The organism is Pseudoleptotrichia goodfellowii (assembly GCF_007990505.1).
GTDB classification, from domain to species: Bacteria; Fusobacteriota; Fusobacteriia; order Fusobacteriales; family Leptotrichiaceae; genus Pseudoleptotrichia; species Pseudoleptotrichia goodfellowii.
The window spans coordinates 1,268,771-1,730,143 of sequence record NZ_AP019822.1 but is presented as its reverse complement, the minus strand read 5'-3'; the positions used below and the strand labels follow the sequence as shown (position 1 = coordinate 1,730,143).

The following is a 461,373-nucleotide window of genomic DNA, read 5'->3' as shown; positions in this document are numbered from 1 at the left end:
TTTTTTGTAAAGTTCTTTCAGATTTTCCGACAATTTTTTTATCGAGTCGTCATTGTGAGCCGCATCCAGTATGATTGTGGGATTTTTTGAATAAAATTCAAATCTTGCAGGCCAATAAACGTTGTCAAGTCCTTTTTGAATAACTTTGTCGTGAATATTATAAATTTTCGCAATCTCATAAGCAATTAAGAAATTATATGCCTGAAATTTTCCGAATAAAGGAAGAATAAACCTTTTGTTTTCAAAGTACAAAACAGTTTTATAATTTTTCTTGTCCAGCTCAATTTCAATATTTTTATACTTTTCAATAACATTTATAGCTTTAGAAGTTTTTTTATCTATCTCTTTCTTCAATTCGGGAAGATTATCGGAATAAATACATAATTCTCCGTTTTTTATAATTCCCGCTTTTTCATAAGCAATCTGCTGTAAAGTATTTCCTAAAATATTTACATGATCGAATGTAATATTTGTAATAACGGAAATGTTTGAATCGACAATGTTTGTAGCATCAAGTCTACCTCCAAGTCCTGTTTCAAGAACTATAAAATCAGGATTTTGCTTTTGAAAATAAAGTAAAGCTATAAATGTTGTTATTTCAAAAAAATTAAGATTAATTTCATTAGAGCCGCTTTTGTTATAATTGCTTACAGTGCCTTTGATTATACTGTAGTTTTGCAAAATTTCTTCATTAGTAATCATCTTTTTATCGGAAACGATTCTTTCGTTATATTTCAAAATGTGAGGCGATGTAAATTTGCAGACACTGTAGCCTGCTGCAGTTAGAATATTTTCTATAAAAGAAGCAGTAGAGCCTTTTCCGTTTGTTCCTGCAATATGTATGATTTTATTATTTTTACAGGGTTTTCCTAATAGATCATATATTAATTTTAAATCATCAATATTCTCACGTCTTTTAGTTGCTCTGAAACTGAAAATTTCTTTCAGAATAGTGTCTATGTTCATTTATTTCTCACTTTCCCTTTTGCTTGGATATAATTTTCGATTAAAATTATATCACTTTTTCTATTTTAAAGAAATACAGAAATATGATAAAATATTTTAAAGAGAAGTAATTAAAATTAGGAGGGAACAATGACTAATTTGAATTTTAGAGAAGTTTCAATAAATGATGGATATAAGGAATTTTTGTTTTTAAAAAGTAGAAAAAAAGAAAATGAAAACGGTTTTCGTATAAAGGTGCCTAAGGATTTTAATGATTTCAGAACGATTATAGAGGAATTGATAAGAGATAAAAACAGAAAAATCAGTGAAGAAAGAGTGCCTCAAACAGTTTATTGGGTTGAAAAAGACAGGGAAATAATAGGACTTGTAAAGATTCGCTTGGTTTTATCGGAAAAACTTAAGAAAAAAGGAGGGAATATAGGTTATTTTATTTCTGATAAATATAGAAGAAAAGGATACGGAAAAGAACTTTTAAAAAACGCATTGAAATTTTTTAAAGATACTGAAAATGTTATAATAACTTGTAATAAAGATAACATAGCTTCAAAAAAGGTTATAGAATATAATAACGGTAAATTAATGGAAATTTTTGATAATAGTTGTATTTATAAAATTATAATTAAAAATTCGATCGACTTAAATGAAAAGGTTCAAGATAACTTTGAAAAATAAGCGAAAATATGATACAATAATTAGAAAAATTAAAAATAGGAGTTGAAATTATATATGTTTCAAAAATTGGATGATGTTGTTTTAAAGCACGAAGAATTGACAAGATTACTTATGGATCCTGAAGTTATATCAGACCCGAAAAAAATAATGGAGTATAATAAGGCTTTAAACAGTATTGATGAAGTAGTAAAAAAATATACATATTATAAATCGAGAAAAGAAGAAATGGAAAGCCTGAAAGAAGATTTGAAAGCCGAAAAAGATCCGGAAATGAAAGAAATGATGCTGGAAGAAATTCATACAATAGAAGAAGAAATTCCGGGATTGGAAGAAGAGCTAAAAATATTGCTGTTGCCTAAAGATCCTAATGATGATAAAAACGTCATAATGGAAATAAGAGCAGGTGCAGGAGGAGATGAAGCGGCTCTATTTGCTGCCGATGTTTTCAGAATGTTCACGAGATACGCTGAAAGAAACAGATGGAAAACGGAAATAATAGATAAAAGTGAAATAGGTGTCGGTGGACTTAAAGAAGTTACGTTTTTAATAAAAGGAAATGGAGCCTATTCAAGGTTGAAATTTGAGAGCGGAGTTCATAGAGTGCAAAGAGTTCCGGCTACAGAGGCTTCAGGGAGAATACATACATCTACAATAACTGTCGCAGTTCTGCCTGAAATAGAAGATGTAAATGAAGTGGAAATAAATCAAAGTGACTTGAAAATAGATACGTACAGATCGAGCGGAGCGGGAGGACAGCACGTAAATACTACAGATTCGGCAGTAAGAATAACACACTTGCCTACAGGACTTGTTGTAACTTCCCAAGACGGAAGATCCCAGATAAAAAACAGAGAAGCGGCAATGAAAGTCCTTGCTTCAAAATTGTACGAAATGGAATATGAAAAACAGAGAAAAGAAGTAGAAAGTGAAAGAAGATCCCAAGTAGGAAGCGGAGACCGTTCTGAAAAAATAAGAACGTACAACTTCCCTCAGGGAAGAGTAACCGATCACAGAATAAAACTTACATTACATAGATTGGAAGGAGTTCTTGACGGTGATCTTGACGAGATGATAGATGCACTTATTGCTTATGATCAGGCTGAATTGCTGAAAGCTGTTGGTGATAATGAATAATTTACTGGATATATTAAATAAATCAATTAATTATCTGGAAAAGAAAAATATAAAAAATGCGAGAATAGTAACAGAAACTGTTTTTTCTCAAATACTCGGTATTGAACGGATTATGCTTTATGCAAATTTTGAAAAAGTATTGTCTGACGGAGATATTGCAAGGATAAAAGAAAAACTTAATGAAATAACGACTCAAAATAATGAGATATCGGATAAAGAAATTTTTGAGGGAAATTCCGAGAATTTGAAGAGCTTAATTGACAAAAGTGTGTCATATTTAGAAAAAAATAATATAAATGAAGCAAAATTAATAGCAGAAATTATATTTTCTCATGTTTTGGAAATAGACAGAATGTTGCTCTTTACGAAGTATAAAGAGAACCTTGATAAAGAAAAAACAGATAAAATCCGTAATTTTATTCAAAAAGTCGGGAAAGAAAAATTTCCTGTTCAATATCTGCTCAATGAGCAAGAGTTTTACGGGAGAAAATTTTATGTAAATACAGGTGTTCTGATACCGAGACAGGATACGGAAGTACTCGTAGAAGAAGCAATAAAAACTTTGAGAAGCGAAAAAACGGAAACTCCGAAAATCCTTGATATAGGTACGGGCAGCGGAGCTATAGGGATAACCCTTGCATTGGAAATACCCGACTCTAAAATTATGGGAACGGACATTTCAGATAAGGCACTTGAAATATCCGAGAAAAATAAAAGCTTATTGAATGCTGAAAATATAAAATTTTTTAAGTCGGACTTATTTGAAAATATTGAGTATAAAAAATTTGATATGATAATATCCAATCCACCTTATATTGCAAGCGATGAAACGAAAGTTATGTCCGAAGACACTTTACTTCATGAGCCAGATGAGGCTTTATTTGCAGAAGATGAAGGGTTGTATTTTTACAGAGAAATATCTTTTCAAGGGAAAGAATATCTTCGTAATGGAGGATATATGCTTTTTGAAACCGGCTATAAACAGGCTGAAACTGTGAAAAAAATAATGGAAATAACAGGTTATAAAAATGTAAATATAATAAAAGACATGCAAAATATAGGACGTGTAGTAACAGGACAAAAATTGGAATCTTAGATGAAAATATTTAAAATAATAAAATCTGCCTTGCATTCTTGCAGCTGAAGATTGCGAGGCAGTCAGGATATAAAGGGTAACGAGATTTTACAAAATAAAGAATAGGAGGGAAAAGAGTGCAAAAAAATAAAATTAATATCGGAAAAAACAATATCGGTAAAATGCTTTTGTTTATTGCGATTTTAAGTTTATCAGGCTTGACATTCGGTGCATCAAATGAATTGGAAAATATTATAAAAGATTATTATAACAATAAAGAATATGATTTAATGAATATGAGAAAAACTGATAACAAAGGTGGAAAGTCGTTAAACGGTAAAATGAAAAGCAGACTTTCTTTGAATATAACCCAAGGGGAATTAATGACCATTGCAAATCAGATATTTAAAAATGAAACAGGAGGGACTGTAGAAAATCTTGTTGACTGGAATGCAGGAGAGAATTTTCCTTCGTTGGGGATAGGTCACTTTATATGGTATAAATCAAGCCTTGGAGGACCTTATGCAGAAAGTTTTCCTCAAATGGTTTCTTTTTACAGATCACAGGGGATAAAATTACCAAGAATACTTGAGGAGAATACAGGATCTCCCTGGAAGAGCAGAAGTGAACTGTTGAGAAAAAAAGAAAACGGAGACAGGGATATAATAGAGCTGATAGATTTCTTTGACAGAACGAGAGATACTCAAATATTATTTATATTTGAAAGACTTGAAGATTCCCTTGATAAAATGTTGAATGCTTCTGCCAACAGTGAAAATGTGAGAAAGCAGTTTTACAGAGTGGCAAATTCACCTAACGGAATGTATGCTTTGATAGATTACGTAAACTTTAAAGGAGAAGGAATATCCGACACTAATGGGTGGGGGCTCAGGCAGGTTCTGGAAAATATGAGAGGAAACGAAACAGGAAAAAGTGCTTTGATAGAGTTTAGTGATTCGGCTAAATATGTATTGGAAAAAAGAGTTAATAATTCAAGACAGCACGAAAGAAAATGGTTGCCGGGATGGTTTAAAAGAGTGGACACTTATAAAACTTTTCAGGTGAGATAATAAAAATTGTAAAAAGGAAAAGAAAATATGAATATTGCTGAATTTGATTTTGATTTGCCGGAGGAATTAATAGCACAACACGCTGTTAATCCGAGAGATCATTCAAAATTACTTGTATTGAATAAAGAAAAAAAAGAAATAGAACATAAAAGATTTTATAATATTATAGATTATTTGAAAAAAGACGATGTACTTGTAATAAATCGCACAAAAGTTATTCCGGCAAGGCTTTACGGAAGAAAAGATACAGGAACGGTACTGGAGTGTTTTTTGCTGAAAAGATATGATTTATATACTTGGGAGGTTTTACTGAAACCTGCTAAACGTCTTAAAATAGGGCAAAAAATCGTTTTTTCTGAAAATATGCTGGAAGCCGAGCTTATTGAGATAAAATCTGACGGGAACAGAGTTTTGAAATTTAATTACAAAGGAAATTTTGAAGAAATACTTGATAAACTCGGGGAGATGCCTTTACCTCCATATATTACCGAAAAACTTGAAGATAAAGATAGATATCAGACAGTTTACGCAAAAGAAGGAGAGTCTGTGGCAGCTCCCACTGCGGGACTTCATTTTACAGAAGAACTTCTTGAAAAGATAAAGGAAAAAGGAATAATAATCGCTGAAGTTTTTCTTGATGTGGGGCTCGGTACGTTCAGACCTGTTCAGACTGAAAACATACATGAACATATAATGCACAGTGAAAAATATTGGGTACCTAAAGAAACTGCAGAAATCGTCAATAATGCTAAAAGAAAAGGAAATCGTGTCATTGCTGTGGGAACTACATCAGTGAGAACACTGGAATCCTCCGTAAATGAAAAAGGCGAATTAATTGAAAATGAGTCGGAAACAAGTATATTTATTTACGGAGATTATAAATTTAAAATAGTTGATGCGATAATTACCAACTTTCATCTGCCAAAGTCAACACTTATAATGCTTATATCGGCATTCGGCGGAAAAGAGTTTGTTTTTAGTGCATACGAAGAAGCTGTCAGAGAAAAATACAGATTTTACAGTTTCGGAGATTCTATGTTTATATACTAAATAATCAGGAGTTTATATGTCAAAAAAGAATTTTAAAATAATTATTTCGATATTTGTATTTTTAATTTTCAGTGTATTGTCATTTTCGGAAAATATAGAGAAAACACGTTTTTTATCTGTAGGAAGTCTGAAAATAGTAAAACCTGAAACTCTTGTTATAAAAAGAGAAGATTTGAATATCACTATTGAAAAGGACAGAAAAATAAAAGTCGAGAGCCTGTATACTTTTCAAAATACAGGGGATGTAAATGTAAAGTCCACGTTTATGTTTTGGCTTGATCAAAGTACGGTAAATGATAAATCGCAAAAATATATTGAAAATATAAAATTTGTTTCGGATTTTAAAAAAAATAAAAATTCAAGAGCGGTTATAAATTTTTCGGAAAATATATATGATAATCAGAGTTCTGATAATATTCAGCGTGAATGGTTTGCTGTTACTCATACGATAGAGCCTCAAAAAACAGGAAGACTGACTGTAAATTATAATCTCGTAAATACTGAATTTCAAATTAATAAAAAAATTAATTTCAGTTTTGATTTGGTAAATAATTTTATAGATAAAAATAAAACGAAAATACTGTATATTAATGTATACAATAAGTCGGGAATAAAAATAGACAGTATTATTTATAAAAACTATGTTTTTAAAAATGTAAGCGAAAACTCACAAAAAGAACATTATGAGTTATTAGAGGGAAATGTCGCTTTGGACGGTAAAATGACAATAAATTTTAAATAAATCAGAGGTATTAAATGAGAATTACTGCCGGAATGTTAAAAAACAGGAAAATAAAGTCAAGGGAAGGTAGAGAAACAAGACCTACTCTCGAAAGGATAAAAGAAGCTATATTCAGTATAATAGGAGAGCAGGTCGTGGAAGCGAAGTTTCTTGATCTGTACTCGGGAACGGGAAATATGGCAATAGAGGCTTTGAGCAGAGGAGCGGGAAGAGCTGTTATGATTGAACAGGATAAAGAAGCTCTTAGAATTATTATAGAAAATATAAATAATCTTAGCCTTGAAAATAAATGCAGAGCATACAAAAATGATGTTTTTCGTGCTATTGAGATATTGGACAGAAAAAATGAGAAATTTGATATAATTTTCATGGATCCGCCTTATAAAGAAAATATAAGTGCTCAGACAATAGAAAAAATATCCGAAAGTAATATTTTAAGCGAAGAAGGAATAATAATTTCCGAGCACAGCACATATGAAAAACTTGAAAATACGATAGGAAACTTTGTAAAATACGATGAAAGAGATTATAATAAGAAAATTATATCTTTTTACAGATTAAAAGAAAATGATTAAAAAGGGAGGAAGTTATGGCAGCAAAAAAACAGAGTTATGAGGAAAATATAGAGGAAATCGACAAAATTCTTGAAAAGCTTGAAAATCAGGAATTATCTCTTGATGAATCCATAGCCGAATATGAAAAAGCAATAAAACTTATAAAAGAATCGGAAAAATTGCTCGAAATCGGAGAAGGGAAAGTGCTGAAAGTTCTTGAGAAGAACGGAAAGCTTGAAACGGAAGAGGTCGAATAAATGCTAAAGGAATATTTGATTGAAAAAAAAGAAATAGTCGAAAAAAATCTCGAAAATAAACTGGAAAAATATAAATATCCCGAAGAATTATCTGAAGCCATGAAGTATGCAGTTATGAACGGGGGAAAGAGAATAAGACCGATACTTATGTATATGATATGCGATTTGTTCGGAAAGAAATACGATAAAATAGAGGATATGGCAACTGCATTGGAGTTTATACATTGTTATTCTCTGGTACATGACGATCTACCTGCGATGGATAATGATATGTACAGACGTGGAAAGCTCACGACTCATGTAAAGTACGGAGAATCGACTGCTATACTTGTAGGAGATGTTCTTTTGACAGAAGCTTTTAATGTTATAGCCGAATCCGAAAAAACAGATGATATAGCCAAAGCTAAAATAATAGCCAAACTTTCAGAATATGCAGGATTTTACGGTATGATAGGCGGACAGTTTATGGACATAAAATCCGAGCATACAAGGGTTTCTTATGATACATTGAAATATATTCATGCCAATAAAACAGGAAAACTGATCACTGCAGCGATAGAGTTGCCTTTAATAGCATTGGATATTGAGGAAAGTAAAAGAGAGAAATTAGTAGGATATTCCGAACTTATAGGAACGGCTTTTCAAATAAAAGACGATATTCTTGATATTGAAGGAAAATTTGAAGAAACAGGAAAACAGGCAAGTGATGAAAAGCTTGAAAAAACAACATATCCAAGTTTGTTCGGACTGAAAAAATCTAAGGAATTACTGAATGAGTGCATATCAAAAGCAAAAAAAATACTGGAAGAAAATTTTGAAAATAACGGTTTATTAATAGAATTAACAGATTATTTCGGGAATCGGGGAGCATGATATGTTTAAAGAAAAAGAAAATTATTATTTTATAGAAGAATTTGAAAAATACGGGATTAAAGCAGTCTATTCCAAAAAGAATGCCGGAAATATGTCCGATTATTGTAAAATGGAAGGACAGGAAGAAAAAGAACAGAAAAAAAACAGAAACAAGCTGCTTAAGGAACTTGGCTTGGAAGACAGGAAAACGCTAATGTCTTATCAGACTCATACAAATAATGTCGAAATAATAGATGAAAATACTGAAAATTATGTATTTAAAGACATAGATGGATTTGTAACGGGAAGAAAAGATGTGGCACTTTTTACTTTTTATGCAGATTGTCTTCCGATTTTTGTATATGACAAAAAAAATGAAGTAATAGGAGTGTGGCATTCAGGTTGGCCCGGAACATATAAAGAAATAATGAAAAACGGCTTGGAAGTTATGAAAAATAAATTCGGAACAGAGCCTGAAAATGTACTTATGGCATTGGGAATAGGCATTCAACAGGAAAATTACGAAGTGGGACAGGAATTTTTTGAAAAATTTGTTGATAAATTCGGGAAAGAAAGTGAATTAATCGTAAAATCTTTTAAACTTAATGAAAATACACAAAAATACCATTTCAGTAATACAATATTCAATAAAATAACCGCACTGAATTTAGGAATAAAAAAAGAAAATCTGATTGTTTCAGAAGAAGATACTTGGGATGAGAAATTTTATTCTTACAGGAGAGAAGGAAAACAGGCGGGAAGAGCTACAGCGATGATTGCTTTTTAAGGGGACTTCTTTTTTTCAAAAAATGGAAACGAAAAAATATTTTAACCTGCTTTTTTAGAAAAAAAGCAGCAAAAAATTACTCAACTTTACATACTCAAAAATGCACATTCGCTATGAAAATAAAAAGGATATTTTCATAACGCTCACTAACACATTTTTTACGTTGTAAAATTTGAATGTTGAGGAATAGATTAAAAATAAAAACAAAATAAAAAATTTAAAGAATGTGATTGATTTATAATAAATTTATACTGTATTTTTGAAGCTGTAGAAGAGTAAAGGAATACAGATAAAAAACGAGGGCAAAATAAGCCCTCTTTTAAATTATCCTCCCAAATATGCTTTTTTAATTTCAGGATTGCTTAACAGTTCTTTTCCTGTACCTTCTAAAATGATTTTTCCTGTCTCCAGAACATATCCTCTATTCGCAATGGAAAGTGCCATGTTGGCATTTTGCTCTACAAGAAGTATAGTAACTCCATGATCTTTATTAATTTTTTCTATTATTTTAAAAATTTCCTGTACGAGTAAAGGAGCAAGTCCCATTGAAGGCTCATCAAGCAGCAGTAAAGCAGGTCTTGACATTAAAGCCCTTGCCATTGCAAGCATTTGCTGTTCTCCGCCACTCATAGTTCCTGCGAGCTGTTTTTTTCTTTCGGCAAGTCTAGGGAAAAGCTTAAACTGATTTTCCATGTCTTTTTTTACACTGTCTTTGTCATTTCTTGTATAAGCACCCATTTCAAGATTCTCGGTAACAGTAAGCTCCGTAAAAATTCTTCTTCCTTCAGGAACATGAGCCATTCCAAGTTTTACAAGTTTGTGTGCTTCTGTATTTGTAGTATTAATACCGTTTAGAGAAATTTCTCCCGATTTTATAGGGATTAAGCCTGAAACGGCGTGTAAAGTAGAAGTTTTTCCTGCACCGTTTGCACCTATAAGAGAAACTATTTCTCCTTTCTTTATATTAAAAGAAATATTTTTTATTGCATGTATTCCTCCGTAATATATATTCAAATCATTTACATTTAAAATATCCACAAATTTCCTCCTGTAATTTGCTGTTTATCATTTGTTATTCCCCCAAATAAGCAGTAATAACTTCTTTATTATTCTGAATTTCTTCAGGCAATCCTTCGGCAATAATTTTTCCGAAATTAAGAACGTAAAGTCTTTCACAGATTCCCATTACCAGATCCATATCGTGTTCTATAAGTAATATGGCAATTTTAAATTTTTCTCTTATAAAACTTATAGTATTCATAAGATCCTTAGTTTCATTAGGATTCATACCTGCAGCAGGCTCGTCAAGCAAGAGCAGTTTAGGCGATGTTGCCAAAGCTCTGGCAATCTCGAGTTTACGCTGTTGCCCATAAGATAAATTTCCGGCAGTTATATTTCCCATTTCAGCCATTTCAAATATATCAAGTAAATCAAGTGCTTTGTCAGTTACTTCTTTTTCTTCTTTCCAAAATTTAGGAAGTCTGAAAATGGCATCTAAAGTAGAGTAGCTCATACTGTTATTTAAAGCGATTTTTACATTATCCAGAACAGACAAATCCTTAAATAATCTTATGTTTTGAAATGTTCTTGCCACTCCTAAAGAAACTATCTGAGGAGTAGACTTTTTATTTATATTTGTTTCATTTACGGATATATCTCCGTCGGTAGGTTTGTAAACACCTGTAAGCAAGTTAAATATTGTAGTTTTTCCTGCACCGTTGGGACCTATAAGTCCCACAAGCTCCTGATCGTTTATTTCAATGTTTACATTATCAACAGCCCTAAGTCCTCCGAAAGATATTCCCAAATCAGTCGTTTTTAATAATGACATTTTTTATAGCTCCTATTAATTATTTTTTTTATTATTCCAGTTATTTTTTATTTTTTTGAATTTATTTATAAATCTCGGTATTGTAATTTCTTTTTTGCCGAAAACACCGTCAGGTCTGTAAATCATCAGTATTATAAGTATTACTGCATAAACCAGATATCTGTATTCCGAAGCCTGTCTTAGCTGTTCGTTTAAAAGTGTAAGAAGAACAGCGGATAAAATAGATCCCGTAATACTTCCCAAACCTCCGAATACAACCATTACAAGTATTTCTATAGAAAACATAAATCCGAATTTATCAGGGGTCAATACTCCTACATTGTGGGCATATAATGAGCCTCCCACACCTGCAAAAAATGCCGAAAGAGCAAATCCGTAAAGTTTCACTTTATTAATATGTATTCCTATATTTTCGGCTGCTATTTCATTTTCTCTTATTGACTGAATTTCCCGACCTTTTCTGGAAATCATTATCATACCCATAATCAGCATTGAAATTATTGATATAAGGTAGACGTTATCAAAAGTCACTATGTTAGGAATATTTTTAAGTCCTGTAGCTCCTCCTAAAAAGTCCATGTTCTGAATAACATATTTTATTATCTCTCCGAAAGCCAGTGTAATAATGGCAAGATAATCTCCTCTTAGTCTGAGTGTACTTCCTCCGACAAAAAATCCGAATAATCCTGCTATAATTCCTCCGGCAACTCCTGCAATTGTAAGTTGAAGAATTGGAGGTAAGTTGTAGGGAAGTAAAGCTTTTGAAAGAACAGCTCCGGTATATGCTCCTACAGCTATGAATCCGGCATGTCCTAAACTTAATTGTCCCATAATTCCCACAGCAATATTTAAACTGAAGGAAAAAAGTATCGCAATAAGAATATTTATGTATATTCCGCCTGTATAGTTAAAAGGATCCGAAGGATCAAAACTCAGTCTGAGTATAAAATATAAAACGATTATAAATAAAAACGACAAAGAATAATTTCTTATATTTATTTTATTAAAATTATTCAAATCTTTCCATCTGTCTTCAGTGATTTGTTTAGTGTCCTGCATTTTTCCTCCTATTAAACTTTTTCTTTCATGTTTTTACCGAATAATCCGTTTGGCTTAAATATCAATATCAAAATCAGCACACCGAAAACAATAGGATTAGCCCAAGTTGAAGAAATATAGCCTTTAGTGTAGGACTCTATAATTCCCAGTACATATCCTCCGACCATAGCTCCCGGAATACTTCCTATTCCGCCGAATACTGCAGCAATAAATGCTTTAAGTCCGGGCAACATTCCCATATAAGGTTCAATAGTAGGATACATGATAGCGTACATTACACCGCCTAAAGCTCCCAATCCCGAACCTATAGCAAAAGTAATAGCTATAGTAAGATTTACATTTATTCCCATCAATTTTGCAGCTCCCGTGTCCTGTGAAACGGCTCTTGTAGCTTTTCCCAATTTTGTATTTTTAATAAACAGATTTAATACAAGCATACATATTAAAGTAACAATAATAACGAAAATTGTCAGCATGCTCACACTTATAAATCCTAAATTTATTTTAACTTTCGGTGAAAGAAAAACAGGAAGCAGATTTGTATTTATAACTTTCGGAGTTGCTCCGAATATTACCAATGCCAAACTTTCAAGCATGAAACTCATTCCGATAGCTGTAATCAATGCAGATATTCTTGGAGAATTTCTCAAAGGTCTGTATGCAAAATAATCAATAACTACTCCCAAAATAGAGCAGAAAACAATTGATAAAATGAGAGCGAGCGAAAAAGGCATACCGTTGGAAACAGCAACCAAAGCTGCATAAGCTCCTACCATTAATATATCTCCGTGTGCAAAGTTAATAAGTTTAACGATTCCGTAAACCATAGTGTATCCTAATGCTATCAAAGCATATATACTTCCGGTTTGAAGACCGTTAATAGTCTGTTCGATAAAGTTTTTAAACATTTGAAACTCCTTGTAATTTTTAAAAAATAAAAAGAACTGTCTCAAAGCCGTTTTCAATAACGACGATACCGTGAATTATGGAAAACATGAAATTCCTCTATTTGAGACAGCCTAAGCGGTATTTAATTAGAATTTATCTTTAAGTGTTAATTTTCCGTTTTTTACTTCGATAAATGAAACTTTCTTTTCAGGATTTCTGTTTTCGTCAAATTTTAACGATCCTGTTACAAGATTATCGATATTTGATGCTTTGAAAGCTTCTTTGATTGATTCACGTGATAAATCTTTTGCAGAGTTTAATGCTGCTTCGACAACTGTTCCTGCGTCATATCCCAATGCAGAGAATATTATAGGTTCTGTATTATATTCAGCTTTATATGCTTTTATAAATTTTTGAACAATTTCCGAAGGATCATCCGGAGCAAACTGACTTGCAAAAATTCCGCCTTCTGCAACAGCACCGAAGTTTGTCTGAATTCCGTCCCAACCGTCTCCACCTAAGAATTGAGTTTTCAATCCTATTTCATTAGCTTGTGTAAGAATCAAGCCCACTGTATTATAATAATCAGGTATAAATACGGCTTCAGGATTTTGAGCTTTTACTTTTGTAAGAACCGACTTAAAGTCTTTATCATCTTTAGTATATTTTTCTTCGGAAATTTTTATTCCGTCTTTTTCAGCCTGTTCTTTAAATGCCTGAGCCAATGCTACATTGTAGTCATTTGATGTATTGATTAATATTGTTATATTTTTAATTCCTCTTTCTTTTACATATTTAGCCATTGCTACACCTTGATAAGGATCTGTAAAAGTAACTCTGAATACATAATCTTTTCCTTTTGTAATATCAAATAATGTACTTGTAGGTGTAAGCATAGGTACTTTAGCTTTTTGAGCAAAATCTGATATTGCAAGAGATGCAGTTGATGCAACTTCTCCTACTATAAAATCAACTTTGTCCTGCGAAACCATTTTTTTGAATATACTTATTGCTTCCTGCGGATCACCTTTACTGTCAGCAATAACAAGTTCTATTTTTTTACCTTTTATTCCTCCGGCAGCGTTGATCTCTTTGACTCTCAGTTTAAAACCGTCAATAGTACTTGTACCGTATTGGGCGATATCTCCCGTAAGAGGTCCGATAACTCCTATTTTTATTGAATCTTTATCCTGAGCAGCTTCTTTTTTACCTCCGCAACTAAGTATAAATACCATTAATAATGACATAAGTAACAATAATTTTTTCATTTTTTTCTTTCTCCTTTATATATTAAATTAAAATTTTTCTTTTAAAGTAAGTTTTCCACCTTTTATTTCAATGAATGTAACAGATTTTTCAGGGTTTCTGTCAGCATCGAATTTCAATTTTCCTGTAATTAAATCGATTTCGTTTACATTATTAAGAGCTTCTTTTATTGAAGGTCCTGTTAAATCTTTGGAAGATTTTAAAGCTGTTCCTAAAATTTCTACTGTGTCATAACCGAGTGCTGCAAACATTGTAGGTTCTTTTTTATATTCAGTTTTATAAGAGTTTATAAACTTCTGAACGATTTCCGATGTATCTTCGGAAGAAAACTGACTTGCAAAAATTGCTCCTTCAGCTACTTCTCCAAAGTCTGTCTGAATTCCATCCCAACCGTCTCCACCGAAATAACGGGTATTTATTCCTAAATCTCTTGCTTGAGAAATTATAAGCCCGATTGTATTATAATAATCAGGAATGAACATAGCTTCTGCATTTTGCCCTTTTAATTTTGTTAAAATTGCTTTGAAGTTTTTATCATCACCTGTATACTTTTCTTCAACTATATTTATTCCGTCTTTTGCCGCCTGTTCTTTAAACGCATTGGCAACTCCTACAGAATAGTCGTTTGATGAATTTGTTAAAACAGCAACCGATTTTATGCCTTTTGAGTGGATATATTTAGCAGTGGCAGTTCCCTGATAAGGGTCCGTAAATGTTGTTCTGAACACATAATCTTTTCCTTTTGTAACATCAATACTCGTAGCAGTTGCCGAAATTAAAGGCACTTTTGCAGTCTGAGCAAGATCTGAAATAGCCTGTGTAGTAGCAGATACAACTTCTCCGATAACGGCAGTTACTTTATCCTGTGAAACCATTTTTTTAAATGCATTTACAGATTCCTGTACATCGCCTTTACTGTCGGCGATAATAAGTTCAATTTTTTTTCCGTTAATTCCGCCTGCTTTATTGATTTCGTTTACTTTCAATTCAACTCCGTCTTTTACAGCAGTTCCGTACTGTGCATAATTACCTGTAAGCGGTGCAATGACCCCTATTTTTATAACATTGCTGTCAGCAGATTTTTTTTCGCCGCAACTGACAATAAAAATAATTAACAACAATGCAGTTAATAAAATTCTTTTCATATACTTTTTCCTTTCTTTCATAAAATTGAAACTTCGTAATTATATTATTACATAACATATATGAAGTACTTATTTACATTAAATTTGTGATACAGATTATAACATATCTAAAGATTAAAATAAAATATGTATTATTTATGATAAGATTAGTATAATAAATTTTTGAAAAATATGTAATTAAAAAAGCGAAAAAAGTTTGACAATCAAAGTAATTTGTGGTTAAATAAAATCAGGAAACGGAGTGATTTATATGAAAATTAAACTTGACGGAGTAATGGAAACATTACTTATAACATTATACGCAAGAGGAGAAGATGCTAAAAAAGAAAAATCGGTATTGGAAGATAAAAAATCCGAAGAAATAATGTCGATGATAGACTATGATTTTTCAAAATTTAAAAGTGGATGGCTTTCTTACTACGGTATTTTAGCGAGAGCGAAAACAATGGATGATCAGGTTAAAAAATTTATTTCAGAAAATCCTGAAAGTGTTATTGTTTCTGTGGGATGCGGACTGGATACAAGATTTAACAGAATCGATAACGGTAAAATCGAATGGTATAATTTGGATTTTCCTGAAGTAATAGAAAAAAGAAAACTATTTTTTCCTGAAAATGAGAGAGTAAAAAATATTTCAAAATCAGCTTTAGATCCTGCATGGACCCAAGATGTAAAAGTAAACGGGAAAAAGCTTCTCATTATTTCAGAAGGAGTTTTGATGTATTTTGATGAAAATGAAGTAAAAGATTTTCTGAAAATACTGACTGACAACTTTGATGAATTTGAAGCACAATTCGACCTTATTTCCAAAGGAGCATTAAAGATGCAGAAAGAACACGATACACTGAAAAAAATGAATGCAAAATTCAAATGGGCAGTAAAAGACGGAAGTGAGGTTGTAAAATTAAATCCTTTGATGAAACAGACAGGACTTATCAATTTTACTACAGAAATGAAAAAAATCCTGCCTTTTACGAAAAAATGGGTAATCCCTTTTATGTATTTGTATAACAATAGATTAGGGATATATGAGTATAAAAAGAAAAATGATTAAAAATTAAATATGGAAGATTTTATGGATTGTATTCCATAAAATTATAAAGAATCAGATTTTTGTGGATTAAAATCCATAAAGATTTGATTTTTTTGTTGGAGAGTGTCTTATATAAATGAAGATATGTGGGAAAAAGTGACATCGGTAAAAAAATACTGAAAAGAATGATTTTAGCAAGCTTTTAACAAACTTTATCTTCCATTCCAAAAAATCGTTTGACAAAGATATTTAATAATGTTATAATCAACAAGCTGTGGCGACATGGTCGAGTGATTTAGGCAGAGGTCTGCAAAACCTTGTACACCGGTTTGAATCCGGTTGTCGCCTCCAAAATATTATTAAACAGTAACCGCTGAATCAAAAAAGTATTTAGCGATTTTTTTTTGTAAAAAAAACTGACTAAGAAGAATTTTTATTCAAAAAACGGTAAAATATTTTTTCTCCTGCAAATCCTGAAAACAAACCTATTAAAATTCCCGCAAAAACATCACTCGGATAATGTACAGTCAAATAGAGTCTTGAAAATGCTATAAATAAGGCTATAATCAAAACAGGAAAGAAATACTTTTTCATATTTTTAAAGAAAATATAAACGGCTGTGAAAGAGGCGGCAGTATGTCCCGATGGAAATGAAAAATCTTTAGGGGCTTTGATTAACAATACAATATGAGCTATTTCGTTAAAAGGTCTGGGTCTGTGAACAAGAGGTTTTAAAATCAGATTTACAGTAACGGAGCATACGATTAGTGAGATTACTGATATAATTCCTGATTTTCTGTATTTTTTCGTGCAAAGTAAAATCAATGAAATCATAATCCAAATGATTCCGTTATCTCCCAAATTTGTAAAAAATATCATAGTTTTATTAATTATGTCGGATTTTAGGTTGTGCTGAATTTTGTAAAGAAACTCAATGCACGATATATCAATGTTTTGTATTAAATTTATCATTTCTTTCTCCTATTTATTTTTTTAGTATTATATATTAAAAAAAATGAAAAATAAAGAAAATATAGAAAAAAACAGAAAATTCTGATAAAATATAAAAAAACATAACAAAAGGGGTTTAAAATGAAAACTGATAAAAAGATAGAAAGATTGATCGAGAAAAATAATATAAGCAAAGAAGGATTGAAACTAGTTTTAATAACTAAAAAAAGTTTATTTCAGAAAATTTTTACATTTTATATAGGTTTTTTGGTAATAATGGGAATAACTGTATGTTTTTTCTCAGTTTTACAAGGGCAATGGCCGAAATTTCTTAATTTAGAAACAATATTATTATTCATTTTTCTTGCGGTGCTATTTGTTTTTAATCTTTCAAGAAGCCCGATAATTTATTTTTATAATGACGGATTTATAGTAGGTTAAAGATAAAGAAAAAATACTTTATAGAAATTTTGAATATTATTACACACCGGGGTTATCTGAAGGAAATATTCACAGAATTTGTTATAAAACAGAGAAAAATGAATGTAAAAGTTTAAGTTTACAAGGTTTGGGAAAAGGGACAAGGAAAATTCTTATTAAAGATTACTTGAATTATATTATTGCAGAGAAAATAAACAGAGTTGAAGAAGATTATGAAGAAAAATTCATTGTAAAAAGAGATATTAAATCAATATTTGAGTTTGTAATCGGAATTTTATCCTTTCTTGCTATTTTAGGTCCTGTTGTTGATAAAATTTTTTCCGATTGCCCAGGAAATATTTATGAAAACCCTTCAGGGACTTATGAAATATCACTGACAAAAGATTATATAAAAATAAAAGATGTGATTTATAATCGAAATGAAAACAAAATATTTTTCAATAAATGGAATAATTTTATAATTTTAGATTTAGAAGGAAAAATTTTGCAGCAAATTTATTTTAATAATATCACAAGACCTGATTTATTTTTAAATTTAATGAAGTATTTTTTTGCCGAGAAAGAAGATTTGTAACAATAAAAAAATTTAAAATCGAGAAAAGAGGAAAAAATGGGAAAACTTATAATCATTGAAGGAACTGACGGAAGCGGTAAACAGACCCAGACAGAACTTATATATAAGAGATTATGTGAACTGAAAGGAAAAGAAAAAATAAAAAAAATATCTTTTCCCAACTATGAGAGCAAAGCTTCAGAGCCTGTAAAAATGTATCTTGCAGGAGAGTTTGGGAAAAGAGTGGACAGTGTAAATGCTTATGCCGCTTCGTTATTTTATTCGGTAGACAGATACGCTTCTTTTAAAAAAGATTGGGAGGACTTTTATAATAACGGAGGAATAATTGTAAGTGACAGATATACTACGTCAAATATGGTTCATCAGGCTCCGAAAATAGGCAACGAAAAAGAAAGAGAAAAATATCTGGAATGGCTGGTAGATTTGGAATGGGAAAAAATGCCCATACCTGAGCCCGATTTGGTATTTTTTCTGGATGTTCCCTTTGAGTTCAGCCAGAAACTTATGAAAGAAAGAATTAATAAAATAACAGGCGAAGAAAAAAAAGATATTCACGAAAGTGATAAGGAATATTTGAAAAATGCTTATAACCTTGCAAAAGAACTGGCTGAAAAATACGGTTGGATAATGATATCCTGTGTAGAAAACAATAGATTGAGAACAATAGAAGAAATAAATAATGAAATAATAGAAAAAATATTATATAATATTTAAAATGAAACAAAAGAGAGGTAAGACAATGATAAATGTTTTAAAAGGAATGAAAGACAGATATTTTGATGATGTAAAAAAATATGATTTTATAGTAGATACAGCAAAAAAAGTTTTTACAAAGTACGGCTTTGAAAGAATAATAACACCGATTTTAGAGGAAACGGAGCTTTTCAGAAGAAGTGTAGGAGATGAAACCGATGTTGTTTCAAAAGAAATGTATGATTTCAAAGATAAAGGGGAGCGTAATGTTACATTGCGTCCTGAGGGAACGGCAGGAGTTGTAAGGGCTTATCTGGAAGCGGGACTTCACAAATCGGATCCTGTTGTAAAATGGTTTTATAACGGGCCGATGTACAGATATGAAGCTCCGCAGAAAGGAAGGTACAGAGAGTTTCATCAAGTCGGAGCCGAGATATTCGGGATTAGAAGTCCTTACCTTGATGCAGAAGTAATAAAAATGAGTTGTGAATTTTTGGAAAAACTCGGTATAACAGGATTGACAGTAGAGCTGAATAGCTTAGGAAATTTGGAATCGAGAAAAAAATATATAGACGATTTGAAAGAGTTTATGGCTCAAAGGCTTGATAAATTAAGCGAAGACTCTAAAAAAAGATATGAAAAAAATCCTTTGAGAGCATTAGATTCCAAAGATAAAGGAGATCAGGAACAGTTTAAAGATGCTCCGAAGCTATATGATTATTTAGATGAAGAAAGTAAAAAATATTTTGAGGATACGAAGAGATATCTTGAAATACTGGGAGTAAAGTATGTTGAAAATCCTAAACTTGTGAGAGGACTTGATTATTATTCGGATACGGTATTTGAAATAAAATCCGATAAGCTCGGAGCACAGGCGACGGTACTTGCAGGAGGAAGATATGACAGACTGCTTGAAATTCTCGATAATGTAAAGATACCGGCGATAGGATTTGCGGCGGGAATGGAAAGAGCTGCAATGCTTATGGATGAAAGTTTACTAGAGCAGAAAGAAGAAAAAATATATGTTGTATATTTTGATGAAACGAAGGAATATTTTATAAAAACAGTAGAAGAATTGAGGAAAAAGGGAATTAAAGTAAATTTTGACTATAATCCGAAAAGTTTTTCCGCCCAAATGAAAAAAGCCAATAAAATTAATGCTGAGTATGTGCTTATATTGGGAGAAGAAGAACAGAAGGAAAATGTTGTTACTTTAAAGAGATTCAGTACGGGAGAACAAGAGAAATATAATTTAAAAGAGGTTATTGAGATTTTAAATAAATAAAAATATGAATTTATATATTAAAAGGGGGGTATAAAATATGTGGATTCATCATTTGACACATATAGATAATTTAGAAAGTATATTGGAGAGAGGGTTAATTTCCAGAAATCAATTAAAGCAGTTTAATATAAAATTTAATGATACAGCAGATAAAAGAATTATAGGAGAGCGAAATGATTTGAATAATTATATTCCATTTCATATAAATTATTTACAGAAAAAATACAGTATACCTTATTAATTGGAAAGTTTTGAAAAATCAATTGAGTGAAAATATGATTTTTTTAAATTATAATATAGATGATTTTAGCAATAATGAATTAGATTTTTATTTATATCATCCAATCTCAAAATCACAAAATAATGCAATAAAAATAAATGATTTAATGGGATTTAAGGAAAAATTGTTGAAAGAAGAAAAGAAATTACAAAATGATATGGGATATTTAGATTTTTCTGATAATAAAACTCAGCAATTTTTAATGTCGGAAGTTTTAATAAAAGATAGAATATATTTGAGTGGAAAATGGAAAATAGGAGTTTTTTCATTTGCACAGAAACAAATAGTAGAAAAAAAGCTTGAAAAAAATAATTTGAAAATAGAAGTTTTTATTGATGATAAAAGATATTTCTAAAGATAAAATCTAAGGGAGAATTATTATGGAAATAAGACAGGGAAATATATTTGAAAGTGAGACACAGGCTTTAATAAATCCTGTAAATACTCAGGGGATAATGGGGAAAGGTCTGGCTTATCAATTTAAAATTAAATATCCGAATAATTTTCAGAATTATGAACAAAAATGTTTAATTAAAGAAGTAGATGTTGGAAAAGATTTAATTTATACTGAAGAAAAAGACAAGATAATAATAAATTTTCCTACGAAGAAAAATTGGAAAGAAAATTCAAAAATTGAATACATTGAAATCGGATTGAAAAAGTTAGAAGAGTTATTGGAAAAATTGAGAATAAAAAGTGTATCTATTCCTCCAATCGGAGCAGGAAATGGGAAATTGGACTGGAAATTAGTAAAAAACGAGATCGAAAAATTTGAAAAAAGAGTTTCCAAAAGTACAAATGTTATTATTTATGAACCTGCTATTAGTGAGTCAAAACTAAGTAAAGGACACTATTTAATTGCATATACTTTAGTGAAAGCTGAAGAAAAAGGAATAAAAAAGGAGATAACCGATTTAGTTTTGCAAAAATTAATTTATTTAGGAGATAGAAATAATTATTTTAAATTTAAAGAGGAATCTGAAGGTCCTTTTTCAAAATTAATAAGTATACAATATCAGAAGTTGAAAGAATATTCCAAATTAAATAATAAAAAACTTGTTGAAATTGAAAAAGAATTACTGAAAGAAGAAATAACAAAAAATTTACAAAAAGAAAAAGAAAATATAGAAAATGCTATACAGATTTATATTAATATGAAAAATTTCTATTCAATTTCAGTAAAAGAAGAAATAGAAAATAAAGTAGAGCTATTATCAACTGTTATTTATATTTTAAAAAACAAAAAAGACGATGAAATAAGTAATAATAATATTTATGAAGAAATGAAAAGTTGGAATAAAAGAAAAGATAAAAAGTATTCACTGGAAGATATCGGGCAAATGTTTGATTTTTTAGAAAAAGAAAAAATTTTAAAAAAAGATATTTTTAATAAATATATTATGAAATATTAGGAAAGGAAAGAAAAATGTATAGAAACTATAAGCTTAACGAATTAAGAATTGAAAATGTCGGAGAAGAAGTGACTCTGTCCGGTTGGATTTCCAAAATAAGAGATAAAGGACACTTTGTGTTTATTGATTTGAGGGATAGATACGGAGTTACTCAAATATTTATAAATGAAGAAGTTTCCGGTAAAGAACTTCAGGAAAAAGTGAAAAAGTTTAAAAATGAATGGGTAATAAAAGTAAAAGGTGTTGTTGTGGAAAGAAGCAGCAAAAATCCCAATATTCCTACAGGAGATATTGAAATACAGGCGAAAGAAATAGAGGTTTTAAGTCAGTCGAAACAACTGCCTTTTGAAATAGATGAAACGGGAAATCTTAACGAAAACATAAGACTCACTTACAGATATTTGGATATTAGAAGACCTAAAATGCTTAATAATATTATAAAAAGAAATGATATGCTGTTTTCAATAAGAAAATTTATGAATGAAAACGGTTTTCTTGATGTGGATACGCCGATACTCGCAAAAGCTACTCCTGAAGGAGCGAGAGATTTTGTAGTGCCGAGCAGAATAAATAAAGGAGATTTTTACGCATTGCCTCAATCGCCTCAGTTATTCAAGCAAATACTTATGGTTGCAGGAATAGATAAATATTATCAGCTTGCGAAATGTTTCAGAGATGAAGATTTGAGAGCAGACAGACAGCCTGAGTTTACACAGCTTGACGTGGAAATGTCTTTTGTTGAACAGGAAGACGTATTAAATGTTATGGAGAAGTTGGCAAAAAAAGTATTTGAAGATGTTACGGGAGAAAAAGTGACGGAAACTTTTGAAAGAATGACTTATGATGATGCAATGAATAATTACGGTTCTGATAAGCCTGATTTGAGATTCGATATGAAGTTGATAGATTTGTCAAAAGAAGTTGAAAATTGCGGCTTCGGAGTATTTGAAAATGCAGTTAAGGAAGGTGGAAATGTAAAGGCTTTAGTTGCACCTAAAGGAGAAATTTTTTCGAGAAAATATATAAAAGATTTGGAAGATTATGTTAAAACATATTTTAAAGCAAAAGGTCTGGCATATATTAAAATAGACGAAAACGGAGAAATCAACTCGCCTATTGCGAAATTTTTTACAGAAGAAACAATGCAGAAAATTATTCAAAAACTGAATATTAAAAATAACGAAACAGCATTGATTCTGGCGGATAAATATAAAACAGTGCATGACGGATTGGGAGCATTGAGATTGAAATTGGGAGAAGAGCTCGGATTGATTGATAAAGATGCTTATAAATTTTTATGGGTAGTTGATTTTCCTATGTTTGAATGGAGTGAAGAAGAAAACAGATACAAGGCTCAGCATCATCCGTTTACTTCGATAAAAGTTGAGGACAGAAAATATCTTGATACAAATGAATTAGATAAAATAAAAACAGACTCTTACGATATGGTGTTAAACGGCTATGAAATCGGAGGAGGAAGTATAAGAATACACGATGAAGAGTTACAGGAGAAAGTATTTGAAAAATTGGGACTTGGAAAAGAGGAACAGCAGGAGAAATTCGGATTTTTCCTTGAAGTGCTGAAATACGGAGTACCGCCTCACGGAGGACTTGCATTCGGTATAGACAGATGGCTTATGGCTATGCTTAAAGAAAACTCCATAAAAGAAGTGATTCCGTTCCCTAAAACAAACAAAGGACAGGATTTGATGACAGGAGCACCTGCAGGCGTGGAAGAAAAAGTATTGGAAGAAGATTTGAATTTGAAATTGCTGGAAATAAAAGAATAAATTTATACGAGGTGAAAGAATGTTTATAGTATTCGGAACAAAAACAATTACAAAGGATATGGGAGTTGTGGGAACGTACGAATGTTCAAGGTGTCATAATGTTTCAGAGTGGAGGTTTATGCAGTATAGACACTGGTTTACATTGTTTTTTATTCCTGTTATTCCTGTAAGCGGTAAACATGAATATCTGCAATGTCCTGTCTGCAGTCAGGCGTATAGTGTTCCTAAGGATGGGGAGTAAAATGAAAATATACTAAAAAGTTGAAAAATTTTGAAATTAAGCATTTGATAAGGTTAAATATAAATATATAAAATCCTAAATAAATATGATATAATAAATAATACTAAAAGAATTTTAAACTATGAAAGGGTGAAATTTATGAAAAAGATATTATTATGCTGTTCAGCAGGGATGTCTACAAGTTTACTTGTAAATAAAATGAAAGATGCAGCAAAAGATAAAAATATAGAAGCAGAAATATGGGCAGAACCTCTTGATAAAGCACACGATGAAGTGCCGAAAGCAGACGTAGTTTTGTTAGGGCCTCAAGTTAAGTATGCTTTGCCTGAATTGAAAAAAATAGCTGATGAACACGGAAAAAAAATAGATACTATTAATATGGCGGATTACGGAATGATGAACGGAGTGAAGGTATTGGAATCAGCTTTAAAATTACTTGAAGATTAACATATGTTATAACGGCTCAATTACTTTGTATCAAAGTGATTGAGTTTTTTTGAAACAAGAAATGAAAAAAAATTTTAAAAATAAAAAAATAAATAAAAAATTTTTTACTTTTCCTATTTACAAATTGAAAAAATGAGGTACAATATATTGTATAAGAAAATATAAAAAGTAAAAAATAGAAATATGGAGGTAATATAATGAACAAAAATTTTATGAAGAAAATTTTAATTGGAGTATTATTTGCTTTTGTTTTAACAGCATGCGGAGGAGGTAAAAAGGAAAGTGCCGATGAAAAAAAATTGGATCCGAATCAAAAAGTAACAATAAAATACTGGTCGTTTCCAAACTTTACTTCAGACGGTGAGTTTAAAACTCCTGAAGAGTATGATGCTGCTTTGATTAAAGCATTTGAAGAAAAAAATCCCAATATCAAAGTGGAATATCAAAAAATCGACTTTACAGATGGACCTGCAAAAATAGAAACAGCAATTCAGGCAAAATCAAATCCTGATGTAGTAATTGACGCTCCGGGAAGAATTATTGACTGGGCAAAAAAAGGATACTTGGCACCTTTTGAAAAAGCTGATGTTTCCAAATATTCCAAAGTTATAGCCGATGCGAGCAGTTTTGAAAATAAATTGTATTTGTATCCTTTAGGAACAGCTCCATTTGTAATGGCAGTAAATAAAAAGCTTACTGATAAATTGGGAGTTACTGATTTATTACCTTTAAATAAACCTGGAAGAAACTGGACTGTTGAAGAATTTGAAAAATTCTTAAAAGCTGTAAAAGCTAAAGATTCTTCTGTTGACCCTGTATTGTTCTATACAAAAAGCCAAGCGGGAGATCAGGGACCGAGAGCATTTGTATCAAACCTTTATAATAGCTGGATAACAGACGAAGGGGTAACAAAATATACAATAAATGATGAAAACGGTGTAAAATCATTGACATGGATAAAAAAAGCATATGATGAAGGATTATTGGGAAAAGGTGTTTCAGCTGAAGCAAAAGATGCATTGGAAGCATTCAGAAGCGGAAAAGCGGTAGCTACTATACTTTATTCACCGGGATTAAAAGGACAGGATAAGGAAGCAATAGCAAAAGGAGATCTTGAACCTATATTTCTTCCATTCCCTAATGAATCAGGACAGGCAAAATTTGAGTTTTTATTGGCAGGGGCTGCGGTATTTGATAATGGAGATCCTGCAAAAGTAGCAGCTGCTCAAAAATTTGTTGATTTCATCGTAAATGATCCTGTATGGGGAGAAAGAAGTTTGAAAGCTACAAATAACTTTTCGCCTTCAGGAAAAACAGGAATATACGGCGATGATTCTGAAATAAAATATTTGGAATCATTGGTAGGATTCTACGGACCTTATTACAATACAATAGACGGGTATGCTCAAATGAGACCGCTTTGGTTCAATATGGTTCAGGCAATATTAAACGGACAGACTGCTCCTAAAGCAGGATTGGATAAATTTGCAGAAGATGCAAATAAAACAATATCCGATGCAAAATAATATATAATAAAAATATCTTTCAAATTTAAAAATTCCCGCTGATTGTGGTCTTTACGATTTCGTTGGCTGCGAAATGCGGGATTTTTAAATAATTACTTAGATTATAGAAAGAACTGGGAGAAATAATGGATAACAGTATTGCGGGAAAATACAAATGGAATTGGAAAAAAGTCGATTACAGTGCATATTTATTTATATTGCCTGTACTTGTATTTTTTCTGAGTTTTGTTTTATATCCCATGATAAAGGGGATACATCTGTCTTTGTACAGATTTAGAGGGCGAAATACAACTTTTGTCGGATTGAAGCATTATGCAGATTTGCTGAAAAACGATATATTTTTAAAATCGGCAACAAATACAGTGTTTATAACCTTTGTGGCGTTGCCTGTAGTAGTTGTATTTTCTATATTTGTAGCTTATGTGATATATGAAAAAAATGCAACTGTGAGATCTTTTTTTAGGGGAGTTTTCTATATTCCTGCGATTTCATCGGTAGTTTCAATAACTGTTGTATGGAACTGGATATATCATCCAAAATACGGTATATTAAATTATGTTTTTCAAAAAGCACATTTAATATCAAAGCCTGTAGACTGGCTGGGAGATCCGAAAACAGCTATATTTGCAATTATAGCAATACTTATAACTACAAGTGTCGGACAACCGATAATATTATATGTAGCTGCCTTGGGTAATGTTCCGAAGGATTTGACAGAAGCCGCAAGAATAGACGGTGCAAATGAATGGCAGACATTCAGAAATATAACATGGCCATTGGTAATGCCGACAACTTTATATATAGTGGTTGTTACGACTATAAACAGTTTTCAGATATTTGCTCTGATACAGTTGCTGACACACGGAGGACCGAATTACAGTACTTCTACGGTAATGTATCTCGTGTATCAGACGGCAATAGTAGAAGGTCGTTTCGGAGTATCATCGGCAATGGGGATAATTCTGGCAGTCATAATAGGAATAATTTCGGTATTGCAATTTAAGTTTTTATCGAAAGATATAGATTAGGAGGAAAAATGAAAAATAAAGAAAAAAAATCGATATTCTCGATTATCTCAATGATAATATTAATAATACTTACAATATTTTTTATATTTCCTTTTTACTGGATAGCAACAGGGGCTTTTAAAGTACAGGAAGTGGCAATAAGTATACCGCCTGAATGGTTTCCGTTAAAACCGACATTGGAAAATTTTGATAAACTTCTGATACCGTTGACAACGAGATGGTTTTTCAATTCGGTATTTGTATCACTTTCAACAACTATACTTGTTTGTATAACAGCATCTCTTGCAGGATACGCTCTGGCTAAAAAACAGTTTCCCGGAGCAGGACTTATATTTATAGTTTTTGTAGCCGCAATGGCATTGCCTAAACAGGTAATACTCATACCTTTATTGAAATTTGTAACAGAGTTGGGCTGGATAGATTCTTATAAAGCATTGGTACTTCCTGCAGTGGGTTGGCCTTTCGGAGTATTTCTGATGAAACAGTTTTCTCATTCTGTTCCTAACGAATTGTTGGAGTCAGCAAGAATAGACGGTTGCGGAGAATTGAAAACGTTTATTAATATTGTATTACCGATTATAAAACCGGGAATAGGGGCATTGGCAATATTTACATTTATTGCGAGTTGGAATGACTACTTTTCCCAGTTGATATTTACAAACAGTGAAATGATGAAAACATTGCCTTTAGGAGTAGCAGCGATGGCTCAAAGTGCGGAATTTTCTTTGAATTACGGTCTTTTGATGGCAGGAGCATTACTGGCTTCGTTGCCTATGATTATAGTATTCTTGATGTTCCAAAATTACTTTACACAAGGAGTAACAATGGGAGCAGTAAAAGGATAAAAATATCGGAATTGTTATAAATTAGGGCTTGAAAGAGGATAAAAATGATTGAAAATTTTAGAATAATGATAATAGGATGGTTTTATTACGGTATACTTTTTATAATCGGATCAATCGTAGTAACTGCTTTATTAAACAGAGTTTTTAATAAATTATATATTCCTCCTCTTATAGTTAATGCAGTGAGTGTAATATTGCTTTTCATAGGGTTGAAGCTGAATATGAAAAATCCGGGCTATGCTTTGTATTTTAATTATATTCCTACAGTTGCAGCAAGTGTAACTTATAATTTTATAATTTTTATTGTGAGAAAGCTGCAAAAGAGAACGGATGTGAAATGCTGATGTATTACATATGTATAGATATAGGAGGAACGTCGATAAAATACGGAGTGTTGTCCGAAACAGGAGAACAGCTTGTAAACGGCATGATTAATACGAGAGTTACTTCAAAAGAAAACTATATACTTGCAGATATAAAAAAAGTAATAAAAGATATTCTTGAACAGTACAGCATGTATAAAATAGAAGGGATTTGTGTATCATCTGCAGGAGTAGTGGATACTGATAAAGGTGAAATCGCTTATGCGGGACCTACAATTCCCAAATATACAGGAACTAAAATAAAAGAAGAGTTGGAAAAAGAGTTTTCTTTGCCGTGCGAAGTGGAAAATGATGTAAACTGTGCGGGATTGGGAGAATACTGGAAAGGAGCGGGAAAAGGCTCCAAATCTATGGTGTGTCTTACGATAGGCACGGGAATAGGAGGTTCAATAATTCTTGATGGCAAACTTTTAAACGGCGTCGGCTATACTGCGGGAGAAATAGGGTATATGGATGTGAACGGTAAATATATTCAGGATATAGCGTCTTCAAAATATCTTGTGCAGAAAGTTTGTGAAGAGAAAAAAGAAAAAGAAGGAATAGAAGGTAAAATCAACGGTTTAAGTATATTTGAACTGGCAAAACAGGGAGATAAAATCTGTATTGATGCTATAGATGAAATGATAAGCAATCTTTCTGTGGGAATAAGAAATATAATTTATCTCTTAAATCCCGAAATAGTAGTAATAGGCGGGGGAATAACCGCTCAAAAAGAATATTTGGAAGAGAAAATAAACAAAAAAGTAAATGATAATATGATAAGCGATACATTCAGAAAAACTGAAATAAGATTGGCAAAACAGGGAAATCAGGCAGGGATGCTCGGTGCATTGTATCACTTTTTAAGTAAACGTAATAAAATTAAATAATATAATCAGAAAGGAAAAGAAATGAAAAGAGATTTGGAAAAATTTAAAGGGATTTTTATGGCGATGTACTCGGCATACGATGATAACGGAAATGTGGATAAAGAGAGAGTAAAAAAATTGGCAAGATATTACGCCGATAAAAAAGTCAAAGGACTTTACGTAGGAGGAAGTTCAGGAGAAGGAGTTCTTCAAAGTGAAGAAGAAAGAAAACAGGTAGTGGAAGCTGTAATGGAAGAAGTTAAAGGAGAACTTACTATTATTGTTCATGTAGGAGCGAATTCCACTGCTGAAAGTGTAAGGCTTGCACAACATGCAGAAAAAATGGGAGCAGATGCTGTATCTTCCATACCGGCAGTATATTACAGATTGTCGCCTGAATCGGTAAAAGTCCACTGGCAGGCAATGATAGACAGTACATCTTTACCGTTTATAATTTATCATATTCCTCAAACAACAGGATTTAACCTTCCGATGTGTCTGTTTGAAGAAATGGCAAAACAGGAAAAAGTAATAGGAATAAAATGTTCTTCGGAAAGTACATTTGAATTGCAGCAGTTTAAAGCTGTAGGAGGAAAAGATTTTCTTGTATTCAACGGTCCTGACGAACAGTTTGTGGCGGGAAGAGCTATAGGAGCTGATGCAGGAATAGGAGGAACATACGGAGTGATGCCTGAACTGTTTATGAAACTTGATGAATATATGAAAAAACAGGAAGTCGAAAAAGCAAGGGAATTACAAGATAAAGTAAACGAAATAATAAAAGGATTACTTTCTGTAGGCTCGCTTTACGGTGCATGTAAATATATTCTGGATTTGAGAGGAGTAAAAACAGGAGTTCCGAGATTGCCTTTGTTGCCTATAACTGATGATAAGAAAAAAGAGTTTTTAAAAGAATTAAATGAAAAAATATTGAAATTAGTTGAAGAAGTAAAATAGAGCGAAATCGTATTCAAATAATAAGATATGAAAGTTTCTGATACAGAATATATAAGGAAAAAATGACTTATAACAAAGGCTCTATTGACAAAAATAATTTTCGAAGTATACTAATAACAAATAAGATATTATATTGCAGAACTTAAAAGCAAAAATAAGGAGGACAAGAGATGTCGGGAGTAGTATTAAAAAAAGTGGAAAAACAATATCCTAACGGATTTAAAGCAGTTCATGGAATTGATTTGGAGATAAAAGACGGAGAATTTATGGTATTTGTCGGACCTTCAGGATGTGCTAAATCCACAACACTGAGAATGATAGCAGGACTTGAAGAAATAACAGGAGGAGAAATATATATAGGAGATAAACTTGTAAATGATGTTCCTCCGAAAGACAGAGGAATAGCAATGGTGTTCCAGAACTATGCTTTGTATCCTCATATGACAGTGTATCAGAATATGGCTTTCGGACTTAAATTAAAGAAAACGCCGAAAGATGAAATAGATAGAAGAGTAAGAGAAGCGGCAGAAAAACTTGAGATAACAGAATTACTGGATAGAAAACCTAAGGAAATGTCAGGAGGACAAAGACAAAGGGTAGCGTTAGGAAGAGCGATAGTAAGAAAACCTGAAGTATTTCTGTTTGATGAACCGTTATCAAACCTTGATGCGAAGTTGAGAGTATCGATGCGTGTAAGAATAACACAATTACATCAGGAGCTAAAAACAACGATGATATATGTAACCCATGATCAGGTAGAAGCAATGACAATGGGAGACAGAATAACAGTAATGAGAGCGGGAAGAATAATGCAGGTAGATACACCGTTAAACTTGTATCATTATCCTGCGAACAAGTTTGTGGCAGGATTTATAGGGTCACCTACGATGAACTTAGTAGACGGAGTATTAAAAGAAAAAGAGGGGAAAGTATATATAGATATAGACGGAGCGGAAATAGAGCTATCTCATGAAAAAGGAGAAAAAGTAAAAGGACATACAGGAAAGAAAGTAACATTCGGAATAAGACCTGAAAATATAAGTGTAGCCGAACATGAAGATTCGATATCAAAGACAGGGGAAATAAGCGTAGTAGAACAAATGGGAAATGAAGAGTATATATACTTTACATTAAACGGACATCAGATGACATGCAGAATAAACATAGAGCATGTAGGAGATTCAGTATCGAAGAAAGGAAAAAGAGTATTCAGATTTGATACGAATAAAGCTCATATATTTGATGCAGAAACAGAGGAAAATATAAGTTTATAAACAATGAAAGGGATACAGATGAAATATATTAATATTATAGAATCGTTTTATCCTTCTCTGAGTAAACAGGAGAAAAAGATAGCAGATTATATCTTTGAGAAAAAAGGACAAATCAGCTATCAGTCATTGCAGGAAATTGCCAAACAGATAAAAGTCGGAGAAGCTACAATAGTAAGATTTGTAAAAAAAATAGGTTTTAACGGCTTTCAGGATTTAAAGCTGCACATAGCCAAAGAAGATTTTCCTATAATAGAGACAGGATATGAAGATTATATAGACAATATTCAGGCTAATATAAACAGTGCAATAACAAATACAAAATCATTAATAGACAGAAAACATCTGGATAAATCCATTGCTGCTATCGGGAAAGCTGAAAGGCTTTTCCTTTACGGAGTGGGAGCTTCGGGAATTGTAGCGAGAGAGCTTCAGAATAAGTTTTTAAGATTCGGAAAAGCGGGAATAGCTTACACGGATAGCCATTTTCAGATAATGAACGCTGCAATAACGACTAATAAAGATGTAATAATAGCAGTGAGTTTATCAGGCTCGACAAACGACATTGTTGAATCACTTGAAATAGCAAAAAAGAACAAAGCTAAAATAATAGCAATTACCAATCATATTTTATCTCCTGTGGCACAACTGGCAGATTATGTTTTGCTGACTGCAGGGAGAGAAACATTGCTTGATGGAGGTTCGCTTATTGCAAAAATATCTCAGTTATATGTTGCAGATATACTTTGTACAGGTTATGCTTTGAAAAATAAGGAAGAGGCTTTGAAAATGAAACATAACACTGCACAGGCGGTGTTGTCCAAAAATAAATAAACTGAATCGAAATAAATATTACTGAAATGAAATACAAAAATAGGCATTTATCAATTGATAGAAGTATGTATAGTAGTTGTAGGAGATATTTATGATAGAGATTAGGCTCCTCAATTAATTATAGAGGAGCTTTTAAAATACAATAATGTTGAGATTTAACAGGATAATCGTGATTTATTGTGAAACAGTACAGGAATTAATAGATGATTTTTGAAAGGGGTGCGAAGAAACAGATGACAGATTACGGACTTATTATTTTAATTTTATCAGTTTCTTTCTTCTTATGGGAATGCTTTAAACTGGATAGACTTAGAAAAACTGAATTTAAAGGAAAAGTAATAATTACAATAGATAATATAATATCGATTCTCATAGGAATAATATTGATATTTTATTTTTTTGAGTTTTGGAATTTATATATCGGAGGCAGTATAAAAGAAAACGGAATATCTGATAAAGATTATCTTTTTTCAGCATTAGAATCAATAATAACGGCACTGTTTTATATAGTAAAAGTTGTATTTACCTCTTTCAGCAAGGATAAAAATGTAAGAAAATATTTCTTTATAATTTCGACAATTGTTGATATAATAGTATTCAGAATTTTACAATTATTATAAAAATAGGGGAGAAAAGTGAAAATAGAATATTCAAAATTTGATTTTAACAGAGCGGATATTTTCGGAATAGTTCCTGGAAATATAGTGTATTTGATATACAGATTTATTTTTACACTTTTTCTTAAAAACAGAACACAAATTAATTTTGGAAAAGTAAAAATAACTGTAAACGGATTATTTATGACTAAAGAAATTTATTATGATGATATAAAATTTATATCTGTAAGAAAAAATTTTTTAAACTCCTATGATTTAATAATAAATTTTGATGAAACTGTAACGATATTCAGATTTTTGTGTAATTATATCAGTGATACTTTTTCTTCGGGGATAAACAAGAAAAATACTTTTGTTATTTGCGAATTAAAAAATGTAGATGAAGTTTTGAAAGAATTATTGGCAAATACAGGTTTTGATTTGGAAAAGTTAAATAGTGCTGATAAAAAAGTTATCTATTCGGGTCAGTTTCATAGAAAATACGATTTTTCAAAATTGAAAAATTTTCAGAATAAAGAAATAATAAAAAATTCAAAAAATAGTGAAAGTATTTATGTGATTGATAAATTTCAGGAAGATGATAAAAGTATAATTTTAGATGAATACTCGAAAAATATACTTTATAAATTAGTGTATGGACCGATGCCGGGAAAGTATAATAAATTATAAATTAGAGTCAGAGAAAATAGGGGGATATATGAAAGAAAAATTATTAGTTCTATTTTTTATAAATGTTATATGGCAGTTTATAAAATGGAAATATAGAAAAATAAGAACAGTGTATTATTTAGATATAGTTATGTCAGCAATAATTATTTTGTTTTTACTCTATGTAATATATGTATGGATAATTTTTTATGACATTATTTCCAGAGGAGTGGATAAAAATGATCTACAAATGCTTTTATCTCTTTCCGGGCTTGTACTTTTTTACATAACAAAAATTATAAGTTATTTTGGAAAAAAGAAGTTTTTAGTTTTGAAAAAAATATGTCTTATCGTTTCTATAATTATAGAATTACTTTTTAACTTGTATCCGATTTTGTATTAATGTTTCACCTTAGTTTATAAAATTAATATATTTTTTAGATTTGAATTTTGATGATTATTAATAGATTCTCATACTCAAATTTCTCTTTCCCTTTGTTTTCTAAGCAAAGAGAAATTTAAGTCGGAAGTTTTTTCAAAAAAAGGAAATAGCCTTTTCATGCTATTTCCCTCTCACTCTTTCAAAAAAAGAAACAAAGTTTTTGTAAGCTATATTTTCAATTTCTTCTTTAGAATAGCCTCTTTTTTCAAGGGCTTTTTTTACATTGCCGATTTCAGTTACATCATGAACTCCTTGAAGTCCTTCGTCCTCATCTTCAGGTGTACTGTAATATTCAGCAAAATCAAAGCCGAATCCTACTTTGTCAAGCCCGATTTTTTCAGCAATATATTCCATATGATTTAAAAGCATATCAAGATTCTTTTCTTTTTCGTTTTTACTGACAAAACCGTGATAACTGTTCATTCCGATCATTCCGTTTCTTTCTCCGATACAGAGTATTTGCTCATCTGTCAGATTTCTCATTGAAGGGCATAAACTTCTGGCATTGGAATGAGAAGCGAAAAAAGGCTTTTTCGAGTATTTTGCTATATCCCAAAAAGTCTTGTCGTTGGCATGGGAAACATCAAGTAGTATTCCTAAATTTTCGATAATCTCTACAGCTTTTATTCCCAAATCGGTAAGTCCTCTGTTCACATCGCCTCTTTGTCCTGTAGCGAAAGCGTTTTCTTCGTTCCAGGTCATACCGATATGTCGAACTCCCGTTCTCTCTAAAAGATAGAGATAATCAAGGTTTGAACCTATTCCGGGAAGTCCCTCTATTCCTAAAATAACACCGAATTTATTTTGTTTTTCAGCTTTTTCAAAATCTTCATAATCCTTTATAACATGAACTAAATCCCTTGAATGATAAAGTTCTTCACTCATTGCTCTCAAACTTCTGAAAAACACTTCTTCAACATCGGGAGTATTGAAAGCATCCATATAAATTACGAAAATTCCTCCAAAAAGCCCTCCTTTTATAAATTTATCTTTGTATTTTCTTCTTATGACATCATTTTTACCTTTTTCATATTCCCAAAGGTTGTCAGTCCACACATCTGCGTGCATATCAAAAAACATAGTTTTACTCCTTTTCTATTTTGTAAAAGTTATTTCTTTCGTTTTAATATTTATTTTACATTCTGCTCCTAACGGCAATGTAGCCATATAAGGCTTTGCGTGTCCCGATTCCATTCCGTAAATGACGGGTTTGTCATAATTACCGAAAAAGTCTTTCAGCAACTCATCCAGTTCGTAAATCTGATTATTGATAGTTTCATAAGTGTTTTTACAATCTGCAAAATTGCCGAGAATAATTCCGTTACAGTCATCAAGCTTTCCTGAATATTTTAAATGAGTGAGCATTCTGTCGAGAGAGCCGATTTTTTCATCTACATCTTCCAAAAAGAGAATTTTATCTTTGGTATCTATCTCATAAGGAGTACCTAAAGAAGCCGCAATAATAGCCAAATTTCCCCCTGTGAGGATGCCTTTTATATGGGAAACGCTGTCGTTTATATTTTTGGCATTCAGCAGAGAAAGGCTTTTATTTTCCGGTTCTTTGTATTTCCATTCGCTGCATTCAATGGCTTCAAAAAAAGATTTTTCGGTATATTCGTTAAAGTCGTTAAACATATTCGATTTTACCATAGGACCGTGATAAGTTCCCAAATTACATTTTTGGTTAAAGACAATATGCAAGTTAGTAATATCACTGTAACCTGCAAATACTTTAGGATTGTTTGCGATAAGATTGTAGTCGAGTTTATCCAAAAGCTGTGAAGCAGAATAGCCGCCCTTTACACAAAATATGCCTTTAATATCTTCTCTTGAAAATGCTTCGTGTAAATCGTCTACACGAATTTTTGCACTTCCTGCCATATATCCGCCGTAATTTTCGTAAAGGCTTTTTCCGATTACAGCATTGTATCCCATATTTTCAATAATTTCAGAACATTTTTTTATATCTTCTTCTGCAATTACAGGTGAAGAAGGACAAAGTAAAAATACATTGTCTCCTTTTTTTAAGGGTTTCGGGAAATTCATTTTTATTTTTCTCCTTTTATTTCAGTATATAAATAATTGTACTATATAATCAATAGAAATATCAATCAATTTTTTTGCCGAAAATCCAGTTTTTTCCTTCGATCATTCTTGTAACGACCATGGAAGCGACAGTATCTCCTGTGGAATTTAACCATGTAGCAGGCGGATCCACTAAAAATCCTATAGTTGCAATGATAGGAAATGCTTCCATAGGAAAGCCGAATAAATTGATGATGAGCATTTCGCCTATAAGCCCTCCACCGGGAACACCTGACATTACTACGCCGCCTAAGACCGAAACGACGATAGCTATTAAATAAGTACCTATTCCTGAAAAATCTTTTCCAAAAATACCGAATAGGAAAGAAATTTTGAGTATGGAAGAAAGACATGTTCCGTCCATATGCATAGTAGCTCCGATTGGTAAGATGATTTCTCTTATATCTTTAGGTACACCCATATTTTTAGCAGCTTCCAAATTGACAGGAAGAGTGGCGATAGAACTTTGTGTAGCCAAAGATGTAATGGATGGATTTAAAATATTACCGAAAAAGACTTTGACTCCGTTTTTCCCTCCTGCATAAAAAGAATAAACTGAAAATGCTGCAAAGAAATAAAATATACATATAGGATAGTAGATAATCATAGCTTTTGCGTATGAGCCGAGAAGCTGAGGACCGAATTCTCCTATCAGTGCTGCGAAGTAAGCTCCGAGACCGATAGGGGCATAATACATAATTAATTCAATAAGTTTCATCATAACTTTGGAAAATTTTTCAAGTCCTGCAGCTATGGATTTTTTTTCATCATCTACAAGACTCACACAAGTTCCGAATAATACCGAAAAAATTATAAGAGGAAGCATGTTTGATTTTGAAAGTAATTGAGGGAAATCCGAAACGGTAACCGCTTTTACAAATTGTTCTCCCAGACTTACAGGCTTGACAGCTTCAGGAGTCGGAATGGAAATATTTACTCCTGCTGCAGGTGGGAATATTTTAACTGCAATAATAATTATTATAGAAGCTATAGCTCCTGTGACGACAAATGTTAAAAGCATATATCCCAGTATCATTCCAAGTCTTTTCATATTTATCATACTTCCGACTGCACTTGAGATAGTTATAAAAACCAGAGGAACAACAGCAGTAAACATAAGATTAATGAAAATATCTCCGAAAGGCTTTAAAACAGTAGCTTTCTCTCCGAGAATAATTCCGATAATACTTCCTATCGCAATCCCTGTCAATAATAAAATAGGGAAAGAGTAGTTTTTCCAAAATGATTTTTTGTTAATTTCAGATTTTTCCATATGAATATCTCCTTGTATAATATTTATTTACTAAAGTATAACATGATTTTGAAAAATAACAATATCGGAATAAATATAAAAAAAATTTTAAAAATAGTCAAAAAAATGAAATTTTTTTTCGTTTTACTATTTACAAATTAGAAAAATAGGGGTAAAATATATATGAGAACTTAATGAAAGGTGCAGTGTGATACAAAATGAATAAAAAAGAAATAATTGAAAAATTAAAAGGCAAACTGATAGTATCATGTCAGGCATTGCCGGGAGAACCGTTGTATATTGAAAATGATACAATGATGCCTCTTATGGCTGTCGCTGCAAAAAGGGCGGGAGCAGCCGGAATAAGGACAAACGGGGAAAGAGATGTGAAAGAAATAAAAAAAACGGTAGATTTACCTGTTATAGGATTGATAAAGAAAGAATATGAAGGATTTTCCCAATATATAACTGTTACAATGAAAGAAATCGATACTTTGGTAAAAGCGGGAGCGGATATAATTGCTCTTGACTGTACAATGAGAGAAAGAGGTGACGGGAAAACTGTAAACGGTTTTATAAAAGAAATAAAAGAGAAATATCCTGATATAATATTGATGGCAGATATTTCCACATTTGAAGAAGGAGTAAATGCCGAAAAAGCAGGAGTAGATATGGTAGGAACGACTCTCAGCGGATACACACCTTACAGCGAAAAAACTGACGGGCCTGATTTCAAACTCGTGGAAAAATTGTCAAAAAAGTTGGATATACCTGTAATCGCTGAAGGGAAAATACACGAACCGCAACAGGCGAAAAAAATGCTTGAATTGGGAGCTCATGCGGTAGTAGTGGGAGGAGCAATAACAAGACCTCTTGAAATAGCCCAAAGATTTGTTAAAGCAGTAGAAAACTAAAAAAACAAAATAAAAATACTAAAAAAGAAAGGAGTGAAAAAGACTGGTAAAATAGAAAAGTTACATTTTCTATTCCCGCATTTTCGGAGTCGACGCAGTCGCTTAGAACGCCGGTAGCGGGAGTATGAGGGTGGCAATGAGCCCTCGTGAATCAGTCTGATAGCACATGAAAAACAGTTTTTTTTCAACATTACAAAAAATAGGTAGAGCATTTATGCTTCCTATAGCAGTATTACCTATGGCAGGAATACTTTTAGGAGTAGGAGGTTCATTTACAAATCCTGTATTAATTAAAACGTATAATTTGACGTTTTTAAGTGAAGGAACACCTTTAAATTACTTAATGCAACTGTTTTCCAATACAGGATTGTTCGTGTTTGCAAATTTACCTTTGCTGTTTGCGGTAGGGGTGGCAATAGGACTTGCAAATAAAAATAAAGAAACTGCGGCTTTATCGGCAGTTTTAGGATTCCTGTTATTTCACACAGTGATAGGAACAGTGTTAAGCTTTCAGGGGATAACGCCTGATTCGGTAACTTATGATGCTTTGATCGGAAAAGGATTAAGCGAAGCAGCTGCGAGAGGAACTGCGGCATTGTATGCTAAAGAACTTGGAATATTCACATTACAGACAGGAGTATTCGGAGGGATAATATGCGGTATAGTGGCATCAGCGATAACAAATAAATTTTCTGATAAAGTGTTGCCTGATTATTTGGCATTTTTCAGTGGGAACAGATTTGTTCCTGTAATGACAATAATTTTATTTATACCGGTTGCAGTAATATTTCCGTTTATATGGCCTACAGTTTTCATGGGAATTGTAAAAGCCGGAGAAATATTCGCGAAAACAGGAGCAGTCGGAACATTCTTCTACGGATTTACAATGAGAATATTAAATGTATTCGGTTTACACCATGCAATTTATCCTTTGTTCTGGTATACTCAACTTGGAGGTTATCAGGAAGTTGCTGGAAAAATGGTTGCAGGAGGGCAAAATATATTCTTTGCACAATTGGCTGATCCGTCAGTAAAACATTTCAGTGCAGCAGCTACAAAAACAATGACAGGAGGATTCCTTCCTATGATGTTCGGATTACCTGCGGCAGCACTTGCAATGTACAGAACTGCAGACGACAAAAATAAAGCGGCAGTAAAAGGAATATTGATATCGGCAGCATTGACTTCATTCCTTACAGGAATAACAGAGCCTATTGAATTTACGTTCTTGTTCGTAGCACCTGCATTGTATGTAATTCATGCAATACTTGAAGGACTTGCATATATGTTAATGTATGTATTAAACGTAGCAGTAGGAATTACTTTCTCAAGAGGAATAATAGACTTTACATTCTTCGGATTGTTACAGGGACCTGCAAAAACTTCGTATTACTGGATACTTATATTAGGACCTGTGTATGCAGTAGCTTATTATTTCATATTCAAAACATTGATATTGAAATTTAACATTCCTACTCCGGGTAGAGGAGATTCGGAAAATAAACTTTATACAAGAAAAGATTATAACGAATCTAAAGGAAAAAAAGAATTTATTGATGAAATAGTAGAGTCCTTAGGAGGAATAGACAATATTGAAAATATTGATGCATGTATAACAAGATTAAGAGTAACTGTAAAAGATCCTTCAACAGTTTCTGATGATGTAAAATGGAAAGAATTACAGGCTAAAGGAGTTATAAGATCAGGAAAAGGTGTGCAGATAGTTTACGGAACTCAGGCAGAAACATATAAAAACAAAATAAGGGAGAAATATAAAATATGATTTTTACTAATCTGAATGATGAGTTGCAAAATAAAAGTCTTTCGGAAAAAATACAGAAATGTATAGAATTTACAAAAGAAAATAATTTTGAAGAATATGAATCCGGAAGTTATGATGTTCCCGGAACGGATATTAAAGTGAATGTCGGAAATTATAATACAAAACCCGAAAATGAATGTTCGTGGGAAAGTCATCTGAAATATATTGATGTTCAGATTATGATTAAAGGAAGAGAATACATAGCTTTCAATAATATACGTAATCTGAAAAAGACTAAAGTTGATGAAGAAAAAGATTTCATAGGACATGAAGGTCCTGAATTATTCAGAGTATTATTAGAAGACGGAGATGTTCTCATTCTTTATCCTGAAGACGGACATATGCCGGGAATAAAATCGGAAGAAAGTATTCCTGTAAAAAAGATAGTTTATAAAATAGATGTGAATACAGTTTAGTTTCAAAAATGTTATTTCAAAATAAAAAAATATATTTTTCAAGAGATTTAAAGCACTGATGCTTAATTTTTCATTTAAAAAAGAGTGTAATTTTTGCATTAAATCTCTTGACTTTTTCCGTTTTTAAGGTATAATTATATTGAATACAAATTTTCATTTTTTTGAAAATTTGTATAAAAAATATCTTAAAAAGGTGGGAAAATATGAATAATAGCGAAGAAAAAAAATTGAACAAAAAAAACCGTTCAGTATTGTTTGTGGCGAGAGAACTATTGTTCTTAAAAGTGGGAGAAAGAATTGCTCCTGTGACAGAATATTCTGAAAAATACGGAATTTCGGTAGGGTTAATTCAAAGGGCTTTTGTTCTTTTACAGAATGAAGGAGCAATTAAGCTTGATAAAAGAGGGGTATTAGGTTCATTTGTCAAAGAAATCAACAATGAAATACTTTTGGAAAAAAGTGATTTAGGATTTTTAGTGGGAGTAATGCCGTTACCTTATTCCAAAAGATACGAAGGTCTTGCAACAGGTATAAAAAATAATTTCCAGAATTATAATCTGAATTATTATTTTGCTTATATGAGCGGCTCGGGAGTGAGATTGAGTCTTTTAAGGAAAGGTATATATGACTTTGCAGTTGTTTCAAGACTTGCTTATGAAATAGAAAGAGAAAGAAACGGAGATATCGAATCGGTATTTGAATTCGGGGCAAATAGTTATGTTTCAAAACATGTACTTTTAAAAGCACCGGGAGTAAAAAAGATAGTTAAAATCGGAGTAGATAGAAATTCTGAAGATCAGGAGTTTTTAACTAAAGAATTTCTTGGAGATTCAAATTATGAATTTGTGGAAATTGATTATAATGAAACATTAAAATTGCTTGAAAATAAAATTGTAGACGGAATCATTTGGAATTATGATGAAATCGAAGAAAAAAGTATCAAAATGGAATACGAAGAACTGCCTGAAAGCAGAATTCTCAAAAAAGCTAATGAAGCTGTGCTGGTAATCAGCAGAAGAAATGATAATTTGAGAAAATTGTCAAGAAAAATTATAGATGTAGATTATATAAGAGAAATACAGCAAAAAGTTCTTACAAATCAGATATTGCCGACATATTAATAATCGGCTTCAAAAAATTATAATGTAAATTATAATTTTTTGTTTAAATTTTCAAAAAAATGAATATTGTAAAATGAAGAAAATCAGGAGTTCGATAGATGGAAAAATTAAAGTTCAGATTGGATATACTTAAAAATTCCGAGGTGATAGATGAGGAAATCTATAATAAAGTGATTTCTTTAATAGAGCATCTGGATAAAAAATGGAAAATTACTTTAACTGAAGAAAACGGAGCAATGTTTGTAACACATTTATCAATGGCTCTAAAAAGGATAAAGCAGAATGAAAATGTAAATAATATCGATAAAACAGTGTTTGAAGAAGTTCTGGTTTCGGATAAACTGGATAAAATAGAAAAAATATATGAAGATATTGAAAAAAATATTTTTATTGAAAAATTACCTGAAGAAGAGAAAAAATACATTTTGGTAAATTTATTGTTATTGGAAGAGAATAAATAAACAGAAAGGAGTATTATGAAAATAGTTGTAGGCGGACAGATAGATAAAGAAAATGTAAACAATTTGCTGAAAAAATATATACCCGAGTCGGAAATAACTGTAAAAAGTGATATTGATGCCGCAATGGATGTAAAAGTCGGAAATGCTGATTATTATTTCGGTGCATGTAATACCGGAGGCGGAGGTGCTTTGGCAATGGCAATCGCAATAATAGGAGCGGATAAATGTGCAACTTTGGCTATGCCCGGAAATATTTTAGATGAGGAAAAAATAAAAGAAGAAGTAAATTCGGGAAAAATCGCTTTCGGATTTACACCGCAGGCTGCAGAACAGGTTATAAGAATAGTTGCAGAATATATAAAATAACAGAATATTTTAAGATAAAGGAGGAACAGCAATGGAGAAATTTTTGATTAGTGCGTTATTAAGCGGATTTGCGTCGATATTGGCAAATTTGGGAGTAGCAGTATTTAATGACGGATTAAGACCTATGGTGCCTGAATTTTTAGAAGGAAGAATGGACAGAAAAGCTCTGGCGGCAACAAGTTTCGCATTGTCATTCGGACTTGTAATAGGATTCGGTATACCTTTTTCTATAGGATCGACTATTATACTGATACATAGTATATTACTCGGAACGGACATAATAGGAACTTCAACTCCTAGAAACAATGTAGGATTGGCACTCTCAGGAATAATAGGAGCTTTATACGGAGTAGGACTGGTATACGGACTTGAAATAGTCATAAATATATTCCAAAAGATGCCGATTGATTTTTTGCCGAGTCTTGCTAAGGTAGGAGCACCTATAATTGTGGGATTTGCAGTGTTTCCTGCACTTGTTGTGGGATACCAGTACGGAACGAAAAAAGGTGCATTTACATTGATAGCTACTTTACTTGTAAGACAGATCATAGCTGTGTTCGGTAAAATACCCGTTGCGGAAAAAATAAGCATTACTTTGAATCCGGACGGAATGGCTTTACTTGTGAGTGTTGTTATAATGCTTATTTTTGCTATATTTGATAAAGAAACAGAAAAAACCAATTCCAATGAAATGCTTGTAGGAATATTTTCTGCAAGGGTTGCAAGAGTAAAGAAAAATATAATTCCCCTTTCAATAATGGGAGGATTGATAGCTGCTGCATGCAGTTTGAGAGTTGTTGCAGGGGATCCTATATCTTTAAAACTGTTGGCATCAACTTTGAAAGATACCGCAGGCGGAGATGCCAAAAACTTTGAAGCAGGACTGGTTGCCCTTGCAAGAAGTATAGGATTTGTTCCTTTGGTAGCTACTACTGCAATTACGACAGGAGTATACGGACCTGCAGGAATGACTCTGGTATTTGTAGTGGGAATTTTTGTTAAAAATCCGATTATCTCTTTTGTTTTAGGAGCGGCTATTCTGGCTGTGGAAATATTATTACTGGAATTAATAGCAAAAAGTCTTGACAGATTTCCAGGAGTTAAGGCGTGTGGAGATCAGATAAGAACAGCTATGACAAAGGTCCTTGAAGTTTCGCTGCTTGTAGGAGGAATGATTGCAGCAAATGAAATGGCGGGATCAAACGGATTAGGATTTTTATTTGTGAGCGGATTTTATCTTTTAAATAAAACTTCTAAAAAACCTTTGGTAGATATGGCAGTAGGACCTGTGGCTACTATTCTGTTCGGAATAATACTGAATATATTGTATCTGCTTCATTTATATGTAATACCTGTTGCAGCAAAATAAAAGAAACGGAGAGAAAAAATGTCATTAAAAAATGGATATACTTTGATGCACGAACATATTTTTATAGATTTATCGGGAATAAAAAAGTTGGATGATTGCAGACTAGACTGTAAGAATGAAACAATAGAGGAATTTAAGGAACTTTACAAAAACGGTGTTCGGAATGTAGTCGAAGTAACAAATATAGGAATAGGAAGAGATATAAGTTACATACAGGAAGTTTCCGAAAAGTCGGGTATAAATGTCATCTGTGCAACGGGATTTTATAAAGAGCCTTTTTACCCCGAGTTTGTTTACGAAAAAAATGAAAAAGAACTTTCAGAAATAATGAAAAAAGATATTCTCGAAGGTATAAACAGTACGGGGAAAAAAGCGGGAATAATAGGAGAGATCGGGTCAAGCAAAGAAATAATAACGGAAACTGAATTGAAAGTTTTTAAAGCTGCGATAATTGCTCATTTGGAAACAGGAGTTCCTATTACCACTCATACATCCTTAGGAACAATGGGTCACGAACAGGTAAAGCTCTTTAAAGAATATAAAGTCGATTTGAATAAAATTGTAATAGGACATGTGGATTTGACAGGAAATGTAGAATATATTCTGGAAATGCTGTATAACGGAGTGTATGTGGAATTTGACACAATAGGAAAGAATAACTATTTAGCTGATGATATACGTGTAGAAATGCTGAAAGAAATAGAAAAAAGGGATTTGATTGACAGAGTGTTTTTATCCCTTGATATTACGAGAAAATCCAATATGAAATACAACGGAGGAATAGGATATAATTATATTTTTGATGTTTTTATTCCGAAGTTGAAAGAAGCAGGAATAAAAGACGATTCGATTGAAAAAATGCTGAAAAGTAATCCTGAAAGATTTTTTAAATAAGGCGGGTAAGTGTTATGAGAAAAATATTATTAATCATTTTGTTTATGTTGAGTTTTAATGTTTTTTCTGAAAACATTGAAAATTTAAATAAAATAGATGAAGTTACAAAAAAATATATGGAAAATGAAACTATACCGGGATCGGTAGTATTAGTTTCCAAAAATGGAAAAATCGTTTATTTGAAAGCTTTTGGTTATGCACAATTATTTGATAGAGATAAGAAAATGGAAAAACCTTTATTAATGAATGAAAATACAATCTTTGATTTAGCTTCACTAACAAAAGTAATGGGAACAACACAGGCCATTATGAAATTATGTTCTGAAAAGAAAATAAATGTAGAAGATAAGGTAAGCAAGTATGTTAAAGGTTTTGAAAAAAACGGAAAAGAAAATATAAAAATAAAAGATTTGTTAACTCATACATCAGGATTGACACCTTGGCAGCCTATTTACTATCATTCGAAAAATCCTAAAGAAACATTGGAATATATAAAAAATATGAAACTTGAATATAAAACAGGAACTGAAAGAAAATACAGTGATTTTTCGTTTATAATACTGGGGTTTATAGTTGAAAAAGTAACAGGACAAAAGTTAGATGATTACCTTGAAAAAAATATTTATTTGCCTTTAGGAATGAAAAATACAAAATTTAATCCTAAGAAAAAAGGAATAACAAAAAATATAGCTGCAACATCAAACGGAAATCCTTTTGAAGAAAGAATGATAAAAGATGATAATTTCGGTTATAAAGTAAATGAAAGATTTGAAGAATTCAAAAATTGGAGAATGTATACTTTAGTAGGCGAAGTAAATGATGGAAATTCCTTTTATGCCAATAAAGGGGTTGCAGGACACGCAGGTTTATTTTCTAATGTGAAAGATTTATATATTTTGGGAGAAGTATTGCTAAATGGTGGTATTTATAAAGGTAAAAGAATTTATTCGAAGGAAGTTATAGATATGTTTACAAGTGTTCAAAGTTCTTTTGGACATGGATATGGTTGGGAAATAAACAGAGGAGGAGGAGAAAGCGGTTATATGGGAAGGTTTTCCGATGAATATTTTGTAGGACATACGGGCTTTACAGGAACTCATATTGTTTATGATATGAAAAATAAAATGCAGATAATAATACTGACAAATAAACAAAATTATGGTGTAGATAAGGACACAAAATATAAATCTACATGGTCTTATGCAAGAGAAATAATGAATATAGTAGGCGAAACCTTTAAAGAAAATTAGAAATAAACGGAGAAATAAAATGAAAACATACCCTTTAAAATCAATTTCGATTAGTGAAGCACAGGAAAAGCAATTCAGACTTGTGGATATTATCACGCGAAATATGTCAGGAGAAGAGTTTCTGGAATTAGGAGATTTGGGAGTAAAAAAAGGAACAAACAGACCGCTGAAAACTGAAAAAGTCGAAAAAATTATAGCCGAGTTCTTCAATGCTGAAGATTGTATGTTCACAAGAGGAGCAGGAACTCAGGCAATAAGATGGGGAATTTTGGCAGGAATCGTGCCAAATGAGAAAATTTTGGTACATGATGCCCCTGTTTACCCGACTACTGAAGTAAATCTGAAAAGTATGAATCTGAAAATTATAAAATATGATTTTAACGATTTGAGTAAAATTTCCGAAGTTTTGAAAGATGAAGAACTGAAATTCTGTCTTTTGCAACATACAAGACAAAAGCCTGACGACAGTTATGATTTGGCAGAAGTAATAAAAAAAATTAAGGAAATAAGAAAAGATATAGTAATATTGACAGATGATAATTATGCCGCTATGAAAGTGGATAAAATAGGGTGTGAAGTTGGAGCAGAAATGTCCGCATTTTCGGTATTTAAATTGCTCGGTCCTGTAGGAATAGGCTGCTTAGTCGGTAAAAAAGAATTTGTTGAAAAAGTGAAAAAACTTAATTATTCCGGCGGAGGACAAGTTCAGGGATACGAAGCAATGGAAGTATTAAGAGGACTTGTCTATGCCCCTGTGAGTTTGGCAATACAGGCACAGGAGAATGAAAAATCGGTAGAAAGACTGAACAACAAGAAAAAATATCCGTACATAAAAGAAGCATTTTTGGCAAATGCCCAATCGAAAGTATTGTTGGTAGAATTTGAGGAAAATGTAGCTGAAAAAATAATAGAAGCAGCTCAAACATTAGGGGCTTTACCGAATCCTGTAGGGGCTGAATCAAAATATGAAATTCCTCCTTTATTTTACAAAGTTTCGGGAACATTTTTAAAAACAGATCCGACTTTGAAAGAAAGAATGATAAGAATAAATCCCAACAGAAGCGGAGCCGAAACGATAATAAGAATATTGGAAAAAGCATACGAAAAGGTAACAAAGGAGTGATACAACTTGTTTTTGGATACATTAAAAAGAAGAAATGAAAAGCTTATAAATACAGCATTTCAGTTTCATCAAAAGGGATATGTTATGCCTGACAGTTATATAATCGATGTAGATACATTTTCGGATAATGCAAAAAAGATACTTAAAGAAGCTGAGAAGCATAATATAAAACTGTATTATATGACAAAGCAGATAGGGAGAAATCCCTATTTAGCAAAAAAACTTGAAGAAATAGGCTACTCGGGAGCAGTAGTAGTTGATTTTAAAGAAGCCGAACTGTTTATAAATCATAATTTGAAAATAGGAAATGTCGGACATTTGGTACAAATACCGAAAAATATGATTGAAAAAGTTGTTAAAAGTAGTCCCGAGATTATAACGGTGTATTCTTATGACAAAGCGAAAGAAATATCCGAAGTAGCTTTAAAGTCGGGAAAGATTCAAGATATTATGCTGAAAGTTACTGACAGCAATTCTAAAATATATCCCGGGCAGGAAGCAGGATTTGAAAGTAAGGATATAGAAAAAAAAATTGAGAAAATAATGAATTTAAAAGGTGCAAATATAAACGGATTGACTTCTTTTCCGTGTTTTTTATACGATAAAGAAACTTTAAGTATAAAACCTACTGAAAATGCAAAAACAATAATGGAAGTAAAGAAAATTTTTAATGAAAAATTCGGTAAAGAAATTGCTCAAATTAATATGCCTTCGGTAACTTCTATAGAAAACATTAAATTAATATCCCAATTAGGAGGTACTCACGGAGAGCCGGGACATTCATTGACGGGAACGATACCAATAGCAGGAGATAAAGACATAGAAGAAATACCGGCATATGTATACGTTTCCGAAATTTCTCATAATTTTAGAGAAAAAGGGTATTTTTACGGTGGCGGGCATTATCGTCGTTCAAATATAAGAAAGGCTTTGGTAGGAACTGATTGTAACGCATGTTATGAAACCAAAGTAAATAAAATGGAACCTGAAAATATTGATTACTATATGGAAATGAAAAAAGAAGGAAATATAGGCGATACTGTTTTGAGTTGTTTCAGAGCTCAAATGTTTGTAACAAGATCGACGGTTGTTTTAGTTGAAGGAATTCAGAAAGGAAAGCCTGAAATAGTAGGGAAATACACGTCATTGGGAGAACAGATAAAAGATTAAAATAGAACAGAGGTAGAAAAAATGGAGCAGGGAAGATTTATAGTTATTGTACTGGACAGTTACGGAGTAGGCTATATGGACGATGTTTTGGAAGTGAGACCGAGAGATTACGGAGCAAATACTTGTAAACATATAATAGACAAGGTTTCCGATTTGAAACTTGAAAATCTTGAAAGATTAGGCTTGATGAATGCTTTGGGCGAAGATTATGGCAAAATGAAAATGAATCCCAAGGCAGTGTTCGGAAGAGCAAAACTTATGCATCACGGAGGAGATACATTTTTGGGACATCAGGAAATAATGGGAACACGGCCTGTAAAACCGCTCATAGCCCCCTTCAGTTATTATATTGACAGGGTTTTTGACGAGTTGACAAAAGAAGGATACAAAGTCGAAAAGGTGGGTAAAGAAGTTAAGTATTTATGGGTAAATGATTGTGTAGCTGTAGGAGATAATCTGGAAACCGATCTTGGACAGGTGTACAATGTAACAACTACTTTTCAGAAGATTTCTTTTGAAGAAGAACTGAAAATAGCTCAAATCGTAAGAAAAATAGTAGAAGTCGAAAGAGTAATAGTGTTCGGAGGAACAGAGGCTACAATAGAAAGTATAAAGGCTGCTGCCGAAGAAAAAGAAGGGAAATATATAGGAATAAATGCTCCTAAATCTAAAGTTTATGAAAAAGGATATATGGTAAGACATTTAGGATATGGAATAGATCCTGAAACTCAGGTTCCGACAATACTGGGAAAAGCAGGAATACCTGTAGTACTGGTAGGAAAAGTAGCGGATATTGTTTTTAACGAACAGGGAAAAAGTTTCATAAATCTTGTAGACACTTCAAAAATATTTGATATTACTCTTTCTGAAATAGATAAGATGAAAAAAGGCTTTATAGCTGTGAATATTCAGGAAACGGACCTTGCAGGACATGCTGAAAATGCTGAAAGATATGCACAGATACTACAAATAAGTGATAAATATATCGGTAAAATCATCGAAAAACTGAATGAAAAGGACATACTTGTAATTACTGCCGATCATGGAAATGACCCGACAATAGGGCATTCGCAACATACAAGAGAAAATGTACCGATACTGATTTATAAAAAAAGATTGGAAGGAATAAATATAGGTCATAGAGAGACAATGTCCGATATCGGAGCAACGGTCGCGGATTACTTTAAAGTCGAAATGCCTGAAAACGGGAAGAGCTTTTTGGGTATTCTTGAATAAATACAAGTCTATCGGGAAAATAACATCATAATAAAATATAGAGCTTATATGTCAATAGATTAAATGAAAATATAGTAAATAATGGAAAGAAATGTATTATGAAAATTCAGAAATTCAATAAGTTCTGTTCTGCTAAATTAAAACTGAATAATAGAAACAAAGGAACTTTCTTTAAAAATAGAAATAATATCTGTTTTGAAAGTTCCTTTTAGTTTGTAATTTACGTTTAGATTCCTAAAATAGAAATCTTTTGTCTGTTATGCTCTCTTTTTTCAGCTTCATCAATCAGAGCGACTGCAAAATCCGCATAACTTATATAACTTTCTCCTTTATCATTTAAAGTAAATTCGTCTCCCCTCAATAAATATTTTCCTGTTCTTTTCCCTTTTTCGTCAAAATTTTTGGGAGGACAGACATAAGTCCATAAAATATCATTTCTTTTAAGAAGTTCGTTAAAACTTTCTGATTTAGCAGCTGCTAGAGGTCTATATTTTTCAGGATAATCAGAAGTTTGATATAACTGAACTTTATGTTCTTTATCAACAAATAAACTTCCTGTTCCTCCAACAATCAGTAAGTAGATGTTCTTTCCTGATAATATGTCGCTTAAATATTTCAATGACTTTGTATAATCGGATAATGTTTCAGGTGTCCAAAATGCGGCAGCATTGATTACAGCATCAAAATTTGATAAATCGGACATTTTCAGGTCGAATAAATCTTTTTGAATTATTTTGTTTGCCTCGCTTTGATTTTCATTCCGAACTATCACTGTTACATCGTGCTTTTTGTTAAGAGCCTCTTTTACGATTTGTTTTCCTACTTTTCCGTTTGCTCCTATAATTGCTATTTTCATAATAATCTCTTTTTCTTTAGTTATATAGATAAATTATATATTATGGAACTTTAGATGTAAAGTAAGCACTTTTTTGTTCTATAGTTACCAAATTGATACTGATAAATATAATTGTTTATAATCTGAAAAATATAGTATAATAAAAAAGAAAGGAAGGATAGTAATGAAATTGAATAAAAATAAATTACCGAATTGTTATGTGGAAACCACTTTAACGTTAATTTCAAATAAATGGAAAGTGCTGATTATAAAGGAATTATTTGAAGGAATAAAAAGATTTGGGGAACTGAAAAAATCTTTGAATAATATTTCCCATAAAGTTTTAACATATAATCTGAGAGAAATGGAAGAGGACAGATTAATAATGAGAAAAGTTTATCCCGAAATTCCTCCAAAAGTAGAATATATGTTAACGGATACAGGAAAAAGTCTATATATTATTTTGGGAGAAATGAGAAAATGGGGAAAAGAATACACTGAAAAAATTATAATAAAAAAGGGCGATGAAAAATAATTTTCATAAGCCCTTAAAATTTCCAAAAAGTTTAAAAAAATTACAGAGACTAATTAATAACTACAAATTTTTTAAGCAAAAATAAGAATTAGTATCAAGAACCTAAATGTTTTTAATATACTTAACATATTTTTCAGCACTTTGAGCAACTTTTTCATCACTCATATCATGAACTGTTCCGAATAAAGAAAAATAAGGTAAAAATTCAGCTCCGACATGTATTGTACTTGCTTTGAAAGGTGATAAAATCTCATTTACAGGCAAAGTATAAGACTCTTCCAAGCTGCCTGCAGAAATTGCAAGTCCGATTTTCCTATTTTTCAGTTTATCTCCTTCAGGTCCGTAAGCCCAGTTAAAAGTCCAAACATCATCAAACCATTTTTTCAGTAACGGTGGACAACTGCACCAGTACACAGGAAACTGTAAAATAATATTGTCATACTCTTCTATTAATTTATGTTCTTTTTCAACATCAATATTCCAATCAGGATATTCTTTGTAAAGTTCGTGGACTTTGATTTCATCAGGATATTTTTCCAATTCTTCTTTCCATTTTTTGTTAATTCTTGAATTTTCAATATCCGGATGAGCTAAAATAACTAATGTTTTCATTTCTATCATTCCTTTCAAACTTTTATTTTCCTAAAACGGAAATTCTCTGTTTATTATGATTTCCTTTTTCTATTTCATCAATCATAGCAACGGCATAATCTGCATAACTTATATAGCTTTCACCTTTGTCATTTACAGCAAATACTTCTCCTGCCAAAATATAATCTCCTGTTTTTGCACCTTCGGCATCAAATTCTCCTGCAGGACTGATATAAGTCCAGTTTACGTCATTTCTTTTTCTGAGTGCATCCAATGCGATTTTCATACTTGTTGCCACAGGAATGTATTCTTTCGGGAAATCAGGAGTTTCAGCTATTGTAGTAGTTAAAGTGTTGTCAGTGTATAAACTTCCCGCTCCTCCTACGATTAATAAACGTGTTTTTGCTCCTGAAAGCAAATCAGCTAAAAATTCAGTCGCTTTTTTGTGTTCATCGGTAATTTCGTCAGACCATATTGCGATCGCTGAAATAACAGCATCAAAATCTTTTATATCTTCTTTAGTCAAATCATACAAATTTTTCTGAATAAAATTTTCAGACCCTGATTTATTTTCCCCTCTCGCTATTGCCGTAACATCAAATCCTCTTTCTCTTCCTTCTTTTACAATTAATTTTCCTGCTTGTCCGTTTGCCCCTATAACTGCTATTTTCATAATTACCTCCAATAATTTTTATTTTTGATTGTATATGGAGTATATATCATAAAGTTTCAAATGTAAAGTAAGCACTTTTCAGTATTATAGTTACCGATAGGGAACTAATGCCGAAAATACTCATACATAAAAGATATAAAAATTTTTATTTACAAATTTTCCAAATGTAGTATAATAAAAAGGTGCAATAAGAAAGTTAGTATAAAAAAGAAACTGTAAAATTTTAAATCTGAGGAAAGGAAAAGTATGAAAATAAATAAAAAAGAATTGCCCGCCTGTCCTGTGGAAACTACACTATTACTTATTTCAAATAAGTGGAAAATCTTAATTATAAGAGATTTATCCGACGGGACGAAAAGGTTCGGGGAATTGAAAAAATCTATAAACAACATATCACAAAAAGTTCTGACGTCCAATTTGAGAGAAATGGAAGAAAATGGTTTATTGACAAGAAAAATATATCCCGAAGTACCGCCGAGAGTAGAATATACACTTACGGAAATAGGAGAAAGTTTAAATCCTATATTGGAAGAAATGGATAAATGGGGAACAGGTTATAAAGAAAAAATACAATCCGGTATTTAATAAAACTGTATCAAAAGTTACACTTTTTCATTACAATATATGGTAAAATCATAATAAATAAAAACTTTCACAATCAAATAATTTTATTATAAAGTTATTTGGATAAAAACAAAAAAGGCGGTGTATTAAATGGGAAAAGATATGAAAGATCACTTGGATATAGATCTTGCAATGATTGAGAAAATGACTGAGATAAAAAGAGATTACATTGAGGGAAAAACAGATTACGAAACAACAAAAGCACTTATAAAACAGAATTTTACAAGGATAACTCCTGCGGAATTTGCTTATTCCGAGCAGAAAATAAAAGACTTGGGATTTGACGATAATACTGTTCACGATAAAATGAACGATGTTTTAGGGCTTTTTGATGATATAATTGTAAGAGAAACGGCTGATTTACCTGAAGGACATCCTATAAATACCTATCTTATGGAAAATTTTGTCGTAAAAGGTCTTATCGCCGAAATGAAAGAAGAAGCTGAAAAGAAATTTATAAAAAACAGATGGCTTGAATTATACGATGAACTTTATAAATTCAATATTCATCTTTCGAGAAAGCAGCATCAGCTATTTTCCATGCTTGAAAGAAAAGGATTTGACAGACCTTCGAGAATAATGTGGAGCTTTGATAATGCAGTCAGAGACAGCATCAGCAAAGCGAGAAAACTCTTAAATGAAGATAAAATAGACGAGTTTATGGAACATCAGAAACTGGTATGGGAACTGACTCTCGATATAATGAACAAAGAAGAAGAAGTTCTTTATCCGACGTCTCTTAAAATGATTACCGAAGAGGAATTTAGAGGAATGAGACCGGGAGACGATGAGATAGGTTATTGTCTGATAGATAAGCCTGAAGGATTCTATCCCGAAATAAAAGAAGAGCCCCGAATTCCTGAAAATACAGAGATTCCTTCGGGGAATCAAAGTCAGGCAGGATTTATGAATGACTTGGCAAGTCTGCTTTCAAAATATAATATGGGAAATGAAGCAAAAAAAGAAAATGAAGTTTTTGACGTAAAGCAGGGAAAACTCACATTGGAGCAGATAAATCTGATTTACAAACATATGCCTGTAGATTTGTCTTTTGTTGATGAAAATGAAATTGTAAAATTTTATACAGATACGAAACACAGGGTATTTCCGAGAAGTGCCGGAGTTATAGGAAGAGATGTGAAAAACTGCCATCCGAGAGAAAGTGTTTCAACAGTTATGCAGATAATAGACGCTTTCAGAAAAGGAGAGCAGGAAGAAGCTGAGTTTTGGCTTGAAACAAACGGGAAATTCATATATATCACTTATACAGCGGTAAGGGATGAAAACGGTAAATTTAAAGGAGTTCTCGAGATGATGCAGGATGTTACAAGAATAAGAAGCCTGACAGGAGAAAGAAGACTTCTTATGTGGGAAAATTCTGCTAAAAACAGTGAAGGAAAAGAAGAAGAAAGCAAAAGTGAATATGGTCTTAATGAAAATTCGGTAATCGGAGATATAATAGATAAATACCCGTATATAAAAGAATTTATGCCTACACTTGCTCCTGAATATACTAAACTTCTTGATCCTGTTCAGTATATGATTATGTCTAAAGTAGCGACTCTTGATATGATTGCTGAAAGAGGAGGATTTACAGTACCTGAATTAATCGGCAAAATAGAAGAAAGAATAAAAAGAGAAGAAAATAAAACCGAAGATATTTCAGGTGAAAGTGCTTACGGGCTTACAAGTGATTCGATAATAGGAAATATTATAGACAAGTATCCGTATATAAAGGAATTTATGCCGACATTATCACCTGTGTACAACAGACTTCTTAATCCTGTTCAGTATATGATCATGTCCAAAGTGGCTACACTTGATATGATTGCTGCAAGAGGGGGATTTGAAGTTGCCGATTTGATTAAGAAAATAGAGGATAAAATAAAAGAAGAAGAAAATAAATAAATTTGATAGGGACTGATTGACAGGAACTGACTAGTCTTTGCCTGAATTTTGGAACGGAGGTAAAATGAAAATATATACAAAATACGGAGATAAAGGATTTACAAGATTATATGGCGGTGATCGTGTGAGTAAAACTCATGTTCGTGTGGAAGCATATGGAACATTGGACGAATTATCGGCTTTGTTGGGATCGACTATTGCAAAACTCGAAAATTATAAAGAAATGTCGGATATAAGGGAAGAGTGCGAAAATATTCAACAGCAATTGTTTGATTGCGGAAGTGATTTGGCTACACCGAGAGAATTAAGACCTTACAAGCAGACAGAAGAAGACGTAAAATGGCTTGAAGAGAGAATGGATCAGTATATTCCCCTATTACCTAAATTACAGTGCTTTGTTATACCCGGAGGAAGTAAAATAGCGGCAGAATTTCACATATTAAGAACTGTAGCGAGAAGACTTGAGCGACGTATAATAGCAGTAATCGAGGCTGATGAAGCCGTGAATGAAGCAGGACTCAGATATATAAACAGACTTTCGGATTATTTCTTTGTAATTTCATGCCTTATAAATCTTCGTTTAGGAAAACCCGAAACGATTTATAAAAGAAGTGCGAAAGTTTTCAGAGATACTAAATAAAAGTTTTTTAAAAATATATTCCCGTTAATTGCAGTGGAGATAAACCTTTTTGCGATAACGGGAATTTTTGAAATTGTTTAAGATTACTTAATTGTTTCAGGATAAAATTATAGATACTTTAATTATAAAAAAATGTGATTAAAATATAATTGACAGAAACGCTTTTTATAGTATATATTTTAAATGAAGTGAAATTCGGGAATGAAGAAAAGAGGATTTAAAATGATAGAGTTTTTGAATGTCGAAAAGACATATCCTAACGGAAATAAAGGTATTAAAAATATGAATCTGAATATAGAAGAAGGCAAAATTACAGTATTTATAGGACCGAGCGGAAGCGGAAAAACAACGGCTCTCAAAATGATAAACAGACTGGAAGATGCTACTTCGGGGGAAATAAGAATATCGGGGAAAAATATTATGGAATATAATATTCATGAGTTGCGTTGGGATATGGGATATGTTCTTCAACAGGTTGCATTGTTTCCTCATATGAATGTAGAGCAAAATATCTCTATTGTTCCCGAATTAAAAGGTTGGAAAAAAGATCAGACTGATAAAAGAATTGACGAGTTATTAAATACAGTCGGACTGGAAGCTGAAAAGTACAGGAAAAGAATGCCGGCGGAACTGTCCGGGGGAGAAGCACAAAGGATAGGAATAGCAAGAGCATTGGCGGCAAATCCCCGTATTATTCTAATGGACGAGCCTTTCAGTGCTTTGGATCCCGTAACGAGAACAGGTCTTCAGGCGGATATAAAAAAATTACAGGAAAAAATAAACAAAACGGTAGTGTTTGTAACCCATGACATAGAAGAAGCTCTGTTGTTGGGGAATAAAATCTGTATTATTAAAGACGGAGAATTAATCCAATGCGGTACAAAAAAAGATTTAACCGAACATCCTGTAAACAATTTCGTCAGAGAATTTCTTGCTTCGGGAAGAAATCATACAATATGTGACGATATAGTAAAAGATATACTTAAAAACGGATTTTATAAGAAGATTGATGATTTTGAAAAAGAAAATAACGAAATAACAATGAAAATAAATGATTCTTCAGATAAACTTTTCAAAATACTTGAAAAAAATGAGTATGTAATAATTATTAATGAAAAATTAATGGTAAAAAGAAAAAATGTGTTTTCGTGTTTGAGTCAGGAGAGTGATAAAAATGAATAATTTTTTTGTTACTTTGCTTGAGAGAAAAGAAGATATTATAAAATCTATAACGGAACATATTGAAATTTCTTTTCTGGCTCTTGTTATTGCTCTTTTAATAGCAGTACCTTTAGGAATATATTTAAGTTATCATAAAAAGATAGCCGAAATTGTAATAGGAGTAACAGCCGTTTTACAAACAGTGCCGTCTTTGGCATTGCTTGGTCTGTTAATACCTTTTGTAGGAATAGGTACAGTACCGGCAGTTATTGCCCTTGTAATTTATGCTCTTTTACCGATTTTAAGAAATACTTACACGGGAATCTCCGAAGTCGATCCTGTCTACCTTCTTGCCTCAAGAGCATTAGGAATGAATAAAGTCCAACAGTTGTTAAAAATACAGATTCCTCTTGCAATGCCTGTAATTATGGCAGGAATACGTACAGCTACTGTACTGATTATCGGAACGGCTACACTTGCTTCTCTGATAGGTGCCGGGGGATTGGGAAGCCTTATATTGCTCGGATTGGACAGAAACAATAATAATCTTATATTACTTGGAGCCGTGCCTGCTGCATTACTTGCAGTTTTCTTTGATCAGGTACTGAAAAGACTGGAAAAGAAAGATTGGAAAAAAACTCTAATTTACATGTTTGCTGCAATGACGTTGTTTTTTGCAGGGAATTTCGGTGCAGATAAAATGATGTATAAAGATAAACTTGTAATAGCAGGTAAATTGGGAACTGAACCTGAAATACTCATAAATATGTATAAAATTCTGGTTGAAGAAAATATGAAAAATATTCATGTAGAATTAAAACCCGGATTCGGAAAGACTTCTTTCGTTTTCAATGCTCTGAAATCGAGAGAAGTGGACATTTATCCTGAATTTACAGGAACAGCCGTATTTACTTTTCTCAAGGAAAAGCCTGTAAGCAATAATGAAATCGAAGTTTACAATCAGGCAAAAAAAGGACTGGCAGAGAAATACAATATGATACTGCTCGAACCTATGAAATACAATAATACTTATGCTTTAGCTGTTCCAAGAAAATTTGCCGAAGATAATAATTTGATGAAAATTTCCGATCTGGAAAAAGTGAAAGATAAAATAAAAGCAGGATTTACAAGGGAGTTTAATGACAGGGAAGACGGATATAAAGGTTTGAAAAAACTTTATAATTTTGAAATTCCCGATGTGAAAGAACTGGAGCCTAAACTCAGATATACTGCGATTCAAAACGGTGAGATTAATCTGATAGATGCTTATTCTACAGACAGTGAACTTGAAAAATATGATTTAGCTGTGTTGGAAGATGACAGAAAATTGTTTCCTCCTTATCAGGGAGCACCTCTTTTAAGAAAAGAAATATTGGAGAAATATCCAGAATTGGAAAAGATTTTGGGAATGCTTAAAGACAGAATAACCGACGCTGATATGAGAGAAATGAACTATGAAGTAGGTGTAAACGGAAAAAGAGCTGAAGATGTAGCAAAAGAATACTTGAAAAAGAACGGAATTATTAAGTAAATTTTTTTGAGTAATATGTGTATGTTGAGTTTATAAATATGATTTTTTTGATTTTTATTTAAAAATAGTTAAATAATTTTAATGAATATGATATAATAAAACACCTTCTAAAGAAAGGAGGTGTTCTTGTGGCTAAAAAATGGATAAAATTCTTCATTATTTTAATTTTACAACTTTTGATTCTACTTGTTGAAGAATTTTTGAAATAATGAAAAAGGAGTGTTAGCACCACTCCTTTTTTAGTTTGTTCTTGTGGATTTATGAAATTATTATAGCATATTTTCTGATTAAATGGAACAGTAATTTTTTTCAAAAATATAAACATTTAAATGGAAAATAATTTAGCTGAATTGTATGCCGAAAAAATATAATTTTCTTGTAAATATCCCGTAAAAATGCTATAATTATTAAAAATTTAAGAAGGTATCAGAGTAAGTAATTGTAAAGATTTTTATTAATAGTAAAAGTTTTTACTATTATTTGCTCCCTTCTTAATATATAAAAAAATTAGGAGGAAACAAATGTTTGATGAAAGAACTTACGGGTTCAATTTAGGGACACAACAGGTAAAAATAAGTACAGGAAAAATAGCAAGACAGGCAGGAGGCTCTGTAATGGTTCAATGCGGAGGAACGGTATTGCTTGTAACTGCTACAAGAAGTAAGGATGTAAAAGAAGGACAGGATTTTTTCCCTTTAACAGTGGATTATATTGAAAAATTTTATGCTTCGGGAAAATTTCCGGGAGGATTTGTAAAGAGAGAATCAAGACCGTCTACAGATGAGATTTTAATATCAAGACTCGTGGACAGACCGATAAGACCTTTATTTCCTGAAGGATTTTTAAATGCAGTACATATCGTTATTACGGTAGTTTCTTATGATGAGATAAATCAGCCTGAAAATCTTGCTACAATAGGAGTTTCTGCATCATTGGGATTGTCGGATATTCCTTTTGCCGGAACTGTTGCAGGAGTAACTGTAGGATATGTTGACGGAGAATATGTATTAAATCCTACTGCTGAACAGCTTGAAAAAAGTGAAATTCATCTGTCTGTTGCGGGAACAAAAGATGCGGTAACAATGGTAGAAGCCGGAGCCAAAGAAGTATCTGAAGAAGTAATGCTCGAAGCTATAATGTTCGGGCATGAAAGAATAAAAGAAATCTGTAGTGAACAGGATAAATTTTTATCCCAATTTGATGTAAAAAAATACGAATTTGAGAAAAAAGAAGTAGTTCCTGAAATAAAAGAATTTATAGACAGCTTTGAAAAAAATGTCGAAGAAGCGGTAATGACGCCGGGAAAACTTGAAAAGTACGAAGCTATTGATAATCTTGAAATAGAATTATTTGAAAAATATGTTGCCAAACTTGAAAGTGAAGCAAAAGAAATAGATGAAAATCTTGAAAAAGAATTTAAAAATTACTATCGTGAAATAGAAAAGAAAGTAGTAAGAGATGCGATTTTATACAAAAAATACAGAGCTGACGGAAGAACTACTACAGAAATAAGACCTTTGGATGTGGAAGTGGATACTCTTCCTGTGCCGCACGGATCGGCTCTTTTCACAAGAGGAGAAACACAGGCATTGGTAACTGTAACTTTGGGAAGTAAAGCCGATGAGCAGATTGTAGACGGAATAGAAGACGAATCAAGAAAAAAATTCTTCCTTCATTATAATTTCCCACCTTATTCTGTGGGAGAAGCGGGCTTTTTAAGAGCACCAGGAAGAAGAGAGTTAGGACACGGAAATCTTGCTGAAAGAGCATTGAAATATGTAATGCCTGATCAGGAAACATTCCCTTATACTGTAAGACTTGTTTCGGAAATTACCGAATCAAACGGATCATCTTCTCAGGCAAGTATATGTGGAGGTTCGTTGGCATTGATGGCTGCAGGAGTTCCTATAAAATCTACAGTTGCAGGAATTGCAATGGGACTTATAAAAGAAGGAGATACATTTACTGTATTGACTGATATTCAAGGGCTTGAAGATCACTTGGGAGATATGGACTTTAAAGTTGCAGGGACTAAAAAAGGTATAACTGCTATCCAAATGGATATTAAGATAGAAGGAATTACAAGAGAAATAATGGATATAGCTCTAAAACAGGCATTAGAAGGAAGATACTTCATCATTGACAAAATGGAAGAAGTTATAAGTGAGCCTCGTCCTGAAATTGCCGAAAATGCACCGAAAATCGAACTTATGAAAATAGATCCTTCTAAAATAGCAGGATTAATAGGGCCTGCCGGAAAAGTTATAAAAGCTATAATTGAAGAAACAGGAGTGTCTATAGATATAGAAGATGACGGAAGTGTTTCAATATTCGGAAAAGATCCGGAAATGATGAAAAAGGCTATAGAGCTTGTAAAAAGACAGACGCAGTCGGTAGAATTGAACGGTATTTACGACGGGAAAGTTACAAAATTGATGAAATTCGGGGCTTTTGTGGAAGTTCTTCCGGGAAAAGAAGGATTATTACATATTTCGGAAATCAGTCATAAAAGAGTAGCGAAAGTAGAAGATGTATTAAAAGAAGGACAGGAAATAAAAGTAAAAGTAATAACAATGGAAGACGAAAATAAATTTAACCTTAGTATGAAAGCATTAATTTCTAAAGAAGAAGGTGTTAGGGATGAATCTGCCCAATAAACTTGCGACATTAAGAATGATACTTATAATTCCTTTTGTAATAGTAATGGGAGTGGCTTTGTCTACGGATAATGAGGTTTTGTCTATATTTATGAGGATTTTAGCCTGCATTATATTTGTCGGTGCATCGATAACCGATTATTATGACGGACAGATTGCGAGAAAGTATAATCTCGTAACAAATTTGGGAAAACTGATAGATCCTTTAGCAGATAAACTGCTTGTTATATCGGCACTGACTGTATTGACTAAATATGATAAAATAAGTTTGTGGATAGTACTGATAATAATATTCAGAGAGCTTATGATAACAGGACTTAGAGCCATAGTAGCTGCTGACGGTACCGTTATTGCTGCGGAAACTTTGGGGAAATGGAAAACTGCCTCACAAATGGTTGCATTGACGATAATTATTCTTTTTCCTTTAAGTTATACAGTGAATAATATTTTAATGATAATTCCGTTAATACTTACGATTTTGTCGGGAGCTGAATATGTGTTAAAATCTAAAGATGTACTTAATAAATAATAATTATTCGGAAAGTAAAGGAGAAAAATGGAAACGGTTTTATTTTTATGCTATAAAGTTATAGATTTGTATTCTATCATTATATTAATATCGGTTTTAGGTTCGTGGGTTGACGGAAGAAATCAAAGTCCGTTTTTCAGATTTATAAATAAACTGACGGATCCTTATTTGAGATTATTCAGAATAATAATTCCTGCAGGGAATATGAATATTGATATATCGCCGATAATAGGAATAACTGTATTGAATTTATTAAAATCAATAATAGGAAGACTTTATTATTTTTCAGTTGTTTAAAATAAAGGTTGTCTCAATAAAAGTATATTATTGCTTTTGGGACAACCTGTTTTTGTAACGGGAAAGGAAAATTTTATGAAAAAATATAAAATGAACTGGAAAAATTTACTGTCGGTAAATAGCCAAAGACCGAGAAGTAACAAGAGAGGAAACAGACAGGAAGAACCGGAAGAGGCATTTAACAGGAGTAAAGAAAAGCCTTACAGCGATTTGAGAAGTGATTTTGAAAGAGATTATCACAGAATACTCAGCAGTGCTTCTTTCAGAAGACTTCAAGATAAAACTCAGGTTTTTCCCCTTGAAAAAAATGATTTTATAAGAACGAGACTTACTCACTCTATAGAGGTTTCATCTTTTGCTAGATCTCTTGCCCAGTCGGTCGCAGATGAGATAATAAGAAGAAATCTGGATAATAATTTCGGGCATGAAGAAGCCAATGGGATAACAAATATTCTCGCAAGTTCGGGCTTACTTCATGATATAGGAAATCCTCCTTTTGGGCATTTCGGAGAAGATACTGTAAGAGCCTGGTTTATAAAAAATCTTGAAGAAATAAAAATAAAAGACAGTCAGGGCGAATACAAAAAATTAAACGAAATACTTAATACACAGATGTGTCATGATTTCATAAATTTTGAAGGAAATGCACAGGCGATAAGAGTAGTTTCTAAACTGCATTTTTTAGTAGATGAAAACGGTATGAATCTTACTTTTGCACTGTTGAATACACTTATAAAATATCCTGTGGATTCGCTGCATATCGATAAAAAAAGCGGCGATATAAAAACGAAAAAAATGGGATATTATTATTCGGAAAAAGAGTTGTTTGAAAATATAGTGAAAAGTACCGGAACTTATAATGAAGAAACAGGAGAAATTTACAGACATCCTTTGACTTTTCTTCTCGAAGCTGCAGATGATATAGCTTATTGTACTGCGGATATTGAAGACGGTATGAAAAAAGGTTTTATTTCTTTTGAAAATTTAATCGAGAGCCTGAAAGTAAATGTTCCTGAGGACGAACGGCTTTATAAAAATCTTATAACTTATAAAAAATATGCAAAAGAAAAATCCTATGACAGCCCTGAATTGTATGCAGTTCAAAGATGGATAGTGTCCATACAGGGAATATTTATAAGTTCTGTTGTAAATTCTTTTATCGAAAATTATGAGCAGATAATGAATGGTGAATTTAAAACCGATTTATTTAAAGGAACAGAAGCTGAAAAACTGTTGAAAGTCTTAAAAAACTTGGCGTTTGAAGAAGTTTTCGAGTCTAAAGCCATTTTAAAAATGGAAATTGCGGCAAATAATATAATTAACTATTTTCTGACAAATTTTGTAAATTCGGTCTTGTACTGGGATACTCCTTATGAAGATGAAATGGCAGGGATAGATTCCAAATATATAGCTATTTTATCGGAAAATCAAAGACATATTTACAAATATTACAGTGAATTATTTGAAAAAAATATAAAATCACAGGATTTAAAAGCCGATAAAAAGGAAGAAATTTTTGCCTATAAACTTTATTTGAGGTTGCTCCTTGTAACAGACTATATTTCGGGAATGACTGACAGCTTTATAAAAACTCTTTATCAGGAGCTGACTGGAATAGATTAAGAGCAGTTTGAAATTTTTATGAAAATCTAAAGATTAATGAAAGGAATTTTATGGATATAATTTCCGAGTTGCAAAAATTCGGCTTTTCCAAAGTTGAAGCCGAAGTATATATGGAAGTTTTAAATGTTCCTATGTCCAACGGAACACAAATTTCAAAGAAAACAGATATTTCCAGAAGTGCTATTTATAATGCTCTTGAGAGGCTTTGTGAAAAAGGTTATATTTATACGGTTCCTACTGAAGAGGACAAGAAAAACTATATGGCAACAGAGCCGATGGAAATAATTTCAAAATTGAAAGAAGAATGGCAGAATAAAGCCGAGTTTTTGGAAAAGGAATTTTTGAAAATAAGAAATAAAACAGGTGAAACAAGATTCTATGAACTTTATAGTGAAGAAAGTCTGATTTTAAAAATAAAAGAGATGATACTAAATGCTTCAGATGAGGTGTATATAAGCACAAACATAGATATTTATCTGTTTAGAGAAGAAATTTTGAAAATGGTAAAAGCAGGAATAAAAATATTTATTTTTAATTACGGGGAAATGATAGTTGATTTTAATAAGGAAGTAAGCGAATCAGGAAATATTTTTGAGAATTATAATGTATATAATCTTAAAATATACAATGCCTATAATAAATTTTTCAAAAAAGAGGAAAAAGAAATTATAATGGTTTCGGACATTGTAAAAGGATTTTCCTGTGAAGAGGCAGGAGAAGGATTTGTAGGTATGTCGACAGAAAACAAAATACTTGTAAAAGTGTTGGCGGAAAATATTCATAACAATATATATGTCAATAAAATTGAGAGAGTGTACGGAGAAGAAGTGTTTGAAGAAACATTTATAGAATCGGTTTTTGAGAAGAAAAAGTAAAATCTTCTACTTTTTAAATTAAAGTAGGTAAAAATTTTTATTTTCCTTTTTTGTAAAAAAGGAAACGAAAAAACCGTCTGACTAAAATTTTACTAACTCGAAATAACTCGCTCCACTATAAAAACAACAAACTCGTTTCGGATTAAAAATCCTCGCTCAGACAGTTGTTTTTATAACGTTCCGGATTGTATTTCTCGAAGTAAAATTTTAATGTTGAGAAATGAGATAGATTATTAAAGTTCGATTTTAATAAATATTTTTAAAAAGTTTTAATTCTTATAAACTATAAATTATTAAATTATATTAAAATAGTAATATTCAGATTTTACAACGTACATTTTTGAATATGTAAAATTTGAATTGCCCGTTTTTTCCTTTCCTTTTTTGTAAAAAAGGAAGATAAATAAATTGAAATATTTATAAAAAATGTGTATAATAACATGATAATACAAAAATAATATACGGGGAATAACAAAAATTGTAGGAGGAAAGATGAAGATTGATAAATCTCAGTTAAAAGACAGTATTCTCAGAAAGTTGAGAAGACAGTACGGTAAAACTATAGAAGAAGCTCATGAATATGAAATATATTATGCAGCATCAAGAGCAACTCTTGACTATATAGTGGAAAACTGGTACAACACAAAAAAAACTTATGCGAAAAAACAGGTAAAACAAATGTATTATTTTTCTGCAGAGTTTTTAATGGGGCGATATTTGGGGAATAATCTGATTAATTTGCAGATAAATGATGCTGTGAAAGAAACTCTTGAGGAATTGGGAGTTGATATTAATAAAGTAGAAGATCAGGAAATGGACGCAGGACTTGGAAACGGAGGTTTAGGAAGACTTGCTGCATGTTTTCTTGATTCACTTGCTACCCTTGAACTTCCGGGGCACGGTTACGGCTTAAGATATAAATACGGAATGTTTGATCAGAGAATAGAAAACGGATTCCAGGTAGAATATCCCGATGATTGGACAAAATTCGGAGATCCTTGGTCAATAAAAAGAATGGACAGAGTTTTTGAAATAAAATTCGGCGGACAGATAGAAGTACATAGAGATGAAGTAGGAAAAGAATATTTTAAAAGAGTGAATACTGAAAATGTAAATGCTGTAGCGTATGATATTCCTATTATAGGATACGGAAATGACACTGTAAATACTTTGAGACTTTGGGAAGCAAGATCGCCTGAAGGATTTGACTTGAAATTATTTAATGACCAGAAATATCTGCTTGCCTCGGAAAATGCAGTACAGGCTGAAGATATATCGAGAGTTCTTTATCCTAATGATACTGAAAAAGACGGAAAACTGTTAAGACTTAAACAGCAGTTTTTCTTTACTTCGGCATCATTACAGGATATAGTAAGAAGATATAAATCATTATACGGAAATGATTTTTCAAAATTCCATGAAAAAGTTGCAATACAGCTGAACGATACACATCCTGTAGTATCAATACCGGAATTAATGAGAATCCTTTTGGATTATGAAAAATTGAATTGGGGAGAAGCATGGAATATTTGTAAAAATGTATTCTCTTATACAAACCATACGATTTTATCCGAAGCATTGGAAAAATGGGAAATTTCGTTATTTCAGCCGTTATTGCCGAGAATATATCAGATTGTTGAAGAAATTAACAGAAGATTTATGGAAGAACTTAACGAAAAATATCCTGATGACTGGCAGAAAAAGCAGGAAATGGCAATTATCGGAAACGGACAAATCAGAATGGCGTGGCTTGCAATAGTAGGGTCTCACACTGTAAACGGAGTTGCAGCTTTACATACTGAAATTTTAAAAAATTCTGAATTGAAAGAATGGTATGAATTATACCCTGAAAAATTCCAAAACAAAACAAACGGAATTACTCAAAGAAGATGGCTGTTAAAATCAAATCCTGAATTGGCAGGATTGATTACAGAGCTGATAGGTGACAAATGGATTACTGATTTGTATGAGTTGAAAAAACTTGAACAGTTTATTGATGATGATAATGTGTTGAACAGACTGACTGAGATAAAATTCAGTAACAAACAGAAATTGGCAGAATATATAAAAGAAACTACAGGAATTGATGTAAATCCTCATTCCATATTTGACGTTCAGGTAAAAAGACTTCACGAGTATAAAAGACAGTTATTGAATGTGCTGCATATAATGGATTTATATAATAAACTTAAAGAAAATCCTTTGCTTGATGTAGAGCCGAGAACATTTATATTCGGAGCTAAAGCGGCAGCCGGATACAGAAGAGCTAAAGGAATAATAAAATTAATAAATGCCGTTGCAGAAAGAGTAAATAACGATCCTGATATTAACGGTAAAATAAAAGTAGTGTTTTTGGAAAATTACAGAGTTTCTCTTGCAGAAAAAATATTCCCTGCTGCAGATGTTTCCGAGCAAATTTCTACAGCGAGTAAAGAGGCTTCGGGAACGGGAAATATGAAGTTTATGTTAAACGGAGCAATAACAATGGGTACTTTAGACGGTGCAAATGTTGAAATAGTGGAAGAAGCAGGAGCTGAAAATGAATTTATATTCGGACTTAAAGCAGATGAAGTTGTAAGGCTTGAAGGATACGGTAAATATAATCCAATGGAAGAATATAATGTAGTTGAAGGTTTGACAAAAGTTATAGATCAGTTGTCTGACGGAACTTACGATGATAATCATACAGGAATATTCAGAGAACTGCAGGCATCACTTTTATACGGAGTGGACGGAGGAAGACCTGATGTTTACTTTGTATTGAGAGATTTTTCTTCATACAGAAATGCACAGACGGAACTTCAAAAAGCATACAAAGATAAAAGAAACTGGGCAAAAAAAATGTTGAAAAATATAGCAAATGCAGGAAAATTCAGTTCAGACAGAACAATAGCCGAATATGCGAAAGATATTTGGAATATTCATCCTGTAAAAGTTGAGGATTATATAGATTAGTAAAGTAAAATTTTTAAACTGAGAAAAAAGGAGTGTAGCAGCACTCCTTTTTAATCATCTTCCGTATATTTTAGTTATTCTTCCAATTCTTTGAGCAAGCTCATCAGTTAATAAACCGTCTTTCAATCTCCATTGCCAGTTGCCTGAAGCAACTCCCGGAGTATTTATTCTTGCTTCACTGCCCAGTCCTAAAAAATCCTGAACAGGTGCTATTGCAATACTTGCCACGGAACGCCATGCTCCTTTTAAAATTGCCCAGTTTATTTCCGAATGATCGGCTATATTCAAATATTCTCTCGTAAAGTTTCTGTCACTTTCATTTGCTTTTTCAAACCATCCGATTAATGTATCGTTGTCATGAGTACCTGTATAAACAACACAGTTTTTAATATAAGTGTGCGGAAGATAGTCGTTTTCTTCGTTGGAATCAAAGGCAAAACCTAAAATTTTCATTCCCGGAAAGCCTGTATCTTCTCTTAAAGTGATAACTTCTTCGGTTAAATGTCCTAAATCTTCAGCAATAATAGGCAAATCTCCCAATTCTTTTTTTATTGCATTGAATAAGTCGATTCCCGGACCTTTCTGCCATGTTCCGTTTTGAGCAGTTTCATCGCCGAAAGGCACTGCCCAGTATGCTTCAAAACCTCTGAAATGATCAATTCTGATAATATCGTAAAGGGATAAATTGGTTTTAATTCTTTCTATCCACCACTTATAATCAGTTTCTTTTAATTTTTCCCAGTTATATAAAGGATTTCCCCATAGTTGCCCTGTTTCGCTGAAATAATCAGGCGGAACACCTGCAACTTTTACCGGATTAAGTTCATCGTCAAATAAAAATATTTCAGGATTTGCCCATGTGTCGGCACTATCTGCTGCGACAAATATAGGAATATCGCCGATAATTTTAACATTATTCTCTTCAGCATATTTTTTAATTTCATACCATTGTTTAAAAAATAAAAACTGAATAAATTTTTGAAATTCTGTTTCATCACTAAGTTCTTTTTTATAACTTTCCAATGCTGAAGATTTTCTTAATTTTATATCTTCAGGCCATTGAATCCAGGGAAGTCCGTTAAAATGATTTTTCAAAGAAATAAAAAGTGAATAATCCTCAAGCCATGAATTGTTTTTTTCTTTAAATCCTGTAAACTCTTCTTCCAGATGATTGAAATTTCCGCTTTTGAAACTGTCATATGCTTTTTTTAATAACGGAAATTTTTGATTATATATTACTCCGTAGTCAATGTATTCAGGATTTTCTCCCCAGAATATATTTTCAAAATCTTCATTTTGAAGTAAACCGTCCGAAATTAATATATCGAAATCAATCAGATAAGGATTTCCCGCAAAAGACGAAAAGGACTGATAAGGAGAATCTCCGTATCCTGTAGGGCCTAAAGGAAATATTTGCCATAATTTCTGATTAGATTTTTTCAGAAAGTCTATAAATTTACGAGCTTCATATCCTAAAGTACCTATACCGTATTTTCCCGGTAAAGATGTAGGATGAAGCAAAATTCCCGAACTTCTTTCAAACATATTTTTCCTCCTAAATTTAAAATTATTTTATATCTATAATATACATTATATTGAATAAAAAGTCTATTTAAATTTTTGAAAGTAATATAAGTTGTATATAAAAACATTGACTTGATATATATTATTTGCTATACTTAACACAGATAACTCAGGAGGTGTATAATGGAAAAAGTAGATAAAGATATGAATATAATGGAAGCTGTAGAAAGATTTCCGATAATAGCACAAGTTCTTATGAGATACGGATTGGGATGCGTAGGTTGTATAATTTCCAGTGCTGAAACTTTGGGAGAGGGAATTGCGGCACACGGATTAAATCCGGATATTATCATTGAAGAAGTAAATATGATATTGGAAAAACAGCAGGAACAAGGATAGAAAAGTGAAAGTCAGTATTAAAGTAAATCTTAAAATCGGTAAATTCTGTATATTGAAAGAACTTTCCGATTTTATTTTGAAAAAATAAAAAAATTTTCCAAAATAAATTTGACAAATGAAAAAACTAGTGTTATATTATTATTGAATTTCAAATTTTATAATATACAATATTAAGAAAAGGAAAAGGAGAAATATGAAATTAAAAATAGCCATCTTGTCATTACTGGCAAGTACAATTTTAAGTGCAGCAAGTATTGATTATTTATCAAATAACTCTGCTTCATTCTTTCAAAATCCTTCACAAACAGGAAAAATATCAGTAGAAGGAATATTTTATAATCCTGCAGGGACAGCGTTTCTGGAAGATGGAACATATTTGAATTTAAATATGCAGAACTCTTTAATAGAAGAATCAATGACATTGAACGGTAAAAAATATAAATCAAATAACTATGCAGGAGCCCCTTCATTCAATCTTTTGTATAAAAAAAATAATTTCTCGTTATTCGGAAATGCAAGTGTTATAGCAGGAGGAGCTACATTAAAATATAAAGACGGTGTAGTGGGAGTTCAACTTGCGGGAGATGCTTTTAATGAGTTGACAAGAGGACGTTTAGGAGCAAAACTTACTGAAAACAGTTTTAAAGGACAAAACAGATATTATCAGTTAATGGTAGGCGGAGCTTACAAAGTGAATGATCAATTCTCGGTATCGGGAGGATTGAAATATGTTTTGGGAGTGAGAAAACTTAAAGGAAATGCCACTTACAGCTACAATCCTCTTGTAGGAAGAGCTATAGGACTGACAGGAAATGAATTACATCTTGATTCTGAAAGAACTGCAAGCGGTGTAGGAGGAACAATAGGATTTGATTATAAACCTACAGACACATTGAATTTTGCAGTAAAATACGATACACCTGTAAAATTGAAATTTAAAGCAAAAGCAACTGAATATAAAGGAATGTCAGTAGCAGGAAGACCTGTAGGAATTTCTCTTTTCTATCCTGAGTACGCTGACGGAGCCGAATACAGAAGAGATTTGCCGGGAGTATTGTCATTGGGAGTTTCTAAAGATTTCGGCAAGTTCACATATTCTGCAGGATACGTACATTATTTCAATAAAGCTGCTAAATTAGACAGATTCAAATATAAAGACGGACATGAATATAATTTCGGAGTAGATTACAGACTGAATGAAAAATTCACATTGCATGCAGGATTTAACTATGCAGATACAGGAGCTCCGAGAAATACATTCACGGATGTTGAATATGCAGTAAATTCACAAATATATGCAGCAGGATTGACTTATAAACCGACTGAAAGTTCTGAATGGAAATTCGGGATAGCACATGTTTCATATAATTCTTCAAACGGAGAAAAGGAAAAAACTGCACTACCGGGAGTCAGTCTTGATAAATCAAAAGTGAAATATGATAAATCAATAAATGTATTCACATTGGGATACACACATAAATTTTAATAAAAATTGTTCAAGGTAAGAATTTGTTATGGATTTAATACTCCCGCTGAAAGCAGTTTTCGTGATTTTCGACTGCTGTAAATGCGGGAGTTTTTAAAAATATAACGAAAATCGGATAGGAGCAAAAATTGGGAAAAAATAATAAAAAACAAATAAAAAACGGAATAATTTTCGGGAAATTTTATCCGCTTCACACGGGACACGTTGATTTTATCCAGAGAGCAAGCGGACTTTCAGAAAATCTTTATGTAATAGTGTGTACGGATAAAAAACGGGATATTGAGCTGTTTGAAAAATCTCAAATGAAAAAAATGCCTACTGAAAAAGACAGAATAAGATTTGCCGAGCAGACATTCAAATATCAGGATAATATAAAAATACTGCATTTATCCGAAGATAATATACCACCTTATCCTAACGGTTGGAAAGAATGGACAAAAAGAGTAAAAGAACTTCTTTCGGAAAATCATTTGAAAATAGATACGATTTTTACTAATGAAACGCAGGATGTAGAAAATTATAAAAAAAATTTTGTTGATTCGGACAATTCTTATGAAGTTTTCGATAGAGAACTGAAAGTCGAAACAATAGATACTTTAAGAAACAATTTTCATATAAGTGCTACTGAAGTAAGAAAAAATCCTTATCATAACTGGCAATATATCCCTAAATATGTAAGGGAGTTTTTTGTATTGAAAGTTGCGATAATAGGCTCTGAAAATTCGGGAAAAACAAATTTGACAAATAAACTGGCAAATTATTACAATACATCATGTGTCCGTGAGTACAGAAAAAAATATATAGAAGAAGTGTTGGCGGGAAAATCCGATAATATGCAATACGAAGATTACAGTCGTATAGCTTATGAACATAATCGTGAAATAACCGATTCCGGAGCAAATGCAGATAAACTGACTTTTATAGATACTGAATATACTTCGTTGCAGGTATTTTCAATTATAAATACAGGAGAAGAACATCCTGTAATAAAAGATTTTATAAAAAATTCAAAATTTAATATAATAATTTATATAGAAAAAGATAGAAACAAAGAGTACGATAAAATTTTAAAAAAATTGCTTGAGAAATATAATATAAAATATTTTACGATTAAAAACGAAGAATGTAATTTTACTGAAATTTATAATAAAAGCATAGAAATAATAGATGATTTTATTTCAATATAAACAGATAATTAAAAAACCAAAAAAAGCACTTGACAATAATATATACTTATGATAGAATTAGCAAGCTAGTTTATTCTGGTAATACCAATATTTTATTGGGAGGGATAGAAGACATGAGAGTACAAGTTATTTTAGAATGCACAGAAACTAAGTTGAGACATTATGTTACAACTAAAAACAAAAAAACTCATCCTGAAAGACTGGAAATGAGAAAATACAATCCTGTGCTTAAAAGACATTCTCTATATAGAGAAGTTAAGTAATAGTAGTAGAAATACGTTATATGAAATAGGTCAGTAGCTCAATTGGTAGAGCATCGGTCTCCAAAACCGAGGGTTACGGGTTCAATTCCTGTCTGACCTGCCATTTTAATTTTATGGAGATATTTATGAGCAAATTTAATGTATCGGATGCTATTAAGAATATGATTGATGAGTATAAAAAAATATACTGGCCGAACAGATCGGAAGTTTTTCATGTAACAATAATAGTATTATTAATAACTTTGTTTATAGCTTTATACATATTGGTGTTTGACAATGTGTTTGATCTTTTGTTAAACAGACTGACTCAAATTTTAAAAAGCTTTTTAGGAGGCAGATAAAGTGAGTGAAAAAATGGAAGAAGTTGTGAATGATGAAGTTAAATATGAAAAAAAATGGTATATAATTCATACTTATTCGGGTTATGAAAAGAAAGTAGCAACCGACTTGGAAAAAAGAATCGAATCATTGAATTTGACCGACAGAGTTTTCAGAATATTAGTTCCTGAAGAAGAAGTTTTGGAAGAAAAAAGAGGTAAAATGGTAAAAGTTCCGAGAAAACTCTTTCCGAGCTATGTTATGGTGGAAATGCTTTCGGTTAAAGAAGAAAATGATTTAGGACTGGGATACCGTGTAGACAGTGAAGCGTGGTATGTAATAAGAAATACCAACGGTGTTACAGGATTTGTAGGGGTAGGAAGCGATCCTATACCTTTATCCGATGAAGAGGCATCTAATTTACTGTCTAAAATAGGAATTAACGGTTTTGAAAATGAAAACAAATTCAACATCGATGTAGAAATCGGTGAAAAAGTAATTGTAAAAAAAGACTCGTTTTTGGATCAGGAAGGCGAAGTAGCTGAAATTGATTATGAGCACGGAAGAGTTAAAGTGTTGCTTGAAGTTTTCGGAAGACTTACTCCTGTAGAGTTTGAATATAATGAAATCCAAAAAAGATAAAGCCGAGAGTATTTAAAGAATAATGTTAGCAAAATTTTAATTAAAGAAAAGTGGGAGATTTAAAAAATTCAATTACCACAGAGGAGGAAAAATGGCTAAAGAAGTAATCGGAAAAATTAAATTACAGTTAGAAGCAGGAAAAGCAAATCCGGCTCCACCGGTAGGACCTGCATTAGGACAACACGGAGTAAACATTCCGGAGTTCTGTAAAGCGTTTAATGCACAAACACAAGATAAAATGGGATTTGTAATTCCGGTTGAAATATCGGTTTACGCAGACAGAAGTTTTACATTTATACTTAAAACACCGCCTGCATCAGACTTGTTGAAGAAAGCTGCAAAAACTCAAAAAGGCGCTGCTAATTCCAAAAAAGATGTAGCAGGAAAAATTACAAAAGCTCAGTTAAAAGAAATTGCCGAAACTAAAATGCCCGATTTAAATGCGGGAAGCGTTGAAGCTGCTATGAATATAATAGCAGGAACTGCAAGAAGTATGGGAATAAAAATAGAAGAATAATAACTTACAAAGTGAATAATTATTATATTAAGTGGAAGGTTTGTAAAGCCGATTACCACAGAGGAGGAAATAATAAATGGCAAAAAGAGGAAAAAGATATAGTGATATCTCTCAAAAAGTAGATAAAATGAAAGTATACACTCCAGAGGAAGCGTTGGATTTAGTTTTTGACACTAAAAGTGCTAAATTCGTTGAAACTGTAGAGTTGGCAATAAGATTGGGAGTAGATCCGAGACATGCCGATCAACAAGTTAGAGGAACTGTAGTTTTACCTCATGGAACAGGAAAAACAATTAAAATATTAGCAATCACTTCAGGAGAAAATATCCAAAAAGCATTGAATGCAGGGGCTGACTATGCAGGTGATGATGAATATATATCAAAAATTCAAGGCGGATGGATGGACTTTGATTTAGTAATAGCAACTCCTGACATGATGCCTAAATTAGGAAAATTAGGAAAAACTTTAGGAACTAAAGGATTAATGCCTAACCCTAAATCGGGAACTGTTACAACAGACGTTGAAAAAACAGTTGAAGAATTTAAAAAAGGTAAAGTAGCATTTAAAGTAGATAAATTAGGTTCGATTCATTTACCTATAGGTAAAGTTAATTTTGATAAACAGGCTATTGTAGATAACTTTAAAGTTGCCTTGGATCAAATTATAAAATTGAAACCTTCTGCATCAAAAGGTCAATATTTGAGAACAGTTGCAATTTCATTGACTATGGGACCTGGAATTAAAATAGATCCTTTATTGGCAGGAACTTTTGCAACAAAATAAAAATTACTTGATTTTTTTAGAAAAATAGTATATAATAATTCGTTGAAAGGTAGTAAATTGTTTCAAAATATTTTTGAATAAATAACCAAAGACAGTAGGTAGACTTGTTCTATAAACCCTACCGAGGTAATAATCATCAATGATAAATGATAGTAAATTAGACATTTGTTAGATATGTACCTCTGGGCTTATTGTTTTTGTTTCAGAGGTTTTTAATATGAGGAGGTGAATAAATTGCCGGCACAATCAAAATTGGAAGCGGTTGAAAAATTGACTGCTAAATTAAAAGATGCTAAAGCAATGGTTTTTGTTGATTATAGAGGAATCAGCGTAAATGAAGATACTGAATTGAGAAAACAGGCTAGGGAATCAGGAGTTGAATACTTTGTTGCTAAAAACAGATTGATGAAAATAGCTTTAAAATCAGTAGGTATCGATACAAACTTTGATGATTTATTGGAAGGAACTACATCTTTCGCAGTAGGTTATGAAGATGGAGTAGCACCGTCAAAATTAGTTTTTGACTTCGGTAAAAAGTTAAAAGACAAACTAATCATTAAAGGTGGAATGTTAAGCGGAGACAGAGTTGACACAAAAACTGTTGAAGCATTGGCTAAGTTGCCTTCAAGAGAAGAATTGCTTAGTCAAATCGCATACGGATTGTTATCTCCAGTAAGAATGTTAGCTGTGGGATTATCAAATTTGGCTGAAAAAGTTGAATCAGGACAACCGTTGGAAGCAAAAGCTGAAGAAACAGCAGAAACTGCTGAATAAATTTTAATAATAAAATTTAACAATAAAAAATAATTAAATATAATTAGGAGGATAGAAATAATGGCATTTAATAAAGATCAATTTATAGAAGATTTGAAAAATATGACAGTATTGGAATTAAAAGAAGTAGTAGAAGCTATTGAAGAAACATTCGGAGTTTCTGCACAACCGGTAGCAGTAGCAGGAGGAGCTGCAGGAGCAGGAGCAGGAGCTGCTGAAGAAAAATCAGAATTTGATGTAATTCTTGTATCTGCAGGAGCTGCAAAATTAGGAGTAATTAAAGAAGTAAGAGCAATCACAGGATTAGGATTGAAAGAAGCTAAAGAATTAGTTGAAGCAGGAGGAAAAGCAGTTAAAGAAGGAGTTTCCAAAGAAGAAGCAGAAGCTTTAAAAGCACAATTGGAAGGTGCAGGAGCAACTGTAGAATTGAAATAGTAATAAAAACAATTTATAGTAAAGACACTCTTTTTGAGAGAGTGTCTTTTTCCACTATAAAATCCAATGTTATAATAGGAAAAGCTGAAAACCTTTATTTTAAAGGTTTTGAAGATGACAGAATTTATTCTTGATTGTATTAATTTTTAAATTTTAATTAATTTTAGGAATATGTTCTTTGAATGTAGGGAGGAATTTTTTAAATGAACAAACTTATTGAAAGATATAGTTTCGGAAAAATAGTAGATAGAGGAGAAATGCCTCATTTTTTGGAATTTCAAATAAATTCTTATGAAGATTTTTTGCAGGCTAAAGTACCGCCTCAAAAAAGAGAAAATAAAGGATTGGAAGGAATTTTCAATGAAATTTTTCCGATTGAATCAAGTAACGGTTTATTAAAACTGGAGTATTTGTGGTATGAAATACATGATAACGACGAACCTCTTAATGACGAATTGGAATGTAAAAAAAGAGGAAAAACTTATTCGGGACAATTAAAAGTAAGACTGAAATTGACTAATAAAAGAACACAGGAAATACAGGAAACATTGGTTCATTTCGGAGATATACCTTTAATGACTGAACAGGCTACGTTTGTAATTAACGGAGCTGAAAGAGTTGTCGTTTCACAACTGCATAGATCACCGGGTGTTACATTCAATAAAGAATTGAATATTCAAACAGGTAAAGATATGTTTATTGGGAAAATAATTCCTTATAAAGGAACATGGTTGGAATTTGAAACCGATAAAAATGATATTTTAAATGTAAAAATTGATAGAAGAAAGAAAGTATTATCTACAGTGTTTTTAAAAGCTGTGGATTTCTTCGCGAATAATGCCGAAATAATGGATGAATTTTTTGAAGAAAAAGAAGTAGATTTAAAACCTTTATATAAAAAATATAAAGATGAAGAACTTGAAGATGTATTGAAAAACAGACTTGAAGGAAGTTTCAATAAAGAGGATATTCTTGACGAAGAAACAGGAGAGTTTATAGTAGAATCCGAAGAGCTTATAGATAATATAGTTATTGAAAAACTGATAGAAAATAAAATTGATAAAATAACAATATGGGAAGTAAAGCCTGAGGATAGAATAATTGCCAATTCGCTTATACATGATAATACAAAAACCAATGATGAAGCTGTTATAGAAGTATTTAAAAAATTGAGACCGGGAGATTTGGTTACTGTAGAAAGTGCGAGATCACTGGTAAAACAGATGTTCTTTAATCCTCAAAGATACGATTTGGCTAATGTAGGAAGATATAAAATAAATAAAAGACTTAAACTTGATTTGCCTGAAGATGAAATTGTTCTGACTAAGGAAGATGTTCTTCAAACGATCAATTATGTGAGAAATCTTGTAAACGGTGAAGGATTTACAGATGATATAGACAATCTTTCAAACAGAAGGGTAAGAGGAGTCGGAGAGTTGCTTTCGATTCAGGTAAAAGGCGGAATGTTGAAAATGGCTAAAATGGTCAAAGAAAAAATGACTATTCAGGACATCACTACATTGACACCTCAAAGTTTATTGAATACAAAACCTTTGAATGCTTTGATTCTGGAATTTTTCGGAAGCGGACAGTTGTCGCAGTTTATGGATCAGTCGAATCCTTTGGCAGAATTAACTCATAAAAGAAGAATATCTGCATTGGGACCCGGAGGGCTTTCGAGAGAAAGAGCCGGATTTGAAGTGCGGGACGTTCATAATTCACATTATGGAAGAATTTGTCCGATAGAAACTCCGGAAGGACCGAATATAGGATTGATAGGGTCATTATCAACTTACGGAAAAGTAAATAAATACGGATTTATAGAAACACCTTTTGTAAAAATAGAAAACGGAAAAGCAAATTTTGACGAAATAGAATACTTAGGTGCAGATGAAGAAGAAGGATTGTTTATCGCTCAGGCTGATACGCTTATAGATGAAGATGGAAACTTCCTGACTGATGAAGTTGTATGCAGATACGGTGAAGAAATCGTACATATTGATAAATCGAAAGTTGACTTGCTTGATGTGTCGCCTAAGCAGCTTGTGTCAGTGTCTGCCGGATTGATACCTTTCCTTGAACACGATGATGCCAACAGAGCGTTGATGGGATCGAACATGCAACGTCAAGCGGTACCTTTATTGAAAACAGAGGCTCCTTATGTGGGAACAGGACTTGAAAGAAAAGTGGCTATAGATTCGGGAGCAGTTATAACGTCTAAAGCAACAGGGAAAGTAACATATGTAGATGCAAACAGAATAATAGTAACTGATAAATCAGGAAAAGAGTTTGTTCACAGACTGCTGAATTTTGAAAAATCCAACCAGTCAATGTGTCTACATCAAAAACCTATTATTGATTTAGGAGATAAAGTTAAAAAAGGAGATATAATTGCTGACGGACCGTCAACTGCAGGTGGAGATTTGGCATTAGGAAAAAATATACTCTTGGCATTTATGCCTTGGGAAGGATATAATTTCGAGGATGCGATTCTGATATCTGAAAGACTTAGAAAAGACGACGTATTTACTTCGCTGCATATAGAAGAATTTGATATTGAAGCGAGAACTACAAAACTTGGAGACGAGGAAATAACGAGAGAAATACCTAATGTTTCCGAAGAAGCATTGAGAAACCTTGATGAAAACGGAATTATAAGAATAGGAGCTCACGTAAATCCTGACGATATACTTGTCGGAAAGGTAACTCCTAAGGGAGAGAGTGAACCGCCTGCTGAAGAAAAATTATTAAGAGCGATTTTCGGAGAAAAAGCTAAAGATGTAAGAGATACATCATTAAGACTGCCTCACGGAGTAAAGGGAACAGTTGTAGATGTATTGGTACTTTCCAAAGAAAACGGAGACGATCTGAAAGCGGGAGTAAATAAACTGGTTAGAGTGTATATCGCTGAAAAAAGAAAAATAATGGTTGGAGATAAAATGTCGGGAAGACATGGAAATAAAGGAGTTGTTTCGAGAGTATTACCTGTCGAAGATATGCCTCACCTTGAAAACGGAACTCCGATAGATGTATGTATAAATCCATTAGGAGTGCCTTCGCGTATGAATATAGGACAAGTATTGGAAGTACATTTGGGACTTGCTATAGGTGATATAGATAAATATATAGCAACACCGGTATTTGACGGAGCGAAAGAAAATGACGTGAAAGACTACCTTGAAGAAGCGGGATACAGCAGAACGGGAAAAGTAAAACTGATAGACGGAAGAACAGGAGAGCCTTTTGATAATCCTGTAACGGTAGGAAGAATGTATATGCTTAAACTTCACCATCTGGTTGAAGACAAAATGCATGCAAGAGCAATAGGACCTTATTCCCTTGTGACGCAGCAGCCTTTAGGAGGGAAAGCACAATTCGGTGGACAAAGACTTGGAGAAATGGAAGTTTGGGCTCTTGAAGCATATGGAGCATCAAATATTCTACAGGAAATGCTTACGGTTAAATCGGATGATATAAGTGGAAGAACGAAAACGTATGAAGCTATAGTTAAAGGTCAGTCAATGCCTGAAGCTGACGCACCTGAATCATTCAGAGTATTAATAAAAGAATTCCAGTCTTTAGGACTTGATGTAACTCTTTATGACAGAGAAGGCGAAGCAATAGAATTGGATAAAAATGTAGATATGTAGCTTGGATTTAGTACTTGAAGCACGTTCAGAGTATAAAATAAGTGATTATTAGTAAATGTAAATAAAGTTTTCCCGCTTTTTCTCTAAAAAGCGGAAAAAATGTATCGAGGAGGCTCTTATTAATGAGTATAAGAGATTTTGACAGTATTCAAATTAAATTGGCATCGCCCGAGAAAATTCTTGAGTGGTCACATGGTGAAATAACAAAAGCCGAAACAATAAACTACAGAACATTGAAACCTGAAATGGACGGATTATTCTGTGAAAGAATATTCGGACCGTCTAAAGATTATGAATGTTCATGCGGAAAATACAAAAGAATGAGATACAAAGGTATGACTTGTGAAAAATGCGGAGTGGAAGTAACTACTTCTAAAGTAAGAAGAGAAAGAATGGGTCATATTCAACTTGCAACACCTATTGCACATATTTGGTATTCTAAAGGAACACCTAATAAAATGAGTCTTTTATTAGGGATAAGTACGAAAGAACTTGAATCAGTTCTGTATTTTTCAAGATATATAGTTACAGATAAGGGAGATACTGAACTTGAAAAAGGACAGATACTAACAGACAGAGAATATAAAATGTATGAAAGCCAGTATAAAAACGGCTTTACTGCAAAAATGGGTGCCGAAGGAGTGTTAAAACTTCTTCAGGAGATAGATTTACAGGAATTGGAAAAAGAACTTGAAAAAGAAATGGAAAGTGTAAATTCTTCTCAAAAAAGAAAAAAAATAATAAAAAGACTTAAAATTGTAAGAGATTTGATATTGGCAGGAAACAGACCGGAATGGATGATTTTAACTATTCTGCCCGTTATACCGGCAGATTTAAGACCAATGGTGCAGTTGGACGGAGGAAGATTTGCAACGTCCGACTTGAATGATTTGTACAGAAGAGTTATAAACAGAAATATAAGATTGAACAAACTTATGTCTATAAAAGCTCCCGAAATAGTAATAAAAAATGAAAAAAGAATGTTGCAGGAAGCTGTAGACGCATTGATAGATAACGGTAGAAGAGGAAAACCGGTAGTAACTCAAAATAACAGAGAACTGAAATCTCTGTCGGATATGCTTAAAGGAAAACAGGGAAGATTCAGACAGAACCTTTTGGGAAAAAGGGTTGACTATTCGGGAAGATCGGTTATCGTAGTAGGACCGAATCTTAAAATGAATCAGTGCGGACTTCCTAAAAAAATGGCACTTGAGCTTTATAAGCCGTTTTTAATGAGAGAACTTGTTAAAAGAGAATTAGCTACAAATATAAAAACTGCAAAGAAAATGGTTGAGGAAGAAGACGAGAATGTATGGGAATTGATAGAAGAAATTATAAAAAATCACCCTGTACTTTTAAACCGTGCTCCCACATTACACAGACTTTCTATACAGGCGTTTGAGCCTACACTTATAGAAGGAAAAGCCATAAGACTTCATCCGTTGGTATGTTCGGCATTTAACGCCGATTTTGACGGTGACCAGATGGCGGTTCACCTTGTATTGTCAAATGAAGCACAAATGGAAGCAAAACTTTTGATGCTTGCGACAAATAATATATTAGCCCCTTCAAGTGGAAAACCGATAGCCGTTCCTTCACAGGATATGGTCATGGGATGCTATTATATGACTAAAGAAAGAAAAGGCGAAAAAGGAGAAGGAAAATATTTCTCCAATAAGAATCAGTTAATTACAGCGTACCAAAGTAAACAGGTGGATACTCATGCCCTTGTAAAAGTCAGAATTGACGGAGAGCTTATAGAAACTACTCCGGGAAGACTTATGTTTAATACGATGCTTCCTAAAGAAGTGAGAAATTATTCAAAAACTTTCGGAAAAGGTGAATTGGCAAAGTTGATAGCGGAATTATATAAAAAATTCGGATTTGAAAAAACTTCCGAATTAATAGATAAAATTAAAAATTTCGGATTCCATTACGGAACAACTGCAGGGATTACAGTAGGTATAGAAGACTTGGAAATACCTGTTACTAAAAAAGCTATTCTGGAGAAAGCCGAAAGTGATGTTGCCGAAGTTGAAGAACAGTATAAATCAGGAGAAATAATAGATGCCGAAAGATACAGAAGAACTGTGGCAATATGGTCTGAAGCTGTGGACAGAGTAACTCATGAAATGATGGACAACCTTGATGAATTTAACCCGGTTTACATGATGGCGAACTCGGGAGCCAGAGGATCCGTAGCTCAGATGAGACAGCTCGGAGGAATGAGAGGTCTTATGGCGGATACCCAGGGACGTATCATAGAAATACCTATAAAAGCCAACTTTAGAGAAGGTCTTAACATACTGGAATTTTTCATGTCATCTCACGGAGCCAGAAAAGGATTGGCGGATACGGCATTAAGAACTGCCGATTCGGGATATTTGACAAGAAGACTTGTAGATATTTCCCATGAAGTTATAGTTAATCATGATGACTGCGGATGTGAAGAAGGAATAGTAGTTTCTGATCTTGTAGATGCAGGAAATGTTATTGAGAAATTAAGTGAAAGAATATACGGTAGATACCTTGCCGAAGATTTAGTTCATGAAGGTGAAGTTATCGCTGAAAGAAATACAATGATAATGGACGATTTAATTAAAAAAATCGAAGAATTGGATATAAAAGAAGTAAAAATAAGAACTCCTCTTACATGTAAACTTGAAAAAGGGGTATGTAAAAAATGTTACGGTCTTGATTTATCCAACCATAAAGAAATACTTAAAGGAGAAGCTGTAGGAGTTATTGCAGCACAATCGATAGGAGAGCCGGGAACACAGCTTACAATGCGTACGTTCCATACAGGAGGAGTTGCTACTGCAGCTGCAGTTCAGTCCGACTATAAAGCCGACGTATCGGGAAAAGTAAAATTGAAAGATATTACTACTCTTGAAAATGAAAAAGGAATAGAAGTAGTCGTTTCACAAACAGGAAGAATAATTGTAGGAAAACACAGATATGAAGTTCCTTCAGGTTCCGTACTTAAAGTAAAAGACGGAGAAAGCGTGAAAAAAGGTCAAGTACTGGTTGAATTTGATCCTTATCAAGTGCCGATAATTACTTCAGAATCAGGAAAAGTGGAATTTAGAGATATTTACGTGAGAGAAAATATAGATGTAAAATACGGAGTTACAGAAAGAATCGCCATAAAACCTGTGGAAAGCAGTGATGTAAACCCTAGAATTATAATTTACAATAAAAATAAAAAAGTCGCTGAATATAATGTGCCTTACGGAGCATATCTGATGGTAAAAGAAGGAGAAACTGTAAAAAAAGGTCAGATAATAACAAAAATCCTTAAAACAGGAGAAGGAAACAAAGATATTACGGGAGGTCTTCCTAGAGTGCAGGAATTGTTTGAAGCACGTAATCCTAAAGGAAAAGCTACGTTATCTGAGGTATCGGGACGTGTAATTTTCTCTGATAAAAAGAAAAAAGGTATGAGACTAATTACTATTGAAGATCCTGAAACAGGAAAACCTATAAAAGAATACACTGTTCCTGTGGGAGAACATTTGGTTGTAACTAATGAAATGCTTATTGAAAAAGGAGCAAAAATTACCGACGGACCTGTATCACCGCACGATATACTTAAAATAAAAGGACTTGTTGCAGCTCAGCAGTTTATATTGGAATCGGTACAACAGGTATATAGAGAACAGGGAGTTCCTATAAACGATAAACATATTGAAATAATAGTAAAACAGATGTTCCAGAAAGTGAAGATAAAAGAAGCAGGAGATACATTATTCCTTGAAGATGAATTAATCGATAAGAAATTAGTGGAAAGAGAAAATGAAAAATTGATTGCCAAAGGTAAAAGACCTGCAATATACGAACCGATTATACAAGGAATAACTAAAGCTGCAGTAAATACAGAAAGCTTTATTTCGGCATCTTCATTCCAGGAAACAACAAAAGTTCTTGCAAATGCGGCTATTGAAGGAAAAATAGACAGACTTGAAGGCTTGAAGGAAAATGTAATTATCGGTAAGAAAATACCGGGAGGAACAGGATTTAAAGATTATAAACATATAAAAGTTGAAATCAAAAATCAGGGAAATAAAGTTCCTGTTATAAATAAAGAAGCAAAGCCCGAAGTTGAGGTTATAGAAGAAGCTGAAATTGTAGAGGAATAGTATGAAAACCTTAAATATAGGATTTAATAATTTTGTTATTGATGAACATGTGATAAGTATAATAGTGCCGGACACTGCTCCGGCAAGAAGACTGAGAGAGGATGCCAAAAATCGGGATTCGTTAATAGATGCTACTGCCGGAAGAAAAACGAGAGCAATAATAATAATGGATAACGGTTTTGTCATTCTGTCTGCAGTCAATGTGGAAACATTGATTCAAAGAATAGAGCAGAATAATGATTAGGAAATAAAAAGTATTTGCTGAAAGGCGGTCGAATTATGAAAGGTAAGCTTATTATAGTATCGGGTCCAAGCGGATCGGGGAAATCTACAGTGACTAAAATAGTAAAAGACAGGTTGAATATCCCTCTTTCAATTTCGGCAACTACAAGAAAACCGAGAGAGGGAGAAGTCGAAGGAATAGATTATTATTTTCTTTCAGAAGACGAGTTTAAAAGAAAAATTTCAAATGACGAATTTTACGAATATGCCAATGTTCACGGCAATTATTACGGAACACTCAAAAAGACTGTAGAAGAAAACCTTGAAAAAGGTCTTAATGTCATTTTGGAAATAGATGTACAGGGAGCATTAATAGCCAAAGATAAGAAAAAAGATGCAGTTCTTGTGTTTTTCAAAACTAAGGATACTAAAATACTGGAAGAAAGATTGAGAGGAAGAAAAACCGATTCCGAAGAAGTCATAAAGAAAAGACTTGAAAATGCATTAAAAGAATTGGAATTTGAAAATAAGTATGATTATACTGTCATAAACGAAGATATAGAAGATTCCTGTCAAAAGCTTATTGAAATAATTAATGAGTAAAAAGGAGGATAAAATGAAAAAAGATAAAATAACTATTGATGATTTATTGACAAAAATACCTAATAAATATGAACTGGCAATAGTTGCCGGAAAAGTTGCCAAAGAAGAATTTATAAAAGGACATGATAAATTTAGAATAATGGACAATGTTTTCAGAGATATTATGGACGATGAAATCGAAGTAAAAAAATAAATAATTTTGAATTAAGGTCATTGACTATTTAAAAATATAAAATATACTTATAATGGAAGTTAATATTTGGAGATCTTAAATGTATAAAGATACCGAAATACAAAAACTTATTGATAATCTTGATATTGTTCAGGTTATCGGAGAATATGTAACATTGAAAAAAGCGGGTGTAAATTACAAGGGTTTTTCTCCTTTTAAAGATGAGAAAACACCTTCCTTTGTGGTGAGTCCCGTAAAAAATATTTTTAAAGATTTCAGTACAGGTATAGGCGGAAATGCAATTTCTTTCTATATGAAAATAAATAATATAAGTTTCTATGAAGCTGTTGAGGAATTATCGAGAAAATATAATGTATCGATAAAAAAACTGAATATAAATAAAAATATTGATAATCCCAATACAAAATATTATGAAATAATGAGAGAAGCACAAACTTTCTTTAAAAACAATATAATAAACTCGGAAGAAGCTTTGAAATATATGGAAAATAGGGGTTATTCCCGAGAAGAAATACAAAAATTTGATATAGGTTTTTCTTTTAATTCATGGGATTCATTGCTTAAACATCTAAAAGAAAAAGGTTATAACGAAAGCGACCTTTTGGAATTGGGACTTATAAGGAAAAATGATGAAGGAAATGTATTTGATTATTTCAGAAACAGAATAATGTTTCCGATTTATAACGATACAATGAAGTTGATCGGTTTCGGAGGAAGAACTGTAGAAAATAATTCCGACATACCGAAATATCTAAATTCTCCTGATTCAAAAATCTTTAAAAAAGGAAAAGAACTTTACGGATTATCCAATAGGGGAGAAAATATAAAGAAAAAAGGGCTTGCAATATTGATGGAAGGTTATCTGGATGTATTGACGGCTCAGAAAAACGGTTTTATTAATTCGGTAGCAAGTTTGGGAACAGCTTTCACCGAAGAACAGGCACAACTGCTGAAAAAATATACGAATAACGTAATAATAGCATACGATAATGATGAGGCAGGGAAAAATGCAATAATAAAAGCCGGGAATATTTTAAAAAAGCAGGATTTTAATGTAAGATGTCTTTCTATTGAAGGAAAAGAAAAAGATCCTGATGAATATTTAAGAAAACATGGCAGAAAAGATTTTCTTGAAATTCTGAAAACTTCAAAAAATTATTTTGATTTTTTATACGATTATTATTCGGAAGATCTGAACTTAAATGAAATATCGGGAAAAAAAGAGTTTATACAAAAATTTAAAGGATTCTTTTCAAATGTAATTAACAAAACAGAAAGAAATCTCTATATTAATAAACTGTCTGTAGAATTGGGGATAGATAAAGACATTTTATCGGAAGAATTTGTTATGAAAAAGAAAGATTTTTCCGATAGAAATCCGATAAGGAAAAAAAGACATGAAACTGTAGCAACAAAAAAAACAAAAGAAGAATTAAACGATCTTCTTGAAAAAGAAACATTGGAATTTATATTAAGATACAGAGAAAACGGAAATTCTGAATATAGAAAATATTGTGAGAAACTCGAAAGTAAAAATTTTACTAATATCATATATGGAGAAATATTGGAAAAACTTAAAAAAATAGAATTTGATATGAAAAATTTGAATAACTCAATATTTGAAGAAGAAGAAACAGAAATGATAACGACAATGATATTAAATGCCAATACGCAGCCCGTTAATGCGGAAAAAGAATATAAAGATCATTTTAAAGGCTGGTTTGACAGAGAATTAAATAATGCACTTGACTTGACGGATAAAAAAGATGTATTATATAAAACAAAATTACAGAGAATAAAGACCGATTTAAAAAGCCGATATGATATTAATGAAATTGAAAAAGAATACGAAGAATTTAAATTGATAAGGAGATCAGATTATGTCTGAGAAAAAAGAAGATTTAAAAAAACGTCTCGCAAATTTAATGAAACAGGCAAAAGAAGAAAAGATAGTCAGCTATGAGGAGATAAATTCGATTTTATCGGTCGGATTTTCTACACAAAAAATAGATCAGTTAATAAAAAAACTTCAGGATGACGGGGTAAATATTGTAGATACTTTAAAAGATAAACAGGAATTGCTTAAAGTGAACAAGATTTTGTCTGAGGATTTGGAAAAAGTTGAAGTTGTTGATTTCGATGATTCGGAAGATGAATTTGTTGAAAATGAAATAGATGATTCGGAAGTCGACAAACTGCTTCAGACAGATTTACTTAAAATGGCTGAAAGCATGGATGTGGATGAGCCTATAAAAATGTATCTGAGAGAAATAGGTCAAATTCCTCTGCTTAGTTATGAAGAGGAGATTGACTATGCTCAGAGAGTTTTAAAAGGCGATGAAGAAGCAAAACAGAAACTTATAGAATCTAACTTAAGACTTGTTGTAAGTATAGCCAAAAAGCATACAAACAGGGGACTTAAAATGCTCGATTTGATACAGGAAGGAAATATGGGGCTTATGAAAGCTGTAGAAAAATTTGAGTATGAAAAAGGATTCAAATTTTCCACATACGCAACATGGTGGATCAGACAGGCAATTACCCGTGCCATAGCCGATCAGGGAAGAACCATAAGAATACCTGTTCATATGATAGAAACTATAAATAAAATAAAAAAAGAGAGTAGAATTATTTTACAGGAAACAGGTAAAGAACCTACTGCGGAAGAACTTTCCAAAAAGCTTGAAATTCCTGTGGATAAAGTAAAAAATATACTTGAAATGAATCAGGATCCTATATCCCTTGAAACTCCTGTAGGAAGTGAAGAGGACAGTGAATTGGGAGATTTTGTCGAAGACGATAAATTTTTAAATCCTTATGATGCGACTACAAGAGTATTGTTAAAAGAACAGTTGGATGAAATATTGAAAACTCTGAACGAAAGAGAAGAAATGGTTCTCAGATACAGATACGGTTTGGATGACGGCTCTCAAAAGACACTGGAAGAAGTAGGAAAAATATTCAATGTTACGAGAGAACGTATCAGACAGATAGAAGTAAAAGCATTGAGAAAATTAAGACACCCTAGTAGAAGAAAAAAATTGGAAGATTACAGGAGCTAAGTGATTACACAAGCTCCTGTAATTAATAATAAATAAAAAAATGAGGGGAAAAGATGTTAAAAAGAATAATAGAAGATATAAAGAAAAAAGAAAATTACAGTTTTGAAAAAATAATAGAAGATAATAATATGTCCGATGATGACTTTTTTGAACTTTTAAAGTTTATTTATTCGGAGAAGATTTCAGAAATAAGAACATCTACAGAAAACAATGATTTTATCGTTTTGGAAGATGAAAATTACTATGTAGAAGAAAAAGATATAATAAAAGCTTATTTGGAAGATATAAAAGAAAAATATGAAGAGTTTGATAAAAAAATGAAAAATGAAAGCAGAGAATTAATAGACGAATATCTAAAAGTGGCAGTAAGAGAAAGTCTTCTTTACTCGAAATTCGGTTTTTCATTTTTGGATACAGTACAGGAAGCAACTTTGGGAGTATTGTCGGGAATTAATTACTATGACAGAATAAAAGAAATATCCAAAGATCCGGAATTTTTTATTAAAAGTTTTGCTGTAAAATACATTCTGGAATTTCAGAAAAATCTTTTAAAAGATATAAAAGCATCCGAGCTTTCTTATGTTTTATACTTGAAAGTAAAAGTTGACAAAGAAATGGGACACAGTATAGACGAAATAAGCAAACAGATGAATGTAACACCTGAATATATAGAGGATTTGGAAAAGCTTTTTGACGGAGTGGAGCCTGAAGAATTGATTCAGAATGAGCAGATTCTCGAAAAAGCCGATAAAATAACACAACTTTATATTTTGGAAAATATTCCTAAAAAGTTAAGCTATCTGGATGAAAAAATTCTTGTTATGGCTTACGGACTGGATGATAAAGTTTATACAGAAAAAGAAATAGCAAAAACTTTAAATATTTCTTTACATAATGTAAATATTTTAAAAGAAAAAGCTATAAATAAACTGTCTATTGATTTATTGAAAAATGAGTTTACGAAAAACAGTGAAAAAATGGAGTATATGATTAATTAAGGAGAAATAAATGAAACTGAGAGATATAGCAGGAGAACTTTACTCGATATATAATCCTAAAATTGCTGAAAATTGGGATAATGTAGGATTGCTATTAGGAGATGAAAATTACGAAATAAAAAAAATACTTGTCTGTCTTGATATAACAAAAGAAACTGTGGAAAAAGCCGTAAAAGAAAATGTCAATTTAATAATTTCTCATCATCCTTTTATATTTTCAGATTTGAAAAGAATAACGAGTGAAACTGTTTTGGGGAGAAAAATATTAAAGCTGATTGAAAATAAAATCGCAGTATATTCCATACATACAAATGCAGACTTTGCAATAAACGGATTAAACGATTTTATTATGGATAAACTGAATTTAAACGGCAAAACCGAAATACTTGCTGAAGCCGATTTTTATGATTATAATTATATAAAAAATGAAAATGAAAAAGTTAAAGGGGGAACTGCAAGAATAAAAATACTTGATGAAGAAATGGAATTGGAAGATTTGATCAGCAGGATAAAAAAAGGGTTAGGAATTGAATATGTAAGATATGTAGGAGAGAATAGAAAAATCCGAAAAATAGGACTGGTAACAGGAGGAGGAAGTTCTTTTATACAAAATGTAAAAGAACATATAGATGTTTTTCTTACAGGAGACTTAAGGTATCATGAAGCTCTCGATACGAGAGAAGAAGGCGGAATTCTTATAGATGTAGGACATTATGAAAGTGAATATTTATTTGCAGATTTAATGGAAATACAGTTATCCCGATTTTTTGACGGTGAAATTATAAAATATTTTGATAGCCCTGTTTTTAAATTAGGGTAGTAGATAGACAGAATAAGATAAAATAAAGGCATAACTAATATTAATAAAAAATCTCGAAGGTATAATTTTTTTAATTAAAAAAATAAAGATTCGAGGTAGAGATATGACAAAAAAAAGATTTTTAATATTAGTATTCGGAATGATTTTAAGTTTAAATTCATGTTTAGCAGTAGCAGCAGGAGCAGCGGCAGGTGCGGCTACAGGTTATTATGTCAAAAACAAATAATAAATTCCGAATTATTTATCTTCATAGTTGACAAATTATGCAGGATACAAATGATGTGAATGTTGTGAATGAAAGAGATGTAAAGATTTTCTTATAAAAAAGGTTTCGGAGCCAGTCGCTTGGATTAATTCAAGAGGAAAGTCCGGACTTCACAGGGCAAGGGAGACAGCTAACGACTGTTGGGAGAAATCCTAAGGAAAGTGCCACAGAAAATAAACCGCCTGTAAAGGTAAGGGTGAAAAGGTAGTGTAAGAGACTACCGGTGGGCTAAGAGATTAGTTCAGCCGGGTAAACCCCTCCCGAAGCAAGAATAAGTAGAAAGCGATTAAAGGCTGCCCGTCTTCGCTTAATGGTAATTCGCTAAAGTTGACAGATGATTATCAACTTAGATAAATGATTGGCAAATACAGAATCCGGCTTATACCGGGACCTTTTAAAATAACTGTTTTAAATAAATAGTAATATTTATTGAAGAACAGTTTTTTGTATTTAGAAAAAGAAAAATAAATATTTAGTAGAAAAAATTTATTAAAAATGATACAATGAGCATAAATAAATTATAGTTAAGAGGCAAAGATGAAGGCGATTTTGAAAGATTCTGAGAACAGCATTCAAAAAGACAAAAAAACAGTAAATATCGTAAGAAAAATAAAAATAGTGAAAAACAGATATGTAAAAGAAGAATTACTGACAGGTTTTTATGAATATATAAAAAGAAATAATATAATAGAAGTAGTGAATGTAAAAAATGCGGATTTGATAGTATCTTTCGGAGGAGACGGAACTATTCTCGTAGCTGCAAAAGAAACTGTGAAAAAAGATATACCTGTATTAGCGGTAAATATGGGTACAGTAGGCTATATGGCGGAAATAAAGCCTGAAAATGCTGTAGAAATGCTTGAAAATTATCAGGAAAACAAGTGTATAATAGATGAAAGAGCATTTCTGGAAGTAGAATATAACGGTGAAATTTTTTATGCACTGAATGAGCTTCTGATTATAAAAGGAGGGCTTGTTTCTCATCTTATAAATGTGGAAGTTTATGCCAATGATATTATTGTGAATAAATATAGGGCAGACGGAGTAATTGTTGCGACACCTACAGGATCTACAGCTTATTCGCTTTCGGCAGGAGGGTCTATAGTTCATCCTAAACTGAATGCTTTGTCAATAACACCGTTATTGCCTCAAAGTCTTACAGCAAGACCGATTATAGTAAACGGAAATGATAAACTGAGTTTCAAAGTATACACGAGAGATAATGATGCTCATTTGAATATTGACGGGAGTGAATGTTTCAGAGTTACAGATACAGATGAAATAAAAGCAACATTATCCGAAAAAAAAGTAAAAATAATAAGAAGTGAAAATAGCGATTATTATAATATATTAAGAGAAAAACTTAAATGGGGAGATACATTTTAAAAATAAGGGGAATTTAAAAAATAAGGTGAGAGGATTTGAAATGCTGAGAGAGTTAAGATTAAATAATTTGGCAATAATAAAAAATATGGATTTGGAATTTAACAGTAATATGATTACTCTGACAGGAGAAACAGGAGCCGGGAAGTCAATAATACTGGACGGAATCTCTCTTCTTATAGGAGAAAGAAATCAAGCCGAGATGATAAGAACAGGAGAAGAAAGCCTTTTTGCAGAAGGTGTTTTTGATTTGAATGAAAATCAGATTAAAAGGCTTAATAAATTAGGATTTGAAATAGAAGATAATGAACTTATAATTTCAAGATATTTTGACAGAAACTCAAAGTCCAAAGTAACAGTGAACGGAATGAGAATAACTGTTACCAAATTAAAGGAACTTATGGGAAATGTGCTGGATTTGGTAGGACAGCATGAACATCAGTATTTATTGAATAAAAGTTACCATTTGAATCTGCTTGATAAATTTTTGGATAAAGACGGAATAGAATTATATAAAAAAATAAGAAAAAACGTAATGGGGTTAAAAAGTTTAAATGAAAAAATATCCGAAATGGAAGCAGAAAAATCAAAAATAATCGAAAAAAAGGATATATTTGAATTTCAAGTCAATGAAATAAATAATCTTGACTTAAAAGAAAATGAAGATAATGAACTGGAAGAAGAATATAAAATATTGTTTAATTCAGGAAAAATAGGTGAAAAACTGGGGAATTCTCTTCAAAGCCTGAAAGACGGGGAATATTCAGTTTTAAACTCTTTAGGCAGAGTGAGAAAAAATCTTGAACAATTATCGGGTATATCAGAAACATATTCGGAATTAAAAGAAAAAATAGAGAGTATAGTATATGATGTGGAAGATATATCTTATTCTATCGAGGCTTTTTCCCAGGAAACAAAGACGGATGATATGAGATTGGAAGCCGTTGTTCACAGAATAGACGAGATAAATAAATTGAAATTAAAATACGGTTCTACGATTGAAGAAATTCTTTCTTATAGAGATGAGATTCAGAAAAAACTTGCTTTTATAAGTTTTGAAAATAATGAATTGGAAGAACTTAAAAAACAAAAAAGAGAAAAAATCGAAGAATATTATAAAGATTGTGAAAAGTTAAGTAAATTGAGAAAAAATATTGCGAAAAAAATGGAAAGCACTATAGATACTCAGTTAAAAGATCTTAATATGGGAAATGCACAGTTTAAAGTGGAATTTAGTGAGAAATCCGCTATAAGTCCTAAAGGAAAAGATGATGCGGAATTTATGATGACAACCAATCCGGGAGAAAGTTTCAAGCCATTATCCAAAATAGCTTCAGGAGGAGAAGTTTCCCGTATAATGCTTGCATTAAAAACAGTATTTTCAAAAGTCGACAATATATCGGTATTGATATTTGACGAGATTGATACGGGAATTTCAGGGGAAACAGTGAGAAAAGTAGCAGAAAAACTGAAAGAACTGTCGGCAAATGTTCAGGTAATCTGTGTTACTCATTCGCCGCAAATTGCAGCCAAAGCAGAGCAGCAATTTTTCATAAAAAAAGAAATCGAAAATAATCTGACTGAAACGAAAGTCAGAGAACTGAATACCGAAGAACGTATAAGAGAAATAGCGAGAATAATATCCGGAGATAATATAACCGAAGCATCTATTGTTCACGCTAAAGAAATTATGGGGTTGTAATGGAAAATAACAATAAAATAATCGTTGAAGAAATTGAAAAAAAAAATAAGAAAGAAAATGAGAAAGAAAGTAAAATTGAAAGAGAAAATAATCTGTTTATAAAAGAGTTTTCTGATTATCTTTCTTTTGAAAAAGGAAGCTCGAAAAATACTGTTGCAGGATACGAAAGAGATCTGAAAATATTTTTTGATTATATTCAAAAATCGGCAACAGACATAAAGGAAGAAGATATTTATGAGTATATTGAAGAAATAAGCAGAGAACTGAAAAGGAATTCGGTACTTAGAAAAATAGCTTCGATAAGGACTTTTTACAAATTCTGTTATTTAAATAAAATGGTGAAAGAAGATCCGACAGGAATGATAAAAAGTCTGAAAAGAGAGAAAAGACTTCCTGAAGTTCTGAATCTGAAAGAAGTGAAAACTATTATAGATAATATTGGACATACTCCTGAAGGAATGAGGGACAGACTTATTATAAAATTTCTGATTGCGACAGGGGCAAGGGTTTCGGAAATACTCAATTTGAACATAAAAGATGTAGAAAATCAGGGATATGAGTTTATAAAAGTTTTGGGAAAAGGTTCTAAATATAGGATAGTACCTATTTATGAGAGTCTGGAAAATGAAATAAAAGACTATATATCCAATTACAGACCTAAACTTAAAGGAAGTGAAAATTCTTTTAAACTTTTTTCCGATACGAGAAGGGAAAATTTCTGGAAAAGATTAAAAAAAACTGCAAAAGATGCAGGAATAGAGAAAAATGTATATCCCCATATATTCAGACATTCGGTTGCGACAGTTCTTTTGAGTAACGGAGCCGATATAAGAATTGTTCAGGAAATATTAGGACATGCAAATATAAGCACTACAGAAATATATACACATGTAGAAAAGTCCGATTTGAAAAGGATTTACAATAAAATTAAAATCGGAGATGAATAAAAAATCATTGATATAAACGGTCAGGAGGAAAAATGGCTGCACAAAAAAAAGAAGAAAATAAAAAAAATATAATGCTGACGATATTGATCGTTCTGTGGGGAAGTATATTTCTTCTCATGAAGATGCATATAATAGGTGTCTATTCGGGAATGTTAATATTGATTCTACTTTATTTATACTTAAATTTTAACCTCATAAATCTCTATTTTGTAAGTAAAAGAACAACTTTTAAAATATATATTTTTATGTTGCTTGATTTGATTTATCTGCTGAGAGAGTCATTCAGTCTTTTTTCCATATTAATATATTTTGTGGCAATGGCAATTTTAATCTACCTTATAATGAAAGACGAAGGAAGAAATGAATTGCCTAAAATACTCGGATTTTCAGGGTTTTACACGATACTTAAAATAATATTTATTTCTATGTTTGTATTGTTGTAATATTAAAAAATTTTATCAAAAATAAAAAATTCGGATAATAAAAATTTTTATTTAAAAAATTCGGATTTTATGGTAAAATGCCTAGTGTGAATGGAGAAAAAAATGAAAAGTAATGGTAATGAGTCAAAAGCAGAGTTGATGAAAAATATTGAGAATTTCAAAGACAGAGTAAGAGAAATAAAACTCGAAAAAAATATATTTTTGGGAGAGTTTAAAGAAAGAGTATTGGCTGCTTTGACAAGAGAACAGGTGAAGGAAAAAGGAATTTATCCTGAAATAGAAAAAGCTTTGGAAAGTAAAGAAGCTAAAAAAATGATTATTTCAAGGGAAATGGATTTTAATGATATAAAAAAATATATAAATCTTGCTAAAAGTAAAAATATACCTTATAAAATGATAGACAGTCTGTTATATACAGGAGAAATAGGTCTTGTAGTAGCTTCTGACGATGCTTTGAGTGAGCCGCTTGAAAATCCGGTTGTAAAGACTAAAGAGGAAAAATTTAAAGAAAAAAATTTGCCGCCGATTTATTATAAATCCATAGGCAGTAAAATATGCGAATTTCACAGAGAAATAATAAAAAACGAGTTACCTGAATATGAACACAGTTATAAAGAAATAGGATTTATGGACTCTCTTCTCGGAACGAGATGTCCGATTTGCGAAAAATTAGGAGGAAAGAAACGTGGTTGACGGATTTAAAATCAAAGGAAAAACACCTTTAAACGGAACGATAAAAGTCAGTGGAGCTAAAAATGCAGCTCTTCCGATAATAATAGCTACATTGGTAGCAAGAGGAGAATATACTTTAAAAAATGTTCCTAATCTTAGAGATATCAGAATATTAATGAAACTTTTGGAAGATTTGGGAATGAAAACTGAAAAAGTTGATGAAACAACTTATAAAATAATAAATAACGGATTTAAGAGAAATGAAGCAAGTTATGAAATAGTAAAACAGATGAGAGCTTCTTTTTTAGTGATGGGACCTATGATTGCAAATCTTGAAGAGTCTGTAGTTTCACTTCCGGGAGGATGTGCGATAGGTTCAAGACCTGTAGATCTTCATTTGAAAGGATTTGAAGCTTTAGGAGCTGAAATAACAAGAGTTCACGGATATATTCATGCAAAATCCGATAAATTAAAAGGTGCGGAAATACCTTTGACTTTTCCGAGCGTAGGAGCAACACAAAACTTAATGATGGCAGCAGTTAAAATTCCGGGAAAAACTGTGATTTCAAATGCTGCAAGAGAGCCTGAGATTATTGATTTAGGGAACTTTTTAATCAAGATGGGAGCGAAAATAAACGGGCTTGGAACACCGAATATTGAAATAGAAGGAGTAGATGATCTTCACGGAGTGGAATATTCCATAATGCCTGATAGAATTGAAGCGGGAACATATGTTATAGCTTCACTTATTACCGAAGGAGATTTGAAAATTGAAAATATAAATCTTGAAGATTTGGGAGTATTCAGATCCGAATTGGAAGCTATGGGTGTAAAATTCGAGTATAACGGAAATGTTTTGACTGTAACGGGTAATTTAAAAGAATTGAAACCTTCAAAAATAAGAACAATGCCTCATCCGGGATTTCCTACGGATATGCAGCCTCAAATGATGTTGTTGCAGACATTGGTAAACGGAGTAAGCTCAATGGAAGAAACTGTGTTTGAAAACAGATTTATGCATGTGCCTGAGTTTAATAGAATGGGAGCCGATATAAGTATAAGACACGGAGTAGCTGTAATCAACGGAGGCTTACCTTTAACAGGAGCGGAAGTTATGTCTTCTGATTTGAGAGCGGGAGCGGCACTTGTACTTGCGGGACTTGCAGCAGACGGAGAAACTACTGTAAACAGAGTATATCATATAGACAGAGGATATGACAAACTTGAAGAAAAACTTAATGCAGTAGGTGCAAAAATTGAGAGAGTTAAGTTGGATATATAGGAAAGAAATTAGAAATTTTATCGAATAGATAAAGCTTATGAAAATCGGCTATTTATTTAGTCAATTTTTAAAAATTCGGATAAAAAAATGAGGGCAACTAAAACATTGTTTCAGTAAGCCCTCTTTTATAATATTTATTGAATTTTAAATTGTATAAATACAGGATCGTGATCGCTGAATGAACCCTGATCTATCGTAAATTCCGAGTTTATTCTTATAACATCTACATTGACCTGACCTTTGTATTTTTTGTTAATCATAATATTGTCAAGTGTTTGGGAAGCTCCCTGATAAACGTAAGAATATCTTTCATTCACGGGCAATTCGGATATAGTGTCTATCAATTCATCGCCGTTTATGTTTTTTATTGTTTGAGAAAATTCAAAATCATTCATATCTCCGAGAACTATTACAGTAGCTTTCGGATCGTTATTCAAGATACTTTTTACAAAATTGTTAATCTGTTTTCCCTGAGGATTTCTCACTTCTTCGGATTTTCTAATTACAGGATGGGAAGTTCCGTAAATTTTCTCGTCAAATCTTTTTGATTTTAAATGGTTTGCCAATACAAACAGATTTTGTCCTTTAAACTCAAATTGTGCAATTACAGGTTTTCTGACATCAGTCCATATTTCATCATTGTTTCCTATTCTTCCAGGATTGTATGTGAGTTGGACTTTATTTCCTTTTTTTACAACTTCCGTATCTTTTTGAGAATTTCCCTGATTGAATTTAACAGGTTTTACTCTGTCTTTTCTGTATAATATTACATTACGGATGTGCATTTCAGGCCATCCTCCGTCTTTTCCGTCAGTAGGATTTACAGTCATATATCCGTAATCTATGCCCGTTTTTTCTTTTATTGCATTTACAATAGCTTCTACATTATTTTTGGCAGTTACGACTTCGCTTTTTTTCTGACCGTCGTCATCTCCGACTTCTATTAAACCTAGTATATCAGGAGTTTGAAGCACTGTTGCAACCTGATTTGCCAGTTCTTTTACTCTTTCGGGACCGTCAACATGAGAAAAATTTTCGATATTATAAGAAACAACATTCAGCATTTCTTTGTCATATTTGTATTTATTTGTTTCTCTTGCAGTTTTTCCATCTGTTATTCCCGGAAAAGCCGATACAGGATACAGTCTGTATTCACTGTTTTCAAAATAAATAACACCTTCTATATCTCCGTTAAATTTATCTCCGGGATTAGGAGTCAGATTATTTTTAAATTTTCCGTTTTCAACTAAGTTCCATGAGGTTGTATTTATTGTTATTCTTTGAGTCTGTTCTTTTTCATAATTATTATATACAACTCCTCCGTTAATACTTCTTGTTTCAGCATACATTCCGTTACTCGGAACAACTGTTATATCTCCGTATTTTTCTTTAAATCCTGTTATTACAGGATCTTTAATTTTTACTAAAGTTCCTTCCAGTGATTCATAATAATCCATAGCATTATTTTTTATGTCAAGTACAGGATTATTGCCGTTTCTTACAGTTTTGGGAATTTCTTTTCCTGTAAGAATAACAGGAGTAACTTTGACATTTTCTTTTAAAACTTTGATTTTATCAGCTTGTATGGAAGTCGTAGCAGGTTGGGATTTGTCGATTTTACCGAAATATATTTCTTTTACCTCTCCTTCCAGTCTCACTAAATCACCTCTTTTTACTTCAACATCGGTTTTGTTTTCAATATAAATTCCTTCAGAAGTTCTGTCATCTTTATCAGGTTTTCGGGACTGTATAAAAAATCCGTTGTTGTCTTTACTTTTTTTCACGGCAGTTACTACACCTTCCACTTTTGTAACTCTCTTATTTTCCATAGTCGAATACATATTATCTCCCTGTATTTCGGAAATCGTTTCTCCAAGAGAAACTCCGGCTAAAATAGTAAACAAAGTTAAGAATATAATTTTTCTTTTCATTTGATTCATCATCTCCTTGATTTTTTATCTTATATATTATATCCCGAAAATATAATTTTTTATAATAATTAATAATTAAATTTTGATTTATAAACATAAAAATTAACACTTTAAATTGTTCTGTAAACCTTATTATTAGGATTATAAATAACAAAAATCAGAACATAAAACCGAGAAAATTAAAATAATAAACAAAAAAATATAAAAATAACTAAGTTAATAAAATAACTATTATTAATAATAAAGTGATTAAAGTAATTTATAAAAATTAAACATTTTGACTTGCTTTATTAAAAAAATGAGGTATACTTCAAATAAGAAAACAAAAATGTTCATACATTCAAATAATTTATTAGGAGGATTGACTATGGCAGAGAAGATGAAAGCGTTCGTAATGAAAAAAATAGGAGAAGTAGGGTGGATTGAAAAAGACAGACCTGCGTGCGGTCCGTTGGATGCAATTATAAAACCTTTGGCATTGGCTCCTTGTACATCCGATATTCACACAGTATATGAAGGCGGAGTCGGAGAACGTTTTGATATGGTATTGGGACATGAAGGTTGCGGAGAAGTAGTTGAAGTGGGAGAGTTGGTTAAAGACTTTAAACCTGGAGACAGAGTTTTGGTTACGGCTATAACTCCCGACTGGAATTCTGTTGAAGCTCAGGCAGGATATTCAATGCATTCGGGAGGAATGTTGGCAGGATGGAAATTCTCAAATGTTAAAGACGGAATGTTCGGAGAATATTTTCATGTAAATGATGCTGACGGAAACTTGGCATTGATACCTAAAGGAATGGATTACGGTGTAGCCTGCATGCTTAGTGATATGGTGCCTACAGGATTTCATGCTGCGGAATTGGCTGATGTTCAGTTCGGAGATGTTGTTGCAGTATTCGGATTAGGTCCTGTCGGACTTATGGGAGTTGCAGGAGCGGCATTGAAAGGTGCAGGAAGAATATTTGCGGTAGATTCAAGAGAACAGGTAATTCCTATTGCAAAAGCCTACGGAGCAACTGATATTATAGACTTTAAAAAAGCACCTACAGAAGATCAGATTATGGAATTGACAGATGGAAAAGGTGTAGATAAAGTTATTATTGCCGGAGGAGATCAAAGATTATTTGAAACAGCAATGAAAATCCTAAAACCGGGGGGAAGATTAGGAAATGTGAACTATTTGGGAAGCGGAGAATACATTCAGGTTCCGAGAGTGGAATGGGGAGCAGGAATGGGACATAAATTTATTCACGGAGGATTAATGCCGGGCGGAAGATTAAGACTTGAAAAACTTGCAAGATTAATCGAATTCGGTAAATTGGATCCGGGATTAATGATTACTCACAGATTCGACGGATTTGAAAATGTAGAAAAAGCATTGGAATTAATGAGAACTAAAGCGGACGGAGTAATCAAACCTGTTGTTTATATGACATCACAAAGAGTAAATGAATAATAGTTTTTAAATAAGGGATTGTATTTCGACAGATTATAATTTTATAATTATTATGGCGGGAAATAATATTAATCCCGAACTCCCGTTTTATCGTAGTAGTCGTAGAAGCCAAAACTGCAGTAACGGGAGTTTTTTAAAATATTATTTTATTAAAAAAATACCACTTATATTAACGGAGAAAAATATGAAAGTACTTGTAATTTCAGGTTTTCTGGGAGCCGGAAAAACGACATTTATAAAACAGATGATAAAAGCTACAAACAGAGAATATGTCATTTTTGAAAATGAGTTCGGAGATGTGAACATAGACGGAGAAATATTGAAAAAGTCGGTAAATCAGGACAAAACTGAAAATGAAGAGATAAATGTTTGGGAATTATCCAGTGGATGTGCCTGTTGCAGTACAAAAGCCGATTTTATGTCATCGCTTTTAGTAATTGATAATACTTTAAATCCTGACTTTCTTATTGTCGAGCCTTCAGGAATAGCATTGTTGAGCAATATACTGAATAATGTGAAAAAAATCGGATACGAAAGAATAGAATTACTTGCTCCGATTACTGTAATTGATGCTCAGACATATTTTAAATATAAAAGTAAATATGCTGAAGTATTTTTGGATCAGATAAGTGTATCTACCCATATTCAGCTGTCAAAAATAGAAAATTTGTCCGATGATGAACTGAAATTAATAGCTGATGATATAAAAACGATAAATAATACTGCAAATATTTACATAGGGGATTATCATAAAGCTGATACTGATTATTGGAACGGATTGTTCAGCGGAGAGCTTATAAAACCTGATTCTGATGAGATAAAAATTGTAAAAAGTAAAATGAAAAATGTTACTTTTAGAGATGCACATATAAGAGATATGAGAGCGGCATTGTTTTTTCTTGATAAAATAATATTTAATTATTACGGTGAAATAAACAGGGGAAAAGGTGTTTTTAAAACTCCTGATTATAATATACATTTTGATTTGGTCGATAAAAACTACAGTATGTATTTTTCTCAGGAAGAAGCTGAAAACAGTGTTGTTTTCATAGGTCCGGAGATTGATAAAGAGTTGCTGATAAAAGAATTGGAGAAAATGGGGGAAATAATTATATAAACAAAGTAAGGGTGGTGAAATATATGCCCTTTTTAAGTATTTAAAAATATAGTAGAAAAAAAGTAGGAAATGAATTATAATAAAGAAAAAGCAGGGAGAAATATGATGGAAAAAATAATAGGAATAAATCCGGTAATGGAAGTTTTGAAATCGGATAAAAATATTGAAAAAATAGAAGTGTATAAAGGAATTAAAAAAGATACGATAAAAGAAATACTGAATCTTGCGAGTAAAAGAAATATAAAAATATTTTATACAGACAGAAGAACGGAAAATTCTCAAGGTGTAGTTGCATTGGTTTCTGAATTTGACTATTATTTGGAATTAACTGAATTTTTTGAAAAAGTATTGGCAAAAGATAAGTCCATAGTAGTAATTTTGGATCAAATACAGGATCCGAGAAATTTCGGAGCGATAATAAGAAGTGCCGAGTGTTTCGGAGTAGACGGAATTGTAATACAGGACAGAAACAATGTAAAAGTAACAGAAACCGTAGTAAAATCATCTACAGGAGCAATAGAACATGTAGATATTATAAAAGTTACAAATATTTCCGATACAATAGACAAATTTAAAAAGTACGGATATAAAGTCTATGGAGCGGAAGCAGACGGAGAAAATCTTTATTATGAGGAAAGTTATCCTAAGAAAGTGTGTCTTGTTTTGGGAAGTGAAGGAAACGGAATGAGAAAAAAAGTAAGAGAACATTGTGATAAAACACTAAAAATACATTTAAAAGGGCAAATAAACTCGCTGAATGTATCTGTTGCAGGAGGAATAATACTGGCTGAAATGAGTAAATAGATGGGTAAAAATGAATGTTTTTAGGCTATTTTAGATAATGAATTATCTGGATATTTTTGTTTAACAAGAAATGGGGAAATAATAGAAATCGGGTTAGGATTAAAACCGGATTTGTGCGGTAAAAATAGAGGATTAGGTAAAGGATTTGTAACGCAATTAGTAAATTTTGTTTATAAAAATTTTGAATTTGATAAATTGATTTTAAATGGAGCTATAAAAGTGTATCATTCATGTGGCTTTAGAGATGTTGAAATATTTAATCAGAAAAGTAACGGAGGAATTTATCCGTTTTTAAGAATGGAAAAAAGTAAATAAATTTGAAGTTGAGAATTTAAATTAACTGAAATAAAAAGGGGGAGGGAGATTAAATTATCAAAAGTTAAAAAAGAAAATATTGGAGTAAAAGGAATTTTAATTCAAGTTTATACCGAAGATTTCAGAAATGATCATATAAGTCTTACGGATATTACGAAATATAAAAGTGATGAACCCAATGATGTGATTAGAAATTGGATGAGAAACAGAAATACGCTAGAATACATAGCTTATAGAAGATTTTAAATAACCCGATTTTTAACTGCGTGCAATTTGATACATTTAAAATAGTAATTGCTATGTAATTTGCTTTGTAGATTTCGCTATAATTTAAGCTGTATATTATTCAGAATTATAAAAGACTGAAATCTGATAAAAATTATAGACTTTCTATTGATTGGAATTTATAAAAAAATATCGAAAATCAATTATAAAATTCATATAGAAGATATAAAAGATATATTCAAAATATAATATTCTAAGACTAAATAGGCTTAAAAAATAATAACAGTAGAGGAATTAAATTTTCTTTTACTGTTATTTTTAATATGAAAGCAAAATTGAAACTTATTGTATGTAGACTAATTGTATAAATAAAATTATAATATGAATACTTTTGGAGGTTAATTATTATGGAAATTTTGGAAACATTTGCTTCTAATGTAAAAAAATATAGGATAAAATCAGGATTTTCTCAAGAAAAATTAGCAGAAAAAACAGGATTACATCGTACTTATATCAGTGATATTGAATGTTGTCGACGAAGTATATCTCTAAAGAACATTCAACTTATTTCTAATGCTTTAGGAGTAGAGACTTATCAACTTTTTTTAAAGGAGGAAAAAAAATAATGGAAACATCAGACTTAGAAAAAATAAGAGATATTTTATTACAACATAGTGGGAAAAGTAATGTAATTTCAGCAAAAAAAATCAGCAAATCATTAGGTTTTCCTATGGAAGATACTCAATCCTTATGTAGGGATAAAATACATGAGACAGCTGAAAGGTTTGAATTATCTGTATGTTCTTGTAGTAAAGGTTATTTTATTACAAGTAGCGACGAAGAATTAAAAGAATATGAGGATAATATTCAAAAAAGAATTAATGGAATGAAGAAAAACCTAAATATTGCAAAGCAAAATTTTAAAGGAGCTTGAATGAAATTTACTATAAAAAATGAAAAAATTCAAAAAATTAATGAAAATATAAAAACAGAGTTTCCTAAATATGTAACTCAACTAATTAATTGTGCAAATCAAAATGCTCAAGGTACTCGTCCTAAAGTAGTTGGGCAATTGTCTGAACTTTTTCCTGAATATAGGGAAGATAATGACAATATCTCAATTGAAAGTTGGGAAAATTGGTATTGCAGTCACTATCCAAATGCAATAGAAGAAGCAACGGATAAAATTTTTGCTCAGATTAATAAATTAAAAGAAGTGATAACTCTCATAGATAGAAATATGATAAAAAAATGGGTTAAAGATTTAGTTATAAATAAAACTTATAATGGTATGTATATTCAAAAAGCTATACTTGCAACTATTGCAGAAAAAAACAATGTTAAATATAGATTAGCTGACTCACATGAAGAATCAAAAAATATAGATGGTTATGTGGGAAATACTCCATATTCTATAAAACCAACTTCTTATAAAAATATGGAACAATTATCTGAAACTATAAATGTAAAAATAATCTATTACGAAAAGAAAAAGGATGGTTTATATATTGAAGTTGAAGATTGAGAAAATAAAACAAAGGGTTATCTCAAAATACAAAAAAATAGAAGAAATTCGGATTATAAGATAACCCCTTGTCAATATTATACTTTTAAAGATTTTAGGAATTTGGTTTTATGTATATAATCATAGCTTAAATCTATATTTACAAATCCACTTCTAATTAAATGATTATTTATAAATGTTTTATTATCAAGATAAACATAACAAAGAAGATTATTTTTTGTATCATATTTAATTTCATCATATTGTAAATATATTTTTCTTTTATTAAATTTATTTTTTAAAAAATTTACTGCATCTTCAATAAAAGCCTTATTTTCTTTTATTCCTATTAATTTGATAATTTGACCATTATTTAGCATTAATTTTTCAGGTGATATTATTTTTTTTACATTAAAATATTGTTTCTTTATTTTAAGTTGATTATCAATTTTTGAGCCAAATTGAATCTTTTTGATATCTATTTTTTTATCTAAATTATGTGGGTCAAAAAATAGATATGGAAGTTCTTTAAATGAAACATCGTTATTTATTTCATCTTCAAAAAAGATAATTTCATCTTGATCATAAATTTTCATTTTGTTATTTTCTAATTTTTCTTTTATAATTGAAGCAAATTCAGTATTAATTTCGTAGCCTATTGAATTTCTATTTAGGTTTTTTGCAGCTAAAGAAGTAGTTCCACTCCCAAGAAAAGGATCTAAAACAGTTTCGCCTTCAAATGAAAACATTTTGATTAATCTTTTTGGAAGTTCTTCAGGAAACATTGCTATATGTTCTTTTTGTTTAACGCCTTTAAAATACCAATGTGAAGAAAAATATTCTTTCCATTCTTCTTTCGTTAATAATGAATTTTCCTTTTGCTTAGGCATAGGTTTAGGAGCATTCCCTAATTTTTTGAATATTAAGATAAATTCATAATCCATTTTTAAAATACCATTTCTTGGATAAGGGAAACTTCCCATAATTGCTCCACCGCCAGTTGTATTCATAGTTGTAGTTTTTTGCCAAATTATAGCACCCATATAATCCATTCCTAATGTTTCACAAAATCGTATAATTTCAGTTCGAATGGGAATTACTTTATATCTTCCGTAATAAACCGAACGTGCGAATTGATCTCCTATATTTATACACATTCTACAACCATCAGATAAAACTCTGTAACATTCTTTCCAAACTAAATTAAGATTATTTATATATTCTTCGTAACTATCATTAAATCCTATTTGCTCCAAAGTTCCGTAATCTTTCAGTTGCCAATAAGGAGGTGAAGTAATGATTAATTGGACAGACTTATCAGAAACTTGATTTAGAGTTCTACTATCACCAAATATTATTTTATGTTGTGTCATAATTATTCCCTTTCTAATTTATATAATATTATTTTACTTTGCAATATATAATATGTCAATAATTATTTTATAGTCTTTAAAAAAGTCTGGAAAAATCCAGTCTTTTTTAGTATAATGTTATTATAAATGAAAATAACGGAGGAAAACAATGATAAAGGAGTATAAACCTGAGGAAATTGAAAAAAAGTGGCAGGAAAAATGGCAAGAAAAAAATTTGTTTAAAAGTGAAAATAAAGTTGACGGAAAAGAAAATTATTACGTACTGGAAATGTTTGCATATCCGTCAGGGAAACTGCATGTGGGGCATTTGAGAAATTATGCCATAGGAGATGCAGTTGCGAGATATAAGAAAATGAGAGGATTTAATATTTTGCATCCTTTCGGCTGGGACAGTTTCGGACTTCCTGCTGAAAATGCGGCTATTGATAATGGAGCTCATCCGGGAAAATGGACAAAAGCCAATATTGACAATATGAGAAGACAAATGAAATTAATGGGACTTTCTTATGACTGGGATAGAGAAATAAGTACGTATACCCCTGAATATTATAAATGGAATCAGTTATTTTTTATAGAAATGTATAAAAAAGGACTTGTGTATAAGAAAAAATCTTATGTAAACTGGTGTCCTGATTGTAATACAGTATTGGCAAATGAACAGGTGGAAAACGGAAAATGTTGGAGACACTCGAAAACAGACGTAATTCAGAAAGAATTATCCCAATGGTATTTAAAAATTACCGATTATGCGGAAGAGTTACTGACAGGGCATGAGGAATTAAGAGGACATTGGCCTGAACAGGTTCTTGCAATGCAGAAAAACTGGATAGGAAAGTCTACAGGAAGTGAAGTGGATTTTGTTCTTGATTATAAATTCGATGTGGAAAAACAGGATAAAGAAAGCAACCTTAATATAGGGGAAAACGGAGAAATACTGTTGCCTGTATTTACAACGAGAGCAGATACCTTATATGGAGTAACTTATGCTGTTGTAGCACCTGAACATCCTGTTGTAGAGGAAATTATACTGAAAAAAAATCCGTCTTTAAAAGAACAGATTGATAAAATGATAAACGAGGATAAAATAAACCGTACAGCCGAAGACAAAGAAAAAGAGGGAATGTTTACAGGGCTTTATGTTATAAATCCTGTTAACAATGAAAAAATACCTTTGTGGATAGGAAACTACGTTTTAATGGATTACGGAACAGGAGCAGTTATGGCAGTTCCTGCTCATGACGAGAGAGATTTTCTTTTCGCGAAAAAGTATGATCTTCCGATAAGAATCGTTATAAATCCTGTAGATAAAGACGGAAATGTTGAAAAATTAAGTGTTGAAGGCATGGAAAAGGCATTTACATTTGAGGGAATAATGGTTAATTCAGGAGAATTTGACGGAGTAAAAAATAAAGAAGCGAAAGTAAAAATTACGGAAAAACTTGAAAAAGAGGGAAAAGGTAAAAAGACTGTAAATTATAGACTGCACGATTGGTTAATAAGCAGACAGAGATACTGGGGAACACCTATTCCTGTAATTTATGATGAAGACGGAAATATTTATTTAGAAGAAAAAGAAAATCTTCCTGTAAAATTACCGACAGACATTGAGTTTAGCGGAAAAGGAAATCCTCTTGAAACTTCCGAAGAATTTAAAAATGTAATTTTGCCTAACGGGAAAAAAGGAAGAAGAGAAACCGATACAATGGATACTTTTGTGGATTCTTCGTGGTATTATTTGAGATATTTGGATTCACACAATGCCGAAAAACCTTTTACAAAGGAAAATGCTGACAGCTGGACTCCTGTAAATCAATATATAGGGGGAATAGAGCATGCCGTAATGCACCTGCTTTATGCGAGATTTTTCCATAAAGCATTGAGAGATATGGGCTATGTAAGTACAAATGAGCCGTTCAAAAGACTGCTCACTCAGGGAATGGTGTTGGGACCTTCTTATTATTCTCAAAATGAAAGAAAATATTATTTCCCTAAAGATGTGGAAGTGAAAGACGGAAAAGCATTCTCCAAAGAAACAGGAGAAGAACTTGCAACAAAAGTCGAAAAAATGAGTAAATCCAAAAATAACGGGGTAGATCCTGAAGAAATAGTTAAAGATTATGGGGCCGACCCTGCGAGAGTGTTTACACTGTTTGCGGCACCGCCTGAAAAAGAACTGGAATGGAATATGAACGGACTTGCGGGAGCATACAGATTTATAAACAGATTGTATTTATTGATATCGGACAGTTTTGAGTTTGCCGATAAAAGTGCAGAAAAAGAAAATAATTACGGTATTGATTTGAGTAAAAGAAACGAAAAAGACGAAGAAATACAGAAAAAATTACATCAGACAATTAAAAAAGTTACCGAAAGTATAGAAGATGATTTCCATTTTAATACAGCGATAGCAGCTGTTATGGAATTGCTGAACGATATGACTGCATATAAACAGGAAGTGATCGATAAAAATAATATATCTTCCGAATCTAAAAAAATATGGAAAGAAGTTCTTGATAAAGTCATACTGTTAATTTCACCTTTTGCTCCTCATATAGCTGATGAGTTGTGGGAAATAACAGGAAAAAAAACTTTCACTTTTGAAGAAGAATGGCCTGAATTTAATGAAGAACTGACAAAAGAAAATAAAATAAATCTTGTAATTCAGATAAATGGAAAAGTACGGGATATGGTGCCTGTAACGATAGGGCTTTCTAAAGAGGAAAGTGAGAAACTGGCTTTTGCTTCGGAAAAAACGAAAAAATTTACTGAAGGAAAAGAAATTGTGAAAGTAATAGTTGTGCCGAATAAACTTGTAAATATTGTAGTGAAATAAAAATATAATAAAGAGGCGAATTGACATGAAAAAAATGTTTTTGTTGTTTTTAGTGTTTTCTTTGGTATCTTTTGGAGGATATAAGGAAAATTTGGAAAAAAGAATGAAAATGATAGAAAAAGGTATTAATAAAGATACAGGAAGTACTGCCGAAGCTGTTGATGAACAAGTAAAACTATATGAAGCATGGGATAAAGAACTGAATATTGTTTATAAAAAACTTATAAATAAAATTGAAGAAATAGAGAAAAAATACGGTGAGGAATACAAAGGATTTAAGGCTTCCCTTATCAAAACTCAGAAATCATGGATAGAGTTCAGAGATAATGAAGCGGACTTCAGTCAAAGACCATTCGGCAGAGGAAGTATGGGAAGAGTAGTCCGTGCAGGAACAAGATCTGAAATGACAAAAGACAGAACTTTGGAACTTGCAGAATATTATGATGAAGTTTCGGAATTTTAGAAAAAAGAATGGAAAGAGTTTCAGAATCTAAAAATTATATTTTGAGACTCTTTTTGGGGAATGTCAAAGATTATTAAAAGATTGGACTATTATGAAAACAGTTAAAATATATGAACAAAATAAAAAATCAGGACTAAAACTTGAAGATGAATTAAAAAAAATAAAAGATAATAAAATCAGTATAAAAAAGTTGTTTGAAAAATACAATGGAAATTATGAAAAAATTGATTTAGATTGGGACAGCGTAATAGGAAAAGAAACATTACAATAAAAATCAAAAGCAGAAAAACCTGAAAGAGAGAAAAATGATCAACAATAAAGATAATAAAAAAGTAATAGTAGGAATGAGCGGCGGCATAGACAGTTCTGTTGCCGCTCTTTTGCTAAAAAATGAGGGATATGAAGTGATAGGTGTAACGCTTAAACATTTGCCTGACGAACTGTCTGAAAATCCTGGAAAAACATGCTGCTCGCTGGACGATATATCCGATGCAAAAATGACCTGCTATACTTTAGGTATTCCTCATTATACGATAAATGTAGTGGAAGAATTTCAAAGAGAAGTAATGGACTATTTTATAAAAATGTATAATGAAGGGAAAACGCCTTCTCCCTGTATAATTTGCGATGAAAAAGTGAAAATAAAAAAACTTGTGGATTTTGCGAATAAAACAGGAGTAAAGTATATAGCGACAGGACATTATTCCAAAAAGAGTATAAATAATCTGCTTTTATGGGATGAAGACAATACCAAAGATCAGTCTTATATGCTATATCGCTTGGATAAATCGGTAATTGAAAGATTTCTGTTTCCTTTGTCGGAATATGAAAAACCTAGAGTCAGACAAATTGCCAAAGAGAACGGCATTCATACACATGCAAAGCCTGACAGTCAGGGAATATGCTTTGCTCCTGACGGCTATATATCCTTTCTGAAAAAAATGCTTGGAGATTCAGTAAAAAAAGGAAATTTTATAGATAAAAACGGCAAAATAATCGGAGAACACATAGGCTATCAGTTTTATACTGTGGGACAAAGACGGGGATTGGGACTGAATCTAGGAAGACCTTTTTTCATTTCGGAAATTCGACCCGAAACAAATGAAATAGTAATAGGCGATTTTGAAGAACTGCTTATTGATGAAATAGAAATAATAAATTACAAATTTCATTATGAAATAGCCGATTTGATTGGAAAAGATCTTACAGCCCGACCGAGATTTTCTTCAAAAGGACTGAAAGGAAAACTTTTGCTGAAAATCGAAAAAAATGACGAGTTGCAAAAACAAAGACTGTATTTTAAATTTGAAAAGAAAACACACGAAAATTCCGAGGGACAGCATATAGTTTTTTATTTGGATAATGAGCTTATAGGCGGAGGAGAAATAAAGAAAATTTAAGACTAATCATTTATATAAAAAATAGTTTCTATATTTATAATTAATTTTACTAATGATTGATAAAGTGATAAAATAAACAAGAATTTTAAAGATTTGTGGAGGAAATAATGAAAAACGAATTTATGAAATATGCCTATTTTAAAGGAGAAATAGTAGAATTTGAAAAGGCGACAGTGAGTATAGCCGCACACAGTTTACAATACGGAACAACATGTTTCGGGGGAATAAGAGGATATTACAGAGACGGTAAGATAAGCGTATTCAGACTGAAAGATCATTATATACGTTTGATGAATGCATCAAAAATGCTCGGATTCGAGTTTTTTGTTTCGTGGGAAGAATTTCGGAAAACAGTAGCGGAGTTAATTAAGAAAAACGATATAAAAGAGGATTTTTATATGAGACCTTTTGTATTCTGCAGTCAGCCGAGAATATCGCCGAAAAAAGCAGGGCTTGACTTTGAATTGGCAATATATTTGTTGCCTCTTGCAGATTATGTAAGTACAGAAAAAGGCGGAATCAGATTTATGAGTTCCACATACAGAAAATACAGCGATGCTGCGATACCTACCAAAGCAAAAGCGGGAGGATCGTATATTAATTCATTCCTTGCCACAAGTGATGCTCAGAGAAACGGTTACGACGAAGCACTGATGTTTGATAATAACGGAAATGTTGTAGAAGCCTCTGTAGCAAATATAATTTTAATATACAGAGATAAAGTAGTCGTTCCTGATGTGGGGTCTGATGCTCTTGAAGGAATTACGGTAAGATCGATGCTTGAATTACTTGAATATAACGGTTATGAAGTACACAGAGAAAAACTTGACAGATCTATGATATTGACAGCAGACGAGTTACTTGTAACAGGAACTGCAATGAAAATCGTATATGCAGAATCTCTTGACGGAAGACCGATAGGAACGGAAGATTATTCTGCAAGAGGGCAGGCAGGAAAATATTATAAGCTTTTAAAATCTGAATTTGAAAAAGTAATTTCAGGAGAACACGAACTTTCTAAAAAATGGCTGGAAATATTTTAAATAAATATGAATAAATGAGCAAACATAATAAAATAAAGGGTTTAAATCAATGAAATAAAAATTAAAATAACAATAAATTTTAAAAAAGAGAAAAAAATGAAGCCCCGTATTTTCTGAAAGTGAAGTAATTTTGAAATTTGAAAAATAGAAAAAGAAAAAAAATTTTAAAATTTTAGTTGACAATCGTTAACAAAAGTGGTATAACTATGTTGTCTAAGAGAGACGCCCCATCTCTACATTTAGACTTCTTTCATACAAGAAACGAGCACACGGCTCGTTTTTTAAGTTATATAAGTGTTATTTAAGAAATTCTTATTATCACTTATATTTTTTTTCTCTTTTATCGGAATATGTGATACAATAACAGTAATAAAAAGTAAATAACGATAAAGGAGTCTGAATGACAACTGAAATAGCAATAATCGGAGGCGGAGCGGCAGGATTTGTTGCAGCAATTACTGCAGCAAAGTCAGGCAAAAAAGTAGTAATTTTGGAGAGAAAAGAAAGAGTATTGAAAAAAGTTCTTGTAACTGGAAACGGAAGATGCAATATGACTAATGTGAAAGCCGATATAACACATTATTTTGGAAAAAACATTGACTTGATAGAAAATATACTTAACAGTTTTACTCCGAAAGATACAATGGAATTTTTTAATGAATTGGGAATTATATGTAACGAAGAAGAAAGAGGTAAGGTCTATCCTTTGAGCGGACAGGCGGCTTCAATAGTGGATGCTTTGAGATTTGAAGCGGAAAAACTGGGAATCGTTACAGAAACGGAATTTTATGTAAGAAAAGTCGAAAAAGACGGCTTTAAGTTTAAAATATATTCTGAAGATAAAAGAAAAATAGAAGCAAACAGAGTTATATTAGCCACAGGAGGACAGTCTTATCCCGAACTCGGATCAAACGGATCAGGTTATGAAATAGCAAAAGAATTAGGTCATAGTATAACGAAATTAAGTCCTTCCATTGTACAGCTCAAAGCTGAAAAATATCAGGTAAAGGGACTTCAGGGCATAAAGCTTGATACAGCAGTTACAGCCTATGGAGATAATAAGAAAATATGTACTTATAACGGAGAATTGCTGTTTACCGATTACGGTATCTCGGGGAATGTAGTATTTAATATTTCTTTTGTAATGCCTTTGTATAAAAACGTGGAATTTGAAATTGATTTTATGAAAAAATTTGATTATAATGAATTATATGATATACTGAAAAGAAGAAAAGAAATATTGGGACATTTGTCAATGGAGCAGTACTTTAATGGAATGATAAATAAAAAACTGGGACAGTTTCTTGCGAAAATATCGGGAATTGAAAAACTTTCCAAGCCGATAAATACATTGAGTGATGGCGAAATAAGAAGCCTTTGCAATGTGCTTAAAAAATATCGGGTAAATGTTCTTGAAACGACAGGCTTTAAGAATGCTCAAGTAACAGCAGGAGGAGTTCCTTTAGATGAGATAAATACCGAAACTTTAGAATCAAAAAAAGTAAAAGGACTTTATTTTGCGGGAGAAGTGCTTGATGTGTACGGAGAATGCGGCGGATACAATCTTCAATGGGCTTGGGCTTCGGGGCACAGAGCAGGAGAAAGTGCAGGAAATTAAATCGTAAATATTTAGAGGGAAATATGCTTAGAATAAATAATATAAAAATGCCGATTAAACATAATACAGAGGATTTAAAAAAAATAACGGCAAAGTTATTGAAAACAAAAGAAGAAGAATTTAAAACCTTTGAAATAACAGGGCAGGCAATAGATGCAAGAAATAAAAATAATATAATATACGTATATTCTGTGGATATTACGGTAAATGACGAAGAAAAATATATAAATCTTCTTAATGTAAGAAAGATTGAAAAGCAGAAGTATATTACCGAAAAAATTGAATTAAAAGACAGGAATAGACCTGTAGTAGTTGGAAGCGGACCGTCAGGACTTTTTACAGCTCTTATTTTAGCTGAGGCGGGATTAAAACCGATTATACTGGAGCAAGGGAAAAAAGTTGAGGAAAGACAGAAAGATGTATATAATTTTTTTAAAGGCGGAAAGTTTGATAAATATTCCAATGTTCAGTTCGGAGAAGGCGGAGCGGGAACATTTTCCGACGGGAAACTGACTACAAATACAAATAATTTCAGGATGCAGAAAGTTTACGAAGAATTTATTCTTGCAGGGGCTGAAAAGAAAATAGCTTACATGTCAAAACCCCATGTGGGAACTGACAAACTCATAGGAATAATGAAAAATATAAGAAAAAAAATCGAAAATCTCGGAGGAGAGTATAGATTTCAGAATAAGCTTATTTCCATAAAATATGAAAATGAGAGAATTTCTCAGGCTGTTGTGGAAGATGTTTCGGAAAATAGCGATAAAGAAAATAAGATTTATGAAATAAATACGGATATTATTGTACTTGCAATAGGACATAGTTCAAGAGATACGTTTTATATGTTAAACGAAAAAAATGTGAAAATGGAAAGGAAAATATTTTCTGTGGGAGTGAGAATAGAGCATAAACAATCTATGATTAATCATTCGCAATACGGGAAATTTTCAGACAGACTACCTGCAGCCGAATATAAATTAAGTGTGAAATCCGGTAACGGAAGAGGAGTATACACGTTCTGTATGTGCCCGGGGGGAGTTGTAGTACCTGCAGCCAGTGAAGAAAACAGGCTTGTAGTAAACGGCATGAGCTATTCGGGAAGAAATATGGAAAATGCCAATTCGGCGATTTTGGTAAATGTCTATCCTGAAGATTTTGGAGAAGGAGGAGTTCTCGCAGGAGTGGAGTTTCAGAGAAAACTTGAAGAAAAGGCATTTGAGTTGGGAGGAAGCAACTATAAAGCTCCTGTTCAGCTGTTCGGTGATTTTGTGAAAAAAATTGTATCGACAAAGCTTGGAGATGTGAAGCCGAGTTATGCCAAAGGTTATAAATTTGCCGATTTGAACGAATGTTTTCCCGATTATATAAATGAGTCTTTAAAAGAGGGAATAAAGGCAATGGATAAAAAAATAAAAGGTTTCGGAAATTACGATGCGGTTTTGTCGGCTGTAGAAAGCAGAAGTTCTTCCCCTGTGAAAATACCGAGAAACGAAAAGTTTTTCTCAAATATTGAGGGACTTATGCCTTGCGGAGAAGGAGCCGGTTATGCGGGGGGGATAATGTCCGCTGCAGTAGACGGTATAAAATGTGCTGAATTTGTTATAGAATATTATAAAAATAAATTACTATAGAAAAGAGGAAAAATTATGGAAAAAAGATCTGAAAAATTATTGAAATTGTTGAATGAGTTGAATGTAGACGGGATATTTCTTACGGATTTGTATAACTTAAGATATTTCGCAGGATTTACAGGAACTACAGGAGTTGCTCTTGCTACAAAAAAAGGAAATTTCTTTTATTCGGATTTCAGATACAGAAGTCAGGCTGAAGCACAGGTTTCAAAAATGGGATTTGAATTTAAGGAAGTTTCAAGAGGTTCTTTGAAGTATGTAGGAGAACATGCCGAAGAATTGGGATTGAAAAAAATAGGATTTGAAGATAATAATGTAACATTTGCAACATATCAAAAATTGAAAGAAATATTTAAGGCTGAATTAGTACCTGTCGGAGAAAAAATAATGTACGAAAGAATGGTAAAATCCGATGAAGAAATTTTAATGATAAAAAAAGCCATAGAAATAAGCGATATAGCATTCAGTGAAGCATTAAAAGTCATAAAAGAAGGAGTTTCCGAAAGAGAGCTGTCCGCTTATATGGAATACGTTCAAAAGAAAAACGGAGCAGAAGATAAGTCCTTCAATACAATACTTGCGAGCGGAGTAAGATCGGCAATGCCTCACGGAGTTGCTTCGGATAAGAAAATACAGAAAGAAGAATTTATTACAATGGACTTCGGAGCATATTATAACGGATATGTTTCGGATATGACAAGAACGGTATACTACGGAAACAACATTACAGAAAGACATAAAGAAATATATAATCTTGTATTGGAAGCTCAAATACTCGGAATCAATACAATAAAAGAAGGAATAATGTCAGATGATGTGGACAAAGTTGTAAGAAATTTCCTTACTGAAAAAGGTTACGGAGAATATTTTGGGCACGGATTGGGTCACGGAATAGGAGTAGAAATTCATGAATTGCCTTATTTATCAAGTGTTTCTCATATAGAACTTAAGGAAAATATGGTAGTAACGTCTGAGCCCGGTCTTTACTTTGACGGTTGGGGCGGAGTAAGAATAGAAGATGATGTAGTTGTTAAAAAAGACGGACGTGAAGTTCTGAATAAAAGTAATAAGGAATTGATTATAATAGAGGCATAAAAGTTGTTCTGAGGACTTGCTGCCCTCAGACTCCTGCCGCAACCTCAAATTTTACATACTCAAAAATGTCCGTTCGCTACAAAAACAAAAAAGATGTTTTTGTTACGCTCACTGCTACATTTTTCACGTTGTAAAATTTGAAGGTTGGTAATAAATACAGTAGGATATTTTTTTAAATTTGTTCAAATTGATGCTCGAAAAAGTAAAATAGATTATCTTAAATGAGGGTTAAGCGGATCATTTTCTGTTAATACCCTTATATTTTTACTTAAAAAGAAAAAGATTCGGGCAAATTGGAAATATTATATTTTTTCCAAATTCTGTTATTTATATTCACAGTTTTAAAGAAAGGCTTTTAATGAAAAAGTTTAAAGTGAAAACAAGACCGTCTGAAGATACAGGAATGGCAATAGGCGGCGAAATTGATGAGAAATTCGTAAATGAAAAGCTCAGAAAACTTGTAGAAGAAGCATACGGGCTTTTTGTTTATGATCTGAACGGGAAACTGTCGGTTTGTATCTCTTATTGTGTAAGCGAAGAGAATGTAAAAAAGCTCATAGAGACTCCTGTCAGAAAGTTGTCGAGAGAATTGATACGGGAGTATCTTGATGCGGTAAATTATGATGAAACAGGATTGGAGATAAAGCACTTTTTACCCAAAATACTGGAGTTCATTACTAAACGTGCAGAAATAAGGCTTGATACATCTCTTATTCTGGATAAATGTCATTTTGAAAAAGATGTATGGAATGAAAAAGAACTTGATTTTATGCATCGATTTTCAAAAGAATTTATAATTGATGCACTCGATACTGATCCAGGAAAGATGAGAATTGAAAATTTTTCTGTTTATATTACGATGTTTAATATTGGAGGGTTGAAAACAGAGCATTTATTGGATATTGATATGTGGAAAAGTGAAAGTACGAAAATAAGTGTATTAAAGCATTTTGAGAAAATGATGTATTATTACACTCGCGATTATACTTATTATAATAATTCATTTTCGGAAAATGCCGAGTTTAATAATCAGATAAATTTGTGGATAAGCAGCAAAGAAATGGCGGAGATTTTTATGCCGATTATTGAAAAATACTATTTTGAAAATTCTGATATGGAATATGAAGAAAAATGGCGTTTAGACCAGTTATATTCAGTACTTGAAAAAAATTTAAAAAAATAATCGAAAAAGACTTGCAAAAAATAAAAAAATATATTATTATATAGTTAGCAATCGAACGAGATGAGTGCTAAAAACTAAAAAGCCTTAATTTAAAGGCTTTAATAAAATATATAAATAAACAGGAGGATGAAATAATGAAAATAAAACCTTTAGGAAAAAGAGTTTTAGTAAAACAGGTTGAACAGGAAGAAGTTACAAAAAGCGGGATAGTATTGCCGGGAACGGCTTCTAAAGAAAAACCTATTACAGGAGAAGTTTTGGCAGTAGGTAAAGATGTAGAAGATGTTAAAGCAGGAGATAAAGTAATTTACGAAAAATATTCCGGAACGGAAGTAAAAGACGGAGAAGATACTTATTTAATATTGGATATAGATAACGTATTGGGAACAGTTGAATAGGAAAAATAAGAGCTTAAAAATATATAGGAGGAAAAAATGGCAAAAGTAATTAAATTTAACGAAGATGCAAGAAAATCACTTGAAGTGGGAGTAGATACATTGGCCGATGCGGTAAAAGTAACATTAGGGCCTAAAGGAAGAAACGTAATTCTTGATAAAGGATACGGGATTCCTACAATTACCAATGACGGAGTTACGATAGCAAAAGAAATCGAATTGAAAGATCCTTTTGAAAATCTTGGAGCTCAAATTGTAAAAGAAGTTGCGACAAAATCCAACGATGTAGCAGGAGACGGGACAACTACAGCAACAGTATTGGCACAGGCATTAATAAAAGAAGGACTTAAAATGGTTGCTTCAGGAGCAAATCCTGTATTTATAAGAAAAGGAATGGAAAAAGCTTCTAAAAAAGTAATAGAAGAATTGGTAAAAAGAGCTAAAAAAATCGAATCAAACGATGAAATAGCACAAGTAGGAGCAATATCGGCTTCAGATGAAGAAATAGGAAAATTAATAGCTCAGGCTATGGAAAAAGTAGGAGAATCAGGAGTAATTACAGTTGAAGAAGCTAAATCTCTTGATACTACATTGGAAGTTGTAGAAGGAATGCAATTTGACAACGGGTATTTGTCGCCTTACATGGTTTCCGACTCTGAAAGAATGGTTGTAGAACTTGACAATCCGTTCATATTGATTACGGATAAAAAAATATCGAGCATGAAAGAATTATTGCCGATATTGGAAAAAACTGTAGAAACAGGAAGACCTATGTTAATAGTTGCAGAAGATGTTGAAGGAGAAGCACTTGCAACATTGGTAGTAAACAAATTAAGAGGAACATTGAATATTGCAGCAGTAAAAGCACCTGCTTTTGGAGACAGAAGAAAAGCTATGCTTGAAGATATTGCAATATTAACAGGTGGAGAAGTAATTTCTGAAGAAAAAGGAGTTAAATTGGAAAATGCCGATACAAACTTCCTTGGACAGGCTAAAAAAGTAAGAGTTACAAAAGACAATACAGTAATCGTAGACGGTATGGGTCAGTCTAAAGATATTCAGGCGAGAGTAGCTCAAATAAAAAATACTATTGAAACTACAACTTCGGACTATGACAGAGAAAAATTACAGGAAAGACTTGCAAAATTATCAGGTGGAGTGGCAGTTATAAAAGTAGGGGCTGCTACTGAAACTGAAATGAAAGAAAGAAAATTGAGAATAGAAGATGCATTGAATGCTACAAAAGCTGCTGTTGAAGAAGGAATAGTTCCCGGAGGAGGAACAATACTTGTTCAAATAGCAAAAGCTATAGAAGACTATAAATTGGAAGGTGAAGAAGGTTTAGGAGTGGAAATCGTTAAAAGAGCTTTATATTCACCTATGAAACAGATAGTTATAAATGCCGGACTTGATGCAGGAGTAGTTGTGGAAAAAGTTAAAAATTCCGAAGCAGGAATAGGATTTGATGCGGCAAAAGAAGAATATGTGGATATGGTTAAAGCGGGAATTATAGATCCTGCAAAAGTAACAAGATCTGCTATTCAAAATGCAATATCGGTGTCATCTGTATTGTTGACAACTGAAGTTGCCGTTGCGAACGAAAAAGAAGACACACCGATGGGTGGAGGAATGCCGGGCGGAATGGGAATGCCTGGGATGATGTAAAATCTAAAGATTGGTTTTTGAAAAATTATTTGACTTTAAATTAAAAAAAGGGTAAAATACATTAGAAAATACCTTTCTCAATGTAGGAAATAACATTGAATTGATACAAATACCTTTTTCGGTGTAGGGAAAAACACCGAATTGATACAAATACCTTTCTCAATGTAGGAAATAACATTGAATTATGGCTTCGAGTTTAGTACTTGAAGCCATATTTGATAGGGGGGAATATGAAAATTTATGGGGTGTATTTTGCTAAAAAGGAGTTTTATCAAAAAATAAAAGAAGTCGGAGGGGAATGGAATGATACTAAAGAAAGACCTTTAGTATGCCTTTTTAAAATAGATAATTCAGATATTTATTGGGCAATTCCTATGGGGAATTTTAATCATAGAGACGAAAAAGCAAAAAGAAGATTGAAAAATTTTTTGGAGTGTGATAAAAAAGATATAAGATCCTGTTTTTATCATATTGGAAAAACGACAGTAGAATCAATATTTTTTATAAGTGATGTAATTCCGATTATTGACAAATATATTGAAAAAAAATATTTAATCTATAATAGTGAACATTATATTATAAAAAATAGAAAATTAATTGAAGAATTGGAAAGAAAATTAAGACGTATATTATTTTATGAAAGTATAAATCCTAATTTTTTTAGACAACATATAACAGATATAAAAAATAAATTAATAGAAGAAATAGACAAGATATAATAAAATGAGGGTATAACAGCCCTCATTAAGTTTTATTTATAAAAGAAACAATAAAAATTCAATAAAATCAAAGTTTTAAGCAGTATTTTAAACGAGAGTTCAGTTTATCGATAATTAATTTTTTCAGAGATAAAGGTTTTATAGCCAGGATATTTTCTCCAAAATTTATAAAATAATTTGAAATAAAACCCGTTTCATCGGGATTATAAAATCCTCGAATATATTGTTTGTTATTTTCCGAATGAAGTTTCATAGAGGGATAATGTTCTTTGAAAAATAAATCGACACCTTTTTCGGTTATTTCAATTTCAAAATCAACGGCATTTTCATTTTTATACAATAAATCAGAAGATTTTAAAAACTCCGACAAAGATTTTGACTGATATTTATTGCTTTCCTTGATTTCAGAGATCTTATCACAACGAAATACCTGTATTTTGTTTTTTTCAAAATTATATCCTGTTCCGTACCATTGACCGTAGGCAGAAGAAATATTGAAAAACTGAACATAATATTTATACTCTTTATATATTATTTCAGAAACTTTTTCTTCCGAAGCATATTGTAAAATTTCTTTTAAAAACGGACATTGATTATTATGCTGAATTGAAGCAAGACTAAATACTTTTTCTGCTTTATGAAGCATTTCGATTTTTTTTGAAGGCAAACAATTTTCAAATTTCTTTTTCAGCTTTTCCACACTTAAATGAAAGGGAGTAGTTTCGTATGCCCCTAATGTGAGCATAGAAAAATACAAAGCAAATACTTCCTCAATATTAAATACAATAGGAGAAAGAAGCCTGTTGTTAAGTATTTTGTAACACCCGTTTCTGCCTTTTACGGAATATAAAGGCATACCTATTCTTTCCAAAGTCTCTATATCTCTGAGGGCCGTACTTTTTGATATGCTGTATTTATTTATAAGATCTGTTAAATTAAATGAATTTTTATCATTCAAAAATATCATCATGTCATTTATTCTTTCGGATTTATTCATAGTTTGTCTCCTTTTTTAATAAATAGTTTCATAAATTGACACTTTTTTGTATTATACTACAGATATAAAAAAATAGCAAAGGAGAGAATAATATGAAAAAAATGTTTTTAGTATCGTCTTTTAAAGATGTAGCAGCTATTTTACCGAATTTTGAAAAAAATCTTAAAGGAAAAACGGTAACCTTCATACCGACTGCAAGTATTCCCGAAAAGGTAAAATTTTATGTAAATGCAGGGAAAAAAGCACTTGAAAAATTGGGAATGACAGTAGATACACTTGAAATATCTGCGTTAGAAATAACCGAGATAAGTAAAAGAATAAAAGAAAATGATTTTATTTATGTAACAGGAGGAAATACTTTTTTTCTCTTATCCGAGTTAAAAAGAACAGGAGCGGATAAGGTTATTATTGAAGAAATAAATAACGGAAAGCTATATATAGGAGAATCGGCAGGAGCTATGATTACGTCAAAGAATATAGAATATGTAAAATTAATGGATAATGCTGAGAAAGCACCGAATTTAAAAAATTTTGATGCGTTAGGATTAATAGAATTTTACATAGTACCTCATTATAAAAATTTTCCTTTTCAAAAAATATCCCAGAAAATAATAGATACTTATTCCGATGATTTGGAGTTACAGCCTATCAGCAATAATGAAGCTGTACTGGTCGAAGACGATAAAATAAATATTGAAAAAGCAGATCAAAAAAAGATTTGATTTTAAATCAGTAAAGAGTCAAAATAAATTAAATAAAAATCTTAAAATAAATTGTACATTAAAATGAAAAAGACTGTAAAAATAGAAAATCACTATTTTAATACAGTCTTAATTTTTTAAAATGTTACTATCAGTTAGGTAAAATTTTTAGGTTTTAAATAAAATAAATAAAGTTTATTTTATGTATTCAAGAAATTCTTTGACCTGTTTTTTTAAAGCGTTTTTCTGTTCATCACTAAGAGTCAAAACTCCTGTTTGCCATGCTTCAGTAGGTACGCTTAATCCCACTCCTGTTCCCGGCATAGGATTCATACGGATATAACCTAATAATGTTGAAAGATTTTCTCTGACAAATTTAGCTCCTGTAGATCCTGCAATTCCGCTGATAGTTGCAGGTTTTCCTGCAATAACAGTAGGTGTCGTGTAATCAAGAAGTTTTTCCGGACGGGATAACCAATCAAGTAAATTTTTTACGACTGCCGGATAAGATCCGTTATATTCGGGAGAAACAACCCATAAAGCATCTGCTTTTCTCATTTGATCTTTTACCGAGATTACTTCTTTCGGAGTAGGAAATTCTGTATCCTGTTCCAATAAAGGAACATTTCTGTAATCCAGAAATTCGACATTTGCTCCTTCTTCTTTTAATACTTCTGCAATATAGTCGGAAACTACCTGATTAAAGGAGTTTTTTCTGAAAGAGCCGACTGCTAATAATACTGTTTTTTTAGACATCTTATTTCCTCCGTTCTATTCTATATTTTTAAACTTTCTCAATATGTCGATTAACTACTTTTTTTCTTCAGAGGTAATAATACTGTATGTTTTTTCAATTTCAGCTCTATGTTCGGGTAAAACACTTTCAAACAGTTTTTTCCTTTTTCAGTAAGACCTACTATAAATGCCCGTTTATCAGTTTCTGAAATATTTCTGTAAAGCCAACCCCTCTGTTCCATATTTTTTATAACAACAGTCATATTTCCTGAAGTTGAAAGAACTTTCTTTATCAACTCGCAAATACGCATTTCTCCTTTAGTATAAAGAACATCCAGTACACTGAACTGTGAAACAGTCAGTCCTTTATCTCTAAAATCTTTACCAACTTTGCTACTACTCTCTGTAAGATTATCTGTAAGTGTATAGACGAGTTTTTTTCCCATTCCGTATTCATAAATTCCTCCGAAGAAAAAGTACTAATTAGTAACAAAAATTTTTTTAACACTAATTAGTGATTTTGTCAAATGATTTTTGTATGGGCAAATAAAAAGATAAATAAAATAATTGTTTTATTTATCTCTGATAATGTGAACTCACTAAAATATATTATTCTGTTTCAATTAGTTCATGCTCTTTTAAAGCTGATTTTCCTGACTCAACATTCTCAATAGATTTTTCCAGTCTGTTTATGTTTGCTTCGCTGTAAAAAGGCTCTTTCAATACTTTGATAATTTCTTTTGCCTTTTCCAAGCTCATATGCCTTGCTTCGAGGAGTTTTTCCACAACAGTGTCAATTTGTTCGGGATCAGCACCTGCAAGGAGTGCCAATGATTTTGCCTGTAGTTTCATATGCCCTTTCTGTATTCCCGTAGTAACAAGGGCCTTTAAAGCGGCAAAATTTTGAGCAAGACCCACTGAAACAATAATTTGTGACAGAGTTTTCGCATCAGGATTTCCCAAGATATTAAAAGCGGCTTTTACTGTGGGATTAAGCCCGATAGAGCCGCCCACACTTGCGATAGGCATAGGCAGTGTGAGTTTTCCCTTGATTTTATTAGTTTCGGGATTGAAAGTCCAGTCAGTAAGCCCTTCATATCTGCCGTTTTTTACTGCATAAGCATGTCCTCCTGCTTCTATAGCACGCCAATCATTACCAGTAGCGATTAGGACGGCATCTATTCCGTTAAATATACCTTTATTATGTGTAGATGCACGGTACATGTCGATTTTTGCATATTTGCCTGCAAGTCCGGTTTTCTTTGCAACATTCGCAGCATAAGAAATATCGTTACTTAAATACTTTATATCTATCTCACAACTTGCAGTTACAAGGGATTCTGTAGCATAGTTGGACAAAATACCCATCAGAGCAGTACCTTTTGTAATGTCTTCCAGTAAAGGCTTTATCCCTTCAAGCATATTGTTTATAATATTCGCTCCCATAGCCTCTTTAACATCGGCAATAAGATAAACTGTAAGAAAATCGTCGACATTATCGGAGTTGGCATCTGTATTGTTCATATTCTCGCTGTTTTTCTCCGAAAACATTTCAACTCTGACATCTTCCGCTCCGCCGCCACGGGCAACAATAGACGGATGAGCTTCATTAGCGATTTTCAGTATTAAATCTTTATTTTTTTCAATATTTTCAATAGCTGTATTTATATCATTAACATCATATAAAACAACCTGTCCAGTCATTTTTCTGTTAATAACCTCGGCAGTAAATCCTCCCGATCTTGAAATGATTTTTGCTGCATAGCTGCACGCTGCAACAACCGACGGCTCTTCAGTGACCATAGGAACGGCAAATTCTTTTCCGTTAATAAGAAAATTCGGAGCAATACCGAAAGGCAATGCAAAAGTACCGAGATTATTTTCAGACATTTGCCCTGCAATTTCACAAGGCAAAGTAACATTGCTTTTAAGTATTTCCGAATATTCTTCATTTAAAAAATCGTTCTCTTTAAGTATGTTTATACGATCGTTTCTATCTTTGTTATGAAAACCGAGCCAAATATTTTTGTTATTTTTCATAAAACAGTTTCCTTTATTTTGGATTATATTTATAAATTCTTTTGTGTTCTTCTATTTTCTCAAGAGAAAACAGGCTGTCATCATTTTTAAATTCAACATTGCCGTTTTCATCGGGAGAAATTTCTTCAAAGAACATTTTTTCATATTGTTCTACAGATAATCTTTCCCTTTTTTCAAAATCTTCGTTTCTGTCGTTACGTAAATGATTTTTAAAGTTTTCGGCTAAAGTTCCGCTGAATATCTCACATACGGCACCGCTCCCGTAACTGAACAGAGCAACATTGTCTCCTGCTTTGAGATTGTTACTGTTTTCAAGGAGTGAAAGCAGTCCGAGATAAAGGGAGCCTGTGTAAATATTTCCGATTCTTCGACTGTAAATAATGGAAGTATGGAGATTTTCAAGTAACTTTTCTTTCAGATCTTTATCAACATCCTTAGGCAGTATGGACTGTAAGCCTTTAAGTCCGAGTTTGGGAAACGGAAGATGAAAACAGAAAGCCTCAAAATCTTTCAAATCCTTATTATTTCTTTTACGATATTCTTCCCACGTAGTTTCAAGACATTCCAAATACTGTTTTGTGGAAAAATGTCCGTCAACATAAGGATAAGGCGAATAATTCGGTCGCCAGAAATCCATAATATCTCGAGTTTGACAAACATTGTCATCATTTAAAATGAGTATATTCGGGTCTTTTTTAATAAGCATGGCACAACTTCCCGCTCCCTGAGTGGACTCACCCGAAGTGCCGATACCGTATTTTGCAATATCTGAAGCAATGAGTAAAACATATGAATCGGGATTTCTCAAAATATGATTTTTAGCAAAATCAAGTCCTGCAGTTGCTCCGTAACATGCTTCTTTTATTTCTACAGAACGGGCAAAAGGCTGTATTCCCAAGAGGTTATGAATAAAAACAGAGGCGGATTTACTTTGATCCACGCCTGTTTCCGTACCTATAATAATCATATCTATTTTCTTTTTATCTTCTTCGGTCAAAAATTCATGAGCCGCAGTTGCTCCCAAAGTTACAATATCTTGAGTAACCGGTGCAACACTCATTTCAAGCTGCAGAAGTCCTTTGGAAAATTTATTGGCATTTTCGTTTCTGGCAACAGCCAAGTCCTCAATATCCAAAAAATATTCAGGGATTGCCAAACCGAATTTATCTATACCGATATTCATTTATCTATTCCGCCTTCCTCAATTAAAAAAATTTATTAAATAGTATTTATTTACAAGTTAAGTGATTTATTTTACATTATTTTACTACAAAAGAGGCAAAATATCAAATCAATTTTAAATTATTTGACAAATTCGCAAAAAGGCGTATAATACAGGAAATAACTGAAAGGAAGGACTGTAATTATGAAAAAATTATCGGCAGTTTCATTGTTTTTACTGTGTTTAGGAGTAAATTACGGTGTTGAAAAGCAGAAAAATATTAAAAATATCAAATCAAATGTTTCGGAAATTCAAAATAAAAATTCTGCAGTTCCCGAAGGAGATGCAGAATTGACAAAAGATTTAAGTAAAAATATAAAGCCGCAGGAGGATTTTTATAAATTTGTAAATGAGAATTGGGAAAAAAGAACAAAAATTCCTTCTACAAAGCCTGCCTGGGGATCATTTACAGAATTGGCGGAAAAGAATCAGGATTTTTTAAAAAATCTGGTTTCCGAGCTGAAAAATAAAAAATTGGCTGAAAATTCCGATGAAAAAAAGATAATAACTCTCTATAATTCTTATATTAATATGAACAGAAGAAACAAAGAGGGTATAGCTCCTTTGAAAAATGATTTGGAAAGAATAAATGCTGTAAAAAATATTAAAGATTTTGAAAAATATACAATAGAAGTTACAAAAGAAGGAGGAGGAACTTTATACGAGTGGGGAGTAGGAACAGATCTTAATTCATCTAAAGATAATGCCGTTTATTTGGGATCTGCAGGATTGGGATTATCAAGAGATTATTACCAGAAAGAAACTGAGGAAAATAAAGAGATTTTAAAAGAATATACTAAATATGTGAGTGATATGCTGTCCAATTTGGGAGAGAAAAATACTGAGGAAAAGGCCCGAAAAATAGTGGAATTTGAAAAACGGATAGCAAAAGTTCTGCTCACAAATGAAGAAGAAAACGATATAAGCAAAAAAAACAATCCGAGAAAAGTTGACGAATTGTCGAAAATAGTAAAAAATGTGAACTTGAAAAACTATTTGAAAGAGTCGGGAGTAAATACCGATAAAGTTATTATTTCCCAGATAAAATACTATGAAAATCTGGATAAATTTTTAAACGACTCGAATATCGAAGTAATAAAGGATTATTTGAAGTTTCATTTGATTTCATCGGCTTCAGGGCTTTTAAGCGATAAACTTGCTCAAAGAAGATTTGAATTTTACGGAAAATATATGAACGGTCAGAAAGAAAGAGAAAAACTCGAAAAAAGAGCATTATACTTTATAGACGGAACATTGGGAGAAATGATAGGAAAAGTCTATGTGGAGAAAAACTTCCCGCCTGAAGCCAAGCAAAATGCCAAGGAAATGGTAGATTATATTTTCAAGGCTTTCCGTAACAGAATGGAAAATCTGACATGGATGAGCGAGGCTACTAAGAAAAAAGCCCTTGAAAAGTTGGCAAAAGTTACGGTTAAAATAGGTTATCCCGATAAATGGCGTAATTTTGATGAAATAGTTTTAAATGAAAAAGATTCTTTATATAAACAAATGGAAGATATTAGTAAATGGGAATATAAAGAAGAACTGAAAAAAGTCGGAAAACCTGTGGACAAAACTGAATGGTTTATGAGTGCAAATACTGTAAATGCTTATTATTCTCCTTCGGGAAATGAAATAGTATTTCCTGCGGGAATATTGCAGTTTCCTTTTTACGATTATAAAAAATCCGGAACGGGAAGTAATTTCGGAGGAATCGGAGCTGTTATAGGGCATGAGATTACCCACGGATTTGATGTATCGGGAGCTTCTTTTGACGGGGACGGCAATGTGAAAGACTGGTGGACAAAAGAAGATAAAAAGAAATTTGACAGTGTAACAGAAAAACTGGCAAATCAGTTTTCCGAATATGCTGTTGCACCTAATGTCTATGTAAACGGTAAATTTACATTAACTGAAAATATAGCGGATTTAGGAGGAGTAAATATAGCTTATGACGCTTTACAGTTATATTTGAAAGATCATCCCGAAAAAAATGTTAAAGTAGACGGATACACACAGGACGAACTATTTTTTATGAACTTTGCAAGAATATGGCGTCAAAAGGCGACTGAAGAATATTTGAAAAATCTTGTAAAATCGGATCCTCATTCACCGAATTATTTCCGTGTGAACGGACTTTTAATAAATATTGACGCTTTCCACAATACATTTAAAACAAAAAAAGGAGAAAAACTCTATAAAGAACCTAAAGACAGAATAAAAATATGGTAATATAAAACGGAAGGAGTAATACTATGAAAAAAGCTTTGATTTTGTTGCTTTTGGCAACTGCAGTAACATTCGGTAAAAGTGCTGTTCAGGAAAAATATAGTGATAAGTCCTTAATTAATGATTTGAGCAAAACTGAAAGACCTCAGGATAATTTTTTCAAATTTGTGAATGGAAATTGGGATAAACAGACAAAAATACCTTCCACGAGATCAGGCTGGGGAGTTACTGATGAATTAATTGAGAAAAATCAGGGATTTCTAAAGGATCTAATATCCGAAATAAAAAACAAAAAACTTTCGGAAAATTCCGATGAGAAGAAAATACTGACTTTGTATAATTCCTATTACAATGTAGCAGAAAGAAATAAAGCAGGACTGAAGCCTTTAAAAAATGATTTGGACACAATAAATTCAATTAAAAATCTGAATGATTTTCAAAAGTATGCCATAAAAAAAAGTAAAGACGGAACAAGACTGCTTTATGACTGGTCAGTAAGTACGGATTTGAATGAAGCACGAAATTACGGAATATTTTTGGATACACCAAAATTAGGATTATCAAGATCGTATTTTAAAGGCGATACAGAAGAAGATAAAGAAGTGTTGGACGAATACACTGAATATGTAAGCGATATGTTAAGCTATTTAGGCGAAAAAGATACTGAAGAAAAAGCAAAAAAGATAGTCGAATTTGAAAAAAAAATAGGAAAAATACTGCTCACTGATGAAGAACTGGATGATATAACTAAATATAACAATCCTGTAAAAGTCAGTGAATTGGCTAAGAAAATAAAAAATATAAATATTTCCGATTTTTTAAAGCAGGTCGGAGTGAATACAGGCGATGTCAACACACCGGAAATTAAATACTATGAAAATCTGGATAAGTTTATAAATAATTCCAATCTTGAAGTGATTAAGGATTATTTGAAATTTCACTTAATATCGGATTCTGCAGAACTGCTCGATGAAAAAACTTCAAACAGAAGATTTGAATTTTACGGAAAATATTTAAGCGGTCAAAAAGAAAGAGATAATCTTGAAAAAAGGGCATTGGATTTTGTAGACAGTGAGCTTGGAGAAATTGTGGGAAAAGTTTATGTTGAAAAAAACTTTTCCGAAGAAGCTAAAAAAAGTACTGAAGAAATGGTTAAATACATAAAAGAGGCATTTAGAAACAGAATAGAGAAGCTTACGTGGATGAGCAGTCAGACTAAAAAAGCGACCCTTGAAAAATTGGGTAAAATAAACTCTAAAATAGGTTATCCGAATAAATGGAGAAACTTTGAAACTCTTAAGATAAGTGAAAATACTTCTTTATATGATAAAATTTCCGAAATAAAAAAATGGAATTATAATAATGATTTGAAAAAGGTCGGAAAGCCTGTAGACAAAGACGAATGGGGAATGAATGCCCATGAAGTAAATGCTTATTATTCACCTACCGAAAATGAAATAGTGTTTCCTGCAGGAATATTACAGTTACCTTTTTACAGCTATACTTCCCAACCGGGAATCAACTTCGGAGGAATAGGAGCGGTTATAGGACATGAATCTACACACGGATTTGATGTGGCAGGAGCATCCTTTGACGGCGACGGTAATGCTAAAGAATGGTGGACTGAACAGGACAGAAAGAAATTTGATACAGAAACGAAAAGATTAGTCGATCAGTTTTCAAAATACACTGTTGCAAAGGGAGTTCATTTGAACGGAGTATTTACATTGACTGAAAATATAGCCGACTTGGGAGGAACAAATATAGCTTATGATGCTTTGAAGCTATATTTGAAAGATCATCCCGAAAAAAATGTTAAATTTGAAGGTTACACACAGGAAGAGCTCTTCTTTATAAGTTATGCGAGATCATGGAGAGAGAAAGAAACTGAAGAAAGATTGAAAAATATGATAAAATCCGACCCGCACGCACCGGCTTATTATCGTGTAAACGGAGTGTTGGAAAATATGGACAGTTTCCATGAGATTTTTAAAACAAAGAAAGGCGACAAACTTTATAAAGAACCTAAGGACAGAATAAAAATATGGTAAAATTTTTATAAATAAAATTGTTGTAACAGTATATATTCCCGATATTCAAGGTTTAACAACATTAATCATGAAATCGGGAATTTTTTTGTAAAGAAGAAGCTGTCGACAAAATTCAAAAAAAATACCGAATTTTTTGAATATAAAAAAATTAAAAATTTTCAGTTTATTTTAAGTTTTAAATGATATGATAATTCAGGAAAGAGGAGAGAAAGGAGAAAAATGAGAGAGAAAATATTTCGGATTGTATTTATCGGAATTTTAACGATTGGAAGTGGTATCCTCAGTTTTTCCGAAGAAGAAACGGGAGTAAAAATTTCTAATATTAATGTATCTATTTCTACTCAAAAAGCAAAAGAGATTGTATTTTCACATTCGAAAATTAATAAAAGTGCAGCCAGAATAACTAAATTAATGTTGTACAAAGAAAACAGGAAATATTTTTACGACATAGAATTTTTTACAGCTGCAAAAAAATATATTTATCGTGTAGATGCAAATACAGGAAATATAATGGAGCATAAACAACAGGAAAGAACAAAAAAACAGAATGAAGGCTTTAAAATAAGCGTATTCGGATTATAACAACGGAGGTGAATTATGAAAAAAGGAATATTGAAGAAAATACTGTTCTTATTTTCAATGTTGAGCGTTATTTCAATGTCAGATATAACAACAATCAGAAATGCTGAAATAAATCAAAAATCGGAAGAAAATCGTTCAGATAAAGAAAAGTTATCGAAGATAAAAAATCTAATCGGAAATAAAAAATATGATGAAGGCTTTGAAATGTTTTATAAATATTATTCGGATATAACGGATTTTTACGATGATCAAAGTATAGATTTATTTGTAAATTATATAAAAAATGAAAATGAAAAAATAAAAAATACAAATCCGAAATTGTATCAGGAAAATATTAAAAAGTTCAAAGAATTAGAAATTTCTCCTGTTATAATGACAGATGCAGAGCTTAAAAAAAATAATAAAGAAATAGAAATTGCATATTTGACAAGTATTTCAAAAGAGAAATTTTTAAAAGGAAACATTGATATTCAGGAAGAATATTTTTTAAATGATTTAAGTACTCCTGACTTTATAATTACTGTAGGATTTGATCTGGGAAGAGCAATGGCGGAATTTGATACGGCAAAAAGAAAAATAGTAAGAGTAAATTATGAAACAAAAGATAAAGCTTATGTAACAATAGAGGCGAGAAAACTTTCGACCGGAATGTATCTGAAAAATGAAAAAGAAGAAGAAAAAGTGAAAAATGAAATAGCCGAAAGATTTAAAAAGAAAACGGGAAAAACGGTAGAAGAAGCAAAAATGAATATGAAAACAAAAGAGGATATGAGAAAAACAATAAATGAGTATTCAAAAGTAACAGAAGAAGTTTTCAAAGAATATTTTTCCAAATTGACAAAAAAAGATTATGAAAATGAAGATAATTATTACAGTGATACGAGTTATGCAAGAGAAATAAGAAAACAAAACGGAAAATGGAAATGGAACGTTTCGGCATTTGATTAAAAAATAAAATTAAAAATTTTCAGTTTATTTTCAGTTTCAAATGATAAAATAAGTTAGTAAATAAATCAAGCAAAGAAAAAGAGGAGATAAAAATGAGAAAATTATTGTTAGTAGGAATGGTGATGTTAGGAGCATTAGTTTTCGGAGAAAAAATTACGACCGGAAATATGACATGGGCTAAACTTCAGGCACCCGATATGAACGGAGAATATTCAGGAACGTGGATGAGTAAAGAAGAAATAGAAAAGGTAAGATTTTTGTTTACAGTTGATGAAAATAACAATCATATATGGGTTTTAAATCAGTTTTACAGTGACAGAAGAAGTGCAGGAGGAGATGATGTAAGTGAGGATCAGTCGGATGACGGCACTGTAATGGGATATACAGGTTCATACATTATACATCCGTCAGGGAAAAAAGGAATTTACTATGTGAATAATTTTATAGATTTAAAAGGGAAAAAATATAAAAGATTGTATTTCGGATTTGATGAAAAATTGAAAAAAGTAGTAATTACGGATAAAGACGGAAATATATCAGAAAAATTGGAATTATATATAGCAGGATAAAAAATTAAAAATTTTCAGTTTACTTTAAGCTTAGTGTGATAAAATAGATTCACAAACAAACCGAAATTTAAAAAATAAAATAAAAAAGAAAGGTAAGGAATTAAAATGAAAAAAGTATTATTAATGGGAGTATTAGCAGTAATCTCGGTAGGAGTAATAAACGTAAATGCAAGTGCGGCAACGACTAAAAAAAGTGTAAAAGTTGCGAGTTCGGAATCGGAAAAAAAAGCGGCTGTAGCACAGGCAGAAAAATTTATTAACGGGTATCTTAAAAGCCAAGATTATTCCTCTGATAAATGGATGGAAAAAGCAGGAACAACAAAAAAATTCAGAGAAGAGTACAAAAAATATGCTCAATATATTGAAATAAGCAGTAAAATACTTGAAACTCAGGACAGTAAAGAGTTGGCAAAACTTAAACAGGCTCAGAAATATTTGGAAAATTACAGCGGTACGGAATATGATCCTATATTTTCTGCAGCTATTATGAATGTAGGGGAAAAACCTGTTTTTAAAGTAATTTCCTATAATGAAAAAACAGGAATTGCGGTTCTTACAAATACTAACGTACTTTCAACAGATCCGAAAGTTATAGTAGATGGAAAAAGTGAAGATCTTAATGTAGAAATCCCTGTAAAAGTAGTAAAACAAAACGGGAAATGGCTTGTAGACGGTGCAGGAAATGTTAATTTGAAATAAAATATAGAAATAGAGGAGATAAGAGAAATGAGAAAATTAATCTTAACAGGAATGTTAGTATTAGGAATGATAACTTTCGCAGCAAAAATTACTACAAATAATACAACGTGGAAGAAATTATGGGATGCGGAAACGGACAGATATTCTTCATTATGGATGGATGAAAACGAAACATATAAGTTTTTGATTTATGATAATGATAAACATATATGGAAATTATATCAGGTATATGAAAATAAGGAAAATACAGGAGGAGAAATTGTAGAAACCGATAAAGTAAATCTTTACGGAAGTTATGTAATACATCCTTCAGGAAAAAAAGGAATTTATTATATAAATAATTATGTGGATTCCAAAGGAAAGAAATATAAAAGATTATATTTCGGATTTGATGAAAAACTGAAAACAGTGGTAATCACAGATAAAGACGGAAATATAATAAAAAAATTGGACAGAGTAATGGGAAATTAACATGAAATTAAAATAACAGGAAGCGGAGGAAAAATGAAAAAATTAATACTATCTTTAATGTTGATATTTTCGTTATTTATTTTCGGAGATGAATATGAAAAAAGTTACGGAGAAAAAATTACAGATACGATAAAATTCGGGATGACAAAACAGGAATTTGGGAAGGTTATTAATAAACAGCCTTTAAGTAATTCTCACGATGAAGGAGATTATGCAGTTTATTATTTTTCAGATGTGAAAGACCCTATGGGAGTTGAAAGACAGTTTAATAGCTTTAATTTTGTGAACGGGAGATTGGTTTCAGTTATTTTTGACTCGCAGACGAGTGACGAAGAGCATGAGAAGATTATAAAAATGTATAAAAATAACCAAAGTAAACTTTCCAAAAGTAAAATGACAAAAATTGAGAAAAAAGGAAGAATTTTGTTTTATAATGATAAAAAGACAATAGAGATTGAAAGAGTGCTGGATCATACTTTTATTATTGTGCAAACAGCACGAGCAGAAGCAGTTAAGAATAAAATTGAAAGAATGAATGCAGAATAAAAATTAAACCATCTGATTGGAAACAGGCTTTTCGGACGGTTTTTTATTGCAAAAAAATGTTGTTGACATAATTTTCAAACTGTTGTAGGATGAATTAAAGGAATAAAAGGCGTTTTATAAAGTTTCTGAATTATTCAAAAAATTTAAAGGGAGTGATAGATTATGAAAATTCATGTTGATAAGAGTATGAAAGAACTCGGCATTACTGATGTCGTTATCGGAATTGCGAAAAAGCTCAATCCCGATGCTGAATTAACTGAAAAATTTAAGCAGAAGTTCCATGAAAAAGAGCAATGGACTCTAAATGCTGATTTGAGTGAAATAGAGAAAAATCCGGTGGTTGAAGGATACAAAGATATTATTGTAAAAGTTTCAAGAAGTGTGAAAAAGAATCCTCCCACTATATCCGCACTTATTAATAATATTAAACGTAGAGGAAACGTCCCTCATGTAAACAGCATCGTTGATATTTATAATGCCGAATCGTTAAATTCTTTACTTGCAATAGGTGCTCATGATTTTAACAAAATAGACTTTCCGATAACATTTACAATTTGCGGGAAAGAAGATACTTTTTATCCTATATCGTCAAACCCGAAACATGTTGCCGAAACGGATTTTGTATATCGAGACAGTATAGGGATCATGGCGTGGCTTGATGTTCGTGATTCGGAGCTTTATAAACTTGATGAAAACACTAAAAATGTTCTTTTTGTCATTCAGGGAAATGCAAATACATCTGTAGATATGAGAATCGCAGCACTGGAAAGAATAAAAGATGATTTGAAAGAATGTATACCTGAATCAGAATTTGAGATAAAGGTTATTCATGTGGAAGAATAAAGTTGAAATAATCAGTGGAGCAAGGGTAAGAATTTTATGATTTTTAAAAATTGTTCACACATGACAAAGTAAAAAATCGAATCACTATTGACAAAAATCAGTATTTGTTGTACAATAAATTGTCGAAAAGGAGAGTGATTTTATGATAGCTGTAAATTATTCAAGTGCAAGAAATAACTTTAAAGATTATTGCGACAAAGCGACTGACGACTTTGAAACAATCATTATAACAAGAAAAGAAAATAAAAATGTCGTTTTAATGAGTGAAGACGAGTATAATAATCTTATGGAAAATCTTTATATTATGTCGAATAAGAAATATTATAACGAATTACTTAAAAGAAAAGCGGAAGTGGAAGCGGGGTTAGTGGAAGAACACGATATAATTGAGGTGGAGTAGCATGAAAATAAGTTGGAATAATAAAGCATGGGAAGAATATGTAAAATGGCAGTCTGAAGATAAAAAGGTTGTTAAGAAAATAAATGAGCTGATAAAAGATATAGAAAGAAACGGAAACGAGGGGATAGGGAAGCCGGAGCCTTTAAAACATGAATTTAGCGGATTTTGGAGCAGAAGAATAACCGATAAGCATAGATTTATATACAGAATTACCGAAGAGGAAATTATAATAATAGCTTGTGCAAATCATTATTAAAAATTATATTATTAAATAACTCCCGTCACATAATCTTAACGGATTTGATGACGGGAGTTTTTATATTTTATTTGGAAAAAGTACAGAATTTAAAGGAAAATTCAAAGTCTTTACAGTAGAGTCTGTATTTTTCAAGAGTTTCTTCTCCACAGCTTGCACTTCCCAATCCGTATTGTTCCATATCGATTTTTAATTGCAGAAAATTCTCTTTTTTCAAGTCATAAGTATGTTTAGCTTTTTCAATATTTTCAATAGTGTATTCGCTAACACTGAAATCAAATTTATTATCAAGGCTTTCAAAATAAATTCCGATATTTTTTTCACTGTCCAGTGAAAAACTTTTTACATTATGACGGTTTCCATTTTCTTGTGGGAAAATATAAGGAGTGTGCATTTCTTCGATTTTCTTATGCCATAAGTCGAATTTAACGCTACTGCACGAATCGATGTAAGATTCCTGAGGGCCTAAACCGAGCCAGTGAACGTCTGTAAACAGTTTGTCGAGATTCATAACAACGCCTATTCTTGGGAGTGTTTCGGGCACATTTCCGTATGTTTTTCCTGTTATATTTAGTGTAACTGTACCTTTTCTGTCTATTTTATATTTATAATGTACATTATATCCCCAATCTAATACTGCAGGAGCAACTTCAGCTTGAACATCAATCACAATGTAATCATCAGTTTTTTCTGAGATTTTAAAGTTTCTTAGACTGTGTTGCACTAAATTGACACATTTTTCTTTCCAATGATTAAGTGCTTTTTTTGCTCCAAATTCTTCAATTTCCAATATATCGTTATCAATAGGAGCACGCCATAAATTTAAACTTATACCGTCTTTGAAAATATTTATTCCGTTATGATAGTAAGCACTGATTTTTCCGGTATTTTTGTCAAATACAATTTTTTTATTGAAAAGACTTATTTCCAGTTCATTTTTGTTTTCAACAATATTAAATATATCAGGAGCATTTTTCAAATATATTTCATCATTACAGGAAGTTTTTTCAGTATTTTTGTTAATTGAAAGTTTTTCCTGATGAAAAGCAAGTTCTGTTCCTGCGGGTAAAAGACCGATATTTTTTTTAATTTTCCATGAAAAAGTAATGTAATAATCTCCGTCTTTATTTAAAATGGAATTGCCAATATTTATTTTAAATTGAGCTTTCTTGGATGGATTGATATTTATATTTTCCAAATAGCCCGTTTGGACAGTTTTTCCGTTTGTTTTAATTTCATAATTGCAAATGAAGTCATTGAGATTTATAAAATCGTATCTGTTTTCAACTTCATATTTGGTTTTTTCAGAATTTAAAGCAAACATTTTTATCGGCTCAATAGCTTTTTTGTATTCGGCTAAAGCAGGAGAAGGTGTTCTATCAGGATTTACCAGTCCATCTATGACAAAATTACTGTCACTGGGAGTATCTCCGAAATCTCCTCCGTAAGCATAGTATTTTTCACCGTTTTCAAGAGTTCTCAAAATGCCGTGATCACACCATTCCCATACAAAACCTCCCTGTAATCTTTTTTCTCTGTAAAGAAGTTCCCACAAATCTTTTATTCCGCCTGGACCGTTTCCCATGGCATGGAGGTTTTCACACATAATATGAGGTTTTTTCAGAAAATTCAGTTTTGCAACTTTTTCCAATATTTCTATAGGCGTGTACATTGTAGAATGAACATCGGAACTTTCGGGATCTCTGTCGGGCAGACCGTTATCGGTACTTTCAAATATTTCCCTTGTTTCTCCTTCGTAATGAACTAAACGGCTATCATCTCTGTCTTTTATATAGTCAGTCATTGCAGCGTGATTTTTACCGTATCCCGACTCATTTCCTAATGACCACATAATAATCGAAGGATGATTTTTATCTCTTTCGACCATTCGCTCTGCACGGTCCTTAAAAGCAGCTTTCCACTCCTCAAGATTGTTCAGATAATTTCTTTTGTTGACGAACTCGAACCCGTGAGTTTCCAGATCGGCTTCATCTATTACATAAAAGCCGTATTCGTCACATAAATCGTAAAATTTAGGGTCATCAGGATAGTGAGAAGTACGGATGGCATTGATATTATGCTCTTTCATCAGCTTCAAGTCCTGAATCATATGCTCGATTCGTACACTTCTCCCGTAAACAGGGTGGGATTCATGGCGATTTACCCCTTTGAGCATTATATATTTACCGTTAAACAGCATTATTCCATCTTTTATCTCGATTTTTTTAAATCCTGTTTTTAAAGGAACAATCTGTAATACATTATCCTTTTCTTTCAAAGTTATATACAACTCATATAAATCAGGAGTTTCAGACGACCATTTTAAAATATTTTTTATTTCATAATGGAAATTATATTTCTTGATACCACTTTCGTTGGATTTCACCGAACTGTCCAAATCAGAGTTTTCTTTAATAAGAAAATAGTCTGTAGATTTATCTTTCAGAAGTATTTCGATTGATAAATCTTTTGAGTTTTTATTATTTATAATGTCCACTTCCAAATCTAAAATCCCGTTTTTATAGGTTTCGTCAAGGGAAGTTTTAGCAAATATATCATATATATGGCTTTCAGGCTCCGAAGTGATATATACATCTCTGAAAATACCACTTAGCCACCACATATCCTGATCTTCAAGGTAAGAGTAAACATTCCACTTGTGGACAAGCACACAAATCAGATTTTCTCCCTGAATAATATAATCATTAATTTTAAACTCGGACGGAATACGGCTTCCCTGACTGTAACCGATATATTTTCCGTTTATCCATACATGAAAAGCACTGTCTACTCCTTCGAATTTTAAATACTGAACATTTTTTAAATCCAAAGCCGACATGTAAAATTTTCTTCTGTAAACCATACTTGGATTAAGACTCGGCACATGGGGAGGATTTACGGGAAAAGGGTACTGAACATTTGTATACCAGGGTTTGTCATATCCTTCCATTTGCCAGTTTGACGGAACGTATATAGTGTCCCAATCAGTATCGTCAAATTCCGGAGTAAAAAAATTGTCTGGGAAATTATCAGGATATTCACTGTACAGACATTTCCAGTTTCCGTTTAACAACTTAAAACCTTTGGAAAAAATTCTGTTATAAGATTCGGCTTTTTCCAAAGAGTCATATCCGAAAAAAGTTGAACGGGGCTTAATCCGATTAACTCCCAAAATGTTTAAATTTTCTAAATTATTTATATTCATAGTCTATCCTTTCACTGAGCCGCTGTATATTCCGGCAATAAAATATTTCTGTAGCAGTAAGAAAATAACCAAAACAGGTAAAATACTGAACATAGTACCTACAAGCACCTCTCCGTAATGAACTACCTGTCCTCTTTGTACCATCATTGATAATAAAACAGGAAGAGTGGTACTTTCTTTATCCTGCAAAATTATAAGAGGCCATAGAAAGTTTCCCCATTGCTGTATAAAGCTCAATATTCCCAAGGCGGCTAAAGGAGGTAACGAAGTAGGCAATATAATTTTATGAAAAATTGAAAATTCACTTGCTCCGTCTATTCTTGCCGATTCCAAAAGCTCGGTAGGAATGCTTGCCATATTCTGCTTCATGAAAAATACTCCGAAAGCATTTGCCAAAGCGGGAATAACAATCGCAGCAGCTTTGTTCTGCCAACCTAAAGCTATGGAAATCTTAAATAAAGGAATAAGCGTAACCTGAACGGGAAGCATCATTGTCATAAGGACTATTCCCAAAAGAATATTTTTAAATTTAAAATCGAATTTAGCAAAAGTATATCCTGCCAAAGAAGAAAGATATAATGTCAGTATTGTATAAGTAACCGATATAAACATACTGTTTTTAAATGCTTTCCAAATAGGCTGATTAATATTCAGATTCTCAAAATTTTTAAAAAAATTGTTTCCGAAGAAAAGTTTCGGAGGAAGTTTAAAAATATCCGTATCTGACAAAGTAGAACTTATTATCAGCCATATAAAAGGATAAACTGAAAATAGACAAATTATTCCCAATACAATGTACATAAGTGTAATCTTAAGTTTTTTATCTTTTCTCATATGCTATTTTCCTCCATTCGTTAATTTTATTTGTATAAGACTTATAATAAACACAATAGTAGTTATAACATATGAAACTGCCGAAGCATATCCGAATTTAAAACTTTGGAAACCGTACTGGTAAATATACATAATAGGTGTAAGAGTAGCGTTATCAGGTCCTCCTACTGTCAGTAACTGAGGTTCGGTAAATAACTGTATAGTCCCTATTGTGGATATTATTCCGCAAAATAAAAGTATCGGAGTAAGTAACGGTAAAGTTATATGCAACAGTTTTGTAACGGCATTTGCACCGTCTATATCGGCAGATTCGTAAAGAGAATTGTCAATAGACTGAAGTCCTGCCAGTAAAATAACAGTGTTGTAGCCTGTCCAACGCCATGTAAGAGCTATTATTATAAGGATTCTCGCCCAAAAAGGACTGGAAAACCATGGAATAGGACTCAAATGGAGTATTGTATTAAGAGCATAGTTTATTAATCCGAAGTTCTCATTAAATAATATGGAAAATACTATAGAATAAGTGACCAGATCTACAAGTACCGGAAGAAAAATAAACAGTCTGAAAAGACCTTTAAATTTGAGAAAATTACTGTTGAGAATATTTGCAAGAACAGTCCCTAAAAACAACATCATAGGGACTTGTACTGCCAATATAAGAAATACATTCATTATAGATTTCCAAAAAATTTTATCCGCCAGTACACGTTTAAAATTATTCAATCCTATAAAATTATAAGTATTACCCTGTGCAGAAGTAAAGGATAAAAACAGAGAGTTTAAAATAGGATAAAGCATAAATATAGAAAAAATTATGAAAAACGGTGCTAAAAATAAATAAGGTGTCAATGATTTTGAATGAAGTACGTTTTTTATTTTCATTTTTTCTCCTTTTCAGATTTTACCATTATTTCGCTTCTTCCAGTTGAGTGCTTTGAGAAATAGCGGCTGAAGTTTCTTTTAAAGCTGTGTTAATGTTTTTTCCTCCCAATACGGAAGTAGTCAGACCAGTCAAAGGAGCTTGAGCGTCAAGCATTATAGCTCCGTAATTTGTTTCAGGGATAGTATTTGTAAGTTTTGCAAAGAAACTGTTTATATCCATTCCGAAGTATTCATTATTAACTTTGAAACTCGGAGCCGAATAATAAGGAGTATAAGCAGGGAATAAACCGAATTCCATCATAATATCTTCACCTTCATTGGTTGCCAAAGCAAATTTCAAAAATTCATAAGCAATTTCTTTATTTTTTGACTGTTCGGATATTATAAGTACAGAACCGCCTAAGTTGGCCTGTCTGTTTCCGCCTTTTTCAAATGCCGGAAGTTCTACAATTCCCCATTTACCTTTCTGGTCAGCTACAGCATTTACCATAGTTCCCGAATACCATACAGGAAAAATAATAGTAGCAATTTTATTATTATTTAAAGCGATAATACGTCCGTTCCAGTCTTTTATATTTATGAGGATATTTGCATCCTGCATTTTTTTCAAAAGCTCTAAAGCTTTTACGGCTTCGGGAGAATTTATAGCAATTTTATTATCTTTTACAAAAGTTCCGCCTAATTGATTGAAAAGCATATGAAAAAAATCGTTGTCTTCAGAATAACCTGTCATAGTAACGCCCGGATTTGCAGCTTGAACTTTTTTACCTGCTTCTATAAAGTCATCCCAAGTTTCTATTGCTTTCGGATCAACATTTGCTTTTTCAAACATATCTTTACGATAGTAAACTGCTGCAGGTCCTATATCCCAAGGCATAGCATAAATTTTTCCGTTTTCTTTTACATTTTCGATAGAAGCAGGAAGAAATTTATCAACTAAACCGTCTTTTTGCATTTTTTCGGTTAAATCATAAAACTGTTTCGGAAATTTTACTAAAAAACTTTGAAAATCTCTTGCCTGTGCCTGAAAAATGTCAGGAGCTCCCTGATTTGATACAAGTGCCGGTGTAAGTTTTGTATAGTCGGAGTCTGATTCGACTATTTCAATTTTTACATTAGGATGTGTTTTCTCAAATGCTGCAGCAACTTTTTTCAAAGCATCTCCCGCATCATTCCATGATCCTATTTTAAGAGTAACTTTTTCGTCTTTTCCGTTTGCAGCGGCTTCTTTTTTCTCTCCGCCACATGAAATAAGTAAAATCAATCCTAAAATTAACAATAAAAAATTCCTTTTCATTTCTGATTCCTCCTATAATTTATTTTATTTCCTGTACTTTAATTATATCCTGAAAATAGGTAAAGTCAATAATGGGAATATAATCACATAAATAAAAATATGTTAAAAATAAAATTTAAAAGAAGCTGTGAAAGTAGAAAATATTCTATTTAAACAGCCTCTTTTTATTTATGAGAGGATAAATTCCCGAGATTTTATAATTAAATATTGAAATTCCCTCTAATTTTCTTTTTCAGCATTAGTTTCGTCAATTATTTTTTTAGCTAAATCGTAAGGTACTTCTTCATATCTTAAAAGTTTCATTTCAAAGTATCCTCTTCCCTGCGTCATGGCTTTCAAATCGTTGGCATATTTAAAAGTTTCAGCCATAGGAGCTTCGGCAGTTATTTTCTGCTTTGTTCCTTTGTGAGATTCCATTCCTGAAACTCTACCACGTTTTTTATTAATATCTCCCATAATATCTCCGATATATTCTTCGGGCACGATAATGGAAAGCTCCATAATAGGTTCGAGCAGCACAGGTTTTGCTTCAAGCATACCTTTTTTGAAAGCAAGATTTGCGGCAATTTTGAAAGACATTTCCGAAGAATCTACATCGTGATACGAACCGTCATACAGTACAGCCTTTATATTCGTAACGGGATATCCTGCCAATACGCCGTGAGCGATAGATTCTTTAAGTCCTTTTTCCACAGCAGGAATGTAAGATTTCGGAACACTTCCTCCTACAACTGTTTCTTCAAATACAAAATGTTCTTCTGAAGGCATAAATTTGATTTTAACGTCTCCGTATTGTCCGTGTCCTCCTGATTGTTTTTTATATTTTCCCTGAACGTCGGACTGTCCTTTTATTGTTTCTCTGTAAGGAACTTTCAGTTCTTCAGTTTTAACTTCCACTCCGAATTTATTTTTCAGTTTTTCCATTAGTACACTTGTATGTAAATCCCCCTGAACACCGAGTACAGTCTGTCCTGTTTCCATATTTCTGTCCCACATGAACGAAGCATCTTCTTCAATAAGTTTTTGAAGTCCTGTAGATATTTTTTCATCATCTGCTTTGTTGAGAGGCTCGATAGCTACGAGCATTTGTGCTTTAGGGAATGAAATATTAGGCACTGAAGGCTCTTTTTCATTGTTTGATAGCGTATCCGATGTTTGAGTGCCTGAAAGTTTTGTAAATATTATAATGTCTCCGTAAACGGCTTTAGGAACATCTGTTAATTTATCCATAACCATAGTTGAGATTTTTCCGACTCTTTCTTTAGTTCTTTTATTTATATTATATATTTCGCTTTCAGGCTTTAATTCTCCTGAAAGAACTTTGGCATATGAAACTCTTCCGAGGAAAGAATCTATGACAGTTTTAAATACTTGGCATACAAACTCTTTTTTTTCTGATTTTACTTTTTTATTATCACGGGGTGCAGGCAAATAATCTCTTACCATATCGAAAGCAGTGTGAAGTCCTATATTTTTAAATGTCGAGCCGCATATAACGGGAATAACATTTCCGTTAAGAACTCCTTCTCTCAATCCTTTGTGAATTTCCGCAGTAGTAAATTCTTCTCCGTTAAAATATTTATCCATTAATTCTTCACTTGTTTCGGCAACCGCTTCGAGAAGCATTTCTCTGACAGGCTGTATTCTTTCATTCATATCATCGGGAACAGAAGCATTATGACATTCTTTTCCGTCATATTCTCTGGCATACATATCTACTACATTTATATGACCTTTAAAAGATTCGGCTTTTCCCCAAGGTACATGGAAAGGAGCTATTCCTTTTCCGTATTTTTCTCTTAGTTGGGAAAGAATTTTTTCATAATCGGCTTTTTCACTGTCAATTTTATTTACGAAAATAAATCTTGGAATATTTCTGCTGTCTGTCAGTTCAAGAGAAGTTTCAGTTCCTACTGATAAATCGGTAGTTCCGTCTACTATTATAATTGCACCGTCAGCTGCGGCAAGACCTGATTCTAATTCTCCGAAAAAATCCGTATAGCCGGGGATATCAAGGAAATTGAATTTTAATGACTGATATTCAATGGCATGTAAAGTCGTTGAACTGCTTATTTTTACATTATCATTGGGATTGGATATTCTTGTTGTAAGTCCTGCGGTAAATTCCAATGCTTCTGTCATATTACTTTTTCCTGCACCGCTATGTCCTAAAATAGCTACATTCCTGATACTATCACTTTCATAGATTCTCATAAATCTCTCCTCCCGGGGATATTTCACAAAGGAAAAAATATTTATTTTCGGAAAATTTCAATATACGTTATAAGTCGAATATTAAAGCCCGAAGTGGATTTTTATTTGAAATAACCCCTTAAAATAATATATTAAATAATTTAATTTCTTACTATAATATTATAACTGGAAAAATTCAAAAAGCAACAGTTGACGAATAAAAAATATTTAATATTTTCAAACGTTTACAAAGTAGTAAAAATATAGTATAATTGCATAACAAAAACCATTATGAAAAGGAGCTCATAGATGGCAGCAAAAAAAGGAAAAAATTCGGACAATAAAAGAAAAACAGGAAGAAATATAATCATTATAGTAATTATGTGTATAGCGTTATTTATATTTAAAGATAAAGTTGCGGGTGTATTCGGATTTCTTGACGGAATGGCTCAGACGGTAAACTTTAAAATGGTTAAAGTTAAAAGTATTATTTACAAACAGACATTGAAATTCAAGTCAAGAATACACGATCTTAATTATATAGATTCTTATGTCGATAATAATAAAGAAAGAGATTTTGAATTACAGAAAAATAAAGTTCAAAATATGGAAATGGCGAATATTAAGTCTGAAAATGAAAAATTAAGAGAGTTACTCAATATGAGAAGTAAAAATCCTGCAGAATATATTGCGGCTGATGTGGCGTTAGTCGAAGATCTCAATTTTTCCGAAAGAATATTTATCGACAAAGGAAAAAGTCAGGGAGTTGCTCTTAATTTGCCTGTAATGTATAACGGCTATCTCATAGGGAAAATCTCCAAAGTAGGAAACAATTATTCGGAAGTGACCCTTCTTACGAGCAAAAATTCGAGAATAAGTGTAGTCATAAACGGTACCGATTTACAAATATTGAGAGGAAACGGAAACGGTACATTTTCCATATTCAATTACAACGAAAATGTAACAGATAAGTCATTATTCAATATTGAAACTTCGGGAACGAGTGATATATTCCCGAAAGGGCTTTCCATAGGTTCCTTTTATATTAAAGATTTGAATTCGTTTAAGCAGACTAAAGAAGTAAAGTTCAGACCTTCCTATAAAGTGTATGATATTCAAAGTGTTCTGGTTTATAAATGGAGTACGAATGATCAGGTTAATAAAGAAATTCAGGACCAGATTGATGAGGAAATAGAACAGGAATTCAAAAAAAATAAAGGTACAACACAGACAAACTAAAGAAACTTGAATTAAAATAGCTTATAAAATCGGCAATAATTATGCTGTTTTTACTGTATCGGAGAATATACAGAAAAATAATAAACTTAAATTACGAGGTGAAAAAATGAAAAATAAAATAACAGGAAAGATAATATTATTTTTTATGATGATAGCAGCTTTTTCTTTCTCTAAAGATTTTTGGGAGAAAGGAAGATTTACAGTAAATGTTACAGAAGAACTGAAAATGAATAAATCGACAAAAACAAAAAGATACATTATGACATACAGTGGAGGGACATTGAAAATTCAGATAACGTATCCTTCTGTAAATAAAGGTGAAATTTATACTTTCTCGGGAAATACTAAAACTATATATTATCCTTCTTTAAATCAGACGGTTACTCAAAATCTTCAAAAAGACGAGTCCAATATACTCAGTGTGTTTAATAAACTTAATAAACTTACATCGAAAAAGACTCAGACAAAAAACGGAGATACCTTTACTTTTGAAAATTCATGGCTTACTTCAATATCGAGTAAAGGATACAGAGCCAATTTCAGTGATTATGTAAAAGCCGGAGAGTATACTTACCCTACAAAAATATGGGTAACTGACGGTAATTCTCAAATTATTTACAGATTGTCAAACTTTAAATAATGAAAGAAAAAGATGAATATTTTAAAAACAAAGTGTCTTGTATTAAAAAATAAAAAAATAAACGAATCGGATTTAACAGCAACGATTTTTACAAGAGAATACGGGAAAATAAACGTTACAGCCTACGGGATAAGAAAATCCAAAAGCAGAAATCCGATAACTTTGAATCCTTTGAGTATGGCAGATATGACGATTCATAAGAAAAACGGCTTTTACACTGTAAATGAATCGGAATTAATAAAAAAATTTGAAAATATTACAAAAAATATTGAAAAATTGGAAATTTCGTTGTATATTTTAGATAGTGTAAATAAAATTTATGATATAAATTACGAGGACAGAATTTTTTTTGACAGATTGATTGAGATACTTGAATTTATTAACACACGAGAGAAAATATTGAAAGGCTACAAGTATTATCTTATTTTGGCTTTTTTAAGAAGAATAATGTTGGAACAGGGAATTTATCATGCTGATGAACTTGAGAAAATACTTGATTTTGAGTTATTGCTGAAATATAAAGAGGTTTCCCTTATAAGTAAAAAAAGCTCAAATGAAGAAAATATTCAGAAAAAATTTGAAAAATATTCCGATTATTTGAAAAAAATAGCAGTAGCCTTTGAAAAGTACATTAACGAAAGTTTACAAGTGAAAATGGAAATGAAAAAAATTTTAACGGAGGAGTAACAAAAATGTTGTCAGGGAAGAAAGTTGCAGAGTATATTAAAGCGGAAACTGTGGAGTTGGATTTAAAATCCAAAAATAAAAATGCCGTTATTAAAGAACTTTTTGAAAATATTAAGAAAAGCGGACAGGTTAGAAATGAAGAATTGGCTTTGGAAGACTTGTATGCGAGGGAAAATATGGGTTCTACAGGAATCGGGAAAAACGTTGCAGTACCCCATGCGAAAACTGATGCAGTTGACGAGCTTACAGTAACAATAGGTATTTCGAGAAACGGTATAGAATACGAAGCTATAGATGACGAAAATGTAAATATATTTTTTATGTTTTTATGCCCTAAAGATCAGGCACAGGAATATTTGAGAATTTTAGCAAGAATATCAAGACTTGTAAAAGAAGATAAATTCAGAGAAAGTCTTATGAAAGCCAAAACGCAGGAAGAAATAGTGGAAATAATAAGAAAAGAGGAAAACTAAAAATAAGTCAAATTAAGGGGAAAATATGAAATGTCCATTTTGCGGCAATGAAAATACAAGAGTAATAGACAGTAGAGCATACTCAGACGGAAACTCTATTAAAAGGCGTAGAATATGTGAAAATTGCGGAAAAAGATTTACAACTCATGAAAAAGTTGTAGATTTGGCACTGTACGTAATAAAGAAGAACGGAGAAAAACAGCCTTATTCAAGAAAAAAAGTGTCTAACGGAATTACAAGAGCAGTAGAAAAAAGAAATGTAGATCCTGAAAAAATCGAAGAAGTTGTTGATAAAATTGAAAGAGTTATTTTGACTGAATATTCGGGAGAAATAAAATCAAGTGATTTGGGAAATATAATAATTTCATATTTACTTGATTTGGATGAAATAGCTTATGTAAGATTTGCTTCGGTTTATAAGCAGTTCGACAGTTTGGACAGTTTTATAAGAGAAATAGAAAAAATCAGAAATGAAAAGATAAATTTATAAGAATTTAGGAGAAGAGAAAATGGGAAGAGGAAAAATTTTCTTTCTTTTCAATATATTTTTCATTCTTGCTTTATTCGGTATCGGTTATCAGACTTTTGAAACTTATTTAGTAAAAAAAGAAGTGAGTAAAGAAATAAAAAATACTGAAAAAGAAGTTGAAGAATATGCTGAAAAAAAGAAAAAACTTGAAAGTAATATAAAAAATTTCAGTGAAGAAGAAAAAATAGAAAGAGTTGCCCGTGATAAACTGAATTTGAAAAAAGAGGGCGAAGTAACATATAAAATTGTGGAATAATGAGGGCTCATTGTCGCCCTCATACTCTCGCTACCCCGCTTTTACGCGACTGCGTCGACTCCGAAAATGCGGGGAGAAAATATATAAAGAAAGGAAATGAGCTGTTTGGATATATATAAATTGGAAAATTTAAAAAAAAGACTGGAAGAATACAAAATAGAAGATGAAAAAGATACATATGTTTTCAGGGTAAATAAGAAATATGCAACTTCATCATCTATTTTTTTTATAATGATTTCGTTTATAGCAATATACTCACTTTATAAGGAGCTGGCAGGAATAGAAAAATTTTCTGTATTCAGAATGATCATGAGTATCGCACTGATTGGTTACTCGATATTTGCAGCGTGGCTGCTTTTCGGATATAAAATTGTCATAAAAAAGAATGTTATTATTGCCGGAAAAGTCAGTATAGATATGCAAGAAATAGAGTCAGCTACAGTAAAGATAGACAGAATAAGTGCTTTTAAATATGACAGATTTCTTGATATTGTAACAAAAGATAAAAAACGGGTAAAATTAAGGCTGAATATAGGAAATGATATGTTATTTTTGAAACTCATACAGAATTATATAGGGGATAAATTGGAGATAGCTTATTGAGAAAAGTGAATTAAAAAGGTTATGTGTAACCGTTAAAACACAAATAATTACATAAGGAGGAAGGTAATAATTACAGTAAAATAATTATTACCGGAAAAATGAAAAAACTATTATTAACATTATATTTATTATTAGGAATGGCAATATTTGCGAATGATGCTGCGATAAAAAAGGCTTTAGTTAAAGTATATGCCTCTCATCAGCTGTTTAATTATGAGGCTCCTTGGCAATACGGACAAAGTTTTAATTCTACGGCAACAGGATTTATTGTAGAAGGAAACAAAATTATAACTAATGCCCATGCGGTGCTTAATGCAAAATTTCTGCAAGTTAGAAAAGAAGGAGATTCAAAAAAATACAAGGCTACAGTAAAATTTATATCTGAAGATTATGATTTGGCTTTTGTGGAAGTGGAAGACAAAACATTTTTCAACAGAACATCTTCTTTGAAATTAGGGACATTACCTCAAATACAGGATAATGTAACTGTATACGGCTACCCTTTGGGAGGAGATAAATTAAGCACAACTCAGGGAATAGTTTCAAGAATGGAGCACAACGCTTACACATTGACAAATAAAAGATTTCTTATAGGACAGACAGATGCTGCAATAAACAGCGGAAACAGCGGAGGTCCTGTTATAAGTAAAAATAAAGTAGCAGGAGTGGCATTTGCGGGATTATCATCTGCCGACAACATAGGATACTTCATTCCGGTAACAATACTTGAGCATTTTCTGGATGATGTAAAGGATGGAAATTACGACGGAGCACCTGTATTAGGAGTAGAATGGTCCAAACTTGAAAGTCCTTCTCACAGAAAAATGTTAGGACTGGAAAATAATTCTCAGGGAGTATTAATAAAAAAAATATTTAAAAATTCTCCTTTTGAAGGAGTATTAAAACCTAATGATGTATTGCTGAAATTGGATAACAGTCCTATAGAATATGACGGAACGGTAGAATTCAGAAAAAATGAAAAAACCGACTTCGGGTATGTAAATCAGCAAAAAAAATACGGAGACAGTCTGTCATATGAAATAGTAAGAGATAAAAAGAAACAGAACGGACAGGTAAAACTGAACAGTAAAAATGTCAAGTACAGCGTAGTTAAAAATGTAACTCTTGAAACTGCTCCTTCATATTTAGTTTACGGAGGACTGTTATTCGAGCCTTTGACAAATAACTATATGGGAGTAACACAGGGAGCATTGAACTCTGTTTATGAAAAAGAAGAATCTTTCAAAGATTATTCGGAACTTGCAGTGTTGGTAAGAGTGTTGCCTTTTGATGTGAATCTGGGATATTCCGATATGGGAAATCTGATTATAACAAAAGTGAACGGACAAAAATATAAAGACTTTAAAAATTTTGTGAAAAAAGTACAAGCTGTAAATAGTGAGTTTATAGTATTTGAAACAGATCGTGGAGAAGAAATAGTGCTTGATGTGAAACAGGTTCAGGCGGAAAAAGCAGAATTGATGAGAAATTATAATATAACATCGGATATGTCCGATGATGTTAAATAGGGGGAAAAATGGTAGAGTTATTTATAGCTGTAAGACACATACTCGAAAGAAAATTTCAAAGTATATTTTCCGTGTTGGGAGTGGCTATCGCAGTAACGGTATTTGTAGTGTCTCTTACTGTATCAAATGGTCTTAATAAAAATATGGTAAATTCTTTGCTGACATTAAGTCCTCACATTTTAATAAAAAATGCCAAAGATTCGTATTTTGAAAGTTATCAGGATATACTTGAAAAGACTAAAGGAATGAAAGATGTAAAAGCCGTTATTCCTGAGATAAGAAGTCAGTCAATTATAAAATATAACGAACTTGCAAAGGGAGTTTTGGCTGACGGAATCAGTGCCGAAAATGTAAAAAATGATTTGAAATTAAAAATAATAGACGGAAAAAATGATATTTCTGAAGGTAATTCCGTATTGGTAGGAAAAGTATTGGCTGAAGAAATGGGGATAAAAGTAGGTGAGGAACTTAGTCTTGTTTCTGCAGAAAATAAAGAAATAAAACTTATTGTCAGAGGTATTTTTAAGACGGGAGGATTGCCTTATGATTCAAATCTGGTAATAGTACCTCTTAAAACGATGCAGATAATGTTTGAAAGAGGAGAAGCTGCAACAGAAGTAGGAATACTTGTAGAAAATCCTCAAAAAGTTGAAAATACAGTCGGCACAGTTATGTCAAAATTTCCTGAAAGCGATTATAAAGTACAGAGCTGGAAAGTAGTAAATGAAGGTCTGCTTAGTGCAGTACGATTTGAAAAATTCGTTCTGATAGCTATTTTAAGTTTACTTTTAATGATAGCATGTTTTGCAGTGTCTGTAATATTAAATATGATAGTAAGAGAAAAGATAAAAGATATAGGAATATTGAAGTCTATCGGATATACAAACAAGAATATAAGAAAGATTTTTACAATAGAGGGTCTTATAATCGGAGTATCGGGAATGGTTTTGGCAAGCATTTTATCGCCTTTTATATTGATCTCACTCCAAAAACTATTTAAAATATATATGAAAGATTCCTATTATTACCTTGACGAATTGCCTTTATATATATCTGTAGCTGAACTTTCTGCAGTATATATTATTACTTTTATTGTAGTATTTATTTCCACAATTTATCCTGCAGTAAGAGCATCACGAATGAATCCTGTGGAGGCGTTAAAACATGAATAATAAAATAATAGAACTTAAAAATGTAAATAAAATATACAAGACTAAAGTTGAAGAAATTCATATATTGAAAGATGTAAATCTCTCTTTCGGTAAAGGAGATTTTGCTTCTATACAGGGAAAATCCGGAAGCGGAAAAACTACTCTTTTGAATATACTGGGACTTCTTGATGTGCCTACAAACGGAGAACTTAAAATAGACGGAAACAGTGTGGATTATAAAAATGAGAAAATAAAAAATACTATAAGAAATGAAAAAATCGGATTTGTGTTTCAGTTTCACTATTTGCTTAATGAATTTACAGCCCTTGAAAATGTTATGATATCGGCACTTATTAATAAAAAAAGAGATAAGAAGGAAATAAGAGAAAAAGCCGAAGAATTATTGGAGCTTGTAGGTTTGAAGGACAGAATAACTCATAAGCCGCTAGAACTGTCCGGAGGAGAAAAACAGAGAGTTGCCATAGCAAGATCAATGATTAACAATCCTGAAATCATTTTAGCGGACGAACCTACAGGAAATCTTGACAGTGAGACAAGTGATGTTATAAATTCTCTTTTTAAAAAAATAAATAAAGAGAAAGATCAGTCAATAATTATCGTAACTCACAGTGCCGAACTTGCAAATTTGGCAACATACAAGTATAAAATCGAAAAAGGTAAATTTACCTCTGTTTAAGAGGAGTAAGCGAAAATGGAAAAGATTTATCTGCATTATGATATGGATGCCTTTTTTGCTTCGATTGAGCAGAGAGATAATCCCCGATTAAAAGGGATTCCCATTGCTGTGGGACACGGAGTAGTAACTACGGCGAGTTACGAGGCAAGAAAATTCGGAGTAAAATCGGCAATGCCTACAGTTACTGCAAAAAAGCTTTGTCCTTACTTGAAACTTATTCCTGTGAGAAAAAATTATTATTCTGCTGTAGGAAAGGAAATTCAGAATTTAATAAAAAAATTTACCGATAAATATGAATTTACTTCAATAGATGAAGGTTATATAGATATAACGGAATTTATAAAGAATAATAATATTGAAAAGTTTATTATCAGATTTAAAGAATATATTTTCAAAAATACCGGATTAACATGTTCTGTGGGAATAGGATTCAGCAAAATCAGTGCAAAAATTGCAAGCGATATTAATAAACCCGATAATTACTTTATTTTTGAGAGTAAAGAGCAGTTTGTCGAGTATATACGGGATAAAAATTTATCGATTATTCCGGGAATAGGGAAAAAGACAAGGGAATTATTAAGTCTGTTTAATATATCCGTAGTTTCGGAGCTTTACAAGATAGAAAAAAGAGAACTTACAGCAAAATTCGGTATAAACAGGGGAGAATATCTGTATAATGTAATCAGAGGAATGCAGTATTCGGAAATAGACACTAACAGAAAAAGGCAGTCTTACGGACACGAAGTTACTTTCGGACAGTCCATGAACGACATACTTGAATTATCTGATGAACTGAAAGTACAGTCAAAAAAATTGAGCAAAAGGCTGAAAGAAAATAAAGAATTTGCAAAAACAGTAACATTAAAGATAAGATACTCGAATTTTATAACTTATACTAAAGCTAAAACGCTGAAAATCGCAACAGACGAGTATAAAAGCATATTTGAAGCGGCAATGGAAAGTTTTAAACATTTAAAGAAAAAAGACGAAGTAAGACTGATAGGAATACATCTGAGTTCAATTACAAAAAGTAATGTTATTCAGTTGTCTTTTAATGATTTGCAAAACAGTAAATAATAAAATATAAAAAAGGAGCGGGAAATATGGAGTTTTATAAAAGACTTGTAATAAAAGTTCTTGAAAGAAGCAGTCTTGCTGAGGACAATCCTCTTTTGAAAAAACTGAAATCCGGTCATGATCTGACTCAGAAAGAAATGGTTTTACTGGAAGAACTTTTTGATTCAATTATTTAAAAATAAAATACAATAAAATTTAAAAAGGCAGGTGCAAATAATATGGATGTTGAAAAATTATATCCTGAAAAGGTTTTTCATTATTTTAGAGAAATTTCAAAAATACCGAGAGGTTCAAAAAAGGAAAAGGAAATCAGTGACTGGCTTGTAAAATTTGCTAAAGGCAGAGGACTTCAGGTAATGCAGGATCAAAATTATAATGTAGTTATTAAAAAGAAAGCTTCTGAAGGATACGAAGATTTTTCTCCGTTAATTCTTCAAGGACATATGGATATGGTTTGGGAGAAAAATAAAGATACTAAATTCAATTTTGAAACACAGGGAATAGAGCTCGTTGAAAGAGAGGGATTTTTAAAAGCAAACGGGACAACACTCGGAGCAGATAACGGAATTGCAGTGGCTTATGCTCTTGCGATACTCGACAGTGACGATATAAAACATCCCGCTTTGGAAATACTCATAACTACCGATGAAGAAGAAGGAATGTCCGGAGCTGAAAATCTCGACTATTCTGTTTTTGACGGGAAAACCCTAATTAATCTTGACACTGAAGAATATGGAGAAATTTACGTAAGCAGTGCCGGAGGAGGAAGAACTACTACACAATTTATATTGTCTCCGAAAAAGATAAAAACTGAAGATTCGACATTGATTTCTATAGAAATCAAAGGACTTTCAGGAGGACATTCAGGAGCGGAAATACATAAAAATTTCGGAAATTCCAATAAAATAATGGGAGAAGTGCTTTATCATCTGAGTAAACGTTATTCTATGAGATTGATTCATATAGACGGCGGAGAAAAAGTAAATGCTATCCCGAGAGAAGCTATGGTACATTTGAATGTAAAACTGGATGGAGATACTGTAAAAGAGTTTGAAAAAGCTGCTAAACTTGCTTTCGGAAATATACTGAAAGACTTTAAAGCGGTGGATAAATCGCCGATTATTGAAGTGAGTGAAATTTCAATAGAAAAATTAGGGAAAAAGCCTGCAGAAATTTCTCAATCGGACACTGCAAACATTATATCTTATTTGCATGAATTTCCTAATGGGATACAGGCGATGAGCAAACAGGTCGAAGGACTTGTGGAAACTTCCATTAATTTAGGGGTTGCAAAAACTGCATCGGTAGGCGGAAATATTCAGATGACTTTCAAGGCTTTATCCAGAAGTTCGGTAAGTGCTTCTTTACAAAATCTTATTTCTGAAATTACAGATTTAGCAAGAAAACACGGAGCAAATATAAAAGTCGATTCGGCTCATTTACCTTGGGAATACAAAGAACATTCAGAAATTAGAGATTTGATAGTAAAATCCTTTAAAAAACTCACAGGAAAAGATGCTGAAATAAAAGCTATTCACGCAGGACTTGAATGCGGAATTTTCACGAATAAAATGGAAAATCTTGATGTAGTTTCTATAGGACCCAATATATATGGAGCCCACACACCTGAGGAAAGAATGGATATAAAATCTGTAGGCGATACGTGGAAACTCTTGTTAAAAATACTTGAAGATTATAATATTAAATAATTGAAAGCGGTTTTAATGGAAAATAAAAAGATAAAAATAAATGAAATTATTGTGGTAGAAGGAAGAGATGATATAACTGCTGTAAAAAGAGTTGTAGATGCTCATGTTGTGGCTTTAAACGGATTTTCGGGACTTACGAAAAAATCTCTCGGTAAACTTTCGGAATTGGCAAAAAATAATGATTTGATATTGTTGACCGATCCTGATTTTGCAGGGAAAAAAATAAGAAGTGTTGTAGAAAAAAGGATACCCGATATAAAACATGCTTTTATAAGCAGAAAAAATGCCACGAAAAAAGATAATATCGGTGTGGAAAATGCTTCCGACGAATCAATAAAAGAAGCATTATTGCATATAGTAACTCATAAAAATAGATCAGATGAAAAATATATTTTTACTGTAAAAGATCTTATTGAAAACGGGTTATGCTCGGGAGAAGGAGCCAAAGAAAAAAGAGCACTTTTAGGAGATACCCTGAAAATAGGATACTATAATTCAAAACAGTTGTTAAATGCTTTAAATTCATTTGATATTTCCAAAGAAAATTTTGATGAGGCGATAAGGGAAATAGAGGTAGAATACCAATTATGCAAAGGATAAAAATTATTATAAAAATAGTTTCAGTATTATTAATGATTTTACTGTGCTTTATGATAGCAGATCATTTGAACATAAAAAAGTTTAGCATAGAAAATATAAAAATATCCGATAAAAAATTTAATGAAAAAGAGTGGAAAAATCATATAAAAAGAAATATGATGTTAAAAGATTTATTTAAAAATTATAAATCTGCACTCGAAAATGAAGAAAGCAGAAAGAAAATATTAGGAAATGAAGAAAATTTAGGAAACGGAAATATCATTTCACTGTTAGAAGAATATGAATATCGAACCCAAGGATATAAGATATTTGAAAAAGGAAATTTATTAAAAAAGAAAGTATTTTTGGTATTCTATAGAAAAAAATGTGTAATTGTTGAGGAAGAATATATTTTCAGTATGATGTTTCCTCTGCCTAATAATACCGTTGATTGTGAATCTGTAATAAAATAAGTACAAACAAAATTTCCAATATTCAGAAAAATACACAGCATGGATTAAAAATGAAAGAAATAACCTTTGGGATATATAAAAAGTGCAGTTCAGTATAGATACCGTTCTGCACTTTTTAGGAAATATTAGCAAATCATACGATTAAAGTTAAAGTAACTTTTATATTAGAAAATTTATTATTAATGGCTACCTTTTTTATTATGGTCTTTTTGTTTTTCTTTATATTTTCTTACTTGTCTTTCCAATCTTTCTGATAATTCGTCAATGGCTGCATATAAATCATCGTTTCTGGCTTCAACTTTTATTTTTGTACCGCTTGCATAAACCAAGCCGTCAGCTTTATGGACATCCCCCTCGGTTTTCTTTTTTTCAACTGCAAGGACAATATCGACTTCAGTTATAGCATCTGTATACTTTGAAAGTTTATTAATCTTTTCTTCAGTATAACTTTTGATTGCATCCGTAATTTTCAATTGTTTTCCGCTAATAATGATTTTCATAGAACCACATCCTCTCATAATTCTCATTAATATTATAACTCATTATATAAAAATGTCAATATATCTTCATTATTTAGAGCTTAGTTTTGGCTTTTAATTCATTTTAATTATCGGTTTTAAGAAATTTAAAAAAGATTAAATAAAAAAACTGTTGTTATATATTGAAAATATGATAAAATATATTAAGATAAAAAATATTATATATTTCAGGAGGTAATCACATGAAAAAGATACCCGAAGCGGTAGGACCTTATTCCGCATTCAGAATTGCAGGAGATTTTCTATATATATCCGGGCAGTTGGGAATAAATCCCGAAACTCAGAATATAGATTCGGATACAGTTGAAGGTCAGGCAAAACAGGCATTGGAAAATATGAAGGCTATATTGGAAAATAACGGATATTCAATGAAAAATGTAGTGAAAACAACGGTTTTTCTTGATAAAATATCGGACTTTGTAGCAGTAAATAATATTTACGCAGGATATTTTGAAGAACCTTATCCTACAAGATCGGCTTTTGAAGTAGCTAAATTACCTAAAGGAGCTCTTGTAGAAATAGAAGCTATAGCTTATCTGAAATAAAATTAACTCGCAAATAAGGATTTTTGAGCCGTTTGAAAGATTGAAACAAATGCTTTTAAGCGGTTTTTATTTGAAAATACTTTCTAAAAATGATAATATATAATAACAGGTGAAATTTATAAATGAAAAGGGAGGTCTTTATGTTTAATCATTTGGGGAATTTATTAATATGGATTATATCCATAGAGCATATTCATTTAGCATTGTATATAGGCTTTGTAATCGCTATACTTGTATCGGAAAAAACGCCTGAAAGTATGGTAGCATGGATATTTACAATAACAGTATTTCCTATATTCGGCTTTGTTCTGTACGTTGTTTTAGGGGTAAACTGGAGAAAAAGTCGGATAACAGTTGATAAAAAAGGAAAAAGAAGAACTACCCTTTTGAACAGTTTTTCAGGGGAGTTTATGAAATATGATCCGACACAGCTTTTTGAATCCAAAGAGTTGCGAGTAAAAAATCTTGAAAAATCAATGGGGAACGCTAATATAAATGAGGAAGAAAAAGAGATTGTAAAACTTCTGTATGAATCTGAAAGAACGTATTTGACAAATAACGGCTCATACGAACTTTTTTATGACGGAAAAGAAGCATTTGATTCGATTATTAAAGATTTGGAAGAAGCAAAAGAAGTAATATATATGGAGTACTTTATATGGCGTTCGGATGAACTGGGAGAAAAAATAAAGAATCTTCTTATAAAAAAAGCAAAAGAAGGCTTGAAAATAAAACTTCTGTTTGACGGAATGGGCTCAATGGGAACTATTTCCAAAAAGTACAGAAAAGAACTCGCTGAAGTAGGTGTGGAATTCAGATATTTTCTGGATATAAAGTATAAAATTTCCAAACTCAATTACAGAAATCACAGAAAGATGACGATAATTGATAATAAAATCCTTCATACGGGAGGAATGAATCTCGGAGAAGAGTATATAACCGGGGGGAAAAGGTTTGAAACTTGGCGTGATACAAATATGAGAATAACAGGAGAGCTTGTAATTCACTATTTGGCCATATTTGCCACAGACTGGCTGAACAGCGGAGGTAAAGAAGATTTTGAAAGAGAAAAAATCGATAAAATAATAAAAGGAAATAAAGTCAGTCATCCTGATGCTTATTTAATGCAAGTTTCTTCAAGCGGTCCAGACACTGTGTGGGCATCGTTGAAATATATGTACTCAAAAATGATAGCCGTTGCAAAAGAAGAGGTTCTTATTCAAAGCCCTTATTTTATACCTGATACGTCCCTTATATCACAGTTGCAGATAGCTTCTCTTTCGGGCGTTAAAATAAAAATTATGATAACGGGAGTTCCTGATAAGAAAATCCCTTACTGGATTGCAGAAACGTATTTCGGAGAGCTGTTAGCTGCAGGAGTGGAGATATACAGATATAAAGCGGGATTTCTTCACTGCAAGGACATTGTAACGGACGGCAAAATTTCCACAATGGGAACATGTAACTTTGATATGAGAAGTTTTGAAATAAACTACGAAGTAAATTCAGTTTTTTACAATGAGGAAATCAGTCAAAATATAAGAAATCAGTTTTATAAAGATTTGGAACAATGTGAACAGATTAAAGAAGAAAATCTTAAAAAAATCGTATTCTGGAGAAAAATAAGAAATTCTTTATTTAGAGTTGTGTCGCCTATAATGTAGAAATTATTGAAGAAAATGAGGGATTATGACGGAAAAGAATAAATTTATCGAAGACGGAATGATTTTGTTGAATAAAAGAAAAGGGATAAGTTCCTTTAAAGCCATAAATGAGTTGAAAAGAGCGATCTATGCAGAAAAAATAGGTCATGCGGGAACTCTCGATCCCATGGCTGAAGGGCTTTTGATTGTAATGGTAAACGGAGCCACAAAATTTTCCGACGATTTAATGAAAAAAGATAAAGAATATTATGTAGAACTTGAGTTAGGCTATGAAACCGACAGTTATGATACAGAAGGAGCTGTAACTTTGAAATATGAAGGAGAAATTGAAATTTCAAAAGAAAAAATTTCTGAAATAATTTTCGGGTTTGTAGGAGATATAGAGCAGATTCCGCCGATGTATTCGGCTATAAAAGTAAACGGACAAAAATTATACGAACTTGCAAGAAAAGGCATAGAAACCGAAAGAAAAGCAAGAAAAGTAAAAATAAACTCAATCAGAGAAATCAAAATAAACAGTGAAAATCCGAAAAAAATCTCTTTTTATGCTGATGTAAGCAGCGGCACATATATAAGAACTCTTGTTAAAGATATAGGAGATAAAACGGGATTTTATGCGACGATGACTAAACTCGTAAGAACAAAAATAGATAAATTCAGTTTGGAAGATGCAGTGGATATAGGAAAAATAAATGAATATTTTAATATTTCTAAAATTAAAGATAAAATAAATTTGAAAGAAGTTGAATATATTTTTGATTATGAAAAAGTAATTACTAATTATGAGAAATATAAAAAATTGAAAAACGGAATGACAGTATTGTTTAAAAAAAATAAATTTAAAGATATAGAAAAAATAAATGAAAATAAAAAATATAAACTTTATTTGCATAACAAAACTTCTAAAGATAAAGAGTTTAAAGGAATAGTAAAAATTATAAAAAAAGGAACGGATATGATTTATATAAAAAGAGATAAATATTTTTTATAATTAAAGCATTTATTTTAAAAAACATAAAAATAATATATCTGTATCATTAATAAAATATTGGATTGATGAATGTTTTAAAAACAGTTTCGTAATTGAAAAAAGGATGTTTGTATGTTATAATGATAATCATTTTAAAAAATTAGGAGAAAAATGAGAATTTTAGGTATCGATCCGGGAACAGCAATAGTAGGCTATTCGGTTATAGATTTTGAAAAAGGAAAATACAAAGTTTTGGATTACGGATGTATTTACACCGATAAAGATGAAGATATGCCTGTCCGACTTGAGGAAATCTATGACGGACTGGATAATATAATAAAATTATGGAAACCTTCAGATATGGCAATAGAAGAACTGTATTTTTTTAAAAATCAGAAAACAATAGTAAAAGTAGGTCAGGCAAGAGGTGTTATAACTCTGGTCGGTCAAAAAAATAATATGAATATTTACAGTTACACTCCGTTACAGGTTAAAATGGGTATAGCCAGTTACGGTAGAGCCGAAAAAAAACAAATACAGGAAATGGTAAAAATTATACTCGGTTTGGAAGAAATACCGAAACCCGATGATGCTGCAGATGCTTTGGCAATTGCAATAACACATATTAATTCAAAAAATGGATTCGGAGGTTTTTCAAGAGGGGACAACATTACCAAAAAACTGGAAAAACTCAATTCAAATAAAATAAAATTATCCGATTATAAAAAACTTATGGGTTAAATAATCTGATTTTGAAAGGTGATTTATGAATATTGTTCTGTTAAATCCTGAAATTCCTTATAATACAGGGAATATAGGAAGAACATGTGTCCTGACAAAAACGAAACTCCATTTGATAAAACCTTTAGGTTTTTCATTGGATGAAAAAGCTGTCAAAAGGTCGGGACTGGATTATTGGAAAGATGTTCAACTTTACGTTTGGGAAGATTTTGAACATTTTTTTAAAGAAAATGTAGAAAATAAAAATGTAAATTTATATTTTGCAACAACTAAAACAAAAAGAAGATATTCAGATGTCAATTACGGGAAAAACGACTATGTAATGTTCGGTCCCGAATCGAGAGGGATTCCTGAAGAAATACTGAACAGGTATAAAGAAAACAATATAACAATACCTATGCTGCCTTTGGGACGTTCTTTGAATTTGTCAAATTCCGCTGCGATTATACTGTATGAAGCGTTAAGACAGAATGACTTTGAATATGAAAAAATATAGGAATTTAAAAAAGTTAAAATAACATTGTTGAATTTTAAGTATTATTTATAGTGAAGGAGGAATGATTTATTTGCCGTATTTTTACAGTAAAGCTGATTGAATTACGGGAATGGCGATAAGCCTTTATAAATCTTATTAATAAATGAAGGAATATTTGGAACTGGTAAAACACGTACTGGATAACGGCGTGAGAAAAGAAAACAGAACAGGAGTGGATACGATTTCTACTTTTGCTTATACCTATAAAGTGGATTTAAGTAAAGGATTTCCTTTACTTACTACAAAAAAAATGTATTTTAATTCTATGTTACATGAACTTTTCTGGTATTTAACAGGAGAAGAACACATTAAAAATTTACGGACAAAAACGAAAATATGGGATGCCTGGGCTGATGAAGAAGGCAGACTTGAAACAGCATACGGAAGATTCTGGAGAAGATATCCTGTCCCCGAAATTTCTTTGGATGGGGAAGTTTTTGCCGATGAAAATAATAAATGGACCAAAAGAGAAAAAAACGGGCAGCTTGTTTTCGATCAGATACAGTATATAATAGACACATTAAAAGAAATAAAAACAAATCCCAACCATAAAAACGGAAGAAGGCTTATAGTTCTTGCGTGGAATCCGGGAAATGCTTCAATAAGTAAATTACCACCTTGCCATTATACTTTTGCGTTCAATGTTTTGGGAAACAGGCTTAACTGTCATCTGACCCAAAGAAGCGGAGATATTGCCTTGGGGATACCGTTCAATCTAGCGTGTTATTCTTTGCTGACAATGATGATAGCTAAAGAATGCGGATATGAGCTGGGAGAGTTTTCACATACAATAATAGATGCTCATATTTATGAAAATCACATTGAAGGTTTGAAAGAGCAACTGACAAGAGAACCTTTAAAACTTCCGAAAATTACTATTGCGGATAAGCCTTTTGACGAACTTACTTTTGAGGATATTAAACTCGAAGATTACGAAAGTCATCCTGTAATAAAATTTGAAGTTGCAGTATAAAATATATCGAAGAAATAGGGATTAATATGTTTAGTATAATAGTAGCAATGGGGGAAAATAGAGAAATAGGGAAAAAAAATAAGCTGTTATGGCACATCCCCGAAGATTTAAAAAACTTTAAGAAAATAACAACAGGAAAAACAGTAATAATGGGCAGAAAAACTTTTGAAAGTATAGGAAAAGCTCTTCCTGACAGAAGAAATATAGTTCTGTCCCGTACTTTCGGGCAGGAAGAAGCCCGAAAATATGAGATAGAAGTATACGATAATTTCGATGATGTAATAAAGAATTTTTATAATGTTGATGAAGAAGTTTTTATAATAGGCGGAGAAGATGTATACATAACGGCTTTAAAATATGTTAAGAAACTATATATCAGTTACATAAAATTTTCAGATAAGGAGGCTGATGCGTATTTTCCAAAGATAGACTACAGAGAATGGGGAATGAGAGAAGAAAAACAATTTGAAAATTGGAATTTTAGTGTATATGAAAGATTATAAAAAAATTATTAGGAGAGAACAATTATGCCGAAAATAAAATTTACAAAAAAAGATATAGTTAAAGCTACTTACGAAATAATGAAAAATGAGGGAATAAAAAATATAAGTGCAAGAAAAATAGCAAGTAAATTTAAAGGATCTACCGCACCGATTTACGCAAATTTTTCTACAATAGATGAACTTAAAGAGGAAATTATAAAACTTGCAGAAGAAAAACTGGATGAGTATTTAAACGGACACTATTCGGATAAATGGGAAGAAGACAGAAAGATACTCAATACAGCAATAGGATTTGTTGTATTTGCAAGAGAAGAAAAAGAATTGTACAGAGCCATCTTTTTGGACGGTTCAAAAGGATTTAAAACATTATTTGATGAAACAATCGAAAAACTTTTAACAAAAGAGGAACTTCTTAAAAGTTTTCCTCAATTACCTGAAGAAGAAGCTAAATTGTCAGTTTTAAGACTGTGGTATTTCCTTTACGGATATGCAACTCTGGTTTGCACAAATGCTATTTTGGATCAGACAAATGAAGCGATAGAAAGAAGAATACTGGATATAGCCGAGCATTTTAAACAACTTCACGGATTAGAATAATCTTTCGGATTTTAAAATCTGAAATTTGGAGAAAGTATGAATAAGTATAAGTTTACAGGAATCGTTCTTCACATAATATACAGGATATTGAGCTTTATGACGAAAAAGGAATATCACTATGCCGATAATGTCGATATAGAAGTACAGAAAATAATGGTTTTTTGGCATAGAAAAATATTTACTGTGTGTAATGCTACAAGAACGATAAAAAAGAAGGCTTCTATGGTAAGTTCTTCCAAAGACGGAGAAATTCTTTCGGAATTACTCAGAAGGGAAGGAAATGAAATTATCAGAGGCTCTTCAAATAAAGATAATATAAAAAGTTTAAAAGAATCGATAAAATTTGTTAAGAAAGGATATTCCCTGGGAATCGCCATAGACGGACCGAAAGGTCCTATATTTGAGCCTAAAGCAGGAGCAATTTATATTGCACAAAAGACAGGACTGCCTATAATTCCTGTCAGTTCTTTCTGCAATAAAAGATGGATTTTCAGGAATGTCTGGGACAGACTTGAAATACCGAAACCTTTTTCAAGGAATGTTCACTATGTCGGAGAACCTTTTTATATATCAAAAGATATTTCTATAGAAGAAGCAACAGAAATTGTCAAAGAAAATATTCATAAAGCAGGAAGAAGAGCTTATGAAATATACAGAAATAAATATATTTTAAAAAAATAATCATCGTAAAACAGTAGGAGGAAGAAAAAATGTCCAATTCATTTTATATAACATCGCCGATATACTATCCTAACGCAGCCCCTCATGTGGGAACTGCTTATACAACAATTATCTGTGATGTAGTTTCGAGATATAAGAGGATTAAAGGATACGATGTGTCATTTATGACAGGAGTAGACGAACATGGTCAGAAAATACAGGAAGCAGCCGAAAAAAACGGCTATACCCCTCAACAATGGGTAGATAAAATGTCATTGAATTTTACTACATTATGGGAAAAACTTAATATATCCAATACAGACTATTTGAGAACGACTCAGGAAAGACATATAGAAAGTGTCAGAGAAATAGTAAAAAGAGTAAATGAAAAAGGCGATATATACAGGGGAGAATATGTAGGAAAATACAGTGTTTCCGAAGAAACTTTTGTTCCCGAAAATCAGCTTGTAGACGGTAAATATATGGGGAAAGAAGTAATAGACGTAAAAGAAGTTTCTTATTTTTTCAGATTGTCTAAATATGAAGATGCTCTTTTAAAACATATAGAAGAAAATCCCGATTTTATAAAGCCTGAAAGTAAAAAAAATGAAGTAGTGGCTTTTATAAAACAGGGATTACAGGATTTATCCATATCGAGAACTACTTTTGACTGGGGAATACCTCTTGAGCTTGAAAAAGGACATGTTATTTATGTGTGGTTTGACGCACTTACTGTTTATCTTACAGGGGCAGGATTTAAAAAAGACGAAAAAGAATTCGGAGAAATATGGTCGAACGGCAAAGTAACACATGTTATAGGGAAAGATATACTAAGGTTTCATGCTATCATATGGCCTGCTATGCTTATGTCTGCAGGAATAAAATTGCCGGATACGGTAGCAGCTCACGGTTGGTGGACTGTAGAAGGAGAAAAAATGTCCAAATCTTTGGGAAATGTTGTAAATCCTGAAGAAGAAGTAAAAAAATATGGATTGGATGCTTTCAGATATTATTTGATGAGAGAAGCGACTTTCGGACAGGATGCCGATTACTCAAAAAAGGCTATGATTCAGAGAATAAACTCGGATTTAGCCAATGATTTGGGAAATCTCTTAAACAGAACGATTGGAATGCAGAAAAAATACTTTAATTCTGAAGTTGTTTTGAATAAGATTGAAGATAAATATGACATCGAAATAAAGGATTTATGGGAAAAGACAGTGGAAGATCTGGATATTCACATGAATGAATTTCAGTTTTCAGAAGCATTGAAAGACATTTGGAAATTCATAGGAAGAATGAATAAATACATTGACGAATGTGAGCCTTGGAATCTGGCAAAAGACGAAAGTAAAAAAGACAGGCTTTCTACAGTAATGTATAATCTTGTAGATTCTCTTTATAAAATTTCAATGCTGATTTATCCTTTTATGCCTGATACAGCTGAAAAAATAGTAAGACAGTTAGGTTTGAATATTGACTTCAATACTTTAAAACTTGAAGATATAAGAAAATGGGGAAGCTATCCTGCAGGAAATAAATTAGGTGAAGCGGTACCTCTATTTCCGAGAATTGAAATTGAGCCTGAAAATAAAAAAGATTATAATGAAAATCTGCACATAGAAAATCCTATAACAATAAATGACTTCAATAAAGTCGAGATTAAAGTTGTAGAAATAATAAAAGCTGAAAAGATAAAAGATGCTGATAAACTTCTGAAATTTATTGTAGATACGGGAACTGAAAAAAGGCAGATTGTTTCGGGAATTGCCAAATGGTATCCTGACGAAAAAGAACTTATAGGTAAAAAAGTAACGGCAGTATTGAATTTGGAGCCTGTAACTTTAAAAGGGGAATTGTCCCAGGGAATGTTACTGACAACAACAGAAAAGAAAAAAATCCGTTTAATTGAAATAAGTAAAGAAGTAAAAACGGGATCTATTGTAAAATAAAATATTTTTAACTATGAAGGATGATGACGAAAAACTATGAGAAAATCAATAGCAGGTTTTATATTATTCCTTTTAATTCTTGTGTCCTGCGGAAAAACAGAAAAAGGATATGATTCTCTCGAAAAAGGATTATTGGGGATATTGGAGAAAAAAGAAGAGGGGTATGTAAGAAAGTATTTGGAGCAGTCAGCAAAAGAAGAAAATTCCGATGCTTTCGGATTGGCTTATTTATATTGGCAAAATTCAGGGGAAGACTTTTTTAACAAGTTCTTGAATAAAAGTAACGGAAATGCGGAATTTTACAAAGCTCTTATACTGAAAGGGAAAAGTGATTCCGAAAAAGAAGTGATTAATTTACTGGAAAGTGCTGCAAATCAGGGGAATTACAAGGCTTACTATATGTTAGGGAATATTTTTCAGGATAAGCTTGAGTTCACAAAAGCACAGGAATACTTTAAAAAAGGTAAAGAACGGGGAGAAATTTATTCTGTGTATTCTTATGATTATAATAAAAATTTGACAGGGATATACAAAAGAATAGAAGAACTTAATAAAAAACTTCAGGGAGGTACAATAAATCCCAATGAAAAAAAAGAATTGGGAACACTTATTCTGGAAAAATTTTCCAACTATAATGCGGCTTATGATATATTAAAGGAATTTATAGCCGAAGAATATCCGCCTGCACTTTATTCCAAAGCAAAAAAACTCGAAACAGAAGATAAAGATCAGGAAGCTGTGGAAATATATAATCAGCTTTTTGCCAAAAACAGATATTATCTGGCTTCATTCGAGTTGGCATATAAGCTTGTAAACTCAAGCAAAAACTATGAACTTGCTATCAGAGTCTTGGAAGACACAAATTCCGATGATTCACTGATTACAGGATATAAAGGGTATATATATGAAAATATGAAAAATTATACTAAAGCAGAAGAAAATTATTTGAAGGCGATCCATAAGAATGATGTGGATATGATGACTTATCTGGGGAAACTTTACGAAGAGAAAAAAGAAGTAAAGAAAGCCAAAGAAATATATAATAAAGCTTATTCTGCAGGTTCAATATCTTCAGGATACAGATTGGCGAATCTTATAGAAAAAACCGACAAAGAAAAACCTGAAAAAGATAAAAAAAGTTCACAGAAAAAAACCGAAAGAAACAATAAAAGTGCAAAAAAAATATTGGAAAGACTGGCAGAAAGCGGAGACGACTACTCAATGGTGGATTTGAGTCTTTATTATCCTGAAAAAGATAAAAATGTCAGAATATTGAACCTGAAAGCTGCAGCAAGATTAAATGATACGGCTTTTCATAATTTGGGTGTTTATTATTATAATAATAAAAATAAAGATAAAGCAAAACAATATTTTAAAATAGCAAAAGATTACGGTTATCATCTTGAACCTGAATATGAAGCTTTTATAAGTATATAAAAGTAATATTCAAAAAGAAATAAAAGATTTGTATAGTAAAATATAAAGGTATAAATACAGTAAGAGGAGAAAACAATGAAAAAAATAATATTTTTATTAGTAATAGTCTTATTTGCAATAGGATGCGGTAAAAAATCTGATGTTAAAGCTGAGTCTGACGGAAAAATTTCTAATTTCAGTTTGGAAGATTTGAACGGGAATAAATATGAAAGTTCAAAAATTATAAACAACGGTAAAAAAACTTTGTTTGTAGTTGCTGCTGAATGGTGTCCTCATTGTAGAGCCGAAGCACCTGATATTCAAAAGTTTTACGATGAATATAAGGATAAAGTAAATGTTATAGTTGTATATTCAGAAGCAAATTCAAGCTTGGATAAAGTAAAAGAATATGTTAAAAATAATGAATACACATTTCCTATATACTATGATTCCGGCAGTGAAATATTAACAGGATTTAAAGTTCAGGCATTTCCTTTTAATTTGATAATGGACGGAAATAAAATCATTAAGGAACATAAAGGGGAACTTACCTATGATTTACTTGTAGAGGAATTCGGCAAATAATTTTAGCACTTTACAAAAGGTTATAAATATGATAAGATAATTGTGAATTTTTTCTATGAACATAAGTTGCCGTTATGTTCTTGGATTAAATAATAAAAATTAGGAGGAAATAAAATGGCAATGAGATCAAAACAGGAAATTATTACACAATATGGTAAAAATGCACAGGACACAGGTTCTGCAGATGTACAGGTAGCTTTACTTACTGAAAGAATAAATCACTTAACTGAACATTTGAGAACACATCCTAAAGATGTTCACTCAAGAGTAGGATTATTGAAAATGGTCGGTAAAAGAAGAAGACTATTAAACTACGTTAAAAACAGAAACGTGGATAATTACAGAGAATTAATCGAAAAATTGGGAATAAGAAAATAATAAATATATTTTCAAAAAGAAGAGAGCGTAGACGATATGCTCTCTTTTAACTAAAGAAATGTTAGGAATAGTCAAGGGAGAATAAATATATGAAATATAAGCCAGGAGAAATTGTTGCAGGCTGGAATGCCATTGTTTTCAGGAAAGTTTTATCGGTTTTTCCGTTGAAATTCAGATACAAGTTTTTTGAAAGTGTGGGAATGGCAGCTTATTATCTTATAAAAAAAAGAAGAGAATTGACAATAGATAATATAAAACATGCATTTCCTGAAAAAAGCAAAGAAGAGATAATAAATATAGCAAAAGAATCATATAAAACCATGGGGAAAATGATAATGACTTCAATTTATCTGAAAGAAGTAACTTCCGGTGGGAATACAGTGCTTGAAAATGAAGAACTTATGCTGAAAGCCTGTGAAAATGATAAAGCGGTTATAATCGTATCACTTCATTCGGGCGGATTTGAAGCCGGCAGCATTATGAGAAATATAAGAAAATTTTATGCTGTATTCAGAAAGCAGAAAAACAAAAAGCTGAATGATTTGATGGCTAAATGGCGGGAAGAAGGAGGACTTCATTCGATAGCTTTGAGAGATTCGGAGACTTTGAATGACGCACTCAGAAATAAAACAATAATAGCTCTGGCATCGGATCATTATGCAGAAGATATACCTGTAAAATATTTCGGCAGAGAAACAACAGCTGTATCGGGTCCCGTTTTACTCGGACTAAAATATAAAGTACCTTTAGTACTTGCTTATTCTGTTTTTGAAAACGGAAAAATCAAAATCATAAATAAAGAAATTATAGAAATTGAAAAGAAAGAGAATCTTAAAGAAACAGTAAAATTCAATATGCAAAAAATATTTTATAAATTTGAAGAGATAGTAAAAGAAAATCCCGGGCAATATATGTGGCAACATAAGAGATGGAGAAGTTGAAAATAAAATTTTTTAAAAAAGAATAATTTAATTTTTATATACTCTTGAATAAGAAAAAAAAGTATGGTAAAATTAGAATAGCGAAATTTTTGGAGGGAAAATGAAAAAATATTTGTTTCTGCCAATTTTGTTGATTTTTATAAATTGCACTACTGTTAATTTAACTCTTGTTGAGTCTGATAAAGTCAATAAAGAAGTTACAGATACAATTGTAGAATTAAAAGAAGCTGCAAATTTTAATAAATACGAAAAATTAAAAGAATTTTTTTTACCTACATTTAAGAATAATATTATCTTAGATAATATTAAAAAGTACGATCTTTCGAAATTGACATTTATATTTTCAGAGGTAAAAGCTGTTTCAAAAAATAAAGCATCCGGCTTGATGATAATAAACTATGGGTCGGAAAGTAATTATTATATAGTAAATTGGAAAATGACAAATGAAAATGGACAATGGAAAATTTCAGATGTAGCGGAGAAAAAATAGGAAAGGAGAAATATGCATATATCAATAGTTATATTATTGATTGTTATTTTTTCTTTTTTAGCTTTTTTTATAGCCTATTTTTTTGGAAGTTCCGTTTTTAAAAAGAAATACGGGGAACTCAGTGAATTGGAATTGAGAATAGTTGATGCAAAAAGAAGACTGGAATCATCTAAAAAAGAAGTTGAAAGAGAAATAGAATCATTTAAAAAAGAAGAAACACTGAAAGTAAAAGAAACACTGCTGAATGAGAAAAAGATAGCAGATGAAGAAATAAAAAAAATGAAGTCTGAAATAGTTTCCAAAGAAGAAAGACTTGCAAAAAAAGAAGAAACTCTTGAAACTAAAATGGAAAGACTTGAAGAGAGAGAAAGCAAAATTGAAAGACAACGTGAAAAAATTTCAAGAAAAGAAATAGAATTAAACGAATTAATTCAAAAAGAAGAAAAAGAACTGGAAAGAATTTCCGAATTGACAAGAGAGGATGCTTCTAAAATAATTCTTACAAGGCTTGAAAATGAGTTGGATCATGATAAAGCAGTCTTGATAAGAGATTTTGAATATAACCTTGATAGAGAAAAAGATAAGATTTCCAAAAGAATTATATCTACTGCAATAGGAAAAGCATCTGCAGATTATGTAGTGGATTCGACAATATCGGTTATTCAGCTTCCGAGTGAAGAAATGAAAGGTAGAATAATCGGACGTGAAGGAAGAAATATAAGAGCAATAGAATCGGCAACAGGAGTGGATCTTATAATAGACGATACACCTGAAGCAGTAGTTCTTTCATCTTTTGACGGAGTAAGAAGAGAAGTAGCGAGAATTGCCCTTGAAAAATTAATATCCGACGGAAGAATACATCCTACAAAAATAGAAGAAGTAGTTCAGAAAGCACAGGAAGAAGTCGAAGAAAGTGTACTGGATGCGGCTGAACAGGCGATACTTGAAGTAGGAATACCGACACTTCCGAGAGAAGTTTTAAGAGTATTCGGAAGACTTAAATTCAGAACATCTTTCGGACAGAATATATTGCAGCACTCAATAGAAGTGGCACATATTGCAGCAGCATTGGCAGCGGAAATAGGAGCGAATGTTGATATAGCCAAAAGAGCAGGATTACTCCATGATATAGGGAAAGCTTTTTCCCATGAACAGGAAGGTTCGCATGCAATAAACGGAGGAGAGTTCTTAAGAAAATTCTCCAAAGAAAATGAATTAGTTATAAATGCTGTAGAAGCTCACCATGATGAAGTGGAACAGTTAAGTATAGAAGCGGTACTTGTTCAAGCAGCCGATTCCATATCGGCATCAAGACCGGGAGCAAGAAGAGAAACTTTATCCAATTATTTGAAAAGATTGGAACAGCTCGAAGAAATTGCAAACAGTCACGAAGGAATCGAAAGTTCCTATGCAATTCAGGCAGGAAGAGAGTTAAGACTTATTGTTCATCCTGACAGAATAAATGACGATAAAGCAGTTATTTTATCAAGAGAAGTAGCAAAAGAAATCGAGGAAAAAATGCAATATCCGGGACAAATAAAAGTAACAGTCATAAGAGAAACAAGGGCTGTAGAGTATGCAAAATAAAATTTTAAAAGTATCAAAGAATAGTATTAAAATATTATTTTTGATACTTTTCTTTATATCATAAAGTGTTGAAAGAAAGAGGAGAAAATGAAATTTTTAATAATAGGAGATATAGTCGGCGAGCCGGGGAGAAATATTTTGTTTAAATATTTAAAGAAAAGAAAGCAGAATTATGATTTTATAATAGTAAACGGAGAAAATTCTGCAGGAGGATTCGGAATAACAGGAAAAATAGCCGATCAGATTTTTGCTCATGGAGCCGATGTAATAACACTGGGAAATCATAGTTGGGACAGAAAAGAGATTTACAGTTACATAAATGAAGAAAAAAGAATGATAAGACCTATAAACTTTGTAAAAGAAGCACCGGGAAGAGGATACACAATAATAGAAAAAAAAGGGAAAAAAGTCGCAGTTATTAACGCACAGGCAAAAGTATTTATGCCGCCTATTGCCTGTCCTTTTTTGGCAATAGACGAAATAATACCTGAAATTTCCAAAACAGCAGATATTATTATTTTGGATTTTCACGGAGAAGCTACATCGGAGAAGTTGGCAATGGGATGGAACTTAAATGGGAAAGCATCTCTGGTTTACGGAACACACACTCATGTTCAGACAGCTGATGAAAGAGTTTTACCGGGAGGAACTGCCTATATAACTGATGTAGGAATGACAGGAGGACATGACGGTGTACTGGGAATGAATAAAAGAGAAAGCCTGCAAAAATTTAAGGACGGAATGCCTTCAAAATATTCTGTTTGCGAAGATAATATAAAAATAAACGGAATTGAAGTGGATATTAATGAGAATAACGGGAAAGCCCTATCTATAAGAAGAATTAATATGCACTATGACGAGGTTTAAAATGGAATGGATAAAAGTTAAAGTGGAGTATTTTTCCGATAATTCGGAAATATCAAAAGCAAAAATAATAAATATTTTTGAAGAAATCGGAATAAAACAGATAGAAGCTGTCGACTATTTTTCCGATAATTCTTTAGATTATAACGAAAACTTTAAAAGTAAAAATGATATATGGAGCATTATCGGTTACGTTATAAATAACAGATTTGCAAAATCAAAGCTGAAAATAATAAAACATGCTCTTGAAGAATATTCGGAAGAAAACGAGGACTTCGGATATGAAATTTATACTTCGGAATGTTCTGACGATGACTGGAAAGATGAATGGAAAAAATATTTTCATACTGCAAAAATAACAGAAAATATAGTCATAAAACCGAGTTGGGATGAGTATGAGCCTGCAGGGAATGAAAAAGTAATAGAAATAGATCCCGGAATGGCTTTCGGTACAGGAACTCACGAGACGACAAGTTTATGTGTAGAATTTCTGGAAAAATATTCGGAAAATAAAGATAAACTTCTGGACATAGGATGCGGTTCCGGAATTTTAATGCTCATAGGAAAAAAACTCGAGATAAATAAAGTTACCGGAATAGATATTGATGAAAAAGTAGAAGAAGTTGTAAAAGAAAATTTTGCAAAAAACAATATTCATGAAAACTTTGAAGTTATAATAGGAAATCTTGTAAATAATATAAATGAGAAATATGACATTGTTGTGTCAAATATTCTTGTGGATGTTTTGACAGAATTACTTGAAGATATTGAAAAAGTGTTGCTGAAAGATTCTGTCATAATATTTTCGGGAATTTTAAAAGAAAAAGAAGAAATGTTTCTTGAAAAAACGAAATTATATAAATTGGAGCAAATTGACAGAAATGAAAAAAATAATTGGGTATCTCTGGTATTCAGATATAAAGGAGAATTATTATGATAATCGCTGTTGACGGACCGGCAGGAAGCGGAAAAAGCACTATTTCAAAATTGGTTGCAAAAGAACTGGGAATGATACATCTCGATACAGGTGCGATGTATCGTCTGTTTACTCTGAAATTATTGAAAGAAAAAGTTTCTTTTGAAGATAAGGGTAAAATTAACGAGTTACTTGAAAATCTTGATATTAATATTGAAAATGACAGATTTTTTCTGGATGGAAAAGATGTAAGTGAAGAAATAAGAAAATCGGAAGTTTCCGAAAATGTATCGGAAGTTTCTGCGATTAAAGAAGTAAGAGAGGAAATGATAAATCTGCAAAGAAAGTTTTCTTCTTCAAAAGACGTTATTCTTGACGGTCGAGATATAGGAACTGTTGTCTTTCCCAATGCCGATATAAAGATATTTTTGGTGGCGGATCCTAAGGAAAGAGCCGAAAGAAGATATAAGGAAGTAATCGGAAAGGGCGGGAAAGCATCTTTTCAGGAAATTTATGAAAGTATAGTAAACAGGGACAGGCTTGATACTGTTCGGGAAATTTCTCCGCTGAAAAAAGCTGAAGATGGAATCGAAGTGGATACCACAGGAAAAACTATAGAAGAAGTAAAAAATATGATTTTAAGTATATATAAAACAAAAAGTAACATCTGTTAGCTATATAAATAATCAAACTTAGATTTTGCATAAAAGGCTGAAAGCCTTATTTATAGCCACAAAACATCTTCAAACAGCTATCTAAGACAAAAAAAAGCTGGACAAATGGCTAAAATAGTGTATAATATGCTTAAATTAAAATATATAAATAACGGAGGTTAATATTATGTCAAAAAAAGAATTTGTTGAGGCTTATGCAAAAGCTACAGGAGAAACTAAAAAAAGAGCAGAAGAATTAGTAAATGAGTTTTTAGGAACTGTTGAAAAATCATTAGCTAAAGGAGAAACTGTTCAATTCGTTGGATGGGGAACATTCGGAGTACAAAAAAGAGCTGCAAGAACAGGAAGAAACCCTCAAACAGGAAAAGAAATTAAAATAGCTGCTAAAAAAGTAGTTAAATTTAAAGTCGGTAAAAAATTAGCTGATAAAGTAGCTAAATAAGAAAAGAGAAATCAAAAATAAACAGGACTGTTTTGATGTAGATTTATTTATCTGTATGACAGTCCTTTTTAACTTTATTAAGAAGAAAAATAATTAACATTGGGAGATGGGGTATGAAAAAAATATGGATTAATAAAAATTTTGCTTTTTTATGTGTGTCTGCTCTTTTTGACGGAGCTGCAACACAATTTTCGATATTTTTATTTCCTTTAATAGCGATTTACCTGTATAATACTAACGTAATGCAAACTTCATTAATTACATTTGTAACATTTATACCGAATTTATTTTTGGCAAATCATGCGGGAATTTTTGTAGATAGACACAGAAAAAAGAAAATTTTATTAATTTGTAATATTATTTCGATGGTATTGATATTCTTATTAATATTACTGATAATGCTTAATGTAAAAAATATAATATTATTCTATCTTGCAATATTATTATCAAATACTGTCAGAGTTTTTTATACTCTAACATACGGAGCATATATTCCTGTTTTGGTGGGAAAAAAAGATTTGAAGTCTGCAAATGTTGTACTGGAAATAGTTAATTCATTTGTACAGGTAATATTCCCTTCTCTGTTGGGTATATTAACAAAATATATAGCTCTTCCGTTAATGACTGTAGGATACGGAATATCCCATGTGATCTCTTTAATAGGGCAGTTATTTATAAAAGATAAAGAAGAAAAAATAATCAAAACAGATTCAGATTCAGAGGAAAGCTGTATTGAAGAAATAAGAAAAAGTTATATTTTTGTTTTTAGTAATGAACTTTTGCGTCCTATTATAATTTGTTACATAGTTCTTGTTTTTTGTATCGGAATTTTTACATCGGTTCAGTCTTTTTATATTTTAAAAGAATTAGGGCTTGATAAAAGTAAATTAGGATTAATAATGGGAATAGGAAATACCGGATTTTTTATAGGAAGTTTTTTAACTCCGATATTATCTAAAAAAATAAAACCGGCAAAGCTGATCTTATTTTCCATAAGTTTGTACTTCGGAGGATATGTCTGTTATTTTATATTTAACAGTATAACGGGTCTGATAATAGGACAGATATTGATAAGTACTGCAATTCCTGTTTATAATATAAATGTCGTTACTCTGCATCAAAGTATTACACCGATAGAAAGGTTGGGAAGTACAACTTCAATATTCAGAGTGTGCGGAAGAGGATTAGTTCCTGTAGGAGCCTTAGTCGGCGGTATATTGGGAGGACTTTTTACATCAAGATATACTGTCTTGATTTCGGCATTTATTATGTTATTTTCGGGAATATCAATAATCTGTTCAAAAAAATTAATGAAATGGGGATAAAACAGAAATACTGAAAAAAGGAGAAATATATTAAGCGAAATGCTTTTATATTGTTATAGAAATGATAATTTATAATATATTAAGGTTTATTTTATACATTCCGATTTTTATAATTTCTTTATTTAATAAGAAGACGAGAGAATTTTTTAAGAAAAGACTGTTTCAGGACTTGAAAAATCGGGATTTTCTAAAAAAAGAAGAAAAAGCGGTATTTATACATATGTCGTCTGTAGGTGAGTTTAATTTATCCAAAGAGCTTATTGAAAAACTGCTCGAAAGAAAAGAAAAAATAATAATATCTGTTATGACCGATACAGGAAAAGAAGCTGTAACGAAAGCATACGGAAATAATAAAAATATTAAAATAATATTTTTTCCTTTGGATGATTATTTTATGTTGAGAAAAGTATATAAAAATTTTTCCGTAAAAAAGACGGTTATAATAGAAACGGAAATTTGGCCTAATTTATATCAGACAGCAGAAAAATACTCGGAACTTTATATTATAAACGGCAGACTGACCGAAAAAAATATGAAAACATACAGAAAAATAAAGCCTCTAATAAAAAAAACACTGAATAAAGTAAAAAAAATAATGATTCAAAGCGAGGAAGACAAAGAGAGATATTTAGATTTGGGAGTAAAAAAAGAAAAAATATATGTATTTAAAAATTTAAAATACTCCATAAAATATGAAATTTTGTCTGAAAAAGAGAAAAAGGAGCTTTTAGATAATTATACTATAAACGGAAGAAAAATAATCGTTTGCGGGAGTACTCGTCCGGGTGAAGAAAAAATATGGATTGAAGTGTTTAAGGAAATAAACATAAATAGCGTGTATCAGCTGATAATTGTGCCGAGGCATTTGGACAAAATCAGTGAAATTGCTGATGAAATAAAACAAACTTTCGGAGAGGAAAACTTTTCTCTATTGTCTGAAAATAAAAAAAATGATATTATATTAGTCGATAAAATGGGAATGTTAAGAGATTTTTATCAATTAGCCGACTTTGTATTTGTAGGGGGGACTCTTGTAAATATAGGAGGGCATTCGATACTGGAACCTCTTTATTACGGTAAAATGCCTATAATCGGGGAATATTATCAAAATATAGAGGAAATAGTAAAAGAAGCGAAAAAAATGAAGTTTATAAAAATTGTCAAAAATAAGAATGAAATAACAGAATACCTGAAAAAATCTGAAATAATAAACACATCGGACTTTTTTAAAAAAAATGATGAAATAGATAAAATTTTAAAAGAACTGTATGGTGATTAGAGAAAGGAAAGTAAAATTGAAAACTGAAAAAATTGAGAATGAAAAGCAGGCAAAAGAAGTATGGGAATATTTTTTTGAGAAACCGAAAAAAAATTATAACAAATATATTTACGAAATGGTTGAATATCCTGAACATCTTATGTATGATAATGAAAAAGTCGACAGTTATAAAGGCAAATGGGCAGACTTTTTCGGGAATAATAATGATATATTTTTGGAAATAGGCTGCGGAAGCGGGAATTTTGCCGTGGGAAATGCCGAGAAATATAAAGATAGAAATTATATTGCATTGGAACTCAGATTTAAAAGGCTTGTACTCGGAGCGAGAAAGTCAAAAAAAAGAAATATTAAAAATATTCTGTTTATAAGAAAAAGAGGAGAAACAATCCTTGATTTTATAGGAGAAAATGAAATAAGTGGAATTTATATTAATTTTCCTGACCCTTGGGAAGGTGAAGAACATAAAAGAGTCATAAGTAAAGAACTGTTTGAGAAGCTGAATGTTATTCTAAAAAAAGACGGAAAATTATATTTTAAAACCGATCATCAGAAATATTATGAAGATGTAATTGAATTGGTCGATAAGCTTGACGGATATGAGATCGTTTATCATACTGATGATCTGCATAATACGGAAAAAGCAGTAGAAAATATAAAAACCGAGTTTGAACAGATGTTTTTAAGTAAGCACAATATGAATATAAAGTATGTGGAAATTGTTAAGAAAATATAAGAATTTGAAAATAGATGACACTGATTTGTCAATTTTAAAAAGAAATTTGATTTGACAAACGACAGAAAATATGGTATATTATCTCAATAACGCATAAATTGGGTGGCTAATACCCATGATTTAGCGATTTTGATATTTGGAGGTGTGCAGATGTTTGCAGTAATTAAAACAGGTGGAAAACAGTATAAAGTTGAAGTAGGATCTGTATTGAAAGTTGAAAAATTAGCCGCTGAAGTAAATTCAGATGTAGAAATTAAAGAAGTATTACTTGTAGGAGAAGGAGATAACGTAACAGTAGGAACTCCGTTAGTAAATTCGGCTTCTGTTGTAGCTACAGTTAAAGAACACGGAAAAGGTGAGAAAAAAATCAACTTTAAATATAACAAAAAAACTTACTACAGAAAAAAAGGTCATAGACAACAATATACAACTATCGAAGTTAAATCTATAAATGCTTAATGATTTGATAGGAAAGTTGAGATTTCAATGATAAAAATAGAAATTGAAAAAAGAAATGAAAGAATTATATATTTTGAAATTAGCGGACATGCAAACTTTAAAGAATACGGACAGGATATAATCTGTTCTGCAGTTTCATCAGTATCTCAAATGACATTAAACGGATTGATCGAAATATTGAAGTTGAAAAAACTGAAGTATACCGAAAAAGAAGGATATATTGTCTGTGATTTGGAAAAATCGGGATTGACTGATGAAGAATACGAAAGAGCAGATATATTGACTCAATCAATGTTTTCTTATTTGAAAGAAATTGCACGTCAATATGGAAAATATGTAAATTTAAAAATCAGGGAGGTATAAAAATGATATTAAAATTAAACTTACAGTTATTTGCCTCGAAAAAAGGACAAGGATCTACAAGAAACGGAAGAGATTCCAATCCTAAATATTTGGGAGTAAAAAAATACGACGGTGAAGCTGTAAAAGCCGGAAATATAATAGTAAGACAAAGAGGAACTAAATTCCATGCAGGAACAAATATGGGATTAGGAAAAGATTATACATTATTCGCTTTAACTGACGGATATGTAAAATTTGAAAATTTTGGAAAAGGTAAAAAAAGAGTAAGTATTTACGCTGAAAGAAAAGAAGCTTAGTAAATAGATCGAAATAAACGAAAAAGGCAAGATCTTTATTAGATGAAGAGATTGCTTTTTTTGTTTATAAAATAAAAAATTGAAATAAATAAAAAATAATGTTAAAATACATTAATAAAATTTCGGGGAGTGAGTAATTTATGAAAAAGATCTTTTATATGTTGATGTTGATTTTATTATGTATGATGACGAACTATAATTCTTTGGGGAAAAGTAACAAAAAAAATTTCAAAAACAGCATATCAATTAGAGGTATGCTTAGAGCTTACTGGGAAGAAAACTGAAACTTCATATTATAAAGTCAGTTCAAAAGACGGATATGCAAATGTAAGAAAAGGACCTTCAACAAATGCTCCCGTATTAAGAAAAGCCGAAAATGGAGAAATTATACGAATTGACGGGAAAACAGGAGATTGGAAAATAGAAGATTATTATGAAAATGAGACGTGGAAAAAAGGCTATATACACAGTAGTCAGCTTATAGAAGAAAAATAAATAATATAATTTTTACAATAAATAACGATTTTTCTTAAAATTAGTCCGATAATATGCTATAATTGACTGAAAGAAATTAGAGAAAGGAGTTATGCGATGTATTTCGCATAAAGAAAAATGTTGTTAGAATTAAGGGAATTACAATTAAACACTGAAAAATATCTGGATAAAGAAATAGAGTTAAACGGTTGGATAAAAAAAATAAGAAGTCAGAAAAACTTCGGATTTATAGAATTAAATGACGGAACTTTTTTTAACGGAATACAAATTGTTATAGACGATACTTTGCCTAATTTTGAGGAAATATCAAAATTAACAATTTCTTCATCAATAAAAGTATACGGGACACTTGTAAAATCTGAAGGAAAAGGACAGGATTATGAAATAAAAGCCGATAAAGTCGAAGTCTATGATAAATCCGACTCCGATTATCCTTTGCAAAATAAAAGACATACATTCGAGTTTTTAAGAACAATAGCTCATTTAAGACCGAGAACAAATACATTTTTTGCAGTATTCAGAGTAAGATCAATACTTGCTTATGCTATACATAAATTTTTTCAGGAAAAAAACTTTGTATATGTTCAGACACCTATAATTACAGGAAGTGATGCTGAAGGTGCAGGAGAAATGTTCAGATTGACAACACTGGATCTGGAAAAACTGCCGAGAACTGAAAAAGGAGATATAGACTTTAAGCAGGATTTCTTCGGGAAAGAGTCCAATCTTACAGTAAGCGGACAATTAAATGTGGAAACTTTCTGTACGGCATTTAAAAATACTTATACGTTCGGACCTACATTCAGAGCGGAAAATTCCAATACACCGAAACATGCTGCAGAATTTTGGATGATGGAGCCTGAAATTGCATTTGCCGATTTGGATGTAAATATGGATATAATTGAAGAAATGATTAAATACATTGTAAAATATGTTATGGAACATGCAAAAGAGGAAATGGAATTTTTCAATAAATTTATAGACAAAGAGTTGTTTGAAAGACTTGACGTACTTATGAATTCAGGATTTGAAAGAATTACTTATACAGAAGCGATAGAAATACTTAAAAATGCAAAACAGGACTTTGAATATAAAGTCGAATGGGGAATCGATTTGCAGACAGAACATGAAAGATATCTGGCTGAAAAACACTTCAAAAAACCTGTATTTGTAACAGACTATCCTAAAGATATAAAAGCCTTTTATATGAAACTGAACGAAGACGGAAAAACAGTAAGAGCCGTTGATTTGTTGGCTCCAGGAATCGGAGAAATAGTAGGTGGAAGCCAAAGAGAAGATAACTACAATGTTCTTTTGGATAAAATAAATCAAATGGGACTCAATGAACAGGATTACTGGTGGTATCTGGATCTTAGAAAATACGGAAGTGTACCTCATTCAGGTTTCGGTTTGGGATTTGACAGAATACTTATGTACATAACAGGAATGACCAACATAAGAGATGTAATACCTTTCCCTAGAACAACAAAAAATCTTGAATTTTAATTATATAGATATTTTAATGAGATTCTAAGAGAAGTGATTTAAAATATAATGATAAAGGTTATTAAATAAATTCCCGTATTTTCGGAGTTGACGTAGTCACGTAGAACGCGGGTAGCGGGAGTATGAGGGCGGCAATGAGCCCTCATGAAACGGAGGGAAAAATGAAAAAAATAATATCACTCATAACACTTATACTTACTGTTGCCATAATCGTAAAGGGAGATTTATTAGGGAAAATTCAGACAATAGATACGCTTATTCAGCAAGGGAAATATGACAGAGCTGAACAAAGTGCAAGAAAACTTTTGAATGATCCTAATATAACTCCTCAGGAAAAAGCATCGGTACAAAATTTACTGAATGAAATAGCACAAAAGAAAAATGGTCAAAAACAGCAGCAGACTAATCAGCAAGCACAACAGCAGCAACAGGCTACTCAGTCTGAAATTGACAAAATAATAACAGAAGCTACTCAAAACGGAGATGCTGCAAATACGCCTCAAACTGCTGATACAGGAACAGTTCCTGTTACTCAGACTGACGATGTGTCGGACGGTTCAAAATTCGGTACATATAATAACTATGAAAAAGCAGCCCTTGCTAAGAGAAATGCCTCTACTATTTATCAATTATGTCAGTTGTATTTTAAAGACGGATTATTTGAAAGAGCAGCTAATTTAGCAAAAAAAGACACTTCGGGAGATATAAGAAATCTTTATGTAGTTGCTATAAGTTCAAGACTGATGGGTAATTACGATCAGTCTATAGATTATTACAACAGAATATTGGCTTCGTCGCCGGGAGAAGCACAGGCAAGACTGGGGATAGGAATAGCATATAAAGGAAAAGGTGATTACGGAAAAGCCCTTGAGTATTTGAGATCTTACGCATCATCAAATCCTGATAGAGAAGTTACGAGGGAAATTGCGATATTAAACGAAGTAATAGCAAATAACAAATAATAAAAATTAATTGGGGGATTAATTTATGGGGTGGTTGAAGCTCAAAGAAATCGGAATGAAAGACAGTCACATAAGAAAACTTATGGAATATTACAGGACTTATGAAGAGCTGTTCTTAGAAGAAAATTTCAGGCTTTTTAACGGTGAGTTGAAAAGAATGCTGGAAAAGGCTGAAAATATTGATTTAAGTGAGAAATATGAATTATACAGCAAAAAAGGAATAAGGATAATTAACGCAAATGATAAGGAATATCCGAAAAAACTGAAGGAAATCGTTGATTATCCTCTGTTTTTGTATGTTAAGGGAAATGCAAATCTAAATAGCAACGAAAGAAAAAATATAGCCGTAGTAGGCACAAGAAGAGCTACAAAATACGGTAAAAGTTCATGTGAAAAAATAGTGAGAGAATTATTTTCTTATAATATAAATCTTATAAGCGGACTTGCCGAAGGGATAGATACAATAGCATTAACGGCATTTTCTGAAAAAAATGGTAATACTGTAGCCGTTGTCGGAACAGGTCTTGATGTAGTTTATCCTTATGAAAATAAGATGTTATGGGAGAAAATAAGCGATACAGGAATGATAATCAGTGAGTACCCTTTAGGAACGGCACCTCTGAAATGGAATTTTCCGAGAAGAAACAGGATAATAGCAGGACTTTCAGACGGTATTATAATAGCAGAAAGCTTTAAATCGGGAGGTTCTCTTATAACTGCAGAATTGGGATTTTCTGTGGATAGAGAAATATTTGCAATACCGGGATTTATAAATTATCCTTCTTTTGAAGGGTGCAATAATCTTATAAAAGAAAATAAAGCTAAACTTGTAACATGTGCCGAAGATATTGCAAAAGAATTTTTATGGGATATAAATAAAGAAAAAAGTAAAAAAACAAAATTAAATGAAGAAGAAAAAAAGGTGTTCGATTATCTTGAAGAAGAAACAGGACTTGAAGAGCTTATGAAAAAAATCGGAAATGAAATACCTGTAAACAGGATTTTATCATTGCTGATGAGCCTGAAAGTCAAAGGACTTATAACAGAAACAGGAACTGCAAGATATATGCGAATAGTATAAATGAAAAACTTCGTGTTGAAGGACAAAAGAAATACAAGGCGGTAAAAGCCTTGAGAGAAAATAAATATAAGAAATTTGAGGTGAGAGTTTTGGCAAAAAAGCTTGTAATAGTGGAGTCTCCGTCCAAAGCAAAAACAATTGAGAAAATATTGGGAAAAGGTTATGAAGTAACCGCTTCTTACGGACATGTTATTGACTTGCCCAAAACAAAAATAGGAATAGATGTGGAAAATAATTTTGAGCCTAAATATCAGGTCATAAAAGGAAAAGGCGAAGTACTGAAAAAATTAAAAGAAAAATCAAAAAAGGCTAGTACGGTTTATCTGGCATCGGATCAGGATCGTGAAGGAGAGGCTATTGCATGGCATATTTCCAATTATATAAAACAGCCTGAAAAAACCAAAAGAATAGAATTTAATGAAATCACAAAAACTGCAGTGAATAATGCAATAAAAAATCCCAGAGATATAAATAAAAACCTTGTAAATGCACAACAGGCAAGAAGGCTTTTGGACAGAATAGTGGGTTATAAAATCAGTCCTTTGCTATGGAAAACAATAAATAAAAATGCCAGTGCAGGTCGTGTGCAGTCTGTGGCGTTAAAACTGATTTGCGATCTGGAAGGTGAAATTAAAAGTTTTGTTCCACAAAAATACTGGGAAGTAGGAGCATTACTTGAAAACGGAATAAATCTTAATCTTGTAGAAATTCTTAAAGAAAAAGTAGATAAAATCTTTGATGAAGAAGTTGTAAAAAAACTTAAAAAAGAACTGAAAGGTAAATCTTTGACATTGGACAGCATAGAAATCAAGAAAAAAACTCAAAGACCGCCTCTTGTTTTTAAGACAAGCACATTGCAGCAACTGGCTTCATCTTATTTAGGTTACGGGGCTACAAAAACGATGAGAATAGCTCAGCAGCTATATGAAGGGCTTTCCATCAGTGGAGAAAATCGTGGGCTTATAACATACATGAGAACTGATTCCACAAGAATTTCCATGGATGCAATAAACATGGCAAAAGACTACATTACAAATCATTATGGGAAAGAATATGTCGGATACTATGTTACTAAAAATTCCAAGTCCAATGTTCAGGATGCTCACGAAGGTATAAGACCTTCGGATATAAATCTTGATCCTGAAAAAATAAAGGACTCTCTGACGAACGATCAGTATAAATTATATAAACTTATATGGAACAGATTTCTCGTTTCACAGTTTGCTGCAATGAAATATGAACAGATGCAGATAAATGCAGTGAATGGAGATTACAAATTTAGAGGAACTATAAATAAAGTAATATTTGATGGATATTATAAAATATTCAAAGAAGAAGATGAAATAAAAACAGCCGACTTTCCTGAATTAAAAGAGGGAGACAGTTATCTGATAAAAAAACTTAATGTTGAAGAAGGTATTACAAAGCCTCCTACAAGATATTCGGAAGCGACACTTGTGAAAAAACTCGAATCCGAAGGGATAGGAAGACCGTCGACTTATGCTTCAATAGTGGAAACTCTTAAAACAAGGGAATATGTGGAAATTATAGAAAAAAGGTTTCATCCTACCTTTTTAGGATATGAAGTGAAAAATGAGCTCGAAAAAAACTTTGAAGATATAATGAATGTAAAATTTACTGCAATTATGGAAGAGGACCTTGATAAAATAGAAGAGGGAAATGTTCAGTGGGTGGAATTATTAAAAAAATTCTATGATTCTCTGGAAATTCATTTGGAACAGTATGAGAAAGAAATAGAAAAACTAAAAGACAGAAGAATAGAATCGGATGTTCTTTCTTCAGACGGAAGTCCTATGCTTTTAAAAACGGGAAGATTCGGAAAATACCTTGTTTCCGAGACAAATCCTGAAGAAAAAATAACAATAAAAGGAATAGCCGTCGAGCCTGAACAAATTGAAGCGGGAAAAATCTTTATAAAAGAAGAAGTGGAAAAACTTCAGGCAAATAAAAAAGGAATACCGACAGACTTTTTTACAGAAAATGACAAAAGATACATGTTGAAAAAAGGACGGTTTGGAGAATATCTGGAAAGTGAAGATTATGAAAATGATGAAAAAAGAATGTCTTTGCCTTTACCTATAAAGCAGAAATACAAAAAAGGAACACTTAACGAAGTAAACGGGATTTTACAGATAAATGAAGAAATAACGGCAATTATAAATGAAGATAAAAAAATAATAGAAGAAGCGGGAGTATGCGAAAAATGCGGACGTCCTTTTGAAATAAAAATGGGAAGGTTCGGAAAGTTTTTAGCATGTACAGGCTATCCTGAATGTAAAAATATAAAAGCGATTCCTAAAGCAAAATCGGCTTCTGCGAAGAAAAAAACTGCTTCCAAAAAGACGAAGCCAAAGAAAGGAACTGCAGGGAAAACGGCTGCTAAAAAAGTAGCGGGTGAAAATACAACAGTTAAAAAAGCTGCAAGTAAAAAAGAAACAGTTGAAAAAACTTCAACTAAAAAAGCTGTAGCAAAAACAAAAAAAGCAAGCAGCACTAAAACAACGGCTAAAAAAAGTTCAACTGCTAAGAAAACAACTTCAAAAAAATCATCTTCCAAAGATAAATAATGGAGTGTATGTATGGAAAATTCAGAGAAAAATAATAATTTAAAAACATATGTTGATAAATTTTTATATTATGAAGAAGTAATAACAGGAAAAAGTTATAATACAATAAAGAGCTACAAAAAAGATATTATGCAGTTCATAGATTATCTTAATGAATATGAAGAAATTGATGAATTTGAGAATGTTGAAACGATAACTTTCCGTTCGTTTATAGCATACCTTAATTCTACGAGTAAAGAAAATAATGATGAGCGAAAAGTTGTGTCAAAAAGAAGTATTAACAGAAAAATTTCGGCATTAAGAACTTTTTTTAAATATTTACAGGAGAAAAAAATAGTAAAAACCAATAAAGTAAATTATATTACAATGCCCAAATTTGAAAAGGAGTTGCCTAACATTCTCGGCAGAGAAGATATAAATAAATTAAGAGATGCAGTAAACACCTCAAAAATAACGGGAATAAGGGACAGACTTATAATAGAACTGCTTTATTCCAGCGGAATCAGAGCGAGCGAGCTTATAGACTTAAATGAATATATGATAAATATTGAGGAAAGAGAACTGAGAGTAATAGGGAAAGGGAATAAAGAACGAATTACTTTTTTCAGCGAGAACAGTAAAAAATGGCTGGAAAAATATATAGAGGAAAAAAAGAAAAAATATTCCAATTACACTAAAGATGTAGTGTTTGCTAACAGCAAGGGGGAAAAACTTACAACGAGATCACTTAGAAGACTTATAGCCGATTACGCAAAAAAAGCGGGATTACAAAAGGAAGTTACTCCTCACGTGTTCAGACATACTTTTGCAACGGAACTTTTAAATAACGGAGTAGATATAAGGTATTTGCAGGAATTGCTCGGGCATAGCAGTATTTCAACGACACAGGTTTATACTCATGTAAGTAAAGCATTATTGAAAGATGTGTATATGAATACTCATCCGTTGGCGAGAGAATAGGAATTTTTCTTTTTTGAAAAAAAGGAAACAAAAAAAGACCAAAATTTTTAAGTACTTTTTTACAAAAAAGTAGCAAAAACTCCCAACTAAAACTTTTACCTACTTTTTTACAAAAAAAGTAGCAAAAAACCACTCGACTAAAATTTTACTAACTCGAAATAACTCACTACACTATAAAAACAACAAACTCGCTTCGGATTAAAAATCCTTGCTAAAACAGTTGTTTTTATAACGTTCCGTATCGTATTTCTCGAAGTAAAATTTTAATGTCGAGAAAAATATAATGATAAAATGTACATCGTATTACCGTGTAGATGTAGGAGCAAAGGTTGAGAGTAGCGGGAGTATGAGAGTGGCAATAAATTATTATAGGAATTTTAAGTAAGTAAAATTTGAATGTTGAAGAAAAGAAATAGAAAATAAAGTTGTTTTATTTTTGAAATTAGATAAAAATTTCTATAAGATAAGATATAATAATTGGAGGAAGAATTGATTTCAAAGAAATGTACAGGTTGTGGAATAGAACTGCAATTTGAAGATAAAAACAGGGAAGGATATGTTCCCGAGGAAAAATTTATAACAGAAGAAGATTTACTTTGTCAGAGATGTTATAAAATAAAAAATTACGGTCAAAATATAGGAAATAATTTAAAAAAGGAAGATTATTCCAAAGAAGTTGCAAACAGTGTGAAAAAATCCGATATAATACTTCCGATATTTGATATTATTGATTTTGAAGGGTCGTTTACAGAAGAAATACTGGATTATTTGAGAGATTACAGATCGATAATATTAATAAATAAAATAGATTTACTGCCTGATTTTGTGCATCCTACGGAAATAGCAAACTGGGTAAAAGAAAGGCTTATGGAAGAAGATATTATCCCTGATGATATAGGTTTCTTAAGTGCTAAAAGTAAATACGGAGTAAACGGTATTATAAGAAAAATAAACAATCTTTTTCCTGACAAAAAAGTGAGAGCAGTTATTTTAGGAGCTTCTAACGTAGGAAAATCTTCTGTTATAAATCTTTTACTTGGAAAAAATAAAATAACCACATCAAAATATTCGGGAACTACTTTAAAATCTATTAATAACAAAATACCGAAAACGGATATTACGATAATAGATACTCCGGGACTGATTCCTGAGGGCAGAATATCAGATTTGATAAGTGTTGAATCAGGATTAAAGCTCGTGCCTTCAGGGGAGATTTCGAGAAAAACTTTCAAACCTGAAGAAAACAGAGTATTTATGTTTGATGCTTTTTGCAGATTCAAAATTTTGGAGACAGAAAATTCCGATGGAGAAAAATATAAACCGATATTTTCTGTGTATTCTTCAAAAAATGTAAAATTTCATCTGACAAAAGAAGACAGAGTCGAGGAACTTCTTAAGGGAGATTTCTTTGAACTTATGAAAAAAGAGGAAAAGGAAAATTATTTGGAAAATAAATTTGTAACTTATAATACCGAAATTCAGGAAAACGAAGATCTTGTAATAGCAGGTTTAGGTTGGATAAATGTCAAAAGAGGACCTCTTAATATAGAACTTACAGTGCCTGAATATGCCAAAGTAATCGTAAGACCGTCTCTTTTTAGAGGGAGAAAATATAAATAGTATTGGAGTATTGAAATGGCTATAAATGATGAATATGTAACAGGACTGAATAGAAAAAAAATAAGAAAAATAATAGTTAAAACGATAGTTTTTATAACAGTATTTATAACGGTATTTTTTATTGGAGTTTATCTTTTTTCCAAAAGAGTTGAGAAACTTATAAAAGCGGATATACAAATAGAAACTGTAAGACTGGAAAATGCTGTCAAAGAGTTTAAGTCAAAAACAGGCGTGTATCCTGATATAAGCGGAAAAGAAAATAATCTGAAAGAGGTGAAAAGTCCTGACGGCAGATATACGTTCGATCTGTTTTACGGAACAGAAAAAATTTATGAAATACCTGATAATTTAAAAAAAGGGATTATGAAATCCAACAGTGTGAATCTACGAAAAGATAATAAAGGCGGTTGGTTTTATAATACAATGACGGGAGAAATTAAGCCCAACATTGATTGATAAAAATAAAAAGGGGAAAATATGAGGGATAAAATTTGCAGAAAACGGAGAAAAAAGTACAAATGGAATTTTCAGTATTGGGAAGCGGAAGCAGCGGAAATTCAAGCTATATAGAAATGGGGAAAAGAAAATTTCTTATAGATGCAGGATTCAGCGGTAAAAAGACTATTGAAAAATTGAATAATATTGAACGAAGAATAGAAGATATAGACGGGATTTTTGTGACACATGAACATTCGGATCATATACAGGGATTAGGCGTTTTATCGAGAAAATTTGACATTCCGGTATATTTGCATGAGATAACATATGGAATGATAAAAGAAAAAGTAGGAAAAATCGAGAAAAAAAATATCAACTTTATTAATGAAGAAAAAATAACCATAGATGATTGTGTGATAAACAGCTTTGAAGTAATGCATGATGCCGAAAAATGTCTGGGATTTACTTTTGAACACGAGGACAAAAAATTGGCTTATGCAAGTGATGTAGGCTGCACAAATAATATAATAAAAGAAAATTTTAAAAACAGCGATGTTATTGTTGTAGAAAGCAATTACGATTACAATATGCTTATGACAGGACCTTACCACTGGGAGTTGAAAAACAGAGTTAAAGGCAGAAACGGGCATTTATCTAATGCCGAAGCTTCAAAATTAATATCTCAGGTTATGTCCGATAAATTGAAAAAGATTTATCTTATGCATATAAGTAAGGATAATAATACACCTGAATTGGCATATAATTCTCTTTATGAAATATTGGAAAGAGAAAATAAGAGCCATTTGGAAATAGAAATAGTTACTGAAAATGAAACTGTAATTTATAAAATATGAATATAGGAAAAAACGGGGTTGAAATAAATGTGGGATGACTTGGAAACGGAAATAGGAATTTGTACAAAATGTCATTTGGAGAGAATAAGAACGAATCCCGTTACGGGAAAAGGAAGCAGAAAAGCTAAAATATTGTTTGTATTGGAAAGTGTCAGTAAAAAAGAAGATTTAAAAAATGATTTGCTGACAGATAAAAAAGGGGAGTATTTTAAAAAATTTCTTGAATATTCCAAAATAAATCTATCCGAATGCTATTTTACTACATTGACCAAATGCAGCTCTCACGGTGAGCTGATAGAAAACGAATGTATAGTAAAATGCAGAGATTATTTGACAACTCAAATAGCATTGTTAAATCCCGAATACATAATAACTGTGGGAGAAATACCTACGAAAAATTTTATAAAATCTAAAGAGGAAATAAGAGATATGGTTGGGAAAATATACGGATATACAGGTGGCATAAAAATAATTCCTGTTTACGATCTGTCTTATTTGCTTAAAGCGGGAGATAAAGAAAAATGGCAGGTTGTAAAAATACTCGAAGAAATTAACAGAAGAATAAGTGAATAAAGATAAAAAATAATTAATGAAAACAGGAAAGGGAGAAAAATGATAGGAATAGGAATAGTAGGATTGCCTAATGTAGGAAAGTCGACATTATTTAATGCGATTACAAAAACACAGAATGCGGAGGCTGCAAATTATCCTTTTGCAACGATTGAGCCTAATATAGGACTTGTAAGTGTGCCTGACACAAGGCTGAAAGAACTGGAAGAAATTATAAATCCCCAAAGAACAGTAGGAGCAACAGTAGAGTTTGTAGATATAGCGGGACTTGTAAAAGGAGCCTCCAAAGGAGAAGGACTGGGAAATCAGTTTTTATCCAACATAAGAAATACTGCAGCTATATGTCAGGTCGTAAGATGTTTTGACGATGATAATATTATTCATGTAGAAGGAAGTGTAGATCCTGTTAGAGATATAGAAACAATAAACGGAGAACTTATATTTGCCGATTTGGATACAGTAGAAAGAGCGTTGCAGAAAAATACCAAGTTAGCCAGAGGGGGAAATGCCGAAGGGAAAGAGCTTGTAGCGGTACTTGAAAAATGTAAAACTCATTTGGAAGATTTTAAACTTTTAAAAACGTTGACTTTCACTCAAAGAGAAGCTGAACTTATAAGAGTATATCAGTTTTTAACATTGAAACCGATGATGTTTGCGGCAAATATTTCTGAAGACGATTTGTCCAAAGGAATAGAAAATGACTATGTTAAAAAAGTGAGAGAGTATGCTGCAACTCATGAAAGTGAAGTAGTAACATTTTCGGCAAAAGTCGAAGCGGAACTGATAGAAATAGAAGATGAAGAAGAAAGACAGATGTTCATAGAAGAATTAGGGATAAGTGAGCCGAGTTTAAACAGACTGATAAGAGGAGGATTTAAACTCTTAGGACTTATAACTTATTTCACTGCAGGAGAAAAAGAAGTCAGAGCATGGACTATAAGCAAAGGGACTAACGCTCAAAAAGGAGCGGGAGAAATACATACCGATATAGAAAAAGGGTTTATAAGAGCGGAAGTAGTGGCTTACGATAAATTTATAGAATATAAAGGTTGGCAAGGGTCCAAAGAAAAAGGTGCTATGCGGCTTGAAGGAAAAGAATATATTATAAATGACGGGGATGTAATGTTTTTCAGATTTAATGTATAAGTTTGATATATAAAAATTTTTAATTATCTGATAGGAGAAAAATGGGAAATTTTGAGAAGCTTTTTGACTGGAAAACGATTTACCGTTTTCTTGAAACGAATGTATTAAAAATAATCTTTGCATTTGCGGTGTTTAAAATAGCCGGGATATTGAAAAAATATGTGGACAATACTATTAAAATTGTACTTGAAAAATCAAAGATGGATAAAAGTGTGGCTTCATTTTTAAGATCTTCTTTTTCGGTTCTGTACTATATAATTTTAGGCTATCTTCTAATCGGCTTTTTAGGAATAAATCTAACTTCCATAACAACGTTTTTAGGAGCTGCAGGGATAGTTCTCGGATTTGCTTTTAAAGAGACTTTGGGAAATTTTTGCGGCGGATTGATTATTCTGACTTTTAAGCCGTTTAAAGTAGGGCATCTCATAGAATACGGAAAATATATGGGAGAAGTAAAATCCATAGAATTAATTTATACAAAAATAAAAACACCTCAAAATGAACTCGTTATAATTCCGAACGGAATGATAACCAACAGCGAAATAAGAAATGTCACAAAAGAAAAAGTTCGTAGGCTGGATATAAAAATCGGAGTGTCTTATGACAGTGATATTTTAAAAGTAAAAGAAGTGTTAAATGAGATTGTAAATGAAGAAATCAAAAGTGAAGAAAAATTAGTGCTGAAATCTCCTGCACCTACTATCGGAGTATTGGAATTGGCAGAATCATCAGTAGTTTTCTGCGTGTATGTTTATACAAAAAGTGATAATTATTTCAACTTAATGCTCAAAATGAATGAAAAAATAAAAATAAAATTTGATGAAAATAATATTGAAATACCTTATCCTCAAATGGATGTTCATATTTCAAAGAAGGGAGAAGAATAAAATGGAAGTAGAATTATTCAGAAATTGGGATACTCAAGGAAACAGCTATGTTATAACAAAAGGAACAGACTGTTATGTGGTAGATCCGGGAGGTAAAAATATGGCTCCGGTGATTGATTATATTAAAGAAAAAGGCTTGAATCTTGTGGCGGTTTTGCTTACTCATGGGCATTTCGATCATATAATAGGTATTCCTCAAATTATAGAATATAAAGATGTCCCTGTTTATATAAGCGAAAAAGATTATGACTTTTTATATGATCCGAATTTATCACTTTCAACTTGGATAAGAATGGATTTTAAGCTGTCCGATGATGTAAAAGTCATAAAAATGAAAGAAAATGATGAAGTATTCGGATTTAAAATAATAGAAACTCCGGGACATACACACGGAGGAGTGTGCTTTTATGATGAAAATGAAAAATTGATGATATCGGGAGATACTATTTTTAAAGGAACTTACGGAAGAACAGATGTTCCTACGGGAAGTTCCGAGGACATGAAAAATTCCATATCAAGGCTTATGAAAATGGACGGAGATATTATAGTTTATCCGGGACATGGAGATTACACTTATATAAAAGATGAGCGAAAATATTATAATTATTAATAATAAAGAAACGGAGGAAAATTTATATGAGTAAATTGAAATTTCCGAAAAATTTCTGGTGGGGAGCTGCAACTTCAGGACCCCAATCTGAAGGGCGATTTAACAAAAAAAATCGAAATATATTTGATTACTGGTATGATATTGATAAAAAAGCTTTTTTTGATGAAGTCGGACCTGATACAGCTTCAAATTTTTACAACAGTTATAAAGAAGACATAGAACTTTATAAAAAAATAGGATTAAACTCTTTCAGAACTTCTATCCAGTGGTCAAGACTTGTTAAAAATTTTGAAACTACCGAACTTGATGAAGATGGAGTGAGATTTTATAATGATGTAATAAATGAATTTGAAAAAAAAGGAATTACATTAGTTTTAAATCTCTTTCATTTTGATATGCCTATAGAATTACAGGAAAAATACGGAGGCTGGGAATCAAAACATGTAGTTGAGCTTTTTGTAAAGTATGCAGAGAAAGCTTTTGAACTTTTCGGAAATAGAGTGAAATACTGGATGACCTTCAATGAACCTATAGTTCCTGTGGAAGCCCAATATATGTATAAATTTCATTATCCGCTTATAGTTGACGGGAAAAAAGCAATGCAGGTTTTATACAATACTGCTCTTGCTTCGGCAAAAGTCATAAAAAAATTCAGAGATATGAAAACCGAAGGGGAAATAGGAATTATACTGAATCTTACACCTTCGTATCCGAGAAGTGAAAGTGAAGAAGATAAAAGAGCGGCAGAAATATCCGATGTCTTTTTCAATAATTCTTTTTTGGATCCTGCAGTTTACGGTGAATTTCCGAAATTATTGACGGATACTCTTAAAAAAGATAACGTTCTTTGGGAAAGTACTGAAGAAGAATTGAAAATTATAAAGGAAAATACAGTAGATTTTTTAGGAGTAAATTATTATCAGCCTAAAAGAGTAAAAGCAAGAGAAATGGAATTTGATATGTCAAACGGTTGGCTTCCTGACAAATATTTCGAAAATTATGAAATGCCGGGAAGAAGAATGAATATTTACAGAGGTTGGGAAATATACCCTCAGGCAATTTATGATATAGCAAAAAATATTCGCGAAAATTATAAAAACATAAAATGGTTTATATCCGAAAACGGTATGGGTGTAGAAGGAGAAGATAGATTTAAAAATACTGAAGGTATTATAGAAGACGATTACAGAATAGATTTTTACAGAGAACATCTGACTCATCTGCATAAAGCTTTGGAAGAAGGAGCGAACTGTTTCGGATACCATACGTGGACAGGAATAGACTGTTGGTCATGGGCGAATGCTTATAAAAACAGATACGGATTTATTTCGGTAGATTTGGCAACACAGAAAAAGACTGTCAAAAAATCGGGAAACTGGATAAAAAATGTTGCTGAAAGTAATGAAATAGAGGAGTATAATATTTCTTTAGAAAAAAAATAGCAAAAATGTTTTCTTTACCTGCTTTTTTTATAAAAAGCAGCAAAAAACAGTTGACTAAAAATTTTACTAACTCGAAATTACTCACTCTACTATAAAAACAACAAACTCGCTTCGGATTAAAAATCCTCGCTCAAACAGTTGTTTTTATAACGTTCCGTTTCGTATTTCTCGAAGTAAAATTTTAATGTCGGGGAAATAAAAAAAGAATATTTATCTATTGACAAAAGGTATAAATAACATATATTATATAACTATAAATTTTGAAGTGAGAAGGATTTTATGAAAATAATTATTCAAAGAGTTAATAAAGCGGAAATGAATGTAAACGGTACTTTTAAATGTAAAATAGGTAAAGGAATCGTTGCCTATATAGGAATTACTCATGAGGACGAGATTAAGGATATAAATTACTGCATTGATAAACTGATTAATCTCAGAATTTTTGATGACAGTGAAGGAAGACTCAATTTATCTGTTCAGGACATAAAAGGAGAACTTTTGATAGTGAGTAATTTTACTGTTTACGGAAATACAAAAAAAGGTCGACGTCCTGACTATCTTCATTCGGCTCCTGCATCGAAAGCGAAGGAAATATACAATCTGTTTTTGGAAAAATTGTCAGAAACGGAAGTACCTTTTGAAACAGGAGAATTTCAGGCGGATATGAAGATTTATTCTGAAAATGACGGGCCTGTAAATTTGATAATAGAATCTTAAAATTATTTTTATAAAATCGGAAAGGATTCGGAATGAACAGGAAAAAAATAATTATAACGGTAGGTTGTATACTGCTTACTTTAAGTTGTTCAAGTATTGAGAATAATAAGCATTCGGGAAAAGGTACACATTCAGGTAAAACAGTAACAAATGACGAACAGATAGTAAGCGACCGTTTTAAAGAATTGAGAAGAGAACAGGACAGAATTATGTTAAGCGGAACTGCCGAAGAAATAGACAGAGTTATTTTGGAAAATGCTCTTTTAAAATCTTATAACAACTGGAAAGGAACAAGATACGCATGGGGAGGAGATTCTTCAAGAGGAATAGACTGCTCTGCATTGACAAGAAGAGTATACAGAGAAGTTTTCGGTTATGAATTGCCCAGAGTTACTGAAGATCAGGTAAAAGTCGGAAGAAAAGTGTCTGTTAATGATTTGAAACCGGGAGACATATTGTTCTTCAGACCTGAAAACAGAGTAAATCATACTGCAGTTTATCTGGGAAAATCGCTGTTCATAAATGCTTCCTCTTCTAAAGGAGTTGTTCTATCATCTTTGGAAAGTTCTTATTGGGGGAAATACTTTAAATACGCTGTAAGAGTGGATGATGCAAGAAGATCATAAATAGTGAAAATCAATAAAGACTAATTATAAAAGGAGTATTCGATGCCTATAAAAATACCTCATAATTTACCGGCGGTAAATATTCTGGCAAAAGAAAATATATTTGTAATGGATGAAAAAAGGGCATTATCACAGGATATTCGACCTTTAAAATTTATCATTATAAATCTGATGCCTACAAAAATAGAAACTGAAACTCAATTATTAAGACTCTTAAGTAATACTCCTTTACAAATCGAGATTACTTTTTTGAAGATGGACAGTTATATTTCAAAAAATATATCTGCCGAACATATGAAAAATTTTTATAAAACTTTTGAAGATATAAAAAATGAGAAGTTTGATGCTCTCATAATTACAGGTGCTCCTGTGGAAACACTGGAATTTGAAGAAGTGGATTACTGGAAAGAATTAACCGAAGTTATGGAATGGAGCAGTAAAAATGTTTTTTCTACGCTTCATATATGTTGGGGAGCACAGGCAGGACTTTATTATCATTACAACATACCGAAATACAGTTTGGATAAAAAACTTTTCGGGGTATTCCCTTTGGAAATAGAAGATTCAAAAACTATGCTGTTGAGAGGATTTGACGAAATATTTAATATGCCTCAATCCCGCCATACAGGAATTAAAGAAGAGGAAATTAAAAAAAATCCCGAATTGGAAATATTGGCAAAATCGGATTTAGTCGGAGCAAGTATCATAAGAACCAAAGATAAAAGAAAAATATTTGTTACGGGACATATGGAATATGACAGACTTACATTGGCGAATGAATATAACAGAGATATAAATTTAGGGGAAAAAATAGACATTCCTTATAATTATTATCCTGAAAATAATCCTGAAAAAACTCCTCTGTATACTTGGAGAAGTCATGCAAATCTGTTTTTTACAAACTGGATAAATTATTATGTTTATCAGGAAACACCTTATGATTTGAATGAGTTGAAATAGCATGGTTGCTACTTTTTTAAAAAAAGTAGTAAAAATTTTAATGTCGGAGAAATAGAATTATAAATATCATATTAGGTAAAAAGTGAAGTGTAATATGATATTTTAATGTATATTGTCAATCATAAAAACATAAAATAAATATAAAAATAAATTTGTTTAGAAAAATTCCAATATAATAAACATAAATCAAAAGAGGCTGTCTCAAAATAAAATCTTTATTTTTTCAGCCTCTTTAATATTAAAATACTATACCGTCTTTAAATTTAGTTTCACTTTCAATAGGTTCTGTTCCTGCTTTGAAAAGAGCAGTTCTTTTATCCACTCCGTCAGTATCAAGAAGTCCTATTTTCAAGTCGATTTCACGTAATGACAAATCACGTCTTTTTATATAATCGTCGATAAATTCAAAAGTTCCTACATTATAATTTTGAATGTTTACAACCGACTGCATATAAGTTTTCCATATAGGTGCAGCGGCAGCTCCTCCTGTCATTCCTCCACCCATGGATTTATTATCATCATAACCTACATAAACTACAGTTGCAAGAGTAGGTGTATATCCTGTAAACCATGCCGAAATATAATCACTGGTAGTTCCTGTTTTTCCCGCCATCGGAATTAAGTTACCGTTTTTAAATACTTTTGCACTTTGTCCTGTTCCGTAATTTACGGCACTTTCCAGCATATATGTTAATAATGCTACATCTTCCGACTTAAATATCTGCTTTTTCTTAGGTTTTGCTTCGTAAATAACCTCTCCGTATTTATTTTCAATTTTATAAATATACTGAGGAGTTACCTGATAACCCCCGTTGGCAAGGGCTGCATAAAATAAAGCCATATCTATAGGTTTAGTTGAAATAGACCCTAAAGCCAAAGTCAAATCTTTAGGGAAATCCCCTCCGACAACTCCTGCATCACGCCATACTTTCTCTACCGAATCGACTCCTACATACTGAAGAAGTTTAACCGGAATAATGTTATTAGAAATTTCAATAGCTTTTAATAAAGTCATGCTGTCTCTGAATTTTCCGTCATAGTTTTTTGGAGACCATCCCGGAGTAGTAAGCGGAGAATCCTCCATAACACTGCTCATTTCCATACCTTTTTGTAAAGCAGCGAGATAAACCAACGGCTTAAATGATGAACCGGGCTGTCTTAATGCACTTAATGCTCTGTTAAATTCACCCTTTTTGTAGTTCTTTCCTCCAACCATAGCTTTAACATATCCGTTACTAGGATCTATGGAAAATAAAGCACCGTTTAATTTTTCTCTTCTTTTCAAATTATAATTACTTGAAAAAGCTTTATAAGCGGCTCTTTGCATATCCAAATCAACAGTTGCATATATTTTGTAACCGTCAAAAAGGAAATTGTGATCGTCTTCGTCAACTTTCAAAATTTTCTTTACTTCGCTTAAAACAATAGTTGTAAATTCAGGAGCAATATTTGAAGTAGAAATCTGTTCTTCTTCATTTTTATTTTTACTATCTGTGTTTACAAATGCTATTTCTTCAGATTTTGCCTGTTCATATTGCTGTTCGTTTATAAATCCGAAATTTCTCATTTGAGTAAGCACTATTTCCTGTCTTTTTTTAGCATTTTCTATTTTTGAGTATTTAGAAGGAGATTTAGGCAAACTTGCTAATACTGCTGCCTGAGCGATAGTCAAATCCTTAGGTTCTTTATTGAAATATTTCAATGCGGCATTTTTAATGCCGTAAGCCCCTCTTCCAAAATAAATAGTATTCAAATAATTTTCAAGTATCTCGTCTTTAGTATATTTCCTTTCTATCTCGAGAGCAAGTATAGCTTCTTTCATCTTTCTGACAACAGTTCTTTCAGGTGTCAAAAAAGCATTTTTAGCCAACTGCTGAGTAATTGTACTTCCTCCTTCACGTCTTTTACCTGTAAGAGTCAGAAACATTGCCCGTCCTGTTCTCACAAGGTCAAATCCGTAATGTGTCCGGAATTTTCTGTCTTCTATTGCTAAAAAAGCATTCTGAACATTGAGCGGAACGTCTTTTATGCTTATCGGATCTCTGTTTTCAACTGTTATAGTATCAAGCTGATTTCCGTTCATATCGTAAATTATTGACGGAGAAATAGGACTGTAACTTTCAATCAGTTCTGTAGGTGTTTCTCCCCTCAATGTAAATATCATATATGCAAAAAATCCTATTCCTGCTAATACCAATACCCCAAAAAGTTTTAAAAAAAATGAAAGTAAAGTTCTTTTTTTCTTCTTTTTTGGAGATTTTGTATCAGGTATATTAGTTTCCTTATTGTTTTCCATTATCCATCTCCTTTTTGGCCTTAAGCTGACCGCATGCGGCAGCTATATCCTGACCCTTTGTTTCACGTAAAGTAACATTAACATTTTTATCTTTAAGTAGAGTATAAAATTCTCTTTGCTTCTTCTTAGAAGGAGTGCTGTAAGGCTTTCCTGCAACAGGATTGTAAGGTATAAGATTAACCAGACAGGAAAACGAATGTAAAAAATTCATAAGCTCGAAAGCATCTTTTGTTTCACAGTTCAAATCATCTATGAGAATATACTCGAATGTTATTCTGTTTTTAGTTTTTTTCTGATAATTTATAAGAGCTTCTTTCAACTCTTTCACTTTATACGTTTTATTAATAGGCATAAGTTCCGATCTTATATCGTCTTTTACCGAATGCAGAGAAATCGCCAGATTAATTTGATTTTCGTCTTCTGTAAATTTATTTATGACAGGAACAATACCGCTTGTAGATATTGTAAAATTTCTCTTGGAAAAATTTTGCCCTTTATCTGAATTAAGTATATTAATAGATTCAATAACATTGTCATAATTTAAAAAAGGTTCGCCCATTCCCATGAAAACAACATTTCCGAGTTTCTCGTTTTTTTCTTTCAAATAGTTCTGTATGTGATAAAACTGCATTAAAATCTCCGAAGCATCGAGATTTCTTTCATATTTCATAGTAGCGGTGGCACAGAAATCACATCCTATAAGACACCCTATCTGCGAAGACACACATAAAGTGTGACGGTTTTTGTGAGATATAAGTACACTCTCGATTAACCTTCTGTCTTTCAGTTCAAAGAGAAACTTTTCCGTGTCCCTGTCTTCTGAAATCTGATGACTTCTATGAACCAATTTGGGTAAAGTAAATTTCTCTTTTAAAATTTCTCTGTCATGCTTGGAAATATTTGTAAATTTGTCAAAATCAAAGACAAGTTTATTGTGAAGCCAGTCATAAACCTGATTTGCATTGAACTTTTTAAGTCCCGTATCTGCAAATACATTTTGTAATTTTTGTAAATTCAATCCAAGTATATCTATTTTATCTTTTGTATTTGTTACTGTCATTAAATTAACTTAAAACTGTCTATAAAATTTTATTGTTTAAGACAGATTTTTCCTCCTTTTTTATTATTTTTCTATATTGTTAAGTATAACTTTATATTCGTATTTATCTCCTCTTGCATAAGAAATAGTGTATTCTATGACACGATTTTTTTCGTAAGTCAATCTTTTTATAAGCATACACGAAGATTTTTCTTTATATCCCAAGTTGTCGAGAATTTCTTTGTCTTTAATAATAAGTGAAGAAAAAGACTCTGTTGCTTTGTCAAATGACACATTATACTGCTCTTTAAAAATAGAATACATGGGCTTTTCATTTAACAGTTCCGGATCAAAATTTTCAAATCTGTTTAAAGGAATATATGTATCCTCATACATTATCGGTTCGTCATTAATTAATCTTAATCTGGTAATATGCAAAATATTCACTGTCAACGGAATTTTAAAAATTTCGGAAAATTCTTTATCCGACGGAATAACTTCATGTTTTAATACTTTTGAAGACGGAATTTTTCCCGCTTTTACAGTTTCTTCATAGAAACTGTAAAAAGAAGTCAGTTCCTGTTTTACTGTCTTGTGAGATACAAATGTTCCGTTCCCGTGCAACCTGTATACAAGATTATCTTCCTGAAGTTTTTGAAGAGCCTGTCTTATCGTGGCACGACTGACTTTGAATGTATCCGCCAAATCTCTTTCAGGCGGTAAAGCCTCTCCTTCTGAAAGTTTTTCATTTGTTATTAAAGTTTTAAAATGCTCATAAATCCTATAATATAAAGGAACAGTAGGAAATTTATCAGTTGATTTCACTTATACAAATCCTTTCTAAAATTTCTTTCCTATATAATATCATATTTTGATAAAATAAAACAGAGAATAAATTCGGTTTAATTTTAAAAATTTTTTTGAAAAGGTATTGACAAAATGAAAAATCATATTATAATTATGCTAAATAAATGATATAAACCAATTTGTAAAAATGACAGATTTAATTATAAATCTGACTGCAGAAATGGATAATTAATGATTCAGAAAAACAAAAGTACAATAAAAGATGTTGCAAAAAAGACGGGATATTCTATTCAGACTGTTTCAAGAGTAATAAATAAAAGTCCTGATGTAAAAGAAAGTACAAGAAGAGTTATCGAATCGGCAATAAAAGAGCTTGAATATAAGCCTAATTTCTATGCGAGAAATTTGAATAGTAAAAAAAATGTGAACGTTCTTATAAGTATAAGAAGAGAAAAAGGACATGATACTACAATTTGGTTAAATAATCTTGTAAATGAAATAATAGTGGCAAATAATACACCTAAAATTTCTATTTTCGTCGAGCAGTTTTATGAAGAAAAAGAATTGAAAAAATCTTTACTGTATACAACAAGTAATTTTATAGACGGAGCTGTAATTTTTAATAAATTGGAAGATGATTCGAGAGTTTCTTATTTGAAAAATAATAATGTGCCTTATGTAATTTTCGGAAAGTCATCAAAAGAAGAAGAAATATTTGTAGCGAGTGATGATTATAATTCATTTATTAACGGAACGAAATATCTTTTTAAAAAGGGTGTTAAAAAAATAGATTTTATAACAGGAAATGATACTTTTAAGGAAGATGACAGGGAAAAAGGAATTGCAGATGTCTATAGAGGGAAAAATATAAATTTGAAATATTTTAACGTAATGAGAAAAATGAAAAATCAGGAAAAAATTTACAGAGAAGTTATGAAAAAGATAGAAAATAATCAGTTACCGGAAGCATTTTTTATATCGGGAGATGAAAAAGCGGCAGGAGTTCTCAGAGCATTAAATGAAAAATCTATAAAAATTCCTGATGAAATAATGATTTTAGGATATGATAACATACCTATTTCAAAATATTATTTTCCGTCGTTATCGACAATAGATCTGAATTATAAAAAAACAGCCGACAAGCTTTTCAGAAAAATTATAAATTTAATAAACGGTAAAGAAGAAAAATCAGAATTTGTAGCAGGAGAACTGATAATAAGAAACAGTACGAAATAAACTGAAAAAAATTTAATTGAACAAAATCAATTTTTATTTAAAATAAATTGTGAACGTTCACAATTTTAAAAGAAACAAAAAATATAAAAATATCTATGCTTAGAAAGGAATAAAATGAAAGAAAATATAACAGAAAATTTTGAAATGAAAAAATACTGATACTTAGTAGACATGGTTTGAGAAGCCCGCTTTTGAGTATGAGTGATATAGTAAAAAAGAAAATTTATAAACTGGAAGAACATGAAAATAATACAGGAAAATTGACAGCTAAAGGTGCTGTGTTGGAGCTTTATTTCGGACAATATATAAAAGAATATTTGACAGAAAATAAATTTATAAACGGAAAAAATATAGATAAAATAGGAAAAAAAATATATGCAAATGCTTATCAAAGAACGGTTGCTGCTGCTCAGGCATTAAGCTTGGGAATGTTTCCCGGTTTGAATGTAGTTCCTCATGTTGAAGTAGAGTACGGGAAAATGGATCCGGTTTTTCAGCATAATATTGTGAGTAATCACGACAGATTTAGAGAGATATTTAAAAAATCTGAAAAGGCTTTGAAAAAAATGGATGAAATGATAACAAAAAATTATGAATTACTGAAAGATTTGATAGATTATGAAGAAGGGAGTGATGAAGGAGAACGTTATTACGGAAGAGTAACTTTAAATTCCGAGTATTTTAATCCTGCAGGACTGTTTAACTTATATGTGGAATTGGCAGGAAATCTGATGTTACAGTATTACGAGGGGATAGAAATTGAAAAATTATTAGACGGGAGAGTGAGAACGTTTGAAGAATTAAAGGGAATTTTCGATTTAAGAGAAGAATACATGAAAATTAAACATGAAAATGAAGAAGCCGCACAACATATGATGCTTCCTTTGTTAAAATATATACATAAATACTTTTTTGGCAACAATACGGAAATTTCCCTCATGGTCGGACATGACTGTAATATATTTGCACTATTGTCGGCAATGGGAGTGAAAGAATACAGATTGAATAATCAGTTTGAGTATTCTCCTGTCGGCGGAAAAATGTTTTTGGAATTGTGGGAAGACAGAACCGATAAAAAGAAAAAAATAAATATGCCGAACTGGAAGGCAGGGTAAAAAAAGGAACTCAAATAGTTGATACACTATTATTGCAGTTATATGAAGGAGAAAAACCGAAAAATATTGTAAACGGAAATATAGATACGGAAGAAAAATGGAAAAGATTGAATGAAATAAAAGACACGTATATTCAGACTTTATTCGGAAACAAAATTATTGGTCCGTACATCTCGAAAGAATTGATTAAATTTATGTACAAAGATATTTTCAATTCGGAACATAAAATAACAGTAATAGTAGGTCATGATTCTAATATTGCTGCATTGTTTTCGGCTTTGAATATCAAAAAATATACATTGGAAAAACAGTATGAAATGTTCCCTGTAAGGGGAAAAATATTTTTTCAAATATGGAAAGACAGGGAATCGAAAAAAAAGAAGGTAAAAATCGAGTATATATATCAATCAACAGAACAGCTCAAAAATGGGGAACAGTTAGGTTTGAAAAATCCGCCGATGAGAAAAGTACTGGAAATGGAAGAATGTCCTGTTGATAAAAACGGTTTCTGTTCATACGAAAAGTTTGAAGAAGTATTGAAAAATGCAAGAAATAAAAAATATTGAAATATTATACAGTACTGATTTATGTGATTTTTCTCTATAAAATATATTAAGCAGAAGGGATTAAAAGTGTTTTTACTTTTATAACTTCTGCTTTTAAATTTGGTATTGATTTTACTGGATTTATGTGTATAGAGAATAAAAAACAAAAAAAATTTCAAAAAGGTATTGACAAAATGAAAAATCGTATTATAATTATATTGAAAAAATTGGTATATACCAATTCTAAAAATAATAATAATAAACGATTAGAAAGAGGATAATTTATGAGTTTACTTTTAGGGATAGACGAAAATTTGTTAAAAGAAAAAAAATCGTATATTACAGCAAAAGAAATTTTACAACAACCTGAATTATGGAAAGAAACATTGGAAATATTTAAAAATTCCGGAAAACAGTTGAAAGAATTTCTGAAAAAAATAGATTTCAATGAAACTTTTGATGTTATATTTACAGGAGCGGGAACTTCCGAATATGTAGGAAATATCTTGGAGCCGTTATTGAGAAAAGAATCAAAAGTAGAGTTTAAATCTTTTGCAACAACCGATATTTTAAATAATCCGATGAATTATTTCAAAAAAGATAAAAAAACACTACTTGTGTCTTTTGCAAGATCGGGAGATTCGCCTGAGAGCATGGCAGTTGTAGATATTGCAAATGATAATATTGATAATATCTATCATTTATTTATCACTTGTAATAAAGAAGGAGCATTGGCTAAAAGTTCCGTAAATAACGAGAAAACCTTTTTACTTCTAATGCCTGAAAAATCCAATGATAAAGGTTTTGCAATGATAAACAGTTTCAGCTGTATGCTTTTGACAGGAATTTTAGTATTCGGTAAAAATAGTAAAAATGTAATAGAAGACATGGAAAAGATTATCGTTCTTGCAGAGAGCGAATTAAAAGAAAAGTATGAAAAAATAAAAAAATTGGCTGATTATGACAATAAAAGAATAGTCATACTTGGAAGCGGAATATTAAAAGGTTTGGCTCAGGAACTGTCTTTAAAAGTTATGGAACTGAGTGCAGGAAAAATAGTTTCCGTAAACAACACAACTTTAGGATTCAGACACGGTCCTAAAGCTATAATAGATAAAGAAACAATAGTATTTGATTTGGTAAATCAGGATGATTATGCAAGAAAATATGACGAAGGTCTTTTGGAGGAAATGTTCGGTGATGAAACAGCTGATAAAATAATAGCTTATGATATCAAAGAAAATGAAAAAATATCTGAAAATACCGATGAAACAGTTATTCCTGAAAGTAAAAAGATACAGGAAATTAAAGACAAAGAATTATGCAGTTTGTTTATATATTTAATATATGGACAAATGTATGCATTCTTTAAATCTCAGTATTTAGGAAATACGACAGATAATCCGTTTCCTACGGGAGAGGTAAACAGAGTAGTTAAAAAATTTGAAGTACATAAATTTAATAAATAAAAAATAATAATTTAGGATAGAGGTGAAAAAATGATAGGAATTATTTTGACAGGGCATGGCAAAATAGCTGAAGGAATAGAAAGCTCAATAAAATTAGTATTTGGGAAACCTGAAAAGTTTTATTCAATTAATTTTACTGAAGATATAACACCTGAATTATTGGAAAAGGAAATTGAAGAAAAAATAGACGAGTTGAACGGAGAAGAGGGAGTATTGATATTTACTGATATTGCAGGAGGAACTCCCTTCAAAACTGCTTCCGTTTTAAGTCTGAAAAAGGAAAAAGTAAAAGTAATCAGCGGTATGAATTTACCTATGGTTTTAGAAACTGTTTGTGAAAGGGAAGGTTATGACAGTATCAACGAACTGTATTTGAATGCGGTGGAAACAGGTAAAAGTCAAATAACAGGATTTGAATTAAAAGATACTAAGTCAAAAAATGAAGGAGAATTTGAAGAAGGAATTTAATAAAAAAAATAAAATAGTGAGGAGGAATCAGGAAATTAGAATGTATGTAATTAAACATTCTTATCCTGTATATTAGACATGATAGTAAGTACAAGAGAAATGCTATTAAAAGCACAAAAAGAAAAATTTGCAGTACCTGCATTTAATTTTCATAATTTGGAAACAATACAGACAATAGTAGAAGGTGCAGCAGAAATGAGATCGCCTGTTATATTGGCAGGGACACCGGGAACATTTGATTATGGAGGAAGAGACTATTTACAGGCAATAATAGAAGTTGCTTCAAATAAATACAGCATTCCTGTAGCGATTCATCTGGATCATCATGAAACATTTGAAAGTATAAAAAAATCAGTAGATTTAGGAACAAAATCTGTGATGATAGATGCATCGCATCATCCTTTTGAAGAAAATATAAAACTGGTAAAAGAAGTAGTGGAATATGCACACAGATATGATGCGACAGTAGAAGCTGAATTGGGAAGACTGGGAGGACAGGAAGACGATCTTGTAGTAGATGAAAAAGATTCGTTTTATACAAATCCCGATGCGGCAGTAGAATATGCAGAAAGAACAAATATAGATTCATTGGCAGTAGCAATAGGAACAGCACACGGACTATATAAAAGTGAGCCTAAACTTGATTTTGACAGATTGGCGGAAATAAGAGAGAAAGTGTCGATACCGTTAGTATTGCATGGAGCGTCAGGAGTAAGTCATGATGATGTGAGAAGATGTATAAGTTTGGGAATAACAAAAGTAAATATAGCAACAGAGTTAAAGATACCGTTTTCAAATGAATTGAGAAAATATTTGATAGAGCATCCTGAAGCAAATGACCCGAGAAAATATATGGCGAAAGCAAAAGAAGAAATGAAAAAAGTAGTAATAGAGAAAATAAAAATGTGTATGAGTGACGGGAAATATTAATAAAATCATAAAAATTACAGAATAATAATACAGCATTTGAAATATTCACATTTATAAAAATATAATATAAAAGAAGGTGAAGAGAGTGTTGAATTTTAACTGGTTTTTAGACGGAAGTATAGTAGGAGTGTATATATTATTAAGCCTTATTGTAGGATTAATAATTAAAAAATATGTTAAAAATGTTGATGATTTCTTGGTTGCAGGAAGGAGCGTAGATCTTTATGTAGGAATGGCTTCCCTTGCGGCAACTGAATTTGGGATTATAACCTGTATGGCTGCGAGCCAATTGGGATATAAATACGGATTTTCAGGAGCAACAGTAGGACTACTTATGTCTATTATAATGTTTACTGTAGGAAAAACCGGCTTTTGCATAGAACCTCTGAGAAGAGCAGGAGTAGTAACTATTCCTGAGTTTTTTGAAAAAAAGTTCGGGAGAAAAATAAGATGGGCTTCAGGAGTAGTTATAGTTTTAGGAGGATTACTGAATATGGGAGTTTTCCTAAGAACAGGTGGAGAATTTTTAGTATATGTTGCAGGATTAAATCCCAAATATTTGGAAATTACGATGACAATACTTTTGTTAATAGTTGCGGTTTATACTATATTCGGAGGAATGTTGTCGGTTTTGGTCACTGATTATATGCAGTTTTTGTTAATGAGTATAGGACTTGTTTTGACGACTTTTACAATATTCTATAAATTAGGATGGAATAAATTATTTGATACAGTTATAGAAAAGTACGGAGAAGGAGGATTAAATCCTTTTGTTCATCCTCAGTTAGGTTGGCAGTATGTGCTATATACAGCATTAGTATTAAGTGCTACGGTTTTAACATGGCAGACAATGATATCAAGGGTTTTATCGGCAAAAGACGAAAAAGTAGCTAAAAAAATATATACAAGAACAAGTATGTTTTATATTGTGAGATCATTAATTCCTGTATTATGGGGAGTGGCTGCTCTCAGCTTAATCAGCTTGGATTCTGTAGGAGGTGCTCCTATAAAAGCTATGCCTAAAATGCTTTCAACTTTACTTCCAAGCGGAATAATCGGTATTTTGGTGGCAGCTATGCTTGCAGCCGATATGTCGACAGATTCTTCGTATTTATTGGGATGGGCAAGTGTAATATATAATGATATACTTGTAATATTTCATAAAAATTCATGGGAAGAGAAAAAAGCGATTTTTGTAAATAGATTATTGGTAGCTTTGATTGGTATATTCTTATTATTATATGGTTTATGGTATCCGCTAAAATCGGATTTGTGGGTATATATGACTCTTACAGCAACAATTTATTCAGTAAGTGTATCAACTTTATTAATAGCAGCATGTTATTGGAAAAAAGCTAACGATTGGGGAGCGTATGCATCAATAATTGTAGGAGCAATAATTCCGGTAAGTTTTTTAATAGCTCAACAGGTAGATCCATTAAAACCTATAGCAAAAGCAATAGGACCGTATTATTCAGGAATATCGGCATTTGTATTTGCATGGATTGCTATGATAGCAGGGTCTTACATGAAAAATATATTTGTAAAGGATGTGAGATAATATGAGTATATTAATCTTATTTTGGAAATTTTTAATAGTTTTCGGCTTGATCTGGTATGTGGCAACTATAGTTATAGTGGGAATAAAAGGTTTCAGAAATATAAAAGATATGCTGGAGGCTGTCAGTCATGAAAAAAAGTAATGTTTTATTAATAGTTGCTGATGATTTGGGTGCATGGGCTTTGGGTTGTTACGGTAATAAAGATGCTATAACTCCGAATATTGATAAATTGGCAAAAGAAGGAAAAATATTTGAAAACTTTTTTTGTGTGTCACCTGTCTGTTCTCCTGCAAGAGCTTCGATTTTTACGGGAAGAATACCCTCACAACACGGAATACATGACTGGCTTGACGAATGGGAAAATGGAACTACGACTGAAGATTATTTGAAAGGGCAGTCTACTTTTGTAGATATTTTATCAAAAAATGATTATATATGCTGTATGAGTGGAAAATGGCATATGGGACTTGCAGAAACTCCTCAAAAAGGATTCGGATATTGGTATTCTCATCAGAAAGGCGGAGGACCGTATTATAAAGCTCCTATGTATAAGAACGGTAATTTGATCCATGAAGAAGAATATATAACTGATAAAATAACCGATTATGCAATAGAATTTTTAGACAAAATTTACGAGAATGAAAAACCTTTCTTTTTAAGCCTTAATTATACAGCTCCTCATTCTCCTTGGGACAGAAAAAATCATCAGGAAGAAATTTTGAAATTATATGAAAACTGTAAATTTGAATCATGTCCGAGAGATCCGTATCATCCTTGGAAAATTGCAGAAACTTTTGAAGGAAATGAAGAAGAAAGAAGAGAAATTTTAAGAGGATATTTTGCAGCACTGACTTCAATGGATTTTAATATAGGAAGAGTGTTGGATGAGTTGGAAAAGAAAAATATTCTTGAAGATACACTGGTAATATTTACAAGTGATAATGGAATGAATATGGGACATCACGGAATTTTTGGTAAAGGTAACGGAACCAGTCCTTTAAATATGTATGATACATCAGTTAAAGTACCTTTTATTATTTATAAAAAAGGTGAAACTGATGCCGATAAAGTAGGGAATGTATTAAGTCATTATGATGTGAGAGCTACATTGCTGGAATATTTGAAACTTGAGGATATTAAAGATGAAACGGTTAATTATCCCGGAAAAAGTTTTGCAGAAATATTGAATAATGAGCAGAAAATTGATGATGAAAATGTTGTTATTTATGATGAATACGGTCCTACAAGAATGATAAGAAATAAAAAATATAAATATGTTCACAGATATCCTGACGGACCATATGAATTTTATGATCTTGAAAAAGATCCTGAAGAGCGGACAAATGAAATTCATAATAAAATATATTATAATATTATAGATGAAATGAGAAAAGAGCTTGAAATATGGTTTTTAAATCATGTAAATAAAGAGATTGACGGAGCTGTGTTGCCTATTTACGGTGCAGGACAGAAAAAACTTGCGGGTAAATGGGGGAATTACGCAAGAGACAGTTTCGGAAGATACCATTCTAGATTCATTTTTTCAAGTGATGAAGAGCTTAAAGAAAAAAAAGAAGAAATTGAAATTGAAAATAAAATACAATAATTATTCCGATAAAAGTTACTTTTATTCATTTCATTAAACATAAATTACGAATACAAAATAAGTGGTGAAATATATGAGGGCATTAAACTTACTGATAAAACCTTATTCGAGCGGATGTAATTTGAGATGTAAATATTGTTTTTATTATGACGTGGCAGATAACAGAATTATAAAAAATTACGGACCTATGAAGTTTGATGTGCTGGAAAAGCTTGTAAAAGAAGCTTTTGCATATGCAGATACGATTGTTAATTTTATGTTTCAGGGGGGGGAGCCTACACTTGTAGGAATAGAATATTACAGGAAATTCCATGAGTATGTTGAAATATATAATAAAAATAATATTCGTACGGCATTTTTTATGCAAACTAACGGAACTTTGCTGAATAGAGAATGGATAGAGCTGTATAAAAAATATGATTATCTCATAGGAATATCTATAGACGGATATAAAGAAATACATGATGTTTTCAGATTAAGTGCAAAGAACAAAGGAACTTTCGAGCAAGTTATTAAAGGAGCAGAATTACTGAAGAATAATAATATTGAATTTAATGTTTTATGCGTCATAAACAAACTTGTAGCTAAGAATGGAAAAAAAGTTTATAATTTTTTTAAAGAAAAAAATTTCAGATATATGCAGTTTATTCCATGTATTGATAATTTTAATAAAAAAAATGAAGAAAACTATACATTGACAGCAAAAGATTACGGAATATTTTTAAATGATACTTTTTCTTTATGGTACGAAGATTTTATAAAGGGTAACTTTATAAGTATAAGATATTTTGATAATTTAATAAGAATACTTCTGGGAGAACCGCCCGAAGCCTGTGATATGATGGGGTTTTGCAGTGTAAACGGAGTTGTTGAATCAAACGGAGATATATACCCCTGTGATTTTTATGTGTTGGATGAATACAAAATAGGAAATATAGTAAATGATAAATTTGAAAATATACTTTTCAGTGAAAATGCAGTAAAATTTTATACATCTTCTTTAAAAATGAGTGAAAAGTGTAAAAAATGCAAGTATCTTAAAATTTGCAGAAGCGGCTGCAGAAGATATAAAAACTTTGACGGTACTGAAAATCTATACGAAAATAAGTTTTGTGATGCATATATGAATTTTTTCGGAAAGAATTTAGAAAAATTGATTGAAGTTGCAAAAATAACAAGAAAAATAAGATATGAAAATGTTAAGAATCTTCAAAAATGAAATAATTTATAATCTATCTTGAATAAGTTAAATCTTATTTGAGATAGTTTTTTTATGTAAAATAATTTTTATAATGATATGAGAAAAAAATCAATAAAATAGCAGATAGAAAAATGAATATCTTTTATTTTTTGTAATAAAAAACACTTGGAAATAAAGGGGAAAAAGCAGAAATAGAAAAATGTATATATAAAATTACAGATTTACAAATTGATTTGTCGGGATATACTTGTATTGGATATTGGAAATTAAAAAATTATATAGGAGGAATATTGAATGAAAAAGATTATAGGATTAACAGCTTTAATGACTGTAATTTCAGGTGTGGTGTACGGAAATCAGGATGTACTTAAAAATATCAGAGTAACTACTGAGTATAGACAGGCATGGACAGATAAAGACGGAAATGAAGCAAATAATATAGGAAATGCAGGCTTTAAATCCAATAATAAAACTTTTGCAAGATGGAGAAATATTGTTTCAGGAGAATTGAAATTATCCGATGAGTGGGGAATCGATTCTAAATTTAATATTATACATGATAATGACAGTACTTTCCAAAAAGGAAAAAGAAACAATATAAAAAAAGAATCGTGGGAAAATAATTTGGAATTCAGCAAAAAAATCAATATAGGAAATTTGGAAACAACGACAACTTTAGGATGGTTACATAAATCTTCTATGAAATATAAAAAGAATGAATCGAAAAAAACAGCAGGGATTTCCAATGAAATATATTTCGGGCCTACATTCGGAATGAAACTTTTCGGACAAAATATTACTACTACTTTAGAGGCAGTATACTTTAAAAGTAACGGAGAAAAAAACGGAGAATATTATTTAAGCGGTTCAGGATTTGAAGGAGGAAAGACTGACGGTTGGGGATTAAATGCAAGATTCAGAACAAACGGAAATATTTATCAGGGAAAAGTAGGAAAAGTAAATTACTGGATAGATTTAAAAAATAAATTCAGAGATCCCCACGGTAAAATTGCCGCTACAGGAAAAGAAGCAAAATCAAGTGTTAAATTAGTATATGTAGCAGGAATAAAATATACTACTCCGACATTTGCAGGATTTACAGGAAGTATTTCTGCAGATAATGAATGGGAAAAACATACTGCTAAAACAGGATATAAAAATACAATTTCTGTATGGACAGAGTTGGGATATTCAAAAAGCTTTGAAACAGGAGTAGGAAAAGTATCAATAAGTCCTTTTGTAAAATACAGAGTTTTACAAAGAGCAACACTGAAAGATAAAAATAATAGAGGATTAAAAAATTACGGATATAAAAGAACAACAGAAACTAATGAAGTAAGAGCAGGACTGAATATAGGTTTGACAGTAAAATAATAATTGAGTTTAAAAAAATGATAAAAAATTTTCAGGAGGAAAAAAATGAGGGCAAAACTCAAAAAAACAAAATTTAATAAAGAACAGCTTTCGTTGTATTTGTTATTGTTGCCTTTTATTTTATGGTATGCAGTATTTGTGTATAAACCGATGTACGGTTTGATAATAGCTTTTAAAGATTATAGCTTATTTAAGGGGATTTCCGGAAGTGACTGGGTAGGCTTTAAAAATTTTACTGAATTTTTAACGAGTCCGTATTTTTATGTGACTTTAAAAAATACACTTATGATAAATCTCTACAGTTTATTTCTTGAATTTCCTTTCGCAATTATGCTGGCATTGATGTTAAATGAAGTTAAAAATAAACTGTTTAAATCTTTTGTTCAGACAGCTTCATTTATACCTTATTTTATAGCAATAGTTGTTGCAGCGGGAATTGCAATAAATATATTATCGCCAAGTACAGGAGTAATTAATCTTTTGCTGGAAAAATTGGGAATGGGAAAGATATACTTTTTATCCAAACCTGAATATTTCAGAGGAATTTTTACAGGCTTGAACATATGGAAAAATACAGGATTTAATGCAGTTATATATTTGGCAGCACTTACGACAATTGATGAACAGTTATATGAAGCTGCTAAAATCGACGGTGCGGATAAATTTAAACAATTAAGATATATAACAATTCCCGGTATAATACCTACTATTGTAATTATGCTTGTTTTAAAAGTAGGAAGTATGCTAAATGTAGCATTTGAAACTGTATTACTTCTTTATCAACCGGCAACTTACTCTACATCAGATGTTATAAGCACATATGTATACAGAACAGGAATGTTGCAACAGGATTTCGGACTTGCAACAGCAGTAGGATTATTTAATGCTTTAGTAGGATTTATACTTGTATACAGTGCAAATAAATGGAGTAAAAAAGTATCAAGTTCAAGTTTATGGTAGATTTTCGGAAATTATATTAAACTTAATAAAGGAGAAGAACGAAATGAAAATAAAAACGGGAATTGATGAAAAAATATTTTATACGATAAATTATATTCTGTTAGCCGTTTTTGCTTTGATGTTTTTGTATCCAATAGTGTATGTATTTTCAGCTTCGGTGAGCAAACCGTACTTTATAGAGACAGGAGCTGTTACATTACTACCTAAAGGATTTAATTTTGAAGCATTTAAAAGTGCAGCAGCAATTCCAGGCATATGGAGAGCATATGCAAATTCAATATTTATAACTGTTGTGGGAACTACAATAAGTATGATGTTTACAATAAGCGGAGCATATGTTTTATCTAAACCCGAGCTGAAATTCAGAAAAATTATAGTTATACTGGTAGTCGTAACAATGTGGTTCGACCCGGGAATGATACCTAAATATTTGAATTTCAGAGATTTAGGATTGATAAACAGTTATACAGGAATAATACTGGGATTTGCAATAAATACTTTTAATGTAATAATATTAAAAACTTTTTTTGAAGCTGTGCCGAAATCATTGGAAGAATCAGCAAGAATCGACGGTGCATCACATTTTAAAATAATGACTCATATATATTTGCCGTTGTCTACATCAGCTATAACAACAGTTTCGTTATTTTATGCGATATCCCGTTGGAACGGATATTTCTGGTCAATGGTGCTGTTAACCGATGATGCAAAAGCACCGTTACAAGTATTTTTGAAAAAGTTAATAGTTGAAAAAAATATGGCAGGAGAAGCGACTCAGTTAATAACGCCTGAAAGTCTGACTTCCCCACAAACAATAATATATGCGGTAATTGTACTATCTCTTATACCGATATTGTTAATTTATCCTTTTATACAGAAATTCTTTAAAAAAGGTGTAGCAATAGGGGCAGTAAAAGGATAAAAAAGTAAATGTAAAAAAATAATATAAAAAATCAGGAGGAATTAAAAAATGAAAGTAAAAAAGATTTTGATTATGACTTTAATTTGTTTAACAGCTATATTAGCGTGCAAAAATGAAAAATCTGCTTCGGACGGAGGAAACGGAAAAAAATTATCAGGAAATCTGATAACGGAAAAACCGAGAGAAGTAACGATATTTGCTATTTTCCAAGGGAAAGCCATAGACGGAGAATTGCCGGTGTTTAAAAAAGCTTTTGAAGAAACAAATATAAAACTTGTAAGTGTAGCTTCAAAAAATCAAAGTGATGAAGTACAGGGATTTAATTTAATGCTTTCTTCAGGGAAATTGCCGGACATTGTAGCATATGAACTTGTTTCGGATTTTGAAAATTTGGGAATGGAAGGCGGACTTATTCCTTTGGAGGATTTGATAGATAAACATGCTCCGAATATAAAAAAGTTTTTTGAAGAAAATCCGAGATACAAAAAAGATGCAATAGCAGCTGACGGGCATATATATATGATACCTAATTATAATGATTACTTTAATTTGAAAACTACTCAAGGATATTACATAAGAAAAGACTGGTTGAAAAAATTAAATCTTCAGGAGCCTAAAACAGTAGATGAATTATACAATGTACTTGTGGCTTTCAGAGATAAAGACCCTAACGGGAACGGTAAAAAAGATGAAGTACCGTTGTTCTTAAGAGGAAATATAATAAGAAAAATAATGATGGGATTAACTGATATATTTAAAGCGAGAGCAGTTTGGTATGATGATAAAGGAACTCCACAGTTCGGTCCTGCACAGGAAAATTATAAAGAAGCAATGATACAGTTAGCAAAATGGTATAAAGAAGGACTTATAGATAAAGAAGTATTTACAAGAGGAATGAATTCGAGAGATTACATGCTTTCCAATAATTTGGGAGGATTTACAAATGACTGGTTTTCAAGTACAGGAACTTATAATGACAAATTAGCATCAAAAATACCGGGATTTGATCTTTCAATTATGTTACCGCCTGAATATAAAGGAAATAATAAAACATTTTTTGTAAGACCTACATATATTGGAGGTTGGGGAATAACATCGGCAGCAAAAAATCCTGTTGAATTGATAAAATATTTTGATTTCTGGTATTCTGAAGCGGGAAGAAGACTTTGGAACTTCGGAATAGAAGGCGAAGACTACAAAATGGTAGATGGAAAACCTGTATTTACAGATAAAATATTAAAAGATCCTCAAGGAAAAAATCCTTTAGCAGTAATAAGATCAACAGGAGCACAATACAGATTGGGTATGTTCCAGGATGCAGAAGCTGAAAAACAATTATCGGGACAAACTGAGGCAGTAGATTTATATATAAAATCCAATGTAATAGAAGATGATTTACCTGTATTGAAATATACAAAAGAAGAAGCAAAAGAATTTTTGAAAATAGACACTCAATTAAGAGCGTATACTGAAGAAATGACTCAAAAATGGATACTTGGTGTTTCAGATGTACAAAAAGACTGGGATAACTATGTAAAAAGATTAAACGAGATAGGCTTAAAAAGAGCTGAAGAAATACAAAAAACAGCTTATGCAAGATTTATGAAAAAATAAAAATCGAAAAGGTAATTATAATAAGGTAATTATAATGAAGAAAAATAAATTGTCACTTTTCATACTTTTAGCAATATTAATGTGTAATCAGGGACATGCGACATTATATCCTGATCAGAACAACAATACTGATCCCCGAAGAAATCATTTGATAACCAATAAAATTATAACTCCGAATGATTTGAACGGGGATACGGTAATAAGTATTCAACCTGGAAAATATGCTATATTGTTGGGAAAAGAGGATACAGACAGTCCTGTTAATATAGATATTGAGTATTCTCAAAACAAAAATAAGAAAATTATAAATATAAATTCCGGAATTACAAATAATAATTTTGTTATAAATCGTGGAATTATTAAAGGAAAGAATAAAAGTAATTTTAATTTTGAGCTGATTTCCATTCAAAAAGGAAAATTCAGAAATGAAGGAATACTTGAAATTTCAGGAGCTAAAGGAGTAGGAATAAACGTTACAAATACTGCCGAATTGGAAAATAAAGGAGAAATTTCTGTAGGAAATAAAGCAAAAGGAATATTTTTAAATTATAATAATTCAAAGTTTGAGAATTACGCGAAAATAAATGTTACAGGGCAAGAAAGTATCGGAATAACAGGAAATAAAAATAAAAAAGCCAATATAACTTCTTATCATAACGGTGTAATAGAAGTAAGAGATAAAGCAACGGGAGTTTCTTTGGAAAATAAAGTATTTTTCAAAAATGAAGGTCAAATAAATGTATTTTCTAATAATAGATTGACATCAGGATCCGAGGCAATCGGAGTAAATATAAATTCCGAAGATAAAAATTCTTTTGAAAACTATGGAATAATAAATGTTAAAGGAACAGGTAAAAATCCTTACAGCGGATATAATGCCAAAGGTATATTTATAAACAACCAAAATGGAAATGCTTTGAATTTTGGGATTATAAATGCTGATAATAACGGGATAGGAGTTATATCTAAAGGTTATTTTACAAATAGCGGTACTATAAATGCAGACGGAAAATCTGTCGGAATCAATATACTGAAAACAAATACGGTTCCGATAGAAAAAACTGTAAATACCGGTGTGATAAAAGCGTCAGGAGAAAGTTACGGAATACAGGCTGCAGGAAATGCAAATTTTGAAAATAGTGAAAACGGGAAAATTTATGTTTCAGAAGGTGCGACAGGAATTGTTGCTGTTAAAGAAAGTAGTGAAACTGAAAATGGAAATGTAATAAATAAAGGAAATATTTTTGTTTCGGGAGATAAAAGTACGGGAATACAGGCGAATGACAATAGAAAAATTACAACAACAGGGCTTGTAGAAGTTGATGCAGGAAAATATACAACAGGAATAAAAGCTTCAGGTGAAAATTCTCAGCTTACAAATGCAGGAAAAATAGTTCATAAGGGAGATGAAAAAAATACTTCAAATGCTGCTGTATCTCAAATGAAAGGGACGATAGAAAATAAAGGAGAAATAGAAGTATTAAGCGGAAAACTTTCTTCGGGAATAGCTGTAGGAGAAAATTCCTTCGGAATAAATTCTGAAGCCGGAAAAATAAAGATAAATGAAGGTACCGGAATAAAAATAGAAAAAAACGGAATAGGTATAAATAAAGGAGAAATTCTTTTAAAAAATAGAACTACAACAGGAATAAGTCTTTCAAATTCGATTTTTATAAATGACACAGGGAAAATTATCGGAGATGAAAAGGGAAATGCTGTAATATCAAAGCCTTTAACAAATAATACTGTTGTATTGAAAAATAGAAATTCTGTAAACGGTAATATTATCGGAAATACAGGAATAGATACTTTGTTTCTTGAAAATGCTAATATTGACAGGATAAATGTTAAAAAATACAATTCATTGAATTTAATCGGAAATTCTTATATTAAAAATTCCGAAATATCACTGGAAAGTCATGAAAATGCCCAAAAATATTCAGAAGACATAAAAAAATCTTTGGAAAGAGAAAGTTACATAAGTAACCGAACGGGAACTTTGACATTGGAAGATTCAACATTGACTTTAAATAAAGCGGATAGTACTCCTATATATGTAAACGGTAATCAGATAATATTAAAAGGGAAAATAAGTTTATTGTTCAAAGGAGAAGGTAAAGAATTTTCTACTTCTGAATATCTTGGAGGAATAAAAGTAGACGGAAGTCAGGCAAAATTTGAGGATACATTAGTATGGGCATACAGAAAAAAAGGAAATACCGATGTAGTGCTTAGTAAAAATAGATATTCCGATGTGAACAGAAATAAAAATTTGAACGACTTTGCAGAATATTTGGAAGCTGAGCGAAATGCAAACAAAACGAACGGAGATTTGGATAAAGTTATAGGAAAAATGGAAATGTTAAAAAATAAAGAAGATTTTAATAATGCTTTAGCTCAAATTTCAGGTGTTGTACATTCTTATGTTATTGACTCGGTTTTACAAGAATCGGAATTATTCAAAGATTTAAGTTTAAAAAAAGTATTTTCGAGAGACATTACAAGAAACAGTCCTTTAAATTCGGTAACACATAACATTTTTTATATAAACGATACAGGAAATTTATCGGGCACAATAGAAGCAGAACGTAAAGAAAAAGGAGTAGCAGGAATATGGGAAAAGCAGATTATCAATGATAATAAGTTAGGATTTATTTACGGAGCTTCCAAAGGAGATTTGAATTTTAAGAAGAATAATGCAGGAAATGCACATTTGGAAACAGTTTATTTCGGAGGTTACTATAATTATAACTTAAATAATAAAATTTCATTTTTGACAACGGTAGGAACAACGTATTCTCATGCTTCGATTAAAAGAGAAATTAATATCGGTAATCAAAATTATAAATTTAATTCGAGTTATCCTGTAATTACATTGGGAGCCGATTCAAAAATAATTTATACTCCGATAGAAAAAAATATATTTAAAGTATCGATTTACGGAGGAATAGGTTTTAAAAGGGTATTTCAGGGAAACATAAATGAAAATCGTGAGGAATTACCTTCACGGGCAAGTAATTTGACAATAAAAAATAGCCCTGTAAATGAAAAATACTATAATTCAGTGGTACCGTCCATAGGGATAAACTTTGAAAAGGCAGGACTTCTGTTTAACAAAGTTTACAGATTCGGAATAGGTGCAGGATATGAAACTGAAACAGGAAATATAAATAAATTCAAATATTATAAATTGCAGGGATTAAATAATGAACATAAAGTAAAATCTGCAAACATGAAAAATGTATTTTTTTATAATATAGATACTGTTTTAGGATTAACTGAAAATCTGGCAATAACTGCAAATTATAAACATGTCAAAGGAAAAGAATATAAATCCGATAAAATCACACTCGGTTTTGAATATAAAGGAAACATTTTCAAAAATAATATATTTAACAGTATTGTTGCAAAATTGAGTAACAGCAGAAAAAATTCAAGATGGAAAAAGACATTAGGATTTACCCTTGAAGCTGAAGATCCTTCGGACAGAGCGTATTATTACGGAAATATATTATCTTCAGGAGATTATTCAAAATCTGCAGATTATAAACCGCTGGTATGGTTGACTTTGTCAGATACAAAATCAAAGATTTCTTATTATTTTGAAGGATATTATAAAAATAACAGTATGTTTCAAGGGAAAAGTTCAAGGGAAGACATTATATCTTCAAGTCGTCTGATGGCAGAAATGAGATACAGAAATACTTTTTCCAAAGGAAACTACGGATTCAGTATAGGATATAAAATTGAAAATCTGAAAAAACCGAAAAATTATCCTAAAAAAGATTATTATGTGTCAAAGTCGGGATTTCATGAACTGAAATTGGATGGAAATATTTCTTATAATTTAGGTAACGGACTCTATTTTACAGGAAAAACTACAGGAATGATTGATTTTTATTATAAAGGAGAAAGAAAGAATCAAGTTGACTATAAGGTAGAAAATCAGTACGGATTTGTGTATAACGGGTTCTCGCCTAAGTGGAAGCTTCAACTGATGTATTTTAGAGATGACAGAAGATTTGACAGTAAAAATAATGTAAGAAAATACGTTTCTGAGCAGCTGAGATCGTCAGTAATTTATAATTTCGGTAATGGAGACAGCGTAACCTTTGACTTGAGATTGCCATTAGGAAAAGGAGCATGGTATGAAACTGCAGAAACAAAAGAAAGAAAATCCGAAGTATATGAGTACCGATACGGCATAAAATATAATAAAGGAATAGTACCGGGACTTAACATATTTGCTTCTTTGGCAATATCCGAGATAAAAGTAAAAAACACAGATGAAAAAAGCAGTAAATACGGAGAAAAAACGAGAAATCATGTGTTTAAACCCAGTATAGGTATAAATTACAGTTTTTAGAAAGGAGATTAAAATTGAAAAATACAGTACTTTTAATGATGATGATTATAGCTTCAATTTCTTCGGGTATAACTCAAAAAAATGAATTTGACAAAATAAGAAAAAAATGGTTTGAAATAATTGTCGGACTGCCTGAAGAAAATAACGGTCGAACTGATAAAAATATGGGCAAATACGTATCACAGATAGAAAAAGATGCGGAAAAAGCAATAGAAAAACTTAATAAAGAAGAAGATAAAAAAAGTTTATTTAATGATTTGAAAGATATGAAAAACGGTGCACATATATTAAGTTCATTTCAGAATGTAAAAGCTATGGCAAAAGCTTATATGATGCCGGGAACAAAATATTATAAAAATAAGGATTTGAAAAAAACAATAACCGAATCATTGGAATGGCTTAATAAAAATGCTTATCATGAAGGATTGGACGAGCTCGGAAACTGGTGGCAGTGGGAAATAGGTATTCCTAAAAGTGTAAATGAAATAGGAATAATAATGTACGGAGAAATTCCTCAAAGTCTGTTAATTAATTTGATGAATGCTTCAAAATATTTTCAGCCTTATGCTACCCATTCGGGATCAAGCCCTGCAGCAAAATATTCGACTTCTCCCAATAAGAGAGTTTCCAAAGGCGGAAACAGAATGGATACGGCAATTATCTCATTCGGAAGAGGAGTGTTGACAAAAGATAAAGTTGAAACAATGAACGGAGTAAATGCGGTCGGAGAAATCGGAGAAATCGTTACAAATGAAGACGGATTTTATTCAGACGGTTCTTTTATACAGCATGAAAATGTAGCATACAGCGGAACTTATGCAAGTGTATTGTTTAACGGATTGGGTACTTTACTTTATGTTTCTGAGGGAACAGTTTTTTTTCCTAAGGATCCGAGACTGGAAAATCTTTATAAATCAATTACAAAAGGATACAGTTATTTAATGATAAACGGCGGAATAAATGACTCGGTCAGCGGAAGATCCATATCGAGAGATAATTCCAATGATCTGGAAAGAGGAAAATCGTTAATAGCAGCTTTTGCAATAATTTCCGAAGGTGTTGAATCGCCTTATAAAGAAGAAATAAAAAAACTGGTAAAGAAAAGCGTACTGGAAAATAATTTTTTCAATGTTGTAGAAAAAATTAATAATCCTGTAATAAAAAGAATTATAAAAAATATTGTTGAAAACAGTAATATAAAAATAGAAGAAATGTCAGGAACAAAAATATTTTCTTCAATGGACAGAGCTGTTCAGGTAAATAAAAAAAATGGAAAATTTCTCGTTTCAATGCATTCTTCAAGAATAGCCAACTATGAAACAATGAACGGGGAAAATCTGAAAGGATGGCATACCGGAGATGGAATGACTTATATTTACGGAATTTCTTCGTCGGATTATGTTGATTTTTGGGAAACAGTTGATAATCTTCATTTATCCGGAACAACTGAAAGTACAAATGATAGAGGTTTAGGTTCGGGAGAAAGAAGACTTCCTTCAGCGGTATCGCCTAATTCATGGGCAGGAGGAGCTACGGACGGTAAGTCGGCAATGATAGGAATGGATTTTATATCATGGAATAATAAAACTGTTGCCAAAAAGTCGTGGTTTATGCTCGGAGAGGAAATAGTAGCTTTAGGTTCGGGTATTTCCAGTAGTGATGGAGAAATTCATACAACATTGGATAATAAAATAATAAACGATATAAATGATAAAAAAATAACTGTAAACGGTGGAACAGTAACAGGAATAAAAAAAGTACCGGGAACAAAAGGAACTTACATAAATTTTACAGATAAAAAAACAAATGAAAATATCGGATATAAAATTTTGAATACTCCTATTTTAACAATCAATATTGAAAAAAGAAAAGGAAGCTGGAAAGAAATAGGAGGGAAATCTCAGGATATAAAAGAAAAGACATATTTTAAAGTATATGCAGAGCATGGAAAAAATCCTAAAGATTCTAAATATGCATATATAGTTTTACCGATGTTCAGTGAAGAAGAAGTAAAAAATTATAACGAGGATAATATTAAAATCATACGTATGGATAATGATGTACATGCGATAGAAGATAAACAGAGAAAAATTACAGGAATAAATTTTTGGGGAAGTAAAGAAATAACAATTGCAGGTATTAAAGCAGTTTCTCCTATTTCAATAGTAAAAACAGAAAAAGGAAATGAAATTATTCTTGCAGTAAGTGATCCTACACAACTTTCCAAATATGAGACAATAATAGAACTGGATGGAGAATACAGTCTTTTATCTCAAAATAACAGTGTAAAATTAAATGTTAAAAATGGAAAAACAGAAATAAAAGTAAATCTTGTAAATCAAGGGAAATCAGTTGTTATAAATTTAAAAAAAATTTGAAAATAAAGGTGGAATAAATGATGAAAAAGAAAATTACTTATTTATTGTTAATTATAGCAATATTATTGGTTGCCTGTGGAAAATCACAGTCAAAAGGAGATAACAAAGATAGCGGTAAAAAATTGGAAGGTCATTTAATTTCAGAAAATCCTAAAGAACTGACAGTTTTTGCTATTCATTTGGGAAAAGCTTTAAATCCTGATGCACCTGTGTATAAAAAAGCAGCCGAAATGACAAATATAAAATTGAAAAATGTAGCATCACAAAATCAGACAGATCAGAAAGAAGCATATAATTTACTTGTATCTTCAGGAGAATTACCTGATATAGTTGCTTATGAATTTACTGAAGATTTGGAAGGATTGGGAATAGACGGAGGGCTTGTTCCATTAGAAGATTTAATAGATAAATATGCTCCGAATATTAAAAAATTCTGGGAAGAAAATCCGAGATACAAACAGGATGCAATAGCAGCTGACGGACATATTTATATGATACCTAACTATTATGATTATTTTAATTTTATGCCGTCTACAGGTTATTATATAAGAAAAGACTGGATAAAAAAATTGAATTTGAAAGATCCTGTAACAACAGATGATTTATATAATGTGCTTGTAGCTTTCAGAGATAAAGATCCTAACGGAAACGGAAAAAAAGACGAAGTACCTTTATTTAGTAGAGGAGATACTGTAGCAAAAGTTTTACAACCTTTAGCTGATATATTTAAGGCGAGAGCTTTCTGGTATGATGATAAAGATGCAGTAAAATTCGGACCTGCACAGGCTGAATACAAAGAAGCTATGAAACAGTTGGCAAAATGGTATAAAGAAGGATTAATTGATAAAGAAATTTTTACAAGAGGAATTAACGCAAGAGATTACATGCTTTCCAATAACTTGGGAGGTTTTACAATAGACTGGTTCGGAAGTACAAGCTCTTATAACAATAAACTTGGTAAAACAATACAGGGATTTGATTTCGGAATAATAGCACCTGCAACATTTAACGGAGATAATAAAACATATCAGGCAAGAACTACATACTTAGGAGGCTGGGGAATAAGCTCAAAATCCAAAAATGTCGTAGAAGCCATAAAATATTTTGATTTCTGGTACTCTCCTGAAGGAAGAAGACTATGGAATTTCGGTATTGAAGGTGATGATTATAAATTGGTAGACGGAAAACCTGTATTTACAGATAAAATATTGAAAAATTCTCAAGGGAAAACTCCTTTAGCTGTAATCAGAGAATCGGGAGCACAATTCAGATTGGGAATGCCTCAGGATTCCGAATATGAAAAACAATGGTATGTAAAAGAAGCTGTTGATGCAATAGATTTTTATTTGAAAAATAATTATGTTCATGAACTAATGCCTATATTAAAATACACAAAAGATGAATCTAAAGAATTTATAAAAATAAATACACAATTAAATTCTTATGTGGAAGAAATGTCTCAAAAATGGATAATGGGAGTTTCTGATGTAGATAAAGACTGGGACAGTTATATAAAAAGATTAAATGATATAGGACTGGCAAAGGCTGAAAAAATACAACTGGAAGCGTATAAAAGATTTACGAAAAAATAGTAAATACAGGAGGATAGAGGACATATGAATAAAAATATGAATAGACCGAATTTGTTATTTTTATTTGCAGATCAATGGAGAAGAAATTCTGTAGGATTTATGGAAAAAGAAGATGTTATTACTCCAAATATAGATTTGTTTTCAAAAGAAGCACTTGCTTTTGAAAATGCGGTGAGCGGATGTCCTCTCTGCTCTCCGAGTAGAGCAAGTATACTGACAGGAACATATCCGATAACTCACGGAGTATGGACTAACTGTAAAACAGGTCTTGATGATGTGGCATTGAAAGAAGATGCTGTCACAATAACGGATATTTTAAAGAAAAACGGCTATAATACAGGGTATATAGGAAAATGGCATTTGGACAGTCCCGAAATGAATAAAAGTGAAAATCCCGTATCAGGAGCAAGAGATTGGGATGCCTATACTCCGCCCGGGAAAAAACGCCATGGAGTTGACTACTGGTATTCATACGGTGCATATGATAATCATTTGAAACCTCATTATTGGAGTAATGATGAAAAGATGATAGAAGTGGACAAGTGGTCTGTAGAGCATGAAACTGATAAAGCTATAGAATTTCTTGAAAAAAATAAAGATAAAAATGTTCCATTCTCTTTGTTTGTTTCATGGAATCCACCACATACACCTCTTGATCTGGTACCTGAAAAGTATATAAAAATGTATGATAACAAAAAATTAAAAGTAAATCCTAATGTGATATTGGAAAATGTAATTGATCATACTGAAAGCATGAAAGAAAAACTTAATTTTACCGAAGAGGAATACCAAACAGTAATGAAAAAGTATTTTGCTGCAATAACAGGAATTGATGAAAATTTCGGTAGAATTATAAATTATTTAAAAGAAAACGATTTATATGAAAATACAGTAATTATTTTAACTGCTGATCACGGAGAAATGCTTTGCGGACACGGACTATGGAGTAAACATGTCTGGTATGAGGAATCTATAGGAATACCGTTTTTGATAAAATACGGAAGTAAATGTTTGTCAGGGAGAACGGATACTGTAATGAGCAGTGTTGATATAATGCCGACTATATTATCATTAATGGATTTGGATGTTCCTGATACTGTAGAGGGTACAGATCTTAAAAATACACTACTGGAAAAGGAAAAAAACGAAAATAAAGCTTTTATTTCATCATACCCAGGTCAAATACCCGCAATAAAAGAATTTGAGAAAATAAATGAGGACAATAAAGAGTATGGTTGGCGTGCAGTAAAAACAAAAACTCATACTTATGTTATAAATAAAGGTTATAAACCGGGTCGTAAAACTGAAAGACTTTTATATGATAATATTAATGATGAATATCAGTTGAATCCTTTAAAATTAAATGACAGTTCTGAAAATAAATTATCGGAAGAATTGGAAAAGTTATTAAAAAATTGGGCTGAGAAATATAAAGATAAATTTAAGTTTTAAATATAGGAGAAAATATGGAACTAAATGAAAAAACAATAAAAAGATATTCTGAAGATATCGAACTTTCAAAAGAAATCTTATATGGAGCTTTGCATAATGCACTGAGTAAAATAGATAAAAATATTGAATACTTTATAAATTTATTTCCTAGACCGGCAAGTGTAAATAACATTTATCCAGGAATACTTAACGGAGGCGAATGGGACGACTGGACAAGCGGTTTCTGGACAGGAATACTATGGCTTGCTTATGAGATAACAAAAGAAGAAAAATATAAAAAAGTAGCTGAATTTCAGTTGAAGAGTTACAAAGAAAGAATAAAAAATAAAAATGCCGTTGATCATCATGATTTGGGATTTTTGTACATACCGTCTGCTGTGGCTCAGTATAAAACAACAAAAAGTGAAGAAGCCAAGACAACAGGAATAATGGCTGCTGAACATTTGATAACAAGATTCAGAGAAAAAGGAGAATTTATTCAGGCTTGGGGGGTATTGGGAAATCCCGATAATCATAGATTGATAATAGACTGTAATCTCAATATACCGTTGCTCTTCTGGGCAAGTGAAGTTACAGGAGAAAAAAAATATAGAGAAATAGCCGAAAAGCATGTAAATACAGCAGCAGGAACTGTAGTTAGAGAAGACGGATCAACTTTTCATACTTATTATTTTGATGTTGAAACGGGAAAACCGTTAAGAGGAAGTACGGCACAGGGAAGTTCTGACGATTCTGCATGGGCAAGAGGTCAGGCATGGGGAGTTTACGGATTCCCATTAGCTTATAAATACTTAAAAAATGAAAAGTTTGTAAGTTTGTATAAAAAAGTAACAAATTATTTCCTGAACAAATTGCCTGAAGATGATATTTGTTACTGGGATCTTGCTTTTGATGATACTTCGGGAGAAGAAAAAGATACATCGGCAGCGGCAATAGCCATTTGCGGAATACTGGAAATGGATAAAAATTTATCAGATACTGATAAAAACAAAAAAGTATATATGAATGCTGCGAAGCATATGATGAAATCTCTCATAGAAAAATACACTACAAAAGATTTGAGGGAATCTAACGGACTACTAAAAGAAGCTGTGTATAGTAAACCTCATGGAATAGGAGTAAATGAATGTTGTATATGGGGGGATTACTTTTATATGGAGGCTTTAGTCAGATTTTTGAAACAGGATTTAAAAATTTATTGGTAAAAATAAATTCTAAAACATCTAATTTTTTATAATATGTGGTATACTGTAATATAAGGAATAAATTTATATTACGGAGAGGAAAATGGAACTAAAAAATATACAGGAATTATGCGTGATACATTCGAAAAAAATGAATAATATAATAATATCAATATTGAGTTGTTCATTATTTATATTTATGTTATTCAATATAGTAAACAAAATTAGCAGAATAAATGAAGAAGAAAAAAAGAATGCCTCAAATATATTTTTAAATATAAACAGAAAAACTCAGTTTATAATGTCTACATTAAATGATTTAAAATTTGACGATAAATTTAACGAATATATTTCCAAAAATGAAAATGATCAAGAGTACCAGTATTTAAAATCGGCTTTACACAGAAAGATAATAAGCGGGAATAATATATACGGAAGTATAGGTTATCTTATTAATTTTTCTACAAATAATCTGAATTATTATATGACATCCACAGGAATTGTGGATAAGAAAACTTTTTATAAAAACAATAAATTTCCTTATGAAAGTATCGAAAAAAAAATAAAAAGTGTAAGTGATGACGGAAATTATATTAATATTTTTATTAATGACAAAGGATATTTAGGATTGAATAAAAGTTTTTGGGTAATAAAATTAGATAAAAACAGTTTTTTTTACGAAATAGAAGATAAAAAAGACTGGTATTTGAGAATAGATAATACTATAAGTTTATCGGAGTCTGAAAATAAAAATTCTGAGATCATAAAAAATATAAATCATACAGAGAAAAAAAATTCAGCTTTTAAAGAGAATCTGAAATTAAAAGGTCGGAATTTACATGTGTTCTATTTATCTGAAATTGATGCCGAGCTTTATTATTATCAACCCCGAATAAATCTAATAATGATAATCGCTATAGAAATAATAAAAAGCTTATTATTTTTCGGACTGTTATATTTTACAGTAGCTGCAGTTATAAATCTTATTATTAAACCTATAAAAGAACTAGCAGAAAAAATAGGATACGGAAATGAAAAAGGGACTGCCGAGATAGACTATATTGAAACAAAAATAGAAGAGTTAAGCACTACTAATGTGGAATTGACAGGCAAAATAAAAGAATTAAGTGAAATTCAGAAAAGAAAAAAGTTAAAAGACTCTCTTTTAGGTATTCCAAATGAACAGAATGTTGAAAAAATCCTATGGGAAAAAGAATACAGAGTAATTTTAATGGAAATTGATGATGTAGATTCTGTTAAAAATATATATGACAATTTTAGATTATCAAAAGAATTTGTTATGAAATATTTTTTGAATGAAGTGGCATTTGAAGTTATAGATATTGATTTTAAAAGTATTGTAATTGTAATTGAAAATTTTCCTAAAGAAGAAATGGAACCCATATTAGATAACCTTATTTTTCATATTGAAAGAAATTTTTCTCTTTATTTTGTTGCGGCAGTTACTGATAAATATAATGATTTAAAAGACTTGCCATTGGCATACAGAACTGCTAAAAGAATAATGGATTATAAGTATATTTATAAACAATATAAAGTTATCTTTCAGAATATTATGAATGAAAATCAGCTGAATAAATATTATTATCCTATTCAGCTCGAAGCAAAGCTCATAACAAAGACTTTGAGTTCAAATACGAGTGAAGTCAAAAAAATAATACAGGAGATTTTCGGTAATGATATAGAGCAAAAATTGATTAATAAAAAGGCAGTAAAAGAATTTAACGGACTTTTATATAATACTTTGAATCAGATTTCAATACAACTGGATGAAATGAACATAGGAGAAATAAACAGAAGCGAGAATTTTGAAAAGTTTCTGAAAATAACTGAAATAAAAGAGTTAAAAGAAGTTTTTTCTGAAAGATTAATCGAAATTTGTAAATTTATAAAGGAAAATTCAGAAATAGATATTAGAACTATAAAAAATTCGATTGAGAAATATATGACAGAAAATTATATGAAAGATATATCTCTTGAGAATTTATCCGAATATTTGGGATATTCATTCAAATATACGAGCATTTTATTTAAAAAAATAATGGGAGATAACTTTAAAAATTATTTATCTCTTTACAGAATAAAAAAAGCAAAAGAATTAATGGAAGAAAAAGAATATAAAATAAAAGAATTGGCAGAGCTTGTAGGTTATAACAGTTCGAATACATTTATTCGTATGTTCAGAAAATATGAAGGAGTATCGCCGGGAAAATACTTTTTTGATACAGAAAATGAAGTGTAAATAACATAATTCAGGATAATGAAGGAGAGAAGTATGAGATGTTTTGCAGGGATTGATGTAGGAGGAACAAACAGTAAAATAGGTCTGTTAGATGAAAATGGAAATATTTTAATAACAGAAAGTATTAAAACCGAATCGAATAAAGGGCCTCAGGATACAATTGAAAGAATATGGAAAACTGTTGAAAAACTGGCAAAAGAAATATCTGTAAATATTGAAGATATTGAAGGAGTAGGTGTAGGTATTCCCGGACCTGTTGTGGATGAATCTATTGTGAAAATAGCTGCAAATTTTTCGTGGGGAAATGATTTTCCTGCTAAAAAAATGTTTGAAAAAATAACAAAAAAACGTGTGAAAATAGGAAATGATGTGAAAGTTATAGCTTTAGGAGAACAGCTTTACGGAGCAGGAAAAGGCTATAAAAACAGTATAACTATTCCTATAGGAACAGGAATTGCAGCAGGTATAATAATAGACGGAAGAATACTCGCCGGAACGACAGGAGCCGGAGGAGAATTCGGACATATTGTTGTAAATAAAAAAGGACATAAATGCGGTTGCGGGTTGACAGGTTGCCTTGAAACATATTGCTCAGCTACAGGAATAGTAAGAGAAGCTAAAATCATTCTTAAAGATAACAAAGAAAGCACATTGTTTCAAGTTGTCGATAATGATTTGGATAAACTCGAAGCTTATCATATTTTTGAAGAGGCAAAGAAAAAAGATAAAATTGCAATGAAAATAGTAGACGATTTTTGTGATAATCTAGCACACGGTATAGGAACTCTGCTTAATATAGTAAATCCTGAAATAATAATTTTTGCAGGGGGAGTTTCCAAAGCGGGAAGTATAATTACTGACGGAGTAAAAAAACATCTGGATAAATATGCTTTGAAGATGACAACAGAAGACTTGAAATTTGCTTTCAGTGAACTGGGAAATGATGCCGGAATAAAGGGTGCAGCAGCATTGATTATAAATGATTTAAAATAAAAAGGATGATAACAATGAGTTTTGACAGAAAAACTTTTCATTTTAATACACGTAAGGAAATAGAAGATAGTCTATGGAAAACAATAGGTCCGTTAGAAGATTTTTATAAAAATAGAAAAGGACGTTTAAATATCGGAAGTCATGGAACAGTTTATAAAAAAGATACACGTAATATTGAAGCTTTTTTAAGAATTTTATGGGGATTGGGTTCATTTTGGGCTCAAAATCCTTCAGAAAAATGGTTAGATATTTATATAAAAGGAATTGTTGCAGGGACTGATCCTACCAATGAAGATTATTTTGGAGATGTTACGGATTATGATCAATTATTGGTTGAAATGACTTCGATAGTAGTAACATTTATGTTAAATAAAGAAAAAATATGGGATCGTTTAACTGCCAAAGAACAGACAAAAATTGCAAATTGGTTAAGACAAATTAATGAACATAATATGCCTGCAAATAATTGGCATTTTTTCAGAATACTTGTCAATGTTTGTTTAAAAAAAATGGGTGTCAGATTTTCTCAAGAAAAGTTAGATGAAGATTTGGAATTGATAAATTCTTTTTATGTGGATAACGGCTGGTATTATGACGGGATAAAAACACAAAGAGATTACTATATACCTTGGGCATTTCATTATTACGGGTTGATTTATTCTGTATTCATGTCGGAAGATGATCCTGTGAGATCAAAATTATTTAAAGAAAGAGCGGCAGAGTTTGCCAAAAGTTTTGCTTATATGTTTGATAAAAATGGAAATGCAATACCTTTTGGAAGAAGTCTGACATACAGGTTTGCTCAATGTGCATTTTGGTCAGCACTTGTATTTGCAGATGTAGAAGCTTTACCTTGGGATCAAATAAAAGGGCTTTATGTCCGTAATATGGAAAGCTGGTATAATAAAGAAATTTTTACAACAGATGGTATATTAAGTGTAGGATATTATTATCAAAATTTAATAATGGCAGAAGGATATAATGCTCCGGGTTCTCCATATTGGGCTTTAAAATCATATTTATTATTGGCAGTTCCGGATGATCATCCTTTTTGGAAAGCCGTTGTGAAGGAAACAAAGCTGTCCGAAGAAAAATATTTGAATGTTTCCGGAAGATCCATGTATGTACATACCGGTAATAGTAATCATGCTCAAATGTTTCCTTTCGGACAAAGTATAAATTATCAGCCTCATTGTGCCGCAAAATATTCAAAATTTGTTTATTCATCTGTATTTGGATTTAGTGTGCCTAAATCAACATATTATTATTATGAAGGTGCTTTTGATAATGTATTGGCTGTTTCAGAAGACGGATTGTATTTTCGTCCTAAAGAAAAAGATGAAATGTTTGAAGTAAATGAAGATTACTTGATATGTAAATGGAAACCTTACTCTGATGTTTTAATTTATTCAACAATTATACCTTGTGGAGATTATCATGTCCGTATTCATGAAATAAATTCTGAACGGAATTTGATTGCTTGTGAAGGCGGTTTCAGTAATTTATATGATAAAGAAGAACGAATTGAAGACAGTAAAAGTGCAAAATATATTTCTAAAATTGGAACAAGCGAAATTTTTTCAGTAAAAGGCTTTGATAAAGGAGATGTCATAAGACCCGAACCTAATACAAATCTTTTATATGAAAGAACTTTATTGCCGATACTTACAGCTAATTTATCCAAAGGAAAACATATTTTGATTTCTATTGTAGGAGGTATTCCGAAAGGCAATACTGCACAAAAGCCCGATGTGAAACGTGAAGATAATCAGGTTGTTATAATAACTGAAAATAAAAGGATCTCAGTAAATATAAATAATAAATTTTAATATAATAAATAATTTTTAGGAGATAAACAGGATTATGAATATCAGTATAGAAATTTTAGACAGAAATAATGAAATTAAACTCGGAAAAAATGATTACGAAAAAGAATTAAGACCTATGCAGGTAAAAGGAGAAGATCTGGTTTATTTAGCTACACAAGTGATGTCTATACAATCAGGAGATAAAATATGTGTAAAAGTAGAAAAAGAAGGGCAATATCTATTTGTGAAATTAGACGAAACATTAAATGAAAGTCTTATTTATTTGTCAGGAACAGAATGGATATATGAGCCTTTATTTGTGCTGAACGGATTGGAAGCAGCTCCTGAAGAAGCTTTCAAGGCAAAAAGACATTATATTCAGGTAAGGCTCGCAAAAGATTATGAAATAAATGCATACAGAAACTTGGCATTAAATACTCACGATCAGAAAGAAGACAGTGGAGCCTATCCCCATGCCTATGCTAATGTTGAAACAAGAAACGACAGCACTTTTTTTGCCAAAAATGCTATTGACGGTATTTTTGCCAACAATAATCACGGTTCTTATCCTTATCAGTCCTGGGGGATAAACAGACAAAAAGATGCTGCATTGACTATCGATTTCGGAAGAAATGTGAAACTGAATCAGATAGGTTTGACTTTAAGAGCTGATTTTCCTCATGACAGTTATTGGAAACAAGTTACGGTTTCTTTTGATTCAGGAGAAAAAATGATATTTGATTTAAAAAAAGAAAGTAAACCGCAATATTTTTCATTTTCGGATATTATAACAAAAAAAATAGTATTAGAAAATTTAATTAAAAGTGAAGAAGACGATTCACCGTTTCCGGCATTAACACAAATCGAATGTTTCGGGATAAATGCGTGATTTATTAAAAAACTAAAATATAATAAGGAGAGATAAAAATGGATATAAGATATTCTGTAAATCAAAAAGATTTTAAAAGATACACAACGGAAGAATTAAGAAATGAATTTTTAATAGAAAAACTGTATGTAGAAAATGAAATTAAAGCTGTTTATTCACATATAGACAGAATGGTGACTTTAGGATGTATGCCTACTACTGAAAAAGTTTCTATAGATAAAGGTATAAACAGTTGGGAAAATTTCGGGACTGATTATTTTTTAGAAAGAAGAGAAATCGGTATATTTAACTTAGGCGGAAAAGGTAAAATAGAAGTTGATGAAAAAGTATATGAGTTGGATTATAAAGATTGTCTTTATATTACTAAGGGAGCAAAAAAAGTATATTTTACAAGTGATAATAAAGATAAACCTGCAAAATTCTATATGATAAGTGCTCCTGCTCACTGTTCTTATGAAACAACATTTATTTCTATAAAAGATGCAGCCAAAAGAGAATTGGGAGCAATAGAAACTGCAAATAAAAGAACAATATATCAGTTTATTCACCCTGATGTAATAAAAACATGTCAACTATCCATGGGAATGACAATATTGGAAAAAGGAAGTGTATGGAATACAATGCCTTGTCATACACATGAAAGAAGAATGGAGATATATACATATTTTGAAGTGCCTGAAGATAATATAGTAATGCATTTTATGGGAGAGCCTACAGAAACAAGAAATGTAGTAATAAAAAATGAAGAAGCTGTAATTTGTCCTTCGTGGAGTATACATGCAGGAGCCGGAACTTCCAACTATTCATTTATTTGGGCAATGGGCGGCGAAAATATAGCTTTTGATGATATGGATCATTTAAAACCGACTGAATTAAAATAATATTGGGAAAGGATAATAAAAATGGATAAATTATTTGATTTGACAGGAAAAATAGCATTAGTAACAGGAGCTTCATATGGTATAGGATTTTCAATGGCAGCAGGGCTTGCAAAAGCAGGAGCGAGAATAGTTTTTAATGATATTAACGGGGAATTAGTGGAAAAAGGAATAAAAGCTTATAAAGAATCAGGGATAGACGCAAAAGGTTATGTGTGCGATGTAACTGATGAAAAAGCTGTAAATAGTATGATAGTTCAGATAGAAAAAGAAGTAGGAATAATAGATATACTTGTAAATAATGCAGGAATTATAAAGAGAATACCGATGACTGAAATGTCGGTAGAAGACTTCAGAAAAGTAATAGATGTGGACTTAAATGCACCGTTTATAATGTCAAAAGCTGTAATACCCGGCATGATAAAAAAAGGGCACGGTAAAATAATAAATATTTGCTCTATGATGTCCGAACTTGGAAGAGAGACAGTAAGTGCATATGCAGCAGCTAAGGGAGGTCTGAAAATGCTTACCCGAAATATATGCAGCGAGTTTGGAGAAAAAAATATTCAATGTAACGGAATAGGCCCTGGATATATTGCAACACCGCAAACAGCTCCTTTGAGAGAAAAGCAGCCTGACGGATCAAGACATCCTTTTGACAGCTTTATAATAGCAAAGACTCCGGCAGGAAGATGGGGAACCCCTGAAGATTTAACAGGACCTGCAGTTTTTCTTGCAAGTGATGCGAGTAACTTTGTAAACGGACATATATTATATGTAGATGGCGGAATATTGGCATATATAGGAAAACAGCCTTAAAAATTTATATGAAGTAAAAAACGGTCTTATAATGAAAATATAAAATAAAATTAAACCCGTATTTGAGTTAAATAAATTATATCAAGGAGGAATTTTAAATGTCGGGAGTAGTATTAAAAAAAGTGGAAAAACAATATCCTAACGGATTTAAAGCGGTTCATGGAATTGATTTGGAGATAAAAGACGGAGAATTTATGGTATTTGTCGGACCTTCAGGATGTGCTAAATCCACAACACTGAGAATGATAGCAGGACTTGAAGAAATAACAGGAGGAGAAATATATATAGGAGATAAACTTGTAAATGATGTTCCTCCGAAAGACAGAGGAATAGCAATGGTGTTCCAGAACTATGCTTTGTATCCTCATATGACAGTGTATCAGAATATGGCTTTCGGACTTAAATTAAAGAAAACGCCGAAAGATGAAATAGATAGAAGAGTAAGAGAAGCGGCAGAAAAACTTGAGATAACAGAATTACTGGATAGAAAACCTAAGGAAATGTCAGGAGGACAAAGACAAAGGGTAGCGTTAGGAAGAGCGATAGTAAGAAAACCTGAAGTATTTCTGTTTGATGAACCGTTATCAAACCTTGATGCGAAGTTGAGAGTATCGATGCGTGTAAGAATAACACAATTACATCAGGAGCTAAAACAACGATGATATATGTAACCCATGATCAGGTAGAAGCAATGACAATGGGAGACAGAATAACAGTAATGAGAGCGGGAAGAATAATGCAGGTAGATACACCGTTAAACTTGTATCATTATCCTGCGAACAAGTTTGTGGCAGGATTTATAGGGTCACCTACGATGAACTTAGTAGACGGAGTATTAAAAGAAAAGAGGGAAAGTATATATAGATATAGACGGAGCGGAAATAGAGCTATCTCATGAAAAAAGGAGAAAAGTAAAAGGACATACAGGAAAGAAAGTAACATTCGGAATAAGACCTGAAAATATAAGTGTAGCCGAACATGAAGATTCGATATCAAAGACAGGGGAAATAAGCGTAGTAGAACAAATGGGAAATGAAGAGTATATATACTTTACATTAAACGGACATCAGATGACATGCAGAATAAACATAGAGCATGTAGGAGATTCAGTATCGAAGAAAGGAAAAAGAGTATTCAGATTTGATACGAATAAAGCTCATATATTTGATGCAGAAACAGAGGAAAATATAAGTTTGTAATAGAAACAGAAATTAAATTTTATTATAGCAATACACAAAAAATATTGATAAAATAGAAATAAGATAAATATTACATTGTAAAGCGAAAGGAAAGAAATGATAATTCTGATATATACTGTTATAATTATACTTGCAACAACATTAGGAGCAATATCAGGACTTGGAGGCGGAGTAATTATCAAACCTCTGTTTGATGCTGTGGGATTTCACAATATGAGCACAATAGGATTTTATTCATCAGTTGCAGTGTTTACGATGAGCATTGTTTCCATAATAAAACAGTTGAGAAAAGGATTCAGCTTTGAAATAAAAACTGTATTTTGGATATCTTTCGGCTCACTTGTCGGAGGTATTATCGGTGAAAACGTTTTTAATGAAGTAACTCGGGCATATGAAAACAGCACAGTTAAAATTATTCAGGCGGTATGTTTGGGAATAACTCTAATAGGAATATTAATTTATACATTAAATAAAAATAAGATGAAGTCATATTGCTTAAAAAATATTTTATACATCTTTGCTTCAGGATTTTTTTTGGGTTCAATATCAGTATTTTTAGGGATTGGCGGAGGGCCTTTAAATATTGCTGTCTTAATGTTGCTGTTTTCTTATGAAATGAAAGAAGCTACAGTTTACTCCATAGCTACAATATTTTTTGCCCAAATTTCTAAATTAGGCAGTGTATTAGTAGGAGGAAAACTGATGAATTATGATTTATCTTTACTTCCTTTTATATGTTTTGCAGCTGTAATAGGAGGATTTATGGGAACATTGATCAACCAAAAATTGAACAGCAGTAAAATTGAAAAAATTTATTTGGGAATAATTATCGGATTAATATTTGTATCAATATACAATACTTACAGTGCAATAGTATAGTTACAAGGAGAAAAAATAATGAGTAAAATGAAAAGTGTTTTATTGTTGGGAGAAATGCTGCTAAGGTTATCTCCTGAAAATCATAAAATGATAATACAGTCGGGTACAAATTTATTGGAAATGTTTTATGGAGGAGCGGAACTTAATGTTTCCATAGCATTGGCAAATTTCGGAGTGAAAAGTGGATATATAACGAAAGTACCCGATAATTCGTTAGGAGATAAAGGGATAAAGTATTTAAAACAGTACGGAGTAAATACTGAAAATATACAAATCGGCGGAGAAAGAATAGGAATATATTTTTTGGAAAACGGTTATTCGGTAAGACCGTCCTGTGTAACATATGACAGAAAATATTCTTCTTTTTCGGAAATGGAAATGACAGACGAAGAAATAAGAAAAGCACTGTCGGATTATGATGTTTTATTTATAAGTGGGATAACCCTTTCTATAAGCGAGAAAACTTTTAAGTTATCCAAACAATTTATAAAAATAGCAAAAGAACTGGAAAAAGAAATAATATTTGACTGCAATTACAGATCAAAACTGATAAGTTTGGAAGAAGCATCAAAACGTTACAGAGAAATAATAGACTATGCGGATGTTTTATTTGCAGGATATTTAGATTTTATAAATATATTTAAAATTGAAAATCCTGAATATGACGGAAAAGAAGATTATACTGAATACTATAAAAAACTTTACATAAAAGTATATGAGAAATATAACTTTAAGTATATAATATCGTCCATAAGAAAATCCGTAAGCTCGAACAGAAATGAATACTCGGGAATAATTACGGACGGGAAAGAAACGATAAAAGGAAGAGAGTATCATATAGAAATACAAGACAGAGTAGGAACGGGAGATGCGTTTACATCGGGAGCCATATACGGTTATCTTTCAGGCAAAGATAAGGAAGGAATAATAAATTTTGCGATAGGTTCCGGAGCATTAAAACATACGATACACGGAGATGTATCGGAGTTCGGAGTGGAAGATATTTTGCAAATTATAAACAGTAAGTGTTTTGACATAGCAAGATAAAAAATAAAAATAAAACAGGCAACGGGAAATGTGAGAATTAAAGATAAAAGTTGTATAGTACAAGTTTAAAAAATTGTCATTATGAAATTGACAATTTTTTTTTTAAAGTTATACTTTAGTGAAAATAATCAGTAACTAACAAAATCAAGGGGAAAATATGGAATTAAATATAAATTATAAAAGTAAAAAGCCGATATATCTGCAAATAGTTCACAGTATAAAAAAAGAAATAAAGGAAGGCAAAATAAAAGAAGGAGAAAAACTTGTTTCCGAAAATACTTTATGTAAGGATTATTATATAAGTAGAAATACAGTAAGACAGGCACTCGATATACTTGAAAAAGAAGGACTTATAAAGAAAATAAAAGGAAAAGGCAGTTTTGTTTTATCTCCAAAAATTTATCAAAACAGAACAAAATTAAGCAGATTTTATGATGATATAAAAATGTCGGGACTTGTACCTTATTCAAAGATATTACATTCAGGAAAAGAAATTCCGGATAAAAATGTAAAAGATAAAATGAAATTGAATGATGACGATTTTATATATATTATAAACTGGGTAAGATACGGCAATGATGAACCTTTAATATATGAAACTATTCATTTAAACTACAGCCTTGTATCAGGCATAGAAAAAATTGATTTGAATGATGATATTAAGTTATATAAAATTTTGGAAGAAGAATTCGGCATAAAACCTCAAAATGGACAGGAACAAATTTATCCTTGTAAATTAAACGCTAAGGAAGCAAAATTTTTGAAAATGAGGCAGGAAGATTTGGGAATGAGGATCGAGCGGGTATTATATAAAGATAAAAAAATATTTGAATACACAAAATCAGTTATAAGAGGGGACAGATTTATTTATACTATAGATTTTTAAAAAATAAAATATAAATTTCAGGAGGGAAAAATCATGTTTACAGTTTTATTGTCTTTTCTATTTTTTACAGGTTTGGTAGCACTCATTTCATGGTGGAAAACCAAAAATGATGATTTATCTACGTCTAAAGGATATTTTCTTGCAGGAAGAGGATTGACAGGTTTGGTAATCGGTTGTTCTATGGTCTTGACTTCATTATCGACAGAACAGCTTATAGGTATTAATGCCGAATCCTACAAAGGAAATTTTTCAATTATGGCATGGACAGTTCAATCGGTAATACCTTTATGCATTTTGGCAAAATTTTTATTACCTAAGTATATTCGTGAAGGGTATACTACAATTCCGGAATTTTTCGAAAAACGTTATGACAAATCTACAAGACTTATAATGTCTACATTATTCTTATTTTTCTATCTGTTTATTGCAATTCCTGTGGCATTGTATACAGGAGCGATTGCCTTTAATCAGGTATTTAATATCGAAACACTTACAGGTCTTTCTTATGCACAGTCAATGTGGATAACAATATGGGCTATAGGAATCGTAGGAGGAATATATGCAATATTCGGAGGATTAAAAGCGGTAGCGGTTTCTGATACTTTAAATGCAATAATTCTTGTAATAGGAGGATTTTTAGTACCTTTATTCGGATTAAGATTTTTAGGTAACGGAAGTATAGCAAAAGGTTTGACAATAATAACAACTCAACATGTAGAAAAACTCAATGCTATCGGGGGAGCAGGAGATGCGGTACCTTGGACAGCAATATTTACAGGAATACTTGTAGTAAACTTCTTTTACTGGACAACCAATCAAGCTATAGTTCAACGTACATTGGGAGCAAAAGATTTGAAATCGGGACAGAAAGGTGTACTTATAGCAGCATTATTCCTTTTATTATTGCCTATCTTGTTGAATTTGCCGGGACTTCTAACTTATCACATTAAAGGAGAAGGACTTAAACCTATTGATTTGGCATATCCGACACTTGTAAACACAGTGTTGCCTAAACCGTTAATGGGATTCTTCGTAGCTGCAATGTTCGGAGCGGTTTTAAGTACATTCAACTCGTTTTTAAACTCCGCAGCAACTATTTTCTGTAATGATTTGTTGCCGGTAATTTCTAAAAAACAGAGAAGCGATACAGAAGTTATTAAACTTGCGAAAGTGATTTCAACAGTTATGGCAATATTGACTATGTTTATTGCACCTATGCTAATAGATGCCTCGAGCGGAATATTTCTATTCACAAAAAGATTTGCAGGATTTTTCAATATACCGATTGTAGCTTTATTCGTTGTAGGAATATTCAATAAAACAGTGTCAGGAAAAGCCGCACGTTTGGCTGTTATGCTTCATGTTATCCTTTATTATTCATTAGTTTGGGTATTTAAAGTAAAAGTAAATTTTGTTCATGTAATGGGAGCATTGTTTGTATTTGATGTAATAGTTATGCTTTTAATAGGAAGTTTCATGAAAAGAGACACTCCTTACAAAGAAAGCAAAGAAAATAAGGCGAATGTTGATTTGACCGACTGGAAATATGTCGATATGGTTATAGCTACATTGTTTTTCAGTTTGTTGTATTTGCACGGATTACTATCTCCATTGGGACTTGCATCAAAAACGGGAAATCCGCTTCTTGTTACAGCTGCTTATATAGTAGTGGAAATAATTGTAATTGCTTATTATTCAATTAAAAATAAAAAAATGGAAAAATGAAAGGTGAAATAAATGAATAATATAATATATATACTGCTTGATCAAGTCAGAAAAGATATGTTGGGAACATATGGACATAAAATAGTGAAAACGCCCAATATAGACAGACTTTCCCAAGAGGGAGTTACTTTTAACAATGCTTTTACACCGGCTTCTGTGTGTGGACCTGCAAGAACATCTTTATTTACAGGGCTTATGCCTACTTCTCATGGAATTGTTAAAAATGGAGAAAAAGGCGGCGTCGGAGAAATAAGTAAAGAAAATCCAAATATTATGGCTAATTTGAAAGATTATAATTCTTATGTTGTGGGAAAATGGCATGTCGGGACAAGTTCCATACCGAAAGACTACGATATAAAAGGACATAACTTTGACGGATACGGATATCCCGGAAGCGGAGTATATAAAAATCTTGTATTCAATCAACCGCCAACAAGATTAAGTAACAGATATAGAGAATGGCTTGAAGAAAAAGGATATGAAATTCCTACAGTAAGCCGAGCTTATTTCGGAGATAACCCTCATTTAAGAGTACAGGAATTATGCGGTTTGCTATCAGGAACAAAAGAAGAAACAATCCCTTATTTTATAATTGATGAAGCAAAAAAATATATTTCCGAATATAAAGACAGCGGAAAACCGTTTTTTACATGGATAAACTTCTGGGGACCGCACACACCGTGTATAGTTCCCGAACCTTATTATTCTATGTATAATCCTGATGATGTGGAACTCGATAAAAGTTTCTTTAAACCGTTGGAAGGAAAACCGGGACATTATAAAACAATTTCCAAAATGTGGGGAATGTGGGAAGCCAGTGAAGAAAGATGGAAAGAAGTTATCTCAAAATTCTGGGGATATATTACACTTATAGATGATGCAATAGGAGAGTTGTTTGAATTTTTAAAAGAAAATAATCTTTATGATAACTCATTTATAGTTGTAACAGCAGATCACGGAGATGCTATGGGAGCACACAGAATGATAGAAAAAGGGGAATTTATGTTTGATACTACATATAATATTCCGATGATAATAAAAGATCCCCAATCAAACAGAGTAAATGAAAGAGATGATAATTTTGTTTATTTGCATGATTTGACTTCTACTGTATATGATGTAGCTTCTCAGGAAATTCCGGAGGCATTTGAAGGAGAATCTGTGCTTAATATTGTAAGAAACGGAAGTAAAAATGACAGAAAAGGACTGCTTTGTCAGCTTGCAGGACATTTTGTCTATTTTGAGCAAAGAATGTGGCACAGAGACGACTATAAACTCGTATTCAATGCGTCGGATATTTGTGAGTTATACGATGTAAAAAATGACAGCGAAGAAATGAATAATCTGTTTTATAATAAAGACTATAAAAAAATAAAAGATGAGATGCTAAAAGAACTTTACGATGAAATGATAAAAATAAACGATCCTATGGCAAACTGGTTATACAGAATAATTTATGAAATATAAAAATTGGTATGTACCTATTGCTTTTTTATGAAAAAAGGTTATAATTAAAATGAAAAATTTTAATTAATCGGGAGGAAAAATGATAACAACGATAACTTTAAACCCTGCTATAGATACAAGATATTTTATAGATGATTTTCAGGAAGGAAAGCTGTTCAGAGCCGATAAAATTGTAAAAAGTCCAGGAGGAAAAGGACTGAATGTAACAAAAGTTCTGCATCAGTTAGGAGCAGATGTTACAGCAACAGGAATAGTCGGAGGAAAAAACGGAGAGTGGATAAGAGAAAAGTTAAAAGAAAGAAATATAAAAGAAAAATTTTATATCTGTTCTAAAGAAACGAGAGTTTGTATAGCGGTATTGGCTAAAAATTCTGAAACTGAAATTCTTGAAGCAAGCGAGGAAGTAGAAGAAAAAGATATAAAAGGTTTTGAAAAAGTATTTGCAGAATTGCTTGAAAAAAGCGATATTATAACAATTTCGGGAAGTCTGCTCAAAGGTGTGGAAAAAGATTATTATAAAAAGTTAATAGAGATGATTAACAGCAAAAATAGAAAAGTGATTTTGGACACAAGCGGAGCAACACTTCTCGAAGGAATTAAAGCAAAGCCTTATTTAATAAAACCTAATTTTGATGAATTGGAATATATAACAGGAGAGAAAATCAGCGATGAACATAAATTAAAGGGAGCGATGTTAAAACTGAAAGAATCAGGAGCTCAAAATATACTTGTATCTATGGGAAAAGACGGAGCGATGTATTTTGGCGAAAGAAATTTAAAGGTTACGATTCCCGAAATAGAGGTTTGCAATACTGTAGGCTCGGGAGATTCCACAGTAGCAGGTTTTGCAAAGGGACTGCAAGATAATATGGACTTGGAAGAAACATTAAAACTTGCAATGGCTTGCGGTATGTCCAATGCTCAGAAAACAGAAACAGGATTGGTAGATATTAAAGATGTAGAATCTTTTATGAAACAAATAAAAATAGAAGAAATTAAATTATAAAAAATTTTTTAACTTATCAATTGTATATTAAAATACTGAAAAAACGGAAATATAGGCATTTTGAGAAATTATAAAATGTTTAATTTTTCGTTTTTTTTGGTACGGATCTATTGCATTTTTAAAAAAGTAGGATATAATTAAAATGGAAAATGAAAAATTAAAATAATACAGGAGGAGTAAAATGAAAGTTAAATTATGTCTATTGTCGCTGTTAAGTATTTTGTTGTTAATGGCCTGCGGTGAAAAAAAAGAAAATGAAAATAAGGAAAATTCGGGGTCGAAAGAAACTGTATTGAAAATAGCAACTCTCGAATCAGGTTATGGGGATAAAATGTGGCCTGAAATAATAGAAGAATATAAAAAAGTAAATCCTAATGTTAAAATAGAATTGACTCAGTCGAAAGATATAGAGTCAAGTTTGCCGGGGCAATTTCAAGCTGAAAATTATCCTGATGTGATTATGTTGGGAATAGGAAGAAAAGCCGGAATTACTGAAAATTTTGTAAAAGAAAAAGAGTTGGCAGATTTAACTCCTATTTTGGAAATGAAAGTGCCGGGAGAGGAAAAAGCCGTTAAAGATAAACTGGTAGAAGGATTTACAGGAAATACAATCACAAATCCTTATTCTGACGGAAAAGTATATTTGATGCCTATGTTTTACAGTCCTACAGGACTATTTTATAATAAAACTTTATTTGAAAAAAACGGTTGGCAAGTACCTAAAACTTGGGATGAAATGTTTGCTTTAGGAGATAAAGCAAAAGAAAAGAAAATAGCTTTATTGACTTATCCTACAACAGGATATTTGGATTCTTTCTTGCCTCCGATTTTAGCAGGAAGAGGCGGAGAACAGTTTTTCAACGATGTGATGAATTACAAACAGGGAATATGGACTTCTCCTGAAATGAACGATATATTTAAAACATTGGGAAAACTTGCTAAATATGTGGAACCTACAACAGTTGCCAATGCTACCGATGAAGGATTTAAGAAAAATCAGCAGTTGGTATTGGATGATAAAGCAGTATTTATGCCTAACGGTTCGTGGATAGTAGGAGAAATGGCAGCAACTACTCCGAAAGACTTTAAATGGGGAATGACTGCGTATCCTTCATTTACAAAAGACGGAGCACAATATGCATGGAGTTTCTTTGAACAGATATGGGTGCCTAAAGCCGCAAAAAATATAGAAGAAGCACAAAAATTTATTGCATTCCTTTATTCCGACAAAGCAGCTGAAATTTTTGTGAAATATAATGCAGTACAGCCTATAAATTCGTATCCTTATGATAAATTAAGCGAAGAAAACAAAGTATTCTATGATGTTTATAAAAACGGAGCAAAAGCACTTGTAGGCGGATATGCTACTACAAAACCTGTAGAAGGTATAGATTTCAGAGGAACTTTATATGATTCTTTCAATTCAGTTGTAAACGGAACTAAAACACCTGAAGAATGGCAGAAAGAAGTAAATGAAATGATGGAAAAATTGAGAAATAACCTTATAAATTAGTTCGGTAATTATAAATTTAAAAATTATTTATTAGAGATTATCCTGAATAATTGTTTTAAGTTTTGTCTTGAATACTATTAGCAGCTTTATTCAACAGTATATAAAATAGTTTTTTTAAAGATATTATTATTTAACAATTCTGTTTTGAGGTAATCTCTAATTTTAAATATTTAATAATATTGATTTAGGAGATATTATGAAAACAAACAGATATTCCAAAAATTTATTCATATTTTTTTCTTTGGCACCGGCTATGATACTGTATATAATCTTCAGGATTATCCCTACTTTTCAGGTGTTCAGAATGTCGTTTTTTAAAACGAGTGCCTTGTCAAAAAAAGAAAAATTTGTAGGATTTAATAATTTTATAAGTCTTTTGCAGGATAAAGCTTTTATAAGATCCTTTCAAAATACGATTTTATTAATAGTGGTAGTTACAATAGTAACTCTTGTAGTAGCTGTATTTTTTGCAGCAATTTTAACTACGGAAAAAATAAAAGGAAGTAATTTTTTCAGAATAATTTTCTATATTCCAAATATACTTTCAATAGTGGTAGTTTCAGGAATTTTTTCAGCAATTTATGATCCAGGTCAAGGACTTATAGACAGTATTCTTCAGATGATAGGGCTGAAAGGACCTAAAGCCGGTTGGTTGGGGGATCAGAAAATAGTAATTTACAGTATTACGATGGCATTGATATGGCAGGCTGTAGGATATTATATGGTAATGTATATGGCAGGGATGGCAAATATTCCCGAAAGTCTTTATGAAGCTGCGGAACTGGACGGAGCGGGGAAAATAAGCAGATTTTTCAATGTAACTCTTCCTTTGGTATGGCTAAATATAAGAGCTACATTGTCATTCTTTATAATAAGTACGATAAATTTGAGCTTTCTTCTTGTAATACCCTTGACAGGAGGAGGTCCTGACGGAGCAACAGAAGTATTTTTAAGTTATATGTATAAACAGGCATATACAAATCAAAGCTACGGATATGGAATGGCTATCGGAGTTGCAGTCTTTATTTTTTCTTTCGCATTGTCGGGTATTATAAGTGCTGTAACCAATCGTGAAATTTTGGAATATTAGGGGGCTCTAATGAAAAAAGAAAATAAAAGTATTGGCAGATTATATAAAATATTTATTTATACTGCATTGGTAAGTTTTGCAATATCGATCATAGTACCTGTCTCATGGGTTTTTATTGCTTCTTTCAAACAGGATTCGGAGTTTACGGGAAGTCCGTGGACATTGCCTAAAGGGATTTATATTCAAAACTTTATAGATGCTTTTCAGAAAGCTAAAATGGGAGAAAGTTTGTGGAACTCGGTTTTTGTAACGGCTGTAGCATTAATATTGCTTATTGTAATAGCATTGCCGGCATCATATGTATTGGCAAGATTTGAATTTAAAGGAAGAAAATTTTGGAATACGTTTATGAAAGCGGGATTATTTATAAATGTAAATTATATAGTAATACCGATTTTTCTGATGTTGTTAAAGGGAGATAAAATTTTGCGTCAGACAGAAATTGTAAAAGGAAGTTTTTTCCTTGACAATCTGTTTGTTTTGGCAGTTATTTATATGACTACGGCTTTGCCTTTCACGATTTATCTGCTGTCCAATTTTTTTCAATCTCTTCCTACAACTTTTGAGGAAGCGGCAGCAATAGACGGAGCAGGATATTTTACAACAATGATAAAAGTAATGGTGCCTATGGCAAGACCCAGTATAATAACGGTTATTCTGTTTAATTTTTTGGCATTTTGGAATGAATATATTATAGCTCTGACTTTGTTGCCGGGGCCTAAAAAAACTTTGCCTGTAGGGCTTATGAGCCTTATGGCTGCGAGTAAGGGAGCTGCCCATTATGGAATACTTTATTCGGGAATGGTAATTGTTATGCTACCTACGCTGATTTTATATATTCTTGTTCAGCAGAAACTGACACAGGGAATGACTTTAGGCGGATCAAAAGAATAGGAAAAATTTGGGAGGAAAAAATGAAAAAAAAGGGAAGATTTACGTTACCTGCAGAAAGTAATTTTTTAAAAGAAACTAAAGAACTAATGGAACGATGGGGAGCTGATGCCGTTCGTGACAGTGACGGAACCAAACTGGATGAAGAAATAAAAAAACTGGATACTAAAATATATACAACTTATTTTGTTGCAAGGGCACATAATGAATTTGCTGAAAAACATATCGAAGAATGTCAGCAGCTTTATCTGATGTCGAAATTTAATATGGCATTATCTGAAGAGCTTTCAATAGACTTTATTAACGGATATTTTACCGAACAGATAAAACCCGATTATATCCATGATGAAAAAATATATTGGGAAGTAATTGACAGAACATCTGATGAAATTGTGTCTGTTTCAGACTGGAGTCTGGATAAAGAAAATAATTGTGTAAATATAAAAAAAGCAAAGCCTTTTCATGAATATACTGTATCTTTCCTCGCTTATATGATTTGGGATCCTACACAGATGTACAATCATATTACAAATAACTGGGGAGATAAGCCTCACGATATACCTTTTGATGTAAGACAGCCTGCATCAAATACTTATATGAGCGAATACCTGAAAGAATGGCTAAAAAACAATCCTGATACGGATGTAGTAAGATTTACAACGTTCTTTTACCATTTTACTCTAGTATTTAATAACTTGGGAAAGGAAAAGTTTGTAGAATGGTTCGGTTACGGAGCAAGTGTTTCAGTAGCTGCACTTGAAGCTTTTGCCGAAGCTAAAGGTTACAGGCTGAGAGCCGAAGATATTGTAGACAAAGGTTATTACAATACAACGTTCAGAGTTCCTACAAAACAGTATTTGGACTATATTGATTTTATTCAGGAATTTGTAGCTTCGGAAGTGAAGAAATTAGTCGACATAGTGCATGATTCGGGAAAAGAAGCGATGATGTTTTTGGGAGACAACTGGATAGGAACAGAGCCTTACGGAAAATATTTTGAGAAAACGGGACTTGATGCGGTAGTAGGATCTGTGGGCGGAGGAGCTACTCTTAGAATGATAGCGGATATTCCTCATGTAAAATATACCGAAGGAAGATTTTTACCTTATTTTTTCCCTGATACTTTTTATGAAGGAAATGATCCCGTACCTGAAACGATTCAGAACTGGATAAATGCAAGAAGAGCTGTTATGAGAAATCCTGTAGACCGTATAGGTTACGGAGGATATTTGAGTTTAGCTTATAAATTTCCGAAATTTGTCGACTGTGTAGAAAAAATAGCCGAAGAATTTAGAAATATATACGATATAGCAAAAAACGGAAAGCCTTATTGTGCAATAAAAGTCGCAATACTCAATTCATGGGGTAAACTTCGTACATGGCAGACACATATGGTCGCTCATGCTCTGCATTATAAACAGATATATTCGTATTTGGGAGTGTTGGAAGCATTGTCAGGAATGGCTGTAGATGTATCTTTTATCAGTTTTGACGATGTTTTAAATACGGATATTCTCAATGAAATAGATGTCGTTATAAATGCCGGAGATGCAGAAACTGCATTTTCAGGAGGAGAAGTATGGAAAAATGACAAACTTGTTTCAAAAATTCGTGAATGGGTTTATAACGGAGGAGGATTTATAGGGATAGGCGAACCTTCGGCATACGAATACGGAGGAAGATTTTTCCAGCTTGGACAAATATTGGGGGTGGATAAGGAATTAGGATTCAGCCTTTCTACCGATAAATATTTTACTGAAATGCAAGAAAATCATTTTATAAAAGAAGATTTAAAATCGGGAGAGTCTTTTGATTTCGGAGAAAGCATGAAAAATATATATTCTTTATACGAAGATACGGAAATACTTGAATATTCTGACGGAGAAATACACCTTTCTTCCCATGATTTCGGGAAAGGAAGAGGAATATATATAGCGGGATTGCCTTACAATGCCCAAAATGCAAGATTGTTAATGAGAGCATTGTATTATGCGGCTCACAAAGAAAATGAGTTTAAAAAATGGAACTGCTCAAATATTCACTGTGAAGTTCATGTATATCCTTCAAAAAATAAAATAGCTTATGTTAATAATTCAATGTCGGAGCAGACTACGATTGTTTACAATGAAAAAGGAGAAGCAAAAACGATTGTTTTGAAAGCTGACGAGATAATATGGGAGGAATTAAATTGAATACGACAATAAAAATTTGTATTTATTTACTTTTATTTTTTGTTTTTAACGGATTGATTATAACAGGAGCAAAACAGGCGGATACAGAGCATTTGTTAAGAATGATAATAGGATTATCAGGATTGATAGGATTATTATGGGTATATAACAGAAGTCATAAGTAAATATTTTAACTGAAAAATTCGGGAATGGGATAAAAATATCATCAAAATAAATGATGAATATTAATATCCTAACATTCCCGATATTCTGTTTGCACATATTAAGACTTTATTTATATATTTTTCTTTGTCGGGATTTTCGGCGGAAGTCGAAAGGCTTACAGCTCCTACAGGTTTTCTCAGATAATTATAAAAAGCTGCCCCGATGCAGAAAGTTCCGTATTCATTTTCTTCATTATCGAAAGCATACCCGTTTTTTCTGACTTTTTCAATTTCCTTAATAAATTCGTCCAAGTCTGTAATAGTATTATCCGTAAATTTTTTTAAATCAAAATTATTCCACATATTGACAATATCCTGATTGCTATATGAAGCAACAAGTGCTTTGCCGACCGCTGTAGAATAGATAGGAGCTGTTTTTCCTATTTTTGAAGCAGTTTTAAATAAAATATTTTCGGACTCAAATTTATCAATATATAATATTTCATTATTATCAGGTATTACAAGGTGAACAGTTTCATTTGTTTCAGATGAAAGCTGTCCAGCAAAATTTTTCGCAATATTGATAAAATCAATTTTTTGAATACGTTGATTTCCTAATTTAAAAAGTTTTAATGTGATCCTGTATTCTCCGGTATTTATTTTTTCTACATATCCGTTTTGAATCAGAGCTGAAAGCAGTCGATGAACAGTGGATTTTGTTAAACCTATCTGTAAGGTAATTTCAGATAAAGTTAAAATTTCGCTTTCGGAAAGAATTTCCAAAATAGCTAGTGCCCTGTCTAATGACTGAACATTGTTTGTTTGAGGGTTCATAGATATATTATCTCCTTTATATATAAATTTATTATATACACTAATTATAATATAAAAATCAAAATTGTCAAAATATAAAATTTGCATTTTTTTGAAAAAGGGGTATAATAATGATAGAAAAATGAAATTAGATTCCATATTATGAAATTTTCAGAAAATAATGTGGAATTAATTAAAAAAATTATAATCAATAAGATAAGGAGAAAATATGAGCAGTTTTGAAAAATATGAAGTTTTAAAAACATTGACAGACACTAAAATAGTAGCTGTAATAAGAGGAAATTCCTCAAAAGAAGCGATAGAAACAGTAGAAGCGTGTGTTGAAGGAGGAATAAAAGCAATAGAAGTGACTTATACAATAAGAACGGCTTCGGAAATAATTTCACATTTTGCCGAAAATAAAAATACAATAGTCGGAGCAGGAACTGTTTTAGATGCTGAAACTGCAAGAATGGCGATACTTTCAGGAGCAAAATTTATTGTAGCACCTACGTTCAGTAAAGAAGTGGCAACATTATGTAACAGATATCAGATCCCTTATGTTCCGGGATGTCAGACTGTAACGGAAATATTGACAGCATTAGAAGCCGGATGTGATTTGATAAAATTGTTTCCGGGAAGTAATTTTGACTACAGTTATATGAAAGCAGTGAAGGCTCCTGTACCGAAAGTAAAATTTATGGTGACAGGAGGAGTAAATGTTGATAATATTGCTGAGTGGCTGCAAGCGGGAGCTGATGCTGTCGGTGTAGGAGGAAATATTGTAAAAGGATCAAAAGAGGATATAATAAAAGCTGCAAAAGAATATTTGGCAAAAATAAAGGAATAAAAAATATAAATTGGATTTTGCATTGAATTTAAAGTGAAAGTTTGATATAATGAAATAATTAAAAAGAGGAAGTTTCAAAAGAAAATTTGAAATAACCTCTTTTGTTTCTTTTGTAATTTGTGAAAGAGGAGAATAAAGATGTATAAATTAATATTTATAGACGCGGACAATACACTTTTTGATTTTCGGGAAGCTCAGGAAAATGCCATGAAAAAGACATTTGAAGATTTTGATTATTTTGAAAAAGAAGGTAATGAAGAAGAGTTTGGCAAAATAAAAGAAGATTATAAAATTATAAACAGCAAATTATGGCGAGAATTGGAAAAAGGAGAAATCAAAGAAGAGGAACTTAAAATTTTGAGGTTTGAAAGGCTGTTTGAAAAGAACTCTTTAAAATATAATACCAAAATTTTTAGTGAAAAATATTTGGAAAGATTGAGTGAAGGAAGCTTTTTACTTGAAGGAGCGGAAGAATTGTGTAAATACTTGAGTGAAAAATATAGAATAATAATTATTACAAACGGAATAAAAAAGGTACAGATTCCGAGAATTGAAAACTCCAAAATAAATAAATACATAGAAGAAACAGTAGTTTCAGAAGATGTTGGAATAAGTAAGCCCAATATCGGGATTTTTCAATATGCTTTGGATTTAGCAAATAAAAAAAATAAAGTAACAAAACAAGAAATAATAATGATAGGGGATTCTCAAATTGCAGATATACAGGGTGGGATAAACTTCGGTATTGATACATGCTGGGTAAATTTAAAAAATCAACAGGAAAATGAAGATATAAAAGCAAAGTACACAGTAAAAAGTTATAAGGAACTTTATAACTTTCTATAAGCTGAATATAAAAAGGAGTGATGAAATAACAAAGTAATCTGCTCCTTTTTTCGGAAATTCTTTTTATTTTATTTTTCTCCACAATGTAGTATAATAAAAAAATAAATTATTATTAAACTAAGGAGAGAGCGTGAAACTGTTTGATAACAAAATAAAGTCTGAAACTGTTGATTTTGAAGAATATAAAAGATTAAGAAAAGATATAGAAAAATATAATCACTATTACTATAATGAGGACAAACCTTTAATTTCCGATAAGGAATATGATGATTTAATTAAGAAATTACAAAAAATAGAAGAAGAAAACTCTAAATTTAAAAATGACTATACACTTCTTTCAAAGGATAATTCAGATATTTCTGATATAGAAGAAAATCCTGAAATAACACCTACAGAAAAAATCGGAGGAACAGCAAGTGAAAAGTTTTCCAAAGTGATTCACAGTGTGCCTATGTTAAGTTTGTCAAACACTTATAATATTTCCGAGATAGAAGATTTTGATCAGAGAGCGAGAAAAATAACAGGTCTTGATAAAAAATTGGAATATATACTGGAACTGAAACTGGACGGTCTAAGTATAAGTCTGATATATGAAAAGGGGATGTTTAAGCAGGCGATAACAAGAGGCGACGGACAAATAGGTGAAGATGTTACTGAAAATGTAAGAGAAATATCGTCAGTTCCTAAAAAACTGAAAGAGCCGATAGATGTAGAAGTGAGAGGAGAAATAGTTCTTCCTGTTTCCAATTTTAATAAAGTAAACGAAATAAGGGAAGAAGCAGGAGAAGATGTATTTGCCAACCCGAGAAATGCAGCTGCAGGAACTATAAGACAGCTCGACAGCAGTATAGTCAAAGACAGAGGACTTGACTGCTATTTATATTATTTGGTAAATCCCGAAAGATACGAAATAAAAACTCATCTTGAAAGCATAGAATTTATTAAAAAGCTTGGATTTAAAACTACAGACATATTTGAAAAATATACTGATTTTAAAGAGTTGGAAAAATCTATAGAAAAATGGCATGACGAACGGGAAAAACTGGATTATGAAACTGACGGTCTTGTAATAAAAGTAAACGATTTTTCTTATTATAACGAACTGGGCTATACTACAAAAAGTCCGAGATGGGCTATTGCTTATAAATTTCCGGCAGAACAGGTAAAAACAAAGTTGCTCGATGTTACTTTTCAGGTAGGAAGAACAGGTGTAATTACTCCCGTTGCTGAGCTTGAGCCTGTAACTTTATCGGGATCGGTAGTAAAAAGAGCGAGCCTTCATAACTTTGATGAAATAGAAAGAAAAGAAATAAAAATAGGAGATAATGTAATAATCGAAAAAGCTGCTGAAATAATTCCTCAAGTTGTAAATGTAGTTTTTGAAGACAGAACAGGAAAAGAACGGGAAATAGAAAAACCGACAAACTGCCCTGTGTGCGGAAGTGAACTTGTAAAAGAAGAAGGACAGGTAGCATTAAAGTGCCTGAATCCTGTTTGTCCTGAAAAAGTAAAAAGAGAAATCGAATATTTTGTATCAAGAGATGCTATGAATATTTCAGGTCTAGGAGAAAAAATAGTCGAAAAGTTTATTGAGTTGGGAAAAATAAAAACGGTAGTGGATATTTATTCTTTGAAAGATTATCGTGAAGAACTTGAAAATCTTGAAAAAATGGGCAAAAAAAGTGTCGACAATCTTATAAATAACATCGAAGAAAGTAAAAACAGAGGATTTAACAAAGTTCTTTATTCTTTAGGAATTCCTTTTGTAGGAAAATTTACTGCGAATTTATTAGTTAAAAATTTTGTAAACATAGAAAAATTAAAAAACTCCGAAATTGAAGAACTGCTCCAAATAAAGGGGATAGGAGAAAAAGTAGCAATTTCGGTACATAATTATTTGAATAATGAAGATAACTGGAAAAAAATAAATGATTTAAAAGAGACGGGATTGAATTTTTCTTCAGAAGATGTTGAAGAAATTGAAATAGAAGATAATCCTGTCAAGGGGAAAAACTTTTTGGCTACGGGAAAACTTGAAAAGTATAAAAGAGAAGAAATTAAAGAAATTATTTTATCCAAAGGAGGAAATTATTTATCGGGAGTTTCTAAAAATCTTGATTTTCTTATTGTCGGAGAAAAAGCAGGAAGTAAGCTTGAAAAGGCAGAAAAATTAGGGGTAAGAGTGTTGGATGAAGAAGAGTTTGAAAGAGAGTTTCTAAACTGAATTTCCCCCTTTAAAAACATTTTAATCAGGAATAAGAAATTCTTCAAATGTAATTATACGAAAATATTAAGAGAAAAAGAATATTAATTTGGTATTATTTTATAAAATCCGAGGGGCGGTCGTGTTGTATGAAATATCATCGAACTTTGGATTTTTTATATTAAAATTGAAAAAACAAAAAAGATTTTTATGTTATTGTTCATTGGTTAAAATAAATTGTAAAAAAAGACTTGTATTTTAATCGGTTATGTGATTTAATTTTAATATAACGATATACAGGAGGAAAATACAGAATGCACGGTAACCCCAATATGGACGAAAGAAAGAAAAAAATTAACGAAAGATTGTCAGGGATAAAAAACAAAATTGTCGTGATGAGTGGGAAAGGAGGAGTAGGAAAATCTACCGTATCTGTAAATTTAGCTTACGGTTTATATTTAAGAGATTATAAAGTGGGAATCCTTGATGCGGATTTACACGGTCCCAATGTCCCGTTAATGCTCGGAAAAGAAGGAGTAAAGTTGCCTGCTCTTTCAACTCCTTTGAAAATAGCTGAAAATTTATCAATTTCTTCTTTGAGTTTTTTCGTGCCGGATAATGACCCTATTATTTGGCGGGGACCTCAAAAAATGGGAGCGATAATGGAAATGCTGGAAGGAATTGAATGGGGAGAAATGGACTTTCTGATTGTTGATTTGCCGCCGGGAACAGGAGATGAAACACTGAGTATTGCACAAAATATAGGACCTGATGCGAGATCGATAGTTGTAACTACTCCTCAGGATGTTTCGCTTCTTGATTCTAAAAGGACAGTTAAATTCTCAAGGCTTATAAATCTTAAATTGTTGGGAATTATAGAAAATATGAGCGGTTTTATATGTCCTGACTGCGGTAAGGAAGTAAATATATTTAAAAAAGGCGGTGCCGAAAAAATGGCAGCTGAAACAAAGCAGACTTTTTTAGGTTCGATACCTATGGAAGCAAATATTGTTGAATCGGGAGATAACGGACTTCCTTATATATCAAATGATTCAACAGCTTCAAGGAAAATGAATGATATAATAAATAAAGTACTTGAACAGTTAAATATGTAGGTTAGTAATAAACAGCAAATAAAATAATTTGGAGGAACAAAATGAAAATATTAGTGTGTAACAAAAATGAAAAATCAAGATTGGTAGTAGGACAGTTGCTTAAGGAAATGAGCTTCAGCGTTTTATTGGTAGACTCTGAAGAAAAAGTAGTGGAGGAAATGAAGTCGGATTCATTGGACATAGTATTTCTTGATATAGCTTCATTCTCAAATTTTCCTAAAATATTGGAAAAAATTATAAAAAACAAAAAAGACAGTTATATTCTTCTTTCCATTGACAGTGATGACAGATATTCAAAAACAGAAGCATTGCTGAACGGTGCGGATGATTATATTTATAATGATTTCAGACTGGAAGAACTTTCGGCTAAACTTAAATCAATTGTAAGAATATTGACTAAAAAAATAAATAATGACGATTCTGAAGTATTGTCAATATATGATTTAACTTTAAATCCTATTAACAGAGAAGTTATAAGAGACGGAAAAGAAATTGTGCTTACAAACAAAGAATTTCTTCTTCTGGAATATTTCTTGAGAAATAAAAACAGAGTATTGACAAGAACTATGATTTCGGAAAAAATTTGGGATATAGACTTTATAACAGAAAGTAACATAGTCGATGTTTATATTAATTTCTTAAGAGCAAAAGTGGACAAAGGCTTTGATAAAAAAATAATTAAGACTGTAAGAAGTGTAGGATATATTGTAAAGGAATAAACTTTTAAAATAAATTCTCTGTAATGTATTGATTTTATGAAATTTGTATGTTAAAATAAATAAACAAAGAATATATTATGAGGAGTGATTAAAATGTTTGAACAAGTAAAATTACCATATGCTTATGATGCATTGGAGCCTAATATAGATGCAAAAACAATGGAAATTCATTATACAAAACATCATGCAGCTTATACAAATAACTTAAATGATGCTTTGAAAAATAATGCACCCGAGTTTTTAAATAAATCAATCGAGGAAATTTTGGGTAATTTGGATGCTTTACCTGAAGAAATAAGAGCCGGAGTAAGAAATAACGGTGGAGGATTCTATAATCACAATTTATACTTTACTGTAATAGGGCCTAACGGCGGAGGAGAGCCTACAGGAGAATTAGCTCAAAAAATAAATGAAGCTTTCGGAAGTTTCCAAGGATTTAAAGATGAATTTTCTAAAGCAGCCGCAACAAGATTCGGTTCAGGGTGGGCATGGCTTATAGTAAACAAAAAAGGTGAATTAAAAGTAAGATCTACTGCAAATCAGGATAATCCTTTAATACCGGGAGCTACTTGCGAATGTTCTCACGGAACTCCTATTTTAGGAATAGATGTTTGGGAACACGCATATTACTTGAATTACCAAAACAGAAGACCTGATTATATCAATGCATTCTTTAATGTAATAGACTGGAATGCAGTAGCAAAAAGATACGAAGAAGCAAAATAGTTTTAAAATCGAATATAATCAAAAAAAGTTGCTTTAAACGGAAAATTTCTGTTTTCTGCAACTTTTTTATTCGTGAAAGAGTTTTTAGAATAAATATAAAGGTTGTAAGTTATAATATTTTTTAATAACTAAAATTATATATGAAAAATACTCGGGGAAAATAGATTTTTAAAAAATTAAATCCCTAAATTGTGAAAAAAAATTGATTATCATCTGTTTTTTTGTTATAATCAAATGAAAATAAAAGTGTAGGAGGAAGTTGAAATGAAAATAGTAGTGTTCGACACAAAACCTTATGATATCGAGTTTTTTGAGAAATGGAACGAAAAGTACGGGGCAAAGATTACTTATTTTGAGGAAAAATTGAGTCTGAAAAATGTGATGTTGACAAAATATCAGGATGTTGTCTGCACATTTGTAAATGACGATCTCAATGAAAAAGTAATAAATATTCTCTCCAAGAACGGAATAAGAGCAATAGCAATAAGAGCTGCAGGATATAATAATGTCGATATGAAAGCGGCAAATGATAACAGAGTAACTGTTTTCAGAGTACCGGCATATTCACCTTACGCTGTGGCGGAACATGCTTTGGCATTATTAATGACTGTAAACAGAAAAATACATAAAGCATATAACAGAACAAGAGACGGAAATTTTAGTCTGGTAGGACTCACAGGAATGGATTTGAACGGAAAAACTGCAGGAATAATAGGTACAGGAAAAATAGCCAGAATATTTATAAAAATATTGAACGGTTTGGGTATGAATGTTATTGCTTATGATAAATTTCCTAATGAACAGGCTTCAAAAGATGAAAATTTTAAATATGTCGAGTTGGATGAATTGTTTGCAAAATCCGATGTTATTTCGTTGCACTGCCCTTTAACGCCTGAAACAAGACACATTATAAACGGTGAAAATATAGATAAGATGAAAAAAGGAGTTATAATCATAAACACTGCAAGAGGAGCCTTAGTTGATACAAGTATACTGGTTGAAGCATTAAAAGACAAAAAGATAGGTGGAGCGGGACTTGACGTGTATGAAGGAGAAAGAGATTATTTCTTTGATGATAAGTCAGCGAATGTATTGGAAGACGATATTTTGGCGAGATTGCTTACATTCAATAATGTTATTGTAACATCGCATCAGGCATTTTTAACGGACGAGGCATTAAATAATATCGTGGAAACTACATTTGACAATATATTAAAATTCGCAAAAAAAGAAGTTCTTCAAAATGAAGTATGGTATGATGAGGAAAATGATAAAATCGTTGAAGGACCAAGAAAAAAATAAATAAAGATATACTCTTGTTATAAAAATACGGGAGATTTTTAAAGCAGAGGTAATAAAAAATGGAATTATTTGAAGCAAAAAAAGTAAACGAGCAGAATAGTACAGAAATTGAGGAAATCAGGAGGCATCTTTGACCTCGATAGTCTGAATCTGAAAATAGAAAGAATCGAGAAAAAAACTGCCGAGCCTGATTTCTGGAATCGTGAAAACAGCCAGGAAACATTGAAAGAATTGAATATTTTAAAAAAACTGATAGAAGAATATGAAAAAATAAGCGGAATGAATGAAGATGTTTCGGTAATGATAGAGTTTATCGAAGCGGGAGACGATTCATTTGAAAAAGAACTTGATGACAAAATAGATACAGTTACAGAAGAAATTCAAAATTTTAAAACAAAACTGTTACTGGATGAAAAATATGATTCCAATAACGCTATTTTAACAATAAATGCCGGAGCGGGAGGAACGGAAGCCTGTGACTGGACGGAAATGCTTTACAGAATGTACGACAGATGGTCAAATCGGAAAGATTTTAAAGTTGAAGTTCTTGATTCACTTTCAGGCGAAGAAGCGGGAATAAAAAGTATAACTTTGAATATAAAAGGAAGCTATGCCTACGGGTATCTGAAAGGAGAAAAAGGAGTTCACAGACTTGTAAGAATTTCGCCCTTTGACTCCAATGGGAAAAGACATACTTCTTTTACCGCTGTAAATGTAGTCCCTGAAATAGATGACGATGTGGAAGTAAATATTAGACCGGAAGATTTGAAAGTCGATACTTACAGAGCGAGCGGAGCAGGAGGACAGCACGTAAATACAACCGATTCAGCAGTAAGGATAACACATATTCCTACAAATACGGTTGTAACCTGTCAAAAAGAGAGATCTCAGCTGAAAAACAAAGAAACTGCCATGAAAATTCTTAAATCAAGGCTTTTTGAAATAGAGCTTGAAAAAAGAGAAAAAGAAATGGAAAATATAAAAGGTACTGAATCCAAAATAGAATGGGGAAGTCAAATCCGTTCTTATGTATTTCAGCCTTATAAAATGGTTAAGGATCATAGAACTAAAGCCGAAGAAGGAAACGTGGATAAAGTCATGGATGGAGATATAGACAGTTTTATTAATGAATATCTTAAGTTTTACAAAAATTAGGGAAGATTTTGAATAATGATTATCTGTAAATGTTTAGTAGTCGGAGTTTAGTCGGCTGTAAATTAAAAAATGAAATAAGTTTGTCCGCCATACAGTTGCGGGAATGAAAAAAGTATTATATAATGTATAAAGGAAAAAGTAATAAATGAATGGAGAAAAAAATGTCGGAAAAAAGAGTTAGAGTCAGAATAGCCCCTTCTCCTACAGGAGATCCTCATGTAGGTACTGCATATATAGGGTTATTTAATTATGTTTTTGCAAAACACAATGGAGGAGATTTTCTGTTAAGAATAGAAGATACTGACAGAACAAGATTCTCTGAAACGTCGGAGCAGCAAATATTTAATATGATGAAATGGTTGGGATTGAACTATGACGAAGGTCCCGATATAGGAGGAAACAGCGGACCTTACAGACAGTCTGAAAGATTTTCCATATACAAGGAATATGCTGAAAAGCTTGTGGAAAAAGGAGAAGCTTATTACTGTTTCTGTACACCTGAAAGACTTCAGAAGTTGAGAGAAAGACAAATAGCGATGAAACAGGCACCGGGATATGACGGACATTGCAGAAACCTTTCCAAAGAAGAAGTGGAAGCAAAACTTGCAGCGGGAGAGCCTTATGTAATAAGACTTAAAATGCCTTATGAAGGAGAAACGATAGTTCGTGACGGATTAAGAGGAGATATAGTATTTGAAAACAGTAAAATAGACGATCAGGTATTATTAAAATCGGACGGATTTCCTACGTACCATTTGGCAAATATCGTAGATGACCATTTGATGGGAATAACTCATGTAATAAGAGCAGAAGAATGGATAGCATCTACTCCTAAGCATATTCAACTTTATAAAGCATTCGGTTGGGATGAGCCGAAATGGTATCATATGCCGTTACTTAGAAATGCCGATAAAACAAAAATATCCAAAAGAAAAAATCCTGTATCAATGAATTACTACATGGAAGAAGGTTATTTAAAAGAAGGACTGCTTAATTTCCTTGCGTTAATGGGATGGAGTTTCGGAGGAGATAAGGAAATATTTACTATTGATGAAATGATAGAAAACTTCTCATTTGATAAAATCTCGTTGGGAGGACCTGTATTTGACTTGGTAAAATTAGGATGGGTCAATAATCAGCATATGAGATTAAAAGATCTGGATGAATTGACAAAATTTGCGATTCCTTATTTCGTAAAAGCGGGATATTATAAAGATGAGGACCTGTCGGAAGAAGAATATGGAAAACTGAGAAGAATAGTGGAAATTTCAAGAGAAGGAGCTCATACATTAAAAGAGTTGCCGGAAATAGCTTCTATTTACTTTGAAGATAAGTTTGAACTGCCTGTAGTTGAAGAAGGAATGAATAAAAAAGAAAGAAAATCAGTTGAAAAACTTCGTTCTTCGTTGGAAACTGAAACAGGTAAAAAGTCTGTTGAATTATTCCAGGAAAAATTGAGTAAATTGAATGAAAATATTTCAGAAGAAGAAGCAAAACAGCTTCTTCATGAACTTCAGGAAGAATTGGGAGAAGGTCCTGCAGCTGTAATAATGCCTTTAAGAGCAGTGATTACAGGAAAAGCCAGAGGTGCAGATTTATATACTGTTATTGCGATAATAGGTAAAGAGCGAACACTTAACAGAATAAAAAATATATTGAAATAAAATAACAGGTTGTTTTGAAATCGGTTTCTCGGTTTTGAAATGACCTGTTTTTAGCAGTAAAAGATTTTTTGATTAATAATATAAGAAAATTCAAAATAGATATTTTTTAAAATCGTCAGTAAAATAGTTTCTGAAATTTTAAAAATGTATATTTTAATATTTTTTAAATTATATAAATAAAGTAAGATAAGAAAATAAAAGGAATACAAAAAATTAAAATATAAAAAAGCAGGTAACTGAAAATGACGCCTTATAACTGTTATTATTTAATTGAAAATAAGACAGATTTATGAGGTGAATTTTTTTGTATAGTATCGGATATAAAGAAGTTGATATATTGTGGGAAATTGCGAATTTTAAAATTGCTGATAAAAATATGATAATGAAAAATTATAATATCAGTAAAACAGAATTGTCCGATACATTAAAAAAGATAAATAATTTACTTAATTGGGAGAAAATGAATTATCTGCTTGATAAAAGGGGTTATATACTGTTCAATAATGAGTTAAGTGAAAGAAGATTTAAACTTGAAAGCATTATAAAATTTACAAATAAAATAAGAAGAGAAATAATATATTTATTTTTGATATTGAGTGAGAAGCATTTTAATCTGACAAAATTTACTTTAAGATTCGGATTGGGAGAAAGTTCCAAAAAATATGTGAGAACAGATTTAAAGGCAGTTCTAAAAGAACTTGATATAGATTATGCTGAATACAGAGAAAGTAAAAATTCCTTGGAAATTATAAAAAGAAAAATTCCGAATTTTGAAAAAACAAGAAAAGAATATTTGATAAATCTGTTTATAAAAAGATTTGAAAAAAGTTATGTTTACTATAAAGAAGAAAAAGACAAAGACGGAAAAGAATTGAATTATCCTTCAAAATTGATATTTGAAATTATAAAAGAAGAATTGAAAATAAAGGACTTGAAATTTATTTTTCATGCTTTTCGGGAATTTTATGTCAAGTATAATAAACTATTTTCAGTAAAAGAAAAATATGAGATTTTTATTTATTTTATTTCGAATTTGTATAATGAAAAAGAAAATACAAGAAAAAGAATAACTTCAAAAAATGTTAAAATGAAAGAGGATAATGATTACAAACTGTTGGAAGAAATATTGGATAAAATTTCTGAAAATGAAAACAGGAGGATATATTCTTACTTTAAATTAAAACTGTACAGACTTTTGCTGAAAAAAGAAAAAATGAATTTTGATATAACGCCGAAAAAATCCAAAGAAATATTTTATAATAATACAGAATCTTTAAATATAAAGATTGCTGAAGAATATGTCTATCAGATTGCAGAAGAAAATTCGAAAATTGAATATTATGAAAATTTTGAAAGACTGAAAACGCTTTTTGTACTTGATTTAGAATATAATGAAATAATAAAAAATCAAAAATATTTAAAAGATTTGATGCAACTTTCAAATATAATCGAAGTAACTGATTTGGGAGAATTATCGGAAAAATTGAACGGAAAGAATGAAAAAAATTTTGAACAGGTATTTCTGATATCAAAAAGTGAAATTCAGAATATGATAAAAAATTATTCTGATATTCCGATTTATTTTTTCAAAATTAATGATAAAGACAGATTCGGCAGAAAAACAGGAAAATTAAAAAGAAGAACAGACTCTGAAAAACAATTAACTGAAATTCGTGAAACTATAACGGAATATAATAGAATAAAATAGACATTAAGAGGCTTGTAAACTATAGTAATATATAGTAAGTGAGAGAAGGGAGAGATCAACTACGAAAAAAATAAAATAGGAGGGGGAAATGACAATAAAAACAGGAAATTTGAAAATAGATGAAAAGGTCTATTTTCTAAAGAATATTGAAACTCCTGTAGAAGTACAGGAAGAAATAAAAAAGTTTTCTTGTGAGAACGAAAATCACAATACTGAAAACGGGGATTCCGAAATTGAGGGAAAGGAGATAAGTGTTGATCTGGGACAATTAAAATTTGTAGTTTGTCCTGTAAAAATTAAAAATAGTGATATAAAAGCCAAAGTCATAAAAAGCGATAAAAAAGTGGAATACGGTGAAATTAAAATAAATGACAAGGCAAAGAAGTTTAAATCAGATTTATTTTTCGCTATTTATTATTCATCAGAGAAAAAATTTAATTTTATATTTGAAGAACTGATGGAACATATCATTGAAAAAATAGATATGTATAGAGAATTATAAATCAAAAAGAGAGCCCGATAAATAGAAATGGGGCTCTCTTTTTTAGAGATTTGAAAAAGCAGATATGTAAAGAATCAGCCTCTTAAAATTATTTATTTAAGTCTTTTACCTTTATTCTGTTGGGAAATCAGAATATATAGAAAATAAGACTATTTTGTGGTATAATACAAAATAACATTTGGTGTGAAAAATAATTCTGAAAGATAGTAAATAGGAGTGATTGAAGTGAAAGTTTCTTTAATAATGCCGACGATAAATGTTACTGAGGAGCTTGATTTGTTTTTAAAAAGTTTGTCGGAACAGACTTATAAAGATTTTGAATTAATAGCGATTGACCAGAATACGGGGAATGAAGCTTTTGAAATTATAAGAAAATATGAAGATGACTTTGAAATAAAGTATATGAAAAGTAATCAGTCGGGACTAAGTTTAAACAGAAACAAGGGACTTATAATGATGGATGGAGATATTGTCGGATTTCCCGATGATGACTGTGAATATGAAAAAGATACTCTCGAAAAAGTTGTAGCATTCTTTAAAGAAAATAAGGATAAAAGAATTTATTCGTGCAGAACTCTCGAAAGGGGAAAAGACTATGGAACGGGAATAATGCTTGAAAATAATGATGAACTCAAAGTTGACAATATTGATATGACTGTGAAATCTATTACTTTTTTTGTAAATTATTCTCTCGAAGATATTACTTTATTTGATGAAAATTTAGGTGTAGGAGCATATTTCGGGAGCGGAGAAGAAACTGACTATGTACTGACGCTTTTACATAAAGGATTTAAAGGAAACTATTTTGCTGACGATATTATTTATCATCCTGCCAAAAAAGGAAATTATGACGATTTGGAAAGAGCCTATAAATACGCTTTGGGATACGGAGCATTAGTAAAAAAAGAAGTTAAATGCAGAAAAAATCTTTTCTATATTTTCAAATATTGGAAAAAACTGTTTAGAAATATAGGCGGAATGATAGTTACAAAAAATCGGAAATATCATTGGTTCGTATTAAAAGGAAGGTTGAGAGGATATTTCAGATATAAATGTCAGGGATAAAAATATCAGAATGTGTATTGAATAGATTTGAATAAATAAAATTCAAGGAGGGAAAGAAGATATCTTAAAATAAGGGCTTTGCGGAAAAATTGAGATTAGCAGAAATAAAGATCTTATTTGATAGATTTCTTTAAAAAACAATGGATAAAATAAAATGTCTTGTAAATATGATTTTTGCTTGTATATTGTACCCTTTTACAAAAAGTAAATTTAAAAATAAAAGAATATGGCTTATAGGCGGAAATGCAGGAGAACTGTATGTGGACAACGGCAGAGCAATGTACGAATATTTAAGAACAAAAAAAGAAGTTGAAACATATTGGGTAATAAATAAAGATTCTCCCGTTTTTGAGCAGATTCCGGGAAATAAGCTGATCAGAGGAAGTGTAAAAGATTATCTGTATTTTATGAATTCGGAAGTTGTATTGTTTTCTCATTCAATTTCGGCGGATATAGTGCCTTATCTTTTTGCCGTGCCGTTTATAAAGGGGTTTCATTATAAGCCGATAAAAGTATTTTTGAATCACGGAACGGTAGGATTTAAAGTGAGAATGGCAATGAACAAAAAAACTGAGAAAATAGCCGAAGAGCTTGTACGTTCTTATGATATAAATATATGTGACTCGGAATATGAAAGTGTTATAAAAAGAGATGCATGGTGGAATATTGAAGGAGAGAAAATATTTGTAACAGGTTATCCGAGATATGATAAACTTTATAATGCCGAAATTAAAGAAAATGAAATACTTTTTATGCCGACATGGAGAAACTGGATAAAATCCGAAAATTTGAAAATAGAAGATACCAAATATTTTAAAAATATAACAGGACTTGTAACAGACGGGAAATTAAATGAGTACCTTGAAAGAAAAGGAATTCTTCTTAATTTATATATTCATCAGCTGATGCACGACTATTTGGGAAATTTCGGAAGTATAAAGTTGGGGAAAAATATAAGACTTTTGCCTAAAGAAGCGGAAATAACTAAAGAACTGATGAAAGCAAGGATTTTAATAACTGATTATTCAAGTGTTGCTTATGATTTTTATTATCTTGATAAGCCGATTATATTTTTTCAGTTTGATAAAAAAGAATATACTGAAAAAGTCGGTTCTTATGTGGATCTTGATAACGAACTTTTCGGAAAGGAAGCTTACACGATAGAGGAGTGCGTAAAGGATATAATTGAGATTTCCGAAAATAACTTTAAATATGATGGAGTAATCGAAGAAAAATCAGAAAAATTAAAAGATAAGTTTCTAAAATACAATGATAAAGATAACTGTAAAAGAGTGTATGAGTTAATTTTATCAAAAATCGGAGAAAAAAATGATAAAAGATAAAGTTTCCGTGATAATACCTATGTATAACGCCGAAAAGTTTATAAGTCGGACAGTGGAATCGGTAATAAATCAGACTTATAAAAATTGGGAATTACTTATAATAAACGATAATTCCGGAGATAAAAGTTATGAAATTGTAAAAAAATATTCTGAAAAAGACGACAGGATAAAAGTCATAACTGTCGAAAAAAATATAGGTGTGGTAAAAGGAAGAAATAAACTTATTGATATGGCTGAAGGGCAGTATATTGCTTTTTTGGATGCCGATGATTATTGGGCTGAAAATAAGCTTGAAAGACAAATAGCCTTTATGAAAGAAAAAAATGCGGCTATAAGCTGTACAGAGTATACAAGAGTTACCGAAGAAGGAAAACCCATAAACAGAATAATAATAAAAGAAAAAATTACTTATACGGATTTGCTGAAAAATAATTATTTAGGCTGTTTGACAGTAATGCTTGATAACGAAAAACTGGGAAAAAGGTACTTTAAGGAAAGAAATAAAAACGAAGACTATGTTTTGTGGCTTGAAGTTATAAAAGAAACCGGAGAAATATACGGATTAAAAGAAGATTTGGCTTTTTACCGTGTTTTGAATAATTCCCGATCGAGCAACAAAGCAGGAGCAGCAAAAGTAAGATGGGAAATATACAGAAAAGAAGAAAAACTATCGTTTTTGAAGTCGTTATATTATTTTATAAATTATGCAATTATTGCTTTAAAGAAAACAAAATAAACTAAACAAAGAAAAAATTTTAAAAATAAATAATTAAATGAAAGAGGAAGAAAAAATGGCAGCAAGCGGCGTTAGAAGAAATTTTTCTTATTTATTCGGATTTTTAACTGTAGCAATGTATTTTTTAGGACTATTTATTATAAACAGAGGATTGAGTTTTAAAAATGCTCTTATAATAGTTATGGCTCTGATAGCCTATTATATAGCAAATGTCTATAATGTAGCCGTAGGGAAATACAGATTGAGAGATATGGCTACAGTAATAGTAATAAACTTTATACTCATGTGTATCACTACTTTTGTTAAAATATTCAGCTTAAATGAAGGAATTATACTGTTCGGGATTATCAGTATATTTCAGATTGTGTTTAGATATGTAGTAATAATGGGAGTAGTAGAAAAACAGAAAATAATATTTGTCGGAGAAAATGACTATACGAAAGATTTGTCGGACAGTATAAAAAATGACGGTCAGTATAGATTTTTAGGACTTCTTAAAGAAGACGATCCTAAATTAAGAGAAACTATATTGAAAATTTACAAAGTCAATAAACCGGATATAATAGTTGATTTTACTGAAAATCTGCTTATAGAACCTAAATTTGTGGATAAACTTCTTCAATATAAACTGAACGGGCTGCAATATTACAATTATCGCGAATTTTATGAAACTTATGAAAATAAATTGCCGATTTCTCATTTAAGTCCTAAATGGTTTTTGGAAAACAGCGGTTTTGAAATATACCACAATAACTTTAATTTGAAGGCTAAAAGACTGCTTGATTTATTTTTTGCTTTTTTAATAGGAGTATGTGTAGCACCGATAATGTTAATAGCTGCAATTATAGTAAAACTTGAGTCAAAAGGTCCCGTATTTTTTATTCAGGAGAGAATCGGTGAAGGAAATAAAAAATTTAATATTGTGAAGTTTCGTTCGATGACTACCGATGCGGAAAAAGATGGTCCCAAATGGGCGACAAAAAATGACAACAGAGTTACAAAATTCGGGAAAATAATGCGACTTACTAGGATAGACGAACTTCCTCAACTGTGGAATGTATTTAGAGGGGAAATGAGCTTTGTCGGTCCGAGGCCTGAAAGAGAATATTTTATACAACAATTGGAAAAAGAAATACCTTATTATAATTTACGACATACTGTAAAACCGGGACTTACAGGTTGGGCTCAGGTAATGTATCCTTACGGAGCCAGTGTGGAAGATGCTTACAGAAAATTGCAATATGATTTATACTATATAAAACATCATGATATACTGTTTGACATGAAAGTATTGCTAAAAACAGTAACGATAGTTATTTTCGGAAAGGGAAGATAGTCATGGCAAAAAAAATACTTATAACAGGGGGAGCAGGATTTATAGGCTCTCATATAGCTGAAAGATTTGACAAAGAAAATTATGAAATAATAATAGTTGATAATCTTGTCGGCGGAAAAAAGGAAAATATTTCTCATTTGAAAAATATAAGATTTTATGAAGTTGATGTTAGGGATAGAGAAAGTTTGGAAAAAGTTTTCGAGAAAAATAAAGAAATAAATTATGTATTTCATGAGGCAGCACAGGTAAGTGTATCGGTGTCTGTGGAAAATCCTCATTATGATGCCGATGAGAACGTGTTAGGACTTATAAATGTCCTTGATATGTGCAGAAAGTACAGTGTCGAAAAAGTTCTTTTTGCAAGTACGGCTGCTGCATACGGTATTCCTGAAACAAGTGTATCTGCTGAGGACTCTAAAATAGCACCTCTCGCTCCTTATGGATTGACAAAGGTTTTCGGCGAACATTATATTAGAATGTATCACGATTTATTCGGGCTTAATTATGTTATATTCAGATATGCCAATGTTTACGGACCGAGACAAAGTGCTCACGGAGAAGCAGGAGTAGTTTCCATATTTAACGACAGAATGAAGGTCGAACAGGAAATATTTATAGACGGTGACGGAGAACAGACAAGAGATTTTATATATGTGAGAGATATTGCTGAAGCTAATTATGTTTGTGCTGTGGAAAGTGTAATAAATAAAACTTTGAATGTTTCAACAAATGCGAAAACATCTATAAATGAACTGTTTAATTATATGAAAAAATATTCGGGATATAAAAAAGAAGCAAATTACAGAGAGCCGAGAAAAGGAGACATAAGAGATTCCAGACTTGACAATACAAAACTTAAATCGAATACTTCATGGAATTACAAATATTCTTTGGAAAAAGGCTTGAAAGAATATGCCGAATATGAAAAGAAATAAAAAGTAACAAAGAAAAATGGAGGAAAAATGCATTTAAAAGCATTAGAACTTGCAGGATTTAAGTCGTTTGCAGATAAAACGGTAGTTGAATTTAACAGAGGGATAACTTCGATTGTGGGACCTAACGGAAGCGGAAAGAGTAATATTTTGGACGCTATTTTGTGGGTTTTGGGAGAACAGAGCTATAAAAACATAAGAGCAAAAGAAAGTTCCGACGTTATATTTTCCGGAGGGAAAAATAAAAAGGCAAAATCAATGGCTGAAGTCAGTCTTATTATTGAAAATGAGGACGGTTATCTGGACATAGATTTTTCGGAAATAAAAATTACGAGAAGGATATATAAAAGTGGCGAAAACGAGTATTTTATAAATAACAGAAAAGCAAGGCTGAAAGACATAAATAATCTTTTTATGGATACCGGTATAGGAAAACAGGCTTATTCCATAATCGGACAGGGTAGAGTGGAAAGAATTATAGGCTCCAATCCGAGAGAATTGAAAGAAATTATAGAAGAAGCTGCCGGAGTAAAAAGAGCCAAAGTTGAAAAAGAAGAATCCGAAAAGAAATTAAAAGAAGTGAAAAGTGAAATAGAAAAAATAACTTATGTGGAAAAAGATTTGGAAACAAGAGTTAAATATTTAAAAGATGAGGGAATGAAAGCAAGACTTTATAAGACTTATACTGAAAAAATCGATGTTCATAGACTCATGATTTTGGAATACAATATAAATGAAAAAGAAATTGCAAGGAAAAAATATACTTCGGAAAAAGAAGAACTGAAAAGTATAATTGACGGAATACAGGAAAATCTTGAAGTGAAAAAAGAAAATCTGGGAAAACTCAACGAAAAAAGAGAAAAGGCATATGAAAAAGTTGAAATAGAAAAAAATAAAAATTTTGATATGTTCAAAGAGATAGAAACTCTTAAAAATGAATATTCAGAATTAAAAAACGGATATTCCAATCTGGAAACCGAAGCTAACGAAAAACAGAAAAGAAAAGCTGTTTTGGAAAAAGATATAGATGAAAAAAAAGAGATGCTGGACAGTTCAAAAATAGAGTTGGAAAGTATAACAAAGGAATTAACCGAAAAAGAAAAGGAAAAAAACGAAGTCGATAAAAAAGTACAGGATCTGAAAGATAAGAAAGATAGAATAACAGCCGATTTAAAAGAGAAAAATCAGGAAAATCAGGATTTTGAAATAGAGAAATTTAGAGCGACTGCAGATAATGAAGATCTGGAAAAAAGAATAAGCACTGCAGAACATACAAATAAAAGGCTTATCGGCGATAAAGAAAGTGCAGAAAAAGAATTTAACAGCATTAATGTTAAAAAGCAGGAATTTGAACTCAAAAGAAATGAAAAAGAAAAAGAAAAAAATGAACTGGAAAAAGAAATCGATAATATAAACAACGGAATTGAAATTTTACAGAAAAGATATGAAGGATTAAATAAAGAAAAAAATGAACTGAATTATAAATATGAAACTTTAAATGCAAAAAAAAGAGCGAATGAGAATGTTATAGAAAGTAATGAAACTTTTGCGAAAAGTATAAAATATATATTGAATGAAAATTATGAAGGAGTAATCGGGGTTTTTGTAAATCTGATAAATATTCCCGACGGTTACGAAGAAGCTGTACAAACTTTGTCGGGAGGCTCTTTTCAGGATATAGTAGTAAAAAATACGGATATTGGGAAAAAATGTATTGATATACTGAAAGAAAAGAAAATAGGAAGAGCGTCATTTTTACCGATTGACGGAGTGAAAGTGTTCAGGATAACGGATGAGCTTCCTAAAAATGAAGGCGTAATAGATTTTGCGAGAAATATCGTGAAATATGATAAAAGTATTGAGAAAATAGTACATTTTGTTTATGGAAATTCTTTAGTTGTAAAAAATATCGAAACAGGAACGAAACTTTTAAAAGAAGGCTATAATGACAGGATTGTTACTCTTGAAGGAGATATAATAACTGCAAGAGGAAGAATGACAGGGGGATACTCAAACAAAGGTAAAAATGAGTTTCTGGAAAGAAAAAAAGAACTTAATACAATTATCGGTAGCATGGCCGTAATAGAAAAAGAATTAAAGGAAAAGGATGAAGAAGCACTTAAAATAAGTGAAAGATTGAAACAGGGAGAGCTGAAAAAAGAAGAAAAAAGCTCTGAATATAAAGTAATATCAGATGAATATAAAGCGTTTTTGGAAGAATACAACAGTTTTACTGCTGATTTTAATAAGAAACAGAGAGAAATAGAGACTTTGAATTATGAAATAGCCGAAAATGAAAAAACCGTAAAAGAAAGAAAAGAAAAAATAGTTGAGAATAAAGAGATTGTAAAAAATGCTGAAGAAAATATTATAAAAAACAGCATAATAATCAAAGAATTACAAAATGAACTGGAAAAATTTGAAGATTTAACAGAGTATTTGAATGAACTGAATAAAATTGACACGGAATATAAAATACTCAAAGTTAAAACCGAAAATAATCAGCTCAGATATAAAGAAATCGAAAAAGATTATCAGAAACTTATTAATGAGCAAAATGAGTTGACAGAATTTGAGAAAAAAAGAGATAGTTTAAGTGAAGAATTTCAAAGAAAAATTTCCGAAAAAAAAGAAGAGATTCAGAAAAAGAATGTTGAAAATGAGAATCTGAATCAAATGATAAAAGTTCTCGAAAAAGATATAAAAAAATATGAAAATGAAGAAAGAGAACTTATTAAGGAAGTAAATGATATAGAGATGAAAATATTCGGAGAAAAGAATAAGCATGAAAAAGTTTCGGAAAACCTTATAAAAGCTGAAAAAGATTTGGAATATTTTACAGGGGAACTTGAAAATATTGAAAATCTTTCGGTTAAAGAAAATCCCGAATATAAAATGATTGAAAATGAAACGGAACTTCAAAATATAAAAAGAAAACTTTCTATGAATGAAAAAAGCAGAATGGAAATGGGAAGTGTGAATCTTGCAGCGATAGAAGAATACGAAAGAGAAAATACAAGATATAATGAGCTGGTCGATCAGAAAAGGGATTTATCTGAAAGCAGAGAATCACTGCTGACACTTATAAGAGATATTGAAAATGAAATAATCGAAAAATTTTCCGTAGCATTTGAAGAAATTAACAAAAATTTTGAATACATGTGTAGAACTATATTAAACGGAGCCAGAGGAGTAATAAGATTACTTAACTCGGAAAATATACTGGAAACGGGATTGGAACTAAGTGTAAAATACAAAAATAAACCTGAACAGACTTTGCTTTTACTGTCAGGAGGAGAAAAATCCATGTTGGCAGTTTCGTTTATCATGGCAATATTTATGTTTAAGCCGAGTCCTTTCACATTTTTTGATGAGATAGAGGCAGCACTGGACGAGGAAAATACGAAAAAAATAGTAAAACTGTTGAACAGATTTATTGAGAAATCACAATTTATATTAATAACTCATAACAAAGAAACAATGAAAGGTTCTCATAGACTTTACGGAGTAACGATGAACAAAGAAATCGGGGAATCGAGATTGATTTCTGTAGACGTTTAAAAAACGAAAGGAGAAAATATGTTAAGAAAAGTATTATTAATTATGGCTTTTGCCTTATTGACGATTATAGGGAAAGGTGAAGTAACAGATATTTCAAAAATAGCCGAAGATTATCCTTACAAGGAAAATGCTATATTATCGACGGTTTTGGGGACGCCGAGCGATCAATGGTATAAATTTAAAAAGGCTAAAGGACCTACTGTGAAAAGATTTAAAGCTAATAAGGCTATTCCTGCAATATTAAGACAATGGAGCGATTATGAATATGGTGTATGGAAACAGAAAAAAGAGGCTCCTTTGATGATACTTATTTCAGGAACGGGATCATTGTATAACAGCGGATTGTCAATGTTTCTTGCCAATGTTTTTTATGAAAGAGGATATAATGTAATAGCTTTCAGCTCTACAAGTACAATGCCTTATATAGTAAGTCAGAGTAAAAACAATTATGCGGGATATGTAAAAGATGAAGTGCCTCATTTATATGAATTAATGGCAAAAGCAATTTCCACAGAGAAAAGTTTCGGAATGAAAATAGGAAAAATTTATGTGGGAGGATACAGTTTAGGAGGATTTCAGTCTCTACTGATTCATGAACTGGACAGTAAAAGTAAAAAAATAGGAATAGACAAATCTTTGTTGCTTAATACTCCGGTGAGTATTCTTACAGCGACAAAACAGCTTGATAAATATTTAATAAAAAACGGTATTTACAATGCTGCAGGATTGGAAAAATTTTTGGACAGAATATTTTCAAGAATAATTAATGACAAAACTTTGGAACTGAGCGACATAGATTTTACAAGTCTGAATACAACTTTAGGGAAATTACAGCTTACAGACAGTGATTTTGAAGCGTTGACAGGACTTCTATTCAGATTTTATTCGGCTAATATGACCTTTGCGGGAGAAGTATTCAGTGGAAGAAATGCTATAGGAAGACTGTCTAATAAGAAATCTTATCAAAGATTTGATTCTGTAACTAAAGAGTTTCACGAAGGGCTGTCGGTATCATTTGACGAATATTCTAAAGAAATACTTTATCCTTATCTTAAAAAGTATAAATACCCTGACTTGACGATGGAGCAGTTTATAAAAGATTTCAGCTTGGATAACAGCCGTGAATTTATAGAAAGAAACAGTGATAAAATAGTATTTATAACTTCAGAAAACGATATATTAATTAACGAAGATGAACTGGCATATATAAATAAATACTTTACAAACAGAGTAATTATACCTTTCGGAGGACATACAGGAGTGTTGTGGCACAGAGATGTAGCTAAATTAATGGTAGATAAAATGGAGGAAAATTAATATGAAAAATAAAAAGAATAAGTTATTGACAGTGGCGGCATTATTAATTTTGGCGACAAGTGCCGAAGCTGCAAAATCTGAAGTTTTAAAGCCTTACACAGAAGAAAATAATACTTTGACTCAAATGGTTGAAGAAGAAGTAAATGACGATACTTTTGTTCAGTTTGTAGACGGAGAAGTTATAGAAGAACCGGGAAAAAGCGTAGATAAAGTTGAAAAAAATAATTTAAGTACAAATAAAAAATTCAAAAATAAAGAATATGCTGTAAATTATTTTTTGTCGGATAAAGATGAGTACGGAATAATAGCAAGTAATATAGATGTTTTGGATGAACAGTATATTATTTCCGACAAAGTGTTCGATTTAATGAATATTGATGATTCATGGGAGCCTTTTAATAGAAGAATGTATGCTTTCAATACTCAATTTGATAAAAAAGTGGCTTATCCTGTATCGAAAGTGTACAGTGCAGTTGTTCCTCAGCCTATAAGAAAAGGAATAGCAAATTTTTATAATAACTTTAAAGAAATACCTACTGCAATAAATTCGTTGTTGCAGTTAAACCCGAAAAAAGCGGTTAATGCATTGGGAAGATTTGCAATAAACTCAACTGTAGGTATATTGGGAACAAATGATGTGGCTACAAAAATCGGATTGAAAAAGAATATCGAAACAATGGGAGATACACTGGGTCACTACGGAGTGCCGACAGGATCGTATCTTGTGCTGCCTGTATTGGGACCGAGCACTATAAGAGATGCCATCGGGAGTCTGCCTGACGCAGCAATGGAGGGAGTTGTAAGAAGAGTGGCTGAAAAGGAACTGTTTTTCGACACGAAAATCTTTGATAAAAATATTTACGGATTTACAAGACCTGTAGTAACAGGACTTAATGCAAGATCTCTAGTAGATTTCAGATACGGTGATTTGAACTCCCCTTTTGAATATGATTTGGTAAAAGCTATATATTATAATTATAGAAAATTGCAGGTTATTAAGTAGATTTATAAAGGTGATGGAAATGTCAAGGCAAAATATATATGATAATGATATATTTTTTCAGGGATATAAGAAAATAAGGGAAAAAGAAAATAATATGAACGATACTGTAGAAAAACCTATGTTATTTTCATTGCTTCCCGATTTGAAAAATAAAAAAGTTCTGGATTTAGGTTGCGGATACGGAGAAAACTGTGTAAAATTTATTAAAATGGGAGCAGAAAAAGTTGTCGGAATTGATATTTCGGAAAAAATGCTTGATATTGCACAAAAAGAAAATTCTGATGAAAAAGTTGTATATTTGAATTTGGCAATGGAAGATATATCCCAAATTAATGAAAAATTTGATATTATTGTAAGTTCATTGGCATTTCATTATGTTGAAAATTATGAAAAATTAGTTAGTGATATTTACAATTTGATGAATAATGGCGGTTATCTTGTTTTTACACAGGAACATCCGTTAGTGACTTGCCATAGTACAGGTGAACGTTGGACAAAAGATGAAGAGGATAATAAAATGTATGCAAATATATCAAATTACACAATTTCAGGAAAAAGGGAAAGTGTATGGTTTATAGATAATGTTACAATATACCATAGAAATTTTTCGGATTTGATTAATGTTTTGATTGAAACAGGATTTAAAATGGAAAAAATCGTTGAATCTATTGGAGTTGATAATGTTCATAGACCTGATTTTATAGCTTTTAAAGCACTGAAAGATTAAGGAGAAAATTTAATGGATAAAATAAAAAATATAGAAAATATGGAAAAAATTCTGAATAATACAGAGAATATATTCAAGGAATTTCAAGCAGTATTGGATAAACTTGAAAAAAATCAAAAGGATTATAAAAAATTAATTACATATTACGGCAGCGAAGAATGGTTTTCCGATGTAGAAGATTCTAATAATAATCTTTTACCGAAAGACTTGAAATGCGGAGTTTTAAGTGAAGATGCCGTTTATAATATGATTAGTGATAATCATGAGTTGGCTGTGAAAATGTTGGAGATAGCGACTGAAATGATAAAAAGGGATTAGATATAAAAAGGAGAATAAATGTCGAAAATATTACCGAAAAAAGTTTCAATGGCGGAACTGTTTTATGATTTGATATATGTATTGGAAGTGCAGAAAGTAACAGGAGTAATTCATCATTTACATCATGGACAGATTTCGATCGATACTTATTTGAAATTTGCTTTTGCTTGCCTGGTAATACTGCTATTATGGTTTAATCAGACAATTTACATTAATAAATACGGAACAAACTCTTATTACGATATTATAGGTATGTTTCTCCATATGTTCGGAGCAGTGTACATTTCAAACAATATTTCTTTAGACTGGAAAGAAGTATTTGTTCCCTTTAATGTGACGGCTATTTTAATGTCTTTAGTTATAATAGCGGAATATTATTTAAAGAGTAGAGAATATGAAAAAATACCTTATGAAATAAAAAGCCAGATCTTAATTTTATCACTGGAAATAGCGGCATTATTATTAGCTTTTGTTACAGGACCTAAATATAGAATGATATTGGCAGCTACAGCTTATTTAGCAGCGATGTTTTTTCCGATGTATGTTATGCCGAGAAATGATGAAGAAGTAACGCTTAATTTTCCTCATCTTGTAGAAAGAGTAAGCCTTATTACGATTATTATTTTCGGAGAAATGGTAGTGGGATTGGCGGGAGTATTTGCTCTGGGAAAACCGTCAGATATATTGCCTTTAGTTTCATTTGTCGCAGCAGTTCTGTTATTCGGAACTTATGTGCTGCAAATAGAAAAAATGATTGAACATCATCAGAAAAAAAGAGGATTTGTACTTGTATATTCTCATATAGGAATTTTTATGGGGTTAAGCACAATTACAACATCGTTCGGATTTGCACTGAATCCTGAAGTTGACTGGAAATTTCTTATAATTTTCAGATTATTCGGATTACTGGTATATTTTGTATCAATGTTCAGTATATCCGTTTATAACAAAGAAAATTATAGATTAAAAATAAAAGATGTTGTTGCTTATTTAATATTCTTCATCATAGGAAGTCTAATAACAGGATTCTCAAATAAAGAAAATATATTTTTGTTTAACTTCGGTATGTTTGTTATGACATTTATGATATTCGGATATATGTTCAATGTTGTGAGAAAGAGGAGATAAATATGTGTCGGATATATGGTAATAGCAACAAACCGAATGAAAAAAACGAAAAAATTGAAAGAAAAATTATTGAAAGAGTTAAATAAAGCAGTATAATTATTAAATAAAGTAAAGGAAAATAAAATGAATGATAAAATTAAAATAACAGGGGCAAGGGAACATAATCTGAAAAATGTGGATATAGAAATTCCGAAAAATGAATTTGTAGTAATAACAGGAGTTTCAGGAAGCGGAAAGTCTTCTCTTGCTTTTGATACGATATATTCCGAAGGGCAGAGAAGGTACGTAGAGAGTTTATCTGCTTATGCCAGACAGTTTATCGGACAAATGCAGAAGCCTGAACTCGACAGCATAGAAGGGCTTTCTCCTGCAATTTCTATCGAGCAGAAAAGTGTTTCTAAAAATCCGAGATCGACAGTCGGAACAATGACTGAAATATATGATTATATGAGACTTTTATGGGCACATATAGGAGAGGCTCACTGTCCTATATGCGGACAGAAAGTAGAAAAGCAGTCGCTACAGGAAATAGTCGATAATGTAATCACCACTACTCAGGAAAAAGATAAATTGATAGTATTGGCCCCTGTGATAATTGACAAAAAAGGAACACATAAAAATCTCTTTTTGAATTTGCAGAAAAGAGGATTTCAAAGGGTAAGAGTAAACGGAGATATACTTGATTTGAATGATACTATAGATTTGGATAAAAATAAAAGACATCATATAGAAGTCGTAGTGGATAGACTTGTTATAAAAAAAGACGATAAAGATTTTTTAAGCAGATTGACTGAAGCTGTGGAAACGGCCGGAGGGCTTTCAGACGGAAAAATTATTACGAATATAAACGGAAAAGACAGTAAATACAGTGAAAATTTTGCATGTTCGGATCATCCGGAAGTAGTATTTCCCGATGTAGTTCCGAGACTGTTTTCTTTCAATGCCCCTTACGGAGCGTGTGAAGCATGTAACGGATTGGGATCGACATTGGAAGTTGATGAAAATAAGCTGATAGTTGATGAAAATCTTTCTTTGAGAGAAGGAGGGATATTGTTTCCCGGTTCGACAAATCAGAAAGGCTGGAATTGGGAGCTTTTTGAGGCAATGGCAAAAGCTCATAAAATTGACTTGGATAAAAAAGTTTCCGAACTGACAGAAGAAGAAAGAAAAATCATATTTTACGGAAGTGATAAACAGTTTAAGTTTTCATGGTCAGGGGACAGCTTCAGTTATAACGGGAAAAAAGAGTTTGACGGTATTGTCAGAAACATTGAAAGACGTTACAGAGAAACGGCATCAGAGTCTACAAAAGAAGAAATCGAAGCAAAATATATGACTGAAAAAACATGTAAAACATGTCACGGAAAGAGACTGAAAGATGTAGTTCTTGCAATTACTGTAAACGGTAAAAACATAATCGATTTAACTGAAGTGAGTGTGACGGAAGCACTTAAATTTTATGAAAATATAGAACTTACTGAAAAGCAGAAGCAGATAGCCAATGAAATCCTGAAAGAAATAAAGGAAAGATTGTCTTTTATGATAAATGTAGGATTGGATTATCTGACTTTGGCGAGAATGACGAAAACACTTTCAGGAGGGGAGTCCCAAAGGATAAGGCTTGCAACACAGATAGGAAGTAGGCTGACAGGAGTTATTTATGTACTTGACGAGCCGAGTATAGGACTTCATCAGAGGGACAATGAAAAACTCCTTGCCGCTTTAAAGGACTTGAAAGATATAGGAAATACGCTTATTGTTGTAGAGCATGATGAAGATACGATGAGAGAAGCAGATTATCTTATAGACATGGGTCCCGGAGCCGGAATATACGGCGGAGAGGTCGTTGCCGAGGGGACACCGAAGCAAGTGCTGAAAAATAAGAAATCTTTGACGGCAAAATATCTGAATGGGGAAATAGGGATAGAAGTGCCCAAAAAGAGAAGAAAATTTACAAAAGAAATAATTTTGAAAAATGCCAAAGGGAATAACTTGAAAAATGTAACTGTGAATATCCCTCTTGAAGTATTTACAGTAGTAACGGGAGTATCGGGAAGCGGAAAGTCGACTCTCATTAATCAGACATTATTTCCGGAACTTCATAACAGACTGAACAAAGGTAAACTCTATCCTCTTGAAAACGGTGGAATAGAAGGTCTGGAACATTTGGAAAAGGTAATAGATATAGATCAGTCGCCGATAGGAAGAACACCGAGATCAAATACTGCGACTTACACTAAAATATTCGATGATATAAGGGATTTATTTGCACAGACGAAAGATGCCCAAGTGAGAGGATACAATAAAGGGCGATTTTCCTTCAATGTAAAAGGCGGAAGATGTGAAGCGTGCGGCGGAGCCGGAATTAATAAAATTGAGATGAATTTTTTGCCTGACGTATATGTAGAATGTGAGGTCTGCAAAGGAAAAAGATATAATAGGGAAACTCTTGAAGTACATTATAAAGGAAAAAGTATATCTGATATCCTTGATATGTCTGTAGAAGAAGCTTATGAGTTTTTTAAAGCTGTTCCGAGTTTGGAAAGAAAACTTCAGACACTTATAGATGTGGGAATGAATTATATTAAACTGGGACAGCCTGCGACAACTCTTTCAGGAGGGGAAGCTCAAAGGATAAAACTTGCGACTGAACTCTCTAAAATATCAAGAGGAGACACAATTTATATTCTTGATGAGCCTACAACAGGATTGCATTTTGAAGATATAAGAAAACTTCTTATCGTACTTGACAGACTTGTAGAAAAGGGAAATACAGTGCTCGTAATTGAGCATAATCTTGATGTAATCAAATTTGCCGATTATATAATAGATGTAGGGCCTGAAGGTGGGCATAGAGGCGGACAGATTATAGCAAAGGGAACTCCTGAACAAATAGTAAAATCAAAGAAATCTCATACAGGGAAATTTTTGAAAAAATATTTGTAATCTACTTTTTTAGAAAAAAAGCAAAAAACTTCTTCTTCCTTTTTAAAAAAGGAAGCGAAAAAACATCAACAAAATTTTTACCTACTTTTTTAGAAAAAAGTAGCAAAAAATTACTCAACTCAAATTTTACATACTCAAAAATGCCCGTTCGCTATGAAAACAAAAAGGATGTTTTCATAACGCTCACTAGCACATTTTTAGCGTTGTAAAATTTGAATGTTGAGATAATGTTAAGCCAATAATGAGTCAAATAAAAAAATAAACAAAGAAAAGAAATATAAAATATGAGCACCTTAAATTGAGGGTATAGAATTTTTGAAAGATTTGATTTATTCAGGAGGGAAAATGAAAAAGAATGTAATAATAAAAAGAATACTCATTATAATGGCAGTTCTTTTCGGAATAATATCGTGTGATTTTCTTGAAAACAAAACGATACATGTTCCGAAGAAAACAATACAGGAAAAAACTGATAAAAAATTTCCTGTAACAAAAAACTTTTTGGTATCAAAAGTAACATTGAAAAATCCTAAAGTGGATTTTAAAGATGAGAAGATTCTCATAGAAACTGATTATGATATATCTTTACTGGATGACAGAAGCAAAGGGAAAATGTATTTGAGTAGCGGAATACGCTATGATAAAGATAAGGAAGAACTGTATCTGGTAGATTTGTCGGTGGATAAGATTACCGATGAAAACGGAAAAGTGAGAGCAAACTCCAAAGCTGAAAATACACTGATTTCTCTAATAACAAATTATGTAGAAATGTCGCCTGTATACAAATACGGCGAAGAAAGAGAAAAGAAAGAAAAAGAAGGAAAGAAAAAGCAAATCAAAATAAAAAATATGTATATAAAAAACGGTAAATTTTATGTACAGACATAATAATTAATTATAAAATAATCCTGCTGTTGGAATTTGGTCAATAGGCAGGATTTTTTAGTGAAAACACTTGTATTTTCAATGTTATTTGTACGTAAAAGAAAAAAATAACTTGACCTTTTCAAAAAATAGGAGTAAAATGATTGTGTGAAAAGATATTCAAATAATAATTTATAGGAGGAATAAATATGAAAGCTGTAGTTGTAAATGAAAAAGGAACAGGAGAAGTTCAAATCGTTGAAAAAGAAGTACCGAAAGTAGGACCGGGAGAAGCATTGGTAGAAGTGGAATATTGTGGAGTATGCCATACTGATTTGCACGTAGCAAACGGTGATTTCGGAAAAGTTCCGGGAAGAATTTTAGGGCATGAAGGTATAGGGATAGTAAAAGAAGTGGCTCCTGATGTAAAAACATTGAAAGTAGGAGACAGAGTAAGTATCGCTTGGTTTTTTGAAGGATGCGGAGTTTGTGAATACTGTACTACAGGAAGAGAAACTCTTTGCAGAAACGTAAAAAATGCAGGATATTCAGTTGACGGAGGAATGGCTGAATACTGTCTTGTAACTGCCGATTACGCAGTGAAAGTGCCTGAAGGATTGGATCCTGCTCAGGCGAGCAGCATTACATGTGCAGGTGTTACTTGTTATAAAGCTATTAAAGTATCCAAAATCGAGCCTGGACAATGGATCGCAATATACGGATGCGGAGGATTGGGAAATTTGGCTATTCAATATGCAAAACACGTATTCAATGCTCACGTAATAGCAGTAGATATTAATCAGGATAAATTGGAATTGGCAAAAGAAGTAGGGGCAGATTATATAATTAACGGTAAAAATGTAGCAGATCCTGCTGCAGAAATCAAAAAAATAACAAATGGAGGAGCACATGCGGCAGTTGTAACGGCAGTATCTAAAGTAGCATTCAATCAGGCTATTGATTCTGTACGTGCTGCCGGGAAAGTAGTTGCAGTAGGACTTCCTTCTGAAACAATGGATTTACCTATTGTTAAAACTGTTCTTGACGGAATAGAAGTTATAGGATCACTTGTAGGAACGAGAAAAGACTTGGAAGAAGCATTCCAATTTGGTGCCGAAGGAAAAGTAGTTCCTGTAGTTCAAAAAAGAGCATTGACAGATGCGCCTGAAATATTCAAAGAAATGGAAGAAGGAAAAATTCAGGGACGTATGGTACTTGATATGAAAGGTTCAGGATGTGGATGCGGTCATAAACATTAATAATATTTAGAAATTTTTAAAAGAGCTGTGAAAATGGCTCTTTTTTTGTAGAATAATACTCCCAAAAATGCTATAATATTTTAAAAAGTATTGAAAATTATAAGAAAATAACAGGAGATTAATTATGGATAAAGTTGTACTGATAATGGCAGGAGGAAGCGGAACGAGATTTTGGCCCTTGTCGACAAACGAAAGACCGAAACAGTTTCTGGATTTGGTGTCGGATAAGACAATGATAAGGGAAACCGTTAACAGAGTGACTAAACTCATTCCTGCGGAAAAGATTTTCATTTCTACAAATATTGATTATTTGGATATTGTGAAAAAGGAATTGCCTGAAATACCCGAAAGAAATATAATTTTTGAGCCTATGGCGAGAGATACTGCGGCATGTATAGGTTATGCAGCATTGATAATAAAAAAATTATATGAAAACAGTATAATGGCAGTGTTGCCATCGGATCATCTTATAAAAAAAGAAAAAGAATTTTTGGAAAGTCTTGAGTTTGCTTTTGAAAAAGCCAAAAATGATGTGATTGTAACTTTGGGAATAAAGCCTTCTTACCCTGAAACAGGCTATGGATATATTGAGTACATTAAAAATAAAAACTTGGCAAAAGAACAGTCGAAAGAAAAATTTGAAATATATAAAGTGAAAAGTTTCAGAGAAAAACCTAACAAAGAAATAGCTGAAAAATATATTGAAAAAGGAAATTATCTCTGGAATAGCGGAATGTTCGTTTGGAAAACAGACTTTATCTTAAATGAAATAAGAAAATATATGGATTCACATAAACCTGTTACGGATAAGATAGAAGAAATGCTTAGTAATATTGATCTAAATGAATTTTACGGGAAAAAACTGAGTAGTTATGTAAGTGAAGAATTTGAAAAATTTGAGAAAATATCCATAGATTTCGGAGTGATGGAGCATACAAGAGCTGTACTTGTAATTCCGGTAGATATAGAATGGAATGATGTGGGAAGTTTTAAATCCCTCGAAGATGTTTTCCCTAAGGACAAGGATAATAATATTGTTAAGGCAGAAAAATACGAGGAAATAGAGTCAGAAGGAAACATCATTATAAATAAGGAAAATGATAAAATTATAGCAACCATAGGCTTGGAAGACATTGTAATCGTAAATACGAAAGATGCTCTGCTTGTGTGCCATAAGGAAAAAAGTCAGGAAATAAAAAAAATATTGACAAAAATAAAAAAATATAAAAAATAAAATTTATATCACGACTTTGAAAAGGAGGAAATAAAATTGGAATTTGATATTATAAAAGAGGTCCAAAAAACTTTTAATATTGAAATTTCCGAACTGGAAAGGGTGAAAAACAGAATAAATGAAAACTTTGAAAAACTTGTCTATATGATAAATGGATTGGAACATAGAAAAGTAGTCGTTACAGGCATAGGAAAATCGGGGATTATAGGAAAGAAAATAGCAGCTACACTTGCTTCTACAGGGACAAGTGCTATATTTATAAATGCAGCCGAAGCTCTTCACGGAGATTTAGGAATGATAAGTGAGGGAGATATAGTTATTGCTATTTCCAATAGCGGAAATTCCGATGAAATATTGAGTATAATGACACCGATAAAAAAAATCGGAGCTGAAATAGTCGCTTTTACAGGAAATGAAACTTCTCCTTTGGCAAAACATGCGAAAGTTGTTATAAATATAGGAGTCGAAAAAGAAGCAAGTAATTTGGGAACGGCTCCTATGAGCTCCACTACTGCAACTCTTGTAATGGGAGATGCTTTGGCATCGGTACTTATGAAGATGAGAAACTTTACTGAAAATGATTTTGCAAAATATCATCCGGGAGGCAGTTTGGGGAAAAGACTTCTTTTAACAGTGTCGGATTTAATGCATTCAGGGGAAGAACTTCCTGTATTGGCTGCTGATGAAAATATAGAAAATGTTCTTCTTGTTCTGACCAAGAAAAAAATGGGAGCAGTTTGTATTTCCGAAACGGGAAAAGAGAATGGCAAACTTATCGGAATTATTACCGAGGGAGATATAAGACGGGCATTAGTTCATAAAGAAGAATTTTTTTCTTATAAAGCTAAGGATATTATGATTTCTACACCTGTGTCTATAGGTAGAAATGCTATGGCAATGGAAGCTTTGAAACTTATGGAAAACAGAAAAAGCCAGATAAATGTGCTTCCTGTTGTGGAAAACAGAAATGTAGTCGGAATAATAAGAGTGCATGACTTGATAGGATTGAAATAAAAATGAAAGAAAAGGAACAATATTTGAATGGATAATAAAAATTTATTAAAAGGGACAATGGTTTATTCCCTTATGCAAATAGCCATTAAAATGGGGTCATTTATATTTTTGCCTATAATAACAAGATTATTGACACCTGCCGAATATGGAGTTGCAGGAACTTTGGGATCAATGATTACAATGTTTACAGTTGTTTTAGGCTTGGGAATGTATAATGCACAGATGAAAAAATATGTTGATTTGAAAGATGACGAAAATGAAATGGGAAGCTATATGTTTTCGACATTTCTCGTTTTATTTATCTTTAATTTGACAGTATTCGGTTTTTTGTTTACTCCTTTGTCGAAAAAATTATTTTCTTATATAATAAATTTGAATGAAATTTCATATCATCCTTTAATAACTACTGCAGTAGTTATTGCTTTTGTAAATGCTCTGAATACTTTGGGGGTAACTCTTTCACGAATGAAGAGAATGTATATGAAAGTCGCTGTGGGAAGCCTTATAAGTATGACGACTAACTATATTCTGGCGATATTTCTTATAGGTAATCTTCGCAAAGGAATAATCGGATTTCAGGGAGCAAATTTAGCATCATCGGTAGCTTTATTGCTGTATTATTTTAAAGATTATTTCGGAAAATTCAGATTCAAGGCAAAAAAGGAGTATGTAAAATTTTCTTTGAAAAACGGGATACCGTTAATATTTATAGAATTGACAGACCAGATAGTAAATCTGAGCGATAAACTGGTACTTCTTAAATTTATAGCTCCCGGAATAGTTGGAGGTTATAACCTTGCAGCAGACGGAGGAAGAGCTTTTTCAGTATTGAAAGGATCTTTTGTCGACAGTTGGACTCCTGAATTTTACGAAGCTATGAAAAAAGACAAAAATAATCCGAGAATAACAGGAAGTATTGAAAATTTTATTGCAATAATATCTTTTTTTTGCGTATTGTGTCAGCTGTTTGCTCCTGAAGGGATAAGTCTGATATTTTCCAAAGGATATTTAAAAGCCATAAATTACATGCCTCTTATTCTTGCGGGAATCGTAATACAGGCACTGTATTGTCTTGATTATTTTTTCCATTTTCACGAAAACAGTATTTATATATTTTATTTTTCGGTGTTTGCAATGGTATTCAACCTTGCAGGAAATCTTATATTTATACCTGTATTTCCTCAATACGGACCGTATATAGCTGCATGGACCACTATACTCGCTTTTTTAATAAGAGCAATACTTGAAATGGTTGTAATTAAAAAGAAATACGGAATATCTTTCAATTATAAAAAATTTCTGTTTTATATGATAATAGTTTTAAATCCTGTAATCCTGTATTTATCTAATGATAATATTTCATGGACAAAATTCGGATTGAAGATAGTGTATCTGGCAGTGGTTACAAAATTAATAGTAAACAAAGAAGTTTATGCTAAAATAGCGAATATTGTTATTAAATTAAAAAATAAGATTGTTAAATAAATTTGTTTGAAATCAGTTTTGGATAAATAAAAAGGAGCGAAAATGAAGTTCACAGTATTTACACCTACTTATAACAGAAAAGAATTGTTAAGGAAGTTGTATGAATCACTGAAAAATCAGACTTATAAAGATTTTGAATGGCTTATTGTAGATGACGGCTCTGACGACAATACTGAAAAAATCGTAAAAGAGTTTATAAGTGAAAATAAACTGGATATAAAATATTATTACAAGAAAAACGGCGGAAAACAGAGAGCCTATAATTTTGCTGTGGAAAAAGCACGAGGAGAGCTATTTATATGCCTTGATTCCGATGATGAATATATTTCCGACGGACTGGAAACTATATTTAAATATTGGAAAAAATATGAAAAAAATGATAAAATAATTGGTATGGGTTATTTGTCGATTTATCCTGATGGAAAAGTCATCGGAACTGAATTTCCCCAAAATGAAATGATTGAAAGTCAATTTGATATTTATAATAAATATGGGATAAAAGGTGATAAAGGTTTGATGTTCAGAACAGAAATTATAAAAAAATATCCTTTTCCTGTATTTGAGGGAGAAAAATTTACAACAGAAGCACTTGTTTATAATAGAATATCCGAAAAATATAAAATGCTGTATATAAATAAAAAAATAGAAATAAAACAGTATCATGATGACGGACTTACTGCCGAGTATAATAATTTATTGCTTAGAAATCCTAAAGGACAGGCACTTTATCATAATGAAAGAAACAGACATAAAATGTCCTTTAAACAGAAAATTTTAAATAATGCAGTTTATTATAAATTTTGCAAAATAGCGGGGTATCCTTTCAGGAAAATTTGGAATGAAAGTGAATCAAAGGGAATGCTGCTTTTAGGATTGCCGTTAGGAATGTATATGGTGAGTAAGGAGAAAAGTAAGTTAAAATCTGAATTAAGATAAAAAATAAAAAAGAAAGGAAAACGATTATGAGAAAAAACGGAATATTAATGACAGTTATACATATATTTATTATAGTATTCGTTTTCTTTTTGAAATCGGCTATTGTGTTTCCTAATGATGCCGGAGAAATGAAGTTCCTTGAATATCTGCTGATGGGAGTGTATATTTATACTTTTTTCACTGCAAAAATTTATTCGGACTGGCTTAATTCTTATATGATTTTTCTTTATACACTGTTTTTATTTAATTTTACAAGAGTATTTTTAGACATAGCAGACTATAAAGAGTTCGGCTGGGCTACAAAATTTGCAAATTATTACTTTTTTTATGATGTAAGAATTGAGATAATAAACGTATTTCTTTTGGTTCTGCTATTTACACATTTAGGATTTTTCATAGGAATAATAAACGAAACCGAAAGTGAAATGAAAAGTCTTGTAACTCTTAAAAACAGAAAGATTTATACCGATTTCGGAATGTTTTTATTTATAATCGCATTACCGGCGTTGGCTTACAAAATGTTTATTCAGTTGCGAATCATACTTCAGGCGGGATACGAAGCTTATTATACGGGTATATTGAAAGGTGTGGATTATCCTTTTTTTACAAAAGGATCGGGAACAATAATGACAATAGGATTTTTAATATTTTTAATATCTGTTCCTTCAAAAAAGAAATTTTTGACGGTATCTTCTTTGTATCTTATGGTAAAATTACTTGATTCATTTAAAGGGGCAAGGGCCATATTTTTAACTCAACTGTTATTTATAATGTGGTATTACGCAAAAGTTTACGGAATAAAAATAAAAATGAAAACAATGGGAAAACTTGTCGGATTTACTGTCATATTTTCACAATTACTTGTTTCTGTGAGGAGTAAAAAAGTATTTTCCCTTGATTTGATAAATACAGTTTATAATTTTCTGTTTTCTCAGGGAGTAAGCTATCTTGTATTGGGCTATACGATAGACTTTAAATCAAGAATAGTAGGACAGGGTCCTTATCCGTATATATTTCAGGGGATATTTGGTTTTAAACCGCAATCTTTGGAAACTCTGACTACGACAAATTCTCTTGCGGACAAACTGACTTATCTGCTCAATCCGACGGCTTATTTAAAAGGAGAGGGGATAGGCTCGAATTATATTGCGGAAATGTATGATCTGGGATACTTGTGGATTATAATTATATCGGTACTGTTAGGGATATTTATAGTAAAATACGAGAAATACGTAGTAAAAAACAGATTTTTATTGCTGACAAGTTATTATTTTATACCCAATTTATTTTACATTCCGAGAGGTTCTTTTTTCGGAGAAGCACTGATAAAAAATATGATAATGTTAATAAGTGTTTATGTTTTAATATTCGGATTTGATTATATGTACCGAAAAATAGAGGAGAAATACAATGATAGAAAAAAAAATTTATTATGTGTGGATAGGGAATGCAAAGAAACCTGATATTTTCTATAAATGTCTGAAATCATGGCAGGAAAATCTTCCGGATTTTCAAATAACGGAGATAAATGAAAAAAACTTTGATATGGAAACTCATCTGAAGAAAAACAAATTTTTCAGAGAATGTTACGAAAGAAAACTTTGGGCTTATGTTTCAGACTATATAAGAGTTCATTATATGTATGAACATTCAGGAATATATGTAGATACTGATATGGAAATTATAAAGGACATAACTCCGCTAATAACAAAAGAAAATATGAAGTTTTTTATAGGTTATGAAGACGAAAAACATATAAGTGTAGGAATATTCGGAACAGACAGACATAATGAAGTTTTAAAAGATTTGACAGAATTTTACGAAAAGGAAATATGGGAAAAGCCTTTATGGACAATTCCTAAAATATTTACTTATATATTTGAAAAAAAATACGGCTTAACAGATAAAAGAGAAAATACATTGAAGAAAGGAGAAATAACAATATATCCTAAAGAATATTTTTATCCTTACGGATTTAAGGAAAAGTATACTCCCCAATGTATAACTGAAAATACTTACGGTATACATTGGTGGAACGACAGCTGGACAAGTTTAAAAGCAAGACTGTTTCTGGAAACAAAACATCTGACGGGATTTTCAAAAATAGTAAAAAAAATGAGAATAGTCGCAAGATATTATATTAAAGAAAGAAGGATAGGATCTTAACGGATAATTATGAGGTAGAGATAATGATAAAAACAGGAAATATAATAAGGATATTGTTATTTACAGTTATAGCATTGACAGTAAACGCAAAAGAATTTAGAATGATGACTTACAATATATATGGAGGAAGACTTGCAAACGGGACTAAAATAGGGCAAAGTATAAAAAGATACAAACCTGATTTTATAGCACTGCAGGAAGTGGACAAATTTACAAAGAGAAGTAATATAAGGGATATTACAAAAGATATAGCTGACGAAATGGGTTATAATTTTTATTATTTTCAAAAATCGAGGGATTATGATTCGGGGGAATTCGGAATAGCTTTTGTATCAAAATATCCGATAGAAAAAATACTGACTTACGAACTCCCTTCTATAGGAATAGAGAAAAGACAGGTTATTGCTGCAAAAATCGAAAAGTCAGTATTCGGAAAGACAGTGTTATTTATAAATACACATTTGGATTACAAACAGGAAGCCAAAAATGATGAGCTTAATTCGCTTCTTATAATGTCCGAAATAGCTGAAGGAGATATAAAATTTTTGGGTGGGGATTTGAATATGCTTCCTACGACGGAATACTATAATCAGATTACTCAAAACTGGAAAGATACCTATTTAGGCGGAGATAGAGCAGGAGTAAGAAAAAATGAAGATCCGAGAATAGATTATATTTTGGGAGATTTTTCAACGAACTGGAAATTGAAAGAAAGTTTTTTCATAAATGACAATACACAGGAATGGACTAAATTAAGTGATCATTTGCCTTATATGACGATAGTGGATATAAAATAATATTTGAATTTTTAAGAAAAAAATATAATCTTTTAAAAGTAGGAAATAACAGACTGGCAGTAACAGGGAAAAGCAAGAGAATGTACGTAGTTGATGACTTTGATATTCAGAAAGATAAAATGATAGTCAAATATAAATATCAAAAAGGAAACATGTGGCTTTACAATGCCGATGTATTGCCTTCAGAGTATTATTTTGAAAAGGAAAAAGATACTGTAAATACAAAAAAATGAACCGAAAAAACTGCAAAAGAAAATATGTACCGAAAGTTTTAAAAATCTAAAGGTACATATTTTTTGTATTATTTCAAATAAGAAAATTTTCCTTCTGAAGTTTTCCATCCTAAAATTTTTTCCAAGTTTACGTTTTGTGCCGACTGGATAATCCGTTTTTTAATATCGGGATTATTTTTTACAAGGTCGGCAATAAGTTCTTTCGTTTCACGTCTTTTGCTGGAAGTTTTTCCCGCAGCAACGGTACATCCGCAGTTCATTGCAAGAATACCGTTATTTCTGATCCATTTTATAATTGACTTTTCTTCTACATAAAATAGCGGTCTTATCAGTTCAATATCAAAATTATCGGCTTTCAATTTGGGAAGCATTGTTTCAAATTTTCCCATATAAAATATGCTCATAAGAGTCGTTTCGATAACATCATCCAGATGGTGTCCCAAAGCAAGTTTATTGCAACCGTAAGAAGCAGCTTTGGTATAAAGACTTCCTCTTCGCATTTTGGCACACATATAACATGGATAGTCTTTTGCGATTTTCTCTGCAACTTCAAAAATATTATCGTTGTATATTTCGCAAGGAATTTCAAGATGTTCGAGATTCTTTCTCAAATTAGTCAGATTTACTTCATTGAATCCGGGATTCATTGATATAAAAACAAGTTCAAAGTTAGTTTTACTTGCTCTTTTAAGTTCCTGAAAAAGTTTGGATAATAACAGACTGTCTTTACCGCCTGAAATTGCAACTGCAATTCTGTCGCCGTCTTTTACCATTTCAAATTCTTTTAATCCTCGTATAAAAGGCGACCAAAGTTCCGAACGGTATTTTTTCTGAATACTCTTTTCAATTTCTGATAGAGACTTTAAAGAGACAGTAGGTAATATTGCCTCGCATGATGTATTTCCTATACTTGACGTTTTTGTGTCATCTATATTGTTGTTTGTTAAATTATTCATTGATTTTAATTCTCTCCTTTAATTTGTCAAAGTTATTATATAATTGTTTCGGATATATTTCAAGAGGCAGAAAAAATAAGTCGATAAATTTTTAAAAATAGTATATAATAATAAAAATGGGAGGTAATATGAACAAAATAATAATATTTGTAGTGGCTTTTCTGGTTTTAAGATTTTTTTTCAAATCTGCAAAACTATTGATTAAAGTTGCGATAATGGCAGCTTTAGTTATATTGTTTATAAAATTTAGGAATATTTTATGGATGTAATAAAAAAAATCGGAGAAAAAACAACCACAGTAATTAAAAGAATGAAAATTATTCAAAGAAATGATTTTCAGAATTTTACCTTGGATACTGTTTTACTTGCGGATTTTACAAAAATAAACAGAAAAACAAAAAAAATACTCGATATAGGAACAGGTTGCGGAATTATACCGATTCTTCTGGCTGAAAAATCCAAAGCCGAAATTGTAGGAATAGAGTTGCAAAAGGAAATGGCGGATATTGCCGAGAGAAACATAAAAAATAATAATTATGAAGATCGGATAAACATAATAAATGATGATATTAAAAATTATCAGAAAATATTTAAAAAAGATGAGTTTGATTGTATAGTTACAAATCCTCCTTATTTTGAATTTAAAGGAGATATAAATCAGATAAACAATTCTCCGAAAATGAGTTTGGCAAGACATAATATAGATTTGACTTTGGAACAGATTATAAAAATATCAGCATGGCTATTGAAAAATTCGGGACATTTTTCGATAGTCTTTAGAAGCGACAGGCTTGTAGAAATAATAAAATTATTGACTGAAAATAAATTAGAGCCGAAAAGAATGAGAAATTGTTATACCAAAAGAAATCAGGATGCAAAAATCTGCATGCTCGAAGCTGTAAAGGATGCCGATAAAGGTCTGAAAATAGAAATGCCGATATATGTGTATAAAGAAAATGGCGAAAAAACTGAATATATAAAAAAGTTATATGAATAAATTAAGAGAACAAAAACATTTATGAAATTAAGAAAACATAATAATATTTTGGAATACAATAGAAATTATATATTTTACAGCGGAATAAGCTGGTTTTTACTTACAAACTTTAAAAAAAATCAAAAAAAATAAAAATTGTTCTTGACAAAAAATAATTAAATATGATAAACTAAGCAAGTAATATGCGGGTGGATGTCCGAACGGCTAAGGGACCGGTCTTGAAAACCGGCAAGGCGAAAGCTCTCAGGGTTCGAATCCCTGTTCACCCGCCATTTGAATTTAATATTGTGGAGAAGTGGCAGAGAGGCCGAATGCGCTCCCCTGCTAAGGGAGTATCCGAGCTAAAACTTGGATCGAGGGTTCAAATCCCTCCTTCTCCGCCATTTTTTTATAAGTGCATCCATAGCTCAATTGGATAGAGCGTCTGACTACGGATCAGAAGGTTGTGGGTTCAACTCCTGCTGGGTGCGCCATTTTTTTGAAAGGTATTTAGTAGGTGAATATATGGCAAAAGTTATAGTTCCTAAAAATTATGATGCAAAATACGGAATAATGGAAACTGAAATAGCTATAAAGTTAATAAAAGATTTTTTTGAATCGGAACTTTCCAAAGAATTAAATCTTACAAGAATTTCAGCACCGTTATTCGTAAGAAAAACAACAGGTATAAACGATAACCTGAACGGAGTGGAAAGACCTGTAAGTTTTGAGATGAAAGATTACGAAGGGGAAATTATTGAAATTATTCATTCGTTGGCGAAATGGAAAAGATTGGCATTAAAAAGATACGGAATAGATACGGGGAAAGGTATTTATACCGATATGAATGCCATAAGACGTGATGAAGAACTGGATAACGTACATTCGATTTATGTAGATCAGTGGGATTGGGAAAAAGTTATAACAAAAGAAGAGAGAAATTTGGATTTTTTGAAGGAAACTGTAAAAAAAATATATAAAGTATTTTTGAAAACTCAGGACATGTTGGTAAACAAATATCCGAAATATAAAAAATTTCTTCCTGAAGAAGTTACATTTATTACTTCACAGGAGTTGGAAAATATGTATCCGGATTTGACTCCTGATGAAAGAGAAAACAGATTTGCAAAAGAAAAAGGGGCAATATTTATAATGCAAATTGGAAAAATTCTTGAATCGGGAGAAAAACACGACGGAAGAGCTCCGGATTATGATGATTGGGAATTAAACGGAGATCTTATTATGTGGGATCCTGTTCTTGACAGAGCACTTGAACTGTCATCTATGGGTATAAGAGTAGATGAAAAATCTCTTTTGAAACAACTTGAGATTTTAAATCTTGAAGAAAGAAAAGGACTGGAATATCATAAAATGCTTCTAAACAGCGAATTACCTCTTACAATAGGTGGAGGAATAGGACAGTCGAGAATATGTATGTTTTTATTACAAAAAGCACATATAGGAGAAGTTCAGGCTTCTATATGGGATGAAGAAACTATAAAAATTTGTGAACAAAACGGAATAAATTTATTATAAAAAATAGGGATGTTTAAAACTTTCGTATCATAAAATCTGAGAGATTAAGGATAATGGGAGTGTGAGATTAACTGCAGATCTCACTTACAAACATCCCCGTTTTATTATTTGAAAAATTATGATATAATTAATTAAAAAACAGAAAGCGAATATTTCCGGAATCCCCTCAAATGAATAATATTTAAAAGAATAAAATCAGATTTGAAAGAGTATTTGCTTGAAAAAGGAGAAATTATGTTTTTACAAAAAACTGACAGATTGGCATTAGTCGATTTTGAAAATAATCATATTAATTATACTGAGGTGGTAAATAAAATAAAATATTTTTCCGAAAATGTAATTGAACTTGATAAAAATAAATTCGGATTAATCATAATGGAAAACAGAGTTGAGTGGATTTACAGCTTTTTTGCAGTATGGGATAAAAAATCTGCACCGATTACAATAGATTCGGCAAGTAATCCGAAAGAAATATTATATGTTCTTGAAGATTCTCATCCCGAAGTAATCATATGTTCAAACGAAACTGAAAAAAATATAAAAGAGGCTTTATTATCTTATGGATTAAAAGATAAGGTTAAAATTGTCAATGTTGATAATTATCCTATTGATAAAGAAAAATTGGAAATCATAAAAAATAAAGAATTTGAATTGTATAATCCTGAAGATGAAGATACGGCAGTAATGCTTTATACTTCGGGAACTACAGGACTTCCCAAAGGGGTAATGCTTACATATAAAAATTTGAATACGGAAATGGACGGAATATTTGCTAAAAATATTTTTACTCACGAGGATCAGATATTGGCACTGCTTCCGTTTCATCATATATTGCCGTTGACTGCAACTGTTTTATTAATGTTGAGACATCAAACATCAATAGTATTTGTAGAAAAAATAGCAAGTAAAGAAATATTGGAAGCATTAAGCAGAAACAGAGTAACTGCTCTTATAGGAGTGCCGAGAGTCTTTAAACTTTTTTATGACGGTATAAAACAGCAGATAGATGCTAAATTTATAACGAGATTTATCTATAAAACGATGAGCAAAATAAAATCAATGAAATTGAGAAGAAAAGTATTTAAGAAAGTTCATGACAAGTTTGGAGGACATCTTGATTTTATTGTTTCGGGAGGAGCAAAACTGGATGCTGAAATAGCTGAATTTTATGAAATTTTAGGGATATACTCACTTGAAGGTTACGGACTGACTGAAACTTCGCCTGTAATAGCAGTAAATTCTCAAAAAGAAAGAAAAATCGGAACAGTAGGAAAAAAACTTGAAAATATAGAAGTAAAAGTAGTAGATGAAGAACTGTGGGTAAAAGGTCCTATTGTTATGAAAGGTTATTATAACAAACCTGAGAAAACAGCAGAAGTAATGACTGAAGACGGATGGTTCAAAACAGGGGATTTGGCAACGATTGATGATGAAGGATACATTACAATACGTGGAAGAAAAAACAGTATGATTGTATTATCAAACGGTAAGAATATTGATCCTGAAACTATTGAAAATAAAGTTATAGCAAAAAGTAATTATTTAATAAAAGAAATAGGAGTATTCGGACATAATGACAAAATTGCCGCTATTATAGTTCCGGAATTGGTAGAATTTAGAAAAAAAGGAATTACCAATATAAATGCGTATATTAAAAATGTAATAGAAGATTATAATTTAACTGTTCATAATCATGAAAAAATATTGGATTATAAACTTTATGAAGAAGAACTACCTAAAACAAGGGTAGGAAAAGTAAGAAGATTTATGCTTCCTAATTTGTATGAAAAAAATACAACTGAAAAGAAAAAAGTTGAAGAACCTGATAGCGAAGTTTATAAAATATTGAAAGAATACATAAAAAAACTTAAAGGGATAGAGCCTCTACCTGAAGAAAATCTTGAATTGGAAATCGGAATGGATTCCCTTGATATAGTAGAGCTTTTTGCTTACATTGAAAACAGTTTCGGAATAAAACTTAATGAAGAACAATTTTCCGAAATGTCAAACTTAAAAGCATTATCCGAATATATAAACGAAAAGGCAACTAAAATAGAAGATTCTGAAGTGGATTGGAAAAAAATAATAGAAGAAGCTCCTGCAGTTGAAGAAAAAAATCGTTGGGTAACTAAAGTTCTCAGACCTTTGCTGGATGTAACATTAAAAGTTTATTTTCGATTGAAAAGAGTTAATAGAGATAAAATAAGTGCCGAACAGCAGATATTTGTTTCAAATCACCAAAGTTTTATCGATTCGTTAGTTTTAGGAAGTCTTTTGCCGCATAAAATACTTTATAACACAATGTTTTTAGCAATAGACTGGTATTTTAAAAAAGGAATTATGAAATTGCTCGTATCCAATGGAAATGTTGTTCTGATTGATATAAATAAAAATATAAAGAAAAGTGTCGAAGAAATAGCGGCTCATGTAAAAGCAGGAAAAAATGTACTTATTTTCCCTGAAGGAGCAAGAACTAAAGACGGAAAAGTAGGTAAATTTAAAAAAGTATTTGCGATAATAGCGAAAGAATTGAATGTGGATATACAATGTTTAGGTATAAAAGGAGGGTTTGAAGCATATTCAAGATTTATGAAATTCCCTAAACCTAAAAAGATTGAAGTAGCTGCATTGGAAAGATTTAAGCCTGAAGGAACATATGATGAAATAGTCCGAAAAGCTGAAAATATTATAAGAGAATATGTAGAAGGAAATAATACACAAGTTTAAAGTTCATCATACAAACAAAAATTAATTAAAAATTAACTTGAAATTTTTCGAGAAATTTTATAAAATGATTAGGTGCTTAAGAGAAAAGAAAATAATAAAAAGCACCTAATCAAAAAAAAGTTAAAAAAATGAAAAAAAGTCCTTGACAAATTTGTAGAAAAAATATATAATCTACCTTGTCAGTGTGATTGAGGATTATGCCTTGGTGGCGAAATCGGTAGACGCACAGGACTTAAAATCCTGTGGTAATTATTACCGTGCCGGTTCAAGTCCGGCCCGAGGCACCACTAGATTTTAAAACTTTCATAATTATGCGGGAGTAACTCAGTTGGTAGAGTGTCAGCCTTCCAAGCTGAATGTCGCGAGTTCGACCCTCGTCTCCCGCTCCATTATGAGCCATTAGCTCAGTCGGTAGAGCACATGACTTTTAATCATGGTGTCACTGGTTCGATTCCAGTATGGCTCACCATTAAAACATACATAATGTGTGCCTGTAGCTCAGTTGGATAGAGCAACGGCCTTCTAAGCCGTGGGCCAGGAGTTCGAATCTCTTCAGGCACGCCATTACGGATCCATAGCTCAGCTGGTTAGAGCACTCGGCTCATAACCGAGTGGTCGCTGGTTCAAGTCCAGCTGGATCCACCACTTATGCGCCCTTCGTCTAGAGGTCAGGACCTCGGGTTTTCATCCCGGTAACAGGAGTTCGATTCTCCTAGGGCGTACCATTAATTTTGTTACCATAATCTAAAATTGTGGTATTTTTTTTAGAAAAATCTTTTGGAAGAAACACCTTATGGGTGAATGTCCGAACGGCTAAGGGGTCGGTCTCGAAAACCGATAAAGCTATTATACAGCTCTCAGGGTTCGAATCCCTGTTCACCCGCCATTAATAAAAATATGCCCAGATAGCTCAGTCGGTAGAGCAAGGGACTGAAAATCCCTGTGTCCGTGGTTCGATTCCGCGTCTGGGCACCATCAAACTAATAGAAAATTGACATATAAGTGCAAGACGATATTATATCGAATTGGGCTTTTTTTGTAAAACTTTTGAGATAATTGTGAAAAATTTAAAAAAAACTTGATTTTTTTACATGTGTACTTTATTATGTACATAGAGGGTAGTGATGTTATGACTAATACAAATGCTACTAATTTAAGAAAAAATTTGTTTTCTTTTTTGGATGCAGCAATAGACTACAATGATATTATCAATGTAAATACAAAAAAGGGAATGCAATTATTATAAGTGAAACTGAATATAACGGATTATTAGAAACCCTTTATTTAACTTCTGTGATAGGAATGAAAGAAAGATTAGCAGAAGGGTTATTTGGAACTGAAAAAGATTATGAGAATTTTGAATGGTAGAAAAATATAGGATAAAAATTATGAAACAAGCTATAAAAGATAAAGAGAAAATAAAACAACATTCTCCATTAAAAAAAATGTGAATAATTTATTTGATATTCTCAAAAGGAATCCATTTGAAGTTCCTCCGACGTATGAGAGTTTAGTCGGGAATTTTAAAGGACTTTATTCAAGAAGGATTAATAGGCAACACAGACTTGTATATCGTATATTAGAAGAAGAAAAAATAATTATTATAGTCGGCATGTGGATACATTATGAATTTTAAAGATTTGAATCACAGTTATAATTTAGCTGTGATTTATTATTAACAACTATTAAAGAATAAAAAAATTATAATAGAGTATATTAGAAAAATTAATAATAAACACTTTGAAATTAAGAAAACAGGAGAAATAAAATGATTAAAATAAGTGCATGTATTTTAGCCAAGAATGAAGAAGAAAATATTGCTGAATGTATACGGTCTGTCAAGCCTTATGTGGATGAAGTAATCGTTGTGGATAACGGCAGCACGGATAATACCGGAGAAATAGCCGAATCATTGGGAAGTATTGTGTTGGACGGTAGCAATCTGTTATTGGATTCTGCGAGAAAACTTTACATGGAAAAAGCAAAATATGACTGGATTCTCATTTTGGATGCAGATGAGAGATTCGGGAAATTAGGAGAGGTTTCGCTGAAAGAATTTCTATCCCGAATAAAAGATAATATTTGGGGATACGGTATTTTGTCGTACCAACATTCAGGGCTTGGAAAATGGGCTGAAGTACATATTTTAAGACTGATAAGAAATAATAAAATGATTCATTATAACGAATCACCTATCCATTCGTCTGTCGCACCGTCTATATTTGAAAACGGTGCTGAAATAAATGACACTTCTCTTTTTGCAATTCACCATCTGGATATTTTGATTAAAGGAAGACCCGTTCCAAAAAGAAAAAGGTACAGAACTATGTTGGAAGAAATTTTAAGTAATAAAAACAGAAATTTGGATAAAGATACAGAAAATATGTATAAATGCTTCTTAGGATTGGAATATGTTGCTGTCGGAGAATATGATAAGGCTGAAAAGATTTATGAACATGCAGTGGAAGAAGATTTTAAATATAGAAATTTTGCATTGGAATGCTTATGTCAATTATACATGTACCGAAAAAAATACGAAAAAGTTAAAAAATATATTACAGATAAAAACATTTTACTTTTTAGAAATAATGCTGTTTTAGGAAATTATTACAATTATTTTGATAAAGAAAAAGCTGCAGATTTTTATGAAAACATTATAAAAAATAGTAATGCGACTGCATCGGATTATCTGAATCTGGCTTATCTGTTGAAAGATAAAGACAGGATTAAAGCACGAGAATTATTGGAAAAAGCAGTCGAAAAAAATTCTTATTTATTGAAAAGAGTATCTTATGACTTGGGAGAAAAACAGAATCTGTTTATAATTCAGTCGAATATTTTATTTGAAATTGAAAATGTCTATAATTTATTTGAAGATCTGAAAATGAGCGAATTGATTAACGGATAGGAGATTTGCAGTGGAAAAATTTTATTTGAAATATTGAGGAGCAGTTAAGTAGAGAAGCCTGTTCCGAAAAAAGCATTTGAAAAATTAATGTAAATATAGTAAAATTATTAGTAAAACAAATTATTCATTTCAAAATTATAATCTCTGAAAGGAGCATTTATGTTCAATTACAGTATTGACACATTGATTTCAAAAGAAGAAATAGCACTTAAAGTAAAAGAGCTTGCAAGGCTTATAGATGAGGATTTTAAAGGAGAAAAGGTACTGCTTATAGGACTGCTCAGAGGATCGGTTATATTTTTAAGCGATTTGGCAAGGGAACTTGAAACTGAAGCAACACTTGATTTTATGGTAGTATCCAGTTACGGAAACGAAATGGAAAGCTCAAGGGATGTGAAAATAAAAAAAGATCTTGAGGAAGATGTCAGAGGAAGAAATGTCGTTATTGTAGAGGATATCATCGATACAGGAAATACTTTGAAAAAAGTTATGGAAATATTGATGACAAGAGATCCGAAAACAATAAAAATATGTACATTGCTTGATAAACCTGAAAGACGGGAAACTGAAATAAGTATAGATTATACAGGATTTAAGATACCTGATGAATTTGTAGTAGGATACGGAATAGATTTTGCACAGAAACATAGAACATTGCCGTATATAGGCATTGTAAAAAAAGAGGAGGAGCAAAAAGATGAAAAATAACACTTTTGTAATCGTAGGGACACAATGGGGAGATGAAGGAAAAGGAAAAATAATAGATGTACTGTCTCCCAAAGCAGACTATATTGTGAGATTTCAGGGAGGAAACAACGCAGGACATACAGTTGTAGTAAATGATGAAAAGTTTATTTTACATTTACTGCCTTCGGGAATTATAAATTCAGACGGCAAATGTATAATAGGTGCAGGAGTAGTTGTAGATATTGAAGTTTTACTGGATGAAATGGAAAAACTTGAAAAAAGAGGAAAAAATATGGATAATCTTTTTATTGATGAGAGAGCCCATATTATAATGCCGTATCATATTGAAATAGATAAGGCGAAAGAAGAGGCAATGGGAGAAAATAAAATAGGGACAACACAAAGAGGTATAGGTCCGTGTTATATTGACAAAATCGCAAGAAACGGAATAAGAATAGGGGATCTGCTTGATTCGGAAAGATTCAGAGATAAACTCGAATGGAATGTAAAAGAAAAAAATGATATGCTTACAAGATACGGTGAACCCGTGTTTGATTTTGATGAATTGTATGACAGATTTATAAAACTCGGAGAAAAAATAAAACATAGAATAATAGACGGTGTTGTTGAGATAAATGAAGCTATAGAAGATGAAAAAACGGTTCTTTTTGAAGGAGCACAGGCATTAATGCTTGATATTGATTACGGAACATATCCTTATGTAACGTCATCTTCGCCTACGGCAGGAGGAGTAACGGTAGGTACAGGCGTTTCTCCGAAAAAAATAAACAGAATATTGGGAGTGATGAAAGCATACACTACAAGAGTGGGAGAAGGACCTTTTCCGACAGAACTGAATGATGAAACAGGAGAAAAATTAAGAACTGTAGGACATGAATACGGAGCGACAACAGGCAGACCGAGAAGATGCGGTTGGCTCGATTTGGTAATAGGAAGATATGCAGCATTGATTGACGGACTGACTGATATTGTACTGACAAAACTGGACGTGCTTACAGGATTTGAAAAAATCAAGGTTGCTGTAGGATATGAAATAAACGGAAAAATCTATAATTCCTATCCAGGAAACTTGAGAAAGTCCGAAAATCTTAAAATAATTTATGAAGAACTGGACGGCTGGAAAGAAGATATAACTCAAATAAAAAATTATGACGATTTACCTGAAAATTGCAAAAAATATGTTGAATATATAGAAAAAAAATTAAAATGTAATGTTTCTATGATTTCTGTGGGACCTGAAAGAAGTCAGAATATTTATAGGTATGATTTAATAGATAAAGTTAAAATTAAATAATAAAGGAGTGAGTTAATTGGACAAATATTCAAATCCGTTAGAGGAAAGATATGCAAGTGAAGAAATGCTTTACAATTTTTCTCCTGAAAATAAATTCAGAACATGGAGAAAACTTTGGATTATACTGGCTGAAGCGGAAAAAGAATTAGGACTTGATTTTATTTCTAATGAGCAAATTGAAGAACTTAAAAAATTTAAAGACGATATTAATTTTGAAAAGGCAGCAGAGTTTGAGAAAAAACTCAGACACGATGTAATGGCTCATGTTCATACATATGGGGAGCAAGCAATAAATGCACGGAAAATAATTCATCTGGGAGCCACAAGTGCTTATGTAGGAGATAATACGGACTTAATACAGATTAAAGACGGACTTATCATAATAAGAAAAAAATTGTTGGCTTTAATAAAAAGAATGAAAGAATTTGCACTTGAATATAAATCTCTTCCAACTCTCGGATTTACTCACTTTCAGGCGGCACAGCTCACAACAGTAGGGAAAAGAGGAACTTTATGGCTTCATTCATTGCTCATGGACTTTGAGGAACTGGAATTCAGGCTTGAAAAACTGAGATATAGAGGAGTGAAGGGAACAACCGGAACACAGGCAAGTTTTAAAGAGCTTTTTGACGGGGATTTTGAAAAAGTCAAAAAACTTGATAAACTGGTTACTGAAAAAGCGGGATTTAAAATAAAGCAGGGAGTGTCGGGACAGACTTACGATAGAAAAACTGATGCTCAAATATTGAATTTGTTGTCAAATATAGCTCAATCTGCACATAAATTTACTAATGATTTCAGATTGTTGCAGCATTTGAAAGAACTGGAAGAACCTTTTGAAAAAAATCAGATAGGATCCAGTGCCATGGCATACAAAAGAAATCCGATGAGAAGTGAAAGAATCTCATCTCTTGCAAAATTTGTAATGTCTTCGGCAATGAACGGGGCATTGGTTTACTCAACACAATGGTTTGAAAGAACTCTGGATGACTCGGCAAACAAAAGGTTGTCAGTGCCGCAAGCGTTTCTTGCAGTAGATGCCATACTCATAATATGGCTTAATATAATGGACGGAGTAGTAGTTTATCCTAAAGTTATAGAAGCGAATATTCAAAAAGAGCTTCCTTTTATGGCTACGGAAAATATCATAATGGAGTCCGTAAAAAAAGGAATGGACAGACAGGAAGTACATGAAATAATAAGAGAACTTTCTATGGAAGAAACTAAAGAAATAAAAATAAATGGAAAGCCGAATAACCTGATTGATAGAATTATAAAAGACGGAAGACTCGGGCTTAAGTCAGAAGATATGGAAGGAATACTTGTTTCAAAAAATTATACAGGATTTGCAGAGCAGCAAACAGAAGACTTTATAAATAAGGAGATAAATCCTGTACTTGAAAAATATAAAGATGAAATAGATGAAAAAAGAGTGGAATTGAGGGTGTAGGAAAGATGTCCGAAACAACTGAAAAAAAGGATGAGGATATAGATGAAAAGTAAATTATTAAAAATTATGGTACTACTTATTTTGACAGGAAATATAATAAAAGCTGAATACTTTGCAATAAAAGATGATTTTACGAAAGACAGTAAGAATGTTTATTATTTCGGAGAAAAAGTGGAAGGATTAAGTCCCGAAGGTTTTATAATATTAAATAATTATGTGGTTAAAGATAAAAAAAACGTATTTAATATTTATACAAGAAGGAAAATAAAAAATGTCGATGTAAACAGTTTTGAATTAGTTGATAATAATTATTTTAAAGATAAAAACAATGTTTATTTCCAATATGAAGAAAATTTTGAAAAAATAGAAAATGCGGATAATAAAACGTTTGAAGTTATAAAAGATTATTTTGCAAAAGATAGAAATAATGTCTATTATTTTGGGAAGAAATTAGATAATATGAAATCGAACAGTTTTAAGATAATAAAAGTATTTTTCGATAATTATATTATTCAAAACAGTAAGGATGATTATTATTTAGCTATAGATATTTTCAAAAGAGAAAGTTTCCGAGACGATAAGTTAGAGTTAAAAAATATAAATAATTTGAAGATTGATTTCGCTACTTTGGATGATTTTATCGGAGGAAAATTTTTAAAGGATAAAAACAATTTTTATTATTTGAATGATAATAATATAATAAAAGTAAAAACAGGAATTAATACTGAAGATTTTAAAATATTAGAAAATAAAGACGAAAATACTTCCAACTTTGTAAAAGATAAAAATAATGTTTATTATTTTGATAAAGAAACAGGAAATATAAAAAAATTAAAAATAAAAACAGATATTGAAACTTTGATGCCAGCTGAAAAAAAGTTGAATACAAATACGAAGATATTTATTATGTAAAAGATAAAAATAGTGTTTATTATTTAGATAATGAAAATAAAAACATCAGAAAATTGAAAAGTGCTGATAATAAAACCTTCGGCTCTATGAAAAACTCTTTCGCAAAAGACAAAAACAATGTTTATTATCGAGGAAGAAAAATAGATTTTATAAGTTCTGATAAGTTTCAGATTTTAGATGAATATTTTGCAAAAGATGACAAAAACTCGTATCAATATTTTGATTTTAATCCAAATATAGAGATTATAAAGAATTCCGATATTGATATAGATACTTTCGATATATATAAAAATAAAATGGTAACTTTTTATGCAGATAAAAATAATGTTTATTATCATTCAGATGAAGGGCTCAAAAAATGGGAAGGAGCAGATCCTGAAACTTTGGTGATTGATTTATTTTCAAGAGACAAAAACAGTGTTTATTATTTAACAAAAAAACTTGATGGCGTAAGTCCTGAAGGCTTTGAAATAATAGCATATAATTTAATAAAAGATAATAAAAATCTTTATTATATACAGGAAAACAATGAAAACGATGATGTAAAAGTGATCGTATTGGAATTAAAAGGAATAGATTTAAAAACTTTTGAGGGAGTTATTAAAGATTACTTAGTCGAAAATCTTTATTATAAAGATAAAAATAATGTCTATTACTCTTATATTGATTCCGATGAGAGTATGATATATTTAAAAAAAATAGACAATGCCGACCCTGAAACTTTTACACTCATTGGAAATGAGATTACAGGAGATAAAAATAATATATATTATAAAGATCAAAAAATAAAAGGAATAGACAGAAAAAGTTTCAAGAAATTTGATTATGATTTTATAAAAGATAAAAACGGGATATATAATTTTGAAAATGAAAATGATAATATAGTAATTAAACCTCTGAAAATTGAGGATTTGGATCTGGATAGTTTTGATATGATTATTTACGGTCCACGTAGAACTGTTAATGATGATATAAACTTCTATAGAGATAAAAAAAGTATATATTATAGAGAATACGGGGTTATAAAAAGAATTAACGGAGCAAATACCGAATTATTTGAAGCCTTAGACGAAAAATTTTCGACAGATGAAAGTAATGTTTACTATAAAGAGAAAAAATTAAGCGGTATAGATGCCGACAGTTTTAAAACATTTGAAGGCAATAAGGGGATTTTCGCAGATAAAAACGGTTTATATATTATAAATGACAAAAATAAAAAAACAGATATAATCAAGATTGAGATTAAAAATGTAGATTTAAAAAGTTTTGAAAGATTTGAAAATTATTTCAGAGATAAAAACAACGTATATTATGTTGATGATAATGGAATGAGAGTGTTAAATGATGCAGATGTTAAAACTTTCGAAAGATTTCAACAGGAATATACATTTTATAAAGATAAAAATAATATTTATTATGAGGATAAAAAACTGGAAGGAGTTGATAGAAAAACTTTTGAATCGACATCTCTTTTCGGTAAAGATAAAAGTAATATCTATTATAAAAATAAAAAATTGGGATTAACTTCTAAAAATTTTCAAATTATTTCAGACATCGAAAATATATTTAAAAATGCTGAAGGAATTCATCTCATTAATGATGAAGATGTTAAAGAAACAGGAGCGGAAAATATAAAAATAGTACCTATGGAGAGCAAAAATGTTGATTTGAAAACTTTTGAAAATCTTTCAACACCTATATTCAGTACAAATTATTATAAAGATAAAAATAATATATATTATAGAGATGGAAATAAGTTCATTAAAGTCGAAAATGTTGACACAGAAAGCTTTAAAGTGATTGATAATGACAATGCTGAAGATAAAAACAGAAAATATTTTAAAGGGAAATAATATTCGGTAAATATTAATTCTAAGGTATCAGGAGGAAAAATGGAGAAAAATAAAACAAGTAAAAAAGTAATTATGGTAGGGATGTTAGGAGCAGTAGCAGGACTAATAGGAGCTATACTCATATATCTATTAATCACAGCGATAATGAATGCATATCATCCTATAATGACGGTAATGATTTATTTCGGAGGATATGTAGGATATGTTGCAGTTGCCTGCAGAGTCAAGAATAAAGAAAAAAATATCAATGAAAATTATAATACAGTAAGAGAAAAAAGTAAATTTTATTATGAAACAGCAAATGATGTATTATCTCAAACTGAAATGATAATAGGTTATGTCGTTTCTTTTATAATGGGATTTTTCGGAATATATATTGCTGAAATGCTTAATTTGGTTTATCTTATTTGGAAAGATAATAAAGAAATACCGTTGTCCGAAATATTCCGTTATTCTTTAACAGGGGTTTTTGAAGAAGAAGTAAGTAAAGGTTATATTTATTGGGGTTGGATAGGAGCAGTAGTCATAACAATCATAGTAGTAATATATAGCGGGATTCAAAAAAGAAAAAATCAAAAAAACAGTTGACATTATCAATAAAATAATGTAATATTTCTTTATGAGCAAAAATTGCGGGAATAGCTCAGTTGGTAGAGCGCAACCTTGCCAAGGTTGAGGTCGCGAGTTCGAGACTCGTTTTCCGCTCCAAAATAAATTTCAATTAAACGGATAAATAGAAAAATCGTCTTGAAATAAAGAGGCGATTTTTTATTATAATTTTTCTGTTGTAATGCATGAAATCAGTTAGTTCCGATAAAATTTTCTATAAAAAAATCCCGCGTTGTCATAAATTCAGTATAAAAACTGAAATAACCAAGCGGGTATAAAATTATAATATAAAGCAGTTTTAATTATAACTCTCCTGCGTAATTATGATGAACTTTTTGCACATCATCATCATTTTCAAGAATATCTATAAGTTTTCTGAGTTTTTCCGAATCTCCTTCAGAAAGAGTTTCTACTTCTATTGAAGGAACAAATTCTATATCGGATTCCAACAACTCATATCCTGCGTTTCTTAAGGCTGAAGAAACCGAATCAAAACTGTCTGTAGCAGTAGTGATATAAAAACTGTCGTCATAAGTCTGCATATCTTCCATTCCTGCTTCAAGGGCTATGTCCATTATCTCGTCTTCGGATGTTTTATCTGTTTTTTCTATTTCTATTACACCTTTTCTTTCAAACATGTATGAAACACAACCTGAAACTCCAAGATTTCCTCCGTTTCTGTCAAATGCCGTTTTTACTGAAGAAGCAGTTCTGTTTTTATTGTCTGTCAGTCCTTCTACAATAATCGCAACTCCTCCCGGTCCATATCCTTCGTAGCTTAATGCTTCGTAGTTTGTAGAACCGTCAGCTCCCGAACCTTTTTTTACGGCTCTCATAATGTTATCGTTAGGCATATTTATAGCCTTGGCTTTTTCTATAGCATGTTTTAATGCTACGTTATATTCAGGGTCCGCACCGTTTCTTGCGGCAACAGTTATAAGTCTTACAAATTTAGTGAAAGAAGCAGCTCTTTTTCTGTCCTGTGCCTCTTTACGTCCTGCTATTGTACCATGTCTTCCCATAAAATCCTCCATTCAAAATATATAAAAGATTATAGCATATTTTTTGAAAAAGAAAAAATAATTTTGAAAAATTGATATCTAAATTTAATAATAGACTCAATCATTAACAATTATTTGTAAAGTCGGTATAAGTTTCTTTTTTCTTTATAAAATTATTCTTTATATAATTTCCGGAATATTGTATAATATAAAAAATAAAGTTGTTTTTAAAAAAGGAGAAAAAATGACTTCGGAACAGTTGAAAAATCTGCCTTTGATAGACAGATTCAGAGAAGAAAGAGAAAGCGGACTCAGAAATTCGATTTATGATTATACTCAAACTCAAATGTCGTATCATACAAACGCTATTGAAGGCAGTAAACTTAGTTTGAAACAGACTGCAGATATATACGATACCGGCAAACTGCATATTACTGAAGGCGAAATAATAGAGATAGACGATATTATAGAAACAAAAAATCATTTTAAAACATTTGACTATATTATTGACAATGTGAATAAAGAGTTAAGCGAAGATATGATTAAAGAACTTCATAAAATAATGTGGACAGGGACATCAAAAGAAAAACTGAAATATTTTAAAATAGGAGATTATAAGGATTTAAAGAATACAATAGGAAATATAGTCGAAACAACGGAAGTTGAAAATGTTCAAAAAGAAATGGAAGAATTGTTGAGAGAATACAATCATATTGAGAAGAAAACATTGGAAAATATTCTTGATTTTCATGTGAAGTTTGAAAGGATACATCCTTTTCAGGACGGAAACGGTAGAGTAGGTAGACTTATTATGTTTAAAGAATGTTTAGCTAATAATATAATTCCTTTTATTGTTCTAAAAGAAGAAAAAGAATACTATATAAGAGGACTTTCCGAATATTCTGCAGAAAAAGAATATTTGACAGATACATGCCTTCATTTTCAGGACATTTATAAAGATAAATTGAAATATTTCGGATTGAACTTATAAAAATTGATAAAGGATAGAAGAATGACAGCCAGATATTTAAAATTAAAACCGGATAATAAATTTACGGTAAAATATGATATGAAAAATTTTGAAATAGAATATATAAATCTGTATTCCCAAAAAAAAGAAATGGAAATACATGTAATAATAAATCATTATGATGCAAATAAAGAGCTGAAAGAATTAAGACAGCTTATACATAAAAATTTCGGAAATGATTTGACCTTGAAAATAAAAATAGGTGTAAAGCCTGAAATTATTGAAAAAGATGTTACGGAGTTTATAAGATTTATAATAGAAAATTATAAATCCGAAAGTGTAAGACATCAGTACATTTTTGCCAATTATGAAGTGGAAAGCTTTGAAAATGAAGTATTTATAAAACTTCCGTCTGAATATATGATAGAAGAAGGCAGAAAAATCGAGATTTTAAAAGAGTTGTCCGACAGAATTTTTGATATAACAAATAAGAAATTTAATATAGAATTTACAAACGGTGATTTTGAAGAAATTCAGGAAAAAATAAAAGAAAAGAAAAAACATCTGGAAAGAGATGTAAAAGCTGAAGAAGTGCCTAAAATCGAGATTAAAAAAGATGAAACAAAAGATCAGCAGAACGGAAATAAAGTAACGACAGCATATAACGGCTTCAGAAGAAAAGTCGAAAACAGAGAAGCAAGTGAGTTCAGTATACTTGAAAACTTAAATTCGGGCGAAGGAATAGCACTCGAAGGGCAAATATTTGATATAAACATTTCCGAAACGAAAAACGGTAATCTTAAATACGAATTTTTAATTACTGATTATACGGATTCTATCAGATGTGTGATTTTCCCGAAAAATAATGAAACTTTGAAAATTAGCTTGAATGACTGGGTAAAAGTAAACGGGATATTTGAACCTGATAAATTTACGGGAGAGTTTTATATAAGAACTCAAAAAGTCGATAAAATTGAACCTAAAATATCCAAAAGATTTGATAATGCCGAGAAAAAGAGAGTGGAACTTCACGCCCATACAAATATGAGTGAGATGAGCGGTGTAGTGTCTGCCAAAGATTTGGCGAAAAGGGCAAAAGAATTCGGACACAGTGCAGTTGCTGTTACGGATTTCGGAGTAGTTCATTCGTTTCCTTTTGCGTACAAAGAATCGGACGAGAATTTTAAAATAATATTCGGAGTGGAAGCCTATGTCGTAGATGACGAGCAGGAAATGATAACGAAACCTGCAGATCGGTTAATTGAAGATGAGATTTATGTAGTATTCGATATAGAAACGACAGGACTTGACCCTTATAAAGATAAAATAATCGAAATCGGAGCTATAAAACTTAAAGGAAAAGAAATAATAGACGAATTTTCGGTATTTATAAATCCTGAAATTGATATTCCTGAGGAAATTACAGCACTTACGAATATAACAAACGATATGGTAAAAGATGCTGAAAAAGTTGAAACTGTATTACCGAAATTTTTGGAATTTTGTAAAGATACGACTGTCGTAGCACATAATGCTAAATTTGACGTGGGATTTATTAATCAAAAGGCTAAAAATCTCGGATTGGAATATTCTCCGAGCGTAATAGATACACTTCACTGGGCAAGAATACTGCTGCCCGAACAGAAAAGATTCGGCTTGAAATATATAGCAAATTATTTTAATGTCGTACTGGACAATCACCATAGAGCTGTGGATGATGCCAAAGCTACAGCGGAAATTTTTCAGAAATTTTTGAATATGGTCCTTAGCCGTGGGGTTTTAAAGTTGAGCGAGATAAATCAGGAGTTACAGACAAATATTCAAAATGCCGATACGCTTAATACGATGATACTTGTTAAAAATCAGGACGGATTAAGAGATTTGTATGAACTGATTTCACGAAGTCATATAGAGTTTTTCGGAAACAAAAAACCGAGAATACCCAAAACTCTGTTAAACAATATGAGAAAAAATCTCCTTCTTGCAAGTTCGGCATCGGCAGTATTTGGAAATAGCGGAGAACTTGTAAATCTATATTTACGTGGAACTGAAAGAGAAGAGATAGAAGAAAAAGCAAAATTTTATGACTATATTGAAATACAGCCTCTTTCCAATTATGCGGATTTGGAAGGAGACAGCCTTATAGAAAATGAAAATGCGAAAATAGTTTTGGAAATGAATAAGTATTTTTACGATTTAGGGAAAAAACTCGATAAAATTGTAGTCGCTACGGGAGATGTGCATTATCTTGAGGAAAGAGAAGCAATAAACCGAAGTGTACTTGTTTTGGGAAGCGGAATGGGAAGACGTGTATTTTCTTATGATAAAAAGTTATTCTTTAAAACTACCGAAGAAATGCTGGAAGAGTTTTCCTATCTCGGAAATGACGAGGCTTATGAAGTTGTCGTAGAAAACACAAATAAAATAAATGATATGATAGAAAGTGTAAGACCTATTCCTAAAGGATTCTATCCGCCGAAAATCGAAGGAGCGGAAGACGAAGTCAGAAAAATGACCTATGAAAAATTACATGAATTATACGGAGAAAATGTTCCCGAACATTTGAACGAAAGAATAGAAAAAGAACTTAATTCAATTATCGGGAACGGTTTTGCAGTGCTTTACCTTATAGCTCAAAAGCTTGTGAAAAAATCTCTTGATAACGGTTATCTCGTAGGGTCGAGGGGATCAGTAGGATCTTCAATTGTGGCATATATGATGGGAATAACCGAAGTAAACGGACTTTATCCTCATTACCGATGTCCTAACTGTAAGCACAGTGAATTTACGGAGTTGGAAGGTAGCGGAGTGGATTTGGAAGATAAAATCTGTCCTAATTGCGGAACTAAATATATAAAAGACGGACATGCAATACCTTTTGAAGTATTTATGGGATTTAACGGAGATAAAGTTCCTGATATAGATTTGAACTTTTCGGGAGAATATCAGGGAGAAATACATAAATATACAGAAGAACTTTTTGGCTCGGATAATGTGTTCCGAGCGGGAACTATTTCCACATTGGCAGAAAAAAATGCTTTCGGCTATGTAAAAAAATATTTTGAGGAAGTAGAAGGAACAACTGAAATAAGCAAAAGAAAATCTGAAATAATGAGAATAGCCAAAGGCTGCGAAGGGGCGAGAAAAACTACAGGACAACATCCCGGAGGAATGATAGTCGTGCCGAAAGATAAATCAATATATGACTTCTGTCCTATTCAAAGACCGGCAAACGATGTAAATGCAGACTCGAAAACGACCCATTTTGATTATCACGTAATGGACGAGCAGCTTGTAAAACTGGATATACTCGGACATGACGATCCGACTACTTTGAGAATATTGCAGGATTTGACGGGAATAGATATTTATACTATTCCACTTGATGATAAAAAAGTAATGAGTCTGTTCAGCGGAACAGAAGCACTGGGAGTAACTCCTGAACAAATCGGATCTCCTGTGGGCTCATCAGGAATACCTGAATTTGGGACTTCATTTGTAAAACAAATGCTTGTGGATACAAAGCCGACTACATTTGCGGAACTTGTCAGAATATCGGGACTGTCTCACGGAACGGATGTATGGCTTAATAATGCACAGGAGTATGTAAGAAACGGAACAGCAACTCTTAGTGAAATAATAACAGTGCGTGATGATATTATGAACTATTTGATTGATAACGGTCTTGATAAATCCGTTGCATTTACTATAATGGAATTTGTCAGAAAAGGGCAGCCTACAAAAAATCCTGAAAAATGGAAAGAATACTCAAAAATAATGAAAGAACACAAAGTAAAACAGTGGTATATAGATTCGTGCGAAAAAATAAAATATATGTTCCCGAAAGGACATGCGGTAGCATACGTAATGATGGCTGTGAGAATAGCTTACTTTAAAGTTCATTATCCTTTGGAATTTTATACTGCGTTCTTGAACAGAAAAGTCGAAGATTTTAAAATGACTGCTATGTTTAAGCCAATCGACGAATTGAAAAAATCGAGAACCGAACTTGACAGAAAAGGTAACCTTAATGCAAAGGAAAAACAAGAGCTGTTTTTATACGAAATTCTGATAGAAATGCATTACAGAGGAATAGAATTGATGCAGATAGATATTTATAAATCCGATGCAAGGCAGTTCAGGATAGAAAACGGAAAGATAAGAATGCCTTTGATTGCAATGGACGGTCTTGGAGAAGCGGTAGCGATTAATGTAATAAACGAAAGAAAAAACGGTGAATTTTTATCAATAGAAGATTTGGTAAAAAGAACAAAACTTAATAAAACTGTCGTTGATTTGTTGAAAACATATAACTGTGTGCCTGAATTATCAGCAACTAATCAACAGACGTTGTTTTGATTTTGTTAGATAAAGAAAGGGTATTACAATGTATGAGATAGAAGACTGTAATGACGAAGAAAAAGAATATCTGATTAGTAAACTGGTTGAATATAATTTATCTAAAGTTCCTGCAACACAGGAAGTTAATTTTGTTAATTTTGATAAGAAAATCAAAAATGAAAAGGGAGAAATAATAGCAGGTATTATTTCAAGAATGTATTGTTGGAATTGTATTTATGTAGATACTTTGTGGGTTTCAGAAAAATATAGAGGAAAAGGCATAGGAGAAAAACTGCTAAAAGAAGTGGAAAAGGAAGCATCTATAAATAAGCTTTATTTGGTACATCTAGATACATTTGATTTTCAGGCAAAAGATTTCTATGAAAGATACGGATATGAAGTATTCGGAGTTTTAAATGACTGTCCTGAAAATCATATCAGATATTTTATGAAAAAATTTTTGAAAGGATAGTAAAATGAGAGAAAGAAACTTAAAATTACTTGCGGGAATTTGCCTTACATTACTTGGAGTAATAGGTATAGTGTTTCAAATAGTATTTATAGTAGGAATTTTAGTATCACCTGCAAAAGATAATCCTATTTTGATAGCTTTTATAGTGACAATAATGATAGAACTGATATTTACAACAATAGGAATTGTATTTTTAAGGTCTGTATTTAAAAAAGACAAAAAATCGAAACAGTTAAAAATTTCGGGAATAGAGAAAAAAGGAAAAGTTGTTGATATTGTAAAAACAAAGTACACAGTTAATAAAAGACATTTAATGAAAATTGTTGTAAAAACCGATGACGGAAAAGTCTATCATTCTGAAGGAGATTCCGAAAAGAAAATAAGAAATTATTATAAAATCGGAGATAAAGCTACAGTTTTAGTTTCTTCAGAAAATGAAAAAGATTATGAAGTGCAGTTATATTTGTGAATCTGCAATACAAATTAATAGAAATCAGGTGAAATTATATGAAAAAAACGGCTGTTTTACTTTATGAATCATTTTGTAATTTTGAATTTAGTGTCTTGCTGGAAATATTGGCGATAAATAAAAAGCCTGTTGTATTTTTTGCTAAGGAAATTTTACCGATAATAAGTGAAGAGGGTTTGAAAGTGATTCCTGACATAAAAATAGAGGATTTGGATATTTCGGAATTTGATTCATTGATTTTAACAGGAGCAGCAGATATACGTAAAGCTATAGAAGACGAAGAAATCCTTTCTTTTATTAAAAAATTCGATGAGAGAGATTACATTATAGGTGCTATTTCCATTGCTCCTATTCTATTGTTAAAAGCAGGAATTTTGAGCGAAAAGTCTTTCATGGCAGGAGTAAATAAAGAAGAATTATATGAAGAAGGATTTTCGGAAAAAGATTTGACTTTAATGATTGATTGGAACGAATCCATTAAAAATCCTGTGCCTAACGGATATATTAAGGACGGAAATATTATAACTTCAGTTTCGTATGAGTTTGTCAGATGGGGTATAGAAGTAGCAAAAAAATTGGGACTTAATGTTAATCCGCTATCATTCGGGATAAAAGAATAATTTTAAGTCTTGAATTTATTAAAAAAATATGAAAAAGTGTATTGCAAAAAATCGAAAAATGAGGTATAATAATTTCAAGAGGGAGTGGCTACAGCTCCATTGATTAAATTCAATGTGTTAAAAAGTGTGCAGTAAAAGACACGAGGTGATAGCGATATCACCTTTTATAATACAAAATAAATGAAAGGGTTAATTTGAGGAGGAAAAATGAAATTTAATGAAAAATATACAGAGGAACTATTTTTCGTTATGGTAAATGAAAAATATTCAGATTATTTAAGGAAATATGATAAAAAAATAAGAGAAAAAGAAAAAAGACCTTATATAGGAATAGTATTACAAATAAAAGAAAAACAATATTTTGCACCTTTATCATCTCCTAAAGAAAAATATAGATTAATGAAAGAACAGATGGATTTAATAAAATTAAAAAATGGGAAATTAGGAGTAATAAATTTAAATAATATGATACCTGTAATTTCAAATAATTTATATATAGAAAAAATAAAGTTAAGTGATTTGAGAAAAAGTAAAATAGAAAAAGAAAGAAGATATTATTTTTCATTAAAAGAACAACATGAATTCTGCATACAGAATAAGGAAAAAATTTTGAAAAAAGCAGAAAAAGTTTATGAAACTTTTACAAAAGAAAAATTTGAATTAACAAAAAGAGAAAAATTTATATCAAAAAGAGTGATAGATTTTAAATTAATGGAAAAATTATGTGAGAAATATACAGAAAAATTGTAATTTAAAATAAAAAAATTTTTATTTTTTAATGCTTGAAAGCCAGTAAAAATAATAAATGCTACTTAGAGTAGCAAAAATTTTTAAAATGTAATTTCTATTTTCTCGTTTTTTTGAAGAAGATAATTTATACTTGAGCATCAAAACTAAGGAGGAACCATTATGACTTTTGCAGAAAAATTAAAATCATTCAGAAAACAGGCGAAAATGTCTCAGGAAAAACTTTCGGAGAAATTGGGGGTATCAAGACAGGCAGTAACCAAATGGGAAACAGGATTGGGAATACCTGAAATTGAAAATATAAGAGCAATATCGGAACTTTTTGAAATTTCTATTGATGAGCTTTTATCTGATGAATTGGAAGTGAAAAAAGAAAAAGATTATCTTTTTGAAAGCATAACAGAATATGATATTGATTCGATAAAACATTATGACATAAAGCTTATAGGAGCATATAAAATCATTTTAACAGGATATAGCGGAGAAAAAATTTATGTTCGTTTTGCTTCAAATACACTGGCTGATATTGAAAAAGATTTAAAATTGAAAATAGATGACGGAAAATATAATATTGATTTGGATGTGAATTATTTTAATCAGACAACAAAAGCCTTAACAAAAGAGGATTTGGTTATTTTTATGAAATTGCCGGAAAAATACATTGAAGGGATTGAATTGGCTGCTGCAGCAAATACTGTAGAATTTCATTCATTAAGCTGTGAACAGATAGAATTTGACGGAAAAGCTGAAAATGTTATGTTGGATAATGTAAATGCGAAAGTAAAATTGAACTGTAATCTTGATATGAATATTGTATGCAAAACTTTAAACGGAAATCTCAAAATAAATCAGCTATTTGCAACATCGAAACTTTCAGTGGTAGAAGGAATGTCATTTTTTGCTAAAAAAAGAGGTATAGGAAACTCTTTATTATATGAAAAAGACGGGAAATATGTGGAGTCTTTCGGAGATGAAGATTCAGAAAATATTATAGAGCTTAACGGAATGAAAAGTGAACTTATTATTAGTAGAAGTTTGAAATAGATTACTGACAGAATAATTTTAAAAGGAGCAGTAGGAAAATGTCTGATAAAAGAAAAGATTCAACGGAAAAGTCGATAAGAATACTTAAAATTCTGAAGAGACTGTCTAAAGGAGAAATAATAAATATTGAAAAAGTTTCAAATGAATACAATGTTCACAGAAAAACTGTGCAAAGAGATATTGAAAGTTTGAGAGCCTATTTTTTAGAGGAAAATTCTTCGGAAATCAAGTATTCAAAGACAAAAAAAGGATATTATCTGATAAATAATGATCAAAACAATTTTACAAATGAAGAAACATTGGCGATAAGTAAAATAATCCTCGAAAGTAGAGCGTTTAATAAGACTGAACTGGAGAAACTCCTAAAAAAGTTGATAAAGCAGGCTACAAATGAAGACAGGAAAATAATAGAAGATATAATAAAAAATGAAGAATTTAATTATAGCCCTTTACAACATGGTAAAAATCTTTTGTCGATAATTTGGGATTTATCTCAATATATTGTAAATAAAGAACTGATTAATATAAAATACACAACAAAAGACGGTGTACAGAAGAATTATGAAGCAAAATCTTTATCAATAATGTTTTCCGAATATTATTTTTATCTTATTACTTATGTTAATGGAAAAGAAGAATATCCTGCAATTTTAAGAATAGACAGAATTAGTGAAATAAAAAGAAAAAATCAAAAATTTTTACTTCCTTACAACGAAAGATTTGAAGACGGGAAATCCAGAAAATATGTATCTTTTATGCATTCAGGACCTGTAAATATAGAAGTTGAGAAGGAGAGCGATGAAGAAAAATTAAAAAATTTGGCTATAAAATTTATTGAAGAAATGTCGGGAGAAAAGTTAAATGAGAGAAAAGTTAAGATTGAACGTCAATATGTTATGAGTGGAGAAGATGAGAAAGGAAAAAGTAGAAAATATATTATAGATATTTTATTAGGAATTAAAAATAAAGAAAATGATGGAATAGTTGATAAGTACATTATTATTGAAGACAAAACTTTTACAGGAGTTCATGGAGATCAAATAAATAAATATAGAGAATACTTGGCAAAAGAAAAAAAATAAGTAAAAATAGTATTAGATGTATTTATTATAAAATAGGAGATCAACCTAATCCTCAAGATGAAGCTGATTTTGAATACAATAGAAAAAAAATAATTGAGTTATTCAAAAATAGGAATATAGAAAATTCTATTTTTAAAAGCTATCTTACATATTTAGAAAGAATGGAAAATGAAATAAATTTATATGTGAATATGAATATAAAGAAATGGGAAAAAAACCAGTACATAGGCTTTTTTAAATTTTTAAAAGAGAAAGAAAAAGAATTATTGAAATGTGATGAATGTAGTTGGGGCTATGTTCCGAATGCTTCAGGAGGATTTATGGGATTTTGGTGGTTTCCGTTAAATGATGAAGAATTTAAAAAAATACAAATGGAAAACGAATTTCTATATTTTCAGATCGAACAATATCCTGTAAAAGAAAAGAAAGAAAAAGAAGAAAAATATATAACAAAAGATATTATAGCTGTAAAATATACGGTAGATAAACCTGATAGTGATGAGAAAAAAGAAACTGAAGGAATAAAAATAGGAGCAGAAAAGAGAAGAATAATATATGAATATTTTCAAAAGAAAGCTAAAGAAAAAGGAGAAGAGTTTAAAAAGAAAGCTTTCAGAAGTGGGAAATATATGACAGTTGGATATTTGGAATATGATTATGAAAATTATAAGAAAAAAATAAAATGCTTGCAGGAGATTCTAGAAAGTTTAAGAAATGATGAGAAGCTTTTGGAGGAATTACAAAATACTGAAAATAACACAAGATAAAAGTAAATTACTTTAATTTGAGGGCTGTTAAGCCCTCATTTACTTTCAATTATTTTAAGATTCTTTTTTCATTCTCACCCCTCTAAGATAAAGCCCAATACACAAATAAATTACAGTAGGTATAATTCCTGAAGATAGTGAAAAAGCAAAAGCCCATTTAGGAATAACATAAACAATGTTAAAAAGTAAAAGAGGATTTATAACGGCATCTTCTGTTGCGTGCATAATTACTAAAGGCCAGATTGAATTTGTGGCACGATATATTTCGACATACATTACATTCCAGCAAAGAATACAAATTGTTGCGACAATGACAAAACAAAGTCTTCCGCCGGGAATAGTCGCTTCAATTTCTTCTTTGGACAAAAAAACAAGGTAGTAAGGCAAATGCCAAAAATTCCAGATTAGAGCAGATACAACATACAATTTCCAATCACTCCATGAAAACTTCATCAATTTACTTGTCAAATATCCCCGCCAAAGAGATTCTTCAAAAAAGTTTTTTATAATCTGTATAACGAGTTGCCCGATTAACATTGTTAAATATACGGAAATACTTATGGGATTAAATACCATTGTTTTTGTCAAATAACCGAGTATAAGCATAAAAACTGTAACCGTAGGATAAATGAGACAGGAAAGTAAATACCATTTTCTATTTTTACGAAAATTCGGCTTATAGCCCGTATCTTTCCAGCCGTCTCCGCAGAAAGTTCTGAGGATAAAGACAAGTATAAGCGGAGAAGATATAAAAATACCCATGCCGAGTGTGCCGTCGTTACTTAGTGTTCCCATATTTTCATAATGTGCCTGATTTGTAATTTTATCTATAAATACTCCTACCCAGCCGCAAATTAAAACAAAAACAGTGAATATAGTTACATTTCTTTTGGTTACTTTTAAATTGTCCATAATATCGCCTCTTTCTAAAGATTTTATTTTTTAATTTTTTTTCATTCTCATTTCTCTAAGATAAAGTCCTATACACAAATAAATTACAGTGGGAATGATTCCCACAGATAGTGAGAAAATAAAAGCCCACTTAGGAATAACATAAATGATATTAAAAAGCAAAAGGGGATTTATAACGGCATCTTTTATTGCGTGCATAATTACTAAAGGCCAGATTGAATTTGCGGCACGATATATTTCGACATACATTACATTCCAGCAAAGAATACAAATTGTTGCTACAATGACAAAACAAAGTCTTCCTACCGGGATAGTGGCTTCAATTTCTTCTTTGGATAAAAAAACGAGATAATAAGGTAAATGCCAAAAGTTACAAATTAGAGCAGATACAATATACAATTTCCAATCACTCCATGAAAATTTCATCAATTTACTCGTCAAATATCCTCGCCAAACGGATTCTTCAAAAAAGTTTTTTATAATTTGTATAAATAGTTGCCCGATTAACATTGTTAAATATACAGAAATACTTATGGGATTAAATACCATTGTTTTTGTCAAATAGCCGAGTATAAGCATAAAAATAGTAACTGTAGGATAAATAAGACAGGAAAATAAATACCATTTTCGATTTTTCCGAAAATTCGGCTTATAACCTGCATCTTTCCAACCGTCTCCGCAAAAAGTTCTGAGGATAAAAACAAGTATAAGCGGAGAGGCTAAAAAAATACCCACACCGATTAGTGTACCGTTGTTGCTTAAAGTTCCTATATTTTCATAATGTGTCTGATCTGTGATTTTGTCTATAAATACTCCTACCCAGCCGTAAATTAAAACGAAAACAGTAAATATAGTTACATTTCTTTTTGTTATTTTTAAACTGTCCATAATATCGCCTCTTTTTAAAGATTTCCTTTTTTAATTTCTTTCTTTACATTTTCAAACCATTTAATATTGAACTTTGTATTGTCAATCCCATATTGGAGTGTAAGCAATTCGTAATTGTTAATATCATGACCGAGATTTTCTATATCCGACTGTTCAGATATTTTTAAAAGACCCTGTTTATAATCTTCGTTATTATTGTGAAATTCAATTATATTGTTAAATTCTTCATTGGAACGGAGCTTTTTTATATTTTCCAGAAGTCTCAGCTCTTCTTTCTGACTCTCAATAATTTCGGAAATTAAAGAAAGACGATTTTTTACAGGAACCATACCCATAAAAAGTAATTTTCCTATTTCCATATTCTTAGTTTTACTCATATCAATAGGTGTTTTCAGCCATTTTATAAATTCATCACGACCTGTATCGGTAATAGAATAGAGTTTTTTTGTTACATTTTTTTCTCTAATCTCGTTGAAAACTATTAAGTTTTCAGCCAAAAGTTTTTTTATTGCAATTTGTATACTGCCCATACTGTCACTGCACATAGACTGAAAATTTTCATGAATAATATTTCTTATTTCATAAACTGTAAATTCTTTTATTACTAAAATACCGAGTATTAAAAATTTCATATTTCGTTCTCCTTTTTTAAAAATGTTACTATTAGATATATCTAATAGTAACACTAAAAAATATTTTTGTCAATTAAATTTTTAAAAGTCATTAAACATGAAAAAATTAAATACAAAAAGTTATTATAAAATGCTATAATACAAATATAAATTTATAAAAACAGGAGGATAAAATGACGGATTTGGAAATTTCTCAGAAAGCAAAGTTGGAAAAAATTAATGTTATTGCTGAAAAGATAGGACTTACAGAAGATGATTACGAACAATACGGAAAATATAAAGCAAAAGTTAATTTGGATGTATTGGAAAGAAATGCCGATAAAAAAGACGGTAAACTGATACTTGTAACGGCTATAACTCCTACACCGCCGGGAGAAGGGAAATCTACGGTAACTGTAGGGTTGACACAGGCATTGAATAAATTCGGATATAAATCCATTGCGGCATTGAGAGAACCGTCATTGGGGCCTGTATTCGGAATGAAAGGCGGAGCTACAGGGGGTGGAATGTCTCAAGTAGTGCCGATGGAAGAGATAAATCTGCATTTTACGGGGGATCTGCATGCTATTTCAGCTGCTCATAATCTTATTTCCACGTGCATTGACAATCATATAAATCACGGAAACGAACTTGATATAGATGTAAACAATATCACTTGGAAACGTGTGTTGGACATGAATGACAGAGCATTGAGAAACATTGTTATCGGATTGGGTGGAAAAATAAACGGTATTCCGAGAGAAAGCTCTTTTCAGATAACGGTTGCATCGGAAATAATGGCGATATTCTGCCTTGCAGAATCGATTACTGACTTGAAAAACAGAATAGGCGAAATAGTATTCGGATATAACAGAAAAGGAGAAATACTGAAAGTAAAACAGCTGAATGTACAGGGAGCAGCAGCATCGCTTTTAAAAGAGGCTATAAAACCTAATCTTGTTCAAACTTTGGAAAATACACCGGTATTTATCCATGGAGGACCTTTTGCCAATATTGCTCATGGATGTAACTCGGTTCTAGCTACAAAAACGGCACTTAAACTGTCTGATTATGTCGTAACCGAAGCAGGATTCGGTGCGGACTTGGGAGCAGAAAAATTTCTTGATATAAAAGCGAGAAAAGCGAATCTTGAGCCTAATGTTATTGTTCTTGTGGCTACTGTCAGAGCGTTGAAACATCACGGAAGTAATATGGATGGAAATAAAGACAGCATTGAAACATTGAAAAAAGGTATGACAAACTTGGAAAAACATATAGAAAATATGCAAAAATACAACGTTCCTTTAGTTGTAGCAATAAATAAATTTGTAACGGATACTGATGAGGAAATAGAAGAAATAACAAAATTCTGTAATAAAAAAGGTGTCGAAGCGGCTCTTTGCGAGATTTGGGAAAAAGGCGGCGAAGGTGGAAAAGAGCTTGTCGAAAAAGTAATGGATGCTATTGAAAAAAATGAAAAGTCGAAAGTCAAGTTTTCTCCTTTGTATGATGAAAAATTGCCGATTAAAGAAAAGATAGAAATAATATGTCGTGAGATATACGGAGCAGACGGAGTGAAATTTATGCCGAAAGCGTTGAATAATATAAAAAAATATACTGAAAACGGATACGATAAACTGCCGATATGTATTTCAAAAACCCAGAAATCTTTGTCGGATAATTCGAATTTACTTGGAAGACCTGAAGGATTTGAAGTTACAATAAATGAAGTGAGATTGTCGGCAGGTGCGGGGTTTTTAGTGGCAATGGCAGGAGAAATTATTGATATGCCGGGACTTCCTAAAAAACCGTCGGCTGAGTTGATTGATATAGATGATAACGGAGTAATAACAGGGTTATTTTAAAATAGGAGGAAAATTAAAATGAGTAAAAAATATGACTTTGAAACAGTAATCAGCAGAAAAGGGCAGGGAGCTTATAAATGGGATCAGATGTATGAAAAATATCCTGACCTTGAAGACAGTATAGTTCCTTTTTCGGTAGCGGATATGGAGTTAAAACCTGCAACTGAAATAACAGAAGGATTGCAAAAATATATAGGGGAACAGATACTCGGATATACAGGACCGAATAAAGATTATTTTGATGCAGTAATAAAATGGATGAAGAAAAAACATGATTTTAATATTGAAAAAGACTGGATTTCCTGTTCGCCGGGAGTAGTTTCGGCAATATATGACTGCGTTAAGGCGTATACCGAAGAAAATGACGGGGTAATTATATTTACTCCTGTATACTATCCTTTTTACAATGCAATAAAATTCAATAACAGAAAAATTATAGATTGCGGACTTATTGAAAAAGAGGGATATTATACGATTGATTTTGAAAAATTTGAAGAATTTGCCAAAGATCCGAATAATAAATTGCTTATTTTATGCAGCCCTCATAATCCTGTAGGAAGAGTCTGGACAAAAGAAGAATTGGAGAAAATAGGAAAAATAGCTTTAAAAAATAATTTGATAGTAGTTTCCGATGAAATTCACTTTGATATAATAATTCCGGGACATAAACATACTGTTTTTCAAACTTTATCCGAAGAACTTGCAGAAATTACAATAACTTGTACAGCACCTACGAAAACATTTAATTTGGCAGGTGTCGGAGTATCAAATATTATAATAAAAAATAAAAAATTAAGAGAAAAATTCAGAAATTCACAGGAAAAGTCTGCAACACATGTATTTTCTCCGTTACCATACAGAGCGTGTGAAATTGCATACAGTCAATGTGAAGAATGGTTGACTTTGTTTTTGGAACTTGTGGACAGAAATCAGAAAACAGTAAATAAGTTTTTTGAAGAAAAATTCATAGAATTGAAAGCTCCTTTAATAGAGGGGACTTATTTACAATGGATTGATTTCAGAGCTTTAGAACTTAAAAACGAAGAGCTGAAAAAATTTATGAATGAAAAAGCAAAATTATTTTTCAGCGAAGGATATACTTTCGGAGAAAAAGGAAGCGGATTTGAGAGAATAAATCTGGCTGTTCCTTCAGCTGTTTTGGAAAAAGCACTGGACAGATTATATAATGCGATAAAAGAAGATTTTTCTAAATTATGCAAATAAAATAAGTGAAAATAAAGATATTGATTGTATAATAAGTAAAACTTATAAGAATAGTTGAAAAATAAAATGTAGAGGTGAAAGAATGAAAATATTGAAAATAATGACATGTTTATTGATTTTAGGAACGGTAATTTCATGTACGGAAGTATCAAAAAATACAGGACCTGAAAAAACAATATCGGATGTACATTTAGAAAAGACAGGACATCACAAAGGTGGGCATAAGAAAAAAGGACATCATCCAAAGAAAGACGGAGATCGTATGATAGGAATGCCTAATCCGGCTTCTGTTTACTGCACGGAACAAGGCGGAGAGTCTGTTACGAAAAAAGATGAGCAAGGAAATGAATACGGAATTTGCAAGTTTAAGGATGGAAAAGAAGTCGATGAATGGCAATTTTACAGAGAAAATCATGAATAGGAAATAGTTGTTTTAAGAGTGTGGAATTTATATGCTTCAAATACACACTCTTTTTCTTTTGTTGACTTTTGTTTATTAAAATGTTATTATTCTTTATATTTTTATATACAAATGTTTTGAAAGCTAAAAAATGCAAAGAAAGGAAAATTATAGAAATGAAAAAATACGGACTTAATTTTGATTTTATAACTTTAAGAGTGAAAAATATAGAAAAAATGAAAGATTTTTACTTGAAATTATTGAAAATGAAAGTTTTAAGCGAAAAAAATGAAGGAGAGAAAAAAGAAATAGTTTTGGGAACAGATACAAAAGAAATCATAAGGCTGATTTCCTATGGAAATGAAAGTATAGAATCACAGGAAGAAACCAATGTATATCATATAGCTTATCTATTGCCGACAAGAGAAGATTTAGGGAATTTTTTGAGAAATTGTATAAAAGAGCAGATAAGACTTGATGGAGTGGGGGACCACGATGTCAGTGAAGCTATATATTTAACAGATCCCGAAGGGAACGGAATAGAAGCTTATGCCGACAGAGATTATAATACTTGGAAGTGGAACGGTAATTATGTTATAATGGGAACGGTAGAAGTCGATACGGAAGATTTGTTAAGAATTTCTGATAATATGCCTGATTTTGTAATTCCCGAAGGAACAAAAATAGGACATGTTCATATGGAAACGTTTAATATTGAAAATGATAAAGAATTTTATATTGAAAAGTTGGGACTTGATGTAGTATCGGAATTGCCGAGAGCTTATTTTATGTCTGTGGACAGATATCATCATCACTTCGGAATGAATCAATGGAATGGAAACAGAAAAATACCTAAAAAGGAAAATTCTACAGGAGTTGAGGAAATCTACATTACAATGGATAAGGAAAAGTTCAGTAGAAAATTTTCGGGGGATAAAACAGTAATTGAAACTCCGAACGGCATAAAATTGGTTATCAAGTCTGAGTAAATTTAATGAAAAGAGGCTGATATGAGAAAAACCGGAGAAATATTGGAAGAATATTTGAGAAAAAAAATGTCTCAGGTGGATTTGGCAAAGATAATAGAGGTATCTCCTCAGTATATTAACAATATAATAAAAAATCTAAAAAGTCCGTCTGAAAATTTTTTGGAAAAATTTTATAAAATATTTGATGTGAGTGAAGAAGATAGAGCTGAAATAAAAGAATATGAAGAATTCAGAAAATTACCGAAAAAATTTCAGGAAGAAATATCGGCTTTGAAAAAATCAAATGAAAATGACGGAAATGTCAGTAAAAACGAGAGAACTCAAAAGATTTCTCTGTTAGGAAAGTTTGATAACAGCGGATTTTTCAGATATTCAGAAAATAATGAATCAGTATTTTTACCTAAAATTGAAACAAATAATGAGCTTTTTGCTGTAAAAACAGAATATATTGACTATATTCCCGATTTTTATATAAATGATACTTTGATTTTCGAGAAAAAAAATATTACAAGAAACAGCGATTTACATGGGAAAATATGTTTGACAGAGTGTAACGGAAAAATTGAAATAAAAAAAGTCGAATATATTGATGAAGTTATTGTATTAAAATCTCCGGGAGAAAGAGAAAATATGATTTTATTGACAAAAGAAAAATATTCTCAATTAAAAATAATCGGGATTTTAAAAGTACATATGAGAATATATTGATAAAATATAAATTGTTATATAGAAAAGTTCAACTGAGAATATAATTATATTTTTACTTAAGTCTTAAAAAACAAAAGAAAATTCTAAGAAAATCATTGACAACACTTGTTTTGTCTGATAAAATCTTATAGAAAAAAATTTATGGAGGTGAGTGTTTTGAACGAAGAAACCGGTCGGAGTAAATTTAAGATGGGAAAGAATATTTTTATAAATGTATACAGGATGATCGGAATATCTTCGCCATTGTTATTCTTTTCATCCAAAAATTTGTATGAAGAGTAGAGAAAGGAAAAATAATGGAAAATTCAATTCAAAACCTTATAAAAGAAAAAAAATATTTTGAAATAAGAAAATATTTGAATGATTTGAATACGGTGGAAGTTTCGGAATTGTTGAATCAATTTGAATCTTCCGAACTTATAATGATTTTCAGATTATTGTCTAAAGACAGAGCCGCAGATGTATTTTCTTATTTGGATACGGAACATCAGGAAATGATAATTAATACCATGACCGATGTGGAAACAAAAAATATATTTGATGAACTGTATTTTGACGATATAGTAGATATTATAGAAGAAATGCCGTCAAATGTAGTAAAAAAAATATTGAAAAATACCGATACCAAAGACAGACATATGATAAATCAGCTGTTGAAATATCCCGATAATTCGGCAGGAAGTATAATGACCACAGAATATGTGGATTTGAAAAAGGATATGAAAGTATCCGATGCAATCAGAGAAATAAGAAATACTGTTGAAGATAAAGAAAATATATATACCTGTTATGTAATAAGTGCTGACAGAAAACTGGAAGGGGTAGTTTCGCTTAAAGAAATTATTACAAGTGATAATGATGTTATTATAGAAGATATTATGAACCGTAATTTTGTGAGTGTTCATACTAATGATGATCAGGAAGAAGTAGCAGAAATAATTAAAAAATACGATTTAATAGTGTTACCTGTTGTAGATATTGAAAATAGGCTTTTAGGTATAATAACAATAGATGATGTAATGGACGTAATTGATAAAGAAGCTACAGAAGATTTTCATAAAATGGCAGGGATTTCTCCTGTGGAAGAGTCGTATCTTAAAACAAGTGCCTTTACAATGGCAAGACAGAGAATAATGTGGCTTATAGTCCTCATGATTTCTGCTACATTCACGGGAAGAATAATCGGAAAGTATGAAAATGTACTGCAATCTGTAGTTATACTGGCTTCGTTTATTCCGATGCTGATGGATACCGGCGGAAATGCCGGTGCACAGTCTTCAACTATAGTAGTTCGTGCGTTGGCATTGGGAGAAGTAGACGTAAAAGATACTTTCAGAGTATTGATAAAGGAGTTTTCTATTTCATTTATAGTGGCGATAGTTTTGGCAGCAATAAATTATTTGAGGCTGATAGCTTTGACAAAGGTACCTTTAAATGTTGCTTTGACTGTTTCCGTAACTCTTATATTCGTAGTTATAATTTCCAAAATAATAGGGGCTTTGCTTCCTATAGGAGCAAAAGTTTTGAAAATGGATCCGGCTATTATGGCAGGACCGTTAATAACTACAATATTGGATGCTTTAACTCTTACAATTTATTTTAAATTTGCAACTGTTTTTTTGAAGATTTAGCCTACTTTGCTTTAAGAAAAAAGTAGCAAAAAACAGACTGAAATTTTAATGTCGGAAAAATTGAAAATAAATATTGAGAAAAAATTAGTGAATGTAAGATAATAAAAAATCCTTAATTAAATCAAAAAGGAGAATAAGAATGAAAGAAATAATAGAAACTCTTATAAAAGAAAAAAAATACTTTGAAATAAGAAAACAGTTAAACGAATTAAATACAGTAGAAATTTCCGAAGTAATAAATGAATTTGAAATTTCAGAGCTTGTAATAATGATTTTCAGACTTTTGAAAAAAGATAAAGCTTCTGATGTATTTCCTTATCTGGATTCCGAACATCAGGAAATGATTATTCATGCAGCAACAGACATTGAAACAAAAAATATATTTGATGAACTTTATTTTGATGACATAGTAGATATTATAGAAGAAATGCCTTCAGATGTAGTAAAAAAAATATTGAAAAATACTGATGCGAAAGATAGACATTTGATAAATCAGCTTTTGAAATATCCCGACAATTCTGCAGGAAGTATAATGACTACAGAGTATGTGGATTTGGAAAAAAATATGAAAGTATTCGAAGCCATTGAGCAAATAAGAAATACAGGGAAAGATAAAGAAAATATTTACACATGTTATATAACCGATGAACAGGGAAAACTCGAAGGTGTGCTTTCTCTTAAAGAGCTGATAGCTAAAAAAGACGATACGATAATAGAAGATATTATGAACCGTAACTTTATAAGTGTTCAGACTAACGATGATCAGGAAGCTGTAGCGGATATGTTTAAAAAATATGACTTGATAGTTATGCCTGTTACAGATCATGAAAACAGACTTTTGGGAATAATAACAATAGATGATGTAATGGACGTAGTTGAACAGGAAGTTACCGAAGACTTTCATAAGATGGCAGGGATTACTGCTCCGGCAGAAGAAACATATTTGAAAACAAATGTATTTACTATGGCAAAACAGAGAATAGGCTGGCTTGCCGTACTTATGATTTCCGATACAATATCAGGAAATATAATTCAGGGATATGAAAAAGTATTGGCACAGTCGATTATACTGACGGCATTCATTCCGATGCTGATGTCCACAGGAGGAAATGTCGGTTCTCAATCTTCCACAGTTGTAATACGTGCATTGGCTTTAGGGGAAATTTCTCCCAAAGATGCCTTTAAAGTGCTGAAAAAAGAATTTTCGATTTCCATAATGGTTTCGATTGTTCTGGCAATTTTGAATTTTATAAGATTAATTACGTTGGAAAAAATAGATTTGATGATAGCTCTTACAGTTTCTGTAACACTTGTGTTTACAGTTATAGTTTCAAAAATAGTGGGTGCGTTGCTTCCGCTCGGAGCAAAACTCATTAAAGCGGATCCGGCAGTAATGGCAACACCTTTAATAACTACAATATCCGATGCAGTTACGCTTATTATTTATTTTAAATTTGCTACATTGTTTTTGAAAATTTAATTTAAAATAAAATTTGACAAAAAATAAAAAATATAGTAAAATAACTGAGTAATTAAATTAGAAGTAGAAACGTTGTTTCTCACCTTTCCATCATATACAGTATTTTAGCTGTTATTGAGTCTATTTAATAGACGGTTTATAAGAGATGAGTCAGGTATATAGTTTTATTTATCCTTATATTTTGATATATAAGTGATTTTATATGACTGGTGAACAAGGTTTCTTATATCTTGTTTTTTTATTTCAAAAATCTTTAGGAGGTGTTCTTTATAAAAGGAACTAATAAATCTGACGAACCAAGAATGAATGAGAGAATCAGAGCGAGAGAAATAAGAGTAATAGGAGAAGACGGTGAACAGTTCGGAATTTTATCGGTTAATGAAGCTATAGCTCTTGCCAATGAAAAAGGATTGGAACTTGTTGAAATCTCTCCCAATGCAACACCGCCTGTATGCAAAATTATGGACTATGGAAAATTCAAGTATGAGAAAACTAAAAAGGAAAAAGAAAACAAAAAGAAACAAAAAAATGTTGTAATCAAAGAGTTAAGAATAAAACCTCATATTGATGAACATGATAAAGAAACAAAAATATCTCAAATTGAAAAATTCATAGCAAAAGAGTATAAGGTGAAAGTAAGCTTGAGATTAAGCGGAAGAGAAAAAATGCATGCTGAATCTGCTATTAAAGTCTTGGATGAGTTTGCAAGTCATTTTGAAGAAACTGCAACTGTAGAAAAAAAATACGGGAAAGAGCAGTTACAAAAATTCATTATGTTATCACCTAAAAAGTAAAATAAGGAGGAAAGAAAATGCCAAAAATGAAAACACACAGAGGAACAAAAAAAAGAGTTAAAGTAACAGGAAGCGGAAAACTTGTTATTAAACATTCGGGAAAAAGTCACATATTGACTAAGAAAACACATAAAAGAAAGAAAAGATTGGGACAGGATGCAATTGTTCCTAAAGGTGCAGAAAGAAGAATCAAGAAATTATTAGCAGGACAAGAAGGAAGATAATCGACCTAAAAAGTATAAGGAGGAAAGAAAATGCCAAGAGTAAAAACAGGAATAGTAAGAAGAAAAAGACATAAAAAAGTATTAAAAGAAGCAAAAGGATATAGAGGATCCGTAAAAACAAACTTTAAAAAAGCGAATGAAGCTGTTAAAAAAGCAATGGCTTACGCAACAGAGCATAGAAAACAGAAGAAAAGAAAAATGAGAGAATTGTGGATAATAAGAATAAATGCTGCAGCAAGATTAAATGGAATTTCTTATTCTAAATTTATGAACGGATTGAAAAAAGCGGGAATCGAATTAGACAGAAAAGTATTGGCTGATTTGGCTTTAAATAATCCTGCAGATTTTGCAAAATTAGTAGAAAAAGTAAAATAGTTATTTATATAAAAGATGCTCTTCAACAACTGAGGAGCCTTTTTATTATAAAAAAAGCCGAATTGAAATTCGGCTGATTTTTTTGTATACTGTATTTATGACTAGTAAACACTTTATACAAAATAAACTGAAAGATATCTTCAGTAATAAAAATATTGTACTAAATTCTTTAAACTTTTGCAAGAAAAATTATCTTAATCCTATACATCTACAATATATTAAATCTTCTATCTCTAAATTTCTTGCTTGTAGAGATTTATCCAAAGGCTTCGTTTCTTTCAAATGCCCTAAATGCCCTATTACTCACAATTTTCCTCTTTCCTGTAAATCCAGACTCTGTCCTTCTTGCGGTTACAAATATTCTCAACTTTGGACTGATAATATTCATAAACATATTCTAAACATTCCTCACAGACATGTTCTTTTTACTATTCCAAAAATATGCAGAATGTTCTTCTTCTATGATAGAAATCTCCTTTCTAAGCTTTCTGTCGCTGTTAATGATATCTTTAAATTTCACTTCCATAATACTTCTAAAAAGAATAAAAGAATTAATAAAATTTCCAAATCTTCTAAATTTTACTTCACTGATTCTGATATTCTTCATTATGGTCTTATTTCTGTTATTCATACTTTCGGGCGTGATTTAAAATGGAATCCTCATATTCACGCTATCGTTTCTCTCGGAGGATTTAATAAAAATTTTGATTTTAAAAAACTTGAATACTTTAATGTTGATACTATTGCAGCTCAATGGAAATATCACGTCCTTGATATTATTTCTAAGGGAACTATCCTAATCAAAAAATTAAAAGATTAGCTAAAATTACTGTCAATAAGCTATATAGTCAAAATGCAAGATTCTTTTTAATGTCAGAAGCGGTGATGTCAATAACACCAAAGGTATTATCAAATACTTAGGTCGATATCTTGCACGTTCTCCTATTGCTGAGTATAAAATTACTGATATTACTGACAATGAAGTTACTTTCTTTTACAATGATTTAGCTAATGATAAACAAAAACATTTATTACTATGCCTATTCAAAAATTTATTTCCCAAATTTTAATCCATGTACCTCCTAAAAATTTTAAAATGGTTAATAGATATGGACTATATGCAAGACATATTTCCAATAAGCTAAAAAGAGCTGTTATTCCTTTTAAGAAGAATATTGTCCCTAATAAATTTTCTTTTATCAAAGACAAACATTTAAAACTTTCGGTATAAATCCTTTCTATTGTCCTATATGTAACATTAGAATGATTGTATGGGAATTTTATCATTATTTATATCCCAAACCTAAAAGATATTATTAAATCTTTTTAATCCAACTATGTTGGATATTTTGTCATACATTTTTTTTGATAAAAAGATAATAAAGAGGCTTACGCCTCTTATATAATTTGCAAAACATATCATTGAATTTGATTTCTAATCATTTATTTAATCATTAAATTTAAATTTACTTTCCTTAGGAATAAAAAATGTGAGGACAGTAAATCCTCACAATATTTTTTATCTCATAATTTTTAAAATCAATTTTTCCTGTGCATTTTTCAAATACTCATTTATATCATTTCTTGAAATATCATCAGCAATTATAATATAAAAGCTGTCTATTTCATTATATATTTCAAATGGAGATTTCTCAATATCAAAATCCGATGAAACTCTTATATAATAAGAATTTTTTATAGTATTAATATCAACAACATCAAATATCTTAGTAGAGTTAAAGAAATAATCCGATTCTATATGTATTCTTGCGGCAATTTTTACTATATCAGAAACAACAGCGGAAGCTGTAGGATCCATTCCGGCCCCTTTTCCGTAGAATAATGTTCTTCCTGTATAAGAACCTATTGTTTCGATAGCATTGTACACATCATCAACTTTTGCTAAAATTTCAGAATTTTGTACAAGTGTCGGCTCTACTGAAATCTGTACGGAATTTTCCGAAAGAAGTTTTGATTGAGCAATGAGTTTTATAGTATGATTCATTTGATTTGCAGCAAAAATATCAATAGAATTAATATCTCTGATTCCTGAAAGCTGCATATCCTTAAATTTAATCGAACCTCCATAAGCAAGTGAAGCCAAAATATTGATTTTATGTCCTGCATCAATTCCGTCAACATCATAAGTCGGATCAGCTTCGGCATATCCTTTGGCAGAAGCCAGAGATAATGCTTCGGCAAAAGATAATTTTTCCTCTTTCATTTTAGTAAGTATGTAATTTGAAGTACCGTTCATTATACCTCTTATCTCAGTCACTGTATTGGCTACAAGGCTTTCCATGAGAGGAGTTACAATAGGAATTCCTCCTCCTACAGCAGCTTCAAATAAGAAAGAAACTTTATTTTCTTTAGCTATCTGGAATAATTCCACACCATGCTTGGCAACGAGAGCTTTATTTGCAGTAACTACACTCTTTTTAGCCCTGAATGCTTCAATAATAATATTTTTAGCAATTGTTTCTCCTCCGATAAGCTCCACAACAATCTCAATTTCATCATCATTTATAATTTTCTTGTAATCATCAATGAGAATTGATTTATCGAAATCAAAAGAAAATTCTCTGTTAATATTCAAATCGCATGCGTATTTTACTTCGATGTCCATAGTCGACTTTTCAAAAATACTTTTTCCTTCAGTCGTAAGAACTTTCAAAACTCCCTCTCCGACTGTTCCAAGACCTATAATTCCTATTTTCATATAAACCTCCTTTTATACTTCAATAAATTTTTGATGCAAAGCTTTTACAGCTTTTTCAATGTCATCTTCTTTTATAATACATGATACGTTGATTTCAGAACATGAAATCATATCTATATTTATACCGTTTTCAGCAAGAGTATCGAATATTTCTGCAGTAGTTTCATAGTGAGTTTTGAGCCCTATTCCTATAACAGAAACTTTTGCGATTTTTTCTTCATGAATAACACCTTGAGCTCCAAGTTCATCTTTAAGTTTTTCGGATACATTAAGAGCTTCTTTAAAGTCTTCAGTTTTAACGGTAAACGAAATATTGTTGAACTCTTTGTTTATGCTTGAGCTTTGAAGTATTATATCTGTATTTATTTTGGATTTTGCCAGTGTTGAAAATACTTTTGCAGCTATTCCCGGTTTATCGGGTACTCCCATTAATGTTATTTTTCCTTCGTTTTTCGATGATGTAACTCCTACTATTTTTACTTCTTCCATTGAATTTTCTCCTTTTTTTTCATCAGTTACTATTGTCCCCGTAGAATCATCAAAAGATGATCTTAAATGTATATTTATACCGTATCTCGCAGCAATTTCCACAGATCTCGGATGAAGTACCTTGGCACCTGAAACTGCCAATTCGAGCATTTCCTGATAAGAAATAAATTCCAGTTTTTTAGGGCTTTTTACTACTCTCGGATCGGCAGTATAAACTCCGTCAACATCTGTATAAATCTCTACTTCATCGGCATTTAAAGCTGCCCCCAAAGCAACAGCAGTGGTGTCCGAACCGCCCCGTCCTAAAGTAGTAATATCGTTGTTTTCCGTGATTCCCTGGAAGCCTGCAAAAACAACAACATTTCCTTCGGAAAGTTTTTCTTCTATAAGTTCCGTGTCAATATCAAGTATTTCAGCTTTTGTGTGATCTTCGGTTGTTTTGAATTTTACCTGAAAAGCATTTAATGAAACGGCTTTTCCTCCTAAAGCTTCGACGGCTATAGCAAGAGAAGCTATAGAAATCTGTTCTCCCGAAGTTAAAAGCATATCAAGTTCTCTTTTATTCGGAGTGTCCGAAATTTCATATGCCCTTTTTATAAGCGAATCGGTAGTTCCTGCAGGTGCAGATACTACAACTATTACGTCATGCCCCTCTTTCTTGTATCTTAAAACTCTTTTAGCAACTTCTTTTACTCTTTCGGCATCAGCAACGGAAGTTCCCCCATATTTTTGAATAATTAACGCCATATTTCACATCGTATAACACTTAAAATAAGTTATTATCTCTCTCCTTTTTTAAAATTTAGGTTATTTTAGGAACCTATTACCTTTAAAAATTTATTCTATACTATAATATACTATTTTAATACTTAATTCAATATTAAAACGAATATTATTTCATTAATGATTATATAAATTTTTCAATCTATTATATATACTATTAATGATAAGATGAAAACACTTGTTTTTTAAGGGATTAAAAAGAATAAACAAAAAGCATAATATTGATATAAAATAAATATAAATCAAAAAAAGACTTCCAATTCTGAAAAAATGTGGTATAATAACTATAGAAACCAAAAGCAAGTGTAACAAAATATATAAATGTAGTTTGTAACAAGGTTGTTTGAGGTGTAAATTTTTAGGAGGTAGTACTTTGTTAGGTAAAGTAAAATGGTTTAACGACAAAAAAGGATTCGGATTTATTTCAGGAGAAGACGGAAATGATTATTTCTTGCATTTCTCTAAAATCAATAAAGAAGGATTCAAATCAGTTAATGAAGGTGAAGAAGTAAGTTTTGATGTAGAAGAAGGGCCAAAAGGACCTCAAGCAACAAACGTAGTTTCTCAATAGTAATTAATTAAATGTCAGAATTAAGAGTAGGAGTGATCTTTAAGATTGCTCCTTTTTTTTGAATAAATAATTCAGAAATTTTTGAAGAGTTAAAATTCTTATTGCTTTTTGACAATATATTTTGTATACTTTTTATGTAAAACTTCTTTTTTGTTGAACAAATCGGAAGTTTTCTTTTCTATATAAATAAGCAAAATTTACTAAGATATTGAACAGTATATAAATCTATTAAAAGGTATAGGAAATGAGGTAGTAAAAGTAATGAATATAATTTTAGAAGACAGTATATATCATAGAAGCGGAATAAAAGATTTCGGAGTAGATCCTGTAAATGAACGGATAATCATGACAGGAGAAAAACTTGTATTTTTCAAAAATGGTAAAATAGAAAAAGAAATAAGCGGAAAAGTTAAGAATTGTGAAATAATAAAATATATTAAAGAGAAGAATCAGTTATTTGTTTCAAGTACATTTTTTGTTTCTACCGGAACGGGAAAAGTTTATAAATGCGACAGTTCAAAGAAAAAAATAGTTGAACCTGTTTTTGATTCGGAAAAATTAATAGAGTTTATAAATTTTACAACAGGCGGAAAAATAATTTATATTGAAAATGATATATTGTATTCTTATGATTCGAACAGCTTGGAACTTAATCAAGCTGAAATTTCTGAGAAAGAAAGCAGACAAAGGGGAAATTATAAATTATTTACGAGCGGTGAAAATGTTATTTTAAAATACAGAGAGCTTCACAGCCAGACAAATATAATCAACATTTTTGACAGTAAACTTGAAAAAATATTTGAAATAAAAACCGAAAATAATCATATATATGCAAAAATTTCCGACTTGGAGTATATTGCGGGAACTGCAACAGGAGAAATAGAAATATGGAATATACTCGAAAAAGAGCTGTATAATTCCATAAAAATAGCTGATTCGAGAATAACATATATTGAGAAGAATAACGGAAATTATTTTATCGGTACGGGAAACGGTGATTTGATTATAACCGATTGGGAATTTAAAATATTGAAAACACAAAGTGTTTTTAAAAATGAAATTATAAAAATATGTTATATTGAAGATCAGATTTTTATTTTAAGTGCAGATAATAAAATAGTAACTTTAAAAATTATCGATGAAGAAAATGACAGTAAAAATACACCGTTAAGAGAAAAGTTTTTGGAAGAATATAATATTCATAGTGATTATTATGATTTTTTTACGTTGGACAGAGTTATAAAAATAGATAATTTTATAAAAGAAATGGATATAAAAAAGATAAACTATACTCCATCAAGAGAAAACATATTTAAAGTATTTTCCGATTCGATTTCTTCGAGAAAAGTGTGTCTGATAGGAAAAGATCCTTATTTTCAGGAAGGAGTAGCAACAGGACTTTCTTTTGAAGTAAATAAATCTTCGTGGGATGATCCTGAAATAAATACATCACTGAAAAATATAGTTAAGTTAATTTACAAAACTTACACGGGAAAATCTGAAGATATAAGTAAAATCAGAGAAGAAATCGAAAATAAAAAGTTTTTGATATTGCCGCCCAACAAACTTATAAAATCATGGAAAGAGCAAGGAGTTCTTCTTGTCAGTGCCGCTCTTACAACGATTGTCGGGAAAGCGGGAGAGCATCATAAATTCTGGGACCCTTTCACAAGGGATTTGCTCGAATATATTTCCGCAAAAAATCCCAATATAGTGTATTTCTTATGGGGAAAAGACGCCGAAATATTTGAAAAAAATATATTGTCGGGGGAAATTATAAAGCACAATCATCCTGCTATATCGGGAAATCTATCCAATGAAAAAGATTTTATGAACGGAAAATCTTTTGAAAAAACAAAAAATATTATAAACTGGACAGGATTTGAAATAAAACCTGAAAAAGTCGTAGAAGATACTGAAAATACAGGAAGACTTTTTTAAAAAGGAGATTTTATGTCTACAGTACTCATTACAGGAGCCGGATCGGGAATAGGAAAAGAACTTGCAAATTTATTTGCAGAAAGAAAGTATGATTTACTTTTATGTGGAAGAACATTGGAAAAACTGGAGGATGTTCAAAAAGAGATTTTAAGTAAATATGAGATTAACTCCACTGTAATTCAATATGACTTAAATAATACCGAGAATATTGAAAAAATAATAGGAAATTATGATGCGGATGTACTTATAAATTGTGCAGGAACAGGAAAAATGGGAGATTATGAAAGTCTATCTTTGGAAGATGAAAAAAGAATGATTAATGTAAACTTTGTTGCTCCGATGATTTTAAGTAAAATTTTTATAAAAAAGTTTATGGTTAAAAAATACGGAACAATAATAAACGTATGTTCTACAGCCTCGTTATATCCAAATCCTTATCTTAACGTGTACAGTGTGTCCAAAGTTTCGCTTCTTTATTATTCTTTGGCTTTGGATAAGGAAATAAGCATGAAAAATAATAATATAAGAGTATTAAGTGTATGTCCTGGACCTGTAAATACTGATTTTTTTGAAAAAGATACAAGAGAAAAATTTTCTTCGTGGAAAAAATACGAAATGAAAGTTTCAAAGGTTGCAAAAGCTATAATGCAGGCTTTTGACATGAAAAAAAGATTTACTGTTATAGGTTTCGGAAATAAAATTTTTTCATATATAATGAGAGTGCTTCCGATTTCTTTTCAACTGAAAATAGTTGAAAAATTTTTAAGAAAAGGAGTTTGAAATGTTTATTTATTATTTCTTTCTTTTTACATCAATATTTTTATTGGTTTTGAAATTATTTTTTGCATATAAATATTTCAAAAATATAGAAAATCAACCCAAAAGTTATATTAATGAAGAAAACTACACTGTTATTCAGCCTATTCTTTCGGGAGATTTGAGACTTGAAGAAGATTTGACGGAAAATTTGAAAAACACTGAAAAAATGAGGTTTATATGGCTTATTGATAAAAGTGACAGAGTCGCTCTGGAAACAGCGGAAAAAATTTTGGGAAATAAAGATTTTTTCCAAAGAACAGAAATTTTTCAAATGGACGATGTACCTCAGGAAATAAATCCGAAAATCTTTAAAATAAGTCAGATTATTGAAAAAGTCAAGACAAAATATACGATTATTTTAGACGACGACACTGTTATGGACATTAAAAGAATAAATGAATTTGCTCTTTATGAAAAAAGAAAAGAAGAATGGATAGCAACGGGAATACCTTATAATTACGGTATTAAAGGATTATTTTCAAAATTAATTGCAGCATTTGTAAACGGAAATTCTTTTTTGACTTATTTTCCTATGGCATATTTAAAAGAAAGCAGAACATTGAACGGAATGTTTTACATGGCAAAAACAGAGCTTTTTAGAAAATATAATACTTTTGACGAAATAAAATATGAATTATGCGACGATTTGGCATTGGCAACTTTTTTATCGGAGAAAAAAGTAAAAATTATTCAAACTACTGTTTTTTGTAATGTACGGACTACCGTAAAAAACAGTTTAAACTATATACTTCTTATGAAAAGATGGTTTTTATTTACAAAAATCTATATAAAAAAAGCTTTTTCAATGAAATTTTTTGTATTTATACTTTTGCCGTCTTTATTACCGGGCATAGTGCTTATAATGAGCTTATTTTTAGGGATAAAGTTTATATTTGTTATTTTCGGATATTTTGTATTAAAAGCCTTTATTTTGTACCTTTTCAGATACAGTCTTTTGAAAAAGAAAGAAAATATGAATGTAATTTTATATGAAATAATAAGTGATTTAATCCTGATACCTGTTTTTATATACACTTTAATCACTCCTCCGGTAATAAAATGGAGAAATAAGAAAATCCGTGTTTCCGACGGGAGAATACACTATGAATAATTTTAATGAATATCTTAAAAAGCTGCAATGTCTGGAAAGTGAAAAAACACTTATAAAAAAAGAAAGATCCGTAATATTGTTAAGTGGGAGCAGTAATTATAAAAATGCCGCTTTATCTCAGATTCAGAAAGAGTTTTTAAATATTTTTGAGAAATTCGGATATAATGTTGTAAATTCAAACTTTCCTTATAATGAAGATTTTAAACATAATGATTTTGATGATGTCCATATATTAAAAGCTTCAATATCCAATATAGTTTATTATTGGCATACCTTATATAATATAAATTTTCAAAAAGAAATAAAAAGGCACTTAAGTCCTTTATTTGAATTGGAAAATGCGATTATTGTAACTCAAAGTTCAGGTTTAAATTTATTAAATTGTGTTTTAAAAGATCGAAATATAAAAGAAAAGAATTTTAGAATATTTTGCTTGGGACCTGTCGCACAGGGAAGTGAAAAAATTGAAAAAGCGATAATTTTCAAAGGTAAAAAAGATATGTATACTAAAATTCTCGATAATCATAAATGTGATGTGAGAGTTGACTGCAAACATTTTGATTATTTGAAAAACAAAGAAATAAAGGAGTTTATTTATGACACCCTCCAAAAAGATAAAAGTTGATGTTGTTGCACCGCCTTTCAGCGGACATTTATATCCTTTACTGGAAATGATAATTCCTCTTTTAAATAACAAAAAGTATGACATTCGTGTCTATACAGGAATACAGAAAAAGGAAGTTGCAGAATCACTGGGAATAAGCTGTAAAGTTGTACTGGAAGATTATCCCGATGCTTTTGAAAATATTGCAAATACTCCTGAAAAAACCGATGCGACTATTTTGTATAAACAGTTCAAAAAAAATATGAAAATTATTCCGATAATTATAAAAGAACTGGAAGAGGAATTTAAAAAGAGAGGAACTGATATTGTAATAGCAGACTTTGTAGCAATTCCTGCGGGAATAGCCTGTAATAATCTGAAAATACCGTGGATAACTTCCATGCCTACACCTTTTGCTCTGGAAAGTAAAAGTACCACTCCTTCATATTTAGGGGGCTGGTATCCTAAAAATAATATATTTTATAAAATAAGAGACAGTATAGGCAGATTTGTAATAAGAAGTTTTAAAAGAATAGTTTGTCTTGCAGTGTCAAAAGAATTAAAAACTTTGAATTTTAAACTTTATAATGAAAACGGAGAAGAAAACATATATTCTCCCTACTCGATTCTAGGAGTAGGAATGAAAGAGCTTGAATTTAGAGATGATTTTCCTGAAAGATTTATATGGATAGGTCCCTGTTCGCCCTCTTTTGATAAAAAAGAGTATACTTTTACAGATACATCAAAATTTAAAAAGACTGTATTTTTGTCAAACGGAACTCATGTTTTATGGGCAAAAGAAAGAATGATTAAAATAGCGAAAAATTTGGGGAAATCTTATCCTGATATTTGTTTTATAGTATCTTCGGGAGATTATTCAAAAAAGGATGAAGAAGTAAAAAAAATATCTGAAAATGTATATGTCTATAAATATATAGATTATGAAACGGCATTGCCCCGTGCAGATTATGTTATACATCACGGAGGTGCGGGAATTATGTATAAAGTGATTAAGCATAATAAGCCTTCAGTTATAATTCCCCATGATTATGATCAGTTTGATTATGCAGTTCGGGCAAGAATAGCGGATATAGCTTTTGTTGCAGATTTGAAATCGGAAGATTCCATAAATAAAGCTTTTCAAGATATGCTGAACAGGAAAGAATGGAAAAATCTTGAAAAAATTCATAACAGTTTTAATAATTATCCGTCAGCTGATATTTTGGAAAAGGAAATAGAAAGATTGCTGAAAGGCAGGGAAAATAATAAATGAAAGTTTTAGTAACAGGAGCTACAGGATTTCTGGGGAAATATATTATTGACGAATTAGTCGAAAATAACTATAAAGTCGTAGCTTTCGGAAGAAATGAGAAAATCGGAAAAAGTCTTGAAAATGAGAATGTACGGTTTTTTAAAGGAGATTTTACAGAAAAAGAAGATATAATAAAAGTAATAAATAGTCAGAAAAGTCCGGAATCGAAGATTAATGCAGACTTAAATCACGAAAATCAAACAAAATCAGACTTGAAAGTTTCCCGAAAATACCATACGGAGGAAATTTCAGCAGTTATTCACGCGGGAGGGCTGTCGACTGTATGGGGAAAATGGCAGGATTTTTATAATTCCAATGTCAAAGGAACAGAAAATATCCTTGAAATATGCAGAATATATAAAATAAAAAAACTTATTTTTATATCTTCGCCGAGTATTTATGCGGAACCTAAGGATCAGGTGAATGTCCGTGAAGAAGAAGCACCTGAAGAAAACAATCTGAATTTTTATATAAAAAGTAAAATAATGGCTGAGAAAAAAATAAAAGAATATGCTGACATACCTTCTGTCATAATTCGTCCGAGAGGGCTTTTCGGAGTAGGAGATACGAGTGTTATTCCGAGACTTTTAAAATTGAATAGGGCAAAGGGTATTCCTTTATTTAATGACGGAAAACAGATGGTAGACGTAACATGTGTTGAAAATGCGGCGTTTGCAATAAGATTGGCTTTGGAAAGTGAAAATTCTTCAGGGCAGATCTATAATATAACAAATAACGAACCGATGGCATTTAAAAATATTTTGGAACTTTTTTTCAAAGAATTCGGTGAAAAACCTCATTTTATTAGGAAAAACTATAATACAGTCAAGTTTTTTGTAAATGTTATAGAAAAAATATATCATTTATTCGGTATAACAAAAGAACCTCCTATTACAATGTATACTCTTTATCTTATGAGATACAGTCAGACACTGAATATTCAAAAAGCTGAAAAAGAACTGAATTACAAGCCGAAGCTGACCATAGCCGAAGGAGTAAAAAAATATGTCGAAAACAATCGAAAAAATTGATTATTTTTCATGCGGATATTGTACTAATGATATGCAAAAAATATTTAAAGGGGTATGCAGCGGAAAACGTAATTTTCATGCGGGAGTATTTTTGATAAAACATAAAACAAGAGGATATATATTATACGATACAGGTTACAGCATGAAAATCTTTGAAAATAAGCTGGAATACAAGATATATACAGGATTAAATCCTGTTACTTTAAAAAAAGAGGATATAATAAATGAACAGTTGAAAAAAGAGGGGATCGGAACAGAAAAAATAAATTATATTATTTTATCCCATTTACATCCTGATCATATAGGAGGAGCGGAATTTTTTCCTGATGCTCAAATTATAATTACAGACGAATATTTTCAGGAATATAAAAAGAGTTCTTTCAAATCTCTGATTTTTAAAGAAATACTGCCTGAAAATTTTGAAGAAAGATTGAAAATAATAGAAATTAACTCTCATAATTCGGCTTTTCCTTATATCAAAAGTCATGATTTATTTAATGACGGAAGTTTGTTTTTAAGTCGGATAGATGGTCATGCAAAAGGACAGGGATGTCTTTTTATACCCGAAAAAAACCTGTTTTTAGCTGCCGATGTATGTTGGGGTATAGATTTGTTGGAATTGACTGACAAAATAAAGTTTATACCGAGATTAATTCAAAATAATTTTTCCGAATATAAAAAAGGTGTCGAAATATTGAAAAAACTTATGAAAAATAACATTGACGTAATTGTCAGCCATGATATGCCCGAAAGGATAAGAGGTATTTTAAATGAAAAAGATAGTTAAGACGTTATTGACTTTTATTCAGGTCCGTTGGATAAAAAAGTTTCATTCAAGAAAAGAACTTGAAAAATATCAGAATAAAGAAATAAAAAAACATTTAAATTATTTAAAAAATAAATCTCCTTATTTCAGAAAAAACAATATTAAAGGCGATTTTATAACCGACAAAAAATTTGTGATGGAAAATTTTGATGAGTTAAACACTTTGGGAATAAAAAAAGAAGAGGCAATGAATATCGCATTGGAGAGTGAAAGAACAAGAGATTTCGGGAAAAAATATGAAAAATTTTCTGTAGGTCTGTCTTCAGGAACTTCGGGACATAGAGGGATTTTTGTAACTACTGATAGTGAACAGGCTGTTTGGGCGGGAACAATTCTTGCTAAAATGCTGCCCCGAGGAAAATTATTCGGTCACAGAATTGCATTTTTTCTAAGAGCTGACAATGAACTGTATAAAACAGTAAACTCTTTTATTATCCGTTTGGAATATTTTGACACATTTAAAAGCGTTAATGAGCATATTGATAGATTGAATAAACTGAATCCGACTATTTTAATAGCTCCCGCTTCAATGCTGATTTTATTGGGAGAAAGAAAAAAACACGGAATGTTGAAAATCTGTCCGAAAAAAATAATTTCTGTTGCGGAAATATTGGAGAAAAAAGATGAAGAATTTATTTCGGAATGTTTCGGGAATAAAATAATACACCAGATTTATCAGGCAACAGAAGGATTTCTTGCCTGTACCTGTCCATGCGGATCGCTTCATCTGAATGAAGATATAATAAAATTTGAAAAAGAATATATTGACGAAAAAAGATTTTATCCTATAATAACCGACTTTAAAAGGACCAGTCAGCCTTTTGTAAAATACAGATTAAATGATATTTTAGTTGAAAATAACAAGCCTTGTAAATGCGGATCTGTATTTCAAAGGATAGAAAAAATTGAAGGACGTTCTGATGATATTTTTGAATTTTACAATAAAAAAAATCAAATTGTAACTGCTTTTCCCGATTTTATAAGAAGATGTATGTTATTTTCAGAAGGAATAAGGGAATATCAGGTATTTCAGACTGAATATGACCGCCTTGAAATAGCAGTTCCTGAGATTAATGAAAATCAAAAAGAGCAGATATTAAGAGAATTTGAAAAGCTGTTTGATTCTTTAAATGTAGAAAATATAAGAATAAAATTCGTTGAATACAATACGGATAATAAAATAAAATTGAAAAGAATATGTCAAAAAATGAAAAAAGAAGGTAGAAAATGAGAAAAATAAGAATAAGGGGTTATGGAGTAAGTTTACCTAAAAAAACTGTGAAATTCGGAGAACAGATTCGTTATAGACTGACCGGAGAAGAAAGTCAGTTTAATTTAGCTGTAGATGCCTGTAAAAAGGCATTGGAAAATGCGGACTTATCCATAAATGATGTAGATTGTATTGTTTCGGCAAGTGCCGTAGGAGTACAACCTATACCCTGTACAGCTGCACTTATTCATGAAAGTATTGCTAAAGGAACTGATATTCCTGCATTGGATATTAATACAACTTGTACAAGTTTTATAAGTTCATTGGATATAATGTCTTATATGATAGAAGCGGGAAGATATAAAAGAGTTTTAATTGTTTCGAGCGACTCGGCTTCTATGGGATTGAATCCGAATCAGAAAGAAAGCTACGAATTATTCAGTGACGGTGCGGCAGCAATTATTATAGAAAAAACTGAAGAAAATAAAGGTATCATTTCTGCTGTCCAGAAAACATGGTCAGAGGGAGCTCATTCTACTGAAATTCGTGGAGGACTTGCAAATCTTCATCCTGAAAATTATTCTGAAGAAACAAAAGAAGAATTTATGTTTGATATGAAAGGAAAAATTATTTTATCTCTATCAAAAAAGAAGATACCTGAAATGCTGACAGAGTTTCTAAAAGAAAATAATATAGATATTGCGGATATTGATATGACAGTACCTCATCAGGCAAGCTCTGCAATGCCTTCAGTTATGAAAAAACTGGGTATTTCCGAAGGAAAATATATAAATATCGTTGCCGAATACGGAAATATGGTATCGGCTTCGGTACCGTTTACGTTGTGTTACGGATTGGAAAATGGAATGCTGAAAACGGGAGATACTGTATTGCTTATAGGTACTGCGGCGGGACTGACAACAAATATATTACTTATAAAATTATAAAAAATAATAAATGAGGGTTTTTAACCCTCAAATTTTATAATATAGTCAAAACAGTCAAAAATTCCACAGTTTGTTATATTATCAGAATATATTTTAACTTTTTAAAAGCAGTTTTTTGTAAGTCATATCAATAGCAAAGGCCCCTAAAGGAGCAGTTATCAAAATAGACAACACTGCAACAGTAAGTATGGTATTTCCTGAAGAAAGTCCCATTGCTAAAGGAATAGAACCTATTGCAGCTTGAACAGTGGCTTTCGGACAATAAGCAATCATGCAAAAAATCCGTTCTTTAAATGATAAAGAAGTTCCAAGTAAGCATATAAATACACCGATCATTCTAAAAATCAAAACAAGAAAAATCAGAATAATAGACGGAATTGCTGAAAATAAAGCATATTTTATATTTACAGCAGCACCTACAAGAACGAATAGTATAATCTCTGCTCCGATCCACAGTTTAGAATATTTTACCGAAAGTCTTTTTGAAAGACCGGGTTTCTTCTTTTGAATCGCTATTCCGATACTCATTATTGCGAGTAAGCCTGAAAAACCGATAATTCCTTTTAAAGAATGCTCAAAAGTAACGAGCATAAAAGAAATACATAAAATAATAATAACTTTGACACTGTCACGAATATGCAGTTTTTTAAAAAGATAAACTGCTAAAATGCCGCAAATAAATCCTCCCGATATACCGAATAAAATGGAAGTAGGTATTTTAACAAAATCAAGGAAAGAAAAAGTTCCTTTGGAAGCAAGTCCCGTGAAAGAAGTAAAAAGAACTATGACATAGACATCGTCCACAGAAGCTCCCGCCATAATAAGCTGGGGAATACTTTTGTCAGTACCGTAGTTTTCTTCCATAAGTTTTAACATTTTCGGAACAACAACAGCAGGAGAAACTGCAGCAATGACAGTTCCTAAAATAATCGAATCGAGTAAATTCAATCCTAAAAATTTAGGAGCAAAAAGTATCATTCCCAAAATTTCCAGAGTGGCAGGAACAAAACACATCAAAATTGCAGGACGACCGACTTTCTTCAAATCGTTTATATCGAGATTTAATCCTGCACGTGTAAGTATTATAATTAAAGATATTTGTCTTAAATCGGCAGAAATTGTCAGAATTTTCGGATCAAGCAAGTTCAAAACATAAGGTCCTAAAATTATCCCTGTAAGTAACATTCCTAATAGTTGAGGAAGTTTCAATCTGTTAAAAATACTTCCCAATATGAGTCCCGAAAGAAAAATAAGAGTAAGACTGAATAACATAAAATCTATCCTTTCATAAATAAAAAAAGTGATGTTTTCCGCATTACAAAAATATGCAGAAGTCATCAGCTCAAATAAAGCGGTTTAGGCACTTGCCTCGGGAGACATCATTCCCGTGAAATAATGTTAACATATATAAACGTATTTTTCAAGAGGAAATTTTTTTGAAAAAATGATATACTGTAATAGAAAATCTAAAAAGGAATAAGAGAGAAATGCTTATAAAGTTAGAGATAAACAGAAAAAATATAGAAAAAAACCTTGAAAAAATAAAAAGTATAAATAAAAATATAATCTGTGTGTTAAAAGATAATGCCTATGGACTGGAAATAAAAAATATATTACCGATACTTATAGAAAATGACTGCTTTTATTTTGCAGTTGCATATATCGGAGAAGCACTGGAAATAAAAAAGATTATTCAAAAAAAATATCCTGATAAAGCTGATAAAATAAAAATTATGACATTGAATTATATAGAGGAAAAAGAAATAAAAAAAACTGTAAAAAATGATATTGAATTGACTATTTTCAATTTTGAGCAGTTGGAAAGCTATATTAATGCTTCGGCAAAAGGTAAAAAACTTAAGATTCATATAAAACTTAATACAGGAATGAACAGACTCGGATTTAATGAAAACGAAATTGATAAATTAACGGAAATTTTAAGGGGAAATCCGAATTTAGAAATAATATCCGTTTTTTCTCATATATCTCATGCCGAAAATAAAAAAGAAACAGAAGAACAAATAATAAAATATGATAAAATGATGTCGGTTTTTGATAAAAATTCTATAAAATATAAGTTCAAACATATTCAGGCAAGTCCTTTGCTTTTTAAATATAAGGAAAAGTATAATTATGATTTTGTAAGGACAGGAATGGCAATATACGGAATGGAACCTTTAAAAGAGAAAGTCGGACTTTATAATACGGTAAAATTAAGTTCGAAAATTATAAATATTCGGAAAGTAAAAAAAGGAGAAAGCGTATCTTACGGAAATGGCGAACCTCTTGAAAAAGACGGAAAAATAGCGATAATTCCTGTAGGATATGCACACGGGCTGCAAAAACAAATAGAAAATAAAAATGCCTATGTCCTTATAAAAGGAAAAAGGTCATATATTTTAGGGGAAATCTGTATGGATATGATTATAACCGATATTACAGATATTGAAGATGCTGTAATAGGTAGTGAAGCTGTTATTATAGGAAAACAGGGGAGTGAAGAAATTTCATTATCCAAAATGGCTGAATGGACGGGAACAATTCAGGATGATGTGCTGACGAAATGGGAAAGAAAAATCAAAAGAAGTGTTGCAAATTTGCCTAAAAATTGATACAATACAGTTGTCATTTAAAAAATGGTATTACATATTTTAAAATTTAATTGCAGGAAAACAGTACCAGTAATTAAAGAAAACATTAATAAGAAGGTAATAAACATCATGTTTATAAATATTTATCAAGGAGGAAATTTTTAATGGAAAAAAAATTGTTCAAGTCAAAATCTGACAAAAAATTAATGGGAGTATGCGGAGGATTAGGAAAATATTTTGATAAAGATTCTAATCTTGTAAGAATAATAGCTGTAGTTTTAGGTCTTTTTACAGGGGGAGCTGCTTTAGTTGCTTACTTAATAGCAGGATTTGTATTGCCTGAAGGTGAATAAAACTTTAAAATATACCTTGAAGTGAGAAAATGCGATAGGATAAAACCTGTCGTTTTTTAATATCTATGAAATATTTCTCATTTATGATAAAATAAATTATAAAAATTGAAATTTAAAGAGGCAGGATAAAATGAATAAAAGAGAGAAAAAATTTTATGAAAGATTTAAGTCGGAAAATATCGATTCGGAACAAATTAATAAAGCTAAAAATATGGCTTCACATTTAGGAAAAGTATCATCAAAGTTTTTATTACTTATAAAAATGCTGAATTCGGATTTAAAAGGGGAATTTAAAATTCCTGTAATTGATAAACTGAAAATAATAGGAGCGATAGTTTATGTAATAACTCCTACAGATGCGATTCCGGATATTTTGCCGATATTGGGCTTCGGAGATGATATAGCAGTCGTAACTTATGTGCTGACAAAGCTGAATAAAATTATTTCCGAATATGAAGAATTTGAAAATAAAAAAACTCAGGATAAGAAAAAATCCGATGGACCGGATTTTGAAAATATGAGAGTAGTAAATGAAGATGATTAGAAAATTATTTTAGAGATTGAAAATTTACCGGTAAATACTTGGAAAACAGGGATTGGGGAAAAATAGAAAGTCTTTAGATTATAAGAAAGGAAAAATCAAGTGAAAAAAGAAATGTTTCTGAAACAGTTTCCTAAAGATTTGGAGTATGAAGTGAGTAAGCTGTATAATTCTTTTGAAATTGCGAAAGAATACAGTGTGCCGGCTTATACGGAAGAATTTTATACGCCGAATATTTGGAAGAAACTTACAGAAAAAATCGAAAATATAAAAATAGAAGCAAACGGAATATTTGAAAACAGCGACAGAAGACAAATAGCTTTTATTCCTGAAGGATTTTATGGGAAAAACAGTTCAGGCATTGAAGAGATATATTCGGATGCCGATGGGGATAACAAAAATTCTGCTGAATTTCCGTCTAAACTTTTAAAAATAAAAATAAATTCAAGATTCAGAGAATACGGGCATAAAAACTTTTTGGGAAGCTTAACGGGACTTAATATAAAAAGAGAACTTATGGGAGATTTGATATTTGATAAAGGAACAGCTTATGTTCCTGTTTCCGATAAAATTTCCGATTATATTTTGACCGAATTGAAACAGATAGGGCGTGATAAGTGCAGTGTGGAAGAAGTGGACATAAAAAATCGTGAGATTATACCTGAATATAAATATGATGACAAGTTTATAACTGTTCCTTCCAAAAGGCTCGACAGTATTGTGGCGGCAATTACGTTGTTGCCCAGAAATAAAGTAATAGAGCCTATTGAAAAGGGAAAAGTTTTAGTGGATTATTATGAGGAAAAGGATAAGTCCAAAATTATTGAAACTGGAAGTCTTATAACAATAAGAGGTTACGGGAAATATAAACTTTTTTCGGAACACGGCGAAACAAAAAAAGGAAAAGAAAGACTGCTCATAAAAAAATATATATAGGAAAGGAAAAGAAAATGGCGGAAAAAGAGATAAAAAAAGAATACAAATGGAATTTAAGAGATATTTATAAAAGTTACAAGGAGTGGGAAAAAGATTTCGGAAAAGTTCAGAAATTAAAAGATGAACTTCTTATGTACAAAGGAAAATTTTCAGATGAGAAAAAGTTATCGGAATTTCTCAAAAAACAGGAAGAACTGGATAAAATAGCGTACAAATTATACGCATATCCCCAATTGGCAAGGGATTTGAATTCGTCTGACAAAGAAGCAACGGAAAACTTGCAGAAAATACAGTTTCTTTTTTCTGAAATAACTACGGAATTGTCTTGGGTTAATCCTGAACTTATAGAAAACAGAAAAAAGATAGAAAAATATATAAAAAAAGAAGAATTTTCCGACTATAAATTCGGACTGGAAAACTTGTTCAGATTGCAAAAACATGTTTTAAATGAAAGAGAGAGTAAACTTTTATCTTATTTCGGCTCGTTTTTCTCAACTCCGAGAACGGTGTATACCGAAGTTACAGTAACAGATGTAGAATGGCCTGTAGTTAAATTGAGTACAGGAGAAAAAGCCGAAGCGACACCTGCAAATTATACCAAAGTTTTAACTAAAAACAGAAATCAGAAAGACAGAAAACTGATATTTGACAGTTATTACGGAGTATATAAGAGAAAAGAAAATACAATAGCCGCAATATACAACTCGATTTTACAGAAAGATATAGCTAAAATGAAAGCATATGAATATGATTCGTTTTTGTTAAGTTTTCTTGAAGGGAACAACATTCCCGAAGAAGTTTATATGAACCTTATAAATACCGCTAAAGAAAATACAAAACCTCTAAAAAGATATTTGAAACTCAGAAAGAAAATATTGGGCTTAAAAAAATATCATAATTATGACGGTTTGGTAAATCTTATAGAATTTAATAAAGAATATGAATATGACGATGCAAAAGATATAGTTTTGAAATCTGTGGCTCCTTTGGGAAAAGACTATGTTAAAAAAATGAAAAAAGCTGTAAGTGAAGGTTGGCTTGACGTATTTGAAGCAAAAGGCAAACGTTCGGGAGCTTATTCAGCGGGAATATACGGTGTTCACCCTTATATGCTTTTGAACTATAACAATACTTTGGATAGCGTATTCACCTTGGCACACGAATTGGGACATACTTTACATACATTGTATTCTGACGAAAATCAGCCTTTTTCAATGTCCGATTATACAATATTTGTAGCTGAAGTGGCTTCTACTTTCAATGAAAGACTTTTACTTGATTATATGCTTGAAAATACTGATGATCCTAAAGAGAGAATAGCATTACTGGAACAGGAAATAAGAAATATAACAGGAACTTTCTATTTTCAGGCACTGTTAGCCGAATATGAATATCAGGCTCATTCCCTTGTTGAAAAAGGAGAACCTGTTACAGCCGATATTTTAAGTAAAATTATAGAAAAACTTTTTGACGAATATTACGGAAAAGAAATGGAAAAAGATGAATTAATCTATGCATTATGGGCAAGAGTGCCTCATTTCTTTAATTCTCCTTTTTATGTTTATCAATATGCTACATGTTTTGCATCATCGGCAATATTATATGATAAAATAATAAATGAGAAAGATAAAAAGAAAAAAGAAGAAGCACTTAAAAAATATATAGAGTTACTGTCTTCAGGCGGAAATGATTTTCCTATGGAACAGCTTAAAAAAGCGGGAGCCGATTTATCAAAAAAAGAAACAGTAAAAGCTGTGTCCGAACAGTTTGATTTGCTTTTGGATAAATTGGAAAAAGAAATAGAAAAGATGGATTTAAAATAAAATTTTCAGTTTATTTTAAGTTTTGTATGGTAGTATACAAAAAATCATACAGACATAAAAAAGTTACAGTTATAAAATCGGTATGATTATATAAAAAATCGTACGAAAGGAAATGATTTTTATGACTTTGAAAGAAAGAATAAAAAAATTTTTACCGAATATGAAAAAAGGAATTGAGAGATTTCCTATAACTATACTTTTCAGTGTGGTTATTTTCGGTATATTAGTATACATGATTCATCAGGAAGGAGACATTGCAAGCAGTTTAGAAGAAAGACTCAATAAAATTTTGACTTTACTCGGGATAGGACTTCCGATGACTGCAACTTTGGAATTAATAAGGGAAAAATATTTTCCGGATAAAAATAAGTTGTTTTCAAGAGTTGTTGAAGGAACGGTAACTTTAATCTTCCTATATATTATAAAACTACAGTATTTAGGACATGCTTTTATAGAAAGTGACTTTATAAGACTATTCTTTATAGGAGTTATTTTTACTATTCTATTTTTCTTCATTCCTGTAATAGGCAGAAAAAAAGATGCTGAAAAATATATTGAAACTGTTGTAGTAAATATATTTGTAACGAAAGTTTTTTCAGTTGTACTGTATTTAGGGCTGATTGCTATAATAGGAGCAGTAGATGTATTGTTAATAAATATTGATAATAAAGTATACCTTTATACATATATGTTTTCTGTCTTTATATTTGCAATGACTTTCTTTTTGTCAAGACTGAAAGAAGTAAATGAAAATCTTGAAGAATATCAGACGAATATAGTTTTCAAAACTTTACTGAAATTTATAATAATCCCTTTAATATTAGGATATACTTTAGTTCTTTATCTTTATTTGGGAAGAATATTAATACAGATGAAAATGCCTAAAGGGATAGTTTCCCATCTTGTATTGTGGTATACGACTTTCAGTCTGTTCGTTATGATAATGATTACTCCTATGGCAGAAACTGATAAAATTGTAAGTGAATTTAAAAAGAATTTTCCGAAAATATCAATACCCCTTATTTTACTTTCTTTTGTAGCGATATTTCAAAGAATAGGACAGTACGGAATAACCGAAAGCAGATATTATATAGTTGCCGTAGCCGTATGGCTTCTCTTCTGTATGATTTTCTATATTTTCAGGACAAAAGTCACTGTCATTATGATTTCCGCAATAGCAGTTATCTTTGTTACTTTTTATGTTCCGTTTATTGATGCGGAAAGTGTCTCTCTAAGAAGTCAGAATAACAGGCTTGAAAAAATACTGATTAAGAATAGTATTTTAAAAGACGGAAAACTTGTTAAAAAAACAGATTTAGATGAGAAAACAAAAGCCGAAATAGCTGATATCGTATCCTATATCAATAATGTCGATAAAAAAGAAAGCCTGAAAGTTTTCGGGAAAGAATCATACAAAACGGTAGATGAATTTAAAAATATTATAGGAATGGACGATACATGGTATAATTCATATTTGTTGGTTGAAGATCATGAAACAAGAATTTCATATAAACTTCAAAATAGTGAATATATGATAACAAAAACATACGGTTACGAATACCTGATTTCGTCAAATTTTTACGATGGGGATAATTATGAATCTGAAAAATATAAAATAGAACATAAGAACAGAAGCATAAAACTTTCAGATAAAAATAATAAGGAATTATTGAAAATAGATGTTGATAAAATATTTGATGAAATAATGACAAAAAAAGAAGCAGAAGTTAAAAATAATAAAGAGTACTATGTAACAGCTTCACTTCCTGAAAATATAATGGATTACACAGGAGAAAACGAAAATATAAAATATAAGCTGTTAATAAGAAATTTCCTGGTAATAAAAACAAAAGACGGAAAACTCAAATTTGAAGATTATGATATAGACTTTTATTTTTCGGGAAAATAAGTAATGATTGACTAATTCCTTTATATATGATACATTTAGGATATAAATATATTTTTATGGAGGTTTAGAGTATGGGTTTATTTGATTTTTTAAAAGGTAATAATAAAGAAGTTGAAAAAAAAGAATTTGAAGGGAAAATTTACGCACCTATTTCAGGAAAAATCTTACCTTTGGAACAGGTACCCGATGAAGTATTTGCTCAAAAAATGGTTGGGGACGGAGTAGCTATAGAGCCTGATGCTTCGGGAGTAATGTTGGCACCTGTAGACGGAAAAGTTGAGAAAATTTTTGATACAAACCATGCTTTCAGTGTAACTACAACATCGGGAATGGAAGTATTCGTTCATTTCGGTATGGACACTGTAAAGTTGGACGGAAAAGGATTTGAAAGAATAGCTAATGAAGGAGATATTGTAAAAAAAGGAGATCCTTTAATAAAATATGACTATGAATTTTTAAAAGAAAATGCAAAATCTGTTATTACTCCTGTAATAATCTCAAATTATGATGAATTTTCTTCTTTAGAAAAAAAAGACGGAAATGCTGTAGCCGGAGAAACACTGGTTTTGAATGTAATAAAATAAAAATCCTGAATAATTGATAAAATGCTGCCTTGAAAGAAGAAATTTTGAGGCGGCTTTTTTCTGATTTTTAACAGTTATTTATTGAAAAAAAGTTATATATATAGTACAATCTTCTAATAGGAGGAAAGATGAGAATTGCCGATTTTATCAGTAACGAAACAGCAGTAATAATGAAAAAGGAAATAGAAGAATCGGGAGGAAATGAAGTTTTTTTCAGAGGAATACCCGATGAAAACGGATTTGTAGTCGATGTCAAAGTGATAGCAAGAGGAAACGAAAATTCCGTTGCTGCGTTATTGAATATGATGAGAAAAAATGAAGTAATAATACATAATCATCCGTCGGGAGTGCTTATACCTTCCAATGAAGATGTAACGGTCTCAAGCGTGTATGGAGAAAGCGGCGGGGCCTCTTATATAGTAAATAATGATGTAGATGATATATATGTGATTGTTCCTTTAAAAAAGCATAATAAAATAAATATAGACGAATTTTTCGGAGAAAAGGGGAAAATTCATCAAAAAATAAAAAAATTTGAACCTCGTAAAGAACAGTATAAAATGTCCAAATATATTGAACATTGTGTAAATGAAAATAAAAAACTTATTATAGAAGCAGGAACAGGAACAGGAAAGACGATAGCTTATCTGCTACCTACACTTTTATATGCTCTGGAAAATAATCTGAAACTGATTATTTCCACGAATACTATAAATTTACAGGAGCAGCTTATAAATAAAGATATTCCGCTGATAAAAAAGATAATAGAAAAAGATTTTACTTATGAAATAGTTAAAGGACGGGGAAATTATCTTTGTAAAAGAAAACTTAAAAATCTTAACGTAATTGAAAGTGATAAAGATACAGAAGAAGAAAGAAAAGAAAAAAAAATATTGAAAAATATTCTCGAATGGGATGAAATAACGGAAACAGGGGACAGAAGCGAGTTGAAAAATGAAATACCCAACTATATTTGGGAACAGGTAAACTGTGAATCGGATTTATGCACTCAAAGCCATTCGCCTGACTGTTATTTTTATAAAGCAAGAAAAAAAATAGGAAATGCTGATATGCTCATAGTAAATCATCATCTGTTTTTTGCAGATCTGGCAATAAGAAACGAGATAGGATTTTATACCGAGTATTCCATATTGCCCAATTATGATATTGTTGTTTTTGATGAAGCACACAATATAGAAGATACCGCAAGAAACTATTTTACTTATGAAGTATCAAGGCATACCCTCGGAAGACTTGCAGGAAATATACATAACAGAAGGGCTACAGGAGCAAATAATGCGGGAGCTTTGGCAAGGGTTATGGTTTTTCTTAATGAAAGTCTGAAACAGGAAGAGTATGTCAAAGCCGACGAGATGAAAGATGAAGTTATAAAAGCTTTGAATGAGTATTATGATATGGGAAATGTGATTCTGGACAAGATAATATTTCCTTTTGCTCAGGAGCTGACAAGCGGAGAAATAAAAAGAAGAATAGATAAAAATGAAATAAAAAACAGTCAGTTCTGGAGAGAAATAATGGAACTTAAAAAAGAGATGAAAGTAAAATACGGGGATTTTTTAAGAAAAACAGCGAGATTTCTTACTTTTATCGATAATTTCGAGTTGGAAGACGAGAACGGAATAGTATTTGATTTTATGAGATATTTTGAAAGGATGAAACAGTATAACGCAAATTTTGAGTTTATATTACAGGGAGATGACGAAAATTATGTTTACTGGCTTAATATAAACGCTTCGAGAGCAAATATAAAGCTTTATGCGACACCTTTTGACGTAGCGGAATCTCTTGAAGAAAATCTGTTCAACAAAATGAATAGAATGATTTTTACGTCGGCAACATTGGCAGTAGACAATAAATTCAATTATTATAAAAAAAGTATAGGACTCCAAAAAGAGGAGAAAAAAAATATAGAAGAAAAAATTATAAGTTCTCCTTTTGATTATGAAAAACAGATGAAAGTATATATTCCCAATGATACTTTAGATCCTAACGATATTAATTTTTTAGATGATTTGGAATATTTTACGGAAAAAATTATAAAAAAAACAGAGGGACATTGTTTTTTACTGTTTACTTCATACAGTTCCATGAACTATATGTACAACAGACTCAAAAATTATTTTAATAAAAATGAGTACACTTTTATAAAGCAGAATGATTATCCGAGACATGAAATGATAGAAATATTTAAAAACTCTAAAAATCCGGTGCTATTCGGAACAGACAGTTTCTGGGAAGGAGTAGACGTTCAGGGAGAACAGCTGAAATCGGTAATTATAGTAAAACTTCCTTTTAAAGTGCCTAATGATCCTGTGACGGAAGCTATTATAGAAGATATAAGAAAAAAAGGAAAGAATCCCTTTAATGATTATCAGGTACCTCAGGCGGTTATTAAATTTAAACAGGGAGTGGGCAGACTGATAAGAAGTAAAAAAGATACAGGAATTATAACAATTTTAGATAACAGAGTAATAAAGAAATCTTATGGCAAAAAATTTTTAAAATCATTGCCTAAAAATATAATAGAAAAAAGCAAAGATGAAATTCTTGATTTATCGGAATCTGAGTAATTGGAGGTTAAAAATGACGATTAATATATTCGGGCGGGAAATAGTATTTGAAGTAAAAGAAAAAAATCAGAAAGAGGAACAGAAAAAAACATCCGATAAAAAATTTATAAACAGATTTATATGGTCTATGATAGTATTTTTTTGTTTCGGAACGGCTATAGAGCTTTCCAAAATAAAAGCCAATTATATAGTGGGAACGGTGGCTCCTACTGATATTATAGCGTATAAAGACGTTGTTTATAATGTGGATATTATGGATAAGGGCGTAAAAGATAAAATTATGAAAAATACTACACCCGAATACGATAAAATCCCTTCTGTTCCTGAAGAATCTGTAGTCAGAATAAATAATTTTTTCAGAGATATAAAAAACATAGATTTGTCAAATGAACAGAGTATAAGTAATTTTATAAAAGAAAATAAATATAACCTGACGGTAAAAGACATAAAAGCCATCACTGAAAGGGAAAGTGTCGGTTACGTGGTAAATCTGATTACTATAGTCAAAGAAATATATGAAATAGGTGTAGTAAAAGCAAGTGATTTTGAAAAAATAATAGCTGCAAACAATATAAAAATAGATGAATTGGACAAGAAATTTTTGAAAAACTTTATTAAGCCCAATTTAAAGATAAACGAGAAAAAAACTGCCGAAAAAATAGAAGATAATATAGATTCTTTGAGAAATAACGAGATAAAAATTTATAAAGGAGATATAATCGTTAAAAAAGGTGAAATCATTGACAGTGATGATTTTGAAAAGCTTGAGCGTCTTAACCTTGTAAGAGGACAGGATAAAGCTAAAAAGATAGCGGGATTATTTATAACTTTTGTCGTTGTGGGAGCAGTGTTTTATTATATAACTAAAAAATATTGTGAAAAAGTCGTAGAATCAAAAGCTTTTTATCCGTCGTTACTGACAGTGATAATGATAAATCTTTCTTATGTATTATTTGCAAATGATGAGTTTTTCATATATTTGCTGCCGTTTGCTACGATTCCCATAATACTGACGGTACTCGGAGATAAAGTTTTTGCACTGACGTTTACGTTTTTCAATATGATAATTCTTTCAAGAGATGAAACGTGGTTCCTTGTAATTATAGCTGTTACTCTTGTTGCAGTATATCGAGCCGACAAACTTACAAACAGAAGCGATATAGTAAAACTGGGAATATTTACGGGGATATTTCAGGGAATAATGTCTCTAAGTTACGGGCTTGTAAATCAGCTTGAATTTCCTATGCAGATAGTAATGATTATATTTTCAGTATTATCGGGGATTTTGACAGGAATGATTTCTTTGGGAATATTGCCTTATCTGGAAAATTCCTTTGATATACTGACTGATATAAAACTTCTGGAATTAAGTGATTTTTCACATACTTTGTTAAAACAGCTTTTAGTTACGGCACCGGGAACTTTTCATCACAGTATAATGGTAGGAGCCTTAGCCGAAGCGGGAGCTGAAGCTATAGGAGCCAATGCCACGTTTACAAGGGTAGCTTCCTATTACCATGACATAGGTAAAATGAAAAGACCGATGTTCTTTGTGGAAAATCAAAGAGGAGGGAAAAATCCTCATAATACTATAAGACCGTCATTAAGTGCGTTGATAATAACATCACATACAAAAGACGGATATATAATAGGAAAGCAGAATAAACTGCCGAAAGAAATTCTTGATATAATATTGGAGCATCACGGAACTACGCTGGTTCAGTTTTTCTACTACAAAGCACTTGAAAACGGCGAAGAAGTACTGGAATCTGACTTCAGATACAGCGGACCTAAACCGAGAACAAAAGAATCAAGCATAATATTACTTGCAGACACTATTGAAGCGGCAGTAAGGGCATCAGAGGATAAAAGTAGAGAAGGTATAGAAAATCTGATAAGATACCTTATAAGATACAAAATCGATGATAATCAGCTGAATAATTCGGATCTGACTTTGGGAGAAATCGAAAAAGTAATACAGGCATTTTTAAATGTATTGCAGGGTGCTTATCATGAAAGAATCAAATATCCGAAACTGGATGAAAAATCCGAAAGGAGAGAAAAATAATGTTGGAATGTGATATAACTTATGAAATAAATGAGATTGAAGAATTTCTGGACGAAAAGAAAATCGAAAATTTTATAAAATTTATTCTTGAAAATGAATTTAAAGAAGAATACAGTGAAAATGACTATTATTTATCATTACTTATAGCTGATAATAAAATAATAAGAAAAATCAATAAAGAGTATAGAGATAAAGACTCTGAAACTGATGTTATCTCTTTTGCTTACAACGAAACCGAAAATATCGGAGGAATGAATGTTTTAGGAGATATTATAATATCCCTGGAGAGAGTAAAAAGTCAGGCTCAAGATTACGGGCATTCTGAAGAAAGGGAGTTTTACTATGTTCTGTGTCACGGTATGCTCCATTTGCTAGGGTATGACCATATAGAAGAAGAAGATAAAAAAGTTATGAGAGAAAAGGAAGAAAAAATATTGAAAGAATTTAATTATACGAGAGATTAAATTTTGAATTCGTAAAAATAATCCGAAAAAATGAGGTGTTTTATGGATAAAAACAATGCGGAAAAAAAAGAGAAAAAGAAAAGAAAATCTTTCTTTTTCAGAAAATATGAAAATTATAATTGGGATATAAAAAGCGAAAGAGAAAGAGACAGAAGAATTGTAGACAGTTTTAATTTTGCGATAGAAGGGCTGACTGAAGCTATAAGAAATGAAAAACATATGAAAGTCCATATATTATTAGCTATAATTGTAGTTATTCTGGCTATATTGACAAATGCTGCAAAAACTGAAATACTTATAATTTCGGTATCTGTTTCTTTTGTTATGATTACAGAGCTCATAAATACATCGGTAGAAGCACTTGTGGATTTGATATCGCCGAAAAGACATCCTCTGGCAAAACTTGCCAAAGACGTAGCAGCAGGAGCGGTCCTGATTGCAGCGATAAATGCACTTTGTGTCGGTTATCTCATATTTTACGACAAACTTTTAAATATACTGGATACTAAAAATCAGCTTCATGTTATTGCAGGAAGAAAAGGAAATATAGCAATATTGATACTTGTGTTAATTGCTATTATTGTAATTATTATAAAATCTTTCTATAAAAAAGGGACACCTCTTGAAGGTGGAATGCCGAGCGGGCACAGTGCCATAGCATTTGCGACATTCGGGATACTGCTTTTTATGACTAGTGATGTAAGAGTGTTGGCACTGGTGTTTTTAATGGCACTTTTAGTAGCACAGAGCAGAGTAAAAGCAGGGATTCACAGTTTCAGAGAAGTTTTTGCAGGAGGAGCCTTGGGATTTGCAGTGGCATTTATTATAATGTTTGTAATGATACATTTCGGGATATTGTATAATTGATAAAAAGTAGTGTTATTAATATCAAAGAGGTGAGAAAGTGAAAAAAATATTACAAAAATTAGAGAAAAATTTATTGTTGGAATATTGGAGAACATCAGAGGGAAAATTTTCTGTCGGAAATTTTATCGGAATAAATGATAAATTTGCTGTTTTTATTTCAGTCAGTCCTCACGGAAAAGAAGAAGGATACAATTTTATAGAATTGACTGAATTAAAAAGAATAGCGAAAAATTCGGAATATCTGAAAATAATAGAAGAAAAAATAAAGTCAAGAAACTCAGGGGATAGAAAGACTATTATTTTGAAAAAGGAAAATTTTTTTAAAGATTTATTCAAATATTTCATAAAAAATAAAATTTCGATCAGAGTAATTTCTAAAGAGGATTATATAAATAACGGATATTTGAAACAAATTTCGGAAAACTTTTTTCATTTTCAGTGGATTAGCGAATATGATGACAATTTTGAAGAAATTGTGAAAAAAGAACAGATAGAAAATATAGAAATAGGTAAAAATGTTATTAATGATATTATTGTTGAAGATACGGAAATTCAAAAAAATAAAATTATTGTATCTGGTGAAAATCAGGAAGCGAACATAGTTTTTCAGGATAAAAATTATATTTTGATTTGTGAGAATGATTTATTTTGGGGTAAAGATGAAAATTTTAAAATTTTGAAAGCCGGAGATGTTTGGGAAATTAATGAAAAGTTATATCCGATAGAAACAGAAGATATCTGCCTGAGAGATATTTTTTCCGATATTGCGAATATAAAAATAAGTGAAATTTTAAAAAAATGTTTTGAAAAGAAAATATTTATACATCTCGAATACGAGCAATCCTATTATGAAAAATACGGAATAATAGAAAACTTTTTTGAAGATAGAATAATATTTAAAGAAATAGATAAAAGTATGGGAATTTTTGCTACAAAATCGGAAGTTATGATAAAAGATATTACTTTTCTGTATTTGAGAAATTTTATTTGGAAGGATTGATTTTAGGAAAGCGAGAAAAAGACTTCCTGGAAAATCATATAAAAATTATTTAATATATTTAAAAAATATAAATAAATTAAAAAGCAAAGATTTTAAAAATAATCTTTGACTACAAGAGGAGGAGATACAATGTCAATATTAGTTTTTGGACACAAAAATCCGGATACGGATACAATCTGCTCAGCGATAGCTTATGCAGAGCTGAAAGGAAAAACGGGAAAAGAAGTAAAACCTGCAAGATTGGGGGAAGTAAACGAGGAAACGAAGTTTGTATTGGATTATTTTAAAATTCAAAAACCTGAGTTAATAGAAACTGTTGCAGGAAAAGAAATTATGCTTGTGGATCACAACGAAAGAACTCAAACAGCTGACGGATTTGAAGAAGCGAAAGTACTGGAGCTTGTAGATCATCACAGAATATCCAACTTTAACGTGGATGAACCTTTATACGTAAGAATGGAGCCTGTGGGATGTACTGCTACAATCATACTGAAATTATTTAAAGAGAAAAATCTGCTTCCATCAAAAGAAACAGCGGGATTAATGCTGAGTGCTATTATTTCAGATACATTGCTGTTTAAATCGCCTACATGCACTGAATGTGATGTAAAAGCAGGAAAAGAACTTGCCGAAATAGCAGGGGTAAATTTGGAAGAATACGGGCTTGAAATGCTTAAAGCGGGAACTGCTTTGGGAGGAAAATCTGAGTCCGAATTGCTTAATATGGATATGAAAATATTTGAAATTGACGGGAAAAGAATAGGTGTAGGACAGGTAAACACTGTAAACGAAGAAGAAATACTTGAAAGAAAAGAAAAACTGATTTCTGAAATGAATGCTCTTAATTCAAAAGAAAATCTGGATTTCTTCTTATTCGTAATCACTAATATACTGTCCAACGATTCTGTAGGAATAGTTGCAGGAAACGGCAATGAAATTATAGAAAAAGCTTTTAACGGAAAAGTGGAGAATAATACTGTTCTATTAAAAGGTGTAGTTTCAAGAAAAAAACAGGTTATACCGCCTTTGACAAAAGCAATACAGGGAAATTAAGAGTCATTCGATATTTTTAAATTATATTGAGCTTCTTTACTATAAAAAAGGAGTGAGATTTTAATGAATGAAAATACTGAAAATGAAATAATAAAATGTGAAAAGCTGAATTATTGGTATCAGACATATGAAAAAAGTTCCGGAATAAAAGGAACGTTGCAGGATCTGTGGAAAAGAAAACACAAAAAAGCCCCTGCTGTAATTGATGTGGATATATCAATAAATAAAGGAGAAATAGTCGGATTACTGGGTCCTAACGGAGCCGGTAAAACGACTTTAATAAAATTGTTGACGGGAATTTTGGAATTGAAATCGGGAGAAATAAAATGTCTGAATAAAAATCCTTATAAAAAAGAAAAAGAGTATCTTAAAAACATAGGTGTCGTTATGGGGCAGAAAAGTCAGCTTATTTGGGATTTGCCTTCTATGGAAACTTTGAAAATGCTCAAGGAAATTTACGAAATAGAAAAAAGAGAATTTGAAGAAAGACTGGAAAAATTACTGAAATTACTTAATTTGAAAGAGAAAATCAATATTCCGGTGAGAAAGCTTTCTCTCGGTGAAAGAATAAAGTTTGAACTTATCTGTTCTTTGATTCATAAGCCGGAAATTCTGTTTCTGGATGAGCCGACTATAGGTCTTGACATAACAAGCCAATACGCAGTTTATGATTTTCTGAAAGAAGTCAATAAAACTGAAAATACAACGATAATTCTTACAAGCCACTATATGAAAGATATAGAAAAATTATGTGAAAGAGTGATTATCATATTAAAGGGAGAAAAACATTTTGACTTGACAATCGATGAGTTAAAGCAGAAATTTATAACTAAAAAAACATATATTGTAGAAAGTAAAAATGAAAAACTTCCTTTTGAAGAAAAAGATATTGTTGTAAAAAAATTTGATAACAATACATTTGAAATTTATCGTGAAGACGGCGATATTAAAATCGACGAATTGAATTTAAAGGATATAGTTTCTATAAAGGAAAATACTCCGGAACTGGAAGATATTATTTTTGAACTGTTTACCGACTCTGCTCTTGATGAGAGTAATAAGTCCTAATGAAAGGGAGGAATTATGGCAATAAAAAAATATGTAATAATCGCTTTAAATGAAATTACGATAAAGTTACAATATAAATTCAACAGTTTTGTAGGAATATTTTTAAGGTTTGCACAGTTATCTATGCTCTATTATATATGGAACGGAATATATAATTCGACAAAAACAGGCAAAATAGGAAATTATACAAAAAAAGAAATGCTTATATACATTGTTCTCATAAATCTTACAGTGGCTCTATTTTCATCGTCATATATGATGGAATTGGGCAAAATGATACATAACGGGAAATTGACGACTTTACTTTTAAGACCGATTAATTTGTTGGGGGAAAGTTTTGCAAAATATACAGGAAGAAAGCTATTTCTTATAATTATTTATTTGTCGGCCCTTATTTTCAGCAGATTTACAGGTTTTTTCAAAAGTCCTGTTTATTTTCTCGGCATGCTCATATTTATAATTTTAAGTTATATAATGTTCTTTTATATGATTTCTTTTATGTCCACAGTAGGTTTCTGGCTTATTGAGGTTTGGCCTTTGAGTGCCGTTGTTAACGGAATTTATCTGCTTTTATCGGGGATTTATTTTCCTTTGGATTTGTTGTCGGAAAATTTTTATAATATAATAAAATACAACCCTTTTGCAATAGTCGGATATGCTTCTATTCACGGATTGCAGGAAATGTTTACCGAAAAGGAAGTATTTTTCTATATAATTGTGATAATCATATGGATTTTTGTATTCAGAGCGGCATACCGTTATGCTTTCACAAAAGGTCTCAGAAAATACGAAGGAATGGGGGCGTAAAAGAATGAATATGAAAGTTTATAAAATAATGATAAGTAACAGTATTCAGCAAATGCTTATTTACAGAACAACTTCTTTGCTTATAGTTGTATTCGGGTTGATATTTTATCTGTTTGAGCTTTTTTCAGGATTTGTATATTTTAAATATACAGATAATATAATGGGTTGGACGAAATGGGATTATTTTAGCCTGATTACGACAGCAACAATCATAATGTACGGTTATAATTTTTTCTTTGTATGGGGAGATTCTACATTAGATGAAGAAATTTTGGAAGGTAAACTGGATTATATATTTTTACGTCCGATAAATTCATTCTGGTATTATTCTCTTTACAGGATAGATTTTCCAAGCCTTATAAATATTCTTGCAGGGATAGGAGTACAAAGTTATATAATATACAAAGAAAAAGTTGGCGGACTGCAGATACTTATGTATATTGTATCTGTAATAATGGGAGTATGGTTCATATTTTTGTTTAATCATCTTACTGTAACAGTAGCTTTTTGGAAAGAAAGAGCAAATGAACTGACATGGGTGCCGGAAATATTAACTGATTTTTCTTCAAGGCCTGCTTCTATTTATCCCAAAATAATAAGATTTCTAATGATATGGATAATCCCGATATTGACTTCGATAAATCTGCCTGTGGATATATTAAGAGGAAAAGTAAATATAATGAGTATGCTTTGGTATATACTTTTTCTGATTGTTTTTACAACAGCTGTTTATAAAATGTGGTATGCAGGGATAAAAAAATATCAGTCAAGTAATTAAATTAAAATTTTATAAAATTGAAAAAATTATTTATATATGATATAATTTTTAAAATAAGTGTTTAAAGGAAAAGGTATGGCAATAATAAAGTTTAAGAAACGGGAAGAACCTGAAATTTTATTCGGTATAAAGTTACCTTCAATAGCTGTTGATTTATCCAAAGAAATCAAAAATAAAAAGAAGGTCTATGAAATAATAAGAAATACACTTAATATAGCTGACGGAAGACTTATTAACATTGTGGATGTCCGTGATGCTTATGATAATCCTGCATCGGTGCTTGTAATTTATGATAATTTCGTAACCGAAAGAGAAATACTGAAAATGGATTTGGAAATAGAAATTTTTGATTTTAATATTTTTGAGTTTGATTATAATAATAAAATAAATATTGAAGACGTAATTAAAAGAATTAAAAACTAAATTTTTAAAGAAAGGTTTGATAAAATGAAAAGAATATTACTACTCGGAATTTTAATGATGATGTTTTTTAATTTAGGTAATGCCAAAACAGTAAAGATAAAAAAGACAAGAGAAGAAAGAAAACTCGAAAGACAGGAAAAGAAAGAAGACAGTAAATTTAAAAAACAGATGAAAAAATTTGAATTGGAAGCAGTTATTAAAACTAATAAAGGAAATATTTCGTTGTTTCTTTATCCTGAAGCTGCTCCTCAAAATGTAGCAAATTTTGTATTTTTAGCTAAAAACAATTTTTATAATGGGCTTTCCTTTCACAGAATTATAGGAAATGTTTTAGTTCAGTCGGGAGATCCTAAAGGTGACGGGACAGGGAATACAGGTTACCTTGTCAATGATGAAATAGTCGACTGGTTGACATTTGACAGTGCAGGAAAAGTAGGAATGGCAAATACAGGACCGAATACAAACAGCAGCCAGTTCTTTATTACGGTATCTCCTGTGAGTCAGCTGAACGGTAAATACACAATAATCGGTGAAATAAAATCAAGAGAAGATATGAGTGTATTAAGACTTATAAGACCTGAAGATAAAATAGTGGATATAGAAATAAAAGGAAGAAAAGTAGATGACTTTTTAACTTACTTTTCAACAGAAGTTGCACAATGGGAAGAGATATTGAAACAGAGTAGGTAATAAAAATATGAGGTAATTCAAAAGCCTCATATTTTTTCTTTTTCATAAAGATCGATATATTTATTAAAAGAATCTTCTATAGTTAAAATTTCCTGCCAATTTTTCGGGAAATTCATCATATTAAGAATTTTTATAAATCTTTTTTCTCCTATATTTGAATATAAAAGAGCTAACGGAGAAACAATTAAATCTTTGAATAAAAGAGAATATTCAAAATTTGTCATAAAACTGACTAATATTAGAATTAAGTCAAATAAACTGTATTTGAATTCTAAATTATGCAAATTGTGAAGAATTGTACTTTTAATTTTAATTCCTCTTGTATGGCGATGTTCGTAAAGCCTTTCATTATGGGCACATACATTTCTGAAACTGTTAATAAAAAATTGACCCGATATCGTCCTGCAATATCGGGTTAGCATGAAGCCCTCAGGCAATCAATCATGCATTCCACTATGAAATAATTATATCAAAGATTATAAATAATATCAAGAAAATATTTTAAAATCAGCTTATAAAACTGAAATTTAATTATTATATTTCTCCAAAACTATATTTACATTTTTTTCTTTTCCGTCGGAATAAACTTTTAAATTAACTGTATCGCCTATCTTTTTAGCAGCCAATTCTCCTATAAAAGAACTTGCAGATGAGATTCTTCTGTTATTAAGTTCCAGAATTACATCTTTATCACGAATACCGTATTTTGCCGCAGGCGAATTAGGAAATACTTTATTTACGTAAACACCGTAAGAATATGGCGGTTTTTGCTGATTAGCCGGGATAGACGATAAGTCGGCTATGGATATTCCCAAATAAGGACGTTCAAATTTTCCTGTTTTTATAATAGAGTCTTTAACATTTTGAGCCAAATTTGACGGGATAGCAAAACTGATCCCTATACTTCCACCCGTTGTAGAGAAAATAGCAGTATTAACTCCGATAACATTTCCGTTAATGTCCAAAAGAGGACCTCCGCTGTTCCCTTGATTTATAGCAGCATCAGTTTGAATAAAGTTTTCCACCTGTTCAATTCCGAGAGAACTTCTTCCTAAAGCCCCGATTACACCCACGGTCATTGAACTGTTAAGTCCGAGAGGATTTCCGAAAGCTATTGCCCAATGTCCTATTTTAATATTGTCGGAATTTTCAAATTTTAGCGGAACAAATTTTTTGTTTGAATTGATTTTCAATATTGCAATATCTATTTCAGGTGAGCCGCCTATAAATTTTGCCGAATACTCATTTCCGTCAGAAAGTTTTACAAATATCTCGTTTGCTCCGTCAATAACGTGATTATTGGTCATTACATATCCGTCATTTGAAACTATAAATCCCGAACCCAAACTTCCTGATTCTTTCTTGATTTGTCTACGTCCTGACGTACCGAATAAAAGCTCTTCCAAAGGATTATAAGTATTTACTATAATAGTTTTTTTCGTTCTTATATTTACTACAGAGTCTTTTGTTCTCTCATAAACATTTGAAAAGGCATCCTGTATTCTGTACACATCTCCTGATGTTGTACTTTTTGTTGTAACTTCGACATTCGGTTTAGGATTTGCGGTTTCAGCATGAATGCCGAGAGCAGTCAACAAAAATGTCAAAGCCAAAGTTTTTCTCAATTTCATAAGTATTATCTCCTTGTCATAATTAATTTAAAATGAATTATATTCCTTCTTAATTAGAAAATATATAGAATTTTAACAAATTATTCCTTTGTGTTGTGAAAAAAAATAAAAAAAAATGACAAAAAATGAAAAAAATGATTGACTTTGAAAAAAATAAAGTATATTATATGGGTACAAAAATAAAAATGACAGGAAGAGAAAATATGCTGGAAATAGATAGATTTGAGAAGATAATGCAGGAATTGAATAAAAAAGGCAGACTTTCTTATAGGGAACTGGACGATATTATGGAAGTTTCCTCATCAACTGTGAGAAGAGATATAGAAAAAATGTATTCAAAGGGACTTCTTTTAAAAATAAAAGGAGGTATCTGCCAACAAAAAAAGTTGAGTTTTGATGTTGAAGTGAAAGACAGATTCAGAGAAAATGTCGAGGCTAAAAAAGAAATTGCCGAAAGAATCTCGAAAACTTTAAAAGATAAAGATTTTATTTTTCTTGATGCAGGAACGACAGCTTTTTATCTCATTGAAAAATTAAGAGGTAAAAATATTACGGTTGTAACAAACGGAACTATGCACATAGAAGAATTGCTTAAATACAAAATAAAAACAATCATACTTGGCGGAGAAATAAAAGAATCAACAAAAGCCGTAATAGGATTGGAAGCTATTCTGTCGCTTGAAAAATACAGATTTGATAAATGTTTTTTAGGCGTGAACGGTATAAATCTTGAAAACGGATTTACCACTCCTGAAATAAATGAGGCAATGATAAAAAAGAAAGTGTTGGAATTATCCGAAGAAAAATATATTTTAGCGGATAAAGAAAAGTTTGACAAAATGTCCAATGTGAAATTTGCCGAACTGGAAGAATGTAAAATAGTGACAACTAAACAGGCTATTAAAGAAAATAATAGATATAAAAAATATTTTTATTAATATTCAGATTTTGAAGAGAAAATCGATTGATAATTTCTGAAAATATTAGAAATATTAATAAATGAAGAGGAGGTCAAAATGATTTATACATTAACTTTGAATCCGGCTCTAGATTACGACATGTATATCAAGGAAGATTTGAAAACGGAACATCTTAATCTTGCTGATAAAGTTAATTACAGAGCAGGAGGAAAAGGAATAAATGTATCTAAAGTTCTTAAAAATCTTGATGTGGAATCTGTTGCAATCGGTTATACAGCCGGATTTACAGGAAATTTTATAATCGAAGATTTGAAAAAAGACGGGATAAAATCCGAATTTGTAGAACTGGACGGGAATACAAGAATTAATGTCAAAGTAAACGGTAATGACAAAGAAACCGAGATAACAGGAGTTTCTCCGGTTATTTCCGAAGAAAAGTTAAAATTGCTGATGGAAAAAGTTTCTCATTTAAAAGACGGAGATATACTTGTTTTATCAGGAAGTATACCCGAAAGTGTAAGTAAAACAGTATATAAGGAACTTTCTGAAAAAATAAAGACAGATGTGGAAATTGTACTTGATACAAGAGGTAATTTATTACAGAATAATATACATAATAACTTTTTCATTAAACCTAATATTCATGAATTAAGAGATATGTTTGATGAAAAATTGGAAACAAAACAGGAAATTGTAAAAAAATGTTCGTTTTTCTTGGAAAGAGGAGTAAAAAATGTAATTATTTCACGTGGCGGTGATGGGGCATTGCTAGTAAATAAGGACTTTGTATTGGAGGCATCAGTTCCGAAAGGAGAACTGATAAATTCCATAGGGGCAGGAGATTCAATGGTGGCAGGATTTATAGCAGGATATGTAAAAGGAATGTCGACAGAAGATTCTTTCAGACTTGCAGTTGCGGCAGGAAGTGCTACTGCATATTCGTATGGACTCGCTGAAAAAGATTTTGTCAATAAATTATATGAAGAAATAAATATTGTTAAGGAAGGTGTATAAACTTATGAAAATATCGGATTTACTGATAAAGGAAAGAATCAATCTGGATTTGAAATCTGAGGATAAAGAAAGTGTTATAAGAGAAATAGCAAAATTACATGACAATACAGGAGTTTTGACTGATTATGAAGGATATGTGGGAGCGTTGAATGCAAGAGAAGCACAAAGTTCTACTGCACTGGAAGAAGGAATCGCAATACCTCACGCAAAAACGGAGTATGTAAAAGAACCTGCTCTTGCCATGGGAAGAAGCAGCAAAGGAATAGATTATGATTCAATAGATGGAGAAAAATCCACATTGTTTTTTATGATAGCGGCACCTGCAGGGGCAAATAATACTCATATTGAAACATTGGCAAGATTGACACAGTTGTTACTTGATGACGAGTTTAAAACAAGTCTTGATAATGCCAAAACACCTGAAGAAGTTCTGGATATTATAAATGCAAAAGAAGCTGAAAAATTGGCAGCGGAAAATGCTGAAAAAGAAGCAGCAAATGCTCCAATCGGAAATGACGAAACTTATATAATAGCTGCAACAGCTTGTCCTACAGGAATTGCACATACTTATATGGCTGAAGAGGCTTTGAAAAAAGCGGCAACTGAAATGGGAATTAAAATAAAAGTCGAAACAAACGGAACAGACGGAAGAAAAAATGAATTGACGGCTGAAGATATTAAAGCAGCTAAAGGGGTAATTCTGGCAATAGATAGAAATATCGAAATGGCAAGATTTGACGGAAAACAGTTAATAAAAGTAGGGGCAAAAGAAGGTATCAATAATGCAAAAGGATTAATCCAAAAAGTATTGGACGGGAATTTGCCTAAATATGCAGCTTCGGCTTCGGAAGAAGGAAGTGCTTCAAAATCAAATGAAAAATCAGGATTGTATAAACATTTGATGAGCGGAGTTTCATATATGTTGCCTCTTGTAATAAGCGGAGGAATACTGATAGCATTGGCATTCTTAGTGGATACATTAATGGGGAATACCGATGCGGGGAAAGACTTCGGATCGAAAGCGGCATTGGCTAAAATGCTTATGACTATAGGAGGTCAGGCATTCGGATTATTCGTGCCTATTTTGGGAGGATATATAGCGTACAGTATGGGAGATAGGGCAGCACTAACCGCAGGACTTGTTGCAGGTGCGTTGGCTACATCTTTAGGATCAGGATTTTTAGGTGCAATAGTTGGTGGATTATTTGCCGGTGCAGTTGTTAAATTCTTGATAAAATCACTAAGCGGATTGCCTAAATCATTGAACGGTTTGAAAATGATTCTGTTTTATCCTGTGTTATCAGTATTAATTGTAGGATTAGCAATGATAATAGTAATAAATCCTATTGTTTCAATAGTCAATACAGCGTTGACAAACTATTTGAACTCAATGAACGGCTCAAGTGCCGTGCTGTTAGGACTAATACTTGGAGGAATGATGGCTGTAGATATGGGAGGTCCTGTAAATAAAGCTGCTTATGTATTCGGTACAGGAACATTAGCTGCTACTATGACAACAGGCGGAAGCGGAGTAATGGCTGCGGTTATGGCAGGAGGAATGGTGCCTCCGTTAGCGATAGCGTTAGCATCGACATTATTCAAAAATAAATTTACAGAAGAAGAAAGAGAAGCGGGACTTACAAACTATGTAATGGGATTATCGTTTATTACAGAAGGAGCTATTCCATACGCAGCTGCAGATCCTACAAGAGTTATTCCTGCAAATCTAGTAGGTGCTGCAATATCAGGAGCATTGACAATGTTGTTCGGTATAAAAATAAGAGCTCCTCATGGGGGAGTGCTTGTAATGGCATTAAGTAATAATTTTATTATGTATTTTGTAGCAATAGCTGTAGGAAGTATTATATCGGCAGTGTTATTAGGTCTATTAAAAAAAGACATAAAAAAAGCATAGATAATATATTATTTAGAAAAAGTTGTTAATATAGAAATCCTTGTAATATAAGGTTTGGAAGCGTTCGGAGCAACAAAACGAATGATTATCAGAGAAAAAGAATTAATAAATAATATATAAAAATATATAAAATATATAAAATTGAGAAAACACCTTTAAAATATTTAACATTTGCGAAAAAGTTAGTATTTAGAGGTGTTTTTTTGAAAAATAAAGTATTGAAAAATAATAAAATATGTTATAATATGCATATAGAAAATTAATTTTAATGATTGAATATTAAATAAGAGGAGAAGAATAGTGGAAGAAACTAAAACATTGCTGAAAATTAACAACTTATACACGAGTTTTCGTATTAAGGATGAGTATTATCCGGCAGTTGATAATGTTACTCTCGATTTGCAGAAAAATGAGATATTGGCAATAGTCGGAGAGTCAGGCTGCGGAAAAAGTACACTGGCAACGTCGATTATAGGACTTCACAATCCGATAAATACAAAATCGGAAGGGGAAATTCTTTATAAAGGAAGAAATCTCCTGAAATTGACTGAAAACGAATATAACGATGTAAGGGGAAATGAGATAGGAATGATATTTCAGGATCCTTTGTCGGCTTTAAATCCTTTGATGAGAGTGGAAGAACAGATAGAAGAAGGCTTAATTTATCATACTAAACTGAATAAAGACGAAAGAAAGAAAAGAGTACAGGAATTACTTGTGCAGGTAGGTATTCCAAAGCCTGAAAGAGTTGCAAGACAGTTTCCTCATGAATTGTCGGGAGGAATGCGACAACGTGTTATGACTGCCATTGCACTTTCATGTAAACCTGAAATTATAATAGCTGATGAGCCTACAACGGCACTTGATGTTACTATACAGGCACAAATACTTGATTTGTTGAAATCGTTGCAGGAAGAAATACAGGCAGGAATAATACTTATAACTCATGATTTGGGAGTTGTTGCCGAAATGGCGGACAGAGTTGCGGTTATGTATGCAGGACAGATTGTGGAGATAGCTACTGTAGACGAATTGTTTAATAATCCGAAACACCCGTATACAAGATCGCTGCTTAATTCAATACCTCAATTAGACAGTGAAACTGACAAACTGCACGTAATACAGGGAACAGTTCCTTCTTTGAAAAATTTGGAAAGAAAAGGATGCAGATTTGCTCCGAGAATACCTTGGATAAAAGAGGAAGAACATGAAGAAAATCCTGAATTGCATGAAATTTCACCGGGACATTTTGTAAGATGTACTTGCTGGAAAAACTTTTATTTTAAAGAAGATGAAAGTAATGAGAAAAATATAAACAATTTGAAATCGGAGGAAGTATAAAATGATTGAAATAAAGAATTTGAAAGTCCATTATCCGATTCGTGGAGGGTTTTTCAATAGAGTAGTTGATCATGTCTATGCAGTAGACGGAATAGATCTGAATATTGAAAAAGGAAAAACATACGGTCTTGTAGGAGAATCGGGATCGGGTAAATCCACTATCGGAAAAGCTATTATAGGGCTTGAAAAAATAAAAGACGGAACAATAAAATATGAGGGCGAACTTATTTCAAAAAAAATAGGAAGAAAATCCGATTACAGTCAGAATGTTCAGATGATATTTCAGGATTCGCTGTCAAGTTTAAATCCTAAGAAAAGAATAATCGATATTATTGCAGAGCCGTTGAGAAATTTTGAAAAATTAACGGAGCGTGAAGAAAAAGCGAGAGTAATGGAACTACTTGAAATAGTAGGAATGACAGAAGATGCGTTATATAAATATCCTCATGAATTTTCAGGAGGACAGAGACAGAGAATAGGAGTTGCCAGAGCGGTAGCAATAAAACCGAAACTTATTATCGCCGATGAGCCTGTTTCGGCACTGGATTTGTCGGTTCAGGCACAAGTATTGAACTATATGAAAGAGATTCAGAATCAGTTCGGACTGAGTTATCTTTTTATATCTCATGATCTTGGAGTGGTAAAACACATGTGCGACCATATTTCCATAATGTACAGAGGACGTTTTGTGGAAACGGGAGAAAAGAAAGATATATATGAAAATCCGCAACATATTTATACAAAAAGGCTGATTGCGGCTATTCCCGAAGTAAATCCTAATCATCGGGAAGCCAATAAGCAGAAAAGACTGGCAGTAGAAAAAGAATATAAGACAAATGAATTGGAATATTATGATGAAAAAGGAAAAGTATACGATTTGAAAAAATTATCCGATACGCATTATGCGGCATTGGCACATGAAGTAAAAGGAGGAGAACAGTAAAATGTGGAAAACGGTATTAAGAAGAATATTGGTAATGATACCTCAATTATTTATATTAAGTATATTAATATTTATACTGGCTAAAAAAATGCCGGGAGATCCTTTTACAGGGTTAATCACACCTCAAACAAGTCCCGCAGTATTGGAAGAATTAAGAAGAAAAGCAGGATTTTATGATCCGTGGCATGTTCAATATATAAGATGGATGACAAGAGCTTTTAAAGGTGATTTCGGATTAAGTTATGCTTATAAGTTGCCTGTCAGTACGTTAGTAGGACAAAGGGTAAACAATACTTTTATATTATCACTTTTAAGTATGATACTTACATATTCAATAGCGATACCTTTGGGAATGATAGCAGGGAGACATCAAAACTCGTTAATCGATAAAGGAGTTACTTTTTACAATTATGTGAGTTATGCAATACCTACATTCGTTTTATCACTTATTATGGTGTGGCTTTTCGGGTATACTTTAGGATGGTTTCCGACAACAGGGTCTGTTACTATAGGGCTGACACCGGGTTCATTCAAGTACTTTATAGACAGGTTACACCATATTATGCTTCCGGCTATAACTTATGCACTGTTGAATACAACCGGAACAATACAATACTTGAGAAATGAAGTTATTGATGCGAAATCTCTTGATTATGTAAAAACTGCAAGAAGTAAGGGTGTACCTGAAAATGTAGTTTATTCAAGACATATATTCAGAAATTCGATTTTGCCGATAGCTGCATTTTTCGGATATTCAATAACAGGATTATTAAGCGGTTCGATATTTATTGAAATGATATTCAGCTATCCGGGAATGGGTAACTTATTTATATCATCTATTTCTACAAGAGATTACAGTGTAGTTACGACATTGATATTATTGTTCGGATTTTTAACATTATTGGGAAGTTTATTGTCGGATATTATCTTAAGTATAGTAGATCCGCGAATAAGAATAGAGTAGGCGGTGTAAAATGAGTAAGAAGAAAAAAAATGATAATCAAAATATAGGTGAAAAACCTACAGGAATAAGTATTATATTAAGAGAGTTAAAAAAAGACAAACTGGCAATGGGCTCGGTAATATTGCTTGTAACATTGTTTGTAATTATATTTGTGAGTGCAGCTCTTATAAATCAGGAAGACGTTATGAAGATAAGTTTGCTTGATAAATATGCCAGACCGGGAGAAGGATTCTGGCTTGGAGCCGATTATGGAGGACGTGATATTTTAGGACAGCTTATAATAGGAGCAAGAAACTCTATAATTATAGGATTTACGGTAACAGTATTGACTTCAGGATTAGGTATTATAGTAGGGCTTATAGCCGGATATTACGGCGGAGTTGTAGATGATCTTATAATGAGATTGATAGATTTTATTATGATTTTGCCTACACTGATGCTTGTAATAGTATTTATAACAATAGTTCCGAGATATAATATTTTTACATTTATTATGATAATGAGTGCATTTTACTGGGTAGGAACTGCAAGACTTATAAGAAGTAAGGCTTTGTCCGAAGGAAGAAGAGATTATGTTCACGCTTCAAAAACTATGGGAACGAGTGATTTTAAAATAATATTCAGAGAAATGCTGCCGAATATAAGCTCCATTATTATAGTGGATTCAACATTGGCTTTTGCAGGAAATATAGGAATAGAAACAGGATTAAGTTTCTTAGGATTCGGATTACCGCCTTCAATTCCAAGTTTGGGAACGCTGGTCGGTTATGCTACAAACCCTGAAGTGTTGTCTTCAAAGCCTTGGATTTGGATGCCGGCATCAATATTAATACTAGTAATGATGTTATGTATAAACTATGTAGGACAGGCACTTAAAAGAGCCGCAGATGCAAGACAAAGATTGGGATAAATATAGAATAAATAATTTTTATAAATTTATAAAATAAAAATTGGAGGTAAAATGATGAAAAGAACAGGAACTATTTTAGTTCTATTTGTTTTAATGTTATTGACAGCTTGCAGTCCAGGCGAAAGAAAAAGCCAAGGAGGAGGCGAAAAAGCCGATACTTCAAAGTTTCCTGTAGAAACTTCCAATAATGCTCCTGCAGTAAAAGATGCGGTACTGAAAGTGGCAGTTGTAAAAGATTCTCCTATTGTAGGGTTATTTAATCCGGTATTATATGAAGATGGTCCGGATGGATATATATTGGAAACATTCTTTAATAGTCAAATCTTTGATGTAGATGAGAATTTTGAGGTTACAGATACAGGAATGGCTACATTAACAGTAGACGCTTCGAATAAAAAGGCAACAATAAAAATAAAAGACGGAATAAAATGGTCTGACGGTCAGCCTTTGACTGCAGATGACGTAATATACGCTTATGAAGTGGTAGGAAATAAAGATTACACAGGAATAAGATATAATGATGAAGACTTAAAAATAGTAGGTATGAAAGAGTATCACGAAGGAAAAGCACCTAATATTTCAGGATTGAAAAAAATAGATGATAAAACAGTAGAAGTATCATTTACAGAATTAGGACAGGGTATTTATACTGTAGGAAACGGACTTCAGGGATCGGCATTGCCTAAACATTATTTAAAAGATGTACCTATAAAAGATCTGCCAAAATCTGAAAAATCAAGAAGTAAAATAGTAACTTTGGGTGCATACACTATTTCCAACTCTGTTCAGGGAGAAAGTCTGGAATTAAAAGCTAACGAGTATTATTTTAAAGGAAAACCGAAAATAGAAAAAGTAGTAGTTCAGGTTGTAGGTTCTAATACAATATCAACAGCTCTAAAATCCGGAGAATACGATATGGTTATTCAAATGCCTAATGAGCAGTACAAAGTGTATAAAGACTACGATAACTTGGAAATATTAGGAAGACAGGATTTATACTATTCATATATGGGATTCAAAGTAGGGCATTATGATAAAGTAAAAGGAGAAAACATAACAGATCCTAATGCAAAAATGTCAGATGTAAGATTAAGACAGGCTCTTGCTTACGGACTTGACAAAGATCAAATGGTAAACGCTTTTTATGACGGTTTAAGAGAAAGTGCAACATCATCAGTACCGCCTGTTTATAAAAAATATTTCTCAAAAGACATAAAAGGTTATCCTTATGATAAAGAAAAAGCTAAAAAATTACTTGATGAAGCCGGATATAAAGATAAAGACGGTGACGGATTTAGAGAAGATAAAGACGGAAAACCTTTTGAAGTCAGAATAGCTGCAATGGCACAAGGGGATATAGCTGAACCATTGGTACAATTTTATATCCAACAATGGAAAGAAATAGGAATAAAAGCTGTATTAACTACAGGAAGACTTATAGAATTTAACAGTTTTTATGATAAAGTTCAGGCTGATGATCCTGAAATAGATGTGTTCTTTGCTGCATGGACAGTAGGAACGAACTTAAATCCTATAGAAGGTGCAGGAAGAAAATCCCAATTTAACCTTACAAGATTTGTTTCTGATGAAAATGATAAATTAATGGCTGAAGTTGCGAGTCCTAAAACATTGGAAGATCCTAACTATAAAGCCGAAGCATATAAAAAATGGCAGGAATACTATATAGATCAAGCAGTTGAAGTGCCTCTAACTTATAGATACAGAGTAGTACCTGTAAATAAAAGAGTAAAAAATTATTATATAGGACTTGATGAAGCTACAAAAGGTGAAGGAATACATAAATGGGAATTGACGGCTAAAGAGCCTATAAAAGCAAGTAAATAAATTTAAAAGAAAATTTATAATTAAAAATTTTGGAGGTAAAGCAATGAGAAAAATCGGAACAGTAATGACTTTGTTTATTTTAATGCTGCTAATATCATGCGGACCGGGGAAAAAGAGGAGTAATGCAGGGGACGAAGCAGTAGATGCTTCAAAATTTCCTATAGAAACATCCAATAAAGACGCAGCAGTAAAAGATGCGGTCTTAAAAGTAGCTATAGTTAAAGACTCGCCTCTTGTAGGAGTATTTTATGAGGAACTTTACTCAGACGGATTTGACGGAAAAATAGCGGAAACATTTTTCAATAATCAAATATTTGAAGTAGATGAAAATTTTGAAGTTACAGATACAGGAATGGCTACATTATCAGTAGATGCTGCAAATAAAAAAGCAACGATAAAAATAAAAGACGGAATAAAATGGTCTGACGGGCAGCCTTTGACTGCAGATGACGTAATATATTCTTATGAAGTAGTGGGAAATAAAGATTATACAGGAATAAGATATAATGATGATTCTACAAAAATAGTAGGAATGAAAGAATATCATGAGGGAAAAGCACCTAATATTTCAGGATTGAAAAAAATAGATGATAAAACTGTAGAAGTTTCGTTTACAGAATTAGGACAGGGAGTCTACACTTTAGGAAACGGACTTCGTGGAACAGCATTACCTAAACATCATTTGAAAGATGTACCGATAAAAGATTTGGAAAAATCGGAACTTATAAGAAGTAAAGTAGTAACTTTGGGAGCATACAGTATATCCAATTCGGTTCAGGGAGAAAGTTTGGAATTGAAAGCAAACGAAAATTACTTTAAAGGAAAACCGAAAATAGAAAAAGCAGTAGTTCAGGTTGTAAACTCCAATACAATATCTCAGGCTTTGAAGTCGGGAGAATATGACATGGCTTTAAGAATACCTACAGATCAGTATAAAGTATATAAAGACTATGATAACTTGGAAGTATTGGGAAGACAGGAATTATACTATTCTTACATGGGATTCAAAGTAGGTCATTATGATAAAGAAAAAGGAGAAAATATACCTGATCCCAATGCAAAAATGGCAGACGTAAGATTGAGACAGGCTCTTGCTTACGGACTTGATGTGGATCAGATGGTTAAAGCATTTTATAACGGATTAAGAGAAAGAGCAACATCATCAGTACCTCCGATATTTAAAAAATATTTCTCAAAAGATATAAAAGGATTCCCTTATGATCCTGAAAAAGCTAAAAAATTACTTGACGAAGCGGGATATAAAGATGTAAACGGTGACGGATACAGAGAAGATAAAGACGGAAAACCTTTTGAAGTGAGAATTGCTTCAATGGCAGGCGGAGATATAGCTGAACCGTTAGTACAGTTCTATATCCAACAATGGAAAGAAATAGGGATAAAAGGAGTGTTATCTACAGGAAGACTTATAGAATTTAACAGTTTCTATGAAAAAGTAAAAGCTGATGATCCTGAAATAGACGTATTCTTCGCTGCATGGACAGTAGGAACAAACTTAAACCCTATAGAAGGTTCAGGAAGAAAATCAATGTTTAACTATCCGAGATTTGCTTCTGATGAAAATGACAAATTAATGGCGGAAACTGCAAGTTCTAAAACATTGGAAGATCCTAATTATAAAGCCGAAGCATATAAAAAATGGCAGGAATATTTTATACCTCAGGCAGTTGAAGTACCTTTAACTTACAGATATGAAATGGTACCTGTAAATAAAAGATTGAAAAACTTCTATATAGGATTTGATGAAGCTACAAAAGGTGAAGGAATACATAAATGGGAATTGACAGCTAAAGAACCTATAAAAGCAAGTAAATAATTTTGTATAAAGACCTATATATAATATATATAAAATTTATATAAAAAATATAAAATATACAAAAAACGGAATAATTAAAAGAAATGTCGATAAAATAAGGCTTATCGGCATTTTTTTATGAAATAAAAAAAGATTGATATAATGTATGGAAAGTGATAAAATTAATTAACAAAATCAATAAATAAAACCGGAGGTAGGACAGTATGAAGATGAAGAATGCAGGGTCGACATTAATTATGGTTATTATGTGTATATTAATGGTAGCTTGTGGACCGGGAAATAAAAAGAGTAATGCGGAAAAGGATGCGGTAGATGCTTCAAAATTTCCGATTGAAACATCGAACAATGATCCCGCAGTGAAAGATGCGGTATTGAAAGTGGCTATAGTTAAAGATTCGCCACTTGTAGGAATTTTTTATTCAGAGTTGAATAAAGACGGATATGATCAGGATTTAGTCAGTTCCTTTTTCAGTAACTCAATATTTGATGTAGATGAAAATTTTGAAGTTACAGATACAGGACCGGCTACACTGACAGTGAATGCACCGAATAAAAAAGCGACAATAAAAATAAAAGACGGAATAAAGTGGTCTGACGGTCAACCTTTGACAGCAGATGATGTAATATACTCTTATGAAGTGATAGGAAATAAAGATTATACAGGACCGAGATATGACGATGATTCTGTAAAAATAGTAGGAATGAAGGAATATCACGAGGGAAAAGCAAATACTATATCGGGATTGAAAAAAATAGATGATAAAACGGTAGAAGTATCTTTTAATGAATTGGGACAGGGAGTCTACACTATAGGAAACGGACTTCAAGGGTCGGCATTGCCTAAACACTATTTGAAAGATATACCGATAAAAGATTTGGAAAAATCGGAAAAAGTAAGAAGTAAAATTATAAGTTTGGGAGCATACAATATAGTTAATGCAGTTCAGGGAGAAAGCCTTGAATTGAAAGCCAACGAATATTACTTTAAGGGAAAACCGAAAATAGAAAAAGTAATAGTTCAGGTTGTAAACTCCAATACAATAACAGCGGCATTAAAAGCCGGAGAATATGATATGGTTATACAAATGCCGTCGGATCAGTACAACATTTACAAAGATTACGATAATTTACAAATATTGGGAAGACAGGAATTGTATTATTCTTATGTAGGATTTAAAATGGGACATTTTGATAAAGCAAAAAATGAAAATATAACAGATCCTAATGCAAAAATGGCAGATATAAGATTGAGACAGGCACTTATTTACGGACTTGACGTCAATCAAATGGTAAAAGCTTTCTACGGAGGATTAAGAGAAAGAGCAACGTCGTCAGTACCGCCTGCATTTAAAAAATATTTTTCAAAAGATATAGAAGGATTCCCTTATAATACCGAAAAAGCTAAAAAACTCCTTGATGAAGCGGGATATAAGGATGTAAACGGTGACGGATACAGAGAAGATAAGAACGGAAAACCTTTTGAAGTAAAAATCGCAGCAATGGCAGGTGGAGATATAGCTGAGCCGTTAGTACAGTTTTATATCCAACAATGGAAAGAAATAGGAATAAAAGGAGTATTAAGTACAGGAAGACTTATGGAGTTCAACAGTTTTTATGAAAAATTAGAAGCTGATGACCCTGAAATAGATGTGTTCTTTGCCGCATGGGCAGTAGGAACAAATCTGAATCCTGTAGAAAGTGCAGGAAGAAGATCACAGTTTAATCTCACAAGATTCGGCTCTGATGAAAATGATAAATTAATGGCTGAAACTTCAAGTCCGAAAACTCTTGAAGATCCTAATTATAAAGCCGAAGCATATAAAAAATGGCAGGAATATTATATAAATCAGGCAGTAGAAGTACCTTTGACTTACAGATATGCGATAATCCCTGTAAACAAAAGGGTAAAAAACTATTATATAGGACGTGACAGTGCTAAAAAAGGTGAAGGAATACATAAATGGGAATTAACGACTAAAGATCCGATAAAATCAAGCAAATAAATATATTAAAATCAATAAATAAACTGGAGGTAGGATGGTATGAAATTGAAAAATGCAGGTTCAGTGCTGATTATGATTATTATGTGTGTGTTGATGACGGCTTGCGGGCCGGGAGAAAAGAAAAGTAACGGAGGAAACGGAGATAAAAAAGAATTTAAGTTTCCGACAGAAACATCTAATGACGGTAAAGCCGTTTCGGGAGGAACACTTAAAGTTGCCATGGTTAAAGATTCACCTATTGTAGGAATATTTAACTATGCAATGTATAAAGACGGATATGACGGAGATATTCTGGACTGGTTTGTAGGCGGTTATATTTTAGACATCGATGAAAATTTTGAAGTTACAGATACAGGTATTGCGACATTGGCTGTGGATGTTCCGAATAAAAAAGTAACGATAAAAATTAAAGACAATATGAAGTGGTCTGACGGACAGCCTGTAGTTGCAGATGATGTTATATATGCTTATGAAGTTCTTGGAAATAAAGATTATACGGGAATAAGATATAATGATGAAAGTACAAAAATAGTAGGAATGGAAGAATATCATGCAGGAAAAACTCCAAATATTTCAGGAATAAAAAAGGTTGATGACAAAACTGTAGAAATTACCTTTAAGCAATTAGGACAGGGAATATACACTGCTACAACAAACGGACTGTTAAGATACGCTTTACCGAAACACTATTTACAGGATGTACCGATAAAAGATTTGGAAAAATCCGATAAAATAAGAAAAAATATAGTAACAGTAGGACCTTATACTATATCAAATTCTGTACAGGGAGAAAGTTTGGAACTGAAAGCCAATGAGCATTATTTCAGAGGAAAACCGAAAATAGAAAAAGTAATTATACAGGTAGTAAACTCTCAAACAATAGGAGCCGCTATGAAAGCCGGAGAATACGACATTGCTTTAAATATACCGACAGATCTGTATAAAACATATAAAGATTTTGATAACTTGGAAGTGCTCGGAAGACAAGAATTGTATTATTCTTATATGGGATTTAAAATGGGACATTTTGATAAAGCTAAAGGAGAAAATGTTGTAGATCCTGACAAAAAAATGAGTGATTTAAGATTAAGACAGGCGTTAGCATATGGAATAAGTACTGAAGAAATGGTAAATGCTTTTTATGAAGGGTTGAGAGAAAAAGCTACTTCTTCTGTGCCGCCTGTATTTAAGAAATATTATCCTAAAGATTTCAAAGGATTTGAATACAATCTGGAAAAAGCTAAAAAGCTTTTGGATGAAGCAGGATACAAAGATGTGGACGGTGACGGATACAGAGAAGATAAGAATGGAAAACCTCTTGAAATAAAAATAGCTGCAATGTCGGGAGGAGATATAGCAGAACCATTAGCTCAATATTATATCCAACAATGGAAACAGATAGGGATAAAAGGGGTACTTGCAACAGGAAGACTTATAGAGTTTAACAGTTTTTATGATAAAGTGGAAGCTGACGATCCTGAAATAGATGTATATTTCGCTGCATGGGGAGTAGATACGGATCCTGATCCATATGGAACGGCAGGACGTAAAGCAATGTTTAACTATACAAGATTTGCTTCTGACGAAAACGATAAACTTATGGCTGAAATTGCAAGTCCGAAAACTTTGGAAGATCCTAATTATAAAGCCGAAGCATTGATAAAATGGCAGGAATATTACATAAATCAAGCAGTAGAGGTGCCTTTGACTTATAGATATCAGTTGTATCCGGTAAATAAAAGAGTAAAAAACTTTTATGTGGGATATGATGCTGAAAAATTAGGAAAAATGGTACATTTGGTAGAATTGACAGCTGATGCACCTATAAAAGCGAAAAACTAAATAATGAATAGTTATGTTGTCTTGCGAAGAATAATATTTTGAATTTTATATTCTTTGCAGTGTCATACTTCTTACCCGTATTTTTGTATTAAGTTATGAAAATACGGGTTTTTTAAAAATAGGAAGGCTTTTCAGTTTACACTACAGTAAACATTTAAAAATTGAAAAAATAAGAAAAAAGTTGTAAAATAAGGAAAATAAAACTAGGGGAGAAAAAGTATGGGAGAACTGAGAAAAACACTTGAAAGTCGCCTTCTTACAATGAATGAATATTTTGGAGAAGCGATTAAGTTATTAAAAAAAGTTTGGGAAAAGAAAAGGTATTATTAACAGCCGTGTTTGTATTGGAATTTTACTTTTTTTAATCATTCAGACGGTTATAATAATTTTTCAAATAATGCTGCAGGCAATTATTTATCTGAATGTGGAATATATGGACAGAAAAAAACGATAATAAAGAATTAATAACAGAAACAGAAGATACAGGAGATAATAAAAAGAATTTAATAGAATAATTCTGCTTCGACTATTGACAAATATCGTATTTTATATTAAAATTAAAAATATTGTAATCATTACAAAATTAAAAAAATTATATATAAATTAGGAGGAAAAATGGACTTTAATTTGAACTTGGGAGCATTGGAAGAAGGAAAATTAAAAAAAATAGATGAAAATGAATTATATGATGTAATTGTAGTTGGAACAGGACCTGCAGCGATGTCGGCTTCTATTTATGCTGTAAGAAAAGGACTTTCTGTAGCACAGATAGGACTGAAAGTAGGAGGACAGATATTAGATACAAACGAAATTGAGAATATAATAGGAACTCCGAAAACTACAGGTTCCGAATTTGCAGCGGCAATGGAAAAACACATGAAAGAATACGAAATAGCCTTTAAAGAAGGACATCTTGTAAAAGAAATAAAAGAAGACGGAAAAGATAAAGTATTGGTAACTGATGACGGAAAAAGTTACAAAACAAAAACTGTAATAATAGCTACAGGTGCAGAATGGAAACAGTTGAATATTCCGGGAGAAAATGAATACGTCGGAAAAGGAGTACACTACTGTTCTACATGCGACGGACCTTTCTATAAAAATCTTGATGTAGCAGTTATCGGAGGAGGAAATTCGGGAGTGGAAGCTGCTCTTGATTTAGCAGGGATAGCAAAACATGTTACATTATTGGAGTTTATGCCCGAATTGAAAGCGGATATGGTTTTGCAAAACAAATTATCCGAAAGAGACAACATAAAAGTTATTACAAATGCTCAAACTACATCAGTTGAAGGAACTCAATTTGCAGAACACTTGAAATATCTCGACAGAGCAACTAATACTGAAAAAGATTTGAAAATAGACGGCGTTTTCATAGAAATAGGATTGTCGCCAAAAAGCGGATTGGTTAAAGGTTTGGCAGAATTAAATAAAATGGGAGAAATTATAATAGACGAATATAATATGACAAGCAATAAAGGGATTTTTGCTGCGGGAGATGTTACTGCCGTTAAGCAGAAACAAATAGTTGTGGCAATAGGAGAAGGAGCGAAAGCGGCACTTGGAGCTTTTGAATATATAATTAAGAAATATTAGTTTAAAATATTCCTTTAAATCATGCATAGAATTTTTATTAAAATAACTTGTTTATTATGAGTTAATGTAGTAGAATATAGAAAAGATTTGAAGGGAGAAATAAAATGGAAGAATTGAAAAAATCATTATCAGGTAAATATCTGGAAATGGGAGAGTATTTTAATAAAGCTTTTGAACTGTTTCCTAAAGTAATGCAAAAAGAAGTTATATTAGTAGGAATTATGGTATTATTGAGTATTACTACATTTTTTACCATAAAAACTCCTCTACGTTATATAATTCCTGTGCTTTCAGGATTTGTTACATCATTATTGTTGCAAAAGGTAATACATTCTATTGATAAAGTCGATGATTTAAGTTTTGAGGAAGAAAAATCAAATAATAATACGATGAAGTGTATTGTTATTGCTTTACTTCAGGGGATTCAGGGATTAAATCTTATATTTATAATTTACAGTCTAATATACCCTTATTTTGTTGCTTCATATGTTAGTGAAAATATGACTTTCAGTGAAACTCATAAATATGCAGGAATAATATCTTCAGGAAATAGACTTAGAATAATTTTACCCGGATTTATAATAGCTATATGTAGTGGGTTAATAATAACACCTGTAGTTTATATTTCGGTAATAGGTCCTATAATCTCAGGAATAGTTTCAACGGTAGTCTCGATATTATTTGTATCAATCCATAGTATCATATATCTAAACGTAAAATATATGAACGAAAAGAATAATAACAATAATCAAAATATAATAGAAATTAAATAGTAGAAACATAATATTAGAACTGCTCTCTTTTTGAGAGCATTTTAAAATTTGAAAGATAAAAAGTATCGGAGAAAAGAAAATGAATTTATTTGAAAATTTATATGATGAAAAAAAACCGCTGGCATTCAGATACAGACCTAAAACTCTGGAAGATTTTTACGGGCAGGAAAAAATTGTAGGAGAAAAGGGAGTTTTAAGAAAAATTATTGAAAAAGGAACTTTTATGAATTCAATATTTTGGGGTTCTCCCGGAACAGGAAAAACAACTCTTGCCGAAATTATCGCAAATAGAATGAATTATAATTATGAATATTTGAATGCTATAAAGTCTTCGGTTTCGGATATTAAGGAGTTGTCCGAAAGAGCAAAAAGAATATTCGGGATTGAAGGAAGACAGACTCTACTATTTTTCGATGAAATTCACAGATTCAATAAATTACAGCAGGATTCTCTGCTTCAGGATTTGGAAAACGGAAATATTATTCTGATAGGAGCTACTACCGAAAATCCTTATTACAGTTTAAATAATGCTCTTTTATCAAGATGTATGGCTTTTGAATTTAAAAAACTGAGCAAAGAAGATTTATTTAAAATTTTGAAAAATATAAATGAAAAAGAAAAATTCAATTTTTCCGAAGAAATTCTCGAATATATTTCGGAGATAATAGAAGGGGATGCAAGACAGGCTATAAATGTTCTGGAATTACTTTCAAATACAGGAGTAAACTTCACTTTGGAAGAAGTGAAAGAATTTTTGAATACAAAAAAATCTTATCATAAAACCGAAGATAAGTACGATACGATTTCGGCAATGATAAAAAGTATAAGAGGAAGCGACCCTGATGCTGCAGTTTACTGGATTGCGAAAATGCTGTCGGGAGGGGAAGATCCGATGTATCTTGCCCGACGGCTTGTAATACTTTCATCGGAAGATATAGGACTTGCAAATCCTCAGGCTTTGGCGATAGCCACTGCAGGGATGCAAGCGACGAAAGAAATCGGAATGCCCGAAGCCAGAATAATTTTGTCGGAAGTGGCTATTTATTTGGCATTATCTCCTAAGAGCAATTCGGCTTATTTAGCTATTGACAATGCAATTAGTCACATTGAAAACGATAAGATTCAGGAAGTTCCCAAACATTTGACAAAACTTGGAGCTAAGGATTATAAATATCCTCATTCTTATCCTGAACATTTTGTAAAACAGGACTATATGACAAAAAAAATAAAGTTTTACGAGCATGGAGATAATAAATTTGAGAATGCGGCAAACGAGAGATTGGAGAAGTTGTGGGGTAAGAAGTAGGAAAAATTATAAAAAGTGTTACTTAGATATAAAAAAACACGTTTTGAGAGAAAATTGACAACGGTGGTAAAATAAAGTATACTCTTAATGTAAACTTTAAAGTGTTAAAAATTAAATAAGTTTACAATGAATATATATTATTAAATAGGAGGTATCAGGAATGGGATTTAGTAAGGAATATAAGAATGAAATAAAAAACTATATTATTGAAATTATAGACAAAGGAGAAAATCCTTATCAAAAAGTCCCTGATAAGTACCAAGTAAGCCGTCAAACACTATCTAAGTATATAAAAGAATTTTTGAAAGCAGATATAATTGAAAAAAAATCTAAAAATATTTTTGAATTAAAAAATTATGTAAGTTTTTCTGAATTATTGAAAAATAATAAATTAGAAGAAGATATTATTTATGAGAAGCTGATATCCAAGTATGAAAAGGAAAAAAAAGAAAATGTAATACGTATTTTAAACTACGCTTTTACTGAAATGTTGAATAATGCTATAGAACATTCTAGCGGAAAAGAAATAAGTATTCTGTATGCTGAAAATTATAAAAGAATTTTCATATGTATAGAAGATAACGGGATAGGGATATTTAAAAAAATAAAAGAAAGTCATAATTTAGAAAATGAAAATCAGGCAATTTTTGAATTGCAAAAAGGAAAATTAACTTCAGACATTAAAAGACATAGTGGAGAAGGTATATTTTTTGTATCAAAAGTAGTAAATTTTTTTAGAATAAAGTCATTTGATAAAGAATTTCATACAGGAGATAAACACAACATTTATAGTTTCGAAAAAATTCAAAAAGACAAGCAAGTGAAAGGAACAGAAGTTCTTTTTATCATAGAAAAAGATACAGATAGAGAAATATCCGAAGTATTTAAAGAATATACAAATGATTACATATTTGATAAAACAACTATAACAGTGCATCTGGCTAAGGAATATCTGGGGCAAAAATTTATATCACGATCGGAAGCAAGGAGAGTATTGTTGAATGTTGATAAATTTAAAACTATAGTTTTAGATTTTTCAATGGTAGAAAATATAGGGCAGGGATTTGCAGATGAAATATTCAGAGTTTATGCTGATAAAAATCCGAATATAACAATATTACCGATAAATCAAAATGAGAATGTGGATTTTATGATAAAAAGAGCATTAAATTCAAAAAATACGAAATAAATGTAAAGGCTGCTTTAAAATAGAATATTTTTCTATTTCTTACAGCCTTTTCTTATTTTATAACAACAACCTTGTTATTTTCGATTTTAATATCCTTTATCATTTGAAATTTCTCAACCTGTTTTAAATTTAACAGTTCCTTTTTCTCCAGTTGACCGAAAGCGAAGTTTAAAACAGTTCTTATAATAGGCTTTTTATCCATATCTATTTCTTTGCCTTCTTTTGTAACTTTTATCAACTTAAAATCATTCAGATAAAGTTTGGCATCCATTAAATCATATTTCAAATCAGTTTCAAAAGTCATAGTTCCGCTGATTTTATCATTTAAGGCATCATTCATATAATCGGCTTCTATAATTAACTTATCATTTTCAAAATGAGATTTAGGATTGTATAACTTTATTTTTCCTAACGGATAGGATTTTTCCATAGGAAATTTTGAGTTTACTGCTGCCTGAATCATTGAATTAGGGACTTTTACCTGATTCTGAAAATATAAATAAGTTCCTCCTCCTATTAGTAAAACAAGCAGAAATACTATTAATTTAAAAAAATTTTTCATAATTCACCTCACTGATTGTATGTTATGGCTAATAGTATCATTAAAAACTTTTAGTGTTCTTAGAAAATGTATAAAAATAGGATATTAAAAAAATGAAATTTTTTTGTAAGATTATCAAAAATTGTGATATAATAAACAAATGAAGAGAGTCTCGAAAGGGGAAAAAAATTATGGAAAAAAATGTCAAAAAACAGCTTGTTATAATAACAGGAATGAGCGGTGCAGGAAAGTCTCAGGCTATGGATTTTTTTGAAGACAGAGGATATTTCTGTATTGATAATTTTCCTTTAAATTTGTTTCAATATCTGAACGAAATATTCATAAGCAGTGAAAAAAGAGATAAAGTTGCAGTAGCTATTGACATAAGAAATCAGGAGTTTATAACTCAGTTTCATAAACAGATGAAACTTTTGGACGATTTGAAAATAGATTATACGATAATTTATCTGGATGCCAGAACTGATGTACTACTTAGCAGATACGAGCTTTCCAGAAGAAAACATCCGCTTAATGAGCATGACACGCTTTTGGAAAACATAGAAGAAGAAAGAAATATTATAAAAAATTTTATGCTTAAAGCGGACATAATAATTGATACAAGTTCTACTACAGTAAAAGAATTTCAGGAAATTTTACAAAAAGAATTTTCGGGAAAAATGACTAAATTAAGTATAAATTTGACTTCTTTCGGTTTCAAATACGGTATTCCTTTGGATATGCACTTAATGTTTGATTTAAGATTTTTGCCGAATCCTTATTATATAGAAGATTTGAAGAAAAAAACGGGAAATCATCCCGATGTCAGCAATTATGTAATGGGATTGGAGGAAAGTCGGGAATTTTATAAAATTCTTTATGATATGCTCGTTTATTTGATACCGAAATATGAAAAGGACGGGAAATCCCATTTGAGAATAGGTATCGGATGTTCCGGAGGACAACACCGTTCGGCAACATTTGTAAACAGACTGTATGAAGATTTATCAAAGAGATTTGATTATAAAATTACGAAATTTCATAGGGAAGTCGGAGATGAACTTGAAATAAGCTAAAATTTCAAAAAAGAGGAAAAAATGGGAAAAATAAAACCGCCGGTAGAGTACAAAAATATGCCGAACAGTCCCGGTGTTTATTTAATGAAAAATATAAACGGGAAAATTATTTATGTAGGAAAAGCGAAAAATCTGAAAAACAGAGTTTCTTCGTATTTTAAAAATATAAATTCTCATAATGTGAAAACACTTGAACTCGTTAAAAATATTGATGATATAGAGTTTTTTATATGTAAAACCGAAGTTGAAGCACTTATTTTGGAAAATAATCTTATAAAAAAATATAGACCTAAGTATAACATTTTATTAAAAGATGAAAAAACGTATCCTTATATTAAGTTTACGAGGGAGAAATTTCCAAAAATAGAAATAGTGAGAAGTACAAAAAAATTGAATGAAAAAGCCGATTATTTCGGACCATATCCTTCGGGAATATTTTTTGCGGTAAAAACTTTGCTGAGAATATTTCCGGTAAGAGATTGTAAAAGAAGTATGGAAAAGGTTACAATACCGTGTCTGAAATACTTTATGAATACGTGCACGGCTCCTTGTAAATACAAAGATATAGAAGAAGAATATAACGAAAATGTGGACAATTTCAAAAACTTTTTGAAAGGACAGAGAACGGAAATATTTGACGTACTTGAAAAAAGAATGAAAAAATTCAGTGATAATATGGAGTTTGAAAGAGCCTTAGCCGAGAGAAACAAAATAGAAGCACTGAAGAAACTGCTGCAAACTCAAATTATTGAATACAGCAAGGAAATAGACGAAGATGTATTTGTTTTTGAAGAAACGAGTGAAATGGTGTTTTTATGTGTGCTGAACATAAGGGAAGGAAAAGTAATAAATAAAAATCATATAAAAATTTCTCTTGAAAGAGGACATGAGGACAACCTGTTTGAAAGGCTTGTAACATCTTATTATGAAAAGCGGAACATTCCCAAAAATATAATCAGTGATGTGAAATACAATGAAAATGAAGAACTTATAAAAGAATGGGCTAAGATTGAAAAGGAAAAAGACATTAAATTACATTTTCCGAAAATTAATAGTAGACGTCAGCAGCTATTGGAAATGGGGTATTTGAACCTGAAAGAAGAAGTTGGAAAACACTTCAGACAGAAAAAAATTGTTCAGGAAGGGTTGCAAAAATTAAAAATCGAGTTACAATTAAAGGAGCAGCCTCAAAGAATAGAATGTTTTGATATTTCAAATATTCAGGGGAAAGATGCCGTGGCGGCAATGACTGTGGCGATAAACGGTGAAGTTGAACCGAGAGAATACAGACATTTTAAGATAACTGTGAAAGACACCCCTGATGATTTTCTTATGATGAGAGAAGCATTGACAAGGAGATATTCAAAGCTGTCCGAAGAAGAATTTCCCAATCTCATTCTTATAGACGGAGGAAAAGGACAGCTGGGAATTGCGGTGGATGTTCTTGAAAAGTTAGGCAAGATAGAGTTTACAGATATTATAAGTATCGCTAAAAGAGAAGAGGAAATTTTTAAAAGTTACGAAAGCGAGCCTTATATATTTGAAAAAACCGATGAAACTTTGAAAATACTTCAAAGATTGAGGGATGAAGCTCACAGATTCGGTATAACTCATCATAGAAAATTAAGAAGTAAAAGAAATATAAAAAGTGCATTGGATGATATTGAAGGAATAGGTCCGAAAAGAAAGAAAGAACTTATAAATAAATTCGGCACAATAGGAACTATAAGAAATGCGACAATAGAAGAACTTACAGAAATAGTGCCTGAGAAAGTGGCGATATCTATAAAGGAAATGTTATAATTATGAAAGAAAAAATGATTTTCAGAGAGGGAGGAAAATCTTGAAAAAATTAATATTGATTTCAATGATAATGATGAATATGCTCGGTTTCGGAATATTTGATAAAATAAGATCCGAAATAAAACTTAAAGAAGAAGAAGAGCCCAAATTCAAAGAAGTGAAAGTGATTATAAACGGGAAAGAAAAAACACGAAAGGTAATTCCCGGTAGATATGAAATAAAGTTATTTGAATTGAATTACCCGACAGATATTTTTGGGAAAAATGATTTTTACAATGAATTTAACAGAGTATTGGAAAAATCCGATAAGAACAAAAAATATTCAGTATTGCTGGAAAAACGTTTTTATGATGATATACAAAAAATAAAAATTGATGAAATGTCCGAAGAAGAAAAAGTTCTGGAGTTGCCGTCTTCTTCTCTTGAGGAATACGACAGACAGGAATTGACAGGACTTTCAAAAGGATTGAATGTAAATCAGTATGCGGGAACGGATCAGGAATATTTAAACAGACAGATTTATGTGTTGTATAAACTGCTAGGGAAAAAGGATTTCAATCCGGATAATGTTTATTCGGAACTGGATAAGGAATTTTTAATTTCAGAATTGAAACAGAAAAGAAAAAGAACAGTTCAAAATTTTGAAAACTCGAAATTTGAATATTTTGTAAAAGAAAGTTATAATAATGTCGATTTTAATAAATTTGAAGACGATTCTGTATATAAATTTGATAAAGATATTGTAATTTCCGAAAAAATAGAAGATCAGGCACTGTTGCCTGAAATAAAAAATAATTTGTATTTAACGGATTTTCCTGAAAAAATAATAGAAGATTTATCAAAAAGCAAATTAAAATTAAAAAGAGAAATTTTACTACTTGAAAATAATCAATTTCACGGGTATACTTATAATGAAAATAATACCGTTATTTTTATAGGAGGAAAAACGGGAAAATATTATTTTAATGATTATAAAATAGATGTAGTTCTTAGAAAAGTTAATGTTTTGGAATTATTAAAAACAAATTCCGATTATTATGTTTCAGATTTTTTTTATTAAAAACAATATATATTGAACATATAGTTTTAAATTTTAAGTAGGAGGAAATATGAGTGACTATATTTTGGAAATGAAGAACATAAGAAAAGAATTTTTAGGCGGGAAAATAGTCGCTAATGATGATATTACCCTGAAAATAAAAAAGGGTGAGATTCATGCAATTGTAGGAGAAAACGGAGCCGGAAAGTCTACACTTATGAAAATTTTAAACGGTCTTTATGCACCTACTTCGGGAGAGATTTTTTATAAAGGTAAAAAAATTGATATAACAAGTCCCTCGGTAGCTGCAAATTTAGGAATAGGGATGGTTTATCAGCATTTTATGCTTGTAGAACCATTGACAGTTGCGGAAAATATGGTTTTAGGTTTTGAGCCGAGAAAAGGCGGAGCATTTTTTGACTTGGCAACTGCAAGAAAACAGGTAATCGAAGTTTCGGAGAAATATAATCTGAACATTAATCCCAATGCAAAAGTTTCAGATTTATCGGTAGGGATTCAACAAAGAATAGAAATACTGAAAATACTTTTCAAAGGTGCAGAACTTCTTATATTCGATGAGCCGAGTGCTGTGTTGACACCTCAGGAAGTTATAGAACTTTATGCAATAATGAGAAACCTTGTAAAAGAAGGAAAGACAATCATATTTATAACGCATAAACTTCACGAAGTTCTTGAATTGTCCGATAATATAACTGTTATAAGAAAAGGTAAGGATGTAGGAAATCTTAAAACTTCCGAGGCTACAAAAGAAAAAATAGCAAATATGATGGTAGGAAGAGTAGTTCTGTTTGAAGTAAAAAAACCTGATGTGAAATTGGGAGAAACAACAGTAAAAGTCGATAATATAACTGTTCGTGGAGAAAACGGAATAGAAAAAGTTAAAGGAGTTTCTTTTGATATAAAAGAAGGAGAAGTTCTCGGAATTGCAGGAGTCGAAGGAAATGGACAGACTGAATTGATCGAGGCTTTAGCCGGACTGGCAAAAATAGAAAGCGGAACTTATTCTGTTGCAGGAGAAAGTCTTGAAAATAAAACTCCGAAGTTTATAAAAGAAAAAGGATTATCGCATATTCCTGAAAACAGACATAAAAGAGCAACAATAGATGATTTTACTATTGAAGAAAATATGGCTCTGGGATTACAGGATAAATATTCTAAAGGTGCTTTAATGGATTATTCGGTAATTGAAAAAAATACAAAAGATAATATGGAAAAATACGATATAAGACCTTTAGACGGAAAAATCAAATTTGGAGGACTTTCAGGAGGAAATCAGCAGAAAGTTGTTGTAGCGAGAGAGCTTGAAAGAGAAAATAAATTTATAATAGCGGCACAACCTACAAGGGGTGTGGATATAGGAGCTATTGAAATGATACATAACACTATTTTAAATGAAAAAACAAAGAAAAAAGCTATATTGCTTGTTTCTGCGGAATTGTCGGAAATAATGGCATTAAGCGACAGAATAGCGGTTATGTATTCGGGAAAAATAGTCGGAGTGCTTGACAGAAAAGACGCAACAATGGAGAAATTAGGTATATTAATGGCAGGAGGAAAATTAGATGACTAAGAAGTTAAAAGAATTTTTACCGTCAATAATAGCAGTTTTTATTGCTTTAGTTATCGGTGGAATAGTAATGATGACTAAGGGGGTAAATCCTTTACTCGCATATACGGATATGGCAAAAGCCGCTTTTTACAGAAGCTCGGCAAGAGCTCCTTTTATGGGAGGGCTTGCAAAAACATTATTTACAGCAACTCCTCTTATATTTTCTGCACTTGCAGCGATGGTCGCTTTTAAAGCAGGATTGTTCAATATAGGAGCTCAGGGACAGATGATAGCAGGAGGGCTTGCAGCAACATTTTGGGCTGTTACATTCAGAAATTATTTTTTAGGAAATACGATTGTAATTTTAATTGTTGCAATGGCAGCAGGATTTTTATGGGCAGGTATAGCAGGATATTTAAAATCCAAATTCGGAGTAAACGAAGTAATCAGTACGATAATGCTGAACTATATAATGGTTGATTTTCAGAATTATTTGCTGAACGGAATATTAAAGGATCCTACTTCTCAAAATACACAATCGGAGAAAGTTTTTGAAGGTGCAAGATTGCCTCTTTTGTTTGCCAAAATAACAAAACAGAATCTGAATTTCGGATTTATAATAGCAATTTTAGTAGTAGTAGGAATTTATTTCTTTTTCAAATATATGAAAAAAGGTTATGAAATTAAAGCTGTAGGATTAAGTGAAACTGTTGCTGAAAATGCAGGAATTAACCCTAAAAATATGATGTTTCTTGCAATGGGACTTGCAGGAATCTGTGCAGGACTTGGAGGAGCTGAAAGAGTTTTAGGAGGTTCGGCACAATACGCATATACTGAACTGATAATGGGAGATGCAGGATTTACAGGACTTGCGGTGGCATTATTAGGTAAAAACAATCCTTTCGGGATATTGATAGCTGCGATATTCTATGCGGCACTTGATGTAGGAGGACAGACATTACAGTTGAGATATCAGGTGGATAAAGAAATAGTTTTAATTATACAAGCCTTGATAATAATATTTGTAGCTTCGGAAAATCTGTTCAAATTTTTTATCTCGAAGAGAAAGGAGAAATAAATGAATATACTAGCTATTTTAATATTTTTAATAAAACAGACATTGATTATAGCACCGCCGATACTTATAACTGCAGTTGGAGCTTGTATATCCGAACGTAGCGGAGTTGTAAATATAGGGCTTGAAGGGATAATGCTGAGCGGAGCATTCGCAACAACAGTTGTAAATCTTTCTACAGGAAATCCTTATTTGGGAATAATTGTCGGAGTAATAACAGGAGGACTTATTTCGTTGATTCATGCGGTAATAAGTATTAATCTTAAAGGCGATCAGATAATAAGTGGGGTTGCATTAAATCTTTTTGCTGTGGCAATGACTTCATTCCTCATAAAAACCATATACGGAGTTGCAGGAAGTACACCATCGGCTCAAAAATTGGCAGATAAATATGTTGTACTTGCTATAATATATATACTTGCAATATTAACTCACTTTTTAGTATTTAAAACTGTTTTGGGACTTAGAATAAGAGCAGTCGGAGAACATCCGCTTGCAGCTGATACTGTGGGAATAAATGTTTATAAAATAAGATATATAAGTGTCATTTTGTCCGGAATGTTTGCAGGACTTGGAGGAGCATATCTGACAGCAGTAATGTTGCCTGCATTTTCAAATAATATGTCTGCCGGAAGGGGATTTATGGCTATGGCTGCGATGATATTCGGTAAATGGAATCCGATAGGAGCAATACTTGCAAGTTTACTGTTTGCGTTCGGACAGGCATTTGCAGATTATGCAAAAACTATAAATCTGCCTATACCTCAACAGTTTTTATCAATGATACCTTATGTATTGACACTACTTGCGTTGGTAGGATTTGTCGGAAAAGCTAAAGCACCGAAAGCTTCGGGACAGCCTTATGAGAAATAATAAAATTCATGAGGGCTCATTGCCGCCCTCATACTCCCACTACCCGCGTTCTACGCGACTGTGTCGACTCCGAAAATGCGGGAGTTTGTAAAGGATGAATTTTAATGTCGGTGGAATTTAAGGAATTTTCTATTGAATGGGGGAATGAAAGTGAGAACGGAAAAGCAGATTATGACACCGGAATGGCTCAAAAGATATCAAGAAATTAAGGATTTACTTGTATCCGATACAAATTACGGAGAGTTGTTTGAGAAAGAGGAAATTTTCGGTAAAAAGTTATTTCATATTGATATGGGAGAAGTAAATTTTCCTACAGGTAAAATATTAGTGAGAGATCCTCTTGTTTATCTTAATAAAAGAGAGTTACCTTACTTTCAGGAAGTTCCTACAGGAAAATATAAACTTGTTACTTTAGTTGCCGAAATAGAAGAAGATCATTATAGATATACTTTGTCGAGAGTAAAATTTAATGATGAAAAAGCTGTTGTATACAGAGAAGCAATGATAGGCAATGAAGCTGTAGAAGATGATCTTGAAAAAGGGAGCTTCTTTGGATTTGCTGTAGATGCAGGACTTGCAACAATAGTAGATGTTAAAACAAGAGATGCTTATGCCGATTTCGAGAAAGAGTGGTATGAGAAAAATCCTGACGGAAATATATACGATGACTTTTTTGCTGAAGAATTTAAAAAAAGTTATAATGAAAATCCTGAATTTCAAAGAGAAGACGGTGATTGGATTAATTTTAAAATTCCGGGAACGGATTTGACAGTCCCTATGATTCAGACAGGATTCGGAGACGGAGTATATCCGGTGTATTTCGGATATGATAAAAATAATGAAGTTTGTGAAGTGATTATAGAGTATATTTTTCTTGGCGAAGAGGAAGAATAGCCTTAAATAACAGTTGAAATTTATGAAAAAAATTTTCAAAATTCAAAAATATCATTTGAAAAAATAAAAAAATAGGGTATAATTAATTATAAATATATACACAAAAAAACAGGAGGATTTTAAGATGAAAAAAATTGTTACAATTTTCAGCATTATGGCTACATTGCTTTTGTTTGTGGCTTGTGGAGGATCAAAGCCTGCTGAAGGAGAACAGAAAAAAGACGGTGGAGAAACTGCTCAAAAAACCGATGCCGCTAAAAAAGTGGCTATTGTTTATTCGACAGGAGGAAAAGGAGATAAATCATTTAATGATGCTGCGTTCAGAGGATTGGAAAGAGCTAAAAAAGAATTGGGAATTACTTTTGATGAGTATGAACCTAAAGATCCTGCAACTGAAGCAAAAGATGCTTTAACAAAATTTGCTGAAACAGGAGAATATCAATTAATAATCGGTGTAGGGTTCACAATGAAAGATTCGGTTATGGCAGTTGCACAACAATTCCCTGATCAAAAATTTGCTATTATCGATGAAAAAATCGAAAATGTTCCTAATATAGCTTCATTAAGTTTTAAAGAACATGAAGGTTCGTTCCTTGTAGGAGCATTGGCTGCAATGATGAGTAAATCAGGAACTATAGGATTTGTCGGTGGAATGGAATCTCCGTTAATTCAAAAATTCCAGGCAGGATTTGAACAAGGTGCAAAATATGTAAATCCTAATATAAAAACATTATCAGTTTATATAGGTGGAAACAGTGCATTTAATGATCCTGCATCAGCTAAAACAAAAACTGAAACTTTAATTCAACAAAAAGCCGATGTGGTATATCACGCTGCAGGAGCAAGCGGACAAGGTGTATTCCAGGCTGCTAAAGAAAAAAATGTATATGCAATAGGAGTTGACTCAAATCAGGACGGAATAGCTCCGGGAACAATATTGACATCAATGATGAAATATGTAGACAATGCAGTATTTAATGAAGTTAAAGATACTCTTGAAGGAAAATATCAACCTACAATTCAGGAATTCGGAATAAAAGAAGACGGTGTAGGAACTACTGAATTTGAATTTACAAAAGATAAAATCGGTGAAGAAAATATCAAAAAATTAGAACAAATAAAACAAGATATAAAAGATGGAAAAATTGTAGTTAAACCTACTTTATAATAAAATATCTTAAAAGTCTTGAACAGAAATGAAAGCAGGATTTAACGTCCTGCTTTTATTGACTAAAAGAAAGGAGAAATTAACATGAGAGTAGTAGATTTAATAGAAAAGAAAAGAGAAAAACAGGAACTAACAAAAGAAGAAATTTCATTTTTATTAAGTGAATATTTAAAAGGAAATGTTCCTGATTATCAAATGTCATCATTTTTAATGGCGACTTACTTTAATGACATGACCGTAGATGAATTACTTGAATTTACCACAATAATGAGAGATTCGGGAGATATAATAAAATTTGATGAAATTGATAAATTTTTAGTAGATAAGCACAGTACCGGCGGAGTAGGAGATAAAGTAACGGTAGTTTTAGCACCTGTATTGGCTGCACTCGGTATGGGAACTGCAAAACTTTCAGGAAAAGGTCTTGGGCACACAGGCGGAACTATTGACAAATTTGAATCAATAGACGGTTTTAAATTTTCAAATACAAGAGATGAACTGGTTTCTGTAGCAAACAAAACAGGAATAGGACTTATGGGATACAGTGATAAAATTGTTCCGTTAGATAAAAAACTTTATTCTTTGAGAGATGTAACAGGAACTGTACCTAGTATTCCTTTAATTGCGAGCAGTATTATGAGTAAAAAACTGGCTATTCAGTCGGATGTTATAATATTGGACGTAAAAGTAGGCGACGGAGCTTTTATGAAAGATATTGAGCATGCAAAAGAACTGGCTAAAAGAATGATAGAAATAGGAAAAGGTGCAGGAAGAAAAGTAAAAGTGGTATTAAGTAATATGGACGAGCCTTTAGGATATTCTATAGGAAATGCCAATGAAATAACAGAAGCTATTGAAACGTTGAAGGGAAACGGACCTGAAGATCTGAAAGAAGTTGTTTATGCTATTGCTTCCCTTGCATTAAAAGCTAAAGGAGAAATTAAGGAATTGTCCGAAGGAAAATCTAAAATAGAAGAAGTCATAAATAACGGTTCGGCTCTTAAAAAACTGTCCGAATTTATAAGTGAAAGCGGCGGAAACGGCAACCTTGTAAATGATTATAATTTACTTCCGCAACCGAAGTCAATGACAGAAGTATTTTCTGAAAAAGACGGTTATGTTTCAAAAATAAAAGCCGAAGAAATAGGAAAAGCTGCAATGATTATAGGTGCCGGAAGAGCAACTAAGGAAGATATAATTGATCATGCGGTAGGTATAAAAATATTGAAAAAAGTCGGAGATAAAGTCAATAAAGGTGAAAAAATAGCCGAAATTTATTATAACGATGATAAAAATGTCAATAATTCAAGAAGTATGATTTTAGATGCTTACGTAATACAATCCGATAAAGTCGACAAGCAGAAAGCTATTTTGGAGATTATAGAATAGTCAATAATAATTGAATGTGAAGAAAGGAAAATAAAAATGGAAATAAATAAATATATTGATCACACGATTTTAAAGGCGACAGCTCAAAAAAAGGATATAAAAAAATTATGTGACGAAGCAAAAGAATACAAATTTTTTTCTGTATGTGTAAACGGAGCTAATGTAAAATATGCCTATGAACAGGTAAAAGACAGTGATGTCAAAGTGGCAGCAGTTGTAGGATTTCCTTTGGGAGCAATGTCCAAAGATGTGAAAGTTTTTGAAGCTAAAAAAGCTATAGAAGACGGTGCTTCTGAAATAGATATGGTTATAAATGTGGCTGCTTTGAAAGACGGAGAATACGCTTATGTAGAGCAGGAAATAAGAGAAATAAAAGAAGCAATCGGAAATAATGTGTTGAAAGTGATAATAGAAACTTGCTATTTGACAGACGAAGAAAAGAAAAAAGCATGTGAACTTTCTCTAAATGCTAAAGCCGATTTCGTAAAAACTTCCACAGGATTCGGAACAGGAGGAGCAACTTTTGATGATGTAAAATTAATGAAATCGATAGTAGGTGATAAAGCTCAAGTGAAAGCAAGCGGTGGAGTAAAAGATTTGATAACTGCTCAAAAATATATAGAGTTGGGAGCAACAAGACTCGGAACAAGCTCGGGAATCGAAATAATAAAAGGATTAGAAGTAGAAGAAGGAAAATATTAATTGTTAATGCCGTAAATTTGCTTTGTTATTTGCTGAAGGGATAAATTATGAAAAATAAAAATGATAATGAAAAAATAAGAGAAAAAGTCGATGAATTTTATCAAAAAATTTTCGACAAAGAATATAAAACACATATTTCTCCCGAAAAAATATCCGAATCTTTGGGTTATAATCAGGAAATGTTAAAGCAACTCCCTGAAGAAGCGGACACAGGGCTTTCTTGTGGGAATCCTCTTGAGAATCTAATTTTAAATGACGGAGAAACTCTTATAGATTTAGGTTGTGGAACAGGAAAAGATATCTTTTTGACAAGAATGAAATATCCTAATTCAGGTGTTCTCTACGGTATGGACAGGTTAGAGGACATAATAAAAAAAGCTGAAAAAATTAGGGATATGAAAAAATTTAAAAATATAGAATTTAGAAGAGGAACTCTTACGAATATGCCTTTTGATTCAAACAGTATAGATAAAGCAATAAGCAACTGCGTTATTAACCTTGAGCCGGATAAACAGAAAACATATGATGAATTGTACAGAATTTTAAAATCAGGAGGAAAATTCTATATTTCCGATATAATATTGAAAAAAGATTTGCCGAAAGAATGGAGAAAATCTGAAAAAATGCATTGTACATGAGTAGGAGGAGCGATTCCGGAGGAAGAATTATATAAAATAATAGAGAAATCAGGCTTTAAAAATATAATCATCTTAAAAGATGAAGTAACCGATGCTTACGCTGAAAAATGGGGTTACGGTATGAAAATAAAAGAATATATTCAAAAAGGAATGATTGTTGGAGAAAAATAGAAATTTAAAATAAAATCATTGTAATTTCAAAATCAAAATGAATAAATAACCAGAGTTTGGACATTGTAAGAGAAACAGATTTTCAAATATATCGGAAAATATGAAAAAATTATAGATGAAAATATAATAATAAAATTAAAACAGGGTGAAAAAAGATTGACTTTTTTTGTAGATGTGGTATAATAAGTTTGTAAATGATGTATTCAGTCAATGTTTACCTAAAAATCCCTGCTGCTACAGGGGTTTTTTCTTTACCTCTCATGATGTTTTTCAATGAATCTGATTATAAAATACACAATCAATTCTGAAATGACATTAATGAGAGAATACCGATGACGATGTGTTCAGTCATGATTTACCTCCTTTCTGCTCGTAACAGAGCGAAGGCTAATCTTATTATACTATATTTTTAATAATAATTCTATAAAAAATTAAAATATAATAAAACGAAAGGAATGAAAAAATGAAAGATATAAACAGAATAACATTAATAGTCCTGGACAGTGTCGGAGCGGGAGAATTACCTGATGCTGCGGATTTTGATGATGTAGGCTCAAACACATTAGGAAATATGGCAAAAGCTGCAGGCGGAATGAGTTTACCTAATATGGGAAAATTGGGATTAGGAAATATAACTAAAATTGAAGGAACTCCTGCTGTAAAAGAAGCAGAAGGAGCTTACGGTAAGGCGGTAGAAGTATCTATCGGAAAAGATTCGACTACAGGACACTGGGAAATTGCAGGTGTACCTTTAGAAAGACCGTTCCCTAACTATTCAAATGGATTTTCCGACGAAGTCATAAAAGAATTTGAAGAAAAAACAGGAAGAAAAGTATTGTGGAACAGACCTGCTTCGGGAACGGTGATTATTGATAAATTCGGAGAGGAACAAATAAAAACAGGAGATTGGATAGTTTACGGATCTGCAGACCCTGTGTTTCAGATTGCAGCAAATGAAGATGTAATACCTCTTGAAGAGTTATACAAAGGTTGTGAAATCGCTCTGGAAATATGTAACAGAATTTCTCCTGTTGCAAGGGTAATCGCAAGACCTTATGTAGGAAAAAAAGTCGGAGAATTTAAAAGAACTGCCAACAGACATGATTTTTCCATTGATCCACCTAAAGAGTCCATGCTTGAAAGACTTGAAAAAGCAGGACTTGATGTAGTAGGAATAGGAAAAACAAGTGATCTGTTCAACGGAAAAGGAATTACAGATAACAGAAAAGCCAATCAGGATAACCTTGACGGAATTAAAAAAACTGTTGCGGCATTAAAAGAAAATACGAAAGGACTTATATTTACAAATCTGGTAGATTTTGATGCGGTTTACGGTCATAGAAGAAATGTTCAGGGATATGTAAATGCTTTAATCGAGTTTGATAATTGGCTGCCTGAAATTGAGAAAAATTTGAGAGATGACGAAATCCTTATAATTACTGCCGATCACGGAAATGACCCTACTTATAAAGGGACAGATCACACAAGAGAGTATATCCCTATACTTGTAACAGGAAAAAAAGTTAAAAAGAATGTAAATATAGGGGTAAGAAAAACTTTTGCAGATATAGCGGCAACAATAGAAGAAATACTTTTAGGAACTGAAAAAGAAGGAAGTTTTGCTAAGGAGATATTATAAAATCTGATTTGAAAGGCTTAATATGGAAGACAGAGAACAATGGCTGAAATGGGCAATGGAATTACAAAGTTTGGCACAGGCAGGATTGAATTATGCAAAAGATGTATTTGATGTGGAAAGGTATACAAGAATAAGAGAAATATCGGCAGAAATTCTTGCAAAAAAAGGAGATGTTTCTTTGGAGAAGGTAAATATGATGTTTTGCAATGAAGTCGGCTATCAGACACCGAAAATGGATACCCGTGCCGCAGTATTTAAAAACGATAAAATACTTATGGTAAAAGAAAGAGATAAAAAATGGGCATTACCGGGAGGCTGGGTTGACGTATACTTATCCATAAAAGAAAATACTGAAAAGGAAGTAAAAGAAGAAGCAGGAGTGAAAGTAACTGCCAAAAAAATCATTGCTGTTCAGGACGGCTTTAAAAATAATTTCGGATGCGGACTGGGTCAGGTGCCTTACGGAATAAGTAAAATTTTTGTTCTCTGCTCTTTAGATGAAGAAAATGAAGGAGAATTTGTAAAAAATATAGAAACTTCCGAAAGAAAATATTTCAGTTTAGATGAGTTACCTGAATTGTCAGAAATCAGAAATACTGAAAAGCAAATAAAAATGTGTTTTAAAGCATATAAATCCGACACGTGGGAAGCAGTATTTGATTAATTGGGTTCAATCTAAGGAGGGAAAATTGAGAAGAAAAGACAGAGAAATAACAGATAATGAAAAAATAAAAGAAATTATTTCTGAATGTGACTGTTGCAGACTGGGATTAAATGATAACGGAAAAGTCTATATAGTTCCTCTGAATTTCGGATTTACAGAAGAAAACGGGAAGTATACATTTTATTTTCACGGTGCAAAAACAGGAAGAAAATATGATATATTGAAAGTAAATAATTACGTGGGATTTGAGCTTGACACAAATCATAAAATATATTTTAAAAATGAAGATGTTGCATGTACTTATACTTCGGCATTTCAGAGTGTTATAGGAAACGGCAGAGTAACTTTTATAGAAGATTACGAAGAGAAATTAAAAGGACTTTTGGAACTTATGAAGCATAATACTGAAAAATCCGAATGGAAATTTGATGAAAGGATGATAAACTCTGTATGTGTTTTTAAACTTGAAGTTGAAGAACTTTCCTGTAAGGAGCATGAATAATAGGAGGTTTTGTCTTGATTTTAAATGTTTATGAATATAAATTGGAAAATAACATAGTTTGTAAAGTAAGAAGCCCAAAAGAAGATATGGTAATTAAAAGATACTGGAATCAATGAATCGGGAAATTAAAGATTCTGTAAAAATGGGATTGATTATTAAAAAAGGAGAAAAATATGCCTTCAAGTAAAGAATATCTCGAATTTATTTTGGAGCAATTATCTGATTTGGAAGAAATAACTTACAGATATATGATGGGAGAATATGTTATTTATTATCGTAAAAAGGTTATCGGAGGAATATACGATGACAGATTTTTGATAAAAGTAACAAATGCTTCAAAAAATCTTTTATCTGATGCAAAACTTGAATTGCCTTATGAGAGAGGATCAAAGATGATTTTGATTGAAGATCCTGAAAATAAAGAGCAATACAGGGAGTTATTTGAAAAAATGTATGAGGAACTTCCTGCACCGAAAGTAAAAAAGAAAAAAGCAGTAAAAAATAAAATAAATAATAAAAAATTTTAGGAGGTAAAAACATGGCAACACCACACATAGGAGCAAAAAAAGGAGACATAGCAGAAACAATATTATTACCGGGAGATCCGTTAAGAGCGAAATACATTGCGGAAACATTTTTACAGGATATAGTACAATATAACAATGTCAGAGGAATGTTAGGATTTACAGGAACTTATAAAGGAAAAAAAGTTTCCGTTCAGGGAACAGGAATGGGAGTGCCTTCGATAGGGATTTATTCTCATGAATTGATAAATGAATACGGATGTAAAAATTTAATAAGAGTAGGAACTGCAGGTTCTTTTCAGGAAAGTGTAAAAATAAGAGATGTAGTTATAGCAATGGCGGCATCAACAGATTCAGCTATAAACAAGTTGAGATTTAACGGTGCAGATTATGCTCCTACTGCAAGTGCAGATTTGTTATTTAAAGCATATGAAGTGGGAAAAGCTAAAGGACTCAGCATGAAAGCGGGAAATGTTCTTACGAGTGATACTTTTTACGGAGACGAGCCTGAAGCATGGAAAAAATGGGCAAAATTCGGAGTGTTGTGCGTAGAAATGGAAACTGCTCAACTATATACAACTGCAGCAAAATTTGGAGTAAATGCTTTGACATTACTTACAATAAGTGATTCTTTAGTTACCGGAGAGGCAACTTCTGCAGAAGAAAGACAACTTACATTTAACGATATGATAGAAGTAGCATTGGAAAGTGCTTTAAACTTGTAATAAACGGGGGATAAAAATGAAAGAATTGACAGGAAAAATAAAATTGACTGAAAAAGAAATATCCGACTATATTGATGAAGCAAACGAAACATTGGATAGGGCTTATGTGCCTTATTCCAAGTTTCCTGTAGCTGCTTTGCTGATAGATCAGAACGGAAAAAAATTTAAAGGCGTGAATGTGGAAAATGCTTCTTATGGAGTGGGAATATGTGCCGAAAGAAATGTAATACCCACAGCCGTAACCGAAGGTATGAAAAAAATCAAGCTGCTTATAGTAACAGGAGGAACTCCTGAGCCGATAAGTCCTTGCGGTGCATGCAGACAGTTTATATCGGAATTTTCCGATAAAGACACAGTTATTATTCTAACAAATAGAGATAAAAAGTATAAAATCTGGTCTATAGACGAGTTGTTGCCTTATTCGTTCGGACCGGAAGATTTGTAAATTGTTCAGGAGGAAAGAAAAATGGGAACACCCCATATAGAAGCGAAAAGAGGAGAAATAGCAGAAACAATATTATTACCGGGAGATCCTTTGAGAGCAAAACACATAGCGGAAACTTTTTTTGAAAATGTAATGCAGTATAATGGTGTCAGAGGAATGTCAGGCTTTACAGGAACATATAAAGGAAAAAAAGTATCAGTACAAGGGACAGGTATGGGAACTCCTTCAACAGGAATTTATTCTCATGAACTTATAACTGAATACAGAGTTAAGAATTTGATAAGAGTAGGAACTGCAGGTTCATTCCAAAAAGATTTAAAAGTAAGAGATATAGTTATGGCAATTTCTTCGTCAACAGAGTCGAATATAAACAAGCTAAGATTTAACGGTGCAGATTACGCACCTACAGCAAGCCCTGATTTATTATTCAGAACATATAAAACAGCAAAATTAAAAAAAATCAATATAAGGGCGGGAAATATACTTTCTACTGATACTTTTTATGACGATGAACCTGAACACTGGAAAAAATGGGCAAAATTCGGAGTACTGTGTGTGGAAATGGAAACGGCACAATTATATACTACTGCTGCCAAATTTGGAGTGAATGCTTTAACTTTACTGACAATATGTGATTCTCTTGTTACAGGAGAAGCTACTTCTTCAAAAGAAAGACAATCAGACTTCAACGAAATGGTAGAATTGGCATTAGAAAGTATACTCGAACAATAAACTTTTAAAAAATAGTATAGAAAATATTATTTTCATATGATATAATAACTCATTCTAAAATAATAAAGGAGTGAGTTTTTTTATGCTTAAGAAGATGAAAGTATTATTAACATTGTTTTTTGTAATAATTTCAGTAGTGAGTTTCGGAGAAATGAAAATAAATGATGACGGTATTTTAGTTGGTGAGAGTTCTGAAGATTGGGAGGAATTTTTCGGAGATGATTATTACAAAACGGGAAATATTTGTACGGTAATAGGTACTACGATTATGCAGATGTCTTATAATAAAGACGGAAAAGGAGATAAACTGTCAAACCCGGATAATGATGTAAAAGCTATGTTGAATGATATAAATGAAGCATTAGATGAAATGGGAGAAAAAAATCCTAAAAAAGGAAAAAACTATCTTTATGAGTCGTATTATGTAAAAAATTGTAAAAAGCTTACAGAAGCAGACTATAAGTTGGCAAACTCGAAAACATTCAGAGATACTTTTAAAAAGATGTTTTCTACATACGGAAAATAATTTTAAATTTTAAAGAAATTGATATGAAAAATTTGTTTATGAAGATTTTTGTATCAATTTTTTTGTAGAATCGGTTTTTTTCAAAAATTGAATATTTTATAGTTGCTAAAAGATTATAAATCGGATATAATAATAAGACAATGATTAAGAAAGAGGTGGACGAAATATGTGGTTTACGAAATCACAGGAAGAAGTATTAAGAGAACTGAATGTTAATCCGAAAACAGGACTGACAAATGATGAAGTTAATAAAAGACTTGAAAAATACGGACAGAATAAATTAAAAGGGAAGCCTAAAAAGAGCATATTTCAACTGTTTTTAGGTCAGTTACAGGATGTTCTTATTTATGTACTTATAGGGGCAGCTGTGATTAATATAGTTGCTCACGGTTTGGAAGGGGTAACCGATGCGATAATTATTTTAGCAGTAGTATTGATAAATGCGGTAGTAGGAGTAGTCCAGGAATCTAAAGCGGAAAAAGCATTGGAAGCTCTGCAGCAAATGACGACTCCCAAAAGTGCAGTAAGACGTAACGGGGAAATTATAGAAATAAATTCTGAAGATTTGGTTCCCGGAGATATACTTATAATTGATGCGGGAAGATTTATACCGGCAGATATAAGACTTATTGAAAGTGCCAATTTGCAAATAGAAGAATCGGCTTTAACAGGAGAATCTGTTCCTACCGAAAAAAATGCCGATTTTATTGCAGAAGATGAAAAAATTCCTCTCGGAGATAAAGAAAATATGGCATTTATGTCTACAATGGCTACTTACGGAAGAGGAGAAGGAGTAGTCGTAGCTACTGCCATGGATACTGAAATCGGTAAAATAGCAAAAATACTTGATGAAGATGAAAATACATTGACACCTTTACAGATAAAGCTCGATGAGTTGGGAAAAACGTTGGGATACATGGCGATAGGAATATGTCTTTTTATATTTGTAATAGGACTTTTTCAAGGAAGAAACTGGATTGATATGCTTATGACTTCTATAAGTCTTGCAGTTGCAGCGATACCTGAAGGTCTTGTGGCTATTGTTGCCATAGTTCTTTCAATGGGTGTAACGAGAATGTCCAAAAAACACGCTATCGTGAGAAAACTTCCTGCTGTGGAAACTTTGGGGGCAGTAAACATAATCTGTTCCGACAAAACGGGAACATTAACACAAAACAAGATGACAGTAGTGAAAATATACACTCTTGATAATCATAGGGATGTGCCTTCCGAAGGAAGAGATTTTGAAGCGAATAAAGATGAAAAAGAATTAATCAGATCTTTTGTACTTTGTTCCGATGCATCAATTGACGTGGGACAGGATGTAGGAGATCCTACAGAAGTGGCACTGGTAGTATTGGGAGATAGATTCAATCTTGAGAAAAATACACTTAATACAGAGTATAAAAGAGTAGGAGAAAATCCTTTCGATTCGGACAGAAAACTGATGTCTACGTTAAATGAAGAAGAAAACGGGTACAGAGTTCACACAAAGGGAGCTATTGACAATATTCTTACAAAATCGGACAGAATATTTGTAAACGGTGAGATTATTCCTTTAACTGAAGAAATGAAAAATAAAATATTGAAAGCGGCGGAAGAAATGTCTGATACAGCATTAAGAGTTTTAGGTGTGGCATTTAAAGATACAGACAGTATTATTTCAGCCCAAGAAATGGAAAAAGATCTTGTTGTGGTGGGAATCGTAGGAATGATAGACCCTCCTAGAACAGAAGTAAAAGCTTCTATTGTTGAAGCCAAAAAAGCGGGAATAACCCCTGTTATGATTACAGGAGATCATAAAAATACAGCAGTTGCCATTGCAAAAGAGTTGGGAATAGCAACAGATATAAGCCAAAGTTTAACCGGAGCGGAAATAGATGAAATTCCTGAGGACAAGTTTGCTGAAGATATAAATAAATACAGAGTATTTGCAAGAGTTTCTCCGGAACATAAAGTTAAAATAGTAAAAGCGTTCAAAGATCACGGAAATATTGTTTCAATGACAGGAGACGGAGTAAATGACGCACCTTCATTAAAATTCGCCGACATAGGTGTAGCAATGGGAATAACGGGTACCGATGTATCCAAAGGTGCAAGTGATATGATTTTGACTGACGATAATTTTACAACAATAGTCACTGCTATAGAAGAAGGAAGAAATATATACAATAATATTAAAAAAACTATAATGTTCCTGCTTTCATGTAATCTGGGAGAAGTTATGTGTGTATTTGCAGCTACATTATTTAACTGGCCGTTACCTTTACTGCCGATACAGTTGTTATGGATAAACCTTGTAACTGATACTTTGCCTGCTATTTCACTTGGAGTGGATCCCGGAGATAAAGAAGTAATGACAAGAAAACCGAGAAATCCTAAAGAAAGTTTTTTTGCCGAAGGTGCAGGAATGAGAGCCGTTATCGCAGGAATACTTATAGGAAGTTTGACACTTTTTGCATTTTATATAGGGATAAATGAACACGGATTCGGAATATCGGAGTTGTTCAATAATAATACCCCTGAAGCTGAAACGGCTCTTACATACGGTAGAACAATGGCATTTATAGTATTGACAGTATCTCAATTGTTTTATTCATTGACAATGAGAAACAGTAAAAAAACTATATTTGAAGTAGGATTCTTTAAAAATAAATTTTTAATTCTTTCTATTATTACAGGAATAGTATTACAGGTAGGATTGACTTCTATCCCTTCAATATCGAATATATTTAAAGTTACACAAATAAAATTGGTAGATTGGGATATAGTGATCTTATTTGCATTAATTCCTTTTGCAGTAAATGAAATTATAAAAATAATTTCAAGAAAAAGAAATATAATTCAAAAATAGTTGTAAATCAAAAGGCAAAAAATTTTATTATTAACTTAAAAAAATTTTATAAAATTAAAGTTTATTGTTATTTTTTAATAAGTAAAAATTTAATTTTCAATTAAAAATAGTAAAAAACAATAATTTTACTTGACAAATTTCAAAAAAAGGTTAAAATACAAGTGTAGATTGATTATTTGCAAAATGTGTAAATAACAACTTAAAATTTTTAGGAGGCAAAAATGTCAAAAAAAGAATTTGTTGAAGCTTATGCTAAAGCTACAGGAGAAACTAAAAAAAGATCTGAGGAATTGGTAAATGAATTTTTAGGAACTGTTGAAAAATCATTAGCTAAAGGAGAAACTGTTCAATTCGTTGGATGGGGAACATTCGGAGTACAAAAAAGAGCTGCAAGAAAAGGAAGAAACCCTCAAACAGGAAAAGAAATAAAAATAGCTGCTAAAAAAGTAGTTAAATTTAAAGTCGGTAAAAAATTGGCTGACAAAGTAGCAAAAGGGAAATAATCGAATCAAAACATAGGAAACTGTTTTTAATAGCGGATTTGTTCTGTATTTTAAAGACAGTTTCTTTTTTATTCCTAAGGAAAGTAAATTTAAATTTAATGATTAAATAAATGATTAGAAATCAAATTCAATGATATGTTTTGCAAATTATATAAGAGGCGTAAGCCTCTTTATTATCTTTTTATCAAAAAAAATGTATGACAAAATATCCAACATAGTTGGATTAAAAAGATTTAATAATATCTTTTAGGTTTGGGATATAAATAATGATAAAATTCCCATACAATCATTCTAATGTTACATATAGGACAATAGAAAGGATTTATACCGAAAGTTTTAAATGTTTGTCTTTGATAAAAAGAAAATTTATTAGGGACAATATTCTTCTTAAAAGGAATAACAGCTCTTTTTAGCTTATTGGAAATATGTCTTGCATATAGTCCATATCTATTAACCATTTTAAAATTTTTAGGAGGTACATGGATTAAAATTTGGGAAATAAATTTTTGAATAGGCATAGTAATAAATGTTTTTTGTTTATCATTAGCTAAATCATTGTAAAAGAAAGTAACTTCATTGTCAGTAATATCAGTAATTTTATACTCAGCAATAGGAGAACGTGCAAGATATCGACCTAAGTATTTGATAATACCTTTGGTGTTATTGACATCACCGCTTCTGACATTAAAAAAGAATCTTGCATTTTGACTATATAGCTTATTGACAGTAATTTTAGCTAATCTTTTGATTTTTTGATTAGGATAATTACCTTTAGAAATAATATCAAGGACGTGATATTTCCATTGACCTGCAATAGTATTGACATTAAAGTATTCAAGTTTTTTAAAATCAAAATTTTTATTAAATCCTCCGAGAGAAACGATAGCGTGAATATGAGGATTCCATTTTAAATCACGCCCGAAAGTATGAATAACAGAAATAAGACCATAATGAAGAATATCAGAATCAGTGAAGTAATATTTAGAAGATTTGGAAATTTTATTAATTCTTTTATTCTTTTTAGAAATATTATGGAAGTGAAATTTAAAGATATCATTAACAGCGACAGAAAGCTTAGAAAGTAGATTTCTATCATAGAAGAAAAACATTCTGCATGCTTTAGGAATAGTAAAAAGAACATGTCTGTGAGGAATGTTTAGAATATGTTTATGAATATTATCAGTCCAAAGTTGCGAATATTTGTAACCGCAAGAAGGACAGAGTCTGGATTTACAGGAAAGAGGGAATTTGTGAGTAATAGGACAGTTAGGGCATTTGAAAGAAACAAAGCCTTTGGATAAATCTCTACAAGCAAGAAATTTAGAGATAGAAAATTTAATATATTGAAGGTGTTTAGGGTTAAGATAATTTTTCTTGCAAAAGTTTAAAGAATTTAGTACAATGTTTTTATTACTGAAGATAGTTTTCAGTTTATTTTGTATAAAGTGTTTACTAGTCATAAATACAGTATACAAAAAAATCAGCCGAATTTCAAATTCGGCTTTTTTTATAAAAAAAATGGAATGTATGATTGATATTTTCGGAGTTTTATAATAAAATAGCATTATATTTGAAATTAAGGAGGAAGATATGGAATTTTATAGTCAGGGCTATCTTCAAAATAGCAAGTTAATCACAGATAAACTGATCATTGGAGCCATATTCGTGATAATAATATTTTTGCTTTTTATTTTGACACGTTGGTTCAAAGGAAGTATCACTTTGAAAGAAAAACAGATAAGTTTACTTGCACTTATACTGGTACTGTTATTTGGCCTGTCTAAAATGAGTGAAGTTCAGGCTCAAAATAATCAGGAAAAAATATATAAAAATACAGCAAGTGTAATAAGGGGATTATCGGAAAAATTTAATGTTTCCGAAGACGAAATATATGTTAATACAAAAGAAATAACAGAACATACGGTTTATAAGATAAGAGATAAATTTTATCAGATACATTGGGTTGATAATAATATCCTTGTAGAAGAGATGACAGTACCTTATGTAGATGAAATAAAAATATTTGATAAGTAAATGAAAGGAGTAAAAAATGTCTTTTATAATATCTATGGCAATAAAATTGACAATAGGATTTATTGCATTGGTTTTATTTATGAATCTTAACGGAAAAGGTCAGCTGGCTCCACTGTCTACGGGAGATCAGATAGGAAACTATGTTTTAGGAGGAATAATCGGAGGGGTTATTTATAATCCTGCAATAACGGTAGTTCAGTTTTTAATGGTTTTACTCATATGGGGATTACTTATGACTTCCATAAACTTTTTGAAAAATACAAGTACCGGAGTAAAAAATATAATCGACGGGCAAATAATAGTGTTGGCAAAGGACGGAAAACTTATAACCGAAAATTTTGCGAAAGCTAGTATGTCGGTTGCCGATTTTTATACGAAATTAAGAATGAAAGGTGTATATAAAGTTTCGGATATTGAAGATGCTTTTATGGAATCGAACGGTCAACTTACTATAATTAAGAAAGAAGATAAATTCGGTATGGTATTGATTGCTGAAGGAAAAATACAGGAAAATAATCTTATGCATTCGGGAAAAGACAATGAATGGCTTATGGAAAAGCTTAACAGAAAAGGTATAGAAAATGTAGAAGATGTATTTTTAGCAGAAATTTCAGACGATGATTTGTTTATTATAAATAAAGAATAAATAAAATATATATAAATATATTTAAAAATTAATTTTGTATATTTGAAAAATGTGGTATAATGAAAAACAAAAATAAATTATTTTAGGAGGAGATTCAGATGAAAAAAATTATGAGAGGTGTGCTGTTATTCGGTATGTTAGGAGGCATGTCGGTGTCATGCGGAAATAATGAAAATGGAAAGGTCAAAGAAACTCAGCAACAGGAAAAGGTTTATAAAATCGGAATGTCGCAAATAGTAGATCATCCGGCTTTAAACTCGGCAAAACAGGGATTTAAAGATGCAATTGAGAAAGCGGGAATCAAAGTGGAGTACGATGATAAAGTTGCTAACGGAGAGATACCTACACAGGCACTGATAATGCAACAATTTCAGGCAGATAAAAAAGATTTGGTTTATGCAATAACAACCCCTACATCACAGGCGGCAAAAAATAAGATTAAAGATATTCCTGTTGTCATAGCAGCAGTTACGGATCCTAAAGGTGCGGGATTGGAAGGTGTTCCGAATATAACAGGAACAAGCGGAGCTGCTCCGATTAATGAAAATCTTGAGTTGATGAGACAATTATTTCCGAAAGCAAAAAAAATCGGTATAATCTATAATTCATCTGAACAAAATTCAATTTCCGAATTGAATAATTTAAAAAAACTGGCTCCCGAAAAGGGATTTGAAGTGGTAGACAAGTCAATAACAAATGGAACGGAACTCGTTGCAGCAGCGAATATACTTTCAAAACAGGTCGATATTTTTTATGCAATACAGGATAATACAATTTCTTCCTATTTTCCTACATTGCTTGATATATTAAATAAGGCGAAAGTACCTGTATTTGCTACAAATGATGTTTATTCGGACAGAGGAGGACTTATTTCTCAAGGAACTACCGATTATGATATAGGATACAGAGCCGGAGAAATAGCAGTTGAAATATTGAAAAACGGTAAAAAACCTTCGGATATTCCTATAGAAACTATGAAAAAATTACGAATAGAAATAAATAAAGGAAATATGGAACTGTTAGGGATAAAAATTCCTGAAGAAGTATTGAAACAGGCTGTATTTACTGAAGATAAAAAGAAATAAAATTATAGTCTGATTTTTCAGAAAAGATATTAAAAAATTTTGATCTCGGATTTTACATATTTAAAAATCTTTGCATTTAATAAAGCATTTTTTGTTGTAAAATTTTAAGGTCGAATTTTTTATTTCAAAAAAATTGACATCACAGAAATTAAAATGTATAATTTTAAATATGAAAATTTACGGGGGATTTTTATTTATTATACGAGGGAGGAAGTAAAATGTTAGTTGAGAAATTATCAGAAGGAGAATCAAAAACTGTAGAATATAAAGAGTCAGTTCCCGAAAACAGTCAAAAATATATGAAAACAGTGGTTGCATTCGCAAACGGCAATGGAGGGAAAATAGTTTTCGGTGTTAAAGATAAAAATTATGAAATAACAGGAATAGAGAGTGAAAATATATTTGAACTAATGGACAGTATCACAAATGCTGTGTCAGACAGTTGCGAGCCGTTAATAATTCCTGATATTACTTTACAGACAATAAATGGTAAAACTGTTATTGTAGTGGAAATAGCTGCGGGAAAACAAACACCTTATTATATAAAATCATCAGGAATAAAAAAAGGAACTTATGTTCGTGTAGCAGGAACTACAAGATTGGCAGATGATTACACAATAAAAGATCTTCTTTTTGAAGGAGCAAACAGATCTTATGATCAGGCACCGGCCGACATAGAAATAACCGAAGAAGAAATAAACAATTTTTGCTCCAAATTAAAAGAAATTGCTTCAAAAAATTCTAATAGTAAAAGTGAAATAAAAGATATAACTAAAAATGTATTATTGTCATGGGGAATTTTAACAGAAAAAAACAATAAAATAATTCCTTCAAATGCTTATATTCTTCTGGCAGAAAATATTGAAAATCATATCAAAGTTCAATGCGGAGTTTTTAAAGGCAAAACAAGGGCAATATTTGTAGACAGAAGAGAATTTTCAGGTTCTATTATAAATCAACTGGAAGAAGCTTATAAATATGTATTGAGCAAAATAAATTTAGGAGCTGAAATAAACGGATTGTACAGAAAAGATGTTTACGAATTTCCTGTAGAAAGCATTCGGGAAATCATTGCTAATGCCGTAGTGCACAGAAATTATCTGGAGCCTAACGATATTCAGATAGCACTTTATGACGACAGACTCGAAGTTACATCACCGGGAGGATTGCCTAAAGGCGTAACCATAGATAAGATAAAAAGCGGGTATTCCAAAGTACGTAACCGTGCTATTGCCAATGTGTTCGCTTATCTGGAAATTATTGAAAAATGGGGAAGCGGTATTCCGCGTATATTTGAAGAGTTTAAAAAATACGGACTAAGAGAGCCTGAATTAATAGACTTTGAAGGAGATTTCAGAATAAATCTCTATAGAAATACAGGAAAAGAACAGGATAGCAAAGAAACAGACATAATTAACTTAACTAACAAAGAAACTAACAAAGCTAACATAACTAACAAAGCAATGGAATTAAGTGATACAGACAAAAATATAATTGAAAGCATTATGAAAAATCCTTTTATAACTCAAAATGAGATTGCTTCGGATTTGAATCTTCCGATGAGTAAAGTAAAATATTATATAATGAAATTAAGAGAAAAAAATGTTATCAAACGTAACGGAGGAAGACAAAAAGGAGAATGGGAAATAAATGAAGAAAATATTGAATACAATGAAAAAAATTAGTTCAAAATAAAAATAATAAAAAATAAATCGGCTGTATTCTCTTTTTTCATTTGAGCCCGGGAAAATAAATTTTATATTTAAGTGAAAAAACCTTGACAAATAATAACTTATTTATTATAATAATTTGTATTATAATTATTGCCGAAATTACTTATAGAAGAAAAAATTAAATATTCCCTCATTTTTTGGAGAATACGGATAGAGCTGCTACAGCTCTTATAGGTAATTTATTAATATTCAAATTATTGGAAAGGAGTCGATAATAATGGCAGTACCTAAGAAAAGAACTTCTAAAGCAAAAAGAAACATGAGAAGAGCACATGATTCAATCAAAGCACCTAATATAATAGTTGAAGCTGATGGAACAGTGAGAAGACCTCATAGATTAAATTTGGAAACCGGAGTATACAGAGGTAGACAAGTGTTAAGCACTGAAAGCCCTGCAGCTGATTCCGAATAATATTTAAGCAAGATTAAAAACAGTCTTGCTTTTTTTGTAAAAATGTATTTTATAAATTGTAATTTTTACTATTTTATGGTAAACTTCATAATCATAAGATTATTTTAAAGAGATATTGAACGGGCAGTAATAAACTTTTATTATAGCCCCTCTTGGAGTAAATTCTTAAACAAATAACCGAGGTGAATAAATGAGAGTAGGAATATTGGGAACAGGTTCTTATTTGCCTGAAAAAGTGATGACAAATGATGATTTATCCAAGTTTGTCGACACGAATGATGAATGGATAAGAACAAGAACGGGAATTCGGGAAAGAAGAATTGCCGCAGAAAACGAAGCAACTTCCGATTTGGCTTATAAAGCAGCGGAAAAGGCAATAGAAAATGCAAAAATAGATAAAAATGAGATAGATTTGGTGATAGTGGCGACTATGTCTCCGGATCATATTACTCCCGCAACTGCTGCGATCGTACAGGATAAATTGGGTATAAATGCTGCAGCATTTGATTTGTCGGCTGCATGTACAGGATTTGTCTATGCTTTTACAACAGGATACAGTTTTGTAAAATCGGGTATATATAAAAAAGTGCTTGTAATAGGTGCAGAAACTATGTCGAGAATACTGGATTGGGAAGACAGAACGACGTGTGTGCTGTTCGGAGACGGAGCAGGAGCAGTAGTTCTGGGACAGATCGAAAATGGAGGATATATAGCGAGTCATCTGGTGTCTGACGGTTCAGGAGCGGAAGATGTTATAATTCTTGCAGGGGGCTCAAGAAATCCTGTAAGTAAGGAAGAAATCGATAAAAGAGAGATTTACTTTAAAATGAAAGGAAGCGATGTATTCAAATTTGCAGTGAGAGCTTTCCCTGAAACAGTTGAAAATGTATTAGCTCAGGGGAATATAACTGCAGACGATGTGGATATGTTTATTCCTCATCAGGCGAATATAAGAATTATTGAATCAATAGCTAAAAGATTTAAACAGCCTTTGGATAAATTTTATGTAAATCTTCAAAGATACGGTAATACTTCCGGGGCTTCCATACCGTTGGCTCTGGATGAAGCAAATAAAGAAGGGAAGCTTAAAAAAGGGGATAAAGTAGTAATGGTAGGTTTCGGAGGAGGATTGACTTACGGTTCGATACTTCTTGAATGGTCGATATAATAAAAAATCAAATGATGAAAGGGTGAATAAAAATGAACAAAAAACTTTTATGGGGAATAATTATAATTCTTTTAAGTATATTTTACGGTATACAGGCATTATTTCCCGAATTTTTATCCGAAAGTGTAATGAAATATATCTTTAACTATCAGGTAATATTGATGTTAATAGGACTGTTTTTCATTCTTAAAAAGAGTAAATTCGGATGGTTTATGTTTGCAATGGGATTATATCTTTATTTACAGGCGTTTTTGGGAGATTATTTCCAAAAAGGATTGCCTTTATTGACTTTGATAGGAGGAATAGTTCTTGTAACTTTGGGAGCTAAGGAAATAAAAGGAGACAAACCTAAAAAAGAAAGAAAATATTCAAAACCTGCAGAAAAAGTTGAAAAAGAGCAGAAAGAAGAAATAATCGATGCCGAAGAAATAAAATAAGGAGGAATAATGTCCAAAACAGCTTTTGTATTTCCGGGACAGGGAACTCAGTATCCGGGAATGATAAAAAAATTATATGATGAATCTGATGATAATACTAAAAAACTGATAGATGAAATATTTGAAAATATCAAAGACGAAAATGTAAAAAAAGTTTTGTTTGAAGGAAGTGAGGAAGAACTGAAAGATACTAAATATGCTCAACCTGCAATAGCCTTGCTTTCGGTGATTTTCACAAAACTTTTAAAAGAAAAAGGAATAAATCCCGACTATGTGGCAGGACACAGCTTGGGAGAGTACAGTTCTTTATATGCTGCAGGAGTTCTTAATGAAAAAGAAACTTTAAAATTAATTGCGGCAAGAGGAAATATAATGAGTAATGCTCATGTAGACGGTACTATGGCTGCAATTTTAGGACTTCCTGCAAGTGAAGTTGAAAAAATATGTAGCGAAATAAACGGAGTAATTGAAGCAGTGAATTACAACGAACCTAAACAGACTGTAATCGCAGGAGAAAAAGAAGTTATAGAAAAAAATTCGGAAATTTTTAAAGAAAAAGGTGCTAAAAGAGTGATACCTTTGGCAGTGTCGGGACCTTTTCATTCTTCTCTTATGAAACCTGTTGCAGAGCAGTTAAAAGAAGAATTTGAAAAATATTCATGGAAAGATTTAAAAGTGCCTGTTGTTGCAAACACGACGGCAAATATACTGAACAGTTCCGATGAAATAAAGGAAGAACTTTACAGACAAACATTCGGTCCTGTAAAATGGGTGGACACAATAAATAAATTGTCTGAAAACGGAGTTACAAAAATTTATGAAGTAGGTCCGGGAAAAGTTTTGGCAGGACTTATAAAAAAAATAAATAAAGAAATTGAAGTAATTAATATTGAGAATATAGAAAATATTTAATTATAAAACGCTCAAAAAAGCTTTTAAAATAACTGTAAAAAATATATAACATAGGTTATTTAAAAAGTGTTGCATTTTTTCAATTCTTTTGATATAATTACTTGAAATAAAAAAATGGAGGTGGCATATAATGCTGGATAAAATAAAATCAATAGTAGCAGAACAATTAGGAGTGGATGAAGATCAAGTTACTGAAGATGCATCATTTATTGATGATTTAGGGGCTGACTCTTTAGATACAGTTGAATTGATCATGGCATTTGAAGAAGAATTCGATATTGAAATACCTGATGAAGATGCACAAAAAATTAAAACTGTCAGAGATGTAATGGACTATATTGAATCAAAACAATAAATATTTTGATAATATCGGGGGAACTTCCCCCTATTTTTATTGAAAATTATTTGAAAAAAAATAAAAAAATTAGTATAATAGTATATAAAAGATAAAAATGTGAGGTGTATAAATGAAAAGAGTAGTTATTACGGGGATAGGTCTTATTACTCCGTTAGGTACGGGAAAAGATAAAACATGGAAAAGACTGCTTGACGGAGAATGCGGTATAGAGAAAATTACAGCTTTTGACACTACAGAATATCCTGTTCATATTGCAGGAGAAGTCAGAGATTTTAATCCTGAAGATTATATTGAGAAGAAGGAATTGAAAAAAATAGGAAGATTTTCTCAGTTTGCAATAGCGGCTTCAAAAGAAGCATTGGAAGATGCAAAATTGGAAATTACTCCTGAAAATGCAGACAGAGTAGGAATGATTATAGGTTCGGGAATAGGAGGATTGGAAGTAATTGAGCAGGAAATAGGAAAACTTGTGGAAAAAGGTCCGAAAAAAGTTTCTCCTTTCTATATTCCGGCTGCAATAGCGAATATGGCGGCAGGTAACGCATCTATATATTTAGGAGCGAAAGGTCCTAATAAATCAGTGGTTACTGCATGTGCTTCGGGAACTAACTCTATCGGAGATGCTTTTCAGACAATATTACTTGGGAAAGCCGATGTTATAATAGCCGGAGGAACAGAAGGAACAGTTACTCCGAGCGGAATCGCCGGTTTCGGTAATTTGAAAGCATTGTCGACAAATCCTGATCCGAAAAAAGCTTCAAGACCTTTTACAGTGGACAGGGACGGTTTTGTACTTGGAGAAGGTGCAGGAATACTTGTGTTGGAAGAATTGGAACACGCTAAAAAAAGAGGAGCAAAAATATATGCGGAAGTTGTAGGATACGGAGAAACAGGAGATGCTTTCCATATGACTGCACCGTCTGACGGAGGAGAAGGAGCTGCAAGAGCTATAAAAATGGCTTTGGAACAGGGAAATGTAAAACCTGAAGAAGTAGGCTATATAAATGCTCACGGGACATCGACTCCTGCCAATGATAAAAATGAAACTAAAGCTATAAAAGCAGCTTTCGGAGATCATGCTTATAAATTGGCAGTAAGCTCTACAAAAGGAGCAACAGGACACTTATTGGGAGGTGCAGGAGGAGTAGAGGCGGCATTTCTTGCAATGGCAATAGATGAAGGTGTTTTACCGCCTACAATAAATCAGGATAATCCTGATCCCGAATGTGATTTATACTATGTTCCGAATAAAGCTGAAAAAAGAGAAATAGAAGTAGGACTTTCAAATTCTTTGGGCTTCGGAGGACATAACGCAGTAATTGCTTTCAGAAAATATAAAGGATAAATCGGAAAATTAAATATAACAGAGAAAATCCGGAGTATTTTAACTGTTCCGGATTTTCTGAAATGTTACTGTAAAAGATAGAGGAGTTTAGTTATGAAGATTAAAAATGTTGAAGAATTAATGGAAAAGATAGATTATAAATTCAGAAATGAAAGTTATTTGAAAGAAGCTCTCACACATCGCTCTTTTTCCAATGAACATGAAAAGTCCAAAAATTTTGACAATGAAAAACTGGAATTTTTAGGAGATGCGGTTTTAAATCTGATAACGACTGAATATATATATAATTTGGGAAAAGGTAAAAATGAAGGAGAACTGGCTAAACTTAAAAGTCAGATAATAAGTGAGCCTGTATTTTCTGCAATCGCAGCAGAAATAGGATTGGGAGACTATCTGTATTTAAGTAACGGAGAAGAAAGTTCGGGAGGAAGGAAAAGAAAATCTATTTTGGGAGATGCTTTTGAAGCATTAATCGGAGCGGTTTTTTTGGATTCCGATTATTATACTGCGAAGAATACGGCTTTGAAATTTTTACCTGATAAAATAAATAATCTGGAAGATATTGAAGGTATAATAGACTATAAAACTGTTTTGCAGGAAGTATTTCAAAGCAAATATAAAAAAATGCCGGAATATGAAATACTGGATACAAAAGGTCCCGATCATAATAAAGTTTTTGAAATTTCCGTAAAACTTAATAATAAAATAATCGGTATCGGAAGAGGAAAGAGTAAAAAAGAAGCTGAAAAAAGAGCAGCGAAAGAAGCAATAGAATTTATCGAAAACAAAAAAAGAATACAAAAAATATGAAATGAGGGAAAATGATTAAGACAGCACTTTATCCCGGAAGTTTTGATCCTATAACAAGCGGGCATGTGGATATAATAAAAAGATCGGCTAATTTATTTGACAAACTGATAATAGGGATTTTTAAAAATTCTTCAAAGACGAAAGCGTGGTTTTCAGATGAAGAAAAAGTGGAAATGATAAAAGAAGTTTTGAAAAATGAAAATATTAATGCCGAAGTAAAGATATTTAACGGATTACTTGTGGATTTTATATCCAAAGAGAAAGTGGATATTCTCATCAGAGGATTGAGAGCCCTTTCCGATTACGAGTATGAATTGCAGTTTACACTTACAAATAAAACTTTGGCAAAAAGTGAATTTGAAACTATATTTTTAAGTGCTTCAAGAAAATATTTATATTTAAGTTCCAGTCTTGTAAAAGAAATTGCACAAAATTACGGAGATTTGAGAACTTTTGTTCCTGAAAATGTAGAGAAAAAATTAATCGAGAAAGTAAAACAAATGGAGTTATAAATTCTATCAAATAGAATATAAAAAGTTATAAAATATAATTGGAAACTGAGGGGGATAATTTTAATTATGGCAGCAGCAAAATCAAGTTCAAAGGTTAAATATATATGCTCGGAATGCGGGTATACTTCACAAAAATGGCTCGGAAAATGTCCGAATTGTGATTCGTGGGGAACTTTTGAAGAGGAAATTGATATAAAAAAAGCATTTAAAAATATAGAGTCGAAAGAAGTGTCTATAAGTAAAATTTCGGAAATAGAAGTGGAAAAAGAGTTCAGAATGGTTACTCAGTACGAAGAATTTGACAGGGTACTGGGAGGAGGTCTTATTAAAGGCGAAGTAGTTCTTATAACAGGGAGTCCGGGAATAGGGAAATCGACGTTTTTACTCCAATTATCCGAAGAATACTCAAAAATAGGAAATGTTTTTTATGTTTCGGGAGAGGAATCTCCAAGACAGATAAAACAGAGGGCTGAAAGAATAAACGTAAACAGCGGTAATTTGTATATTTTGAATGATACGAATATTGAAAAAATAGAAAGTGTAATATTAAATGACAAGCCGAAAGTAGTAGTTATCGACTCTATTCAGACACTGTATTCGGAAAATGTAAATTCTGTTCCGGGAAGTGTAACTCAGATTAGAGAAACTACATTGAAATTAATAGAGATTGCCAAAAAAAATGAAATTTCTTTTTATATCGTAGGGCATGTAACAAAGGATGGAAAACTTGCAGGACCGAAACTCCTTGAACATATGGTGGATGCAGTGTTGCAGATAGAAGGAGAAGAAAGCAATTATTACAGAATAATCAGATCAATAAAAAACAGATACGGTTCCACAAATGAAATTTCGATTTTTGATATGAAAGAAAACGGAATAAGTGAAGTTAAAAATCCTTCGGAATTTTTTATAAGCGACAGAGAAGAAAAAAATATAGGTAGTATAATAGCACCGATATTTGAAGGGAGCAGAGTATTTCTTTTTGAAATTCAGTCTCTTTTAAGTACACCGAATTTCGGTATTCCGAGAAGAACAGTGGAAGGCTATGATAAAAACAGAGTGGAAATCTTAAGTGCCGTGCTGTCGAGATCTTTAAATATTGATGTAAATTCCAAAGATATTTATATTAATATTCCCGGAGGGATAGAGCTGAAAGACAGAAGTTCAGACTTGGCGGTAGTATTTTCACTTTTGTCCTCAGTAAATAAAACTCCTGTAAGCCAGAAAATAGCTGCTATAGGAGAATTGGGATTAAGAGGAGAAGTAAGAAAAGTGTCGTTTATAAAAAATAGAATAAATGAATTGGAAAAGCTGGGATTTACGGGAGTTTATCTGCCTAAAAGCAATAAAGCCGATTTGGCTAAAGAAAAAACAAAAATAAAATTGAATTATATAAGTAATATCAGTGAGTTAGTTGAAAGGATGAGAATATGAAAAAGAAGGAAACTAAAAAGAAAATACTCGAATATGTATTTTCCATACTGGCACCGGGAACGCCTCTGAGAGCCGCAATAGACAGAATACAGGAAGCATCTTTAGGAGCAATAGTTGTCTTGGGAAATCCTGCGGATCTTGAAAGCATAATGAGAGGAGGATTTAAACTTAATACACCTTATACTCCTCAAAAATTATACGAACTGTCTAAAATGGACGGCGGAATTATACTGTCCGAAGATATAGAAACGATATACGGAGCAAATATTCAACTTCAGCCTAACTCAAATATAAAAACTGACGAAAGCGGTACAAGACATCAGGCTGCACATAGAGTAGCAAAGCAGACAGGAAAACTTGTTATTACCGTTTCTGAAAGAAGAAACAAAATTACTATATATAAAGGAGAGTTCAGATATACTTTGCATGATATAGGAGATTTACTTGTGAAATCTTCCCAGGCAATAATGGCTCTGGAAAAATATGCAGTAGCGATAAACAGAAATCTTATAAATCTTACTGTTTCGGAATTTGACAATATGGTAACTCTTTATGATATTGTAGAAGTTATAAGAATGTACGGACTGCTTTTCAGAATGTCCGAAGAACTTATAGAATATATATCGGAACTTGGAACAGAGGGAAGACTTGTAAAAATACAGTATCAGGAAATTATGCTTAATCAGAATGAAGAATTTACCGATTTAATAAGAGATTATAAGAAAAATGAAGAAAAAGTCGAAAAAGTTATAGAAAATATAAGAATGCTCAATAAAGAAGAACTTCTTGAAGATGAAAATATTGCAAATATTTTAGGATTTAATCTGAAAAATATAAGTCTGGATGAAATTATAAATTCGAGAGGATACAGAATATTAGGTACTGTAAATAAAGTAACTAAAAAAGATATAGAAATGCTTGTATCTGAATTTAAAGAAATTCAGTCGATTTTAATAGCGACAGTGGAAGAAATGACACAAATAAAAGGAATAAGCAAACTGAAAGCGGAACATATAAATAAAGCATTAATAAGACTGAAAAACAGAGTAATGCTGGACAGATATTAAAAAAAGAAAGGAATGAATAATGGAAGAAAAAGTAGTTGTCGGAGGACAAGCCGTAGTTGAAGGAGTAATGATGAGAGGTCCTAAGGCAATAGCAACGGCTGTAAGAAAACATGACGGAAGTATAGTTTATAAAAAAACGGAAATAACGGAAAAAGCAAACAAATGGTTTAAAGTGCCTTTTATAAGAGGTGTTTTGGCATTATACGATGCAATGGTAGTAGGAACTAAAGAACTGATATTTGCATCAAATCAGGCAGGACTTGAAGAAGAGCAAATGACAGACAAACAGGTTACTTTTACTGTTGCTACATCGATATTACTGGGAATAGGAATATTTATGGTGTTGCCTTCTTATGTGGGAGGTCTTATATTTAAAGAGAAAACTGTAATGGCTAATTTGTTGGAAGCCCTTGTAAAACTTGTGCTGTTTTTAGGATATATTTGGGGGATCTCATTTTTTAAAGATATAAAGAGAGTTTTTGAATATCATGGAGCCGAGCATAAAAGTATTATAAATTATGAAGAAGGAACAGAGCTTACTCCTGCAAATGCAAAAAAATGCACGAGATTTCATCCGAGATGCGGAACAAGTTTTCTGCTATTGGTAATGTTTATAAGTATTTTAGTATTTTCAGTGGTAGATCTGATATTCGGAGTAACTAAAGATAACAGCGGAATGATTGTGTTTTTATTGTATAAACTTGTAACAAGGGTATTGTTCGTGCCTGTAGTAGCGGGAATATCCTATGAACTCCAGAGATGGACAAGTTATCATTTGAATAACGGAATTGCAAAAATGATCGCAACACCGGGAATGTGGCTACAAAAAATCACAACGAGCGAGCCTGATGAAAGTCAGTTGGAAGTAGCTATTGTAGCTTTGAATGTAGCGTTAGGAAGAGAAGTAACAAATGCTGTAGAAGTATTTGAAAAATAAATATTATAAAGTAAATAATTTGGAGGCAAATATACATGTTACCTGATTTTTACGGGGTTATTGAGGTGAAACATTATCAAAAAGGACGCTTAAGGCTTCAGACACAAGTTTTAAAAGAAAATTTTGAATTGAAAAAAGAATTTCTGGAAAATATTAACCGAATAGAGGGAATCGTATCGGCAGATGTAAATTCAGTAATAGGAAGTATTCTGATTCTTTTTGATGAAAATAAAATTGAATCGTCTTTCTTGTATTTAGTTATTTTAAAGATTTTACATCTAGAAGAAGAAGCTTTTAAAAGTAAACCGACTAAAATCAAAATATTTTTGAAAAATGTTTTTGAGGTACTCGATTTGTCAGTCTATAATAAAAGTAAAGGATTACTTGATATTAAAACAATTGTCGCAGGGCTGTTTACTTATTACGGAATTGAAAGTTTAAGAGGAGTAAAGTCTGTGCCTTCGGGTATATCTTTATTATGGTGGGCTTATATACTTGTTACGGAAGGAAAAAATGAAAATGTTTAACAATCTTATAAAATCCGCATATTTGACTTTCAATAAAGTAAAAATAGTACACAGTATCCCGGGAAGATTGAGACTGTTAATTCCCGGTCTATCGGATGTTCCTGAAGATTTTAAAAAATACGAGCATTATATAACTGATTTTATTTTAAGCAAAAAAGGAATAAAATCAGTGGAGTATTGTTTCAAAACAAGTAAAGCACTTATTTACTATAATTCGGAAATTCTTTCTGCAGAGCAGATTACCGATTGGCTTAATAAAATTTGGAAAACCGTAATGAATCACTCAGAATTGTATGAAGGCAAATCTTTAGAAGAAATTGAAGAAAATATTGATGTTATCTATGATATATTAAAGAAGGGAAAAAATGATGTCAAATAATAATTATTTACTTGACTGTGAAGTTATACATAAAATTCCGGGAAGAATAAGAATTAAATCAAATGCACTGAAATATCTCGGAAGTTTAAAAAATGAAATTGAAGATCAGATAAAAGTATTGAAATCTGTCAAAGAAGCTGTTATATCCGACATAACAGGAACTATAGTCGTGAAATTTAAAAATGATGATTTAAGTGAAGAAAATCTGCTTTCTTTATTACAAAATATATTAAACGGCTATTTAGTGGAAATACATAAAAATGAGAAAAAAATGAAACCTGATAAATATGTTATTGAAAGAAAACTGCAGGAAGAATCGCCTAAAGAAATTATGAGAAAAATTATCGCATCGGCAGTTTTACTTTTAATGCCCGGACCTAAAGGGGAACTGACAGGGATGCGTCGTTTGTTTAATTATAAGACTTTATCAACTATTTCTCTCGCTTTGCCGGTTTTGAAAAACGGAATAAATTCCATTGTGAAAAATAAAAGACCGAATGCCGATACTTTAAGTTCGACTGCTATTGTCAGCAGCATTATACTCGGAAATGAAAAAACGGCACTGACTATAATGATACTGGAAAGATTTGCAGAACTTCTTACTGTTTATACTATGAAAAAAACACGGGGAGTAATTAAAGATATGCTCAGTGTGGGAGAAAGCTATGTATGGAAGCAGAATGAAGACGGCACTGTAAAAAAAGTTCCTATAGAAGAGATCAGTAAAGGAGATTCTATAGTCGTTCAGACAGGAGAAAAAATAAGTGTCGATGGGAAAATCATAAAAGGAAATGCTTTAATTGACCAGTCTTCGATAACAGGAGAATATATGCCCGTTTCAAAAAAAACAGGAGAAGAAGTATTTGCAGGAACTCTTATAAAAAGTGGCAATATTACTGTAGAAGCTCAAAAAGTCGGAGATGACAGGACGGTATCGAGAATTATAAAATTAGTGGAAGATGCCTCTTTTAATAAAGCTGACATTCAGTCATATGCAGATACTTTTTCGGCTCAACTTATACCGCTGAATTTTCTGCTTGCAGCAATAGTTTACGCTTCAACAAGAAATATGCAGAAAGCATTGAGCATGTTGGTAATTGATTATTCATGCGGAATAAGACTGTCTACGGCTACAGCTTTTTCGGCATCAATTAATACCGCTGCAAAAAACGGTATACTTGTAAAGGGAAGTAACTATATAGAAGAATTATCAAAATCCGATACGGTAATTTTTGACAAAACGGGAACAATTACAGAAGGAAAACCTAAAGTTCAGACATTGCAGATATTCGGGAAAAATATAAAAGAGGAAAGAATGCTTTCCCTTGCTGCAGCTGCAGAAGAAACATCGTCTCATCCTCTGGCAGTAGCTATTTTGAACGAGATGAAAGAAAGAGGACTTAATATTCCGAAACACAAAGAAACGGTCATTAAAGTTTCAAGAGGAATGGAAACAACAGTAGGAAAAGATGTTATTCGTGTAGGAAGCAGAAGATACATGGAAGAAAGTGATGTCGAGCTTCTGGATTCTGTTGATGCTGCAAAAAGAATGCTTAATCGTGGAGAGATTATAATTTATGTAGCGAGAAATAAAAATCTGATCGGGATAATAGGTGTTTCCGATCCTCCGAGAGAAAATATAAAAAAAGCAATGAACAGATTGAGAAATCAGGGAATAGACGATATAGTTCTGCTGACAGGAGATTTGAGACAACAGGCTGAAACAATAGCCTCGAAAATGTCCATGGACAGATATGAATCTGAACTTTTGCCTGAAGATAAAGCAAAAGACATTCTTAAATTTCAGTCGATAGGCTCCAAAGTAATTATGATAGGGGACGGAATTAATGATGCACCGGCTCTTTCCTATGCCAATGTCGGAATAGCTTTGGGAAGTACAAAAACCGATATAGCAATGGAAGCTGCAGATATTACTATTACTTCTGATGATCCTTTGTTGATTCCGGGAGTAGTAGGACTGGCTAAAAATACGATGAAAGTTATAAAAGAAAACTTTGCAATGGCGATAGGAGTAAACAGCTTTGCTCTTGTACTCGGTGCAACGGGAATACTTCCGGCTATATACAGTTCCATATTGCATAACTCGATAACGATTTTAGTAGTGGGAAATTCTTTGAGATTATTGAAATATAATGTAAACAAGTAGGAAAGGATAGATGTAATATGAAAAAGTTAAGTTTAACAATATTACACAGATTACCGAACAGAATAAGATTTAAAGTATATCCCCGTATCAGAAATTTCAAAGTTTTTGAAGAATTTTTAAATGTTGATAATAATATGGAAATAAGATATAATACTAAAATAAATACTTTGCTGGTAAAATTCGATCCTAAAAAAATTTATTTACAGGAAGTAATTTATAAAGTCGTTACCGCATTGTCTATCCAACACGGAATGATGCCTGTAAAACTCATAGAAGATTATGAAGAAAAGTCAATAGATTCTCTGTCATTATATTCGGGAGCGGCAATTTCACTGTCACTTTTGCATAATCTGATTAAGAAGAATACAGGAAATCTGCAGACAAATATAAATCATTTTACGGCAATATTGACAACAGGTGCTATAGTCGAACATGCATATAGAGAAACGAAACAGAAAGGCTTTTTTGATATTGAAATCCTGCCTGCTCTATATTTGTTGAAGTCTTATCTTAACAGTAATTCGATTTATTCGCTTCTGCTCATGTGGTTGACTACTTTCGGAAGACATCTGATATTGAATAATATTTCCAATAAAGAAATAAGAGTATTCAGGATTAAAGACGAAAACGGCAAATACCAATATATAGCCGATATAAGAGAGGATAATTCCATAGGAAGTATAAGTGATCTGGTTTACAGAATTTTTTTTAACAACATAAGATCTAACAGATCTGATGAAAAATATATAACATTACAATAAAAAATAGGAGGTATAAAAATGTTAAATTTAGGAAACGGTGTGAAAAAAGAACATCTTGTAGGAGCTGTTGTAGGAATAGGGGCAGTAGCTGCGGGATATTATCTTTATAAGAAAAATCAAAATAAGGTTGATAATTTTTTAAGAAAACAGGGAATCAATGTAAAAACTTCCAATACTGCAAATTATGAAAGTATGGATTTGGAAAGTCTGATGACTGTAAAAGAACATATTGAAGACTTGATTGCGGAAAAAGAATTGTCTGCGGAGAGTGTTTCAAAATAGTAAAATACCTACTTTTTTTAAAAAAAGTAGGGCAAAAAACTTTTAACCTCAAATTTTACATACTCAAAAATGCACGTCTGCTATGAAAATAAAAAGGATGTTTTCATAACGCTCACTGACATATTTTTTACGTTGTAAAATTTGAAGGTTATGAAATCAATCGTTTTATTTCAGTTTTACTGTTATGAAACGATTTTTTTGTAAAAAAATAAAAAAATATCTTGACAATCAAAATATATAATGGTAGTATAAATATAGAAATTAGGTGAGCCTAATTTAAAAATTAGGGATAACTAAGAAGAGGAAGGAGTGAGTATGAGTAAGAGTATAGAAGATTATTTGAAAGGGATATATACATTGAAAAAGAATAAGCAGTATTCAAACAAAAAATTAGCCGAATATCTGAATATATCTCCCGCTTCAGTCAGTGAAATGATAAAAAAACTTGTAAATGACGATTATCTTAAAGTAAACGGAAAGAGTGTTACATTAACTGAAAAAGGAAATGATTTTGCTTTAAATGTAATAAGGAAGCACAGAGTGTGGGAAGTATTTCTATATGAGAAATTAGGATACGGAAAAGATGAAGTACATCCGGAAGCTGAGGCTCTGGAACATGTAACGAGTGATAAACTGTTAAAAAAACTTGAAAAATTTTTATTTTATCCTAAAGAATGTCCGCACGGAAGTCCTATATTTTACGGTATTAAAAAGTTTGATGAAGAAAATATTATTAAATTGTCCGAAGCTGAAGAAGATGACGAGATAATTATATTAAGAGTGGAAGATAATATTGAACTGTACGATTATCTGAGAGAGCTTAATATAAGTATCAAAGAGATATATAAAATAGAGAGAAAAGATCCTTTTGACGGTCCTATATACTTGAGCAGTAAAGAAAAAAATATAAAAGCAGTGGCTTATAATGCAGCCGGAATGATAGAAGTTTACAAAAAAAATCAAAATACGGAGGAGACAGATGATGACTAAGAAAGTTAATTTGAAAAAAAGTTTTAAATTTTTAATTATGTTCGGGATAATGATGATAGGATTACTTGCCTGCGGTAAAAAAGAAGGCGACGGAGAAAAAAAGATGCAATGACTAAAACTGAAACAGGTAAAAAAATAAAAGTTACGACGACAACAACAATGCTCGTAGACCTTATAAAAACCATAGGCGGAGATAAAGTCGAAGTTACAGGATTAATGGGAGAAGGAGTAGACCCCCACTTATATACTGCAAGTGCAGGAGATATTGATAAATTGTCCAATGCAGATTTGGTAGTTTACGGAGGATTGCACTTGGAAGGAAAAATGGTTGAAATTTTTGAAAAACTGACTTCTCAAGGGAAAGTAGTATTGAACGTAGGAGATGCTTTGGATAAAAGTAAAATAGCCTATGTAGAAGGAAATACGCCTGATCCTCACGTATGGTTCGATACAGAATTGTGGGCTAAAGAAGCTGATGCTGTTGAAGCCGAATTAAGTAAAATGGATCCTTCAAACAGTAGCTATTATAAAGGAAATCTTGATAAATATAAAGCGGATTTAACAGAATTGACAAATTATGTAAAAGCAAAAATAAATGAAATACCTGAAAAAAGCAGAGTTCTTGTAACTGCTCACGATGCTTTCGGATATTTTGCAAAACAGTTCGGATTACAGGTAAAAGCTATACAGGGAGTTTCTACAGACTCTGAAACAGGAAGTAAAAATATAAGTGATTTGGCGAACTTTATAGTAGAAAATGATATAAAATCAATATTTATTGAATCTTCAGTTCCTAAAAAAAGTATAGAAGCATTGCAGGAAGCTGTAAAAGCTAAAGGAAAAGAAGTAAAAATAGGTGGAGAATTATATTCGGATTCATTGGGAGATGAAGCTCATAATACAGAAACTTATATTAAAACAGTAAAAGCTAATGCTGATACTATTTCAAATGCTTTAAAATAAGAACATAACTTTGTGTGAAGTGTAAATAAGGGGAAAAATATGGCTGAAAAAGATATTACAAAAGAAATTATAATTAAAGTGGAGGATTTGACAGTTGCCTATGAGGACAAACCCGTTTTATGGGATATTGAATTGGAAGTAAAAAAAGGTGTATTAATGGCAGTTGTAGGTCCTAACGGAGCGGGAAAATCTACATTGATAAAAGCAATGCTGAATCTGTTGAAGCCGGCTACGGGAGAAGTGCATTTTTACGGAGAAAAATATAATAAAGTAAGAAGTAAAATAGCATATGTGCCTCAAAGAGGAAGTGTCGACTGGGATTTTCCGACTACTGTTTTTGATGTAGTGGAAATGGGAAGATACGGAAAAGTAGGATGGTTAAAAAGAATAAGAAAAATAGACAAAGAGAAAACTGAAGAAGCTATTCGTCAAGTAGAAATGGAAGAGTTTAAAAGCAGACAGATAAGCCAGTTGTCAGGAGGACAGCAACAGAGAGTATTTTTGGCAAGAGCTTTGGTTCAGGATGCTGAAATATATTTTATGGACGAGCCTTTTCAGGGAGTCGACAGTAAAACTGAAAAATCCATAGTAAATATACTGAAAAAGTTAAGAGATGACGGTAAAACTGTAATAGTAGTTCATCATGATCTTCAAACTGTGAAAAATTACTTTGACTATGTTACTTTTATTAATGTTTCTGTTGTGGCTTCAGGACCTGTAAATGAAGTGTTTACTCAGGAAAATATAGAAAAAACTTATAAAAGCAAGTTTTTATCTGAAAAGGAGGCGTAATATTATGAATATAATAAGCCTTCTTGTAAGTGATTATACTTTCAGAACTATTGCAATGGGATGTATGCTCTTGGGAATAGTATCGGGAGTGCTTGGATGCTTTGCGATTTTAAGAAAACAGAGTTTGCTCGGAGATGCTGTTTCACATGCTTCGTTGCCCGGAGTATGTCTTGCTTTTATGATAACTCATATAAAAAATACCGAAATTCTTTTGTTGGGAGCTTTGTTTATAGGAATAGTCTGTATAGGATTGATTTATCTTATACAGAACTATACCAAAATAAAATTTGACAGTGCATTGGCATTTATATTGTCGGTATTTTTCGGGTTGGGTCTTGTATTGCTTTCTTATTTGAATAAATTACCCGGAGCAAACAAATCGGGACTGAACAGATTTATTTTCGGACAGGCATCCACTTTTGTGGAACGTGATGTAAAACTTATGTTTTATACGGGATTATTGCTGTTGGCTATAATAATTCTATTTTGGAAGGAATTTAAAATTGTTTCTTTTGATGCAGAATTTGCCAGAACATTAGGATTTCCAAGCAAAAAAATAGGTATATCTATTTCTGTTCTGATTGTAGTTACAGTTATAATAGGGATTCAGGCAGCAGGAGTAATACTGATAAGTGCGATGATTATTTCTCCGGCAGTAGCGGCAAGACAGTGGACCGACAAGCTATCGGTAATGGTTATTTTATCGGGGATATTCGGAGGATTTGCCGGATTGACAGGAACACTTGTGAGTATTACCGAAAGCAATCTTCCTACAGGACCTGTTATAGTTTTGATAATAAGTCTGATAGTGATTTTCAGTATACTTTTTTCTCCGAAAAGAGGAATAATATTCAAATTTTCAATGAACAGAAAAAAAAGAAAAATGCTTAGTGAAAAACTTAAAAATAAAAAATCCGAATTGAGCAGCTTGAAAGGGGGTATAAAATCATGAGTGCAGGATTGACAATACAACTTATAGCTATTTGTGTTGCGGGATCGTGTTCTATTTTAGGAACGTTTCTCGTACTGAAAAGCATGGCAATGGTATCTGATGCTATAACTCACACTATTTTGCTCGGAATTGTAATAGCTTTCTTTATGGTTCATGATTTGAGTTCGCCTTTTCTTATCGTAGGAGCAGGAATAGTAGGAGTTTTGACAGTTTATCTTGTAGAACTTTTAAATTCTACAAGGCTTGTAAAAGAGGATTCGGCAATAGGAGTTGTTTTTCCCTTGTTATTCAGTATAGCCGTAATATTAATATCCAAATACGCTTCAAATGTTCATCTGGACGTTGATTCGGTATTGTTGGGAGAATTGGCTTTTGCTCCTTTTAACACTGCAAAAATATTTGGAGTTACTGTTGTAAAAGGATTAGTAACTACATTCGGAATATTTCTTATAAATTTCCTGTTTGTCGTGATATTTTTTAAAGAGTTGAAAATATCCACTTTTGACAGAGTTCTTGCAGCAACTTTGGGAATGAAACCAATATTAATCCATTATATGCTGATGTCGCTTGTGTCTATGACTTCAGTAGCTTCTTTTGAAGCGGTAGGTTCGATATTGGTAGTCGCATTTATGATCGGACCGCCTATAACAGCTTATTTATTGACAAATAATCTGAAAATGATGATGTTTTTGAGTGTTGTTTTAGGGGCAATATCAAGTGTAATCGGATTTTTCCTGGCAAGTGCGTGGGATGTTTCCATAGCGGGAATGATTGCGGTAGTAATAGGAGCAATATTTATTGTTGTACTGATTGTTTCCCCTAAAAGCGGACTTGTTTCCACATTCAGACGTAAAAAAAATCAGAAAATCGAGTTTTCCACAAAAATGCTGTTAATCCATATTTTAAATCACAAAGATACTGCTGAAGAAAAAGAAGAATGCGGAATCGATACAATGGAGTATCATTTGCGTTGGGAAAAGAGTTTTTTTGAGAAAATATCGGAAAAAGCAAAAGACAGAAAACTTATATATGTAGATAACGGAATATTTAAAATTTCGGATAAGGGTAGGGAATATATCAGATAAAAATTAAAGCTGTCTCGTAGTACATTTTGAGACAGCTTCACTTTTATTCCTAAGGAAAGTAAATTTAAATTTAATGATTAAATAAATGATTAGAAATCAAATTCAATGATATGTTTTGCAAATTATATAAGAGGCGTAAGCCTCTTTATTATCTTTTTATCAAAAAAAATGTATGACAAAATATCCAACATAGTTGGATTAAAAAGATTTAATAATATCTTTTAGGTTTGGGATATAAATAATGATAAAATTCCCATACAATCATTCTAATGTTACATATAGGACAATAGAAAGGATTTATACCGAAAGTTTTAAATGTTTGTCTTTGATAAAAAGAAAATTTATTAGGGACAATATTCTTCTTAAAAGGAATAACAGCTCTTTTTAGCTTATTGGAAATATGTCTTGCATATAGTCCATATCTATTAACCATTTTAAAATTTTTAGGAGGTACATGGATTAAAATTTGGGAAATAAATTTTTGAATAGGCATAGTAATAAATGTTTTTTGTTTATCATTAGCTAAATCATTGTAAAAGAAAGTAACTTCATTGTCAGTAATATCAGTAATTTTATACTCAGCAATAGGAGAACGTGCAAGATATCGACCTAAGTATTTGATAATACCTTTGGTGTTATTGACATCACCGCTTCTGACATTAAAAAAGAATCTTGCATTTTGACTATATAGCTTATTGACAGTAATTTTAGCTAATCTTTTAATTTTTGATTAGGATAGTTCCCTTAGAAATAATATCAAGGACGTGATATTTCCATTGAGCTGCAATAGTATCAACATTAAAGTATTCAAGTTTTTTAAAATCAAAATTTTTATTAAATCCTCCGAGAGAAACGATAGCGTGAATATGAGGATTCCATTTTAAATCACGCCCGAAAGTATGAATAACAGAAATAAGACCATAATGAAGAATATCAGAATCAGTGAAGTAATATTTAGAAGATTTGGAAATTTTATTAATTCTTTTATTCTTTTTAGAAATATTCTGCATGCTTTAGGAATAGTAAAAAGAACATGTCTGTGAGGAATGTTTAGAATATGTTTATGAATATTATCAGTCCAAAGTTGAGAATATTTGTAACCGCAAGAAGGACAGAGTCTGGATTTACAGGAAAGAGGGAATTTGTGAGTAATAGGACAGTTAGGGCATTTGAAAGAAACGAAGCCTTTGGATAAATCTCTACAAGCAAGAAATTTAGAGATAGAAAATTTAATATATTGAAGGTGTTTAGGGTTAAGATAATTTTTCTTGCAAAAGTTTAAAGAATTTAGTACAATGTTTTTATTACTGAAGATAGTTTTCAGTTTATTTTGTATAAAGTGTTTACTAGTCATAAATACAGTATACAAAAAAATCAGCCGAATTTCAATTCGGCTTTTTTTACTTTTCATTTTTTAATAAATGAATTAATAGATTTAAAATCCGCACTGAATTTTTAATTACAGGATTATCCGTATTTTCTTTTAAATATGACTTTAAGATAGTATCGGGAAGTATAAACCAAGTCGCATAACCTCTTGATTGAGGAATTCCCATTGTATTTTCTTCAGTAGGATTCCATCTGGCAGCAATGGTATCTTTTCCTTCCCAGCTTAAGATAGCAATTGTATAATCAGTGTTCTGTTCTATTATTTCAATATTTTCTACTTTACCCTTAGGAGAAAGTATAGTTTTAGGATCCAAAGACATAATATGTTCACCTCCTTATCCTTAATTTCAAGTATTTTTTTTAAATAAACTTATTTAAATTATTTATAACATGTTTTCAGAAAAAGTCAATATACAATATATATATATATATATATATTGTTAATGATTTAGAAATGACAATTACTGAAAAATGAAATTCAACATATATAAAATAAAACAAAATATTACATTGAATAAAATTATAAAAATCACTTTTTTCATAAAAAAAATTTATGAAAAAATTAAAAATATTAATTATACAAAAAAAAGAGGGAAAAATTTCCTTACAATTTTCTTTTTTGAAAGTATAATAAAAATGTAATTACAGAAATTATTTCAAAAATGAAAAAATATTTCATTTTCGGCTTTTTACTATTGAAGCAGGTAAGAAGTGAAATAAGTTTCGGTAAAATAAAATTTCATTTTCTTACGAGGAGGTAAGTTAAACATGGCAATTAATGTAAAAAGTGAAATAAAACCGTTGAAAAAAGTTTTATTGCACAGACCGGGAAAAGAATTGTTGAACTTGACACCGGATACTTTGGAAAGATTGTTATTTGATGATATACCTTTCCTAAAAGTTGCACAACAGGAACACGATGCTTTTGCACAAATTCTTAGAGAAAACGGTGTAGAAGTTGTGTATCTTGAAGATTTGGCAGCTGAAACAATATCACAATGTCCTGATTTGAAAAAACAGTTTCTTGAACAATTTATAACAGAAGGCGGAGTTTTAGTTCCTGAATATAGAGAAGCTTTAATGAAACTTTTTGAATCTTATACTGATAACAAAGAACTGATTATGAAAACAATGGAAGGGGTAAAATACGGAGAATTAAAATTAAATTCCGATTCATTGATTTCAAAATTAATTGATGAAAATGAATTAATTTTGGATCCTATGCCTAACCTATATTTCACGCGTGATCCTTTCGCTTCAATAGGGCACGGAGTGAGTTTGAATAAAATGTATTCAGTAACAAGAAACAGAGAAACAATTTATGCAGATTACATTTTCAAACATCATAATGATTATAAAGGAAAAGTACCTTATTTCTATGAAAGAGATAATCAATTCCATATTGAAGGTGGAGATATACTTAACTTGAATGATAAAGTTCTTGCAATAGGTATTTCTCAACGTACTCAAGCTGCAGCAATAGATCAGATTGCTAAAAATATATTTGATTCAAGCGACAGCTCTATAAAAACTATATTAGCGTTTAAAATACCTGAAACAAGAGCGTTCATGCACTTGGATACAGTATTTACACAAATAGATCATGATAAATTTACTATTCACCCTAATATTATGGGACCGTTGGAAGTTTACGAATTAACTAAAAATGGAAATAAAATAGAAGTTAAATTATTACAGGATACATTAAAATCAATCCTTGAAAAATACTTGGGAGTACCTAATGTTACATTGATCAAATGCGGTGGAGAAGACAGAATCGCTGCTGAAAGAGAACAATGGAACGACGGATCGAATACATTATGTATAGCTCCGGGAGTTATCGTCGTTTATGAAAGAAACGATGTAACAAATGAACTTTTAAGACGTGCAGGATTAAAAGTTCTTGAAATGCCGAGTGCTGAATTGTCCAGAGGACGTGGAGGCCCTAGATGTATGAGTATGCCTTTAGTCAGAGAAGACTAAAAAATTAAATTCAAAATAACAAAAATATGCTATAATAAAATCAATTAACCGACTATTTCATAGCCGGTTGATTGGTTGTAAAAATAATTTTAAAAATAAGAGAGAGGATGATTTAAATGCCTAAAAATTTAGCAGGAAGAAATTATTTGAAATTGTTGGATTTCACAAGTTCCGATATAAGATATTTGTTGGACTTATCAAAAAACTTTAAAGAATTAAAATTAACAAGAACACCTCACAAATATTTGGAAGGAAAAAACATAGTTCTTTTATTTGAAAAAACATCTACACGTACAAGATGTTCATTTGAAGTAGCAGGAATGGATTTAGGAATGGGAGTTACTTACCTTGATCCGGGAAGTTCTCAAATGGGTAAAAAAGAAAGCATCGAAGATACTGCACGTGTTTTGGGAAGAATGTATGACGGTATCGAATATAGAGGATTTGATCAAACTATAGTTGAAGAATTGGCTGCAAATGCAGGAGTACCTGTATGGAACGGATTGACAAACGAATTTCATCCTACTCAAATGTTAGCTGACTTATTAACAATCGAAGAAAACTTCGGATACTTAAAAGGAATCAACTTTGTTTACATGGGAGATACAAGAAACAATATGGGTAACTCTTTATTAATAGCATGTGCTAAAATGGGATTGAACTTTACTGCATGCGGACCTAAAGATTTAAAACCTACTCCTGAATTGATAGCTCAAGCTGAAGCTATTGCAAAAGAAAGCGGAAGTAAAATAAGATTTACTGAAGATGTAAAAGAAGCATGTACAGATGCTGATGTTATCTACACTGACATATGGGTATCTATGGGAGAACCTGATGAAGTTTGGGAACAAAGAATTAAAGAATTGAAAAAATTCCAAGTAAACAAACAGGCTATGAGCTATGCTAAAGATACAACAATCTTCTTGCACTGCTTACCTTCATTCCACGATTTGAAAACAACTATCGGAAAAGAAATTAACGATAAATTTGGATTGCCTGAAATGGAAGTTACAGACGAAGTTTTTGAAAGCCCTCAATCAAAAGTATTCGACCAAGCTGAAAACAGAATGCATACAATTAAAGCAGTTATGTATGCTACATTGAAATAATAATGGCGAAAAGAGTAGTAGTAGCACTTGGCGGAAACGCTTTAGGAAATTCTCCTGAAGAGCAGTTGCAATTAGTAAAAAATACTGCAAAATCAATCGTTGATATGATCAAAGAGGGATATGAAGTTATAATAGGTCATGGAAACGGTCCTCAAGTGGGAATGATAAACTTGGCAATGGATTACGCTGCAAACGGAGAAGTAAAAACTCCTTATATGCCTTTTGCAGAATGCGGCGCGATGAGTCAGGGTTATATAGGATATCATCTTCAACAGGCAATAAGAGAAGAATTGCAGGCTCAAAATATTAAAAAAGGTGTTGTAACATTAGTTACTCAGGTAGTTGTCGATAAAGATGACCCTGCTTTCACTAATCCTACAAAACCTATAGGTATGTTCTACAGTAAAGAAGAAGCTGACAAAATAGCAGCCGAAAAAGGATTTACATTTGTAGAAGATGCGGGAAGAGGATACAGAAGAGTAGTACCTTCTCCGTTACCTAAAAGAATAGTTGAACTTGAAGAAGTGGAAACACTTGTAAATAATGGTACAGTTGTAATAACTGTAGGCGGAGGAGGAATACCTGTAATAGAAGAAAATGGTCGTTACAAAGGTGTTGACTCTGTTATAGACAAAGATAAATCAAGTTCAAAACTTGCTGCTGACTTAAAAGCTGACATGCTTGTAATATTGACAGCAGTTGACAAAGTTTATATTAACTATAATAAACCTGATCAAAAAGAATTGGATGTTATAAATACTGAAGAAGTTAAAAAATATATTGATGAAGGTCATTTTGCCAAAGGAAGTATGCTACCGAAAATAGAAGCTTGTGTAGAATATGTAAAAAATAATAAAAATGGACAGGCAATAATAACTTCATTACAAAATGCAGGTTCTGCTTTGGCAGGAAATACAGGAACTGTTATTAAATTTTAAATGAAAGTAGGAGAAAAATATGGCTAAGAAAAAAGGTATTCAGTTATCAGCTTTTTCGATATTGTTTTTAATAATATTTGCTTTGGCAATTTTAACATATCTATTTCCTCAAGTACAAGATGCTTCGTTGGCAACAGTAGTAATGGCACCTTTTAACGGATTTAAAGAAGCTATTGATGTATGTATATTTATATTATTACTTGGAGGATTTTTAGGAGTAGTTACTAAAACAGGAGCTTTAGATGCAGGAATAGGAGCTTTAGTAAAAAAACTTAAAGGAAATGAACTTGTCTTAATTGTTATATTGATGATTTTATTTTCCATAGGTGGAACTACTTACGGAATGGCAGAAGAAACAGTTGCATTTTATGTGTTAATCTGTTCTACAATGGTTGCTGCAGGTTTTGATACTACTGTGGGAGTTGCAACAATAATGCTTGGTGCAGGAGTCGGAGTTTTAGGATCTACAGTAAATCCGTTTGCAGTGGGAGTTGCTCTTGATGCATTAAAAGAAAAAGGAATCCAATATAATAGTGCAACTGTAATAGTATTGGGAGCTATATTATGGCTTACTGCTCTATTAATGGCTATTTTCTATGTGTTAAGATATGCTAAAAAAGTAAAAGCTGAAAAAGGTTCTACTATTTTGTCATTACAGGAACAAAATGATATGCATGAGCATTTTGGACATGCAAATTTTGATAATATAGAATTTACAGGAAAAACAAGAGCTACATTAATAGTATTCGGGATAACATTTATTATAATGGTAATTTCATTAATACCATGGGAAAACTTTGGAATAAATATTTTTGTAGGTTGGTCCAGTTTCTTAACAGGAACTCCTTTAGGAAAATGGTATTTTGGTGAATTATCAATGTGGTTCTTAATTGCTGCAATTGTAATAGGTGTAATTAACAGATTTAAAGAATCTGAAATTATAGATTCTTTTATGGACGGAGTAAAAGATATACTAAGTGTTGTATTGATAATAGCAGTTGCTAGAGGTGCTTCTGTATTAATGGCTGCTACAAAATTTGATACATTTATTTTGGAATCTGCTTCAACAGCATTAAAAGGATTATCCCCTGTTATATTTGCACCGGCTTCATATGTGTTATTCTTGGTATTGTCATTCTTAATTCCTTCTACATCGGGATTGGCTTCAGTTGCATTCCCTGTATTGGGACCTTTGACATCTACTTTAGGATACAGTGCTGAAGTTATGGTATTAATATTCAGTGCGGCTTCAGGAGTTATAAACCTTATAACACCTACATCAGGGGTTGTTATGGGAGGTCTTGCAATAGGTAAAATGCAATACGGAACATGGTTAAAATTTGTAGGAAAACTTATTGCAGCAATAATTATTGCTGATGTAGTTATATTAACAGCAGCAATGATGTTTATCAGATAATAAATAAATTAGATATAGTGAGGAAATTTGATGTTTAACGAATTGGATTTACAATTTCAGTCGAGTTACAAACATTATAAATTGTATTCGTTTGATGCCGAATATGTTGAAAATCCGGTTTCACCGACTATATACAGCGTATCGAAATTGTTCTTTTTCAGTAAAGGGACAGGAAAAATAAAAGTCTATGAAAGAGAGTATGAGATTATTCCCAATACTCTCTTGGCTGTTTTTCCTTGGGAAATAGTGGAAATAACAAAAGTGAACGAATCGCTGGAAATAATGGAAATATCTTATAATTCGATTTTTAATAGTTTAATATTAAATGTGTTGAACAGGTACAAAAAAAATAAGACACATATTTTTTCACTTATAAAAGAAATTCCTTTTGTATATTTTGATGATAAAGAAGCAAAAATTATAAAAAATATATTTTACGAAATAAAAAATGAAATAGAAATAGAATCATTTTCGAATTTTGATAAAATTTCCGATAAGAAAAAATTTGATGAAGAAAATGATTTTGATTTAAGTAAAGTATATATAACAAATAAATTAACAGAATTAGTAATACTTATCGCTAAAAAGATTATTTCCGAAAAAGATAATCTGCCAAAAAAAAAAAGATAATCGAAAATAATATTATTAAGTACATCTATGCACATCTAAATGAAAAATTGACATTAAATAAACTTTCAGTAATGTTTTTTATGAGTGAGTCGTCTATAACAAAATATTTGGAAGAAGTTACAGGATTTACATTTAACGAGTTATTAAGGCATATGAGGATTTCTAAAGCATTGAATCTGCTTGTATATACTGATCTTAATATTGAAGAAATAGCCTATTCCGTAGGGTTTGTAGACGGAGCACATATATCCAAATTATGTAATAAATATTTACAGATGAAGCCTAATGCTTATAGGGAATATTACAAAAATATATATAGAATATTTAATGAAAAAGAACAGAAGCTCGTCTATGAAATAGTAAATTATATTCAGAATAATTATACTCAGGAAATCACTATTAACGATGTAACAAACAAATTCAATATTACCGATACAAAATTGAATAAGATTTTAATGTCGTATTCCGGCAAAAGATTTATCGACTTTCTGAATTTTTTAAGAATTAATAAAGCCTGTGAATTATTGGTTACAACCGACAAAAGTATTATTGATATTTCTTTTGAATTAGGATATAATACCGTTAAAACATTTAATAATAATTTTTTTAAATTGAAAAATATAACGCCTACAGATTTGAGGAAAAATGTGAAAGCAGAAATTTGATAATACTTAACGGAAATGGAGGGCAAGATGAAACCGATAATAATTAAAGTCGAAGATATATTAAATAAAAATATTGAGAAGATATTCGGTAAAAATTCTCAAAAGGTCGAAATTCAATATTCGTCAAAGAAGGAATTTGCCGATTTTCAGACTAATTTTGCTTTGATAAATTCAAAAATAATAGAAAAAAATCCGAGAGAGATTGCCGCAGAAATAGCGGATAAATTTGAAGATAACGATATTATCGATAAATTTGAAATTACAGATCCCGGATTTTTAAATATATATATAAAAAATTCAAAAATTATTGAGGAACTAAAAAAAATAGGAGAAGGAAAATATATTTTTCCGATTGATACTTCCAAAAAGACAATTATAGACTATTCTTCGCCGAATATAGCCAAAAGGATGCATATAGGTCATTTGAGAAGTACAATAATCGGAGATTCTTTAAAGCGTATATTGGAATATGTAGGTTTTAAAGTGTTGGGAGATAATCATTTAGGAGATTGGGGAAGCCATTTTGGAAAGCTGATAGTGGGATGTAATAAATGGCTGGATGAAGAAGAGTATAAGAAAAATCCTATAGGAGAATTGGAAAGAATATATATAAAGTTTTCCGATGAGGCTCAATTAAATCCGGAATTGGAGGTTTCGGCAAAAGAAGAATGGGAAAAATTGAAAGCAAGAGATAAAGAAAACGTAAAATTATGGAAAAATTTTGTAAAATGCTCATTGAAAGAATTTGAAAAAGTGTACAATATATTAAACGTAAAATTTGATATGTATAACGGGGAATCTTTTTATGCAGAAATGATACCGGAAATACTCGAATCTCTTAAAAATAAGAAAATTGCAGTGCTTGATGATGGTGTACTGACAGTATATTTTGCCAAAGAGGAAAAAATAACACCTTGTATACTTCAAAGAAAAGACGGTAATTATATTTCTTATCCTTCAACGGATTTGGCAACAATAAAATACAGAAAAGATGTTTTGAATATTGAAAATGCTATATATGTGATGGATGAAAGGCCGAAAGAGCATTTCAGACAGGTATTTAAAATATCCGAAATGGCAGGAAAAGAATATGCTTATGAGAAAACTCATGTATGGTTCGGAATTATGAGATTTGAAGATGATATTATCTCGTCGGCAACAGAAGAAAATAATATAAGGCTTATCAATATACTTGAACAGGCAGTAAAAGAAGCCGAAAAAATCATTGATTTGAGGAATCCCGATTTGTCCGAAAAAGAAAAGAAGGAAATTGGAAAAATTGTAGGGATAGGAGCTGTAAAATACTTTGATTTAAGTCAGAACAGAATGACTCCGATATCTTTTTCATGGGATAAAGTTCTGAATTTTGAAGAAAATACTTCGCCTTATCTCCAGTATACATATGTGAGAATAATGTCCATTTTCAGAAAAATTAAGGAAAATAATATTGATTATAACAAAAATTATAGGCAGATTTCCGAAAACTTTAACGGAGAAGAAAGAGAACTGGCTACTGCATTACTGAAGTTTCCTTATTCGGTCATGAAAGCATGTGAGGCTTATAAACCGAATCTGATAGCGGATTATCTGTTTGAAACAGCCAAAATTTTTAATACATTTTATGCAACAGAATCCATATTAAAAGAAGAAGATAAAAGCAGATTTTATATGAAACTTTTACTTGCGGAAAAAACAGCTTATATAATAAAAGAAGGGTTACAATTATTAGGGATAGAAGTGGTCGACAGGATGTAAAACAGAATTATAAATAATATTCAAATTAAATAGAGGAGGAGAAATTATGCCAAATAAACAGAAAAAATTAGGGATTTTTGCTTTGACAGCATTAGTAATAAGTTCTTCTCTGGGAAGCGGAATTTTCGGTATATCGGGCGATATGGCATCAAGTGCCGGTCCGGGTGCTGCTTTACTGGCTTGGGTAATTGTAGGATTCGGTGTATTAATGTTATGTTTGAGTTTAACCAACTTAAATGAAAAATGTCCCGATTTAAGCGGTATATTCAGTTATGCAGAAACAGGATTTGGTCCTTTCGGAGGGTTTATAAGCGGTTGGGGATATTGGTTATCTTCCTGGCTTGGAAACGTAGCTTTTGCTACAATGATGATGAGTGCAGTAGCTTATTTTGTGCCTGCATACGGGCAGGGAAATAATCTGATATCTATTTTATCGGCAAGTGTTATTTTGTGGTTAATGTTTTACCTTGTAAACAGAGGAGTGGAAAGTGCCGCAATATTAAATGCCGTTATTACTGTTTGTAAATTGGTTCCTTTAGTTTTATTTATCGTTATTGCGGTAATATCTTTTAAAGCCGACGTATTTTCAGCAAATTTTTGGGGAACAGTTTCGGGAAATTTTGAATTTTCTCAGGTTTTCTCTCAAATACAGAAAAGTATGATGGTATTAATGTGGGTATTTGTAGGTATTGAAGGAGCGGCAATGATGTCGGATCGTGCTGAAAAGAAATCAATAGTAGGAAAATCCACAATTTTAGGATTGACAGGATTATTAATCGTATATATTTTGGCGTCTATTCTGCCTTATGGGTTAATGACAAGAGAAGAACTGTCGAAATTAGGACAACCTGCAATGGGTTATATACTTCAGGCTCTTGTAGGTACATGGGGAGCAGCTCTTGTAAATATCGCATTAATTATTTCGATTTTCGGTTGCTGGCTTTCATGGACAATGTTACCTGCAGAAACTACACTTCTTATGGCAAAAAGAAATCTTCTGCCTAAAAAATTCGGAGAGTTAAACGAGAAAAAAGCTCCGACTTTCTCGCTTTTATTTATGACAGTATTGACACAGGCATTTGTATTTACTCTTTTGTTTACGGATAAAGCTTACAGTTTTGCGTATTCATTGTGTACTGCAGCAATATTTGTTTCATGGTTGTTTGTAACTCTGTATCAGGTAATATATTCATATGAAAATAAAGAGTGGAGTCAGCTTTTTATAGGACTCTTCGGATCGGTATTTTATCTTTGGGCTATTTGGGCATCGGGAATAGGATATTTTCTTTTGTGCTTGACAGTATACATATTAGGAATATATCTTTATGCAAAAGCAAGAAAAGAAAACGGGATTTCAAAAGTATTTTCACAAAAGGAATCCATTGTAATAATTTTTATAGTAATAGGAGCATTATTATCAATTTATATGCTCTTTACAGGACAGATAGCCGTTTAAAAGTAAGGAGATGATAGTATGAAAATAGCAAATTTCGGAGTGGAAGAGTGGCTGAATGTATGGGAAAATGATGCTGTTTATGATATTGCAGGAAGTTCAATAGCCTCGTTTACTTTAGAAGAAATTATTAAAATAGGGGGCAAAACACAGGAAGAATTTTTTAGTGATTTATTGAATAAAAAAATGAATTACGGCTGGATAGAAGGCTCTCCCGAATTTAAAAAACAGGTAAGTATGCTGTATAAAAATATTTCGCCTGAACAGATTTTACAGACAAATGGAGCTACGGGAGCAAATTTTCTGGCTCTATATTCTTTAATTGAGCCGGGAGATCATGTGATTTCACTTTACCCTACGTATCAGCAATTATACGACATTCCCCGTTCTTTAGGAGCAGAAGTTGATTTGTGGCATATAAGAGAAGAAAAAAATTGGCTGCCTGATTTGGATGAATTACATAAAATGATTCGACCTGATACAAAGATGATTTGTATTAATAATGCGAATAATCCTACAGGGGCGGTAATGGAAGAAGAGTTTTTAAAAGAACTGGTAGAAATAGCAAAATCCTGCGGTGCTTACATTCTTTCAGATGAAGTTTACAAACCGTTGGAGGAAGGGCTTTATATACCTGCTATTGCAGACATATATGATAAAGGAATTTCTGCAAACAGTCTTTCCAAAACTTATTCCATTCCCGGAATAAGAATAGGCTGGACTGCAGCTAATCCGGAAATAACCGATATTTTTCGTAAATATAGAGATTATACTATGATTTGTATGGGAGTTTTTGATGATTATCTTGCTGCTTATGTACTGAAAAATAAAGAAGCAGTTTTGGAACGTAATCGAAAAATAGTATCGGAAAATCTGAATATAGTAAAAGAATGGGTAAAAAATGAACCGAGAGTTTCATTAATTTTTCCGAGACATGTATCCACTTCTTTTATTAAATTGGATATACCTTTGGAAATCGAGGAATTTTGTATTAAATTGCTTAAAGAAAAAGGAGTTCTTCTTGTTCCCGGAAATCGTTTTGATATGCCGGGATACGCAAGATTAGGTTATTGTACTCACACCGAAACATTGAAAAACGGATTAAAAGCTCTTTCAGAATATTTGAGAGAGTTTGATAATCATTAATCTGAAAATATAAAAAATGGAAGTATAGAGACAGTTTAATTCTCATATACTTCCTTTGAAATTTATTTCAAAATCATATCCAAATGAGGAATGTTATCCTCAAGATAAACGTCCGAAACGGCTTTAAAGTCGAAAGAATTGTAAAAATTCTCTAAATACGCCTGTGCCTGTGCATGAATAGGCATATCTTTCCATTTTTCTTTTATAACTTTCAATGCTTCGGAAACAAGTTCACGTCCTGCCCCCGATTTTCTTTCGTTTTTTGCAACTAATACCCGTCCTAAGTGAATACCGTCATTTTCAGGAATAATACGACAATAAGCAGTAATTTTATTATTATCGATTTTAAAAAGATGAGTTGCGATTAAATCATTATCATCAACTTCCTGATAAGGACATTCCTGTTCTACAACGAATACAGCAACTCTTTCTTTATAAATAAGAAAAAGTTCATTTACATCAAGTTCGTTAAACTCTTTACAAATCCAAGCCATTAAAATTCACCTCTCTTAAAATTAATATCCTTTATTTCTTGCCATTTTTTCAAGTTCGCTTATTCTTTCTTCGGTAGAAGGGTGAGTTCTGAATAAATTTGCCAAGCCTGACAATCCTGCCAAAGGATTTACTATGAACATATGAGAATAAGCAGGATTTCTATTATTCATCTGTATTCTTTGACTGTAAGTTTCAAGCTTTACAAGAGCGTTTCTTAAATATAACGGATTTCCCGAAAATTCGGCACCGGCTCTGTCTGCCATAAATTCTCTTTTTCTTGAAATAGACATCTGAATTATTAAAGCACCTATAGGAGCCAATAATGAAAGTAACATCGCCAATGCTGCAGTTCCTCCGTTATCATCATTACGACGACGCCTTGTTCCTGCACCGTAATAAGGCAAAAATCTTGCTATATTGGAAATAGCACCGGCAAAAGTTGCTGCAATGGTACTTATCAAAATGTCTCTATGTTTTACATGCCCCAATTCGTGTCCCAAGACTCCTGATAATTCTTCATCGTTCATTATTTCAAGTAATCCCTGTGTACAGGCTACGGCAGCATGTTGGGGATCTCTTCCTGTGGCAAAAGCATTAGGCTGCTGTTCGGGTATAATGTAAATTTTCGGCATGGGAAGACCGGCATTTTTAGCCAGATTCTGTACCATTCTGTATAACCTCGGATTATTTACTTCTGTGACTTCCTGTGCCCTGTATGAGCTTAAAACCAGTTTGTCACTGTTCCAGTAACTGAAAAAGCTCATTCCTCCGGCAATTAAAAGTCCCAATAATGCTCCTTCCCGTCCGAATAAACTTCCGATTGCTACAAATAAAGCTACAAGTCCTGTCATAAGCAATCCTGTTTTTAAACTGTTTTCAAACATTATATTCTCCTTTTTTAAAAATTACTTTTATATCCTAATTATAATATATAAAAACTTATTTTTCAATGAATATTATTTAAAAATCTTATTTTTGATTTTCATTGTCAAGATAAAGATTAATATATTGAAAAAAAAGGGAAAAAATTGTAAAATATATGAAAATTATTAAGGAGAAATTTATGATTACTATAATTGCAACAGTATTGCTTTTAATTTTGAAAATAGTCTTTAATAAAAATGATAAATTGAAAAAAATAATCAGTAATTTATTATTAGTAGATTATATACTAATTACTGTGTATTGGCAAATCTTATTCGGATTTGGAATGATAGTGGTGAATATGTATAATTCACCGGGTTTTGGGGAAAATTATAAATTTAAAATTGAAGATTATATGCTTTTAATTATGGCTATAACAGGAGTTGTAAAACTTATTGCAATTATTGTATTATTGATAAAAAGAAATATAAAAAAATTTTATAAAATCTTTATTTTATCTGACATTGTGAGTATAATAATTTTATTATATTATATATTTTTTATTTACTATAAATGATCTAACGGGAGGAAAGTATGAAAAAAATTTTTAAAATTTTAATGATTTTAACGGGGGTGACGGCACTTGTAAGCTGTACCACAGCACCTTTGACGGGGAGAAAGCAACTTAAACTTGTAAGTGATGATAGTCTTGTGGCAGAGTCGAAACAGCAATATTCAGAGTTTATAAGTAAGCTGCGTTCCAAAAACATGATTGCAAATGATACACCTGACGGGCGTAGACTTGCTGCAATAGGGAGAAGAATATCGACATCTGTGGAAAAATTTATGAATGAAAACGGAATGAGCAATAAAGTAAAAGATTTGAGTTGGGAGTTTAATCTTATAAAAAGTGAAGACATTAATGCTTTTGCACTTCCCGGCGGGAAAATAGCTTTTTACACAGGGATAATGCCGGTATTAAAAACCGATGCAGGAGTAGCTTTTGTTATGGGGCATGAAATAGGTCACGTAATAGGAGGACATCATGCAGAAAGTCAGAGCGGAAGAACAGCTGCAGGATTGATTATGCTTGGAAAAGAAGTAGCCGATGCTCTTACAGGAGGAGCAACTTCTGTTGTAAATAATGATTTGGTGGGTCAGGGACTTTCAGTAGGACTCTTGAAGTTCAGCAGAACACAGGAATATGAAGCCGACAAATACGGAATGATATTTATGGCAATGGCAGGATATAATCCTGAAGAGGCTATAAAAGCTCAGGAAAGAATGATGGCAATGGAAAAAGGAAGAAATGTAGAAATATTGTCGACACATCCGTCTACGGAAAAGAGAATAGAAGCATTGAAAAACTTTTTACCTGAAGCTATGAAATATTATAAAAAATAATTGAAGATCGGAAAAGAAAGATTTACATGAAAAATATTATAAGTATTGCACCTATGGTAGACAGAACCGACAGAAATTTCAGAAATTTTGTGAGAATGATAAATAAAGATGTGCTGTTATATACTGAAATGATAACGGCACAGGCTGTCATAAACGGCGACAGTGACTATATTTTGGAATTTGATGATACGGAACATCCTATTGTTCTTCAGCTTGCTGTTACAAATAAAAAAGAGGCATACGAAGCGATAAAGATTGCCGAAAAGTATAATTATGACGAGATAAATCTGAACGTAGGATGTCCTTCAGACAGGGTGTCGGGTAATATGATGGGAGCCTATTTAATGGCTTTTCCTGAAACAGTAGCTGAGATAGTGGCGGAAATTAAAAAAGCTACTGATAAACCTGTTTCTATAAAGCACAGAATAGGAATTGATGGGAAAAATATATTGCCTGAAACTTTTAAAAGGACTTTACTCGATAAATATGAGGATATGCTGAATTTTGTCAATATCACTCAGAAGGCAGGAGTAAAAAAATATGTTGTTCATGCCAGAATAGCTGTTCTTGAAGGACTTGATCCTAAACAAAACAGAGAAATACCGCCACTGAGATATGAAGAAGTATACAGATTGAAAAAGGAAAAGCCTGAACTGCATATTGAAATGAACGGAGGGATAAAAACAACAGAGCAGATTGATGAACATTTGAAATATGTGGATGCTGTGATGCTCGGAAGAGAAATATATGATAATCCTATGATATTAAGTAAGTTCGGAAAATATTACGGAAAAAATATAGAAATTACAAGAGAAGAAATAATTGAAAAAATGATTTTGTATGTGGAAAAAATGGAAAGAGAGAATAAAAGACCGCATTTATTTTTGATGCACACTCACGGACTTTTTCACGGGGTAAAAGGAAGTAAATACTGGAAAAGAGAAATAAATGCTCCTCAAGCTGATTCTCATACTTTAAGAAGATTACTGAAAGAAGTAAAAGATTTTAGTGAATAGAGATAATTATGAAAAAAATCAGTAATTTTAAAGAATTTTATAATGATAAGGTTAGCAAATTACAGTGTTGAGTAAAAAGTCTTATAAAAAAACATTTTTTAAACCTAAAATAAAAGGTTTTGAATAAATCGGATTAAAAACAAGAAAAAATTTAAAATATTTTCATTTTTATGTTTTACATTTTTCAAATTTTATAGTATACTAAGGTTGTATATAAAAAAGAAATAAATAATTTGCGAAGGAGAGTTTGAAAAAATGAAAGTAGTTGTAATAGGGTGTACACATGCGGGGACAGCAGCAATTCTTAACTTGAAAAGAATAAATCCGGATGTTGAAATAACAGTATTTGAAAGAAATGACAATATTTCGTTCCTTTCATGCGGAATAGCATTGTATGTCGGAGGCGTAGTAAAAGATCCTCAAGGTTTGTTCTACTGTTCGCCTGAAAAATTGAAAGAATTAAATGTAGATACAAGAATGAAACATGATGTTAAAAATGTTGACATAAAAGGTAAAAAAGTTCGTGTAGTAAATATGGAAACAGGAATTGAATTTAACGAAACTTTTGACAAGTTGATCATTACTTCGGGATCGTGGCCTATAATTCCTCCTATTAAGGGGATAGATTTGAATAATATTTTGCTTTCAAAAAACTTCAATCATTCAAATGAAATAATTGAAAGAGCAAAACATTCCAAAAAGATAATTGTTGTAGGTGCGGGATATATCGGAGTGGAACTGGTAGAAGCATTCAGAGATAACGGAAAAGAAGTAGTTCTTGTAGATGCCGAAGAAAGAATTTTAAGTAAATATTTTGATAAAGAATATACGGACATTGCTGAAGAATCTTTCAGACAAAGAGGGATAGTAATAGCTACAGGAGAAAAAGTAGTCAGATTTGAAGGTGAGAACGGAAACGTAACAAAAGTAGTTACAGATAAAAACGAATATGAAACTGATATGGTAATCATGTGTGTAGGATTTGTGCCGAATACACAATTATTTAAAGGACAGTTGGATATGTTGCCTAACGGAGCTATAAAAGTGGATGAATACATGAGAACTAGCGATTATGATGTAATGGCTGCAGGAGATTGCTGTTCGGTTTATTACAATCCTTTGAAAACATACAGATATATTCCTCTTGCGACAAATGCAGTGAGAATGGGAACTTTGGCGGCCTTGAATTTAAGCGAAAATAAAATAAAACATCCGGGAACTCAGGGAACATCAGGAATCAAAATATATGAAAACAATATGTCTTCTACAGGATTAACTTATGAAACAGCAAAAAGTGAAGGATTGGATGTTGATTTTGTTTATGCGGTGGACAACTACAGACCTGAGTTTATGCCTACTTATGAAAAAGTGACTTTCAAAGTAGTATATGAAAAAAGTTCAAGAAGAATAGTGGGAGCACAGTTGACATCAAAAGCTGATTTGACACAGTCTATTAACACTATATCCGTATGTATCCAAAACGGAATGACTGTAGAAGAGCTTGCGTTTATAGATTTCTTCTTCCAGCCTCATTACAATAAACCTTGGAACTTTATAAATCTTGCAGGATTAAATTCTTTGAAATAATTAAAATATTAAAATAAAACGATAACCGGAAAGAGATTTCTGTGAGTTATCGTTTTTATTTTGTATATTAGTATAGCTTGACAAATAAATAATAATATGGCATATAATAGATGTATAATTAGAAAGATAGTTCCTGAACTTCAAGATATTGATTTTAAAAATCGGAAATTAAATGTAAGATTATCAGAAAAATTGAATTATAAGGAGGTATCAATAAATTACGAATTTTTAGTTGAAATCTCGTAATTTATTGAAAAATATGAAAAATAAAGTTATTATTTATTACATATCTCAAATATTACTGTTTACAGCAACATCACTATTTAATCCGGTGTCTTATTTATTTTATATGGATAACGGATTAAATCTTTCGGTAATTGGAGTAAGTATTTCTATATTATGGATTGTATCCGGGATATTTGAAATTCCTTTCGGCATATTTACAGATAAATACGGAACAAAGATAACTATGATTTTATCAAATGTTTTAAGTATTTGCGGATTAGGGCTATTGATAGTTAGAACGAATGTTCCGACATTACTTATATGTGCTGCAATTTTTGGTGTGTCAACTGCTGCCAACTCAGGCTGTTTATCGAGTTGGATAGTAAACAGCTTAAAAATAGAATTAAAAGATTCTTTTAAACAGGAGATTATTCAAAAAGTATTTTCAAGATCTAATATATTTTGCAGCATTGTGTCATTATTATTCTCTTTTTTAATGTTACAAATTGTTTATAAGATTAATAAAAATTATCCGATATATTTATCAGTTATTGCATATATAATTTGTCTATTATTTTTTGTATTTATATTTAATGATGAATATAAAAATTTTAACAGGAAAAATAGTAACTTGACTAATGTAGTAACTCAATATTTCAGAATAATTGATAAAAAATTTCTGTTTATAAGTCTGTTTTTTACAATTCCTTTTATAATGGATATGGGACCCGTAAATCAATGGAGCATAGTTTACAGAAAAACAAATATTTTAGGTTTTATACAAATTATAATAGTCGGTGCATTTGTATTCGGAAATTATATAGTGTCAAAAACTAAAATAAAACAGGAAAAAATACTGAAATTAATAATATTGGATGTTGTAATTATTTTACTTCTGAATTTCTTTGATAAAAAAAGCATCTATACAGGAATTATTTTCTTTATTTTGCATGTAATTATCAATACAATTATTTTAGGAGTAAATATAAGCTATCTGCATTCGGATATTATTAAAGATGATGCTAACAGAAACACTTCAATTTCTACATTTAATTTTTTAAATTCCTGTATAGTCGGAATTTTACTCATCATACAAGGTATTTTTTCAGATAAAATAGGAATGACAAATACCTGGTCATTATTTTCAGTCATAGGAGCAGTTTTGTATATAATAATGTTTAACAGGATATTTATTAAAAAGGGATTGGATGTTACAAGGGAAGAGGGAATGTATGAGTAACTTCTAGCTTAATACCTAAATTTCCGAAGAATTATACATATGAAAAAAGGACATAGAATTAGTCTTTTTCTATAATAATTCTTCAGGAAATTTAATATCCATATATTTAAATATTTCTTTCTGTTTCTTTGTTACTTCTCCCAATTTAAGTTTTTCATTACCTCTTTCATAACTTTCTATCAAGTCCAATTCATCAAGAAGTTCCTGTGTTGTGTATTTCTTATATAATTCTTTTTCACTCATCTTATTTTTTATATACGATAGCATTACTAATGACACGAATGTTACAAATATTTTTCCATCCATTGTAGGTTTTGATGATACTCTTAATCTTCTTGCATCAAGTCGGTCTTTTATATTATGAAATGCTTTCTCTGCTACATCTTTTTGTCTATATATACTTAATATTTCTCTTGCTTCAAGATTTTCATTACTTATCAAACTGAAATAACCATATTTTTTCATATGTTTTTCTATAATATCATCTTTTGCTACAGCAATTATATTTTCTTTTTCAACTTTAATATCGAAATATTTCCTATAGTCTTCGACTCTTTTTTCATTTTCTACATTATTTTCTATATCTGTTTTTAATTTAATCAGGTATTCTGTAAAATCTTTATCTTCTTTTAAAGCTTTTTCATCATCAAAAAACACATACAAGTAAAGATACTTCTTATTTTCCTTGTCTGTATCGTCCCACATAAGTATTTCTTTTTACCATATATATTATATTCAGCTATATAATTAGTAAATTTCTTAATATCTTTTACTTTTTCTATTCTTTCTTTTATTATTTTTGATGATGACTTTGTTCCTACAATAAATTTAAATTTATTATTCATGAGTTCATCTATATTGTTTTTACTGTAGAATCCTCTATCCATCACTAATTTAGGTTTCTTAACTCCTATATACTGAACATCTTTTATTAATCTTCTAACTGTTGACACATCAACAATGTTTCCTGGTAAAACTCTATAGTAAAAAGGCAATCTTGACTTTTCTCCATACAAAATTGCAAGATTGATTTGTGCTAATGTATCATTTTCCTTATTATATCCGTATCTCATTTGATTAATAGCTTTTGAATAAGATGATATGCTTGTTGTATCATAAGCCCAATACTCATCTTCTTTCAACTGTTCAGCCTGTAATTTAAAGAAATTGTTTTTTCCGCTTTCATTTATTTCTGAAAACATTTCACTTATTCTTTGAGAAGTTAGTTCACTTCTGTTAAATGTTTTATGAATTTTACTCCATTTTTCATATCTTGATATAGGACTATCTTTTTCTAATATCAGATATTGTGCAACAGATAAAATTTCTTTGTACAAATCAGGAAAACATTCTTTAAGATTAGAAGTCAGTCCCAATTTTTTAGCAATAAGATTTAAAAGCAGATTAGCACCATAAAATTTACGCTTATCATTTTGAGCTTTATTTTCTTCCAATTTCTTTTTTTTTGAGGGTGGAGTAGGTACAATTTGTCCAGTAAGAGGGTCCTTAATACCGATTAATTTTCTTTTAGATTTAGATTTTTTTTCAGATTTATCCCAATAGTTAATAGATTCATAAACATAAGTTTTATTGTATTTTTTATTATATAGAAAAACTAAAGAAGCCATAAGATTATCACCTATGTATAATTATACATAGAAATAAAGAAAAAGTCAAGAAAAAAATGTAGAAAAAAGCAATAAAATTAATCTTTTTTCTACTTCATATGTTTATTTCTTCGGAAATTTAGGTTAATAGTAATGACACGTATAAAAAAACCATATTATCAGTTAAATAAAAGAAGCTATCTCAATCGGCTTATTGAGACAGCTCTTTTTGATGATAACTTCAATTTTGCATACTTAATGTATATTCAATTCTTTATGAAAATACTGCAAACAGGACATACTGCATATAGTTTTATTTTTATGTATATCTTGATTTTCATATGCTTTTTTATATAAATTTATATATGCTTTCAGTTTTTTCTTTATAAAAGTTTCTTTTTTAACAATTTTTGTATACTCTTTACCATTAATTATTGTATATCGACTCATATCTATATATTTAATATTTATTATTAATACAACTTTGCTGTAATCTAATCCGCATGTTTTGGCTTCGTCGGTAAAAAAATCCTGCCGAATCGACAGGATTTTATAATCATTCAGCGTTTCTTTATATTATCCTGCTCGCTTGCTATACGAGCATATATTCTATAATCAGTATACATTACAAACTACTTTTTGTCAATACAAAAATATAATTTTTATTTAATGTTTTTTATATATTCTTTTACAAAATCGGAAATTTCGGATTTATCTATTACTTTTGAGAATCTTATTTCGGATTTTCTTACTTCTTCAAGCTTTTCAGGGATTTTAATACCTGTAATTGAAGAAACTTCTTCTAAAATTTCATACGGATCTTTTTCTTTATCTAATCCTAAAGCTTCAGCAACAGGAACAGGAAATTTAAATGGATGAGCCGTGGACATTATAACAGTGTGAATATCTTTGTCCAGTTCTTTATCCAATTTCTCGTACACAGCGTAAGCAACTGCAGTATGGGGATCCATAAGATATTTATATTCATTGTAAACATCTTTTATAGCTTTAACTGTAGCTTTATCATCGGCAAAATCTCCGTAAAATTCTTTTTGTATATTTGCAAGTTCTTCGGAAGAAATCGATAATTTTCCGTCAGAAATCAGAGAGTTTATAAGTTCGTTTACTCTTTCGGAATTTTCCCCTGTGCTGTAATACAGATATCTTTCAAAGTTTGAAGAAAGTAAAATGTCCATAGACGGAGAATTTGTCATATAGAAATCCCTGTTTTTATCATAAGTTCCCGTTTGAAAGAAATCGGATAAAACATTATTTTTATTTGAAGCGGAAATAAATTTTCTTATAGGGATTCCTAATTTTTTAGCAATATATCCAGCCAATATATTACCGAAATTTCCTGTAGGAACTACGACATTAAATTCTTCTTCCGCTTTCAGCGTTCCGTTTTTAACAAGATTTACATATGTGGAAATATAGTAAATAACTTGAGGAAACAGTCTTCCGATATTTATGGAATTTGCACTGGAAAACATAATATCGTGTTCTTTCGCATATTTTTTGAAATCACCACATGAAAATATAGTTTTTATAGCACTTTGAGCATCGTCAAAGTTTCCGTTTACAGCAACAATCTCAACGTTTTTTCCTTTTTGCTTTCTCATTTGTTCTTCCTGCATAGGACTGACACCGTTTTTAGGATAAAAAACAACTATATTTATACCGTCAATATCTTTAAATCCTTCTAAAGCAGCTTTTCCTGTATCTCCTGAAGTTGCAGTAAGAATAAGTATATCTTTTTTTTCATTTTGTTTTTCTTTGCTTAAAAGCAGTAAATACGGAAAAAGTGAAAGAGCCAAGTCTTTAAAAGCCAATGTTCTTCCGTGAAACAGTTCTCCAAGACTAATTTTTTCATTTAATTTATGTAAAGGAACAATTTCCTCGTTCGTGAATGTATTACTGTTATATGCGTTATTTACAGCCTGATTTATTTCTTCGTCGGAAAATTCTGTGAAAAACAGTTTAATAATTTTTTCGGACAGCTCCTGATAAGATAAATCTTTTAAATCTTCATAAGATAATTTTATATCGGGAAGATTTTCCGGAATGTAAAGTCCCCCGTTATTTGCAAGTCCATGTAATGCAGCAAAAGTAGATGATTGCAATTCGCCGCCTCTTGTACTTTTGTAATTCATTTATACACCTCTTTCAGTTATGTACTTATTATGGTAAATAGTATCATAAATTCGGGATTGATACAATAAAAAATATTTTCTTGAAAATTATTAAAATTAAAGGTAAAATTATATAAATACAATATAGTATGAAAGGAGAGCAATTATGGGAGATTATGATATTTGGATAATAGTTGCAATGGTTGCAGTAGGAATTTTAGGGTTGTCTCTTTACAAAGAAAGAAGAAAAATGAAAGAACTTGACGACTTTTCCGATAAAAAAGAAAAGAAAATTAAGGATTCAGGATAATGAGCCGAAAGACAAAATACTTCAAAGCAGAGAAAAATTTGAAGAGAAATACGGGATAAGAGAAATTAAGGATAACAAAACGGAAAAATTTGACGAAAATTCGCAAGAAAATACTGTGAGTTCGGAAAGTTCCGACACGGAAAAAAATAAAGAAGTTTCTAATGAAACGGAAAATCAGAATAATGATGATAAATTTCTTTTTAAAAGAAATACAGAAAGTGAGTATTCAAAGAAAAAGAAAAGAGTCACATGGTGGACGATTATTTTTGTTGTACTTTCTATTCTCAAATTTTGTAATTCACAAAATGAAAAAGAAATAATGGATCGTTATAGTCAGCAACAGGAAAAATACGAAAAAAATCAGGAAAATGATGAATTAAAAATAGAAATTTTGCGTGATAATAATGACTGCTTCGCTTTGAATTTGGAAGTGACAGAAGGTTACTATATATGATTAAAACAAATTTTTAAAGATAAAAGTAAAAAGGAATGTGAAATTTTAATGGAATATATGTAGAAAAGTAAATTAATTGAAAATAAATAAAAAAACAGATAAAATAGAAAATGTGGAGATAAAAAACTATGAAAAGAAGTCAAAAAGAAGGAAAAAATTCAGCTTTAAAAAGAATTATGACAATTTTAGTCATTTTGCTTATGTTTATTCAATGCGGAGCAGCATTTATGGATCAGGAAGAGAAAAATAAGGAATACTCCAAATTATCCGAAATAGCTTTAAAATATGAAAAAAAGGGAGATTTTAAAAAAGCTGAAAAATATTATAAAATGGCTACTGCTTACAATAAATACGGATATTATAAAATAGCGGTAATGTACTATTACAATGTAAACAGAGAAACGGGAATAAAAAAAATGGAGGAAGCCTATAATATACATAAAGTAGTCGATGCTGCAAATTTTTTAGGATATAAGGCATATGAGAAAAACGATATTGCAGGAGCAAAAAAATGGTATACGTTGGCAGCGAAAGACGGAGATTCGGATGCTCAATATGAACTGGCAAGAATATATGAAAATGAAAAAAAATTCGAAGAAGCTGAAAAATGGTATATAGAAGCTGCCGAAAATAATGACAGTGATGCGATGTATAAAGTTATTTTTCTTAATTTTCTCAAGGGTAATAAAGAGAAAGTAAGAGAGTGGAAAAGAAGATTTTTGGGGACAAAAGGTCTTATAGGTATTACAAGAAGCCAGAAAACATGGATAGATTATATGACCGGAAGTGAAAAAGATGAAAAATATTTTTATTTGTCAAGAGAGGCGGAAAATTTTATTGATGAATCAAAATATAAAGAAGCTGAAGAAAAATATATTGAAGCTGAAAAATATTCAGAAAGAGCCTATTTTGAATTAGGTGCATTTTACTATTATGATGTAGGTGATAAAGAAAAAGGAAAAAAAGTTTTGGAGGAGGCTTACAATCGAAAACTTTCCATAGCAGCCTACGCTTTGGGATTAATTTATGAGAGCGAAAAACAGCCTGAAGAAGCATATAAGTGGTATAAGATTGCAGCTGATGAAGGAGATTCATCGGCACAGTATATGGTTGCACTGCATTATTATAAAAAAAAGAATCTGAAAGAAGCTGAAAAATATTATATACTGTCTGCCAATCAGAAAGATGCCGAAGCGATGTATAATCTGATGTTACTTTATTTTGAGGATAAAAAAGACAATCAAAATGCAAAAAAATGGGCAAATAAAATATTGAACGATTCGGGTCTGGAAAATCTGACGTGGGACATAAAAGACGGTGCCGATGCGGTTCTGGAAAATATAGAGAAATAAGTTGAAATTTTGATTGACATTTTGAAGAAAATAATGTACTATGAATTATATCAATCCCCCTGCAGTATTTTAAATAATACAAGGTTCCGACCTATGCAGGGCTTTTTATTAGGGGGAAATTATGTGTGAAAAATCAATAACTTTTTTAACATTTAAGCAGCAGGTAGAATTATTTAAAAAAAGAGGAATGATAATAGAAAATGAAGAAGAATTTAAAGAGTTTTGTTGACATTTTTATTAAAATAAATTATAATTCAAGGGAAAATTCAGATAAAATAAAATTTTGAATATACAGGAAAGTATGTGATTTAATAATGAAAAAAGTGCAATTTATAATAATTTCCACAATACTGACATTCGGTCTTATCGTTTCGGGAGCCTTGATTTCCAATGCATTGGACAAAGTAAATAAAAGTGAAAATCAGATAACTGTAAAAGGTGTTGCGGAAAGAAGAATAAAAGCCGACAGAGCTGTTGTAAGAGTTATACTCACTGCCAAAAATAAAAATCTTGAAGATGCGAAAAAAATTATAGCTGAAAAAGAAACGGCGGTAAATGAAATATTGACCTCCGAAAAAATAGAAGAAGAAAATTATGATACGGGAAATTTGAAGATAAAGCCGAATTTTGCAGGTGATACCGACAAAATAACCGATTATGAAATAACTCAGACAATTTCAGTAAACTTGAAGGAAGTTGAGAAAATAGATCAGATTTATGAAAAATTATCTGAATTGACTTTAACTTTTAATAATTTGGAAGTTATAAAACCTGAGTTTTATATAACAGGAATCGAAAAATATAAAAAAGATTTACTTATAGAAGCATCGAAAAATGCCGAATCAAGAGCTTTTGAAATGCTGAAAGTAAATAAAAACAAGGTTGGAGAAGTGAAATCAATGACGCAGGGACAGTTTGAAGTTCTTGAGGATAGAGAAGATCCCAAACGTATAGATGAACCTGCAGAAAACCAAATGTATAAAAAATTAAGATCGGTCGTAACTGTAACATATTCGATTGACACAATAAAATAAAAAGAAAATTTAGGAGGAAACAGAGAAATGAAAGCCGCAATGGATTTAAGACAAGGAAGTACATACAGAAAGGACGGAGTACCTTATTTAATATTAAGAGCTGACAGACACCAGTCTACTTCGGGGAAAAAAGCAAGAGCAGCTGAAATGAAATTTAAAATAAAAGATTTGATGTCGGGGAAAGTTCAGGAAATAACAGTTTTATCTACTGAAATGATGGACGATATTATACTGGACAGAAATCAAATGCAGTTTTTATATGAGTCCGAAGGAGAATATTTCTTTATGGATCAGGAATCATTTGAGCAGATTGCATTAACAGAAGAAGATTTGGGAGATGCAGTAAACTTCCTTGTGGAAGAAATGGTAATACAAGTGTTGATGTACGAAGGAACACCGGTAGGAGTTGAATTACCTAATACTGTAGTAAGAGAAGTTACTTATACTGAACCGGGATTAAAAGGAGATACAATAGGAAGGGCTACAAAACCTGCTACAATTTCTACAGGGTACACTTTACAGGTGCCGTTATTTGTAGTAATAGGAGATAAAATCAAAATTGATACAAGAACAGGCGAATACATGGAAAGAGCAAACGGATAAATAGAATATTGAAGATGAGAAGAAAGTAAAGGGCTTTCTTCTTTTTCAAAAAAATATATATCTGATTTTTTAGAAAAAATAGCAAAAGATATTTCAATTTTCCTTTTTACAAAAAAGGAAGCGAAAAAACAACTCAAAATTTTTATCTGCTTTTATTAGAAAAAAAGCAGCAAAAAACTAATCAACACAAATTTTACATACTCAAAAATGCCCGTTCGTTATGAAAACAAAAAGGATGTTTTCATAACGCTCACTAACACATTTTTCACGTTGTAAAATTTGAATGTTGAGAGAAATGTCAGATTTAAAGGGGTTTTAAATTTAAAAAATATAAAATAATAAAAGCGGGGGTTTTTATGAGAAATATAAAAAGAGGGTTAATTTTTTTATTATTATTTTGTTTTGTTTTTTCCTGTAATAATGAAAAAAATAATAATAAAGATTCAGAAAGAAAAGGGACGATACTGATTGCGTCTTTTAATGCGATGAGGTTAGGAGAAAAACCTAAAAATTATGAAGTAACGGCAAAAATTCTGTCAAAATTCGATTTAATCGGGATAGAAGAAGTTATGCATGAAAAAGGATTAAAAAAATTGAAAGCCCATTTGATAAAACTTACAGGAGAAGAGTGGGAATATTTGATATCCGACGAGTCTGTAGGAAGTGAAAACTACAGGGAATATTACGGATATATTTACAGAAAGAAAAAGTTTCAGGAAGTAAAAAAGATAGGATTTTATAAAGAGAAAAATAAAAATGAATTTATGAGAGAGCCTTACGGAGCCTATTTTAAAGCGGGAAATTTTGATTTTGTGTATGTTATTTGTCATTCGATTTTCGGAGATAAAGAAAAACAGAGATTGATTGAGGCTGCAGGTTACTCAAATGTATACGAATATTTTTTGAATATATCTCAGGAAAGTGATATAATAATAGCAGGTGATTTTAATACGTCGGCTGACAGTCCGGCATTTAAAAATCTCTTTGAGAAAAATAATGTCTTTTATCTGCTGAATCCCGAGGAAAATCTCACTACAATTTCCGATACAAGACTGGCAAATTCTTATGACAATTTTTTTATAAATAAAGAAAGAACAAAAGAATTTACAGGAAATTACGGAGTTTATAATTTTATAAAAGACAATAACAGTGAAATAAAGAAATATGTTTCAGATCATTTGCTTATATTTTCAGAGTATTCTGTTGAAAATGATTCGGATTGAGCGGATAAATAAAGGAGAAATATGGACAGTACAGTAAAAACAGTATATAAAAAGGTATTTACAATAGGGTTACCTGTTTCATTCGAGAACATGATATACAGTTTGATGAATTTTATAGACGTATTTATGGTCGGAGTGGAAAATCCGGTGTTGGGATTGGGAACAGCAGCAGTAGCAGGATTGGGGTTTGCCAATCAGATGTTTATGATTTTTATGGTGTCGTTATTCGGAATGAACAGTGGTGGCGGAATATTGGCAGCTCAGTATTTCGGAAGCAAAGATTATAAAAATTTGAAAAAATGTCTTGGAATAACCATAATAGTAGGTTTTTTACTTTCATTGTTGTTTCTGGCTTCGGGGCTTCTCATGCCGGAAGCTGTTATAGGGGTATTTTCCAAAGATACGAAAGTTATAAATCTCGGGGCAAGATATTTAAGAGTAGTGGCATGGACATATCCGCTCATAGGAGTGGGATTTGCGTTTAATATGCAGCTGCGTGCCATAGGACAGACAAAATATTCTCTGTATTCGAGCATAATGGGATTAATTATAAATATGGTCGGAAATTATACTTTGATTTTCGGAAAATTCGGATTTCCGGCTTTAGGGATAGAAGGAGCGGCAATAGCGACAATAATTGCAAGAATCATAAGTACATCATACATTATTATTATGATTTACAAGATGAAATTGCCGATAGCAGGAACTTTTTCGGAATTATTTACTCATTCGTGGGATTTTGTTGTTAAAATGCTGAAAATATCATTACCTGTATTCGGGCATGAAATAATGTGGGTATCAGGAGTCAGTGTATACGTTATTATATACGGAAGAATGGGGACAGAGCCGGCAGCAGCTATACAGATAGTAAAATCCATAAGTAATCTGGTATTTACCCTTATATTCGGATTGTCAAGCGGTACTTCAGCAATAATCGGTCACGAAATAGGTGCGGGAAACGAAGAAAATGCCTACAGATATGCAGTGGAAATGCTGAAAATGTCAATGCTTATAGGGATTATAATAGCACTGTTTGTGTGTGCGATAAGTCCTCTTGTATTAAGATTTATGGGAGTAAAACCTGAACTTTATGCTCTTACAGGAAAAATCGTTCTTTCTGAAGGAATACTTATAATTGTCAAAACAGCGGGTACTTTGCTCATAGTGGGTATTTTGCGGGCAGGAGGAGATACTTTGTGGACTATGTTTGCGGATTTGATACCTTTATGGCTTTTTGCGATACCTTTGACTTATATTGCAGGGATAAAACTCGGACTTCCGGTAGCATTGGTTTATTTGTGTTCGGGAAGTGACGAAATGCTGAAAGTATATCCGTGTTTGAGAAGACTTAAAAGCAAAAAATGGATAAACAATTTGGTAATAAATCATTAGATTAGGGAGAAGATGATGATATTTGAGAACATTCGAAAAATAAACAGATATTTGGTAACAGGAACAGCGATTTTGCTAATGTCGTGTTCGATAATAAAAACTCCGCCTTTGGGAGTGAACTATGAAAGTCCGTTAAGAGATACTAAGACTGCTGATTTTCATTATGATTTGACTTATCTTGATAAAGACGGAAATATAAAGTATGACAGAAATATTTGGGATGCTACTTATAAAGTAGTTGACAATGCGAAAAATTATCTGATTATAGAAATGTTCCTTTTTAACGATATTTATAATAAAAACAAGGAAAGATTTCCTGAATTTGCCAAAGAATATACGGCAAGACTTGTGAAAAAACAGAAAGAAAATCCTAACTTGAAAGTATATGCAATTTTAGATGAAAATAATAATATGTACGGTGCATTTGAGCATCCTTTCATAACTGAAATGAAAAATGCGGGAATAAATATAATAATAGTTGATATATTTAAACTTAAAGATACTTTTCCGTGGTACTCGCCTCTCTGGAGAACGGTCATAGAGCCTGCAGGAAATCCTCAAAATAAAGGTTGGATAGGTAATTTTTACGGTCCTATGTGGCCGAAATTGACATTGAGAAATTTATTCAGAGCTTTGAATGTAAAAGCCGATCATAAAAAAATATTCTTAAATGAAAAAGAAGTTGTGGTTTCCAGTGCAAATATACATGATCCGAGTTATTATCACGAGAATATTGCTATTCATACTGACGGAGAAATAACAAAAGATGTACTTGATAATTTACAGCTTGTAGCTAAATTTTCAGATTCAGAAATTAATGTGGGTAAATCTTCGGAAAATACTGAAAATACAAGCAAAAACGAAGAAAAAAAATCTTTGAAAAAAAATGAGGAAAAAACCGATACAATTACCGATGATGAAGGGGAAAACTATAAAATACAGTTTATTTCCGAAGCAATGATAGGAAAACATCTGGATAAAGATATCGACAGTTTGCAGGCAGGAGATGAACTTTTAATGGGAATGTATTTTCTTGCTGATAAGGGTATAATTGACAGATTAATAAAGGCTGCAAACAGAGGAGTGAAAATAAGACTTATACTGGACAGAAGTAAAGATGCTTTCGGAATGAGTACAAACGGACTTCCCAATAAACCTGTATCAAAAAAATTAAAAAAGAAAACAAAAGGGAAAATAGACATAAAGTGGTATTTTACAAATAATGAACAGTATCATACTAAGATTTTACTAATGAAAAAAACAGACGGAAATGTTATAATAACCGCAGGTTCAGCTAACTTTATTAAAAAAAATATAAGAGGATACATAATGGATGCGGATTTCAGAATATTGACAAATAAGGATTCAAAGTTGACAAAAGATATATATGCTTATTTTAATAGACTATGGGACAATAAAGACGGTATATATACTATAAATTTTGAAGACGAGCCTACTACAGGTGGATTTTCCGACTTTATGTATAAAATTTTAGATGCTACACAATTAGGTTCATTTTAAATAAATTTTATAGACAGGGTGATGAGATTGAAAAAAAAGACATTTTTTCTTTTATTGGTAATTATAGGATTATTTACAGTGTCCTGTTTTAAAAATAAAGAAGAAAAAAAATCTTCTGATACAAACGGGGCAGACAGTACTTCGGCTACAGAGAATACAACTTCAAAAACAAGCGGGGATATTTTTAATTTAGGAAAAAATGACGGTCAGCAGCAGAATAATCAGACACAAATACAGAACCTTACTGCTGAAGAACAGCAAAATTTAATTAACAATAAAATAGATCCTGCAAAAGTTTCTCAAGCGATAAAAGATGCGGAGAGCGGCAATAAAGAAGCCATACTCTCATTGGCACATCTGTATTACGGTTTGAAAGACAATGCTAAAACTAAAAAATATCTTCAAATGGGAGTAGATAAAAATTATCCCGAAGCTATTTATAATTTGGCAGTATTGCTGAAAGAAGAAGGAAATATTGCCGAAGCTAATAAATTAATGGCAAGATTACCGAAAAACAGTGCAAACGGACAGTTGGCTCCCGGAGCGGAAGCCTATAACAAAGGGATAAATTTTGTAAAAGCTAAGAACTATAAAGAAGCCAAAGCACAGTTTGAAACTGCTTACAGACAGGGAATCAGAGAAGCAGATATTCAGGTTGCTCTTTTAAATAAACAGATGAAAAATTATGATGAGGCTGTAAGATGGTTTAAACTCGCACTTAATCGTGGAGTAAAAGAAGCAAACCTTGAAATCGGGGCTATTCTTTTTGATACGGGCAGACAGGTGGAAGCAAGAAGCTATCTGATGAAAGCATATAATTCGGGAAATAAAGGATTGGCTATGCCTATAGCGATTTCTTATCATAAAGAAAATAATATGAGTGAAGCTTTGAAATGGTATAAAATAGCTGCGAAAAACGGTGATAAGGAAGCTAAAGAAACTGTGGCTGAAATAGAAGGAAATAAAACTGCAAGTAATTTAGGAAAAGGAGTTAATCAGTTTCTTAATGTTGAAAAATCTGATAAATCAAAAACTAATATTACGAACACATTGGCTCAAACGAAAAAAGATAACAATACACCGACATCCGATTCGAGTACCAAAAATTCTGTAAGTACAAATACGAATGCAGCTTCAACAGTGAACAGAAAAGCTAAACAAAGCACTGCAAGAGAAAAACAGAATTATAATATAGGAATCGACGAAGTAACTGACAATAGGATGAATTAATAATAGCCTAATAAATCAACCATGAATTTTAACCGCTTGGAAATGTATATTTATCGTTTAAATATAGTATTAAATGTTTGAACAGTACATTTTCAGGTGTAAAATTATAAGGTTGATTTTTAATTTAAAAGTTATTTTATATTTAAAATATAGAAATTATAATAATTATAGAACAATTGTTTAAATATAGCATTTTAAAAAATAGCTTTTTTTACTGATGATGCTTGATATATTATAAAAAATGAAATAGAATTTAATATAAATATGAGGTAAGAAAAATGACTGAAATAACTGTAAAAAACAAAATTTTAGGGCGATATGACTATATCAGAATTTGGATAGATGAGGAAGAATATCATTTAAAATATAATTCTGAAATTGTTTTTTCGACTTGGAAAGAAGAAGCGAAGATCTATTTTTCTATGTTTTCTATGAAAAGTAAAAATATGATCGTAAAATGCTCAGGAAAGGATAAAATATTTTTGGAATTGAAGCCGAATATTAGAGTAGTAATCATAGCATATTTAATGACTGTATTAACAGCCGCTTTCATTTTATGGCTTTGTTTTTTATATAATATCAGGAATGTAATGGCAATATTTGGTATATTTATACTTTTATTCTCTTTTTTCAGTTTCTTATTAATGGTAAAGACTATAAAATTAGTGGAGAAGTAGGAAGAAAATACATAAAATAACATATTTTAAAAAATACTGGAGGTGAATAATGAAAAGAGTAATAATTTTTATGATGTTATCTCTGAGTCTAGGTTGCAGCAAACCTGAAATAGTATATAATAATTATAGTTTCACAGAAAAAATAGACAGAAAATTTTTTACTAAAGGTGGTACAACATCTCCTGAAGATAGATTGGAGTTGTATATTATAGAAAGAGAAGGTGGAAAATTAGTAAAAAAGACTTTAGTTAATAGAGAAAAGGAGAATAAAGATTTAAAGGATAGGCATTCTTTTCTTTTAAACTATGATAATGGTAAACTATATTTATTGTTTTATAAAAATATAGACATAGGGGCAGAACCTGAGAGAGCTAAAATATTTTATTATGATAAAGATTTTAATTTGAAATCTTTTAATGATTATGAATATGTATTTGATGATATAGATGAATATAAAAATATTAATAAAGGAGGCAAGAAAATTAAAAATGTAGATACTATAAATTATGTAATAGAAAATAATGTTTATTATAATATCTCAAATGAGGGAGGTTTTAAAAACAATGAAAGAATAATAAAAGAAGAAAATTATATATATGATTTTAGTAAACAGAAGGAAGAATTATATTTATCACCAAATAGGGAAAAAGAAGAATCAATCTATATTTATAATTTTAAAAATGGAAAAATAAGAAAGAAAAAAATATCAGATGATGATTCAAAATGTTTTTTTAACTCCTGTTTGAAATTAGATGATGAAAATATAATATATTCTAAAGGTAATTTACTAATAAAAAGAAATTTGAAAATAAAAAAAGAAAAAATTCTATATAAGGCACATAATGAAATAAAAGGAATAATTTCTTTGAATAAAGAAA

The 461,373-nt window shown here is 31.4% G+C and carries 439 protein-coding genes, 14 tRNA genes, 1 other RNA gene, 4 pseudogenes, 1 riboswitch and 1 other annotated feature (2 of these 460 only partly in view); of the genes and pseudogenes, 406 read left to right on the top strand and 52 right to left on the bottom strand.

Annotated elements, in window-relative coordinates; translation table 11 throughout:
- On the bottom strand, window positions 1-966 hold the 5' portion of the coding sequence (locus FVE72_RS08500) for a bifunctional folylpolyglutamate synthase/dihydrofolate synthase (RefSeq protein WP_006807043.1). The gene continues 315 nt to the left of window position 1, outside the view; the window shows 966 of its 1,281 coding nt (coding positions 1-966); it begins with the start codon at window positions 964-966; its stop codon lies off the left edge, out of view.
- Window positions 967-1,095: 129 nt separating this feature from the next.
- Between FVE72_RS08500 and FVE72_RS08495 the strand changes: the two genes are divergently transcribed.
- From FVE72_RS08495 to pgeF, 10 genes are all read left to right on the top strand, one after another.
- Complete coding sequence (locus tag FVE72_RS08495; RefSeq protein ID WP_051411776.1) at window positions 1,096-1,638, top strand: GNAT family N-acetyltransferase; 543 nt, start codon at window positions 1,096-1,098, stop codon at window positions 1,636-1,638.
- Between the two features lie 54 nt (window positions 1,639-1,692).
- Window positions 1,693-2,772, top strand: a complete 1,080-nt coding sequence (gene prfA / locus FVE72_RS08490; RefSeq protein WP_006807052.1) for a peptide chain release factor 1 — start codon at window positions 1,693-1,695, stop codon at window positions 2,770-2,772.
- On the top strand, window positions 2,765-3,868 hold the full coding sequence (gene prmC / locus FVE72_RS08485; protein WP_006807039.1) for a peptide chain release factor N(5)-glutamine methyltransferase: 1,104 nt from the start codon (window positions 2,765-2,767) through the stop codon (window positions 3,866-3,868). Before prfA ends, prmC begins: the two co-directional genes overlap by 8 nt.
- Window positions 3,869-3,984: 116 nt before the next feature.
- Window positions 3,985-4,917 carry a hypothetical protein gene (locus FVE72_RS08480; protein ID WP_006807048.1) on the top strand — a complete coding sequence of 311 codons (933 nt, stop codon included), beginning with the start codon at window positions 3,985-3,987 and terminating at the stop codon, window positions 4,915-4,917.
- A 27-nt stretch (window positions 4,918-4,944) separates the two neighbouring features.
- On the top strand, window positions 4,945-5,967 hold the full coding sequence (gene queA / locus FVE72_RS08475) for a tRNA preQ1(34) S-adenosylmethionine ribosyltransferase-isomerase QueA (RefSeq protein WP_006807045.1): 1,023 nt from the start codon (window positions 4,945-4,947) through the stop codon (window positions 5,965-5,967).
- Between the two features lie 16 nt (window positions 5,968-5,983).
- A complete protein-coding gene (locus FVE72_RS08470; RefSeq protein WP_146966539.1) occupies window positions 5,984-6,709 on the top strand; it encodes a hypothetical protein in 726 nt (241 codons plus the stop codon).
- A 14-nt stretch (window positions 6,710-6,723) separates the two neighbouring features.
- A complete protein-coding gene (gene rsmD, locus FVE72_RS08465; RefSeq protein WP_006807053.1) occupies window positions 6,724-7,284 on the top strand; it encodes a 16S rRNA (guanine(966)-N(2))-methyltransferase RsmD in 561 nt (186 codons plus the stop codon).
- Between the two features lie 14 nt (window positions 7,285-7,298).
- The gene (xseB, locus tag FVE72_RS08460; protein ID WP_006807042.1) at window positions 7,299-7,520 is read left to right on the top strand and encodes an exodeoxyribonuclease VII small subunit; all 222 of its coding nucleotides are present in this window, start codon (window positions 7,299-7,301) and stop codon (window positions 7,518-7,520) included.
- On the top strand, window positions 7,521-8,393 hold the full coding sequence (locus FVE72_RS08455) for a polyprenyl synthetase family protein (protein WP_026738002.1): 873 nt from the start codon (window positions 7,521-7,523) through the stop codon (window positions 8,391-8,393).
- 1 nt (window position 8,394) lies between these two features.
- Entirely contained in the window at window positions 8,395-9,159 is a 765-nt protein-coding gene (gene pgeF, locus FVE72_RS08450) for a peptidoglycan editing factor PgeF (protein ID WP_026738001.1), read from the top strand.
- Window positions 9,160-9,483: 324 nt separating this feature from the next.
- On the opposite strand, the gene FVE72_RS08445 is transcribed toward pgeF, so the two are convergent.
- The 6 genes from FVE72_RS08445 to FVE72_RS08420 all read right to left on the bottom strand — a co-directional run bounded on the left by FVE72_RS08445 (window position 9,484) and on the right by FVE72_RS08420 (window position 15,348).
- The gene (locus FVE72_RS08445; protein WP_026738000.1) at window positions 9,484-10,197 is read right to left on the bottom strand and encodes an ABC transporter ATP-binding protein; all 714 of its coding nucleotides are present in this window, start codon (window positions 10,195-10,197) and stop codon (window positions 9,484-9,486) included.
- A 34-nt stretch (window positions 10,198-10,231) separates the two neighbouring features.
- On the bottom strand, window positions 10,232-10,990 hold the full coding sequence (locus FVE72_RS08440; RefSeq protein ID WP_026737999.1) for an ABC transporter ATP-binding protein: 759 nt from the start codon (window positions 10,988-10,990) through the stop codon (window positions 10,232-10,234).
- Window positions 10,991-11,005: 15 nt separating this feature from the next.
- On the bottom strand, window positions 11,006-12,049 hold the full coding sequence (locus FVE72_RS08435; protein WP_051411775.1) for a branched-chain amino acid ABC transporter permease: 1,044 nt from the start codon (window positions 12,047-12,049) through the stop codon (window positions 11,006-11,008).
- A gap of 11 nt (window positions 12,050-12,060) precedes the next feature.
- Complete coding sequence (locus tag FVE72_RS08430; RefSeq protein WP_006807871.1) at window positions 12,061-12,957, bottom strand: branched-chain amino acid ABC transporter permease; 897 nt, start codon at window positions 12,955-12,957, stop codon at window positions 12,061-12,063.
- Window positions 12,958-13,083: 126 nt separating this feature from the next.
- Window positions 13,084-14,205, bottom strand: coding sequence for an ABC transporter substrate-binding protein (locus tag FVE72_RS08425; RefSeq protein ID WP_026737997.1), 1,122 nt, complete (start codon window positions 14,203-14,205; stop codon window positions 13,084-13,086).
- A 27-nt stretch (window positions 14,206-14,232) separates the two neighbouring features.
- The gene (locus FVE72_RS08420) at window positions 14,233-15,348 is read right to left on the bottom strand and encodes an ABC transporter substrate-binding protein (protein WP_026737996.1); all 1,116 of its coding nucleotides are present in this window, start codon (window positions 15,346-15,348) and stop codon (window positions 14,233-14,235) included.
- A gap of 250 nt (window positions 15,349-15,598) precedes the next feature.
- Between FVE72_RS08420 and FVE72_RS08415 the strand changes: the two genes are divergently transcribed.
- Together FVE72_RS08415 and FVE72_RS08410 are read left to right on the top strand one after the other, a co-directional pair.
- Window positions 15,599-16,402 (top strand): class I SAM-dependent methyltransferase, encoded by an 804-nt coding sequence (locus FVE72_RS08415; RefSeq protein ID WP_026737995.1) that lies wholly within the window; start codon window positions 15,599-15,601, stop codon window positions 16,400-16,402.
- A 255-nt stretch (window positions 16,403-16,657) separates the two neighbouring features.
- Window positions 16,658-16,732 (top strand) — tRNA-Cys (locus FVE72_RS08410).
- A 69-nt stretch (window positions 16,733-16,801) separates the two neighbouring features.
- On the opposite strand, the gene FVE72_RS08405 is transcribed toward FVE72_RS08410, so the two are convergent.
- A complete protein-coding gene (locus tag FVE72_RS08405; RefSeq protein ID WP_006807870.1) occupies window positions 16,802-17,353 on the bottom strand; it encodes a phosphatase PAP2 family protein in 552 nt (183 codons plus the stop codon).
- A gap of 120 nt (window positions 17,354-17,473) precedes the next feature.
- Between FVE72_RS08405 and FVE72_RS08400 the strand changes: the two genes are divergently transcribed.
- The 21 genes from FVE72_RS08400 to FVE72_RS08300 all read left to right on the top strand — a co-directional run bounded on the left by FVE72_RS08400 (window position 17,474) and on the right by FVE72_RS08300 (window position 33,855).
- Window positions 17,474-17,773 (top strand): hypothetical protein, encoded by a 300-nt coding sequence (locus tag FVE72_RS08400; RefSeq protein ID WP_006807868.1) that lies wholly within the window; start codon window positions 17,474-17,476, stop codon window positions 17,771-17,773.
- 166 nt (window positions 17,774-17,939) lie between these two features.
- Window positions 17,940-18,347, top strand: a complete 408-nt coding sequence (locus FVE72_RS08395) for a hypothetical protein (RefSeq protein WP_146966537.1) — start codon at window positions 17,940-17,942, stop codon at window positions 18,345-18,347.
- Window positions 18,348-18,383: 36 nt separating this feature from the next.
- Complete coding sequence (locus tag FVE72_RS08390) at window positions 18,384-19,061, top strand: dTMP kinase (protein ID WP_026737993.1); 678 nt, start codon at window positions 18,384-18,386, stop codon at window positions 19,059-19,061.
- A gap of 25 nt (window positions 19,062-19,086) precedes the next feature.
- Window positions 19,087-20,325 carry a histidine--tRNA ligase gene (gene hisS, locus FVE72_RS08385; protein ID WP_026737992.1) on the top strand — a complete coding sequence of 413 codons (1,239 nt, stop codon included), beginning with the start codon at window positions 19,087-19,089 and terminating at the stop codon, window positions 20,323-20,325.
- Between the two features lie 37 nt (window positions 20,326-20,362).
- Entirely contained in the window at window positions 20,363-20,566 is a 204-nt protein-coding gene (locus tag FVE72_RS08380) for a DarT ssDNA thymidine ADP-ribosyltransferase family protein (RefSeq protein ID WP_026737991.1), read from the top strand.
- Between the two features lie 10 nt (window positions 20,567-20,576).
- Window positions 20,577-20,960: a hypothetical protein gene (locus tag FVE72_RS08375; RefSeq protein WP_026737990.1), complete on the top strand. Its 384-nt coding sequence runs from the start codon at window positions 20,577-20,579 to the stop codon at window positions 20,958-20,960.
- Window positions 20,961-20,985: 25 nt separating this feature from the next.
- A complete protein-coding gene (locus tag FVE72_RS08370) occupies window positions 20,986-22,017 on the top strand; it encodes a macro domain-containing protein (protein ID WP_051411774.1) in 1,032 nt (343 codons plus the stop codon).
- A gap of 14 nt (window positions 22,018-22,031) precedes the next feature.
- Window positions 22,032-23,807: an aspartate--tRNA ligase gene (gene aspS, locus FVE72_RS08365; protein ID WP_006808132.1), complete on the top strand. Its 1,776-nt coding sequence runs from the start codon at window positions 22,032-22,034 to the stop codon at window positions 23,805-23,807.
- A 19-nt stretch (window positions 23,808-23,826) separates the two neighbouring features.
- Complete coding sequence (locus tag FVE72_RS08360; RefSeq protein WP_006808148.1) at window positions 23,827-24,048, top strand: zinc ribbon domain-containing protein; 222 nt, start codon at window positions 23,827-23,829, stop codon at window positions 24,046-24,048.
- Window positions 24,049-24,186: 138 nt separating this feature from the next.
- Window positions 24,187-24,495, top strand: a complete 309-nt coding sequence (locus tag FVE72_RS08355) for a PTS sugar transporter subunit IIB (protein ID WP_026737989.1) — start codon at window positions 24,187-24,189, stop codon at window positions 24,493-24,495.
- 197 nt (window positions 24,496-24,692) lie between these two features.
- Window positions 24,693-26,021, top strand: a complete 1,329-nt coding sequence (locus tag FVE72_RS08350; RefSeq protein WP_081724202.1) for an ABC transporter substrate-binding protein — start codon at window positions 24,693-24,695, stop codon at window positions 26,019-26,021.
- A 125-nt stretch (window positions 26,022-26,146) separates the two neighbouring features.
- Window positions 26,147-27,049: a carbohydrate ABC transporter permease gene (locus FVE72_RS08345; protein ID WP_006808146.1), complete on the top strand. Its 903-nt coding sequence runs from the start codon at window positions 26,147-26,149 to the stop codon at window positions 27,047-27,049.
- Window positions 27,050-27,057: 8 nt separating this feature from the next.
- On the top strand, window positions 27,058-27,894 hold the full coding sequence (locus FVE72_RS08340) for a carbohydrate ABC transporter permease (protein ID WP_026737986.1): 837 nt from the start codon (window positions 27,058-27,060) through the stop codon (window positions 27,892-27,894).
- Between the two features lie 44 nt (window positions 27,895-27,938).
- Entirely contained in the window at window positions 27,939-28,238 is a 300-nt protein-coding gene (locus FVE72_RS08335; protein ID WP_006808155.1) for a hypothetical protein, read from the top strand.
- Window positions 28,232-29,146 (top strand): ROK family protein, encoded by a 915-nt coding sequence (locus FVE72_RS08330; protein ID WP_081724201.1) that lies wholly within the window; start codon window positions 28,232-28,234, stop codon window positions 29,144-29,146. Before FVE72_RS08335 ends, FVE72_RS08330 begins: the two co-directional genes overlap by 7 nt.
- Window positions 29,147-29,167: 21 nt before the next feature.
- Window positions 29,168-30,082, top strand: coding sequence for a dihydrodipicolinate synthase family protein (locus FVE72_RS08325; RefSeq protein ID WP_026737984.1), 915 nt, complete (start codon window positions 29,168-29,170; stop codon window positions 30,080-30,082).
- A 170-nt stretch (window positions 30,083-30,252) separates the two neighbouring features.
- The gene (locus FVE72_RS08320) at window positions 30,253-31,356 is read left to right on the top strand and encodes an ABC transporter ATP-binding protein (protein ID WP_026737836.1); all 1,104 of its coding nucleotides are present in this window, start codon (window positions 30,253-30,255) and stop codon (window positions 31,354-31,356) included.
- 3 nt (window positions 31,357-31,359) lie between these two features.
- Entirely contained in the window at window positions 31,360-32,187 is an 828-nt protein-coding gene (locus FVE72_RS08315; RefSeq protein WP_006808121.1) for a MurR/RpiR family transcriptional regulator, read from the top strand.
- Between the two features lie 203 nt (window positions 32,188-32,390).
- A complete protein-coding gene (locus tag FVE72_RS08310) occupies window positions 32,391-32,807 on the top strand; it encodes a hypothetical protein (RefSeq protein ID WP_026737982.1) in 417 nt (138 codons plus the stop codon).
- Window positions 32,808-32,822: 15 nt separating this feature from the next.
- Entirely contained in the window at window positions 32,823-33,473 is a 651-nt protein-coding gene (locus FVE72_RS08305; RefSeq protein WP_026737981.1) for a hypothetical protein, read from the top strand.
- A 28-nt stretch (window positions 33,474-33,501) separates the two neighbouring features.
- Complete coding sequence (locus FVE72_RS08300) at window positions 33,502-33,855, top strand: hypothetical protein (protein ID WP_026737980.1); 354 nt, start codon at window positions 33,502-33,504, stop codon at window positions 33,853-33,855.
- A 159-nt stretch (window positions 33,856-34,014) separates the two neighbouring features.
- On the opposite strand, the gene FVE72_RS08295 is transcribed toward FVE72_RS08300, so the two are convergent.
- The 3 genes from FVE72_RS08295 to FVE72_RS08285 all read right to left on the bottom strand — a co-directional run bounded on the left by FVE72_RS08295 (window position 34,015) and on the right by FVE72_RS08285 (window position 37,252).
- Window positions 34,015-34,974 carry a dipeptidase gene (locus FVE72_RS08295; RefSeq protein WP_026737979.1) on the bottom strand — a complete coding sequence of 320 codons (960 nt, stop codon included), beginning with the start codon at window positions 34,972-34,974 and terminating at the stop codon, window positions 34,015-34,017.
- Window positions 34,975-34,989: 15 nt separating this feature from the next.
- Window positions 34,990-35,940, bottom strand: a complete 951-nt coding sequence (locus FVE72_RS08290) for a S66 peptidase family protein (protein WP_026737978.1) — start codon at window positions 35,938-35,940, stop codon at window positions 34,990-34,992.
- A gap of 61 nt (window positions 35,941-36,001) precedes the next feature.
- Window positions 36,002-37,252, bottom strand: coding sequence for a dicarboxylate/amino acid:cation symporter (locus FVE72_RS08285; RefSeq protein ID WP_036056171.1), 1,251 nt, complete (start codon window positions 37,250-37,252; stop codon window positions 36,002-36,004).
- Window positions 37,253-37,449: 197 nt separating this feature from the next.
- On the opposite strand from FVE72_RS08285, the gene FVE72_RS08280 reads away from it, so the two are divergent.
- The 12 genes from FVE72_RS08280 (at window position 37,450) to FVE72_RS08225 (ending at window position 49,373) form a co-directional block, all read left to right on the top strand.
- A complete protein-coding gene (locus FVE72_RS08280; protein ID WP_026737976.1) occupies window positions 37,450-38,145 on the top strand; it encodes an N-acetylmannosamine-6-phosphate 2-epimerase in 696 nt (231 codons plus the stop codon).
- A 166-nt stretch (window positions 38,146-38,311) separates the two neighbouring features.
- On the top strand, window positions 38,312-39,928 hold the full coding sequence (locus tag FVE72_RS08275) for a PTS transporter subunit EIIC (RefSeq protein ID WP_026737975.1): 1,617 nt from the start codon (window positions 38,312-38,314) through the stop codon (window positions 39,926-39,928).
- Window positions 39,925-40,383, top strand: a complete 459-nt coding sequence (locus tag FVE72_RS08270) for a YhcH/YjgK/YiaL family protein (protein WP_026737974.1) — start codon at window positions 39,925-39,927, stop codon at window positions 40,381-40,383. Before FVE72_RS08275 ends, FVE72_RS08270 begins: the two co-directional genes overlap by 4 nt.
- Window positions 40,384-40,586: 203 nt before the next feature.
- Entirely contained in the window at window positions 40,587-41,504 is a 918-nt protein-coding gene (gene yhfZ, locus FVE72_RS08265) for a GntR family transcriptional regulator YhfZ (RefSeq protein WP_051411773.1), read from the top strand.
- 98 nt (window positions 41,505-41,602) lie between these two features.
- Window positions 41,603-41,965, top strand: a complete 363-nt coding sequence (locus tag FVE72_RS08260; protein ID WP_026737972.1) for a PRD domain-containing protein — start codon at window positions 41,603-41,605, stop codon at window positions 41,963-41,965.
- A gap of 15 nt (window positions 41,966-41,980) precedes the next feature.
- Window positions 41,981-42,331, top strand: coding sequence for a DUF2620 domain-containing protein (locus FVE72_RS08255; RefSeq protein ID WP_197734914.1), 351 nt, complete (start codon window positions 41,981-41,983; stop codon window positions 42,329-42,331).
- 31 nt (window positions 42,332-42,362) lie between these two features.
- A complete protein-coding gene (locus tag FVE72_RS08250) occupies window positions 42,363-43,700 on the top strand; it encodes a YhfT family protein (protein WP_026737970.1) in 1,338 nt (445 codons plus the stop codon).
- 18 nt (window positions 43,701-43,718) lie between these two features.
- Window positions 43,719-44,594 carry a phosphotriesterase family protein gene (locus tag FVE72_RS08245; protein WP_026737969.1) on the top strand — a complete coding sequence of 292 codons (876 nt, stop codon included), beginning with the start codon at window positions 43,719-43,721 and terminating at the stop codon, window positions 44,592-44,594.
- A 14-nt stretch (window positions 44,595-44,608) separates the two neighbouring features.
- A complete protein-coding gene (locus tag FVE72_RS08240; protein WP_026737968.1) occupies window positions 44,609-45,844 on the top strand; it encodes a serine hydrolase in 1,236 nt (411 codons plus the stop codon).
- Between the two features lie 19 nt (window positions 45,845-45,863).
- Window positions 45,864-46,967, top strand: coding sequence for an aminotransferase class V-fold PLP-dependent enzyme (locus FVE72_RS08235; RefSeq protein ID WP_026737967.1), 1,104 nt, complete (start codon window positions 45,864-45,866; stop codon window positions 46,965-46,967).
- Window positions 46,968-46,973: 6 nt separating this feature from the next.
- The gene (locus FVE72_RS08230) at window positions 46,974-48,137 is read left to right on the top strand and encodes a YhfX family PLP-dependent enzyme (RefSeq protein ID WP_026737966.1); all 1,164 of its coding nucleotides are present in this window, start codon (window positions 46,974-46,976) and stop codon (window positions 48,135-48,137) included.
- A gap of 21 nt (window positions 48,138-48,158) precedes the next feature.
- Entirely contained in the window at window positions 48,159-49,373 is a 1,215-nt protein-coding gene (locus FVE72_RS08225) for a phosphopentomutase (RefSeq protein ID WP_026737965.1), read from the top strand.
- A gap of 226 nt (window positions 49,374-49,599) precedes the next feature.
- Here the strand turns inward: FVE72_RS08225 and FVE72_RS08220 are convergent, their stop codons facing one another.
- Complete coding sequence (locus FVE72_RS08220) at window positions 49,600-50,229, bottom strand: NAD(P)-dependent oxidoreductase (RefSeq protein ID WP_026737964.1); 630 nt, start codon at window positions 50,227-50,229, stop codon at window positions 49,600-49,602.
- Between the two features lie 163 nt (window positions 50,230-50,392).
- Between FVE72_RS08220 and FVE72_RS08215 the strand changes: the two genes are divergently transcribed.
- Window positions 50,393-50,743 carry a winged helix-turn-helix transcriptional regulator gene (locus FVE72_RS08215; protein WP_146966535.1) on the top strand — a complete coding sequence of 117 codons (351 nt, stop codon included), beginning with the start codon at window positions 50,393-50,395 and terminating at the stop codon, window positions 50,741-50,743.
- Between the two features lie 102 nt (window positions 50,744-50,845).
- Here FVE72_RS08215 and FVE72_RS08210 read toward each other — a convergent pair whose 3' ends face one another.
- Together FVE72_RS08210 and FVE72_RS08205 are read right to left on the bottom strand one after the other, a co-directional pair.
- A complete protein-coding gene (locus FVE72_RS08210) occupies window positions 50,846-51,355 on the bottom strand; it encodes an NAD(P)H-dependent oxidoreductase (RefSeq protein ID WP_026737962.1) in 510 nt (169 codons plus the stop codon).
- Window positions 51,356-51,377: 22 nt separating this feature from the next.
- Complete coding sequence (locus tag FVE72_RS08205; protein WP_026737961.1) at window positions 51,378-52,007, bottom strand: NAD(P)-dependent oxidoreductase; 630 nt, start codon at window positions 52,005-52,007, stop codon at window positions 51,378-51,380.
- Window positions 52,008-52,259: 252 nt separating this feature from the next.
- Between FVE72_RS08205 and FVE72_RS08200 the strand changes: the two genes are divergently transcribed.
- The 11 genes from FVE72_RS08200 (at window position 52,260) to FVE72_RS08150 (ending at window position 66,807) form a co-directional block, all read left to right on the top strand.
- A complete protein-coding gene (locus FVE72_RS08200; protein ID WP_026737960.1) occupies window positions 52,260-52,592 on the top strand; it encodes a winged helix-turn-helix transcriptional regulator in 333 nt (110 codons plus the stop codon).
- A gap of 129 nt (window positions 52,593-52,721) precedes the next feature.
- Window positions 52,722-54,539: a PAS domain-containing protein gene (locus tag FVE72_RS08195; RefSeq protein ID WP_026737959.1), complete on the top strand. Its 1,818-nt coding sequence runs from the start codon at window positions 52,722-52,724 to the stop codon at window positions 54,537-54,539.
- 64 nt (window positions 54,540-54,603) lie between these two features.
- Window positions 54,604-55,179: a cob(I)yrinic acid a,c-diamide adenosyltransferase gene (locus tag FVE72_RS08190; RefSeq protein WP_026737958.1), complete on the top strand. Its 576-nt coding sequence runs from the start codon at window positions 54,604-54,606 to the stop codon at window positions 55,177-55,179.
- Window positions 55,180-55,401: 222 nt separating this feature from the next.
- Window positions 55,402-56,361 (top strand): ABC transporter ATP-binding protein, encoded by a 960-nt coding sequence (locus FVE72_RS08185; RefSeq protein ID WP_036056168.1) that lies wholly within the window; start codon window positions 55,402-55,404, stop codon window positions 56,359-56,361.
- Entirely contained in the window at window positions 56,354-57,871 is a 1,518-nt protein-coding gene (locus tag FVE72_RS08180) for an ABC transporter permease/substrate-binding protein (protein ID WP_026737956.1), read from the top strand. The genes FVE72_RS08185 and FVE72_RS08180 overlap by 8 nt, the downstream gene beginning before the upstream one ends.
- 521 nt (window positions 57,872-58,392) lie before the next feature.
- Window positions 58,393-60,528, top strand: a complete 2,136-nt coding sequence (gene pnp, locus FVE72_RS08175) for a polyribonucleotide nucleotidyltransferase (protein ID WP_026737955.1) — start codon at window positions 58,393-58,395, stop codon at window positions 60,526-60,528.
- Window positions 60,512-61,057 carry a CDP-diacylglycerol--glycerol-3-phosphate 3-phosphatidyltransferase gene (gene pgsA / locus FVE72_RS08170; RefSeq protein WP_026737954.1) on the top strand — a complete coding sequence of 182 codons (546 nt, stop codon included), beginning with the start codon at window positions 60,512-60,514 and terminating at the stop codon, window positions 61,055-61,057. The genes pnp and pgsA overlap by 17 nt, the downstream gene beginning before the upstream one ends.
- Window positions 61,058-61,084: 27 nt before the next feature.
- Window positions 61,085-61,354 (top strand): YggT family protein, encoded by a 270-nt coding sequence (locus tag FVE72_RS08165; protein ID WP_026737953.1) that lies wholly within the window; start codon window positions 61,085-61,087, stop codon window positions 61,352-61,354.
- Window positions 61,355-61,429: 75 nt separating this feature from the next.
- Window positions 61,430-62,977 carry a deoxyguanosinetriphosphate triphosphohydrolase gene (locus FVE72_RS08160; RefSeq protein ID WP_232049437.1) on the top strand — a complete coding sequence of 516 codons (1,548 nt, stop codon included), beginning with the start codon at window positions 61,430-61,432 and terminating at the stop codon, window positions 62,975-62,977.
- Window positions 62,978-63,027: 50 nt separating this feature from the next.
- Window positions 63,028-63,852, top strand: a complete 825-nt coding sequence (locus FVE72_RS08155; protein WP_006808136.1) for a TrmB family transcriptional regulator — start codon at window positions 63,028-63,030, stop codon at window positions 63,850-63,852.
- Window positions 63,853-64,344: 492 nt separating this feature from the next.
- Window positions 64,345-66,807, top strand: a complete 2,463-nt coding sequence (locus FVE72_RS08150) for a glycogen/starch/alpha-glucan phosphorylase (RefSeq protein WP_026737951.1) — start codon at window positions 64,345-64,347, stop codon at window positions 66,805-66,807.
- Between the two features lie 54 nt (window positions 66,808-66,861).
- Here FVE72_RS08150 and malQ read toward each other — a convergent pair whose 3' ends face one another.
- On the bottom strand, window positions 66,862-68,352 hold the full coding sequence (gene malQ / locus FVE72_RS08145) for a 4-alpha-glucanotransferase (protein ID WP_026737950.1): 1,491 nt from the start codon (window positions 68,350-68,352) through the stop codon (window positions 66,862-66,864).
- 162 nt (window positions 68,353-68,514) lie between these two features.
- On the opposite strand from malQ, the gene FVE72_RS08140 reads away from it, so the two are divergent.
- From FVE72_RS08140 to murA, 28 genes are all read left to right on the top strand, one after another.
- Window positions 68,515-68,730, top strand: a complete 216-nt coding sequence (locus FVE72_RS08140) for a DUF1858 domain-containing protein (protein ID WP_006807174.1) — start codon at window positions 68,515-68,517, stop codon at window positions 68,728-68,730.
- A gap of 193 nt (window positions 68,731-68,923) precedes the next feature.
- The gene (locus tag FVE72_RS08135) at window positions 68,924-70,216 is read left to right on the top strand and encodes an OmpP1/FadL family transporter (protein WP_026737949.1); all 1,293 of its coding nucleotides are present in this window, start codon (window positions 68,924-68,926) and stop codon (window positions 70,214-70,216) included.
- A 128-nt stretch (window positions 70,217-70,344) separates the two neighbouring features.
- Window positions 70,345-71,403 carry a multifunctional transcriptional regulator/nicotinamide-nucleotide adenylyltransferase/ribosylnicotinamide kinase NadR gene (nadR, locus tag FVE72_RS08130; protein WP_026737948.1) on the top strand — a complete coding sequence of 353 codons (1,059 nt, stop codon included), beginning with the start codon at window positions 70,345-70,347 and terminating at the stop codon, window positions 71,401-71,403.
- Between the two features lie 113 nt (window positions 71,404-71,516).
- A complete protein-coding gene (rpmG, locus tag FVE72_RS08125; RefSeq protein ID WP_006807173.1) occupies window positions 71,517-71,666 on the top strand; it encodes a 50S ribosomal protein L33 in 150 nt (49 codons plus the stop codon).
- 27 nt (window positions 71,667-71,693) lie between these two features.
- Window positions 71,694-71,769, top strand: a tRNA-Trp gene (locus FVE72_RS08120).
- A 22-nt stretch (window positions 71,770-71,791) separates the two neighbouring features.
- Window positions 71,792-72,007, top strand: a complete 216-nt coding sequence (gene secE / locus FVE72_RS08115) for a preprotein translocase subunit SecE (protein ID WP_026737947.1) — start codon at window positions 71,792-71,794, stop codon at window positions 72,005-72,007.
- Window positions 72,008-72,020: 13 nt separating this feature from the next.
- Window positions 72,021-72,626 carry a transcription termination/antitermination protein NusG gene (nusG, locus tag FVE72_RS08110; RefSeq protein WP_036056456.1) on the top strand — a complete coding sequence of 202 codons (606 nt, stop codon included), beginning with the start codon at window positions 72,021-72,023 and terminating at the stop codon, window positions 72,624-72,626.
- A gap of 91 nt (window positions 72,627-72,717) precedes the next feature.
- Window positions 72,718-73,143 carry a 50S ribosomal protein L11 gene (gene rplK / locus FVE72_RS08105; RefSeq protein WP_006807154.1) on the top strand — a complete coding sequence of 142 codons (426 nt, stop codon included), beginning with the start codon at window positions 72,718-72,720 and terminating at the stop codon, window positions 73,141-73,143.
- Between the two features lie 76 nt (window positions 73,144-73,219).
- Entirely contained in the window at window positions 73,220-73,927 is a 708-nt protein-coding gene (rplA, locus tag FVE72_RS08100; RefSeq protein ID WP_026737945.1) for a 50S ribosomal protein L1, read from the top strand.
- A gap of 67 nt (window positions 73,928-73,994) precedes the next feature.
- Window positions 73,995-74,151 (top strand) — a sequence feature (ribosomal protein L10 leader region).
- A gap of 10 nt (window positions 74,152-74,161) precedes the next feature.
- Window positions 74,162-74,701, top strand: a complete 540-nt coding sequence (gene rplJ / locus FVE72_RS08095; RefSeq protein WP_026737944.1) for a 50S ribosomal protein L10 — start codon at window positions 74,162-74,164, stop codon at window positions 74,699-74,701.
- A 60-nt stretch (window positions 74,702-74,761) separates the two neighbouring features.
- Entirely contained in the window at window positions 74,762-75,136 is a 375-nt protein-coding gene (gene rplL / locus FVE72_RS08090; protein ID WP_026737943.1) for a 50S ribosomal protein L7/L12, read from the top strand.
- 203 nt (window positions 75,137-75,339) lie between these two features.
- Window positions 75,340-78,786 (top strand): DNA-directed RNA polymerase subunit beta, encoded by a 3,447-nt coding sequence (gene rpoB, locus FVE72_RS08085; protein ID WP_026737942.1) that lies wholly within the window; start codon window positions 75,340-75,342, stop codon window positions 78,784-78,786.
- Window positions 78,787-78,908: 122 nt separating this feature from the next.
- On the top strand, window positions 78,909-82,925 hold the full coding sequence (gene rpoC / locus FVE72_RS08080; protein WP_026737941.1) for a DNA-directed RNA polymerase subunit beta': 4,017 nt from the start codon (window positions 78,909-78,911) through the stop codon (window positions 82,923-82,925).
- 1 nt (window position 82,926) lies between these two features.
- Entirely contained in the window at window positions 82,927-83,169 is a 243-nt protein-coding gene (locus FVE72_RS08075; protein ID WP_006807167.1) for an extracellular matrix/biofilm biosynthesis regulator RemA family protein, read from the top strand.
- A 32-nt stretch (window positions 83,170-83,201) separates the two neighbouring features.
- Window positions 83,202-83,750, top strand: a complete 549-nt coding sequence (gmk, locus tag FVE72_RS08070) for a guanylate kinase (protein WP_172966398.1) — start codon at window positions 83,202-83,204, stop codon at window positions 83,748-83,750.
- Between the two features lie 13 nt (window positions 83,751-83,763).
- Window positions 83,764-83,943, top strand: coding sequence for a DNA-directed RNA polymerase subunit omega (rpoZ, locus tag FVE72_RS08065; RefSeq protein ID WP_026737940.1), 180 nt, complete (start codon window positions 83,764-83,766; stop codon window positions 83,941-83,943).
- Between the two features lie 79 nt (window positions 83,944-84,022).
- Window positions 84,023-85,831: a DNA primase gene (dnaG, locus tag FVE72_RS08060; RefSeq protein WP_026737939.1), complete on the top strand. Its 1,809-nt coding sequence runs from the start codon at window positions 84,023-84,025 to the stop codon at window positions 85,829-85,831.
- Complete coding sequence (gene rpoD / locus FVE72_RS08055; protein WP_006807160.1) at window positions 85,824-87,005, top strand: RNA polymerase sigma factor RpoD; 1,182 nt, start codon at window positions 85,824-85,826, stop codon at window positions 87,003-87,005. The genes dnaG and rpoD overlap by 8 nt, the downstream gene beginning before the upstream one ends.
- A gap of 53 nt (window positions 87,006-87,058) precedes the next feature.
- The gene (locus FVE72_RS08050) at window positions 87,059-88,003 is read left to right on the top strand and encodes a sigma-70 family RNA polymerase sigma factor (protein WP_026737938.1); all 945 of its coding nucleotides are present in this window, start codon (window positions 87,059-87,061) and stop codon (window positions 88,001-88,003) included.
- Window positions 88,004-88,013: 10 nt separating this feature from the next.
- Complete coding sequence (locus FVE72_RS08045) at window positions 88,014-88,823, top strand: Nif3-like dinuclear metal center hexameric protein (RefSeq protein ID WP_026737937.1); 810 nt, start codon at window positions 88,014-88,016, stop codon at window positions 88,821-88,823.
- A 103-nt stretch (window positions 88,824-88,926) separates the two neighbouring features.
- Window positions 88,927-89,049, top strand: coding sequence for a DUF3568 family protein (locus tag FVE72_RS11320; protein ID WP_006807153.1), 123 nt, complete (start codon window positions 88,927-88,929; stop codon window positions 89,047-89,049).
- 99 nt (window positions 89,050-89,148) lie between these two features.
- Window positions 89,149-89,486, top strand: an RNA gene (gene rnpB / locus FVE72_RS08035) — RNase P RNA component class A.
- A gap of 139 nt (window positions 89,487-89,625) precedes the next feature.
- Entirely contained in the window at window positions 89,626-90,474 is an 849-nt protein-coding gene (locus FVE72_RS08030; protein ID WP_026737936.1) for an NAD(+)/NADH kinase, read from the top strand.
- A gap of 40 nt (window positions 90,475-90,514) precedes the next feature.
- Window positions 90,515-92,173 carry a DNA repair protein RecN gene (recN, locus tag FVE72_RS08025; protein WP_026737935.1) on the top strand — a complete coding sequence of 553 codons (1,659 nt, stop codon included), beginning with the start codon at window positions 90,515-90,517 and terminating at the stop codon, window positions 92,171-92,173.
- On the top strand, window positions 92,173-93,120 hold the full coding sequence (gene xerA / locus FVE72_RS08020) for a site-specific tyrosine recombinase/integron integrase (RefSeq protein ID WP_051411772.1): 948 nt from the start codon (window positions 92,173-92,175) through the stop codon (window positions 93,118-93,120). Before recN ends, xerA (FVE72_RS08020) begins: the two co-directional genes overlap by 1 nt.
- Window positions 93,121-93,152: 32 nt before the next feature.
- The gene (locus FVE72_RS08015; protein WP_006807162.1) at window positions 93,153-93,563 is read left to right on the top strand and encodes a hypothetical protein; all 411 of its coding nucleotides are present in this window, start codon (window positions 93,153-93,155) and stop codon (window positions 93,561-93,563) included.
- A 102-nt stretch (window positions 93,564-93,665) separates the two neighbouring features.
- On the top strand, window positions 93,666-94,256 hold the full coding sequence (locus tag FVE72_RS08010; RefSeq protein ID WP_006807151.1) for a YueI family protein: 591 nt from the start codon (window positions 93,666-93,668) through the stop codon (window positions 94,254-94,256).
- Window positions 94,249-95,517, top strand: a complete 1,269-nt coding sequence (murA, locus tag FVE72_RS08005) for a UDP-N-acetylglucosamine 1-carboxyvinyltransferase (RefSeq protein WP_026737933.1) — start codon at window positions 94,249-94,251, stop codon at window positions 95,515-95,517. The genes FVE72_RS08010 and murA overlap by 8 nt, the downstream gene beginning before the upstream one ends.
- Window positions 95,518-95,651: 134 nt before the next feature.
- Here the strand turns inward: murA and FVE72_RS08000 are convergent, their stop codons facing one another.
- Window positions 95,652-97,448, bottom strand: a complete 1,797-nt coding sequence (locus FVE72_RS08000; RefSeq protein WP_026737932.1) for an endonuclease/exonuclease/phosphatase family protein — start codon at window positions 97,446-97,448, stop codon at window positions 95,652-95,654.
- A gap of 367 nt (window positions 97,449-97,815) precedes the next feature.
- Here FVE72_RS08000 and FVE72_RS07995 point away from each other — a divergent pair, with 367 nt between their 5' ends.
- The 7 genes from FVE72_RS07995 to FVE72_RS07960 all read left to right on the top strand — a co-directional run bounded on the left by FVE72_RS07995 (window position 97,816) and on the right by FVE72_RS07960 (window position 102,890).
- A complete protein-coding gene (locus tag FVE72_RS07995) occupies window positions 97,816-98,904 on the top strand; it encodes an NAD(P)-dependent alcohol dehydrogenase (protein WP_006806469.1) in 1,089 nt (362 codons plus the stop codon).
- Between the two features lie 184 nt (window positions 98,905-99,088).
- Window positions 99,089-100,021: a GTP-binding protein gene (locus tag FVE72_RS07990; protein ID WP_026737930.1), complete on the top strand. Its 933-nt coding sequence runs from the start codon at window positions 99,089-99,091 to the stop codon at window positions 100,019-100,021.
- Between the two features lie 105 nt (window positions 100,022-100,126).
- Entirely contained in the window at window positions 100,127-100,825 is a 699-nt protein-coding gene (rlmB, locus tag FVE72_RS07985) for a 23S rRNA (guanosine(2251)-2'-O)-methyltransferase RlmB (protein WP_026737929.1), read from the top strand.
- A 111-nt stretch (window positions 100,826-100,936) separates the two neighbouring features.
- On the top strand, window positions 100,937-101,140 hold the full coding sequence (locus FVE72_RS07980) for a hypothetical protein (RefSeq protein WP_051411771.1): 204 nt from the start codon (window positions 100,937-100,939) through the stop codon (window positions 101,138-101,140).
- Between the two features lie 632 nt (window positions 101,141-101,772).
- Window positions 101,773-101,991: a helix-turn-helix domain-containing protein gene (locus tag FVE72_RS07970; RefSeq protein WP_026737928.1), complete on the top strand. Its 219-nt coding sequence runs from the start codon at window positions 101,773-101,775 to the stop codon at window positions 101,989-101,991.
- Complete coding sequence (locus FVE72_RS07965; protein ID WP_026737927.1) at window positions 101,991-102,299, top strand: hypothetical protein; 309 nt, start codon at window positions 101,991-101,993, stop codon at window positions 102,297-102,299. Before FVE72_RS07970 ends, FVE72_RS07965 begins: the two co-directional genes overlap by 1 nt.
- Window positions 102,300-102,890: an MjaI family restriction endonuclease gene (locus FVE72_RS07960; RefSeq protein ID WP_026737926.1), complete on the top strand. Its 591-nt coding sequence runs from the start codon at window positions 102,300-102,302 to the stop codon at window positions 102,888-102,890.
- A gap of 77 nt (window positions 102,891-102,967) precedes the next feature.
- Here the strand turns inward: FVE72_RS07960 and FVE72_RS07955 are convergent, their stop codons facing one another.
- Window positions 102,968-104,242: a DNA-methyltransferase gene (locus FVE72_RS07955; RefSeq protein WP_036056163.1), complete on the bottom strand. Its 1,275-nt coding sequence runs from the start codon at window positions 104,240-104,242 to the stop codon at window positions 102,968-102,970.
- A gap of 148 nt (window positions 104,243-104,390) precedes the next feature.
- On the opposite strand from FVE72_RS07955, the gene leuS reads away from it, so the two are divergent.
- The 12 genes from leuS to FVE72_RS07895 all read left to right on the top strand — a co-directional run bounded on the left by leuS (window position 104,391) and on the right by FVE72_RS07895 (window position 118,290).
- A complete protein-coding gene (leuS, locus tag FVE72_RS07950; protein WP_081724199.1) occupies window positions 104,391-107,075 on the top strand; it encodes a leucine--tRNA ligase in 2,685 nt (894 codons plus the stop codon).
- 25 nt (window positions 107,076-107,100) lie between these two features.
- Window positions 107,101-107,538 carry a lysozyme inhibitor LprI family protein gene (locus tag FVE72_RS07945; RefSeq protein ID WP_026737923.1) on the top strand — a complete coding sequence of 146 codons (438 nt, stop codon included), beginning with the start codon at window positions 107,101-107,103 and terminating at the stop codon, window positions 107,536-107,538.
- Window positions 107,539-107,629: 91 nt separating this feature from the next.
- Window positions 107,630-107,809, top strand: coding sequence for a hypothetical protein (locus FVE72_RS07940; protein ID WP_036056161.1), 180 nt, complete (start codon window positions 107,630-107,632; stop codon window positions 107,807-107,809).
- Between the two features lie 34 nt (window positions 107,810-107,843).
- Window positions 107,844-108,938: a tRNA 2-thiouridine(34) synthase MnmA gene (gene mnmA, locus FVE72_RS07935; protein ID WP_026737922.1), complete on the top strand. Its 1,095-nt coding sequence runs from the start codon at window positions 107,844-107,846 to the stop codon at window positions 108,936-108,938.
- Window positions 108,939-109,045: 107 nt separating this feature from the next.
- Window positions 109,046-109,981, top strand: a complete 936-nt coding sequence (locus FVE72_RS07930; protein WP_036056160.1) for a branched-chain amino acid transaminase — start codon at window positions 109,046-109,048, stop codon at window positions 109,979-109,981.
- 400 nt (window positions 109,982-110,381) lie between these two features.
- Window positions 110,382-111,599 carry a BaiN/RdsA family NAD(P)/FAD-dependent oxidoreductase gene (locus FVE72_RS07925; RefSeq protein WP_026737920.1) on the top strand — a complete coding sequence of 406 codons (1,218 nt, stop codon included), beginning with the start codon at window positions 110,382-110,384 and terminating at the stop codon, window positions 111,597-111,599.
- A 47-nt stretch (window positions 111,600-111,646) separates the two neighbouring features.
- Window positions 111,647-113,233 carry an NAD(P)/FAD-dependent oxidoreductase gene (locus FVE72_RS07920; protein ID WP_332069761.1) on the top strand — a complete coding sequence of 529 codons (1,587 nt, stop codon included), beginning with the start codon at window positions 111,647-111,649 and terminating at the stop codon, window positions 113,231-113,233.
- Between the two features lie 15 nt (window positions 113,234-113,248).
- On the top strand, window positions 113,249-114,328 hold the full coding sequence (locus FVE72_RS07915) for a M24 family metallopeptidase (protein ID WP_026737918.1): 1,080 nt from the start codon (window positions 113,249-113,251) through the stop codon (window positions 114,326-114,328).
- 358 nt (window positions 114,329-114,686) lie between these two features.
- Window positions 114,687-115,511, top strand: coding sequence for a hypothetical protein (locus FVE72_RS07910; RefSeq protein ID WP_026737917.1), 825 nt, complete (start codon window positions 114,687-114,689; stop codon window positions 115,509-115,511).
- Window positions 115,512-115,645: 134 nt separating this feature from the next.
- On the top strand, window positions 115,646-115,909 hold the full coding sequence (locus FVE72_RS07905) for a co-chaperone GroES (RefSeq protein ID WP_006806416.1): 264 nt from the start codon (window positions 115,646-115,648) through the stop codon (window positions 115,907-115,909).
- 36 nt (window positions 115,910-115,945) lie between these two features.
- Complete coding sequence (gene groL, locus FVE72_RS07900) at window positions 115,946-117,571, top strand: chaperonin GroEL (RefSeq protein WP_026737916.1); 1,626 nt, start codon at window positions 115,946-115,948, stop codon at window positions 117,569-117,571.
- A gap of 230 nt (window positions 117,572-117,801) precedes the next feature.
- Entirely contained in the window at window positions 117,802-118,290 is a 489-nt protein-coding gene (locus FVE72_RS07895; protein ID WP_026737915.1) for a hypothetical protein, read from the top strand.
- Between the two features lie 67 nt (window positions 118,291-118,357).
- Here the strand turns inward: FVE72_RS07895 and FVE72_RS07890 are convergent, their stop codons facing one another.
- Window positions 118,358-119,287 carry a helix-turn-helix transcriptional regulator gene (locus FVE72_RS07890; RefSeq protein WP_026737914.1) on the bottom strand — a complete coding sequence of 310 codons (930 nt, stop codon included), beginning with the start codon at window positions 119,285-119,287 and terminating at the stop codon, window positions 118,358-118,360.
- A 92-nt stretch (window positions 119,288-119,379) separates the two neighbouring features.
- Between FVE72_RS07890 and FVE72_RS07885 the strand changes: the two genes are divergently transcribed.
- A complete protein-coding gene (locus FVE72_RS07885) occupies window positions 119,380-120,009 on the top strand; it encodes a peptidase E (protein ID WP_026737913.1) in 630 nt (209 codons plus the stop codon).
- A 174-nt stretch (window positions 120,010-120,183) separates the two neighbouring features.
- Here the strand turns inward: FVE72_RS07885 and FVE72_RS07880 are convergent, their stop codons facing one another.
- The 4 genes from FVE72_RS07880 to FVE72_RS07865 form a co-directional block, all read right to left on the bottom strand.
- Window positions 120,184-120,744: an NADPH-dependent FMN reductase gene (locus FVE72_RS07880; protein ID WP_026737912.1), complete on the bottom strand. Its 561-nt coding sequence runs from the start codon at window positions 120,742-120,744 to the stop codon at window positions 120,184-120,186.
- A gap of 50 nt (window positions 120,745-120,794) precedes the next feature.
- Window positions 120,795-121,169: a MarR family winged helix-turn-helix transcriptional regulator gene (locus FVE72_RS07875; protein ID WP_232049436.1), complete on the bottom strand. Its 375-nt coding sequence runs from the start codon at window positions 121,167-121,169 to the stop codon at window positions 120,795-120,797.
- Window positions 121,170-121,332: 163 nt separating this feature from the next.
- Window positions 121,333-122,763: a hydroxymethylglutaryl-CoA reductase, degradative gene (locus tag FVE72_RS07870; RefSeq protein ID WP_026737911.1), complete on the bottom strand. Its 1,431-nt coding sequence runs from the start codon at window positions 122,761-122,763 to the stop codon at window positions 121,333-121,335.
- 13 nt (window positions 122,764-122,776) lie between these two features.
- Window positions 122,777-123,946 carry a hydroxymethylglutaryl-CoA synthase gene (locus tag FVE72_RS07865; protein ID WP_026737910.1) on the bottom strand — a complete coding sequence of 390 codons (1,170 nt, stop codon included), beginning with the start codon at window positions 123,944-123,946 and terminating at the stop codon, window positions 122,777-122,779.
- Between the two features lie 183 nt (window positions 123,947-124,129).
- Here FVE72_RS07865 and FVE72_RS07860 point away from each other — a divergent pair, with 183 nt between their 5' ends.
- The 11 genes from FVE72_RS07860 (at window position 124,130) to FVE72_RS07810 (ending at window position 133,579) form a co-directional block, all read left to right on the top strand.
- The gene (locus tag FVE72_RS07860) at window positions 124,130-126,217 is read left to right on the top strand and encodes a M13 family metallopeptidase (protein ID WP_026737909.1); all 2,088 of its coding nucleotides are present in this window, start codon (window positions 124,130-124,132) and stop codon (window positions 126,215-126,217) included.
- Between the two features lie 23 nt (window positions 126,218-126,240).
- Window positions 126,241-128,265, top strand: a complete 2,025-nt coding sequence (locus tag FVE72_RS07855) for a M13 family metallopeptidase (protein WP_026737908.1) — start codon at window positions 126,241-126,243, stop codon at window positions 128,263-128,265.
- 219 nt (window positions 128,266-128,484) lie between these two features.
- Window positions 128,485-128,847, top strand: coding sequence for a PepSY domain-containing protein (locus FVE72_RS07850; protein ID WP_051411770.1), 363 nt, complete (start codon window positions 128,485-128,487; stop codon window positions 128,845-128,847).
- Window positions 128,848-128,862: 15 nt separating this feature from the next.
- Window positions 128,863-129,795: a hypothetical protein gene (locus FVE72_RS07845; RefSeq protein ID WP_026737907.1), complete on the top strand. Its 933-nt coding sequence runs from the start codon at window positions 128,863-128,865 to the stop codon at window positions 129,793-129,795.
- 92 nt (window positions 129,796-129,887) lie between these two features.
- A complete protein-coding gene (locus FVE72_RS07840; RefSeq protein WP_026737906.1) occupies window positions 129,888-130,364 on the top strand; it encodes a hypothetical protein in 477 nt (158 codons plus the stop codon).
- 105 nt (window positions 130,365-130,469) lie between these two features.
- Complete coding sequence (locus FVE72_RS07835) at window positions 130,470-131,063, top strand: hypothetical protein (protein ID WP_006806465.1); 594 nt, start codon at window positions 130,470-130,472, stop codon at window positions 131,061-131,063.
- 27 nt (window positions 131,064-131,090) lie between these two features.
- A complete protein-coding gene (locus FVE72_RS07830) occupies window positions 131,091-131,534 on the top strand; it encodes a hypothetical protein (RefSeq protein ID WP_006806429.1) in 444 nt (147 codons plus the stop codon).
- 33 nt (window positions 131,535-131,567) lie between these two features.
- Window positions 131,568-132,080: a hypothetical protein gene (locus FVE72_RS07825; RefSeq protein ID WP_006806430.1), complete on the top strand. Its 513-nt coding sequence runs from the start codon at window positions 131,568-131,570 to the stop codon at window positions 132,078-132,080.
- Between the two features lie 162 nt (window positions 132,081-132,242).
- Window positions 132,243-132,923, top strand: coding sequence for a B3/B4 domain-containing protein (locus FVE72_RS07820; protein WP_026737905.1), 681 nt, complete (start codon window positions 132,243-132,245; stop codon window positions 132,921-132,923).
- 142 nt (window positions 132,924-133,065) lie between these two features.
- Window positions 133,066-133,323, top strand: a complete 258-nt coding sequence (locus FVE72_RS07815; RefSeq protein ID WP_006806440.1) for a type II toxin-antitoxin system Phd/YefM family antitoxin — start codon at window positions 133,066-133,068, stop codon at window positions 133,321-133,323.
- 1 nt (window position 133,324) lies between these two features.
- Window positions 133,325-133,579 (top strand): Txe/YoeB family addiction module toxin, encoded by a 255-nt coding sequence (locus tag FVE72_RS07810; protein WP_006806445.1) that lies wholly within the window; start codon window positions 133,325-133,327, stop codon window positions 133,577-133,579.
- A gap of 67 nt (window positions 133,580-133,646) precedes the next feature.
- Here the strand turns inward: FVE72_RS07810 and FVE72_RS07805 are convergent, their stop codons facing one another.
- The 5 genes from FVE72_RS07805 to FVE72_RS07785 all read right to left on the bottom strand — a co-directional run bounded on the left by FVE72_RS07805 (window position 133,647) and on the right by FVE72_RS07785 (window position 142,011).
- Complete coding sequence (locus tag FVE72_RS07805; protein WP_026737904.1) at window positions 133,647-136,784, bottom strand: glycoside hydrolase family 2 TIM barrel-domain containing protein; 3,138 nt, start codon at window positions 136,782-136,784, stop codon at window positions 133,647-133,649.
- A 3-nt stretch (window positions 136,785-136,787) separates the two neighbouring features.
- Window positions 136,788-137,618, bottom strand: coding sequence for a carbohydrate ABC transporter permease (locus tag FVE72_RS07800; RefSeq protein WP_026737903.1), 831 nt, complete (start codon window positions 137,616-137,618; stop codon window positions 136,788-136,790).
- Between the two features lie 3 nt (window positions 137,619-137,621).
- Window positions 137,622-138,500, bottom strand: coding sequence for a carbohydrate ABC transporter permease (locus FVE72_RS07795; RefSeq protein WP_026737902.1), 879 nt, complete (start codon window positions 138,498-138,500; stop codon window positions 137,622-137,624).
- A gap of 25 nt (window positions 138,501-138,525) precedes the next feature.
- Window positions 138,526-139,797: an ABC transporter substrate-binding protein gene (locus tag FVE72_RS07790; protein ID WP_051411769.1), complete on the bottom strand. Its 1,272-nt coding sequence runs from the start codon at window positions 139,795-139,797 to the stop codon at window positions 138,526-138,528.
- Between the two features lie 219 nt (window positions 139,798-140,016).
- Entirely contained in the window at window positions 140,017-142,011 is a 1,995-nt protein-coding gene (locus FVE72_RS07785; protein ID WP_026737901.1) for an elongation factor G, read from the bottom strand.
- A gap of 288 nt (window positions 142,012-142,299) precedes the next feature.
- On the opposite strand from FVE72_RS07785, the gene mreC reads away from it, so the two are divergent.
- The 15 genes from mreC (at window position 142,300) to FVE72_RS07715 (ending at window position 153,632) form a co-directional block, all read left to right on the top strand.
- The gene (gene mreC, locus FVE72_RS07780; protein WP_026737900.1) at window positions 142,300-143,229 is read left to right on the top strand and encodes a rod shape-determining protein MreC; all 930 of its coding nucleotides are present in this window, start codon (window positions 142,300-142,302) and stop codon (window positions 143,227-143,229) included.
- 106 nt (window positions 143,230-143,335) lie between these two features.
- Window positions 143,336-143,869 (top strand): hypothetical protein, encoded by a 534-nt coding sequence (locus FVE72_RS07775; RefSeq protein ID WP_006806424.1) that lies wholly within the window; start codon window positions 143,336-143,338, stop codon window positions 143,867-143,869.
- Window positions 143,870-143,881: 12 nt separating this feature from the next.
- Window positions 143,882-144,556: a DNA repair protein RecO gene (gene recO, locus FVE72_RS07770; RefSeq protein WP_026737899.1), complete on the top strand. Its 675-nt coding sequence runs from the start codon at window positions 143,882-143,884 to the stop codon at window positions 144,554-144,556.
- Window positions 144,557-144,561: 5 nt separating this feature from the next.
- Entirely contained in the window at window positions 144,562-145,029 is a 468-nt protein-coding gene (locus tag FVE72_RS07765; protein ID WP_026737898.1) for a PTS sugar transporter subunit IIA, read from the top strand.
- 25 nt (window positions 145,030-145,054) lie between these two features.
- Complete coding sequence (gene nrdR / locus FVE72_RS07760) at window positions 145,055-145,519, top strand: transcriptional regulator NrdR (protein WP_006806434.1); 465 nt, start codon at window positions 145,055-145,057, stop codon at window positions 145,517-145,519.
- 19 nt (window positions 145,520-145,538) lie between these two features.
- A complete protein-coding gene (locus tag FVE72_RS07755; protein ID WP_026737897.1) occupies window positions 145,539-145,814 on the top strand; it encodes an FtsB family cell division protein in 276 nt (91 codons plus the stop codon).
- 120 nt (window positions 145,815-145,934) lie between these two features.
- On the top strand, window positions 145,935-146,417 hold the full coding sequence (locus tag FVE72_RS07750; RefSeq protein ID WP_232049435.1) for a hypothetical protein: 483 nt from the start codon (window positions 145,935-145,937) through the stop codon (window positions 146,415-146,417).
- 98 nt (window positions 146,418-146,515) lie between these two features.
- Window positions 146,516-147,946 carry a S1C family serine protease gene (locus FVE72_RS07745; RefSeq protein WP_026737895.1) on the top strand — a complete coding sequence of 477 codons (1,431 nt, stop codon included), beginning with the start codon at window positions 146,516-146,518 and terminating at the stop codon, window positions 147,944-147,946.
- 8 nt (window positions 147,947-147,954) lie between these two features.
- Window positions 147,955-149,118 carry an ABC transporter permease gene (locus tag FVE72_RS07740; protein ID WP_026737894.1) on the top strand — a complete coding sequence of 388 codons (1,164 nt, stop codon included), beginning with the start codon at window positions 147,955-147,957 and terminating at the stop codon, window positions 149,116-149,118.
- On the top strand, window positions 149,111-149,794 hold the full coding sequence (locus FVE72_RS07735) for an ABC transporter ATP-binding protein (protein ID WP_026737893.1): 684 nt from the start codon (window positions 149,111-149,113) through the stop codon (window positions 149,792-149,794). The genes FVE72_RS07740 and FVE72_RS07735 overlap by 8 nt, the downstream gene beginning before the upstream one ends.
- 15 nt (window positions 149,795-149,809) lie before the next feature.
- Window positions 149,810-150,871: a DNA polymerase IV gene (gene dinB / locus FVE72_RS07730; protein WP_026737892.1), complete on the top strand. Its 1,062-nt coding sequence runs from the start codon at window positions 149,810-149,812 to the stop codon at window positions 150,869-150,871.
- Window positions 150,872-150,897: 26 nt separating this feature from the next.
- A complete protein-coding gene (locus tag FVE72_RS11290) occupies window positions 150,898-151,047 on the top strand; it encodes a hypothetical protein (protein WP_006806422.1) in 150 nt (49 codons plus the stop codon).
- A gap of 42 nt (window positions 151,048-151,089) precedes the next feature.
- Window positions 151,090-152,580, top strand: coding sequence for an aminoacyl-histidine dipeptidase (locus FVE72_RS07725; RefSeq protein ID WP_026737891.1), 1,491 nt, complete (start codon window positions 151,090-151,092; stop codon window positions 152,578-152,580).
- Window positions 152,581-152,595: 15 nt separating this feature from the next.
- Window positions 152,596-153,180 (top strand): ribonuclease M5, encoded by a 585-nt coding sequence (gene rnmV, locus FVE72_RS07720; protein WP_026737890.1) that lies wholly within the window; start codon window positions 152,596-152,598, stop codon window positions 153,178-153,180.
- Complete coding sequence (locus tag FVE72_RS07715) at window positions 153,168-153,632, top strand: hypothetical protein (RefSeq protein ID WP_006806335.1); 465 nt, start codon at window positions 153,168-153,170, stop codon at window positions 153,630-153,632. The genes rnmV and FVE72_RS07715 overlap by 13 nt, the downstream gene beginning before the upstream one ends.
- A 179-nt stretch (window positions 153,633-153,811) precedes the next feature.
- Here the strand turns inward: FVE72_RS07715 and hpf are convergent, their stop codons facing one another.
- Window positions 153,812-154,132 carry a ribosome hibernation-promoting factor, HPF/YfiA family gene (hpf, locus tag FVE72_RS07710; RefSeq protein WP_026737889.1) on the bottom strand — a complete coding sequence of 107 codons (321 nt, stop codon included), beginning with the start codon at window positions 154,130-154,132 and terminating at the stop codon, window positions 153,812-153,814.
- A gap of 221 nt (window positions 154,133-154,353) precedes the next feature.
- Here hpf and FVE72_RS07705 point away from each other — a divergent pair, with 221 nt between their 5' ends.
- The 44 genes from FVE72_RS07705 (at window position 154,354) to metA (ending at window position 193,521) form a co-directional block, all read left to right on the top strand.
- Window positions 154,354-154,716 carry a Rid family detoxifying hydrolase gene (locus FVE72_RS07705; protein ID WP_006806331.1) on the top strand — a complete coding sequence of 121 codons (363 nt, stop codon included), beginning with the start codon at window positions 154,354-154,356 and terminating at the stop codon, window positions 154,714-154,716.
- A 140-nt stretch (window positions 154,717-154,856) separates the two neighbouring features.
- Window positions 154,857-156,380: a cardiolipin synthase gene (gene cls, locus FVE72_RS07700; protein ID WP_026737888.1), complete on the top strand. Its 1,524-nt coding sequence runs from the start codon at window positions 154,857-154,859 to the stop codon at window positions 156,378-156,380.
- A gap of 25 nt (window positions 156,381-156,405) precedes the next feature.
- Entirely contained in the window at window positions 156,406-157,371 is a 966-nt protein-coding gene (truB, locus tag FVE72_RS07695) for a tRNA pseudouridine(55) synthase TruB (RefSeq protein WP_036056153.1), read from the top strand.
- A gap of 150 nt (window positions 157,372-157,521) precedes the next feature.
- On the top strand, window positions 157,522-158,091 hold the full coding sequence (ruvC, locus tag FVE72_RS07690) for a crossover junction endodeoxyribonuclease RuvC (RefSeq protein ID WP_026737886.1): 570 nt from the start codon (window positions 157,522-157,524) through the stop codon (window positions 158,089-158,091).
- 25 nt (window positions 158,092-158,116) lie between these two features.
- Entirely contained in the window at window positions 158,117-158,587 is a 471-nt protein-coding gene (locus FVE72_RS07685) for a tRNA (cytidine(34)-2'-O)-methyltransferase (protein WP_026737885.1), read from the top strand.
- Window positions 158,588-158,729: 142 nt separating this feature from the next.
- Window positions 158,730-159,599: a thymidylate synthase gene (gene thyA / locus FVE72_RS07680; RefSeq protein WP_026737884.1), complete on the top strand. Its 870-nt coding sequence runs from the start codon at window positions 158,730-158,732 to the stop codon at window positions 159,597-159,599.
- A gap of 26 nt (window positions 159,600-159,625) precedes the next feature.
- Window positions 159,626-160,102, top strand: coding sequence for a dihydrofolate reductase (locus FVE72_RS07675; RefSeq protein ID WP_026737883.1), 477 nt, complete (start codon window positions 159,626-159,628; stop codon window positions 160,100-160,102).
- Between the two features lie 24 nt (window positions 160,103-160,126).
- Window positions 160,127-160,699, top strand: coding sequence for a TetR/AcrR family transcriptional regulator (locus FVE72_RS07670; RefSeq protein ID WP_026737882.1), 573 nt, complete (start codon window positions 160,127-160,129; stop codon window positions 160,697-160,699).
- Window positions 160,700-160,735: 36 nt separating this feature from the next.
- Window positions 160,736-161,380, top strand: a complete 645-nt coding sequence (locus tag FVE72_RS07665; RefSeq protein WP_006806607.1) for a lysophospholipid acyltransferase family protein — start codon at window positions 160,736-160,738, stop codon at window positions 161,378-161,380.
- 29 nt (window positions 161,381-161,409) lie between these two features.
- Complete coding sequence (gene metG / locus FVE72_RS07660; protein WP_026737881.1) at window positions 161,410-163,311, top strand: methionine--tRNA ligase; 1,902 nt, start codon at window positions 161,410-161,412, stop codon at window positions 163,309-163,311.
- A 36-nt stretch (window positions 163,312-163,347) separates the two neighbouring features.
- Window positions 163,348-164,748 carry a tetratricopeptide repeat protein gene (locus tag FVE72_RS07655; RefSeq protein ID WP_026737880.1) on the top strand — a complete coding sequence of 467 codons (1,401 nt, stop codon included), beginning with the start codon at window positions 163,348-163,350 and terminating at the stop codon, window positions 164,746-164,748.
- Window positions 164,749-164,823: 75 nt separating this feature from the next.
- Entirely contained in the window at window positions 164,824-165,312 is a 489-nt protein-coding gene (locus tag FVE72_RS07650) for a TlpA family protein disulfide reductase (RefSeq protein WP_006806599.1), read from the top strand.
- A 114-nt stretch (window positions 165,313-165,426) separates the two neighbouring features.
- Window positions 165,427-165,690: a 30S ribosomal protein S15 gene (gene rpsO / locus FVE72_RS07645; protein WP_006806612.1), complete on the top strand. Its 264-nt coding sequence runs from the start codon at window positions 165,427-165,429 to the stop codon at window positions 165,688-165,690.
- Window positions 165,691-165,779: 89 nt separating this feature from the next.
- Window positions 165,780-166,631: a lysophospholipid acyltransferase family protein gene (locus FVE72_RS07640; protein ID WP_006806605.1), complete on the top strand. Its 852-nt coding sequence runs from the start codon at window positions 165,780-165,782 to the stop codon at window positions 166,629-166,631.
- 100 nt (window positions 166,632-166,731) lie between these two features.
- Complete coding sequence (locus FVE72_RS07635) at window positions 166,732-167,121, top strand: hypothetical protein (RefSeq protein WP_006806602.1); 390 nt, start codon at window positions 166,732-166,734, stop codon at window positions 167,119-167,121.
- A gap of 12 nt (window positions 167,122-167,133) precedes the next feature.
- Window positions 167,134-168,708, top strand: coding sequence for a ribonuclease Y (rny, locus tag FVE72_RS07630; RefSeq protein ID WP_026737878.1), 1,575 nt, complete (start codon window positions 167,134-167,136; stop codon window positions 168,706-168,708).
- An 87-nt stretch (window positions 168,709-168,795) separates the two neighbouring features.
- Window positions 168,796-169,575: a TIGR00282 family metallophosphoesterase gene (locus tag FVE72_RS07625; RefSeq protein WP_026737877.1), complete on the top strand. Its 780-nt coding sequence runs from the start codon at window positions 168,796-168,798 to the stop codon at window positions 169,573-169,575.
- A gap of 1 nt (window position 169,576) precedes the next feature.
- A complete protein-coding gene (gene prmA, locus FVE72_RS07620) occupies window positions 169,577-170,509 on the top strand; it encodes a 50S ribosomal protein L11 methyltransferase (RefSeq protein ID WP_026737876.1) in 933 nt (310 codons plus the stop codon).
- On the top strand, window positions 170,506-171,162 hold the full coding sequence (gene cmk / locus FVE72_RS07615; protein ID WP_026737875.1) for a (d)CMP kinase: 657 nt from the start codon (window positions 170,506-170,508) through the stop codon (window positions 171,160-171,162). Before prmA ends, cmk begins: the two co-directional genes overlap by 4 nt.
- A 166-nt stretch (window positions 171,163-171,328) precedes the next feature.
- Window positions 171,329-171,604, top strand: a complete 276-nt coding sequence (locus FVE72_RS07610; RefSeq protein ID WP_026737874.1) for an HU family DNA-binding protein — start codon at window positions 171,329-171,331, stop codon at window positions 171,602-171,604.
- A 113-nt stretch (window positions 171,605-171,717) separates the two neighbouring features.
- Complete coding sequence (locus FVE72_RS07605; protein WP_026737873.1) at window positions 171,718-172,929, top strand: MFS transporter; 1,212 nt, start codon at window positions 171,718-171,720, stop codon at window positions 172,927-172,929.
- 169 nt (window positions 172,930-173,098) lie between these two features.
- A complete protein-coding gene (locus FVE72_RS07600) occupies window positions 173,099-174,208 on the top strand; it encodes a 3-deoxy-D-manno-octulosonic acid transferase (RefSeq protein ID WP_332069760.1) in 1,110 nt (369 codons plus the stop codon).
- A gap of 16 nt (window positions 174,209-174,224) precedes the next feature.
- Window positions 174,225-174,941, top strand: coding sequence for a tRNA (guanosine(46)-N7)-methyltransferase TrmB (gene trmB / locus FVE72_RS07595; protein ID WP_026737871.1), 717 nt, complete (start codon window positions 174,225-174,227; stop codon window positions 174,939-174,941).
- A gap of 150 nt (window positions 174,942-175,091) precedes the next feature.
- Window positions 175,092-175,400 carry a 50S ribosomal protein L21 gene (gene rplU, locus FVE72_RS07590; protein WP_006806915.1) on the top strand — a complete coding sequence of 103 codons (309 nt, stop codon included), beginning with the start codon at window positions 175,092-175,094 and terminating at the stop codon, window positions 175,398-175,400.
- 27 nt (window positions 175,401-175,427) lie between these two features.
- A complete protein-coding gene (locus FVE72_RS07585) occupies window positions 175,428-175,763 on the top strand; it encodes a ribosomal-processing cysteine protease Prp (protein ID WP_006806924.1) in 336 nt (111 codons plus the stop codon).
- 2 nt (window positions 175,764-175,765) lie between these two features.
- Complete coding sequence (gene rpmA, locus FVE72_RS07580) at window positions 175,766-176,059, top strand: 50S ribosomal protein L27 (RefSeq protein WP_006806923.1); 294 nt, start codon at window positions 175,766-175,768, stop codon at window positions 176,057-176,059.
- Window positions 176,060-176,199: 140 nt separating this feature from the next.
- Complete coding sequence (locus FVE72_RS11510) at window positions 176,200-176,343, top strand: hypothetical protein (protein WP_232049433.1); 144 nt, start codon at window positions 176,200-176,202, stop codon at window positions 176,341-176,343.
- Window positions 176,285-176,554, top strand: coding sequence for an SH3 domain-containing protein (locus FVE72_RS11650; protein ID WP_373920391.1), 270 nt, complete (start codon window positions 176,285-176,287; stop codon window positions 176,552-176,554). Before FVE72_RS11510 ends, FVE72_RS11650 begins: the two co-directional genes overlap by 59 nt.
- Window positions 176,555-176,671: 117 nt before the next feature.
- A complete protein-coding gene (gene asnS / locus FVE72_RS07570; RefSeq protein ID WP_036056150.1) occupies window positions 176,672-178,060 on the top strand; it encodes an asparagine--tRNA ligase in 1,389 nt (462 codons plus the stop codon).
- A 161-nt stretch (window positions 178,061-178,221) separates the two neighbouring features.
- A complete protein-coding gene (locus FVE72_RS07565; protein ID WP_157750821.1) occupies window positions 178,222-179,022 on the top strand; it encodes a tetratricopeptide repeat protein in 801 nt (266 codons plus the stop codon).
- Between the two features lie 25 nt (window positions 179,023-179,047).
- Window positions 179,048-180,103, top strand: a complete 1,056-nt coding sequence (gene dprA / locus FVE72_RS07560; RefSeq protein ID WP_026737869.1) for a DNA-processing protein DprA — start codon at window positions 179,048-179,050, stop codon at window positions 180,101-180,103.
- A gap of 89 nt (window positions 180,104-180,192) precedes the next feature.
- Complete coding sequence (gene topA / locus FVE72_RS07555) at window positions 180,193-182,691, top strand: type I DNA topoisomerase (RefSeq protein ID WP_036056444.1); 2,499 nt, start codon at window positions 180,193-180,195, stop codon at window positions 182,689-182,691.
- Window positions 182,692-182,703: 12 nt separating this feature from the next.
- A complete protein-coding gene (gene xerA / locus FVE72_RS07550; protein ID WP_026737867.1) occupies window positions 182,704-183,651 on the top strand; it encodes a site-specific tyrosine recombinase/integron integrase in 948 nt (315 codons plus the stop codon).
- Between the two features lie 492 nt (window positions 183,652-184,143).
- Window positions 184,144-185,271 (top strand): ribosome biogenesis GTPase YqeH, encoded by a 1,128-nt coding sequence (gene yqeH, locus FVE72_RS07545; RefSeq protein WP_026737866.1) that lies wholly within the window; start codon window positions 184,144-184,146, stop codon window positions 185,269-185,271.
- Between the two features lie 15 nt (window positions 185,272-185,286).
- The gene (locus tag FVE72_RS07540; protein WP_006806908.1) at window positions 185,287-185,727 is read left to right on the top strand and encodes a hypothetical protein; all 441 of its coding nucleotides are present in this window, start codon (window positions 185,287-185,289) and stop codon (window positions 185,725-185,727) included.
- Between the two features lie 62 nt (window positions 185,728-185,789).
- Window positions 185,790-186,563 (top strand): MBL fold metallo-hydrolase, encoded by a 774-nt coding sequence (locus FVE72_RS07535; RefSeq protein WP_026737865.1) that lies wholly within the window; start codon window positions 185,790-185,792, stop codon window positions 186,561-186,563.
- A 27-nt stretch (window positions 186,564-186,590) separates the two neighbouring features.
- Window positions 186,591-187,136, top strand: coding sequence for a uracil-DNA glycosylase (locus FVE72_RS07530; protein ID WP_026737864.1), 546 nt, complete (start codon window positions 186,591-186,593; stop codon window positions 187,134-187,136).
- 39 nt (window positions 187,137-187,175) lie between these two features.
- Window positions 187,176-188,279 carry a redox-regulated ATPase YchF gene (ychF, locus tag FVE72_RS07525; protein ID WP_026737863.1) on the top strand — a complete coding sequence of 368 codons (1,104 nt, stop codon included), beginning with the start codon at window positions 187,176-187,178 and terminating at the stop codon, window positions 188,277-188,279.
- A 41-nt stretch (window positions 188,280-188,320) separates the two neighbouring features.
- The gene (locus FVE72_RS07520; RefSeq protein ID WP_026737862.1) at window positions 188,321-189,166 is read left to right on the top strand and encodes a mechanosensitive ion channel family protein; all 846 of its coding nucleotides are present in this window, start codon (window positions 188,321-188,323) and stop codon (window positions 189,164-189,166) included.
- 1 nt (window position 189,167) lies between these two features.
- On the top strand, window positions 189,168-189,776 hold the full coding sequence (locus tag FVE72_RS07515; RefSeq protein ID WP_026737861.1) for an MBL fold metallo-hydrolase: 609 nt from the start codon (window positions 189,168-189,170) through the stop codon (window positions 189,774-189,776).
- Between the two features lie 26 nt (window positions 189,777-189,802).
- A complete protein-coding gene (locus tag FVE72_RS07510) occupies window positions 189,803-191,218 on the top strand; it encodes a glycoside hydrolase family 1 protein (RefSeq protein ID WP_026737860.1) in 1,416 nt (471 codons plus the stop codon).
- A 279-nt stretch (window positions 191,219-191,497) separates the two neighbouring features.
- Complete coding sequence (dtd, locus tag FVE72_RS07505; RefSeq protein WP_026737859.1) at window positions 191,498-191,935, top strand: D-aminoacyl-tRNA deacylase; 438 nt, start codon at window positions 191,498-191,500, stop codon at window positions 191,933-191,935.
- A gap of 32 nt (window positions 191,936-191,967) precedes the next feature.
- Window positions 191,968-192,561 (top strand): C40 family peptidase, encoded by a 594-nt coding sequence (locus tag FVE72_RS07500; RefSeq protein ID WP_026737858.1) that lies wholly within the window; start codon window positions 191,968-191,970, stop codon window positions 192,559-192,561.
- Window positions 192,562-192,603: 42 nt separating this feature from the next.
- Window positions 192,604-193,521 carry a homoserine O-acetyltransferase MetA gene (metA, locus tag FVE72_RS07495; RefSeq protein ID WP_026737857.1) on the top strand — a complete coding sequence of 306 codons (918 nt, stop codon included), beginning with the start codon at window positions 192,604-192,606 and terminating at the stop codon, window positions 193,519-193,521.
- Between the two features lie 238 nt (window positions 193,522-193,759).
- On the opposite strand, the gene FVE72_RS07490 is transcribed toward metA, so the two are convergent.
- The 3 genes from FVE72_RS07490 to FVE72_RS07480 all read right to left on the bottom strand — a co-directional run bounded on the left by FVE72_RS07490 (window position 193,760) and on the right by FVE72_RS07480 (window position 197,681).
- On the bottom strand, window positions 193,760-195,817 hold the full coding sequence (locus tag FVE72_RS07490; protein ID WP_051411768.1) for a transglycosylase domain-containing protein: 2,058 nt from the start codon (window positions 195,815-195,817) through the stop codon (window positions 193,760-193,762).
- The gene (gene rlmN / locus FVE72_RS07485) at window positions 195,804-196,877 is read right to left on the bottom strand and encodes a 23S rRNA (adenine(2503)-C(2))-methyltransferase RlmN (protein WP_026737855.1); all 1,074 of its coding nucleotides are present in this window, start codon (window positions 196,875-196,877) and stop codon (window positions 195,804-195,806) included. Before rlmN ends, FVE72_RS07490 begins: the two co-directional genes overlap by 14 nt.
- Before the next feature lie 63 nt (window positions 196,878-196,940).
- Complete coding sequence (locus FVE72_RS07480; RefSeq protein WP_026737854.1) at window positions 196,941-197,681, bottom strand: GntR family transcriptional regulator; 741 nt, start codon at window positions 197,679-197,681, stop codon at window positions 196,941-196,943.
- A gap of 213 nt (window positions 197,682-197,894) precedes the next feature.
- Here FVE72_RS07480 and FVE72_RS07475 point away from each other — a divergent pair, with 213 nt between their 5' ends.
- The 37 genes and pseudogenes from FVE72_RS07475 (at window position 197,895) to FVE72_RS07300 (ending at window position 245,346) form a co-directional block, all read left to right on the top strand.
- Window positions 197,895-198,899, top strand: coding sequence for a LacI family DNA-binding transcriptional regulator (locus tag FVE72_RS07475; RefSeq protein ID WP_026737853.1), 1,005 nt, complete (start codon window positions 197,895-197,897; stop codon window positions 198,897-198,899).
- Between the two features lie 152 nt (window positions 198,900-199,051).
- Window positions 199,052-200,014 carry a histidine-type phosphatase gene (locus tag FVE72_RS07470; protein ID WP_332069767.1) on the top strand — a complete coding sequence of 321 codons (963 nt, stop codon included), beginning with the start codon at window positions 199,052-199,054 and terminating at the stop codon, window positions 200,012-200,014.
- Between the two features lie 32 nt (window positions 200,015-200,046).
- Window positions 200,047-200,580 (top strand): histidine-type phosphatase, encoded by a 534-nt coding sequence (locus FVE72_RS07465; protein WP_051411767.1) that lies wholly within the window; start codon window positions 200,047-200,049, stop codon window positions 200,578-200,580.
- 263 nt (window positions 200,581-200,843) lie between these two features.
- Window positions 200,844-202,028, top strand: coding sequence for an SIS domain-containing protein (locus FVE72_RS07460; protein ID WP_026737851.1), 1,185 nt, complete (start codon window positions 200,844-200,846; stop codon window positions 202,026-202,028).
- A 30-nt stretch (window positions 202,029-202,058) separates the two neighbouring features.
- Window positions 202,059-202,496, top strand: coding sequence for a PTS galactosamine/N-acetylgalactosamine transporter subunit IIA (gene agaF / locus FVE72_RS07455; protein ID WP_006807884.1), 438 nt, complete (start codon window positions 202,059-202,061; stop codon window positions 202,494-202,496).
- Window positions 202,497-202,574: 78 nt separating this feature from the next.
- The gene (locus FVE72_RS07450) at window positions 202,575-203,426 is read left to right on the top strand and encodes a tagatose bisphosphate family class II aldolase (protein ID WP_006807881.1); all 852 of its coding nucleotides are present in this window, start codon (window positions 202,575-202,577) and stop codon (window positions 203,424-203,426) included.
- Window positions 203,427-203,511: 85 nt separating this feature from the next.
- Complete coding sequence (locus FVE72_RS07445) at window positions 203,512-204,987, top strand: sodium:solute symporter family protein (protein ID WP_026737850.1); 1,476 nt, start codon at window positions 203,512-203,514, stop codon at window positions 204,985-204,987.
- 1 nt (window position 204,988) lies between these two features.
- Complete coding sequence (locus FVE72_RS11285) at window positions 204,989-205,129, top strand: hypothetical protein (protein WP_006807891.1); 141 nt, start codon at window positions 204,989-204,991, stop codon at window positions 205,127-205,129.
- Window positions 205,116-206,594, top strand: a complete 1,479-nt coding sequence (locus tag FVE72_RS07440) for a sulfatase-like hydrolase/transferase (protein ID WP_026737849.1) — start codon at window positions 205,116-205,118, stop codon at window positions 206,592-206,594. Before FVE72_RS11285 ends, FVE72_RS07440 begins: the two co-directional genes overlap by 14 nt.
- 73 nt (window positions 206,595-206,667) lie before the next feature.
- A complete protein-coding gene (locus FVE72_RS07435; protein ID WP_036056143.1) occupies window positions 206,668-207,813 on the top strand; it encodes an anaerobic sulfatase maturase in 1,146 nt (381 codons plus the stop codon).
- 276 nt (window positions 207,814-208,089) lie between these two features.
- Complete coding sequence (locus FVE72_RS07430; protein ID WP_006807259.1) at window positions 208,090-209,169, top strand: succinate dehydrogenase/fumarate reductase iron-sulfur subunit; 1,080 nt, start codon at window positions 208,090-208,092, stop codon at window positions 209,167-209,169.
- Window positions 209,170-209,214: 45 nt separating this feature from the next.
- Window positions 209,215-210,129: an ABC transporter permease gene (locus FVE72_RS07425; RefSeq protein ID WP_026737848.1), complete on the top strand. Its 915-nt coding sequence runs from the start codon at window positions 209,215-209,217 to the stop codon at window positions 210,127-210,129.
- A 43-nt stretch (window positions 210,130-210,172) separates the two neighbouring features.
- Window positions 210,173-211,051 carry a carbohydrate ABC transporter permease gene (locus FVE72_RS07420; RefSeq protein WP_026737847.1) on the top strand — a complete coding sequence of 293 codons (879 nt, stop codon included), beginning with the start codon at window positions 210,173-210,175 and terminating at the stop codon, window positions 211,049-211,051.
- Window positions 211,052-211,099: 48 nt separating this feature from the next.
- A complete protein-coding gene (locus tag FVE72_RS07415; RefSeq protein ID WP_026737846.1) occupies window positions 211,100-212,665 on the top strand; it encodes a type 2 periplasmic-binding domain-containing protein in 1,566 nt (521 codons plus the stop codon).
- A gap of 34 nt (window positions 212,666-212,699) precedes the next feature.
- Window positions 212,700-217,031, top strand: a complete 4,332-nt coding sequence (locus FVE72_RS07410; protein ID WP_026737845.1) for an autotransporter outer membrane beta-barrel domain-containing protein — start codon at window positions 212,700-212,702, stop codon at window positions 217,029-217,031.
- Between the two features lie 14 nt (window positions 217,032-217,045).
- Complete coding sequence (locus tag FVE72_RS07405) at window positions 217,046-219,409, top strand: polysaccharide lyase 8 family protein (RefSeq protein ID WP_026737844.1); 2,364 nt, start codon at window positions 217,046-217,048, stop codon at window positions 219,407-219,409.
- A gap of 20 nt (window positions 219,410-219,429) precedes the next feature.
- The gene (locus FVE72_RS07400) at window positions 219,430-221,001 is read left to right on the top strand and encodes a type 2 periplasmic-binding domain-containing protein (RefSeq protein ID WP_036056439.1); all 1,572 of its coding nucleotides are present in this window, start codon (window positions 219,430-219,432) and stop codon (window positions 220,999-221,001) included.
- Window positions 221,002-221,025: 24 nt separating this feature from the next.
- On the top strand, window positions 221,026-222,453 hold the full coding sequence (locus FVE72_RS07395; protein ID WP_026737842.1) for a sulfatase family protein: 1,428 nt from the start codon (window positions 221,026-221,028) through the stop codon (window positions 222,451-222,453).
- A gap of 14 nt (window positions 222,454-222,467) precedes the next feature.
- Window positions 222,468-223,658: a glycoside hydrolase family 88 protein gene (locus tag FVE72_RS07390; RefSeq protein WP_026737841.1), complete on the top strand. Its 1,191-nt coding sequence runs from the start codon at window positions 222,468-222,470 to the stop codon at window positions 223,656-223,658.
- A gap of 82 nt (window positions 223,659-223,740) precedes the next feature.
- Complete coding sequence (locus FVE72_RS07385) at window positions 223,741-225,900, top strand: helix-turn-helix domain-containing protein (protein WP_006807760.1); 2,160 nt, start codon at window positions 223,741-223,743, stop codon at window positions 225,898-225,900.
- A gap of 33 nt (window positions 225,901-225,933) precedes the next feature.
- The gene (locus FVE72_RS07380; RefSeq protein WP_026737840.1) at window positions 225,934-226,893 is read left to right on the top strand and encodes an ROK family protein; all 960 of its coding nucleotides are present in this window, start codon (window positions 225,934-225,936) and stop codon (window positions 226,891-226,893) included.
- A 14-nt stretch (window positions 226,894-226,907) separates the two neighbouring features.
- A complete protein-coding gene (locus FVE72_RS07375) occupies window positions 226,908-228,722 on the top strand; it encodes a DUF2264 domain-containing protein (protein ID WP_006807762.1) in 1,815 nt (604 codons plus the stop codon).
- Between the two features lie 34 nt (window positions 228,723-228,756).
- Window positions 228,757-229,590, top strand: coding sequence for a hypothetical protein (locus tag FVE72_RS07370; RefSeq protein WP_006807769.1), 834 nt, complete (start codon window positions 228,757-228,759; stop codon window positions 229,588-229,590).
- A gap of 38 nt (window positions 229,591-229,628) precedes the next feature.
- Window positions 229,629-230,471, top strand: a complete 843-nt coding sequence (kduI, locus tag FVE72_RS07365; RefSeq protein ID WP_026737838.1) for a 5-dehydro-4-deoxy-D-glucuronate isomerase — start codon at window positions 229,629-229,631, stop codon at window positions 230,469-230,471.
- 21 nt (window positions 230,472-230,492) lie between these two features.
- Window positions 230,493-231,287 (top strand): gluconate 5-dehydrogenase, encoded by a 795-nt coding sequence (locus FVE72_RS07360; protein WP_026737837.1) that lies wholly within the window; start codon window positions 230,493-230,495, stop codon window positions 231,285-231,287.
- Between the two features lie 98 nt (window positions 231,288-231,385).
- Window positions 231,386-232,486, top strand: a pseudogene (locus tag FVE72_RS07355) (ABC transporter ATP-binding protein).
- 96 nt (window positions 232,487-232,582) lie between these two features.
- Entirely contained in the window at window positions 232,583-233,365 is a 783-nt protein-coding gene (locus FVE72_RS07350) for a sulfite exporter TauE/SafE family protein (RefSeq protein WP_026737835.1), read from the top strand.
- 18 nt (window positions 233,366-233,383) lie between these two features.
- Window positions 233,384-234,412 carry a sugar kinase gene (locus FVE72_RS07345; RefSeq protein WP_051411766.1) on the top strand — a complete coding sequence of 343 codons (1,029 nt, stop codon included), beginning with the start codon at window positions 233,384-233,386 and terminating at the stop codon, window positions 234,410-234,412.
- A 157-nt stretch (window positions 234,413-234,569) separates the two neighbouring features.
- Window positions 234,570-235,298 carry a GntR family transcriptional regulator gene (locus tag FVE72_RS07340; protein ID WP_026737833.1) on the top strand — a complete coding sequence of 243 codons (729 nt, stop codon included), beginning with the start codon at window positions 234,570-234,572 and terminating at the stop codon, window positions 235,296-235,298.
- 33 nt (window positions 235,299-235,331) lie between these two features.
- Window positions 235,332-237,023: a solute:sodium symporter family transporter gene (locus FVE72_RS07335; protein ID WP_026737832.1), complete on the top strand. Its 1,692-nt coding sequence runs from the start codon at window positions 235,332-235,334 to the stop codon at window positions 237,021-237,023.
- 12 nt (window positions 237,024-237,035) lie between these two features.
- Window positions 237,036-238,490: a sulfatase-like hydrolase/transferase gene (locus FVE72_RS07330; protein ID WP_026737831.1), complete on the top strand. Its 1,455-nt coding sequence runs from the start codon at window positions 237,036-237,038 to the stop codon at window positions 238,488-238,490.
- Window positions 238,491-238,569: 79 nt separating this feature from the next.
- Window positions 238,570-239,496, top strand: a complete 927-nt coding sequence (gene pfkB, locus FVE72_RS07325; RefSeq protein ID WP_026737830.1) for a 1-phosphofructokinase — start codon at window positions 238,570-238,572, stop codon at window positions 239,494-239,496.
- 181 nt (window positions 239,497-239,677) lie between these two features.
- Window positions 239,678-241,009 (top strand): carbohydrate ABC transporter substrate-binding protein, encoded by a 1,332-nt coding sequence (locus FVE72_RS07320; RefSeq protein WP_026737829.1) that lies wholly within the window; start codon window positions 239,678-239,680, stop codon window positions 241,007-241,009.
- Window positions 241,010-241,205: 196 nt separating this feature from the next.
- On the top strand, window positions 241,206-242,099 hold the full coding sequence (locus FVE72_RS07315; protein ID WP_026737828.1) for a carbohydrate ABC transporter permease: 894 nt from the start codon (window positions 241,206-241,208) through the stop codon (window positions 242,097-242,099).
- 9 nt (window positions 242,100-242,108) lie between these two features.
- Window positions 242,109-242,993 carry a carbohydrate ABC transporter permease gene (locus tag FVE72_RS07310; protein ID WP_026737827.1) on the top strand — a complete coding sequence of 295 codons (885 nt, stop codon included), beginning with the start codon at window positions 242,109-242,111 and terminating at the stop codon, window positions 242,991-242,993.
- A 20-nt stretch (window positions 242,994-243,013) separates the two neighbouring features.
- The gene (gene gnpA / locus FVE72_RS07305; RefSeq protein WP_026737826.1) at window positions 243,014-245,182 is read left to right on the top strand and encodes a 1,3-beta-galactosyl-N-acetylhexosamine phosphorylase; all 2,169 of its coding nucleotides are present in this window, start codon (window positions 243,014-243,016) and stop codon (window positions 245,180-245,182) included.
- On the top strand, window positions 245,179-245,346 hold the full coding sequence (locus FVE72_RS07300; RefSeq protein WP_006806724.1) for a DUF6903 family protein: 168 nt from the start codon (window positions 245,179-245,181) through the stop codon (window positions 245,344-245,346). Before gnpA ends, FVE72_RS07300 begins: the two co-directional genes overlap by 4 nt.
- A gap of 60 nt (window positions 245,347-245,406) precedes the next feature.
- Here the strand turns inward: FVE72_RS07300 and FVE72_RS07295 are convergent, their stop codons facing one another.
- On the bottom strand, window positions 245,407-246,159 hold the full coding sequence (locus tag FVE72_RS07295) for an IclR family transcriptional regulator (protein ID WP_026737825.1): 753 nt from the start codon (window positions 246,157-246,159) through the stop codon (window positions 245,407-245,409).
- Window positions 246,160-246,367: 208 nt separating this feature from the next.
- Here FVE72_RS07295 and FVE72_RS07290 point away from each other — a divergent pair, with 208 nt between their 5' ends.
- The 33 genes from FVE72_RS07290 (at window position 246,368) to FVE72_RS11225 (ending at window position 285,328) form a co-directional block, all read left to right on the top strand.
- Window positions 246,368-246,988 carry a bifunctional 2-keto-4-hydroxyglutarate aldolase/2-keto-3-deoxy-6-phosphogluconate aldolase gene (locus tag FVE72_RS07290; protein ID WP_036056137.1) on the top strand — a complete coding sequence of 207 codons (621 nt, stop codon included), beginning with the start codon at window positions 246,368-246,370 and terminating at the stop codon, window positions 246,986-246,988.
- Between the two features lie 138 nt (window positions 246,989-247,126).
- Window positions 247,127-247,834 carry a YjjG family noncanonical pyrimidine nucleotidase gene (locus FVE72_RS07285; RefSeq protein ID WP_036056135.1) on the top strand — a complete coding sequence of 236 codons (708 nt, stop codon included), beginning with the start codon at window positions 247,127-247,129 and terminating at the stop codon, window positions 247,832-247,834.
- Window positions 247,835-247,964: 130 nt separating this feature from the next.
- The gene (gene ligA, locus FVE72_RS07280; RefSeq protein ID WP_026737822.1) at window positions 247,965-250,058 is read left to right on the top strand and encodes an NAD-dependent DNA ligase LigA; all 2,094 of its coding nucleotides are present in this window, start codon (window positions 247,965-247,967) and stop codon (window positions 250,056-250,058) included.
- Window positions 250,059-250,351: 293 nt separating this feature from the next.
- On the top strand, window positions 250,352-251,152 hold the full coding sequence (locus FVE72_RS07275; RefSeq protein ID WP_026737821.1) for an Mrp/NBP35 family ATP-binding protein: 801 nt from the start codon (window positions 250,352-250,354) through the stop codon (window positions 251,150-251,152).
- 41 nt (window positions 251,153-251,193) lie between these two features.
- Window positions 251,194-251,871, top strand: a complete 678-nt coding sequence (locus FVE72_RS07270; RefSeq protein WP_006806735.1) for a response regulator transcription factor — start codon at window positions 251,194-251,196, stop codon at window positions 251,869-251,871.
- A 93-nt stretch (window positions 251,872-251,964) separates the two neighbouring features.
- The gene (locus tag FVE72_RS07265) at window positions 251,965-252,597 is read left to right on the top strand and encodes a superoxide dismutase (RefSeq protein WP_026737820.1); all 633 of its coding nucleotides are present in this window, start codon (window positions 251,965-251,967) and stop codon (window positions 252,595-252,597) included.
- 264 nt (window positions 252,598-252,861) lie between these two features.
- The gene (locus FVE72_RS07260; RefSeq protein ID WP_026737819.1) at window positions 252,862-253,899 is read left to right on the top strand and encodes a 2-hydroxyacid dehydrogenase; all 1,038 of its coding nucleotides are present in this window, start codon (window positions 252,862-252,864) and stop codon (window positions 253,897-253,899) included.
- Between the two features lie 59 nt (window positions 253,900-253,958).
- A protein-coding gene (gene prfB, locus FVE72_RS07255; RefSeq protein WP_232049431.1) for a peptide chain release factor 2 occupies window positions 253,959-255,054 on the top strand; the annotation gives its coding sequence in 2 pieces (ribosomal slippage) (window positions 253,959-254,030 and window positions 254,032-255,054; 1,095 coding nt in all).
- Between the two features lie 161 nt (window positions 255,055-255,215).
- Window positions 255,216-256,718, top strand: coding sequence for a glutamate--tRNA ligase (gene gltX / locus FVE72_RS07250; RefSeq protein WP_026737817.1), 1,503 nt, complete (start codon window positions 255,216-255,218; stop codon window positions 256,716-256,718).
- A 304-nt stretch (window positions 256,719-257,022) separates the two neighbouring features.
- The gene (locus FVE72_RS07245; RefSeq protein ID WP_026737816.1) at window positions 257,023-258,426 is read left to right on the top strand and encodes a hypothetical protein; all 1,404 of its coding nucleotides are present in this window, start codon (window positions 257,023-257,025) and stop codon (window positions 258,424-258,426) included.
- An 88-nt stretch (window positions 258,427-258,514) separates the two neighbouring features.
- A complete protein-coding gene (locus FVE72_RS07240) occupies window positions 258,515-258,928 on the top strand; it encodes a hypothetical protein (protein ID WP_006806756.1) in 414 nt (137 codons plus the stop codon).
- A 225-nt stretch (window positions 258,929-259,153) separates the two neighbouring features.
- A complete protein-coding gene (locus tag FVE72_RS07235; protein WP_026737815.1) occupies window positions 259,154-259,993 on the top strand; it encodes a glycosyltransferase family 2 protein in 840 nt (279 codons plus the stop codon).
- 140 nt (window positions 259,994-260,133) lie between these two features.
- A complete protein-coding gene (locus tag FVE72_RS07230; RefSeq protein WP_026737814.1) occupies window positions 260,134-261,336 on the top strand; it encodes a CDP-glycerol--glycerophosphate glycerophosphotransferase in 1,203 nt (400 codons plus the stop codon).
- Window positions 261,323-262,072, top strand: a complete 750-nt coding sequence (locus FVE72_RS07225) for a glycosyltransferase family 2 protein (RefSeq protein WP_006806788.1) — start codon at window positions 261,323-261,325, stop codon at window positions 262,070-262,072. Before FVE72_RS07230 ends, FVE72_RS07225 begins: the two co-directional genes overlap by 14 nt.
- A 37-nt stretch (window positions 262,073-262,109) precedes the next feature.
- The gene (locus tag FVE72_RS07220; protein WP_232049430.1) at window positions 262,110-263,408 is read left to right on the top strand and encodes a sugar transferase; all 1,299 of its coding nucleotides are present in this window, start codon (window positions 262,110-262,112) and stop codon (window positions 263,406-263,408) included.
- Between the two features lie 2 nt (window positions 263,409-263,410).
- A complete protein-coding gene (locus FVE72_RS07215; RefSeq protein WP_026737812.1) occupies window positions 263,411-264,343 on the top strand; it encodes an SDR family NAD(P)-dependent oxidoreductase in 933 nt (310 codons plus the stop codon).
- A 27-nt stretch (window positions 264,344-264,370) separates the two neighbouring features.
- A complete protein-coding gene (gene smc / locus FVE72_RS07210) occupies window positions 264,371-267,901 on the top strand; it encodes a chromosome segregation protein SMC (protein ID WP_146966530.1) in 3,531 nt (1,176 codons plus the stop codon).
- Window positions 267,902-267,919: 18 nt separating this feature from the next.
- Window positions 267,920-269,218: a hypothetical protein gene (locus tag FVE72_RS07205; RefSeq protein WP_026737811.1), complete on the top strand. Its 1,299-nt coding sequence runs from the start codon at window positions 267,920-267,922 to the stop codon at window positions 269,216-269,218.
- Window position 269,219: 1 nt separating this feature from the next.
- The gene (locus FVE72_RS07200; RefSeq protein ID WP_026737810.1) at window positions 269,220-270,221 is read left to right on the top strand and encodes an MlaA family lipoprotein; all 1,002 of its coding nucleotides are present in this window, start codon (window positions 269,220-269,222) and stop codon (window positions 270,219-270,221) included.
- A gap of 19 nt (window positions 270,222-270,240) precedes the next feature.
- Window positions 270,241-270,948 carry a class I SAM-dependent methyltransferase gene (locus tag FVE72_RS07195; protein ID WP_026737809.1) on the top strand — a complete coding sequence of 236 codons (708 nt, stop codon included), beginning with the start codon at window positions 270,241-270,243 and terminating at the stop codon, window positions 270,946-270,948.
- A 12-nt stretch (window positions 270,949-270,960) separates the two neighbouring features.
- Complete coding sequence (locus tag FVE72_RS07190) at window positions 270,961-271,266, top strand: DUF4298 domain-containing protein (protein WP_006806759.1); 306 nt, start codon at window positions 270,961-270,963, stop codon at window positions 271,264-271,266.
- A gap of 18 nt (window positions 271,267-271,284) precedes the next feature.
- Entirely contained in the window at window positions 271,285-272,394 is a 1,110-nt protein-coding gene (locus FVE72_RS07185; protein WP_026737808.1) for a low temperature requirement protein A, read from the top strand.
- 123 nt (window positions 272,395-272,517) lie between these two features.
- On the top strand, window positions 272,518-275,340 hold the full coding sequence (gene uvrA, locus FVE72_RS07180) for an excinuclease ABC subunit UvrA (RefSeq protein ID WP_026737807.1): 2,823 nt from the start codon (window positions 272,518-272,520) through the stop codon (window positions 275,338-275,340).
- 345 nt (window positions 275,341-275,685) lie between these two features.
- Complete coding sequence (locus tag FVE72_RS07175) at window positions 275,686-276,228, top strand: DUF1439 domain-containing protein (RefSeq protein ID WP_026737806.1); 543 nt, start codon at window positions 275,686-275,688, stop codon at window positions 276,226-276,228.
- 185 nt (window positions 276,229-276,413) lie between these two features.
- Window positions 276,414-277,463 (top strand): alcohol dehydrogenase AdhP, encoded by a 1,050-nt coding sequence (adhP, locus tag FVE72_RS07170; RefSeq protein ID WP_026737805.1) that lies wholly within the window; start codon window positions 276,414-276,416, stop codon window positions 277,461-277,463.
- Window positions 277,464-277,587: 124 nt separating this feature from the next.
- Entirely contained in the window at window positions 277,588-278,697 is a 1,110-nt protein-coding gene (locus FVE72_RS07165; protein WP_146966528.1) for a mannose-1-phosphate guanylyltransferase, read from the top strand.
- 36 nt (window positions 278,698-278,733) lie between these two features.
- Window positions 278,734-279,711, top strand: coding sequence for a KpsF/GutQ family sugar-phosphate isomerase (locus FVE72_RS07160; RefSeq protein ID WP_026737803.1), 978 nt, complete (start codon window positions 278,734-278,736; stop codon window positions 279,709-279,711).
- Between the two features lie 27 nt (window positions 279,712-279,738).
- Complete coding sequence (locus tag FVE72_RS07155) at window positions 279,739-281,196, top strand: lipopolysaccharide biosynthesis protein (protein WP_146966526.1); 1,458 nt, start codon at window positions 279,739-279,741, stop codon at window positions 281,194-281,196.
- A gap of 42 nt (window positions 281,197-281,238) precedes the next feature.
- Complete coding sequence (locus FVE72_RS07150) at window positions 281,239-282,132, top strand: glycosyltransferase family 2 protein (protein WP_006806755.1); 894 nt, start codon at window positions 281,239-281,241, stop codon at window positions 282,130-282,132.
- 26 nt (window positions 282,133-282,158) lie between these two features.
- Complete coding sequence (locus FVE72_RS07145; protein WP_146966523.1) at window positions 282,159-283,595, top strand: O-antigen polysaccharide polymerase Wzy family protein; 1,437 nt, start codon at window positions 282,159-282,161, stop codon at window positions 283,593-283,595.
- Window positions 283,543-284,298 (top strand): glycosyltransferase, encoded by a 756-nt coding sequence (locus tag FVE72_RS07140; RefSeq protein ID WP_146966521.1) that lies wholly within the window; start codon window positions 283,543-283,545, stop codon window positions 284,296-284,298. The genes FVE72_RS07145 and FVE72_RS07140 overlap by 53 nt, the downstream gene beginning before the upstream one ends.
- 23 nt (window positions 284,299-284,321) lie before the next feature.
- A complete protein-coding gene (locus FVE72_RS07135) occupies window positions 284,322-285,095 on the top strand; it encodes an endonuclease/exonuclease/phosphatase family protein (RefSeq protein ID WP_026737801.1) in 774 nt (257 codons plus the stop codon).
- 80 nt (window positions 285,096-285,175) lie between these two features.
- Window positions 285,176-285,328, top strand: coding sequence for a hypothetical protein (locus FVE72_RS11225; protein WP_154669373.1), 153 nt, complete (start codon window positions 285,176-285,178; stop codon window positions 285,326-285,328).
- Window positions 285,329-285,396: 68 nt separating this feature from the next.
- On the opposite strand, the gene FVE72_RS07130 is transcribed toward FVE72_RS11225, so the two are convergent.
- Window positions 285,397-286,284: a tRNA 2-thiocytidine biosynthesis TtcA family protein gene (locus tag FVE72_RS07130; RefSeq protein WP_051411765.1), complete on the bottom strand. Its 888-nt coding sequence runs from the start codon at window positions 286,282-286,284 to the stop codon at window positions 285,397-285,399.
- 128 nt (window positions 286,285-286,412) lie between these two features.
- On the opposite strand from FVE72_RS07130, the gene FVE72_RS11220 reads away from it, so the two are divergent.
- The 24 genes from FVE72_RS11220 (at window position 286,413) to FVE72_RS07010 (ending at window position 301,356) form a co-directional block, all read left to right on the top strand.
- Entirely contained in the window at window positions 286,413-286,553 is a 141-nt protein-coding gene (locus FVE72_RS11220; RefSeq protein WP_154669372.1) for a hypothetical protein, read from the top strand.
- Entirely contained in the window at window positions 286,544-287,281 is a 738-nt protein-coding gene (locus FVE72_RS07125) for a tRNA1(Val) (adenine(37)-N6)-methyltransferase (RefSeq protein WP_081724195.1), read from the top strand. Before FVE72_RS11220 ends, FVE72_RS07125 begins: the two co-directional genes overlap by 10 nt.
- Before the next feature lie 186 nt (window positions 287,282-287,467).
- Window positions 287,468-287,553, top strand: a tRNA-Ser gene (locus FVE72_RS07120).
- A gap of 17 nt (window positions 287,554-287,570) precedes the next feature.
- Window positions 287,571-287,664, top strand: a tRNA-Ser gene (locus FVE72_RS07115).
- A 13-nt stretch (window positions 287,665-287,677) separates the two neighbouring features.
- Window positions 287,678-287,754 (top strand) — tRNA-Arg (locus FVE72_RS07110).
- Window positions 287,755-287,785: 31 nt separating this feature from the next.
- The gene (asnA, locus tag FVE72_RS07105) at window positions 287,786-288,796 is read left to right on the top strand and encodes an aspartate--ammonia ligase (RefSeq protein ID WP_026737798.1); all 1,011 of its coding nucleotides are present in this window, start codon (window positions 287,786-287,788) and stop codon (window positions 288,794-288,796) included.
- 234 nt (window positions 288,797-289,030) lie between these two features.
- Window positions 289,031-291,523 carry an AMP-binding protein gene (locus FVE72_RS07100; protein WP_026737797.1) on the top strand — a complete coding sequence of 831 codons (2,493 nt, stop codon included), beginning with the start codon at window positions 289,031-289,033 and terminating at the stop codon, window positions 291,521-291,523.
- 199 nt (window positions 291,524-291,722) lie between these two features.
- Window positions 291,723-291,810, top strand: a tRNA-Leu gene (locus FVE72_RS07095).
- 26 nt (window positions 291,811-291,836) lie between these two features.
- Window positions 291,837-291,912: transfer RNA gene (locus FVE72_RS07090), tRNA-Gly, on the top strand.
- Window positions 291,913-291,916: 4 nt separating this feature from the next.
- A tRNA-Lys gene (locus FVE72_RS07085) sits at window positions 291,917-291,992 on the top strand.
- An 18-nt stretch (window positions 291,993-292,010) separates the two neighbouring features.
- Window positions 292,011-292,087, top strand: a tRNA-Arg gene (locus FVE72_RS07080).
- A gap of 4 nt (window positions 292,088-292,091) precedes the next feature.
- Window positions 292,092-292,168, top strand: a tRNA-Ile gene (locus FVE72_RS07075).
- 5 nt (window positions 292,169-292,173) lie between these two features.
- Window positions 292,174-292,248 (top strand) — tRNA-Glu (locus FVE72_RS07070).
- 70 nt (window positions 292,249-292,318) lie between these two features.
- Window positions 292,319-292,409: transfer RNA gene (locus tag FVE72_RS07065), tRNA-Ser, on the top strand.
- A 13-nt stretch (window positions 292,410-292,422) separates the two neighbouring features.
- Window positions 292,423-292,498: transfer RNA gene (locus FVE72_RS07060), tRNA-Phe, on the top strand.
- A gap of 472 nt (window positions 292,499-292,970) precedes the next feature.
- A complete protein-coding gene (locus tag FVE72_RS07050; RefSeq protein ID WP_232049429.1) occupies window positions 292,971-293,159 on the top strand; it encodes a Txe/YoeB family addiction module toxin in 189 nt (62 codons plus the stop codon).
- 132 nt (window positions 293,160-293,291) lie between these two features.
- On the top strand, window positions 293,292-294,431 hold the full coding sequence (locus FVE72_RS07045; RefSeq protein WP_006806782.1) for a tetratricopeptide repeat-containing glycosyltransferase: 1,140 nt from the start codon (window positions 293,292-293,294) through the stop codon (window positions 294,429-294,431).
- Window positions 294,432-294,590: 159 nt separating this feature from the next.
- Window positions 294,591-295,139 (top strand): hypoxanthine phosphoribosyltransferase, encoded by a 549-nt coding sequence (gene hpt / locus FVE72_RS07040; RefSeq protein ID WP_006806743.1) that lies wholly within the window; start codon window positions 294,591-294,593, stop codon window positions 295,137-295,139.
- Entirely contained in the window at window positions 295,129-296,433 is a 1,305-nt protein-coding gene (locus FVE72_RS07035) for an adenylosuccinate synthase (protein ID WP_026737796.1), read from the top strand. The genes hpt and FVE72_RS07035 overlap by 11 nt, the downstream gene beginning before the upstream one ends.
- Before the next feature lie 16 nt (window positions 296,434-296,449).
- A complete protein-coding gene (gene purB / locus FVE72_RS07030) occupies window positions 296,450-297,883 on the top strand; it encodes an adenylosuccinate lyase (RefSeq protein WP_026737795.1) in 1,434 nt (477 codons plus the stop codon).
- A gap of 42 nt (window positions 297,884-297,925) precedes the next feature.
- Window positions 297,926-298,795 (top strand): DKNYY domain-containing protein, encoded by an 870-nt coding sequence (locus FVE72_RS07025; RefSeq protein WP_026737794.1) that lies wholly within the window; start codon window positions 297,926-297,928, stop codon window positions 298,793-298,795.
- The gene (locus tag FVE72_RS07020; RefSeq protein WP_408634692.1) at window positions 298,783-300,648 is read left to right on the top strand and encodes a DKNYY domain-containing protein; all 1,866 of its coding nucleotides are present in this window, start codon (window positions 298,783-298,785) and stop codon (window positions 300,646-300,648) included. The genes FVE72_RS07025 and FVE72_RS07020 overlap by 13 nt, the downstream gene beginning before the upstream one ends.
- A 39-nt stretch (window positions 300,649-300,687) precedes the next feature.
- On the top strand, window positions 300,688-301,236 hold the full coding sequence (locus FVE72_RS07015; RefSeq protein ID WP_146966517.1) for a hypothetical protein: 549 nt from the start codon (window positions 300,688-300,690) through the stop codon (window positions 301,234-301,236).
- A 44-nt stretch (window positions 301,237-301,280) separates the two neighbouring features.
- Window positions 301,281-301,356: transfer RNA gene (locus FVE72_RS07010), tRNA-Gly, on the top strand.
- A gap of 203 nt (window positions 301,357-301,559) precedes the next feature.
- Here FVE72_RS07010 and FVE72_RS07005 read toward each other — a convergent pair.
- Complete coding sequence (locus FVE72_RS07005; protein WP_026737790.1) at window positions 301,560-302,279, bottom strand: YebC/PmpR family DNA-binding transcriptional regulator; 720 nt, start codon at window positions 302,277-302,279, stop codon at window positions 301,560-301,562.
- A gap of 223 nt (window positions 302,280-302,502) precedes the next feature.
- Between FVE72_RS07005 and FVE72_RS07000 the strand changes: the two genes are divergently transcribed.
- The 9 genes from FVE72_RS07000 (at window position 302,503) to FVE72_RS06960 (ending at window position 312,770) form a co-directional block, all read left to right on the top strand.
- Window positions 302,503-303,249 carry a Fic family protein gene (locus FVE72_RS07000; RefSeq protein ID WP_026737789.1) on the top strand — a complete coding sequence of 249 codons (747 nt, stop codon included), beginning with the start codon at window positions 302,503-302,505 and terminating at the stop codon, window positions 303,247-303,249.
- 21 nt (window positions 303,250-303,270) lie between these two features.
- Entirely contained in the window at window positions 303,271-307,587 is a 4,317-nt protein-coding gene (locus tag FVE72_RS06995; RefSeq protein WP_036056131.1) for a PolC-type DNA polymerase III, read from the top strand.
- Between the two features lie 28 nt (window positions 307,588-307,615).
- Window positions 307,616-308,041 (top strand): GNAT family N-acetyltransferase, encoded by a 426-nt coding sequence (locus tag FVE72_RS06990; RefSeq protein ID WP_036056130.1) that lies wholly within the window; start codon window positions 307,616-307,618, stop codon window positions 308,039-308,041.
- 4 nt (window positions 308,042-308,045) lie between these two features.
- Complete coding sequence (locus FVE72_RS06985; RefSeq protein WP_026737786.1) at window positions 308,046-308,510, top strand: hypothetical protein; 465 nt, start codon at window positions 308,046-308,048, stop codon at window positions 308,508-308,510.
- 38 nt (window positions 308,511-308,548) lie between these two features.
- Window positions 308,549-309,130: a DJ-1/PfpI family protein gene (locus FVE72_RS06980; RefSeq protein ID WP_026737785.1), complete on the top strand. Its 582-nt coding sequence runs from the start codon at window positions 308,549-308,551 to the stop codon at window positions 309,128-309,130.
- 207 nt (window positions 309,131-309,337) lie between these two features.
- Window positions 309,338-309,880 carry a type III toxin-antitoxin system ToxN/AbiQ family toxin gene (locus FVE72_RS06975; RefSeq protein ID WP_036056431.1) on the top strand — a complete coding sequence of 181 codons (543 nt, stop codon included), beginning with the start codon at window positions 309,338-309,340 and terminating at the stop codon, window positions 309,878-309,880.
- Window positions 309,881-310,039: 159 nt separating this feature from the next.
- The gene (locus FVE72_RS06970; RefSeq protein ID WP_006806723.1) at window positions 310,040-310,921 is read left to right on the top strand and encodes a helix-turn-helix domain-containing protein; all 882 of its coding nucleotides are present in this window, start codon (window positions 310,040-310,042) and stop codon (window positions 310,919-310,921) included.
- Window positions 310,922-310,959: 38 nt separating this feature from the next.
- Window positions 310,960-312,003, top strand: a complete 1,044-nt coding sequence (locus FVE72_RS06965; RefSeq protein WP_146966515.1) for a helix-turn-helix transcriptional regulator — start codon at window positions 310,960-310,962, stop codon at window positions 312,001-312,003.
- A gap of 191 nt (window positions 312,004-312,194) precedes the next feature.
- On the top strand, window positions 312,195-312,770 hold the full coding sequence (locus FVE72_RS06960; protein WP_146966512.1) for a hypothetical protein: 576 nt from the start codon (window positions 312,195-312,197) through the stop codon (window positions 312,768-312,770).
- A gap of 54 nt (window positions 312,771-312,824) precedes the next feature.
- Here the strand turns inward: FVE72_RS06960 and FVE72_RS06955 are convergent, their stop codons facing one another.
- Genes FVE72_RS06955 through FVE72_RS06945 form a run of 3 tightly spaced genes read right to left on the bottom strand, consistent with a single transcriptional unit; the run spans window position 312,825 to window position 315,202 of the window.
- Complete coding sequence (locus FVE72_RS06955; RefSeq protein ID WP_146966510.1) at window positions 312,825-313,682, bottom strand: CPBP family intramembrane glutamic endopeptidase; 858 nt, start codon at window positions 313,680-313,682, stop codon at window positions 312,825-312,827.
- Window positions 313,683-313,712: 30 nt separating this feature from the next.
- Window positions 313,713-314,570 (bottom strand): CPBP family intramembrane glutamic endopeptidase, encoded by an 858-nt coding sequence (locus tag FVE72_RS06950; RefSeq protein WP_026737783.1) that lies wholly within the window; start codon window positions 314,568-314,570, stop codon window positions 313,713-313,715.
- 14 nt (window positions 314,571-314,584) lie between these two features.
- Window positions 314,585-315,202 (bottom strand): helix-turn-helix transcriptional regulator, encoded by a 618-nt coding sequence (locus FVE72_RS06945; RefSeq protein ID WP_006806740.1) that lies wholly within the window; start codon window positions 315,200-315,202, stop codon window positions 314,585-314,587.
- 173 nt (window positions 315,203-315,375) lie between these two features.
- On the opposite strand from FVE72_RS06945, the gene FVE72_RS06940 reads away from it, so the two are divergent.
- The 14 genes and pseudogenes from FVE72_RS06940 (at window position 315,376) to FVE72_RS11495 (ending at window position 326,102) form a co-directional block, all read left to right on the top strand.
- The gene (locus tag FVE72_RS06940; protein WP_026737782.1) at window positions 315,376-317,046 is read left to right on the top strand and encodes a formate--tetrahydrofolate ligase; all 1,671 of its coding nucleotides are present in this window, start codon (window positions 315,376-315,378) and stop codon (window positions 317,044-317,046) included.
- Window positions 317,047-317,064: 18 nt separating this feature from the next.
- Window positions 317,065-318,270, top strand: a complete 1,206-nt coding sequence (locus tag FVE72_RS06935) for a MalY/PatB family protein (RefSeq protein ID WP_026737781.1) — start codon at window positions 317,065-317,067, stop codon at window positions 318,268-318,270.
- An 82-nt stretch (window positions 318,271-318,352) separates the two neighbouring features.
- On the top strand, window positions 318,353-318,691 hold the full coding sequence (locus FVE72_RS06930; RefSeq protein ID WP_146966508.1) for a putative hemolysin: 339 nt from the start codon (window positions 318,353-318,355) through the stop codon (window positions 318,689-318,691).
- Between the two features lie 155 nt (window positions 318,692-318,846).
- Window positions 318,847-319,659 (top strand): VOC family protein, encoded by an 813-nt coding sequence (locus FVE72_RS06925; protein WP_051411763.1) that lies wholly within the window; start codon window positions 318,847-318,849, stop codon window positions 319,657-319,659.
- 21 nt (window positions 319,660-319,680) lie between these two features.
- The gene (locus FVE72_RS06920) at window positions 319,681-320,367 is read left to right on the top strand and encodes a helix-turn-helix transcriptional regulator (protein WP_006806776.1); all 687 of its coding nucleotides are present in this window, start codon (window positions 319,681-319,683) and stop codon (window positions 320,365-320,367) included.
- 296 nt (window positions 320,368-320,663) lie between these two features.
- A complete protein-coding gene (gene mgtE / locus FVE72_RS06915) occupies window positions 320,664-321,998 on the top strand; it encodes a magnesium transporter (RefSeq protein WP_006806777.1) in 1,335 nt (444 codons plus the stop codon).
- Window positions 321,999-322,137: 139 nt separating this feature from the next.
- Window positions 322,138-323,478, top strand: coding sequence for a magnesium transporter (mgtE, locus tag FVE72_RS06910; protein ID WP_026737779.1), 1,341 nt, complete (start codon window positions 322,138-322,140; stop codon window positions 323,476-323,478).
- Between the two features lie 260 nt (window positions 323,479-323,738).
- Window positions 323,739-324,272: a translation initiation factor IF-3 gene (infC, locus tag FVE72_RS06905; RefSeq protein WP_006806781.1), complete on the top strand. Its 534-nt coding sequence runs from the start codon at window positions 323,739-323,741 to the stop codon at window positions 324,270-324,272.
- 17 nt (window positions 324,273-324,289) lie between these two features.
- A complete protein-coding gene (rpmI, locus tag FVE72_RS06900) occupies window positions 324,290-324,496 on the top strand; it encodes a 50S ribosomal protein L35 (protein WP_006806786.1) in 207 nt (68 codons plus the stop codon).
- Window positions 324,497-324,526: 30 nt separating this feature from the next.
- Window positions 324,527-324,871 carry a 50S ribosomal protein L20 gene (rplT, locus tag FVE72_RS06895; RefSeq protein ID WP_026737778.1) on the top strand — a complete coding sequence of 115 codons (345 nt, stop codon included), beginning with the start codon at window positions 324,527-324,529 and terminating at the stop codon, window positions 324,869-324,871.
- Between the two features lie 97 nt (window positions 324,872-324,968).
- Window positions 324,969-325,244, top strand: a pseudogene (locus FVE72_RS11615) (transposase zinc-binding domain-containing protein); the annotation flags it as partial.
- A 75-nt stretch (window positions 325,245-325,319) separates the two neighbouring features.
- The gene (locus FVE72_RS11610) at window positions 325,320-325,691 is read left to right on the top strand and encodes a transposase (protein ID WP_269472575.1); all 372 of its coding nucleotides are present in this window, start codon (window positions 325,320-325,322) and stop codon (window positions 325,689-325,691) included.
- A 40-nt stretch (window positions 325,692-325,731) separates the two neighbouring features.
- Entirely contained in the window at window positions 325,732-325,941 is a 210-nt protein-coding gene (locus tag FVE72_RS11605; protein WP_332069766.1) for a transposase, read from the top strand.
- The gene (locus FVE72_RS11495) at window positions 325,908-326,102 is read left to right on the top strand and encodes a transposase (RefSeq protein ID WP_232049427.1); all 195 of its coding nucleotides are present in this window, start codon (window positions 325,908-325,910) and stop codon (window positions 326,100-326,102) included. Before FVE72_RS11605 ends, FVE72_RS11495 begins: the two co-directional genes overlap by 34 nt.
- 288 nt (window positions 326,103-326,390) lie before the next feature.
- Here FVE72_RS11495 and FVE72_RS06885 read toward each other — a convergent pair whose 3' ends face one another.
- Both FVE72_RS06885 and FVE72_RS06880 read right to left on the bottom strand, forming a co-directional pair.
- The gene (locus tag FVE72_RS06885) at window positions 326,391-327,590 is read right to left on the bottom strand and encodes a homoserine dehydrogenase (RefSeq protein WP_026737776.1); all 1,200 of its coding nucleotides are present in this window, start codon (window positions 327,588-327,590) and stop codon (window positions 326,391-326,393) included.
- Window positions 327,591-327,602: 12 nt separating this feature from the next.
- Window positions 327,603-328,826, bottom strand: a complete 1,224-nt coding sequence (locus FVE72_RS06880) for an aspartate kinase (RefSeq protein ID WP_146966496.1) — start codon at window positions 328,824-328,826, stop codon at window positions 327,603-327,605.
- Window positions 328,827-329,235: 409 nt separating this feature from the next.
- Between FVE72_RS06880 and FVE72_RS06875 the strand changes: the two genes are divergently transcribed.
- The 10 genes from FVE72_RS06875 to FVE72_RS06830 all read left to right on the top strand — a co-directional run bounded on the left by FVE72_RS06875 (window position 329,236) and on the right by FVE72_RS06830 (window position 339,234).
- Window positions 329,236-329,433, top strand: a complete 198-nt coding sequence (locus FVE72_RS06875; protein WP_006806760.1) for a cold-shock protein — start codon at window positions 329,236-329,238, stop codon at window positions 329,431-329,433.
- A gap of 261 nt (window positions 329,434-329,694) precedes the next feature.
- Entirely contained in the window at window positions 329,695-331,374 is a 1,680-nt protein-coding gene (locus FVE72_RS06870) for a uracil-DNA glycosylase (protein WP_026737775.1), read from the top strand.
- 12 nt (window positions 331,375-331,386) lie between these two features.
- Window positions 331,387-332,154 (top strand): SDR family NAD(P)-dependent oxidoreductase, encoded by a 768-nt coding sequence (locus tag FVE72_RS06865; RefSeq protein ID WP_026737774.1) that lies wholly within the window; start codon window positions 331,387-331,389, stop codon window positions 332,152-332,154.
- Window position 332,155: 1 nt separating this feature from the next.
- Window positions 332,156-333,304 carry a glycosyltransferase gene (locus FVE72_RS06860; protein WP_026737773.1) on the top strand — a complete coding sequence of 383 codons (1,149 nt, stop codon included), beginning with the start codon at window positions 332,156-332,158 and terminating at the stop codon, window positions 333,302-333,304.
- Entirely contained in the window at window positions 333,297-333,929 is a 633-nt protein-coding gene (locus tag FVE72_RS06855) for a hypothetical protein (RefSeq protein WP_026737772.1), read from the top strand. The genes FVE72_RS06860 and FVE72_RS06855 overlap by 8 nt, the downstream gene beginning before the upstream one ends.
- Complete coding sequence (locus FVE72_RS06850) at window positions 333,901-335,181, top strand: glycosyltransferase (RefSeq protein WP_026737771.1); 1,281 nt, start codon at window positions 333,901-333,903, stop codon at window positions 335,179-335,181. Before FVE72_RS06855 ends, FVE72_RS06850 begins: the two co-directional genes overlap by 29 nt.
- Window positions 335,178-336,251 carry an NAD-dependent epimerase/dehydratase family protein gene (locus FVE72_RS06845; protein WP_026737770.1) on the top strand — a complete coding sequence of 358 codons (1,074 nt, stop codon included), beginning with the start codon at window positions 335,178-335,180 and terminating at the stop codon, window positions 336,249-336,251. Before FVE72_RS06850 ends, FVE72_RS06845 begins: the two co-directional genes overlap by 4 nt.
- Window positions 336,226-337,038: an MBL fold metallo-hydrolase gene (locus FVE72_RS06840; protein ID WP_026737769.1), complete on the top strand. Its 813-nt coding sequence runs from the start codon at window positions 336,226-336,228 to the stop codon at window positions 337,036-337,038. Before FVE72_RS06845 ends, FVE72_RS06840 begins: the two co-directional genes overlap by 26 nt.
- Window positions 337,022-338,308, top strand: coding sequence for a F390 synthetase-related protein (locus FVE72_RS06835; protein WP_146966493.1), 1,287 nt, complete (start codon window positions 337,022-337,024; stop codon window positions 338,306-338,308). The genes FVE72_RS06840 and FVE72_RS06835 overlap by 17 nt, the downstream gene beginning before the upstream one ends.
- Complete coding sequence (locus tag FVE72_RS06830) at window positions 338,305-339,234, top strand: 3-oxoacyl-[acyl-carrier-protein] synthase III C-terminal domain-containing protein (RefSeq protein WP_026737768.1); 930 nt, start codon at window positions 338,305-338,307, stop codon at window positions 339,232-339,234. The genes FVE72_RS06835 and FVE72_RS06830 overlap by 4 nt, the downstream gene beginning before the upstream one ends.
- A gap of 93 nt (window positions 339,235-339,327) precedes the next feature.
- On the opposite strand, the gene FVE72_RS06825 is transcribed toward FVE72_RS06830, so the two are convergent.
- Window positions 339,328-340,506, bottom strand: a complete 1,179-nt coding sequence (locus FVE72_RS06825; protein ID WP_026737767.1) for a cation:proton antiporter — start codon at window positions 340,504-340,506, stop codon at window positions 339,328-339,330.
- Between the two features lie 49 nt (window positions 340,507-340,555).
- Window positions 340,556-340,630: riboswitch (Fluoride riboswitch) on the bottom strand.
- A 91-nt stretch (window positions 340,631-340,721) separates the two neighbouring features.
- Here FVE72_RS06825 and alr point away from each other — a divergent pair.
- The 18 genes from alr (at window position 340,722) to FVE72_RS06735 (ending at window position 359,780) form a co-directional block, all read left to right on the top strand.
- On the top strand, window positions 340,722-341,846 hold the full coding sequence (alr, locus tag FVE72_RS06820) for an alanine racemase (RefSeq protein ID WP_006806812.1): 1,125 nt from the start codon (window positions 340,722-340,724) through the stop codon (window positions 341,844-341,846).
- Window positions 341,847-341,989: 143 nt separating this feature from the next.
- On the top strand, window positions 341,990-342,178 hold the full coding sequence (locus FVE72_RS06815) for a PspC domain-containing protein (RefSeq protein ID WP_026737766.1): 189 nt from the start codon (window positions 341,990-341,992) through the stop codon (window positions 342,176-342,178).
- 130 nt (window positions 342,179-342,308) lie between these two features.
- Window positions 342,309-342,722 carry a YkvA family protein gene (locus tag FVE72_RS06810; RefSeq protein ID WP_026737765.1) on the top strand — a complete coding sequence of 138 codons (414 nt, stop codon included), beginning with the start codon at window positions 342,309-342,311 and terminating at the stop codon, window positions 342,720-342,722.
- A gap of 99 nt (window positions 342,723-342,821) precedes the next feature.
- Entirely contained in the window at window positions 342,822-343,655 is an 834-nt protein-coding gene (locus FVE72_RS06805) for a YlmH family RNA-binding protein (protein ID WP_026737764.1), read from the top strand.
- A 14-nt stretch (window positions 343,656-343,669) separates the two neighbouring features.
- Complete coding sequence (gene pepF / locus FVE72_RS06800) at window positions 343,670-345,478, top strand: oligoendopeptidase F (RefSeq protein WP_036056125.1); 1,809 nt, start codon at window positions 343,670-343,672, stop codon at window positions 345,476-345,478.
- Between the two features lie 121 nt (window positions 345,479-345,599).
- Entirely contained in the window at window positions 345,600-347,387 is a 1,788-nt protein-coding gene (locus FVE72_RS06795; RefSeq protein ID WP_026737762.1) for a DUF4153 domain-containing protein, read from the top strand.
- Window positions 347,388-347,458: 71 nt separating this feature from the next.
- Window positions 347,459-347,971, top strand: coding sequence for a PTS glucose transporter subunit IIA (crr, locus tag FVE72_RS06790; protein ID WP_146966491.1), 513 nt, complete (start codon window positions 347,459-347,461; stop codon window positions 347,969-347,971).
- Between the two features lie 128 nt (window positions 347,972-348,099).
- On the top strand, window positions 348,100-350,562 hold the full coding sequence (locus FVE72_RS06785; protein WP_146966489.1) for a helicase C-terminal domain-containing protein: 2,463 nt from the start codon (window positions 348,100-348,102) through the stop codon (window positions 350,560-350,562).
- A 13-nt stretch (window positions 350,563-350,575) separates the two neighbouring features.
- Window positions 350,576-352,630, top strand: a complete 2,055-nt coding sequence (locus tag FVE72_RS06780; protein ID WP_026737761.1) for an HD family phosphohydrolase — start codon at window positions 350,576-350,578, stop codon at window positions 352,628-352,630.
- Window positions 352,630-353,094, top strand: a complete 465-nt coding sequence (gene ybeY / locus FVE72_RS06775) for an rRNA maturation RNase YbeY (protein ID WP_026737760.1) — start codon at window positions 352,630-352,632, stop codon at window positions 353,092-353,094. Before FVE72_RS06780 ends, ybeY begins: the two co-directional genes overlap by 1 nt.
- A gap of 42 nt (window positions 353,095-353,136) precedes the next feature.
- On the top strand, window positions 353,137-353,961 hold the full coding sequence (locus FVE72_RS06770; RefSeq protein WP_026737759.1) for a diacylglycerol kinase: 825 nt from the start codon (window positions 353,137-353,139) through the stop codon (window positions 353,959-353,961).
- Between the two features lie 37 nt (window positions 353,962-353,998).
- Window positions 353,999-354,961: a hypothetical protein gene (locus tag FVE72_RS06765; protein WP_026737758.1), complete on the top strand. Its 963-nt coding sequence runs from the start codon at window positions 353,999-354,001 to the stop codon at window positions 354,959-354,961.
- A 129-nt stretch (window positions 354,962-355,090) separates the two neighbouring features.
- Entirely contained in the window at window positions 355,091-356,014 is a 924-nt protein-coding gene (locus FVE72_RS06760; RefSeq protein WP_026737757.1) for a manganese-dependent inorganic pyrophosphatase, read from the top strand.
- Window positions 356,015-356,077: 63 nt separating this feature from the next.
- Entirely contained in the window at window positions 356,078-357,082 is a 1,005-nt protein-coding gene (locus FVE72_RS06755; protein ID WP_081724190.1) for an ABC transporter ATP-binding protein, read from the top strand.
- Window positions 357,083-357,097: 15 nt separating this feature from the next.
- Window positions 357,098-357,889, top strand: a complete 792-nt coding sequence (locus FVE72_RS06750) for an ABC-2 family transporter protein (protein ID WP_026737755.1) — start codon at window positions 357,098-357,100, stop codon at window positions 357,887-357,889.
- 4 nt (window positions 357,890-357,893) lie between these two features.
- On the top strand, window positions 357,894-358,667 hold the full coding sequence (locus FVE72_RS06745; protein ID WP_026737754.1) for an ABC transporter permease: 774 nt from the start codon (window positions 357,894-357,896) through the stop codon (window positions 358,665-358,667).
- A gap of 75 nt (window positions 358,668-358,742) precedes the next feature.
- Window positions 358,743-359,090 carry a hypothetical protein gene (locus tag FVE72_RS06740; RefSeq protein WP_026737753.1) on the top strand — a complete coding sequence of 116 codons (348 nt, stop codon included), beginning with the start codon at window positions 358,743-358,745 and terminating at the stop codon, window positions 359,088-359,090.
- Between the two features lie 24 nt (window positions 359,091-359,114).
- Window positions 359,115-359,780 (top strand): peptidylprolyl isomerase, encoded by a 666-nt coding sequence (locus FVE72_RS06735; protein ID WP_026737752.1) that lies wholly within the window; start codon window positions 359,115-359,117, stop codon window positions 359,778-359,780.
- Between the two features lie 527 nt (window positions 359,781-360,307).
- Here the strand turns inward: FVE72_RS06735 and FVE72_RS06725 are convergent.
- The gene (locus FVE72_RS06725) at window positions 360,308-361,411 is read right to left on the bottom strand and encodes a S1C family serine protease (RefSeq protein ID WP_006806712.1); all 1,104 of its coding nucleotides are present in this window, start codon (window positions 361,409-361,411) and stop codon (window positions 360,308-360,310) included.
- Between the two features lie 125 nt (window positions 361,412-361,536).
- Here FVE72_RS06725 and FVE72_RS06720 point away from each other — a divergent pair, with 125 nt between their 5' ends.
- The 15 genes from FVE72_RS06720 (at window position 361,537) to FVE72_RS06650 (ending at window position 381,806) form a co-directional block, all read left to right on the top strand.
- Entirely contained in the window at window positions 361,537-362,349 is an 813-nt protein-coding gene (locus FVE72_RS06720) for a DeoR/GlpR family DNA-binding transcription regulator (protein ID WP_026737750.1), read from the top strand.
- Between the two features lie 78 nt (window positions 362,350-362,427).
- On the top strand, window positions 362,428-363,345 hold the full coding sequence (pfkB, locus tag FVE72_RS06715) for a 1-phosphofructokinase (protein ID WP_006806718.1): 918 nt from the start codon (window positions 362,428-362,430) through the stop codon (window positions 363,343-363,345).
- A gap of 4 nt (window positions 363,346-363,349) precedes the next feature.
- Window positions 363,350-365,260: a PTS fructose transporter subunit IIABC gene (locus tag FVE72_RS06710; protein ID WP_026737749.1), complete on the top strand. Its 1,911-nt coding sequence runs from the start codon at window positions 363,350-363,352 to the stop codon at window positions 365,258-365,260.
- 300 nt (window positions 365,261-365,560) lie between these two features.
- A complete protein-coding gene (locus FVE72_RS06705; protein ID WP_026737748.1) occupies window positions 365,561-366,601 on the top strand; it encodes an ABC transporter ATP-binding protein in 1,041 nt (346 codons plus the stop codon).
- A 1-nt stretch (window position 366,602) separates the two neighbouring features.
- Window positions 366,603-367,544 carry an ATP-binding cassette domain-containing protein gene (locus FVE72_RS06700; protein WP_026737747.1) on the top strand — a complete coding sequence of 314 codons (942 nt, stop codon included), beginning with the start codon at window positions 366,603-366,605 and terminating at the stop codon, window positions 367,542-367,544.
- 1 nt (window position 367,545) lies between these two features.
- Window positions 367,546-368,508 (top strand): oligopeptide ABC transporter permease, encoded by a 963-nt coding sequence (gene opp4B / locus FVE72_RS06695; RefSeq protein ID WP_006806754.1) that lies wholly within the window; start codon window positions 367,546-367,548, stop codon window positions 368,506-368,508.
- 10 nt (window positions 368,509-368,518) lie between these two features.
- On the top strand, window positions 368,519-369,418 hold the full coding sequence (locus tag FVE72_RS06690; protein WP_006806815.1) for an ABC transporter permease: 900 nt from the start codon (window positions 368,519-368,521) through the stop codon (window positions 369,416-369,418).
- 51 nt (window positions 369,419-369,469) lie between these two features.
- A complete protein-coding gene (locus FVE72_RS06685; RefSeq protein WP_232049426.1) occupies window positions 369,470-371,263 on the top strand; it encodes an oligopeptide ABC transporter substrate-binding protein in 1,794 nt (597 codons plus the stop codon).
- Between the two features lie 43 nt (window positions 371,264-371,306).
- The gene (locus FVE72_RS06680; RefSeq protein ID WP_006808395.1) at window positions 371,307-373,097 is read left to right on the top strand and encodes an oligopeptide ABC transporter substrate-binding protein; all 1,791 of its coding nucleotides are present in this window, start codon (window positions 371,307-371,309) and stop codon (window positions 373,095-373,097) included.
- Between the two features lie 203 nt (window positions 373,098-373,300).
- A complete protein-coding gene (locus tag FVE72_RS06675; RefSeq protein WP_026737745.1) occupies window positions 373,301-375,100 on the top strand; it encodes an oligopeptide ABC transporter substrate-binding protein in 1,800 nt (599 codons plus the stop codon).
- 39 nt (window positions 375,101-375,139) lie between these two features.
- Window positions 375,140-376,942: an oligopeptide ABC transporter substrate-binding protein gene (locus FVE72_RS06670; RefSeq protein WP_026737744.1), complete on the top strand. Its 1,803-nt coding sequence runs from the start codon at window positions 375,140-375,142 to the stop codon at window positions 376,940-376,942.
- 615 nt (window positions 376,943-377,557) lie between these two features.
- On the top strand, window positions 377,558-378,538 hold the full coding sequence (locus tag FVE72_RS06665) for an FAD-dependent oxidoreductase (protein ID WP_146966487.1): 981 nt from the start codon (window positions 377,558-377,560) through the stop codon (window positions 378,536-378,538).
- A gap of 104 nt (window positions 378,539-378,642) precedes the next feature.
- On the top strand, window positions 378,643-379,311 hold the full coding sequence (locus FVE72_RS06660) for a hypothetical protein (RefSeq protein ID WP_026737743.1): 669 nt from the start codon (window positions 378,643-378,645) through the stop codon (window positions 379,309-379,311).
- Window positions 379,312-379,390: 79 nt separating this feature from the next.
- Window positions 379,391-380,617, top strand: a complete 1,227-nt coding sequence (locus FVE72_RS06655) for a replication-associated recombination protein A (RefSeq protein WP_026737742.1) — start codon at window positions 379,391-379,393, stop codon at window positions 380,615-380,617.
- Window positions 380,618-380,777: 160 nt separating this feature from the next.
- Window positions 380,778-381,806 carry an STAS-like domain-containing protein gene (locus tag FVE72_RS06650; protein WP_026737741.1) on the top strand — a complete coding sequence of 343 codons (1,029 nt, stop codon included), beginning with the start codon at window positions 380,778-380,780 and terminating at the stop codon, window positions 381,804-381,806.
- Window positions 381,807-381,858: 52 nt separating this feature from the next.
- Here FVE72_RS06650 and FVE72_RS06645 read toward each other — a convergent pair whose 3' ends face one another.
- The gene (locus FVE72_RS06645) at window positions 381,859-382,368 is read right to left on the bottom strand and encodes a DUF1439 domain-containing protein (RefSeq protein ID WP_006807574.1); all 510 of its coding nucleotides are present in this window, start codon (window positions 382,366-382,368) and stop codon (window positions 381,859-381,861) included.
- Window positions 382,369-382,538: 170 nt separating this feature from the next.
- On the opposite strand from FVE72_RS06645, the gene rapZ reads away from it, so the two are divergent.
- From rapZ to FVE72_RS06535, 21 genes are all read left to right on the top strand, one after another.
- The gene (rapZ, locus tag FVE72_RS06640; protein WP_026737740.1) at window positions 382,539-383,420 is read left to right on the top strand and encodes an RNase adapter RapZ; all 882 of its coding nucleotides are present in this window, start codon (window positions 382,539-382,541) and stop codon (window positions 383,418-383,420) included.
- A gap of 21 nt (window positions 383,421-383,441) precedes the next feature.
- On the top strand, window positions 383,442-385,223 hold the full coding sequence (gene uvrC / locus FVE72_RS06635; RefSeq protein WP_026737739.1) for an excinuclease ABC subunit UvrC: 1,782 nt from the start codon (window positions 383,442-383,444) through the stop codon (window positions 385,221-385,223).
- Between the two features lie 40 nt (window positions 385,224-385,263).
- A complete protein-coding gene (locus FVE72_RS11275; protein ID WP_026737738.1) occupies window positions 385,264-386,283 on the top strand; it encodes a hypothetical protein in 1,020 nt (339 codons plus the stop codon).
- 49 nt (window positions 386,284-386,332) lie between these two features.
- On the top strand, window positions 386,333-387,853 hold the full coding sequence (locus FVE72_RS06625; RefSeq protein ID WP_026737737.1) for an ABC transporter ATP-binding protein: 1,521 nt from the start codon (window positions 386,333-386,335) through the stop codon (window positions 387,851-387,853).
- Window positions 387,846-388,910, top strand: a complete 1,065-nt coding sequence (locus FVE72_RS06620; protein ID WP_026737736.1) for an ABC transporter permease — start codon at window positions 387,846-387,848, stop codon at window positions 388,908-388,910. Before FVE72_RS06625 ends, FVE72_RS06620 begins: the two co-directional genes overlap by 8 nt.
- The gene (locus FVE72_RS06615) at window positions 388,911-389,780 is read left to right on the top strand and encodes an ABC transporter permease (RefSeq protein WP_026737735.1); all 870 of its coding nucleotides are present in this window, start codon (window positions 388,911-388,913) and stop codon (window positions 389,778-389,780) included.
- Between the two features lie 144 nt (window positions 389,781-389,924).
- The gene (locus FVE72_RS06610) at window positions 389,925-390,674 is read left to right on the top strand and encodes a DUF4241 domain-containing protein (protein ID WP_232049425.1); all 750 of its coding nucleotides are present in this window, start codon (window positions 389,925-389,927) and stop codon (window positions 390,672-390,674) included.
- Window positions 390,675-390,798: 124 nt separating this feature from the next.
- A complete protein-coding gene (locus FVE72_RS06605) occupies window positions 390,799-391,842 on the top strand; it encodes a BMP family lipoprotein (RefSeq protein WP_026737733.1) in 1,044 nt (347 codons plus the stop codon).
- Between the two features lie 84 nt (window positions 391,843-391,926).
- Window positions 391,927-393,231, top strand: a complete 1,305-nt coding sequence (locus FVE72_RS06600; RefSeq protein ID WP_026737732.1) for a thymidine phosphorylase — start codon at window positions 391,927-391,929, stop codon at window positions 393,229-393,231.
- 36 nt (window positions 393,232-393,267) lie between these two features.
- Window positions 393,268-393,933 (top strand): deoxyribose-phosphate aldolase, encoded by a 666-nt coding sequence (deoC, locus tag FVE72_RS06595; RefSeq protein WP_006807569.1) that lies wholly within the window; start codon window positions 393,268-393,270, stop codon window positions 393,931-393,933.
- A 47-nt stretch (window positions 393,934-393,980) separates the two neighbouring features.
- The gene (locus tag FVE72_RS06590; RefSeq protein WP_026737731.1) at window positions 393,981-394,571 is read left to right on the top strand and encodes a methyltransferase domain-containing protein; all 591 of its coding nucleotides are present in this window, start codon (window positions 393,981-393,983) and stop codon (window positions 394,569-394,571) included.
- A 634-nt stretch (window positions 394,572-395,205) separates the two neighbouring features.
- Window positions 395,206-396,381, top strand: a complete 1,176-nt coding sequence (locus tag FVE72_RS06580; RefSeq protein WP_006807573.1) for a phosphopentomutase — start codon at window positions 395,206-395,208, stop codon at window positions 396,379-396,381.
- Window positions 396,382-396,403: 22 nt separating this feature from the next.
- Window positions 396,404-397,045, top strand: coding sequence for an NUDIX hydrolase N-terminal domain-containing protein (locus tag FVE72_RS06575; protein WP_026737730.1), 642 nt, complete (start codon window positions 396,404-396,406; stop codon window positions 397,043-397,045).
- 25 nt (window positions 397,046-397,070) lie between these two features.
- Window positions 397,071-397,547: a pyridoxamine 5'-phosphate oxidase family protein gene (locus FVE72_RS06570; RefSeq protein WP_026737729.1), complete on the top strand. Its 477-nt coding sequence runs from the start codon at window positions 397,071-397,073 to the stop codon at window positions 397,545-397,547.
- A gap of 173 nt (window positions 397,548-397,720) precedes the next feature.
- Window positions 397,721-398,074, top strand: coding sequence for a TfoX/Sxy family protein (locus FVE72_RS06565; protein WP_026737728.1), 354 nt, complete (start codon window positions 397,721-397,723; stop codon window positions 398,072-398,074).
- Window positions 398,075-398,085: 11 nt separating this feature from the next.
- Window positions 398,086-398,796 (top strand): purine-nucleoside phosphorylase, encoded by a 711-nt coding sequence (gene deoD / locus FVE72_RS06560; RefSeq protein WP_026737727.1) that lies wholly within the window; start codon window positions 398,086-398,088, stop codon window positions 398,794-398,796.
- A gap of 16 nt (window positions 398,797-398,812) precedes the next feature.
- On the top strand, window positions 398,813-399,241 hold the full coding sequence (cdd, locus tag FVE72_RS06555; protein ID WP_051411761.1) for a cytidine deaminase: 429 nt from the start codon (window positions 398,813-398,815) through the stop codon (window positions 399,239-399,241).
- Between the two features lie 21 nt (window positions 399,242-399,262).
- Complete coding sequence (deoD, locus tag FVE72_RS06550) at window positions 399,263-399,973, top strand: purine-nucleoside phosphorylase (protein ID WP_006808311.1); 711 nt, start codon at window positions 399,263-399,265, stop codon at window positions 399,971-399,973.
- Between the two features lie 82 nt (window positions 399,974-400,055).
- A complete protein-coding gene (locus tag FVE72_RS06545; RefSeq protein WP_006808308.1) occupies window positions 400,056-400,499 on the top strand; it encodes a hypothetical protein in 444 nt (147 codons plus the stop codon).
- 166 nt (window positions 400,500-400,665) lie between these two features.
- On the top strand, window positions 400,666-403,353 hold the full coding sequence (locus tag FVE72_RS06540) for a cation-translocating P-type ATPase (RefSeq protein WP_026737725.1): 2,688 nt from the start codon (window positions 400,666-400,668) through the stop codon (window positions 403,351-403,353).
- Window positions 403,354-403,574: 221 nt separating this feature from the next.
- Window positions 403,575-403,856, top strand: coding sequence for an HU family DNA-binding protein (locus tag FVE72_RS06535; protein ID WP_026737724.1), 282 nt, complete (start codon window positions 403,575-403,577; stop codon window positions 403,854-403,856).
- Window positions 403,857-404,089: 233 nt separating this feature from the next.
- Here FVE72_RS06535 and FVE72_RS06530 read toward each other — a convergent pair whose 3' ends face one another.
- Complete coding sequence (locus tag FVE72_RS06530; protein WP_026737723.1) at window positions 404,090-405,316, bottom strand: IS91 family transposase; 1,227 nt, start codon at window positions 405,314-405,316, stop codon at window positions 404,090-404,092.
- Window positions 405,317-405,446: 130 nt separating this feature from the next.
- On the opposite strand from FVE72_RS06530, the gene FVE72_RS06525 reads away from it, so the two are divergent.
- From FVE72_RS06525 to FVE72_RS06405, 25 genes and pseudogenes are all read left to right on the top strand, one after another.
- Window positions 405,447-405,890, top strand: a complete 444-nt coding sequence (locus tag FVE72_RS06525) for a DUF3290 family protein (protein WP_026737722.1) — start codon at window positions 405,447-405,449, stop codon at window positions 405,888-405,890.
- A 16-nt stretch (window positions 405,891-405,906) separates the two neighbouring features.
- Window positions 405,907-406,536, top strand: coding sequence for a DUF421 domain-containing protein (locus FVE72_RS06520; RefSeq protein WP_026737721.1), 630 nt, complete (start codon window positions 405,907-405,909; stop codon window positions 406,534-406,536).
- 98 nt (window positions 406,537-406,634) lie between these two features.
- Entirely contained in the window at window positions 406,635-407,621 is a 987-nt protein-coding gene (locus FVE72_RS06515; protein ID WP_006806534.1) for an ABC transporter substrate-binding protein, read from the top strand.
- A 218-nt stretch (window positions 407,622-407,839) separates the two neighbouring features.
- On the top strand, window positions 407,840-409,306 hold the full coding sequence (locus FVE72_RS06510) for an ATP-binding protein (protein WP_026737720.1): 1,467 nt from the start codon (window positions 407,840-407,842) through the stop codon (window positions 409,304-409,306).
- 265 nt (window positions 409,307-409,571) lie between these two features.
- On the top strand, window positions 409,572-409,766 hold the full coding sequence (rpmF, locus tag FVE72_RS06505) for a 50S ribosomal protein L32 (protein ID WP_006806570.1): 195 nt from the start codon (window positions 409,572-409,574) through the stop codon (window positions 409,764-409,766).
- A gap of 190 nt (window positions 409,767-409,956) precedes the next feature.
- Complete coding sequence (locus FVE72_RS06500) at window positions 409,957-410,934, top strand: beta-ketoacyl-ACP synthase III (protein ID WP_026737719.1); 978 nt, start codon at window positions 409,957-409,959, stop codon at window positions 410,932-410,934.
- Between the two features lie 32 nt (window positions 410,935-410,966).
- Entirely contained in the window at window positions 410,967-411,371 is a 405-nt protein-coding gene (locus FVE72_RS06495) for a hypothetical protein (RefSeq protein WP_006806531.1), read from the top strand.
- Between the two features lie 9 nt (window positions 411,372-411,380).
- Window positions 411,381-412,283, top strand: coding sequence for an ACP S-malonyltransferase (fabD, locus tag FVE72_RS06490; RefSeq protein WP_006806536.1), 903 nt, complete (start codon window positions 411,381-411,383; stop codon window positions 412,281-412,283).
- A 130-nt stretch (window positions 412,284-412,413) separates the two neighbouring features.
- Window positions 412,414-412,638 carry an acyl carrier protein gene (locus FVE72_RS06485; RefSeq protein ID WP_006806542.1) on the top strand — a complete coding sequence of 75 codons (225 nt, stop codon included), beginning with the start codon at window positions 412,414-412,416 and terminating at the stop codon, window positions 412,636-412,638.
- A 112-nt stretch (window positions 412,639-412,750) separates the two neighbouring features.
- Complete coding sequence (gene fabF, locus FVE72_RS06480) at window positions 412,751-413,986, top strand: beta-ketoacyl-ACP synthase II (protein ID WP_006806547.1); 1,236 nt, start codon at window positions 412,751-412,753, stop codon at window positions 413,984-413,986.
- 93 nt (window positions 413,987-414,079) lie between these two features.
- The gene (gene rnc, locus FVE72_RS06475; RefSeq protein ID WP_026737718.1) at window positions 414,080-414,796 is read left to right on the top strand and encodes a ribonuclease III; all 717 of its coding nucleotides are present in this window, start codon (window positions 414,080-414,082) and stop codon (window positions 414,794-414,796) included.
- Between the two features lie 11 nt (window positions 414,797-414,807).
- On the top strand, window positions 414,808-415,308 hold the full coding sequence (coaD, locus tag FVE72_RS06470; protein ID WP_006806543.1) for a pantetheine-phosphate adenylyltransferase: 501 nt from the start codon (window positions 414,808-414,810) through the stop codon (window positions 415,306-415,308).
- A 66-nt stretch (window positions 415,309-415,374) separates the two neighbouring features.
- Window positions 415,375-416,742 (top strand): DNA repair protein RadA, encoded by a 1,368-nt coding sequence (gene radA, locus FVE72_RS06465; protein WP_006806517.1) that lies wholly within the window; start codon window positions 415,375-415,377, stop codon window positions 416,740-416,742.
- Window positions 416,739-417,809, top strand: coding sequence for a DNA integrity scanning diadenylate cyclase DisA (gene disA / locus FVE72_RS06460; protein ID WP_006806582.1), 1,071 nt, complete (start codon window positions 416,739-416,741; stop codon window positions 417,807-417,809). The genes radA and disA overlap by 4 nt, the downstream gene beginning before the upstream one ends.
- Window positions 417,810-417,828: 19 nt before the next feature.
- Window positions 417,829-418,746, top strand: a complete 918-nt coding sequence (locus FVE72_RS06455) for a DUF1385 domain-containing protein (RefSeq protein WP_006806548.1) — start codon at window positions 417,829-417,831, stop codon at window positions 418,744-418,746.
- 35 nt (window positions 418,747-418,781) lie between these two features.
- Entirely contained in the window at window positions 418,782-419,273 is a 492-nt protein-coding gene (locus FVE72_RS06450) for an HMA2 domain-containing protein (protein WP_026737717.1), read from the top strand.
- Complete coding sequence (locus tag FVE72_RS06445; RefSeq protein WP_026737716.1) at window positions 419,266-419,652, top strand: hypothetical protein; 387 nt, start codon at window positions 419,266-419,268, stop codon at window positions 419,650-419,652. Before FVE72_RS06450 ends, FVE72_RS06445 begins: the two co-directional genes overlap by 8 nt.
- Complete coding sequence (locus FVE72_RS06440; RefSeq protein WP_026737715.1) at window positions 419,642-421,819, top strand: heavy metal translocating P-type ATPase; 2,178 nt, start codon at window positions 419,642-419,644, stop codon at window positions 421,817-421,819. The genes FVE72_RS06445 and FVE72_RS06440 overlap by 11 nt, the downstream gene beginning before the upstream one ends.
- Before the next feature lie 17 nt (window positions 421,820-421,836).
- Window positions 421,837-422,580, top strand: coding sequence for a hypothetical protein (locus FVE72_RS06435; RefSeq protein ID WP_026737714.1), 744 nt, complete (start codon window positions 421,837-421,839; stop codon window positions 422,578-422,580).
- An 18-nt stretch (window positions 422,581-422,598) separates the two neighbouring features.
- The gene (locus FVE72_RS06430; protein WP_026737713.1) at window positions 422,599-422,862 is read left to right on the top strand and encodes a hypothetical protein; all 264 of its coding nucleotides are present in this window, start codon (window positions 422,599-422,601) and stop codon (window positions 422,860-422,862) included.
- 315 nt (window positions 422,863-423,177) lie between these two features.
- A complete protein-coding gene (locus FVE72_RS06425) occupies window positions 423,178-423,852 on the top strand; it encodes a metal-dependent transcriptional regulator (protein WP_006806571.1) in 675 nt (224 codons plus the stop codon).
- Between the two features lie 10 nt (window positions 423,853-423,862).
- A pseudogene (locus tag FVE72_RS06420) lies at window positions 423,863-424,815 on the top strand (metal ABC transporter solute-binding protein, Zn/Mn family).
- Between the two features lie 39 nt (window positions 424,816-424,854).
- On the top strand, window positions 424,855-425,607 hold the full coding sequence (locus FVE72_RS06415) for a metal ABC transporter ATP-binding protein (protein WP_006806555.1): 753 nt from the start codon (window positions 424,855-424,857) through the stop codon (window positions 425,605-425,607).
- 4 nt (window positions 425,608-425,611) lie between these two features.
- Window positions 425,612-426,559 carry a metal ABC transporter permease gene (locus FVE72_RS06410; RefSeq protein WP_026737711.1) on the top strand — a complete coding sequence of 316 codons (948 nt, stop codon included), beginning with the start codon at window positions 425,612-425,614 and terminating at the stop codon, window positions 426,557-426,559.
- Window positions 426,556-427,644 carry a metal ABC transporter permease gene (locus FVE72_RS06405; protein WP_026737710.1) on the top strand — a complete coding sequence of 363 codons (1,089 nt, stop codon included), beginning with the start codon at window positions 426,556-426,558 and terminating at the stop codon, window positions 427,642-427,644. Before FVE72_RS06410 ends, FVE72_RS06405 begins: the two co-directional genes overlap by 4 nt.
- A 208-nt stretch (window positions 427,645-427,852) precedes the next feature.
- On the opposite strand, the gene FVE72_RS11485 is transcribed toward FVE72_RS06405, so the two are convergent.
- The 4 genes and pseudogenes from FVE72_RS11485 to FVE72_RS11680 all read right to left on the bottom strand — a co-directional run bounded on the left by FVE72_RS11485 (window position 427,853) and on the right by FVE72_RS11680 (window position 429,353).
- Window positions 427,853-428,350, bottom strand: coding sequence for a transposase (locus tag FVE72_RS11485; RefSeq protein WP_269472573.1), 498 nt, complete (start codon window positions 428,348-428,350; stop codon window positions 427,853-427,855).
- A 13-nt stretch (window positions 428,351-428,363) separates the two neighbouring features.
- The gene (locus FVE72_RS11600) at window positions 428,364-428,654 is read right to left on the bottom strand and encodes a transposase (protein WP_269472561.1); all 291 of its coding nucleotides are present in this window, start codon (window positions 428,652-428,654) and stop codon (window positions 428,364-428,366) included.
- A gap of 20 nt (window positions 428,655-428,674) precedes the next feature.
- Window positions 428,675-428,998 (bottom strand): annotated as a pseudogene (locus FVE72_RS11480) (transposase zinc-binding domain-containing protein); the annotation flags it as partial.
- 46 nt (window positions 428,999-429,044) lie between these two features.
- Window positions 429,045-429,353: a hypothetical protein gene (locus tag FVE72_RS11680; protein ID WP_026737709.1), complete on the bottom strand. Its 309-nt coding sequence runs from the start codon at window positions 429,351-429,353 to the stop codon at window positions 429,045-429,047.
- A 448-nt stretch (window positions 429,354-429,801) separates the two neighbouring features.
- Between FVE72_RS11680 and arcA the strand changes: the two genes are divergently transcribed.
- The 9 genes from arcA to FVE72_RS06345 all read left to right on the top strand — a co-directional run bounded on the left by arcA (window position 429,802) and on the right by FVE72_RS06345 (window position 440,129).
- A complete protein-coding gene (gene arcA, locus FVE72_RS06385; RefSeq protein ID WP_026737708.1) occupies window positions 429,802-431,016 on the top strand; it encodes an arginine deiminase in 1,215 nt (404 codons plus the stop codon).
- Between the two features lie 116 nt (window positions 431,017-431,132).
- Window positions 431,133-432,125, top strand: coding sequence for an ornithine carbamoyltransferase (gene argF / locus FVE72_RS06380; protein ID WP_026737707.1), 993 nt, complete (start codon window positions 431,133-431,135; stop codon window positions 432,123-432,125).
- Between the two features lie 2 nt (window positions 432,126-432,127).
- On the top strand, window positions 432,128-433,063 hold the full coding sequence (gene arcC / locus FVE72_RS06375; protein WP_026737706.1) for a carbamate kinase: 936 nt from the start codon (window positions 432,128-432,130) through the stop codon (window positions 433,061-433,063).
- A 19-nt stretch (window positions 433,064-433,082) separates the two neighbouring features.
- Entirely contained in the window at window positions 433,083-434,480 is a 1,398-nt protein-coding gene (locus FVE72_RS06370; RefSeq protein ID WP_026737705.1) for a YfcC family protein, read from the top strand.
- Window positions 434,481-434,510: 30 nt separating this feature from the next.
- Window positions 434,511-435,110: a hypothetical protein gene (locus FVE72_RS06365; protein WP_146966485.1), complete on the top strand. Its 600-nt coding sequence runs from the start codon at window positions 434,511-434,513 to the stop codon at window positions 435,108-435,110.
- A gap of 80 nt (window positions 435,111-435,190) precedes the next feature.
- Complete coding sequence (locus FVE72_RS06360) at window positions 435,191-435,775, top strand: helix-turn-helix domain-containing protein (protein ID WP_169728677.1); 585 nt, start codon at window positions 435,191-435,193, stop codon at window positions 435,773-435,775.
- Between the two features lie 27 nt (window positions 435,776-435,802).
- The gene (argS, locus tag FVE72_RS06355; RefSeq protein WP_026737704.1) at window positions 435,803-437,530 is read left to right on the top strand and encodes an arginine--tRNA ligase; all 1,728 of its coding nucleotides are present in this window, start codon (window positions 435,803-435,805) and stop codon (window positions 437,528-437,530) included.
- A 46-nt stretch (window positions 437,531-437,576) separates the two neighbouring features.
- The gene (gene arcD, locus FVE72_RS06350) at window positions 437,577-438,986 is read left to right on the top strand and encodes an arginine-ornithine antiporter (protein ID WP_026737703.1); all 1,410 of its coding nucleotides are present in this window, start codon (window positions 437,577-437,579) and stop codon (window positions 438,984-438,986) included.
- Window positions 438,987-439,004: 18 nt separating this feature from the next.
- The gene (locus FVE72_RS06345; protein ID WP_006806527.1) at window positions 439,005-440,129 is read left to right on the top strand and encodes an aminotransferase; all 1,125 of its coding nucleotides are present in this window, start codon (window positions 439,005-439,007) and stop codon (window positions 440,127-440,129) included.
- A 62-nt stretch (window positions 440,130-440,191) separates the two neighbouring features.
- Here the strand turns inward: FVE72_RS06345 and FVE72_RS06340 are convergent, their stop codons facing one another.
- Together FVE72_RS06340 and htpX are read right to left on the bottom strand one after the other, a co-directional pair.
- Window positions 440,192-440,623 carry a GNAT family N-acetyltransferase gene (locus tag FVE72_RS06340; protein ID WP_026737702.1) on the bottom strand — a complete coding sequence of 144 codons (432 nt, stop codon included), beginning with the start codon at window positions 440,621-440,623 and terminating at the stop codon, window positions 440,192-440,194.
- Between the two features lie 21 nt (window positions 440,624-440,644).
- Window positions 440,645-441,508: a zinc metalloprotease HtpX gene (gene htpX / locus FVE72_RS06335; protein ID WP_026737701.1), complete on the bottom strand. Its 864-nt coding sequence runs from the start codon at window positions 441,506-441,508 to the stop codon at window positions 440,645-440,647.
- 179 nt (window positions 441,509-441,687) lie between these two features.
- On the opposite strand from htpX, the gene FVE72_RS06330 reads away from it, so the two are divergent.
- The 5 genes from FVE72_RS06330 to FVE72_RS06310 all read left to right on the top strand — a co-directional run bounded on the left by FVE72_RS06330 (window position 441,688) and on the right by FVE72_RS06310 (window position 446,960).
- Window positions 441,688-442,065, top strand: coding sequence for a hypothetical protein (locus FVE72_RS06330; protein WP_026737700.1), 378 nt, complete (start codon window positions 441,688-441,690; stop codon window positions 442,063-442,065).
- Between the two features lie 17 nt (window positions 442,066-442,082).
- Window positions 442,083-442,892, top strand: coding sequence for a M48 family metallopeptidase (locus FVE72_RS06325; protein WP_026737699.1), 810 nt, complete (start codon window positions 442,083-442,085; stop codon window positions 442,890-442,892).
- Window positions 442,892-443,908 (top strand): tRNA dihydrouridine(20/20a) synthase DusA, encoded by a 1,017-nt coding sequence (gene dusA / locus FVE72_RS06320; RefSeq protein ID WP_373920389.1) that lies wholly within the window; start codon window positions 442,892-442,894, stop codon window positions 443,906-443,908. Before FVE72_RS06325 ends, dusA begins: the two co-directional genes overlap by 1 nt.
- 255 nt (window positions 443,909-444,163) lie before the next feature.
- Entirely contained in the window at window positions 444,164-445,495 is a 1,332-nt protein-coding gene (locus FVE72_RS06315; protein ID WP_026737697.1) for an FAD-dependent oxidoreductase, read from the top strand.
- A 259-nt stretch (window positions 445,496-445,754) separates the two neighbouring features.
- Entirely contained in the window at window positions 445,755-446,960 is a 1,206-nt protein-coding gene (locus tag FVE72_RS06310) for an MFS transporter (RefSeq protein ID WP_146966481.1), read from the top strand.
- A gap of 69 nt (window positions 446,961-447,029) precedes the next feature.
- On the opposite strand, the gene FVE72_RS06305 is transcribed toward FVE72_RS06310, so the two are convergent.
- From FVE72_RS06305 to thrC, 3 genes are all read right to left on the bottom strand, one after another.
- Window positions 447,030-447,617, bottom strand: coding sequence for an IS1634 family transposase (locus FVE72_RS06305; protein WP_172966388.1), 588 nt, complete (start codon window positions 447,615-447,617; stop codon window positions 447,030-447,032).
- Window positions 447,590-448,588: an IS1634 family transposase gene (locus FVE72_RS06300; protein ID WP_146966476.1), complete on the bottom strand. Its 999-nt coding sequence runs from the start codon at window positions 448,586-448,588 to the stop codon at window positions 447,590-447,592. The genes FVE72_RS06305 and FVE72_RS06300 overlap by 28 nt, the downstream gene beginning before the upstream one ends.
- A 641-nt stretch (window positions 448,589-449,229) precedes the next feature.
- Window positions 449,230-450,720, bottom strand: a complete 1,491-nt coding sequence (gene thrC, locus FVE72_RS06295) for a threonine synthase (RefSeq protein WP_026737695.1) — start codon at window positions 450,718-450,720, stop codon at window positions 449,230-449,232.
- A gap of 145 nt (window positions 450,721-450,865) precedes the next feature.
- On the opposite strand from thrC, the gene FVE72_RS11215 reads away from it, so the two are divergent.
- The 11 genes from FVE72_RS11215 to FVE72_RS06245 form a co-directional block, all read left to right on the top strand.
- Window positions 450,866-451,009 carry a hypothetical protein gene (locus FVE72_RS11215; RefSeq protein ID WP_154669371.1) on the top strand — a complete coding sequence of 48 codons (144 nt, stop codon included), beginning with the start codon at window positions 450,866-450,868 and terminating at the stop codon, window positions 451,007-451,009.
- A complete protein-coding gene (locus tag FVE72_RS06290; protein WP_026737694.1) occupies window positions 450,960-451,463 on the top strand; it encodes a hypothetical protein in 504 nt (167 codons plus the stop codon). The genes FVE72_RS11215 and FVE72_RS06290 overlap by 50 nt, the downstream gene beginning before the upstream one ends.
- Before the next feature lie 128 nt (window positions 451,464-451,591).
- On the top strand, window positions 451,592-452,815 hold the full coding sequence (locus tag FVE72_RS06285; RefSeq protein WP_006806549.1) for an SEL1-like repeat protein: 1,224 nt from the start codon (window positions 451,592-451,594) through the stop codon (window positions 452,813-452,815).
- 314 nt (window positions 452,816-453,129) lie between these two features.
- A complete protein-coding gene (locus tag FVE72_RS06280) occupies window positions 453,130-453,849 on the top strand; it encodes an SIMPL domain-containing protein (RefSeq protein ID WP_026737692.1) in 720 nt (239 codons plus the stop codon).
- A 27-nt stretch (window positions 453,850-453,876) separates the two neighbouring features.
- Complete coding sequence (efp, locus tag FVE72_RS06275; protein WP_006806577.1) at window positions 453,877-454,452, top strand: elongation factor P; 576 nt, start codon at window positions 453,877-453,879, stop codon at window positions 454,450-454,452.
- Window positions 454,453-454,808: 356 nt separating this feature from the next.
- Window positions 454,809-455,675, top strand: a complete 867-nt coding sequence (locus FVE72_RS06270; RefSeq protein WP_026737691.1) for an endonuclease/exonuclease/phosphatase family protein — start codon at window positions 454,809-454,811, stop codon at window positions 455,673-455,675.
- A gap of 21 nt (window positions 455,676-455,696) precedes the next feature.
- On the top strand, window positions 455,697-457,067 hold the full coding sequence (locus FVE72_RS06265; RefSeq protein ID WP_026737690.1) for an MATE family efflux transporter: 1,371 nt from the start codon (window positions 455,697-455,699) through the stop codon (window positions 457,065-457,067).
- 15 nt (window positions 457,068-457,082) lie between these two features.
- Window positions 457,083-458,588 carry a phospholipase D-like domain-containing protein gene (locus FVE72_RS06260; protein ID WP_026737689.1) on the top strand — a complete coding sequence of 502 codons (1,506 nt, stop codon included), beginning with the start codon at window positions 457,083-457,085 and terminating at the stop codon, window positions 458,586-458,588.
- 27 nt (window positions 458,589-458,615) lie between these two features.
- Window positions 458,616-459,818 (top strand): tetratricopeptide repeat protein, encoded by a 1,203-nt coding sequence (locus FVE72_RS06255; protein WP_026737688.1) that lies wholly within the window; start codon window positions 458,616-458,618, stop codon window positions 459,816-459,818.
- Between the two features lie 278 nt (window positions 459,819-460,096).
- Window positions 460,097-460,495 carry a hypothetical protein gene (locus FVE72_RS06250; RefSeq protein WP_026737687.1) on the top strand — a complete coding sequence of 133 codons (399 nt, stop codon included), beginning with the start codon at window positions 460,097-460,099 and terminating at the stop codon, window positions 460,493-460,495.
- A 49-nt stretch (window positions 460,496-460,544) separates the two neighbouring features.
- Window positions 460,545-461,373: the 5' portion of a hypothetical protein gene (locus tag FVE72_RS06245; protein ID WP_146966472.1), read on the top strand. It continues 215 nt past the right edge of the window; the window shows 829 of its 1,044 coding nt (coding positions 1-829); the start codon lies at window positions 460,545-460,547; the stop codon falls past the right edge of the window.

Excerpts from the sequence above, each read along its gene's own strand:
- FVE72_RS08495 (WP_051411776.1), top strand. The coding sequence starts at position 1,096 with ATGACTAATTTGAATTTTAGAGAAGTTTCAATAAATGATGGATATAAG.
- prfA (WP_006807052.1), top strand. The coding sequence starts at position 1,693 with ATGTTTCAAAAATTGGATGATGTTGTTTTAAAGCACGAAGAATTGACA.
- prmC (WP_006807039.1), top strand. The coding sequence starts at position 2,765 with ATGAATAATTTACTGGATATATTAAATAAATCAATTAATTATCTGGAA.
- queA (WP_006807045.1), top strand. The coding sequence starts at position 4,945 with ATGAATATTGCTGAATTTGATTTTGATTTGCCGGAGGAATTAATAGCA.
- FVE72_RS08470 (WP_146966539.1), top strand. The coding sequence starts at position 5,984 with ATGTCAAAAAAGAATTTTAAAATAATTATTTCGATATTTGTATTTTTA.
- rsmD (WP_006807053.1), top strand. The coding sequence starts at position 6,724 with ATGAGAATTACTGCCGGAATGTTAAAAAACAGGAAAATAAAGTCAAGG.
- xseB (WP_006807042.1), top strand. The coding sequence starts at position 7,299 with ATGGCAGCAAAAAAACAGAGTTATGAGGAAAATATAGAGGAAATCGAC.
- FVE72_RS08455 (WP_026738002.1), top strand. The coding sequence starts at position 7,521 with ATGCTAAAGGAATATTTGATTGAAAAAAAAGAAATAGTCGAAAAAAAT.
- pgeF (WP_026738001.1), top strand. The coding sequence starts at position 8,395 with ATGTTTAAAGAAAAAGAAAATTATTATTTTATAGAAGAATTTGAAAAA.
- FVE72_RS08440 (WP_026737999.1), bottom strand. The coding sequence starts at position 10,990 with ATGTCATTATTAAAAACGACTGATTTGGGAATATCTTTCGGAGGACTT.
- FVE72_RS08435 (WP_051411775.1), bottom strand. The coding sequence starts at position 12,049 with ATGCAGGACACTAAACAAATCACTGAAGACAGATGGAAAGATTTGAAT.
- FVE72_RS08430 (WP_006807871.1), bottom strand. The coding sequence starts at position 12,957 with ATGTTTAAAAACTTTATCGAACAGACTATTAACGGTCTTCAAACCGGA.
- FVE72_RS08425 (WP_026737997.1), bottom strand. The coding sequence starts at position 14,205 with ATGAAAAAATTATTGTTACTTATGTCATTATTAATGGTATTTATACTT.
- FVE72_RS08420 (WP_026737996.1), bottom strand. The coding sequence starts at position 15,348 with ATGAAAAGAATTTTATTAACTGCATTGTTGTTAATTATTTTTATTGTC.
- FVE72_RS08415 (WP_026737995.1), top strand. The coding sequence starts at position 15,599 with ATGAAAATTAAACTTGACGGAGTAATGGAAACATTACTTATAACATTA.
- FVE72_RS08405 (WP_006807870.1), bottom strand. The coding sequence starts at position 17,353 with ATGATAAATTTAATACAAAACATTGATATATCGTGCATTGAGTTTCTT.
- FVE72_RS08400 (WP_006807868.1), top strand. The coding sequence starts at position 17,474 with ATGAAAACTGATAAAAAGATAGAAAGATTGATCGAGAAAAATAATATA.
- FVE72_RS08390 (WP_026737993.1), top strand. The coding sequence starts at position 18,384 with ATGGGAAAACTTATAATCATTGAAGGAACTGACGGAAGCGGTAAACAG.
- hisS (WP_026737992.1), top strand. The coding sequence starts at position 19,087 with ATGATAAATGTTTTAAAAGGAATGAAAGACAGATATTTTGATGATGTA.
- FVE72_RS08380 (WP_026737991.1), top strand. The coding sequence starts at position 20,363 with ATGTGGATTCATCATTTGACACATATAGATAATTTAGAAAGTATATTG.
- FVE72_RS08370 (WP_051411774.1), top strand. The coding sequence starts at position 20,986 with ATGGAAATAAGACAGGGAAATATATTTGAAAGTGAGACACAGGCTTTA.
- aspS (WP_006808132.1), top strand. The coding sequence starts at position 22,032 with ATGTATAGAAACTATAAGCTTAACGAATTAAGAATTGAAAATGTCGGA.
- FVE72_RS08360 (WP_006808148.1), top strand. The coding sequence starts at position 23,827 with ATGTTTATAGTATTCGGAACAAAAACAATTACAAAGGATATGGGAGTT.
- FVE72_RS08355 (WP_026737989.1), top strand. The coding sequence starts at position 24,187 with ATGAAAAAGATATTATTATGCTGTTCAGCAGGGATGTCTACAAGTTTA.
- FVE72_RS08350 (WP_081724202.1), top strand. The coding sequence starts at position 24,693 with ATGAACAAAAATTTTATGAAGAAAATTTTAATTGGAGTATTATTTGCT.
- FVE72_RS08345 (WP_006808146.1), top strand. The coding sequence starts at position 26,147 with ATGGATAACAGTATTGCGGGAAAATACAAATGGAATTGGAAAAAAGTC.
- FVE72_RS08340 (WP_026737986.1), top strand. The coding sequence starts at position 27,058 with ATGAAAAATAAAGAAAAAAAATCGATATTCTCGATTATCTCAATGATA.
- FVE72_RS08335 (WP_006808155.1), top strand. The coding sequence starts at position 27,939 with ATGATTGAAAATTTTAGAATAATGATAATAGGATGGTTTTATTACGGT.
- FVE72_RS08330 (WP_081724201.1), top strand. The coding sequence starts at position 28,232 with ATGCTGATGTATTACATATGTATAGATATAGGAGGAACGTCGATAAAA.
- FVE72_RS08325 (WP_026737984.1), top strand. The coding sequence starts at position 29,168 with ATGAAAAGAGATTTGGAAAAATTTAAAGGGATTTTTATGGCGATGTAC.
- FVE72_RS08320 (WP_026737836.1), top strand. The coding sequence starts at position 30,253 with ATGTCGGGAGTAGTATTAAAAAAAGTGGAAAAACAATATCCTAACGGA.
- FVE72_RS08315 (WP_006808121.1), top strand. The coding sequence starts at position 31,360 with ATGAAAGGGATACAGATGAAATATATTAATATTATAGAATCGTTTTAT.
- FVE72_RS08310 (WP_026737982.1), top strand. The coding sequence starts at position 32,391 with ATGATTTTTGAAAGGGGTGCGAAGAAACAGATGACAGATTACGGACTT.
- FVE72_RS08300 (WP_026737980.1), top strand. The coding sequence starts at position 33,502 with ATGAAAGAAAAATTATTAGTTCTATTTTTTATAAATGTTATATGGCAG.
- FVE72_RS08295 (WP_026737979.1), bottom strand. The coding sequence starts at position 34,974 with ATGTTTTTTGATATGCACGCAGATGTGTGGACTGACAACCTTTGGGAA.
- FVE72_RS08290 (WP_026737978.1), bottom strand. The coding sequence starts at position 35,940 with ATGAATTTCCCGAAACCCTTAAAAAAAGGAGACAATGTATTTTTACTT.
- FVE72_RS08285 (WP_036056171.1), bottom strand. The coding sequence starts at position 37,252 with ATGGAAAAATCTGAAATTAACAAAAAATCATTTTGGAAAAACTACTCT.
- FVE72_RS08280 (WP_026737976.1), top strand. The coding sequence starts at position 37,450 with ATGAATAAAAAAGAAATAATTGAAAAATTAAAAGGCAAACTGATAGTA.
- FVE72_RS08275 (WP_026737975.1), top strand. The coding sequence starts at position 38,312 with ATGAAAAACAGTTTTTTTTCAACATTACAAAAAATAGGTAGAGCATTT.
- FVE72_RS08270 (WP_026737974.1), top strand. The coding sequence starts at position 39,925 with ATGATTTTTACTAATCTGAATGATGAGTTGCAAAATAAAAGTCTTTCG.
- yhfZ (WP_051411773.1), top strand. The coding sequence starts at position 40,587 with ATGAATAATAGCGAAGAAAAAAAATTGAACAAAAAAAACCGTTCAGTA.
- FVE72_RS08260 (WP_026737972.1), top strand. The coding sequence starts at position 41,603 with ATGGAAAAATTAAAGTTCAGATTGGATATACTTAAAAATTCCGAGGTG.
- FVE72_RS08255 (WP_197734914.1), top strand. The coding sequence starts at position 41,981 with ATGAAAATAGTTGTAGGCGGACAGATAGATAAAGAAAATGTAAACAAT.
- FVE72_RS08250 (WP_026737970.1), top strand. The coding sequence starts at position 42,363 with ATGGAGAAATTTTTGATTAGTGCGTTATTAAGCGGATTTGCGTCGATA.
- FVE72_RS08245 (WP_026737969.1), top strand. The coding sequence starts at position 43,719 with ATGTCATTAAAAAATGGATATACTTTGATGCACGAACATATTTTTATA.
- FVE72_RS08240 (WP_026737968.1), top strand. The coding sequence starts at position 44,609 with ATGAGAAAAATATTATTAATCATTTTGTTTATGTTGAGTTTTAATGTT.
- FVE72_RS08235 (WP_026737967.1), top strand. The coding sequence starts at position 45,864 with ATGAAAACATACCCTTTAAAATCAATTTCGATTAGTGAAGCACAGGAA.
- FVE72_RS08225 (WP_026737965.1), top strand. The coding sequence starts at position 48,159 with ATGGAGCAGGGAAGATTTATAGTTATTGTACTGGACAGTTACGGAGTA.
- FVE72_RS08220 (WP_026737964.1), bottom strand. The coding sequence starts at position 50,229 with ATGAAAATAGCAATTATAGGAGCAAACGGAAAAGTAGGAAAACAAATC.
- FVE72_RS08215 (WP_146966535.1), top strand. The coding sequence starts at position 50,393 with ATGAAATTGAATAAAAATAAATTACCGAATTGTTATGTGGAAACCACT.
- FVE72_RS08210 (WP_026737962.1), bottom strand. The coding sequence starts at position 51,355 with ATGAAAACATTAGTTATTTTAGCTCATCCGGATATTGAAAATTCAAGA.
- FVE72_RS08205 (WP_026737961.1), bottom strand. The coding sequence starts at position 52,007 with ATGAAAATAGCAGTTATAGGGGCAAACGGACAAGCAGGAAAATTAATT.
- FVE72_RS08195 (WP_026737959.1), top strand. The coding sequence starts at position 52,722 with ATGGGAAAAGATATGAAAGATCACTTGGATATAGATCTTGCAATGATT.
- FVE72_RS08190 (WP_026737958.1), top strand. The coding sequence starts at position 54,604 with ATGAAAATATATACAAAATACGGAGATAAAGGATTTACAAGATTATAT.
- FVE72_RS08185 (WP_036056168.1), top strand. The coding sequence starts at position 55,402 with ATGATAGAGTTTTTGAATGTCGAAAAGACATATCCTAACGGAAATAAA.
- FVE72_RS08180 (WP_026737956.1), top strand. The coding sequence starts at position 56,354 with ATGAATAATTTTTTTGTTACTTTGCTTGAGAGAAAAGAAGATATTATA.
- pnp (WP_026737955.1), top strand. The coding sequence starts at position 58,393 with ATGTTTGATGAAAGAACTTACGGGTTCAATTTAGGGACACAACAGGTA.
- pgsA (WP_026737954.1), top strand. The coding sequence starts at position 60,512 with ATGAATCTGCCCAATAAACTTGCGACATTAAGAATGATACTTATAATT.
- FVE72_RS08165 (WP_026737953.1), top strand. The coding sequence starts at position 61,085 with ATGGAAACGGTTTTATTTTTATGCTATAAAGTTATAGATTTGTATTCT.
- FVE72_RS08160 (WP_232049437.1), top strand. The coding sequence starts at position 61,430 with ATGAAAAAATATAAAATGAACTGGAAAAATTTACTGTCGGTAAATAGC.
- FVE72_RS08155 (WP_006808136.1), top strand. The coding sequence starts at position 63,028 with ATGGATATAATTTCCGAGTTGCAAAAATTCGGCTTTTCCAAAGTTGAA.
- FVE72_RS08150 (WP_026737951.1), top strand. The coding sequence starts at position 64,345 with ATGAAGATTGATAAATCTCAGTTAAAAGACAGTATTCTCAGAAAGTTG.
- malQ (WP_026737950.1), bottom strand. The coding sequence starts at position 68,352 with ATGTTTGAAAGAAGTTCGGGAATTTTGCTTCATCCTACATCTTTACCG.
- FVE72_RS08140 (WP_006807174.1), top strand. The coding sequence starts at position 68,515 with ATGGAAAAAGTAGATAAAGATATGAATATAATGGAAGCTGTAGAAAGA.
- FVE72_RS08135 (WP_026737949.1), top strand. The coding sequence starts at position 68,924 with ATGAAATTAAAAATAGCCATCTTGTCATTACTGGCAAGTACAATTTTA.
- rpmG (WP_006807173.1), top strand. The coding sequence starts at position 71,517 with ATGAGAGTACAAGTTATTTTAGAATGCACAGAAACTAAGTTGAGACAT.
- secE (WP_026737947.1), top strand. The coding sequence starts at position 71,792 with ATGAGCAAATTTAATGTATCGGATGCTATTAAGAATATGATTGATGAG.
- nusG (WP_036056456.1), top strand. The coding sequence starts at position 72,021 with ATGGAAGAAGTTGTGAATGATGAAGTTAAATATGAAAAAAAATGGTAT.
- rplK (WP_006807154.1), top strand. The coding sequence starts at position 72,718 with ATGGCTAAAGAAGTAATCGGAAAAATTAAATTACAGTTAGAAGCAGGA.
- rplA (WP_026737945.1), top strand. The coding sequence starts at position 73,220 with ATGGCAAAAAGAGGAAAAAGATATAGTGATATCTCTCAAAAAGTAGAT.
- rplL (WP_026737943.1), top strand. The coding sequence starts at position 74,762 with ATGGCATTTAATAAAGATCAATTTATAGAAGATTTGAAAAATATGACA.
- rpoB (WP_026737942.1), top strand. The coding sequence starts at position 75,340 with ATGAACAAACTTATTGAAAGATATAGTTTCGGAAAAATAGTAGATAGA.
- rpoC (WP_026737941.1), top strand. The coding sequence starts at position 78,909 with ATGAGTATAAGAGATTTTGACAGTATTCAAATTAAATTGGCATCGCCC.
- FVE72_RS08075 (WP_006807167.1), top strand. The coding sequence starts at position 82,927 with ATGAAAACCTTAAATATAGGATTTAATAATTTTGTTATTGATGAACAT.
- rpoZ (WP_026737940.1), top strand. The coding sequence starts at position 83,764 with ATGAAAAAAGATAAAATAACTATTGATGATTTATTGACAAAAATACCT.
- dnaG (WP_026737939.1), top strand. The coding sequence starts at position 84,023 with ATGTATAAAGATACCGAAATACAAAAACTTATTGATAATCTTGATATT.
- rpoD (WP_006807160.1), top strand. The coding sequence starts at position 85,824 with ATGTCTGAGAAAAAAGAAGATTTAAAAAAACGTCTCGCAAATTTAATG.
- FVE72_RS08050 (WP_026737938.1), top strand. The coding sequence starts at position 87,059 with ATGTTAAAAAGAATAATAGAAGATATAAAGAAAAAAGAAAATTACAGT.
- FVE72_RS08045 (WP_026737937.1), top strand. The coding sequence starts at position 88,014 with ATGAAACTGAGAGATATAGCAGGAGAACTTTACTCGATATATAATCCT.
- FVE72_RS11320 (WP_006807153.1), top strand. The coding sequence starts at position 88,927 with ATGACAAAAAAAAGATTTTTAATATTAGTATTCGGAATGATTTTAAGT.
- FVE72_RS08030 (WP_026737936.1), top strand. The coding sequence starts at position 89,626 with ATGAAGGCGATTTTGAAAGATTCTGAGAACAGCATTCAAAAAGACAAA.
- recN (WP_026737935.1), top strand. The coding sequence starts at position 90,515 with ATGCTGAGAGAGTTAAGATTAAATAATTTGGCAATAATAAAAAATATG.
- xerA (WP_051411772.1), top strand. The coding sequence starts at position 92,173 with ATGGAAAATAACAATAAAATAATCGTTGAAGAAATTGAAAAAAAAAAT.
- FVE72_RS08015 (WP_006807162.1), top strand. The coding sequence starts at position 93,153 with ATGGCTGCACAAAAAAAAGAAGAAAATAAAAAAAATATAATGCTGACG.
- FVE72_RS08010 (WP_006807151.1), top strand. The coding sequence starts at position 93,666 with ATGAAAAGTAATGGTAATGAGTCAAAAGCAGAGTTGATGAAAAATATT.
- FVE72_RS08000 (WP_026737932.1), bottom strand. The coding sequence starts at position 97,448 with ATGAAAAGAAAAATTATATTCTTAACTTTGTTTACTATTTTAGCCGGA.
- FVE72_RS07995 (WP_006806469.1), top strand. The coding sequence starts at position 97,816 with ATGGCAGAGAAGATGAAAGCGTTCGTAATGAAAAAAATAGGAGAAGTA.
- FVE72_RS07990 (WP_026737930.1), top strand. The coding sequence starts at position 99,089 with ATGAAAGTACTTGTAATTTCAGGTTTTCTGGGAGCCGGAAAAACGACA.
- rlmB (WP_026737929.1), top strand. The coding sequence starts at position 100,127 with ATGGAAAAAATAATAGGAATAAATCCGGTAATGGAAGTTTTGAAATCG.
- FVE72_RS07970 (WP_026737928.1), top strand. The coding sequence starts at position 101,773 with ATGGAAATTTTGGAAACATTTGCTTCTAATGTAAAAAAATATAGGATA.
- FVE72_RS07965 (WP_026737927.1), top strand. The coding sequence starts at position 101,991 with ATGGAAACATCAGACTTAGAAAAAATAAGAGATATTTTATTACAACAT.
- FVE72_RS07960 (WP_026737926.1), top strand. The coding sequence starts at position 102,300 with ATGAAATTTACTATAAAAAATGAAAAAATTCAAAAAATTAATGAAAAT.
- FVE72_RS07955 (WP_036056163.1), bottom strand. The coding sequence starts at position 104,242 with ATGACACAACATAAAATAATATTTGGTGATAGTAGAACTCTAAATCAA.
- leuS (WP_081724199.1), top strand. The coding sequence starts at position 104,391 with ATGATAAAGGAGTATAAACCTGAGGAAATTGAAAAAAAGTGGCAGGAA.
- FVE72_RS07945 (WP_026737923.1), top strand. The coding sequence starts at position 107,101 with ATGAAAAAAATGTTTTTGTTGTTTTTAGTGTTTTCTTTGGTATCTTTT.
- FVE72_RS07940 (WP_036056161.1), top strand. The coding sequence starts at position 107,630 with ATGAAAACAGTTAAAATATATGAACAAAATAAAAAATCAGGACTAAAA.
- mnmA (WP_026737922.1), top strand. The coding sequence starts at position 107,844 with ATGATCAACAATAAAGATAATAAAAAAGTAATAGTAGGAATGAGCGGC.
- FVE72_RS07930 (WP_036056160.1), top strand. The coding sequence starts at position 109,046 with ATGAAAAACGAATTTATGAAATATGCCTATTTTAAAGGAGAAATAGTA.
- FVE72_RS07925 (WP_026737920.1), top strand. The coding sequence starts at position 110,382 with ATGACAACTGAAATAGCAATAATCGGAGGCGGAGCGGCAGGATTTGTT.
- FVE72_RS07920 (WP_332069761.1), top strand. The coding sequence starts at position 111,647 with ATGCCGATTAAACATAATACAGAGGATTTAAAAAAAATAACGGCAAAG.
- FVE72_RS07915 (WP_026737918.1), top strand. The coding sequence starts at position 113,249 with ATGGAAAAAAGATCTGAAAAATTATTGAAATTGTTGAATGAGTTGAAT.
- FVE72_RS07910 (WP_026737917.1), top strand. The coding sequence starts at position 114,687 with ATGAAAAAGTTTAAAGTGAAAACAAGACCGTCTGAAGATACAGGAATG.
- FVE72_RS07905 (WP_006806416.1), top strand. The coding sequence starts at position 115,646 with ATGAAAATAAAACCTTTAGGAAAAAGAGTTTTAGTAAAACAGGTTGAA.
- groL (WP_026737916.1), top strand. The coding sequence starts at position 115,946 with ATGGCAAAAGTAATTAAATTTAACGAAGATGCAAGAAAATCACTTGAA.
- FVE72_RS07895 (WP_026737915.1), top strand. The coding sequence starts at position 117,802 with ATGAAAATTTATGGGGTGTATTTTGCTAAAAAGGAGTTTTATCAAAAA.
- FVE72_RS07890 (WP_026737914.1), bottom strand. The coding sequence starts at position 119,287 with ATGAATAAATCCGAAAGAATAAATGACATGATGATATTTTTGAATGAT.
- FVE72_RS07885 (WP_026737913.1), top strand. The coding sequence starts at position 119,380 with ATGAAAAAAATGTTTTTAGTATCGTCTTTTAAAGATGTAGCAGCTATT.
- FVE72_RS07880 (WP_026737912.1), bottom strand. The coding sequence starts at position 120,744 with ATGTCTAAAAAAACAGTATTATTAGCAGTCGGCTCTTTCAGAAAAAAC.
- FVE72_RS07875 (WP_232049436.1), bottom strand. The coding sequence starts at position 121,169 with ATGGGAAAAAAACTCGTCTATACACTTACAGATAATCTTACAGAGAGT.
- FVE72_RS07870 (WP_026737911.1), bottom strand. The coding sequence starts at position 122,763 with ATGAAAAATAACAAAAATATTTGGCTCGGTTTTCATAACAAAGATAGA.
- FVE72_RS07865 (WP_026737910.1), bottom strand. The coding sequence starts at position 123,946 with ATGAATATCGGTATAGATAAATTCGGTTTGGCAATCCCTGAATATTTT.
- FVE72_RS07860 (WP_026737909.1), top strand. The coding sequence starts at position 124,130 with ATGAAAAAATTATCGGCAGTTTCATTGTTTTTACTGTGTTTAGGAGTA.
- FVE72_RS07855 (WP_026737908.1), top strand. The coding sequence starts at position 126,241 with ATGAAAAAAGCTTTGATTTTGTTGCTTTTGGCAACTGCAGTAACATTC.
- FVE72_RS07850 (WP_051411770.1), top strand. The coding sequence starts at position 128,485 with ATGAGAGAGAAAATATTTCGGATTGTATTTATCGGAATTTTAACGATT.
- FVE72_RS07845 (WP_026737907.1), top strand. The coding sequence starts at position 128,863 with ATGAAAAAAGGAATATTGAAGAAAATACTGTTCTTATTTTCAATGTTG.
- FVE72_RS07840 (WP_026737906.1), top strand. The coding sequence starts at position 129,888 with ATGAGAAAATTATTGTTAGTAGGAATGGTGATGTTAGGAGCATTAGTT.
- FVE72_RS07835 (WP_006806465.1), top strand. The coding sequence starts at position 130,470 with ATGAAAAAAGTATTATTAATGGGAGTATTAGCAGTAATCTCGGTAGGA.
- FVE72_RS07830 (WP_006806429.1), top strand. The coding sequence starts at position 131,091 with ATGAGAAAATTAATCTTAACAGGAATGTTAGTATTAGGAATGATAACT.
- FVE72_RS07825 (WP_006806430.1), top strand. The coding sequence starts at position 131,568 with ATGAAAAAATTAATACTATCTTTAATGTTGATATTTTCGTTATTTATT.
- FVE72_RS07820 (WP_026737905.1), top strand. The coding sequence starts at position 132,243 with ATGAAAATTCATGTTGATAAGAGTATGAAAGAACTCGGCATTACTGAT.
- FVE72_RS07815 (WP_006806440.1), top strand. The coding sequence starts at position 133,066 with ATGATAGCTGTAAATTATTCAAGTGCAAGAAATAACTTTAAAGATTAT.
- FVE72_RS07810 (WP_006806445.1), top strand. The coding sequence starts at position 133,325 with ATGAAAATAAGTTGGAATAATAAAGCATGGGAAGAATATGTAAAATGG.
- FVE72_RS07805 (WP_026737904.1), bottom strand. The coding sequence starts at position 136,784 with ATGAATATAAATAATTTAGAAAATTTAAACATTTTGGGAGTTAATCGG.
- FVE72_RS07800 (WP_026737903.1), bottom strand. The coding sequence starts at position 137,618 with ATGAGAAAAGATAAAAAACTTAAGATTACACTTATGTACATTGTATTG.
- FVE72_RS07795 (WP_026737902.1), bottom strand. The coding sequence starts at position 138,500 with ATGAAAATAAAAAACGTACTTCATTCAAAATCATTGACACCTTATTTA.
- FVE72_RS07790 (WP_051411769.1), bottom strand. The coding sequence starts at position 139,797 with ATGAAAAGGAATTTTTTATTGTTAATTTTAGGATTGATTTTACTTATT.
- FVE72_RS07785 (WP_026737901.1), bottom strand. The coding sequence starts at position 142,011 with ATGAGAATCTATGAAAGTGATAGTATCAGGAATGTAGCTATTTTAGGA.
- mreC (WP_026737900.1), top strand. The coding sequence starts at position 142,300 with ATGGCAGCAAAAAAAGGAAAAAATTCGGACAATAAAAGAAAAACAGGA.
- FVE72_RS07775 (WP_006806424.1), top strand. The coding sequence starts at position 143,336 with ATGAAAAATAAAATAACAGGAAAGATAATATTATTTTTTATGATGATA.
- recO (WP_026737899.1), top strand. The coding sequence starts at position 143,882 with ATGAATATTTTAAAAACAAAGTGTCTTGTATTAAAAAATAAAAAAATA.
- FVE72_RS07765 (WP_026737898.1), top strand. The coding sequence starts at position 144,562 with ATGTTGTCAGGGAAGAAAGTTGCAGAGTATATTAAAGCGGAAACTGTG.
- nrdR (WP_006806434.1), top strand. The coding sequence starts at position 145,055 with ATGAAATGTCCATTTTGCGGCAATGAAAATACAAGAGTAATAGACAGT.
- FVE72_RS07755 (WP_026737897.1), top strand. The coding sequence starts at position 145,539 with ATGGGAAGAGGAAAAATTTTCTTTCTTTTCAATATATTTTTCATTCTT.
- FVE72_RS07745 (WP_026737895.1), top strand. The coding sequence starts at position 146,516 with ATGAAAAAACTATTATTAACATTATATTTATTATTAGGAATGGCAATA.
- FVE72_RS07740 (WP_026737894.1), top strand. The coding sequence starts at position 147,955 with ATGGTAGAGTTATTTATAGCTGTAAGACACATACTCGAAAGAAAATTT.
- FVE72_RS07735 (WP_026737893.1), top strand. The coding sequence starts at position 149,111 with ATGAATAATAAAATAATAGAACTTAAAAATGTAAATAAAATATACAAG.
- dinB (WP_026737892.1), top strand. The coding sequence starts at position 149,810 with ATGGAAAAGATTTATCTGCATTATGATATGGATGCCTTTTTTGCTTCG.
- FVE72_RS11290 (WP_006806422.1), top strand. The coding sequence starts at position 150,898 with ATGGAGTTTTATAAAAGACTTGTAATAAAAGTTCTTGAAAGAAGCAGT.
- FVE72_RS07725 (WP_026737891.1), top strand. The coding sequence starts at position 151,090 with ATGGATGTTGAAAAATTATATCCTGAAAAGGTTTTTCATTATTTTAGA.
- rnmV (WP_026737890.1), top strand. The coding sequence starts at position 152,596 with ATGGAAAATAAAAAGATAAAAATAAATGAAATTATTGTGGTAGAAGGA.
- FVE72_RS07715 (WP_006806335.1), top strand. The coding sequence starts at position 153,168 with ATGCAAAGGATAAAAATTATTATAAAAATAGTTTCAGTATTATTAATG.
- hpf (WP_026737889.1), bottom strand. The coding sequence starts at position 154,132 with ATGAAAATCATTATTAGCGGAAAACAATTGAAAATTACGGATGCAATC.
- FVE72_RS07705 (WP_006806331.1), top strand. The coding sequence starts at position 154,354 with ATGAAAAAGATACCCGAAGCGGTAGGACCTTATTCCGCATTCAGAATT.
- cls (WP_026737888.1), top strand. The coding sequence starts at position 154,857 with ATGTTTAATCATTTGGGGAATTTATTAATATGGATTATATCCATAGAG.
- truB (WP_036056153.1), top strand. The coding sequence starts at position 156,406 with ATGACGGAAAAGAATAAATTTATCGAAGACGGAATGATTTTGTTGAAT.
- ruvC (WP_026737886.1), top strand. The coding sequence starts at position 157,522 with ATGAGAATTTTAGGTATCGATCCGGGAACAGCAATAGTAGGCTATTCG.
- FVE72_RS07685 (WP_026737885.1), top strand. The coding sequence starts at position 158,117 with ATGAATATTGTTCTGTTAAATCCTGAAATTCCTTATAATACAGGGAAT.
- thyA (WP_026737884.1), top strand. The coding sequence starts at position 158,730 with ATGAAGGAATATTTGGAACTGGTAAAACACGTACTGGATAACGGCGTG.
- FVE72_RS07675 (WP_026737883.1), top strand. The coding sequence starts at position 159,626 with ATGTTTAGTATAATAGTAGCAATGGGGGAAAATAGAGAAATAGGGAAA.
- FVE72_RS07670 (WP_026737882.1), top strand. The coding sequence starts at position 160,127 with ATGCCGAAAATAAAATTTACAAAAAAAGATATAGTTAAAGCTACTTAC.
- FVE72_RS07665 (WP_006806607.1), top strand. The coding sequence starts at position 160,736 with ATGAATAAGTATAAGTTTACAGGAATCGTTCTTCACATAATATACAGG.
- metG (WP_026737881.1), top strand. The coding sequence starts at position 161,410 with ATGTCCAATTCATTTTATATAACATCGCCGATATACTATCCTAACGCA.
- FVE72_RS07655 (WP_026737880.1), top strand. The coding sequence starts at position 163,348 with ATGAGAAAATCAATAGCAGGTTTTATATTATTCCTTTTAATTCTTGTG.
- FVE72_RS07650 (WP_006806599.1), top strand. The coding sequence starts at position 164,824 with ATGAAAAAAATAATATTTTTATTAGTAATAGTCTTATTTGCAATAGGA.
- rpsO (WP_006806612.1), top strand. The coding sequence starts at position 165,427 with ATGGCAATGAGATCAAAACAGGAAATTATTACACAATATGGTAAAAAT.
- FVE72_RS07640 (WP_006806605.1), top strand. The coding sequence starts at position 165,780 with ATGAAATATAAGCCAGGAGAAATTGTTGCAGGCTGGAATGCCATTGTT.
- FVE72_RS07635 (WP_006806602.1), top strand. The coding sequence starts at position 166,732 with ATGAAAAAATATTTGTTTCTGCCAATTTTGTTGATTTTTATAAATTGC.
- rny (WP_026737878.1), top strand. The coding sequence starts at position 167,134 with ATGCATATATCAATAGTTATATTATTGATTGTTATTTTTTCTTTTTTA.
- FVE72_RS07625 (WP_026737877.1), top strand. The coding sequence starts at position 168,796 with ATGAAATTTTTAATAATAGGAGATATAGTCGGCGAGCCGGGGAGAAAT.
- prmA (WP_026737876.1), top strand. The coding sequence starts at position 169,577 with ATGGAATGGATAAAAGTTAAAGTGGAGTATTTTTCCGATAATTCGGAA.
- cmk (WP_026737875.1), top strand. The coding sequence starts at position 170,506 with ATGATAATCGCTGTTGACGGACCGGCAGGAAGCGGAAAAAGCACTATT.
- FVE72_RS07610 (WP_026737874.1), top strand. The coding sequence starts at position 171,329 with ATGTCAAAAAAAGAATTTGTTGAGGCTTATGCAAAAGCTACAGGAGAA.
- FVE72_RS07605 (WP_026737873.1), top strand. The coding sequence starts at position 171,718 with ATGAAAAAAATATGGATTAATAAAAATTTTGCTTTTTTATGTGTGTCT.
- rplU (WP_006806915.1), top strand. The coding sequence starts at position 175,092 with ATGTTTGCAGTAATTAAAACAGGTGGAAAACAGTATAAAGTTGAAGTA.
- FVE72_RS07585 (WP_006806924.1), top strand. The coding sequence starts at position 175,428 with ATGATAAAAATAGAAATTGAAAAAAGAAATGAAAGAATTATATATTTT.
- rpmA (WP_006806923.1), top strand. The coding sequence starts at position 175,766 with ATGATATTAAAATTAAACTTACAGTTATTTGCCTCGAAAAAAGGACAA.
- FVE72_RS11510 (WP_232049433.1), top strand. The coding sequence starts at position 176,200 with ATGAAAAAGATCTTTTATATGTTGATGTTGATTTTATTATGTATGATG.
- asnS (WP_036056150.1), top strand. The coding sequence starts at position 176,672 with ATGTTGTTAGAATTAAGGGAATTACAATTAAACACTGAAAAATATCTG.
- FVE72_RS07565 (WP_157750821.1), top strand. The coding sequence starts at position 178,222 with ATGAAAAAAATAATATCACTCATAACACTTATACTTACTGTTGCCATA.
- dprA (WP_026737869.1), top strand. The coding sequence starts at position 179,048 with ATGGGGTGGTTGAAGCTCAAAGAAATCGGAATGAAAGACAGTCACATA.
- xerA (WP_026737867.1), top strand. The coding sequence starts at position 182,704 with ATGGAAAATTCAGAGAAAAATAATAATTTAAAAACATATGTTGATAAA.
- FVE72_RS07540 (WP_006806908.1), top strand. The coding sequence starts at position 185,287 with ATGGCTATAAATGATGAATATGTAACAGGACTGAATAGAAAAAAAATA.
- FVE72_RS07535 (WP_026737865.1), top strand. The coding sequence starts at position 185,790 with ATGGAATTTTCAGTATTGGGAAGCGGAAGCAGCGGAAATTCAAGCTAT.
- FVE72_RS07530 (WP_026737864.1), top strand. The coding sequence starts at position 186,591 with ATGTGGGATGACTTGGAAACGGAAATAGGAATTTGTACAAAATGTCAT.
- ychF (WP_026737863.1), top strand. The coding sequence starts at position 187,176 with ATGATAGGAATAGGAATAGTAGGATTGCCTAATGTAGGAAAGTCGACA.
- FVE72_RS07520 (WP_026737862.1), top strand. The coding sequence starts at position 188,321 with ATGGGAAATTTTGAGAAGCTTTTTGACTGGAAAACGATTTACCGTTTT.
- FVE72_RS07515 (WP_026737861.1), top strand. The coding sequence starts at position 189,168 with ATGGAAGTAGAATTATTCAGAAATTGGGATACTCAAGGAAACAGCTAT.
- FVE72_RS07510 (WP_026737860.1), top strand. The coding sequence starts at position 189,803 with ATGAGTAAATTGAAATTTCCGAAAAATTTCTGGTGGGGAGCTGCAACT.
- dtd (WP_026737859.1), top strand. The coding sequence starts at position 191,498 with ATGAAAATAATTATTCAAAGAGTTAATAAAGCGGAAATGAATGTAAAC.
- FVE72_RS07500 (WP_026737858.1), top strand. The coding sequence starts at position 191,968 with ATGAACAGGAAAAAAATAATTATAACGGTAGGTTGTATACTGCTTACT.
- metA (WP_026737857.1), top strand. The coding sequence starts at position 192,604 with ATGCCTATAAAAATACCTCATAATTTACCGGCGGTAAATATTCTGGCA.
- FVE72_RS07490 (WP_051411768.1), bottom strand. The coding sequence starts at position 195,817 with ATGGAAAACAATAAGGAAACTAATATACCTGATACAAAATCTCCAAAA.
- rlmN (WP_026737855.1), bottom strand. The coding sequence starts at position 196,877 with ATGACAGTAACAAATACAAAAGATAAAATAGATATACTTGGATTGAAT.
- FVE72_RS07475 (WP_026737853.1), top strand. The coding sequence starts at position 197,895 with ATGATTCAGAAAAACAAAAGTACAATAAAAGATGTTGCAAAAAAGACG.
- FVE72_RS07460 (WP_026737851.1), top strand. The coding sequence starts at position 200,844 with ATGAGTTTACTTTTAGGGATAGACGAAAATTTGTTAAAAGAAAAAAAA.
- agaF (WP_006807884.1), top strand. The coding sequence starts at position 202,059 with ATGATAGGAATTATTTTGACAGGGCATGGCAAAATAGCTGAAGGAATA.
- FVE72_RS07450 (WP_006807881.1), top strand. The coding sequence starts at position 202,575 with ATGATAGTAAGTACAAGAGAAATGCTATTAAAAGCACAAAAAGAAAAA.
- FVE72_RS11285 (WP_006807891.1), top strand. The coding sequence starts at position 204,989 with ATGAGTATATTAATCTTATTTTGGAAATTTTTAATAGTTTTCGGCTTG.
- FVE72_RS07440 (WP_026737849.1), top strand. The coding sequence starts at position 205,116 with ATGAAAAAAAGTAATGTTTTATTAATAGTTGCTGATGATTTGGGTGCA.
- FVE72_RS07435 (WP_036056143.1), top strand. The coding sequence starts at position 206,668 with ATGAGGGCATTAAACTTACTGATAAAACCTTATTCGAGCGGATGTAAT.
- FVE72_RS07430 (WP_006807259.1), top strand. The coding sequence starts at position 208,090 with ATGAAAAAGATTATAGGATTAACAGCTTTAATGACTGTAATTTCAGGT.
- FVE72_RS07425 (WP_026737848.1), top strand. The coding sequence starts at position 209,215 with ATGAGGGCAAAACTCAAAAAAACAAAATTTAATAAAGAACAGCTTTCG.
- FVE72_RS07420 (WP_026737847.1), top strand. The coding sequence starts at position 210,173 with ATGAAAATAAAAACGGGAATTGATGAAAAAATATTTTATACGATAAAT.
- FVE72_RS07415 (WP_026737846.1), top strand. The coding sequence starts at position 211,100 with ATGAAAGTAAAAAAGATTTTGATTATGACTTTAATTTGTTTAACAGCT.
- FVE72_RS07410 (WP_026737845.1), top strand. The coding sequence starts at position 212,700 with ATGAAGAAAAATAAATTGTCACTTTTCATACTTTTAGCAATATTAATG.
- FVE72_RS07400 (WP_036056439.1), top strand. The coding sequence starts at position 219,430 with ATGAAAAAGAAAATTACTTATTTATTGTTAATTATAGCAATATTATTG.
- FVE72_RS07395 (WP_026737842.1), top strand. The coding sequence starts at position 221,026 with ATGAATAAAAATATGAATAGACCGAATTTGTTATTTTTATTTGCAGAT.
- FVE72_RS07390 (WP_026737841.1), top strand. The coding sequence starts at position 222,468 with ATGGAACTAAATGAAAAAACAATAAAAAGATATTCTGAAGATATCGAA.
- FVE72_RS07385 (WP_006807760.1), top strand. The coding sequence starts at position 223,741 with ATGGAACTAAAAAATATACAGGAATTATGCGTGATACATTCGAAAAAA.
- FVE72_RS07380 (WP_026737840.1), top strand. The coding sequence starts at position 225,934 with ATGAGATGTTTTGCAGGGATTGATGTAGGAGGAACAAACAGTAAAATA.
- FVE72_RS07375 (WP_006807762.1), top strand. The coding sequence starts at position 226,908 with ATGAGTTTTGACAGAAAAACTTTTCATTTTAATACACGTAAGGAAATA.
- FVE72_RS07370 (WP_006807769.1), top strand. The coding sequence starts at position 228,757 with ATGAATATCAGTATAGAAATTTTAGACAGAAATAATGAAATTAAACTC.
- kduI (WP_026737838.1), top strand. The coding sequence starts at position 229,629 with ATGGATATAAGATATTCTGTAAATCAAAAAGATTTTAAAAGATACACA.
- FVE72_RS07360 (WP_026737837.1), top strand. The coding sequence starts at position 230,493 with ATGGATAAATTATTTGATTTGACAGGAAAAATAGCATTAGTAACAGGA.
- FVE72_RS07350 (WP_026737835.1), top strand. The coding sequence starts at position 232,583 with ATGATAATTCTGATATATACTGTTATAATTATACTTGCAACAACATTA.
- FVE72_RS07345 (WP_051411766.1), top strand. The coding sequence starts at position 233,384 with ATGAGTAAAATGAAAAGTGTTTTATTGTTGGGAGAAATGCTGCTAAGG.
- FVE72_RS07340 (WP_026737833.1), top strand. The coding sequence starts at position 234,570 with ATGGAATTAAATATAAATTATAAAAGTAAAAAGCCGATATATCTGCAA.
- FVE72_RS07335 (WP_026737832.1), top strand. The coding sequence starts at position 235,332 with ATGTTTACAGTTTTATTGTCTTTTCTATTTTTTACAGGTTTGGTAGCA.
- FVE72_RS07330 (WP_026737831.1), top strand. The coding sequence starts at position 237,036 with ATGAATAATATAATATATATACTGCTTGATCAAGTCAGAAAAGATATG.
- pfkB (WP_026737830.1), top strand. The coding sequence starts at position 238,570 with ATGATAACAACGATAACTTTAAACCCTGCTATAGATACAAGATATTTT.
- FVE72_RS07320 (WP_026737829.1), top strand. The coding sequence starts at position 239,678 with ATGAAAGTTAAATTATGTCTATTGTCGCTGTTAAGTATTTTGTTGTTA.
- FVE72_RS07315 (WP_026737828.1), top strand. The coding sequence starts at position 241,206 with ATGAAAACAAACAGATATTCCAAAAATTTATTCATATTTTTTTCTTTG.
- FVE72_RS07310 (WP_026737827.1), top strand. The coding sequence starts at position 242,109 with ATGAAAAAAGAAAATAAAAGTATTGGCAGATTATATAAAATATTTATT.
- gnpA (WP_026737826.1), top strand. The coding sequence starts at position 243,014 with ATGAAAAAAAAGGGAAGATTTACGTTACCTGCAGAAAGTAATTTTTTA.
- FVE72_RS07295 (WP_026737825.1), bottom strand. The coding sequence starts at position 246,159 with ATGAACCCTCAAACAAACAATGTTCAGTCATTAGACAGGGCACTAGCT.
- FVE72_RS07290 (WP_036056137.1), top strand. The coding sequence starts at position 246,368 with ATGAGCAGTTTTGAAAAATATGAAGTTTTAAAAACATTGACAGACACT.
- FVE72_RS07285 (WP_036056135.1), top strand. The coding sequence starts at position 247,127 with ATGTATAAATTAATATTTATAGACGCGGACAATACACTTTTTGATTTT.
- FVE72_RS07275 (WP_026737821.1), top strand. The coding sequence starts at position 250,352 with ATGCACGGTAACCCCAATATGGACGAAAGAAAGAAAAAAATTAACGAA.
- FVE72_RS07270 (WP_006806735.1), top strand. The coding sequence starts at position 251,194 with ATGAAAATATTAGTGTGTAACAAAAATGAAAAATCAAGATTGGTAGTA.
- FVE72_RS07265 (WP_026737820.1), top strand. The coding sequence starts at position 251,965 with ATGTTTGAACAAGTAAAATTACCATATGCTTATGATGCATTGGAGCCT.
- FVE72_RS07260 (WP_026737819.1), top strand. The coding sequence starts at position 252,862 with ATGAAAATAGTAGTGTTCGACACAAAACCTTATGATATCGAGTTTTTT.
- gltX (WP_026737817.1), top strand. The coding sequence starts at position 255,216 with ATGTCGGAAAAAAGAGTTAGAGTCAGAATAGCCCCTTCTCCTACAGGA.
- FVE72_RS07240 (WP_006806756.1), top strand. The coding sequence starts at position 258,515 with ATGACAATAAAAACAGGAAATTTGAAAATAGATGAAAAGGTCTATTTT.
- FVE72_RS07230 (WP_026737814.1), top strand. The coding sequence starts at position 260,134 with ATGGATAAAATAAAATGTCTTGTAAATATGATTTTTGCTTGTATATTG.
- FVE72_RS07225 (WP_006806788.1), top strand. The coding sequence starts at position 261,323 with ATGATAAAAGATAAAGTTTCCGTGATAATACCTATGTATAACGCCGAA.
- FVE72_RS07220 (WP_232049430.1), top strand. The coding sequence starts at position 262,110 with ATGAAAGAGGAAGAAAAAATGGCAGCAAGCGGCGTTAGAAGAAATTTT.
- FVE72_RS07215 (WP_026737812.1), top strand. The coding sequence starts at position 263,411 with ATGGCAAAAAAAATACTTATAACAGGGGGAGCAGGATTTATAGGCTCT.
- smc (WP_146966530.1), top strand. The coding sequence starts at position 264,371 with ATGCATTTAAAAGCATTAGAACTTGCAGGATTTAAGTCGTTTGCAGAT.
- FVE72_RS07205 (WP_026737811.1), top strand. The coding sequence starts at position 267,920 with ATGTTAAGAAAAGTATTATTAATTATGGCTTTTGCCTTATTGACGATT.
- FVE72_RS07200 (WP_026737810.1), top strand. The coding sequence starts at position 269,220 with ATGAAAAATAAAAAGAATAAGTTATTGACAGTGGCGGCATTATTAATT.
- FVE72_RS07195 (WP_026737809.1), top strand. The coding sequence starts at position 270,241 with ATGTCAAGGCAAAATATATATGATAATGATATATTTTTTCAGGGATAT.
- FVE72_RS07190 (WP_006806759.1), top strand. The coding sequence starts at position 270,961 with ATGGATAAAATAAAAAATATAGAAAATATGGAAAAAATTCTGAATAAT.
- FVE72_RS07185 (WP_026737808.1), top strand. The coding sequence starts at position 271,285 with ATGTCGAAAATATTACCGAAAAAAGTTTCAATGGCGGAACTGTTTTAT.
- uvrA (WP_026737807.1), top strand. The coding sequence starts at position 272,518 with ATGAATGATAAAATTAAAATAACAGGGGCAAGGGAACATAATCTGAAA.
- FVE72_RS07175 (WP_026737806.1), top strand. The coding sequence starts at position 275,686 with ATGAAAAAGAATGTAATAATAAAAAGAATACTCATTATAATGGCAGTT.
- adhP (WP_026737805.1), top strand. The coding sequence starts at position 276,414 with ATGAAAGCTGTAGTTGTAAATGAAAAAGGAACAGGAGAAGTTCAAATC.
- FVE72_RS07165 (WP_146966528.1), top strand. The coding sequence starts at position 277,588 with ATGGATAAAGTTGTACTGATAATGGCAGGAGGAAGCGGAACGAGATTT.
- FVE72_RS07155 (WP_146966526.1), top strand. The coding sequence starts at position 279,739 with ATGGATAATAAAAATTTATTAAAAGGGACAATGGTTTATTCCCTTATG.
- FVE72_RS07150 (WP_006806755.1), top strand. The coding sequence starts at position 281,239 with ATGAAGTTCACAGTATTTACACCTACTTATAACAGAAAAGAATTGTTA.
- FVE72_RS07145 (WP_146966523.1), top strand. The coding sequence starts at position 282,159 with ATGAGAAAAAACGGAATATTAATGACAGTTATACATATATTTATTATA.
- FVE72_RS07140 (WP_146966521.1), top strand. The coding sequence starts at position 283,543 with ATGATAGAAAAAAAAATTTATTATGTGTGGATAGGGAATGCAAAGAAA.
- FVE72_RS07135 (WP_026737801.1), top strand. The coding sequence starts at position 284,322 with ATGATAAAAACAGGAAATATAATAAGGATATTGTTATTTACAGTTATA.
- FVE72_RS11225 (WP_154669373.1), top strand. The coding sequence starts at position 285,176 with ATGTACGTAGTTGATGACTTTGATATTCAGAAAGATAAAATGATAGTC.
- FVE72_RS07130 (WP_051411765.1), bottom strand. The coding sequence starts at position 286,284 with ATGAATAATTTAACAAACAACAATATAGATGACACAAAAACGTCAAGT.
- FVE72_RS11220 (WP_154669372.1), top strand. The coding sequence starts at position 286,413 with ATGAACAAAATAATAATATTTGTAGTGGCTTTTCTGGTTTTAAGATTT.
- FVE72_RS07125 (WP_081724195.1), top strand. The coding sequence starts at position 286,544 with ATGGATGTAATAAAAAAAATCGGAGAAAAAACAACCACAGTAATTAAA.
- asnA (WP_026737798.1), top strand. The coding sequence starts at position 287,786 with ATGGCAAAAGTTATAGTTCCTAAAAATTATGATGCAAAATACGGAATA.
- FVE72_RS07100 (WP_026737797.1), top strand. The coding sequence starts at position 289,031 with ATGTTTTTACAAAAAACTGACAGATTGGCATTAGTCGATTTTGAAAAT.
- FVE72_RS07045 (WP_006806782.1), top strand. The coding sequence starts at position 293,292 with ATGATTAAAATAAGTGCATGTATTTTAGCCAAGAATGAAGAAGAAAAT.
- hpt (WP_006806743.1), top strand. The coding sequence starts at position 294,591 with ATGTTCAATTACAGTATTGACACATTGATTTCAAAAGAAGAAATAGCA.
- FVE72_RS07035 (WP_026737796.1), top strand. The coding sequence starts at position 295,129 with ATGAAAAATAACACTTTTGTAATCGTAGGGACACAATGGGGAGATGAA.
- FVE72_RS07025 (WP_026737794.1), top strand. The coding sequence starts at position 297,926 with ATGAAAAGTAAATTATTAAAAATTATGGTACTACTTATTTTGACAGGA.
- FVE72_RS07015 (WP_146966517.1), top strand. The coding sequence starts at position 300,688 with ATGGAGAAAAATAAAACAAGTAAAAAAGTAATTATGGTAGGGATGTTA.
- FVE72_RS07005 (WP_026737790.1), bottom strand. The coding sequence starts at position 302,279 with ATGGGAAGACATGGTACAATAGCAGGACGTAAAGAGGCACAGGACAGA.
- FVE72_RS07000 (WP_026737789.1), top strand. The coding sequence starts at position 302,503 with ATGACTTCGGAACAGTTGAAAAATCTGCCTTTGATAGACAGATTCAGA.
- FVE72_RS06995 (WP_036056131.1), top strand. The coding sequence starts at position 303,271 with ATGACAGCCAGATATTTAAAATTAAAACCGGATAATAAATTTACGGTA.
- FVE72_RS06990 (WP_036056130.1), top strand. The coding sequence starts at position 307,616 with ATGTATGAGATAGAAGACTGTAATGACGAAGAAAAAGAATATCTGATT.
- FVE72_RS06985 (WP_026737786.1), top strand. The coding sequence starts at position 308,046 with ATGAGAGAAAGAAACTTAAAATTACTTGCGGGAATTTGCCTTACATTA.
- FVE72_RS06980 (WP_026737785.1), top strand. The coding sequence starts at position 308,549 with ATGAAAAAAACGGCTGTTTTACTTTATGAATCATTTTGTAATTTTGAA.
- FVE72_RS06975 (WP_036056431.1), top strand. The coding sequence starts at position 309,338 with ATGAAATTTAATGAAAAATATACAGAGGAACTATTTTTCGTTATGGTA.
- FVE72_RS06970 (WP_006806723.1), top strand. The coding sequence starts at position 310,040 with ATGACTTTTGCAGAAAAATTAAAATCATTCAGAAAACAGGCGAAAATG.
- FVE72_RS06965 (WP_146966515.1), top strand. The coding sequence starts at position 310,960 with ATGTCTGATAAAAGAAAAGATTCAACGGAAAAGTCGATAAGAATACTT.
- FVE72_RS06960 (WP_146966512.1), top strand. The coding sequence starts at position 312,195 with ATGAATATAAAGAAATGGGAAAAAAACCAGTACATAGGCTTTTTTAAA.
- FVE72_RS06955 (WP_146966510.1), bottom strand. The coding sequence starts at position 313,682 with ATGGACAATTTAAAAGTAACCAAAAGAAATGTAACTATATTCACTGTT.
- FVE72_RS06950 (WP_026737783.1), bottom strand. The coding sequence starts at position 314,570 with ATGGACAGTTTAAAAATAACAAAAAGAAATGTAACTATATTTACTGTT.
- FVE72_RS06945 (WP_006806740.1), bottom strand. The coding sequence starts at position 315,202 with ATGAAATTTTTAATACTCGGTATTTTAGTAATAAAAGAATTTACAGTT.
- FVE72_RS06940 (WP_026737782.1), top strand. The coding sequence starts at position 315,376 with ATGACGGATTTGGAAATTTCTCAGAAAGCAAAGTTGGAAAAAATTAAT.
- FVE72_RS06935 (WP_026737781.1), top strand. The coding sequence starts at position 317,065 with ATGAGTAAAAAATATGACTTTGAAACAGTAATCAGCAGAAAAGGGCAG.
- FVE72_RS06930 (WP_146966508.1), top strand. The coding sequence starts at position 318,353 with ATGAAAATATTGAAAATAATGACATGTTTATTGATTTTAGGAACGGTA.
- FVE72_RS06925 (WP_051411763.1), top strand. The coding sequence starts at position 318,847 with ATGAAAAAATACGGACTTAATTTTGATTTTATAACTTTAAGAGTGAAA.
- FVE72_RS06920 (WP_006806776.1), top strand. The coding sequence starts at position 319,681 with ATGAGAAAAACCGGAGAAATATTGGAAGAATATTTGAGAAAAAAAATG.
- mgtE (WP_006806777.1), top strand. The coding sequence starts at position 320,664 with ATGGAAAATTCAATTCAAAACCTTATAAAAGAAAAAAAATATTTTGAA.
- mgtE (WP_026737779.1), top strand. The coding sequence starts at position 322,138 with ATGAAAGAAATAATAGAAACTCTTATAAAAGAAAAAAAATACTTTGAA.
- rpmI (WP_006806786.1), top strand. The coding sequence starts at position 324,290 with ATGCCAAAAATGAAAACACACAGAGGAACAAAAAAAAGAGTTAAAGTA.
- rplT (WP_026737778.1), top strand. The coding sequence starts at position 324,527 with ATGCCAAGAGTAAAAACAGGAATAGTAAGAAGAAAAAGACATAAAAAA.
- FVE72_RS11610 (WP_269472575.1), top strand. The coding sequence starts at position 325,320 with ATGTTCTTCTTCTATGATAGAAATCTCCTTTCTAAGCTTTCTGTCGCT.
- FVE72_RS11495 (WP_232049427.1), top strand. The coding sequence starts at position 325,908 with ATGCCTATTCAAAAATTTATTTCCCAAATTTTAATCCATGTACCTCCT.
- FVE72_RS06885 (WP_026737776.1), bottom strand. The coding sequence starts at position 327,590 with ATGAAAATAGGAATTATAGGTCTTGGAACAGTCGGAGAGGGAGTTTTG.
- FVE72_RS06880 (WP_146966496.1), bottom strand. The coding sequence starts at position 328,826 with ATGGCGTTAATTATTCAAAAATATGGGGGAACTTCCGTTGCTGATGCC.
- FVE72_RS06870 (WP_026737775.1), top strand. The coding sequence starts at position 329,695 with ATGAATATAATTTTAGAAGACAGTATATATCATAGAAGCGGAATAAAA.
- FVE72_RS06865 (WP_026737774.1), top strand. The coding sequence starts at position 331,387 with ATGTCTACAGTACTCATTACAGGAGCCGGATCGGGAATAGGAAAAGAA.
- FVE72_RS06860 (WP_026737773.1), top strand. The coding sequence starts at position 332,156 with ATGTTTATTTATTATTTCTTTCTTTTTACATCAATATTTTTATTGGTT.
- FVE72_RS06855 (WP_026737772.1), top strand. The coding sequence starts at position 333,297 with ATGAATAATTTTAATGAATATCTTAAAAAGCTGCAATGTCTGGAAAGT.
- FVE72_RS06850 (WP_026737771.1), top strand. The coding sequence starts at position 333,901 with ATGACACCCTCCAAAAAGATAAAAGTTGATGTTGTTGCACCGCCTTTC.
- FVE72_RS06845 (WP_026737770.1), top strand. The coding sequence starts at position 335,178 with ATGAAAGTTTTAGTAACAGGAGCTACAGGATTTCTGGGGAAATATATT.
- FVE72_RS06840 (WP_026737769.1), top strand. The coding sequence starts at position 336,226 with ATGTCGAAAACAATCGAAAAAATTGATTATTTTTCATGCGGATATTGT.
- FVE72_RS06835 (WP_146966493.1), top strand. The coding sequence starts at position 337,022 with ATGAAAAAGATAGTTAAGACGTTATTGACTTTTATTCAGGTCCGTTGG.
- FVE72_RS06830 (WP_026737768.1), top strand. The coding sequence starts at position 338,305 with ATGAGAAAAATAAGAATAAGGGGTTATGGAGTAAGTTTACCTAAAAAA.
- FVE72_RS06825 (WP_026737767.1), bottom strand. The coding sequence starts at position 340,506 with ATGTTATTCAGTCTTACTCTTATTTTTCTTTCGGGACTCATATTGGGA.
- alr (WP_006806812.1), top strand. The coding sequence starts at position 340,722 with ATGCTTATAAAGTTAGAGATAAACAGAAAAAATATAGAAAAAAACCTT.
- FVE72_RS06815 (WP_026737766.1), top strand. The coding sequence starts at position 341,990 with ATGGAAAAAAAATTGTTCAAGTCAAAATCTGACAAAAAATTAATGGGA.
- FVE72_RS06810 (WP_026737765.1), top strand. The coding sequence starts at position 342,309 with ATGAATAAAAGAGAGAAAAAATTTTATGAAAGATTTAAGTCGGAAAAT.
- pepF (WP_036056125.1), top strand. The coding sequence starts at position 343,670 with ATGGCGGAAAAAGAGATAAAAAAAGAATACAAATGGAATTTAAGAGAT.
- FVE72_RS06795 (WP_026737762.1), top strand. The coding sequence starts at position 345,600 with ATGACTTTGAAAGAAAGAATAAAAAAATTTTTACCGAATATGAAAAAA.
- crr (WP_146966491.1), top strand. The coding sequence starts at position 347,459 with ATGGGTTTATTTGATTTTTTAAAAGGTAATAATAAAGAAGTTGAAAAA.
- FVE72_RS06785 (WP_146966489.1), top strand. The coding sequence starts at position 348,100 with ATGAGAATTGCCGATTTTATCAGTAACGAAACAGCAGTAATAATGAAA.
- FVE72_RS06780 (WP_026737761.1), top strand. The coding sequence starts at position 350,576 with ATGACGATTAATATATTCGGGCGGGAAATAGTATTTGAAGTAAAAGAA.
- ybeY (WP_026737760.1), top strand. The coding sequence starts at position 352,630 with ATGTTGGAATGTGATATAACTTATGAAATAAATGAGATTGAAGAATTT.
- FVE72_RS06770 (WP_026737759.1), top strand. The coding sequence starts at position 353,137 with ATGGATAAAAACAATGCGGAAAAAAAAGAGAAAAAGAAAAGAAAATCT.
- FVE72_RS06760 (WP_026737757.1), top strand. The coding sequence starts at position 355,091 with ATGTCAATATTAGTTTTTGGACACAAAAATCCGGATACGGATACAATC.
- FVE72_RS06755 (WP_081724190.1), top strand. The coding sequence starts at position 356,078 with ATGAATGAAAATACTGAAAATGAAATAATAAAATGTGAAAAGCTGAAT.
- FVE72_RS06750 (WP_026737755.1), top strand. The coding sequence starts at position 357,098 with ATGGCAATAAAAAAATATGTAATAATCGCTTTAAATGAAATTACGATA.
- FVE72_RS06745 (WP_026737754.1), top strand. The coding sequence starts at position 357,894 with ATGAATATGAAAGTTTATAAAATAATGATAAGTAACAGTATTCAGCAA.
- FVE72_RS06740 (WP_026737753.1), top strand. The coding sequence starts at position 358,743 with ATGGCAATAATAAAGTTTAAGAAACGGGAAGAACCTGAAATTTTATTC.
- FVE72_RS06735 (WP_026737752.1), top strand. The coding sequence starts at position 359,115 with ATGAAAAGAATATTACTACTCGGAATTTTAATGATGATGTTTTTTAAT.
- FVE72_RS06725 (WP_006806712.1), bottom strand. The coding sequence starts at position 361,411 with ATGAAATTGAGAAAAACTTTGGCTTTGACATTTTTGTTGACTGCTCTC.
- FVE72_RS06720 (WP_026737750.1), top strand. The coding sequence starts at position 361,537 with ATGAAAAAAATGATTGACTTTGAAAAAAATAAAGTATATTATATGGGT.
- pfkB (WP_006806718.1), top strand. The coding sequence starts at position 362,428 with ATGATTTATACATTAACTTTGAATCCGGCTCTAGATTACGACATGTAT.
- FVE72_RS06710 (WP_026737749.1), top strand. The coding sequence starts at position 363,350 with ATGAAAATATCGGATTTACTGATAAAGGAAAGAATCAATCTGGATTTG.
- FVE72_RS06700 (WP_026737747.1), top strand. The coding sequence starts at position 366,603 with ATGATTGAAATAAAGAATTTGAAAGTCCATTATCCGATTCGTGGAGGG.
- opp4B (WP_006806754.1), top strand. The coding sequence starts at position 367,546 with ATGTGGAAAACGGTATTAAGAAGAATATTGGTAATGATACCTCAATTA.
- FVE72_RS06690 (WP_006806815.1), top strand. The coding sequence starts at position 368,519 with ATGAGTAAGAAGAAAAAAAATGATAATCAAAATATAGGTGAAAAACCT.
- FVE72_RS06685 (WP_232049426.1), top strand. The coding sequence starts at position 369,470 with ATGATGAAAAGAACAGGAACTATTTTAGTTCTATTTGTTTTAATGTTA.
- FVE72_RS06680 (WP_006808395.1), top strand. The coding sequence starts at position 371,307 with ATGAGAAAAATCGGAACAGTAATGACTTTGTTTATTTTAATGCTGCTA.
- FVE72_RS06675 (WP_026737745.1), top strand. The coding sequence starts at position 373,301 with ATGAAGATGAAGAATGCAGGGTCGACATTAATTATGGTTATTATGTGT.
- FVE72_RS06670 (WP_026737744.1), top strand. The coding sequence starts at position 375,140 with ATGAAATTGAAAAATGCAGGTTCAGTGCTGATTATGATTATTATGTGT.
- FVE72_RS06665 (WP_146966487.1), top strand. The coding sequence starts at position 377,558 with ATGGACTTTAATTTGAACTTGGGAGCATTGGAAGAAGGAAAATTAAAA.
- FVE72_RS06660 (WP_026737743.1), top strand. The coding sequence starts at position 378,643 with ATGGAAGAATTGAAAAAATCATTATCAGGTAAATATCTGGAAATGGGA.
- FVE72_RS06655 (WP_026737742.1), top strand. The coding sequence starts at position 379,391 with ATGAATTTATTTGAAAATTTATATGATGAAAAAAAACCGCTGGCATTC.
- FVE72_RS06650 (WP_026737741.1), top strand. The coding sequence starts at position 380,778 with ATGGGATTTAGTAAGGAATATAAGAATGAAATAAAAAACTATATTATT.
- FVE72_RS06645 (WP_006807574.1), bottom strand. The coding sequence starts at position 382,368 with ATGAAAAATTTTTTTAAATTAATAGTATTTCTGCTTGTTTTACTAATA.
- rapZ (WP_026737740.1), top strand. The coding sequence starts at position 382,539 with ATGGAAAAAAATGTCAAAAAACAGCTTGTTATAATAACAGGAATGAGC.
- uvrC (WP_026737739.1), top strand. The coding sequence starts at position 383,442 with ATGGGAAAAATAAAACCGCCGGTAGAGTACAAAAATATGCCGAACAGT.
- FVE72_RS06625 (WP_026737737.1), top strand. The coding sequence starts at position 386,333 with ATGAGTGACTATATTTTGGAAATGAAGAACATAAGAAAAGAATTTTTA.
- FVE72_RS06620 (WP_026737736.1), top strand. The coding sequence starts at position 387,846 with ATGACTAAGAAGTTAAAAGAATTTTTACCGTCAATAATAGCAGTTTTT.
- FVE72_RS06615 (WP_026737735.1), top strand. The coding sequence starts at position 388,911 with ATGAATATACTAGCTATTTTAATATTTTTAATAAAACAGACATTGATT.
- FVE72_RS06610 (WP_232049425.1), top strand. The coding sequence starts at position 389,925 with ATGAAAGTGAGAACGGAAAAGCAGATTATGACACCGGAATGGCTCAAA.
- FVE72_RS06605 (WP_026737733.1), top strand. The coding sequence starts at position 390,799 with ATGAAAAAAATTGTTACAATTTTCAGCATTATGGCTACATTGCTTTTG.
- FVE72_RS06600 (WP_026737732.1), top strand. The coding sequence starts at position 391,927 with ATGAGAGTAGTAGATTTAATAGAAAAGAAAAGAGAAAAACAGGAACTA.
- deoC (WP_006807569.1), top strand. The coding sequence starts at position 393,268 with ATGGAAATAAATAAATATATTGATCACACGATTTTAAAGGCGACAGCT.
- FVE72_RS06590 (WP_026737731.1), top strand. The coding sequence starts at position 393,981 with ATGAAAAATAAAAATGATAATGAAAAAATAAGAGAAAAAGTCGATGAA.
- FVE72_RS06580 (WP_006807573.1), top strand. The coding sequence starts at position 395,206 with ATGAAAGATATAAACAGAATAACATTAATAGTCCTGGACAGTGTCGGA.
- FVE72_RS06575 (WP_026737730.1), top strand. The coding sequence starts at position 396,404 with ATGGAAGACAGAGAACAATGGCTGAAATGGGCAATGGAATTACAAAGT.
- FVE72_RS06565 (WP_026737728.1), top strand. The coding sequence starts at position 397,721 with ATGCCTTCAAGTAAAGAATATCTCGAATTTATTTTGGAGCAATTATCT.
- deoD (WP_026737727.1), top strand. The coding sequence starts at position 398,086 with ATGGCAACACCACACATAGGAGCAAAAAAAGGAGACATAGCAGAAACA.
- cdd (WP_051411761.1), top strand. The coding sequence starts at position 398,813 with ATGAAAGAATTGACAGGAAAAATAAAATTGACTGAAAAAGAAATATCC.
- deoD (WP_006808311.1), top strand. The coding sequence starts at position 399,263 with ATGGGAACACCCCATATAGAAGCGAAAAGAGGAGAAATAGCAGAAACA.
- FVE72_RS06545 (WP_006808308.1), top strand. The coding sequence starts at position 400,056 with ATGCTTAAGAAGATGAAAGTATTATTAACATTGTTTTTTGTAATAATT.
- FVE72_RS06540 (WP_026737725.1), top strand. The coding sequence starts at position 400,666 with ATGTGGTTTACGAAATCACAGGAAGAAGTATTAAGAGAACTGAATGTT.
- FVE72_RS06535 (WP_026737724.1), top strand. The coding sequence starts at position 403,575 with ATGTCAAAAAAAGAATTTGTTGAAGCTTATGCTAAAGCTACAGGAGAA.
- FVE72_RS06530 (WP_026737723.1), bottom strand. The coding sequence starts at position 405,316 with ATGACTAGTAAACACTTTATACAAAATAAACTGAAAACTATCTTCAGT.
- FVE72_RS06525 (WP_026737722.1), top strand. The coding sequence starts at position 405,447 with ATGGAATTTTATAGTCAGGGCTATCTTCAAAATAGCAAGTTAATCACA.
- FVE72_RS06520 (WP_026737721.1), top strand. The coding sequence starts at position 405,907 with ATGTCTTTTATAATATCTATGGCAATAAAATTGACAATAGGATTTATT.
- FVE72_RS06515 (WP_006806534.1), top strand. The coding sequence starts at position 406,635 with ATGAAAAAAATTATGAGAGGTGTGCTGTTATTCGGTATGTTAGGAGGC.
- FVE72_RS06510 (WP_026737720.1), top strand. The coding sequence starts at position 407,840 with ATGTTAGTTGAGAAATTATCAGAAGGAGAATCAAAAACTGTAGAATAT.
- rpmF (WP_006806570.1), top strand. The coding sequence starts at position 409,572 with ATGGCAGTACCTAAGAAAAGAACTTCTAAAGCAAAAAGAAACATGAGA.
- FVE72_RS06500 (WP_026737719.1), top strand. The coding sequence starts at position 409,957 with ATGAGAGTAGGAATATTGGGAACAGGTTCTTATTTGCCTGAAAAAGTG.
- FVE72_RS06495 (WP_006806531.1), top strand. The coding sequence starts at position 410,967 with ATGAACAAAAAACTTTTATGGGGAATAATTATAATTCTTTTAAGTATA.
- fabD (WP_006806536.1), top strand. The coding sequence starts at position 411,381 with ATGTCCAAAACAGCTTTTGTATTTCCGGGACAGGGAACTCAGTATCCG.
- FVE72_RS06485 (WP_006806542.1), top strand. The coding sequence starts at position 412,414 with ATGCTGGATAAAATAAAATCAATAGTAGCAGAACAATTAGGAGTGGAT.
- fabF (WP_006806547.1), top strand. The coding sequence starts at position 412,751 with ATGAAAAGAGTAGTTATTACGGGGATAGGTCTTATTACTCCGTTAGGT.
- rnc (WP_026737718.1), top strand. The coding sequence starts at position 414,080 with ATGAAGATTAAAAATGTTGAAGAATTAATGGAAAAGATAGATTATAAA.
- coaD (WP_006806543.1), top strand. The coding sequence starts at position 414,808 with ATGATTAAGACAGCACTTTATCCCGGAAGTTTTGATCCTATAACAAGC.
- radA (WP_006806517.1), top strand. The coding sequence starts at position 415,375 with ATGGCAGCAGCAAAATCAAGTTCAAAGGTTAAATATATATGCTCGGAA.
- disA (WP_006806582.1), top strand. The coding sequence starts at position 416,739 with ATGAAAAAGAAGGAAACTAAAAAGAAAATACTCGAATATGTATTTTCC.
- FVE72_RS06455 (WP_006806548.1), top strand. The coding sequence starts at position 417,829 with ATGGAAGAAAAAGTAGTTGTCGGAGGACAAGCCGTAGTTGAAGGAGTA.
- FVE72_RS06450 (WP_026737717.1), top strand. The coding sequence starts at position 418,782 with ATGTTACCTGATTTTTACGGGGTTATTGAGGTGAAACATTATCAAAAA.
- FVE72_RS06445 (WP_026737716.1), top strand. The coding sequence starts at position 419,266 with ATGTTTAACAATCTTATAAAATCCGCATATTTGACTTTCAATAAAGTA.
- FVE72_RS06440 (WP_026737715.1), top strand. The coding sequence starts at position 419,642 with ATGTCAAATAATAATTATTTACTTGACTGTGAAGTTATACATAAAATT.
- FVE72_RS06435 (WP_026737714.1), top strand. The coding sequence starts at position 421,837 with ATGAAAAAGTTAAGTTTAACAATATTACACAGATTACCGAACAGAATA.
- FVE72_RS06430 (WP_026737713.1), top strand. The coding sequence starts at position 422,599 with ATGTTAAATTTAGGAAACGGTGTGAAAAAAGAACATCTTGTAGGAGCT.
- FVE72_RS06425 (WP_006806571.1), top strand. The coding sequence starts at position 423,178 with ATGAGTAAGAGTATAGAAGATTATTTGAAAGGGATATATACATTGAAA.
- FVE72_RS06415 (WP_006806555.1), top strand. The coding sequence starts at position 424,855 with ATGGCTGAAAAAGATATTACAAAAGAAATTATAATTAAAGTGGAGGAT.
- FVE72_RS06410 (WP_026737711.1), top strand. The coding sequence starts at position 425,612 with ATGAATATAATAAGCCTTCTTGTAAGTGATTATACTTTCAGAACTATT.
- FVE72_RS06405 (WP_026737710.1), top strand. The coding sequence starts at position 426,556 with ATGAGTGCAGGATTGACAATACAACTTATAGCTATTTGTGTTGCGGGA.
- FVE72_RS11600 (WP_269472561.1), bottom strand. The coding sequence starts at position 428,654 with ATGCAGAATATTTCTAAAAAGAATAAAAGAATTAATAAAATTTCCAAA.
- FVE72_RS11680 (WP_026737709.1), bottom strand. The coding sequence starts at position 429,353 with ATGTCTTTGGATCCTAAAACTATACTTTCTCCTAAGGGTAAAGTAGAA.
- arcA (WP_026737708.1), top strand. The coding sequence starts at position 429,802 with ATGGCAATTAATGTAAAAAGTGAAATAAAACCGTTGAAAAAAGTTTTA.
- argF (WP_026737707.1), top strand. The coding sequence starts at position 431,133 with ATGCCTAAAAATTTAGCAGGAAGAAATTATTTGAAATTGTTGGATTTC.
- arcC (WP_026737706.1), top strand. The coding sequence starts at position 432,128 with ATGGCGAAAAGAGTAGTAGTAGCACTTGGCGGAAACGCTTTAGGAAAT.
- FVE72_RS06370 (WP_026737705.1), top strand. The coding sequence starts at position 433,083 with ATGGCTAAGAAAAAAGGTATTCAGTTATCAGCTTTTTCGATATTGTTT.
- FVE72_RS06365 (WP_146966485.1), top strand. The coding sequence starts at position 434,511 with ATGTTTAACGAATTGGATTTACAATTTCAGTCGAGTTACAAACATTAT.
- FVE72_RS06360 (WP_169728677.1), top strand. The coding sequence starts at position 435,191 with ATGAGTGAGTCGTCTATAACAAAATATTTGGAAGAAGTTACAGGATTT.
- argS (WP_026737704.1), top strand. The coding sequence starts at position 435,803 with ATGAAACCGATAATAATTAAAGTCGAAGATATATTAAATAAAAATATT.
- arcD (WP_026737703.1), top strand. The coding sequence starts at position 437,577 with ATGCCAAATAAACAGAAAAAATTAGGGATTTTTGCTTTGACAGCATTA.
- FVE72_RS06345 (WP_006806527.1), top strand. The coding sequence starts at position 439,005 with ATGAAAATAGCAAATTTCGGAGTGGAAGAGTGGCTGAATGTATGGGAA.
- FVE72_RS06340 (WP_026737702.1), bottom strand. The coding sequence starts at position 440,623 with ATGGCTTGGATTTGTAAAGAGTTTAACGAACTTGATGTAAATGAACTT.
- htpX (WP_026737701.1), bottom strand. The coding sequence starts at position 441,508 with ATGTTTGAAAACAGTTTAAAAACAGGATTGCTTATGACAGGACTTGTA.
- FVE72_RS06330 (WP_026737700.1), top strand. The coding sequence starts at position 441,688 with ATGATTACTATAATTGCAACAGTATTGCTTTTAATTTTGAAAATAGTC.
- FVE72_RS06325 (WP_026737699.1), top strand. The coding sequence starts at position 442,083 with ATGAAAAAAATTTTTAAAATTTTAATGATTTTAACGGGGGTGACGGCA.
- FVE72_RS06315 (WP_026737697.1), top strand. The coding sequence starts at position 444,164 with ATGAAAGTAGTTGTAATAGGGTGTACACATGCGGGGACAGCAGCAATT.
- FVE72_RS06310 (WP_146966481.1), top strand. The coding sequence starts at position 445,755 with ATGAAAAATAAAGTTATTATTTATTACATATCTCAAATATTACTGTTT.
- FVE72_RS06300 (WP_146966476.1), bottom strand. The coding sequence starts at position 448,588 with ATGGCTTCTTTAGTTTTTCTATATAATAAAAAATACAATAAAACTTAT.
- thrC (WP_026737695.1), bottom strand. The coding sequence starts at position 450,720 with ATGAATTACAAAAGTACAAGAGGCGGCGAATTGCAATCATCTACTTTT.
- FVE72_RS11215 (WP_154669371.1), top strand. The coding sequence starts at position 450,866 with ATGGGAGATTATGATATTTGGATAATAGTTGCAATGGTTGCAGTAGGA.
- FVE72_RS06285 (WP_006806549.1), top strand. The coding sequence starts at position 451,592 with ATGAAAAGAAGTCAAAAAGAAGGAAAAAATTCAGCTTTAAAAAGAATT.
- FVE72_RS06280 (WP_026737692.1), top strand. The coding sequence starts at position 453,130 with ATGAAAAAAGTGCAATTTATAATAATTTCCACAATACTGACATTCGGT.
- efp (WP_006806577.1), top strand. The coding sequence starts at position 453,877 with ATGAAAGCCGCAATGGATTTAAGACAAGGAAGTACATACAGAAAGGAC.
- FVE72_RS06270 (WP_026737691.1), top strand. The coding sequence starts at position 454,809 with ATGAGAAATATAAAAAGAGGGTTAATTTTTTTATTATTATTTTGTTTT.
- FVE72_RS06265 (WP_026737690.1), top strand. The coding sequence starts at position 455,697 with ATGGACAGTACAGTAAAAACAGTATATAAAAAGGTATTTACAATAGGG.
- FVE72_RS06260 (WP_026737689.1), top strand. The coding sequence starts at position 457,083 with ATGATATTTGAGAACATTCGAAAAATAAACAGATATTTGGTAACAGGA.
- FVE72_RS06250 (WP_026737687.1), top strand. The coding sequence starts at position 460,097 with ATGACTGAAATAACTGTAAAAAACAAAATTTTAGGGCGATATGACTAT.